The 426,330-nt window shown below is 40.1% G+C and carries 399 protein-coding genes, 4 tRNA genes, 1 other RNA gene, 13 pseudogenes, 1 riboswitch and 1 other annotated feature; of the genes and pseudogenes, 72 read left to right on the top strand and 345 right to left on the bottom strand.

Annotated features, from left to right (window positions below):
- Positions 1-189: 189 nt before the first annotated feature.
- The 4 genes from PCY16_RS02085 to PCY16_RS02070 all read right to left on the bottom strand — a co-directional run bounded on the left by PCY16_RS02085 (position 190) and on the right by PCY16_RS02070 (position 12,241).
- Complete coding sequence (locus PCY16_RS02085; protein WP_195413690.1) at positions 190-4,746, bottom strand: glycoside hydrolase family 70 protein; 4,557 nt, start codon at positions 4,744-4,746, stop codon at positions 190-192.
- Positions 4,747-5,172: 426 nt separating this feature from the next.
- Entirely contained in the window at positions 5,173-9,654 is a 4,482-nt protein-coding gene (locus PCY16_RS02080) for a glycoside hydrolase family 70 protein (RefSeq protein WP_301353430.1), read from the bottom strand.
- Positions 9,655-9,928: 274 nt separating this feature from the next.
- Positions 9,929-10,951 carry a glycosyltransferase family 2 protein gene (locus tag PCY16_RS02075; protein WP_195413688.1) on the bottom strand — a complete coding sequence of 341 codons (1,023 nt, stop codon included), beginning with the start codon at positions 10,949-10,951 and terminating at the stop codon, positions 9,929-9,931.
- Positions 10,952-10,984: 33 nt separating this feature from the next.
- Positions 10,985-12,241 (bottom strand): carbohydrate-binding domain-containing protein, encoded by a 1,257-nt coding sequence (locus tag PCY16_RS02070; RefSeq protein WP_195413687.1) that lies wholly within the window; start codon positions 12,239-12,241, stop codon positions 10,985-10,987.
- Between the two features lie 321 nt (positions 12,242-12,562).
- Here PCY16_RS02070 and PCY16_RS02065 point away from each other — a divergent pair, with 321 nt between their 5' ends.
- Complete coding sequence (locus tag PCY16_RS02065; protein ID WP_073685407.1) at positions 12,563-13,342, top strand: polyphosphate polymerase domain-containing protein; 780 nt, start codon at positions 12,563-12,565, stop codon at positions 13,340-13,342.
- A complete protein-coding gene (locus PCY16_RS02060) occupies positions 13,335-14,018 on the top strand; it encodes a DUF4956 domain-containing protein (protein WP_301353425.1) in 684 nt (227 codons plus the stop codon). Before PCY16_RS02065 ends, PCY16_RS02060 begins: the two co-directional genes overlap by 8 nt.
- A gap of 134 nt (positions 14,019-14,152) precedes the next feature.
- Here the strand turns inward: PCY16_RS02060 and PCY16_RS02055 are convergent, their stop codons facing one another.
- The 33 genes and pseudogenes from PCY16_RS02055 to cdaA all read right to left on the bottom strand — a co-directional run bounded on the left by PCY16_RS02055 (position 14,153) and on the right by cdaA (position 43,698).
- The gene (locus tag PCY16_RS02055) at positions 14,153-14,947 is read right to left on the bottom strand and encodes a hypothetical protein (RefSeq protein WP_014634299.1); all 795 of its coding nucleotides are present in this window, start codon (positions 14,945-14,947) and stop codon (positions 14,153-14,155) included.
- Positions 14,948-15,154: 207 nt separating this feature from the next.
- Positions 15,155-15,469 (bottom strand): phosphoribosyl-ATP diphosphatase, encoded by a 315-nt coding sequence (gene hisE, locus PCY16_RS02050; RefSeq protein WP_014634298.1) that lies wholly within the window; start codon positions 15,467-15,469, stop codon positions 15,155-15,157.
- Between the two features lie 8 nt (positions 15,470-15,477).
- Positions 15,478-15,816 (bottom strand): phosphoribosyl-AMP cyclohydrolase, encoded by a 339-nt coding sequence (hisI, locus tag PCY16_RS02045; protein WP_004182677.1) that lies wholly within the window; start codon positions 15,814-15,816, stop codon positions 15,478-15,480.
- The gene (gene hisF, locus PCY16_RS02040) at positions 15,813-16,571 is read right to left on the bottom strand and encodes an imidazole glycerol phosphate synthase subunit HisF (protein WP_045772101.1); all 759 of its coding nucleotides are present in this window, start codon (positions 16,569-16,571) and stop codon (positions 15,813-15,815) included. The genes hisI and hisF overlap by 4 nt, the downstream gene beginning before the upstream one ends.
- Position 16,572: 1 nt before the next feature.
- Positions 16,573-17,292 carry a 1-(5-phosphoribosyl)-5-[(5-phosphoribosylamino)methylideneamino]imidazole-4-carboxamide isomerase gene (gene hisA / locus PCY16_RS02035; protein WP_195413685.1) on the bottom strand — a complete coding sequence of 240 codons (720 nt, stop codon included), beginning with the start codon at positions 17,290-17,292 and terminating at the stop codon, positions 16,573-16,575.
- A gap of 48 nt (positions 17,293-17,340) precedes the next feature.
- Positions 17,341-17,949, bottom strand: a complete 609-nt coding sequence (gene hisH / locus PCY16_RS02030) for an imidazole glycerol phosphate synthase subunit HisH (RefSeq protein WP_002884066.1) — start codon at positions 17,947-17,949, stop codon at positions 17,341-17,343.
- Positions 17,946-18,530 carry an imidazoleglycerol-phosphate dehydratase HisB gene (gene hisB / locus PCY16_RS02025; protein ID WP_195413684.1) on the bottom strand — a complete coding sequence of 195 codons (585 nt, stop codon included), beginning with the start codon at positions 18,528-18,530 and terminating at the stop codon, positions 17,946-17,948. Before hisB ends, hisH begins: the two co-directional genes overlap by 4 nt.
- A gap of 19 nt (positions 18,531-18,549) precedes the next feature.
- Positions 18,550-19,833, bottom strand: a complete 1,284-nt coding sequence (gene hisD / locus PCY16_RS02020) for a histidinol dehydrogenase (protein WP_195413683.1) — start codon at positions 19,831-19,833, stop codon at positions 18,550-18,552.
- The gene (gene hisG / locus PCY16_RS02015) at positions 19,830-20,480 is read right to left on the bottom strand and encodes an ATP phosphoribosyltransferase (protein WP_195413682.1); all 651 of its coding nucleotides are present in this window, start codon (positions 20,478-20,480) and stop codon (positions 19,830-19,832) included. Before hisG ends, hisD begins: the two co-directional genes overlap by 4 nt.
- Positions 20,473-21,453, bottom strand: a complete 981-nt coding sequence (locus PCY16_RS02010; RefSeq protein WP_195413681.1) for an ATP phosphoribosyltransferase regulatory subunit — start codon at positions 21,451-21,453, stop codon at positions 20,473-20,475. Before PCY16_RS02010 ends, hisG begins: the two co-directional genes overlap by 8 nt.
- Positions 21,450-22,502, bottom strand: a complete 1,053-nt coding sequence (gene hisC / locus PCY16_RS02005) for a histidinol-phosphate transaminase (RefSeq protein ID WP_195413680.1) — start codon at positions 22,500-22,502, stop codon at positions 21,450-21,452. The genes PCY16_RS02010 and hisC overlap by 4 nt, the downstream gene beginning before the upstream one ends.
- A 710-nt stretch (positions 22,503-23,212) precedes the next feature.
- Positions 23,213-23,602 carry a hypothetical protein gene (locus PCY16_RS02000; protein ID WP_195413679.1) on the bottom strand — a complete coding sequence of 130 codons (390 nt, stop codon included), beginning with the start codon at positions 23,600-23,602 and terminating at the stop codon, positions 23,213-23,215.
- Positions 23,583-24,506 (bottom strand): phosphodiester glycosidase family protein, encoded by a 924-nt coding sequence (locus PCY16_RS01995; RefSeq protein ID WP_195413678.1) that lies wholly within the window; start codon positions 24,504-24,506, stop codon positions 23,583-23,585. The genes PCY16_RS02000 and PCY16_RS01995 overlap by 20 nt, the downstream gene beginning before the upstream one ends.
- Positions 24,507-24,666: 160 nt before the next feature.
- On the bottom strand, positions 24,667-25,401 hold the full coding sequence (locus PCY16_RS01990) for a PHP domain-containing protein (protein ID WP_195413691.1): 735 nt from the start codon (positions 25,399-25,401) through the stop codon (positions 24,667-24,669).
- A gap of 8 nt (positions 25,402-25,409) precedes the next feature.
- The gene (locus PCY16_RS01985; protein WP_195413677.1) at positions 25,410-26,054 is read right to left on the bottom strand and encodes a TIGR01906 family membrane protein; all 645 of its coding nucleotides are present in this window, start codon (positions 26,052-26,054) and stop codon (positions 25,410-25,412) included.
- Complete coding sequence (locus PCY16_RS01980; RefSeq protein ID WP_195413676.1) at positions 26,044-26,817, bottom strand: TIGR01457 family HAD-type hydrolase; 774 nt, start codon at positions 26,815-26,817, stop codon at positions 26,044-26,046. The genes PCY16_RS01985 and PCY16_RS01980 overlap by 11 nt, the downstream gene beginning before the upstream one ends.
- On the bottom strand, positions 26,807-27,595 hold the full coding sequence (locus PCY16_RS01975; RefSeq protein ID WP_195413675.1) for a toll/interleukin-1 receptor domain-containing protein: 789 nt from the start codon (positions 27,593-27,595) through the stop codon (positions 26,807-26,809). Before PCY16_RS01975 ends, PCY16_RS01980 begins: the two co-directional genes overlap by 11 nt.
- A gap of 20 nt (positions 27,596-27,615) precedes the next feature.
- Positions 27,616-28,347 (bottom strand): acyl-ACP thioesterase domain-containing protein, encoded by a 732-nt coding sequence (locus PCY16_RS01970; protein ID WP_195413674.1) that lies wholly within the window; start codon positions 28,345-28,347, stop codon positions 27,616-27,618.
- A complete protein-coding gene (gene hemW, locus PCY16_RS01965) occupies positions 28,348-29,484 on the bottom strand; it encodes a radical SAM family heme chaperone HemW (RefSeq protein ID WP_195413673.1) in 1,137 nt (378 codons plus the stop codon). It abuts the gene before it with no gap.
- Positions 29,485-29,580: 96 nt separating this feature from the next.
- Positions 29,581-30,315 (bottom strand): hypothetical protein, encoded by a 735-nt coding sequence (locus tag PCY16_RS01960; RefSeq protein WP_195413672.1) that lies wholly within the window; start codon positions 30,313-30,315, stop codon positions 29,581-29,583.
- A 205-nt stretch (positions 30,316-30,520) separates the two neighbouring features.
- Positions 30,521-31,606: pseudogene (locus tag PCY16_RS01955) on the bottom strand (hypothetical protein).
- A 64-nt stretch (positions 31,607-31,670) separates the two neighbouring features.
- Positions 31,671-32,717, bottom strand: a complete 1,047-nt coding sequence (gene rfbB, locus PCY16_RS01950; RefSeq protein ID WP_002884100.1) for a dTDP-glucose 4,6-dehydratase — start codon at positions 32,715-32,717, stop codon at positions 31,671-31,673.
- A 385-nt stretch (positions 32,718-33,102) separates the two neighbouring features.
- Positions 33,103-33,696: a dTDP-4-dehydrorhamnose 3,5-epimerase family protein gene (locus PCY16_RS01945; RefSeq protein WP_013990761.1), complete on the bottom strand. Its 594-nt coding sequence runs from the start codon at positions 33,694-33,696 to the stop codon at positions 33,103-33,105.
- Complete coding sequence (gene rfbA, locus PCY16_RS01940) at positions 33,696-34,565, bottom strand: glucose-1-phosphate thymidylyltransferase RfbA (RefSeq protein ID WP_195413671.1); 870 nt, start codon at positions 34,563-34,565, stop codon at positions 33,696-33,698. Before rfbA ends, PCY16_RS01945 begins: the two co-directional genes overlap by 1 nt.
- Before the next feature lie 213 nt (positions 34,566-34,778).
- A complete protein-coding gene (locus tag PCY16_RS01935; protein ID WP_080611417.1) occupies positions 34,779-36,125 on the bottom strand; it encodes a PHB depolymerase family esterase in 1,347 nt (448 codons plus the stop codon).
- A gap of 185 nt (positions 36,126-36,310) precedes the next feature.
- Positions 36,311-37,399: an FAD-binding oxidoreductase gene (locus PCY16_RS01930; RefSeq protein WP_080611418.1), complete on the bottom strand. Its 1,089-nt coding sequence runs from the start codon at positions 37,397-37,399 to the stop codon at positions 36,311-36,313.
- A 66-nt stretch (positions 37,400-37,465) separates the two neighbouring features.
- Positions 37,466-38,293 (bottom strand): ZIP family metal transporter, encoded by an 828-nt coding sequence (locus tag PCY16_RS01925; protein WP_064524697.1) that lies wholly within the window; start codon positions 38,291-38,293, stop codon positions 37,466-37,468.
- Between the two features lie 12 nt (positions 38,294-38,305).
- Positions 38,306-39,094 (bottom strand): Nif3-like dinuclear metal center hexameric protein, encoded by a 789-nt coding sequence (locus PCY16_RS01920; RefSeq protein ID WP_064524698.1) that lies wholly within the window; start codon positions 39,092-39,094, stop codon positions 38,306-38,308.
- A complete protein-coding gene (locus tag PCY16_RS01915) occupies positions 39,084-39,770 on the bottom strand; it encodes a tRNA (adenine(22)-N(1))-methyltransferase TrmK (protein ID WP_064524700.1) in 687 nt (228 codons plus the stop codon). Before PCY16_RS01915 ends, PCY16_RS01920 begins: the two co-directional genes overlap by 11 nt.
- A gap of 98 nt (positions 39,771-39,868) precedes the next feature.
- Complete coding sequence (locus PCY16_RS01910; protein WP_014633281.1) at positions 39,869-40,309, bottom strand: GtrA family protein; 441 nt, start codon at positions 40,307-40,309, stop codon at positions 39,869-39,871.
- Positions 40,310-40,311: 2 nt separating this feature from the next.
- Complete coding sequence (gene glmM / locus PCY16_RS01905) at positions 40,312-41,664, bottom strand: phosphoglucosamine mutase (protein WP_014634273.1); 1,353 nt, start codon at positions 41,662-41,664, stop codon at positions 40,312-40,314.
- A 220-nt stretch (positions 41,665-41,884) separates the two neighbouring features.
- Complete coding sequence (locus PCY16_RS01900; protein WP_037600530.1) at positions 41,885-42,850, bottom strand: YbbR-like domain-containing protein; 966 nt, start codon at positions 42,848-42,850, stop codon at positions 41,885-41,887.
- Positions 42,847-43,698 (bottom strand): diadenylate cyclase CdaA, encoded by an 852-nt coding sequence (gene cdaA, locus PCY16_RS01895; RefSeq protein WP_037600527.1) that lies wholly within the window; start codon positions 43,696-43,698, stop codon positions 42,847-42,849. The genes PCY16_RS01900 and cdaA overlap by 4 nt, the downstream gene beginning before the upstream one ends.
- Before the next feature lie 101 nt (positions 43,699-43,799).
- Between cdaA and murT the strand changes: the two genes are divergently transcribed.
- Both murT and gatD read left to right on the top strand, forming a co-directional pair.
- Positions 43,800-45,143 carry a lipid II isoglutaminyl synthase subunit MurT gene (gene murT / locus PCY16_RS01890; protein ID WP_014634270.1) on the top strand — a complete coding sequence of 448 codons (1,344 nt, stop codon included), beginning with the start codon at positions 43,800-43,802 and terminating at the stop codon, positions 45,141-45,143.
- Positions 45,143-45,931 (top strand): lipid II isoglutaminyl synthase subunit GatD, encoded by a 789-nt coding sequence (gene gatD, locus PCY16_RS01885; RefSeq protein WP_048674479.1) that lies wholly within the window; start codon positions 45,143-45,145, stop codon positions 45,929-45,931. The genes murT and gatD overlap by 1 nt, the downstream gene beginning before the upstream one ends.
- 54 nt (positions 45,932-45,985) lie before the next feature.
- Here gatD and mprF read toward each other — a convergent pair whose 3' ends face one another.
- The 5 genes from mprF to udk all read right to left on the bottom strand — a co-directional run bounded on the left by mprF (position 45,986) and on the right by udk (position 52,394).
- On the bottom strand, positions 45,986-48,541 hold the full coding sequence (gene mprF, locus PCY16_RS01880; RefSeq protein ID WP_048674477.1) for a bifunctional lysylphosphatidylglycerol flippase/synthetase MprF: 2,556 nt from the start codon (positions 48,539-48,541) through the stop codon (positions 45,986-45,988).
- A complete protein-coding gene (locus tag PCY16_RS01875; RefSeq protein WP_004182706.1) occupies positions 48,538-49,257 on the bottom strand; it encodes an alpha/beta hydrolase in 720 nt (239 codons plus the stop codon). The genes mprF and PCY16_RS01875 overlap by 4 nt, the downstream gene beginning before the upstream one ends.
- Before the next feature lie 195 nt (positions 49,258-49,452).
- The gene (locus PCY16_RS01870; protein WP_048674474.1) at positions 49,453-49,713 is read right to left on the bottom strand and encodes a YiaA/YiaB family inner membrane protein; all 261 of its coding nucleotides are present in this window, start codon (positions 49,711-49,713) and stop codon (positions 49,453-49,455) included.
- Positions 49,714-49,802: 89 nt separating this feature from the next.
- Positions 49,803-51,722, bottom strand: coding sequence for an ABC-F family ATP-binding cassette domain-containing protein (locus PCY16_RS01865; protein WP_048674471.1), 1,920 nt, complete (start codon positions 51,720-51,722; stop codon positions 49,803-49,805).
- 36 nt (positions 51,723-51,758) lie between these two features.
- Positions 51,759-52,394, bottom strand: coding sequence for a uridine kinase (gene udk, locus PCY16_RS01860; RefSeq protein WP_002890688.1), 636 nt, complete (start codon positions 52,392-52,394; stop codon positions 51,759-51,761).
- Between the two features lie 91 nt (positions 52,395-52,485).
- Between udk and PCY16_RS01855 the strand changes: the two genes are divergently transcribed.
- Complete coding sequence (locus PCY16_RS01855; RefSeq protein WP_037600508.1) at positions 52,486-53,568, top strand: DEAD/DEAH box helicase; 1,083 nt, start codon at positions 52,486-52,488, stop codon at positions 53,566-53,568.
- A gap of 52 nt (positions 53,569-53,620) precedes the next feature.
- Here PCY16_RS01855 and PCY16_RS01850 read toward each other — a convergent pair whose 3' ends face one another.
- From PCY16_RS01850 to acnA, 9 genes are all read right to left on the bottom strand, one after another.
- Positions 53,621-54,784: an acetyl-CoA carboxylase biotin carboxylase subunit family protein gene (locus PCY16_RS01850; protein ID WP_037600505.1), complete on the bottom strand. Its 1,164-nt coding sequence runs from the start codon at positions 54,782-54,784 to the stop codon at positions 53,621-53,623.
- Between the two features lie 46 nt (positions 54,785-54,830).
- The gene (locus tag PCY16_RS01845) at positions 54,831-55,571 is read right to left on the bottom strand and encodes an alpha/beta hydrolase-fold protein (RefSeq protein WP_002884014.1); all 741 of its coding nucleotides are present in this window, start codon (positions 55,569-55,571) and stop codon (positions 54,831-54,833) included.
- Positions 55,572-55,622: 51 nt separating this feature from the next.
- Complete coding sequence (locus PCY16_RS01840) at positions 55,623-56,450, bottom strand: alpha/beta hydrolase (RefSeq protein ID WP_080611420.1); 828 nt, start codon at positions 56,448-56,450, stop codon at positions 55,623-55,625.
- Between the two features lie 115 nt (positions 56,451-56,565).
- Positions 56,566-57,999 carry an NADP-dependent glyceraldehyde-3-phosphate dehydrogenase gene (locus tag PCY16_RS01835; protein WP_002890682.1) on the bottom strand — a complete coding sequence of 478 codons (1,434 nt, stop codon included), beginning with the start codon at positions 57,997-57,999 and terminating at the stop codon, positions 56,566-56,568.
- Between the two features lie 218 nt (positions 58,000-58,217).
- Positions 58,218-59,951 (bottom strand): phosphoenolpyruvate--protein phosphotransferase, encoded by a 1,734-nt coding sequence (gene ptsP / locus PCY16_RS01830; RefSeq protein ID WP_002890681.1) that lies wholly within the window; start codon positions 59,949-59,951, stop codon positions 58,218-58,220.
- A gap of 4 nt (positions 59,952-59,955) precedes the next feature.
- Positions 59,956-60,219: a phosphocarrier protein HPr gene (locus tag PCY16_RS01825; RefSeq protein ID WP_002884015.1), complete on the bottom strand. Its 264-nt coding sequence runs from the start codon at positions 60,217-60,219 to the stop codon at positions 59,956-59,958.
- Positions 60,220-60,480: 261 nt separating this feature from the next.
- The gene (gene icd / locus PCY16_RS01820) at positions 60,481-61,656 is read right to left on the bottom strand and encodes an NADP-dependent isocitrate dehydrogenase (RefSeq protein ID WP_060971444.1); all 1,176 of its coding nucleotides are present in this window, start codon (positions 61,654-61,656) and stop codon (positions 60,481-60,483) included.
- Positions 61,657-61,669: 13 nt separating this feature from the next.
- Positions 61,670-62,794: a citrate synthase gene (locus tag PCY16_RS01815; RefSeq protein WP_195413670.1), complete on the bottom strand. Its 1,125-nt coding sequence runs from the start codon at positions 62,792-62,794 to the stop codon at positions 61,670-61,672.
- Position 62,795: 1 nt separating this feature from the next.
- Complete coding sequence (acnA, locus tag PCY16_RS01810) at positions 62,796-65,459, bottom strand: aconitate hydratase AcnA (protein ID WP_195413669.1); 2,664 nt, start codon at positions 65,457-65,459, stop codon at positions 62,796-62,798.
- Positions 65,460-65,790: 331 nt separating this feature from the next.
- Here acnA and nrdH point away from each other — a divergent pair, with 331 nt between their 5' ends.
- The 3 genes from nrdH to nrdF all read left to right on the top strand — a co-directional run bounded on the left by nrdH (position 65,791) and on the right by nrdF (position 69,383).
- On the top strand, positions 65,791-66,015 hold the full coding sequence (gene nrdH / locus PCY16_RS01805) for a glutaredoxin-like protein NrdH (protein ID WP_004182714.1): 225 nt from the start codon (positions 65,791-65,793) through the stop codon (positions 66,013-66,015).
- Positions 66,016-66,105: 90 nt separating this feature from the next.
- Positions 66,106-68,265, top strand: a complete 2,160-nt coding sequence (gene nrdE / locus PCY16_RS01800) for a class 1b ribonucleoside-diphosphate reductase subunit alpha (protein ID WP_002890676.1) — start codon at positions 66,106-66,108, stop codon at positions 68,263-68,265.
- A gap of 158 nt (positions 68,266-68,423) precedes the next feature.
- Positions 68,424-69,383 carry a class 1b ribonucleoside-diphosphate reductase subunit beta gene (nrdF, locus tag PCY16_RS01795; RefSeq protein WP_002890675.1) on the top strand — a complete coding sequence of 320 codons (960 nt, stop codon included), beginning with the start codon at positions 68,424-68,426 and terminating at the stop codon, positions 69,381-69,383.
- Between the two features lie 91 nt (positions 69,384-69,474).
- On the opposite strand, the gene ileS is transcribed toward nrdF, so the two are convergent.
- From ileS to PCY16_RS01710, 17 genes are all read right to left on the bottom strand, one after another.
- Positions 69,475-72,273, bottom strand: a complete 2,799-nt coding sequence (gene ileS, locus PCY16_RS01790) for an isoleucine--tRNA ligase (protein ID WP_195413667.1) — start codon at positions 72,271-72,273, stop codon at positions 69,475-69,477.
- A gap of 245 nt (positions 72,274-72,518) precedes the next feature.
- Positions 72,519-73,394 (bottom strand): DivIVA domain-containing protein, encoded by an 876-nt coding sequence (locus tag PCY16_RS01785; RefSeq protein WP_002890673.1) that lies wholly within the window; start codon positions 73,392-73,394, stop codon positions 72,519-72,521.
- A 52-nt stretch (positions 73,395-73,446) separates the two neighbouring features.
- The gene (locus PCY16_RS01780) at positions 73,447-74,250 is read right to left on the bottom strand and encodes a YlmH/Sll1252 family protein (protein WP_195413666.1); all 804 of its coding nucleotides are present in this window, start codon (positions 74,248-74,250) and stop codon (positions 73,447-73,449) included.
- Complete coding sequence (locus tag PCY16_RS01775) at positions 74,250-74,507, bottom strand: YggT family protein (RefSeq protein ID WP_195413665.1); 258 nt, start codon at positions 74,505-74,507, stop codon at positions 74,250-74,252. The genes PCY16_RS01780 and PCY16_RS01775 overlap by 1 nt, the downstream gene beginning before the upstream one ends.
- Before the next feature lie 3 nt (positions 74,508-74,510).
- A complete protein-coding gene (locus PCY16_RS01770; RefSeq protein ID WP_037600934.1) occupies positions 74,511-75,110 on the bottom strand; it encodes a cell division protein SepF in 600 nt (199 codons plus the stop codon).
- Positions 75,111-75,114: 4 nt separating this feature from the next.
- The gene (locus tag PCY16_RS01765; protein WP_195413664.1) at positions 75,115-75,798 is read right to left on the bottom strand and encodes a YggS family pyridoxal phosphate-dependent enzyme; all 684 of its coding nucleotides are present in this window, start codon (positions 75,796-75,798) and stop codon (positions 75,115-75,117) included.
- Between the two features lie 2 nt (positions 75,799-75,800).
- Positions 75,801-77,123: a cell division protein FtsZ gene (ftsZ, locus tag PCY16_RS01760; protein WP_037600927.1), complete on the bottom strand. Its 1,323-nt coding sequence runs from the start codon at positions 77,121-77,123 to the stop codon at positions 75,801-75,803.
- Positions 77,124-77,151: 28 nt separating this feature from the next.
- On the bottom strand, positions 77,152-78,528 hold the full coding sequence (gene ftsA, locus PCY16_RS01755) for a cell division protein FtsA (protein ID WP_002890666.1): 1,377 nt from the start codon (positions 78,526-78,528) through the stop codon (positions 77,152-77,154).
- 126 nt (positions 78,529-78,654) lie between these two features.
- Positions 78,655-79,797: an FtsQ-type POTRA domain-containing protein gene (locus PCY16_RS01750; RefSeq protein WP_195413663.1), complete on the bottom strand. Its 1,143-nt coding sequence runs from the start codon at positions 79,795-79,797 to the stop codon at positions 78,655-78,657.
- 9 nt (positions 79,798-79,806) lie between these two features.
- Positions 79,807-80,877, bottom strand: coding sequence for a UDP-N-acetylglucosamine--N-acetylmuramyl-(pentapeptide) pyrophosphoryl-undecaprenol N-acetylglucosamine transferase (locus PCY16_RS01745; RefSeq protein ID WP_195413662.1), 1,071 nt, complete (start codon positions 80,875-80,877; stop codon positions 79,807-79,809).
- 3 nt (positions 80,878-80,880) lie between these two features.
- Entirely contained in the window at positions 80,881-82,233 is a 1,353-nt protein-coding gene (gene murD / locus PCY16_RS01740) for a UDP-N-acetylmuramoyl-L-alanine--D-glutamate ligase (RefSeq protein WP_195413661.1), read from the bottom strand.
- A gap of 127 nt (positions 82,234-82,360) precedes the next feature.
- Entirely contained in the window at positions 82,361-82,630 is a 270-nt protein-coding gene (locus PCY16_RS01735) for a DUF3165 family protein (RefSeq protein WP_002890660.1), read from the bottom strand.
- A gap of 19 nt (positions 82,631-82,649) precedes the next feature.
- Positions 82,650-84,500, bottom strand: coding sequence for a translational GTPase TypA (gene typA, locus PCY16_RS01730; protein WP_002884130.1), 1,851 nt, complete (start codon positions 84,498-84,500; stop codon positions 82,650-82,652).
- 140 nt (positions 84,501-84,640) lie between these two features.
- Entirely contained in the window at positions 84,641-85,609 is a 969-nt protein-coding gene (locus PCY16_RS01725; RefSeq protein ID WP_037600464.1) for an ROK family glucokinase, read from the bottom strand.
- Positions 85,602-85,808, bottom strand: a complete 207-nt coding sequence (locus PCY16_RS01720; RefSeq protein ID WP_002890657.1) for a YqgQ family protein — start codon at positions 85,806-85,808, stop codon at positions 85,602-85,604. Before PCY16_RS01720 ends, PCY16_RS01725 begins: the two co-directional genes overlap by 8 nt.
- 107 nt (positions 85,809-85,915) lie before the next feature.
- Entirely contained in the window at positions 85,916-86,353 is a 438-nt protein-coding gene (locus PCY16_RS01715; protein ID WP_002884117.1) for a Fur family transcriptional regulator, read from the bottom strand.
- 88 nt (positions 86,354-86,441) lie between these two features.
- Entirely contained in the window at positions 86,442-86,963 is a 522-nt protein-coding gene (locus PCY16_RS01710; RefSeq protein WP_195413660.1) for a Dps family protein, read from the bottom strand.
- Between the two features lie 109 nt (positions 86,964-87,072).
- Here PCY16_RS01710 and PCY16_RS01705 point away from each other — a divergent pair, with 109 nt between their 5' ends.
- Positions 87,073-87,729: an A24 family peptidase gene (locus PCY16_RS01705; RefSeq protein ID WP_195413659.1), complete on the top strand. Its 657-nt coding sequence runs from the start codon at positions 87,073-87,075 to the stop codon at positions 87,727-87,729.
- Between the two features lie 29 nt (positions 87,730-87,758).
- On the opposite strand, the gene PCY16_RS01700 is transcribed toward PCY16_RS01705, so the two are convergent.
- From PCY16_RS01700 to PCY16_RS01675, 6 genes are all read right to left on the bottom strand, one after another.
- Positions 87,759-89,150, bottom strand: a complete 1,392-nt coding sequence (locus PCY16_RS01700) for a serine hydrolase (protein ID WP_082757383.1) — start codon at positions 89,148-89,150, stop codon at positions 87,759-87,761.
- A gap of 98 nt (positions 89,151-89,248) precedes the next feature.
- The gene (gene sodA / locus PCY16_RS01695) at positions 89,249-89,854 is read right to left on the bottom strand and encodes a superoxide dismutase SodA (RefSeq protein WP_049545964.1); all 606 of its coding nucleotides are present in this window, start codon (positions 89,852-89,854) and stop codon (positions 89,249-89,251) included.
- Positions 89,855-89,949: 95 nt separating this feature from the next.
- Positions 89,950-90,984 carry a DNA polymerase III subunit delta gene (gene holA, locus PCY16_RS01690; protein WP_037597662.1) on the bottom strand — a complete coding sequence of 345 codons (1,035 nt, stop codon included), beginning with the start codon at positions 90,982-90,984 and terminating at the stop codon, positions 89,950-89,952.
- A 67-nt stretch (positions 90,985-91,051) separates the two neighbouring features.
- Positions 91,052-93,874, bottom strand: a complete 2,823-nt coding sequence (gene ppc / locus PCY16_RS01685; protein WP_002890650.1) for a phosphoenolpyruvate carboxylase — start codon at positions 93,872-93,874, stop codon at positions 91,052-91,054.
- 174 nt (positions 93,875-94,048) lie between these two features.
- Complete coding sequence (locus tag PCY16_RS01680; RefSeq protein WP_048790740.1) at positions 94,049-94,444, bottom strand: DUF4430 domain-containing protein; 396 nt, start codon at positions 94,442-94,444, stop codon at positions 94,049-94,051.
- Entirely contained in the window at positions 94,441-94,914 is a 474-nt protein-coding gene (locus PCY16_RS01675) for a substrate-specific component CbrT of cobalamin ECF transporter (RefSeq protein ID WP_021147012.1), read from the bottom strand. Before PCY16_RS01675 ends, PCY16_RS01680 begins: the two co-directional genes overlap by 4 nt.
- Positions 94,915-95,202: 288 nt before the next feature.
- Between PCY16_RS01675 and PCY16_RS01670 the strand changes: the two genes are divergently transcribed.
- From PCY16_RS01670 to PCY16_RS01655, 4 genes are all read left to right on the top strand, one after another.
- Positions 95,203-95,931, top strand: coding sequence for a metal ABC transporter ATP-binding protein (locus PCY16_RS01670; protein WP_002890643.1), 729 nt, complete (start codon positions 95,203-95,205; stop codon positions 95,929-95,931).
- Positions 95,921-96,760 (top strand): metal ABC transporter permease, encoded by an 840-nt coding sequence (locus tag PCY16_RS01665; protein WP_021147014.1) that lies wholly within the window; start codon positions 95,921-95,923, stop codon positions 96,758-96,760. The genes PCY16_RS01670 and PCY16_RS01665 overlap by 11 nt, the downstream gene beginning before the upstream one ends.
- A 19-nt stretch (positions 96,761-96,779) precedes the next feature.
- Complete coding sequence (locus PCY16_RS01660; protein WP_048790738.1) at positions 96,780-97,706, top strand: metal ABC transporter substrate-binding protein; 927 nt, start codon at positions 96,780-96,782, stop codon at positions 97,704-97,706.
- 79 nt (positions 97,707-97,785) lie between these two features.
- Entirely contained in the window at positions 97,786-98,433 is a 648-nt protein-coding gene (locus PCY16_RS01655) for a metal-dependent transcriptional regulator (RefSeq protein WP_048790737.1), read from the top strand.
- 50 nt (positions 98,434-98,483) lie between these two features.
- On the opposite strand, the gene htpX is transcribed toward PCY16_RS01655, so the two are convergent.
- From htpX to PCY16_RS01580, 15 genes and pseudogenes are all read right to left on the bottom strand, one after another.
- Complete coding sequence (htpX, locus tag PCY16_RS01650) at positions 98,484-99,383, bottom strand: zinc metalloprotease HtpX (RefSeq protein WP_048790736.1); 900 nt, start codon at positions 99,381-99,383, stop codon at positions 98,484-98,486.
- A gap of 1 nt (position 99,384) precedes the next feature.
- A complete protein-coding gene (locus PCY16_RS01645) occupies positions 99,385-99,945 on the bottom strand; it encodes a LemA family protein (protein ID WP_002890636.1) in 561 nt (186 codons plus the stop codon).
- A gap of 148 nt (positions 99,946-100,093) precedes the next feature.
- Positions 100,094-101,095, bottom strand: a complete 1,002-nt coding sequence (locus tag PCY16_RS01640; RefSeq protein ID WP_060971428.1) for a DNA/RNA non-specific endonuclease — start codon at positions 101,093-101,095, stop codon at positions 100,094-100,096.
- Between the two features lie 147 nt (positions 101,096-101,242).
- On the bottom strand, positions 101,243-102,052 hold the full coding sequence (locus PCY16_RS01635) for a hypothetical protein (protein WP_229056638.1): 810 nt from the start codon (positions 102,050-102,052) through the stop codon (positions 101,243-101,245).
- 240 nt (positions 102,053-102,292) lie between these two features.
- Entirely contained in the window at positions 102,293-104,566 is a 2,274-nt protein-coding gene (locus tag PCY16_RS01630) for a YSIRK-type signal peptide-containing protein (protein ID WP_229056637.1), read from the bottom strand.
- A gap of 529 nt (positions 104,567-105,095) precedes the next feature.
- Positions 105,096-105,329: pseudogene (locus PCY16_RS01625) on the bottom strand (hypothetical protein); the annotation flags it as partial.
- Between the two features lie 14 nt (positions 105,330-105,343).
- Positions 105,344-106,267 (bottom strand): Rpn family recombination-promoting nuclease/putative transposase, encoded by a 924-nt coding sequence (locus PCY16_RS01620; RefSeq protein ID WP_195413657.1) that lies wholly within the window; start codon positions 106,265-106,267, stop codon positions 105,344-105,346.
- 82 nt (positions 106,268-106,349) lie between these two features.
- A complete protein-coding gene (locus PCY16_RS01615) occupies positions 106,350-107,435 on the bottom strand; it encodes a HigA family addiction module antitoxin (protein WP_195413656.1) in 1,086 nt (361 codons plus the stop codon).
- Between the two features lie 37 nt (positions 107,436-107,472).
- Positions 107,473-108,474, bottom strand: a complete 1,002-nt coding sequence (locus PCY16_RS01610; protein ID WP_195413655.1) for a hypothetical protein — start codon at positions 108,472-108,474, stop codon at positions 107,473-107,475.
- Positions 108,467-109,096 carry a hypothetical protein gene (locus PCY16_RS01605; RefSeq protein ID WP_195413654.1) on the bottom strand — a complete coding sequence of 210 codons (630 nt, stop codon included), beginning with the start codon at positions 109,094-109,096 and terminating at the stop codon, positions 108,467-108,469. The genes PCY16_RS01610 and PCY16_RS01605 overlap by 8 nt, the downstream gene beginning before the upstream one ends.
- 11 nt (positions 109,097-109,107) lie before the next feature.
- The gene (locus PCY16_RS01600) at positions 109,108-110,301 is read right to left on the bottom strand and encodes a restriction endonuclease subunit S (RefSeq protein ID WP_195413653.1); all 1,194 of its coding nucleotides are present in this window, start codon (positions 110,299-110,301) and stop codon (positions 109,108-109,110) included.
- Positions 110,294-111,898, bottom strand: coding sequence for a class I SAM-dependent DNA methyltransferase (locus tag PCY16_RS01595; protein ID WP_195413652.1), 1,605 nt, complete (start codon positions 111,896-111,898; stop codon positions 110,294-110,296). Before PCY16_RS01595 ends, PCY16_RS01600 begins: the two co-directional genes overlap by 8 nt.
- Positions 111,898-114,966, bottom strand: coding sequence for a type I restriction endonuclease (locus PCY16_RS01590; protein ID WP_195413651.1), 3,069 nt, complete (start codon positions 114,964-114,966; stop codon positions 111,898-111,900). Before PCY16_RS01590 ends, PCY16_RS01595 begins: the two co-directional genes overlap by 1 nt.
- Positions 114,967-115,083: 117 nt before the next feature.
- The gene (locus PCY16_RS01585) at positions 115,084-115,851 is read right to left on the bottom strand and encodes an SDR family NAD(P)-dependent oxidoreductase (RefSeq protein WP_175061166.1); all 768 of its coding nucleotides are present in this window, start codon (positions 115,849-115,851) and stop codon (positions 115,084-115,086) included.
- A 31-nt stretch (positions 115,852-115,882) separates the two neighbouring features.
- On the bottom strand, positions 115,883-117,040 hold the full coding sequence (locus PCY16_RS01580; protein WP_195413650.1) for an Mbeg1-like protein: 1,158 nt from the start codon (positions 117,038-117,040) through the stop codon (positions 115,883-115,885).
- 110 nt (positions 117,041-117,150) lie between these two features.
- On the opposite strand from PCY16_RS01580, the gene PCY16_RS01575 reads away from it, so the two are divergent.
- The gene (locus tag PCY16_RS01575) at positions 117,151-117,777 is read left to right on the top strand and encodes a Pr6Pr family membrane protein (RefSeq protein WP_195413649.1); all 627 of its coding nucleotides are present in this window, start codon (positions 117,151-117,153) and stop codon (positions 117,775-117,777) included.
- 37 nt (positions 117,778-117,814) lie between these two features.
- On the opposite strand, the pseudogene PCY16_RS01570 reads toward PCY16_RS01575, so the two are convergent.
- Positions 117,815-118,656: pseudogene (locus PCY16_RS01570) on the bottom strand (HAD family hydrolase).
- 151 nt (positions 118,657-118,807) lie between these two features.
- On the opposite strand from PCY16_RS01570, the gene PCY16_RS01565 reads away from it, so the two are divergent.
- The 4 genes from PCY16_RS01565 to PCY16_RS01550 all read left to right on the top strand — a co-directional run bounded on the left by PCY16_RS01565 (position 118,808) and on the right by PCY16_RS01550 (position 121,517).
- A complete protein-coding gene (locus PCY16_RS01565; protein WP_195413648.1) occupies positions 118,808-119,197 on the top strand; it encodes a sodium transporter in 390 nt (129 codons plus the stop codon).
- Between the two features lie 190 nt (positions 119,198-119,387).
- Entirely contained in the window at positions 119,388-120,290 is a 903-nt protein-coding gene (locus PCY16_RS01560) for a glycoside hydrolase family 25 protein (RefSeq protein ID WP_037600402.1), read from the top strand.
- A 112-nt stretch (positions 120,291-120,402) separates the two neighbouring features.
- The gene (locus PCY16_RS01555) at positions 120,403-120,876 is read left to right on the top strand and encodes an aminoacyl-tRNA deacylase (RefSeq protein ID WP_014634221.1); all 474 of its coding nucleotides are present in this window, start codon (positions 120,403-120,405) and stop codon (positions 120,874-120,876) included.
- 2 nt (positions 120,877-120,878) lie between these two features.
- Entirely contained in the window at positions 120,879-121,517 is a 639-nt protein-coding gene (locus PCY16_RS01550; protein ID WP_002890596.1) for a histidine phosphatase family protein, read from the top strand.
- A gap of 99 nt (positions 121,518-121,616) precedes the next feature.
- On the opposite strand, the gene PCY16_RS01545 is transcribed toward PCY16_RS01550, so the two are convergent.
- From PCY16_RS01545 to PCY16_RS01530, 4 genes are all read right to left on the bottom strand, one after another.
- Positions 121,617-122,036: a hypothetical protein gene (locus tag PCY16_RS01545; protein WP_048674402.1), complete on the bottom strand. Its 420-nt coding sequence runs from the start codon at positions 122,034-122,036 to the stop codon at positions 121,617-121,619.
- Positions 122,037-122,093: 57 nt separating this feature from the next.
- Entirely contained in the window at positions 122,094-122,996 is a 903-nt protein-coding gene (locus PCY16_RS01540) for an HAD family hydrolase (protein ID WP_195413647.1), read from the bottom strand.
- Between the two features lie 319 nt (positions 122,997-123,315).
- Positions 123,316-123,795: a hypothetical protein gene (locus PCY16_RS01535; protein WP_002885961.1), complete on the bottom strand. Its 480-nt coding sequence runs from the start codon at positions 123,793-123,795 to the stop codon at positions 123,316-123,318.
- Positions 123,796-123,808: 13 nt separating this feature from the next.
- Positions 123,809-125,122 (bottom strand): LysM domain-containing protein, encoded by a 1,314-nt coding sequence (locus PCY16_RS01530; RefSeq protein ID WP_195413646.1) that lies wholly within the window; start codon positions 125,120-125,122, stop codon positions 123,809-123,811.
- A 227-nt stretch (positions 125,123-125,349) separates the two neighbouring features.
- Here PCY16_RS01530 and lysS point away from each other — a divergent pair, with 227 nt between their 5' ends.
- Both lysS and PCY16_RS01520 read left to right on the top strand, forming a co-directional pair.
- Positions 125,350-126,840, top strand: coding sequence for a lysine--tRNA ligase (gene lysS, locus PCY16_RS01525; protein ID WP_195413645.1), 1,491 nt, complete (start codon positions 125,350-125,352; stop codon positions 126,838-126,840).
- Between the two features lie 53 nt (positions 126,841-126,893).
- Positions 126,894-127,439: a hypothetical protein gene (locus PCY16_RS01520; RefSeq protein ID WP_060971553.1), complete on the top strand. Its 546-nt coding sequence runs from the start codon at positions 126,894-126,896 to the stop codon at positions 127,437-127,439.
- A gap of 38 nt (positions 127,440-127,477) precedes the next feature.
- On the opposite strand, the gene PCY16_RS01515 is transcribed toward PCY16_RS01520, so the two are convergent.
- A complete protein-coding gene (locus tag PCY16_RS01515) occupies positions 127,478-127,786 on the bottom strand; it encodes a hypothetical protein (protein ID WP_139723934.1) in 309 nt (102 codons plus the stop codon).
- Positions 127,787-127,989: 203 nt separating this feature from the next.
- Between PCY16_RS01515 and PCY16_RS01510 the strand changes: the two genes are divergently transcribed.
- Complete coding sequence (locus PCY16_RS01510) at positions 127,990-129,324, top strand: Nramp family divalent metal transporter (protein ID WP_195413644.1); 1,335 nt, start codon at positions 127,990-127,992, stop codon at positions 129,322-129,324.
- Positions 129,325-129,358: 34 nt separating this feature from the next.
- On the opposite strand, the gene PCY16_RS01505 is transcribed toward PCY16_RS01510, so the two are convergent.
- Positions 129,359-129,571: a YdbC family protein gene (locus tag PCY16_RS01505; protein WP_002886106.1), complete on the bottom strand. Its 213-nt coding sequence runs from the start codon at positions 129,569-129,571 to the stop codon at positions 129,359-129,361.
- A 123-nt stretch (positions 129,572-129,694) separates the two neighbouring features.
- Between PCY16_RS01505 and PCY16_RS01500 the strand changes: the two genes are divergently transcribed.
- Both PCY16_RS01500 and PCY16_RS01495 read left to right on the top strand, forming a co-directional pair.
- Positions 129,695-129,979: a hypothetical protein gene (locus PCY16_RS01500; RefSeq protein ID WP_004182773.1), complete on the top strand. Its 285-nt coding sequence runs from the start codon at positions 129,695-129,697 to the stop codon at positions 129,977-129,979.
- Between the two features lie 96 nt (positions 129,980-130,075).
- A complete protein-coding gene (locus tag PCY16_RS01495) occupies positions 130,076-130,615 on the top strand; it encodes a biotin transporter BioY (RefSeq protein ID WP_195413643.1) in 540 nt (179 codons plus the stop codon).
- Positions 130,616-130,660: 45 nt separating this feature from the next.
- On the opposite strand, the gene PCY16_RS01490 is transcribed toward PCY16_RS01495, so the two are convergent.
- The 3 genes from PCY16_RS01490 to PCY16_RS01480 all read right to left on the bottom strand — a co-directional run bounded on the left by PCY16_RS01490 (position 130,661) and on the right by PCY16_RS01480 (position 133,291).
- On the bottom strand, positions 130,661-130,978 hold the full coding sequence (locus tag PCY16_RS01490; protein WP_195413642.1) for a CHY zinc finger protein: 318 nt from the start codon (positions 130,976-130,978) through the stop codon (positions 130,661-130,663).
- On the bottom strand, positions 130,978-132,264 hold the full coding sequence (locus PCY16_RS01485) for a U32 family peptidase (RefSeq protein ID WP_021144422.1): 1,287 nt from the start codon (positions 132,262-132,264) through the stop codon (positions 130,978-130,980). Before PCY16_RS01485 ends, PCY16_RS01490 begins: the two co-directional genes overlap by 1 nt.
- Positions 132,265-132,361: 97 nt before the next feature.
- The gene (locus PCY16_RS01480; protein ID WP_037603903.1) at positions 132,362-133,291 is read right to left on the bottom strand and encodes a peptidase U32 family protein; all 930 of its coding nucleotides are present in this window, start codon (positions 133,289-133,291) and stop codon (positions 132,362-132,364) included.
- A 238-nt stretch (positions 133,292-133,529) separates the two neighbouring features.
- Here PCY16_RS01480 and PCY16_RS01475 point away from each other — a divergent pair, with 238 nt between their 5' ends.
- Positions 133,530-133,826, top strand: coding sequence for a DUF3270 domain-containing protein (locus PCY16_RS01475; protein WP_073687619.1), 297 nt, complete (start codon positions 133,530-133,532; stop codon positions 133,824-133,826).
- Between the two features lie 53 nt (positions 133,827-133,879).
- Here PCY16_RS01475 and PCY16_RS01470 read toward each other — a convergent pair whose 3' ends face one another.
- The 7 genes from PCY16_RS01470 to PCY16_RS01440 form a co-directional block, all read right to left on the bottom strand.
- Entirely contained in the window at positions 133,880-134,320 is a 441-nt protein-coding gene (locus PCY16_RS01470; RefSeq protein WP_195413798.1) for a YtxH domain-containing protein, read from the bottom strand.
- Positions 134,321-134,332: 12 nt separating this feature from the next.
- Positions 134,333-134,731 carry a DUF948 domain-containing protein gene (locus PCY16_RS01465; RefSeq protein ID WP_002885965.1) on the bottom strand — a complete coding sequence of 133 codons (399 nt, stop codon included), beginning with the start codon at positions 134,729-134,731 and terminating at the stop codon, positions 134,333-134,335.
- A gap of 124 nt (positions 134,732-134,855) precedes the next feature.
- Positions 134,856-135,647, bottom strand: a complete 792-nt coding sequence (gene lgt / locus PCY16_RS01460; RefSeq protein WP_195413799.1) for a prolipoprotein diacylglyceryl transferase — start codon at positions 135,645-135,647, stop codon at positions 134,856-134,858.
- Positions 135,647-136,576, bottom strand: a complete 930-nt coding sequence (gene hprK / locus PCY16_RS01455) for an HPr(Ser) kinase/phosphatase (protein WP_195413800.1) — start codon at positions 136,574-136,576, stop codon at positions 135,647-135,649. Before hprK ends, lgt begins: the two co-directional genes overlap by 1 nt.
- A gap of 126 nt (positions 136,577-136,702) precedes the next feature.
- Entirely contained in the window at positions 136,703-136,966 is a 264-nt protein-coding gene (locus PCY16_RS01450) for a PspC domain-containing protein (protein ID WP_002885986.1), read from the bottom strand.
- 65 nt (positions 136,967-137,031) lie between these two features.
- On the bottom strand, positions 137,032-137,472 hold the full coding sequence (locus PCY16_RS01445; RefSeq protein ID WP_073950153.1) for a SprT family protein: 441 nt from the start codon (positions 137,470-137,472) through the stop codon (positions 137,032-137,034).
- On the bottom strand, positions 137,459-139,591 hold the full coding sequence (locus PCY16_RS01440) for a Tex family protein (protein ID WP_195413801.1): 2,133 nt from the start codon (positions 139,589-139,591) through the stop codon (positions 137,459-137,461). The genes PCY16_RS01445 and PCY16_RS01440 overlap by 14 nt, the downstream gene beginning before the upstream one ends.
- Before the next feature lie 341 nt (positions 139,592-139,932).
- On the opposite strand from PCY16_RS01440, the gene PCY16_RS01435 reads away from it, so the two are divergent.
- The 3 genes from PCY16_RS01435 to PCY16_RS01425 are packed head-to-tail and all read left to right on the top strand — an operon-like array spanning position 139,933 to position 141,787.
- Positions 139,933-140,064, top strand: a complete 132-nt coding sequence (locus PCY16_RS01435) for an SPJ_0845 family protein (protein WP_002885949.1) — start codon at positions 139,933-139,935, stop codon at positions 140,062-140,064.
- Positions 140,065-140,069: 5 nt separating this feature from the next.
- Entirely contained in the window at positions 140,070-140,972 is a 903-nt protein-coding gene (locus PCY16_RS01430; RefSeq protein WP_195413802.1) for a permease, read from the top strand.
- Positions 140,972-141,787, top strand: coding sequence for a TIGR03943 family protein (locus tag PCY16_RS01425; RefSeq protein ID WP_014634199.1), 816 nt, complete (start codon positions 140,972-140,974; stop codon positions 141,785-141,787). Before PCY16_RS01430 ends, PCY16_RS01425 begins: the two co-directional genes overlap by 1 nt.
- 52 nt (positions 141,788-141,839) lie before the next feature.
- Here PCY16_RS01425 and PCY16_RS01420 read toward each other — a convergent pair whose 3' ends face one another.
- From PCY16_RS01420 to PCY16_RS01385, 8 genes are all read right to left on the bottom strand, one after another.
- Complete coding sequence (locus PCY16_RS01420) at positions 141,840-143,501, bottom strand: SulP family inorganic anion transporter (protein ID WP_195413803.1); 1,662 nt, start codon at positions 143,499-143,501, stop codon at positions 141,840-141,842.
- Positions 143,502-143,740: 239 nt separating this feature from the next.
- Positions 143,741-144,355, bottom strand: coding sequence for a hypothetical protein (locus PCY16_RS01415; RefSeq protein ID WP_037600352.1), 615 nt, complete (start codon positions 144,353-144,355; stop codon positions 143,741-143,743).
- Positions 144,356-144,450: 95 nt separating this feature from the next.
- Positions 144,451-145,092, bottom strand: coding sequence for a GDSL-type esterase/lipase family protein (locus PCY16_RS01410; protein WP_195413804.1), 642 nt, complete (start codon positions 145,090-145,092; stop codon positions 144,451-144,453).
- A gap of 22 nt (positions 145,093-145,114) precedes the next feature.
- Entirely contained in the window at positions 145,115-145,726 is a 612-nt protein-coding gene (locus PCY16_RS01405) for a CPBP family intramembrane glutamic endopeptidase (RefSeq protein ID WP_195413805.1), read from the bottom strand.
- Positions 145,727-145,829: 103 nt separating this feature from the next.
- The gene (locus PCY16_RS01400; RefSeq protein WP_195413806.1) at positions 145,830-146,192 is read right to left on the bottom strand and encodes a hypothetical protein; all 363 of its coding nucleotides are present in this window, start codon (positions 146,190-146,192) and stop codon (positions 145,830-145,832) included.
- Between the two features lie 4 nt (positions 146,193-146,196).
- Complete coding sequence (locus PCY16_RS01395; RefSeq protein WP_195413807.1) at positions 146,197-146,574, bottom strand: hypothetical protein; 378 nt, start codon at positions 146,572-146,574, stop codon at positions 146,197-146,199.
- Between the two features lie 12 nt (positions 146,575-146,586).
- Positions 146,587-146,949, bottom strand: a complete 363-nt coding sequence (locus PCY16_RS01390) for a TIGR02328 family protein (protein WP_195413808.1) — start codon at positions 146,947-146,949, stop codon at positions 146,587-146,589.
- On the bottom strand, positions 146,946-147,338 hold the full coding sequence (locus tag PCY16_RS01385; protein ID WP_195413809.1) for a YbgA family protein: 393 nt from the start codon (positions 147,336-147,338) through the stop codon (positions 146,946-146,948). Before PCY16_RS01385 ends, PCY16_RS01390 begins: the two co-directional genes overlap by 4 nt.
- 175 nt (positions 147,339-147,513) lie before the next feature.
- On the opposite strand from PCY16_RS01385, the gene PCY16_RS01380 reads away from it, so the two are divergent.
- Together PCY16_RS01380 and PCY16_RS01375 are read left to right on the top strand one after the other, a co-directional pair.
- Positions 147,514-147,933, top strand: coding sequence for an SP_0198 family lipoprotein (locus PCY16_RS01380; RefSeq protein ID WP_139723962.1), 420 nt, complete (start codon positions 147,514-147,516; stop codon positions 147,931-147,933).
- 99 nt (positions 147,934-148,032) lie between these two features.
- Entirely contained in the window at positions 148,033-148,230 is a 198-nt protein-coding gene (locus PCY16_RS01375; RefSeq protein ID WP_195413810.1) for a bacteriocin immunity protein, read from the top strand.
- A 257-nt stretch (positions 148,231-148,487) separates the two neighbouring features.
- Here PCY16_RS01375 and PCY16_RS01370 read toward each other — a convergent pair whose 3' ends face one another.
- From PCY16_RS01370 to PCY16_RS01360, 3 genes are all read right to left on the bottom strand, one after another.
- Positions 148,488-149,237, bottom strand: a complete 750-nt coding sequence (locus PCY16_RS01370) for a CPBP family intramembrane glutamic endopeptidase (protein ID WP_195413811.1) — start codon at positions 149,235-149,237, stop codon at positions 148,488-148,490.
- A gap of 96 nt (positions 149,238-149,333) precedes the next feature.
- A complete protein-coding gene (locus tag PCY16_RS01365; RefSeq protein WP_014634183.1) occupies positions 149,334-149,645 on the bottom strand; it encodes a hypothetical protein in 312 nt (103 codons plus the stop codon).
- Positions 149,646-149,749: 104 nt separating this feature from the next.
- A complete protein-coding gene (locus tag PCY16_RS01360; protein ID WP_195413812.1) occupies positions 149,750-150,337 on the bottom strand; it encodes a TetR/AcrR family transcriptional regulator in 588 nt (195 codons plus the stop codon).
- 155 nt (positions 150,338-150,492) lie between these two features.
- Between PCY16_RS01360 and PCY16_RS01355 the strand changes: the two genes are divergently transcribed.
- Positions 150,493-151,086 (top strand): class I SAM-dependent methyltransferase, encoded by a 594-nt coding sequence (locus PCY16_RS01355; RefSeq protein ID WP_195413813.1) that lies wholly within the window; start codon positions 150,493-150,495, stop codon positions 151,084-151,086.
- Positions 151,087-151,286: 200 nt separating this feature from the next.
- On the opposite strand, the gene PCY16_RS01350 is transcribed toward PCY16_RS01355, so the two are convergent.
- The 6 genes from PCY16_RS01350 to PCY16_RS01325 form a co-directional block, all read right to left on the bottom strand.
- Positions 151,287-152,516: a dihydrolipoamide acetyltransferase family protein gene (locus PCY16_RS01350; RefSeq protein ID WP_195413814.1), complete on the bottom strand. Its 1,230-nt coding sequence runs from the start codon at positions 152,514-152,516 to the stop codon at positions 151,287-151,289.
- 10 nt (positions 152,517-152,526) lie between these two features.
- On the bottom strand, positions 152,527-153,558 hold the full coding sequence (locus PCY16_RS01345) for an alpha-ketoacid dehydrogenase subunit beta (RefSeq protein WP_002890539.1): 1,032 nt from the start codon (positions 153,556-153,558) through the stop codon (positions 152,527-152,529).
- Positions 153,559-153,574: 16 nt separating this feature from the next.
- Positions 153,575-154,648, bottom strand: coding sequence for a thiamine pyrophosphate-dependent dehydrogenase E1 component subunit alpha (locus PCY16_RS01340; RefSeq protein ID WP_014634179.1), 1,074 nt, complete (start codon positions 154,646-154,648; stop codon positions 153,575-153,577).
- A gap of 104 nt (positions 154,649-154,752) precedes the next feature.
- Complete coding sequence (lpdA, locus tag PCY16_RS01335; RefSeq protein WP_195413815.1) at positions 154,753-156,093, bottom strand: dihydrolipoyl dehydrogenase; 1,341 nt, start codon at positions 156,091-156,093, stop codon at positions 154,753-154,755.
- 566 nt (positions 156,094-156,659) lie between these two features.
- Positions 156,660-156,863: a CsbD family protein gene (locus PCY16_RS01330; protein WP_004182825.1), complete on the bottom strand. Its 204-nt coding sequence runs from the start codon at positions 156,861-156,863 to the stop codon at positions 156,660-156,662.
- Between the two features lie 256 nt (positions 156,864-157,119).
- Positions 157,120-157,359, bottom strand: a complete 240-nt coding sequence (locus tag PCY16_RS01325) for a GlsB/YeaQ/YmgE family stress response membrane protein (RefSeq protein WP_002890536.1) — start codon at positions 157,357-157,359, stop codon at positions 157,120-157,122.
- Positions 157,360-158,139: 780 nt separating this feature from the next.
- Here PCY16_RS01325 and PCY16_RS01320 point away from each other — a divergent pair.
- Together PCY16_RS01320 and PCY16_RS01315 are read left to right on the top strand one after the other, a co-directional pair.
- On the top strand, positions 158,140-159,165 hold the full coding sequence (locus tag PCY16_RS01320) for a DUF389 domain-containing protein (protein WP_195413816.1): 1,026 nt from the start codon (positions 158,140-158,142) through the stop codon (positions 159,163-159,165).
- A 103-nt stretch (positions 159,166-159,268) separates the two neighbouring features.
- Positions 159,269-160,150 carry a diacylglycerol kinase family protein gene (locus PCY16_RS01315; protein ID WP_155212932.1) on the top strand — a complete coding sequence of 294 codons (882 nt, stop codon included), beginning with the start codon at positions 159,269-159,271 and terminating at the stop codon, positions 160,148-160,150.
- 282 nt (positions 160,151-160,432) lie between these two features.
- On the opposite strand, the gene PCY16_RS01310 is transcribed toward PCY16_RS01315, so the two are convergent.
- The 7 genes from PCY16_RS01310 to PCY16_RS01280 all read right to left on the bottom strand — a co-directional run bounded on the left by PCY16_RS01310 (position 160,433) and on the right by PCY16_RS01280 (position 166,610).
- The gene (locus PCY16_RS01310) at positions 160,433-161,122 is read right to left on the bottom strand and encodes an alpha/beta hydrolase-fold protein (protein ID WP_073950129.1); all 690 of its coding nucleotides are present in this window, start codon (positions 161,120-161,122) and stop codon (positions 160,433-160,435) included.
- Entirely contained in the window at positions 161,103-162,119 is a 1,017-nt protein-coding gene (locus tag PCY16_RS01305; protein WP_073950127.1) for an ABC transporter substrate-binding protein, read from the bottom strand. The genes PCY16_RS01310 and PCY16_RS01305 overlap by 20 nt, the downstream gene beginning before the upstream one ends.
- Positions 162,120-162,139: 20 nt before the next feature.
- The gene (locus tag PCY16_RS01300) at positions 162,140-162,895 is read right to left on the bottom strand and encodes an ABC transporter ATP-binding protein (protein WP_155212931.1); all 756 of its coding nucleotides are present in this window, start codon (positions 162,893-162,895) and stop codon (positions 162,140-162,142) included.
- Positions 162,896-162,899: 4 nt separating this feature from the next.
- On the bottom strand, positions 162,900-163,943 hold the full coding sequence (locus tag PCY16_RS01295) for an iron ABC transporter permease (protein ID WP_155212930.1): 1,044 nt from the start codon (positions 163,941-163,943) through the stop codon (positions 162,900-162,902).
- A gap of 175 nt (positions 163,944-164,118) precedes the next feature.
- Complete coding sequence (locus tag PCY16_RS01290; protein WP_155212929.1) at positions 164,119-164,865, bottom strand: CPBP family intramembrane glutamic endopeptidase; 747 nt, start codon at positions 164,863-164,865, stop codon at positions 164,119-164,121.
- Positions 164,866-164,913: 48 nt separating this feature from the next.
- Positions 164,914-165,753 carry a DUF4300 family protein gene (locus PCY16_RS01285; RefSeq protein ID WP_155212928.1) on the bottom strand — a complete coding sequence of 280 codons (840 nt, stop codon included), beginning with the start codon at positions 165,751-165,753 and terminating at the stop codon, positions 164,914-164,916.
- A 314-nt stretch (positions 165,754-166,067) separates the two neighbouring features.
- Positions 166,068-166,610, bottom strand: a complete 543-nt coding sequence (locus PCY16_RS01280) for a TetR/AcrR family transcriptional regulator (protein WP_037600293.1) — start codon at positions 166,608-166,610, stop codon at positions 166,068-166,070.
- Between the two features lie 171 nt (positions 166,611-166,781).
- Between PCY16_RS01280 and PCY16_RS01275 the strand changes: the two genes are divergently transcribed.
- Positions 166,782-168,548, top strand: coding sequence for a DHA2 family efflux MFS transporter permease subunit (locus PCY16_RS01275; protein WP_195413817.1), 1,767 nt, complete (start codon positions 166,782-166,784; stop codon positions 168,546-168,548).
- A 159-nt stretch (positions 168,549-168,707) separates the two neighbouring features.
- On the opposite strand, the gene PCY16_RS01270 is transcribed toward PCY16_RS01275, so the two are convergent.
- From PCY16_RS01270 to PCY16_RS01245, 6 genes are all read right to left on the bottom strand, one after another.
- Positions 168,708-169,955 carry a DUF4767 domain-containing protein gene (locus PCY16_RS01270; protein WP_195413818.1) on the bottom strand — a complete coding sequence of 416 codons (1,248 nt, stop codon included), beginning with the start codon at positions 169,953-169,955 and terminating at the stop codon, positions 168,708-168,710.
- A 118-nt stretch (positions 169,956-170,073) separates the two neighbouring features.
- On the bottom strand, positions 170,074-170,346 hold the full coding sequence (locus tag PCY16_RS01265; RefSeq protein ID WP_195413819.1) for a hypothetical protein: 273 nt from the start codon (positions 170,344-170,346) through the stop codon (positions 170,074-170,076).
- A gap of 123 nt (positions 170,347-170,469) precedes the next feature.
- Positions 170,470-171,105: a copper homeostasis protein CutC gene (locus PCY16_RS01260; protein WP_301353269.1), complete on the bottom strand. Its 636-nt coding sequence runs from the start codon at positions 171,103-171,105 to the stop codon at positions 170,470-170,472.
- A 41-nt stretch (positions 171,106-171,146) separates the two neighbouring features.
- Entirely contained in the window at positions 171,147-171,545 is a 399-nt protein-coding gene (locus PCY16_RS01255) for a CPBP family intramembrane glutamic endopeptidase (protein WP_229056652.1), read from the bottom strand.
- A gap of 480 nt (positions 171,546-172,025) precedes the next feature.
- Positions 172,026-172,598 (bottom strand): HD domain-containing protein, encoded by a 573-nt coding sequence (locus PCY16_RS01250; protein ID WP_195413821.1) that lies wholly within the window; start codon positions 172,596-172,598, stop codon positions 172,026-172,028.
- 99 nt (positions 172,599-172,697) lie between these two features.
- On the bottom strand, positions 172,698-173,267 hold the full coding sequence (locus PCY16_RS01245; RefSeq protein ID WP_084870009.1) for a TetR/AcrR family transcriptional regulator: 570 nt from the start codon (positions 173,265-173,267) through the stop codon (positions 172,698-172,700).
- 125 nt (positions 173,268-173,392) lie between these two features.
- Here PCY16_RS01245 and PCY16_RS01240 point away from each other — a divergent pair, with 125 nt between their 5' ends.
- Together PCY16_RS01240 and PCY16_RS01235 are read left to right on the top strand one after the other, a co-directional pair.
- Positions 173,393-174,235, top strand: coding sequence for a DegV family protein (locus tag PCY16_RS01240; RefSeq protein WP_070574838.1), 843 nt, complete (start codon positions 173,393-173,395; stop codon positions 174,233-174,235).
- Positions 174,236-174,455: 220 nt separating this feature from the next.
- Positions 174,456-175,628: an MFS transporter gene (locus PCY16_RS01235; protein WP_129852076.1), complete on the top strand. Its 1,173-nt coding sequence runs from the start codon at positions 174,456-174,458 to the stop codon at positions 175,626-175,628.
- Positions 175,629-175,769: 141 nt separating this feature from the next.
- Here the strand turns inward: PCY16_RS01235 and PCY16_RS01230 are convergent, their stop codons facing one another.
- From PCY16_RS01230 to PCY16_RS01185, 10 genes and pseudogenes are all read right to left on the bottom strand, one after another.
- On the bottom strand, positions 175,770-176,507 hold the full coding sequence (locus tag PCY16_RS01230; RefSeq protein WP_155222277.1) for a DUF4336 domain-containing protein: 738 nt from the start codon (positions 176,505-176,507) through the stop codon (positions 175,770-175,772).
- Positions 176,508-176,539: 32 nt separating this feature from the next.
- Positions 176,540-177,316: an alpha/beta hydrolase gene (locus PCY16_RS01225; RefSeq protein WP_155222278.1), complete on the bottom strand. Its 777-nt coding sequence runs from the start codon at positions 177,314-177,316 to the stop codon at positions 176,540-176,542.
- A 214-nt stretch (positions 177,317-177,530) separates the two neighbouring features.
- A complete protein-coding gene (locus PCY16_RS01220) occupies positions 177,531-179,618 on the bottom strand; it encodes a heavy metal translocating P-type ATPase (protein WP_002890512.1) in 2,088 nt (695 codons plus the stop codon).
- On the bottom strand, positions 179,602-179,964 hold the full coding sequence (locus tag PCY16_RS01215) for a metalloregulator ArsR/SmtB family transcription factor (RefSeq protein ID WP_002890511.1): 363 nt from the start codon (positions 179,962-179,964) through the stop codon (positions 179,602-179,604). Before PCY16_RS01215 ends, PCY16_RS01220 begins: the two co-directional genes overlap by 17 nt.
- Positions 179,965-179,978: 14 nt before the next feature.
- Positions 179,979-180,812 (bottom strand): annotated as a pseudogene (locus tag PCY16_RS01210) (ZIP family metal transporter).
- A 365-nt stretch (positions 180,813-181,177) separates the two neighbouring features.
- Complete coding sequence (locus tag PCY16_RS01205) at positions 181,178-181,966, bottom strand: alpha/beta hydrolase (protein WP_004182881.1); 789 nt, start codon at positions 181,964-181,966, stop codon at positions 181,178-181,180.
- Positions 181,967-182,044: 78 nt separating this feature from the next.
- Positions 182,045-182,383 carry a type II toxin-antitoxin system RelE/ParE family toxin gene (locus tag PCY16_RS01200; RefSeq protein WP_004182882.1) on the bottom strand — a complete coding sequence of 113 codons (339 nt, stop codon included), beginning with the start codon at positions 182,381-182,383 and terminating at the stop codon, positions 182,045-182,047.
- A complete protein-coding gene (locus PCY16_RS01195) occupies positions 182,376-182,669 on the bottom strand; it encodes a hypothetical protein (RefSeq protein WP_004182883.1) in 294 nt (97 codons plus the stop codon). The genes PCY16_RS01200 and PCY16_RS01195 overlap by 8 nt, the downstream gene beginning before the upstream one ends.
- 633 nt (positions 182,670-183,302) lie before the next feature.
- Positions 183,303-183,869, bottom strand: coding sequence for a hypothetical protein (locus PCY16_RS01190; protein WP_070439270.1), 567 nt, complete (start codon positions 183,867-183,869; stop codon positions 183,303-183,305).
- 204 nt (positions 183,870-184,073) lie between these two features.
- Positions 184,074-184,616 carry a GNAT family N-acetyltransferase gene (locus tag PCY16_RS01185; RefSeq protein WP_070460561.1) on the bottom strand — a complete coding sequence of 181 codons (543 nt, stop codon included), beginning with the start codon at positions 184,614-184,616 and terminating at the stop codon, positions 184,074-184,076.
- Positions 184,617-184,952: 336 nt separating this feature from the next.
- Between PCY16_RS01185 and PCY16_RS01180 the strand changes: the two genes are divergently transcribed.
- The 4 genes from PCY16_RS01180 to PCY16_RS01165 are packed head-to-tail and all read left to right on the top strand — an operon-like array spanning position 184,953 to position 186,197.
- Positions 184,953-185,198 carry a hypothetical protein gene (locus PCY16_RS01180; RefSeq protein ID WP_001813542.1) on the top strand — a complete coding sequence of 82 codons (246 nt, stop codon included), beginning with the start codon at positions 184,953-184,955 and terminating at the stop codon, positions 185,196-185,198.
- The gene (locus PCY16_RS01175; RefSeq protein ID WP_000806926.1) at positions 185,195-185,530 is read left to right on the top strand and encodes a hypothetical protein; all 336 of its coding nucleotides are present in this window, start codon (positions 185,195-185,197) and stop codon (positions 185,528-185,530) included. Before PCY16_RS01180 ends, PCY16_RS01175 begins: the two co-directional genes overlap by 4 nt.
- 12 nt (positions 185,531-185,542) lie before the next feature.
- A complete protein-coding gene (locus PCY16_RS01170) occupies positions 185,543-185,911 on the top strand; it encodes a hypothetical protein (protein ID WP_000567222.1) in 369 nt (122 codons plus the stop codon).
- On the top strand, positions 185,898-186,197 hold the full coding sequence (locus tag PCY16_RS01165; RefSeq protein ID WP_001072467.1) for a DUF5960 family protein: 300 nt from the start codon (positions 185,898-185,900) through the stop codon (positions 186,195-186,197). The genes PCY16_RS01170 and PCY16_RS01165 overlap by 14 nt, the downstream gene beginning before the upstream one ends.
- A 117-nt stretch (positions 186,198-186,314) precedes the next feature.
- Here PCY16_RS01165 and msr(D) read toward each other — a convergent pair whose 3' ends face one another.
- The 16 genes and pseudogenes from msr(D) to rlmD form a co-directional block, all read right to left on the bottom strand.
- Complete coding sequence (gene msr(D), locus PCY16_RS01160) at positions 186,315-187,778, bottom strand: ABC-F type ribosomal protection protein Msr(D) (protein WP_000420313.1); 1,464 nt, start codon at positions 187,776-187,778, stop codon at positions 186,315-186,317.
- A gap of 119 nt (positions 187,779-187,897) precedes the next feature.
- Positions 187,898-189,115: a macrolide efflux MFS transporter Mef(A) gene (mef(A), locus tag PCY16_RS01155; protein ID WP_000417519.1), complete on the bottom strand. Its 1,218-nt coding sequence runs from the start codon at positions 189,113-189,115 to the stop codon at positions 187,898-187,900.
- A 385-nt stretch (positions 189,116-189,500) separates the two neighbouring features.
- On the bottom strand, positions 189,501-189,671 hold the full coding sequence (locus PCY16_RS01150) for a hypothetical protein (RefSeq protein ID WP_000873143.1): 171 nt from the start codon (positions 189,669-189,671) through the stop codon (positions 189,501-189,503).
- A 648-nt stretch (positions 189,672-190,319) separates the two neighbouring features.
- Positions 190,320-190,763, bottom strand: a complete 444-nt coding sequence (locus PCY16_RS01145; RefSeq protein WP_049514508.1) for an N-acetyltransferase — start codon at positions 190,761-190,763, stop codon at positions 190,320-190,322.
- Positions 190,764-190,990: 227 nt separating this feature from the next.
- Positions 190,991-191,311 (bottom strand): TfoX/Sxy family protein, encoded by a 321-nt coding sequence (locus PCY16_RS01140; protein ID WP_070439264.1) that lies wholly within the window; start codon positions 191,309-191,311, stop codon positions 190,991-190,993.
- Between the two features lie 405 nt (positions 191,312-191,716).
- On the bottom strand, positions 191,717-192,334 hold the full coding sequence (locus PCY16_RS01135) for a DNA alkylation repair protein (protein WP_049528514.1): 618 nt from the start codon (positions 192,332-192,334) through the stop codon (positions 191,717-191,719).
- Positions 192,335-192,479: 145 nt separating this feature from the next.
- Positions 192,480-193,355, bottom strand: coding sequence for a phosphotransferase (locus PCY16_RS01130; RefSeq protein WP_049528517.1), 876 nt, complete (start codon positions 193,353-193,355; stop codon positions 192,480-192,482).
- Between the two features lie 225 nt (positions 193,356-193,580).
- The gene (locus tag PCY16_RS01125; RefSeq protein ID WP_049528519.1) at positions 193,581-193,922 is read right to left on the bottom strand and encodes a GntR family transcriptional regulator; all 342 of its coding nucleotides are present in this window, start codon (positions 193,920-193,922) and stop codon (positions 193,581-193,583) included.
- Positions 193,919-194,140, bottom strand: a complete 222-nt coding sequence (locus PCY16_RS01120; RefSeq protein ID WP_049528521.1) for a DUF1648 domain-containing protein — start codon at positions 194,138-194,140, stop codon at positions 193,919-193,921. The genes PCY16_RS01125 and PCY16_RS01120 overlap by 4 nt, the downstream gene beginning before the upstream one ends.
- 18 nt (positions 194,141-194,158) lie before the next feature.
- Complete coding sequence (locus tag PCY16_RS01115) at positions 194,159-195,718, bottom strand: hypothetical protein (protein ID WP_195413822.1); 1,560 nt, start codon at positions 195,716-195,718, stop codon at positions 194,159-194,161.
- Entirely contained in the window at positions 195,711-196,421 is a 711-nt protein-coding gene (locus PCY16_RS01110) for an ABC transporter ATP-binding protein (RefSeq protein WP_002890485.1), read from the bottom strand. Before PCY16_RS01110 ends, PCY16_RS01115 begins: the two co-directional genes overlap by 8 nt.
- Positions 196,422-196,529: 108 nt before the next feature.
- Positions 196,530-197,147 (bottom strand): TetR/AcrR family transcriptional regulator, encoded by a 618-nt coding sequence (locus PCY16_RS01105; protein WP_002890483.1) that lies wholly within the window; start codon positions 197,145-197,147, stop codon positions 196,530-196,532.
- A gap of 135 nt (positions 197,148-197,282) precedes the next feature.
- Positions 197,283-198,413, bottom strand: a pseudogene (locus PCY16_RS01100) (IS3 family transposase).
- A 299-nt stretch (positions 198,414-198,712) separates the two neighbouring features.
- Positions 198,713-199,333, bottom strand: a complete 621-nt coding sequence (locus PCY16_RS01095) for a class I SAM-dependent methyltransferase (RefSeq protein ID WP_002890480.1) — start codon at positions 199,331-199,333, stop codon at positions 198,713-198,715.
- 150 nt (positions 199,334-199,483) lie between these two features.
- Positions 199,484-199,810: pseudogene (locus tag PCY16_RS01090) on the bottom strand (23S rRNA (uracil-5-)-methyltransferase RumA); the annotation flags it as partial.
- Positions 199,811-199,870: 60 nt separating this feature from the next.
- Positions 199,871-201,229 carry a 23S rRNA (uracil(1939)-C(5))-methyltransferase RlmD gene (gene rlmD / locus PCY16_RS01085; protein ID WP_195413823.1) on the bottom strand — a complete coding sequence of 453 codons (1,359 nt, stop codon included), beginning with the start codon at positions 201,227-201,229 and terminating at the stop codon, positions 199,871-199,873.
- Between the two features lie 212 nt (positions 201,230-201,441).
- On the opposite strand from rlmD, the gene PCY16_RS01080 reads away from it, so the two are divergent.
- The 3 genes from PCY16_RS01080 to PCY16_RS01070 are packed head-to-tail and all read left to right on the top strand — an operon-like array spanning position 201,442 to position 204,050.
- Positions 201,442-201,990: a carboxymuconolactone decarboxylase family protein gene (locus tag PCY16_RS01080; protein ID WP_037611439.1), complete on the top strand. Its 549-nt coding sequence runs from the start codon at positions 201,442-201,444 to the stop codon at positions 201,988-201,990.
- A gap of 40 nt (positions 201,991-202,030) precedes the next feature.
- The gene (locus tag PCY16_RS01075; protein ID WP_195413824.1) at positions 202,031-203,095 is read left to right on the top strand and encodes an acyl-CoA dehydrogenase family protein; all 1,065 of its coding nucleotides are present in this window, start codon (positions 202,031-202,033) and stop codon (positions 203,093-203,095) included.
- A gap of 16 nt (positions 203,096-203,111) precedes the next feature.
- On the top strand, positions 203,112-204,050 hold the full coding sequence (locus tag PCY16_RS01070; RefSeq protein ID WP_195413825.1) for an ethanolamine utilization protein EutJ: 939 nt from the start codon (positions 203,112-203,114) through the stop codon (positions 204,048-204,050).
- Positions 204,051-204,065: 15 nt separating this feature from the next.
- On the opposite strand, the gene PCY16_RS01065 is transcribed toward PCY16_RS01070, so the two are convergent.
- The 12 genes from PCY16_RS01065 to PCY16_RS01010 all read right to left on the bottom strand — a co-directional run bounded on the left by PCY16_RS01065 (position 204,066) and on the right by PCY16_RS01010 (position 215,616).
- A complete protein-coding gene (locus PCY16_RS01065) occupies positions 204,066-205,487 on the bottom strand; it encodes an LCP family protein (protein ID WP_179969331.1) in 1,422 nt (473 codons plus the stop codon).
- A gap of 11 nt (positions 205,488-205,498) precedes the next feature.
- Entirely contained in the window at positions 205,499-206,323 is an 825-nt protein-coding gene (pheA, locus tag PCY16_RS01060; RefSeq protein WP_179969330.1) for a prephenate dehydratase, read from the bottom strand.
- A complete protein-coding gene (locus PCY16_RS01055; protein ID WP_014634149.1) occupies positions 206,314-206,805 on the bottom strand; it encodes a shikimate kinase in 492 nt (163 codons plus the stop codon). The genes pheA and PCY16_RS01055 overlap by 10 nt, the downstream gene beginning before the upstream one ends.
- Entirely contained in the window at positions 206,798-208,081 is a 1,284-nt protein-coding gene (gene aroA / locus PCY16_RS01050) for a 3-phosphoshikimate 1-carboxyvinyltransferase (protein ID WP_195413826.1), read from the bottom strand. The genes PCY16_RS01055 and aroA overlap by 8 nt, the downstream gene beginning before the upstream one ends.
- A gap of 80 nt (positions 208,082-208,161) precedes the next feature.
- Positions 208,162-209,112 (bottom strand): L-lactate dehydrogenase, encoded by a 951-nt coding sequence (locus tag PCY16_RS01045; RefSeq protein WP_004182914.1) that lies wholly within the window; start codon positions 209,110-209,112, stop codon positions 208,162-208,164.
- Positions 209,113-209,200: 88 nt separating this feature from the next.
- Positions 209,201-209,539 (bottom strand): YlbF/YmcA family competence regulator, encoded by a 339-nt coding sequence (locus PCY16_RS01040; RefSeq protein ID WP_002890462.1) that lies wholly within the window; start codon positions 209,537-209,539, stop codon positions 209,201-209,203.
- Positions 209,540-209,548: 9 nt separating this feature from the next.
- Positions 209,549-210,655: a prephenate dehydrogenase gene (locus PCY16_RS01035; protein WP_195413827.1), complete on the bottom strand. Its 1,107-nt coding sequence runs from the start codon at positions 210,653-210,655 to the stop codon at positions 209,549-209,551.
- 29 nt (positions 210,656-210,684) lie between these two features.
- A complete protein-coding gene (aroC, locus tag PCY16_RS01030) occupies positions 210,685-211,851 on the bottom strand; it encodes a chorismate synthase (RefSeq protein WP_003094323.1) in 1,167 nt (388 codons plus the stop codon).
- The gene (aroB, locus tag PCY16_RS01025) at positions 211,852-212,919 is read right to left on the bottom strand and encodes a 3-dehydroquinate synthase (RefSeq protein WP_195413828.1); all 1,068 of its coding nucleotides are present in this window, start codon (positions 212,917-212,919) and stop codon (positions 211,852-211,854) included.
- Positions 212,920-212,931: 12 nt separating this feature from the next.
- Positions 212,932-213,789 (bottom strand): shikimate dehydrogenase, encoded by an 858-nt coding sequence (locus PCY16_RS01020; protein WP_195413829.1) that lies wholly within the window; start codon positions 213,787-213,789, stop codon positions 212,932-212,934.
- Positions 213,779-214,456, bottom strand: coding sequence for a type I 3-dehydroquinate dehydratase (gene aroD / locus PCY16_RS01015; RefSeq protein ID WP_073688124.1), 678 nt, complete (start codon positions 214,454-214,456; stop codon positions 213,779-213,781). The genes PCY16_RS01020 and aroD overlap by 11 nt, the downstream gene beginning before the upstream one ends.
- The gene (locus tag PCY16_RS01010) at positions 214,453-215,616 is read right to left on the bottom strand and encodes a class I SAM-dependent rRNA methyltransferase (protein WP_195413830.1); all 1,164 of its coding nucleotides are present in this window, start codon (positions 215,614-215,616) and stop codon (positions 214,453-214,455) included. Before PCY16_RS01010 ends, aroD begins: the two co-directional genes overlap by 4 nt.
- A gap of 162 nt (positions 215,617-215,778) precedes the next feature.
- On the opposite strand from PCY16_RS01010, the gene PCY16_RS01005 reads away from it, so the two are divergent.
- Positions 215,779-216,102, top strand: coding sequence for a hypothetical protein (locus PCY16_RS01005; protein WP_038675075.1), 324 nt, complete (start codon positions 215,779-215,781; stop codon positions 216,100-216,102).
- Between the two features lie 354 nt (positions 216,103-216,456).
- Here the strand turns inward: PCY16_RS01005 and PCY16_RS01000 are convergent, their stop codons facing one another.
- From PCY16_RS01000 to PCY16_RS00965, 8 genes are all read right to left on the bottom strand, one after another.
- The gene (locus PCY16_RS01000) at positions 216,457-216,795 is read right to left on the bottom strand and encodes a hypothetical protein (protein ID WP_038675073.1); all 339 of its coding nucleotides are present in this window, start codon (positions 216,793-216,795) and stop codon (positions 216,457-216,459) included.
- Between the two features lie 36 nt (positions 216,796-216,831).
- Complete coding sequence (locus tag PCY16_RS00995) at positions 216,832-217,077, bottom strand: hypothetical protein (protein ID WP_038675071.1); 246 nt, start codon at positions 217,075-217,077, stop codon at positions 216,832-216,834.
- 556 nt (positions 217,078-217,633) lie between these two features.
- Complete coding sequence (locus PCY16_RS00990) at positions 217,634-218,671, bottom strand: RNA helicase (RefSeq protein ID WP_038675069.1); 1,038 nt, start codon at positions 218,669-218,671, stop codon at positions 217,634-217,636.
- The gene (locus tag PCY16_RS00985) at positions 218,653-220,248 is read right to left on the bottom strand and encodes an ATP-dependent endonuclease (RefSeq protein WP_038675067.1); all 1,596 of its coding nucleotides are present in this window, start codon (positions 220,246-220,248) and stop codon (positions 218,653-218,655) included. The genes PCY16_RS00990 and PCY16_RS00985 overlap by 19 nt, the downstream gene beginning before the upstream one ends.
- A 20-nt stretch (positions 220,249-220,268) precedes the next feature.
- Complete coding sequence (locus tag PCY16_RS00980; RefSeq protein WP_038675065.1) at positions 220,269-222,899, bottom strand: DEAD/DEAH box helicase family protein; 2,631 nt, start codon at positions 222,897-222,899, stop codon at positions 220,269-220,271.
- A gap of 2 nt (positions 222,900-222,901) precedes the next feature.
- Positions 222,902-224,827: a site-specific DNA-methyltransferase gene (locus tag PCY16_RS00975; protein ID WP_038675063.1), complete on the bottom strand. Its 1,926-nt coding sequence runs from the start codon at positions 224,825-224,827 to the stop codon at positions 222,902-222,904.
- A gap of 171 nt (positions 224,828-224,998) precedes the next feature.
- Entirely contained in the window at positions 224,999-225,349 is a 351-nt protein-coding gene (locus tag PCY16_RS00970) for a hypothetical protein (RefSeq protein ID WP_038675061.1), read from the bottom strand.
- Positions 225,350-225,468: 119 nt separating this feature from the next.
- Positions 225,469-226,770 carry a hypothetical protein gene (locus PCY16_RS00965; protein WP_038675059.1) on the bottom strand — a complete coding sequence of 434 codons (1,302 nt, stop codon included), beginning with the start codon at positions 226,768-226,770 and terminating at the stop codon, positions 225,469-225,471.
- A gap of 481 nt (positions 226,771-227,251) precedes the next feature.
- Between PCY16_RS00965 and PCY16_RS00960 the strand changes: the two genes are divergently transcribed.
- The 10 genes and pseudogenes from PCY16_RS00960 to PCY16_RS00915 all read left to right on the top strand — a co-directional run bounded on the left by PCY16_RS00960 (position 227,252) and on the right by PCY16_RS00915 (position 237,705).
- Complete coding sequence (locus PCY16_RS00960) at positions 227,252-227,512, top strand: hypothetical protein (protein WP_038675057.1); 261 nt, start codon at positions 227,252-227,254, stop codon at positions 227,510-227,512.
- Positions 227,513-227,524: 12 nt separating this feature from the next.
- A complete protein-coding gene (locus tag PCY16_RS00955; protein WP_038675055.1) occupies positions 227,525-227,764 on the top strand; it encodes a hypothetical protein in 240 nt (79 codons plus the stop codon).
- Between the two features lie 267 nt (positions 227,765-228,031).
- A complete protein-coding gene (locus PCY16_RS00950) occupies positions 228,032-228,613 on the top strand; it encodes an MT-A70 family methyltransferase (protein WP_263405615.1) in 582 nt (193 codons plus the stop codon).
- Between the two features lie 155 nt (positions 228,614-228,768).
- Positions 228,769-230,928: a type IV secretion system DNA-binding domain-containing protein gene (locus tag PCY16_RS00945; RefSeq protein WP_038675054.1), complete on the top strand. Its 2,160-nt coding sequence runs from the start codon at positions 228,769-228,771 to the stop codon at positions 230,926-230,928.
- Positions 230,928-231,701, top strand: a complete 774-nt coding sequence (locus tag PCY16_RS00940) for a replication-relaxation family protein (RefSeq protein ID WP_060775836.1) — start codon at positions 230,928-230,930, stop codon at positions 231,699-231,701. Before PCY16_RS00945 ends, PCY16_RS00940 begins: the two co-directional genes overlap by 1 nt.
- Positions 231,694-231,828, top strand: coding sequence for a hypothetical protein (locus tag PCY16_RS00935; RefSeq protein ID WP_257001906.1), 135 nt, complete (start codon positions 231,694-231,696; stop codon positions 231,826-231,828). The genes PCY16_RS00940 and PCY16_RS00935 overlap by 8 nt, the downstream gene beginning before the upstream one ends.
- 67 nt (positions 231,829-231,895) lie before the next feature.
- Entirely contained in the window at positions 231,896-233,560 is a 1,665-nt protein-coding gene (locus tag PCY16_RS00930; protein ID WP_038675048.1) for a recombinase family protein, read from the top strand.
- 220 nt (positions 233,561-233,780) lie between these two features.
- Entirely contained in the window at positions 233,781-235,961 is a 2,181-nt protein-coding gene (locus tag PCY16_RS00925; protein ID WP_301353208.1) for an LTA synthase family protein, read from the top strand.
- 170 nt (positions 235,962-236,131) lie between these two features.
- On the top strand, positions 236,132-236,317 hold the full coding sequence (locus PCY16_RS00920) for a hypothetical protein (protein ID WP_195413832.1): 186 nt from the start codon (positions 236,132-236,134) through the stop codon (positions 236,315-236,317).
- Between the two features lie 138 nt (positions 236,318-236,455).
- A pseudogene (locus PCY16_RS00915) lies at positions 236,456-237,705 on the top strand (ISL3 family transposase).
- Between the two features lie 128 nt (positions 237,706-237,833).
- Here PCY16_RS00915 and eno read toward each other — a convergent pair.
- Entirely contained in the window at positions 237,834-239,138 is a 1,305-nt protein-coding gene (gene eno / locus PCY16_RS00910) for a surface-displayed alpha-enolase (protein ID WP_002886048.1), read from the bottom strand.
- Positions 239,139-239,343: 205 nt separating this feature from the next.
- On the opposite strand from eno, the gene PCY16_RS00905 reads away from it, so the two are divergent.
- Entirely contained in the window at positions 239,344-239,799 is a 456-nt protein-coding gene (locus PCY16_RS00905; protein WP_021144479.1) for a YueI family protein, read from the top strand.
- Between the two features lie 30 nt (positions 239,800-239,829).
- Here PCY16_RS00905 and PCY16_RS00900 read toward each other — a convergent pair whose 3' ends face one another.
- Genes PCY16_RS00900 through ccpA form a run of 3 tightly spaced genes read right to left on the bottom strand, consistent with a single transcriptional unit; the run spans position 239,830 to position 243,086 of the window.
- Positions 239,830-240,945: a glycerate kinase gene (locus tag PCY16_RS00900; RefSeq protein ID WP_175060786.1), complete on the bottom strand. Its 1,116-nt coding sequence runs from the start codon at positions 240,943-240,945 to the stop codon at positions 239,830-239,832.
- 12 nt (positions 240,946-240,957) lie between these two features.
- A complete protein-coding gene (locus tag PCY16_RS00895) occupies positions 240,958-242,025 on the bottom strand; it encodes an MmcQ/YjbR family DNA-binding protein (RefSeq protein WP_073689695.1) in 1,068 nt (355 codons plus the stop codon).
- A 59-nt stretch (positions 242,026-242,084) separates the two neighbouring features.
- The gene (gene ccpA, locus PCY16_RS00890; protein WP_022496011.1) at positions 242,085-243,086 is read right to left on the bottom strand and encodes a catabolite control protein A; all 1,002 of its coding nucleotides are present in this window, start codon (positions 243,084-243,086) and stop codon (positions 242,085-242,087) included.
- A gap of 312 nt (positions 243,087-243,398) precedes the next feature.
- Between ccpA and PCY16_RS00885 the strand changes: the two genes are divergently transcribed.
- A complete protein-coding gene (locus tag PCY16_RS00885; protein ID WP_014634135.1) occupies positions 243,399-244,481 on the top strand; it encodes a Xaa-Pro peptidase family protein in 1,083 nt (360 codons plus the stop codon).
- A 96-nt stretch (positions 244,482-244,577) separates the two neighbouring features.
- Here the strand turns inward: PCY16_RS00885 and PCY16_RS00880 are convergent, their stop codons facing one another.
- The 25 genes from PCY16_RS00880 to argF all read right to left on the bottom strand — a co-directional run bounded on the left by PCY16_RS00880 (position 244,578) and on the right by argF (position 267,303).
- A complete protein-coding gene (locus PCY16_RS00880; RefSeq protein ID WP_002886108.1) occupies positions 244,578-244,946 on the bottom strand; it encodes a S1 RNA-binding domain-containing protein in 369 nt (122 codons plus the stop codon).
- A 1-nt stretch (position 244,947) separates the two neighbouring features.
- Positions 244,948-246,354, bottom strand: a complete 1,407-nt coding sequence (locus PCY16_RS00875) for a Cof-type HAD-IIB family hydrolase (RefSeq protein WP_301353207.1) — start codon at positions 246,352-246,354, stop codon at positions 244,948-244,950.
- Between the two features lie 146 nt (positions 246,355-246,500).
- On the bottom strand, positions 246,501-246,965 hold the full coding sequence (gene smpB / locus PCY16_RS00870) for an SsrA-binding protein SmpB (RefSeq protein WP_002885905.1): 465 nt from the start codon (positions 246,963-246,965) through the stop codon (positions 246,501-246,503).
- Positions 246,966-246,986: 21 nt separating this feature from the next.
- Entirely contained in the window at positions 246,987-249,440 is a 2,454-nt protein-coding gene (rnr, locus tag PCY16_RS00865; RefSeq protein WP_195414135.1) for a ribonuclease R, read from the bottom strand.
- A 62-nt stretch (positions 249,441-249,502) separates the two neighbouring features.
- On the bottom strand, positions 249,503-249,739 hold the full coding sequence (gene secG / locus PCY16_RS00860; RefSeq protein ID WP_002886135.1) for a preprotein translocase subunit SecG: 237 nt from the start codon (positions 249,737-249,739) through the stop codon (positions 249,503-249,505).
- Positions 249,740-249,784: 45 nt separating this feature from the next.
- Positions 249,785-249,931, bottom strand: coding sequence for a 50S ribosomal protein L33 (gene rpmG, locus PCY16_RS00855; protein WP_002890443.1), 147 nt, complete (start codon positions 249,929-249,931; stop codon positions 249,785-249,787).
- Positions 249,921-251,144: a multidrug efflux MFS transporter gene (locus tag PCY16_RS00850; protein ID WP_195414136.1), complete on the bottom strand. Its 1,224-nt coding sequence runs from the start codon at positions 251,142-251,144 to the stop codon at positions 249,921-249,923. The genes rpmG and PCY16_RS00850 overlap by 11 nt, the downstream gene beginning before the upstream one ends.
- A gap of 50 nt (positions 251,145-251,194) precedes the next feature.
- Complete coding sequence (gene coaE / locus PCY16_RS00845) at positions 251,195-251,788, bottom strand: dephospho-CoA kinase (protein ID WP_195414145.1); 594 nt, start codon at positions 251,786-251,788, stop codon at positions 251,195-251,197.
- Complete coding sequence (mutM, locus tag PCY16_RS00840; RefSeq protein WP_301353206.1) at positions 251,785-252,606, bottom strand: DNA-formamidopyrimidine glycosylase; 822 nt, start codon at positions 252,604-252,606, stop codon at positions 251,785-251,787. The genes coaE and mutM overlap by 4 nt, the downstream gene beginning before the upstream one ends.
- Positions 252,607-252,650: 44 nt before the next feature.
- Positions 252,651-253,550 (bottom strand): GTPase Era, encoded by a 900-nt coding sequence (era, locus tag PCY16_RS00835; protein ID WP_195414137.1) that lies wholly within the window; start codon positions 253,548-253,550, stop codon positions 252,651-252,653.
- Between the two features lie 22 nt (positions 253,551-253,572).
- Complete coding sequence (locus PCY16_RS00830) at positions 253,573-253,977, bottom strand: diacylglycerol kinase family protein (protein WP_002890438.1); 405 nt, start codon at positions 253,975-253,977, stop codon at positions 253,573-253,575.
- The gene (gene ybeY, locus PCY16_RS00825; RefSeq protein ID WP_037599238.1) at positions 253,958-254,455 is read right to left on the bottom strand and encodes an rRNA maturation RNase YbeY; all 498 of its coding nucleotides are present in this window, start codon (positions 254,453-254,455) and stop codon (positions 253,958-253,960) included. Before ybeY ends, PCY16_RS00830 begins: the two co-directional genes overlap by 20 nt.
- A 216-nt stretch (positions 254,456-254,671) precedes the next feature.
- Entirely contained in the window at positions 254,672-255,511 is an 840-nt protein-coding gene (licT, locus tag PCY16_RS00820) for a BglG family transcription antiterminator LicT (RefSeq protein ID WP_195414146.1), read from the bottom strand.
- 101 nt (positions 255,512-255,612) lie between these two features.
- Complete coding sequence (recR, locus tag PCY16_RS00815) at positions 255,613-256,209, bottom strand: recombination mediator RecR (protein WP_002889030.1); 597 nt, start codon at positions 256,207-256,209, stop codon at positions 255,613-255,615.
- Positions 256,210-256,349: 140 nt separating this feature from the next.
- Positions 256,350-258,464 (bottom strand): penicillin-binding protein PBP2B, encoded by a 2,115-nt coding sequence (gene pbp2b, locus PCY16_RS00810; protein ID WP_070576349.1) that lies wholly within the window; start codon positions 258,462-258,464, stop codon positions 256,350-256,352.
- A gap of 121 nt (positions 258,465-258,585) precedes the next feature.
- Positions 258,586-259,422, bottom strand: coding sequence for an NAD(P)H-hydrate dehydratase (locus tag PCY16_RS00805; RefSeq protein WP_195414138.1), 837 nt, complete (start codon positions 259,420-259,422; stop codon positions 258,586-258,588).
- A 3-nt stretch (positions 259,423-259,425) separates the two neighbouring features.
- Positions 259,426-260,280 (bottom strand): bifunctional methylenetetrahydrofolate dehydrogenase/methenyltetrahydrofolate cyclohydrolase, encoded by an 855-nt coding sequence (locus PCY16_RS00800; RefSeq protein WP_022496003.1) that lies wholly within the window; start codon positions 260,278-260,280, stop codon positions 259,426-259,428.
- Positions 260,281-260,427: 147 nt separating this feature from the next.
- Positions 260,428-261,204 (bottom strand): alpha/beta hydrolase, encoded by a 777-nt coding sequence (locus PCY16_RS00795; RefSeq protein ID WP_048790527.1) that lies wholly within the window; start codon positions 261,202-261,204, stop codon positions 260,428-260,430.
- Between the two features lie 149 nt (positions 261,205-261,353).
- A complete protein-coding gene (locus PCY16_RS00790; protein ID WP_002890392.1) occupies positions 261,354-261,494 on the bottom strand; it encodes a FeoB-associated Cys-rich membrane protein in 141 nt (46 codons plus the stop codon).
- Positions 261,495-261,511: 17 nt separating this feature from the next.
- A complete protein-coding gene (gene feoB, locus PCY16_RS00785) occupies positions 261,512-263,650 on the bottom strand; it encodes a ferrous iron transport protein B (protein WP_195414139.1) in 2,139 nt (712 codons plus the stop codon).
- Positions 263,647-264,123 carry a ferrous iron transport protein A gene (locus tag PCY16_RS00780; RefSeq protein ID WP_064523218.1) on the bottom strand — a complete coding sequence of 159 codons (477 nt, stop codon included), beginning with the start codon at positions 264,121-264,123 and terminating at the stop codon, positions 263,647-263,649. Before PCY16_RS00780 ends, feoB begins: the two co-directional genes overlap by 4 nt.
- Positions 264,124-264,294: 171 nt before the next feature.
- Positions 264,295-265,029: an amino acid ABC transporter ATP-binding protein gene (locus PCY16_RS00775; RefSeq protein WP_195414140.1), complete on the bottom strand. Its 735-nt coding sequence runs from the start codon at positions 265,027-265,029 to the stop codon at positions 264,295-264,297.
- Entirely contained in the window at positions 265,029-265,709 is a 681-nt protein-coding gene (locus PCY16_RS00770; RefSeq protein WP_002890385.1) for an amino acid ABC transporter permease, read from the bottom strand. The genes PCY16_RS00775 and PCY16_RS00770 overlap by 1 nt, the downstream gene beginning before the upstream one ends.
- A 314-nt stretch (positions 265,710-266,023) precedes the next feature.
- On the bottom strand, positions 266,024-266,254 hold the full coding sequence (locus PCY16_RS00765; RefSeq protein WP_002885970.1) for a DUF1797 family protein: 231 nt from the start codon (positions 266,252-266,254) through the stop codon (positions 266,024-266,026).
- 68 nt (positions 266,255-266,322) lie between these two features.
- On the bottom strand, positions 266,323-267,303 hold the full coding sequence (gene argF, locus PCY16_RS00760) for an ornithine carbamoyltransferase (RefSeq protein ID WP_195414141.1): 981 nt from the start codon (positions 267,301-267,303) through the stop codon (positions 266,323-266,325).
- Between the two features lie 242 nt (positions 267,304-267,545).
- On the opposite strand from argF, the gene PCY16_RS00755 reads away from it, so the two are divergent.
- The 3 genes from PCY16_RS00755 (at position 267,546) to PCY16_RS00745 (ending at position 270,729) form a co-directional block, all read left to right on the top strand.
- Complete coding sequence (locus PCY16_RS00755; RefSeq protein WP_195414142.1) at positions 267,546-269,816, top strand: ATP-dependent Clp protease ATP-binding subunit; 2,271 nt, start codon at positions 267,546-267,548, stop codon at positions 269,814-269,816.
- Positions 269,817-269,958: 142 nt separating this feature from the next.
- Entirely contained in the window at positions 269,959-270,417 is a 459-nt protein-coding gene (locus PCY16_RS00750) for an NUDIX hydrolase (protein ID WP_002890379.1), read from the top strand.
- Between the two features lie 9 nt (positions 270,418-270,426).
- On the top strand, positions 270,427-270,729 hold the full coding sequence (locus tag PCY16_RS00745; protein ID WP_002885967.1) for a DUF1827 family protein: 303 nt from the start codon (positions 270,427-270,429) through the stop codon (positions 270,727-270,729).
- 45 nt (positions 270,730-270,774) lie between these two features.
- Here the strand turns inward: PCY16_RS00745 and PCY16_RS00740 are convergent, their stop codons facing one another.
- From PCY16_RS00740 to parE, 14 genes and pseudogenes are all read right to left on the bottom strand, one after another.
- Entirely contained in the window at positions 270,775-271,737 is a 963-nt protein-coding gene (locus tag PCY16_RS00740; RefSeq protein ID WP_195414143.1) for a Gfo/Idh/MocA family protein, read from the bottom strand.
- A gap of 99 nt (positions 271,738-271,836) precedes the next feature.
- Complete coding sequence (locus PCY16_RS00735; RefSeq protein WP_110980881.1) at positions 271,837-273,072, bottom strand: aminoacyltransferase; 1,236 nt, start codon at positions 273,070-273,072, stop codon at positions 271,837-271,839.
- Positions 273,050-273,733 carry a TVP38/TMEM64 family protein gene (locus PCY16_RS00730; RefSeq protein ID WP_195414144.1) on the bottom strand — a complete coding sequence of 228 codons (684 nt, stop codon included), beginning with the start codon at positions 273,731-273,733 and terminating at the stop codon, positions 273,050-273,052. Before PCY16_RS00730 ends, PCY16_RS00735 begins: the two co-directional genes overlap by 23 nt.
- Before the next feature lie 82 nt (positions 273,734-273,815).
- On the bottom strand, positions 273,816-274,436 hold the full coding sequence (locus PCY16_RS00725) for a DUF3862 domain-containing protein (RefSeq protein WP_048675996.1): 621 nt from the start codon (positions 274,434-274,436) through the stop codon (positions 273,816-273,818).
- A gap of 45 nt (positions 274,437-274,481) precedes the next feature.
- Positions 274,482-274,831, bottom strand: a transfer-messenger RNA (tmRNA) gene (ssrA, locus tag PCY16_RS00720).
- Between the two features lie 249 nt (positions 274,832-275,080).
- A tRNA-Arg gene (locus tag PCY16_RS00715) sits at positions 275,081-275,152 on the bottom strand.
- A gap of 69 nt (positions 275,153-275,221) precedes the next feature.
- Positions 275,222-276,424: a 30S ribosomal protein S1 gene (gene rpsA / locus PCY16_RS00710; RefSeq protein ID WP_003094841.1), complete on the bottom strand. Its 1,203-nt coding sequence runs from the start codon at positions 276,422-276,424 to the stop codon at positions 275,222-275,224.
- Positions 276,425-276,544: 120 nt separating this feature from the next.
- A tRNA-Gln gene (locus PCY16_RS00705) sits at positions 276,545-276,616 on the bottom strand.
- Between the two features lie 68 nt (positions 276,617-276,684).
- Positions 276,685-276,765: transfer RNA gene (locus PCY16_RS00700), tRNA-Tyr, on the bottom strand.
- A gap of 60 nt (positions 276,766-276,825) precedes the next feature.
- Entirely contained in the window at positions 276,826-277,056 is a 231-nt protein-coding gene (locus PCY16_RS00695; RefSeq protein ID WP_002890369.1) for a DUF2969 domain-containing protein, read from the bottom strand.
- Between the two features lie 118 nt (positions 277,057-277,174).
- Positions 277,175-278,206 (bottom strand): annotated as a pseudogene (locus PCY16_RS00690) (branched-chain amino acid aminotransferase); the annotation flags it as partial.
- A gap of 156 nt (positions 278,207-278,362) precedes the next feature.
- Positions 278,363-280,819, bottom strand: coding sequence for a DNA topoisomerase IV subunit A (gene parC / locus PCY16_RS00685; protein ID WP_195413741.1), 2,457 nt, complete (start codon positions 280,817-280,819; stop codon positions 278,363-278,365).
- A gap of 623 nt (positions 280,820-281,442) precedes the next feature.
- Entirely contained in the window at positions 281,443-281,991 is a 549-nt protein-coding gene (locus PCY16_RS00680) for a hypothetical protein (RefSeq protein WP_195413740.1), read from the bottom strand.
- A 155-nt stretch (positions 281,992-282,146) separates the two neighbouring features.
- On the bottom strand, positions 282,147-284,096 hold the full coding sequence (parE, locus tag PCY16_RS00675) for a DNA topoisomerase IV subunit B (RefSeq protein WP_073689885.1): 1,950 nt from the start codon (positions 284,094-284,096) through the stop codon (positions 282,147-282,149).
- 137 nt (positions 284,097-284,233) lie between these two features.
- Between parE and plsY the strand changes: the two genes are divergently transcribed.
- Entirely contained in the window at positions 284,234-284,875 is a 642-nt protein-coding gene (gene plsY / locus PCY16_RS00670) for a glycerol-3-phosphate 1-O-acyltransferase PlsY (RefSeq protein ID WP_195413739.1), read from the top strand.
- A gap of 116 nt (positions 284,876-284,991) precedes the next feature.
- Here plsY and PCY16_RS00665 read toward each other — a convergent pair whose 3' ends face one another.
- The 9 genes and pseudogenes from PCY16_RS00665 to PCY16_RS00625 form a co-directional block, all read right to left on the bottom strand.
- On the bottom strand, positions 284,992-285,369 hold the full coding sequence (locus PCY16_RS00665) for a helix-hairpin-helix domain-containing protein (protein WP_155198098.1): 378 nt from the start codon (positions 285,367-285,369) through the stop codon (positions 284,992-284,994).
- 74 nt (positions 285,370-285,443) lie between these two features.
- Positions 285,444-285,698 (bottom strand): DUF1912 family protein, encoded by a 255-nt coding sequence (locus PCY16_RS00660; protein WP_002886199.1) that lies wholly within the window; start codon positions 285,696-285,698, stop codon positions 285,444-285,446.
- A gap of 112 nt (positions 285,699-285,810) precedes the next feature.
- Positions 285,811-286,761 (bottom strand): homocysteine S-methyltransferase, encoded by a 951-nt coding sequence (mmuM, locus tag PCY16_RS00655; protein WP_195413738.1) that lies wholly within the window; start codon positions 286,759-286,761, stop codon positions 285,811-285,813.
- Positions 286,762-286,772: 11 nt separating this feature from the next.
- Positions 286,773-288,149 (bottom strand): annotated as a pseudogene (locus tag PCY16_RS00650) (amino acid permease).
- 129 nt (positions 288,150-288,278) lie between these two features.
- Positions 288,279-288,878: a ribosome biogenesis GTP-binding protein YihA/YsxC gene (gene yihA / locus PCY16_RS00645; protein WP_002885996.1), complete on the bottom strand. Its 600-nt coding sequence runs from the start codon at positions 288,876-288,878 to the stop codon at positions 288,279-288,281.
- Between the two features lie 9 nt (positions 288,879-288,887).
- Complete coding sequence (gene clpX / locus PCY16_RS00640) at positions 288,888-290,114, bottom strand: ATP-dependent Clp protease ATP-binding subunit ClpX (protein ID WP_002890340.1); 1,227 nt, start codon at positions 290,112-290,114, stop codon at positions 288,888-288,890.
- Positions 290,115-290,131: 17 nt separating this feature from the next.
- Entirely contained in the window at positions 290,132-290,302 is a 171-nt protein-coding gene (locus tag PCY16_RS00635; RefSeq protein WP_002886174.1) for a hypothetical protein, read from the bottom strand.
- Positions 290,303-290,306: 4 nt separating this feature from the next.
- Positions 290,307-290,810 carry a dihydrofolate reductase gene (locus tag PCY16_RS00630; RefSeq protein ID WP_037597549.1) on the bottom strand — a complete coding sequence of 168 codons (504 nt, stop codon included), beginning with the start codon at positions 290,808-290,810 and terminating at the stop codon, positions 290,307-290,309.
- A gap of 108 nt (positions 290,811-290,918) precedes the next feature.
- The gene (locus tag PCY16_RS00625; protein WP_195413737.1) at positions 290,919-291,779 is read right to left on the bottom strand and encodes a thymidylate synthase; all 861 of its coding nucleotides are present in this window, start codon (positions 291,777-291,779) and stop codon (positions 290,919-290,921) included.
- A gap of 472 nt (positions 291,780-292,251) precedes the next feature.
- Here PCY16_RS00625 and PCY16_RS00620 point away from each other — a divergent pair, with 472 nt between their 5' ends.
- The 5 genes from PCY16_RS00620 (at position 292,252) to PCY16_RS00600 (ending at position 296,230) form a co-directional block, all read left to right on the top strand.
- Entirely contained in the window at positions 292,252-293,418 is a 1,167-nt protein-coding gene (locus PCY16_RS00620; RefSeq protein ID WP_195413736.1) for a hydroxymethylglutaryl-CoA synthase, read from the top strand.
- 1 nt (position 293,419) lies between these two features.
- Entirely contained in the window at positions 293,420-294,691 is a 1,272-nt protein-coding gene (locus PCY16_RS00615) for a hydroxymethylglutaryl-CoA reductase, degradative (protein WP_145516361.1), read from the top strand.
- 169 nt (positions 294,692-294,860) lie between these two features.
- Positions 294,861-295,310, top strand: a complete 450-nt coding sequence (locus PCY16_RS00610; RefSeq protein ID WP_145516363.1) for a DUF1836 domain-containing protein — start codon at positions 294,861-294,863, stop codon at positions 295,308-295,310.
- Positions 295,303-295,980 carry a hemolysin III family protein gene (locus tag PCY16_RS00605; protein WP_145516365.1) on the top strand — a complete coding sequence of 226 codons (678 nt, stop codon included), beginning with the start codon at positions 295,303-295,305 and terminating at the stop codon, positions 295,978-295,980. The genes PCY16_RS00610 and PCY16_RS00605 overlap by 8 nt, the downstream gene beginning before the upstream one ends.
- 58 nt (positions 295,981-296,038) lie before the next feature.
- Complete coding sequence (locus tag PCY16_RS00600) at positions 296,039-296,230, top strand: PspC domain-containing protein (protein WP_002886147.1); 192 nt, start codon at positions 296,039-296,041, stop codon at positions 296,228-296,230.
- 73 nt (positions 296,231-296,303) lie between these two features.
- Here the strand turns inward: PCY16_RS00600 and PCY16_RS00595 are convergent, their stop codons facing one another.
- From PCY16_RS00595 to mvk, 16 genes are all read right to left on the bottom strand, one after another.
- Positions 296,304-297,362: a DUF3114 domain-containing protein gene (locus PCY16_RS00595; protein ID WP_145516367.1), complete on the bottom strand. Its 1,059-nt coding sequence runs from the start codon at positions 297,360-297,362 to the stop codon at positions 296,304-296,306.
- Between the two features lie 29 nt (positions 297,363-297,391).
- Positions 297,392-298,330 carry an alpha/beta hydrolase gene (locus PCY16_RS00590; RefSeq protein ID WP_195413735.1) on the bottom strand — a complete coding sequence of 313 codons (939 nt, stop codon included), beginning with the start codon at positions 298,328-298,330 and terminating at the stop codon, positions 297,392-297,394.
- Between the two features lie 48 nt (positions 298,331-298,378).
- Positions 298,379-300,325: a threonine--tRNA ligase gene (gene thrS, locus PCY16_RS00585; RefSeq protein WP_002890325.1), complete on the bottom strand. Its 1,947-nt coding sequence runs from the start codon at positions 300,323-300,325 to the stop codon at positions 298,379-298,381.
- A gap of 55 nt (positions 300,326-300,380) precedes the next feature.
- Positions 300,381-300,704, bottom strand: coding sequence for a MazG-like protein (locus tag PCY16_RS00580; protein ID WP_195413734.1), 324 nt, complete (start codon positions 300,702-300,704; stop codon positions 300,381-300,383).
- Positions 300,705-301,029: 325 nt separating this feature from the next.
- On the bottom strand, positions 301,030-302,352 hold the full coding sequence (locus tag PCY16_RS00575) for a glycosyltransferase family 4 protein (RefSeq protein WP_195413733.1): 1,323 nt from the start codon (positions 302,350-302,352) through the stop codon (positions 301,030-301,032).
- Positions 302,353-303,351 (bottom strand): glycosyltransferase family 4 protein, encoded by a 999-nt coding sequence (locus tag PCY16_RS00570; RefSeq protein ID WP_195413732.1) that lies wholly within the window; start codon positions 303,349-303,351, stop codon positions 302,353-302,355. It abuts the gene before it with no gap.
- Positions 303,352-303,481: 130 nt separating this feature from the next.
- Positions 303,482-306,493 carry an FctA domain-containing protein gene (locus PCY16_RS00565; RefSeq protein ID WP_195413731.1) on the bottom strand — a complete coding sequence of 1,004 codons (3,012 nt, stop codon included), beginning with the start codon at positions 306,491-306,493 and terminating at the stop codon, positions 303,482-303,484.
- A 392-nt stretch (positions 306,494-306,885) separates the two neighbouring features.
- On the bottom strand, positions 306,886-307,578 hold the full coding sequence (locus PCY16_RS00560) for a 5'-methylthioadenosine/adenosylhomocysteine nucleosidase (RefSeq protein WP_195413730.1): 693 nt from the start codon (positions 307,576-307,578) through the stop codon (positions 306,886-306,888).
- Between the two features lie 66 nt (positions 307,579-307,644).
- A complete protein-coding gene (gene macP / locus PCY16_RS00555; protein ID WP_195413729.1) occupies positions 307,645-307,905 on the bottom strand; it encodes a cell wall synthase accessory phosphoprotein MacP in 261 nt (86 codons plus the stop codon).
- A 3-nt stretch (positions 307,906-307,908) separates the two neighbouring features.
- Positions 307,909-308,457 carry an NUDIX domain-containing protein gene (locus PCY16_RS00550; protein ID WP_145516383.1) on the bottom strand — a complete coding sequence of 183 codons (549 nt, stop codon included), beginning with the start codon at positions 308,455-308,457 and terminating at the stop codon, positions 307,909-307,911.
- A gap of 75 nt (positions 308,458-308,532) precedes the next feature.
- Complete coding sequence (glmU, locus tag PCY16_RS00545) at positions 308,533-309,915, bottom strand: bifunctional UDP-N-acetylglucosamine diphosphorylase/glucosamine-1-phosphate N-acetyltransferase GlmU (protein WP_195413728.1); 1,383 nt, start codon at positions 309,913-309,915, stop codon at positions 308,533-308,535.
- Between the two features lie 284 nt (positions 309,916-310,199).
- Complete coding sequence (mgtA, locus tag PCY16_RS00540; RefSeq protein ID WP_195413727.1) at positions 310,200-312,860, bottom strand: magnesium-translocating P-type ATPase; 2,661 nt, start codon at positions 312,858-312,860, stop codon at positions 310,200-310,202.
- A 224-nt stretch (positions 312,861-313,084) separates the two neighbouring features.
- Positions 313,085-313,240: riboswitch (M-box (ykoK) riboswitch) on the bottom strand.
- A 464-nt stretch (positions 313,241-313,704) separates the two neighbouring features.
- On the bottom strand, positions 313,705-314,709 hold the full coding sequence (fni, locus tag PCY16_RS00535) for a type 2 isopentenyl-diphosphate Delta-isomerase (protein ID WP_195413726.1): 1,005 nt from the start codon (positions 314,707-314,709) through the stop codon (positions 313,705-313,707).
- A 48-nt stretch (positions 314,710-314,757) separates the two neighbouring features.
- The gene (locus PCY16_RS00530) at positions 314,758-315,753 is read right to left on the bottom strand and encodes a phosphomevalonate kinase (RefSeq protein WP_301353205.1); all 996 of its coding nucleotides are present in this window, start codon (positions 315,751-315,753) and stop codon (positions 314,758-314,760) included.
- Positions 315,746-316,690, bottom strand: coding sequence for a diphosphomevalonate decarboxylase (gene mvaD / locus PCY16_RS00525; protein WP_173018395.1), 945 nt, complete (start codon positions 316,688-316,690; stop codon positions 315,746-315,748). The genes PCY16_RS00530 and mvaD overlap by 8 nt, the downstream gene beginning before the upstream one ends.
- The gene (mvk, locus tag PCY16_RS00520; RefSeq protein WP_195413724.1) at positions 316,672-317,550 is read right to left on the bottom strand and encodes a mevalonate kinase; all 879 of its coding nucleotides are present in this window, start codon (positions 317,548-317,550) and stop codon (positions 316,672-316,674) included. Before mvk ends, mvaD begins: the two co-directional genes overlap by 19 nt.
- Before the next feature lie 261 nt (positions 317,551-317,811).
- On the opposite strand from mvk, the gene PCY16_RS00515 reads away from it, so the two are divergent.
- Positions 317,812-318,375 carry a nucleotidyltransferase family protein gene (locus PCY16_RS00515; protein ID WP_155212891.1) on the top strand — a complete coding sequence of 188 codons (564 nt, stop codon included), beginning with the start codon at positions 317,812-317,814 and terminating at the stop codon, positions 318,373-318,375.
- Positions 318,376-318,642: 267 nt separating this feature from the next.
- Here PCY16_RS00515 and PCY16_RS00510 read toward each other — a convergent pair whose 3' ends face one another.
- From PCY16_RS00510 to PCY16_RS00445, 14 genes are all read right to left on the bottom strand, one after another.
- The gene (locus PCY16_RS00510) at positions 318,643-319,959 is read right to left on the bottom strand and encodes an FAD-containing oxidoreductase (RefSeq protein WP_195413723.1); all 1,317 of its coding nucleotides are present in this window, start codon (positions 319,957-319,959) and stop codon (positions 318,643-318,645) included.
- Positions 319,960-320,100: 141 nt separating this feature from the next.
- On the bottom strand, positions 320,101-320,901 hold the full coding sequence (locus PCY16_RS00505; RefSeq protein WP_195413722.1) for an alpha/beta hydrolase: 801 nt from the start codon (positions 320,899-320,901) through the stop codon (positions 320,101-320,103).
- 35 nt (positions 320,902-320,936) lie between these two features.
- Entirely contained in the window at positions 320,937-321,299 is a 363-nt protein-coding gene (locus PCY16_RS00500) for a hypothetical protein (protein WP_195413721.1), read from the bottom strand.
- A 197-nt stretch (positions 321,300-321,496) separates the two neighbouring features.
- Complete coding sequence (gene ald / locus PCY16_RS00495; protein ID WP_156685452.1) at positions 321,497-322,609, bottom strand: alanine dehydrogenase; 1,113 nt, start codon at positions 322,607-322,609, stop codon at positions 321,497-321,499.
- 461 nt (positions 322,610-323,070) lie between these two features.
- Complete coding sequence (locus tag PCY16_RS00490) at positions 323,071-324,216, bottom strand: amidohydrolase (RefSeq protein WP_070439148.1); 1,146 nt, start codon at positions 324,214-324,216, stop codon at positions 323,071-323,073.
- Between the two features lie 248 nt (positions 324,217-324,464).
- Positions 324,465-325,184: a 16S rRNA pseudouridine(516) synthase gene (locus tag PCY16_RS00485; protein ID WP_195413720.1), complete on the bottom strand. Its 720-nt coding sequence runs from the start codon at positions 325,182-325,184 to the stop codon at positions 324,465-324,467.
- An 82-nt stretch (positions 325,185-325,266) separates the two neighbouring features.
- Complete coding sequence (locus tag PCY16_RS00480; protein ID WP_107372711.1) at positions 325,267-325,950, bottom strand: VIT family protein; 684 nt, start codon at positions 325,948-325,950, stop codon at positions 325,267-325,269.
- Positions 325,951-326,041: 91 nt separating this feature from the next.
- The gene (locus tag PCY16_RS00475; RefSeq protein ID WP_107372710.1) at positions 326,042-326,812 is read right to left on the bottom strand and encodes a nucleoside phosphorylase; all 771 of its coding nucleotides are present in this window, start codon (positions 326,810-326,812) and stop codon (positions 326,042-326,044) included.
- A 78-nt stretch (positions 326,813-326,890) separates the two neighbouring features.
- Complete coding sequence (locus tag PCY16_RS00470; RefSeq protein WP_107372708.1) at positions 326,891-327,385, bottom strand: DUF6773 family protein; 495 nt, start codon at positions 327,383-327,385, stop codon at positions 326,891-326,893.
- 13 nt (positions 327,386-327,398) lie between these two features.
- Entirely contained in the window at positions 327,399-327,596 is a 198-nt protein-coding gene (locus tag PCY16_RS00465) for a helix-turn-helix transcriptional regulator (protein WP_004182985.1), read from the bottom strand.
- 178 nt (positions 327,597-327,774) lie between these two features.
- Positions 327,775-328,758: a rhodanese-related sulfurtransferase gene (locus PCY16_RS00460; protein WP_195413719.1), complete on the bottom strand. Its 984-nt coding sequence runs from the start codon at positions 328,756-328,758 to the stop codon at positions 327,775-327,777.
- A 189-nt stretch (positions 328,759-328,947) separates the two neighbouring features.
- A complete protein-coding gene (locus PCY16_RS00455; protein WP_002952657.1) occupies positions 328,948-329,670 on the bottom strand; it encodes an ABC transporter permease in 723 nt (240 codons plus the stop codon).
- Position 329,671: 1 nt separating this feature from the next.
- A complete protein-coding gene (locus tag PCY16_RS00450; protein ID WP_002950066.1) occupies positions 329,672-330,583 on the bottom strand; it encodes an ABC transporter ATP-binding protein in 912 nt (303 codons plus the stop codon).
- Complete coding sequence (locus PCY16_RS00445; protein ID WP_301353204.1) at positions 330,580-331,713, bottom strand: ThiF family adenylyltransferase; 1,134 nt, start codon at positions 331,711-331,713, stop codon at positions 330,580-330,582. The genes PCY16_RS00450 and PCY16_RS00445 overlap by 4 nt, the downstream gene beginning before the upstream one ends.
- Positions 331,714-332,045: 332 nt before the next feature.
- Here PCY16_RS00445 and PCY16_RS00440 point away from each other — a divergent pair, with 332 nt between their 5' ends.
- Entirely contained in the window at positions 332,046-332,756 is a 711-nt protein-coding gene (locus PCY16_RS00440; RefSeq protein ID WP_195413718.1) for a LytTR family DNA-binding domain-containing protein, read from the top strand.
- Positions 332,756-334,051, top strand: coding sequence for a GHKL domain-containing protein (locus tag PCY16_RS00435; RefSeq protein WP_195413717.1), 1,296 nt, complete (start codon positions 332,756-332,758; stop codon positions 334,049-334,051). Before PCY16_RS00440 ends, PCY16_RS00435 begins: the two co-directional genes overlap by 1 nt.
- Before the next feature lie 165 nt (positions 334,052-334,216).
- Here PCY16_RS00435 and PCY16_RS00430 read toward each other — a convergent pair whose 3' ends face one another.
- Positions 334,217-334,918, bottom strand: coding sequence for a glucosamine-6-phosphate deaminase (locus tag PCY16_RS00430; RefSeq protein WP_195413716.1), 702 nt, complete (start codon positions 334,916-334,918; stop codon positions 334,217-334,219).
- Between the two features lie 151 nt (positions 334,919-335,069).
- Here PCY16_RS00430 and queA point away from each other — a divergent pair, with 151 nt between their 5' ends.
- Entirely contained in the window at positions 335,070-336,113 is a 1,044-nt protein-coding gene (queA, locus tag PCY16_RS00425; protein ID WP_045769002.1) for a tRNA preQ1(34) S-adenosylmethionine ribosyltransferase-isomerase QueA, read from the top strand.
- Between the two features lie 96 nt (positions 336,114-336,209).
- Here queA and PCY16_RS00420 read toward each other — a convergent pair whose 3' ends face one another.
- The 28 genes and pseudogenes from PCY16_RS00420 to PCY16_RS00285 form a co-directional block, all read right to left on the bottom strand.
- On the bottom strand, positions 336,210-337,997 hold the full coding sequence (locus PCY16_RS00420; protein WP_195413715.1) for an ABC transporter ATP-binding protein: 1,788 nt from the start codon (positions 337,995-337,997) through the stop codon (positions 336,210-336,212).
- 12 nt (positions 337,998-338,009) lie between these two features.
- A complete protein-coding gene (locus PCY16_RS00415) occupies positions 338,010-339,746 on the bottom strand; it encodes an ABC transporter ATP-binding protein (protein ID WP_021144542.1) in 1,737 nt (578 codons plus the stop codon).
- 137 nt (positions 339,747-339,883) lie between these two features.
- Entirely contained in the window at positions 339,884-340,024 is a 141-nt protein-coding gene (locus PCY16_RS00410; RefSeq protein ID WP_301353203.1) for a LysR family transcriptional regulator, read from the bottom strand.
- Positions 340,025-340,107: 83 nt separating this feature from the next.
- The gene (locus tag PCY16_RS00405) at positions 340,108-341,661 is read right to left on the bottom strand and encodes a BCCT family transporter (RefSeq protein WP_195413714.1); all 1,554 of its coding nucleotides are present in this window, start codon (positions 341,659-341,661) and stop codon (positions 340,108-340,110) included.
- 226 nt (positions 341,662-341,887) lie between these two features.
- Positions 341,888-342,469, bottom strand: coding sequence for a type IV toxin-antitoxin system AbiEi family antitoxin domain-containing protein (locus PCY16_RS00400; RefSeq protein ID WP_195413713.1), 582 nt, complete (start codon positions 342,467-342,469; stop codon positions 341,888-341,890).
- Between the two features lie 57 nt (positions 342,470-342,526).
- Positions 342,527-342,736: pseudogene (locus tag PCY16_RS00395) on the bottom strand (CHAP domain-containing protein); the annotation flags it as partial.
- Positions 342,737-343,098: 362 nt separating this feature from the next.
- Positions 343,099-343,467: a 50S ribosomal protein L7/L12 gene (gene rplL, locus PCY16_RS00390; RefSeq protein ID WP_004183006.1), complete on the bottom strand. Its 369-nt coding sequence runs from the start codon at positions 343,465-343,467 to the stop codon at positions 343,099-343,101.
- 74 nt (positions 343,468-343,541) lie between these two features.
- Positions 343,542-344,045 carry a 50S ribosomal protein L10 gene (rplJ, locus tag PCY16_RS00385; RefSeq protein WP_003095623.1) on the bottom strand — a complete coding sequence of 168 codons (504 nt, stop codon included), beginning with the start codon at positions 344,043-344,045 and terminating at the stop codon, positions 343,542-343,544.
- Between the two features lie 31 nt (positions 344,046-344,076).
- Positions 344,077-344,212, bottom strand: a sequence feature (ribosomal protein L10 leader region).
- 123 nt (positions 344,213-344,335) lie between these two features.
- Entirely contained in the window at positions 344,336-345,544 is a 1,209-nt protein-coding gene (locus tag PCY16_RS00380) for an ABC transporter permease (RefSeq protein WP_183139467.1), read from the bottom strand.
- A gap of 9 nt (positions 345,545-345,553) precedes the next feature.
- Positions 345,554-346,258, bottom strand: a complete 705-nt coding sequence (locus tag PCY16_RS00375; RefSeq protein ID WP_183139466.1) for an ABC transporter ATP-binding protein — start codon at positions 346,256-346,258, stop codon at positions 345,554-345,556.
- Positions 346,251-347,306, bottom strand: coding sequence for an efflux RND transporter periplasmic adaptor subunit (locus tag PCY16_RS00370; RefSeq protein WP_301353202.1), 1,056 nt, complete (start codon positions 347,304-347,306; stop codon positions 346,251-346,253). The genes PCY16_RS00375 and PCY16_RS00370 overlap by 8 nt, the downstream gene beginning before the upstream one ends.
- On the bottom strand, positions 347,269-347,508 hold the full coding sequence (locus tag PCY16_RS00365; RefSeq protein ID WP_301353201.1) for a hypothetical protein: 240 nt from the start codon (positions 347,506-347,508) through the stop codon (positions 347,269-347,271). Before PCY16_RS00365 ends, PCY16_RS00370 begins: the two co-directional genes overlap by 38 nt.
- A 63-nt stretch (positions 347,509-347,571) precedes the next feature.
- Positions 347,572-348,327 (bottom strand): class I SAM-dependent methyltransferase, encoded by a 756-nt coding sequence (locus PCY16_RS00360; RefSeq protein WP_195413711.1) that lies wholly within the window; start codon positions 348,325-348,327, stop codon positions 347,572-347,574.
- A 367-nt stretch (positions 348,328-348,694) separates the two neighbouring features.
- The gene (gene carB, locus PCY16_RS00355; protein ID WP_195413710.1) at positions 348,695-351,874 is read right to left on the bottom strand and encodes a carbamoyl-phosphate synthase large subunit; all 3,180 of its coding nucleotides are present in this window, start codon (positions 351,872-351,874) and stop codon (positions 348,695-348,697) included.
- A 230-nt stretch (positions 351,875-352,104) separates the two neighbouring features.
- On the bottom strand, positions 352,105-353,193 hold the full coding sequence (locus PCY16_RS00350) for a carbamoyl phosphate synthase small subunit (protein WP_002890257.1): 1,089 nt from the start codon (positions 353,191-353,193) through the stop codon (positions 352,105-352,107).
- A 163-nt stretch (positions 353,194-353,356) separates the two neighbouring features.
- Positions 353,357-354,283: an aspartate carbamoyltransferase catalytic subunit gene (locus PCY16_RS00345; RefSeq protein ID WP_002890256.1), complete on the bottom strand. Its 927-nt coding sequence runs from the start codon at positions 354,281-354,283 to the stop codon at positions 353,357-353,359.
- A gap of 24 nt (positions 354,284-354,307) precedes the next feature.
- Entirely contained in the window at positions 354,308-355,585 is a 1,278-nt protein-coding gene (locus PCY16_RS00340; protein WP_195413709.1) for a solute carrier family 23 protein, read from the bottom strand.
- A 532-nt stretch (positions 355,586-356,117) separates the two neighbouring features.
- Complete coding sequence (gene pyrR, locus PCY16_RS00335) at positions 356,118-356,639, bottom strand: bifunctional pyr operon transcriptional regulator/uracil phosphoribosyltransferase PyrR (protein WP_002890254.1); 522 nt, start codon at positions 356,637-356,639, stop codon at positions 356,118-356,120.
- A 220-nt stretch (positions 356,640-356,859) separates the two neighbouring features.
- The gene (locus tag PCY16_RS00330) at positions 356,860-357,750 is read right to left on the bottom strand and encodes an RluA family pseudouridine synthase (protein ID WP_195413708.1); all 891 of its coding nucleotides are present in this window, start codon (positions 357,748-357,750) and stop codon (positions 356,860-356,862) included.
- Entirely contained in the window at positions 357,734-358,195 is a 462-nt protein-coding gene (gene lspA / locus PCY16_RS00325) for a signal peptidase II (protein WP_037602007.1), read from the bottom strand. Before lspA ends, PCY16_RS00330 begins: the two co-directional genes overlap by 17 nt.
- 8 nt (positions 358,196-358,203) lie before the next feature.
- Positions 358,204-359,109, bottom strand: coding sequence for a LysR family transcriptional regulator (locus PCY16_RS00320; protein WP_022496606.1), 906 nt, complete (start codon positions 359,107-359,109; stop codon positions 358,204-358,206).
- Positions 359,110-359,224: 115 nt separating this feature from the next.
- Positions 359,225-360,463: a CD20-like domain-containing protein gene (locus PCY16_RS00315; protein WP_195413707.1), complete on the bottom strand. Its 1,239-nt coding sequence runs from the start codon at positions 360,461-360,463 to the stop codon at positions 359,225-359,227.
- A gap of 327 nt (positions 360,464-360,790) precedes the next feature.
- The gene (locus PCY16_RS00310) at positions 360,791-361,369 is read right to left on the bottom strand and encodes a hypothetical protein (protein ID WP_195413706.1); all 579 of its coding nucleotides are present in this window, start codon (positions 361,367-361,369) and stop codon (positions 360,791-360,793) included.
- Positions 361,362-362,102, bottom strand: coding sequence for a hypothetical protein (locus PCY16_RS00305; protein WP_021151545.1), 741 nt, complete (start codon positions 362,100-362,102; stop codon positions 361,362-361,364). The genes PCY16_RS00310 and PCY16_RS00305 overlap by 8 nt, the downstream gene beginning before the upstream one ends.
- Positions 362,099-362,992: an ABC transporter ATP-binding protein gene (locus PCY16_RS00300; protein WP_195413705.1), complete on the bottom strand. Its 894-nt coding sequence runs from the start codon at positions 362,990-362,992 to the stop codon at positions 362,099-362,101. Before PCY16_RS00300 ends, PCY16_RS00305 begins: the two co-directional genes overlap by 4 nt.
- 79 nt (positions 362,993-363,071) lie before the next feature.
- A pseudogene (locus PCY16_RS11215) lies at positions 363,072-363,182 on the bottom strand (TIGR01741 family protein); the annotation flags it as partial.
- Positions 363,183-363,261: 79 nt separating this feature from the next.
- A complete protein-coding gene (locus tag PCY16_RS00290; protein ID WP_195413704.1) occupies positions 363,262-364,047 on the bottom strand; it encodes a hypothetical protein in 786 nt (261 codons plus the stop codon).
- Between the two features lie 55 nt (positions 364,048-364,102).
- On the bottom strand, positions 364,103-365,461 hold the full coding sequence (locus tag PCY16_RS00285) for a hypothetical protein (protein WP_195413703.1): 1,359 nt from the start codon (positions 365,459-365,461) through the stop codon (positions 364,103-364,105).
- A gap of 289 nt (positions 365,462-365,750) precedes the next feature.
- Here PCY16_RS00285 and PCY16_RS00280 point away from each other — a divergent pair, with 289 nt between their 5' ends.
- Positions 365,751-366,509 carry a peptidylprolyl isomerase gene (locus tag PCY16_RS00280; protein WP_155212875.1) on the top strand — a complete coding sequence of 253 codons (759 nt, stop codon included), beginning with the start codon at positions 365,751-365,753 and terminating at the stop codon, positions 366,507-366,509.
- Positions 366,510-366,545: 36 nt separating this feature from the next.
- Here the strand turns inward: PCY16_RS00280 and PCY16_RS00275 are convergent, their stop codons facing one another.
- Entirely contained in the window at positions 366,546-368,447 is a 1,902-nt protein-coding gene (locus tag PCY16_RS00275; RefSeq protein WP_195413702.1) for a beta-glucoside-specific PTS transporter subunit IIABC, read from the bottom strand.
- Between the two features lie 305 nt (positions 368,448-368,752).
- Here PCY16_RS00275 and PCY16_RS00270 point away from each other — a divergent pair, with 305 nt between their 5' ends.
- Positions 368,753-369,388, top strand: coding sequence for a hypothetical protein (locus PCY16_RS00270; protein WP_060971865.1), 636 nt, complete (start codon positions 368,753-368,755; stop codon positions 369,386-369,388).
- 71 nt (positions 369,389-369,459) lie between these two features.
- On the opposite strand, the gene PCY16_RS00265 is transcribed toward PCY16_RS00270, so the two are convergent.
- The 8 genes from PCY16_RS00265 to PCY16_RS00230 all read right to left on the bottom strand — a co-directional run bounded on the left by PCY16_RS00265 (position 369,460) and on the right by PCY16_RS00230 (position 380,348).
- Positions 369,460-370,851: an amino acid permease gene (locus PCY16_RS00265; protein ID WP_073950230.1), complete on the bottom strand. Its 1,392-nt coding sequence runs from the start codon at positions 370,849-370,851 to the stop codon at positions 369,460-369,462.
- A gap of 167 nt (positions 370,852-371,018) precedes the next feature.
- Entirely contained in the window at positions 371,019-371,276 is a 258-nt protein-coding gene (locus PCY16_RS00260) for a DUF896 family protein (protein WP_002886085.1), read from the bottom strand.
- A gap of 33 nt (positions 371,277-371,309) precedes the next feature.
- Positions 371,310-373,346 carry a glycine--tRNA ligase subunit beta gene (gene glyS / locus PCY16_RS00255; RefSeq protein ID WP_195413701.1) on the bottom strand — a complete coding sequence of 679 codons (2,037 nt, stop codon included), beginning with the start codon at positions 373,344-373,346 and terminating at the stop codon, positions 371,310-371,312.
- A 206-nt stretch (positions 373,347-373,552) separates the two neighbouring features.
- Positions 373,553-374,470 (bottom strand): glycine--tRNA ligase subunit alpha, encoded by a 918-nt coding sequence (gene glyQ / locus PCY16_RS00250; RefSeq protein WP_195413700.1) that lies wholly within the window; start codon positions 374,468-374,470, stop codon positions 373,553-373,555.
- Between the two features lie 450 nt (positions 374,471-374,920).
- A complete protein-coding gene (locus PCY16_RS00245; RefSeq protein ID WP_195413699.1) occupies positions 374,921-376,165 on the bottom strand; it encodes a hypothetical protein in 1,245 nt (414 codons plus the stop codon).
- 105 nt (positions 376,166-376,270) lie between these two features.
- A complete protein-coding gene (nagA, locus tag PCY16_RS00240; RefSeq protein ID WP_195413698.1) occupies positions 376,271-377,419 on the bottom strand; it encodes an N-acetylglucosamine-6-phosphate deacetylase in 1,149 nt (382 codons plus the stop codon).
- 84 nt (positions 377,420-377,503) lie between these two features.
- On the bottom strand, positions 377,504-379,135 hold the full coding sequence (locus PCY16_RS00235; RefSeq protein WP_002890237.1) for a Na/Pi cotransporter family protein: 1,632 nt from the start codon (positions 379,133-379,135) through the stop codon (positions 377,504-377,506).
- Between the two features lie 136 nt (positions 379,136-379,271).
- Positions 379,272-380,348 carry an SH3 domain-containing protein gene (locus tag PCY16_RS00230; RefSeq protein WP_145516441.1) on the bottom strand — a complete coding sequence of 359 codons (1,077 nt, stop codon included), beginning with the start codon at positions 380,346-380,348 and terminating at the stop codon, positions 379,272-379,274.
- 225 nt (positions 380,349-380,573) lie between these two features.
- Here PCY16_RS00230 and PCY16_RS00225 point away from each other — a divergent pair, with 225 nt between their 5' ends.
- Positions 380,574-381,083 (top strand): YgjV family protein, encoded by a 510-nt coding sequence (locus tag PCY16_RS00225; protein WP_175060836.1) that lies wholly within the window; start codon positions 380,574-380,576, stop codon positions 381,081-381,083.
- Between the two features lie 17 nt (positions 381,084-381,100).
- Here PCY16_RS00225 and PCY16_RS00220 read toward each other — a convergent pair whose 3' ends face one another.
- The 34 genes and pseudogenes from PCY16_RS00220 to PCY16_RS00055 form a co-directional block, all read right to left on the bottom strand.
- On the bottom strand, positions 381,101-381,922 hold the full coding sequence (locus PCY16_RS00220; RefSeq protein WP_195413697.1) for a Cof-type HAD-IIB family hydrolase: 822 nt from the start codon (positions 381,920-381,922) through the stop codon (positions 381,101-381,103).
- Between the two features lie 17 nt (positions 381,923-381,939).
- A complete protein-coding gene (locus tag PCY16_RS00215; protein WP_002890229.1) occupies positions 381,940-382,596 on the bottom strand; it encodes a glucosaminidase domain-containing protein in 657 nt (218 codons plus the stop codon).
- Between the two features lie 129 nt (positions 382,597-382,725).
- Positions 382,726-382,923 (bottom strand): annotated as a pseudogene (locus tag PCY16_RS00210) (ammonia permease); the annotation flags it as partial.
- A 198-nt stretch (positions 382,924-383,121) separates the two neighbouring features.
- Complete coding sequence (rsmI, locus tag PCY16_RS00205) at positions 383,122-383,988, bottom strand: 16S rRNA (cytidine(1402)-2'-O)-methyltransferase (RefSeq protein WP_002890224.1); 867 nt, start codon at positions 383,986-383,988, stop codon at positions 383,122-383,124.
- 2 nt (positions 383,989-383,990) lie between these two features.
- Positions 383,991-384,311 carry a DNA replication initiation control protein YabA gene (gene yabA / locus PCY16_RS00200; protein WP_002887582.1) on the bottom strand — a complete coding sequence of 107 codons (321 nt, stop codon included), beginning with the start codon at positions 384,309-384,311 and terminating at the stop codon, positions 383,991-383,993.
- Positions 384,298-385,104 (bottom strand): regulatory iron-sulfur-containing complex subunit RicT, encoded by an 807-nt coding sequence (gene ricT / locus PCY16_RS00195; RefSeq protein ID WP_048676194.1) that lies wholly within the window; start codon positions 385,102-385,104, stop codon positions 384,298-384,300. The genes yabA and ricT overlap by 14 nt, the downstream gene beginning before the upstream one ends.
- Complete coding sequence (locus PCY16_RS00190) at positions 385,101-385,976, bottom strand: DNA polymerase III subunit delta' (protein WP_195413696.1); 876 nt, start codon at positions 385,974-385,976, stop codon at positions 385,101-385,103. The genes ricT and PCY16_RS00190 overlap by 4 nt, the downstream gene beginning before the upstream one ends.
- Positions 385,977-385,984: 8 nt before the next feature.
- A complete protein-coding gene (gene tmk / locus PCY16_RS00185; RefSeq protein WP_004183060.1) occupies positions 385,985-386,614 on the bottom strand; it encodes a dTMP kinase in 630 nt (209 codons plus the stop codon).
- 123 nt (positions 386,615-386,737) lie between these two features.
- Positions 386,738-386,810 (bottom strand) — tRNA-Thr (locus PCY16_RS00180).
- Between the two features lie 92 nt (positions 386,811-386,902).
- Positions 386,903-388,888: a transketolase gene (gene tkt / locus PCY16_RS00175; protein WP_195413695.1), complete on the bottom strand. Its 1,986-nt coding sequence runs from the start codon at positions 388,886-388,888 to the stop codon at positions 386,903-386,905.
- Between the two features lie 262 nt (positions 388,889-389,150).
- Positions 389,151-389,909, bottom strand: coding sequence for a triose-phosphate isomerase (tpiA, locus tag PCY16_RS00170; RefSeq protein ID WP_195413694.1), 759 nt, complete (start codon positions 389,907-389,909; stop codon positions 389,151-389,153).
- A 253-nt stretch (positions 389,910-390,162) separates the two neighbouring features.
- Positions 390,163-391,359 (bottom strand): elongation factor Tu, encoded by a 1,197-nt coding sequence (gene tuf, locus PCY16_RS00165; RefSeq protein WP_002890213.1) that lies wholly within the window; start codon positions 391,357-391,359, stop codon positions 390,163-390,165.
- Between the two features lie 236 nt (positions 391,360-391,595).
- A complete protein-coding gene (locus PCY16_RS00160) occupies positions 391,596-392,876 on the bottom strand; it encodes an FtsW/RodA/SpoVE family cell cycle protein (RefSeq protein ID WP_037599630.1) in 1,281 nt (426 codons plus the stop codon).
- Positions 392,877-393,135: 259 nt separating this feature from the next.
- Positions 393,136-393,552 (bottom strand): F0F1 ATP synthase subunit epsilon, encoded by a 417-nt coding sequence (locus PCY16_RS00155; RefSeq protein ID WP_002890211.1) that lies wholly within the window; start codon positions 393,550-393,552, stop codon positions 393,136-393,138.
- Positions 393,553-393,564: 12 nt separating this feature from the next.
- Positions 393,565-394,971, bottom strand: a complete 1,407-nt coding sequence (atpD, locus tag PCY16_RS00150; RefSeq protein WP_037611771.1) for a F0F1 ATP synthase subunit beta — start codon at positions 394,969-394,971, stop codon at positions 393,565-393,567.
- A gap of 76 nt (positions 394,972-395,047) precedes the next feature.
- Complete coding sequence (locus tag PCY16_RS00145; protein WP_002886026.1) at positions 395,048-395,926, bottom strand: F0F1 ATP synthase subunit gamma; 879 nt, start codon at positions 395,924-395,926, stop codon at positions 395,048-395,050.
- Positions 395,927-395,944: 18 nt separating this feature from the next.
- Complete coding sequence (gene atpA, locus PCY16_RS00140) at positions 395,945-397,450, bottom strand: F0F1 ATP synthase subunit alpha (protein ID WP_195413693.1); 1,506 nt, start codon at positions 397,448-397,450, stop codon at positions 395,945-395,947.
- A gap of 15 nt (positions 397,451-397,465) precedes the next feature.
- Positions 397,466-398,002, bottom strand: coding sequence for a F0F1 ATP synthase subunit delta (locus PCY16_RS00135; protein ID WP_195413692.1), 537 nt, complete (start codon positions 398,000-398,002; stop codon positions 397,466-397,468).
- Positions 398,002-398,499, bottom strand: a complete 498-nt coding sequence (gene atpF, locus PCY16_RS00130; protein ID WP_002886161.1) for a F0F1 ATP synthase subunit B — start codon at positions 398,497-398,499, stop codon at positions 398,002-398,004. Before atpF ends, PCY16_RS00135 begins: the two co-directional genes overlap by 1 nt.
- A gap of 20 nt (positions 398,500-398,519) precedes the next feature.
- The gene (gene atpB, locus PCY16_RS00125; RefSeq protein ID WP_002890198.1) at positions 398,520-399,227 is read right to left on the bottom strand and encodes a F0F1 ATP synthase subunit A; all 708 of its coding nucleotides are present in this window, start codon (positions 399,225-399,227) and stop codon (positions 398,520-398,522) included.
- A 32-nt stretch (positions 399,228-399,259) separates the two neighbouring features.
- A complete protein-coding gene (locus PCY16_RS00120; protein WP_002886037.1) occupies positions 399,260-399,457 on the bottom strand; it encodes a F0F1 ATP synthase subunit C in 198 nt (65 codons plus the stop codon).
- A gap of 451 nt (positions 399,458-399,908) precedes the next feature.
- Positions 399,909-400,061: pseudogene (locus tag PCY16_RS00115) on the bottom strand (DNA (cytosine-5-)-methyltransferase); the annotation flags it as partial.
- Between the two features lie 201 nt (positions 400,062-400,262).
- Complete coding sequence (locus PCY16_RS00110) at positions 400,263-402,851, bottom strand: hypothetical protein (RefSeq protein WP_301353188.1); 2,589 nt, start codon at positions 402,849-402,851, stop codon at positions 400,263-400,265.
- 308 nt (positions 402,852-403,159) lie between these two features.
- Complete coding sequence (locus PCY16_RS00105; RefSeq protein ID WP_195414152.1) at positions 403,160-405,811, bottom strand: valine--tRNA ligase; 2,652 nt, start codon at positions 405,809-405,811, stop codon at positions 403,160-403,162.
- A 32-nt stretch (positions 405,812-405,843) separates the two neighbouring features.
- The gene (locus PCY16_RS00100) at positions 405,844-406,917 is read right to left on the bottom strand and encodes a hypothetical protein (RefSeq protein WP_195414153.1); all 1,074 of its coding nucleotides are present in this window, start codon (positions 406,915-406,917) and stop codon (positions 405,844-405,846) included.
- 11 nt (positions 406,918-406,928) lie between these two features.
- Entirely contained in the window at positions 406,929-407,492 is a 564-nt protein-coding gene (locus tag PCY16_RS00095) for a GNAT family protein (protein ID WP_195414154.1), read from the bottom strand.
- Entirely contained in the window at positions 407,479-408,057 is a 579-nt protein-coding gene (locus PCY16_RS00090) for a flavin reductase family protein (RefSeq protein ID WP_195414155.1), read from the bottom strand. Before PCY16_RS00090 ends, PCY16_RS00095 begins: the two co-directional genes overlap by 14 nt.
- 396 nt (positions 408,058-408,453) lie before the next feature.
- Positions 408,454-408,732, bottom strand: coding sequence for a hypothetical protein (locus tag PCY16_RS00085; protein ID WP_195414156.1), 279 nt, complete (start codon positions 408,730-408,732; stop codon positions 408,454-408,456).
- A gap of 11 nt (positions 408,733-408,743) precedes the next feature.
- Positions 408,744-408,959: a hypothetical protein gene (locus PCY16_RS00080; RefSeq protein WP_195414157.1), complete on the bottom strand. Its 216-nt coding sequence runs from the start codon at positions 408,957-408,959 to the stop codon at positions 408,744-408,746.
- Between the two features lie 228 nt (positions 408,960-409,187).
- On the bottom strand, positions 409,188-409,391 hold the full coding sequence (locus PCY16_RS00075) for a hypothetical protein (RefSeq protein ID WP_002886082.1): 204 nt from the start codon (positions 409,389-409,391) through the stop codon (positions 409,188-409,190).
- A 132-nt stretch (positions 409,392-409,523) separates the two neighbouring features.
- Entirely contained in the window at positions 409,524-410,141 is a 618-nt protein-coding gene (locus PCY16_RS00070) for a PepSY domain-containing protein (RefSeq protein ID WP_195414158.1), read from the bottom strand.
- A 112-nt stretch (positions 410,142-410,253) separates the two neighbouring features.
- A complete protein-coding gene (gene rarD / locus PCY16_RS00065) occupies positions 410,254-411,135 on the bottom strand; it encodes an EamA family transporter RarD (RefSeq protein WP_195414159.1) in 882 nt (293 codons plus the stop codon).
- Complete coding sequence (gene thrB, locus PCY16_RS00060; protein ID WP_195414160.1) at positions 411,128-411,988, bottom strand: homoserine kinase; 861 nt, start codon at positions 411,986-411,988, stop codon at positions 411,128-411,130. The genes rarD and thrB overlap by 8 nt, the downstream gene beginning before the upstream one ends.
- A gap of 83 nt (positions 411,989-412,071) precedes the next feature.
- On the bottom strand, positions 412,072-413,358 hold the full coding sequence (locus PCY16_RS00055; RefSeq protein WP_002890168.1) for a homoserine dehydrogenase: 1,287 nt from the start codon (positions 413,356-413,358) through the stop codon (positions 412,072-412,074).
- 172 nt (positions 413,359-413,530) lie between these two features.
- Here PCY16_RS00055 and PCY16_RS00050 point away from each other — a divergent pair, with 172 nt between their 5' ends.
- Positions 413,531-414,409: a polysaccharide deacetylase family protein gene (locus tag PCY16_RS00050; RefSeq protein WP_037599506.1), complete on the top strand. Its 879-nt coding sequence runs from the start codon at positions 413,531-413,533 to the stop codon at positions 414,407-414,409.
- A 40-nt stretch (positions 414,410-414,449) separates the two neighbouring features.
- Here the strand turns inward: PCY16_RS00050 and PCY16_RS00045 are convergent, their stop codons facing one another.
- From PCY16_RS00045 to PCY16_RS00005, 9 genes are all read right to left on the bottom strand, one after another.
- Positions 414,450-415,580, bottom strand: a complete 1,131-nt coding sequence (locus PCY16_RS00045) for an acetylornithine transaminase (RefSeq protein WP_195414161.1) — start codon at positions 415,578-415,580, stop codon at positions 414,450-414,452.
- 3 nt (positions 415,581-415,583) lie between these two features.
- Positions 415,584-416,321, bottom strand: a complete 738-nt coding sequence (argB, locus tag PCY16_RS00040; RefSeq protein ID WP_195414162.1) for an acetylglutamate kinase — start codon at positions 416,319-416,321, stop codon at positions 415,584-415,586.
- A gap of 26 nt (positions 416,322-416,347) precedes the next feature.
- On the bottom strand, positions 416,348-417,541 hold the full coding sequence (gene argJ, locus PCY16_RS00035; protein ID WP_195414163.1) for a bifunctional glutamate N-acetyltransferase/amino-acid acetyltransferase ArgJ: 1,194 nt from the start codon (positions 417,539-417,541) through the stop codon (positions 416,348-416,350).
- A gap of 28 nt (positions 417,542-417,569) precedes the next feature.
- Positions 417,570-418,592 carry an N-acetyl-gamma-glutamyl-phosphate reductase gene (argC, locus tag PCY16_RS00030; RefSeq protein WP_195414164.1) on the bottom strand — a complete coding sequence of 341 codons (1,023 nt, stop codon included), beginning with the start codon at positions 418,590-418,592 and terminating at the stop codon, positions 417,570-417,572.
- Positions 418,593-418,719: 127 nt separating this feature from the next.
- Positions 418,720-419,901 (bottom strand): pyridoxal phosphate-dependent aminotransferase, encoded by a 1,182-nt coding sequence (locus PCY16_RS00025; RefSeq protein WP_038675446.1) that lies wholly within the window; start codon positions 419,899-419,901, stop codon positions 418,720-418,722.
- A gap of 9 nt (positions 419,902-419,910) precedes the next feature.
- Entirely contained in the window at positions 419,911-420,693 is a 783-nt protein-coding gene (locus tag PCY16_RS00020; protein WP_038675444.1) for a carbon-nitrogen family hydrolase, read from the bottom strand.
- A gap of 132 nt (positions 420,694-420,825) precedes the next feature.
- Positions 420,826-424,635: an LD-carboxypeptidase LdcB/DacB gene (ldcB, locus tag PCY16_RS00015; RefSeq protein ID WP_301353164.1), complete on the bottom strand. Its 3,810-nt coding sequence runs from the start codon at positions 424,633-424,635 to the stop codon at positions 420,826-420,828.
- A gap of 284 nt (positions 424,636-424,919) precedes the next feature.
- Positions 424,920-425,477, bottom strand: a complete 558-nt coding sequence (locus tag PCY16_RS00010) for a transcriptional regulator (RefSeq protein WP_070576508.1) — start codon at positions 425,475-425,477, stop codon at positions 424,920-424,922.
- Between the two features lie 97 nt (positions 425,478-425,574).
- Positions 425,575-426,330: sensor histidine kinase (locus tag PCY16_RS00005; RefSeq protein ID WP_301353161.1), on the bottom strand; the 756-nt coding region annotated here is incomplete at its 5' end.

Below are 426,330 nucleotides of genomic sequence, written 5' to 3'. Positions count from 1 at the left end.
TTAGAAACTTTATTAACTTTAGGAAGCGTGTTTTCATCACTCTGAACATACAAAAAGAGAAAACCTATCAGGTTCTCTCTAGATGTTAGCTTTTCGTCACCCACTACAGTTGACAAAGAGCCTTTTTCAAAAAGAACTTTTTCTCAGAAAATATAAAAAAGAGAACCGAAGTTCTCCTTTTCATGTCTATTAGTTTAGCACTCTAGGTGGGTAAGCAAGACCATTCTTATCAAAGTAAACGTAAACTCCTGGCTGGATTTCTACCCATGTGCTGACAGCTCTCTTACCACTATCACCATAGTAATAGCTGATTCGACCATTGCCAGCACTTACTGTTTGCCCTTTTACTTGTTTACCATCTTTAGCAAAGTAATAAGTATCGTCACCAATTTTAACTTCACCAGTTACTGTCTTACCATTAGCACCAATGTAGTACCAATTGTTGTCGCCTGTTGTGAAGAATTCATTAGCCAAGCGTTCACCTGTTGCAGCATCGTACTTGCTATAAGTACCATCTGCATTCTTAACAACACCACCCTTAACTTGGCTTCCGTCTGCATTAAAGTAGAGGTGTTGTCCATTGATAACTTGGGCACCAGTAACAGTCTTACCGTTTGCACCTGCATAGTACCAAACATTGCCATCAGTTGTGAAGAATTCGTTAGTCACTAGCTCTCCAGAACCATCTTTGTACTTGCTATAAGTACCGTCTGCATTCTTAACAACGCCGCCTTTTACTTGACTTCCATCTTCATTAAAGTAAAGTTTTTGGCCGTTAATCACTTGGGCACCTGTAGCAGCAACACCGTTTGCATCAAAGTGGTACCACTTACCATCGATATTTCTCCAAGTATTCTTGATAGCATTACCAGTGTGTGCGTCAAAGTAGTAAGTTTTACCTTTAAAGGTTACTAACTTATCTTTAGCTTGGAAACCGTCTTCTCCAAAGTATTGTGTGAAGCCATCAATAACCGTAACACCTTTGGCCATGACACCTTCATTAGTGAAGTAACGGAATTTCACAACCTTAGACTCTTTACCGTCTTTATCAGTTTCAGTAACGTCAAATTTAGTGTAACCACCCTTGTACATTTGACCTTTAGAGTTATAAAGGTATGTATTACCATTAGCATCAACGTAGAAGGCATTGCTCAACATGATACCATTTGGCAAGAAACGATAAACGTCTTTACCATTTGGTGAATATTCACCATTGGTAACCATGTGACCACGCGCATCAAAGTAATAAGTATTACCATTGAAGGTTACAAAGGCAGACTTAGCTTGAGTACCACTTGTACCGAAGTAAGTAATTCCTTTACCGTCATTTGAGAATCCAGTAACAACCTTTTCATTGCCTGTCAATTGAAGAGGAATGAAGTTACCATCTTTAGTGACTGTGAAGTATTTACCAGTTGCTTCATCGCTAAGTACATAGCCAACACCACGTTCAAGAACGTTTGTTCCGTTGAAGTATTCAGCCTTCCATTGTTTCAATTTAACAGAATCATCAATTGGTTTACCAGTTGAGATCATGTTTACCTTGAACATTTCAGGGTATTTAGCTTTAAGCTCAGCCAAGAATTCACCACCGTATTTAGCTTGGTAATCTTTACCTGATGACTTAGTATTAGCTACATAAAGCGAGTGATCAATGATGGCATCCGCAATCTTACGTCCAGCACCATCAGTACGAGTCGCTGTTACGACTTCCTTACCTGGCAATTGGTAAATTTGGTCTGGAACCCAGTCAGCGATTGCTTGGATACCAGCTTTGTGAAGTGCCTTAAGAGCATCACGAAGGTCTTCTTTAGAACCGTATTTATTGTTCTTACTCATAGCAAGGTCATAACGGTCCGCAAAGGCATAACCATTTTGGATAACTGAGTCAAGGAAAGTACCATCGTCAGCAGATACAAATTGAGGTGCCATTTCAAATGATGTTACGCCCCATGACTTGAACAAATCAACATTTTCAGCAATCTTACGGTTAGTATAAACTGAAGGATCTGAACCATCTGGAATAGTTTGGAAGTTAGAGAATCCTTCGTAGATCAATTGTGAATCATAAGCTTCAGTCGCTTTAAGAGTCAACTCTCCTTCTTTTTTAGCTTCTGTTGAAGGCGCTACTCGAATATCTTGATCATCTGAAGCTCCAACTGGAACCCAAACTGCTACGAAACCAGACATATCAAATGTTTCATAACCCTTAATGTCATTCGCACCGAAAGTCAAGACACCGTTGCTGTCTGTTTCTTTCACGTAACCTGCTGCGATTGCATCTGCATCAGATGTAAAGTTCTTGATACCATCAGCTGTACCAACAATCAAAGCACGGTATTTTTGGTTGGCATGGATTTTACCCATTTCAACTTTTAATTTAGCTGATTGATCCAAAGTCAATTTTGGATTGTTAGCTACAAGTGTTACCTGACCAGATGTACGGCTGTATTTAGAACCTTCTGTATCATCAGCTGTCATGATGTCTTTACCATAACGTACTGAAGCATAGACTTCATTTGTACGGTAGAGTTCAACATCTGAATTGTCCATCTTACCATCAGTTGGCAACCAGTATGAACGTTGAGCTTGTCCACCAGATACATACTTGATACGATTCTTCATCAAGTTAACAATGGTATCGTAATATGGAGACTTAGTTTCCATGTAATTACCATTATCTGTATAAAGGTCTCCATAGTAGACACGAGTGATTGTTTCCATGTTTTGCAACATAACAGCGTATGCTGCTGGGATGTTGTTCAAGGTATATTTTTTGTCGCTGCTGAGCATGTCTTTGTTATAAATCTCAAAGGCTTTCTTCATTTCAGCATCAGTGATTGTGAAACCATCTGATTTTGGATTGATTTCTTTCTTGATGATTTCAGCAATAATATCTTGAACGTTGTTATCATGGGCACGGATAAAGACGTAGTTTCCTGACGCATCTCCGTATTTCTCGTTGTATTTACCGATTGTAGACTGTTTAACTGTTCCGTCTTCGTTATAGGCCTTGCTTCCATCTTTGTTAATCCAATCAGTCTTTTCATCACGTTGTGTCGTGTTGAAAGTATTGTTATACAAAGGACTTACAGCCGGTGTACGTTCTTTGATTGGTTTAGCCAATGAGAAGAGGAGAGCCAAACGTTGTTTGTTTTCCATAGCAAGCGCAGCGCCATCTGTCTTGTCATTGTAGTGGTTGTCATTAAGACTCCATGCTTCAAGGACTGAGATGTGAGCAAGAGCGTTTGCTTCAGATTTGTTAACACCATAGTACTCACGGAAGTAGTTTGTGTAGAGTTGAAGCATGTCTGCATCGACATTATCTACCGCGTCGACACGGATACCATCGAAGTTAGCATCCTTGTCACCCATAACGATTGAACCCCAGTTCATAAGGTAGTGGATTTGGTTCAATTGTTCCGCTTGAACAACTGGGTTTGACAAATCTACGTCATTAGCTAGCAAGAAGTCGAAACCGCCCATGTGGTTTGGATCTGACTGCTCATCAAGAACTGACTTATCAATTGTACCCTTTTGATTAGTAGCCGTATGGTTCAAAAGACGATAGTTAGAGTTAGCCCATGGTGTACGTGAATCATTTACATAGAGAAGGGCACCACCTTGAAGGTGATCTTCGCCGCCACCTTTAGAGTAGTTTTCAGTTTCTTTGTTCCATTGTGGTTGTGTCTTAACAAAAGCAGAAATAGTTTCACGCAACCATTGTGTTGATTTTTCAGCCTGAATCTTTTGTTCAATCTTAACTTGGATATCCTTAGCAGCAACATTCAAAGTTTCTTGCTTATCTGTGCTAGTGTATTTAGCATCCAAGTTAAATACTTTAGACATGTAGTTCAAGTAGTTAACTTGTGTATCTACATTTGGCCACCAAGCCATCAAAAGTGGACGGAAATCTTCTGCAGTTGATGCTTGCCAAGTTACACCATCTTTGATGATAGAAGCTGGACGGTACCAGCTATCTGCAGTCAAATAACCATCAATCAATTCAAAGCTAGCTTCAGATGAATCGTAGGCACGGTTATTTATTGAGAAACCATCAACAATATTTGTTGTTCCTGGTGTGAAAGAGTATGTTGATGAGCTTGTAAGGGCACCATCTTTACCGAAGTAAAGCAATTGACCATTTACAGTAATGGCAAAGTTTTCTTTGTGTGAACCATCTTCATTAACATAGTAATATTTACCATCAATGTTTTTGATGTTTTTCAAGGAAAGCGCAGCTTCTACTTCTGAATCTTTCAAAGCAGCTTCTGGCGCTTTAACTTCTGTGTTTACAACTTCAGCCTTCACTGTTGCTGGTTGTTCTTCTGCTTTTTCAGTTGTAACAGCTGGTGCATCTGTTGTCACAACTGCTTCTTTATTTGGAACAGCTGCCACCGCTACATCAGAAGTTGTTGCTGTTGTAGCTGCTTCAGCTGTTGCTTGTGTGTTCGTTGTAGTTGCTGTTTCGACGGCATTTGTTTCTTTAGCAGGCGTTAAAACATCTGCTTCTTTTGTATTTGTACGTTTATCGACTTCTTTGGTTGCTTCTGTAGAAGTAACTAAATCGGCTGTTGTATCTAAATTTGGTTGAGTTACTATCTTATCTTGAGTTTCATCCGCTGAAACTGAAGATGTTGTTGCAGACAATCCTCCTACGACAGTAGCAAGTGCTGCAGAGGCAACTGCAATTGTGACCCATTGCTTCTTAACTTTATGAAGCTTATAGTGTACCTTATTTTCCATTATAATTTTCCCCGTGATTTTATTTGTCAAAATCAGACTGAAATCTATCCGATTTCAAACAATTACATTATATCATTATTTTCTAACTATTTCTCGAATTAATTGTTTTTTTATAAATTATATGTAACATAACAGCAACATTAGAAAAGTTTTGTAACACACCTATTTCATAGGCTTTCAATTCTCATTTTCATATCATTTGATAAGTAAAACTATTTTCTATAAAAACCACTAAAACCCTTGATACAATGGCTTTTACAACGATTCTGACTCAAAATTGATATTTGTCAGATTTTTTTCTTTAAGGAGCAAAAAAAGGCAAAATTTCTTTAAACGATTCTCGTTTTCAAGAAATTTCACCTATAAATTCATGTCAAATCATATCGTTTTTCACTTAATCTCTCAGATTAAGATTAGATTGATTGATTATTTATCAAAATCAGCATAACCATTTTCATCGAAGAAGACAGTCTTACCGTCTTGGAAAGTGATCCATGTGTTTGTCACACGTTCTCCAAGAACTGATTCGTAGTATTCCACTCCTTTTGGTGTGCTGATTGGGCTACCTTTAACTTGACGTCCCAAATGATCAAAGTAATACTCTTTACCATCGATATTTTGGCGTCCTGTTACAGCCTTACCATCTTTGAAGTAGTACCAAACATTGTTACCAGTTGTCAAGAAACGGTTATTGAGACGCTCCCCTGAATCTTTATCATAGTAAGAAAGTGAACCATCAGCATTCTTAACAAAGTCACCTTTAACTTGGCTACCATCTTCTTTGAAGTAATAGTTTTTACCACCAACGCTATACGCACCTGTCACGATTTCACCATTATCTTTGGCGTAGTACCATGTCTTACCACCATCAAGAGTGAAGAAATCAGATTTAACTTGGCTTCCATCAGCATTGAAGTAATAGTTAAGGTGGTCAATTGTTTGACGACCTGTGGCGAGGTTACCATCCTTATCAGCATGGTACCACTTGCCGTTTACTTCGAAGAACTTGTCTTTAACCTTGTAACCATTATCTACAGTGTAGTAGCTAATCTTGCCATTTTCAGTAACAAATTCACCTTTAACTTGGGCACCATTTGCACGGAAGTAGTATTCGTGACCATCCAAAGTAAGGGCACCTGTCACATTTTTACCAGCTGCATCACGGTAGAACCATGTTGAGCCATCTGTTGTGTAGAATTCACCCTTCTTAGCTTGTGCATAGCCTTGATCATTGAATTCATACCAGATACCATCGATTTCAGCCCAACGATTTGTGTAGGCATTACCTGAATTTTTATCGAAGAAGTAGAGTTTTCCGTCTGGAGTAACATACTTAGTACCTTTAGCTTGGAAGCCATTTTCATCAAAGTATTGCAATCCTCCACCAGCATGAGTCAAGCCAACAGCCATTTCTCCAGTTGGTGAAAAATAACGGAATTTAGCTTCTGTTTCTGAAGTACCTTCTTTCGGTACATCGAATACAAAGTAACCATCTTTGTACTGCTCACCAAAGCTACCAAAGTAATAATATTTACCATCCTGTTGATAAATAGAATCACGAAGCTGGATACCGTTTGGCAAGAAGAAATAAGTCTTACCATCGACATCTTGACGACCAGTTAACATATAACCTTCTTTATCGAAGTAATAGTAATTTCCAGCATATTTAATGAAGGCATTCTTAGCTTGGAAACCACTATTATCAAAGTAGGCCATACCCTTACCATCATAGTAGAAACCTGTCTTACCACCTTGATCTGTCAAAGGTTTTGGCAAGAAGATGCCATTCTCAGTAACTTGATAGTAGCGACCAGTAGCATCGTTACTGAGAACATAACGACTACCACGACCAAGGATATTAGTACCATTCATGTACTTAGCAGACCATTGCTTGATTTTAACAGATGGATCAATCTTCTTACCAGTTGATATCATCACATCTTCAAACAACTGTGGATATTTCTTTTGGAGCTCATCAAGGAACTCACCACCATATTGAGCTTGGAAGTCCTTACCTGATGATTTAGAATTTGCAACATATAAAGTGTTATTGATATAGGCATTGGCCTTTGGAGTACCATAACTATTAGCACGTGTTGCTGTTACAACTTCTTGTCCTGGCAATTGGTAAAGTTGATCTGGAACCCAGTCAGCAATTGCTTGAATACCTTGCTTGTGAAGCGCCTTAAGGGCATCACGAAGATCTTCTTTAGAACCGTATTTGTTATTCTTGCTCATGGCAAGGTCATATCGGTCAGTAAAGGCATAACCATTTTGGATAACAGAATCAAGGAAGGTACGGTCATCAGCCGATACAAATTGAGGAGCCATCTCGAATGATGTGATTCCCCATGACTTGAAGAGTTCTGCATTTTCTGCAATCAATTTATTAGTATATTGGCTATCTTTTTCAACAAAATCTTGGAAGTTTGAGAAACCTTCATAGATAACTTGTGAGTCCAATGCTTCAGTAGCAGAAAATGTCTTGTCAAGTTTCTTATCTGAACCTTTAACACGGATATCTTGGTTATCAGGTGCACCTACTGGTACCCATACACCAAGATAACCTCTCATATCAACAGTACGATACCCCTTAATTTCATCTCCACTAAAAGTCAAGTTCCCTTCAGCATCAGTGTATTTAATTTTTCCAGCTGCTGCCGCATCATTCTCGTAAGTGACAATTCCCTTATCAGTACCAAGAAGTAATGGTCGGTAAGCTTGGTTAGCATGAAGTTTACCCATGTTAACTTTCAAAGTACCATCACCCAATGAGAAATCCTGATTATTGGCAATAAGGGTCAACATACCAGAATGTTTACTTGTTTCTGCTACACCCGTAGTTTGGTCAGCAGTCATAATATCTTTACCGTAACGAACAGATGACAAGATTTCTTTTCCATTGAACGTGTCGACTTTCATCGATTGTCCACCTGAAACATATTTCATACGGTTCTTCAAGAGCGTTGTGATAGCATCGTAGTAAGGAGACTTGGTAGCCATATATTGGCCGTTATCCGTATAAAGATCTCCATAATAAACACGAGTTACCTGCTCCATATTTTGAAGAATCAAAGCATAGGCAGCTGGAATATTGTTAATAGTATAACGTTTTTCTGCCTTCTTCATATCTTCATTATAGATTTCAAAGGCACGTTTCAATTCAGCATCAGTCATGGTATAACCATCTGATTTTGGATTGATCTCTTTTTGAACAATATCACGAATGATATCTTGAACAAGGTTATCATGAGCACGCGCAAAGATATAGTTAGCTTGTGTATCTCCATACTTACTATTATTTGTACGGTCTGTCAAACTGCTAGTAATCAAATCTTTCAATGAAGAGCCCGATCCATAAAGTGCACCCATAATTGCATAACGAAGGTTATTATCCATGGCAAGGGCTGCACCATCATGTTTTTGATTATAAGCATTATCATTTAAATCCCAAGCTTCAAGGATAGAAATGTGAGCGAGTGCATTGGCTTCAGATTTATCCACACCAAAGGCTGCTCGGAAGTAGTTTGTATAAACTTGGAGAAGGTCAGCATCGACATTGTCAACTGCATCAACACGGATACCATCAAAGTTAGCATCCTTATCACCCATAACAATTGATCCCCAGTTCACAAGATAGTGAATTTGGTTCAACTGCTCAGCTTGCACAACTGGATTTGAGTTATCAACGTCATTGGCAAGTAGGAATTCATAACCACCCAAGTATCTTCCTGTACCATTTAGAGAACCATCTTGGTTACTTGGTGTACGGTTAAGCAAACGGTAATCAGAATTTGCCCAAGGTGTCTTGTCATTATTGACATAAAGAAGAGCTCCCCCTTGAAGGTGGTCAGCAAGGGTATAGTTTTCAGTTGTAGTATTCCACTGGTCTTGTTCTTTTACAAAAGACTCAATTGCTTGACGAAGCCATTCAGTTGATTTTTTAGCTGAAATTTCTTGTTCAATCTTAATTTGAATTGTCTTAGCAGCTGCATTCAATTCAGATTGACTTTGGCTGGTTGAATAAGTTGCGTTAAGGTTAAAGTGTTTAGAGAAAGTATTGAGGTAGGTAACTTGTGTATCTACATCAGGCCACCATGCCATCAAAAGTGGACGGAAGTCTTTCTCAGTTGATACACGCCATTTTTCACCATTTTCCAAAATAGTGACTGGACGGTACCAGCTATTAGGTGTCAAATAACCATCTACCAACTCAAAGCTTTCTTTCTTAGAATCGTAAGCACGGTTATGTGAAGAGAAAGCATCAACTAGATTAGTTGTACCTGGTGTGAACGAGTGTGTTGATGTGCTTGTCAAAGCACCATCTTTACCAAAGTAAAGCAATTGGCCATTAACTGAAACAGCAAAGTTTGTTTTGTATGAACCATCTTCTTTGACATAATAGTATTTACCATCAACTTGTTTGATGTTGTCCAAAGAGAGTGCTGCTGTTTCTTCTTTTTCAGTAACACCAGATTTTGGTTTTTCAGCTACTGTAAGCGTTGTATCTGTCGCAGTCGCAGTTGCAGCTGGTGCTTCTGTTGTCGCACCATTTGCTACTGCTGCACGATCAGTTGTTGCTGGTGCCACCGTATTAGCACTTGTATCTGCTGCAGTGGTTGCTGCCGCAGGAGTTTCGACCGTTGCAGTATCAGCAGCCTTGTCAGTTGTTGTTGCTGTCGCATCTGTCGTAGCAGTTGCTGCAGGAGCGGCTACTTCATGCGTTTCAACGACAACATCGCTATCAGCTGTCGTAGAGGCAACTGGTTGAGTTGTTTCATCAGCTGAAACCTTTTGATTGGCAACTGTAGCACCACCTACGATAGTGGCAAGTGCTGCCGAAGTGACGGCAATCGTCACCCACTGCTTCTTAACTTTGTGAAGCTTATAATGTACCTTTTTTCCCATTTTAGGTCCTCTTTTCATTTTCCTAGTTTGAATGAAATCTACATAATTCAAACAATTTCATTATAGCATATTTTTTTCAGCCATTTCGAGTCTTTATCAAGTCATTTCAATTTTTAATCATAATGTAAATTGAAAAACATTTCGATAATCATTAAAAACTACCGAATGTCGAAAACGGTAGTTTTTTTTCTATTTTTTAGGAAAATTTTTAGAAATAATCGAGAGGTAAATAAGCTATCTCTATTCAATCAGTTAGCGATTTTCAAGTCAGCTATTAAGCAAAAACGACGTGATGTTGGACCCTGTAGCTGACTAAAAAGAGCAAGGTTTCTGTCACCAATTTTGCCAGAACCAGGCCTAAACCAATAGCAACTAGACTACTAAGTAAGAAATAGTTACAGGCCAGGAGGACCAGGACCAACATAAAGTAACGAACACTCGATCTAAAGAGGGAGCTTGTCGGATTAAAGACCACATTAGCGTTCAGTAGACACTGGCTGGAAGCCGAAATCACACGAGCTAGCACGACCGAAAGGAGCAGATTCTTCGTCAAGGCAAAGAGCACAAATAAGGCTGTTGCATCAATGACTGAGGCCAAAACAGCCGTGCCAGAGAACTTTAAAAAAGGGCTGTAAATACGGATGGAATCACGAATGGGGCGAAAGTGCGAGCTTTTATTTTCCTCCAGATAAACGGTCTCAATAGGGACTTCAGAGATTTGATGGCCTGACTTTTTGGCTTCAAGCAACATATTAAACTCGTACTCAAAACGATTGCCATCCAGATTAAGAAGCCAGGAAATCAGATCGGTGGACATACCTCGAAGACCCGTCTGAGTATCTGTCACCTTTTGCCCAGTTACTAGACGGAAAAGTCCAGCAGTCACCTTATTTCCAAAGCGGCTACGTGCTGGCACCTTACCAACAAAGGTACGCGCACCCAAGACAAGATGACTTGGATTTTCCTCGATTGCCTTGGCCACACGGACAATATCTTTAATCAGATGTTGACCGTCACTGTCAACTGTGACAATAGGTTGCGCCGAAAGGTGCTGACCGACTACTTCTTCTTGAATGTGAGCAAAAGCAGTTTTGAGAGCAGCTCCTTTTCCTTTGTTGATAGGATGGGTAAGGACAGTCGCTCCAATAAAAGCCGTTTCGTCGTAATAGTCGTTATAACCTGGGCCACTCCCATCATTAACAACAATAATACGGGCTTTAGGGAGTTTTATGGTAATATCTTGAACCACCTGAATCAGGCGTTTGTCTGGTTCATAAGCTGGAATAATAATATACATAGGCACTTCCTTTCTGTTTCATCCTATGACTCTTTAGTGACCTCCTCCAAAGCCACCTGGTTGCCCACCACCTTGGGGACCACCGCCGCCAGGCATTGAGTTTTCAATCTTAGTTTGTTTCTCACCATTGATAGTAATGTCACCACCGGTATAGGTCGCTGAACCATCGAAGTCAAAGCCAGACTGGCCAGTCAGATTAATCGTTCCACCCGATACAAAAATATCGCCGTTAGAATCGATTGGGTCTGTATCACCCTCACCAACCTCAACATTTAGTGTTCCACCGGTCATCTTGAAGAAAATCTCACTTTGACTGGCATTAGCATTGGCCGCATTGACACCATCATCCGTTGCATAGACATCTATATTTCCACCATTAATGGTCACAGATTTTCCTTCGATACCTTCAGTTGATTTTTCAACCTTGTAAGTACCACTATCAATAATCATGTCCCCTGACGCATGAATACCGTCGTCACCAGCCTTAATGGTCATGGTATTATCAGACAGATACATGGTACCTTCTGAGGTGTCGTCATCATTATCGACCTTAACAGCATCTTCTTCAGCCTCAATGGTCATAGTTGTTCCTGTGATGTTGAGTTCATCATTGACATTGAAGGCATCACCGACTGAGGAAATCTTATAGGTACCGCCAGTCATATGAAGGCTGTCATTGGCTTTAATACCGTTATTTTTCTTGGCATCAATGTTTAGAGTACCTGAACCATTAATGGTCAAATCTCCTTTAGAAAAAATCACAGCATCCGCATCTTCATCACTATTAGAACTTGAATCAGAAAGTGTGTTTGTAGTGCCATCTTTAAGTGTCAGATAGACATGACCAGCTTTTGTGGCGTTGATTGCTGCATTTGTATTTGTCATGGTAACGCCATCTAAAACAATATGGACATCGTCTGAATCTCCAGCGTCTACCTTGATTTGCACACCATCAGATTCCCCTGAAATGACATAGGTCCCAGCTTTGGAGATGGTTACAGTTGAACCTGATAGGGCTGCACCATCACCTGAAACATCCGCAGATAAGCCTGATAACTTAATCTTAGTAGCTGAGCTTTCGTTATAAGAGGTATCAGAATCTTTGGAAGTAAAATAGTTGCTGTTGTTCTTATTTGTTTTCTTACTGGTCGTTGCTGTTACAGCACTTGTTTTGGAACTTGTAGTCGTCCCAGTTGACTGACTGCTTGATTGGCTACAAGCTGTCATGACTGTTAGAGCAGTCGCACAGGTCAATAAAGTCGTCCATTTTTTTAGTTTTTTTGATTTCATATTTTTTCCTCTCGGGTTCGTTTGGATGATTACAGTTTACGGGACTTAGCTAAAACATTTCTAAAGGTTAACTAAAACTTATCTTAAGTTAAGTTTGGTGAAAGTTTGGCTTAGGAAAACTTTCAGAAAAGTCCCATAGACTAATATACGAGCAAGTAAGTACTTTATAGAAATAGTACATTTGCTCTCAACTTTTCTACTATAAAAAAGAATTAAAACAATAAGTCGACTGTTTGGAAATAGATGTTTCTACAATAAATTCCCTATTTTCCTGGGAGTTGCTTCACGGCTTTGTATCTTATCTAAAAAAGGAGTTTTTTCATGGTTAAACAATTGGAAACACGTTTTAAACGTATTGAAACAAAATATGTGGTCTCAAAGGAAAATCTTGAGGACCTGCTCACTGATCTTAAGGAGTATTTGGTAGAGGATGATTATCCGACATCTACCATTTCAAATATTTACTTTGATACGGATAATTTTGACGTCATCCAAGATGCCCTAGATGGTAATCACCGTCAAGAGAAAATCCGCATGCGTACCTACCTAGCCAATCCCAAAATTGATAGTAAGGTCTTTTTAGAGGTTAAAGCCAAAGATGATGAGGGAATCGGTCATAAGTTTCGTCTCGTTTCAACTCCGCTTGCCATCACTAACTTGATGACAGATGGTAAGAACCATGGTCAAATCACTGATCGTCAGCTCTTACAGGATATCCACCACTTACGTCAACGCTACGATGAGGGGCTTAAACCTCGTATGTATATCTACTACGACCGTTTTTCGATGAAAGAAAAAGAGACTATCGAAGGCTATGCCTACAATAAAGTTCGTGTTACCCTTGACCAAAATTTGACTTACCGTGATGAAGACGTCAGTCTCTTTAAGGGAAATCATGGTTTTCCCCTTCTTGATGAAGATACGATTATCATGGAAATCAAGGCACCTGGCAAAAAGCCTGACTGGCTTCAAGCTATCTTAGATAAACATGGTTTGGAAGAGCAGAAATTCTCAAAATACAGCTGTGCCTATCATAAGTCTCAAGGTCTAGACTATGGACCACGTCCAGCACAAGAAAAAGGAGCTGCTGCCTATGTCTAATCTCTTCAATTCTATCTTTAATGATGCGACCGCAACCGCTAGTCCTCTTCAACTCATGCTGGCCTTACTGGTCAGCCTAGTTTTAGGTTTGGCCTTGACCTGGACTTATAAATACCGAACCCTCTACACCAGAGAATTTGTCATTAGTTTGACCCTACTTCCATGTTTGATGACCCTGGTTATCTTCCTTGTCAATGGGAGTTTGGGGACCTCTATCGCCGTGGCTGGGACCTTTAGCCTCATTCGTTTTCGTTCAGCTACCAGTGGTTCCAGGGAGCTGATTGCTGTCTTTATGGCCATGATTATTGGTCTGGCATCTGGGACAGGCTATCTCTTACTGGCTGTCCTCTTTACCATCTTCCTTTTGGCTGTTTGGCTTCTTTTGGAAAATCGTCAAAGTCGTACCGACAACCAACGTCGTAGGCTCCTGACCATTAACGTCCCTTACCAAGACTTGATTGACCAAAAAATCACTAAAACCTTGCTCAATTTCACAAGCGAATGCGACCTGATTTCCCTTAACACCACAGGTGGAGGCGAAAGCATACAACTGGTCTATGAAGTGGACTTGAATCCCCAAGTGGATGACTTCCAATTGGCCAATCACCTTATCTCTAGTATTGAAAATTGTGACCTTTCCCTAACCAAAAAAGCTAAAAAGAAAAAGAAATTGTAAGACAAAAAGACATCTCCGACTTATTTCGGAGATGTCTTTGCATGTTTTGAGGTTAATATTTTCACTAAGCTATAGCCTATACCTCTATGCCACCAGTATGGAGTGCGAGATTATCGCAGGAATCAAAGTATCATCTAATCATCTTCATCTTGGACAACCTTACCATCTTGTATGTTAAAGGTATAGCCAATATATCCGGAATTGTCATAGTAAGCGGAATTTTCTTTATCAGTTGTGAAAAAATAAAATTCGTACTCTCCGTTAGGAATCTTGCTAGCATCCAGTTTAGTTGCGGCCTCTTCTAAATCTTTCTTACTAGTATTTTCTGTATCGCCTACTTCTATTCTCATAGTAACAAGGTGTTCTTTAATCATTGTTTGGTAGGGAATTTGATAATACCCATAAAAATCATCCTTCCCGTTTTTACGGTTTTCCTCAGCTAAATGCTTTTTACGATTACCAGCCTCTTGATCAATCGTAGTATTATCGCTGAAGGAGAATTCTTCGATATCAAGGCCTAAAGATTGTTTTTTAAGCTCCTTAAAGAGTTTCTGCTCTTCTTTTTTTACAGATTTTTGTTGTAAGTAGCTTTCCCAGTAATGACCAGGGGTCACATATTCTTCACCATTAACTGTCCAGTCCAGGTTAAAAGTAATTTGTGAATCTAATGATATGGTTTGATTATCGTAGGTGTCCTCTGAATAGGTATAATCGACATAAATACCATCTGAATCTAGAAACACCTTTTTGATAAGCTTAACTTGGACCTTTCCCTTAAAACCATTATGAGCCAAGATTTTTTGCGTTTTTTCCCTAGCTTTTGAGTAAGTAATTGGAAGTAGCACTGTGCAACGAACTAAAAGAATAGAACAAAGGAGGAGAATAGCTAAGCGAGAAAGCTTTAAAATATTAGGAGTATTTTTCTTCATAGGACATCCTTCCTTTCCCCAATCATTTGTAAAAAAAAGCACACCGAATCTTTCAAAATAAACGAGCTTTCTTCACTCCTATTACAGCGTTTCAAAGCGCTTTCTCATGGTAGTTAGAGGAACAAAATAATTAAAATTCCTCTAGCAAAAAAAGCCTGAATATCACTTCAGACTTTTCGTTTTAGTCTCAATCGGTTGAGCTAATCCTTAATAATCCGTTACTTCTTTTCGGTCATGGACATTGCTTTGCTTGCCCTGACGTGCTTTAAGTACGGCTTCAACGTCTTCAGGGCTGACCCCTGTTTCAACGAGCATGACTGCTAGGTGATAGAGGACGTCTGCTGTCTCGTTGGCAATTTCTTCTTTATCACCATTTTTTGCTCCAATCACAACTTCTGTTGCTTCTTCACCAACCTTTTTAAGAATCTTGTCTAGGCCCTTGTCAAAAAGGTAATTGGTATACGATCCTTCTTTGGGATTTTTTTTACGATCTAAGGCTTCCTTATAAAGTGTTTCTAACATAGCTACTCCTATCTATCTTGATTGTCATCATATATATCCGTAAAGAAACAGCTGTAGGCTCCTGTATGACAGGCTGCTCCTTCTTGTTCCACAGCGATAAGCAGAGTGTCCTGATCACAATCTGTCTTGATGCTTTTGACATGTTGGAAATGACCAGATGTGGCCCCCTTATGCCAAAGCTCATTTCTAGAACGGCTCCAATAATGCATTTGTTTGGTCTCTAGCGTCAACTGATAGGACAGCTCATTCATATAGGCCAACATGAGCACCTGCCCGGTCTTGTAATCTGTCACAATGACCGGTACCAGTCCGCCTTGTTTGTCAAAATCAAGTTTAACCTCTGTCATCGTCTCACCTCAATTCCTGCATTTGCCAAGACTTGTTTGGTTTCGCCTATATTTACCTCACCAAAGTGGAAGATAGAGGCTGCCAGAGCACCCGTTGCTGTTGTCTTTTCAAAGACTTCTACAATATCCTCAATATTTCCTGCACCACCAGAGGCAATGATCGGAACATCGACGACATCGGCCACACGATTGAGCATTTCTAAATCAAAACCAGACTTGGTGCCGTCCTTGTCCATGCTGGTTAAGAGAATTTCTCCAGCCCCCAAGGCGACGACTTCTTGAGCCCATTGGATGAGGTCCCTACCTGTATCCTTACGGCCACCAGCCACAAAAACATGCCAGCTCCCATCAGCCATCTTTTTGGCATCAATCGCAGCCACTACACATTGATTCCCAAATTTTTGAGCACAATCAGCGATTAGTTGTGGATTGGCAAGGGCTGAGGAATTGACGGCAACCTTGTCAGCACCAGCTTTGAGCATCTTGTTCATGTCTTCAACTGAACGGATACCACCACCAACCGTAAAAGGAATAAAGACCTGATCGGCAACACGACGCACCATATCAACCGTTGTTTCACGGTTATCCGAAGTCGCTGTGATGTCCAAGAAAACAAGTTCATCACAACCAGCTTCATAATAAGCACGCGCAGAATCAACAGGGTCACCAACATCTGTCAGATTCACAAAATTAACCCCCTTGACGACACGGCCATCCTTGACATCCAAACAAGGAATAATACGTTTTTTAAGCATATTAACCTCCGAAAGCCTTGAGCTGGTCTAAGGTGATATTGCCGTTATAGTAGGCTTTGCCAACAATGGTTCCTGCCACACCAATCTCTTGTAGGTGATCTAAGTCAGCTACTTCTGCAATTCCACCGGAAGCAATGACTTTGGCGGTCGTGAGTTCAGATACCAAACGTTTGTAGTGATCAAGATTGGGTCCTGTCAGTGTGCCATCTCGATCAACATCTGTATAGACAAAGAGGGTTACGCCCATCTTTTCCATTTCCTTGGCCAAGGTGATATAGTCCACATTGCTGGTTTCCAACCAACCTTCGGTAGCGACAAACCCTGCCTTGGCATCAATACCTACGACAATTTTATCGGCACCAAATTCCTCTAAAGCTGCTCGAACGAAGTCAGGATTTTTAACGGCCATTGAACCGATAATGATACGGTCGATGCCAACTTCCAAATAGTCACGAATCTGCTCCAAGGTACGGATACCGCCACCAACTTCGATGCCAAGTCCAGAAACCTTCTTGACCTCTGCAATCAAGTCACGGTTAGTGGCACGACCATCTAGGGCACCGTCCAAGTCGACGACATGAATAAATTGAATGCCCGCATCCTTAAAGGTCTTTGCCTGCTCAATAACATCTGGATTGACAACGGTTTGTTGGTTAAAATCTCCTTTAAAGAGACGAACAGCCTGTCCATCCTTAATATCAATTGCTGGTAGAATTTGCATCTCCCCTACCATCCTTTCTAACTAAAAAGTCTTTGCTCTCACTAGCTTCTAGGCTTTACATAACCCTGCAAACTTTTCAAGAATACCTAAGCCAATATCCCCTGATTTTTCAGGATGAAATTGAGCCCCATAAACATTGTCTTTATGAATCATGGCTGGCACCTCAATACTGTAGTCTGCGGTAACATCAATGTATTGGCTAGGGACATCTGTGAAATAACTGTGAACGAAGTAGACAGCTTGGCCATCTAAACCATCTGTCAAAGGGCTGGCTTGCTTAACAGCCAAATCATTCCACCCCATATGTGGGACAGGTTGCTCCTTGCTGGCTGGAATAGGACGGCAGACACCTGGAATAAAGCCAAGACCATCTGTTTCTTCATGTTCCAGTCCTTTTTCTGTTAAAATCTGCATGCCTAAACAAATTCCCAAAAGAGGAACTCCCTGTGCGACAGCCTCTTTGATAACAGCTACCAAGCCTCTTCGCTCCAACTCTGCCATAGCCGTTGGATAGGCACCTACACCAGGTAAAATCAAACCATCTGCCGCTAGGATTTTTTCTTTATCGGCAGACAATTCTGCAGTCACTCCGATTTTTTCAAGGGCACGCAGAACATTTGCGGTATTCCCCGCATCGTAATCAATGACGATAATCATAGCATCCCCTTTGTCGAGTTTACGCCGTGAATATCAGGATTGATTGTGATTGCCTCACGCAAGGCACGTCCTGTAGCCTTGAAAAGACTTTCTGATTTGTGGTGATTGTTTTTTCCGTGGAGAATCTTGAGGTGGAGATTCATCTGAACATTGAAAGCCAAGGCTTGGAAAAATTCTTCAACCAGTTCTGTGTCAAAATTACCCAATTTTGGATTATCAAAACTAGCATCAAAGACCAAGAAGCTACGTCCAGACAAGTCTAAACTTGCCATCCCGAGAGTTTCATCCATAGGGACAAAAGCCGTTCCATAACGGTTGATCCCTGCTTTATCGCCCAAGGCCTCTTTAAGAGCTTGACCAAGGACAATACCGACATCTTCAACAGTGTGGTGACTATCAACCCAAAGGTCGCCATCAGCCTTAACCACCAAAGACATACGACCGTGGCGGGCAAACAAGGTCAACATGTGGTCAAAAAATCCGACACCTGTTTGAATATCTACTGGTTCTTGAGCATCCAAATTGAGGCTTAACTTAATTTTGGTTTCAAAGGTATTACGTTCAATTTTTGCTTGTCTCATAACTTCTTCCTCTACTCTCTCAGTTATTGTCGTTTCTGACTTCAATTGCCTTGGCGTGGGCCTGCAAACCTTCTGCGTAAGCCAAGGTTGTGATATCGTGCTGAGCCTTATTGACTGCTGCCTTATCGTATTGCGTATATTGGATACGTTTGACAAAATCGTGGACGCCTAATGCTGATGAAAAGCGGCTGGTTGCTGTCGTTGGAAGAACGTGATTGGCACCTGCATAGTAGTCACCAATTGGTTCGCTAGTAAAGTGACCAAGAAAGACAGAACCAGCATTTTCCACTTTTTCCAAGTAATCATAAGCATTGTCCATAGCAATTTCCAAATGTTCTGGCGCAACCAAGTTCATAAGTTCGAACATGGCATCTGTATCATTAGCAATAATAATACGGCCGTTATTTTCGACAGATGGACGAGCAATCGCCTCACGTGGCAAAAGCTTGAGTTGACGTTCAATCTCACTTTCAACCGCATCAGCCAAGGCTTCAGAATCTGTCACCAAAATGGCGCGTGCGCGTGTGTCGTGCTCTGCTTGAGACAAGAGGTCAGCTGCCACATAGATTGGATTGGCACTACTATCAGCGATAACACCAATTTCTGATGGTCCTGCAATCATATCAATACCGACAATACCGTAAACTTGTTTCTTGGCAGTCGCCACGAAAATATTTCCGGGACCTGTAATCTTGTCCACCTTTGGAATCGTTTCTGTACCAAAGGCCAAGGCCGCAACCCCTTGAGCCCCACCGACTTGGTAAATGCTATCCACACCAGCCAATTTTGCAGCTACCAGAATCGCAGGAACAAAGTGTTCTTGAGGCGGTGTAATCATAATAATCTCTTTAACCCCAGCAATTTTAGCGGGAATAACATTCATAAGAACTGACGATGGATAAGCCGCAGTTCCTCCAGGAACATAAACACCCACACGATTGATAGGACGAATCAATTGACCACGAATAACACCCTCACTTGGTTGGTCCTCAAAACCAGTCTCCAACTGATGTTTGTGATAAGATTCAATGTTTTCTTTAGCATTAACTAGGGCTTGGTAAACCTCTGGATCAATCTCTTTAAAGGCTTGATCAATCAAGTCCTGTCCAACTTCAAAATCAGTCAAGTCAACCTTATCAAATTTAGCTGAATAGTCACGAAGGGCCTCGTCTCCACGTTTTTTAACGTCTTCAATAATGGCTTGAACCGTACTTTCAACGTCTCTATTTTCTTTTGACAGTTCCAATTGCTCCTGATAAAGAAGCTCCGCAATTTCTTTATTTGTTCCAGTTAATCGTTTCATTCGAACGGTACCTCCTCGTTCCCTACAAGTGATTCAATCTTACAAATGAATGGTAGAACTTCCTTGTTATTTTTCAAAGAAGCCTTATTAACAATCATTCGTGCTGAAATCCGGCAAATATCTTCATAAACTTTTAAACCATTGGCAACAAGAGTATTCCCTGTTTCCACAATATCGACAATGGCATCCGCTAGACCAATAACAGGGGCAATCTCAACGCTCCCTTGAATCGAAATAATCTCGACATCCTCACCCTTTTGATTAAAATAATCAGTTGCAATGGTTGGATACTTGGTCGCAATACGTTTACGTTTATGGTCATTAGGATTATAGTCTTCTGTCGATGCTACGGAGAATTTACAAAGGCCAAAATTAAGGTCTAACATTTCCAAATAGCCTGTCGGATGTTCAACCAGAACATCCTTCCCAACAATCCCAATATCTGCGACACCGTGTCTAACATAGGTTGTCACATCTGGAGCTTTGACCAAGAGAAAACGGAAACGGTTGTCAGGACTCTCGAAAATCAAATTACGTCCCTTATCAGCCATGAAAGACATATCAAAGCCAGCTTTTTCCAGTAATGTAACCGTATCTTTCTCAATACGCCCCTTGGTCAAGGCAATTGTGATTTGATTGCTAGTCATCCAAGTCACCTCCAAATTCCACATCGTCATGTACTGCTTGATAAACTGAATCGATATCAATAGCCCAACCCACAGCTGTTAATTCGGTAGCACCAAAACGTTCAAATAGTTTATCGTAGCTGCCACCTGATACAAAAGCATCCGGTACCTTGTCACCAAAGACCTTAAACATCATGCCCGTGTAGTAAGGCACTGCTGGCAATTGAGCCAAATCAAGCGTCGTCTCTGGGAGACTATCAGCTAGGCGATTGGTTAAGACTTCCAAACTATCCAAAGCCGTCAAAAAGGCTTCACTATCTGTTAACTGTCTAGCTTTGGTCAAGACAGCAGTTGTCTCACCAAACAGGAATGGCAACTGCTCCAAGACCTTGTCATATTGACTTGGATTTTCTTTGGTGAACTCCTTGAGACCGGTGATCGATTTATCACGGATATAGCCTGCCAACTCGGCTTCTTTTACTGCTGGAAGGTCTAATTCTTCAAAAATGAGTTGCAAGAGGCGAGCATGTGAAAATTCAAACTTGTAATTTTTGACACCTGCCACATCCAAGGCCTCCTTAGCAGATACTACCGCTTCCTCCATGGCCTGGTGAACAGGAAATCCTATAATTTCAATACCAGCTTGCGTATGCTCATTGGACAAGCCACGCATCTCCTCATTGTAGTTAAAAACTTTTCCAGAGTATGAAAATTTAATGGGTGTATGAACTTGCGTCGAAGCAATCACGCGCCCAATTTGGCTGGTAATATCAGGACGTAGGCTAACAAGATCTCCATTTTTATCAAAGAAATTATAGTTACCATTGTCCACCGCATCACTAAAGACTTCGAAATGCTCCAAGGTTGGTGTCTCAATCCGAAGGAAACCCTTCGTCATCAACAAGTCACAGATACGGTGTTCAATCTGATACATAGTACGTGCACGTTTGAAAAGTTTATCGTGCATTCCTAAGGCTAATGTCGTTTTTTTCATGCTTGTAACTCCTGTATTGTCATTAATATGCGCTCCATCTCATCCTGCGTCCCAATAGAAATGCGTAGTCTGTCTGAAATACGCTCCACTTTTGGAAAATAACGGACATAAATTTTCTTACTTTGGAGGTAGTCAAACAATTGACCTGCAGTCACTCCGTGAGGTTTGACCAAAACAAAATTGGTTTTTGAAGGTAAGATATCAAAACCAATCGCCTGCAATTCTTGGCTAAACCAGTCACGTGTTGCCATAATCTTTGCGCAAGTGTCCTCATAGTAGTCCCAGGACTTAACCGCTGCAGTCGCCAAGACTTCCGCAATGCTATCCACATTATAGGGGTTGACTGAATTCTTGACAGCATTGATGACAGCCATTAGTTTAGGACTTCCTATGCCGTAACCGACACGCAGACCAGCAAGGGAGGCATCCTTAGAAAAGGTCCTAGTGATAAACACATTGTCATACTTTTCTAGGAGCGGTAAGGCCGTCTCCCCACCAAAGTTAATATAGGCTTCGTCAATAATCACAACTACCGACTGGTTGGCCTTTACAATCTCCTCAATTTGATCGAGCGGTTTATAAATACCTGTTGGCGCATTAGGATTGGTAATGACAATCCCACCATTTTTAACCAGATAATCTTGAGCATCAACCTCAAATGAAGAACTCAAGGGCACTTCTCTAAAAGGGATGTGGTACAAATCTGCCCATACCTTGTAAAAACCATAGGTTAAATCTGGAAACAAAACTTCTTCCTCGCTATTAAAGAAAGCTAGAAAAGCCATTGACAGAATATCGTCTGACCCGTTTCCAATAATCACTTGATCGGCAGGAACACCTAACTGTTCAGATAAGTCCTGACGTAAAACTGCTTGATCCAAAGTCGAATACTTTCGTAACTGATGGGCATCAAAGGATGCTAAAGCTTGATGAACTGCTGGACTTGGTCCATAAGCATTTTCATTAGTATTCAACTTAATGATATTGTTCTCAGCGGGCTGACTACCCGCCACATAGGGTTCAATTTTTCGTAATCCCTTGATTTCCATAGTTTATCCTTTCTGTTTAACTCTGACCATGCGCACTTCAAGCTACAACTTCAAAAAGCAATGTATCAAAAAACGCCCTCGCAAAAATAACTTTTGCAAGGACGTTGGCACGTGGTTCCACCTTAATTCGAACAGGAGTCGCCCCCTCTTCCTCATGAAGTCACAAGGTATCTCTTGTAACTCCTGGTCTCTAACGGAACCACCCGTCGTACACTACTGTCATTCAGAGTTGGCATACGCTCTCAAGAATGTGTCGTCTTTGATCTCATGCGTTCTCAGCTTCCCGCACTCTCTGTGAAACGATCTAACTTTTTCTATCAACGATTTAGATTTGAAATTATTCTACATGAAAATTCAAAACAATGCAAGCCTTTTTTGCATATTTTTATAAAAAATAAAATATAATTGTATATTTAATAGCTGAAAACGACTGTTTTTAAAACTTTCCTAATTGGTTACAAATTTGAGGTGATATTATTCCGTGGATGATTTCAGTAATCCATGCAGTTTCAGACGCTTCCATCACTACGAAAGGTCTCCTTTTATCTATATTCCTATCACAGAAATCAAACTCCCTTATTTTTTATGAAAATCTCTTCAGCCCATTTCGTGAGTCAAAATAATAACTTCATTTATAAGTTGTATATTTATCCTAAATAAATTTTCAAGGCAAGACAAAAAGCCTGGAGCAGTACTCCAAGCTCTTATTTTTAAGCTAGTTTTCTAGGCCTGATAAAACCAATTATCAAGCTCAAGCAAAGTAGTCCTGCAGCGACATACCAATAGGGCATATCCACGCTAGTCGTGCGGCCTGACACTTCAACAATTCCCTTAACCAGACAGGCACTTGCTACAACTGCGATTGCTGAATTTAATAAGAGTTTCGAAGCACGATTTCTCACCCAAGACATTCCCAGTCCCGTAAGTAGATAGATAATTGCTCCAACCAATGGTGCAAAGAACATCATGCGCATAAACATGGATGATTCCCCATAAGAAAAGCGTTCATAGACAAAGGTAAAGACCAAGCTAAAAATAGTTAAACCAATGTAGGTGAAAAAGTGCTTGCTGGCTGATTTTTTAGTAACCGATGTAAACAATATCGCTCACCGCCCTTTCTGAGATTTTGTTTCCGTTTGTGGTTGGCTTATTAATGACTTGACCATTGAAATACATGGTTGATGAGCCACCACCGTCAAGGTTATAGGCTGTCGTCACGCCATAAGATTTCATCAATTCTGCCATTTCATACAGAGTCAACCCTGACGACTCACTGGTACGACCATCCGAGACAATGACAATATAGTGCACACTACCATCACTTTCTTCGATAACTCCGATGGCTGTACGTGGATTGTCAGCCATGGCTTGACCGACCTCCTCATTTTCTGAAACAGCTACCTTACCATTTTCAACCAAGGTTGGACCAAAGGCAAAGGTATTAACCACACCTGAATCGACCAGTTTTTGAGCCGTTGTATCGCTCTCCTTAAAGGTCTTGAAGCTACCGTCTGAGTAAACCGCTAGATCCTCATAGTCACTGTTTCGATCCGTATCACGATAGACTTGGCCATTTTTAATCACATAGCCTGACTGGTTAGCCCCATAATAGTCACCATTGATGGCAAAAATAGCATTATTTTGTTGGGCAATACTTGAAGTGGTGTCAGTAATATTGGTACCATAGGTGTTTTGTGCCAATGCCGTTTTAAGGTAGTCCGCACTTGAAAGTTTGATATCAGCAACATAGTAAGTGGTATCACTGGTTTTACCCGTCGTGATTTCAATTTCCATATTGTCATCTTTATAAGTCGTATCCGTCTTAGTGACCTTACCAGTGCTGGTAGATGCTGTCGACGAAGCTGTGCTTGGGCTAGTCGTATTAGCTGAAACCGTTGAGACTGCCGAGGGAATGACAAAGACCTTTAAAAGGGAATAGACATTTGCCCCCATCAGAAAAAGGGTGAAGAGTAAGGCATAAGCATGCCTTTTTAAGAATTTCATAGAAGACCTCCAATTTTAAAAGATAAGATCGAAACCGTAAGTTCCTTTTACTTGAAATTAGCATAACAAGGAAAGCTTAAAGTCTTCTATAAATCCCATAACCACGCCTTTTCTTTAAGTTTTCCTTAAGAAAAGACAGCCTCAACTGAAGCTGTCTGCTCTATATAATCATATCCTCTGTAATGTCAAATTCTCTCAAGAGATCCTGAATCTTATCAAAGTTCAGACGGAAATGCTCTAACTTATGCCCATCAGAACCAATAGAATACTTGCAACATCCCATATCCTTGACCAGACCTAAGGCATAACGATAGAGGTCTTCATGGTGATAAAGGTACATGCTCTTTGAATTCAGCTCAAAAGCCAAATCATTAGCAATCATTTTCTTAAAAATACGTTTAAGCTGATTCTCATAGGCTTTTAGCTCATCAACAGTCACCTCAAACAGGCGAAAACCATAGTCAAAGTGAGCCAGGACATCTGCGTCCACACGACCAATAGCATACTCCAACTTGTCCAGATATTCTTGAATGATACTGGCCTTATCCATATCAGCTACCTCATCATCAAGATAATCATTGACCCCATTATGGTGAACAGAGAGCAGTTTGAGATCATAGTCCTTCCCATCCAAAAAGTCTAAAATATCACTTTCTCTAGGCTGGTAATAACCAATCTCGATGCCTCGTTTAATACGATTGCCATACTTGAGGTTGAGATTTTCGATCTCATGACTATAGGCCTCGTACTCTGGCACATCGTCCTGTTTCGTGTAAGGATTAGAGAGATCATAATGCTCCGTCGTTACAATCTCGCCATCAAAATGTGTCAAATAATCAGTAAAATCCGCATCCGAATCATAGGAATGATGGGTATGCAAATGGTTATCACGAATCGTCATCATTACTCCTTATTCTTTAAATAGCTTCTCACCTGTTTATGGGCTAGCCAGGTCAACCCCACCATGATGCCCTCATAAATAATAAAGAAAATCACAAAACATTGAAGGAAATACTCTTCTGGCAAAACATTAATAATCGGGTCCAACATTGGATTAAAGAGCCAACTGCTATCCCCAGGAAAAAGCGCCTCATGAAAGAGCGTGAAAAACTCATCAAAACCAAGAAATAGTCCTATAGTCCCTATAAGAATTGGCAAAACAGCTAGACTCAGATAAAGTCTACGATAAAGACCAAAGGTCCCCTTCTTCACATTTCGCCAAAGAAAACTCACAGCTGGATAAGCCAGTAGGATAACAAGCCCCTGAACTAGATGAAAGAGCCACTTGACATCATGAAAATGCTTAAGCCCACTCTCTGACGACGGAAAATCAGGCATGGCCAGGCGCCCCACCCAAGGAAAGGTCAGGTACTGCATAAGAACATTGAAATTGTGCCAGAGCTCTGTCTTACCGATAATGACATAGTCCAAAAGATGCATCCAGTCAATATCAAAATAATAGAAGCCCCATGCTAGGTAAATCGTCAATAGAATAGAAAAGGCCAAGAGCCAAATGGGAGTCAACACTGCTTCAATCTTAGTTCGCATCAAAATCCCACTCCGCTAGACTAGAAACAACATGAGTCGGCGCAATAGGTAAATCTGCTACTTCTTCTGGTTTGGTAAAACCAGTTGTTACTAATAGACTTGGGATTCCATTATCGATTCCTGCGCGAATATCTGTTAGATAGTTGTCCCCTACCATCACCAAGTCTTCACGCGCTAGTCCAAGATGTTCAACTGCCTTCTCCATAATGATAGCATTAGGTTTTCCAATATAAACAGGTTTGACCCTAGTCGCTACCTCAAGCAGAGTAATGATAGAACCTGCACCTGGTAAAAGACCACGCTCGGTTGGAATATTTAAGTCAGGGTTGGTACCGATAAAATGCGCACCTTTTGCGATTGCAAGTGTTGCTGTTGCTAACTTTTCATAGTCTACTTGCCAGTCTAAACCAACAACCACATATGCAGGATTGTCCTTGTCCTCAACATAGCCTGCCGCTTGAATGGCTTCCTTCAGACCTGCTTCACCAATGACATAGACCGTTTTTTCTAGTCCAAGGTCATTCATATAGTCTATGGTCGCTAACGTTGCAGTGTAGATAGTTGTCACTGGTGTATCAATGTTGAAGTGATTAGTCAACATCTCTTGGACACTCTCAGGTGTTCGTGTCGTATTGTTTGTGACAAAGAGATAGGGAATATTTCGCTTTTGCAACTCATGAACAAAAGCTTCTCCTTCAGGGATCCGATCCTTCCCCTTATAAATTGTTCCGTCTAAATCTATTAAATATCCTTTATAAGTCATCTAACCTTAATCTCCTATTAAAAAGTCTTAAATGCCTTTTTATTCTCTCTATTCTATGAATATTCTCTTTTATTATATCAACATCAAACTCATCTGTCTGCAAACAAGCCAACTCATTTATTTTTTGAAGGTCGAATTCTATTAGTTCCAAATCTTCAAATAAACCAGGAGGTACAAAACTAACTCGTGAATTGTTGGAATTTCTATTAAAGTCTTTTAACGATTGAATCTCATGTAAGATAACATTCAATATTTTTTCATCAGAGGGAACTTCTTGTTCACTATTCTGACTTCGTTCAGGTATTTCTTTTAATTGTTCATCTAAATCACTCCACCACTTCATAAATGCTGATTCCAAACGTTCTTCTTTCAAATGTTCAGTCTCTTCAGCAAGCTCATTTATATCCATAATTAGCTGTTTAATCGATTCTTTTGAAACTTCTTTTGACGATTGAAATTGCTTAAGAGGACCATTATTTAAAATAGTAACCTCTGCATCATACAAAATCGGAACCAAACGAGATTGCAATGATTTTGATAGTGCACCTGCTTCAAAATTTATCCATGGTGCATCTATATTTTCTGGTGTAACAAATACCAGACCAAAATCATTAGAACGCAAATTTTCTTCTATGCTTTTCCCCCACCGCTCTCCGAGTTTTATATCTTTTTCTGACATATAGGGTTCAACATATTGTAAAACATTGGGAAGCCATTCTTTAAAACATTTCGCCAAATATTTACTTCTATCTCCCGACCAACTTAAAAATATTCTCATTTCTTTCTCCTTTTGTTAATTTAATCTATTCTCTGCCAAGTTATCTTTGCCTGAGCATTGACGACTCCTTGGCTGGTAACTTGATGGCAACTATGCAATCCGTCCAACTCATAGCTAGAGGTAATCATACCACCAGGACGAACTTCCTTCACGTATTTGAGAGTGATTTTCTGTGGGATATGATCCTTGAGAAATCTTGCTCCCATGACTTCAAACATCCACTCCAAATACTTGCTATTGTTAACGTGGCCATTCATGTCTAAGTCAAAATAGCGCACACGGTATAGGGTCTCATCGGGATTTTCCAAAGCCTTGTAACGAGGACCACGAAGCAACTTTTTAGTTTTTTCAGCTCCATAAGGTGCTACCACCTCATCGGGCACCTCCACTACCTTTCTCGTTTCATAATCCATGAGGGCAAAAGTAGTCTTAAAGAGCATGATTTGTTGACCTGCTTCATCTGTGATGTAAAAATTACGGTAACAGAAAATCTTATTATAGGAAATAGCTTCCGTTGTAATGGTTACTTTTTCATTGTAGCGAGGCAGGCGGTCAATTTCGATAGCATAATCCGTCACAATCCAAACCAGACCATATTGATCAAAAACTGCGTCGTCCGCATTCCCAAGAGACTCAGACTGCATGGCTGATACTTGCAAGGAAAATGCCAACAAATGTGGTAATTTCACCTGATGTGTAATATCCGTCTCATAAAACGGAATCTGATAAGGAATACTAAATTTTAATCCCATCTAATCCTCCAATATAAATTGCTCAGCGACATTATCTCCCAGAAAGAGGCCCCGTTTGGTCATACGAACCACATCTGGATCCTTAACCAAAAGCCCATCTGCTTGTAGTTTTTCCACAATGTCCCCATAAGTATCCGCAAATGATAAGCCAAATTTCTCTTCAAACCGTTTGATAGACACCCCTGATTTTTTCCGTAAGCCAAGGAAGAATTCCTCCTCCATCATCTCCGCCTTAGTCAGATGCTCCTCGTGAAGTCTAGCATGCCCATCCTCTGCTATAGCTTTTAGGTAATGCTGGATAGGACCACGATTACGGTAACGAACACCATTGACATAACCAGATGCCCCAGCACCCACACCATAATACTCATCATTATTCCAATACATGAGATTGTGGCGACTCTCCATCCCAGGTTTGGTAAAATTGGAAATCTCGTAATGCTCAAAACCATTTTTTTCCAACTCTTGGATAATATAGTCAAACATCTCTGCTTCTAAGTCCTCAGTCGGTAGATTGAGCTTACCCCGACGCATCTTATTCATAAAGACCGTGTGATGTTCTAATATCAAACTGTAGAGACTTAGATGTGGAATATCCAGCTCCAGTGCCTTTCTCACATTTTCCTTGACCTGATCCATGGTTTGACCAGGCAGAGCATAAATGAGGTCAATGGAAATATTATGGAAACCAGCAGACTTCAAGCTATCAATGCTTTCATAAATCTGTGCTTGATTGTGACTACGACCAATTTGACGCAAGTGCTTGTCATCAAAGGTCTGAACCCCTAGAGACACCCGATTAACAGCTGATTTTTTGAGCACTTTAATCTTATCAAGTGTCAAATCACCAGGATTGGCCTCAATGGTAAATTCCTCCAGCTTAGACAAATCCAAGTTCTTCTGAAGATTGCTTAAAAGGTAGTCCAACTGCTCCGCAGAAATAGCCGTTGGCGTACCACCACCAATGTAAAGGGTGCGAAGCTCCTTGATATCTAAAAGCTCCCACTCACGAATCAAAGCCCGTAGGTAGTCATCAACGGGCTGATTTTTAATGAAGACCTTGGAAAAGTCACAATAATAACAAATTTGTGTGCAAAATGGAATGTGCACATAAGCTGACGTTGGTTTTGTTTGCATGTAACTATTCTACCATTTTTTAAGCAGAAATGAGACCTGGAAAAAGAAGAGTTTGACGCACAAAGAAGCCATCTTCATTCAGATAGCTTCTTTACTTTATTTTGTTAATGAAAATGGGAAAGCATTATAGTTGCTATAATCAAAGGTTGGTCCCAAATCAGAGATAAATTGAACTGGTGTGTAGGTGCCATTTTCAAGAATAAAACCAGGCTTAGCTTGGAAACCAGCTCCCCCTAGTCCAGTAATGCCAGGAAGCAGGGTTGAAAAATCGCCACCCTCCCAAACGTAGAGATTACCAGAAATCTGAACAGCTTTTGCAGTTGTTGAGCTTTGACGATAGGGTTCGTAATCAACATTGAAATTTGCCTTTGAAGTAATATTGCCATCAGCATCAACTGTAAAACTAATATCTGTCGCCTGAGGACTGGTACCTGTCCAAGTTCCTACTAAGGCTGCTGGAACGGGAGCGTCACTCTGGGTATCAGGTCTTGCTTGACCAGACTTGTTTGACTCAGAAGCAGTACTGCTACTTGTTCCTGCTTGAGCATCGGTTCCTGCTGAAGCTTGATCTTTTACTGAGCTAGATTCAGAATCACTTGCTAGGTCTTGGCCTTGGGAATCTTTTGAAGCTTCCGTCTTAGCCTTTTTGGCAGATTTCCTTTCAGCTGTTTTTGGCTTTTCTGATGACTTTACTACTTTAGACGTTGAAGTTGTAGATGATGATGCAGTGTCTTTTTCTGACTTAGAGCCACATCCGACAAGAGCCCCAGAAACAGCTACAGATAACAAAACAAGTGAACAAACACGGATAACTTTTCTTTTCATTTTCATAAACCTCTTTCTATATTTCTATTATATCTTTTTTATTACAAATATCAAGCGTTATCTGTAATTTTGTAACTTTTGTGTAATTATTTGTATTGCTGTCATAAGTTAATATATCCTTGTAACCAAAAAACCTATCACCCCCATAGGAATGATAGATTTTGGACTATTATTTAAGCACTTCTTATCTTATCTGATAGAGATAGAGTGATTAGCGAGTGTCTTCTTTTTCAATATAACCTCTATGGAGATGGTCGTATCTATCCTCCAAGATAATAATGCGTTTACCACCATCTACAACTACATAATAGTATAAATTTTTCGGATCGTGGTAGATGTCATTAACACTCTTAGCTTGGTAACCATGTGACTTAAGAGACTTCTGTACTTTAGCAAACTCTTTTTGTACTTTATCCTTATCTACCCTACCTGATTTATCCACCAGATATTCTTTTAAAGGCTTAACAATTAAGATATCTTTACCATCAGAACCTGTAGTCATAACGCCATTTTCAGAGATAGTCCCTTCTACTTCTGAATCATCATTGGAATCAAATTTTTTCCATTGCCCAACAAAAACTTTTGGAACCTCTGCCTTATGAAAAAGACATATCTTTTTTAAATCTTTGGTACTTCTTGATCCATAGTAGAGTTCGTTTAAGGATAAAACTAGAACAAAGTTTGTCCCATCCTTCTGAATCAGATTATAGTAGCCAACCCCTTTCGTCTTTACCAGTATGATCTCTTTGGTCTGTAATTGGTATTTCTTGTCAAAATCAGCAATCGTTTTTAGTTTTGAATCACTGACGTCCTCTAAGCTTTTTTCAAACTTCTGTCTAACTTTCTGACCAATAGAGATTTCTTTGATTTCTTCTTCTGTATGGCCAACAACGAGTTTTGACTTCTTCCCATTTAAATCATAAACCAAACCAACATTATCACTAGTTACCCACAAACCATTCAAGTTTGTTTCTTTGGAAGAAAACAAAAAAACTCCAAGACTTGTTGCTAGGACAAGAAATAAAGCAATGGCAAGACCTATAAACGTCTTCTTTCCAAACTTTTTCTGTTTAACAAAGACAAGCTACTGTGTAGAAGATTGACTGACCATTTGACCAGTCACTTGATTAGATAAAGGCATGGCTCCACCAGCTAAAGATCCTGCATTGTTGGAAAAAGTAGCTTGTCTACCTTCCAAAACAAACTCACCATTTTGAAGAGCCTGCTGACACTCCTGGATAGTGGGTTTTCTATTATTTATCGCTTCAAAATATTCAATCCATGCTTTTCTATTCATCATTTCTCCTAACAATTCTTAATAGAAAAATCTATCACTAACTTTGAAGTGATAGATTTTCCAATTATTTAAGCACTTCTTGTGTTTTAGCGTAGTTTGCTTCAACAGCTTCTTTTTCAGCTTTCCACCAGTCTTGGTGATCTGTGTACCACTTGATTGTTTCTTCCAAACCTGATTCGAAGTTTGTGAATTGTGGTTCCCAACCGAGTTCTTCACGCAATTTTGTTGAATCAATAGCATAGCGCAAATCGTGACCAGCACGGTCTGTCACACGGTCGTAAGCATCTTTTGGTTGACCCATTTTTTCAAGGATAAGTTCAAGCACTTCCTTGTTATTCTTTTCACCATCGGCACCAATCAAGTAAGTTTCACCGATACGACCTTTAGTGAGGATAGCCCAAACACCAGTTGAGTGGTCGTTAGTGTGAATCCAGTCACGGACATTTTTACCTTCACCATAAAGTTTTGGTTTGATACCTGACAAGATGTTGGTGATTTGACGTGGGATGAATTTTTCGATGTGTTGGTATGGTCCATAGTTGTTTGAGCAGTTTGAAATAGTTGCCTTAACACCAAATGAACGCACCCATGCTTTAACGATAAGGTCTGAAGCAGCCTTAGTTGATGAATAAGGTGACGATGGGTTGTATTTTGTTTCTGCTGTGAATTTTTCACCAGGACCTTCACCGTGTCCAGGAAGATCTTCGCGCAATGGAAGGTCACCATACACTTCGTCTGTTGATACGTGGTGGAAACGAATATCGTATTTACGAGCAGCTTCCAAGAGTGTGTAAGTACCAATGAAGTTTGTGTGGATAAATGGTGATGGGTCGTTCAATGAATTATCATTGTGGCTTTCAGCCGCATAGTGAACGATAGCATCAGCCTTAGCAGCCAATTTATCAACCAATTCAGCATCAGCAATATCACCAACAACCAATTCAACACGGTCACCAAGGATTTCTTCAATGTTAGCACGGTTACCTGCGTAAGTGAGTTTGTCAAGGACAGTCACATGCACGTCTGGATGGTTGTTGTAAACATAGTGTACGAAGTTTGAACCGATGAAACCAGCGCCACCGGTTACGATGATATTTTTATATTCAGTCATTTTTTCTCCAAAAAATATTGTTTTTTTCTTAATCGTTCCTTAAATCAATCTTTTTTAGCTTTCCTTAGGTGAGTACGGACGTCAGCGAACTTCGAAGAAGTTCCATGACTAAATTAAGATACAAAGGGCGTTTGCGGATAAAGTCAAAATAGGAAGTTTGACGCAGAATCTTTCGATTCTAGGAAAACTTATCTTTTTGACACAATCCGTAGCCCGTGTTCAATTCGTTTTGAGCCTAATGTCTCAAAACCTCCGAGCACCTGAAACACAATGGTTCAGGTGCTTTTCTCACGGCGGAAAGCTAATCATATAGCTCGCTTCGCTCGTTTATAACAAAGCTAAAAACTATATAATGATTTTCAAAATTGTTTTAAGAGCTATATTCTTACAAATCCTCTGGTTTGAGGGGGTTAACGTCTTTGAGCAATGGGTGATTTTTATCTGCTTCTGAGACTTCTGCTTCTTCCAAGTTTTCCCACTTGATATCAAGGCTTGGGTCAGCGTAGTTGACAAAGGCGTATTTAGGTTTAAGTTCAAGTGCCCAGTAATCGTTTACAAGGTAGCTGTATGATACTTTGTCAGACAAAACTTGGAAACCATTGGCAACACCACGAGGAACAAAGATTCCTTTTGAGGCATCAATAACAGTTTGATAAGTATTCCCAAACGTTTCGCCTTCACGGAGGTCAACCCATGTTCCAAGAACCTTTCCTTCATCTGCTACTGAGATGTATTTATCCCAAGGCTCAGCGTGCAAGCCACGCAAAACATTTTTACGTGAGAAAGAAACGTTATTTTGCAATTTTCCTTCTGCAAAGAATGATTCTGGAAAACCGAGTGGCAACATCTTTTCCTTTTGGAAGTTTTCCTTGAACCATCCACGGTTATCTCCATGAACAGGAATATCAAATTCAAGCAGACCTGGGATAGCATCAATCTTGCGGGCAGCTAGTTCTTTACCAAAAAATTGTTCAGTCATTATGCTTCTCCAATCAGACGGAGCAAATATTGTCCGTATTCGTTTTTCTTAAGTGGTTGTGCCAATTCAAGAACCTGTTCTTTAGTGATATAGCCCATGCGATAGGCAATCTCTTCAAGGTTAGCTACTTGGACATTCTGCAAACGTTGAACTGTCTCGATGTACTGAGCAGCTTGCAAGAGACTTTCATGAGTGCCTGTATCCAACCAAGCAAAGCCACGTCCCATAAGCTCAACAGAGAGATCCCCACGTTCTAGGTAAGCCTTGTTAACATCCGTGATTTCAAGTTCGCCACGAGGACTTGGCTTGATGTTTTTAGCAACTTCCACAACATCATTGTCATAGAAATAGAGACCAGTTACAGCAAAGTTTGATTTTGGATGCTCAGGTTTTTCCTCAATTGAGATGGCATTCATATTGTCGTCAAACTCAACAACACCAAAACGTTCTGGGTCCTTAACTTGATAACCAAAGACTGTAGCACCTTTTTCCTTAGCTTCAGCACGTTGAAGCATGGCAGAAAGACCATTGCCATGGAAAATGTTATCCCCAAGGACAAGCGCAACACTATCGTCACCAATGAAGTCTTCACCAATGATAAAGGCTTGAGCCAAGCCATCTGGACTTGGTTGTACTGCATAAGAAAGTGAAATACCGAACTCAGAACCATCACCAAGGAGCTCTTCAAAACGTGGAAGGTCCTGTGGCGTTGAGATGATGAGGATTTCCTTAATACCAGCCAACATAAGCGTTGAAAGTGGATAGTAAATCATTGGTTTATCGTAAATCGGCATCAGTTGTTTTGATGCAGCACGTGTCAATGGATACAAACGTGTCCCTGAACCGCCTGCAAGAATAATACCTTTCATAAGAAGGCTCCTTTTTTCTCTAATATATTACCTATATTTTAGCATTTTTCAGCCCTCTTGTCACGGTAAACCCTATGTTCTTAAGCTTTCATTAAGAAAATAACAAGTGTCCATTTTCTTAATCCAATGAAAAAAGGATTTCGATTGAAACCCTTTTAGATTGAAGATAACCACTCGTAGCACTTTCCTTAAAAAGCGTAATCATCATCTTCTTCAGTGTCTTTGTGCACTCATCCAGTCAAAGATACTGTTATAAGTTTGACCATTGACACTTGCACGAGAGCCTCCTCCATTAGTTGGATCAGTGGCTACCATACCACTATATCCGTCCCAATTTTTCGTATTTTCAGGATGCTGAACGCCAATCACCTGGTCATGGAAGAAATAAATCCAAGCCCAATGACCATCATACTCTGTGCCAGGAAGATCAGTCCCAGTCGCTGTTTCAAAGTATGAGAACCACTTGTTAGTAGCTCCAGAGGTAATCAAGCTCTTGTATAAAGGCAAGACACTATTTTCTGGTTGTACTGTTGCGTCTGCCTTTGTGTGAATCAACCACATAGGCTGGTTCTTCAGTTTATCAATTCCAGATTGGTCAACAGTTAAGGGAGCAGCAATTGGAATAAGAGCTGCAAAATAATCTGGATAGGCTGCTCCCATGGTCAAGACCATACCACCACCATTTGAAACTCCCGCAAGATAGATTCGTCCCTTATCTACCTCTGGGTGATTAGCTAGGTAGGTATCAATGGTCTCTTTGAGTTGGGCTGCATTATCCGATCCCCAAGGTGTCTGTGTTTGAACAGCTAGAACATTAACCCCACGCGCCTGATCACCAGTTGTTAAGAAATGGCCTTGAATCTCAGGCTGGGCAAGCGCATAGACGTCATTTGAAAGAAGCGGAATATTCATGTCTGTCCCTCTTTCACCAATGCCGTGTAGCCAGACAATCAAAGGTTTGGTGCTATTCCCCGTACCAGTCTGGGCACTATAAGCCGCATACTGCATGTTACCTACCTGTCCTCGATCGCCGAAAACCTCCGTCGTTGGCATCAAACGATTGTTGATGGCATCTTGCTCAGATGAAACCATCTGTGACTGACTACTACCTTCTGCCACTACTGACAAGTCTTTCATTGATACCATATAACTTTCCAGCCATTGATTGGTCCAAGTAGAAAGGTTAAAATACATAGGTTCAGCATTCCCACCCATGTTGTAGCGATTATAAGATGGTAGGCTCAATTCAAGCGTCACGTACTTGCTATTGTCATAATAGACCACATGCCCCTTATCATCAGAAACATAAGAGTTCGTTACCTGACGACTGACCCCTGCTGTTGTAACCTGAGTTGAGCTGTGGACAACCTCTGGTGTGACCTTCTGATTAAATTCAAAAATGACTTTGGTTACAGCTGGTCCAAACTCATAACTTTCTAGAACAATACTTGTCTTTGTCACAGCCAAGTCTTCTGCTGCCCCTGCTTTAACAGACAGGCCTAAGCTAATGGCTAGCAAGGAAACAAAGATTGTCACATATACTTTAACTTTTTGGAACATAGTCCCTCCCCTTTTTTATTAGTATTCACCTACAATCGATGAACAGTAACTATTTTATTATTTTCTAATTAAATAAGAAATAGATACAAAGAAACTCTAATAAAAAGAATCAGCTAGCATCCCTCAATAAGGAGAAATAGCTAACTGATTCATAAATCTTAATATATTGGAGGGCTTTAATACTATTAGTCTTTTTTCTTAACGTACTGAGCCACTGGATAATCTGCACTGTCCAAACTACCAGATCGGTTCATGGCCAAATCAACCAGATTTTTCCCAATCAGTGGCCCTGTCGTGAGCCCTGAAGATCCTAAACCAGAAGCAACAAAGACACTCTCAAGCTCTGGAACTTCTCCAAAGAAAGGAGAGAAATCACTCGTGTAGGCTCTCGTTCCCACACGTTCTGAGAAGGACTTAGACGTACTTAAGTCAGGGAAATAGGTCTTAGCCTCTTCCTCCAGACTTGCAAGTACAGTCTCATCAACTGTCAAATCAAAGCCTTGGTCATTTTCGTGGCTGGCTCCTACCGAAATCTTTCCACCAGCAAAGGGGATGACATCTAGTTCGCCCTCTGGCATCAAAACAGGCAACTTACCAGTATCTAACCCCTCAAAGAAATAGTCACGTAATTGACCTTTTTGGGGACGAACATCTACTTCAAAACCAAGGGGGGCAAGCGTTTGACCAAGCCAGGCACCACAAGCGAGAATGACCTTATCAAAAGTTTGAGCATTAATCTCGTAAGTGCCATTGTCAAGAGGAGAGAGTGTAACTGTCCCCTCTACCTTTTCAAAACCTGAGGCATCAATCAAAGTAGCTGTTAATTCTGCCCCCTCCACTCTAGCTCCTCCAGAAGCATAGAGATAATGGTCAAATCCAGTGAATTCAGGGAGATCCTCAGCATTTTTTATAGAGAGTTCACCAATAATGGGTGATTCTTCTAGTCTCGTCTCTGCATACTGGTACAAAGCGTCCAATTTACTATCGTCTTTCTTGAGAAGGGCTACACCAGACTGATCATAGAAGTTCGTGTCATAACCATCCTTTTTAAGATCTGAAACTAAATCTTGGTAAAAATCTGCTCCCAAACGGGCCATGCGATACCAGGCCTTATTTCGGCGTTTAGAAAACCAAGGACTGATAATCCCTGCTGCTGCCTTGGTTGCTTGTCCAAGACCATGGTCGAAAACAGTAACCTCTACGTCTTTTTCTTTTGATAAGTAATAGGCAGCCGTTGAACCGACAATACCTGCTCCAACAATTGCAATTTTCATTTTTTACTCCATCTATTTGAAAAGAGCTGAGTCCTATATCAATAGGCACAGCTCTTTATTCTTCTTTTACCCCAAGGCCACGTCCATGACCATCATGACGACAAAGCCAACCATAAGGCCCAAGGTTGCTACGTCAGTATTACCATTGGTTTGTGATTCAGGAATCAATTCCTCCGTTACCACAAAAATCATGGCACCAGCCGCAAAGGCCAAAGCATAAGGAATGATTGCCATCATCCACATAACAAGGGCAGCTCCCATAACAGCCCCTATAGGCTCCACGATAGCTGACATAGATCCCCAATAAAAGGCCTTGATACGAGATTTTCCATCTGCTCGAATAGGAACTGAGAGGGCTGCACCTTCAGGGACATTCTGCAAACCAATACCTATAGCTAAACCAATGGCTCCCATGAGACCAGCGAATGTCATATTGCCACCAGCCAAGGCTCCAAAAGTCACACCGACTGCCAATCCCTCTGGAAAATTATGAATGGTGATAGCCAAAAAGAGCAGGGCTGTCTTGGACAACTTTTTCTTACGAGGTTGAATACCTTCTGCTTTAGAGATGTCATTCCCCAAATGCAAATGGGGAACGACGGCATCAATCAAACGAAGGGCAACACCTCCAAGCAAGAAACCAGCTGCCGCAGGGAACCATGACCACTTCCCATAGCCATTTTGAGTCGCATAAGTTAAAGAGGGGTCCAAAAGCGACCAAAAAGAGGCCGCAATCATGACACCTGCCGCAAAGCCCATCATGATATCTAGCAATTTACGGCTAATATTCTTGAAGAAGAAAACAATGGCCGATCCGACAATGGTACAGCCCCAAGTAAAAAGACCAGCAAGCAAGGCCAAAAAGACCACATTTTGATGTAAAAGCCAAGTCACAGACACATCCTCCTACAAATGGTCAAAAGGATTGGTTGAGGACTGACTTTCAAGTATCGTCACATTCCAATCATGCTCAAGTTTCCAAGCCTCAAGTTTCTCAGCAATCTTTGAGATAAAAAGGGCTTCGATATGGTGCCCAGGATCAATTGCCAAGAGACCATTAGTAATCATTTCCTGTCCTGTATGGTAGTAAACATCACCAGTGATGAAGACTTGTGCGCCCTTTTTCAAAGCATCCTTGTAAAATCCTTGACCGCTACCTCCACAAATAGCCACACGGCTAACTAGAGGATTGTCATGATTATAACGAACCAAGCGAACACTATCTAAGGCAAAAACAGACTTGACTTTAAGAGCAAGTTCTTGAATAGTCTGAGGCACGATATCACCTACTCGACCGATTCCATGATTTTCAGAAGTCTGCGTTAAATAAGTAGTGTCTTTAATGTCAAGTAAGTCACAGAACCAATCATTAAGCCCATCATTAACGACATCAATATTAGTATGACTCACATAGACAGTAATATCATGCTTAACCAGGTCAAGTAAAATATCTCGGTCAGGCGAAGACACCAAATCCTTAACTGGACGAAAAATTGGAGCATGTTTAGCAATAATGAGGTCCACACCTTTTTCAATAGCTTCGGCTACCGTATTCTCACGAACATCCAAGGTAACCATGACCTTCTGAATCTCTTTGTCCAGACTACCAATCTGCAAGCCAACCACATCACCTTCCATAGAAAGCTCCTGTGGACAAAATTCTTCATAAGTCTTAATAAGTTCACTAGCTAACATGATTCAAAACCTCCTTAATGGTTTGAATTTTATCTTCAATAGCTGTACGATCAGCCTGATTGGCCAGTGGAATGGATCCTAAAGCAAGCTCTAATTTATTGATTTCGCGTTGCCATTTGAGCTGGAAAACCTGAGATTGGTCTTTCATGAGATGAGGACCAAAACGCACTTCCTTGTCCGAAAGGCTCATGTGTCCAGCCTCTGCAACCATGATTTCGTAGTATTTGCCATTTTCAGTCAAGATAGACTCTGCAATAATCTCAAAACCATTTTCCATCAACCAAATACGGAGATCATCTTCACGATTATTTGGTTGTAAAATCAGACGGTCTACGCCCTTAAGTTTGTCCTTTCCAGCATCAAGGATGTCAGCAATAAGACGTCCTCCCATACCACAAATCGTGATAGTGGTTACGTCATCAGCAGGCTCAAAGGCAGCCAAGCCATTAGCCAAGCGCACCTCCATTTTATCTTGGAAACCAGAAGCTGAGACATTAGCAAGAGCGGATTCATAGGGCCCTTTTACCACTTCTCCAGCAATAGCTGAAGTAATCAAACCTTTTTCAAGTAAATAAATCGGAAGATAGGCATGATCACTGCCTACATCCAAGAGTTTTGCGCCTTTGGGAACATAGGTTGCTACATCCTTAAGGCGTTGAGATAATTGTACGTACATGTTTCATCTTTCTATTTTTTTAAGTCTCTTCAATTATATCAAAAAAGGAGGTTGGTAAGAAATGCTTTTAACACATTTCCTAACAACTTCCTTTTTGCTTATACTTTCTCGCCTGTAAAGACGAAGAATTTAGAAATAATATAGTTCAATACAATGATAAGGACCTGAGAGAAGAGGCTCTCGATACCGTTTACCCAAGCATGACTATGACCAACAAATTGACCAATAATTTCTGGATAGGTATCGACCAAGAAATAGGCCAAAGCCAAATCCAAGACCAAGGTCAATAGGCGAGCACCCACAAACTTAACAAAGCGCGTTACCATACCAGTCTTTTCCTGATTAAAGACAAACATGTCATTTGTAAAAAAGGCAAAGATAATGGCAATCGCACTGGCTAAGACCGCCGAGAGTGTCCCCTGATTGGTCAACTGAAAAATCAAAATACGACTGACCATATAAACTAAAGTTGCCAAGACACCAAAGAAAAGGTACTTGAAAACTTCGGTAGCCATGAAGGCTCTGAGCTTAGCTATCATACTTAGTCCAATCCAATTTCTGCACGAACAACATCAGCAATCGTATCAACGTAATAGTTCACTTCATCATCTGTTGGTGCTTCTGCCATAACACGAAGGAGTGGTTCTGTACCACTTGGACGAACCAAGATACGTCCATTTCCAGCCATCTCAGCTTCCATTTTTTCAATGATAGCGGCAATGGCAGGAACTTCCATAGCCTTATCTTTCATGCTATTTTCCACACGGATATTAACCAATTTTTGTGGATAGATGGTCACTTCTGAAGCCAATTCAGACAAGCTCTTACCTGTTTCAACCATGACTTTAGTCAATTGGATTGCTGTCAACTGACCATCACCAGTTGTGTTGTAATCCATGATAATAACGTGTCCAGACTGTTCACCACCAAGGTTGTAGCCGTTTTTACGCATTTCTTCGACAACATAACGGTCACCAACAGCAGTCACTGCCTTGTTAATGCCTTCACGGTCAAGTGCCTTGTGGAAACCAAGGTTTGACATAACTGTTGTTACAATAGTATTTTTAGCCAACTCGCCTTTTTGAGACAAATGTTTACCAATGATATACATCACCTTATCACCATCAACAATATCGCCATTTTCATCAACAGCGATGAGACGGTCACTGTCACCATCAAAGGCAAGACCAATAGCTGAGCCAGTTTCTTTAACCAAGGCTTGCAACTGCTCTGGGTGTGTCGAACCAACACCAGCATTGATGTTAAGGCCATCAGGCTGGTCACCAATAACAGAGATTTCTGCGTTCAAGTCAAGGAATATGTTACGTGCAGATACCGCAGCTGCTCCATTAGCCGCATCCAAGGCAACTTTCATGCCACCGAGGTCAACACCTGTAGCCACCAAGAATTTTTCGTATTTACGAAGACCCTCTGGATAATCCACAAGTGTTCCAAGTCCTTCAGCTGAAGGGCGTGGAAGCGTATCTTCTGTAGCATCGAGAAGGGCTTCAATTTCCGCTTCACGCGCATCGTCCAATTTAAAACCATCGCCACCAAAGAACTTGATACCATTATCAAGAGCTGGATTATGGCTGGCTGAAATCATAACACCAGCGCTTGCATTTTCTGTACGGACCAAGTATGAGACGCCAGGTGTCGCAAGCACTCCAAGTTTGTAGACTTCAATACCCACTGAGAGCAAACCTGCTACTAAGGCAGATTCCAACATCTCACCAGAGATACGTGTATCACGTGCCACAAAAACTTTAGGACGGCCAGTCTCATGTTGGCTAAGCACATAACCACCAAAACGACCTAATTTAAAGGCCAATTCAGGCGTAAGTTCAACGTTTGCTTCTCCACGAACACCGTCTGTTCCAAAATATTTACCCATAATTTTAATATTAGTGCTTAAGCACTAAATCCTCCTTAAACTGTGATGCTGTTTAGCAAGAGTCAATCTAGTGAAATCTATCTAGATAATCTAACTTTATAAAATTTCGCCAATATTTTCAACCCTTGATTTTAAACATTTTTAATTGGTTACATTTTTATGAGATTAGTCCCTCTCAATCCCATCCATTATACATGAATTTAGGAAAAATGTAACTCCCCTATTTTTGCGTGACTTTTAAGTTAACCTTAACAGTGCCAGGCTGAACCGTAACACCTTCTGCCTTAAGGTCTATTGTTTTTGATGTGTCCTTAGTCACTTGGCTAATGTCCACAGGAACTGTGATGCTATCAATCTTATCCATAGCTTCTTGACTACCAACAATAGTCACATGCCCACGATTAAAGCTATAGCTGATACTAGACACATTGCTAGCCTTATCTCCAGTCAGTTCGACCTTAACAGGAACAGATTTGCTCAATTTTCGCAAACTAATCTTGGCATGCACCTTAGCTGGTGAGATTGAACTTGCTAGGACTGTTCCATTTGTCGAAACTGCTTGAAGGACCAAGTTCCCATCATAATCTTCAGACAGGTTGGAATCGCCTTCCAATACTGCTTGAACATGATCAATCTGGTTAATGATATCTTCACTCGAAGTTACCTCTACCTTGGTTGCATCCAGGCTAACTTTTTTAACTTCATAGCCATTTGCTAACTTATCTGATGTGATATTAGCTACGACGTCAAAGGTCTTGCTGGCTTTTTTACCAATAGTCGCCGTCAAGGTTGATGGCGATACTTGCGCAGACATTCCAGCTGGAAGATCCTTAACCTGAATAGGTACTCGACTGGTTCCTTGACCCAGATTCGACAAATCAGCAACTAATTTAAAGTGACGCGTATCACTACTTGTCTCAGTCGTTAAAGCCAGCTGTGTTGTCGCTGTCAAATAGACTTCGGCATCATAGGAATAACCACTGATAAAGTACTTATCACTATCATATTTAATATCCACAGGAACCGATTCAACGGTTTGTGTAAAGGTATTAGATGCACTTGAGCTATTGTTTTTATTTTGCGTATTTCCCGACCATGCCGTGAAAAAGAGTACCACAGCAAAGAAGAGAGCAACTAGCATCTGCCATAAACGATCGTCTTTAAAGAAATTTACGAAACGCTTCATTTTTTGCTACCTCCCATCCAACGTTGGAAGAATGACTGACGTGGTTCTTGTTCTTTCAACAAGATAAGACTCAACTCTTGTTCAAATTCTTGAACAGAGAGATCATGGATGAAATTTCCCTTGTACGCAATTGAAATCGCACCAGTTTCCTCAGACACAACAAAGGTCAGTGCATCTGTCTGTTCTGAAAGACCAATGGCAGCCCTATGTCTAGTCCCAAACTCTTTGGAAATCTTATTAGATTCCGTCAATGGCAGATAAGAACAAGCCGTCGCAACCTTGTTATCTCTGATGATAACTGCCCCATCATGAAGCGGTGTATTTGGGATGAATATATTAATTAAAAGTTCCCCAGTCACCACCGCATCAAGTGGAATTCCAGTCGCAATCTGCTCTTGTAAGGTCTGAGTCTGTTCAATAGAAACCAGCGCCCCAATCTTACGAGGACTCATGTACTTAACAGCTTTAACGTAGGCTTGAACCAACTTCTCGTCTGAGCTAACCTCTTTATTTTGCAAAAAATGCTGAGGTGTCCGTCCAAAGGTTTCAAGTGCAGAACGAAGCTCTGGCGCAAAGATTACAACCGCCGCAATGGCCCCATAGTTGATAACCTGATTCATCAAATAAGAAATCGTCGTGAAGCCTATAAAATCAGAAATCAGTTTGACTAAAATAAATAAGACAACCCCTTGAACAAGGGTCATAATTTTTGTCCCTCGTAGGGCCCTAATAAAGCGATAAATTAAAAAAGCAACAATCAATATGTCCAAACTATTGACGATAACTTTCAGCGGACTATCAAAGAGTGACCGCCAAAAATCAATATCAATGGACGAAAGTATTCCCATACATATCACACTTTCTTTTAATTTTTAAACAGTTTCTATTATACCACGAATTCTAACTATTTTGAGACTACAATCACTACTTTTTGTGATAAAATAAATTCATGACTATGAAAACTACCATGGGAATTCTGGCGGGTAAAGCTAGCCATTTCGTCCTTTCAAAATTGGGACGTGGCTCAACCCTGCCTGGAAAAATCGCCCTTAAATTTGACAAAGATATTTTAGACACTTTAGCCAAGGATTACGAGATTGTCGTTGTCACTGGAACCAATGGTAAGACTCTGACAACAGCTTTAACAGTAGGAATTCTTAAAGAAGCTTTTGGTGAGATTGTGACCAACCCTAGTGGAGCCAACATGATCACAGGAATCACTTCTACTTTCCTAACAGCTAAAAAAGCCAAGTCTGGTAAGAAAATCGCTGTCTTGGAAATTGACGAGGCTAGCCTTCCAAAAATCACTGAATACATCACTCCAAGTCTTTTTGTCTTCACAAATATTTTCCGTGACCAAATGGACCGCTATGGTGAAATCTATACCACTTATCAGATGATTTTAGATGGTGCTGCTAAGGCACCTGAGGCCACTATTTTGGCCAATGGGGACAGTCCTCTCTTTAATTCTAAAGAAGTGGTCAATCCTGTACGCTTCTATGGTTTTGACACTGAAAAACACGCTCCAGAGCTGGCACATTATAATACCGAAGGAATTGTCTGCCCTAAATGTGAGAGCATTCTTCAGTATCGCCTCAATACTTATGCTAATTTGGGTGACTATGTATGCCTCAACTGTGACTTTCACCGTCCAGAATTAGACTATAAGCTAACAGAGTTGACTAAAATCACTAACACTACTTCTGAATTTGTCATTGATGGACAAGATTACAAGATTAATGTCGGTGGTCTTTATAACATCTACAATGCCCTTGCTGCAGTCTCTGTCGCTGAATTCTTCGGAGTGGCTCCAGAGCAAATCAAAGCTGGTTTTGATAAGAGTCGTGCTGTCTTTGGTCGCCAAGAAACCTTTAAGATTGGTGACAAATCATGTACTCTCGTACTAATTAAGAATCCAGTAGGAGCCAGCCAAGCTCTCGATATGATTAAACTTGCAGATTATCCGTTTAGCTTGTCAGTCCTTCTTAACGCCAATTATGCTGATGGTATTGATACTAGCTGGATTTGGGATGCCAACTTTGAAAGCATTATCGAGATGGATATCCCTGAGATTAACGCTGGTGGTGTTCGCCATTCTGAAATTGCCCGCCGTCTTCGTGTAACCGGCTATCCAGAAGAAAAGATTACGCAAGCAGAAAAACTTGAAGATATTATGGCCTTGATTGAAAAACAAGATTGCGATCATGCCTATATCTTAGCGACCTACACTGCCATGCTTGAATTCCGTGATATTCTTGCTCAACGTCATGCTGTCGGAAAGGAGATGAACTAATGACTTATACTTCACTCAAATCTCCAGAAAATCGTGACTACACCTATGACCTAAATGTTGCCCACCTTTATGGTAATCTACTCAATACCTACGGTGACAACGGAAATGTTCTTATGATCAAATACGTGGGTGAAAAACTTGGTGCTAAGATGACCTTCGACATCGTTTCAGTTGGTGATGACTTCGACAAGGACCACTACGACATGGTCTTCTTTGGAGGTGGTCAAGACTACGAACAATCCATCGTTGCTAAAGACCTCCCAACTAAGCGTGAGGCCATTGGTCAATTCATCCAAGATAACAAAGTAGTTCTTGCCATCTGTGGTGGTTTCCAACTTCTTGGTCAATATTACATCCAGGCTAATGGTGTCCGCATTGATGGTATCGGTGTTATGGGCCACTACACCCTCAATCAAGAAAATAATCGTTATATTGGTGACATCAAGATCCATAACGAAGAGTTCGATGAAACTTACTATGGCTTTGAGAATCACCAAGGGCGTACCTTCCTCTCTGATGATGAAAAACCACTTGGAAAAGTGGTCTACGGTAATGGTAATAACAAGGAAGACGGTTCTGAGGGTGTCCACTATAAAAATGTTTATGGTAGCTACTTCCATGGACCAATTCTTTCTCGTAACGCCAACCTGGCCTACCGTTTGGTCACTACTGCCCTTCGTAACAAATATGGCCAAGACATTAAATTGCCAAGTTACAATGATATTCTTTCAAGCGAAGTCGCTGAAGAATACGCAGATACTAAATCAAAAGCAGAATTTGAAAAATAATTCTATGACATAGCAAAATAGCGAAATCCTTAGGGTTTCGCTATTTTTTCATATCTATTTCCAAAGTCGTCTTTTCTTCAATCTGTCTTCAATTTTTCGATTATCAATCCTTAGAATGGCAATCATATCAAACAAGAGCCAAGTTCGTTTAGGATAAACAATGTATTTGGGAGACCAAATTGGAGAGAACTTCTCCTTATAACGTTGGAGCCCACTAAAAGAGTAAAAACGCTGCGCAAAGACATAGACCAAATTGGCAACCTTCTCTTCCAAAAAACTATCTTCTTCAGTACCCACATTCGCGAGTGGAGCCATTCCCATATCAAAATACTGCTTTCCTTCTGCTTGGAAGTACTGGAAGAGTTTCACAAAGAGGTAATCCATGATACCTTCGGGTGCCTTTTCAAAGTCATAACGCATAAGGTCAATCGTCGCCACCCGTTTGTTTTTGGTTGGCATGATGTTGGCAAAGGCTACAATTTCTCCCTCCTCACTCTCAACAATAGCAATCGGTGCTTGCTGCAAATAGGCTACATCAAAGAAACCAAGAGAGAAGCCCTTCTCCTTACGACCGTTAAGCCAAATATCTGAGACAGCCTTCATTTCTTGCATCTGAGTCTCTGAAAATGGAGGATCAAGTAACCTAAACTGGAAACCTGCTTTTTCAACACGATTGGTTGGCTTACGGAACTTCTTACCATGTTTACCATCAACAGAAAATGACGTCAAATCAACCATGGCATTTTCCCCAAATTTCATAAAATCAAAGCCATAATCATGAAGCATCAGGGTAATACTCTCATCTGCCTCATAAAACAAGGCTTGTAAATTCCAATCCGATAAGGTCTTCAAGAAAGATTCCCAAGCTACTCGGTAATAGTTTTCATTACCTATCGGATTTCCCATAACCACACACTTGTTACTGGTTTGTGCAAATTGGAAAACTACCTGGTCTTGTCCATCGACACGATACCAAAAGAGGCGTTTATCATGTAAATAAGCCAGGGCACTTTCTGATGCACCTCCATATTTCTCAAGGAGAGCTGTGAAGCGCTCATCATCCATGCTTTGACCAAAAGGCCTGCGGGGTGCCAAAATTCTCAAGACTCCCCAAACAATAGTTGCAATGATAACTGATGCCAGTAAAATATCAAACCAAATATGAACAAAATGTCCAAGAACATCCCGATTCTTAGGTGGCAATAAATGAGACCAAAAACCGCTGCCACCCAAAACGAGGAGAACCAGAATCGTAAAGGCTAGGAAAAGGAAATCCTTGGTTTTGTCTTCCCAACTATAAACAAAGTAACGATGATACAACCTCTTTCTGATGATCAACATAAGCACCAAAGAGAGTAAAATTAGGAAAGACATGGCCCATGAAATACCATTGAGATTGACATAAATTAAGGCCAAGACAAAGGTTATCAAGGAGGCAACAAAAGCACCCTTAACCCGACGTCTAATGAGACGAGCCATGAAAATGAATAGGGTACCAAATAGGATACTTGGGAATTGCCAAATCAACTGCTCCTGAATAGGATCAAAACGGCTAATAAAGTAGACATTAGCCAAGCGTTCAGGGATTAGGGCAGACAAAATCAAGAAAATCCCTAAAAAACGTAGCAAATAGACGAGAAAACGGTGGAGACTTCCACCAAATACTCGTGAAGAAAGTTTGAAGTATTTCTCGTTGATACGTCCTCCCATGTGTTTGAAAAAGAAGACAACACCAAGCATGAAGGGAATAACGTAGTAGGTTAAACGAAAGAGCAAGAGCAGACTAACCGCAAGAGCATTGCTAACCCCCATAGAGGTCAGACCGGTAATCACAATCAAATCGAAACTACCAATACCACCCGGAATCATAGAGAAGATACCAATAATAACCGCTAGGAAATAAAGTGGAACCAGATTATAAAGTGGAACATGTAAGCCCATTAAATAAGCCACACTGACAAAGCTCCCTAGGGCCGTTCCCCATTCAGCTGTCGAAGCTAAAAGAAGACTTAGCCTCGTTTTCAACGGTACTTGACCAAAATAAGTTAACTTTTCACGACTAGAAACAAAGAAAATAAAAGGCAGATAAAGGAAAATACCCAATAAGAGTAACCAATATTTTCTTAAGTCTGGACTTAGAGGGAAGAACCAAAAGACAGCGAATACCAAACCACTTAAAAGGGATAGACCCGACATAAAATAAGGCAATAAACGAGAAAGTGCCTTAACACCTGTCTTTTCCTGCCCATCCTCAGAATAAAAGGAATATCGCAGACCCACATCGACCAAACCAGCAAAACCAGCCAAGTTATTAATGGTATTGACAGCCCAACTTGTTTCTAAGATATAGGATTTGGAATAATCCGTTTCTAGCTCCTTATTCAGTATGATGTCATAAAAGAGCATGGGGGAGACAGCGACTAGTCCGATGACAGCCATCAAAACAAGATGCCAAATAGACAAACCGGACAGAGCTGACTCCAGTGACTCTAAAGTGATGGTCCGTTTTAGACGAACCAATTCTATGACGACAAGAACCGTAATCGAGATAAAGAAGATGGATTTAACGGCCGCTTTTAAAGGTTGAAGTCTCTCTAAAAGACGCTTCATGCCACCACCTCTTTTCGACTAATTCTCACAAGTTCACGAATCATTTGATTAAAGACCTTATATTTACGTTGAGCTAGACGATGTCCTTCTCGACGTTGGACATAGAGCTTATGAATAGGAAAGAGTTCTGAAATCTCTCTAGAATGCCTAATACTGATAACATCCCTTTGCCCCATAACTACCCAAACAGGATAGGCAGCCTGATGTAGACGTTTCCTATCTAATGGCAAGTCATGAAGCATCAGACCCGTTACCTGAGCCATGATATCCATTTTAGATGAAAATGGTGACAAGGCTTTTAAGCAAAGATATTGTATATAGACCGCGAATCTTGAGCGTCTCGTCAACCCATTAAAGGTCATATTCCCCGCATTAAGCAAGAGCCCTGCAATCCGGTCAGGATAACGACTAGCATAAACCATAGCCAAATTAGCACCGTCACTATGACCGACAAATAAGGCCTTCTTGATATTCAAATATTGCAAAATTTCCTCCAAATCGGCAGCCATCTGTTCAAAGGTCATCTTAACACTCTGACGACTGGACCTGCCGTGATTACGACTATCAATGAAAATTAAACGATAGTCTCGATACAGAATTCCTTGCTTACCAAAGTAATTTCCTGACAAATTATTGCCATGCAAAAAAACAATTGGAAAGCCTTTACCGAGATCACGATAATAGATGATTTGACCATCTTTCACTTTGAATTCCATAATATTACCTACCTTTTCACTAACGCATTCTTATACGATAATTAGTCTTATAAGGCATTTGGGATATTGAATTGGACTTATCTCATTCCAAAATCATCTAACCCTCTTCACTCCATTATAACACTTCCACTAGGCAAGAGTCAGAATATTTGTGCATTTTCTGCAAAAAGAAAAAGCCTTTTCAGGCTTCTCCTCTTATTGTTCGAAAGTTTGTTGAGCGATGAGCTTATTATAGTTTTCTTCATCTTCTTGGTTATCACGGACAACCTTAGATACTGTAAATGAAGATGAAATCAAGCCAACACATCCCATGAGGTAGTACCCCTTAACCATCAAAGGCTCTTTAAGGGTATAGAGGCCTACCAACATCAAGATTACGAAGAAGCCAAATGATCCCCATGCCATCATGTTGAAAGATGTTGTGTTACGATACACTTTTTTCTTTACTTTGTTCATAAAGTTAGTCTCCTTTTATATACTAAGACTGTTATACCAACAATGTAAGCCTTTCACAACTCAAAACATGAAAAGGTTCTCATCATCCCTTAACTTTCCAATTGTTCTGATAGGTCACTCCACTCTTCCATCAGAGCTTCTTGATTGACTGATAAGTCATCCAGCTCTTTCTGTAAGTCAGACAATTCTGCCACGTCATTTGTTTCAAGCATGGCAGCAGAGATTTCCTCCAATCGTTCTTCAATCGTCTCTAGCTCATTTTCAATTTGCTCAATGCGTCGGCTTAATTTACGCATCTCTTTTTGATTGGCTTTTTGAGCTTGATAATCACTAGCACCCGCTGAAGCTACTTGAACTTCCTCTGATACTTGATTTTCCTCTGCTTCAAGACGTGCTAACTCTTCAAGCTCCGCCTTCTTCTCAAGGTAGTAATCATAATCTCCAAGATAAATGGTTGCCCCATCCTCAGAAATTTCCATCACTTTGGTTGCCACACGGTTGATAAAGTAACGGTCATGGCTGACAAAGAGAAGCGTTCCATCAAAGTCAATGAGGGCATTTTCCAAGACTTCCTTGCTATCAATGTCCAAGTGGTTGGTCGGCTCATCTAGGATGAGGAAGTTATTGTTTTCCATTGATAATTTAGCTAGGAGCAGACGAGCTTTCTCACCACCAGAAAGCATGGAAACAGACTTTTTGACATCATCACCTGAGAAGAGAAAGGCCCCCAGACGGTTACGAATCTCAACTTCAGGAGTCGTCGCAAAATCATTCCACAACTCATCAAGGACTGTGTTCGACGGTGTCAAGGCAGATTGGGTTTGATCATAATACCCCACTTCAACATTAGCACCATAGGTTGACGTTCCCTTGATAAAAGGCAATTTACCCACTACCGACTTGATAAAGGTTGTTTTTCCGATACCATTTGGACCAACGATGGCAATGGCATCCATCTTCTTAACATCCAGGGAAATAGGCTCTGAGAGAATCTCATCGTCATAACCAATAGCAGCATCCTTAACTGTCAAGACCACATTCCCAGAGACCTTATCCGCATGAAAAGTCATATTAGCTGACTTCTGGCCTTCTGTTGGCTTATCCAGACGTTCCATTTTCTCTAGCTGTTTACGACGGGCTTGAGCACGCTTAGTTGTAGAAGCACGGACAATATTACGATTAACAAAGTCCTCCAACTTAGCAATTTCCTTTTGTTGTTTTTCGAAGTTCTTTGCTTCAGTGGCCAACTTTTCAGCCTTAAGGTCCATGAATTTTGAATAGTTTCCGACATAACGATCTAAACTATGTTTGGTCAAATCCAGGGTTACTGTCGCCACCTTATCCAAAAAATAACGGTCGTGACTGACAATGACTAGAGCTCCCTGATAATTGACCAGGTAATTCTCCAACCAGGCAATGGTTTCGATATCCAAGTGGTTAGTCGGTTCATCCAGTACCAAGAGTTCAGGCTTCTCAAGCAGCATTTTCGCCAAAGCTAAGCGCGTGTTTTGCCCTCCAGAAAGATCTGAAATAGGCATCTCCCACATGCTTTCATCAAACTTAAAACCATTGAGAATAGCTCTGATATCAGATTCATAGGTAAAACCACCTCGCTGTCTGAAATCCTCAGAAAGGCGATCGTAGTCAGTCATTAACTTGTCCAAGTCTGAACCAGTTAACTCAGCCATCTTCATTTCCATGTCACGAAGGCGTTTTTCGTCTGCACGAAGACCTGCAAAAACATTTAACATTTCCGCATAGATGGTATTGCTAGACTCAAAGCGACTATCCTGAGCTAAGTAAGACAAATTCAAATCACGTTTTGTGTTGATTTCACCACTTGTCGGCGTTTCCTCTCCAACCAAAATTTTCAATAGGGTTGATTTTCCAGCACCGTTACGTCCAACAAGGGCAATACGATCGCGTTCATCTACCTGAATATTAATATTATCAAAGAGCACATCCCCTGAGAAAGAGCGCTCAATCTTGTTTCCTTGTAAAATAATCATAACGTTTCAATTATACCAAAAAAGCCAAGCTCCTGCTTAGGCTTTCTGACTTTCTTTCAAAATACTTGCTACCTTAGTATTAATCAAATCGATAGCAACAGTATTTGTGACACCTTCAGGAATCACCACATCTGCGTAGCGTTTCGTAGGTTCGATAAACTGGTGGTACATAGGTTTAACCACACTGATATATTGCTCAATGATACTATCCAAGCTACGGCCACGCTCTTCCATATCACGCTTGATACGACGGATAATACGAATGTCATCATCAGTATCTACAAAAAGCTTGATATCCATCAAATCACGCAAGCGTTTATCCTCAAGTACCAAAATCCCTTCAACAATGAAGACGTCCTGTGGTTCCTGACGATAAGTCTTTTCACTACGAGTATGTTGGGTGTAGTCATAAATCGGAATATCCACTGGACGCCCAGCAATCAGCTCATTGATGTGTTCAATCATAAGATCTGTATCGAAGGCAAAGGGATGGTCGTAGTTAGTTGACACACGCTCTTCAAAAGTCAAATGTGACTGATCCTTATAATAAGAATCATGCTCAATCATAGCAATTTTCTCATCTGGAAAATTTGATAGAATGGCACGAGAAACACTGGTCTTACCTCCACCAGAGCCACCCGTAACCCCAATAATAATCGGTTTTTTAGGCATGGTAAATTCCTATCTAATATAGTCTTTCTTATCTATTCTACACTAAATCATGATATAATAAAAGCAAATCCATATAGAAAATGAGACTTTTATGTTTAAAAACTTTCCTGAACAATGGCAAGACCTCCTTAAAGAAAAAGGAATCACTACAGAGACTGCCATTCAAAAAGAACTCTTTGCACCAATCACTGAAGGAGACAATATCCTAGGTATCAGTCCTACAGGAACAGGTAAGACTCTAGCCTACCTTCTCCCATTGCTCCTCTCACTCAAGCCCAAAAAATCTCAGCAATTGCTTATCCTAGCACCCAATTCAGAGCTTGCTGGACAGATTTTTGATGTGACCAAACAATGGGCTGAGCCACTAGGACTCACTGCCCAACTCTTCCTTTCTGGCTCTAGTCAAAAGAGACAAATTGAACGCCTGAAGAAAGGACCGGAAATTCTCATCGGAACACCTGGCCGTGTCTTTGAGCTGATTAAACTCAAAAAGATCAAGATGATGAATGTCAACACCATCGTCCTAGATGAATTTGATGAGCTTCTCAGTGATAGCCAATACCACTTTGTGACAAAAATCAGCCACCATGTTCCTCGTGACCATCAAATGATTTATATTTCGGCAACCAACAAAATTGATGATCAAAATCTTGTCGAAAATACCATCGTTTATGACCTATCTGATCAAGAACTTGACACTATCAAACATTATTATATCAGTGTTGATAAACGTAACCGTGTCGAACTTCTCCGTAAGTTCTCCAATATCCCTGACTTCCGTGGCCTTGTCTTTTTTAACAGTCTATCTGACCTTGGGGCTACTGAAGAACGCCTCCAATTTAACGGAGCTTCAGCGGTATCATTGGCTAGTGACATCAACGTCAAATTCCGTAAGGTTATCTTGGAAAAATTCAAGAATCATGAGATTTCACTCTTACTAGGTACTGACCTCTTGGCACGCGGCATCGATATTGAAAATCTAGAGGTAGTCATCAACTTCGATATACCTCGAGATCGCGAAGCCTATACTCACCGTGCAGGACGTACTGGTCGTATGGGAAATGAAGGTAGCGTCATTAGCTTGGTAACCCATCCAGAAGACCTCAAAAAACTTAAAAAATTCGCCAAAGTTTCAGAACTGGTTCTTAAAAATCAAGAACTTCACGAAAAATAAGGCATCACAAAAGCACTTCAGTTTACTCTGAAGTGCTTTTAACATATACAGATTAGGCTTTTTTACCAAAGTCCTCAATCATTTGTTCCATTTCCTCACGACTTGGAGTTGTCAACATATAGAGGAAGTCACCTTGCAACTCTGCAAAGGCTGCAGGCATGATTTTCTTAACTTTAAGTTGTTCACGATACTTATCAAAAAGTTCTTCTTCTGAATAAGCATAGTGAGAGCTTGCACGACGTGAAGTCGCCAAACAGTAAAGTGGCTCAAACTGAGAAGCTGGGAATGGTTCGCCAGCAACGATATCCGCATACCCCTTGTACAAATCGAAAGAGTGAGCATAGTTATACACGTCGATTGTGAAACCACCTGCTGGACGGTTGTTATATTCAATAGCAATATAATCGTCACCATCACGGAAGAACTCAATATGGAAGAAACGTTCCTTCATACCAAATTCTTTGACAATTGCCTCACCATACTTACGTAACTTAGGATCCATTTCTTTAAGAACGTAGTAAGAATTATCCATCTTGTAAATCATCAAGTCAAGTGGTGTGTGGGCATAATCAAAAGTTGTCGAGAAGACAATATTACCATCATGATCAATCAAACCATCGAAAGTACAGATTTCGCTTGATGTTACAAATTTTTCAAAGAAATAAACTGTTTCATGATCCCACTCAGCCTTAAAGTGATTGATATCATCTTCTGTTTCAAGTTTGAAGGTTGCAGCTGCACCAACCCCATTATCTGGCTTAGCAATCATTGGAAGACCGATTTCTTTCACAGCTTTATCCACATCTTCATCAGTTTTAATGATAGCACCAGGTACAACTGGAACTCCAGCTTTTTGGAAGAGTTTTTTCATTTCAGACTTGAATTTAGTCTTCTTAAGATCTTCTGGCTTAGCACCAAAAACATTGAACTGTTCACGAAGAGCAGCATCCAATTCCAACCAGTATTCGTTATGAGATTCGATTCGGTCAATTGGTCCGTGTTTATAGAAAAGAAAGGCTACCGCACGTTTAACTTCATCCAAGTTTTCCAGATTGTCTACACGGAAGTACTCAGTCAAAGCCTCTTTCAAAGGTTGATCCAATTGTTCATAAGGCTCTTGACCAATACCAAGAACAGTGATTCCCTTATTAGCAAGTTCAACTGTAAACTGTTGGAAGTTTTGTGGATAGTATGGTGAAATAACAAGATAATTCATTAGTAATTCCTCTTTTATAGTTATTTAGATGGGATGGACAAAGAAATTATAGGTTCATATTGTCAAGGAAATAAGGCATTTGTTTACGCCACCATTCCCAATCATGAGCGACATCATGGCCCCACTCAGAGAACCAAGCTGGAATATTCTTTTGTTCAAAGGCTTCCTTGAGTTTATAGTAAGATGGAAGACCATCTTGTTCCCAAGCACCAAGACCTGTACATACGATAATCTCAGCTTGACGGTAACGGTCGATAAACCAACCATCATTTTGGTTCCAGATATAATCTGATGGGGAATTTTGGTAAATAGCTTCGTCCCCTCCAAACTCACCCACAAAGAAACGAGCATCGTAGACACCACTGAGGGCTACCACTTTATTGAAAACATCAGGGTGTTGCAAGAAGAAATTAAGCGCATGGTATGCCCCCATTGAACAACCTGTTGTCATCATTGGATCAAACCAACCAGTTTTGTGTTTGATAAATGGAATAGCTTCTTCAATAACATAGCGTTCATAGGCACGGTGCATTTCAGCACGATCGTGTGGATTTTTCCAATCACAAAGCCAGCTTTCACTGTCCACACTTGAAAGCGTAAAGAATTGTACGCGTCCTTCTTCGATAAAACGTGCACAAGCATCAATCATACCAAAGTCATAGTATTCGTTATGGCTACCACCTGATGAGGCAAAAACCACAACAGGGATACCAGCGTGCCCGTAACGGTTAACATACATTTCACGGTTAAGTTGACCACTCCAGTGGCTAAGATGTTCGATATTCATATTTATATTCCTTTTCCTAAATTAAATTAAATTAATTTGCGTTAATAAAGACTAGTCCCATTTTTCAGCGAAAAAGCGAAGACAGTCTGGTAAATTCTCGGCCCAAGCTTCTTCATTGTGTTCAGCACCAGATTGAATGTGAATCTTGATATTTTCCAAATCAACCCCACGAGCAATCAAATCATGATAATAGCTCAATGAAGAGTCTATATAAGCCTGCTTAATATTACCAGCCATCAAGGTCTTGTCAGTATCATCAGCTTCCTCAGTTCCTACATATATGTAGACACGTTGATCTGAATCGAGCTTTTGACGCGACATGTAACGATCAAAAGCATCCTGATGCAACCAGTTAGCTGAAGAAAATACCCCAAGACAACCAATCTGCTCCTTATAATCAAGCCCCATAAACTGAGTAATATTACCACCGAGAGATGAACCAATCATAGCTGTATGCTGACGGTCAGAGAGGGTACGGTATTCCTTATCAATAAAGGGTTTAACCACATCCATGACAAACTCTGCATACTCTACACCCTTACCTCCGAACTGGACACCAGGGATATTAGATTCTTGGTACTTCCACGCAGAATACTCATTCATACGGCCAGGACCATCATTATCAATGGCTACAACAATCATGCGCGAAATATCAGGATTACGCTTGACTGTTGGGATAATCTTCCAAGAATAGCCAGAAAACGACTCCTTACTATAAAGAACATTCTGACCATCATGGAAATACACGACAGGGTAAGAACGATCTGTATCCGTTTCATAGTTCTTAGGTAGAAGAACACGCACACGACGAAGTTGACCAGTGTATGGTACCTCTAACTCATGCATCTTCATAACCAAGTAAAAATAAGATTTATTCATTGTCAGAAAACTCTCTATATTCGAAATTTAGTTCTATTATACCATATTTTAAAAGAAAAAGAGCCCCTATTATTGGGACTCTTTACACTTTTTTAATGATTGAATAGCTACACTCTTAGTAGTTTGCGATATCAAATACTGTTGATTTCACACGAGTCATAGCTTCGATAGAGTATTTCACACCTTGAGTTCCGGCACCAGACCCTTTAACACCAAGGAATGGGAAGTTGTCTGTACCACGTTGTGTTTTGTTGTTGATGTGAACAGTACCAACTTCAAGTTGTTCAGCAATTGCAAATGCACGTGGGTAGTCTTGTGTGAAGACAGCACCTTGAAGTCCAAATTCAGATTCGTTAGAAATCTTGATTGCTTCTTCAACTGAAGATACACGGATGAATGGCAGTACAGGACCAAATGGTTCTTCCCAAGCAAGACGCATATCAGTTGTTACATGGTCAAAGACTGCTGGGTAAATAAGGTTACCTTCACGTTTCAATTCAGTTTTAGCAGTAGCACCTTGTTCAACTGCATCATCAATCAAACCTTGAACGAAGTCAGCAGCTTTTGTATCGATAAGTGGTGTAACGCTTGCGCTTTCTTCAGGCATACCAACAGTGATATTACCTACCAAAGCAGTTACTTTTTCTACCAATTCATCTGCAACGCTATCCATTACAAGGACACGTTTGATAGCTGTACAACGTTGACCTGAATAGTCAAAGGCACCAGCAACAATGTTTTTAGCAGTCAAGTCAAGATCAGCATCTTCAAGAACGATAGCGGCATCTTTACCACCAAGTTCAAGCATGATTGGACGCATAGCTGCCAAACGACCGATGTTTTCACCAACTGGTGTTGAACCTGTAAAGTTAATGAAATCAACTGCTTTGTGCTCAACAATGTAGTCACCGATAACAGAACCACGACCTGTGATAGAGTTCAAGACACCTGCAGGGATACCAGCTTCAACAAATGCTTCAACCAAAAGAAGACCTGAGATAGAACCTTGTGTTGGTGGTTTGAAGGCAACAACGTCACCAGCAATCAAGGCAGGAGCAATTTTAGAACCAGCCAAGTTTACTGGGTAGTTAAATGGAGAGATAGCAAGTACAAGACCTACTGGTTCGCGACGAACAACAGCAATTTTTTTCTTGCTACCAGCATCAAAGGCACCACCTTCAAGTACTTCACCTTCCAAACGCAAACCTTCTTCAGCTGCATAGTGGATGATTTCAGCAGTACGAACAACTTCACCGATTGCAGATTTCAAACCTTTAGAGATTTCTTTAGAAAGAACTTGTCCGATCTTTTCTGCATCACGTTCCAAGATATCTGCTGCTTTATGAAGGTAAGCTGCACGTTCAGCATATGAAAGCGCACGCCATGCTGGGAGTGCTGCTTTAGCTGCTGCGTAGACTTCGTCTACTTCAGCTTGGCTCATTGCTGGAACTGATCCAAGTTCCTCACCGTTTGCAGGTGCATAGATAGTAATTTCGTTTTCAGATGTTTTCCACTCACCATTGACATAGTTTTTGTATTGTTTAGCCAAGATAGTAACTCCTTTTATCTATTATAAGACCTATTTTATCATTTTTTTAGAAATATTCCAAGATTTAAACGAGAATTATTCAGAAAATTTTGACAAAAAATAGTTAAAATTATTAACCTAGGTTAGCCGTATTCTACTCCTAACTAAAGAATGAGTCAATTATTTTGTCTCCGTTTAGATATAAAAAAAGTGAAAGCCTAAGCCTCCACTTTTTAAGATTAGTCTACGTTAACGTATTCTTTTGAAAGTTCAAGAACTTCTTCCATTGTTGCACATTCAGTAAGAGCACGGTTAGCGTATTCTTCCATTTTAGCTGTGTCAAGTTTCTTCATCAAGCTACGTGTACGAAGAACAGATGTCGCTGACATTGAGAACTCATCCAAGCCCATTCCAACAAGAAGTGGAACAGCAGTTTGGTCACCGGCCATTTCACCACACATACCAGCCCATTTACCTTCAGCATGAGCCGCTTTGATAACATTGTTAATCAAACGAAGGATTGATGGGTTATACGGTTGGTAAAGGTATGAAACTTGTTCGTTCATACGGTCAGCAGCCATTGTGTATTGGATAAGGTCGTTTGTACCGATTGAGAAGAAATCAACTTCCTTAGCAAATTGGTCAGCAAGCATAGCTGCAGCTGGGATTTCAATCATGATACCTACTTCGATATCGTCTGCAACGGCAACACCTTCAGCAACCAATTTAGCTTTTTCTTCTTCAAGAATACCTTTAGCAGTACGGAACTCAGTCAACAAAGCAACCATTGGGAACATGATACGCAATTTACCGTGAACAGATGCACGAAGCAAAGCACGCAATTGTGTACGGAACATTTGATTACCAGTTTCAGAGATAGAGATACGCAAAGCACGGTAACCTAAGAATGGGTTCATTTCTTTAGGAAGATCGAAGTAAGGGAGTTCTTTATCCCCACCGATATCCATTGTACGAACGACAACAGGTTTACCGTTCATACCTTCAAGAACTGCTTTGTAAGCTTCATATTGGTCATCTTCAGTTGGGAAGTCTTGAGAATCCATATACAAGAATTCTGTACGATAGAGACCAACAGCTTCTGCACCGTTATCATTTACACCTTCAACGTCTTTAGGTGTACCGATGTTAGCAGCCAATTCGAAATGTTTTCCATCAGCAGTAACTGTTTGAGCATCTTTAAGGAGAGCCCATTCAGCTTTTTGTTTAGCGTAAGCTTCACCGGCCGCTTTGAACTCAGCAATTTGCTCTTCAGTTGGGTTGATAACAACTTCACCAGTAATACCTGAAACAGCCAAAACATCACCATCTTTGACAAGTTCTGTGATGTTATTTGTTCCAAGAACAGCTGCGATTTCAAGTGTACGCGCCATGATAGCTGAGTGACTTGTACGTCCACCGATGTTAGTAACAAAGGCTTTTACGTACTTTTTGTTCAACTGAGCTGTATCAGATGGTGTCAAGTCATGAGCAACAACGATTGATTCTTCGTTGATTGTTGCTGGGTTAGGCAATTTCTTACCAAGCAAGTTAGCAAGCACACGTTTTGTAACGTCACGAATATCCGCTGCACGTTCTTGCATGTATGGGTTGTCTTCCATACCTTCAAAAATAGCGATAAACATGTCTGTTACTTCTGTCAAAGCAGCTTCAGCATTAACTTGTTTAGCACGGATAGTTTCTTTAATTTGACCAGTCATTTCTGGGTCAGCAAGAACCATCAAATGAGCATCAAAAACGGCTGCCGCTTCTTCACCAAGGCTTTCAACTGCTTTTTCACGGATAACAGAAAGCTCGTCTTGTGACGCCGCTAGAGCAGCATCTAGACGAGCCTCTTCTGCACTTGTATCTTCAACTGTTACAGTTTCAAATGACAAGTCCGGTTGAACAAGCAGATATGCCTTAGCAACTGCAACACCATCAGATGCTGCGATTCCTTTAAGCATTTCTGTCATATTCTTATGCCAATCCTTCTTTTGTCATTGTTTCTGCGATTGCTGCGATTGCATCATCAGCATCAGCACCTTCTGCAGAGATAGTTACGTCAGCACCTTGACCAACACCAAGGCTCATAACACCCATGATTGATTTAAGGTTAACTGCTTTACCCTTGTAGTCAAGAGTGATATCTGAAGCAAATTTGCTAGCTGTTTGAACAAGCAAAGTAGCTGGACGTGCGTGGATACCTGTTTCTGCAACAATGTGGAAATCTTTAGAAGCCATAATGGATTCTCCTTCTTAGTTTGGAATATTTGAGTTATCAATGATAACCCTTACAATTTAGAATTATAACATAGCTAATTGAGATTATCAAGGTTAAAACGTACTTTCTACAAGTTTTTCAAAAGCCTGTCTCTCATTTTACTGCTCATTTTCATTTTTTTAAACATAAGCAAATACTAGTCTCTAGTTATTTACAACATTTTCAGAAAATTTCTTTCATGGTGTTTTCAATCGTTAATTTTCATTTCCGAGCAAAAACAATCACATAATTGAAAGAATTTGATTGCTAAAGGCACTCGTTGAATAAGCTTGCTTCCCAAATGCCAAGTCAGCTGTAAAGATATCGGCTTTAAATGTCTTTTCAATAGCACTTGTAATCAGTTGAGCTGCCTCAGTCCAACCAATATAATCTAGAAGCATGCAGCCAGATAATAGAACTGAGCAAGGATTAGCCTTATCTTGATCCGCGATATCCGGAGCTGTTCCATGTGTTGCTTCAAAAATAGCATGGCCTGTTTGATAGTTAATGTTGGCTCCAGGGGAGATGCCGATACCACCAACTTGTGCAGCTAAGGCGTCACTAGCATAATCACCATTCAAGTTGGTTAAGGCAACAACATCAAATTTTTCTGGATTTAAAAGAATCTGTTGTAGAAAGTTATCCGCGATTATATCATTAATCTCTAAACGACCAGCCAGCAATTCTTCTTTATATTCTTCCTGAGCCAATTCATAACCCCATTTACGGAAGCCACCTTCTGTAAATTTTTGAATATTCCCCTTATGAACTAAGGTCACTTTTTTTAGATTGTTCTTGAGAGCATAGTCGATAGCCGAGCGAATGAGACGTTTACTTCCTTCTATTGAAATTGGCTTGATTCCGATACTACTTGATTCTGGGAAGCGAATTTTACTAACATTCATTTCTGTCTGGAGAAACTCAATCACGCGCTTAACATCTGTTGTTCCCGCTTCCCATTCAATTCCCGCATAAATATCTTCAGTATTTTCACGAAAAATAGTAATATTAGTTTTTTCTGGTTCCTTAAGCGGACTTGCTACTCCTTCAAAGTAACGAACCGGTCTAACACAAGCGTAGAGATCAAGTTCTTGACGTAAAGCTACATTTAAAGAACGAATCCCTCCACCTACTGGCGTCTCAAGCGGACCCTTAATAGCAACTAAACTTTCTCGAATAGTTTCCAATGTTTTTTTCGGCAACCATTCTCCTGTTTTATCATAAGCCTTCTTACCAGCTAGGAGCTCTTGCCACTCAATATGACGCTTCCCTTCATAGGCTACTTCTACTGCTTTATCAAAGATTGCTTGGGCATTCTTCCAGATATCATGTCCAACACCATCCCCTTCAATAAAAGGGATAATTGGACTATCAGAAACTTGAAGCTGTCCATTTGTCATTACGATTTTTTCTGCCATATAGCTTTCCTCCCTAGCGTTTTTCTAAAGGAATATAGGTCATATTTTCTTGTCCAATATACTGTGAGCGAGGACGAATCAATTTGTTATTTTTTTGCTGCTCTTGAATATGAGCAATCCAGCCGGCAACACGACTCATTGCAAAGATAAGTGTGAAGATATCGCTGTCAATTCCTAGAGTATGATATACGGTGGCTGAATAGAAGTCTACATTGGGAATTAATCCCTTCTTATCTTTCATGAACTCTTCAATTTCTTGAGACATATTAAAGAATTCTTCATTCTCGGTACCCTCTGTCAACTTTTTAGCCATATCTCTTAAGAAAATTTCACGAGGGTCCTGTTTCTTGTATACACGGTGCCCAAATCCCATGATTTTCTCTTTAGAGTCAAGTTTTTCCTGCAAGTAAGCATAAACATCACCTGATTCGCGGATTTCTTTAAGCATATCAAAGACGCGTTCATTAGCCCCACCATGCAGGGGACCTTTTAGAGCACCAATAGCTGTTGTAACACAAGAATAAATATCTGTCAGAGTCGAAGCACAAACACGCGCTGCAAAAGTTGAAGCATTCAACTCATGATCAGCATGTAGAATTAAGGCCTTATTCATAGCCTCAACTTCAATTTCAGAAGGTTCAACACCATTCAGCATGTAAAGAAAATTAGCAGCAAAACCTAAATCTTCTCTTGGTTTGAGGGGCATTTTACCAGTGCGTAAGCGCGCAAAAGTCGTAATAATTGTTGGCAATTTAGCCATCAATTCAATACTTTGCTGATAAACGGCTTCCATGGATTTCTCCTCAGCATCCACATTGTATACCCCAAGAAGTGAAACTGTTGAACGTAAAACACTCATTGGGTGCAAATGTGGACGAGATTGGATAAGAATGCATTGTTCTACAGCATCTGAAATGTCATAGTTCTTACGCAACTCAGCTTCAAAATACTTGAGTTCCATTTGCGTAGGAAGATGACCATTCCATAAGAGATAAATCACTTCCTCAAAAGACGCTTTATTTTCCATAAACTCGGAAATATCATATCCTGCATAGGATAAATGGTCATCAATAATAGATGAAATCCTAGTATTACAGGCAATCATATCCTTAAGTCCACTAATTTCAACTGTTGTCATATTAGGCTCCCTTCAATTTTTTTCTTACAACCATTGGTAAGATACCACCATTTTTATAGTAGCGAATATCAGCATCTGCATCGAAGCGTACCAAGGCTTTAAAGGTTTTGGTTTGTTCAGGTGTTGAAGCTGTAACAGTGATAACATCATGGACACCTGGATTTTCTGAAAGATCAAAGCTAAAGGTCTCATGTCCTGTCAATCCAAGACTTTCAGCATTTTCCCCTTCCATAAATTGTACTGGTAAAATCCCCATCATAACAAGATTTGAACGGTGAATACGCTCAAAACTCTCAGCAAGCACTACTTTTACCCCAAGGAGATTTGCACCTTTAGCAGCCCAGTCGCGACTAGAGCCCATACCATAATCCTTACCAGCAATTACAAGCGTATCTTGATTAGCTTCTTTATATTTCATAGCAGCATCATATATAGGTAGAATATCACCATCATATTTAGTATATCCACCAATTTTTCCATCTGCTAGCTCATTCTTGATACGAATATTAGCAAAAGTTCCTCGCATCATGACTTCGTGATTTCCACGACGGCTACCATAAGAATTAAATTCTTGATAATCAACACCATTCTCAGTCAAATAACGAGCTGCTGGGCTATTTCTGGCAATATTACCCGCTGGAGAAATATGGTCTGTTGTAACCGTATCTCCAAATTTAGCCAAAACCTTCAAATCATTCAATGGTTTAATACTCAAATCATCTCCTAAAGCATCAAAGTAAGGTGGGTTTTGAATATAGGTAGAGTTTTGATTCCATTTATAATTTTGACTTTGTTCAGTAGGAATGGCATTCCACTTCTCGCTATCAGAAAAGACACTGGCATATTCATCTTGGAAGAGTTGACGGGTGACGTATTTATCAACATAAGTCTCAATGTCATCACGAGATGGCATAATCTCCTCTAAATAAACAGCTTGACCATTGTCGTCAAAGCCTAGAGGTTCAGTTGTCAAATCAATATTCGTGTTACCAGCCAAGGCATAAGCAACAACCAATGGTGGACTAGCCAAGAAATTCGCTTTAACAAGTGGATTAATACGCCCTTCAAAATTACGATTTCCTGACAATACAGCACTCGCTAAGAGATCATTGTCTACAATAGCCTTAGCCACTTCAGGACGTAAATCTCCTGAGTTACCAATACAAGTTGTGCAACCATAACCTACCAAGTTAAAGCCAAGCTTATCTAGATAGGTTTGCAAGCCTGAAGCTTTGAGATAACCAGTAACAACCTTAGAACCCGGTGCCAAAGAGGTCTTGACTGTTGGAGATACTTTTAATCCTTTCTCAACCGCTTTTTTGGCTAAAAGACCGGCTGCCATAAGAACGTACGGATTTGAGGTATTGGTACATGATGTGATTGCTGCAATGGCAACATGACCCGTTTGAATTGTTTCTGAATGATCCTCAAAATCAACTTTTGCAGTTTTTGCTAACTCTTCATTATCCAAACCGAAACCACGGACACCTGCTTCACGTACCACTGCATCTTGAAATTCTTGCTTAGCATCAGATAAGAGAATCAAATCTTGTGGACGTTTAGGACCTGAGATAGAAGGTTTAATAGATGACAAATCGACTTCAACAATCTTAGTATACTTGGCTTCTTTACTTGGATCATAGAAAAGATGATTGGCTTTTGTATAGGCTTCAGTGACTTGGATATGTTCCTCATCACGATTAGTTAAACGCATGTAGTTAAGAGTCTCGTCATCAATAGGAAAATAACCACAAGTCGCACCATATTCCGGTGCCATATTAGCGACAGTAGCACGGTCAGCTAGAGATAAACTCTTCAAGCCAGGTCCAAAGTACTCAACAAATTTACCAACCACATTTTCAGAACGAAGCACCTGAGTAATCTTGAGAGCCAAATCTGTTGCTGTGGCAATTTTAGGCAGCTCTCCTGTCAGATGTACACCAATAACCTCTGGAATTGGGAAATAAGATGCTTCACCTAGCATCGCTGCTTCAGCTTCAATTCCGCCAACACCCCAACCAAGAACGCCAATACCATTAATCATAGTCGTATGACTATCTGTACCAAACATAGAGTCAGGATATAGGAGCCCATCATTTTCAATAATGACATCACTCAAAAATTCAATATTAACCTGGTGAATAATACCTGTAGCTGGTGGAACAGCACGGTAATTTTCAAAAGACTGTTCAGCCCACTTAAGAAACTCATAGCGCTCGTTATTACGTTTAAACTCTAGATTGATATTATCTTCAAGAGCAGTATCACATCCATATGAATCAACTTGGACAGAGTGGTCGATGACCAAATCTACTGGAATCTCGGGATTAATAAATTCGGCTTTACCACCATTAGCCACTATAGCATCACGCATGGAAGCTAAATCAACAACAACAGGAACCCCTGTAAAATCCTGTAAGATAACACGACTTGGTTTAAAAGGTACTTCGGAAATTGTTGGAAAATTCGGAAATTTCATTAGATCAGAAATGTGAGATTCCTTAACATCGACGCCATCTTTTTTTCGGAGGAGACTTTCAAGTAGTATTCGAATGGTATAAGGTAGTTCTCCAACCTTAACATCATGAGATTTTGCTGCTTTTTCGAGATCATAGAAAGAGAATGTCTTACCATTTACAGTTAGATTTGAACAGTATTCTTGCATACTTGAACCTCCATTAGTTAAAAATTTTCTTTATTCTACACTGTTTTTTTTGAAAAAACAAATAGAATTGGCATTTTGATGTCACATTACATGACATTCATAGTTAGGTATTTCTATTTTAGTCAATTCCATAAACAAATCCTATTTAATTTAGGAAACTTAAAAAAGCCTTTGAAACACAAGATATAGGGTTGTGTTTCAATACTAAACACAAAATATTGTATTTCCTTAAGATATTTAGCTTGATTTTTCCCAATATTTTGGGTATTCTATTAGAGTTGAAAAAGTGACTCCTAGTCACTTATAATCTTTTTATAAAGGAGTATTTGCAATGGCAAAGATTACATTGTTTTCTAAAAACAACTGCATGCAGTGCAAAATGACTAAAAAATTCTTGGAAAAGGAAGGTGCTGATTTCGAAGAAATCAACATTGATGAACAACCAGAAAAAATCGATTACGTAAAAAGTCTTGGTTTCACTGCTGCTCCAGTTATTGAAGCAGGCGATATCGTCTTTTCAGGTTTTCAACCGACTAAACTTAAAGAAATCCTTTAATTATCAAGTTTTTAAATAGAAAGGAACTTGTTTGCTTAGTTTAATGTTTTAACCTTAATATACTATTAAACTGAGCCTGGTATCTGTATTATGTCTTTAAAAAATCTTGGCGATGTTTCATACTTCCGCCTCAACAACGAAATTAACCGTCCTGTTAACGGTCAAATTCCTTTGCATAAGGACAAAGAAGCACTTCGTGCCTTCTTCCTTGAAAACGTTAAGCCAAATTCAATGGCATTCAACAGCATCACAGATAAAATTAATTATTTGATTGAGAACGATTATATCGAGTCTGAATTCATCGGTAAATACGAACCTGCTTTCATCGAAAAGTTGTCTGCAGAAATTCATTCTCAAAAATTCCGCTTCCAATCTTTCATGGCAGCCTACAAGTTCTACCAACAATATGCCCTCAAAACAAACGATGGCGAGTCTTACCTCGAAAGTATTGAAGATCGCGTTCTTTTCAACGCCCTTTACTTTGCTGATGGTGATGAAAACCTTGCTAGTGACCTTGCTAACGAAATGATTCACCAACGTTACCAACCTGCTACTCCTTCATTTCTAAATGCTGGACGTAGCCGTCGTGGTGAACTCGTGTCATGTTTCCTTATTCAAGTAACGGATGACATGAATTCTATCGGACGTTCTATCAACTCGGCCCTCCAGTTATCACGTATTGGTGGTGGGGTAGGTATTAGCCTATCTAACCTACGTGAAGCTGGTGCTCCTATCAAAGGATACGCTGGGGCAGCCTCTGGTGTCGTACCTGTAATGAAGCTTTTCGAAGATAGCTTCTCTTACTCAAACCAACTTGGCCAACGTCAAGGTGCTGGTGTTGTTTACCTGGATGTTTTCCACCCAGATATCCTTGCCTTCCTTTCTACTAAGAAAGAGAATGCTGATGAGAAGGTGCGTGTTAAGACACTGTCACTTGGTGTTACAGTTCCAGATAAATTCTACGAATTGGCACGTAATAATGAAGATATGTACCTCTTCAGCCCATACTCAGTCGAAAAAGAGTATGGTAAACCATATAACTACATCGATATTACAGCAATGTATGATGAGTTGGTTGCCAATCCCAATATTACAAAAACCAAGATTAATGCACGTGAGCTAGAAACTGAAATTTCTAAACTCCAACAAGAATCAGGTTATCCATATATTGTCAATGTTGATACAGCCAATCGACATAACCCAATTGATGGTAAGATCGTCATGTCCAACCTTTGTTCTGAAATTCTCCAAGTTCAAACACCAAGTGAACTTAACGATGCACAAGAGTTTGTCAAACTCGGTACAGATATTTCATGTAACCTTGGATCAACTAATATCCTTAACATGATGACATCTCCTGACTTCGGACGTTCGATTAAGGCTATGACACGTGCACTTACCTTTGTTACAGATAGTTCAAGTATTGATGCTGTACCATCCATCAAAAATGGTAACCAACAAGCTCATACCTTTGGTTTAGGAGCTATGGGGCTTCACTCTTACCTTGCTAAACACCATATCGAGTATGGTAGCCCCGAATCTGTTGAATTCACTAATATCTACTTCATGCTTATGAACTACTGGACTTTGGTTGAATCTAACAATATTGCCCGCGAACGTCAAGAAACCTTTGTCGGTTTTGAAAAATCAAAATATGCTGATGGTTCTTACTTTGATAAATACGTTACAGGCCAATACGTTCCTAAATCTGACCGTATCAAAGAACTTTTCGATGGTCACTTCATCCCACAAGCCAAAGATTGGGAAGAACTACGTGAACTCGTTAAGAAAGATGGACTCTACCATCAAAACCGTTTGGCTGTTGCACCAAATGGCTCAATCTCTTATATTAATGACTGTTCTGCTTCTATCCATCCAATCACACAACGTATTGAAGAACGTCAAGAAAAGAAAATCGGAAAAATTTACTATCCGGCAAATGGTCTTTCAACAGACACAATTCCTTTCTACACTTCAGCCTACGACATGGACATGCGTAAAGTTATCGACGTCTATGCCGCTGCGACTGAACACGTTGATCAAGGTTTGTCATTAACCCTATTCTTGCGTAGTGAGTTACCAAAAGAAATTTACGAATGGAAAACAGAAAATAAACAAACAACTCGTGACCTTTCTATCCTTCGTAACTACGCCTTTAACAAAGGAATTAAATCAATCTACTACATCCGTACTTATACAGATGATGGGGAAGAGGTTGGTTCTAACCAATGTGAAAGCTGTGTCATTTAAGATAGTGATTTAACGATAGCAACTTCACTACTCTTATTTACAAAATGCATTAAAAGGTCGGTTCGCCGACTTTTTTAATAGATCAACTCAAAAAAACTATATCATGATTTTGAATTATGATAAAATAGTAACGATATCAATAAAGAAAGAGGTTTCTAATGGAAACTTACTACAAAGCCATTAACTGGAATGAAATCGAAGATGCGATTGATAAATCTACCTGGGAAAAATTGACCGAGCAATTTTGGCTAGATACACGTATCCCACTTTCAAATGACCTTGATGACTGGCGTAAACTTTCCGCTGAAGAAAAAGATTTGGTTGGAAAAGTTTTCGGTGGTTTAACATTGCTAGATACCATGCAATCTCAAACGGGTGTTGAAGCCATTCGTGCAGACGTCCGTACACCTCATGAAGAAGCTGTATTGAACAACATTCAGTTCATGGAGTCTGTTCACGCCAAATCTTACTCTTCAATCTTCTCAACTTTGAATACTAAATCTGAAATTGAAGAAATTTTCGAGTGGACTAACAGTAACAAATACCTCCAAACCAAGGCGAAAATCATTAACGATATTTATGAAAATGGAACGCCTCTTCAGAAAAAGGTTGCTTCAACATATCTTGAAACTTTCCTTTTCTATTCAGGATTCTTCACTCCACTCTATTATCTTGGTAATAACAAGCTAGCTAACGTTGCTGAAATTATCAAGCTCATTATCCGTGACGAATCTGTTCACGGAACCTATATTGGCTATAAATTCCAACTTGGATTCAACGAATTGCCTGAAGAAGAGCAAGAAAGTTTCCGTGAATGGATGTATGATCTCCTCTATCAATTGTATGAAAATGAAGAGCTCTACACTAAATCTCTTTATGACGGTGTTGGATGGACTGAGGAAGTTATGACTTTCCTTCGTTACAACGCCAACAAGGCTCTTATGAACCTGGGACAAGATCCACTCTTCCCAGATAGTGCGAACGATGTTAACCCAATCGTTATGAATGGTATTTCTACAGGAACATCTAACCACGACTTCTTCTCTCAAGTTGGTAATGGTTACCTTCTAGGAACTGTCGAAGCCATGCAAGACGATGATTATAACTACGGACTATAATAAAAAACTAGCTGAGCTAGTTTTTTATTGTGTTCAATACTATATTCGAAAAACAAATAGAAAAAAGAGTTCACGGTGAACTCTTTTTATTTTATTTTGCTTTTACTTCAAAACCTTCTGCTACACCTTCAGCAAAGTTTTCTTCAACAATGCTAGCACAGTGATCACAGATAGTCGCGTTGTAGCTACGTTCTTTAGTAGTTGGATCGATACGACGACAACGGTCACAGACATCACCTGTAGCACGTTCTACTGTGAATGCCACGCCTTCAAAGCTTACAGCAGATTCAGGTGCTTCTCCTTCAGCAATAGTCAATGCTGAAACAATCAAAAGTTGAGCAAGGTTAGTGTTCAAACCTTCAATAAGTTCTTTGACTTCATCATCAGGATAGATAGTCAAATGAGCTTCAAGCGATTTACCAATAACTTTTTCATTACGAGCTTCTTCCAAAGCTTTTTGAGCTTGGCCACGGAAATCCATGAAGGCATTCCATCTTTCAAGAAGTGCATCTTGACCCACAAAATCTTCTGCTTCTGGCAACTCTGACAATTGAACATAGTCTTCTGTTTCAAATTCAAGATATGACCAAATTTCTTCTGCAGTGTGAGGAAAGATTGGTGTCAATAGTTTTGTGATCTTGACAAGAATATCGTAGAAGACTGTTTGCATTTGACGACGTTCAAGTGATTCCGCACTCTCAATATAAACCACATCTTTGGCAAAATCAAGATAGAATGCAGACAACTCAACATTAATAAAGTTAACCAAGGCTTTGTAGATAGTCAAGAACTCAAAGTTTGCATAGGCATCACGAATAGTCTTAACCAATTGGTTAAATCGAATAGTCATGTACTGATCTACAGAACGCAAGTCTTCAAAGGCTACAGCATCAGTTGTTGGATTGAAGTCAGAGGTATTGGCAATCAAGAAACGAAGTGTGTTACGAATCTTACGATAAGATTCTGATACTTGGCTAAGGATATCCATTGAGATACGAACGTCATTAGTTGTATCAACACTTGTTACCCAAAGACGAAGAATTTCAGCACCAAATTGTTTCTCAACATCACTAGGAGCAATTGTGTTACCAAGCGATTTAGACATCTTCTCACCCTTACCATCAAGCGCAAAACCTTGAGACAAGAGTTGTTTATATGGTGCAACACCATTATTGGCAACAGATGTAATAAGGGATGAATTAAACCATCCACGGTATTGGTCTGAACCTTCGAGATAGAGGTCAGCTGGATAAGTTAACTCAGGACGGTTAACAACAACACCGTTCCATGATGAGCCTGAGTCAAACCATACGTCCATAATGTCAGTTTCTTTAGTAAACTCGCCGTTTGGTGAGCCAGGATGTGTAAAACCTTCTGGAAGAAGATCTTTGGCATCACGTTCCCACCAAATAACTGAACCGTGTTCTTCGAAAAGTTTAGCCACATGTTCGATAGTTTCTTCAGTCATGATTGGTGTTTTATCTTCAGCATAGAAGATTGGAAGTGGCACACCCCAAGCACGCTGACGAGAGATTACCCAGTCACCACGGTCACGAATCATGTTGTAGAGACGAACTTTACCCCACTCAGAATGGAATTTAACTTTTTCAATCTCATCCAGAATCTCTTGACGGAATTTAGAAACAGACGCAAACCATTGTGGTACTGCACGCCAGATGATTGGTTTCTTCGTACGCCAGTCGAATGGGTATGAGTGTGAGATTTCTTCTTTGGCAAGGAGTAAATCGCCGAGTTTTTCCATAACAATTGGAGCCACTTTATCGTAGAACTGACCTTCAAAATCAGGTCCAGCATTTTCCATCATGATACCACGCTCATTAACGGTTACGGCAACTTCAAGACCATTAGCAATACCTACGTTATAGTCATCCTCACCAAAACCAGGAGCCGTATGGACGATACCTGTACCTGAATCTGTAGTAACGTGGTCACCAAGAATAACAAGCTCATCAACTTCTGTATCCCATGGGTGTTCAGTCACAATTTTATTTAATTCTTCACCACGGTATGATTGAAGTACTTCCACATCTGTCCAACCAAATTTCTCAGAAAGACTATTAAGTAATTCAGAAGCAACAACAAATTTGCGGTCTTCTCCAGCAGGTTTTACGAGAACGTATTCGATATCAGCACCAACAGTCAAACCACGTGAAGCTGTTACTGTAAATGGTGTTGTTGTCCAAACTACGATATATGTATCTGTGTCTAATACTCCTTTACCATCCTTAACCTTATTGGCATAGTAAAGTGAAGTTGAAACCAAATCATGGTACTCAATTTCTGCTTCAGCAAGCGCTGATTCTGATGACCATGACCAATAAACTGGTTTTGCACCTTGATAGATGTAACCTTTTTTAGCCATCTCACCAAAGACACGAATCTGAGCTGCTTCATAATCTGGTGTCAAAGTAACATATGGGTTATCCCAATCAGCCGAAACACCAAGACGTTTGAAATCTTCACGTTGTTTGTCAACTTGTGAAAGTGCATAATCGCGACACATCTTAAGATATTCAGCACGATCAAGTTCTTTACGTTTCACACCTTGTTTTGCCAACACTTGTTCAATTGGAAGACCATGCGTATCCCAACCAGGAACGTAAGGAGCATAGAAACCAGACATTGATTTTGAACGCACAATGATATCCTTAGAAATTTTATTCATCGCATGACCAACGTGAATATTACCATTGGCATAAGGAGGACCATCATGAAGAGTGAAATGAGGTTTACCTTGGTTCAACTCTTGACGACGTTGATACATGTTAGCATCTTCCCACTCTTTTTGCCAGATTGGTTCTTTGTTAGGAAGTCCAGCTCGCATTGGAAAGGCTGTCTTACCTAGATTTAAGGTTTCTTTGAGTTTCATTATATCTCCTCTTTAATTTAATTTACTAAATAAAAAGAGCCTTCATCAAAAAGGACGAAAGCTCGTGGTACCACCTTAATTCAGAGCAAAAGAATTTGCTCCCTCATATGTCCGTAAGGAGGACCATCCTTCTAACTTACTTATTTCAGTTAGAATGCTTGAAAATGATAACTATCCAAATAGGGAATGTAGGACTCACACCATCTCCCACTCGCTGTTAATATACTTGGTAAGTTGTATTTTTCTTATTCGCTAATATTCAATTTAAACGTTTGTGTTTCGTTTAGATTAATTTCACCTGTTGTCTCAGGTTGCAAATCAAAATCTTCATCTACTGGTGCCGAAGTTGGGAAATCTGCCACTTCACTCTCGAAAGTGTCTGGAATACCAAACTCAACTGGAGTTGAAACAACTTCGTTTGTTTCATCAACTTCTGGACTAGAGAAATCTTCAACTTGCTTATTACTTTCAGCAACGCGACGTTGAAGTTCAGCCATTTCATCAGGAGTGAATTGACGAGTTGCATCAAATGAAGCTGCATCATTTGAATCAGGTACATGCTCATCCAAAACTTTTTCAACAACTTCTTTAAAGGCAGCATCTGAATTTTGAAGATAAATAGCTGTTGGTTGCAACAATTCACCCCATTCTGGAGCACTTGCTAAGCTAAGCTGACCTTCAACTGCAGCCAATAGGCGTTGGTGGAAGACACGACTTTGACGTTTAAGTTCTTCTGTTTCGATGGCAACACGTTTGGCTTCATCTGTTGCATCACGAAGAATTTCAGATGCCTTAGATTTAGCTTCTTCAACCAAATGAGTAGCATTGAAGTTAGCCTTATTAATCAAGTTAGCTGATTCGTCAGCCGCTGAAGCTTTAACTTTTTCTGCTGTTTCTTGAGCCAAAATAACTGATTGACTCAATGATTCTTTCATTTCATCAAAATAAGCCAATTTTTCTTCAAGCTCTTTTACACGAGCAGCAAGTTCACGATTGTCACGAACTAAATCTTCATAATCGTCTACAATAATATCAAGAAATTCATCAACTTCTTGCTCATTATATCCACGAAATTTAGTTGTAAACTGTTTATCTTTAATATCAAGTGCTGTAATAGCCATTACAGGCCTCCTTTATTTTTCATTACCATATTTAATGGTTTAAATTAAATAACTACTTTTTTCTCCGTCTTAACAGACTTTCAATAACGATTTTAGCTTTTCCGGACTTTGAAAATCCGTCTTGTTGAGCTAGTCGAAATCGACCATAACCTCTAACCGAAATCATATCACCAATAATAACCGCCTGATCAGCCTTCTCAACTTGTCTATAATTTAATTTTACTTTTCCTGAAGCAATAAGTTTTAAGGCGTTAGAACGAGATAAGTTTAATACCGTCGCCAACACATTATCAAGACGCATACTGGAAAGTAAGACAAAAGTTTTTGAATACTTTTCTTGATTCGAAATCCAATCGTCTTTACTTACTTCTTTTAGAGTAACCGAAACATTACCAATCTTAGTAATAGTCATTATCGCATAACTTGCTAAATGAGAAGTAATGTAAAATTGAACGCGTCCTTCTTCATCAAGAATAATATCTCCAAATACTTGACGATCAAGACCAAGCTGATTAAGTAGCGCACCCAAAACTTTTGGGTGTGTCAATTTATTGAACTGTCTCGCATATGAGATTTCTAATCGTTTAATTTCAAAGTCATCTTCTTCAAGCTCGTAATATTCGGGAGCAAGTATCACTCTTCCATACTCTTCAGATTCAAGAGTTGAACTCACAAAAAATTTTAAATTGTAATAATGAGCCAACTCTTCAACAATCTGAATTTCACGAGGGTTTAAGAAATCAGTTAAGTAAGGACTGTACCTCTCATCAACTAAATGACAAAATCCCCTAACCTTCTCTAGAAAAGGCCGTTCATCTAACGAGTAATGCTGTTCAATTTTTTTAATATCTGACATCAGAATAGAATAAATCTAAGAATTCTAAGTGAAAAGTTTAGTAGAAGTACAATTACGATTATTGAAAAATCAATACCAGCAAAAGCTAAATTCAAGCGACGAAATGGTGCGAGAATCGGTTGAACAATTTGTCTAATGATTCTTCCAAGGCTAGTATCATAAGCTCCTGGAAACCAGGATAACAAAGCATAGACTACAAGAAGAATCTCTATCACGTTAACAACACGTGCCCAAATAACATAAAGTAATACTGACATCACTTAACGTCTCTTCATGTCGAAGTCAAAATTAGCTTCTTGGTTGCCGTGAGCCAAACCAATCTCTTCAATGTCAACTACGACATTAATTGGCGTAAGCAAATACATTGAAGAGCCAACTTTTTGCAAGTTGCCTGTAAGTACCTTGCTAGCACCATCAATAAAGTCAAGACAACGACGAGCTTGCGCTTCCAACATATATTGAAAATCGATTAAAACACATTCATTTTCAATCAATAGTTCTACAATTTCCTGAGCATCTTCATACTTTTTAGGATATTTAATTGCAATTGTTGTTTTAGTTGTATTCATTTGTTGTGGTCCCTGATTTGCTTGTGAACGACTCAGAGGTAAACTACGAAGAACTTGAGTTTCCTGTAAGTCTGAATTAACATGTTGGCGACGAGGAGGGACTGTTGCCTGAGAACGCTCAGGTTGACGTTGCTGACGAGGAGGTGGTGTCTGCACAGGTCTCTGTGCTTTTACTGGACGTGCTTTTACTGGACGTTCTTTAGCCTCTTCTTTAGCAGCATCTTCATAATCTGTTACTTCGTCGGTATCAAAATATGAAACAATTTTATCAATTGCGTCTTTTAATGCCATAAGGTTATTCTCCGTTCTCTTTAAAGAATGCACTGCCTATTCTGACAAAGGTTGATCCATTCTGAATAGCCATGTCATAGTCTCGACTCATCCCCATGCTTAACTGATCACAAGGAACATTCTTTAGTTTTTTCTCTTGAATTGATTGTCTAAGCTCATTTGTCTCAGAAAAAATCTTATCAAGTTCTTGAGCATCTGCATCAATTGGAGCCATAGTCATTAGTCCAACGATACAAATGTTATCAAGATTTTCAATTTGTTTTAGAACAGTATCAAGTTCTTCAGCTGAAAAACCATGTTTTGATTCCTCCCCTGAAACGTTAACTTGTAGGAAGCAATTAATAGTATGGTCGGCACGCTTTTGAATTTCCTCTGCTAATTTAACAGAATCCAAAGCATGAAAATAATCAACTAAATTAATAACATCCTTTACTTTACGACGTTGCAAAGTACCAATAAGGTGCCAAGTCAAATCATAATTTTTTAAAGCTTGATACTTATCTAAGAATTTATCAACGCGATTTTCAGCAATGTGCTTAATTCCCGTTTGAACCAATTCTTCAGCGACATCACTTGAAACATATTTGGTTACGGCAATAATATTGACTTCATCACTAGAGCGATTAGCCTTTTCACATGCTTCTTTTACCGCTTGATAAACATTATTTTTATTCTCTTCTATAGTCATTATTAACGATTTTTAAAGAATGGTGGTGTCTCCAATTCATCATCATCTTCAACATCACTTGAGAATGTAGACATAGTCAATTGACTATCTAGTTGACCAGTTTCAGGACGAGAAATATTATCACGTCTCAAATCCCAATTACCAAAAGCTGACTGCTCTTGTTGAGGAGCTGCCGCTGCAGGACGAACTCCTGGTTGTGGCATTGAAGGTGTTTCATTATAGTCAAAATTTGGTTGACGTTCAAATGAAGGTTGAGAGACTGGACGTTGTTCTTCTTGAACAACTTGTTGAGTAGGAGCTGATGGTTGTGAAGGAGCTGTAGTCACTTTACGTGGTTGAGCTTTGATACCAGATACTTTTTCAGCACGATCTTTGCGAACACCAGTTGCAACAACTGTTACACGGATTTCATCTTTCAATGTATCATCGATTGATGTACCAAGCCAAATGTTAACACCGTTACCAGCTGCTTGACCAACAATTTCAGAAGCTTCTTCTGCTTCTGTAAGCGTCATATCAAGACCACCAGTTACGTTAACGATGACATCTTCTGCACCATCAATAGTAGTTTCAAGAAGTGGTGAATAGATTGCTTTGCGTGCAGCTTCAACAATACGTTCTTCACCAGACCCAATACCGATACCCATAAGTGCATTACCTTTATTGGCCATAACTGTTTTCACATCGGCAAAGTCGAGGTTAATCAAACCTGGGTTAGTGATAAGGTCTGTAATACCTTGGACCCCTTGACGAAGAACATTATCTGCTTCACTAAGAGCTTCAAGAAGAGGTGTTTTCTTATCAACGATTTCAAGAAGGTTATTATTAGAGATAATAAGAAGGGTATCAACTTGCTCACGCAACTCTTGAATCCCTTCGACAGCAAAGGCACCACGTTTGTTACCTTCAAATCCAAATGGACGTGTCACAACTGCAACTGTCAATGCACCCAAACTTTTCGCAATACGTGCAATAACTGGTGCTGCCCCTGTACCAGAGCCACCACCCATACCAGCAGTGATAAAGACCATATCAGCTCCTGTAAGTGCTTCTGTAAGTGTTTCTTCACTTTCTTCAGCTGCCTTACGACCAACTTCAGGTTGACCTCCGGCACCAAGGCCACGAGTCAATTTAGGACCCAATTGGATTACTGTTTCTGCTTTAGAAGAACTGAGTGCTTGAATATCAGTATTAGCTGCAATAAATTCAACACCAGCAAGACCTTCTTCAATCATTCGGTTGATGGCGTTTCCGCCACCTCCACCGACACCGATAACTTTAATTACCGCACCTTGAACTGATGCGCTATCAAATGAAAAACTCATTTTATTTCCTCGCTTTTACTAGATTCAATTAATCAAACATACTGCCGAAAATTCCACGAACACGATCACCAAGTTTTTGTTTTTGTTCATGATTTTCTTCTTCAACTGGCAGAGGTACCTCAATAGTGTTCTCAACAGGAATAGGATTTGGTTGAGGAGCCACTCGAGGTGCTGGAGCAGGAGTTCTATCAAAACTCAAGGAAGGAGTCTCATTGTCGATTGGTTTACGACGAAGATACTCTTCACCAGACACAGCCTGTTGCGCGATGATGTCAACTTCTGTAAGAAGACCAACATACTCAACAAGACTAATCACATTTGCAAACATTGGATTACGGATACCAACTTGGTTTGGCACGTAAAGTTTAACATTTGTTTCAAAAATCTCTTGAGCAACTTCAACCACACCTGGCATGATAGCTGTTCCACCTACAAGGACAATGCCACCAGGCAAATCAAGTAGACGTCCTCGAGTCAAGTCTTGTTTAACTCTATCAAGGATATGCTTCACACGAGCTGAGATAATCTCAGCAAGGTATTTTTCTGTAATTTCAACAGGTGAATTCTCACCTACAACCTCTACTTGGACAGTTTCTGTTTCGCTTGCTTCTTCAATATCTGCATTACCAAAATTGAATTTAAGCGCTTCAGCAATCTGCATTGAAGTCTTCAAAACTTTTGAAATATCCTTAGTGATGTACTCGCCACCTTCAGAATAAATATTGGTAAATTGAAGTTCTTGAGCACGCATGCTTGCAACAGTTGTTTGACCGCCACCCATATCAATAACAGTAGCACCAAACTCACGTTCACCTTCATTTAGAACAGCACGTGTCATTGCAAGAGGAGAGATGATAATATTCTCTACTTGAATACCAGCACGTTCAACTGTCTTACGAAGGTTGTGAAGAATTGTTGTTGGTCCTGTATAAATGAGACCTCTCATTTCAAGACGAATCCCCATCATTCCACGAGGATCACGAATTCCTTGGAAGCCATCAACAATAAACTCTTCAGGAACTAGTGAGATAACCTCACGCTCAGGTGTAATGCTCTTTGTCAAGGCTGAGCGAACAACACTTTCAACATCTTCATCTTTGATTTCTTTTGATTCACTTGTTACAGGAATCATACCTTGTGTAGGCTCAATTTGAAGAAGATTAGCTGGAAGCCCAACGTTCACTTGCTCAATAACAATCCCAGCTTTTTCCTCTGCTTGTTCAATAGCTGTTTTGATTGTTTTCGCTGCAGCGTCAATGTCAACAATGATGCCATCTTTCACACCAGAACTCTTAACATTACTTACCCCGATGACATTCATTGATCCATCAATAAACTCAGCAACAAGAACCTTAATCGAGCTAGTTCCTATATCTAATCCTGTAAAAAAGCCATCTCTAGCCATTCACTCGACCTCTCAATCTTTCCATTCAATATCTTTGTAAACTGTATAAAAACAGAATTATTCGGATACTATTGTACCATAAAAAAACGTAAAATGTCAGCATTTTACGTTTTTTATTATTCAATATTAACCTTGAGCAGGGGAAGGACGAAGAGTTGTTTCTTGACCAACAGTTGGATTTTCTTGTCCTTGAATACCCGGATTTTCAGAATTAGACTCTTCCTCAGAATGCTGTTCAGTTGATGTTGTAGTATCTTGATCTTCTTCAGAAGTTGTATTTTCATCCTTTTTATCAGTCTTATCTTTGTCTTTCTTTTTATCCCCATCAGTTTTTGATGATTCAACCTCAGGAGTCGTTGTATAAAGTCCAACTTCCATATCAACAATACTTCCATCTGAAAGTTGGCTCTTAATTTTCTCGTAGTAAGGGAGCTTAACCGTTAATTGAGAAAGAGGAACACGAATGGAATTGCCATCATACAGCTCAATCGTTAGTAAATCTGAAGTTGCTTTAGTTGGCGTAAGATTAATAATTTGAATATTATTCTTGATTTTTGAATCAAGTTTATTTAATTCTTTTACTAAATCTTCGATTTTCTTCTCGTCATCCATCTTTAAAGTGATGAATTTATCAGGTAGATTGCTAGTTGAAACCGTTCCTCCTGTCTTACCACTTTCAAGAATAGAAACATAACCATTTGTAGTTTGACGATAAGCAACAATTGGGTATTCTTTTACTGCAATATTAAATTGATTTGGAAAACTATAAGTTACTGTAGCCTTTTTAACCCAAACATTGGTTTTTTCAACAGTTGATGCAATCTTTCCTTGGTTGAAAAAGACATGAGTGATATAGTCTGTATCAAGAATTCCACTTGCAACTTTCACATCTTCTGGTAGAGCATTTTTTGTTCCTGATACAGTGAGAACCTTTTGTTTCGACCAAGGTGAAATAAAGAAAAGTGAAAATACGATTAGGAGTGCAGCGATAAAAATAACTAGTCCCGCAAGATTTTGTTGTGCAATTGGAATATTACTACTCGCATTCCCTTTTTTTCGTTTCTTCTTTTTGGTCCTTTTTTTCTTTTTAACCTTCTTTTTCACTGATGGTTGGCTCTCATTTGAAGTCGCTCCTTCTGGATGAACGACCTTTCCATTCGTAAATTCTTCAGAATCTTCGGTTTCTTTTTTTCTCAAAAATTCGAGGTTTCTCTTCTGCCACTCTGTGAGAACTTGTTTTTCTTGTGATTCTTGATCCTTTTTTGCCATGAAATTCCTTTATTTTTTTGAAATACTAGTCACTAATAGGTTATAAAAATCATCAGGAGAAGTAATTTCCTCAGATTTAGCCATAGCTTCTTTGTAAGTCTCTGCATGTTCAACAAGTTGTTCAAGCTCATGATTTAAGGTTTCCCAACTTAACTCTGCTTCCTGTAATTGACGTGCGTAACCTTTTCGTTCAAAATAGGCAGCATTTTCAAGTTGGTCTCCTCGGCTAGCTTCTTTCCCTAAAGGAATAATTAAATGAAGTTTTTTCATAGCTAACAATTCAAAAATCGTATTTGAACCACCACGAGTGACAACTAAATCTGCCGTATCCATAAGAGGTTGATACAAATCTGTCACATAATCAACTCTATAAAGATGACGTTCTAAGGTATTCAATGAAGAGTCCCCAGAAATATTAATGACATTATATTTTTCAGTCAGTTGTGGAGTATTACTAATAAAATCATTAAATACCTTTGCACCAGCCGATCCACCTATGAAAAGGACAGTTTTTAACTTGTCATCAAAATGTACTTTAATCTTATCCAGAGCATCAGACTGATTGGACGTTGCCATCCCTACCTTTGTAATAGCACCTATATGTTTTGTCTTCGCCAATCCTTTAGATTGTTCAAAAGTCGTAAACATAGTAGTTGCAAATTTATAGGCGATCTTATTGGCCAAGCCCATAGAAAGATCAGACTCATGCACATATACAGGAACACCTAATAACTTAGAAGCAATTACCGGTGGCACTGAGACAAATCCACCTTTTGAAAAGAGTGCTTGAGGACGAATCTTGGCAATAATTGCAATTGACTGTAGAATCCCCCAACCAACTTTAAAGACATCCAACATATTTTGCCATGAGAAATAACGACGTAGTTTACCTGTAGCAATACTATGGAACGTCACATCCAAGCCAGATTTATCAATTTGTTCGTGTTCAATTCCGTGCTTATCACCAATATAGTGCACTTCCCATCCATCTTTTAGAAATTTTGGAATTAAGATAAGATTTAAAGTCACATGTCCAACAGTTCCACCACCGGTAAAAACAATTTTTTTCGCATTTGCCATAGCCTATCCCTTCAATTGTTCAACAGTTGTGATAAATTCGTCACCACGCACTTCGAAACTCTTGTACATATCCCAGCTTGCATTTGCAGGGCTCAACAAGACAACATCTCCTGCACTGGCTTGATCAAAAGCAATACGTGTCGCATCTGCCACATCTTTGGCATCAAGATAAGTTACTCCTGCTTTATCAGCAGCACGCTTGACACGAGGAGCTGATTCCCCTAAAATCACCATTTTCTTAAGATTGGTAATGTCAGGAATGAGTTCATCAAATTCATTACCACGGTCCAAACCACCAGCAATCAAAATGACTTTACTATTATCAAAACCAGAAAGTGCTTTTTGTGTCGCTAAAATATTAGTTGACTTACTATCATTATAGAATTTCACTTCATCGATAGTATCAACGAATTGGAGACGGTGCTTAACACCACCAAAACTTGCGAGGGTTTCCTTTATAGCTTGGTTTGAAATACCTGACAATTTTGCTACAGCTATAGTTGCCAAGGCATTTTCAACATTGTGACTACCAGGAACGCCAATTTCATCAGCTTGCATCACTAATTCACCTTTGAAGTAAAGAGCACCATTTTCAAGATAGGCACCATCTACTTTTTCCACTGTTGAGAATGGAACTACTTGTGCCTTAGTTTGTGTAGCTAATTCCTTAGCTAAATCTTGATTGAAGTTCAAAACAACAAAATCATCCGTAGTCATTTGATTTTGAATATTCCACTTGGCAGCCACATATGCTTCAAAACTACCATGATAGTCAATATGTGTCGGCATCAAGTTAGTAATCACAGCAATATGTGGATGGAAGCTGTCAATCCCCATCAATTGGAAAGAAGACAATTCCATAACTAAGGTATCTTGATTAGTTACTGACTGTGCAACTTCTGACGCAGGGAAACCAATATTCCCAGACAAGACACCTGATTTACCACCATGATTTAGGACATCAGCAATCATAGTTGTCGTTGTTGTCTTACCATTTGACCCTGTAATACCGATAATAGGTGCTTCAGATACTAGATAGGCCAATTCCACTTCAGTCCAAACAGGAATACCTTTTTCTAGTGCACGAGCTACCATTGGATTGTCATAACGAATTCCAGGATTTTTCACCATTAATTCAAAATTTTCATCCAAAAGTTCAAGAGGATGTCCGCCGCAAACAACCTTAATGCCTTCTTCAAGAAGGGCTTGAGCCGATGGATTTTCCTCAAATGGTTTCCCATCATTTACTGTGACAATAGCACCCAACTTAGCCAATAGGCGGGCAGCTGCTTCGCCAGATTTAGCCAAGCCAAGGACCAAAACTTTTTTATTTTCAAATTGTGTTACTGATTTCATAATTCGTCCATTCTCTCAAATTGTATCATAATCATTTTACCCTTTATCCCAAGCTATTTCAAGGAGTTACCTCTTCTTGGTAAAAGAAAAAGCCAATCTATCAGACTGACTTTTAATCTCATGCTACTTATTTATCCTCATGCTCAGCTTTTTCATGATTAAGCTCCGACATGGCGAAAAAATCTTTCAAGGTGAAATAGCTCAATACAAGCATTCCAACTGTAACAAAGAACTCACCAGGTAAGCTGAAGAATTTAATGATTGATAGCACTGCCAAAAGTAGGAGCAATGCTAAGGTAGCCATGACAAAGAGAAGATTCATGGTGTTTTTTACCGACTTTGGTGCAATAAAGAAATAGAATGATGCAATCAATACAGCAACAATCAGATAAAACATCTTTTCTCCTCTCTATATATTATTCAGCTTCTGCTGCTTTTTTCTTACGTTTATTGGCTTTATCACGCTCTGCTTTATTCAAAATTTGTTTACGCAAGCGGATAGATTCAGGCGTTACTTCCATGTATTCATCATCATCCAAGAATTCAAGTGATTCTTCAAGAGTCAAGATACGTGGAGTCTTGATAACAGCCGTTTGGTCCTTAGTTGCTGAACGCACGTTTGTCATTTGTTTTGCTGTAGTGATATTGACACCAAGGTCATTTTCACGAGCATTTTCACCAACAATCATACCTTCATAAACTTCAGTACCTGGGTTAACAAAGATTGTACCACGTTCTTCAATACGCATAATTGAGTAAGTTGTCGCTTTACCTGTATCGATAGAAACGAGGGCACCACGGTGACGTCCACCAATTTCACCAGCAACAACTGGCAAGTATTGGTCGAAGGTATGGTTCATGATACCGTAACCACGTGTCATAGACAAGAATTCCGTAGAGAATCCGATAAGTCCACGAGCTGGTACAAGGAAGATAAGGCGAGTTTGACCGTTACCAACCATTTGCATATCAAGCATGTCACCTTTACGTTCTGAAAGGGCTTGGATGATAGAACCTTGGTACTCTTCTGGAGTATCAATTTGAACACGTTCAAATGGCTCACATTTCACGCCATCAATTTCTTTGATGATAACTTCTGGACGAGACACTTGAAGTTCGTATCCTTCGCGACGCATTGTTTCAATAAGGATAGACAAGTGCAATTCACCACGACCTGATACAGTCCATTTATCTGGAGAATCAGTTGGATCAACACGAAGAGAAACGTCTGTTTGCAACTCTGCCAAAAGACGCTCTTCAACCTTACGTGATGTCACGTGTTTACCTTCACGGCCGGCAAATGGTGAGTTATTCGCCAAGAAAGTCATTTGAAGTGTTGGTTCGTCAATACGAAGAACTGGCAATGGTTCAACAGCATCAGTTGGTGTAATTGTTTCACCAACGAAGATGTCTTCCATACCTGAGATGGCAATCAAATCACCGGCTTTTGCTTCTTCAATTTCACGACGTTCTAAACCAAAGAAACCGAAAAGTTTAGTAACACGGAAGTTCTTTGTTGTTCCGTCAAGTTTTGAAAGGGTAACTTGGTCACCAACTTTTACAGTTCCACGGAAGATACGTCCAATACCGATACGACCAACGAAATCATTGTAGTCAAGAAGCGACACTTGGAATTGAAGAGGCTCATCTGAGTTATCTACAGGAGCTGGGATGTGATCAATAATAGTGTCAAAGATTGGAGCCATAGTGTGCTCTTGATCAGCAGGGTTATCTGACAATGATGATGTACCGTTAATCGCTGACGCATACACAACTGGGAATTCCAACTGATCATCATCGGCACCAAGCTCGATGAAGAGTTCAAGAACTTCATCAACAACTTCTTCAGGACGTGCTGATGGTTTATCAATCTTGTTAACAACAACGATAGGTGTCAAGTTTTGCTCAAGCGCTTTTTTTAGCACAAAACGTGTTTGAGGCATTGTACCTTCGTAGGCATCGACAACAAGGACAACCCCATCAACCATTTTCATGATACGTTCAACTTCTCCACCGAAGTCCGCGTGACCTGGTGTATCCATGATGTTGATACGTGTACCGTTATAAGCAACGGCTGTATTTTTGGCAAGAATTGTAATTCCACGTTCTTTTTCAAGATCGTTTGAGTCCATTGCACGCTCATCAAGCTCTTTACGCTCATCAAGAGTGTGTGATTGTTTCAACAATTCATCAACAAGTGTTGTTTTACCGTGGTCAACGTGGGCAATGATGGCTACGTTACGGATATCTTCTCTAAGTTTAGTCATTTTTTCCTCTTTAATTTTTATTTCAACTTTTAAAGTATACCACATTTTCAACAAAATGGCAGAGCTCAGCTGATTGTAAACGTTTTTCAACAAGAAAAAGGTGCTGTCCACCTATAATTGGTCAGACACACCTTCTGTCATTAGTTATCAATTGTAAGTGCAAGGCTAGCAGCTCCAATAATACCAGCATCATTTCCAAGCTCTGCTAATTTCACTTTTGTTGTACGGCGAACTTGTGGGAATGCATAACGTGTAAAGTATCCTTCAACACGGCTACGCAAGAATTCACCAGCTGCTGAAACACCACCACCGATTACAACTGAATCTGGGTTAAGAATGTTTGAAATGTTTGCTGTTGCAAGTCCGAGGTATTGAGAGACTTTATCAACAATGCTATTAGCAAACTTATCACCTTCAGCAGCAGCTACGAAGATATCTTTACTTGTCACTTGCTCACCATTATCTACAGCAGCTTTAATAGAAGAGTTCCCTTCGTATCCTTCTGCCAAATGACGTGCTAAACGTACAACACCTGTTGCTGAAGCTACAGTTTCCAAACACCCCTTGTTTCCGCATGTACATTCAAATCCTGTTTCAGGTTCAACAATAATGTGACCAATTTCACCACCAGCACCGGCAACACCATGAATTAAATTACCATCAGCGATAACACCGCCACCAACACCTGTACCCAATGTTACAAAGACAACATCTGGATTGTTAGCACCAGCACCAACCCAACGTTCCCCCAGTGCAGCTACGTTTGCATCATTATCAATAGCGAATGGAATACCAAGTTCTTTTTCAATGACAGAGCCAACTTCTTGAGTTTCTGCCCAGTTCAAGTTAAAAGCACCCGTTACTGTTTTATTTTCACGGTCAACTGCACCTGGAGATCCCATACCAATTCCAATGAAGTCTTCAGCAGTAAGTCCATACATTTCCAAACGGTGTTTCAAAGATTCTACAATGTTAGGAACGATGTGGCGACCATTTTCAAGCGTATTTGTCTCAATAGCCCATTTTTCTTGCACTTCACCTTCCGAAGTCAAAATACCAAACTTAACAGTTGTTCCACCAAGGTCAATTCCTAAGAGTTTTTTAGCCATTTTCTTTCTCCATTTCAATGCGATGTTCACGTCGTAAAATCATTTCAGCAGTAAGATAGTTGTCCTTGTCCACTAAACCATTCTGGTAGAGGGCTTCTAATTCAATCTTCATCATTTCGATATCATAGAGCCTTTTCCCTAGGTAAACCACTATGCCAAACTGTTTCAACAACTGTTGAACGTCATATAAAGTTTTCATAGCAATATTTTAGCAAAAAGCTTCTGCCATGACAAGATAGTTTTGAAAACCTTTACAGATTATTGTATACTTCAAGACTTAAAAAACCTAAGTCATTAAGACTCAGGTTATTGACAGTTTGGGCAAATCCCATGTAATATCATCTGTTCACGAGTAATGCGAAAGCCAGTTTGTGATTCTACCTCTTCCTTGAAAGACGGAATTGGTAGGTCTAAGTCGGTAATGTGACCGCATTTTTCACAAACAATATTTAAGTGATCATGTCCCATAAAATCATAATAGGTTGTATTATCATTATTAACCTTAATTTCAGAGACAATCCCTTCTTCAACCAACACCTTCAGGTTGTTATAGACCGTCGCCAAGCTCATCCCAGGATTGTCAGGGAGAAGGTCATAATATATCACATCTGCACTAGGGTGTTGATCAGACATCATCAAATAACGAATAACAGCTTTACGAGATTCCGTCAACCGAATTCCCTTAGCTTTTAACTGATTTAGGACATCTTCATAAACGCCTAGACTACGTCGATGCTCAGACATATCGCCGCCTCCCTTCTTCTAAAAGTATTTTAAGTTCATTATACACTTTTAGAGGAACTCTTGACAATCATCTTAACTCAAAATTTGATTATTTCAAGCCTGGTGCTTGTCCAAGTTCAGCAGTCAACATCCAGATTGTCTTATCAATTTCAGATTTAGCTGCAGTGAAGATATCATTTGAAGGAGCATCTCCTTCTGTATCTGTGATATCCAAACCAACTTGGAACAATACTGACAAATATTTGTATGTATCAACCAATAATTGAATTTGATCAGACATCGGTTTATCAAATGTGCCAGTAGTTTCAGTCAAGCCTGAATTAGATGAAAATTCTACCAAAGTTGAGTATGGTTCCCCACCGATAGTAATCAAACGTTCACTAATAACATCAAGATGAGCATTCAAACTATCCATCAATTCATCCATTTTTGGATGAAGATAGAGGAAACCAGGACCACGCATATACCAATGAACTTGGTGAACAATTGAAGCTGCTACAGACAAATCAGCAACTGCTTGATTCAAAACTGCTTTAGTTTTTGTATTTGCTGGAGTTTCAGCTTGTTGGTTAACTGTTTCATTGATTGTTTCTTTAATTGAATCTACCATATTAATTCTCCTTATTTAGAATTACTATTATTTACACTTTCATTTTAGAATATTTCTAAATAATATGCAAGTGAAATGCTTTTTCTCATTCTTTTTCGAATAATTAGGTATGTTAAGCATTATTTATTTTTTTCTAGGAGCCTCTTTAGGCTCATTTATCGGACTAGTTTGTGATCGTTTTCCTGAGAACTCGATTATTTTTCCTAGTAGTCACTGTAGCCATTGCAAGCATCAGTTGCGTTTTTCCGAGATGATTCCTATCCTCTCACAACTTTTCTTAAGATCTCGATGCCGTTCATGTCAGTCTCCTATCCCTTTTCGTTACCTCTTTATGGAACTATTTTGTGGGGTAATATGTCTTCTATATTTCTATGACTTTTTAAGTCTTGAAGTAACCTACTTTCTTTACTTCAGCCTTTGTTTATCTATTTTTGATTTGAAACAGAAATCCTATCCACTTCTGATCTGGATAGTTGGAACAGTCCCACTCCTATTCATGGGCAACTATTACCTCACATTTGTCATAGGGATAATCCTCGCTTTCCTTTCTTTTATAAAACATCTAAATATTGGGGAAGGTGATTTTCTCTACTTAGCAAGTGCCTCACTTATTTTCCCATTTTCAAAAATACTTCTAACTATCGAGCTTGCGTGCCTATTAGGACTAGCGTACTTCCTTATACGAAGAAATCTTAAGGAATGTATCGCATTTGTCCCATTTCTTTTTCTAGGGATTGTACTTCTTACCTTTTATTCAATTGTATAGAAAAAAGCCGATAAACTCGGCTTTCTTTATTAGTTCATATTAACACGGTGCCACTCATTAATAACATAAGAGAGCATTCCTAATTGTTGGAGACCCCAACCGCTGATTTCATCTGAATTTTCAGTTGATCCACCAAGATAACGTGTATAGATTGCAACCATATAAGGTGTATCTTCCATAACGATAGCATCAACGTTAAGTGCTTCACGGACATAACCTGGTTTTTGATAAATTGTCAGATTAGGAAGATATGTCTTGTAGTACTCATTAGGGAATGACTCACCAATGTAGTGGAGAATATCCTTGTAATTATCTTGGTGTTTCCAAAGGTAATCCAAAACTTGGATGTAATAATCCGTCGTTGTCTTATTACCATGCATTTGGATAGTTTTCACTTCACCTTTTGATTTACCATATTTATCAAGCATACCATAGAATTTTTCCATACCACCAAGGCGTTCCGCCAAAGCATAGGCTGGAGTATTCTCAGAGTAAACAAGAGAATACTCTTGCATTTCTGGAATAGTCATTGAACCGCCGAAAGCAGCAACATAATTATCATGTTCGCCTTGATACTCATACTCAGTATTAGTAATATCAAAACGTTCAGTTAAAGAAAGTTTACCTTTATTAACTTCATCCATGACAAGCATGTTTAGTGGCAATTTATAAGTTGATCCTGCAGTCATTGGCTGAGTATCATTCATAGAGAATTGCTCATTTGTCTTGGTATTTTTATATGAAAAGGCAATTTGGCTAGACTCGATACCTTGGTCAGCCATAAAAGCTTCAACCACTTGGTTCAATGTCATGTTAGCATAATCATAATACAATCCATTACCATACATGGTATCTGCATCTGCTTCCATGACTGCTTGTTTAGCTTCGGCTGATTTATTAGTTGGAGTTACCTTTTCCTCTTTTTCTTTGTCTTCTTTTTTAGTGACTTTAGAACTAGAGCCGAAGATATTTCCAAGGCTACCGGTGTGACCAGCTTGTTTACCACGTCCTGCTAAAGCAAGCATGGCAACAAACAAAAGTATTACCAGAACACCTAGGAAGGCTAAGATAAGATATGCTTTTTTATCATCACGAGATGATTTTGATTTAGATTTCTTAGAGCGTCTACTTCTAAGTGCCAAGGTTTCAGTTTTTGTTTCTTTTTCCTTGTGCTCAACTGGTACTACTGTTTCTTCAGCTACTTTTTTGTCTGCTGATTTTTTAGAAACCTTTTTTGTATCTTTTTTCGCTTCTTTTTTGTTGGCCTTTTTAGCGCCTTTTTTGACATCTTTTTTAGTATCTTTAGTGTCTTTCTTGACGTCTTGTTGAAGGTCTTGTTTTACCGAATCTTTCTTTTTATCTTTAGTTTTTCGGCGACTTCCACTGTACTTCTTGCTTGAATGTTTTTTCTTTTTTTTCATAACAATAATAGTTTAAGCTATAATTCACTAAAAAGCAAGGAGATTTTACAATCATATTACAAAAAAATTATCCTCTTTTATTGAGGATAATTTTAAACTTATTTAGCTGCTGCATAAAGCTCAGCAACTTTATTCCAGTTAATGATTTCAAAGAAAGCTTTGATGTAGTTTGGACGTACGTTACGGTAGTTTAGGTAGTAAGCATGCTCCCAAACATCAAGCGCCAAGATTGGTTTCTTACCGTCTGAGATAGGAGTGTCTTGGTTAGCAGTTGAAACAACTTCAAGTTTACCTTCATCGTTAACAACAAGCCATGCCCAACCTGAACCAAAACGAGTTGTTGCTGCTGCTGTGAAAGCTTCTTGGAAGGCTTCAAATGAGCCGAAAGCTTCGTTAATAGCAGCTGCTACTTCTGCAGTTGGTTCTTGTTTTTCAGGAGACAAGAGTTCCCAGAAAAGTGCGTGGTTAAGGTGTCCACCACCATTGTTAATAAGTGCTTGACGGATATCTGCTGGAATTTGTTCCACGTCAGCCAAAAGTGCTTCAAGGTCTTCACCAATTTCTGGGTGTTTTTCAAGAGCAGCATTAGCATTTGCTACATAAGTTGCATGGTGTTTATCGTGGTGAAGAGTCATTGTTTCAGCATCAATGTATGGTTCCAAAGCATCATATGCGTAAGGAAGGTCTGGAAGAATAATTGCCATAGTAAAGGTCCTCTTTTCATTTTTTATTCATTTTACCGCAAAGTGGTAGAGCTTTCAAAAATTTTGCTTACAAAATCATAGAAAACTCTAAATCTCTAGCGGTTTGATAGAATTTTTAAAAGTGCTAAATCAAACAAGTAGTCTTTATCTAAAGTTCCTGTTTTTATCTGGTAATCTGTCTCTACTAAAATCTTAATCGTCATCTTTAAGAATGCTACTGATAAGGGACGGCTATCTCTCAGTGCAAAACGAACCTGAAACTGATTAACTTTACGCCCTAGATAATCTGAGAGACTTGAAACAATTTGCTGCTCACTTTTACCTTGAGCAGATAAAAGTTTAACCTGTAAATAGGTACGAAACTGTCCCAACATAACAGCAATCAACTTAATCTCATCTTCACCCTGCAGCCGTAAATCATGAACCAATTCACGAACGCTCTGAATCTGTCCTCGTATAAGAAGTTGCGTCATATCAAAAATGTTATCTTGCAAACTTTTCGGAATGGCCTCCGCAATGTCCTGTGATGAGATATTCCCTTCAGTTTTATATCCCTTTAGAAAAGCTAAGTTTTTTTGAACATCTGAAAAATCAAAATTCGACTTGATCAAAAGTTCCTCAAAAACTCCTGTATCAAAAGTAAGCCCCTCTTGATGCGCCTGCTTTTGAAAATAGGTTCTAAGTTCTGCATCTTTTAAAGGACTAGCTTCAAGCACCATGGCATCACGTTTGAGAAGTTTGACTAAACGACGCTTTCCATCTAGCTTTCCTGCAGACATTAAGACAAGACGAGTTGTTTCAACAGGAGACTCAAGATAATTTTCAAGACGCTTCAACTCTTTCTCATCCAGATACGACTTTTTAGCAGTAGTCATATCTGCGAAATGATCAAAAATGACCACCTTCTCATCTGCAAAAAAAGGCATACTTTCTAAATCGAGCTCAGCATCTTGATAATCAGTCTCTGACATATCAAAATAAGAATAGGTCAAGTCACTGGGATCGAAACCAATTTGTTTTAAAAATTTTTCTTTAGCTTGACTATACTGCCCTAAATCCTCACCAGCCAAGACAGTTATCATGGGAAGCTTTTCTTTGGACAGCTTTTCAATCGTTTCCATAGCAATCATGGTCCTATTATAACAGAAATTTTCCCATAACAAAAAGCCCACCACTAAAGTGATGAACTTTACTTGATTAACCAGAGTTACGAAGACCTGTTGCAATACCATTGATGGTAATGTGAATAAGGCTAATTTCGTCATCGGTCAAATCATTGTTACGAAGACGTTTAATCAATTCAATTTGGATGTAGTTCAAGACATTGAAGTATGGCAAACGGAAGTCCAAACTTGCTTTAAGTGACGGACTCTCATCTAGGAAGCCATCATGTTTTTCAATCGCAAGAATGACATCTTTAGTCAACTGCCACTCATCCAAAATAATATTGAAGACACTACGAACTTCTTCACTTTCTGCCAATTGTGCATAGTGGAAGGCGATATTCATATCTGATTTTGAAAGCACCATGTCTACGTTTGACAAAAGTGAACGGAAGAATGGCCATGTTTCAAACATATGTTGAAGTTTCTCGAGGTTGCCTTCTTCAGCTTGGATAAAGCGATTAAAGGCAGAACCCACACCATACCAACCTGGGAACATGATACGGTTTTGTGACCATGAGAATACCCAAGGAATCGCACGAAGACCAGAAATTTCAGTAATAGTCTTACGAGCAGCTGGACGAGAACCAATATTCAAACTTGACACTTCTTTGATAGGACTAGCTTCAAAGAAGTAATCGTAGAAATGTTCATTTCCAAAGACAAGGTCACGATAAATAACATTTGAATCGTGAACAATTCCGTCCATAACCTCACGGAAATCAACCAATTCTTCTGGATCGGCAATTTGACGTGTCACCATACGGTCAAGAGCAGCTGAAACAAGCATTTCAAGATTGTAGTAAGCAGCATCCTTGTTGCCATATTTATTACCGATAACCTCACCTTGTTCAGTCAAGCGGATACGGTCTTTGATTGTACCAAATGGTTGAGAAGTAATGGCATCATATGATGGGCCACCACCACGACCAACAGTACCACCACGACCATGGAAGAAGGTAATCTTAATACCACGCTCTTCCCCAATCTTAGTCAATTCATTTTGAGCCTTGTAGAGGGTCCAACCAGATGACAAGTAACCACCATCTTTGTTAGAGTCTGAGTAACCCAACATGATTTCTTGGTAGTTATTGCTATTCTTAATCCAACGTTTAACGATATCATAACCAAGGTATTGTTTCATGATATCATTAGAGTTTTCCAAGTCTTCGATAGTTTCAAAAAGTGGAACGATTTGGACACGCGCACGTTCTGTATCAACCAAGCCAACTTCTTTAAGAAGGATAGCCAACTCAAACATATCAGAAACGCTCTCAGTGTGAGAGATAATATGTTGTTTGATGACATCTTCACCAATATAGTCTTTCAAGAGACGAGCTGTACGGAAGATTGCCAATTCTTTTTCAAGAATTTCTGACTTAGGCACATTAGTTGATGACAAAGTACGAGGATCTTCTTGCAATTCTTTGAGAAGAACCGCAACCTTTTCAACCTCAGTCAATTCACTATAGTTATCAACAATATTAGCAGACTTAAGCAATTCTGCCACACAAGTTTCATGAACGCTTGAATCCTGACGCATATCGATTGTAGCAAGATAGAAACCAAAGACTTCTACAGCTTGGAGAAGCTCTTCAAAATCACCTGAAATTAAGACAGCATCGTCGTTTTCAAGAAGTGAATTTTTGATTGCCAAAAGATCATCATGGAAATCCTCAGCTGTTTCATAAAATTCAGTCGTTTGTTGTGAGACAGCTTGAAGACTTTGGCTGAGACGTTGTTGCACGTAATCAGCTACTACTTCACCCGTTGAAGCTGAGCCTAGACGAACATTTTCAGAAAGACGTTTGGCAACTCTTTCCTTGCTAAAGTTTCCTTCTTTAAAGAAAAGAAGTGTCTGAATCAACTTAGACTGGATGTAACTGAAAGCACGACGGTAAGGTTCATTTTCACGATAAACAGATGTATCCGGAGAATGTTTCGCCATCTCTGCTACTGTATCTGAAACCTCAGTCAAGCGTGATGAGAGGGAGAATGAACGGTAAAGATTATCAACTTTTTCGATATAGTAATTGAGGATAACTTCACTTTGTACTGTTGCAGAAAGTTTAAGAGTTTCTGCTGTTACAAATGGGTTCCCGTCACGGTCACCACCAATCCACATCCCCATAGTAATAGGTGTTGGATTGTCAAGTTTGATACCTTTTTCAACCGCTAAACGTTTGAATTCATGCGATAAGTTCGTAATCGCCTTAATCAATGAGGAGTTATAATACTCCATAACGTTAGTGATTTCGTTTTTAACCTTAAGTTTTTTCTCACGAATGATATCTGTTTGCATCATAATTTCTACATAACGACGCAAATCCGCATACCATTTATCCTTGTTGATAAGACCAGCCTTAACATCACGATGCTTACGGAGAAGTTCGTGAATGTGGTTAGTCAATTCAAGCATGGTTTTACGTTGAACCTGAGTTGGGTGGGCTGTCAATACTGGCACGACATTGACATGTTCAAGAATGTCACGTGCATTTTCACTTTCAGCGACAACATCAAAGGTTTCAGACAACTTACCTAGATAAGATTCATCAATATTGTTCTTGTGGTTGACTTCATAAGCCAAATCCACGTCTTCAGAGATATTAATCAAAAGAGGTAACAAAGAGAAATAACGTGATGCAACGACCATATCGTCATTTGTCATTTCTGAAATGGCTTGTGTAAGGGCCACATAGTCACCTTCATCATAAAGTTCAACCAAATGTTGGATAGTTGTGAGACCTTGCTCTCCAGCCATGCCTCGTGTTGCATCATCCAACAATTCTTTCAAGATACCAACTTCTTCAGAGATGATTTCCTGGTTGTTACTGCTTTCCAATTTATTAAAAGCCAAACCTTATTCTCCTTACTTTATGTAGTACCCTCTTATCATATCACTTTTAAAACAAAAGTAAACTATTTTCCTTTAAATCGTCAGTTATTTTGCAATTTTCCGACTTTTTCAAATAAATTTTCAAGGCTATTTCCGAACTTTATTAAAAAAGACTCTGAAACAGAGTTCAGAATCTTAATTATACTTTTCTTGATAGAATTTGATTTCATCGCCATCTTCAACCTTAAGTTGGTTGGCTGCTTTTTCACCTAGTTTACCATTGACATCAAACATCCAATAGATCCCCTTATCTTTATCTTGAGAAATACCATCAATCTCAGTGATGAAGCCATCGTTTTCTTGAACAGGATATACCTCTTCCAATACATCAAGCACTGTATCACCTTTTTGGATTTCTACTGATTTTTTCTTACTTTCCTTATCTGTTTTCAAAATCAAAGTCACTTGACCTTGAACCTTAGACTGATGATTATTTGTGCTGCTAGTAAGTTTAGCTGCCTCATTTTTTCCACAGGCTGCTAGAGTAACAAGTGATAAAGCAAGAAAAATATATGTCAATAATTTTTTCATTTCAAAAACCTCCTAAAAATAGACTGGATGAATGGATAGAATAGAAGCGTCGATACTGCATGATAGGTGTCGTAAAGCAGACCAGAAATAACAAAGGTAATCCCACTTCTAAATAGGAGGCCATAGCTATAATCCATGAGAACCCCATAGAGAAAGGACAAGAGAGTTACCAAAGCAATCTGCCAAACAAGTGACAACCTAGGTGCAATCAAACTCCAAAGAGCCATCAAGACGCCGAAGGCAAGAATCTGATTAAAGACCCAAGGACCAAAACCAAAGATGAATCCTGAGATGGACATGGTTAAAGCCATAATCAAGAGACCATCTACCAAACCCAAGTAAAGAACAGCCACAAAAAACATAGCTGTAATAGGCTGAATATTTGGCAATCCTATAAATGCCGACCGCAATCCTACTGCCAGAGCTGACAAAATGGCTATTCGAGCCATTCGTTGAATCGTTAGTTTCATACATCTATTATGCCAGAAATAAGGAAATATGACTAGTTTTTAAAAATAAAAACTAAAGATTTCTTGAAATACAGAGTAAGATTGTACAAATTGAAGAAAGTAATATTCCTTGTTGCCTCTCCCAAATGTCAAACAGTTTGATTAGGCTAAATATTTGATATAAAAATGTACTCTCATTCACTATCCTCTGTCATCTTGACAACAGTAAATAATTAAGTTTGATTAATTATAAAAGTTAACTTGACTTATTTTTTATTTTAAAGTATATTAAACTCAAGGAGGTAGCTAATGATTCAAATTGAAAATATTAATGTGTCTTACCAACAGACATTGGCTCTGGATAATATCACCTTAAACTTGGAGGGACCTAGTATTACTGGGATTATTGGACCAAATGGTGCTGGTAAATCAACTCTAATTAAAGCATTAATTGGTATTATTCCTCACTCTGGAAAAATCCTTTTCAATAAACAACCTATTCGTCAGCAATTGAATCGTATTTCCTATGTTGCACAGAAGGCTGATATTGATTTTAACTTTCCGATTACTGTCAGAGAGTGCATCTCTCTAGGACTCTATCCCAAAACCAAGTTCTTTAAACGTCTATCTAAGAGTGATTGGTCTAAGGTCACAGATGCTTTAACACTACTTGGTCTAAATGATTTGGCCCATCGACAAATAAGCCAATTATCAGGAGGGCAATTTCAACGTGTTCTAATCGCTCGTTGTCTTGTACAAGAGGCTGATATTATTTTATTAGATGAACCCTTTGTAGGGATTGACTCTGTTAGCGAAGATATTATCATGAACACCTTGAGAGAACTTAGGGACAAAGGTAAGCTTATTCTTATTGTCCACCATGATTTGAGCAAAGTTCCTCATTATTTTGACCAAGTTATCCTCCTAAATCGTAAACTGATTGCTAGTGGGCCTACTAATCTTGTTTTTAATGAGGATAATCTCCGTAAAACCTACGGTAACAGTTTATTTTATAAAGGAGATGTAAATGATTTCTGAATTTATTGATGGTTTGCTAAATTTCCACTACTTACAAAATGCTCTTATAACGGCTTTAGTTATTGGAATTGTCGGAGGGGCTGTTGGTTGTTTTATTATTCTAAGAGGCATGTCGCTTATGGGTGATGCGATTTCACATGCGGTTTTACCCGGCGTAGCTACTTCCTTTATCTTGGGTATTAACTTTTTCATAGGAGCCATCATCTTTGGACTTTTAGCTTCTACAATGATTACCTATATCAAAAGCAATTCCATTATTAAGAGTGACACGGCAATTGGGATTACCTTTTCGAGCTTTCTAGCTCTCGGTATTATTCTCATCGGTGTTGCTAATAGTTCCACAGATCTCTTTCATATTCTCTTCGGGAATATTCTAGCTGTACAAGACATGGATATGTGGATAACGATTATCGTTTCACTTCTCGTACTAGCAACTATTACAATCTTCTTTCGCCCTCTACTCCTAACATCCTTTGATCCAATTTTGGCCAAGTCTATGGGAGTTAAGGTCACCTTCTACCACTACTTACTTATGGTTATTCTAACTTTGGTTTCTGTAACTGCCATGCAGAGTGTTGGCACTATTCTTATTGTGGCACTTTTAATTACACCGGCTGCCACTGCCTACCTTTATGTTCATAGCCTAAAAACAATGATTCTTCTCTCATCAGGATTGGGGGCTCTGGCATCTGTTCTAGGTCTTTTTATCGGCTATAGTTTTAATATTGCAGCTGGTTCGAGCATTGTATTAACGTCTGCTCTACTCTTTCTCATCAGCTTTTTCATCGCCCCAAAACAAAGTGGCATGAATAAAACTTCTAAACAATAAAAAATAGGATGAAAATAATATGAAAAAAATACTATCAACAATAGTACTACTACTTTTAGCGGTAGTTACTCTAACAGCTTGTACCAATAAACAAGGCAGTAACAAGGATAAATTACGAGTCGTTACGACCAATTCCATTATTGCTGATATCACCAAAAATATTGCCGGAGATAAAATCACTCTCCACAGTATTGTCCCCGTTGGTAAGGATCCTCACGAATACGAACCCCTTCCTGATGATGTAAAGAAGACATCGCAAGCTGACTTGATTTTTTACAACGGTATCAATTTAGAAACTGGTGGAAATGCTTGGTTTACTAAGTTAGTCAAGAATGCTCATAAGACAGAAAATAAAGATTATTTTGCAGTTAGTGATGGTGTTGAGGTGATTTATCTTGAAGGTCAGTCAGAAAAAGGTAAAGAGGATCCCCACGCTTGGCTTAATCTGGAAAATGGGATTATTTATGCTCAAAATATTGCCAAGCAACTGATTGCTAAGGACCCTAAAAACAAGACCTACTACGAAAAGAATCTAAAATCCTATACTGACAAACTTAGTAAACTGGACCAAGAAGCTAAAGAAACATTTAACAAGATTCCCGATGAGAAAAAACTGATTGTCACTAGTGAAGGATGCTTCAAATACTTCTCAAAAGCCTATGGCGTACCATCTGCCTACATCTGGGAAATCAATACAGAAGAAGAAGGCACACCAGACCAAATCAAAACACTCGTGGAAAAACTACGTCAAACAAAGGTACCAGCTCTCTTTGTCGAATCTAGTGTCGATGAACGCCCTATGAAAACAGTATCTAAGGATACCAATATTCCTATCTATGCAAAGATCTTTACAGATTCTATTGCTGAAAAAGGGCAAAACGGTGACAGCTACTACAACATGATGAAATATAATCTGGATAAAATCACCCAAGGCTTGAATCAGTAAAAATCTTATCTAAGATATGTTCTGTATTCTTCTGATAAATCTGTTATACTAAGATGAGACTATTTTCAAAGGAAGAGAAATGACACCTAATAAAGAAGACTACCTCAAATGTATCTATGAGATTGGTACTGAAGAAGGCAAAATTAGTAATAAGGAAATTGCGAACCGCATGCAGGTGTCTCCACCTGCTGTGACAGAAATGATTAAGAAATTGATTTCAGAAGGCCTTATCATCAAAGATAAAGCCAAGGGCTACCTCCTAACGGAAACAGGTACAATCAACGTTGCTGAACTCTATCGGAAACATCGCCTCATCGAAGCCTTTTTGGTGGACCACTTGCAATACACTTGTGATCAAATTCATCAAGAGGCAGAAATTTTAGAGCATACTGTCTCTGATCACTTTATCAATGCCCTTGACCGCCTACTCAATTACCCCAAAACCTGTCCACACGGTGGGCAGATTCCTAAATCAGGTCAGCTCATAGAGGAAATCTACAACCAGACTTTTACACAAGACCTTGCTCCTGGAGACTATGTCCTTCGTCGAGTTCAAGATCAAATTGATCTACTCCATTATTTGAAGACTGTCGGTCTTAAAATTGGAACACCTTTTACCTTTGAAGGCTTTGACCCTTTTACACTACTATACCGCCTGAATATTGATGGAAAAGAAATTCAAATTCCAGAAACTGTTGCTAGCAACCTTTATATTGAATCAAACTAAAAAAGCGAGGCTGATGAACACACTTAGAAGTGTCATCAGCCTCACTTTTTTTACATTTGTTTCAAGCGTTCCACCCGTTCTGAAATTGGGGGGTGGGTATAAAAGAGCTTCTGCAAACCAGATTCTTTTTTAGGGTCATTGATAAAGAGGGCTGCGCTAGCATCATCCACATGATGTTGCATTGGCGCACTATTATCAAGTTTAAGCAGAGCATTAATCATACCTTGTGGGTTACGTGTCAATTCGACGCTAGAAGCATCAGCTAAAAATTCACGCTGGCGTGAAATAGCCAACTGAACCAAGGTAGCTGCCAAAGGCGCAAGAATAATGGCAATCAAGGAAATAATGAGAAGAATAATTTCCAAACCGCTGCTTCCATTACGGTCATCATCATTTCTACGACGGCCTCCACCCCAGAACATCATATTACGAGCCATCCCAGCTAGCATGGTAATGGCAGATGCTAAGGCAACTGCTATGGTAGAGATTCGGATATCGTAGTTGCGAATATGACTCACTTCATGTCCAATAACTCCTTCAAGTTCCTCACGATTCATAACCGCAAGAAGACCTGTTGTAGCAGCTACAGCAGCATTTTTAGGGCTAGATCCCGTTGCAAAAGCATTCATTGAAGGATCATTGACAATAAAGACACGTGGCATTGGGATTTGAGCCACCATAGCCATGTCCTCGACCACATGATAAAGGTTCGGAGCGGTTTGTTCATCAACCTCTCGTGCACCATTCATAGCCATAACGACATTGGTTGATTGGAAAATCATGGTAACAGCATAGATAAAACCGATAACTAGAGCAAGAATCAGACCACCGAAGCCTGAACCTAACCAAAGATAGCCGACACCGTAACCAACAAGACCCAACAAGAGGAAAAAGACCAGGAGCAAAAGCCAAGTCTTTCTCTTATTTCGAGCAATCTGATCAAATAACATATTAGTTACCTAGTCCACTGAAATCAACCTTAGGAACAGCTTTTTCTTCTTCTGGTGTTTCAAGGAATTCAGCAGCCTTAAAGCTAAACATTTTAGCAATAACATTGCTTGGGAAAGTTTCCAATTTCACATTGTAGTTACTTGTCACACTGTTATAGAGTTGGCGCGAATAGGCAATTTTATTTTCAGTGTTCGTCAACTCTTCTTGAAGCTGGCTGAAGTTGGCACTAGCCTTAAGATCAGGGTAACTTTCAGCTACGGCAAAGATTCCAGAAACCTGACGAGTCAATTCATCACTGGCACGCATAGCTGCTGCAGGAGAAGTCGCAGCTGCTACTTGATTACGAAGTTCTGCTACTTTTTCAAGCGTTGAACCTTCATATTTAGCGTAACCTTTAACTGTTTCAATCAAGTTAGGAAGGAGATCATTACGACGTTTCAATTGAACATCAATTTGACTCCAAGCCTCCTTGGTTTGCATACGGCTTTTAACCAAGCCGTTATAACTTGTAATAACAAAAATCACAAGAACAACAATAATGGCAATAATAATCCAAATCATATTTAGTTTCCTTTCTTATACTTAAAAAGAGTCGGTACGACTTCTCTTACAAGTATTTTGATAGTCTCAGTATATCAAATTTTCAGATAAAAGTGGTAAAATGTGAGCCGTTTTACAAAAAAACTGGACAAGATGTCCAGCTTTTGTACTACTCTTTAGACGTGTGTCGTTTACCTTGGGCTAGGGCATCTGCTTCTGTCATAGTAACGACATTTGCTTTGTTGGTATTGCTAGGCATACTGTTGATGTCATACCAATAAACATCTGCTGTTCCATGACGCGCCACATAAACTGTTCTACTTTCTTCTTGTGTAGGTTGCACAGGCTCTAGCTCAGAACTCGGTTGTTCAGTCACCTGTGAACTCTCAGAACTAGGCTCAGATGGTGCTTCAGTAAATTCAGTAACCGTATTTGTCGCTGTCCCATCTGCATAATTGATTTCTGCATTTGGTGATTGGTTATCCAAGATAACATGCGTAACTCCCTGACTGTCAAGAGTCTCCTTATCTCCACCAAGTTTAATTTCTAAGAGATTTCCAGAACTATCAATACCGACATACTGAAGTTCCACTTGACGAGGCAACAACTCGTCTCCACTGTAGATAGCTGTTACCTTATAATCTAACCAATAGTTAGGGTGGAGTGCCAGCCAGTTATCCAAGCGATTCTCGTAATAAAGCATGCCTGACTGATTACCTTCGTCGGTTCCTTTATAATTTCCAGAGTTCAACCAGGCAGTCATAGGTACTAAATTCTTGCCCTCGTCATTGACACCAGAAAACTGATAGCCAATCAAATGTCCTCGATTCATTAACCAAGATTTTGATTTACCATCACCATAATAAAACTTATAGTTATGCCATCCTACAGGATCATATTTTATTTTACCGGGGCGTTTATTCTTTGGCTCGTCCTTATCTTGTAACTGTATATGAGCACTGTGGGCACGTCCTAACTGGTCCTTTTCCTCCATGACAAACTGCTTTTGACCATTAAAAGCTAATATACCATTGTTCTCATCCGCTTGAGCTACTGGAGAGCTTACAGTCAACGATTGTTTGCTAGTATCTACTGAAAATCCGAAACCTAAAGTAAATACTAAAACAAGAAGAGCAAATAAACGAATCCTACTATTTCTTTTTTCTTTCATTATCTTAACTCCTTAATTTTTTATCACTTTAATTATACAGGACCAAATCAAAGTGGATGATTAAAAATAAAGAATAATGATATTAGCCATCTTAGAACTTGCTTAAAAAAACAAGAAACATCCATTTTATTGGATGCTTCTTACCTATTATTTACCTGCTTTTTTACCTTGTTTTGTAAGATAAACTGTAGATATACTTAGTGCCGCAGCAACTCCGACAAGAAGGAAGACCGTTGTAGTATTAGACTTACCTTTTTCTTTTGAGGTGCTAGCTTGACTTTCAGAACCCTTAGCAACCTGATTTGCCTCAGTTGTTTTATCAATACGGGCGACATTCTTAGGTGTCTCATCCTTCTTGCTCTCCGCCCATTCTAACAAATCATTGCTAATCTCTTTGGCTACACCTTCAGAGCTTGTAAGTGATGCCGCTTCTGAGGCTAATGTTTCAGATGCCATAACCGCCATGACTTTACTTGCAATCACATCCACAGATTTCTCATTCAACAGAGAATTAAAGCGAATAGCTTCTGAGGCAAACTGACTGCTTGTTACAGGGGTTTTTAGGTCGTTGTTATAAGCGATCTGACTATTTGGCGAAATGCTGACAACTTCAGATGTACTTGCTGTTGTTGGTGCTTCGGAAACTTTGACGTCAACCTGACTTGTTGAACCTTTTTCAATAACTTCTGAAGAAACCTCGCTTATCGGATCTTTTTGTGTACTTTCTGAAGTTGGAGATTTCTCTGGGCTGTCAGAAGTAATTACTACGTCAACCTGACTGGTAGATGAAGCTACTGGTGTTTCCTCACTCTTTGGTGACTCAGAGGCTGGAGCAGTCGAGCTGGCTTCACTCTTTGGCGTTTCGGAAACTACTTCACTATTAGATGCTTCGGAGACTGGAGTACTTGAATCTGCTTCACTCTTTGGTGTTTCTGATACTGAAGTCTCAGATATCACTTCACTGTTTGATGCTTCGGAAACTGGAGTACTTGAATCTACTTCACTCTTCGGTGTTTCTGATGCTGAAGTCTCGGAAATAACTTCACTGTTAGATACTTCGGAAACTGGAGTACTTGAGGTTACTTCACTCTTTGGTGTTTCTGATGCTGAAGTCTCGGAAGCTACTTCACTGTTTGATGCTTCGGAAACTGGGGTGCTTGAACCTGATTCACTCTTTGGCGTTTCCGAAACTGGAGTCTAGGAAATCACCTCACTGTTAGATCCCTCGGAAACTGGAGTACTTGAGGTTGCTTCACTCTTTGGTCTTTCTGATGCTGAGGTCTCGGAAACCACTTCGCTGTTAGATACTTCGGAGACTGGAGCTGTTGAACCTGATTCACTCTTTGGTGTTTCTGATGCCGAAGTTTCGGATACTACTTCACTATTGGATGCTTCGGAAACTGGGGTGCTTGAACCTGCTTCACTCTTTGCTGTTTCTGATACTGAAGTCTCAGATACTGGATTATTGACTGGCTTTGGCTCAGGCTTTGTTGGAGAAACTGTTGAAACAGCTCCAACAATCGTCGCCTTATTGTCAATCGTATTATTTGATAAACGGATTTCTCCATTACCATTGTCACCCATCTCAAAGTTTTTGGTAATCACCGGCTCAGCCAAGGTATTCAATAGCTTATTATCGTAGATAGCAACATTCTTGATTGTTCCACGAACTTGTTGGAAATCAATGGCACCACGATGGAGGTTATAGAGGTCATTAGTTGTCCCTGAACGTAGAATGGTATTGTCATGAATCTTAATTCCAGAATCATTGAGGTCAAAATTGTGGCCTGCAAAGACTGTGTTTACACGGATACCTGCTCCAGCAAAGACGTCCTTTATGAGGTTTCCTGAGATTTCATGACCCTTACCACCAAAAATACCGATACCAGCTGCACGCCAGCCTGATTCAATGGTGTTGTTGAGGAATTTATTATTTTCCTCGGCTGCGGCATTTGTCCCATCTGAAATACTTGACCAGATAGCCAAACCATCATCACCATTCCCACGGATATTAGAGTTTTTAACCGTTGAATTCTTGGTTCCTTGAGCAAAGTTAATACCATCAGCCAAGTTATTACGGATACGAGCGTTTTCAACAACAAGACCGTCCGTATACTTCATATTCCCCGTCTGGTCGTAGTCTCCAATCCACATACCAACTTCAAAATGCTGAACCCAGATGTCGTGAATTTTCGAATCCTTACCAAGTGTTCCCGAAATAGCCTTGTACTGTGCATCCTCATTGTAACGAGAGGTTAAGTTGGAATCCATATAGAGATTGCTCAACTCAATACCATTACTGTTATGACCAAAGACAATACCACCACCATAGCGTTTGTCACTTGTGAAGTGTAGTTGCGTATGCCAAACACCGGCACCTGAAATTTTTAGATTATCCGCTTCGATATTAACTTGTTTGTCAAAATTGAATCGTCCTTCTGGAATATAGACAGATTTTCCACTGGCCTTAGCTTCTTCAACAGCCGCAAGTAGGGCAGCTGTGTCGTCACTATCATCATTAGCAGATGCACCCTTATCCACGATACTGATACTATTTTCACCTTGGGTAACTGGCGCTGGAGCCTGTTCTAGCTCAATAAAATCAATACCATAAGGGACATTGTCATCTTTCTTCTTAACGAGAGAAATTTTATCACCAGATTTTAATTGGATATCCTTGAGGAGGAGACGTGTCTCATCAAAACGAAAACGTGCACTTGAACCATCAATAGCTTGATCATACTCATGGTCACCTTTAAGGTACTGCCATGCTGAGTGAGATGACAAATCAAGATTACCAACGCTTGATCCATTAACCTGGACATCCAACTGACCTGACGCACCATCAGGTATTGTATAACGCACATTCAAAGCATTGGCTGGCTCAGTAACATTGAAAGTCACTGCCGCATCTTTTTTAGGAAGCTCGACATAAGTTTGATTAGTTGCTTCCACAGCCGTAGATTCCATATCCGTTGACTGTTGGATTGTAGCGCCATTTTCAACAGTCGCCTTTTCTGCCTCATGAGTCTTATAAGGCATCTTTGCACCGTAACCATCTGTACTGTACTCCTTGCCTTGAGTTTGATCATCAGTCGCATTGGTTAAGACATTTGCTGAGGTTTCTTGAGTTCGTGGGTTGCTTGCCTCAACCAATTGATAAATGGTAGGAGTCTGTTCAGCTGCTTGAACAGTTGTTACCTGAGGTTGAACTGGAGCAATATTGGCAGGTTGCAACGCTTGCACTGTCTCTGCTGACGCTGGCTCTGAAGTTGCCAATTGGGCCGTTGAGGCTGTTTGAGGTGTCTGTACCTGATTTGAGGCATCAGTCAACTCACTAATCGATTGTGCCTCATCAGCCTGAGCTGCTTGCCCATTGGCAAGAGCCATGAACCCAATCAAGGCTGATGCTGCCCCAATGGAATATTTACGGATACTGTACTTTGGTTTCGTTTTTCTTTCTTTAAACAAGTCTATTCTCCTGATACTTTTTTTCACAATCTCTCTATCTTAGGACCAAGCCGTCCTTTGAAAGAAAATAAAGATTCCCTAATATTAAAAATCGCTAATGATTCTGTTGTTTTTCTTATTAAAAACAAACCAAAGTAAATTATAAAGGATGAGAAAACAAAATAAAAGGCTAAGTAATCCATTTTAACAAGGCCTTAACAAAAATGTCATATTAGAAAGTTCAGTTATTCATTTCTAAATTATAGTCTAAAAATGTCGCACAAAAAGGTAATTTCTTTCACGTGTAAGAAAGAGAAAACTCTAAATTTCCATAAAGGCTTATTTAGCAAGATTTATCGGCTAAAACAATCAAATTGTTTTAAATCTGTTTTCTCAGATTTCTGTCAAACGTTTGACAGTCTTTTTTAATTTTATCTTTCAAAGTATTATTTTCCGAATGTTTTAGTATTACAAATGTTAAACGACTAAAAATAAAAACAGAGACAAAAACTGCCTCTGACTTTTCAAAAAATGATTAAATCAACTGATTTTAAGATAACAATGCCTCTAGTTCCTCAAGCGATAGACCAGTCACATCTGATACTACCTCTAGTGAAAGGCCTTTTGACAGCATCTTGCTAATCAGTTCTAATTGTCCCTCATGACGGCCTCGTTCTAACCCTTGCTCCAAGCCTTCTTCACGTGCTTCATCAATAGCCGTTTCCATAGTCATGTCATAATTTTCTTGAATACGTATGCGTTCATCAATCATCGCCTTTTCCTCCTATCGGTTGGCTCTTATGATAACAATGCCTCTAGTTCTTCAAGCGATAGACCAGTCACATCTGACACAACTTCTAGAGATAGGCCTTTTGACAGCATCTTACGAATCAGTTCTAGTTGTCCCTCATGGCGACCTCGCTCCAAGCCTTGTTCTAGTCCCTGCTCTAACCCTTGTTCCAAGCCTTCTTCACGTGCTTCATCGATAGCTGTTTCCATAGTCATGTCATAATTTTCTTGAATACGTATGCGTTCATCAATCATCGCCTTTTCCTCCTGTGTCCAGCTGGATGAATCCAGTAATGAATCGGCATGCGTGACCGCTTGACTAGGTTCCTTAGAAAATGGGAGATTTCCAAAAAACTCTAGCCACTGCCGCCCTTCATCCGTAATATGTTTACCTTTATTATACTTATCCAACTCTAAAAAGGCAATCTGAAGAAGGTTTTGCCGTTTCCCATCCTTATAGAAAGAACACAAAGGCTTGCCCGTCCGACTATTTGCCATCCAATAAGTATTAATCGGGGACTCCTCATCTGGCAACAAGGTCTTCTCCAAGATAGCTATGCCATAGACTGGCTCCATCTGCTCGTACATCTTATGCGTCTGTCCTTGTTGACGTAATTGTTGCACATTTTCCACCAGCTGGTTAGCCAAATAATAATGAAAACGATTGAGAAAATAATGCTGCTTACGCACCTGAATCTCAATAATGACCTCAGTTCCATCATTCAACTTAGCCCGAACATCCACTGACGTTGAAAAAAGCTCATCCTCATCAAAGCCTTTTTTATGAAGCTGTGTCCCCTCCAAAATCTGGGCATCCACAACATCCAAATCCAAAATATCTCGAATAAAAGCCACCGTCACCTCAGGCAGGCTAAAAATCTTCTTAGCCATGATATCCAAGGTCGGTGAGACATGCTTGTGTCTTTTTTCCATTTACTTCTCCTTAAGAAAAAATAGAGGGTTGCCCCCTACTTTTATTATTCGGAAAAAGCTTTTGATTACACTATAAGATCCATTAAGAAACCAAATAATAGTTCACTTTCAAGTCTCTTAATTGATCATAACCCAAATACTCATCGTTCTGAAGTCGACCTAAAACAATTCTAGGATGAATGCCTATCTCATCAGAAAAGTTCTTAATCGCTTGTTTATCAAAGCAACCTTCATCTATGAATCTTTGATAGTCTTGAGGGGCAATTAGTAAATCTTTCGCAAACTGGTCTGCTAGTTCCTCAGAACGTCTATAAGAGTCACTATCTCCATCATCAGACCAAAAGTCATTCTGAAGAATATGACCAATCTCATGGAAAAGTGAAAACCAAAAAATATCTGATGCTTTATTACGATCTGTTAATAACAACAAGACACTACCGTTTCCAAATTTCTTTGTTGCACCATTTAAATTGGCATTTGCTAAAGCAGGAAGGCCCACTAGGACAACTCCACACTCTAGCAAGATATCAGTCAACTCTTGAGCAAAATCCTTTGGATCTTGTCTCGTCAGTTCCCTCAATGTTGGCAAGCTTCTCTCTAACTCTCTACGATTAAGCTTCGTGGTCGTTTTATTACGAGCTTTTTTAGATGCTAACTTTAGCATAATATTGGAATTAACAATACTCTTTTCGGTAAAATCACGTGTATTACGATAACTCACTAAATGGTTAAAAGTCATGAGATATTCTAGACTCGATACTTCTAGAATCTTCCGAAGCTCTGTAATCTTTTCACCGATACTATAGCGTTTCTCTGGAACGTAGCCTTTTTGCTTAAAATACTTAAAGTCAATCATCTCGCATATTTCCTTCTCGCGACCTTGATCAAACTCTCTTTGTTCTATAATTTCAGCCACTTTCACATCATAAATATTTTGAAGGTTGAGCCAAGTCTGCATAGAAACACCACTTAGCTTGGCTAACTTATGAGCTGTCTCCTTACTAATAGACTCCTCAGCATTAACTAGCTTGCTTACAGTCTTGGCAGAAACTCCCAGGCGCTCTGCAAATTCTTTCTGCGTCACATTGTAATCTTCGATTAACTCACTGACATACTGACCTGGATGAAAAGCAATCAGGTCTTTGTACTCAACAATTTTTTTACTCATAATGATTGCTGACCTCCTCTATTTTCAGGATGTAGAACTAAAAATAAGGTAAATCAATTTGATTATTGAGAATTTTTTCTACAATCTGATTATTTAGTAAAGCAACAAATATTCTAATCTGATTTCCTGAGACGGTGATCTTGTTATTTTCAAATTTTGGAATATCACCCAAAGTATATTTGTTATTTTCATCTTTAGCATGGTCTTTCAAATTATTTATAGCCAACAATAATTTCTCACCAGTTATTTGATTAATCATTTTGTTACCATGACCACTATAAAATGATAGTGATTTAGATAAAGCCTCATTATCAGTAACAACATTCATTATTGAATCAATATTATCAATTTGAACTTCAATTTTATCAGTTGTTAACAAAAATTTATTTTGATCACTGCTGTTAAAGCGTTTTAAAACTTTTTCAGCATAGGCATTTATATGAGTATAGAGTTGAAATTGCTTATCAACTCTAAAAGTATCATAAACATTAATCGAAAAAGTGGTATCATTTTTTTTAGAAATCATACAAATAAAACTTGACATAGGTAATTCTATGCTATCTTTAATTTCATGAGTAATCATATCAATTCCATTATTAACACCAACATGCTTCTTTAAGCCTAAAAATAATTTATCTTTCACTAATAATTTATTTATATTTAAAGGCGCAATTAAAATGATTTCTTCTTCATTCTCCAAATAATAATATAAAACAAGATTTGGCTTGAATCCATTTTGAGAATTTGAAAAATCAATATCATCAATACTCTTCAATCTGCGTTCTGGCTTTGAGTAATCAATATCAAAAAAATCAACCAGCTTATAATATGGACTTCCTGTAGTTAATTTTTCAATTGAAAAGCTCTTTGGATTATCAAAAGTTCCTAAATCACTTATTTCTTTTAATTTATCATTACTTGGAAATTTTATATTCTTCTGTATATTCTCTAATTCTTTATCTGCAGTATTTAAATACTTCACAACAATTTCATCTTCAATTACTTGAGCTAAAACAACTCTTTTCAAAATTTCATCCATTTCCAATTTCCTTACCTACAATACCTAGATTACTATTTGTACTTGTTCCTAAATAAACAAAATTTATATTTTTACCTAGTAACCTTTTTAACTCTTTATTTTGAACAAATAGTAGTAATTCTTGATCATCTTTCTTCCCTATAACCAATGAATATCCAAAAAGCATTAAGGGAACATTAACAAATAGTTCATTTGAGTTCCAGAAAAAATAACCTAAAATTATTTGAATCAGTAACACCCCAATAATTCCTGTTATAGGAGCTTCCGGAACCGAAATTGTCGTAACTACAGGTAATAATACTCCTAAAATGAACTCCCTGCTTCCATTATTATAAGAGTACCCTAATGTGCCTTCTTTTGACTCAGTTCTCAAATAGCCCCTGCTCTCTGAGATCTTACGCTTTACATAGCATAATGAACTTAATGAATACAAAGATAATATAGATAAAATAATGAAGGCTACCTTTTTTGTAGTTACTAATATTTGAAAATCAGGAAAAAATTTTCCATTTGTCTCTACGTATTGAGCATACATAATTATAATTAGAAATAGGTAACTTAATAAAAATGATGAGACAAAATATGCACGCTTGAATTTGCTACTGACATTATCATTAAACATTTAACTACATCCTATTCTTTCTTTTCCACCTTCACCTGTCCATTCATAAGCATTGGCAAGAGCCAGTCGCGCAGTTGGGTAAGTTGTTTATTCTCTTCGATTAAATTAAGTTGCTGTTTATCAATCACTTCTAATTTTTGATTAATCTCAAATAATAATTTCAACGGAATTGCAGGGACTACAATTTTGTTCATATTTTCTTGATTAATTTTCATTTGAATTGAACCTGTTTTAATTTTCATAACCGAAACATCCTTCAATAGCATCATAAGGAGTTTACAACTATGATTCTTAATTGGTTCTAGCACATGAGCGTGATTGTTTACCCAATTTTTTCCTGAAATACGTTGTAAAATAGGGGTTCCTTTCTCTGTCATTACAGAACCATCTTCAGCCATTAAAACATAATCTCCGTCAAAGATATAATCATTGACATAATCCATTATACCAGTAGCACCATAATACGGTATTTCACCTTTTACAAGCCCTCTATCATTACTTGATAACGGAACTCTTTTTGAGTCATGGCATATTGTAATATCCCCCAACTTCTCCACTCTCCACCCCTCTGGGATTTCGCGTTTGAGTTCTGGGTGATAGACCATCTTTCCACCTGATGATTTGTAGGGTTTGCCATTCTGGTCTGGGAAATCAAACTGCACAAACCAGTAGTCATAGATGGTCTTGGCCATGGCTTCCAACTCTTGGTTGATTTGGTTGTTGGTTTGGATTTTTTTGTCCAAAGTACCCAAAATATCTGTTATTTGATTTTGTTGTTGGATTGAAGGAACATTCGGTATCTTAGTATCTCTTAAATTATCGTTATATAATCTTTTTATGGTACTTCCATTTGTAGTAATAAAAGGATTTGTCTGTAAAAAATAATAAAGAAACTGATTTGTTACCTTTGATTCATCATTTTCTATCCATACTATATTGGAATCCTGAAAATACGAATCTTCTCCATCAAATATTACTGTTTTCCCAATTGTTCCTGCAGCAGAAATTAAAATATCACCTTTTTTAGGGTATGAATATTTCTCTTTGTATTCACGATAAATCTTTTCATCAATATAGACTGTCGGAGTACCACCAAACGTTGAGATCTTATAAAAAGGGATTCCTGAAAATTCATTTGTCTGAGATTTTAATATCCTCTTACACATTGAGATTTTTCCAATCTCCCCTAACCTTATACTACTCATACGTCAACCCCTTCATTTGCTCTTCAATCTCCTGCTCCAAGGCATGTGATTGCTGGAAGAGGTCTGAGAGTTTGTCTTGAAAGGCGGTCATCTTGGCTTCAAACTCTTCTGCTGTAATGTCTACATAGTCGATTTTGATGTCAAAGTATTGGCCTGCGCTGAGAGAGTAGTTTTTCTCCTTGATATCCTCATAAGAGACGGTGACAGAAAAGTCCTCAACAGCTTCTTTCTTGATAAAAGTCTCGACAATCTTCTGCTCTTCCTCAGGAGACAGCACGGTCTTTTGGTTCTTACCTTCCTTGACCTTGGTTCCGAGGTTTGAGGCATCAATGAGGACAATATCGCCCTTGTTTTTCTTATCGATAAAGAGGATGGAGACGTTGGTACCTGTCGTCGCAAAGATATTGGACGGCATAGAAACGACACCAGCCAGCATTTGATTATCTATTAAGTGTTGGCGGATTTTCTTATCAATGCCATTTTGCGCCGTAATAAATCCTGTCGGCAAGACCACAGCTGCCTGTCCGTCTGATTTCAAAGAATAGATAATGTGCTGAACAAATAGTTCATAAATTGCCATAGAATTCTTTTTACTTTTAGGTGTTTTAGGCACACCTGCAAAGAAACGCTCACTGGCTTCTGGCAAGGCCTCCACTTGGTCACGCCACTCTGAAAAGTCCAACTTAAAAGGAGGATTGGATACGATATAGTCCATCTTTTCAGGATGACGGTTACGCAAAATGGTATTGCCTTCAACGATATTATGGATGGAGTGTTGCAGTCCATTCAAGATGAGGTTGAGACGGAGTAGATTGGATGATTTTTGTGAGATATCCTGACTGTAGACAGTAGCCTTATCCACACCAATACGACTGGCGAGATTCATGAGCAAGGTTCCAGAACCAGCAGATGGGTCATAGATACGCACGTTTTGAGGCCTATCATTTCCCACCAAGATATCAGCGATAATCTTAGCGACAGAGTGAGGAGTATAGTATTCTGCATAAGTCCCACCACCATCTTTGTTGTAGTCCTTAATCATATACTCAAAGATGGTAGAGAAAAAGTCAAAGCCTTGAGAAAAAATAGCCTCATCAAACTTAACGCGAGCAAGGAGATTGATGACAGATTTTGCGACTTCGTTACGCTTACTGCTATCTGAGATGTTATCGGTAATCAGGCGCTCATTAAAGAGACGAACAGTTGTATCCCCTTCTGTATGGACCGAGAAGATATCGTTATTGTCAATGGCGATTTGATTGAGTGTGTTCTCAAACGTCTCATAAAAATCGGATTCATTTTGCTTGCGATGGAGCGTTTCGATGAATTGATTTGGCTTCATCCAGGCTGTTGAAGTTCCGATATCCTCTAGGAGCCAATCATAATCCTCTTCACTCATAGATACTAAATGGTCATAGGTGTTTTCCGAGTCGACATTTTGTGCTTCATAGAGAAACTTGTCATTCAAGAATTTGTACAAGAAAGATTGGGTAAGGAGCTTGTACTCTCCTGCTTCACCTCCTAAACCAGCGTGGGTAAAGACTGCTTTCAAATCATCTACCAAGTTTTGGACTTGGACCTTATATTGTTCATTCATTAGTTTTGATATTCCTGTTCGTATTCTTCAAATAAAGATTCAACAAGATTGTTGAAGTCTTGTTTTGTCAACTTTTCATTTCCTGCTGACTCTGTATTTTTCATTTCTTTGCGTGCCTGTTCACGAATCATTCGTTTCAAAAAATCATTGTTATCAAGGACACCTTGATTTAGACCAATTTGATAATCTAAATTGGCTTTTGAGCCTTTAATCACATGGAAGATAACTGGAAATTCACTTACTACGGTTGAGTTGGTAACATGCTTGAAAGAACGAGCTGCCATTTCATCGCCATTGAAATTCATAGCTAGTCGTCGCATTCGGCTCTTATAATCTTCAAATGCGTCAAACAGATTTTGATACTCAGTCTGAGTTTCTTTGATATTCTCCATTGTGAGGCCTTCCTGCTCATAAATCATATGTTTCTTCATGATTCTACGGAATTCCTCATAGAGATTTACCCATTCAGGGTCTTTTTCATCTGGACGACCGTTAATCCCACCTGCCACTCTTTTGCGAAGCTCATAGAGATCATTCGCTGCTAGTCGTAACTCCTCTTCTGCGATTTTAACGAAACTAAATGTCGTATCAGACATTGCTAGATTAAGCAAGGTTCGACTTGAAAATTCATCAGGTTTTTCCATAAGTGAGAGGTTAAGTAAACGTCTTGAAATCACGTTCAACAAAGTCGAAACCTGGTTAATGTCAATTTTATTTAGAAGTTCACGATGTCCTAAAAGTCGAGCAACATTATAAAATTGCTTCATCGCTTCTAGAGCTTTTCGTAACTCAATCAGTTGATGTCTATCCCTCACTTCGTCGATGGTTTGAGAGAAGAACTCTAGATTCTCAGTTGGATAATTCATCAAAATTGTCTCTGATTTTTCAAGCTGTTTACTAATTTCATCTGCTGAAACAAAGAGAGAACCAAAAACATTTTCAGCATCTTCTCCTGTGTTTTTTAGATCATATTCCTGATTGAGCTCCTCCAAATAAGCACGATTAGTTTTATCAAATTCTTTCGAAATATCTGCAAAGTCAATCACATATCCAAATTGATAATCCTTGTATGGACGATTAACACGTGTCAATGTTTGAAGTAAGTTATGGGCCTTGATTTTGCGACCTAAGTACAATCTTTTCAATCTAGGTGCATCAAATCCTGTTAGCAACATCGAATATACAATGACAAGGTCAATTTTACCTTCTTTATAGCTCTCTACACGATCTTTCTTGTACTCTTTATCTCCTTCATCATGAAGAATTAAAGCTGATGTGATATTTGTCTCCCCACGACTTCTACGTTCTTCTAATTGCTTTTCAATCTCACGAGCTTGCTTAGATGAATCACAAACAATCATTCCACCGATGGAATCATCATCGAAGACAATATCGCGTGCTCTATTGAAATCTTCTAGAATGAAATCCAACATTGGTGAGACATAACGTGGATGAGCAAAAATATCATCTTTTGAAAGATCTCCACGCAAGATTTCTTCATTGATGGTTTGAAGAGTCTCTTTATAAGAGGTTTCAATATCTTCACGCATCAGACGAAGTGTAAAACCATCATCAATCGATTGATTGTAGTAGTATTTATGGATATAATCACCAAAAATATCACGTGTCGTTGCATGACTTTCCTTGGTTTTACCATCTTTTTTATATGTTATTAGGGGCGTTCCAGTCAGCGCAATCTTAATAGCATTTTTATCTGCATTGTATAGATTTGGGAGATAGGAGCCTTTCTCATTATATGAACGGTGAGCTTCATCAATAAAATAGATATTTTGACGATTTAAATCATAGCCTGAATGATCTGTTAAATCTGAATTATCCTTAAATTTTTGAATATTAACGACAGCAACTTGATAAGCATCATGTTTTTCATTCAATTCTTGTGGACGGTTAATCCTTTTTACTTTCAAGCCACGTTTCGTAAACTCTCGCGTAGCTTGGTCTGCAAGATCTAAGCGGTCAACTACAAAATAAAACTGAAGAACAATTTCCTGTTTTGAGAAATAATTTGTAAGGTACCTGATATTAAAATAAGACAAGGCAGTTTTTCCAGACCCTTGTGTATGCCAGATTACACCTTTCTTCACTCCTTTTCCAATTGCATCCTCAATTGCCTTTGTTGCAAAAAACTGTGGATAACGCATCACATGTTTTTGCAGTTGAATAGTGCCATCTTTCGAGTGTTCTTCTACATAAGCTAATCCATAGCGAAGCAAAAACAATAATCTTTCCTTTTGATAGAGTGATGAGATAAATGTATTACAAGGTGTACTTGGATCTTGATTTGTCTTAAATTCTGGCTGAGATTTCAAGGCAAATCGATTAACATCTTTTAATACTGCGTCAATCTCCTCTTCACCTAATGAACGTATAGAATAAATTAGTTCCTCTTCTCTTTCTTCCTTAAATGCATTGAATTTAGTTTTTGAGAATGCATTTGAACAGTAAAAGGACCCTTGCTTTTGTTGACCTTGACCACTGATATAAGGTAAATTATCTGAGAATGAAAGCAATTGGGTAATATTATTGAAACGACGAAATCTCCTATTCTCAAATCTAACAGCTGTTCGTGATTGCTCAGATTGAATAGCAGTCTTACCATCACGAATGGCATTAGGTTGTTTCACTTCAATATATGAAAGTGGCAAGCCATTTATAAAAATGACAATATCAGGTCTAAACTCGTCTCCTCCATTTTGACAGGTTACCTCTAAAGCAAGGTGAAATGTATTATTCTTAGGGTTTTCCCAGTCAATATAAGTTGGACCACTATTACTTACTATACGTTTATAAAAAGCACGTCCTAAGTCATTTTGATCTAATTCAATCTTGATATTATTAAGTTCTCTTTCAACATCCAAATCAGTTGCATAATTGTTGAACTTTAAATATTGCTCTCTAAAAATTCGAAGTAAAATATTTGTTTCAGGATCTCTTCCCATAATCTCCTTACCATTATGAGGAAGATATGTATACCCCAAACGCATTAAGTGTAAGGCTGCTGGAATCTGAACCCTAGTTAATTCTGAAAACTCTCTTCTAGAAACCATTGTTTCACCTCTCCGTCCTGTCGTAATCCCTTACATTATAGCATTTTCAGGGTTTCTTTCATAGTTTTGGGAAAATTCAAACAAAAAAACACGGCCCGAAGGTCATGTTTTTATCTTCTATTTATTCCCCCTATGAATCGTAAACCCTGTGGCTTGTTGGTTTGCCATGATGGTCATGTCTGAAACCTGGACGCGTCGTGGTTGCTTGGTGACATAGAGGACAGCATCCGCAATATCTTGGGCTTGGAGGGCTTCCAAACCTTGATAAACCTTGGCTGCCTTGTCCTTGTCACCGTGAAAGCGAACTTGTGAAAAGTCGGTCTCAACGATACCGGGCTGAATGGTTGTCACCTTGATATCTGTGGCAATGGTATCAATACGCAAACCATCGCTGAAAGTTTTCACTGCGGCCTTTGTAGCTGAATACACAGCTGCACCTGCATAGGCATAGATGCCCGCCGTAGAGCCCATATTGATGATATGGCCCTCATTAGCAGCAACCATACTTGGCAAAATCTGACGTGTCACCATCATCAAGCCCTTGACATTGGTGTCGAGCATGGTCAGTAGATCCCACTCTTCATAATCTTGATAGGCTGTTAGGCCTAGTGCCAGGCCTGCATTATTGACTAAAACATGGACTTGCCCCACACTTTTGAGAATGGCTTGGCAAACATCCTTGACCATGTCCATATCGGTAACATCCAGTGCAAAAGTCCAAACTTTTTGGTCTGGATAGGTCGATTGGAGCTCTTCTTTCAAGGCTTGAAGACGCTCCACACGGCGACCTGTTAGGATGAGATTTTCTCCCTCTTTAGCAAAGGCACGCGCCGTTGCTTCGCCAATTCCTGATGTTGCTCCTGTAATAAGTACGTTTTTAGGCATGATATCCTCCACTCCTATAGTCCAGCTGCCCCTAATCGTTATTTGTCAATTCACCCAACTTCTTGATAAAATCAGGAAGTTCAAGCTTGGGCAGGGTAGATTTTTTATTTCCTGACTTCCAAAATATCCAGAGTAATTGGTTGAAACCGTCTTGCAAGACCTTCTTTTGTTTGTCCGAGAGATTGCCAAATTCTTGCAGCATCTGACCTATCTGTGGCAAGGCTTGGATGCCAATATCATCGAGGCTTTCAATACCTGAATCAAGGATGGTATCAAAAACCAAATCGCAAACTTGCTTGAGTTCTTGATTTGGCAAGGTCTCAATCCATTCTTGGAAAGTTCCTTCCAAGCGTTGACTCAGGTCTGTCGGCTGGTCCACATAAATAAAATCCCTTGTCTCCAGGTCAACCTCCCAAGTCAAGGCGTTATGTTGAGCAAATCCAATGCCTTCTGCTGCGACTAGCTGGGCAGGCCTATCCCAATAGAGCATAACCCCCACAACAGAATCTTGAGGTCTAACAACTGTCATCCTGGCTTTTAACTCTTGGTAAGAAGGCTTCTCTAAGAGGGGCTTCATCAACCCTGGAGAATCTAGGAGCAAAAGCTCTGCTATTTGCTCGCGTAGAGCAGTTGAGCCTTGGACAGCCGCATAGAGGGCAAGATTACCACCCTTGGAATGTCCAGAAACAGCGATATGGCCACTAAGGTTTGGCAAGTGCTCAGACAGAAAGGCAATAGCTGAGCGATGGGCAGGAATTTCCCGACTGTAGGTCAGCTGAAAATCCTCCTTCCAGCCAATGACGCTATCATCTGTCCCACGAAAAACAATCTGCTGGTAGTCCAGTTCAGGCAGGCTAAAAATCATGGCTGCAAACTGCTTTTCGACTTCCTTGTCCAAGACACTACAGTAGTCACTTAGATTAAGTCTAGCGAAACGCTTCGACCTGACCATGGCTTCAGCCAAATCTACCCGTTCCTTAGTCACCATGAAGGTATACTCAGGATTTAGCTCTTTACCCTCGGCATAGTCATGTAAATTGAAGGTTTTCTGTAAATCACTTGCTGTGAGGTATTTTTCATAAGTCAGGTAGCCAATTTCATTGATGCAAACTTTATCCAAGATATTAAGTGGTTCTTGGTCAAAAGGCATATCCTTAACCTTTTCAAGATAATCGATTAGATTGGACATAGTAATCTCCTTGAAGTCTTTCTTACTTTGATTTTACTAGAATTTTCAAAAAATTGTTAGTGAAAAATGTGATATGATAAGAAGGATTATTTATTAAGAAAAGGAAACTTATGACTATTTCACGATTTTACCGTATCTTACTAGCTCTTTGTGGACTGGTAGGAGTCTCTATCCAAATCCATGACGATGGTTGGGGCATGTTGCTCTACTACACCGTTTTGTCCAATATCCTCGTCTTTTCTAGTTTGATTTTCTTTATCATCTATGACTTCAAAAAAGGGGATGCGACGACTAACACAAAACTCTTGCGTTACAAGGGTGGCGTAACCATGGCCATCCTCATCACTGGAGTCATCTATCACATCCTCTTGGCTCCTATTACAGAACCTGAGAAATTCTGGACCCTCCGCAATTTCTTGGTTCACTATATTGTCCCTTGGGGATTGGTGCTTGATACCCTCATTTTCGATGCTAAGAAAGCCTACCGTCTCCGTGAACCAATTTACTGGTCAGTGGTCCCTCTGTCTTACTTTGCCTTTGCCCTTCTAAATGGCTTGGCTCTAAAACTCCCAATCCCAGGTGCCAAAGATAGCCCCTTCGCCTACTTCTTTATCAATGTCAATAAATTTGGTTGGAACAAGGTCTTGGTAAATGTCCTAGTCATCAGTGCCGGGTATATCGCTGTTGGCTATCTCTTGTTCCTCTTGAAAAAAATTATCGGTCGTAAACCAGCATAAAACACAAGCTGAGCTCCCAAACGGAACTCAGTTTTTTCTATTGCAATAAACCCAATTTTTCAAAAGCCTTGTAGAGGCCATCAGCTTCAACATCGTCTGTTACAAAGTCTGCCATAGCCAAGATTTCTGGCCCACCATTCCCATGGCAACACCAACCTCACAGTATTCCAACATAGGGATATCAATCTTGGCATCGCCAAAAGCAATAGTATCCGAACGCTCAGCCCCCAAATGTTCCAAAAGGACATCGATGGCATGGGCCTTGTTAATATCCTTAACACCTAGATCACCAAACAAGGCTGTTTCACCTCGACCTCCCCAAGTATGGGCTTCAAGCTGTGGAAAAGCTTCTTTTGAATCTAGGTGATCCTGATAGGATTCTAAAACGAAACTGACCTTGTTTAGGTCATCACGGTAGAGTTCCCCACCATACTGAAGGCCATGAAGAAAATCTTCTGGTTCCTTACCAGCGACAGACTCTTCTGACTGCCCCTTTTGAATGGCATAAGTCTTAAGTGTCTCACGTGCCCGCTCCCGAAAATCAGGACTGGCAAAGAGACCGTTATTGCTCTCCAGATAAAAAGCCAGATGGCGTTCTGTTAGCCAATCCACAATCTTAGCCGCATCTTCCTTAGAAATCAGCTCATGCATGAGGACTTGGCCATGATGCTCTACATAAGAGCCATTACCACCAATCATCCCATCCAAGCCAATTTCCCATAATTCTGGTTGCATTTCTGCCTTGCTACGACCAGTACAAACATAGACCAGATGGCCATTTTTACGGGCCTGACGAACAGCCTTTACTGCTGACTCTGGAATGCGGTTATGATAATCCACCAAGGTCCCATCAACATCTAGAAAAATAAGTTTTGACATGTTTTCACCTCGAGTCTTCTTTTACTTTATTATACCCTGATACTGCTACAAGAGATACTACTATCCTTGGACAAACTGATACTATCCTACGATAGTATTGTCTCCAATCCAATGCATTGCCATTTTGCATGAAAGAAGCTATGATGAAAGTATGAATGATTTAAAAACACTACTGAATCACCTGCCCTATAAATTAGCAGCCTATGATGCCCAAGGAAACTTTCTCTATGACAATGGTGGCGCTGACGGTAGTTTCTTCCTCCGTGAGTCTGAAAATCTGCCTGATTGGATCATGTCTGAAGTGCTAGCCTCTCCTACCAAAGAAAGAAGTTATCAGATTCCAACAGACAGTTTTGATCAAGTCCTCATCCAAACCTACCAAGCTGCTATCGACAACGAAGGAAAGGTACTAGGATTTTGGGAAACCATTTATGATTTGAAGCAACCTCTCAAGACCTATCTGGATAACTCTGCTCAAGCTCTTGTCGCCTGGTCTGATGCCACTAGTGGCGCTAGTTTCAAGGAGGAAACTGACTTTTAAGCTAAATTTCTTGCTTTAATAAATGAAAAATTCACTTAATTCAAGACTAGCTCAAAACACCCTTATTCATAAAATGTGCCTAAGTCAGCACTACAAAGGCTTTTTGGAAATCAGTCACTTTAATATCTCTCACAGAATTTATAAACACTCTATTTTGCATTTTTGCACTATTTAAGGTAAAATGGGAGTAATGAGAAAAAGAATAAAACCGATCGTTGTTTACGTGGTTCTAGCTCTTTTAGGATTAGCATTAGTTATTGCAAATATTCACAATACGTCCAAACAACAGGCGCATCTTCAAAACGTGAAATCTGCTATTCCTTATGCTACTACACCAAAAACAACAACCAGTAGTACATCTAGCAGTTCCGACGAGGAGCTGATACTCAATCCCATTATCGACCTTTCAGGGTGGCAACTACCTCAGGATATCGATTACGATGTCTTGTCAAATCATATTTCTGGTGCTATCGTCCGCGTCTTCGGTGGATCACTGATTAGTAAGGATAGCAATGCCGCTAGTTCGAATGGGGTCGACAAATCTTTTAAAACACATATTAAAGAACTCAAAAAACGTGACGTTCCAGTTGCCGTCTATTCCTACGCTCAAGGTACTTCTGTCAAGGAGATGAAGGAAGAAGCTCGTATTTTCTACAAAAATGCTTCTCCATACAAACCGACTTATTACTGGATTGACGTCGAAGAGGAAACCATGTCTAACATGGAGCAAGGTGTCCAAGCCTTTCTCGCTGAGCTCAAACGACTTGGAGCTGAAAATGTTGGTCTCTATATTGGTGCTTATTTCATGCTCGAGCAAGAAGTTTCAACTAAAAACTTCGACGCTGTTTGGATTCCAGCCTACGGTACCGATTCTGGTTATTACGAGGCTTTACCAAACACTGAAATCGACTATGACCTTCACCAGTATACGTCTCAAGGAAGCCTTCCAGGTTTCGACAACATCCTAGATCTTAACCAAATCAATCCAGAGAAAAACAAACGTAAAACCTTTGAAAAACTCTTTGGTAAGATTAAGCAAAAACCAACTAAAAATAAGAAGACTACTTCGACAAGTTCATCTAGTAGTCAGTAAAAACCAGTGTCTAAGGCACTGGTTTTCTTCTTGTCAAATTGGTTTAGGCGTGTTCGGACGAATGTGTTATAATGGATGGTAGAAATGTATAACTTTAAAAGGAGATATGACAATGGCTAAGAAAGGCAAAGTCAAGAAAACCTTGGTTGACCAAATTCTTGATAAAGCTAAAATTGACCATGATAGCTTATCCTTCAATGGTTTAGAAGGAGAGCTTCCAGAAGATGTGGCACGTGAGAGCATTTATAAAACCCTCGCCCTTAAGGGAGATAAGACAGGACCAGTCATCGGCATCGTCCCTATCACCGAGCACCTGTCTGAAAAGAAATTAGCTAAAATTTCAGGGAACAAGAAAGTTCAAATGATTCCACAAAAGGATCTCCAAAAAACGACTGGCTATGTTCACGGAGCCAACAACCCAGTGGGAATTCGCCAAAAACACAATTTCCCTATTTACATCGATCAGTCTGCCCAAGAAGCTGGTTTCCTTATTGTCTCAGCGGGAGAAATTGGGCGCTCTATCCGTATCAATAGTCAAGAACTTGCTGATTTTGTTAATGCTGAATTTGCTGATATTAAGGAGTAATCATGAAACTGTATTTTGTACGTCACGGTAAAACCGAGTGGAACTTGGAAGGCCGACTTCAAGGCGCCAAGGGAGACTCGCCTTTGCTTAAAGAATCTATCGAACAAGTACGTGAGTTAGGTCACTATCTCAGTGACACACATTTTGACTTGATCTTCTCAAGTGACCTACCACGTGCTAAAAAAACAACTGAACTCATCATGGAGTCTCAAAAGCCGAAAGCTAAAGTTACCTACACTAAAGCTCTGCGTGAATGGCAACTTGGTAAACTGGAAGGGCAAAAAATTGCACTCGTTCAGGCCATCTATCCAAAAGAAATGGATGCCTTCCGTCATAACCTAGCCAACTTCCGTGCTAATGACTTCCAAGCTGAGTCTGTCTATCAGACAACCAAACGTGTGGCCGAATTTGTTAAAACACTTAAAGATAGTGATGCTAAAAATGTCCTCATCGTCGGTCACGGAGCTAACTTAACGGCTTCTATCCGTACACTCCTTGGTTTTGAACCTGGTCTTCTTCGTAAGGCAGGCGGTCTTGACAATGCTTCTGTAACTATTCTCGAAACCAATGATTTTGAGCACTTCACTCTTAAATGTTGGAATGATACGTCCTATATGGATGAACAAAACAAGATCAGCTAAATCAGCGACTGACTTCATAAGACAAGCGATCCTTAACAAGGGTCGCTTTTTAGCAGTCAAAAAGCCCTTAAATCTATTACTTTAAGAGCTTCACTTCCATTATTTCCACTTCGGTTCATCTGGCAAACGATTTAATTCGACACCAAAGTCTCGGGCCAAGTCCTCTAGTTCATTTTCAAAATCGTCTAGTTCCTGTGAGACAAGATCATACTGTCCTTCAGACAATAAACGCTTAAAACGAAGACCACGACTCAAGATAAATTCCACGTCTATTTTGGCAGTTCTATGGACATGTTCCCAATAGTTGTTAGCAAACCCTCTTTGCTTTTCCTCAGCATTAAGATGGTCTACTAATGCATAATAGGAATCCCAAGCAACGCCCTTCATCTGCTCTGCATCTCTAATACCTTCGAAGAGATCGTCACGTTTGGCTTCGAGTGCTTCTACCTCTTTTCTCAATGCATCACGTTCAGCACTCAGTGCTTCAATATCATGTTTTAAGTTGTTGATTTCTACCATTTTCAAACTCCTTATCTCACGTTCTAGACAATAAAACGGCCATACGAGGCCGCTCTATTATCTTCCATATTTCATACGAAGGATTTTTTCCTGGTTCGCATTCAAACGAAGAAGGATAACCACTTTATCAATACTCATATTGCTCTCAAGAAGACGTTCAGCCGCCATCATAAGACCATTATTGATACCTAGTTGAAGGACTGGATTTTCATTATCATTGATATCAAAGATATATTTGTTATTTGGAAGATCGAAAAGGACTTTTACCGCTCCAAAGAGTTGCTCAAAATTGTCGATTTCCAAGTCGAAGACTGGCTTAGTACCTGGTTTGAGGCTACGTCCACGGTGGTTAAACCACATAGAATGCCAGCCACCATTGAAGGCACCCATGACATCATTGTCATAAGAATCTCCAACGTAGAGCGTCGTCGATGGATTCATATCAAATTGCTCAGCTGCGAGGTTGAAGATTTCCTTCTCAGGCTTTTGGAAACCTGTCGCCTGACTGACGATAACACGCTTAGGGTCCACATAATCATAAAGTCCCAACTTCTTGACCTTCTTAAGTTGGTGCTCTGTTGGTCCGTTGGTAATAATACCCATAGGAACATTTTTTTCCTTGAGGAAATCAAGGGTCATGCGCATCTCATCAAGCATGGTGATATTTTCCAACTCATGCTCGTAAACCTCTTGGAAATGGTTACCCGTTTCTTCATCAATTTCACGGTAGCCAAACTCCAAAAGGGTCTCTTTACATCGCCAAAAACGGAAATACTCAGTTGTCCACTCACCGGCCATTACACGTGGAAAACCAACATCAGAATAGTGGCGGAAACGAATGTAGGCTTGATTCATGTGACTCATATCAAAGTCAGGGAAACATTTTTCCATGGCAACACGATAAGGTGCCTGTTGGTCATAAATAGTATCGTCAACGTCAAAAACAATAGAAGTAATCATCTGTCCGTTCTTTCTTATATCATTCTCTTGTCAGAGACTTAAATAAATTAGGAAACTAACAACTAAACTACTACATGAGTCAGCTCTTAATTTAATCTTCAGTCTTGCAAAAGTAAGCTTTTAGTCAACTGTCTAGGGCAATCTTACTCGTCTGTTTTTTAACTAAGATGCAATTGCCCAAACAGTCTTATTATACCGTTTTTACCCTTTCTTTTCAATTTTCGACCCCACTTAAGGAAAGATTATTCGTGTTTTGAAGATAGAAAAAGGTTTGGAACATTTTGTCCCAAACCTAATGCATCTTGTCATATTTAGACGCTTATTTAATTTCTTTAAAGGTCATTTTTTGTTTGACTTCACCCTGACCACCTTTGGCAATCTGGTAATAGAAATCTTTTGATGTAAAGTGGTCACCATAAGCAAAGACCTTGTTGTACTGCCATTGTGACAATTGATCGTCCTCTTTTTTACCAAGAGTCAAAGTAGTTTTTGTCACACTGTATTCCCACTTAGCTGTTTGGTCATTATAGGCCTTGTCAAAATCAGTCTGACTCTTAGCAGCATTAACCACTGTCGTACGATCTTGACTCACAAGCGCCTTGTTCCCACCTTCTTGGAAGGCTACATACATGACACGATTATTGACCTCACCGTTTAGAGTACTTGAGTATTGGTAAACCTTACCAGGTACAACACTATCTAAATGGTGTGTTCCCCAGTAATAGAAAGCACCAAATCCAGCTCCCGTAACCAAGAGACAAGCAAGAACAACACTAATAATGATATTTCTCTTTGACATGTCTTGCCCCTCTCTATTCGTCACCAGTTAGGTCAGAGAAAGTTGCCTCTGAGTCTGTTTCAGTGTGGCTTGAAGAACTTGATGATGAGCGTTCAAGGCTTGATGAGCTTGAACTCATGCGTGTTTCTGTTTGAGAATCATCACTTGATGACGCCTTAGATTCAGATGATTTTTCAGTGCTTGATGATGAACTTTCTTTTTCCTTGTAAACATCAACATTGAAAGCCCACTTATCACCTTTATAACTTACCTGAATTTGAGCATATTTTGACTTGATAAGATCTGAGATCTTACTATCCCTGTTAAGAGCGTCATAAATCTTTTCAGCGAGGGCTTTGGCATTGGCTTCTGTTTTAGCACCATCTTTAGGTCCGTTTTCAATGTCTTTAGCCTTTGGCGTTTCACCTTGAAGGTAGAGAGCTGTGCTTTCAGTGTCCTTCTTAGCTGTAGCATTTACACCAGTCTTATCATCTGCATGTAAGAAGAAAGTCCATGCAGGACTACCTGAGTGGTTTTGTTGATATACTTGTTTGAATTCACTTTGAACCTTGTCTTGGAAAGCATCATCAGTCAATTCTTTTTCTTTAGAACTTTCTGTACTTGCCTTACTTTCACTACTGCTTGCTGTTGAGCTTGATGAAGAAGAAGATGATGAAGATCCACTTGTTGAACTTGATGAAGCATCTTTAGATTCTGATGATGACGAAGATGAATCCTTGCCATCTTTAGACTCTTTAGTATCTTTGTCTTTATCGTTATTATTGTTAGTCGTGTTATTTGAGAATGAAACGCTATTGTCAGAATTATCTGGAGCGTAGATCACTGTATTCTTAGAATGGTCATCAGAGACAAAAGTGCTGTTATTGATAATCACTCGGTTGTTATCACCGTAGTAGTTGTTGATAACAATCTTAGAATGTGCACAACGGTAACCATTACCAGTCACATGGTAACCTGCTGGGACATCACCATCACGTTTCAAGATGAGGACATCACCTGCAAAGATAAGATCAATATTCTGAATATTGTTATCGTAGGCTAATTTTTCAATAGAAATTCCAGTTGCTTGAGAGATTCCCCACAAGGTATCTCCCCATTGAATCACGTACTGTTGACCATCTAACTGCTGTGGATTGATGTTCTGAGTTGTCAAATTATTTGTAATTTGTTCAGGTGTGCTGGCAATCCAGTTTGTAATATCAGCAGCGTGAGCACTCGTTTGATTTTGATAAAAGCTATCTGCTAACACAGATACCGTAGGCATCCCAATAGGTGCTAGTAAAGCGCCAAGCATCACGGCTTTACTAACATAATTTTTCTTTTTCATCGTATTTCCTCCTTATATCATACGAAACTTACTTTGCTATTGTACACCCTTTTTATTATATTTGTCAATAAATTCTATAACTTTCTAATCAAAGATTAATGCTAGTTAACGATTTGTCCTAAAAATAGACAAATCCTAGCTTTATTTATCTGACATTTAATCATTTGTCCTATCTTTAGAGGGTGATTTATGATACAATAATTACGACTATTTTATGGAGGACTAACATGTCAAATCAACACATGGAAGAATTGAACGATCAACAGATTGTCCGTCGTGAAAAAATGGCGGCCTTGGCTGAACAAGGAATCGATCCTTTTGGTAAGCGATTCGAACGCACAGCTACATCTGGTCAATTAAAAGAAAAATACGCTGACAAAACAAAAGAAGAATTGCACGAAATCAACGAAACTGCTACAATCGCAGGTCGTTTGATGACTAAACGTGGTAAAGGTAAAGTTGGCTTCGCACACATCCAAGACCGCGATGGTCAAATCCAAATCTACGTACGTAAAGATGCTGTCGGTGAAGAAAACTACGACATCTTCAAGAAAGCTGACCTTGGTGACTTCCTCGGCGTCGAAGGTGAAGTTATGCGTACAGATATGGGAGAACTTTCTATCAAGGCTACTCATATCACGCACTTGTCTAAAGCCCTTCGCCCATTGCCTGAGAAATTCCACGGACTTTCAGACGTTGAAACCATCTACCGTAAACGTTACCTCGATTTGATTTCTAACCGTGAAAGCTTTGACCGCTTTGTCACACGTTCAAAAATCATTTCTGAAATCCGTCGCTACCTCGATGCTCAAGGTTTCCTTGAAGTCGAAACACCTGTTCTTCACAATGAAGCTGGTGGTGCTGCTGCTAAGCCTTTCATCACTCACCACAATGCACAAAACATCGACATGGTACTTCGTATCGCGACTGAGCTCCACCTCAAACGTCTCATTGTTGGTGGTATGGAGCGTGTTTACGAAATCGGACGTATCTTCCGTAACGAAGGTATGGATGCCACTCACAACCCTGAGTTCACATCTATCGAAGTTTACCAAGCTTACGCTGACTTCCACGATATCATGAACTTGACTGAAGGTATCATCCAACACGCTGCTAAAGCGGTTAAAGGTGATGGACCTATCAACTACCAAGGAACTGAAATCAAGATCAACGAACCATTCAAACGCATCCACATGGTTGATGCAATCAAGGAAATCACTGGCGTTGACTTCTGGCAAGACATGACTTTGAATGAAGCCAAAGCAATCGCTGCTGAAAAGAATGTTCCAGTTGAAAAACACTACACTGAAGTTGGTCACATCATCAACGCCTTCTTCGAAGAATTCGTTGAAGAAACATTGATTCAACCAACTTTCATTTACGGTCACCCAGTTGCTGTGTCTCCATTGGCTAAGAAAAACCCAGAAGATCCACGCTTCACTGACCGTTTCGAGCTCTTCATCATGACAAAAGAGTACGGAAATGCCTTCACCGAATTGAACGACCCAATCGATCAATTGTCACGTTTCGAAGCACAAGCTGCTGCTAAAGAACTCGGTGACGACGAAGCAACAGGCATCGACTACGACTACGTTGAAGCCCTCGAATACGGTATGCCACCAACAGGTGGACTCGGAATCGGTATCGACCGTCTCTGCATGCTTCTCACTGACACAACAACCATCCGTGATGTCTTGTTGTTCCCAACGATGAAATAAAAAGTGATATCCCATTAGTCAAATAATGGGATATTTTTATATGAGGTATAAACGTGTTCACAAAATTGAAGTCCCTATTTAAGAAAAAATCAAGTGTGCTTGAACAGGCTGATACAAAAATAGAAGAAAGTCAAGTAAACTTTCCCATAGACCGCGCAGATTATTTTTTCGATCATGCACTTGTATTTTATTGTGAAGAAAATAATATACCTTCAGAAAAACTAAGCCAATCAGACATGCTAGAGATTAGTAAAAGAGCTGCTTTTCATCTCAGTATCTTCGTCGCCTGGCTAGCAAAACATGATTTTCTGAATCCCCAAAGTGATGGATTTAACCTTGAGGATGTACAAAAACTCAAGAATGAAACGATTACGGGTACAGACTATCTCTTTAAACATCTTGATGAAAAACTCTATTCAACTGATATCAGTAACACACTCCTTCCCTTCATCTCTTATTTTTATGAAGATTACATGGATTTCTGTTATACAGTCTTGGTTGATGATGTTGCTAGAACTGAATTTGACTGGAAAATCTATCACTTGGTTGAAGATGATATTGACGAGATGTTCAGCCAATATAAAACTCACATCAGATAATATTAAAAACGCTTCCCTCAATCGAGAGAAGCATTTTCTTATTTCCAAAATTTTGCCTTTGATGCTGCGACCCAAGCTGACAAACAAGCAAGGGCTACTACTGCATAGATAGCGTATTGTTTAGCAGGATAAATCCATGCTTTATTTTCTTCATGCCAGCGAGACTTCCAGAGGCCGATGTAATCTCCGGTCATTCCAGGATTTTTAAGGCGCTCCATGTAATTGGCAGGTAGGTTATCAGGCTGATTCATCTGCACGTTAATGATAAAGATAAGCAAAGCAACCACGATGACAACTACGAGTGCCAGGGTAATCTTTTTCTTAGCTGTTAGCTGAAATGTTTTCAATTATTTTTTCTCCCTCATCTATGAAATCATCTACTCTTATAGTTTAGTATAAAAAGTCAATTCTGAAAAGACCTCTATGATATCAATGTAGGATAAGTCAATACCTTTAAAAACCTTGCACATCTTCTTCATAGTGTTATAATATAATTGTCTGTCTAGAAATAATACACTTTTAGGCAGATATGACTTAGAAAGAGGTGCTTATGACATCTTCAAAGAAGGTTTCCCTTTCTGAGGTAAACCAATCCATAGATACACCAAATAATAATCGTTTTTGGCAAAATCTTAAGGCTTTCTTGGGACCTGGGGCTCTTGTGGCCGTGGGTTACATGGATCCAGGGAACTGGATTACCAGTGTCGTCGGTGGGGCGACCTACAAGTATAGTCTGCTTTTTGTCATCTTAATTTCATCTTTAATCGCTATGCAGTTGCAACAAATGGCTGGGAAATTAGGGATTGTGACCCAAATGGACCTAGCTCAAGCGACTGCCTATCACTCGCCCAAATGGTTGCGATACACGCTTTGGGTGATTCTGGAGCTGGCCTTAATGGCGACGGATTTAGCTGAGGTGCTTGGTTCTGCCATTGCTCTTAACCTGCTCTTTGGTATTCCAATTATGGTTGCCATTCTGGTGACAATCCTAGACGTCTTCCTGCTACTGCTCATCATGAAGCTAGGATTCAAAAAAATCGAGGCTATTGTTTCAACCTTGATTTTGACCATCTTGGTTATCTTTGTCTATCTGGTAGCTTTGTCTGAGCCTAGTATTACGGGAATCCTAGAGGGTTATCTCCCTACGCCAGCGCTCTTCGAGCCACATGCTGCTGGACATACCAACCAGTTGACCTTGGCGCTTGGGATTGTGGGTGCGACCGTTATGCCACATAACCTCTACTTGCACTCATCCTTGTCACAGACTCGTAAGGTTGACTATTCTGATGGCAAAGACGTGACTAAGGCTGTACGTTTCATGACCTGGGATTCTAACATCCAGTTGACTTTGGCTTTTGTGGTTAACTCCCTCCTCTTGATTTTGGGGGCAGCTCTCTTCTTTGGTCATGCTTCTGATATTTCAGCTTTCTCACAGATGTACAATGCTCTTCAGGACTCTAAGATTGCTGGTGCGGTAGCTAGTTCGACACTTTCAACACTCTTTGCCTTGGCGCTCTTGGCTAGTGGTCAAAACTCTACCATTACTGGTACTTTGACTGGTCAGATTGTCATGGAAGGCTTCCTCCACATGAGGTTACCACAGTGGGTGATTCGTTTGTTCACACGTCTCTTCGCCCTACTACCGGTTATCATTGTAGCCATTCTCTACGGCGATCAAGAAAAGACACTGGATCAACTCTTGGTTTATTCACAAGTATTCCTTTCACTTGCCTTGCCATTCTCTATTTTCCCTTTGATTTACTACACTTCTAAAAAATCACTCATGGGAAAACACGTCAATGCCAAGTGGAATACTTTCCTTGGTTATGCCATCGCTATTGTCCTAACCATTCTCAATCTCAAACTTATCATTGATACGTTTTAAACAAAAATAAGGCCAGCGAAATGCTGACCTTGTTTTAGTTTTTGAAGGCGTCAACGAGAACTTGGAATTCTTCATTGCTAAGGGTAATCCCCTTACCCATCTTGGTATGGTCTGGACTCCATGTACGGATGTCATACTTAGCCGGTGCGCCATTAAAGCTCACACGATTGAGTTCCTTAGTCCAGCCCTTGTCATTCTCAGACAAGACCAAGAGTTTTTCTTCAATTTCAAATGAAAATTCTGCCATTTGCTTACCTCCACTAGCTTTATTCGTTTTTTCTGTGAAAATTGTTTGTTTTAGAAAGAAGTTATCCACAAAATTTCACCTTTCATGCTATAATTATTTTATCAAGAAACGAGGGAAATGACCATGATAAACTTTTTAGAAGCAGTAAAGCATCAGCTTCATCAGTTTGTGGAAACAGGTCACAGCAAACCTGTCCACCTAATGCAAAATCAGCTTATTAACGATATCTATCATGCTATTGATCATAACCAAATGGTCATGCTGACATCCAATCAGAAGACCTACAAGGGCTACATCAACCGTTATGACAGAGAGAGACAAGCCATCTTTATCGAGCAAGATAAGATCATCAGCATGATTGAACTAAAAGAAATCAAACGTCTAAAAATCATATCACAACGAGGTTAAGTTTATCAGTTAACCTCGTTTTATTATGGAGTTGACTATTTCAGAAGTGCTTGTTATAATAAGTTAACTATTAATTTACGAAAGGTTAACTAAAAAATGACGCAAAATCGTACATTGTCACTCATACTTCCTGCCTTCGGTGCTGCTATCATTGCCGCACTGGCTCAAATTGTTATTCCTATCGGTGCAGTTCCAATCACACTACAGACTTTTGCTGTCGGACTTGTTGCTGCAATTCTTAAACCAAGAGAGGCGACACTTGCTGCTACCCTCTACCTGATTCTAGGTGCCATTGGTCTTCCCGTTTTTGCAGGTGGAGGCGGTGGGCTCCAAGCCTTCTTTGGTCCTTCAGCTGGCTATCTGCTTGCCTACCCATTTTTTGCACTTGTCACATCTGCACTGGCTCATGCTAAGACTCCTATCTGGAAGATCTTTTTGGCTTTTGTTTTGGGAGATGCACTTGTCTTTGTCGGTGGTATCCTTAGCCTGCACTTTCTTGGAAAGATGGGATGGTCTGCAGCTGTAGCAGTCGGCTTGACACCCTTTATCGTCCCAGACCTTTTAAAAGGTCTGATTGTCGCTTTGGTGACTAAGCCAGTTTTAAAAGCACTAAAAAATCATAGCTACTTTAACTAAAAAAGATTGAAGACTTTGTTCGTGTGAACAGAATCTTCAATCTTTTTATTTTTCAAAATAAATATCATAGTGCTTTGAACAAGCTGGGTTGAAGGCATTATGACAATTGGGACAGGCTACTGCCTCTTGATATTCCTCAATAGTCATCTCATGCCGACAAACGCCACAAATAAGGACCTTGTCCTGTTTCAACTGACAGGGATAAGCTCGAAATCTATGTTCCTCCAAGCTATCATGACACTGATAACAGGCATAATACTTCTGGCACTCAAAGCATTTTAAGGCAACAATATCTAGTGTGGAATGGTAGTGCTGGCACCTACTCTGGTCATCTACCAGGAGGCCATTGATTTGTCTTGTCATTAGGCACGAACAGTTTTACTTGAACCGTCTTTTTGGTAGAGGTTAATCAAACCTTCTTTAGTTGAACGAATCATGTCGCCAGGTTTAACTTCTTGTGGCACGGTAATTGTAAGAAGTTCCATTGGGTTTGGTGCACGGTCAATTTTGTTACCATTAGCATCGTGAAGGTCTTTGATATCACATTCAAAATGACGGAAGCCTGGTCCGTAGAATTCAACGTGGTCACCTTCGAGAATAACGTTACGTTGACGGATTGTAGCTGTCATAGTGGCTGGATCAAAGTCTACTACTTCACCAACGAATTTGTATTGTGGAATCTTACGACGGGCACCAAAGAGTTGCTCGTTTTCTGTTGGTGTCTTGTAGTAGAAACCTGTTGCCAATTCACGTTGGGCAACTTTCCAGAGTTCGTTAATCAAATCATCTTTGATGGCGTAGAAGGCTTCTGCACTTTCCATGTAAGCGTCACAAGCAGCCTTGTAGCAGTTAGCAACTGTTGATACATAGTGGACAGATTTCATACGACCTTCGATTTTAAGGCTGTCAACGCCATTATCGATAAGATCTGGGATATTTTCAATCATACACATGTCAACGGCTGACATTGAGTATTCTTCAGGAACTTCACCGTGGATACTCTTTCGCTCTTGGCCGAATGGCATGTCGTAAAGATCATATTTCCAACGGCATGACTGTGAGCAACCACCACGGTTGGCATCACGGTCTGACATGTGGTTAGAAAGGGTACAGCGACCTGAGTATGAGATACACATAGCGCCATGGACAAAGGCCTCAATTTCAAGATCCGTACGCTTACGGATTTCAGCCAACTCTTCCATGGTAACCTCACGTGCCAAAACGACACGGGTCAAACCATACTCTTTCCAAAAATGGAAGGTTTCAACGTTTGTCGCAGATGCTTGTGTAGACAAGTGGATGTTAAGTCCTGGTGCGTAGGTTGAACAGATTTCAATCAAGGCTGGGTCAGATACGATAACAGCATCGAGTCCCATGTCACGCAATTCACGGAACCACTCACCAGCACCTTTTTCATTTCCTTCATGGGTAACCATGTTTGAAGCAACGTGCACATCAACACCACGAGCGTGAGCATATTCGATACCTTCTCGAAGCTCATCCATGGTAAAGTTTCCGGCACGGCTACGCAAACCATAGGCTTGTCCACCAACGAAAACAGCATCTGCGCCGTAATTTACAGCGACTTTCAATTTTTCCAAAGTTCCAGCAGGTACAAGTACCTCTGGGCGTTTTTTAGTTGTAGTCATAATTTCTCCAATTTGCAAGATTGTCGATTTTAAGTTTTGAACAACTCCTTCGTTCCCTGAAAATGGAAAACTCTCAAACGAAGGAGCATAAGATTTTTTATTTTACACGATCAGGTTCGTAATCATAGAAACCTGTGTCCAAGCCACGGTTGGCTGGGTGTAATTTGTGAATAGCCTCATCAAAGAGGAAGGCTTGGTCTTGTGAAAATTCGCCAGCCTCGATGAGGTCACGAGCCTTCACAAAGTACTCAGTGATTTTTACAAAGTTTTCACCTGGGCAATAAACACCGTCCAACTTCCAGTGGTCAAAACCATGTTCAACGAGTTCTGAAAGTTTAGTCATCATATCCAAGTCATTATTGGCAAAGATATGTGTCCCGTGCATGTCTTCATAAACTGAGTAGTGAGAATCTGGGTCCCCTGGCTCAGAAAGGAAGAGGTCACGTTCTTTGGTTACAGCTTCATCCGTTTTGATAAAGTTGTAATAGTTTTGAAGAAGTGGACGCTTTGAGTGGTGAATGATACTTGCACCATAAACCAAAACCTCAGCTGGAATCTGAAGATTTTCAGCCATGATGAATAGTTCCGCAGATGGAATCTCACGAGCCAAAACCGCTTCAGATGCTCCTGCCTGTTTGCCCCAGAAATTAATCTGACGGCTAGAGGTTACCATAGTTGAAGCATCATAAATCATTTTGAAGGGACGTTTGTCACGGTTACAGATGTAGAAAACTCCTGCATCACCAACCGTGATATAATCAGCCTTGATTTCTTCAAGAAAATCAAGATAGTCTGGAAGAGCATCCATCATACCTTGGTGCATGAGGGCGTTAACGGCAACAGTCAATTCCTTGCCTGACTCATGTACCAGCTCTGCAATCTTTCGCATTTCTGCGAATGAAAAAGGCTTAGGCAAACGAAGGCCAAAGGCTTTTTCGCCGATATAAATACGATCTACGCCAAGTTCTAGGAGCTCACGTGCTTGCTCGTAGCTCTCAGCAGTCGCTGTAATTACAATTTTTTCCATAACTCACATTATAGCACAAATGATTTGATTTTTTTAGAATTTTTAGGTTCAAAATTATGTATCTCAATATTTTAAATTAGTTTTCAAATACTATATTTTTCACAAAAATCAAAAAAAACTTTGCAATATAAAATTTTTATGGTATTATTAATGAGATTCTAAATAGTGAAATACTGACTAAGTATTTTAACCTACACGAAAATGTGATTTAGATATTTTACATAGAAAGGAGGCAGACATGGCTGACAACTTACACCGTCAATTTGACCACATTGAAGATTTCGAGACTGAGCGTCCTCAAACGACGAATTATCAAGATTATCAAGCTTTAAATAATAATAGTATTAAGCTACAAGATATGATTTTCTTTGGACGTATCTCAAGCTTCTGTGTGTCAACAGTCCTAGTTGCCTTCCTTTTCTTGGTAGCACAGGTGGCTACCTTCTGGGCCTTCTTCTGGGCAATTACCATTAGCGTCATTGGTCAGATTGGCATTTATGTCCTAATCGAATATTATAAAGCACAAAAACGTTGACTGTTTGGTCAACGTTTTTGCGTACTAAAAAAAGCCCCATGGGCTTTCTTTTTTTATTTTGCTTCTGCTGCTTCTTCAGAGATATCTTTGATATCAATGACGATATCATCAACGATAGCTTTTGTTTCTGCTTCAACATCTGCTTGCTCAGGAGTTACTTGAGCAGTTTTCTCTTTGATAAGTTCAAAGCTCTCTTTTGCAAAATCAGCAACTTGAGCTTTTTTTTCTTGAACGGCTTTTGTCAAATCATCTGCAGTGATGTCGCCATTTTCAAATTTTGTTTTATAGTCTTGGAAAGTATCGACTGCCAAATCTTTGTAGTCGCTAGCTTTTTCCACCACTTGATTTTGATATGCTTTAGGATCTTCTTTGAATGAAGCGATTTCTTCATCAATACGTGTTTTAACAGCTTTACCTTTTTCAGTTGTAAAGAAGTAAGCTGCTGCAGCCCCAGAAGCTGCACCAATGATTAGGGTGTTTAAAAATTTACTCATGAAAAGACCTCCTTATTTTTTCTTGTCTTTTTTACCAAATAGTTTTGAAGCAACCTTACCGATAGCAAAGGCTGAACCTGCCTTACCGACACTTGCTCCTGCTGCACTTGCTTTCGCACCGAGATAACGAGCTTCAGTATTCAAGTCAGAGACACTTTCTGAAAGCTCAGCTACTGCTACGAAGAGAGGATCGATTGTTTGAACTTTTTCATTAACATCTTCAACCAAGACGTTTGCCTTAGCCAAGATTTCATTTGTTTGATGAAGGGTTACATTGATATCTGTACGAAGCACAGCAACTGTTTCTTCAACTTCTTTAACCACATGACGGGTACGAAGTAGAGTAGGGATTAATGCAATGAGGAACGCAGCAAGTGCGATTGCGATAATAAGAAATGCAATTTCTGCCATAGTTTAGGACTCCTTTGACCTTTTTAAAAGGTCGCTACAAGAAAACTGAAGTAGAACCTCCAGTTTCCAGTGACCTTTGTTATGATAATTTTCATTATATTATAACAAAGTCTGAGCTATATGACTAGTTTTTCATTTTATAATCTGCCTCTGGGCGTTGCTTTCGTAAATAGAGCAAGGTAGCACCTAAGATGATAATGACGATGCTGACCCATTGAGAAACACGCAAGCCAGCAAACATGAGGCTATCTGTACGCATGCCTTCAATGACAAAACGTCCAAGACCATACCAGATAAGGTAAAATGAGGTCACATCTCCTTGACGCAGTTTCTTATTAAAGCGTCTTAGTCCTAGGATAATGATAAATCCGACCAAGTTCCAGAGACTTTCGTAAAGAAAGGTCGGTACACGATAACTACCATCAATATACATCTGCTGGCGAATAAATTCTGGAACATAATTCAGATGACTAACTGCTCTTCCGTAAGCCTCTTGGTTAACAAAGTTTCCCCAGCGACCGATACTCTGAGCAAGCATAACACCAGGTGCTGCAATATCAAGAAAATCCAAGACAGCAATGGCATGACGTTTCGAAAACCAATAGAGGACAGTTGCACCAGCAATCAAGCCACCATAAATGGCAATTCCGCCATTCCAAATCGCAAAAATTTCTGAAGGATTCTGACTGTAGTAAGACCACTGGAAGATCACATAGTAGAGCCTTGCACCAACAATGGCTATAGGAAAGGCAAGAAGAATAAAATCTAGGATGTTTTCAGGGTCAATTCCCTTTTCGGGAGCCCAACGCTGAGCCAGATAAACTGCAAGTAAGAGACCAGATACAATACAGATGGCATACCAATGAATACTGATTGGACCAAGTCTTAGGGCAATTGGATCAATGGTAGCTAACATCAGTCTTCACCATTCTTACTAATGAGGTTGGTCAAACGGTCCTCAAAGGTTTTGGTTGCATCAAATCCCATTTGCTTAGCACGATAGTTCATTGCTGCAGCTTCGATAACGACTGAAACGTTACGTCCTGTCTTAACAGGAATGCGGATACGTGGAATCTTAACGCCCTGCAATTCAATTTCTTCATTGCCATTTCCAAGACGGTCAAAGATCTTGCCATTTTCAAAATTATCAAGATAAATAGCCAACTGAACTTGAGAGGAATTACGGACAGCACTAGCTCCGTAAAGGCTCATAACGTCAATGATCCCAACCCCACGAATTTCAAGAAGATGGCGGAGGATTTCCGCGGGCTCACCCCAGAGAGTCTCCTCATCCTTAGCATAAACATCCACACGGTCGTCAGCGACAAGACGGTGACCACGTTTCACCAACTCAAGCCCTGTCTCACTCTTACCGATGCCAGAGTCTCCTTGAATAAGAACTCCCATCCCGTAGATATCTACCAAAACACCATGGACACTAGTTCGTTCAGCTAATTGCGAGTTAAGATACCAAGACATGTCACCTGAAAGCGACGATGTGCCGTTTCGTCCTTGAAGAACTGCTACACCATTTTCCTTAGCAGCTCGAAGCATCTCTTCCGGAATCTCAAGACCACGCGCCACGATAACAGCTGGAGTTTCCGCTTTAAACATATTCGCAAAAACAGAATAACGGTTGTAATCAGTCATGGTTTTAAGGTAGGACCACTCCTTCATCCCAACCAACTGAAGTCGTTCAGGTGAATAATAGTCAAAATACCCCGTCATTTCTAAACCAGGACGAGAGATATCAGCTGTTGTTATCGCTTTTGCCAAAAGCTCCTTATTTCCATAGACAACCTTGAGTTTAAGCCTATCAACCAGCATTTTAACAGTTACTGTCATGTTATTTCCTCCGATTATTTACTAGTTTCATTGTATCATAAAAAGGTTTTCAATGCGGTTCTCAAAGCAAAAAAGACCTATGACTAGCACTAAGGCCAATCATAGATCTTTTCTATTATAATTTACTCACCAATTCCACTCGTCTTCGACAGGTTCAGCGTTTTTACGTTTACGTCCATCCTTGAGTTTGATTTCGGGATAAATATCTTCTTTGTAAGGAAGGAGAAATGCTAAAACCAAGTATAGAAAGATTCCAAACTGTGTTGAAACCATGAGAATGATAGCCAAGATACGAGCCAAAGCTAGGTCCCAACCAAACTTATCTGCCAAACCTGCAACAACACCGGCGACGAGTCTATTTTTTCGTGTCTTATAAAAACGATTTGACATGGTCTTCTTCTCCCATCATTTCTTTGATTTAATTATATGATTTTTTTAAATTTAAAAAATCAGCCCTAGGACTGATTTAGAAAAATGAGCTTGCCTCGACACAGACCGCATCCAAACTTCTGTGTATTGACACGGCGTTTGCGACGGTAGATATGACCACAAGATTGGCACTGATAAAGGTAGTACTTCTCCTTTTGACCTTGCATCTTTGGAGCGTATCTAAGGCCTTCAACCTTGGCTAGTAAGTCCTTAAAATCTCTATCAACATGCTTGTAGCCCTTACCTTGAAAATAAAGGTGATAATGACAGAGCTCGTGGCGGACGATTTTTCGAAAGGTCTCAAGACCATGTTCCTCATAGAGTTTTGGGTTGAAATCTAAGTGTCCATCATTGGGAAAGAACCGCCCTCCAGTGGTCCGGAGACGCTTGTTCCACAAGGCTTGATGCTTAAATTCCCAGCCAAAATCTTCTATAGAAACAGTCTTAACATAATCAGTTAGATTCACGTGGATTCACCAAGGAGAGGTTGAGTTTTTCATGCTCCAAATCAACTTTTGATACCCACACGGTAACCAAATCCCCAACAGAAACGACCTGACTTGGGTGGTTAACGAAGCTCTTGCTCATCTCAGAGATATGGATAAGGCCATCCTCATGGACACCGATATCCACAAAGGCACCAAAGTCCACAACATTTCGGACTGTCCCTTCAAGTTTTTGTCCTACTGACAAGTCTTTGAGTTCAAGAACATCCTGACGAAGCACTGGTGCTTCAAAATCATCACGGAGGTCACGACCTGGTTTCAAAAGGTCAGCGATGATATCTTTAAGGGTTTCCTGACCAAGCCCTAGCTCTTCTGCTGTTTCTTTAAGATTAAGAGCCTTCAATTTCTCTTTGGCAGAGTCGTCCAAATCTGTGATATCCAACTGCTCGAAGAGGTCTTTTACCGCTGGATAAGACTCTGGGTGGACTCCCGTATTATCCAAGATATTCTTGGCATTTGGAATACGAAGGAAACCAGCTGCTTGTTCGAAGGCCTTGGCACCGAGACGTGGAACCTTTTTGATTTCAGCACGTGATGCAATCTCACCATTTTCCTCACGGTAGGCGACGATATTTTCAGAGATGGTCTTGTTGAGTCCTGACACGTGTGACAAGAGGGTACTACTTGCCGTATTGACATTGACACCGACTTGGTTAACCACGGTATCAACGACGAAATCAAGATTTTCAGACAGTTTCTTCTGACTAACATCATGCTGGTATTGGCCTACTCCGATTGATTTAGGGTCAATCTTAACCAACTCGGCCAACGGGTCTTGGAGACGACGGGCAATAGAAATGGCAGAGCGTTTTTCAACCGTCAAATCTGGAAACTCATGGCGAGCCAACTCTGATGCAGAATAGACAGAGGCACCACTTTCATTAACAATGACATAAGAAGTTTCTGGGAAATCCTTGAGGACTTCTGCCACAAAAGCTTCACTTTCACGGCTTGCTGTTCCATTACCAATCGCAATAATCTCAATGGCATACTTTTTGATGAGGTCAGCCAAGTCTTTTTTAGCCTGTGCGATTTTAGCCTGACTTGCTGGGGCTACTGGATAGATAACTTGCGTTGTAATGAGCTTACCAGTTTGGTCAACCACGGCCAACTTAGCCCCTGTACGAAAGGCTGGGTCAAAACCAAGTACCATCTTGCCTTTAAGTGGCGATACTAGAAGGAGATTTCGAAGATTTTGAGAGAACAGTTGAATAGCACCATCTTCTGCTGCTTCAGTCAATTCGCTTCGGATACGACGCTCCATAGCTGGAATGATTTTCTTCTTGAGAGATTGATTGATAACTTCCTCGATATAGTCATTTTTTTGTTTGAAACGAGCACTGTAGAAACGGTGCATTTTCTCAAGATTGTGCTTAAAGCTTACCTTGATAACGCCTAGTTTCTCACCACGGTTAAGGGCTAACGTACGGTAACCTTGAAGTTTAGACACCTTATCCTCAAAATCATAGTAAATCTTGAAAGTTTCTTTTTCATCCAGCGATTGATCCTTGAGGGTTGAAGTGATGTCACTGTTGTTCCAGATTTCGTTGTAGGTCCAAGAGCGCAAGCTATTGTCCTCAGAAAAGGCCTCAATCAAAATGTCCACAGCACCCGCAAGAGCCTTATCAAATGTTGGAAAGACTTCAGATGTCAGCTTTTCAGCTTCAGCCTTGAGGTTGGGACTATTTTGCAAGATAAGACGAGCCAAGGGGAAAAGACCTGCTTCACGGGCAATAGTCGCTTTGGTGCGGCGTTTTTCCTTATAGGGAAGGTAGAGTTCTTCCACGTCTGCCAACTTTTCAGCCGCTTCAATGGCTGCTTTGAGTTGGTCAGTCAATTTGCCCTGTGCCTCGATCTTAGCCAAAACCGTTTCCTTGCGGTCTTGAAGAGTAGTCAAGGACTTGTCCATATCAATGATAGCCTTGATTTGCGTTTCATCCAGATTGCCTGTTTTTTCCTTACGGTAACGGGCAATGAAAGGAATGGTATTGCCTTCTGCGGTCAATTCCAAAACTGTTTCAACTTGTTGTTTTTTTAGGCCCAATTCCTGAGCCAATGTCTCTAAATTACGATTTTCCATAAGTTCTATTATACCACGATAGGAGATTTGCTTGGGTAGAAAACCTTGTAGCTGAAGCGAGAATTTTTAAGCAAGAGGTAGTATAATAGAAAGGTAGACCTATTGTTAGGGGCTATTTCTTTCGGAAAATAGATGCATCTTCCTAGAAGCAGAGCTTCTTCGGTCGATGCCCTAATTTTCTGTCAGAAATGACGCCCTTAGTATCTTATTGCAACTGAACTCGGGCTATTTCTTTCGGAAAATAGATGCATCTTCCTAGAAGCAGAGCTTCTTCGTCTGATGCCCTAATTTTCTCTTAGAAATGACGCCCTTAGTATCTTATTTAAACTCGGAGGCTTTTTATGGCGGTTATTCAGAAAAAAACAAATGAACTTGAAAGCATGATGGCATCTTTTGCGGCTATCCCTGATTTTGAAAAGGCGGGAACTGATCCTAAGAAGGACAAACGTCTTCAAGAAGATAAGAAGAAATAATAGTTATGGCTATTTTTCATCAACTACCAGATAGCGTTTTGCAGCTTCTGGCAGTTTTTCTATCTATTATTATCGAAGCCCTGCCCTTCGTTTTACTGGGAAGCATCTTGTCTGGCTTTATCGAAGTCTTTGTGACTCCTGAAAAGGTCCAAAACTTCCTGCCGAAAAACAAGGTCCTGGCTATTCTCTTTGGAACTCTAATTGGTTTTATTTTCCCTTCTTGTGAGTGTGGGATTGTTCCAATTATCACGCGCTTTTTAGAGAAAAAAGTGCCTAGCTACACGGCTATTCCTTTCATGGCAACAGCTCCTATCATTAATCCAGTCGTTCTTTTTGCGACCTATACGGCCTTTGGGAACTCTTGGTACTACGTGATTTTACGTTTTCTCGGAGCTTTCTTGATTGCCATGATTTTGGGAATTTTGCTCGGCTTTGTGGTGGACGACCAGATTCTTAAGGACAATCGTAAGGTCAGTCATGTGCACGACTATAGTGGTTTGTCAGCTAGTAAGAAAATTTTTCAGGCCTTGGTTCATGCGGTAGATGAATTTTTCGACACTGGGCGTTACCTGATTTTCGGGAGCCTGGTGGCCGCAGGTATGCAGACCTACCTACCGACCCGTATTCTCACGACCATCGGTCATAATTCGGTGACAGCCATCCTCATCATGATGCTCCTGGCCTTTATACTCTCGCTTTGTTCTGAGGCAGATGCCTTTATCGGGGCTTCCTTGCTCTCTAGTTTTGGAGTGGCACCAACAGTGGCCTTTCTCATCATCGGTCCTATGGTTGATATCAAGAACCTAATCATGATGAAACACCAGTTTAAGACACGCTTTGTTGGTCTCTTCGTAGGAACCGCAAGTCTGGTGACAATCATTTACTGTCTGGTATTGGGGGTGATTTAATGTTACGTTTTCTCATCTTATCTGGGTATTTTGAGCTGGTCATGTACTTGCAAGTTTCTGGCAAGCTCAACCAGTACATTAATATCCACTACTCCTACCTGGCTTACATTTCCATGGTGCTTTCCTTTATCCTTGCTGTGGTTCAACTCATTGTTTGGATGAAGCAGATGAAGGTTCACTCGCATTTGTCAGGTCGAGTAGCCAAGGTAGCCAGCATCGTTCTCTTGGCCTTTCCAGTCCTTACGGGGCTCTTGGTGCCAACAGTAACCTTGGATGCCAATACCGTATCAGCTAAGGGCTATCATTTTCCACTGGCGGCAGGGAGCGATCCTAACCAGGCCGACCAAGAGGGAACGACTATCCAGTATTTGAAGCCAGACACCAGCTCCTACTTCACCTCCTCTGCTTATGAGAAGGAGATGACCAAGGAGCTAGCCAAGTACAAGGGACGTGAGACCATCCAGATTACCACGGAAAATTACATGGAAGTTATGGAGCTCATCTACCTCTATCCTAACGATTTTGTGGGCAAGAAGGTCACCTATACCGGCTTTGTTTACAATGACCCACAGACCAAGGGTTATCAGTTCATCTTCCGTTTCGGTATTATCCACTGTATCGCCGATTCAGGTGTTTACGGACTGGCGACGAGAGGAAGTGACCAAACCTTCAAGGATAATACCTGGGTAAAAGTCACTGGTACCATCACTGTGGATTATTATCAAAATCTTAAACAGAGCCTCCCTATCCTCAATTTGACTGAGGTTAAAGAGGTCGGTCAACCTGACAATCCCTATGTTTATCGCGTATTTTAAAAAGCCAAGTTCAGTTGAACTGGCTTTTTCTTCTTGTGCAAAATGGATTTGTCTAGCCTTCTTTTGCTAGGGCTACTGCTTTTTCAAGGGCTTGGTCCGTCGACTCGCAGATATTATCTGGACCGATAGTCTGGATGAAGCCTGATTTTTCGAGAACTCGGTAGGGTTGGGCGTTAACGTGAGAAAGAAGCAAGGTCATTCCACGTTTTTGGCAGATAGCAAGCGTTTCCTCAAGGGCATCCAGGCCTGATATATCCATGGCTGGAACGTTGCGCATGCGTAGGATAAGGACATTCTTACCGTCGTCATTGATAACATTCAAGAAATTATTGGCTGCACCAAAGAAGAGGGCACCGAAGATTTCATATACGACTGCATTTTTAGGGACTTGTTTCAAGTCGCTGTCCTCAGATAATATAGGATCGTCCAGATTTTCCTTGTCCACCCACTGACGAATTTGAGCCACGTCTGACATGCGTTTGAGGAAGAGGAAGGCTGCCAGAACCATACCAAATTCGATGGCAACCACTAGGTCAAAGAAAACGGTTAAGATAAAGGTTACGATAAGGACTGCTACGTCACTCTTAGGGGCACGTTGAATCATACGAACGACAGTACGCCAACCGCTCATGTTATAACCGACAATCATTAGGATTGAGGCCAAACAGGTCATAGGAATCAATGAGGCATAAGGCATGAGAAAGAGTAAAATCAGAAGCAAGGTAAGGGCATGAACCATCCCCGCTACTGGTGTCCGTCCTCCATTTTTGACATTGGCTGCGGTACGGGCGATGGCACCCGTTGCAGGAATCCCGCCAAAGAGGGCTGACATGATATTCCCCACACCTTGGCCAATCAATTCAGCATTAGAGCGATGATTACCACCAATCATCCCGTCTGAAACAACGCAAGAAAGTAGGGATTCGATGGCTGCTAGTATGGCAATGGTGAAGGCTGGCGACATCATTTGACGAATCAAAGAAAATGATAGGTTAGGAACTGTGAAACTTGGAAGTCCTGCTTTGATGGTGTAAAGATTACCAATGGTTTTGACTGGCAGATGACCAGAAGCTACGATGGCTGTAGTCACAATAATTGCAACCAAAGACCCCGGAATTTTCTGAGAAAGGCGTGGCCAAAAGATTTGAATAACTAGGGCCAAGATACCAATGGCTAGGGTCGCCCAGCTAATACTTGAAAGATGCTTCCCATAAGCTAGAAGTTTTTCTAAGAACTCAGCTGGCACGGACTTCATCTCAAGGCCTAAAAAATCCTTAATCTGTCCAGCCACAATCCCAACAGCTATCCCCAAGGTAAAACCAAGTGTGATGGTTTTGGGAATGAACTTGATCAGGTCACCAAAACGCAGGAGCCCCATGATAATAAGCATGAGTCCCGCCATGAGCGTGGCAAGGGTCAAACCAGCCATACCATACTGAGCAATGATGCCATAGATAATAACAACGAATGCTGCGGTGGGTCCACCAATCTGAACCCGACTACCTCCCAAAAAAGAAATAAAAAAGCCTGCAACAACTGCTGTGTAAAGACCTTGTTCGGGATTAACACCAGAGGCAATGGCAAGGGCAATCGACAAGGGCAGGGCAATGATAGCCACGATAACTCCTGCAATTAAGTCCTTGAGAAACTGGCCCTTAGAATAATTCCTGATGGTGGTAAAAAATTTGGGTGTGATATATTTTAAAGCGTCCATTTTTTCCTCCTAACTACTATCCTAAAACTCTTTAACTCAGTGAAATAACTCTTTTTCAATGAGTGTCAGACGCTTATCAATTTTACAATCTTATGATAGCATAGGAAAAGCTCATTTTCTAGGGGATTGAGGGATTTAAAGCTATTATTTCAAGAATTTTTTAACTTTCTTAGTTTAGAAGTGAAGGTATCAAAAAACAAGTCCAGACTATGGACTTGTTTTGAAAGATTTATTATGGATTACCAACTTGTTGGCAAGGAAATCGGAATGTTAAGTTTAACCTTCATCTTGCTATTGGTCACAGAGGCTTGCTCAATTTCATAGCCGATTTCTGGAAGCTTGAGCTGAATTTGGTCGTTAACCATGCGAACACCACTGCTCGACTGGGCAATGCTCTTCTTGAGGTAAGGCAGAACCAGTGATTTTGGAACTGGAAGGCGACCCAGGTGGGCACCTGCCAAATCTAGTAGGATGACTTCCTTGTTAGTGCTGACCGTAAAATCAAGGCTAAATGTTGATTCGATAGGTCCAAGAGATACGGGAACCTTAGCTGTTAGATAGGAATCATTCAACTCTACGCTACTGTTTTGCAAGGTCTCGTCATTAGAATCAGCCATGCTTGCTTTTAGGATTTGACGAAACTGATTACTGTCAAGATTAATCTCAGTTGAAACCCCGCCTGATGAAAGGGACGCCCCACCAATACCAGCCTGGGCTAAATCAGCAAGGGATGTTTGTGTTGATACATTTTTTAATTGGTCCTGACTGTCGATCTTGTCCGGAATAAGTAGAGCCGCCACTGCAAAAAAGAGCACAATGACGAGGACAATGAGTCGTTTAAACCATTTCCACATAGGGATACCTCATTTCAATTTTTCACTTTTGACGTCTATTGTACTGTAATCAAGGGAAAAAAGCGAGTAAGAACTGGAAATTCTCTCATATTTTCTTAATGCAGGAGATATGGCTCCAGAACTTCAAAAACTTTTAAGTAAGCATTGGTATAAAGGTGGACGCCGTCATAGGTGTGCTCAGCCTTCTGCTCTTTCCTATCATTGACCAGCTCAGCATTACAATTAATAAAGTGGCAGCCATAGGTTTTGGCGATTTCCTCAAGAGCCTGGTTACAGCGGTCAAGATTTTCAGGAGTCCGCAGTTTCATCCACTGGATAGATGCCGGTGTCTGCCAAGGCAGATGTAGATTGGCTGGGTAAAAAGCCATCAGGTAAATCTTAGTATGGGGCAAAATAGCTAGTGTTTGCTCCAGAATTTGGCTGATATTTGCCGTCATATGTTGGAACCACTGATCTCCATAAGGCTCCTCGGTCATGTCATTGGTACCGAGATTGATGAAAACCTTACTCGGTTGCAGATCCAAAAGCAGGGGATGGAGATGCTGGAGAAATTCATCCGTATTCAAACCACTGATGCCCCGATTGTAGATGATATCGTCGATACCTCTACTCCTAGCGATTTCACAAATGGGAAAAAGCTCCATAAGAGAGGAGCCCGTGAAAAGCGTTTCCCCCTTGATAGCAACCTCATTTAGGTACTGATAGTTTTTAAGTTTGATATCTTTTAATTCATCCATGATAACTTTCTTCTATATTTATCTAAATAAGGGAAAAGGCAAAGAGAAGGCCTACAATCGTATTGGCCAAGGCGTGGATAAAGACACTTGGAAGAATGGAGCCGTTTGCTTTCTTCTCATTGATAGTACCCAAAACGTAAGCTATGAGACTAATAAAGGCAAAAATAGCCATAGCTTTTAGGTCGCCGATTAGTTGGATAAACATATACCCATGGATGAGCCCAAATAAGAGAGACTGAACCAGATTTGCTCCTAGAAATCCTAGTTTTCCTTGCATCCTTTTTAATAGAAAACCTCTAAAGAAGATTTCTTCTGGCAAGGCAGTCCCTAAGATAGCGTAGGCTAGAATAGCAGGAAGAGCTACAATTCCCTTTCCAGAAAAATCTGCTGTGGCCGTTTTGCTAGAGTCAAACCAACTAAAGACTACAATCGAAAAAAGAAGAAAAAGTAGACTAATACCCAAAATGGTCAGTAGTAATCGCCTCTTCTGCTGGGTTTGAACTTTCTTCAACCCAATCCAGTCAAAGAAACCGACCTTTTTCCTGCTCCAAATTAACCAAGTGATAAAAGGAATGACAGAGACTATGAGCAGTTCCATAATACCGCTCATCAGTTTAGACATAAATAGGGTCATAAGTTTGTCCTCCATTTCTAATCAAAAGACAGCTTCGTTCTTTTGAAAACGATTACCTTTACACCTTGATTATACTACTTTTAGGGGAAGAAAAAGCCCATTTTCACCAGTCTTGCCAGGTTTCTTTGGCACGAATCACACGGTTTTGCTTATAGTCAATATGGTAAACACGCCAACCACCAATCCAATCGTCCTTCAGCTTGTACTCAACACTTCCTTGAAGATTACTCCCCTTGCCCAAGAGTTTCTCAACTTCTTTTCTCGTCATGCCCTCAAGCTGATACTGACGGTGAAAGCTCCACATGAGTTTTTGTCGCATAGGAGCTGGTGTTTGAGCCCATTTTTCAGGAGTAAAAATCCGGTCTCGCGGGACAATGATTGCAAAATGAACCGGACAAATGATTTCAATGATTAAGCAAAAGGCTTTTCGTCGTTTTCGTCTGGTTTCTGGGGTGAGGTAGGCCATAGGATTACCTTACTTTCTCTTGTTTCCAATGGTCATCCAAAATCACTGTGTGCTCTTTAGAAAAGAGAATAAGGATGTCTCTGGCAACTTGTTGGGATACACGTGCTACATTTGTCAATTCTAATCCTAGCTCAGGTGTGTCGTGTTCCAAGCGATACTTGTCATCCTCGGATTCAACAAAGATAAAACTCATTGACCCTTTTTCGCTATAAGTGAGATAGAGACTATCGTAGGATACTGGAAGTTGCACCAAGGCATCCCAGATATCACTGTCACTTGGGTTTGTCATCGTCGCATAGTCTACCTGATCAGCTGTCGAAATACGCATGACAAGGCCTTCTGCTGCTTTCTTTTTAGGTGCTAACCACTTAAATAAATGCATCGTTTTCCTCCTTTAGATGATGATTCCTTTTTGCTTGAGATTGTCCAGACATTCCTGTAAATAGGCAGTATCATGCTCTGGGTAAATGATGACTGGTAGCTTCTCCACTTCAAGCTTATCGTAGGCTGGCATCTGCTTGCCTCGATACTCCTTGTCCAACCACTCTGGGCTGACACGATAGCCACGTTCCGTCATTTCTTGCATAATGAGCTCATGGTATTTAAACAAGCGGTACGGTGAATAATCAAAAACATAGTTAACCGTAGCATGTTTGCGTTGCCATCCCTTACCACGAAGGGCGCAACATTCTCGGTGCTGCCCTAATAATTGCTGACGAGGTAGTTTTGCAATCAAGGCTTGATGCCACAGTCTCATTTTGAACCCCCATTAATTAAGGTTGACTCCTCCAGATAGCGATTTGGGTACTTGATGAGGAGCTCTTTGACGGAAGCCACTAAACCATGCTGAGGAATTTGACCTGCTGCATAGCTATCCAGTTGGGCCATAAACATTTCCTTCTCGCTGGCAGTCGCCTTTTTCTTAAAATACCCCCAGATATGTTGGAAGGCGTTGACGACCTGACCAGGATTTTCAGGAAGGTCCAGGGCTTGATCAATGTAGGCCTGAACCTGATCCAAACTAACCTCATCATTCTTGAGATAGTTACGGATTTCTAAGTAAATCTTGTTTGAATGGCTGAGCACCAGATACTTATTGGCTGCCCAAAGTCGCTCGCACTTGCGACGTGGATTGGTAGTTGTCATTAGGAACCTTCCTTGATTGCTTTTTATCAGTATAGCATAGTTTAAATAGGGATAATAGATTATGCCTTTGAGAATTTGAAGAGTGATTTTTAACTATTTTCAGAAAAAGGATTTTGCTTGGTTTGTTTGTAAGCGTTTGCTATACTTAAGGTATCAAAGAAAGGAGACAAAGCCTATGACATTGTCCAAAAAACTCACACTTTCTCTTGCCTCTATGGCAGTTCTTGGTCTTTTAGCAGCCTGCTCAAACCAGAAAGCTCAAACACCTGAAAGCTCTGCTAGCACCCAACAAAGTTCAAGTAAGGTTTCATCTTCACAAAGTTCTGAAGTTTCTAAACAGACTGAAGGGCTAGATGGCACCTATAAAGGAACTGATGAAAATGATCGCATTACCCTAACCATCTCTGGAAATACTGGAACTTGGGAAGAGGACGAAGCAGATGGCGAGAAGGAAAGCAAGTCTGTAACAGTTAACCCTGACAATCAAAGTCTAACGATTGGTGATGATACCAAATTCTACAAACTCGACGGTAATCAGCTGACTATTGAAGATGATGACCATGATCCAAACGATACGGTTGTCTTGACGAAATAAAATGAAAAACCTTAGCCAATCCACTCTCTGGAATTTAGCTAAGGTTTTTTATGTTATACTATAGGCAGAAAGAAAACGAATACAAACAGGAGGTTTACGATGACTCAAAGAAGATTATGGGTGACGCTATTTGTTGTGTCGATTATTGTAACTCTTATTGGACTGGGATTTTCTGTCTATAACTATTATGTCTTTGATAAACCTTTTATGACTCCCACTACAAAAGGTTTACTCTCAGCATTTTTCCTGTGTGCGACTATGGTTGCCATTAGTCTATCCAAATCAAATAGGAAGTAAAGATAAGAAAGAGGTATAAGTTTGTAGACTTATACCTCTTTTGATACAACATTATTTAATCTTGTGTTTGTTCATCTTTTCTTCAAAGATGTCTGTCATGATTTTACGGAGCTCTTCTCTCTCTTTTTCAGCCTTTTGATGATGGAATGTATCCTTGGCCAAACGAATCACCTCCTAAAAATGAAACTGTGTCATTATATCAACAGATAGGAAAGAAAAGCTCCCACCGAAATTCAGTGGGAGGTTCAACTCTAATTCTATGATTTTCGTACCGCCACCAGCCAAGAGGCTAGTAGGATTTCGAAAATAACCAGAAGGATAATCTGAGTAAGAGAACTCTGAACTAGCATAAGGACAGCCAGACTATCGATCAGCATATGGGCAAGGATACAAGGAGCAGCTCCTTTCGAATACTCTTTGAGAGCTCCAAATAGAAAAGTATTTCCTAAAATCATCAGGTAAAAAATGAGATAGTTGGAGGAACCTGCTGTAATCCAAGGGAGTTGATAGATAGGGATATGCCAGAGGAACCAGACAATGGAAAGAACCATCATTTTAGTTATAAAGTGCTTGCTAAAGTAAAGATGTTCTTGTAAAAACCAACGCCAACCTACTTCTTCCAGCCCCCCATATAAAAAGGTCCAGGGAAAATATAGTAAGAAGGCCAAGAAGGTGTTCCCAGTAAAGCTAACATTCCTGAGAAAGAATGAGATTCCATAGTAGATGACTGGAATGAAGAGAGCTAGAATCCAGGACAGGGGACTTTCTTTTTGAAGAAAGACCTTTTTGAAGAATTCACCCAAGGATTTGACTTCACTCAACACAAGAGAAAAGACAGCCGCCATAATCAGGGGAACACAGTTCATTAGGATAAACAGTAGTGAGGCACCCAGACTAGTCCTGTCTGGGAAACACCATAGGATAACTTGCCCTACTATATATGTAGTAAATAGGGCAGACAGTACATACCAGATAGCGACTGATTGTTTTGAAATAAATTTGCTCATTTTTTCTCCGTAACGGGATGGTAAAATTGACAGTATCTCTTTTTTATGGAAGGTTGATTCGTAATTGTAGAAATAAACACATTGTCTTTAAAAATCTTATTTAATCTTGTGTTTGTTCATCTTTTCTTCAAAGATGTCTGTCATAATCTTACGTAACTCTTCTCTCTCTTTTTCAGGAAGGTCTCCTTGACGTTTCGCCACGGCATAGAGTTCAGGGTATTGCTTAGCTACACGCTCAACTGTCTTAGTCGTCGCATGCCCTCTGACAAAGAAAGGAATGCGTTTAATCCATTCTTGTGGTACGAGAGCGAGCAACTTCTTAGCCGCTTCTTTATCAGAAATCTCAGCCGTACTCAAACCTTTCTCGATTTGCTCCTGTTCTTTTTCTGTAAAATCTTTTAATTCCATAACTTGCTCCTCTTTATCTTTATATAGTAAATTTTACACCCATGCATGAGAATATACAAGAGATGGGATGTTGTTAGCTGTGAACAATAATAGAATTAGGAAAATCATGATTTCTTTTTTCCTAAAATACCGTACAAAAAGATCTGATGAATTTGCTCAACCTCTGTCTCTAAATTGTCACTATGGGCTAATTGATTTCCCATACCATTAAGAGCATCCATGACAGTTAAGATAAGCTCTGTCGATAGGTCTTCAGCAATAAGGTCCTCTGCTTTTCCGAGATGAATATAAGCACGATAGATGTCACGTTTTTTTGCAGTGATTGCTTTCGTTAAGAGAGTTGAGAAAACAGAATCTTCCACCATTTTATCTTGAAAATAGTCCGAGATTTGCTGACTCATTTTCTCCTGACATAGGTCTAAAGCCTGGTCTAATTTTGTTTTAAAATCTAGATTGCTATTTAAAATGTCCTCGGCTTGTTGGGTTATTTCTTCAAACAAGTCATTAACACAGAGAGCCACCAAATTATCTTTGCTCCCGAAATAATTGTAGATAGAAACAGGAGATACTTCTGCTGCCTCTGCAATAGATTTTATACTCGTTTCCTTAAAACCTTTTTCTTTGAATAGACGCAAAGCTGCTTGAATAATCGCTTGCTTCTTTTTCTCAGTCGTCTTTTGATATTGATTCATGTAAATACCTCTGTTATTACCAATTGTAGCATAAGTTTGAAATATATGTGTATATATTTCATTTTTCCTTGCTATTCTTACTAGCTTTCTCTATAATAAAGTTTGAATTTAAACCATCTATATTTCAAACTTTATTTTCAAAAATGGGAGGGAACATGCTCATTCAATATCTTATAAACCAATCTAGAAATCCGAGTGGTCTTGTTGGCCGAGTGATTACCAACATCTGGTCGTCCTACTTTAAGGAACTCAGCCTTTGGGCAATAAAACAAATCACTATCCCTAACAATAGTCGTATTTTAGAAGTCGGTTATGGCGGTGGTAGAACTATCAAAAACCTACTTGCTTTAGATAAAAATCTTGACATTCATGGCATTGATATTTCCAAGGAGTCTTATCAAACTGCTAAACGGATGCTTTTAAAGTCAATAGAAAATGATAGTGTCCAGCTGATGGTTGGCAATGTCGAAAACCTCCCCTACCAAAATCATTATTTTGATCTTGTCTTTGCCATTCAGACCCATATTTTCTGGAAAGATTTAAAACAAAGCTTTCAGGAAATCTATCGAGTCATGTCCAATCCTTCCACTCTGATTATTGCTTCCGAAAAAGAAAAAATTAAGTATCATATGACAGATTATGGAACAAGTTCTGAATTGAGTCAGCTATTAACAAGTATTGGCTTTTCAAAGATTGAAGAAAGACAAAATCACAAATGGGTTTTGTATATTGTTATTAAAAGACATTAGGAAATTGATAGACAAATTCCCACTTGACTTAAGAAAAGCTCTCCCCCTTAGCAACACGAAAAGAGAAGACTAATTTTGTCTTCTCTTTGTGTAAGCTTTACGCTAGCTATTGAGCTAGACAAGGTTAGCAAAAAACTTTATATTTTAACTTATAATATGTCTATTAGTTGATAATCTTAACCTTGCAAAATTTAAATCCACTAGAAAATAAGGAGATACGGGTCTTCCAGATAAGATATAACTTGTGCTAAAAATTCAGCTGCTGGAAGGCCATCGATGATTTGATGGTCGAAGCTCAGACTCAATGGAAGATAGTCTTTTTGAACAACCTCTCCCTCCTCATTAAATGCCAAAGCTTGTTGAGTTGCTCCTACTCCAAGAATTGCCACCTCTGGGGAGTTAAGGATTGGTGTGAAGTATTCTACACCTGGCCCCCCTAGGTTCGTAATTGAGAAAGTAGAACCACTATATAGGTCAGATGGAAGTGTACCTTTTCGAGCTTGATTAGCCAGAGTCTTAATGCTTTGACCAAGATCTGCTAAAGTCATACGGTCTGCGTCTCGAATCACAGGGACAACCAAACCATCATCCAAAGCTGTTGCCATACCAATATGAATGCGTTCGTGAATCTGATGAATGCCGCCGCCATACCAAGCATTCAAAGCTGGAAAATCTCTCAAAGCTTTGGTTACTGCTTTAGTTAATAGAGTTGTGATACCTAGTTCACCATTTTCAAGTGGAGTATGGACCTTGGCCTTAAGTTCTTTACGGAATTTCAAAAGCTCAGTCAAATCAGCCTTACGATGGAGTGTCACTTGAGCAGAAGAATGAAGACTGTTCATCATACGTTCGGCAATAATCTTACGCATGCCTTGGAGTCCCTCACCGTATTGACCTGAGGTCATATCTTGTGGTAGAGGTTCAACGACCTTATCAACAACAAGACTTGGTTGGTAAGCTTCTACATCACGTCTTGTAATACGACCATTTCCACCTGTCCCTTTAATAAGGGAGATATCATAGCCTTTCTCAGCAGCCATCTTACGAGCCACCGGTGTAATGAAAATGCGTTCCCCACCAGTACGAGCTATAGGTGCTGTAGTAGATTTAGGACTAGACGGTGTTGAATCTTTAGCGACTTCAGTTGGAGCTTCCTCTTGTGCAGGAGCCTCTTGGGTTCCTACATCCTCTCCTTCCTGACCAATCCATCCAACGACTTCCTTACATTTAACTGTAACACCTTCACCATGCACAATGTCTAGAACAACCCCAGAAGCAGGGGATTCGACTTCACTAGTCAATTTTTCAGAACTAATTTCCAATAAAGGCTGACCACTTGTTACTGTATCACCAACTTGGACCAACCACTTTTGAATGAGTCCTTCAGTCATGGTTAGGCCGAGCTTGGGCATTAAAATTTCTGTTGCCATAAGTGCCCTCCTATCCTTTCAAGTCCTGAATCAATTCATCAGCTACTTTCAAAACCTTATCCGCATCAGGGATATAGGCTTGTTCTAAGTTTGTCGCAAATGGAACAGGAGTATTTGGTGCACAAACACATTTTACTGGTCCATCAAGATAATCAAAAGCTTTATCTGAAACTACAGATGCAATGTCAGTTGCAGTATTGTTATGTGGGTTGGCCTCATCCACAATAATTAAACGACCAGTTTTCTTCACGGAATTTAATACTGTTTCTTCATCCCATGGAGCAACTGTACGAAGATCAATCACTTCTACAGAAATGTTGTCTTTTGCCAAGCGGTCTGCGACCTCATAAGCTACATACAACATCTTACCAATTGTCACAATTGTTAAATCCTTACCTTCTCTACGAACGGCAGCCTTACCAATTGGTACAGTATAGTATTCTTCTGGCACTTCCCCTTTTAATCCATATAAAGTCTTGTCTTCAGAAAAAATAACAACATTATCATCCTCAATTGACGCCAGTAGTAAACCTTTAGCATCATAAGGGGTAGCAGGAACGACCACCTTAATACCAGGGATCGATCCAAATAAACCGTAATAGGATCCAGAGTGTTGCGCAGCAGCTGAGGCACCTGCCCCGTGCATAGTACGAACAACCATCGGAACTTTAGCTTTACCGCCAAACATGTAACGCATCTTAGAAGCCTGTCCTAATAGGGCATCAAAACAGAATCCAATAAAATCATTAAACATCAACTCTGGTACAGGTCTTAGTCCCGTAAGCGCCATCCCCACCGAAGCTGATAAATAGCCGTGCTCAGAAATCGGAGTATCAATAACACGTTCCCTGCCATATTTCGGCATCAGTCCTCGTGTAATCCCCATGACACCGCCCCAGGCATCCTCGTTATTATTTTCTAAGTGTTCAACATTAACACCACCTGAGATATCCTCCCCTAGGAGAACAACTCGCTCGTCTCTTTCCATGGCTTGATCGAGCCCTTCATTGATGGCTTTCATAAATAATGTTTCTCTAGTCATTATGAATCCTCCTCAATCAGTCTGCAAATACGTCTTCGTAGAGAGCTTCTTCTTTTGGAATTGGGCTCTCTTGAGCAAAGTGGATTGCATCTTCAACATCTTTTTGTGATTGGGCAACAATCTCATCCAATTCATCTTGGCTAAGGATACCCTTTTCAGTTACCAGGTCACGAAATACTTCCAAGGCATCCACATCTGCCCATTCTTTTTCGATTCCATCTGGTGCTTTGTATTTTTGCTCATCTCCTTCGAAATGGCCATGGTTACGATAAGTAATAGCTTCAATTAACGTTGGACCATCTCCACGACGCGCACGTTCAATGGCCTCTTTAGCCACTTGATAAACAGCAAATAAGTCCTTACCATTAACGCGAACGCCAGGCATATTGTAAGCTTGTGCACGTTCAGCAATTGTTGGAGAACCTGATGAATACCATTGTGGTGTTGATTCTGCAAAAAGGTTGTTTTCATTTACAAATACCACAGGTAGATTCCAAATAGAGGCCATGTTTAAGCACTCATGAAAATTACCTTCATTGGCAGCACCATCACCAAAGAAACATACAGCAACATCATCAGTCTTTAGATATTTGTTGCGCATAGCAGCCCCAGTCGCAAGACCAAAGCCTCCGCCTACCATACCATTAGCACCAAGGATTCCTTTATCCAAGTCAGCGATATGCATAGAGCCACCCTTACCTTTACCAAGCCCAGTAGACTTACCAAAGATTTCAGCCATCATTTTTTTAAGGTCTCCACCTTTAGCCACACAGTGTCCATGTCCTCGATGTGTGCTAGTAATGTAGTCTTTATCAGTCAAGTTAGCACATACCCCAGTCGCAATAGCTTCCTCACCTGAGTAAAGGTGAACAAATCCTGGAATTTGACCGATTGAAAAGAAATGTCGTGCATTTTCTTCAAAATTTCGAATATCCCACATAGTCTTATACATGGATTTAGCCTCTTCTTTTGAAACATTTTCCACACCAAGATCATGGGCAGTTTGAACCTTAACTTCTTCCTTGGTTAAGGTTTGTCCCTGATGTTTTTCTTTCATTAGGGCTTGTGGCAATTCTTGATAATGTGTCATATTGTTTCCTCCTTCTATAGAGAGCTTTATAAAAAACAAATATTATTGACAGATATATAGATTTGAAAAAATGAGAATGGCTGTGCTAAACCTATCCATCGACCTTAGGACCTTAAAATCAGTCTTACAACTTCCTGAACCAATTCAGAAATTGTTGGATGTGCAAAAATTGTCTTATCAAGCTGATCAAGTGTTCCTTCAGCATCTTTCAAGACAATCAAGGATTGTAGAATATCAGTTGCATGTGGACCAACGATAACGGCACCTAATAGTAGGTGATAGCGTTTTTCGGAGACAATTTTAACAAAACCTTTTGCTGAATTAGACGCAATGGCTCGACCATTATAAACATAAGGAAGTTGACCAACTGATATATCATATCCTTGTTGTACCGCCTCCTCTTCTGACAAGCCAAAGGAAGCAATCTCTGGCGTTGTAAAGAGAGACCGTGGAACACTTGAATTATCAACCGGTTCCTCAGCCTGACGACAAATGGCTCGAACAGCTTTGATTCCCTCGCTACTAGCAACATGAGCTAACATATATCCAGGAATCAAATCCCCAATCGCATAAACACCTGATTGAGATGACTCGTAATAACTATCTACCTTAATAAAGCCTTTTTCGGTCAGCTCCAAGCCCATCATTTGGGCTAACTCAATATTTGGCTTACGCCCTGTTGCTACAAGTAAGTTATCATAAGAGTAGGACTTGCCATCTGCTAAAATTACAGCATTTTCTTTAACCCTATCTATGCTAACTCCCTCCAGAATAGTAATTCCAAGTTGTTCCATCTTTTCTCTAATAATGGAACGTGCTTCGTCATCTTCAGTTGCTAAAATTGTTGGTGCAACCTCTATCATTGTCACATCCACACCAAGTGGAGCCATGGCAAAAGCTAACTCAACGGAAATAATACCCCCACCAATGATAACCAAACGTTGAGGAAGTTCCTTTAAGTTGAAAAAGCTATCTGTTGTCAAGTAGTCAACATCGTTAATACCAGCAATAGGAGGAATAAATGGATGACTCCCCGTCGCCAAAATAACAGACTTACCTGAGACTCTTTCACCATTAACTTGGAAGGTTTTATCAGAAATATAAGCTGCCTCACCTTCAATATAGGTGATCCCTAATTGTTTAAAACTTGATTGAATACCAGACTGTAGTGTTGCTACGACTTGATCTTTGCGAGCAACAAGTTTTTGAAAATCAAGATTATCATTTAAAACTGTTACTCCATACTGAGAGGCTTCTTTAGCAGCTAATAACCAATGAGCATGTTCAAGATAGGCTTTGGATGGGATACAGCCAACGTTCAAACAAGTGCCACCTATGGAGTTTTTCTCAATGACAGTTACCTTTTTACCTAAACGGGCAGCTTCTTCAGCAGCAACATAACCACCAGGACCTGCCCCTATAATGAGAATATCACATTGACTCAAAACAATACTCCTTTCTAGAATGGAAGTCGGCTGTTAGCCGAACCACTTCAAGTAGGACAAAAACTCGGAGATGTTTTTGAAAGCGTTTTCTATACTTTGATTATAAAACTAATACTTATGAAAATCAAGTAATTCACTGAAAATGTGATGCTTTGGTAGTGAAAATATTCACAAGTAATGCAAACGTTTGCCATTCCCTATTCGGGATGATGTTAGCGCTTATATTTTGCTGATTTGTATAAAAACTAGAAAAATACAAACCTCCCCCAATCATTAAATAATTCTTCAAAATGTTATAAAAAACACTCTAGCGTCTATAGCTTGGATAAAACTATAGAAATTAGAGTGCTTTTACTATTAGAAAGAATATATATGGATTTAAAAAGGAATTTAAATTAATCTAAAGAAAGTTGATTTTTCAACTGAATAATATTATAAGAATATCGATTTGTAGTTATTTTGAAAGTAATCTTATAAGTGAGTAATTAGGAGTAGAATATGACAACTCTATTTTTTTGTAGAGTAACTTTTGTAGCTTTTATGTGAAAAATCAATTGACTATTTAATTATTTATCGTCCTTTTTAATCATATTTTTCACACCTTCGATAGCTCCTTCAACAGCATCTTTGGCATCTTCGGCAACTTCTTTCACTTTTGAGACTGCTTTTTCAGCAGCACCCTCTTTTTCTGTTTTTTTATCACCAGTTACTTTTCCGAAACCTTCTTTAATAGCGCCTTTAGCTTGGTTAAGTTTTTCTTCTACTGACATAATTTTATCCTCCTTTGGACATAAAGATTTTTAAATATGAACGCTCTTAAACAATACATTCAAATTTTTAAGTATAACAAGATAAGTTAAATTATAGCTTTTGTGTTGAAGTCGAGTCATAAACAGCTTGAACACCCTCACTAACGTTATCTTTATTTGCTGATAAACCATTAGCTAGTCCATGTTTACCACTTTTTTAATTTATCGGCACTAAGTTTGCTAGTTGATTGGAGTCTTCCTGTCGAAATATTGAAAATTATTCTTTTTTTCCTAAGAAAAATGATACTACTGCAACAACAATAACTGCCCCTAAAATTGATGGAACTAAGGCCATTCCAGCTAGTCTAGGTCCCCAAGAACCGAAGAGTGACTGTCCAACAGATGAACCAATTAAACCTGCAAAGATATTGGCAATTATTCCCATGGAACCTCCCTTTTTAGTGATTCCACCAGCAATAAAACCTATAAAGCCTCCGACAATAATAGCCCAAAGCATAATGTCTCCCCCTTTCTACATAGAGGAAAGTTAGATTGTTTGGAAAATCAAACCATCTAAAGAGTTACATTTTAGCTAAAACATTTTTTATATTAATCTTAACAATCATAAGATTAATGTTAGTATATACCTGTTAATAACAGTATAAGTTAATCAAATTGATAAGTCAATGAAAATGTTTGCGCTTACAAAGAAAGTATGGAAACTATCGGTGGTTTTTGCAACCGTTTGCGTAAGTTTGTAATTTCGCTTAGCTCATAATTTTTTTGTGTACACGAGAAGCTTTGAATAAATTACACCTAGCTATACAATTATAAGAGCATTTCCTAAATGGAAAAATTTAGGAATAAAAAGATTGATTAAACTGGTGCATCCATGTGATTAATCAGGTTTTAGATACAAAAGAAAATAGTCCTAAGAAGTTAGAGTGACTAAAACATAAATAAAATGTATAATTGAATTATGGAAACCCTTACATGATTTTTCTTTAAAAAGTAACCATCTAATAAAGAAGTATAAATAATATACCAGACACTGTGGTATTTTCAGTAGGAGTTTAACATTAATAAGGAGTAATGAATTGATTACAAATTGAAAGTAGAATATAAAACACGCCCACGTAAAGAAGTTACAATAATAATGGCCAATGATTTAGATACGTCGTCAAAGAGTGAGCTTAAAAAGTTGTTCCCTCAAGATATTCTTTCCTTTCAGAAGAGGTCAAACAGTATTGAGTAACTTCTTAAAAAGTGACTATACTAACAAAGAGGGAGTACTGTTATGGAAAAAGTTTTGAAGGATGGTAAACTTTATTCTCTAATAGAATTTAGGGACAAAATCTATGAGGATTTAGATTTATCAAAAAGTGACTTAACCACTTTATTGTGTGCGATATTGATTGCATCTATTGGTTTGAATATGAATTCTATTCCAACAATCATAGGGGCAATGTTGATTTCTCCATTGATGACACCTATCCTTGGAGTAGGTTTTGCGTTAGCAATATTAGATACAAAACTTCTCAAAAAATCGTTTAAAGTTCTTTTTATTCAAGTTGCAGTAAGCCTTTTAGCCTCTACACTTTATTTTTTACTTTCGCCCATTTCTTACGCAAGTACGGAAATTATTGCTAGAACTTCGCCCACAATTTGGGACGTTGTAATAGCATTCGTCGGTGGATTAGCCGGCATTATTGGAGCACGAAAGAAAGAAGCTAATAACATTGTTCCTGGTGTCGCCATTGCAACTGCTCTTATGCCACCCGTTTGTACCGTGGGGTATTCTATTGCCACAGGAAATCTTGAGTATATGATAGGGGCGTCATATTTGTTCTCCATTAACTGCAGTTTTATTATGATTGCTACATATATTGGCACTAATGTGATGATGGTTAATAATCCTTATGTTAAACATAATCGTAAAGCCTCTAAAATGCGAAAAATATTAATTCTAGTCTCGCTTGTTCTTATTATTCCAAGTTTAGCTTCTGCAACTACCTTAGTTAGAGATACGCTAATCAATGAGTCTATCAATAATTATCTATCTGATCAATTTGAAAACCATACTATTTTGAAAAAGAAATATAGTAAAGAAAATAATACACTAAAGCTAACCATTTCAGGTAAATATCTTTCAGAAGCTGAGTTACAAAGTATCGTTAACAAACAAAATGAATATGGTTTGAAAAATATCTCGATTCAGGTTTCACAAATAACAAATGATAGATTAACTGAAAAAGAAATAGTCGACTACATCATTCAATATAAAAACGATGATGATCTTCAACAAATAGAAAAGGATAAGTAAAAAGAATCCCCAAATAACAACAAGTAATGTGAGATATTAATTTGATAAGCATAAGAAACCGTTGAAAAGTATCGTCACTAGTAGTCCATAGGAGAAAATATCAATGAAAAAAGTAATGATAATTATTAATCCAACTTCTGGAGGAGAAACAGCATTAGATTATAAAGAGAGCTTGGAGAATAAGGCTAAAGAGTATTTTGATTATGTTGAAACTAAGATTACGCAAAAAGCCAAAGATGCAACTCAATTTGCTGAAAAAGCCTCTAAAGAAAAATATGATGCAGTAATTGTTTTTGGTGGAGACGGTACTGTAAATGAGGTTATTTCGGGGATTGCTGAAAAAAATCACATTCCAAAACTTGGGATTATTCCTGGTGGAACTGGTAATTTAATCACTAAGCTATTAGAAATCAACCAAAATATTGATCAAGCGATTGAAGAACTTGATTTCAATTTTACTAAAACCATTGATGTTGGAAAAGCTAATCAAAATTATTTTGGCTATATTTTAAGTGTTGGATCTTTACCAGAAGCTATTCATAACGTTGATATTGAAGATAAAACAAAGTACGGTATCTTTGCATATGCAATCAATACGATGAAGTCCGTTGTGGAAGACGATGTATTTAATGTTCGTATTGAAAGCGAAAATGGCAATTATGAAGGTGAAGCTAGTCAGGTCTTAGTTCTTCTATCTAATTACTATGCAGACAAAAAACTATTTGATGAAAATACAGATGGATATGGAAATATCTTGATTTTAAAAGATGCATCCATCATTTCTAAATTATCGACTATCCCAGATTTGTTAAAAGGGGATCTAGTAGGTAACGATAATATCGAATATATCAAAGCGCGTAATATTAGGATTTCTTCAGAGGTTGAGTTAGAGTCAGATGTTGATGGAGACAAATCGGATAATCTTCCAGTAGATATAAAAATACTAGGGAACCATATCGAAGTATTCTCAGGCACCAAAGTATAGTTTTTTCCCTTCTACTTCTCCAACAAAAAAGTTTTAAATTATATAAGTTACTGCATCAACAACAATAATAGTCTTGTCCTTTTTGAAGTTAGGATATAAGTCAAAGGTAAGTCAATTACTTTTAATATACGGAGTTAAGGCGTTTTTTGATTCATGTCTAAAAACTTTTCGGAAGCATCAACTGTGATGGTCATAACAAAAAGTAGTGAAGAGATTCCATCGTCGGAATTTTCTTCACTACTTTTCTTCTCTCTTTTCTACTCAATCACCAATAGCAGCATTTCAGAGTTTCCACTCTTCAATCAACCAGTCCGAAAAAGCATCATATCTTTCTTGGAGATTATCATGATGACCGTAGGGGTCAAGTGCTGAATAAGTGGATAAGCACTGTTTTTTGATGCATTCATGTACTTCTTTGGCAAAGCTAGGAGCCTTGGCCAGTCTATTCTTATGATTAGACCCTTCGGTCAAACCGTTACGTAAATAGACCGAGCAAGACTTATTAAGAAGCTGATGGGATTGGCAGTAATCTACAAAATCTGAATACCAAAAGGATCCACAAATGGAAAAGATAAAAGGCATCTTATCACTGCTATAAAGACTGTGGATAGCAGCCAAACCACCCAGCGAGTAGCCTCCGTAAGCCATGCGACTGTCATCCAGTCTAAACTCCTCTTGGATGCTATTTAAAATATGGCCAAATAGTTGGTCATGATAGCTGGCTAGCTTGCCACCAAAATCAGGACTTCCAGGTCTCAAAGCCTGAGCATACCAAGGTGTAAAATCATCCAAGCGATTCTTGGGCTCAAGGCCTACCAGGATAACAGAATCCGCTAGTTTTCCCAGATAATCCAGTTGTCCATCGTTCAGAAAAACAGCTGGATAAGTCTTAGTAGCATCATAAGACTCAGGAAGGGCAATCGTCACTCGAATGCCATGGCAGACAAAGTCTTTATTTATTAACAAAGTCATTAACCTTCTCAAGAGAATCAATCACAGATGGACCGTAATCCATAAGCTCATCATAAGAAATAGTCATGATTTTCTTGTTTTTAACGGCTGGTACATTTTCAAGAACAGCGTTCTTTTCCATCTTGTCTGTAGCATCCTTGTCCATGGCCTTATTACGGTCACTAGTTACATAGATAATCAATTCTGGTTCCATAGACACGAGATTTTCCAGAGTCAAATCTGATGTTCCTGTCGCAACATTGGTATAGCCAAGCTGATTAAGCATACTTTCTTGAAGGGCAGATTTGTAAGTTCCAAAGGTCTCATCGTTGTAGGCACACATGATCAGAGCCTTCTTCAAGTCTTTGTCAGAAGACTTGTTTTTCTTTTTAACGGCGTCGATACGCTTTTGGAGTTGTCCTGCATACTTGTCTGCCTTGTCTTGAACGTTGAAAATGTCACCAATATTTTTAACATCTTCGATAATATTATTCAAATCTTGTTTGGTTGTTGAAACAGAAGCTTTTTGCGTATAGACGGGAATGTCGTTGCTGTTCCACGTGCTGATGGTTCCCATTGATTTGTCTGAGAACATCATGTTACGACCAATAAGGGCATCAGGTCCGTAAGCCAAGATGGCTTCTTGAGAGATGGTCTTCTTATCACCGATATGCGGGATTGAGGCAATGTCTTCCTTATATTTATCGGTTACTTCATTGTCAGGGTTAAGCATACCGACAATCTTGTCTTTTAAACCAAGCTCAATCAAGATTTCAGTTGATGAAAGGTTATTTGTAATAACCTTTTCTGGTGCCTTTTTGAAGACTTGATCTAACTCAGTTCCTTTATCGTCATAAGTTTTGACGGTCAAAGGATACTGGGTTTCTGAGTTGGTCTTTTTTACCGTTTCTTTTGCTGTTGATGACGATGATGTGCTGTTTTTATATGTAGAACTGCATGCTGTCAATGTAAGGACAGCTGCAGCGATTAATGCGATACGAAACGTTTTCTTGTTCATAAGGCCTTCCTTTCCTAGGCTTATAAATACTGAATCATTGCCTGCTGGTCATCCGTCCATGTAATACGACTGTGAACATCATAAACCGCCTGCAAGGATTGGGGGGTGACGGCATCCCTTGGGACGCCTTGGGCAACAATCTCACCTCCTTTCAATAGGTATATATAATCTGAAAAGCGACAGGCCAATTGAATATCATGAAGAACTGCAAGGACATTAATACCCAATGCCTTGACCAAAGTCAACATCTCCAACTGATACTTAATGTCCAAATGATTGGTAGGCTCATCCAATAAAAGGAGTTTGGGTTCCTGAGCCAAAGCACGCGCTAGGATAACTCTTTGTTTTTCTCCACCTGATAAGGACGAATAATAGCGTGTCTTCTTTTCAGACATGCCAACCTTGTCTAGGGCATCCTGGACGAGCAAGTGGTCCCGCTCCGATTCTTTTTGTAGAAAGGAAAGATGGGGCGTTCGGCCAAGCATGACAATTTCTTCCACCGTGCAATCAAATTGAAGGGTGTTAAACTGTGTCACAACAGCCATTTCTTTTGCAGTTTCCTTTAGGCTTACCTGATCTAGGCTTTTCCCATCAAGTAAAATATGACCGCTATCTGGTTTCAACTGGCGATAAATGGTTTTTAGCAAGGTTGATTTCCCACTCCCATTTGGTCCAAGTATGGTCTGGAATTGCCCACCTTCAACCTCTAGAGAGACACCGTTTAGGATTTTTTTCTCTCCAATCGAATAATGAATATCCTTACACTTTACATCCATAAGTCTAAACCACCTTCCTACGATTTTTAGTCACAATATAAATAAAGAAAGGTGCGCCAACCAAGGCTGTAAAGATACCGATAGGTAACTCTGCATTTTTGACGAGGATTCTAGCCAAGACGTCTGCCCAAACCACAAACAAGGAACCTAAGAGAGTTGCCACTGGAAAAAGCTTACGATAGTTAGTCCCGACTATACTTCTAGCGATATGAGGGGTAATCAAGCCCACAAAGCCAATAATACCACAACTAGCAACCAAGACGGCCGTTATGATCGCAACGATAGCGATATAAAGATACCAATAGAGTTTAAGTGGAATCCCTAAAGTCAAAGCTGCTTCATCTCCCATCATCATGGCATTGAAGACACGATACTGAGTTGAGAAAAAGAGAAAGGCCAAACCAACCACTACTGCTGGAAGCATCAAATCTGACCAAGATGTTCCTGTCAATGAACCCATGGTCCAAAACTTAATGGTCATGACACTATCTGCTGTCGCTCCAATAGAGATTATAAAATTGGCAAAGGCAATAAAGAGGGCATTAACAACCGTTCCAGATAAAATCAAGCCAGATGTGGTCACTCTTCCCTGCATAGAGGCAATAATGAGGACAAGAACCGTCGCTAGGATAGCCCCCACAAAGGCACCCAAGCCTACCACAGCTTTAAGGCCTAAAATGATGGCCAAGGTTGCTCCAAAAGTTGCTCCTGCCGAGATGCCTAAAATGTAGGGTTCGGCAATCGGATTATTAACGGTTGACTGCATGACACTCCCTGACATAGAAAGGCCTGCACCGACTACTAGCCCTAGGAGAACCCTCGGAACTCGCATATTCCAGATAATAGCTTCAAGTGGTTTGGCTATGCTTTGACTGGCAATAGGAAACCCCAATTTTCTGAGGATGACACCATAGGTATCACCTATATCTATAGTGACCGCTCCTAAGGACACTGCAACAAAAACTGACGTTACTACTAAAAATAGAAGCAAACAGAGCAGGCTTAGGTAGCTGGAAAAAACAAGGTGTTTTGTTTTTTTTAAAGGCATTAGCACCTCCTTTCCACCTGTAATGTCAGAAAATTTTGACAATACATTTTCTAGTATAACATGCCTCAAAAAGAAGGGCAAGGTCATTTGAGTATTACATAGAAAAAAAGAGTAGTCTTGAACTACTCTTAAGATTTATAAATAATTGAAGCAAAGTGAGAAAAAAGTCGGTTTATCATTTAACTTTCTCCACACTGCTACTAGCAATTCTCATGGCAAGAAGGATTATCAGCACCTTAATCACAAGGGATAACCAAATGTTCTCAACTGATGACAGTTGCGATAAAGCATTGATCAACGCATGTGTCATCACACAAAGCCAAAGGCTTCTGGTCTTTGTATAAATAGCGGATAAGATGAAACAATTGCTTAATAAGCCTAGCAAAAATAACAGCAAATGAATCCTTGCCAGAGAACCGTCAATGTAAAAATAGAGGATATGCCACAGTGACCAAGCTACAAAGGTACAAAGCGTGGACACTAGATAGGTCAACTTTTCTTGCAAAGTAGGCTGGAAAAAATAACGCCAACCAATTTCTTCTATACCACCAAAGACGAGGGCTTTTACAAATAAAATTATGGGGAGATACCAAGTTGGAATAATCATTTCCCCACTAAAGACATATGGTAAAAAATCCAAACATAGAAAAATGAGGACTAAGAGATAGTTAAGAGGAGCTTGTTTGACTTGGAAAAAATCTCTGACAAGCTGTTTAAAACTGGAGTGATGATAGCGGATGCTAATAATTGCTCCCCAAATGGCTGATGACAAGCCACCTAACATAAGGGTAAAGAGGCCAATTGGAGTCCCATAATCAACCCTAACTTCTCCTGCTCTTAAAATCAAGACAATGAGACTAACTAATAAAATTTGTCCAAGGGTCCCCGCCAGATAAAGCGACAAGGCTTGTTTTCTTTTCATTTCTTCATTCCTTTTTCTTCCCTATTAAAACTTCCGCTTCACGTTAAGCTAGTCCATATCCACCCATTTGTCATTATCCATGATAAAGGGTTTGGCTAGGCCTGGTCCGGTATAGTCCTTGTACTTGGTTGTGAGATACTTATAGCAATCTTTTTTGCTGGCAAATTTAATGGCTTGGTAGGGCTCTTCAAAGGTCAACTTTTCAACAAATAAGTAGCCATCCGTCGTAGGCACCAAGACTCCGACGTGACCGACAAAAAGGGAATCACCATCCAGATTATCGTGGACAACAACCGACAGCATGCGTGCCTTGTCATCAAAGGTGAACTGTTTGTAGTAATCCTCCATATGCTTGGCGTGAACCTTGACATCTTGGGTAGCTTCAGTCTTGACCCTTGAAAAAAGAATGTCAAAGTTTGCCTGGTCCTTGGCATTAAAGAGCTTGCCCTTGTCAATGGCGTCCTTGTCTTGGAAAAGGAGCTCAGTATCACTTTTGACTTGAGGAATCTTGATTTTGCCTTTCAGTAGCGTGTAGGTGTTGATACGACAGTTGGTACCGATAAAGTCACCATACTTGGCTGTCCACAGGCTACTGATTTTTTCCACATCATAGTCTGTTTTGGTAAATGGCGCAAAACTCCCAGAAAGACCTACAGAACCCACGGTGTCATTGTAATCAGTGACGAGATTGATAAAGTTATCCACACTCTCCTCGTTCAAATGTTTCGAGAGTATGGCTCGCACCTCACTAATACTAGCCTTACTATTAAGATTGGAGTAATTTGCTTGTTCCTCTTTTTTGTGGAGATGTGCAAAAACTGCTAAACCGACAAGTAGCAGGCTAGAGATAGATAAAAGAATTAGCGTCTGTTTTTTCAAAGTTTTCATAGGCGCCTCCTTGGCTTCATTATACCAGATTTTGACATCTACTTATTCTCAGAATACTTTTCCACAAGAAAAAGCCTTGTTGCCAAGGCTTTAGATTGAAGATAAAGGCTTTTACTTGAGACTTTCCTTAGGTGATAGCGGACGCCAGCGAACTTCTTCGAAGTTCCATGGCTAATTTTTGAGCCTAAAATCTCAAAAATTCCGAACGCCTGAAATACCAATTCTTCAGGCGTTTTTATCACGGCGTAAAGTCTCAGTATAGGCTCACACCGTTTGAAGACTATGGATTTTTATCATTTTTTCTATATTTTTTATTATTTCCAAAATAGCTGTTCAATTTTAATGATATTATCTACAACTTTTTCGGGACTTTCCGATAAATCATTATCAATCCAGGATGAGATAATGGTTTCAAAAGATGTAGAGAAGGCTTTTATCACAATTTCATCTGAAATCTTCGTTTTTTTCTTGATCTTTTCTCTAATAGCTGAGTTGTTATTTATAAGATCACAAATAAGTTGTTGAACCTTATCTTTAAATTGAACGTGAGGTGCTTTTGAAATTGCTTTAAAATGTTTATAGTCATTTTTTATTAATAGTAGAGCCTTTAAAAGCATGTCCTCTTTATCTAAATTTCCTTGAGCTAAAATCTCCCAAAATCTTTGCATCGTCTCTGTTCCGATAGAGTATGCTAAATCATCCTTATCAAGAAAATGTTGATAAAATGTTCCCCTACTAACATTTGCTCTCTGAGTTATATTTCCAATGGTTATTTTTGAGTACTCCATTTCAAGTAGAAGGTCTATCAAAGCAGACTTGAGGTTAGTAACGCTATTAGTCTTTCTTTTCTTTGTCATTTTTTCCTTAATTAAACATATTGTTTGATGTTGTCATGGTCAATATATGGGTATTATTATATTCTTTTTATGTGAATTATAAAAGTTAAAAAAGACTGTTTTATGTTCACGAAGATAATTGATGCATCATTAATCATTTAACAAAATAATTAATGAAGGGAATAGAATTTAATGACAAAATCAAGAAAAATTCTAGGATTTATAGGTCTAGTTTTAGCACTCTTTATGGGAGCTTTAGATGCCACGATTGTTAATATCGCCCTACCAAATATTATGGAAGACTTACATACAGGATTGACTGATACAAGTTGGGTAGCAACAATCTATGTTTTAGCAATGTCTGTATTTATTATTACTGTTTCAAAACTCGCTGATATCTACGGTAGAAAATTGGTTATGCTAATTGGTGTAGTCATATTTGGCATCTTCTCATTCGCATGTATGGTGGCTGATTCTTTATTACTCTTAATTATTTTTCGGTTCTTCCAAGGAATTGGAGGTGCCATATTAACTCCAATTGTTCTCCCCATGGGAATTGAACTACTTGGAAAAGAGAATACCAGCCGTATTACTGCTATTATGGGGACCTTCAGTGCCTTAGCTGCAGCGGGGGGACCGGTAATTGGTGGTTTAATTGTCCATTGGACAACATATCATTGGATTTTTGGTATTAATGTTCCAATCGCTATCTTTGCATTCTTGATGATCCTAGTAGGGACAAAAGAATCATATGATTTAAAAATTTTAAAGAATATTGACTGGCTAGGTATTATTTTTCTTACTTGTACTTTAGGTGGACTTATATTTGGTTTATTAGAAGGTCACGAGTATGGTTGGGCATCACAAACCATCATAGCTAGTTTTATTATTAGTGTTGTAGGCCTATTTTTCTTTTTTTTAACCGAAAGAAGAGTAAAATCACCTATCATTGACTTAAATTTATTCAAGGAAAGTACATTTACATCTTCAAGTATTATTTATATGATTTTTGGATTTGCGATTATCGTACCTTCATTGATCTTAAACTATTTCTTGCAAAATGTTCGCAACTATTCTGCTTTGCATTCAGCATATCTTATTATTCCCACATCTTTAGCTATCGTAGTAGGTATGCTGTTAGCAACTAAGATGTACCAAAAAATTAGTGCAAGATTGCTCATTAGTACCGGTTTGGTTATTACAGCAGGTGGATTATTTATGCTTAGTCTTATTCAGTATAATACCTCACAAAGCCTCATTGTTTGTTGTAATGTAATTATTGGTTTAGGACTAGGATTTATGGCAATGTCCTTAACATCATCAGTAAAATATTTACCAATTAATAAGGCTGGAATTGGGTCAGGTATCGTTAATGCTTCTAGATATATTGGACAGGCCATTGGTATGGCTCTTCTCGTTACCATTTTAAATAGTAATGTCAATATTGCTAAAACACAAATTAAGGAAACAGCGTATAACCAAATTGAAAAATGGGTTTTATCAACAGACGTAAAAAAAGTTGCTAAGAAGGAAATTTCAAAAACTTTCGACACGACTAAGAAAAGTAATAGTATTTCAACCAAACAAAGTAATATGGTTGAGGCAATCAAAATAGCTGCTCAAAAAACAGATAATCTTCCAGAACCTAAAAAGGGGAGTAATTATAGAAAGATTTATGATGCAAATCAGTTATTAATCAATGGAGTTGAAACTGTTAGTTCAAGTGTCCCACAGTTATCAACTAGTTTGAAAACTATCTCTGGAGGACAAGCTAAAGTTGGTACAGCTATTAAATTATTAGCTCAAAAGGATGAATTAGCATCTGCTCTTAAAGTCATTGTTAAAGAAAAAAATGAGCAGTTAAGCAGGGCATTTGATAATGTATTTATTGTAGGAGCAACCATTGTATTGATATGTACTCCATTAGCTCTGATGACAGAAAAGCGAAAAGATGAATAACTAAGTTATTTTATAATAGGAAAAGCCAGTCTAAACTTTAGGCTGGCCCTTTTATATAATTTAAATAGTAAGTAAACAGATTTGGAACATAGAAAATCTTTTGTTCACTTATATTGTATTTTTAAGATGTAAAATTTTTCTTTCAAACCTCTCAAACCATCACTTGTCATTCACAATATTGGCAAAGGCTTCTTGGATGTCCTTATTATTGGTAGGGTACATGTAATACATGTTCTCAGTATTCCCCTGATTTTGCATGGAAACTAGGACCACCGGTTGACCTTTATGGATGGTGAAATGGTAGAGAATCATGGCAGAACCTGAATACCCGTAGCTGTCTACAATGATATAGTCGGCTGTCCCTGTACCATCGTCAGAAAAGGCAACGTCTACCTTTTGTTGGTTGGTCATTGGAGCATTTTGTTCAGTCTTTTCACCTACAATAATGCGGTTATTTTTAGCAAAAGACATGGCACCAAAGAAATCGTCACTTCCGTTAGGTGTTAGCCTTCTATAACTTTCTTGATTCATCTTGTGCCCAAACTCCACCATGTAACTTGCGAGCTTGGCAGCCTTGTCACTATTCCAAAGGGCTGTCGTATTGGTTGGGCTAGTCTGGCTGGACTGGCTCTTACTTTTCACTCTGTAATAAGACGTGTAAACCACCCCTGGCCCCGCAGACTCTGGAATTTGAACCAAACGATCTGTGTCCTTGACAGAATTGTCCGGAGACGGTGCTGCTTGATTGGCTGGCACAGGCACAAAAGGATTGACCCCATGCCCTGGACCATTGTCCGCAAAATAAAACATAGGCTGACCGTTGAAATCTTTAACGACAGTCTTGCCATCAGTACTTCCTGTCTCTTCAGACTTTGTGAGCCCTGACTTGGTAATGGTCACAACATGACCACCGTCAGAAACCCAGTCACCTTCGATGCTTGAAAAATCACCATTTCGAATAGCATCTACATCCATGGCAGGCGTTTTGGCTTCTGATGAGGCATTCTGACTTTGAGAACTAGAGTTTGAAGACGAGTCAGAAGCTCTGGAACTCGATTGTTTAGACTTGTCTGAGGAAGACGTTTGACCAGTCTGACTGCTTGACGAAGAGACCGCAAGGGATGACGTCTGTTGCGCTTGTGAATGATGAGAATGCCAAGCAAAAATGGCACCACCACCAAGAAGCGTCATACAAGAAACTGCAAGAACTGACGCTGCGACCTTATGAGTCACAACATACTGACTTAAGGTTTGCCAAAAGCTCTTCTTAGATGCTAACAATAAGCTCTCTACTTCTGCTCGATTGGCCAAGAGACTACCATTTTGTATCGCCTCGTCGACCTCTGTCATCTTTGGGCGACGTCCATAAATCTTTATAAAATAGGTTAACCATTCTTCTGCTTTCATCTCATCTCCTTTTTGAAGCGTAATAATTCCATTTTAGCATAAATTAGGGATTCTAGTTGACTTGTAGAAAAGAAAAAACTGCAAGCAAGTAGCCGCAGTTAGTGTATAAACTTGGTTCTTATTTCTGAGTATTGCCAAGTTTTTTAAAGTAAGTATAGCCCAGATAGAAAAAGAAAAGCGCTAAAAGAATAAAGAACCCCATGACGAGTTTGGTCCCACCTAATTGATAGGCAATGTAAACAAAAGTATTAACCTTGATCTGACCACCCGTTTTTTCCAATAGCGAAAGGCTCTGTGAGTAATAGTGACCAAGCCAAATAGCTCCTAGCCCTAATAACGGATAAATAATGACACCCAAGACAGGGTTCTTTTTTAACAAATTATCTAACATACATCCCCCAATTTTTTTAATGCTATAGTAATAGCTTACCAAAGAATGACTAGAAAAGCAAAGTGCCTCGCATTACACAAAAATCAAAAGAAACCGAGCCAAGAAGCTGGTTCCATTGTAAATCTAAAAGACGACACGTGTTCCATGAACTTGCTTAAGACCAGGTATGGCAAGAAATTGGTCACGATTAGCCACGGAGATACCACCTCCTGCTAAAATATCTAACTGACCGTCTGCTAGCTGAACCAATTCTGTATAGGCTTGCAAGCGTGAGTCTAGAGCAGTCTCAGGAGTTCCAGCACGGGTGAGAAGACGCGTCACACCGTGGTCCTTAAGCCACTGAATAGCACTAGGCTGAGCTGCTTTAGGGATTTGGTCAAAGGCCATATGCATGGTGACCTCTAAGCCTCGACCAGCATCTAGCAAGGTCTTTAGAGCTTCTGTATCGAGTTGGTTTTCTGAAGTCAGGGCACCTAGTGCAAAGCCGTCAACACCCAACTCACGCGCACACTTGATATCTTCTAGCATGATAGCTAATTCCTGCTGGCTATAGACAAAGTCGCCCCCTCGTGGACGAATCATCACAATCACCTTAGCCTGATAATCCTTGGCCAACTCAACAGCCGCCTTTATGACACCATAAGAAGGTGTCGTGCCTCCAACAGCCAGATTATCACACAACTCCACGCGTTGAGCACCGGCTTGAAAAGCTTTTTCTAAGTAAGTCACATTCTCTGCACAAAATTCATATATTGGCATACTGAACCTCCAATTAGTTGTAGTAGCAAGGGGATTGACTTTCAGTTTTTCTTTTGATAACCCCATAACACTATAGCAAATGATAGCAATTGCCATAGAAGGATTCTCACAATCTGCAAACTATCTGCTTCAGAATTTGAAACCACATGAACTAGATTCGAAGCAAGATTGTTGAAAAAATGATCTCCTAACCCAAACCATAAGGAACCTGTCATTTTGTAGAGTAAGGACCATTTAATGCTCATCATTCCCGCTAGGATGACATAACCAATTCCCATAACAATAAGATTTGTGAGGGAAGATTCTCCTTGAAGAAAATCTCTAAACGGCATTACCAAATGCCATATTCCAAATAGGAAGGCTATAAAGAATAGACTCTTGCGGTAAGAAAGCCCTTCAAGAATTTTTGTGAAAAGGCCACGAAAAACTCCTTCTTCCATCCATACGTTTATCAGGTTAAACAACACACTTGAGAGAATAAGTAAGATTCCTGCTTGAGATACTTTTTCGTTTGTTAAGGAAAAACCACTGGCCTGGCGTAAAACGATAAGTGAACATTGCCATGAAGAAACAAGAGAACAATGCACTCAACTGTATATGCAAAGACGGAACACACTAAGCCAAAGAGTAGCCCCTTCCCTATACCACTCACTATTCCGTCAGAACTGAAACCAATATCTTTCCATCTTAATTTACAAATTGAAAGGACTCCCCACAGTAGAAGAATTCCAAAAAGCTTATGTAGAAAATTCTCAGATAAGAAGGTCTCATCCGTCCTCATATAGAAGTATTCGATTAGCCTTGCTACTGAGCAGATAACAAATATCATTGAACAACTTAAAATAGGTTTCTTTATTAGTTGATTTAGCATATCTTCCTTTCAAATAAGTCTTTTATAAAAGTTAATTTCAATATTTCACTCAGTCCAATTCCTTCTCTAGTTCTTTTAGAAAGGTGATTAAAAATTGATGGCGACTTTCTGCCATTTGTTTGGCAGTCTCCGTGTTCATTTCATCTTTTAAGAGGAGCAACTTATCGTGGAAATGTTGGACGGTATCAGTAAGGGGTCTCCCTTTGTGGCCACCATAGGAAAAAGTTCGCGCAATTCCTACAGCTCCTATCGCATCCAGGCGGTCTGCATCCTGGACAATCTTGCCTTCTAACGATTCTGGATGTTTACCGCGATTTTTGCTGAAAGAAACAGCATTGATAACCCGACAAATCTGGTCGATTTGCTTTTTAGGAGCACCAATCTCTTCTAGAAACATGCGAGCATTCGCATTATTCTCTGTTTGAAACAATTTATAATCATCAGCATCGTGAAGAAGAGCTGACAAGCCCACTATCTCCAGATCACATAGACCTTCTGCTTGTGCGATTTTCATAGCATTGGTATAGACGCGAAGGGTATGCGCCACATCATGGCCATCCGCTCGATCAGCAAATAAGGTTTTAACATACTGCTTAGCAGCAAGAATTCGTTCTTCGATCATCGTTCTTGTCCTTTGTATAATCTGTGCACAGTTCTATCTATTCATTTGAACTAGTAATAGAAAGGTGCAGTTTACTTAAAAACCGCCTCTCAGCGATTACTACTTCTTCTTTTGTGGAAAAAGCGGGAGACCAAGTTTGGCAATCTTTTCAGCTGGGGTCTTCATACCATCCTTGACCCATTTGGAAATCACTGAAACAATAGCCGAGCTCCAGAAGGAATTGAAGTAGCTACCAGCACCATTTGATGAGCTACCATTTCGTTTTTCCAAAAAATCATAAACTGCCTTGGTCAATACCTGCTCAAAATTATAATCAATGGCAAGACTGATGATTTTGGCTTCTTTTTTGACTTCCTTAAGGAGATAAACCCAGACTTGGTAAAGATCCGTCTTGAGATTATAGCCGTCCAAGGACTTAGTAATCTTTGCAATGCTAGACTCAAAAATAGATTTCAAAATTTCTTCCTTAGAACCATAATTGCGATAAAAGGCAGCACGAGATACACCCGCACGTTCAACAAGTTCCGATATGGTAATCTTTTTAAAGTCTTTTTTCTCCAACAATTGCAGGAGAGAAATTTCGATGGATTCTCGTGTAATTGCTTTGTTTTCTTGGTTAAATCGTTTGAGATTTTCCAAGGATTTCTCTGAGATTTTTCTTTCTGCCATAACATTCACTTTCTATCTGTCACACCTGATGAGATCTGCTTTGATAGCAATGCACTTCATGATAAAATTGTAAAAGAAGACAAATAACTTGTCAATGTACATTATGCAGATATGAGGTGTAACCTATGAAATGGAAAATTATTGCGGATTCAGGCTGTGACTACCGTTCTTTGGATAATCTGGCACCAGATACGGAGTTTGTCAGTGTTCCTTTGACTATCCAAGTGGGCGAGACCATTTACAGGGATGATGCCCAACTCAATATTGATCAAATGATGGAGGAAATGTATGCGACTACGACTGCTTCTAAGTCTGCCTGTCCGAGTCCTGATGATTATATGAAATCCTTTGAAGGAGCGAACAATATCGTCGTCGTGACGATTACTGGAACCCTTTCTGGTAGCTACAATAGTGCTGAAATCGCTAAGAAAATTTATCTGGAAGAGCATCCTGATACTAAGATTCACGTGATTGATAGCCTGTCAGCTGGTGGCGAGGTCGACCTTATCGTTCGTAAACTCAATCACTTAGTCGCTGAAGGCCTTGATTTTGACCAAGTCGTTGATGGCATCACAGCTTATCAAGCCAAGACTAAGTTGCTCTTTGTTTTAGCCAAAGTTGATAATTTGGTGAAGAATGGTCGTCTAAGTAAACTAGTTGGCACCGTTGTTGGACTCCTCAATATCCGTATGGTCGGTGAAGCTAGTAAGACAGGTACTCTTGAATTGCTTCAAAAAGCCAGAGGTCAAAAGAAAGCCATCAAAGCTGCCTTTGATGAACTCCTCAAGGCTGGTTATGCTGGAGGCCACATTACGATTGCCCACCGCAACAATGAAAAATTTATCGAGCAATTCTCTGAATTGGTTCGTGAAAAATTTGCCCAAGCAAGCATCGAAGTCCTTCCTACTTCTGGACTCTGTAGCTTTTATGCTGAAGAAGGCGGACTCCTTATGGGGTATGAAATTTAAGACGACATTGAAAAGAGGCTGGACTACATGTTCGGTCTTTTAAAAATCAGATTATGCTATTTGATAATCAGCAGAATAGGATTATAAAACTAAAAATTCTTTCTTGACAATCCAACGTAATCGCTTTCATCACCCCCTTCATTTATGGTAAGATGGAAGTGACGCATTAGTGTCATATTCTTAAAAATTAAAATACCCTTATTAAACATGGAGACGCTTTATGAAACAGAAACATTCACATTTTCTAATCCCTGGAATCCTTCTTCTAGGGATCGTTTTGCGGGCCCCGTTCACAACCTTGTCTACGGTCTTATCAGACATTGCTTCTGGTCTAGGCGTTGAGGTCAGTTCTCTCGGTCTCTTGACAAGTCTCCCTCTCTTGACCTTTGCGATATTCTCACCTTTTGCGGCTAGCTGGGCCAAACGCTTTGGTATAGAAAGACTCTTCCTCGGTGTTTTAATTGTGATGACACTTGGTTCTGCTTTGCGTACCCTTAATCTCCCTCTTCTTTATGTGGGAACGCTGTTAGTCGGAGCTGGAATTGCCTTTATCAACGTCCTTCTCCCAAGCCTAATTCAGGCTAACGAGCCAAATCAGTTAGGATTCTTAACCACACTCTACATTACAGCCATGGGATTATCCACAGCCGTAGCTTCATCAGTTGCCGTTCCAATCACTAAGGCAACCTCATGGCAAGGTTTGGTCTGGGTATTGACCGCGGTCTGTGCCTTAGCTCTTGTAGTTTGGCTTCCTAATGTCCGTCACAATCATTACTTAGAACAAGAAACGTCTACCAGCGAAAATTCAGGCAGTTGGTATAAGAGTGGCAAGGTCTGGGCTATCATGATTTTCGGTGGATTACAATCACTCTTCTTCTATACCACTATCACTTGGCTCCCAACCATGGCTACACAAGCCGGTGTTGGTGATGCCAATGCCGGAATTCTAGCTTCCGTTTTCACACTGACGAGTATTCCATTCTCTATGATCGTTCCTAGCCTAATCACTAAACTTTCTGATCGTAACCGCCATTTGATGCTAGTGGCTACCGTCCTAGCAGGACTCATCGGAGTTTCCATGCTTCTAATCAATACAGACAGCTTTGTGTATTGGTTAGTCCTTAACCTCTTAATCGGAAGTTCTGCTAGTGTCCTATTCCCTTACATGATGGTTGCCTTTTCAATGAAGGCTAGCACGCCTGAAAAAACAGCCCAACTATCAGGTTTAGCCCAAACCGGAGGCTATATCTTTGCTGCCCTTGGTCCAGTTTTGTTCGGTTCAAGCAAACAACTCTTTAACTCTTGGACCCCTGCTGTTTTAATTCTTCTTGTCTTGACCCTAATCATGGGAATTGCCCTCTATAAAGTTGAAAAAACAGACGTTATTTTGTAAGTGAAGAACTAATATAAGAAAATGCCCCACAAGTTGTAGCTTGTGGGGTGATTTTTTGTGTAGCGAATGAATGCAACTTTTAAATACAAAGGTCGAAGTATTCGTATTTGTCTTTCGACAAGTTCCCTTAACCACAGAACCCTATTTCTCTAGCCAAAAGAACGCTTGGTTTAACATCTCTTTTGCTTGTCCAATCATACACGGTCCATGAGAAATAATAATATTCTTAGGTTCCCATTTCTTTATTTTGTGATAACTCCTCAAAGCTTGTTTTTTACCAAATAAGAAACTTATTCTTAAATCTCTTGGTGTTTTACCATTTGGATAGTGATTATCGCCTATTTTAAACAGTACCTTTTCAAAAATCGATACACTCTCAGTTTCTATGTTTTCAATAAGATCCGTTAAAATCAGAGTTGAACTTTCATTATGGAAAAAAACAACCTCTTTTACATAAAAACTTCCCTCAAATGTTGTAAAAAGAATTTCTTCGTTCCAATTGGCCTTGCTTAATTCCTGGCCATAATCTAAATTCATTCCCGATTTTCTGGCACGCTTTTGAACACCACTAGCTAGCCAGACTTTTGCTTCAGGAAATAGTTGATGCCACTCATTTATATAACTATAATGTAAGACATTGGGAGCAATAAGGTGTTTTACCTCACCCAATTGCTTAATTTCAAAAAGCAAATTGTCACTAGGCTTAATCGGTGAATGCACCCAAATATCACCATTCTGTAGACGGATAACTGTCATTCTAGTTGAAAAAGGCACTTTGAAGAATTTGAAATCCATCAGTACTTCTTCCCCATCCACAATCCATAGGTTATCTGCTATCTTTTTTAAGGAATTGAGGGGATTATATTCTTTGACTTCCATGAAACTCTGCTTTCTAAATTAATAAAGTGTAATCAATCGTTATTCTCCAAAAATGGAACAACCAACTTAATCCACTCTTGAGGTAGATAGGCTGATAAATAGCCGTGGTTATAGCCCTTTGCTTCATACAAGATAGTATCGGGGTGCAACTGTTGAAATAATCTAGCTGATTCCTTAACACATTTCAATTCTTTTTTACCATAAATATAGAGAACCTGCGCCTTACTTTTAGAAATCCTACTATTCAACTTATAATGCCCCATATAAGTTTTATAGATGGTCACTAATGTCTTGATAGGTGTCCTTGGCAGATCCTCCATATAATAATTTTTTATCTCGTCTGGGTAAGCTAATTGGGGATAGAATTTATTCATTAAGCTTAACTGAAATTTACAAGAGGATTTACTAAACATCAGTTTACCAAATAGAGACACTAGAAAGATGCTGATTTTAGCTAACCTTGGTTGAGGAATACAGAGGCTTCCGTCTATGATGGCCTTCTCAGCAATTTCACTGTCTAAAGACAAAAGCTCCATGGCAATTTGACCACCAAGTGAAACACCACCGATTGCTAACAATTTCCCACCACAGTTTGCTTTGATATAGTCTAGAATCTCCAAAGCAGAATCTTCAGTAGAAACATAATCAAGTTGATATTCCTCGCCGTGGCCATTCAAAGTGGGTAGAATAACACGGTATTCTTCTGACAAGATTCGTGCTTGACGAAGATAATTCCACCAAGAACTGCCACCACCATGTATCAGTAAGATAGAAGGCAAATTCTTATCCCCAAATTCATGGAATTTCATGTTTAGACTCCTTACTTTAGGACTTTCACTTGCTAAATCCTTGTTTAATCAGCTCGTAGAAGCAAAGCTACACACTCCACGTGTCCTGCTTCATGTAATTGAACACTAGTTTCCTTGAACTCTTTGGTATATTTTTGGCTCATTTGGACATCTCCTTTGGTTAGATACTATTCTACCAAAACGTGTCCATAAAATCATACTAACATCAGTTCACTTACTTTGACAAAGTGGAGGTATCTATCCTCAAGACCCTCAATGCATTCCATACTGCTAGTAGCGTTACACCAACATCTGCAAAGATGGCCTCCCACATATTAGAAATTCCCAATCCACTTAGAACCAAGAAAATTAGTTTAACTACAATAGCCAAGGTCATGTTTTGTTGGGCTATTCTGACTGTCTTTTTTGCCAGTCGAATGACTTGAGGAAGTTTTCCAAGGTCATCATCCATCAGTACAACATCTGCTGATTCAATGGCTGCGTCCGAACCTAGCCCTCCCATAGCAATACCAACATCTGCCCTAGCAAGAACCGGTGCATCATTCACCCCATCTCCAACAAAGGCAACAGCCTGCTGAGACTGAGTCAGAATTTCCTCAAATGTACTCACCTTATCCTGAGGCAAGCAATCTCCAAATGCATCATTAAAGGCAAATTGCTGTGCAAATTCATCAACCACTGCCTGACGATCGCCTGAAAGGAGAACCGTCTTTTTAATTCCGACTGCCTGTAAATCCTTCAAGGCCTCGATGCTCGTCTCCTTCACTTGGTCTGTGATAAGGAAATAGCCTAGAAAATGACTGTCCTCTGCCAAATAGAGAACTGTTCCTGTGCTGTCAATAGCTGGATAAGCAATCCCTTGAACTTCCATTAATCTAGCATTCCCAAGATAGAGCTGTCTGCCATCTACCCTACCGGACATGCCCTGCCCTGGTAGCTCGGTAATCTGACTCACCCTATTCTCGTCCACTTCCTGTCCATAGGCTGTTCGAATAGAGTTTGCGATTGGATGATTGGAATAGCTTTCCAGATGGGCAGCGAGGTACAGAATATCATCCTCGACACCTTCTGCGTTGACAACGGTATCCACCGCAAAGATACCTTTTGTAATTGTCCCCGTCTTATCAAATACGACCGTATCCAACTTGGCAAGAGCCTCTAAATAATTCCCACCTTTCACTAAGACACCTAATTTAGATGCTCCCCCTAGCCCGCCAAAGAAACTCATTGGTACCGAAACCGCAAGAGCACAAGGGCAAGAAATGACTAAAAAGGTAAGTGCCCGATAAAGCCAAGTCGACCACTCCCCTAAACCAAGCAAGGGAGGCAGGCTTGCAAGCAGAAAAGCGATTCCGACAACCACTGGTGTATACACACGCGAAAAACGTGTGATCATCCGTTCCGTCTCCGCTTTTTTATTGCTTGCATTTTCAACTAATTCCAAAATTTTGTTGACCGTTGATTGCGAAAAAGTCTTGCTCACTTCAATTACCAATGGACTAGTCAAATTGATCACACCACTTGTAATGTCCTCACCAACGCCAATTTCCCTAGGCAGTGATTCTCCTGTCAAGGCTGACGTATCCAGAATAGAACGACCTTCTCTGACCAGACCATCTAGGGGCACCTTCTCCCCAGGCTTAACTAAAATATGGTCCGCAACCCTTACTGTTTCAGGGTCTACTTGAACGGTTTCTCCCCCCTCTAGTCTCCAAGCCTTATCCGACCGAATATCCATCAATCGTGCAATGGACTGACGAGATTGAGAGGTGGCCTTATCTTGGAAATACTCCCCAATCTGATAAAAAAGCATGACGGCTACTGCCTCTGGAAATTCTCCCAAGAGAAAGGCTCCTAAGGTCGCGATACTCATCAAAAAGTTTTCATCAAAAAGATTACCACGTTGAATATTTTGAACCATCTTGATAAGAACCTTATGGCCGATAATGATATATAGGGTCAGATAATAGACCAGACGAATCCAGAAATACTCCTCTGGCAGGAAAAAGCCGAAGGCAAATAGAATCATAACAGCAAGTAGCAGCTCTTTCGCCCAATCTCGTTTTTCTGGAAGTGCCTCTTCCTTTTTCTCACTGATAACTTCGATTCCAGGTTCAATAGCATCCACCAAGTCAATAATTTCCTTATCTATCCCATCTTCGCTTTTTGTTTCCAAAATCAGCTTTTGAGCTATCAGATTGACAGTGGCAGATTCTACCTGCTCCAATTGATTGACAGCACGTTCAATCTTAGCAGCACAATTGCCACAGTCAATTCCTCGAAGTTCATACTCTTTCTTCATGTTTTTCCTCTTTCAAATGTTTCAGTGTCAAAGACAAGACTGCTGCGACATGATCGTCCGCAAGTTCATAATAGGTCATCCTTCCTTTTTTCTCCCCCTTGACCAATTGGCAGTCCCGCAGATAGCGTAGTTGGTGAGAAATAGCAGACTTGGTCATCTGTAACGCAATCGCTAAGTCTCCGACACAAATTGGATTTTGCCGTACTGCTTGTAAAATCCGCAAACGAGTTGGGTCAGAAATCGCCTTAAAAAAATTGGACATATTTAGCAATGTAACGGTATCAAACTCCGTCTCATGGACCCCTTGAATTAAATCTGGATTACAAGCTGTTAAACACTGTGACATATTTTCTATTCCTCCTATACTAAAGTTGTATCAAGTAACATCATGATTAGAAATCCGGCCATAACCCCACCTGTCGCAATATCGGTATTCTTGTGCTCTTGAGCACCTGGCACAAGTTCTTCCACTGCAACATAAATCATGGCTCCCGCCGCAAATAAGAGAGCATAAGGTAGTAGCTGGGTCATAGACATAACAGCATAGGCCCCTAAAACAGCTGCAATCGACTCAACAATCGCTGACATGGCGCCATAGTAGAAAGCTGATTTCCTACTTCGCCCTTCTACCCGTAGTGGCAAGGACAAGGCAGAGCCTTCTCGAATATTTTGGATGCCAATTCCCAAGGCCAATCCAAGGGCACTCATTCACGTAAAGGAAAGTCTAGTTGCGAGATTTGCCACACTAGCAAATGCCACACCAACTGCTAAGCCCTCTGGTATATTATGAAACACTACCGCCAGATAAAGCAGCATGGTCTTTGATAAGGGTCTTTTGGGATTCAAAATCCCTTCCTTATCACTCATCTGATGATTCAAATGTAGGTCGGGAACCAAATAATTAATAAAGCGGATAAATAAGCCCCCGACAATAGAACCAACAGCCGTCGTCAACCAGTAAAATCTGTTCGTAGCTATTGACTGGCTATAGTCCAAAGAAGGGACAAGCAAAGGCCAGACTGCCACTGCCGTCATAATGCCCGCTGCCAAGCCCATCATCATATCCATGAATTTTTGATGAATGGTTTTGACAAAAAAGACCAAACTAGCACCGATAAGGGTACAAAACCAGTTGAATAAGCCAGCTAATAAAGCTTGCATTACTGGTGATAGAGAAGAAAAATTACATCTCATACCTCAATAATCGATGATTCAGTTGAACAACCACTCAACTATTATCATTATAGTTGAACACTTGCTCAATTGTCAAGGAAGAAAGTAAAAAAGCTATGAGAAATCCACATAACTTTGTAAATTATTGAAGCAATCTCGTATTCTTAGAGAATATCACAATGCCATAAAAAGCCCAAAGGACTATTTGGAATTATCATATCATATAACGCTTTGACACAATTTAACGATTACTATATTGAGAAACAAACTTTACTCCTCAAGAAAGTTAGATGTTCCCAATGCTATCCGTAAGAGTACTTAAAACCTTGAAACATACTGATTTCAAGGTTTTTATAACGTGTTGAAGATTATGTACTATTTTTGGTTCAGTTTACTATAAATGAATCACTCTTTAAAAATGGTATCACCAAATCAACCCACTCTTGAGGCAGGTAAGCTGATAAATAGCCGTGATTATAGCCCTTTACTTCATACAAAATCGTATTTGGATGTAGCTGCTGAAATAATTTCGCCGATACTTTCACACAGTTTAATTCTTTTTCACCATAGATATACAAAACCTGAGCTTTGCTAGCAGAAATCGTATCCTTCAGCTTGTAACGCCCCATATAGTTTTTGTAAATGGTCACCATTGTTTTGACAAGCGTCCTTGGCAGATCCTCCAAATAATAAGCTTTTATTTCCTCTGGATAAGCCAGTTTAGGATAGAGTTTGTTCATCATGCTTAACTGAAGTTTGCAAGAGAATTTATTGAACATCAGTTTACCAAATAGAGACACTAGAAAGATGCTGATTTTAGCTAACCTTGGTTGAGGAATACAGAGGCTTCCATCTATGATGGCCTTCTCAGCAATTTCACTGTCTAAAGACAAAAGCTCCATGGAAATTTGACCACCAAGTGAAACACCACCAATCGCAAACAATTTCCCACCACAGTTTGATTTGATATAGTCTAGAATCTCCAAAGCAGAATCTTCAGTAGAAACATAATCAAGTTTGTATTCTTCACCATGACCATTGAGTGTTGGTAAAATGACATGGTAATTATGAGACAGGAGACGAGCTTGTCTAAGATAATTCCACCATGAACTTCCGCCACCGTGTATCAATAAAATGGGAGGCAAATTTTTATCACCAAATTCATGAAATTTCATATTTGATACCCTTCCAAATGTCTCATATTGCCAATACCATACTTGTCTTGAAAGTCTATGTCCATCCGACTCTTAAATCTACTTATAGAAAATCTTCACCCAATCTTGTTTTGCACTTAGAATACGAGCAACAAATACTGTATGATTCTCAATATAATAAAATGCGAGATAGTTCTCTATTGGCATATAACGATAGGTTTTCCCATCGTCAGTCATTTCACCGTAACCTCTACTAGACACAAGTGGACATGCTTCTGGAAATATTTCTAAGGTTTCAAGAGCAGTCAATATCAAATCGACTTTCCCATCCGCAGATTGTTGGCTATAAAAATTCATAACGATATAGTCGTGAATTTCTCGTATATCCTGCTTAGCTCGATCCGCAAGAAAAACCTGATAGCGTTTCAACTTAGTCAAGACCAAATTCCTTTCTCACATCTGCTACAGAAGTGACTTTACCTTGCGCAATTTCCTGATGCCCGATTAAAATTTCCTTCTTTAAATCCTCAAAAGCCACTTGATACTGCGTATCCTGCACATCACTAGAAACAAATTCTCTTGCATCAACTGTCCTATTGGCAATTTTTCTAAGTGCTGCATTGAGAACATCTGATACCGTAATTTTTTCGTCTGCTAAGATGTCTTTCGTTTTTTGGTAAAATACCGAATCTGCTCGAAAATTTACCGCTTGTGTCTTTGCCATACTAAAAACTCCTTTTGTAAATACATTTTGTATATACATTCTAACATATAAAAGAAAAAGTATTCAACTAAAAATAAAAATGACTTACAATAAAAAGCCCTGCAATCAAGGCTTTTCCCTCTACATATTTTCTAGGCTCGTACAAGCAGTGATACCGTCTCCACATGTTGTACTAGAAAATATCTATATTATAGAACAAAATTTTTGTTCTTTACTCAATTAGATAACAATTTCAGTTCAGTACAATTTTGGTAAGGTATATTCTATTGATTTATAGGACGAATCGATACATCTCCGAGTCCAAAAGAAAAAGAGTCAAAGATATCCTGATAGTCGAATGGAACTAGTTGCCCTGTTTGTCTCATAACAGCAAAGTCAACGCCTACCTAATTCACGAATGAGACAAGGGCACAATGTAAAGTCGTTTTTCTCAATGATAAGAGCCAGAGTCCAAAAAAGGGAATTCGCTCCTCCTTTGTGAAGGACTGCTTATACAAGTTGCTGATGATTTCCCAGTGTTTAAAAGGATTAAATTTAATTTGTTTTAAGGTCATAAATTTCTCCTTAATTCCACCATCTAGCAAAATAGAAGTCTTTTTAAATATAACTCACGCCACGCCTTCGCAACGTTCTTTAGTTTAACGGTTGAATCTCTTCTTTGACATATCCTTCTACATCTTCAATCTCTACAAACAGCGGGTCTAAGTGACACAAGAAGTGCCAATCTTCAGCGCCACGTTTTCTGTAGAGAATCGCTTCGCCGTCTTCGCTTCCGAAAAAGCTTCTGTCGGCTTCATATCCACAGCGTTCTAAGAAGTCTTTTGCCTTGCGATAGTTCGCTTCTCTTGCTTCGACATAGGCTTTCACTTCATCGTTGTTAACGACATACGCGTCGATTTTTGAATATCCTTCGATCACTTTATCGTTTTTAACGGATAGATTCGAAATTTCTTTCCAAATAATGTCCACATTTTCTTCAGAATTAAACAAAAATCTAGATAAAGGGACAATATTTCCATTAAAGACAATTTCCATATAATCCGACAAGTATTTTGGGTTCACATACTCCACTTCAAACCCATCTTCTGTTTCTAAAGTATACCCAGGGATTTGAGCTACAAACGCTCTCCCCTCTTCTAAAGAGTCAAACGTGACTAAATCCTTTTGATAATCACCTTGATAAAATTCCAATATAACCATCGATAACCCTCCATTTAAACTTTACAGCGAGCGCTACACAAATTTATTTTTCAGATCTTACAAGCAGTGATACTGCCTCGACATGAAACGACTGATCGCTGAGTCTATCAAGTGAAGCTGTCTGTATGTGGAAACATGTCTATAAAGCTTTTAACAATATCATAAGGTAATCGTTAAAAGGTATTACCTCGCACAAACAGTGATTTACTTAAACGAAATCCACTCTTCCTTTGAGAGACAGGTTACGTGTTCTGTACGAAGAACACCTTCCCATGCACACGGAACGTTCTCTTTTGTATGACGATAACGGAACCCGCATTTTTCCTGAACTCTCTGCGACTTTGTATTGCCGTCAAAATAACCGCACCATAATTTCTCCAGATTCAGGTCATCAAATCCATGTCTCATCATCTCACGAACTGCTTCTGGTATCAGGCCTTGACCCCAATAGGGAACTCCTATCCAGTAACCAATCTCCGCCTCAGTATCCGGAATCCCTTTATCACTTGCAGAGCCAATCATCAGTCCTATGCTACCCACTGGCTGCATCGTTTCTTTTAAAACAATGGCGTATGTCTCAGGTGCTGAAAGATAACTTTTTATAATCTCCCTACTATTTTCAACGCTTGTATGTACTGGCCAACCTGCAATCGGACCCACCTCGGGATTACTGGCATATTGAAATAAATCATTGGCGTCTTTTTCTTCCCATGGGCGAAGAATCAATCTTTCCGTTTCTAAAATCATTTTTCTCTCCTTAAATTCCAACTGTTTATACAATCATTTCAAATGAAGGATTTTTCATGATTTGACTCTTTGTATCAACGCTATACACTCCACATGTGCTGAGAGCTTTCTTCTATACTAATAGACGAAAGGGTGTGAAAATGATTTTTAAATGATACTGTGGAACGGAACAGTAGCCCTAGTATTGACTACTGTCGTTTCTATTCATATTGGCTATTCTAGGACTGAGATGAAAAAATCTATAAATGCTCAGAATAAAATTGAACCCGCAAATCTCCCCAAAACAATGGTGAGTCATGTACTTGTATTATTCCGAAAAAATACACCTCTGGTGCAGTGAGACAAATTGGTGTATCTTATAGTGGCTTCGTAGATGAAAGCTATACTCTACTATCACTCTTTGATGATGTAGAACAAATTGAAAAAGATAATAGACTTCAGACAGCTATTGATGTTGTCAGAGAACAGTTTGGTTTTTTAGCCATACAAAAAGGAACCGTCCTAACTGAAGGTTCCAGAAATATTGAACGCAGTAAACTTATCGGTGGTCATTCCGCGGGTGGATTGGAGGGATTAAAATGAAACAAGAAAAAAATACAGTACAATTTTCAGAAATCCGTAGCAAAGGATGTAATGATATTGAAATGCTTGAAAGATTTTTACATGGAATCGTTGAAACAGCAACTTCAAAACTTCGTCAGAGAAAACTCAAAACAACTGAAATATCGATACGACTAGTACATGCTAAATCTGAAAACCGATTACCATTGGAATTTACATTTAGCATTAAGCCAACAAGCTCATCTGTGATAATCTATACTGAGGTAATCAATCGCTTTAAAGAATGTTACACAGGTGGGGGAATTCAAGGTTTTACGATTCAATTTGATAAAAATACCCTTGCCTCTGCATAGAAAGGATTTGATATGATTGACCGTTCATATTTACCATTTCAATCAGCAAGAGAGTACCAGGATACAAAGATGCAAAAATGGATGGGCTTTTTCCTATCTGAACATGCATCAGCACTCTCTGATGATACAAACAAAGTAACGTACATGTCTGACTTATCACTAGAGAAGAAATTATTACTCCTCAGTCAAGTATACGCCGGGCAGCTACGCACACGCATTCAAGTGATTGAAAAAAACAAGCGTGTTTCCTACACTGGAACAATACCAAGTCTGACCAAAGATTTCATTTTGATAAAAACTACAACAGGTCACATCAATTTGAAATTAAAAGACATTATTAGTATTGAACTTGTCGAGGAGGTGCTCTATGAATCAGCTTGAGTTTCAGCGTAATCACCTACAAATGGACTATTATAGCGAGAGCTACCAAGATTTTGAACGTGACTTCTACCGCTACTCTAACATGAATATTCCATTGACCTTCCTAACTGATGATATCCTAAAAACAATGGCGACTTCACGTAAGAATTACTTTGTCCTCAATAAGGAAAAGTCCAGAGATAACCGCGATCACTTCTTCATATTTGAAGTAAGTACCGTAGATGAGAATCCGCTAATCTATCATTATACATATAAGAAAACTACAATATATTTAGCAGAAAAATAGGAGCAGTTCAATTGACTGTTCCTATTTTTAATATTCATAAAATCTAAAGTCTTTATACTCTTTAACAATGGAGTCGCCAACCAGAACAGACTATACTGACCAGCGACTACCTTAAATTTAATGTTTCAGATTTATTTTCTTATCTCTAATTTCATAAACTACATCTGCTACATTTTCGAGTAATCGTTTATCGTGGGTGATAAACACGATAGTTCCGGTGTACTCCTTCATTAGTATTTCCAAAGCCTCTAAACTTGGTATGTCAAGGAAGTTACTGGGTTCATCCATTATTAGGATGTTATATCTACCCATGAGCATTTTAGCAAGCAACAATTTTATAATTTCTCCACCGCTTAAAACAGATAAACTTTTTCCAATATCGTTCTGTTTGAACCCCATAGATGCTAGCACTGAACGAATTTCTGATATATTGTAGTCACAATCCTTCTGCATAAACTCCATAACATTCTGATTACTGTTGTACTTGTAACCATTCTGTGCAAAGTAACCTATTTTTGCCTTAGGCGAAATAGAAATTCCTTCTTCATGGTTTAAGATCATTTGGATTAAAGTTGTTTTTCCGATTCCATTACCACCAGTTAACGCCACTTTTGCTCCTAACGGAATTTGAAAAGATGCATTTTCAAACAGAGCCTTATCCCCAAATACTTTATTAATTTCTGCACCGACTATAGGGTATGGATTATGGAGCTCCAATGCTTTACTTTGCCTGAAACGAATTCTGCGAATGCCTTCCGGAGCTTCTACTTTTCCTAAGGCCGCAATCCTGTGCTCTAGGGTTTTAGCAGCATTATACATCTTTTTTTCCTTACTTCCTATTGATTTTTGATGAGCTAAACGCCCTCCGTCTTCAGTACTTTTTTTCTTTGAAGAACCTTTTGCCTTCTGTTCTATTTTACGAGCCTGTTTTCGCTTTTCCTCCGCAGCCCTTTCCAATCGGGCACGTTCCGCAATAAATTGTTCGTATTCTGCAGCTTGGCTCTTACGTTCTTCCTCTTTCTGACGAAGATAATCAGAATAGTTTCCCCAATACTCAGTGATTTTGCCATCTTTCAGTTCCCATATTTTATCTACTATTTCATCAAGAAAATAGCGGTCATGGCTAATAACTAACAGTGCACCTGTAAAATATTTTAGCTGTCCTATTAGAAAATCAATTCCTTCACGGTCTAAATGGCTCGTAGGTTCATCCGCTAAAATACCATGAACCTGTGCCGATAAGGCCTGTGCTATTTTAAGCCTTGTTTCTTCACCACCGCTCATAGTCTGTATATTTAATTGCTCAACACCTAGCTTGCCTACAAGTGCAAAATCTTTTTCCTCCTGCAGAGTTACTTCGTCCAACTGGGGAATATAGGCAAGTTCACCCAGACGATTCATTTTACATCCTGGGGGAGTTAATTCTCCTAAAAGTACCCTGAGTAAAGTGCTTTTTCCAGCACCATTTGCTCCTACTAAACCAATACGGTCATAATCATATACTTCTAATTCATTTATATCTAAAACATCGCGTCCTTTGAATTCCACACGAATGTCTTTTGCTTTTAATATTAATTCCATAACATTTCCTCCTGTCTATAATCGCATGCTTTCATTTGCTTGTATGCAGGGAAAACCCTGCGATTTTAGCAGGAAGAGTTACATGAAAATAAGATACATAAATATTCCTCCAATATTGTTTATTTTAAATCTAATTTTCTAACCTCAGTTATCATTTGGCAAACTATAGCAATGCCAATAATTAAAATACCTGATAGTAAAAACCAATGATTTACACCGATTTTATCAGCAAAGAATCCAGAAAGAATTAACCCAATTGGCATAGCAAGTGACATGATACTTCCGATCAAAGAAAATACACGTCCTAAATATTCAGGCTTAATTTTCTCCTGAAAAAGAGCTGTTTGCACACCGCTATAAAATGGCACCGAAAGCCCCATTATTGCACAGCAAACTACGAATATTACAAATCCATTTGGAGGAAGTATTCCCGAAACGGCTAAACTGGTCCCCATTATAAAAAATGAACTTGTTATTAGTAATACATGCTTTTCGAAGCCCCCTAATCTTCCTAATAATAAGCCTCCTGCTAGCATCCCAAATGCAAAGGAAATTTCCGTAATAGAAATATGCACAGGCGTTCCATTAAAGTGTTCCATGCTTATTAAAGGAAATAGTGCATTGATTGGCATATAAACAAAAGTATATAGTGTTCCTAAGAGTAATAAGGCAAACAATCCTTTGTTTTGTCTCAGAACCACAACTCCTTCTTTCATCTCCCTTATGAAATTTGGTTCTAAACTTTGCACTTGATTACCCAGCTTAGGTATACGTACAATTGCTACCGTAATAGATGCAATCACAGCACCCAATACGTCGATGGCAATAATAGCATTTAAATCCCAAACGGAGTATAAGAGTGCTGCAACTGCCGGACTAACAATATAGCTTATAGACTGCAAAGACTGACTATAGCCTGCGCATTTCGTTAGCTGTTCTTCTGGTACTAAAAGTGGTGTAACCGCATTGAGTGCTGGGGTATGAAAAGCTGTTCCAATGCTACGGATAAACAATACTATCATAATCATCCAGACAGGTAGCTCCATACAGAATGCAACAATAGCAAGCACTGCACCAGCTGCTGCGATAATTAAATCGGCACCAATCATTATCTTCTTCCTATCATGACGATCCACTAGCACACCAATGGCAGGTCCCAAAATCGCATAGGGTAAAAAACCTACTAATGAAGCCATAGACAAGACCATCGCAGATCCTGTTTTTTCTGTAAGGTAAAAAATAATCGCCATTTGCAGGATGGCACTAGTGATTAATGATACTGCTTGCCCTGCCCATATTGCATAAAATTTTCGTTTCCAATTGTTGTATTTTTCCATTTATATTATCTCCTGCATATTATTTTGCTTGAATTTCTATTTTGAATAGCATTCTAGGCAATAAAAAATGCAGGCCAAACCCCACAATGTGGCTTTTGGTCTGCATACATACAATTTGGAAACATTCATATTAAAGACATAGTTAAATAAAGGTATAGTTAAATAACCAATATCCTCACCGTAACTAATGAATGCTCAATATCGTATAAATAAGCACAACAAAAAAGCCTATCATCGGGTATAGATTCTGCTTTTTTTATTGCCAGCTTATCTTAAACGCATTGAGGCTGTCATAGTTTCGGTTCCTCCTACATCTTTGTTTATATCAATTTATAGTATAACACAACAAGATGATATGTTCAATATAAAAGTTATGGAATGAGACTCATACTTCCAATTCGATGCCAGATTTAAAGGATATGACGAAGTTTTCTTCATAGACTGTAACGCTCTGGATTATCTTCCTTAGTAGCAAGCGATTAGCTTTCACAAAATCTTCTGTTTGTAGTTTTAAAAATTCATCAGGATTTTCTAACTCAACCTCAAAATATTTCATTTTACATTCCCTCATTTCATTTATTGATAAATTGAGTTTGCAAAAAAGAGTGGACAATTTTTGTCTACTCTTAACCTTTAAAATAGTTTTTTTTAATCGATTTGAAGTTGCCTAAATTATTACTTATTCGGTAAAATGAAGTATTGCTTTCAACAGATTTCCTTCAACTACACTTCACTTGATTCAAACAAGGTGGGTACATTTCTATTCCCACAAACTCCTTGTCAATGGAAACAAACACGTACCCACAGGGTAAATGGAAATAGAATCTGATAATTTCTAGCTATCACTTCTACTCATTCCAAAAATTTTCTCACTCTGATACTTACCCACCATAAAGCAAAAAGCCTTGCAATCAAGGCTTTCATTATCCCTTTCGTTCAAAGGTTTCTAAGCTTTTACGAGCAGAGCGACACACTCAGCGGTTCGCTATCTCCGTTCTGTCTGCGTGCTAGCACTTGTCAATCACGGACAGCTATCGCATGGGCGGAAGTAAATGCTAATCTTCGTCGTTTTACTCCTTGACTAGCAAACTTACCGCCTCAACATGCGCAGTCATTGGAAACATATCCACATCCTTAGCATTTCCCGTCTTCGAAATAAGTAAGTGTCTTAAACAGTTTAATATTCAGTTAGACAAACTGGGATTTAGAAAGATCTCCGCAAATAAACCATGTCTACCAACTGAATGCCACCTTCATATATTGGATGGTCATAATTGTCTGTAAAGAAGTTCGGGGCGATATGTGATCGCACAAACCCACACTTTTCATAAAACGGAATCGTCATTGGACTATCGCCCGTTCCTACCTGCAGAGTAGAATACTCTTCTCTGTATTTCGTGATAATAAAATCAATCATGGCTTTCGCGTAACCTTTGCCTTGATATTCCGGCACTGTCGCAATATTCTTAATTTCAAGTACGCCATTTCCCACATCGATTACAACACACTCACATTTAATACCATTATCATCAAGTACATACATTTTACCCTTATCAATATAACGGTCTATCATATCCTCCTGCTCATCTGCCAATAATAGCAACTCAATATAATTTTTCCTGTTTTCCATAACCTCTAGTATTTCCATCAACAACCCACTTCTTAAAATATTTATTGTTATTATTGTTTCGCAAATAATTTATAAACTCGATTTTAGCATCCCACGGGTTCAATGATTTGTAATCAAATCCAATGATTTCAAAGCTGTCATCAAAAATTGTTTATAGTGATTAGCTTCTTCTGCATTACCACCCTTACCATGAACATATATAACGGCATTTTTCATTCAAATCCTCTCCACAAATTCGAATTTGATTATTTCTTTTTCTTCGGTTTTGGTGCAGGTAACTCATCATAAATTGAATTGAATAAGCCGGTTAAAAATTCTTTGTTGTCAACATCATCTACCAATAGCATTTCCTTTGCTCCATCATACGGCAACTCATATTTTGCATTTGGCATATATGCTATTGCAGATTTAACAGGCTTCACTAAAAACCTATCATCATAAATCCCACCAACAATTTTCCCGCGATAATAAATAATATATTCACCCATCATTGCTTTATATGTTATTTCTTCCAACTCAGATAGTTGTTCTAAAATGAAATCTAAATACTCTTTACTTGAAGCCATAATCTATACCTCCAAAATTTGCATTTGTCTACACCGTTTTAATACTTATATTAGATTAATATGTTGGGCATTCCTTTTGCACTAGCACGCAGCTAATCACACTTCACCTTACTCGTTTTCTTGGGTGTACAATTCATGGGCCGAACATCTATTTCTACTTCGCTGATGCCTCAGCTCTCACAAGCAATGCCACACACTCAACGTGATGCGTTTGTGGACTCAAAAGGTTCGAAGAACCTTTTGAGGATTAGCTACGTTTCACTAACAAGCTTACACATTCGACGTGTGGTGCTAGCAAACTTCTATATTATAGAACGAAAGTGATTGAGTTGTTGTTTAAAATTATACTATAGAATGAAAATATTTTATAGTTAGGCATTTTTCAAACTTTATAGCTGATAATTGTCACTTAATAAATTTACTTGCTAACTTGTAAACTTTTTGAATCTCTTTACTATTAATATCCCAACCATCAAGCTCAATTTTAATCAACTCTGGAAATTTTTTGCTAATATCCCTCAAAGAATTGCCAACTGATTTTCTAACATATTCACTGGAATCATCTTTTAATGCTGCAATTCGTCTGATAGCTTCGTTTGGATTATCTTTAAAATATGGTCTGCTTGTCCATATTCTTAATCCTTCTGTTACTGCTCTCCTTGTATTAGGATTATTATTTATTAACCATTCATCAATAATTGGAAGGGATTTTTCATAGCCTGTTTGCTTACAAAATTCATCAAATGCCTTTGCTAATACTTCCTGAACTCTCCAATTATCATCTTTAGAAACTTCATCTCGCATAAATCTCAAGATTTCTTCATCTGATGATAAATAACCAAAGAGAAATACACTGAACATTCTAACTTGGTATACATTTGATTTAAAGGCTAAAAATGCTAACTCTTTATTATATGCATTGTCGTTTGATTTATAATCAACAAGTGCTCTATTCTCTTCTACTTTAAACCCATTTTCTATTAAAGAAAATTCTTTTTCCAAACTTAAAATATATTCTTTCATGCAATTTTACCCCTCAGAATATTCTAAGTTTCAAAATCTGAAACTACTAAATTCTGTACAAGTATTTATAGTGATTTAAATTCGAAATAATATTATCAAGTAATCGTAATATGCTTTTCCCCAAATTGAAATTCCAACGTTTATATTATTCAGTCTTCTTGTTCAAGTACCAACTAGGAATGATTTGCTTCATACCATCATACCATTCTAAAATTTCCTTAGCTTGATTTTGCATTACTGCTATTTCTTCGATTCCGTAAGGAACAGACCATGGCAAAGCACCAACTATATTATTTAGAATATAGATAGCGAGAAGCTTCCAAAATAAATCCGGAACCTTATAATCAAAATATCCATCTATTATACCTGACGCAAAAGAGGGAGAGACTTGAGCAGACCATACAATTCGATTGAATTCCTCCCAAGGATCTCCAAAATCAAATCTATCAAAGTCAATGACATAAATTTTACGATCTTCACCAATCATGAAATTCCCGATATGATAATCTCCATGTTGGAAAACCTGAGGTCTATCTTTTAACAATTCTCGATTTGCATTTAAAAAATCAATAAAAATCTGACCATTTTCATATTGAACGGGACATTCTTTGTATTTGGAGATTTTGTCATCAATTTTTCGATTATAAAAGACCTCCCAATCTTCACGAACTTCTGTAACAGGGAGTGAATGAATTTTTTGAAGGATTCTTCCTGCTTCTACTCCATAAGTATATTGTTGTTCTTTCGAATAAGTTAAAATGGTTTCTCGAGCATCTTTTCCGTCTATCCATTCATGTAAAGAATGTACTTCGTCATCGCAGAGTTCTATGCTAATCGGTTTACACATCGGAACTCCAAGAGAAGCTACTTTCTCCATCATATCAAATTCAAATCTTTTAGAATCTAACTTCTCCTTATCAGAAACACGCAAGAAATATTTTTGCTGATTTTGATCTGTCACATAATATTTTTTATCATCTGACCAGCCTTTATTTATGGCTATCTTACTACTAAAATTCATCAAGCACTCTCCGATTCATTTCACAACACTTTTTGCAGTTTTCACTAGTAACCTATCCAGTTCGTCTACGCTAGCTTGATTATTTAATGAGTAATATTTTTACTGCTTCTTAGTTGCTCTCGATTATAACTACCTATATTCTATCACAAAAAACAAAAAAGCCTTAAAATCAAGGCTTTTCTATACTTTCACAAATAATCCTAATATATTTCCATTCAACTTCTTCTAAGCATCTTTTCTAAAAAATAAATTGACAATCTCATCTTCTGAAAAGCCTAGCTCACCAAGTTTTTCAAACAAAATTTTCACTAGCTTGTTAGATTCTTGATATCTTAACTCCTTTATTTCTTGCTCGCTTGCTATGACAAAATATCCTAATGTTCCACAGCTAATAACCAAATTCTGTTCTTCGAGAACTTTCATTGCTTTTTGGACAGTTGCCGGATTACACTTCTCGTTTTCTGCTAATCTCCTTATTGAAGGAATTTGTTGTTCAGGTGCATAATCACCTCTTAAAATAGTCGTTCTTAATTTTGATGCAATTTGTAAATATAGATGGTGTTTCATTTAATCTTTTTACTATCACTTTCCCTAACAAACTTCCAATACGCAGAATAGGGGATGACTGTAGCTAGTAGAAGATAGTATTTATTTGCAAACATATCTGCAACACCTTTTGCATTGAAATGGATAGGAACTTCCTCTGGGAGAAAACTACAAATAACAACCATTATGACTGTCATCCCTAGCAACACCAAAATATCTTTTGTCAGTCTGTTTTTCATCTTATTTTCCTCCTTTAACTAGATAAAATTCGACTTGCTCATTGTTATATAAACAACCATTGTAATAACCAATAAAACTACTGATACTACCTGCAAAACAAATGTAATCGGAATATTTAACACCCAATTAAGCAAAATAGGCGTAATAAGTACAATCATACCAATAATTCCAGTCACAATAACAGGTAGACTTTGTTTGACGACTATCATCTCACTGTCCCAATCATAGTTAGGATATATTTTATTTAATGAAATTCCGATTACCATTATAAAAAGGGAGTAACATATAGGAACAATAACTAGATTCATAACTTGAATAGGACTCATATCAAGTTTCAGCATAAATACAGATACAGAAATCATATATCCAATCAAATGAAGTGTAAGGTTGACAGCTATCTTAGCATTTAAAATCGTTTTCACTTCAACTGGAGAACTTTTCAAAATCCAAATATTTTTACCTTCTAAAGATATAGATGAAGCTGCTGGACAACTGAGTGAAAGCATAGATGCAATAAAGACGGGAGCTAAGTTTGAAAGATACTCATTTATATTTTCAATTCCTGCTGAATTTCCTATTTGACCGACAGAATTAAACAGGAAACATATACTAAAGACACATAAAAGAATCACTCCAAGCCCAGCATTCAAGACTGCCATATAAGAACTTAAAAATCGTCCAAGCTCTTTTTGATACAAGGAAAAAAATACCGATTTTCTTTCATAAGATACTTTGTCATTAGCATAACTTGATTTTGTATTGGCAAGTGTATTAAGTAGTCCATACTTCAACGAAGCAATTTTGACAAATAGATAAAAGACGACTATTGAAAGAACTATATAAAATCCCATCCCATAGTACATTGGAAAATTGTAGTATGACATAAATAGTCTAGAAATTGGATACAGTCCAGTAATTTGCTTAGCCAGAGTAACCCCAATACTACTTTCATCACCTGATTGCAAAGCTGATAATGCAAAATATCCAATTATACCTAGCATCGCAAATGAAAAAATAAGAGAGATAACATTTTTTCTTTTAAAAAAAGATGAAGCGACAACAATAACGAGTCCCATGCATGCCGCTATACACATGGGGATCAAAGGGGCAAAAATTATAGAAGTAAAATACAATATAATCTGTAGGAGGTTTAAACTTCCGTTAAAGCCCCATATAATTCCACCCGGAAGCATAAACATCAAGCCTATTAAAAAATTCAATAAGTACATAAACATGAACTTGCTGGTGATAATATACGAACTTTTAACAGGTAAGGATTGGAGAATTTCCATATCTCGACTGCCAAATAAAATGCCATTCGAATAAAATACTGTCAAAAATAATATTGAAAAACTTGAGACAGATACCATATATGCTGGAATCAAGTTCTGCTGTCCGACGTGTACCAATGTTTTCGCTGTTATTATATTATAAACAAAGCAAAATAAGGAAAGAGTTATTATGCCAAAACTCGCAATAGCCATTGAACTTTGTTTTTTATTTCGTGAATCTCTAATCTCGTTAATAGGAAAGAAATTAATCAATTGCGCTTTAAGCAGTATCCAAATGTTACTCATTGTTCTGCACCTCCATGAAAAATGCCTCCAATGATTCATCACCTTTGACGTCTCCTGTATTGCCACTTGCAATTAACTTTCCATTTTTGATAATGGCAATCTTATTACATAATTTTTCCGCAACATCCAATACATGGGTTGAAAAGAAAATAGCACCTCCATCTGAAACACACTCATGCATAATTTTCTTTAGTAGGAAAGTTGCTTTGGGATCTAGCCCAACAAAAGGTTCATCTAAAATCAACAGTTTGGGAGAATGTACAAGTGCAGAAATAATGGCTGTTCGTTGCTTCATTCCATGTGAATATGAAGAAATAATCCCCGAAAGATGATCAGTCATATCAAATAAATCACCGTATTTTTGTATTCTCTCCTTGCGTATTTTTGTAGGAATTTCAAACAAGTCAGCAATAAAATTAATATATTGAAGTCCTGTCATATGTTCATACAAATCTGGATTATCTGGGATATACGCCATCATTTTTTTACAAATAACAGGTTCTTCTTTAATAGAATGACCGTTGATAATTATACTTCCGTCTTCAAAATCATGGATACCGACAACTGCCTTTATCGTTGTCGTTTTGCCTGCACCATTTGCTCCAATAAAACCATAAATATCTCCAGGCTGTACTGAAATAGATAGGTTATCCACAACCTTCTTGTCCCCATAACTTTTACTAAAATTCTTTATCTCTAACATATTTTCACCTCTATTGACAATTTGTCAGTTATATTTTGAAATAATACCGATAGCTTGTTTTGATTTAGCTATCGGTACATAGTTCTCTTTACAAACATTCTATTTTTTTTAATTGCTAAAGAGTCCTTTTGTATTTAGATTTTGTTCCAGCATTATCTTAAATGCATTCAAGTAATCTTTGACAGGTTCTTTCTTTGAAGTTTTTATACCTATGTTATTTGAAACAAAAACATAGGCTGTCATCAGAAATTCTGCTGTTTCTGATGGATATTTTACAGAAAATACTTTTTCTGAGATGCCTTGATTTATTATCCTCTCAAAATATATAGTCAGTTTTTCAATGAGCTTATGGGATAACTTATCTAACATATAACGATTCTCTTCAAGATCAACCGTCTTTTGTAACTCAGTTCCCTCCGCTGAAACGTTATCTGTAGAGATTATTGTGGCATCTATAAAGGCTCTTATTTTTTCAATAGCAGTTTTATCCTCATCATAGACAATCACATGAATATCTCTCAGTAATTTCTCTGAATAACGTTCAACAAGACAATATAGAATATCTTCTTTATTCTTAAAATGATAATATAACAAACCTCGTGATATATTTACTTTATCAACTATATCCTGAGTTGTTGTGTTCGTATATCCTTTCTCCATAAAGAGGAGCATAGCAGCATCCATAATCTCTGCCCGTCGAATTTCCGGATCTTTTACATCTCGCATTTTATCCCTCCTGATTATAAGTTATACTACTTTACTGACAAACTGTCAATTAAAAAATTATAGTTTTGAAACCAGTAAAAAAGCCCTGTCACCAAGGGGCACTGCACCCCAATAATGGGACAAGAGAAAAACCTCTTATGCGACTAGTTTTCTGTACTCTACAGGAGACTGGTCATTTAATTTCTGTTGAATTCTAGTTTCATTATAAAATATGATGTAATTTTTAACAATATCTGTTATACTATCTTTAGTTAGGTTTCTCCACTTATGGAGATAGAAGGGTTTCAGACTTGAGAACAGAATGGAACCATTCGATACAGGCATTATCTGCTGGTGTTCCTTTTCGGGACATGGAGCGGGTGATGCCTTTTTCTGTACAAGCCTGATAGTAGGCTTTTGAGGTGTAGACAGAGCCCTGGTCGCTGTGTAAAAGTGCTCCTTGAGGTAGCTCAAGTTGATTAAGTGTGTCGAGCACGAAGTCCGTATCTTGGCACTCGGAGATGGTATAAGCTACAATTTCACGATTATAGAGATCCATGATCGAAGATAGATAAAGTCTACAGTTTTCAAAATAGAGGTAGGTGATGTCTGTGACAAGTTTCTCCATAGGCTTGTCTGCCTGGAAATCACGATCCATCTTATTGTCTGTTACATGGTAAGGCTTCCCTAATTTAGGTCCCTTCTTGGGACGAACACGGCAAAGGCAGCCCTTTTCCTTCATGATGCGATAGACTTTCTTGCGATTAACGACGAGCTTATACACTTTTTTGAGCAAGCGAGTAATAGTTCGATAGCCGTAAATAAAGTGATTTTTCATACAGAGTTGTTCGATTTTATCTGCTATTTCATCTCTTTTCTGAGAATTCTTACACTCCTGTTTCCAGCGGTAAAAGGTTGAGCGTTTGACGCCGAAACATTCTAAAATAATCGATACAGGGAACGTTTTCTTATACTCTTCCACTAGCTTGATAAGACTTACTTTGTCGATTCTCTTACCAAGCTCTGATACTTTTTTAGTAATTCTACCTGCAAACGTAACTGTTCTACTTTGGATAACTGTTTCATCCCTTTACCATAAGTATATTGTTTCCCCACAGGTTGGTGGAAACGGTACAATTCATCATTCTGATACCATTGCCACCAAGTCTTGACCTGACTAACATTTTTGATGCCGAGGGTGTCCATGATAACTTTATTTGATTTACCTGCCTTCTTCATTTCGATACAGGCTAGCTTAGTTTCTACTGAATATGCTTTTTTGACCATAACAAAACACTCCTGTTTCTAGTTTACCAGATTTCAACAGGAGTGTTTTCTTTTGTCTCATTTTATGGGTGCAGTGCCCAATTTTCTTCAGTCTTTTTCTTTTACTAGAAAAAGAGAAAAACTCTTAAGAATAGCGCTAAAACAGCATTCCTAAGAGTTTTCGCTAAGTGGTACCCAACCGACAAAATGACAATTTTTCTATTCCTAGTAGGGTTTGTCTACGTTCTGAGACGATAGTTTTTCTATCGCCTTTGGTTACCATTTTGATGAAATTTTTTAAATCATAAGAATAGAATCTGTTAAGCCACTTTTTGAGCAATCATCACACCAATCGGTGCAAGACCTCCATGTGCCAATTTCATTTCAACTACTGAAAATCCATATTCTTTAATAAAATCTTCAAATTCCTTTTTATCCCATTCTTGATACATCTTAAATCCTAAAATAGACATCAAACTTTTTATCATTTTTCTTTGTTTTCCCTCTTTCCATAGAAAAGTGGGGGCGAACAAAGTCCCATTAGGTTTTAACACCCTATATATTTCTTTCATCGCCTCATCCGGTTTAGGCATAATATGAAGTGCATTAGCAATTAACACACAATCAAATTTTTCATGCGAATAGGATAATGCTACTGCATCGGCTGTTTCAAATGTAAGATTTTCGTATTCCCCACGCTTTTTAGCTTCCTTAATCATTTGTTCGGAAAAATCTGTGCCAATCCAACTTTTCGTATGCTTTGAAAGATTAAACGATAATTGTCCTGAGCCACAAGCAAGTTCAAGCACCTCCATGTCTTTATTCAAATGAGGACGAATGTATTCGCAAACTTTATCATATACTCCTTTGTCTTTTTTCATGAAAGGAGCATATAGCTTAGCAAATTTATCCCAAAATTTTTTATTGCTTTTATCAATCATTTCAACGCTCCTTTAAATATAAAAATGATCCTATCAATCTTTATATTGAGCCTATTTTCTCATTGATACCTTGCAAGAAAGGAATAATAGCTGTTCCTATACCAAGTAGGAATGTCATAAATGCAGAAAGTCATATGCTGTCATTCTTTTCTATTCAATCATTTTGAAGTGTCTCAAGGCATCCATGATAGCTTCTTCTTTTTCAGGTGTACACTGTGGAATAATTTGTTTCTCCTTTTTAGACTTGTTGTAATGTTCTCGTAATTCTATTCCACATTTCCTTTTTATCTGTGCAATATATAATGTCGGAACTTATAATTCAAATTTATTCCAAACATATTCTTTGATTTGAGCATATGTTGCCTTACTTTCAGCACTGGTCAAATCAAGCTCATCCAGCTCAATTTCAACGTCTATATGCTTATCGACATCGAGTTTGGACAAAAGTGATACTGCCTCAACATGATGCGTCTGTGGGAGTTCAAAGCTCCAGTGGAGCTTTGAAGCATCTCGCCTTGAAATGTAAAAGCGAGATGTTTAACTGCGTTTTACCAATAAACTCACACACTCTACATGATGCGTTTGCGGAAAAAGATCCACTGGCTGTACTTTTTTCAATTCATAGCCCAATTCTTGATAGCGTTTGATATCACGCGCCATGGTTGCTGGGTTACATGAGACGTAGGTAATCTTCTCAGATTGCATGGCGACGCTGGCTTTGATGAAGCTTTCTGTCAAGCCCTTGCGTGGTGGGTCCACAATGATAATATCTGGTTTGATGCCATCCTTGCTCCACTTGGCCATGGTATTTTCAGCTGAGTCAGCCACATAGTGGGCATTTGTAATGCCGTTGCGTTCTGCATTTTTCTTGGCATCTTCGACGGCTGTTTCGATGACTTCAACGCCGTAGACTTCCTTGACCTGTTTTGCAAATGACAAACCGATTGTCCCGATTCCTGAATAGGCATCAATTACAATGCTGTCGCTGTTTAGATCTGAGAAGTCAATGGCTGTTTGATAGAGTTTTTCAGCCATCTCGGTGTTAACCTGATAGAAAGACTGGGCAGATATCTCATAGTCATTGCCCAACATACTGTCTGTGATAGTGTCTTGGCCATAAAGGGTGCGGAACTCCTTGCCAAAGATGGCGTTAGTGTTCTTATCGTTGATGTTTTGGATGATAGAAACAACATTTGGGAAGGCTTCCGTAATCTTAGCAATGACTTGGTCAATACGGAAAATTTTTGGTCTAGTCGTTACAAAGACCAGCATCATCTGACCTGAATAGTGGCCACGACGAACCACCAAATGACGAATTAACCCTGTCTGCTCCTTCTCATCATAAGGTTTGAGGTCATAGCGGCGAAGAAGATCACGGACAAAGACAATGAGTTTATCAATTTCCTTGTCTTGGATGAGGAAATCTTCAATTGGAATCAAGTCGTGAGAATTCTTGCGGTAGAAACCTGTTTCAAGCTGACCTTTAACACGGCGAACGGGCACTTGCGCCTTATTACGGTAGGCGTAAGGCGTCTCCATCCCCAATGTTTCAGCGACCTCTACGTCTGAGATACCTGCTGTCTTATAGAGGTTGTCCACAACTTGTTTACGCTTGAACTTGAGCTGCTCCTCGTAGGTCATATGGCCAAAATCAGCAATCCCTGAACGGAGGTAGGTCGCATCAATATCCTGATTACGATTTGGTGAAAGGGTCACATAATCCTCAACCTTACCAAAGCCGATATTTTTCTTGAGCTTAAGCACGCGCATCTTGATGACTTCACCTGGAAGGGCATTATCCACGAAAAAGACAAAGCCGTCCACCTTGGCAACACCTGCTCCTTCATGTGTCAAATCGACAATTTCAACTTCTACAATAGCGTTTTTATTTAACATAATTCAACTTTCTTTACTTTTATGGGGCTTAAACATACCTTCAAAAGCCTTTTACTACCCTCCATTATAGCACATATAAATTAAATTTATGGCTGGCCATAAATAATATAGATTTTTCAGAAAAGTCATACAGTGCTATCATAGGTCCATGACAAAAAATTAAACGACTCAGCAACTTGCTAGATGTCGTTTCTATCTAAAGGAGAATAATCATGCCAGATATTACCATTCATACAATCGAAACTGCACCAGAAGAAGTCAAAGACGTCCTTCAAACAGTCAAAGATGCCAATGGGGGATACATTCCAAACTTGATTGGTCTCCTTGCTAATGCGCCAACTGCGCTTGAAACTTACCGTACTGTCGGTGAAATCAACCGTCGCAATTCATTGACACCAACTGAACGTGAGGTTGTTCAAATTACAGCTGCTGTTACTAATGGATGTGCCTTCTGTGTGGCAGGTCACACAGCCTTTTCAATCAAGCAAATCCAAATGACACCTCAACTTTTGGAAGCCCTTCGTAACCGTACACCAATCGAAGACGATCCAAAACTTGATACCCTTGCGAAATTCACTATTGCCGTGATTAATACCAAAGGTGCTGTTGGTGACGAAGCCTACAATGACTTCTTGGAAGCTGGTTATACTGCTCAAAATGCCCTTGACGTTATCTTGGGTGTCAGCCTTGCTAGCTTGTGTAACTACGCTAACAATCTCGCACAAACACCGATTAACCCTGAACTTCAAGAATACGCTTAATGTAAAGATAAACTGATAAACTAGAGGAGGACCTAAGCCTATGTCATATTTTTCAAAAGAATTCCTTACTTGGTTAGACACCAATGCTGATCTCATCGACCAAGAATCTGGTCCAATTGCAGACCAGCTTCTTGAAAAAATCGCTGAAAACAATGTCTTTAAAATCGGCGTACCTGCTGAGTTTGATGGTCTAGGTGGTGGACCTACTCAAGTTGTTGATGTGCTTAATGAATTGGCACAACATTCTTTGACAGCTTCTTTCATTTCTTGGGGGCACCGTACCTTCATCGACTATATCCTAGCCAGTGACAATGCTTACCCTCGTGAAACCTGGTTGAAAGAATTATATACGGGTGAGCGTGCAGGTGGAACTGGTTTGTCAAATGCGGTCAAATTCTTGTCTGAAATTGAAGAATTGAATGTGACCCTCAGCCAAGAAGGTGATGACTACTATCTTGATGGTCGTTTGCCTTGGGTGACTAACCTACGTTCTGATAAATTCGCTGCTCTTTTTGCTGCTGACTTTAAAGATGGTAGCCAACCTTGGATTATCACCATTCCATCTGAAGCTGAGGGCCTCAGCCGTTCTGAAGATTTGGAATTTGTTTCCCTTCAAGGTGCTAACACTGCCTCTCTTACTTTTGATCACGTTAAGTTAGATCCTAATTGGGTCCTTTCAAAAGAAGGTACAGACTATATTGCCAAAACACGTCCGAACTTCCTTGGCTTCCAGTTTGGTCTTGCCTTTGGTTTGGCACAACGTTCTCTTGATGAGGTTGAAGCTAGTCTAAACAGTAACCGTAGCGTTCTTCGTGAGGAATTTGAAGCAACACGTGGAAATCTTCTTGCTATTCAAGACCAACTCTTTGCGGGTCTTAATGATGCTAATTATTTCATTGAAAAACCACGTGAACTTTTCCAATTGCGTATCGATATTGTCGACGTCGTAGCCAACAGCCTGCTCCTCGAACTTCAGGCTAGTGGTGGTCGTGGCTATTTGAAAGAATCAGAGTCAAGCTTTATCCGTCGTTGGAATGAAGGCGTCTTCCTTCCAATTGTATCTCCGAGTGCGGTACAGCTTCGTCACATTCTTGCAGCTAGCTAGAAAGGCTGGTAGACCAATGAAGGTATTTTTTAAGAAAATTCCCTTGGCCCTATCTAGTCTAGTTCTTGCCCTCTTTAGTTTATCCAATCAAATAAACCACTATGCCCTGATTGCTCAGGGCATTTGGTTTCTGGCAAGTATAGGTTTTATGCTTATACTAGGACGCTTGATTCTTGGCTTTGAACAAGTAAGGGAAGATTTGCACAATCCAGTCATTGCTTCGGCCTTTGCTAGCTACTTTATGGCTGCCTTTCTCTTTGCCAGCCGTCTTCCACTAGCTCAAATAGGCTTAAGTGTGACTTGGGTTGGGATCCTTGGACTTTATATTGCCTATATTATTTTTTTCAGTCTGCGTTTTATGCGCCCACTATCTTTGAACCAAGTCTTTCCAAGCTGGTTCGTGATCTACGTTGGACCTGCTATCAGTCTTGTGACAGTACCAGCTAGTGTTCCAACTAGCATCAAGGGACTTATTCTGGGAGTAACGGCATTAGCGACTCTAGCCCTCTTTCCACTTGTTTTGTGGAGAATGAGACAGATAGTCATCCCTCACCTCTATCGACCTATACTTGCTATTTTAGCAGCACCTCTGGCCCTTCTCATTACCAGCTCAATCAAAAGTAATCAAAGACCTGCAACTATTATTTTACTTGCCCTACTCTTATTCTCGCAAGCATTCTTTTTCTATGCTCTTGATCTCTTCGTAAAACTGGTTAGAAAAGGCTTTATGCCACTTTTTGCAGCTTTTAGCTTTCCCTTGGTCAATAGTGTCAATGCTTTTAAGGCAGCCACTACCAGTCTTGGACTAGTCTATCCAGCTACCCAATTGGTTTATAAGGTAGAGTTCGCCTTCGTTCTTGTCATCATGACCTATTTGCTCTATCATTTTCTAAAACTCTTATACAAGGCGCTTATACAAGCTCTTAATACCAAAAAACAAGCAGGTTCAGTGTGAACCTGCTTTGTTTTCTTATCTAAATCCTAGTTCTTTTAATTTTGACTGATAGTTATCAAAATCAATTTCAATCCCTTGACCGCCATACAAATCATAACTGTCAATCCAATCACCATCCGAAGGAATGGTTTGCGAATTAATCCCTTTTTTGAAACTACCAGCATTTGAAAGTCCCAAATCCAACATATCAGTCATACTCATATTGGTTGAGGTCAGTGAGTAAACCTTCCCCAAAGCCTCAGGTCCATTGAAGAGATTAAGTGGATTCTTAAGCTGCTTCATAACAGCCTGCATCACTTGTTGCTGGCGCTTGGTACGGCCATAATCTCCCTCGTCATCCTTACGGAAACGAGCATAATTCAGTAGGGTGCGACCATCCATATCCTGCTTACCAACTTTAATGGTTTGATTTGGCACATGACCATTCTTGTCCATCTTCAAATCATCTGGGACTTGTACTGATGACACTTTTTTACCATCAATGGTCGCAAACTTCGCATTGATTTCCACACCATTCGGGAAGAGGGTATCGACCCCTGTCGCAAAGGTTTCAAAGTCAACCATGGCATAGTACTTAATATCAATGTCAAAGTTTCGTTTGAGGGTCTCACGCATGAGTTCTGCCCCTTGATGATTATTTTGCTCACCAATATTGAAAGCCGTATTAAGTTTCAAGTCTTGAGAATAGTCGGTTTCTGAAGCCCCCTTGATATTGACCAAGGTATCTCGCATAAAGCTAACCATCTTAATCTTACCTTCTTTATTGCCCACATTGACAACCATGATGGAGTCCGTTCTGGCATCGGTAGAGTCTTGGCTAACTCGCTGGTCAGAACCTAGAATAAGGATATTAACCCCATCCTTGGTATCCTTACCATTAAAGGTCTCAACTACGGCAGGCTGATAGGATTTACCATTATTACCTGCAGCAGAAAGGTCTGTTCCCTTGTAAAATTGATAGGCCATGGCTATCACTAAGAACACAACTCCAAGACTCAAGCAACTAAGCACCAGCTTAACAACTTTCTTGAGCCTTCTCTTTTTCTTTGGTCGCTTCTTCTTGGCTACTTGCGACTTGGACCTTGGAGCCGACGTTGCTGAAGGAGTTGCTTGTCTTTGAACCTTTTTACGTTTAGGTTTACTTTGAGCGACTTCCTCCCGATAGACGGGCAAACCTTCCTCAGTTAGCTGATTGACAGACTCATAATCACGTTCTTGATAGTAGTCAGAACGATTGTCATAAGGCTGGCGCCATGCTGCTTGATAGTCCTCTCTTTGCGCTTGATACCGCCGCTCAGCTTCATAGGCATCCAACTTTCCTTGAAGATAATTGAATTCTGAGGCCTGCTGTCCATTCAGGTGAGCAAGATTTTTTAAAAGATAGCTGTAACGTAACCGTTCATGATGCGTAAACGGTCCATTGTTAGATTTGGTCATAAGATTTCCCTTTAAATTTCATAGACTTGGTAAGCACCCAAGATTTTATATCCAATTCCAACTGCAGTCAGCTCTTCAAGAGCGAACTGAGCCAACTTTTCCTTTGTATAATCACAATCAATAATAAAGAAATACTCGCCAAGTACCGTCTTCAAAGGACGACTTTCTATCTTGGTCAAGTCAATGCCTCGCCAGGCAAAGGTCGATAAGGCCTTGTAAAGTGCCCCTGGCATATTGTCAGGCAGAGTCAAGGCCAGCGTTAATTTGCAATCAATCTGATTGAGCGGAATCTCAGGAACGGTGTTCCCCAACACCCAAAAGCGGGTATAATTCTTTTCAATCTCCTGAATATCCTTAGCCAAGATTTGAAGACCGTATTCCTTAGCAGCTGCATGCGGAGCGATAGCCGCATATGGCTGATCTAGATTATCAGCGACAAAACGCGCTGCAAAGGCTGTACTGGCTGTTGTCTCAATCTTGGCATGTGGAAAATGCTGTTTAATATACTTTTTCCCTTGGGCAATAGCCTGTGGGTGTGAGAAGATTTTCTCAATTTGCTCATGATGTTTCGTCGCCATCAACTGCTGCTTGATGGGCTGAACAATCTCTGCCACAGCACGAATATCGGCCTGATGGAAGAGATAGTCTAAACTCTCATGAACAGAGCCCTCAATGGAATTTTCCACCGGAATGACCGCATAATCCACACGTCCCTCTTCATAAGACTTGATAACCTCGGTAATGGTACCTAGAGAAACCAATTCTGCCTTAGGAAAAGCCTTTAAAGCTGCATTATGCGTAAACGACCCACTAGGGCCCAAATAACCTACATACATTTGATAAACCTTGCTACTTCTTCTGGCGTTCGGTTATCAACTGTGACAACCAAATCTGCTAAATCTTGATAGAGTGCCATTCGACCGTCATAAATAGCCTTAAAATCCTCTTTGGAATGATTGAGAAAAAGTGGACGCTGATTCTTGGTATCCTTTTCAATGCGATCATAGACCACATCGAAAGAAGCATGGAGCCAAACGTTATGCTTACGATTTTTCGCCAAGAGCTGACGATTGCGCTCCGTCACAACGACACCACCTCCAGTAGAGATGATGACGTCATCTCCCTCTTGAAGGAGTTCCTCCAAAGTCTCAGACTCAATCTGACGAAAGGCTGCTTCACCTTCTTTTGCAAAAAAATCAGCAATGGACATGCCGATTTTCTCCTCGATGACCTGATCCATATCCACGAAACGACCATCCAGGTATGGGGCGACGGAACTCTTACCAACTCCCATAAAGCCCAATAAAACCTTAGCCATGGAGCAATCCTTCCAAGTCACTAAAGAAACTTGGGTAACTTGTATTGATAGCTTCCGCACGTTGCAAGTCAACCTCACCATCTTGAACCAAAAGGGCAGCAATAGCTGTCATCATACCAATACGGTGGTCACCCAAGGTATTAACCTCTGCCCCATGAAGAACCGTCTTACCAGTGATAATCATACCATCCTCAGTTGGTACAATATCAGCACCCATAGCATTCAAGGCATCCGCTACCACCTGAATACGGTCAGTCTCTTTGACCTTAAGTTCTTCAGCATCACGAATCACAGTCTTACCTTGGGCTTGTGTCGCCAAGAGTGTGATAATTGGAAGTTCATCAATCAAACGTGGAATGATATCTCCACCAATTTCAGTTCCTTTAAGTTCTGAAGTTTCAACCGTAATTGTCGCAGATTTAGCAACCTGGTCAATATCTGAAAGGGTAATCTTACCACCCATGTCTTTGATCACATCAATGATACCCGTACGCGTCTCATTGATACCAACATTTTCCAAGACAATCTTAGAGTTAGGTACCACAAGTCCTGCTACCAACCAAAAGGCAGCTGAAGAAATGTCACCTGGGACCACAACTTCTTGAGCAGTGAAAGTTTGGCCACCAGAAATACGAATTTCCTTGCCATCTACCTGAAGCTGACCACCAAACTGCTGAATCATATCTTCCGTATGATTACGTGTTTTTTCCTTCTCGATGATAACAGATTCGCCATCAGCTTGAAGAGCTGCAAAAATAAGGGCAGATTTAACCTGAGCAGAGGCCACAGGCAATTGGTAATGAATAGGGTTAAGAGACTTGCTACCATGCATTTTCAAAGGTGGCAAATCGCGATCCGTCTGACCTGATACCTCTACACCCATCTGACGCAAGGGAATGGTCACACGGTCCATAGGGCGTTTTGAAAGGGAATCATCCCCAAACATCTCTACATCGAAATCTTGACCAGCGAGCACACCTGAAATCAAGCGAATGGATGTTCCAGAGTTACCCATGTCCAATTTGTTTTGAGGAGCCTTGAGACCATCAAAACCAACACCGTGAATGCGAATCACATCACCATCATCCTCGATAGTCACACCCAAATCACGAAAGACCTGCATGGTTGAGAGGACATCCTCACCTCGTAAAATATCACGAACAGTTGTCACACCTTTAGCAAGACTTCCGAACATAATCGAACGGTGACTGATTGACTTGTCACCAGGGATACGCAAGCTGCCATGAAGACCTTGTGCCTTGGTTTCTAGTTTCATAGGTTACTCCTGAAAAATTTATAGTTGCTCTCATTATACCATAATTTAAAGCCCAACCATAGACTGAATTGTCAAAATATTCACTCTCTAGTATTAGTATACTTTTCTCTTAGAAAGGCAACTGCCTCTTGAACACGGTTCCGAATTAAGTTAGCAGACTCCTCCAAGAGACGATTTTCCTCAGCCGACAAAGACAAGTGAACAGGAGCAACCACCCCTTGACGTCCTAAAATAACTGGATAGCCAAGGTAGGTCTGATAGGCTGCTTGATAGCTAGATACCGCCACTTCTTCTTGAGCATCCGAAAGGATAATAGATACCAAACGAAGAGCCGCACTGGCAATGCCATAAGAAGTATAGCCCTTACCATAAAAGACCTTGTGGCCACCCTTCATAGAAGCCATAAAAAGATTTTGACGCTCTTCTTCACTGGTCAATGCTGTAATATCTTGACCTTTGACCTTGACTTGACTCCAGGCTGTAAATTGGGAATTCCCATGTTCGCCAAGATTGTAGCCGGATACTGATTTTGGATTGACTGATAAATCATCTCCTACCGCTGCCTTCATTCTAGCTGTATCAAGTAGAGTCCCTGTCCCAATCACACGTTCTCTTGGCCAACCTGTGAACTCTTGATAGAGGGCTGATACGGCATCTACAGGGTTTGAGATAACCAAGAGTATACCTTTAAAATCCAATTTTTTGAGTTCCTGAGAAACCTGATAAACAGCTTCTCGGGTAAATGGAAATTCAGCAAAACGGTCCTCACCGGCATTATGCTGTAACTGAATATTTCCAAGGGATGAAATAATCACATCAGCATCTTCAAGTGCTGCATAATCATTAACCACGATGTTGGCATAGCTAGGCAGATTGGCCATAGCATCTTTAAAATCCTGGGCATCCGCCTCAGCCTTTTTCTCATTGATATCTATAAAGACATAACTATCAGCCAAACCTTGAGCAATAGCTCCATGAGCTACCGCAGCTCCAACATTTCCCATACCAATAATTCCAATTTTACGAGCCATCATTTTCCTCCTTAATATTTGATCTTCATTCTTAGACAATCTCTTTTGAATGCAGAAAAGGGCCTGTCAACTGACACACCCTCTCTGATTAGCTATTCAATTCTTGCAAAGGTTTGAAGATGATACGTTCAATATCATTCAAATAAACAGACAAGCCTTGTTGTGCAGCCAAGTATTCTTTCAAAAGGGCATTAGCTTCCACTTTTTGCCCCAATTCTTGAACAGCTGCTTGTTCTTCTGCTGTTGGCATTGTACCAGCTTGCATTTTAGCATAGAAATCCTCTTGGAAATCAGTGAACTCTTTGAAAAGAGCACTAGCCTCAGCATCAGCTGCGATAGCTTCTTTTTTCTCTACCAAAGTTTTGTACTCAGGAAGGGCACGAATGCCACGTTCCAACTCATTTGCTAAATCATAAATATTTGTCATTTTATTCTCCTAGGCGATCACCACATGATAGTCTGTATTGGCTTCAATAACAGTCTTAGCATGTGAACGATCTTTTTCATTTTTAAAAGTAATTTGAAGGATACCATGAATATCCTCGCGATTTTCTTCATTGATACGAAGGTTAACCAAAGACGTTCCTCGCAACAATTCCATAATGCTAAGGATAACGTCCTCACGGTCAGGCACATCCACGAAAATATCGAAGGCACTTTCCACGCCACCCTTTTTGTGAATTTCCATCTCTTTACGCTTCTTACGACCATTGTCAAAGAACTCCCAAATGGCATTCTCATCCTCAGCCTTAATCAAGTCAGCCACATGGTCCAAACGTTTTTTGAAATCTTCAATACGATCCAAAACAGCAGGCCCATTAGTCATGAGAATGGAAGCCCACATACCCGGTTCACTCTCAGCAATACGGGTCATATCTCGGAATCCCCCAGCCGCAAAGTGATTAGTCATCTCGTGAGCCTGAGCATAATCAGCAGCCTGCTCCATAAGACCTGATGCCAACAGGTGTGGAAAATGACTGATTTGACTGGTTACACGGTCGTGTTCAGCCGCATCAATCTCCACAAAACGTGACTTAAGCCCAGACAAGATGTCCTTAAGCTCTGGGATTGTTGTCTCTCTTGTCAGACTTGTCGGTGTGAAAATATAATAGGCATTCTCAAAAAGCGTCACGTCGGCTGCAATAGCCCCTGATTTATGGGAACCAGCCATAGGGTGGGAACCTACAAACTGAACATTTTTACCTGTTAGGTAACGTTCAGCTGCCTCAACGATATCCAACTTAGTAGACCCTGCGTCTGTGATGATGACATTATCTTTGAGATCCAAGTCAGCCAATTCCTGCAAGTAGGCCACAGTTTGCTTAATTGGCACTGCAAGGATAATCACATCAGCAAGTGGGGTAAACTCTTTGAAATCACTGGTTGCACGGTCAACGATACCACGCTCAAGCGCAATATTTCGAGAATAGTCAGAGCGATTATATCCAAGAATCTCATAATCAGGGTGGTCTCTTTTAATCCCTAAAGCCAAGGAACCACCAATTAAGCCCAATCCTGCGATATAAATTGTTTTCTTACTCATTACTACTCCCATCTATTGTCTGATGCTGCTTAAAAGTTTTTCACATAGTCACGATGACGTGCTACCGCTTCTTTCAATTCTTCCATGTTATCGGAAGAGAATTTGTCCAAGATTTCATTAGCTACGACTGTAGCAACTACGGATTCCATAACAACACCTGCTGCCGGCAAGGCTGTTGGATCTGAACGCTCAACTGTTGCCTTGTAAGGTTCGTGTGTTTCGATATCTACTGACATCAGAGGCTTGTAAAGGGTTGGAATGGGTTTCATAACCCCACGCACCACAATCGGTTGTCCATTAGTCATACCACCTTCGAAACCACCAAGATTGTTAGTACGACGCGTATAACCATCCTCTTCATTCCAGAGAATCTCGTCCATCACTTGAGAGCCCTTGAGGTAGCCATCCTTGAAACCAAGGCCAAATTCTACACCCTTGAAGGCATTAATAGACACAACTGCTTGAGCAATCTTAGCATCAAGTTTTGTATCCCATTGCACATAAGAACCAAGACCAACAGGAACGCCACCAACGACAGTTTCAACGACACCACCGATTGTGTCCCCTTCTTTTTTGATTTGGTCAATGTAGTCTTTAATCTCTTGTTCACGCTCTTGGTTAACGACTGAAATCTCTGATTGTTGAGCCAATTCCTTGATTTGAGCCACCGTCAAATTCTCAGGCACGTCAATTTCCTTACCACCAAAGACAACAACATGGTTAGCAATTTCAATATCGAGCTCAGCCAAGATACGTTTAGCGACAGCACCCACTGCCACACGCATAGTTGTTTCACGCGCACTAGAACGCTCCAAGGAATTACGCAAATCATCAAAACGGTATTTCATACCACCAACCAAGTCAGCATGTCCTGGACGTGGGTGAGTGATTTTACGTTTGGTTTTCAAACGGTCTTCAATGTCTTCCACAGCCATGATGTCCAACCATTTTTGATGGTCCTTATTGATAACATGAAGGGTGATTGGAGCCCCTGTTGTTTTCCCATGACGCACACCAGAAGTGATTTCAACCTTATCAGACTCAATTTTCATACGGCCACCACGACCATAACCACCTTGGCGGCGTTTCAAATCACCATTGATATCTTCAGCCGTCAAGGGAAGACCAGCTGGAACACCTTCGATAATTGCTGTTAAACGTGGGCCATGAGACTCACCTGCTGTTAAATATCTCATTTATTTCTCCAAGTACTCTTTCATTTCAACTAAAGGAATCTGATTGATAGCTGCCTTACCAATCTCTGGAACGATAACTGTCTTAATGCTATTACCACGGGCTTTCTTGTCATGTGTTAGGGCTGTATAGAGCTCTTCAACACGCCATGGCTCATAGTCTACTGGCAAGCCAAATTTGACACACATCTCAGCGATTTGACGTGTGATCCCCTGAGGCATTAGACCTTTTTCCTCAGCAACTCGTGAAATTTGAACCATTCCGATAGCTACCGCTTCACCGTGCATGACTTTTCCGTAACCAGCTGTTTGTTCAACGGCATGCCCAATCGTATGACCAAAGTTTAGGTACATACGGACACCACCTTCAAACTCATCTTCAACCACAATTTTACGCTTAACGTTACATGAACGGTAAATAATGTTTTCTGAGTTTTCTAGGATACTGTGAACCGAACCATCAATGCTTTCAAGGAGGTGCCAAAGTTCAGGATCGTCAATCAAACCGTATTTGACAACCTCACCCATACCTTCGATCAATTCACGTTTACCAAGTGTCTCAAGGACATTAGGATCAATTAAAACCCCTTCAGGCTGAGCAAAAGTTCCCACGATATTTTTAGCAAATGGTGTGTTCACACCGGTCTTACCACCAATAGACGAATCCACTTGGGCAGTGAGACTAGTTGGAACCTGAACGAAGTGAATGCCACGCATATAAGTTGAAGCGACAAAGCCTGCTAAGTCTCCAACAACGCCACCACCAAGAGCAACAATGCCATCACTACGAGTCATGCCATTCTTAATCAAAAACTCATAAGCCTTGTTAACAGTCTTAAGATTTTTACTCGCTTCACCTTCTAGGAAATCAAAAACGACAACCTCAAAACCTTCGTGCTCCAGGCTAAGCTTAACTTTTTCTGCATATAGAGCTCCCACATGATTGTCTGTGATAAGAGCAATCTTTTGTGGTTCCCAAAGTGACTTCACCCATTGACCGACAGTCTTAAGGGCTCCTTTTTCAATAATAATGTCATAAGGGTTATGTGTTAAATTTACCTCTAGTTTCATCGTCGTCCCCTCCTAGCTATTGTAAATATTTTCTAATTCCTGCCAAATGGCGTCTGTTGGCATGTCCTTGCCGGTCCACAATTTAAAGGCACCTGCCGCTTGATGAAGCAACATGCCAAGTCCATTCACAGCCTCGATTCCCTGTTTCCTAGCCAAGGCCAAGAAAGGTGTTTCAAAAGGCTGATAAATGATATCAGCAACCAAGAGTCCCTTAGGAAATTTTGTGTCTGTAGGAATGGGAAAGGATTCGCCATCCATCCCCACACTCGTCGCATTCACTAATAGATCAGCCTGGCCTAGTTCCTCTTGAAAATACTCAAAATCATTTAAAGCATGAAACTCCAAGTGACAAGTTGCCTGTTCAAGTAAGGACTTAAAGCTCTCTTTTGCCTTATCTAATGACTGAGGGCGAACATAGACACTGACTTTTTTTGCACCATCAAGAACTGCCTGCGTCACAATAGCTTTAGCAGCACCACCAGCACCCAAAATCATCAGATGAGCGTCTCTAGGGCTAAAGTCCTTTAGACTAGCAAAGAAGCCAAAACCGTCCGTATTATGACCAATCAAATGACCATCACGATTAACAACTGTATTGACGGCACCAATCAGTTGAGCTGCAGGACTAATCTCATCCAAAAAAGGAATGACTGCTTCCTTATATGGCATCGACAAGTTGATACCGAACATGTTGTAACGTCTAATATTTTCAACTGTCTCGGCTAGGTCTGACTCTGGAATCTCCCAGGCCACATAAACACCATTAACTTGTGTCTTTTCAAAAGCCGAATTATGAATAAATGGCGAAATCGAATGCTTGATAGGATTGGCAACAACAGCCGCTAGGCGTGTGTGTCCATCAATCTGCATCCAAAACCTCCCTGATTCTACGCATATCTGCAAGACCAACTTGTCCCGGAGCACTAGCATTGTCAAGACTAGCAAAGGTCCATGATGACCCCACCAAATCTCCCGCAAAACGTGACAAACGACCTAGTTTCCCCATTGACATGGTTACAAACTCTTGCTCACGATTAAAGGCTTTAAAGCCACGTGTGAAGTTCATAAGGTCAAGAACATCCTGCTCATGCTTAGGCATAACCGCCACCTTAACCACCCTTGGCGTTAGGTTTGTCATCTCAGACAAAAGCTCCATAAGGTTTTCGGGTGTCTCCTCAAAGTTATGATAAGACAAAACCAAGTTTGAAAATTCGAGCATTTGGTCAAAGACAGCCTTACGTGTGAAATACTCAAAATCAATATAATCTGGCGAATAGATAGCAGCTACATCCTTAATTAGTGCGATGTATTCCGCATCCGTTAACTCAAGCTTACCACCCTCACGCGTCGTACGGATGGTAAAGACAATCTCAAAGCCTGCGAATTTCTCGAAAATAGCTGGAGCAACCGTTAAGATACTATCCTTATCTAAAAAATCTGCACGCCATTCTATAATGTCTGCCCCCTCAAAACGAGACAGTTCAAGCTCTTGTGCCTCCTCTAAACTAGTTGGCATAATCGGAACTACAATTTTCATTTATTTACCCTTATTGTGTATACTTTCAAATAATTTGATGTTGGATCATTAGGATTGACGGTAAAATCCGCTGGTAATTGTTGCAGGTTAACGAAGTCCGCTGAAACATCTCCCAAGCCCTTACGCAGTTGTTTTTTAAACTGTTGCACTGTCATATTAGCAGCATTGGTACTTGCAATGATTGTCCCATTCTCTGATAAAATATCAAGACTCTGTGCGATTAACTTGTGGTAATCCTTATTTGCTGAGAAAGTGCGTTTCTTATTTCGAGCAAAGCTTGGCGGATCGATGACGATAAGGTCATAAGATAAGCCTTTTTTCTTTGCATATTTGAAATAATCGAAGACATCCATCACGACCAAGCGATGATTTTCCATACTAAAGCCATTAGCTTCAAAATGAGCCGTCGATAATTCACGTGAACGCTTAGCCAAATCAACCGATGTCGTTTCAACCGCTCCCCCCATAGCTGCAGCCACTGAAAAAGCTGCCGTATAGGAGAACATATTCAAAACTGATTTTCCCAAAGCTAAGCCATTAACTAAACCATCACGCACTTCATGCTGATCAAGGAAAATCCCCGTCATTAGCCCATCATTGAGGAAAACTTCATAAGTTACCCCATTTTCTAAAATGGTGAAGGTATCAGCCGCCTCTTGCCCAAAAAGATGGTCTGATTCGAAATCAAGACCCTTGAAGCGGATTTTCTCATAGCCTCCCAAGACCTCAGGAAAGACCATTTGGAAAGCATCTACAATATCATTTTTCAAGGAATAAACAAAGGCATTGTACCATGAAAAGAGGGCATAATCCCCATATAAATCAATTGTGAGACCACCAAAATCGTCACCATCTTGGTTGAAAAGACGAAAAGCTGTCGTCAACTCATTATCATAATAGGATTGACGTTTGGCCTTAGCCCTTTCAAAAAGTCCTTGAAAATAAGTCACTGTCAATTGTTGTTTTTTAGGGGACAGAAACCATCCTATCCCCTTATTTTGACTCGACAAATAGCCCGTTCCTAAAAAGTCTTTGGATCGGCTATACAGATAAACCAACTGATTATTTTCAGTTATATTTGGAAAATCTTCGGCTAAAAGAAGCTGTTTTCCTTGTTTGATTTTTTTCTCCGCAAAGGGACTTACCGTCAATATACTCATGTTACTATTATACCATACTCCAGCCAGCAGTCCAAAACAACAAATAACCTAATCACCACCATAACCCACCAAAAGCCCGTTAGGGCTTTTATTTTTGCCCTTGACTCTTTAGCCTAAACGAGTTACCATCAGAGCACAAAATTAAACGTAAAGGAGAATTAGATGGAAACATTCAAAAACAACTGTGAAATTCATGAGCCTGAGATGCAAGTCCCAAGCCAACCAAGCCTTGAAGAACAAATTCAAGAAATATACAACTCAGAAAATGAAAACCCTGAAATAGATAATATTCTCACACAAATTGCCCGACAGGTCGGTGGAATACCCACCTTGGAGCGGCAGTATTCGGATAGCCAAGATTTCCACGATGTGTCGGTTTGGAGACTGCGTGAGTTATTGAGGGTCAGCTATGAACTTGGAAAATCTCATGCTCAAAACAAAGCCATTACGCCAGCCTTTGAAAAGGCGCAGGAAGTTTACCGCTGAACCTACCTAGAACTCGAAATTGGCAACACTGTAGAGTTTGGCAGATTTTCGAATTTTGACTGTAATTACGAAGATATTTTCAAAGATAAAAACTTCAAAGTTCGGCACAAATTAAGTGGCGAGCAAACCCTCGAATATACTTGCCAATTCAAAAATTTCGAAACCGCACAGAATCTTTACCACCACACCAACTTGACGATGCAGATGATTTCAACTTTAGGATTTTGCTAAACCATCTCAATGAACAAGAAGTTGAAATTGTAGGCAGAACTATCAACTAGCCAGCACATCAATTTATAGCCCAACCAAGAACACGCCAAAAAGCGTGTTTTTGCGTGCTGTGCAGTTTTTCGATTATTTTTCCGCAGACCGCAATCCCATATTCCAAACATACAACATTTCACAGTTTAACAGATTGACCCAGAAATAAAAATCATCTGGCTTTTCCGCACGGCAGGAATTTTCGAAATACAGCTCTGCCTGTTTTGCATCCGCAAAGGAACATTCATAAAATATGTTGTCTTCTGGCGCGAGTGGCACCAAAATTTCGAAACGCTCTTGATTGAATAATTCCGCCATATCTTGAACATAATCCGCCATCCCTCGAAACGGCGTCACCGTTCGCTGTTCGAGTTCGGGGAGGTTTGGCCGGATTTCATTTTCGAAATTCTTGTTTTGGTTGAACTTTTCCATAACATTGTCTCCTTTAATTTATTTACAACAGTTATCTTATTCCAAAATCTCACTGGCAATTTTCAACTTTTGAACCATCAATTCGTCCGCCAACATTTCCATTGCGTCCTCGCTTTTGGCACTTGCTATGGCTTCGAAAAGGTTTAACATATTGGGTAGAGGTGTTTTGAATTCGAAAAACAGTTCCCGCGTATTCCAAATTTTAACTCGGTAGCTTTTGCGAAAACCAATTCTGCAGTTTTCTGTAAAAGTGTTTTCTTTTAGAAGGCGTGGCAATTCCATCAACTTGGCGACTTCACTCCATTCGATAATTTTGCCCTCTGAAAGATTTTCATTTTCGTATTGGTTGATAAAGCTGAGGCTTTCCCAGTATAAGTTCCTATGAATAGCTTCGGCGAGTTTTTCCAGTTGTTTTTGGATCTTGTAAATTTCCGTAAAATCCTTTCTCTTATTTTGACAGTCACATCATAATTCTGTTTGGGTAAAAAAGTCTAGTATTTTTGAAGAGATTTTTGAGTAAAATTTACATCAGTTTCAGGAATTTTAGAATAGATTTTGTTTAGCTCAACAAGCTCTACAATAGAAATCTGTTAGCTTGTCAAAGGGTGTCAAAAGTCGACGAATGTTCGGCATGAAGAAAAAGCAGAAACCTTAATGTGGTTCCTGCTTAAATTTATGAGAGTCCTCTCGGCCGACTTCGATTATTGAATCAGTCCAAAGCTGACGAAAAAAAAGGAGAATACGCAGTAAGTCACCTGATGGTTTGCTTGAAAGATGGCGTTGTGTCGGGCGTAGTCGCTCATTCTCAAATCACTCGGAGCGAATGGCGGTGCGAAAGTTATTTTTTGTAATCTGAGACACTAGCTTCAGGTATGAAATATAGGGTTCTTTTAGCTCGAGTACACGCAACATAGAATTTTGATTTAGTAGAAGGTGCTAGCTCTAAAAGGGGTTGCTTTTGAAAAGAGTCAAGTGTTTTTTTATTTAAAACAACGCACACATCTAAAAATTCTCCTCCTTTACTCTCTCCCCAATTCTGACTGAAGCATTTATAAGTGGAGGAATTTTGGTAAAATAACTTTAAAATGCCGTCATTCTCCATAATTTCTTTGATAGCAGCATTATCATCAAAACACTCCACAATGCTACCCACCTCTTCCGAACAAGAGTGGATAGATACCCTTAATCTTGACGAGATAAAGTCACAGACAACAATTGGACATCTATGGCTGTGAGATAAAGTATCTGTATCAATTTCGAATCCAGCCTTAGAAATCTCTCCTAGCCACCTGTCTATATCTGAATGAATTCCTTTTCCTGTGTTACCTCTTTTTGATGTACTGAATGTTTTTTGATAAAAATCCCCTAAAAGAAATACATCGGCTTTTAGATCCGACAAACTAAGCATCCATTTGAAGTCGTCAGACTCAAAATCTTGACATTCATCGATAAATACATAATCAAAAAATTTATCAATTCTATCCAGATAACTATTATCGAATGCAATATTCTTTCTGTTTATAGTCAACTCTCCCTTTAGTAGAGAGTTTGAGAGTTGATTGTGAATAATTCGTCCATCTTTGCTTACAGAACTATTATCATATTGGTCCGTTTTTTGGTAATCAAAAATGATCCCCTTTGGTCGTCTACCTAAGTAAGGAACTAGACAAAAATTATAGAGAAATTCGAATACTCCAAAAATATGAGTATTTTCTGGAATGTTCCCATACTTCTCACAAAGCCTATCTTTTAGAACTTCCTGATTATTTTCTGTATATGTTATAATCAGATTCCGTTTTTCAGGTTGTACTTTTTCAATTATCGTTCTTGTTTTTCCGCTTCCAGCAACTGCATGAATTAATCGTTTTTCACCCATTCTATAGCCTCTTTAATATAATCTGGAATATTGAATGATTCCTGTAATGAATCATTATCATTAAATTTTGTTAATAGTCTGAGCGCAAACTCTGCTTTTTCTCGAAGCATAAATTCTTGAATGTTATCAGTAAGGGCGATGCTTAAAGAATCTATTAAATCTGAATTTTTATTATATAGACACACCTCAAACGTACGATTGGTGTCGATGCTGTCAGAGAACACCTTAATGTTGTCATAACTATCATACTCCGAATACCTATCCAGCACTTTCGATTTATAGTCACCATCATTATCTGTAATTACTGCAACTTTTTTATCACTAAAACCTTTTGCGATTTCTAAATATCTCTTAAAGCTTAGGCCGTCGACAGAGATAATAGCTACACCGCAATTCGACGCATCCTCAGAGTGAATAATTTCGAAAAACTTTTCCATCAAAATATACTCAGCGTTTCCTTCTACTAAGATAACTTTTTTAGACAGAATAAAATTCAAAAGATTTTGGTTTGTTGATTTTTTGAAAAATTTAACTGTATCAGGGCTTAAATCAGTAACTTTCGAAGTCTGACCCTCGTTAACAAATATTAAATTGTCAACGCCAAGTCTTGAGGTTATCATATTTGAGTGTGTACCGATAAATACCTGAACATTCGTATCCTCGCTTAGTGTATTTACTAGTTTTTGTAAATTTAGGTAGCTCAAATGATTTTCAGGTTCTTCAATCAATAATATTTTAACCCTATCTTTTAAAGATTTATAAGAGTTTTCTACACCCAATAGCACCTTTTCGCCTTGACCGAGATTTTTAATATCCACTCCGTTTTTTGCAGCAGAAATAGTGTCTCTGAAAGTTCTCTCAGATTCTTCGAAGTGTAGCATAAATTCCGAATCCACTGACTCTATTAAATTATCATCTCGTAGAGCGTTTATAAATGAAAGTGAGGATTCTCTATATTTATTATTAACCTTAGCTCGATTCATTTCATTAATAGAGCTCAAATAGACCTCATCAATTCTTTTCCGAGTTTCTTGATTTGTATCTATCAAGCTTGTGTTAACGGTATTATACAAAAATTTGAACGGCTTAGAGTGAGAAAAGTACGATTCCCCAGCAAACGTCAAAAACTCAACTTTGTAAAATTCATACGGAAAGACGTTCCAAGCGTTGCCCGTTAGAATTTCCTGAATTTCTTGACGGTAATCAGAATTGGGAGTGATTTTCAGACAAATTCCATACGCCTTTATCTTTTTTGAATTATGAACGCCTTCAATTTTGTAATTTGCTGCTATTTCTGGATTATTCTCATCAAAATATAACTCAATAAAGGTCTCTGGAAGTTGTCTAAAATTCCCTTTTTCGGCTAAAAATTTCGAAACAGATGTTGAGTTCATTAGACTAGCAAGGCTAACTTTTTCAATTTGAGAATGACTACCGCTTAACACTAGTCCTATGGCTTGGAGAAGCGTTGATTTTCCTGCGCCATTTTCGCCGATAAAAATATTTTTACCGCCATTGCATAAAATTTCCGTAGAAGGAAATCGTTTGAAATTTTGTAGAACAATCCTTGAAATCATATAACTATCTCACCCATTATTTACAATCCTCTCAACTCTTCCTTCACTAACTCTTCACTCACAGTATGGTTATAAAACGGCAAGCCAATAATGCGATAGCGATCATCATCCACCAGCGTTCTAGCTTCATCTCGTTCAGATATTTGTAGAAGGAATTTCTGTTTCCAACCTTCCTTGCTATTTTCAAAAGTATTGTCGCTATCTAAGAACTGGCCACCCTTTGGTTCGATGAAAATCTGCCACGAGACATTCCCCGTTTTCTTATCGTTCGCAAACATCAGAAAATCAGGTTCGAAAGCACGTCCGTCTTCGAAGCTATAAATCTTAACGGCTTTTTCATTGCGAAGCAAATAAATATCCGTCCACTTTTCTTCTAGGTCTGCCATCAATTCTTTAATTACTCGAACCAGCATTTTTTCTTCGTCAGTTCCAAAGTTGTCGTCATAAGCATACCAATCAAAAGCGTCCAAATCCTCGAAATACTGGGTTTCTGTGCGGTTTTTCTGAGATAATCCGAACTCTGCATCGCTTTGCTGATTAACTGTGAATTTCCGCTTGATATTGGCTTCAAACAAATCTTGAATCTTATAAGCCGTAAACTCATTTGAGCCATAAAATCGTTCTTCAAGTGCCACCAAGTCTTTTTCGATATAGTGTAAGAGTTTTTCAACGATAAAAAGTTTGTGTTCTTGGCTAAGTTTATCAACCGCCTTTTTGTCTCCCTCGATAGTCAAGTCAATGTTTTGTAACATCGTGATAAAACCATCAAGGCTTACCAAACCAGGAAATGCCTTTATGAGGTTTTCGAAGGTATAGGCTTTATTTCGATTGATGGCAGCTCGAACAATATGTGGTTCAATCTTCTTGCCAAACTTGTACGGCAAGCTAACGATATTTTCTGACACTAAAGCAAAATCATCTCCCTCAAAAGCACCAATATCACGGCTGGACTGCGTTGGCAGGCTTAACTTAAAACGAGTCGGAATGATGGAATCATCCAAGAGAGATAGCTGCTGCTTTTCAACCAGCTCTTTTCTACTTAAACGCTTATTCATCCAAACAAGCCCGTCCGTATAAGTGCGAGTTTTCTTAAAACTGTCTTTCAGTCGCAGTTCACGCTCTACCAAATTTTGGTCATCATAAATACCAGACTCACGCAGGACTTGCTTGAGTTCGGAAATGTAGCGTGGATTGTTAGCAGAGTGATAATGAAGTTGCTCAATAACACGCAATTCATGGAGTTCATTTTCATCGAATTTTCGAGTGAATTTCTCGTCCGGATATCCATCAAAGACGAATGGATAATAACGAGCACCACGTCCTATCAACTGCTTTTCGGCGTTAGTCGTTGAACCCGCCACAAAGCCATTCTTGGTTACTTTTCCATCACGAGTGTCATAGAGACGGACAATATCGAAGAGATTCAGTACGTCCCAGCCCTCGTTGAGCATATCTACAGCAAAAATCGCTCGAATCTCATTTTCAGGATTTTCAAGTGTATTCAATTCCACCAAGCTATTGCTAGTTTTATTTTTCCCATCAATCAAGAGCAGGCGTTCGAGACGAAAATCTTCTTGTAGCTCTGCTATCAAATCTTGGTCTGATAACCCTGATTGATCAAAAAAGTCAAAAGCTTGTTTCAAAATGCCATCTTGGGCTAACTCACGCTGAGCGACAATTTGTTGCACACTTAGATTTGTCAACAAATCCAAAAAACTATCCAGATTGCCCTTGCTCTCTGCAATTTTCTGTGATTTGAACATGACTAGAGGTTTCAAGTTGATACCGTTTTTGAGTGCTATTTTCTTGCGGAACTGGCTGATGAGAATGGCTTGAAGCATACGTGCCGACACGTCGCTATCCACCAGATGAAAGAGAACATCCTTGGAATATTTATCCAAACGAAACTCTTTCAGGTCGTACTTGTAAATCAAGTGCTTTTCGTACTTCTGGGCAATATCCTTGTTGTTTAAGTCAATGGTCGCTGTAAATTCTAAGAGGCTAGACTTTTTAGCAGTCTTTTGAATATTTTCGATGGTTGACGTCCAGCTGGTGTTATCTTTCTTCTCGCCAGCATTCAGCCCTGCATTGAGATGGTGAGCTTCGTCGGCTAAAAGCACCACCGAAATATCTTCGAACTGTTCGTAAGAAAGTCGATTTTCTCTTGGTGTATTCAAATCTTGATGGAGCTTTTGAATCGTTGTAAAGACAATGTTAATCGCATTCGGATTACTGTCTGAAAAATCCGTGACTTCTCGCACAGGCACAACTTGATTGTTGAGCTCGATTTTTTCCGCAAAGAGATATTTGCCAGCTCCTACCGTCAAAAAATTATCACGGGTTTTAGTCAAGATATTGTCATTATTGACAAAGAAGATGAAGTTACGCTCCCCTTGTTGGTATTTTTCAAGGATAAGGCTTGCCATAAGTAGCGTTTTACCCGAGCCCGTCGCCATATTAAAGAGGACATGCTCTGGGGTTAATCGATTTTTGGTATCTTCCTTGTAATATAAATACCGCCCCAAGGCTTCCTTCTGGTAGGCACGAAGAGGGTATTTGAGGTTTTTCTCAAGTTTGGTTGGAACATTTTCCTTGAAGTCAATAAAACCATTGGCACTTGCCATGTTATAGATTTCATATAGAAACTCCATACTTACTCCTCCCCATAAAAGGCACGATTCAAACGTTTATCTTGTTCAGAGATATTATATGTTTGATCATCTATATCGCTATAATTGACATAGAGATTATTGTGGTCGATAATCTCCGACAAAATTTGTTTCTGTTCCGCCAAAGATAGTTTTTCAAATTCGCTTGCTTTCAATTTTTTAGGGTCAATGCGGTAAGACAAGAAGGATGACGTTTTTGCTGTGTTGAATAATTCAAGCAATTCCTCGGTCGTGGTTGCTTTCAAAATCGACTCTTTAAAATCTTGAGCATCATTTTTCAACTCACAATAGACAAATGAACCACCACCTTGCCAGTTGACATCTTTGGAAATACCGCCCTGTTCTCCATTAATAACCTTTTTCAAGCGTTCCACAGAAACGGTCTCAATATAATCCATCTGCTCAATGCCAATATACTGGCGGTTCATCTTGTGGGCGACGGCTTGAGTAGTTGCCGAACCCATGAAGAAGTCGAGGATTAAGTCACCTTCGTTTGTATGAGACTTAATAATATTCATCAAAAGTGTTTCAGGTTTTGGAGTGCTAAAAACTTTATCCTCAAACAAAGCCTTCATCTCATCGGTAGCATCTTGATTTTGCCCCCAATCTAACAACAAGTCTGTTATCGACTTCTCTTTTCCTAACTCCTCCTCTGAAGCATATCTCCTAAATGTATTAGCTGATGTTATGTATAACAACCCATCTTCTGCAAATTTTGTAATATTTTCTTGAGAAGTTCTCCATTGAGCTCTCGCAGAAAATTCATTTTGAGTTATTCCATCTTTTACGACAACATCTTGCATAAAAGTAACTGACATGGTCTTATTTTTATAGATTCCAGCTTTTATTATAGTATTCTGTTCTTTTCCTTTATATGCAATTCCAGCCAAAATTACCCTTTCGCTTTCTGGATTACTTACATTATCAACACGCTTTGTAGTATCAGTAGACCCTGAAATTGACAATTTTTTAATTCGATTTTCATTTTTAGCAAAAACTAAAATAGTCTCCATAACTCCAGCAATTCTGCTCAAAAACGATGGTTGCTTTTTCTTTTTCCAGTGTAGAGTACCTATATAATTCTTTTCTCCGAAAATCTCATCTAACAGTATATGCAAATACGGTTGCATACCAGTCCCTACAACTCTACTTGAATTAGCACGACTCACATCAATGTGGACAAAAATCAAACCGTCTTCTGACAAGAGTTCTTTTGCTACTTCTAAACGATTTTTCATAAAAGTCAACCAAGTAGAGCGAGTAAAGCTATCATTATAATCAAATGTGTCTTCTGCGCCTGTATTGTAAGGTGGGTCAAGATAAATCAACTTCACTTTCCCTGCAAAGCGTTTTTTCAAACTATGTAAAGCAACGAGGTTATTCCCCTTGATGATAAGGTTATCCGTATCGCTCAGTTCTGTCACCTCATGCTCGCCATCAGAGTCAAATCGTTTGAAATTAGTCAGTACTTTATCATCCAAAAGGCGGTTGATTTCCGTTGGCGCAAGGGTTTCGTTAAAGAAAATCTCCTGACGTTTGGCGTCGTCCTTGGTCTGCCCGCCTTCTAATACACAGTCTTTATAAGGGAAATTGAGGACAACTTCGTTATTTTCTGACAAGTAGCGATTATCGCTAGTCGCAAGCCCAATCTTGGTCTTGTATGCCGTAAAGCTATCAGGCAAGAACTCCTTATTATTGAGGAACTGCAGAAAAGTATCCTTTTTGAAAACCAAGATGCCTTCTTCAAGTGTGCTGAAAAAGTGGTTTGAAATAGTAGGCTCACTCATCAAAAGATTGAGTAACATAGAATCATATTGTCTTGCCAGTTCTGCCAGTTTATTCTTGTTTAGCGCGCCCTCTACTAAAAATTCTTCCTTCTGCAATAGTAGTCGCTCTAGTTCTTGCTTCATAACCTTAGGTTTCCTCTCATTTTTTTCATCAAAGGAGCTATTAAGATTCCTTAGTTATGAATATAACTAAGGAAGAGAGCTCTCTTCGGATTTATGTTTTAACTATATTATAGCATATTGAAAGCGATTTTTTGAGACAAGAAAAAGCCCACTCAAGGTGGACTAAGTGTATTACCTTTTATTTTTAAGATAATCACCATAGAATAACCTCCATTGCTCTGATGTTATTCCTATTATAGTTGAAAATGCTTCAATAGGATGTTCGCCAGAACAAATATAAGCAGGATCTTCTTCGGCTTCTACTAGAAGTGATAGATTGCAGTACATTTCTTCTATTGATAAAAACAATTTTTTATTTTTATCATCCAAGTCGGCAATTTCATCTGTTGACAACCCTGTAACCCTATTTATAAATGAGTAGTCGAAGTCATAGCACAACATACGCCTTGCTATGCTTCGAGTCGCAAAAGGCTCAGTAGCAGTATCAAGCCAAACTACTTTCTTGAATCTGTCTAGAGTCATAAATTACATCTCCTCATATTCTATAGCCCACTCCTTGTCTAGTGGGCTAAAATTTGCATTTTACCCGACAAGTAAGCAGACTCTATAATATATAGAGAAACATTACTATTTTAGCATATTTATTCATATTTGTCAATATAGCTTGCGTGCGACATATATTTGGTTAAGACTTTTTTATAATTATCTGAGCCAGCAATATCCAAAACTGGAGTATAATCTATTAGCAAATGAACCATAAAACCACTTCTAATAAATCTATTTCCTCGCCCATCTAGAATTATCTTTTGTTTACACTCTCCACTCTCTCTATTGAACGAATTATATCTTTCCCAAAATTCCACTGCTAATTTTGTAAATACGAATTTCTCATAGTTAATAATTCCGTTAGGCATCTCAACTGTCATATACACCATATGAGCACCCATCTCCATTATTCTGTCTAGAAATTTATATGTTTTTCGAAAATCATCAAACCAACCAAAAGCATACATTATCTCTCCTTGTCTTTCATTTATAAAGAATCTTTCTAATGGCTCTACATTTTGTTCCATTATCGTATCGCCGTTCACTACAAAAGATTCATAAATAAATTTAAGATCGAAAATATTTTCATTAAAATTTAATAACCCTACCAGAGGAATTGACCAATTGGTGGCAAAATCAGCCTCTAATGAGCTAAAAGTTTCATTAAAAGTTAATTTATCAGGACTCACTAGATATAACCCTACAAAACCATTCAAATAAGGAAACAGGTTGTCTACAGTAAAGACTAATTGTCTATTTACATTTACAGGGTTTGAAAGTTCTCTGTGTATTCCTAGTTCAATAATCTGTTGATAGTCGGATAGTATTATGTAATCTTTTAGCATATTTAATGCTCTATGCTGAACCTCATACATTCCGTTTTTATCATAAACGGAGTCTGGCAATTTCTGAACTTCTTGAATATACTCTTTATTGTTTGGAATAAGTTTTATTAAATAAATCAATAACTCCGCTAAAAAATATTCACTCTCTTTATCTATAAGAGATTCATATCTTTCTACCCCAAGAGCCTTTCGGAAAGAGTTTACGCCCTTTATTTGCTCTTTAGCCTCATCGTAAAAACCTCTCAAATCAATATCATAATTACTGTTTGAAGTAATAACTTCTATAAAACCACCTGCCAGCCTGGCAATTTCTTCCTCTACATTGGAAATAGTAATAGCATTAGAATAGTTATCAGAAATATCCTTTTTACTGTTAAAAATTCTATTGGCCGTAGCTTCACTTCTTACTCTTTTTATATATGTGGAGTTATCTCCAAAAATAATTATTTCTTCAATTATGTCGTTTAGAAAATTAAGTTGATTACATGGATAACCACTCAACTCCTTAGCTTTAAATAACTTACAGAACCATCCAAAAGTAATAACTCTCATGTATTGTGACCTCCCTTTTAACGTTTATTGCGTAAATAATCAATAAATTCCAAACCTAAGTCTGATTGAAATCTATTGAAATCCTTAATCTATCTAATGAAATTTGGAGATTTTTTTGATACCTAGCGGGAAATCTATTCCTACTCTATACTTAAATTACCGAAGAACAAATCCGATAGAGTTCTTTGGGGATTTCAGATAGATATTAGTAATATAGCACACATCTAAGATAGGCAACGTAGCTAATACCATTATATCACCCCCAACTCGAGTACGGTGTGATGGGAAGGAGGAAATTTCAGAAAAACCAACTAAAAAGAAAGGAGAACAGTAAGATGCTCAAGGTATTGCTCTTCACGCCATATTTCCTAGTCTGTGCGTACGCATTCTATCAGCTTTATCGTATTCACAAAACAAATAAATCGTTGTAAACTTGGAATAGGAACATGCTTATGTTCCTGCGAATGAAAGGAAAGATATTATGACCCTAACACCTCAAACCAACAACACCCAGCCACTCCAAACTTTGGTAAGTCCATATCAGCTCAAGCTGGCGCAGGACTTGTCGAAGGATATGGCAGTAGTTCAAGCGAACCAACTCCTTACCGCAGATATTCTGAACAAAATCGGCGAGCTGGCAAAGCTAGAAGACCAAATATTGAGCCAAACGCCAGACGCCAAGCCGTTCTGCCACGCAGTTCTTCAATCGTTCGCCTACAAGGCTGTTCAGAGATTGAGATAAGGAGGGGCTACCATGACACAACCATTGTTCTATTTTCTTCTCGGCGTTGGAGCGAGTATCCTCGCTCTCTGCCTTTTGGGGATTTATCTGGAATTTACGGATAAAGACCAAAAGACTGAAGAAGTTGAAGCAGAACCTATTTATTCAGAAGAAGACATTGCTCTAGCAAACTTCCTCCAAGACAAGCAAGCCGTCAACGAAGCCTATTTGTCCGCCCAAACCCAACTTTTGAAACAGCTTCGAAAGTCCTAAAATCCCATCGAAAGGAAGGGGGTGTTGCCTTTTCTACAACAGCCAACAAATGAGGCAAAAATCACCCAATTGACCTCTGTTTCATCCATTCGCATCGCTCCAAAAATAGATGACGCTTATGGTTCGCCTTTTCGCCACTTTGCGTTATTCTGAGAGCGTCTTTCAAGACAGAAAGGAAAATGCTTTATGACAAACCAACAAGAAGAAAAGCTAAAAGATATTATTTCAAGTTATCGGGCGAAGCACCAGTTAAAGAAGTTCAAAACTGTGCTGGCAGATCCACCTTGGGAAGTCGCACAAAAAGGCAAATACGGTGCAGTCGCACACTACGACCTGATGAGTGTCGAAGACATCAAAAAGATGCCCATCCAGGACTTAGTCGAAGAAAACGCCCACCTCTGGATTTGGACATATCCAGCCGTTCTCGAACAAACTTATGAAGTTATCCGAGCTTGGGGTTTCGAGCCAAAATCTCTCTTTACTTGGGTTAAACCACGCCTTGGTTTGGGTAATTATCTTCGAAATTGCACCGAACAAGTCTTCTTTTGCACCAGAGGCAAAGCACCGATAAAGTTTAAAGGACAAATGAACTGGGGATTCTTTCCACTTCAAGACCATAGCCACAAACCCGAAGAACAATATGCCATCATCGAACGATGCTCAGATGGCGACTACTTGGAATTGTTTGCCCGCCGTCCAGTTCCGTCAGACAAAAACTGGAGCGTCTGGGGAAATGAAATCGAGAGCAATGTGGTGATTCCAGGTTATCCTGTGCCAGAGTATTCCCAAAATCCTCGAGATTTTACGCAAATTTCCGAACAAGAACCGTCAAATGATGAAACTAATTAAATACATTCTGATATTCTTTCTGCTAGCCTACCTTATCAATCTATCTGTTCATCTCTTACTTGAAGTTTGGGGATATTTAGTCCTTATCTTCGGCGCAATAGTTGGTGGTTGGCTGATGGTTAGGATTATCAGATATAAAAAAGATTGGAGATAACATGAAACGACCCAAACAATTTCACTGGCAAGAAGTGGAGTGGTTTCGTCCTTTCGACTTTGGTGTTGTGGAGAACTTTATGAATCAGCTTTCAGGCTTTACACGCCGTCAGCCGTTTATATGGGAAATTCATATCAAGCCGAATAGTATCAAATATTATTTGGGAACAGAAGTCGGAGACAACAAATACCTCAAAAAGATGATGAGCCAACATCACCAAGTTCAATTCGAAGATGCCAAACGCTTCAAGCACAAAAAGCCAAGTTCCGCCTTTAATCTTGGCGTGAAGCATTCCTGCTTTTCACTCAAACTAAGTGCGACCGAAAATATGACCCGCTCGACCTTGGCGCTTTGCAAAATTCTCAAGCCAGAAGAAAACTTAACAATTCAAATCATTGTCGGCAAGTCTCGCTCACCAAAGCCAATCCCAAAAGAGCTCACTATTAACCCAACTTGGTGGCAGTGTATTTCGGGCAATATCCCAAAGCTCTCTTCCGATTCTGAAAAATTGGTAAAAGAAAAACTGAGGCAAGCCCAGTTTCAAACCATTGTGCGTGTTGGAATTAGCGCAAAAGATAGTGTTCGAGAAAATCTCATTCGCAAAACATTGTTAAGCAGTCTTCGAATGTTAGATTCGAACGGCGCAAGTGTCGAACTGCATCATTCTTCTGCCTATGATTTTCATCGCCGCAAAGTCCCTTGGCACTTTCCGACCATACTTTCCGCAAGTGAGCTCGCCAGCCTCCTTCTACTTCCAGCTGGCGAGAACGAACTTGCAGGTGTGCCGTCATTAGCACCTAAAACTATTTTACCACCAATCGGAATGAAACGCCAGAACGGCTTTTGCTTGGCGGAGAGTTTGGGTGTAAAGAAAACGCCATTAAATATCCGCCCACTGGACTTGCTTAGCCATCTTCATCTACTCGGTGGAACTGGCGCTGGCAAGTCGACCGTGATGCTCAATCTGATTTTACAGGTCATCAAAAATGGATATTCGGCGGTGGTCATCGACCCAAAAGGCGACTTGATTCGAGATGTCTTGGAGAGGTTTCCAGAAGGATGCGACGAAGATTTGGTTCTGCTTGACCCAAGTATGAATGAGCGAGTTATTGGCATTAATCCATTTGAGCTGACCAAATTCGGTGTCAGCGAAGAATTGGTGGCAGATATGCTTCTGACTGTTTTCAAGGAGTTATTCCCAGACCATTTTGGGATTCGAACGCTTGATGTACTGAGCCACAGCTTTCTGACTTTGGCAAAATCCGAAGAAGCCAACCTCGTGATGCTAGTTCCGCTTTTGACCAACAAAGCCTTTCGACAGAAAATGGTCGGTAGAATTTCTGACCCGTTCTTGCAGAGTTTTTGGCAAAGTTTCGAAACAATGAGTCAAAGCGAGCGAAACTTGCTTATCTCGCCCGTCTTGAATAAAATGCGTCAAATTCTCCTTCGACCAGAACTTCGAGCGATTTTTGGACAAAGCCAGACCAGCTTTTCACTAATGGAGCTCTTCACAAATCGAAAAGTTCTGCTCATTCCCTTAAACCGTGGACTGATTGGAGCAGAAAATGCCAAGTTTATCACGGCGCTTGTGATTGGCTGTCTCTGGCAACTGACGCTTCGAAGGGCCAGTATTCCGCCCGAAAAACGCCACTTCATGTACTTTTTTTTAGATGAGCTGGCGGAATTTATCAAACTCCCGACCTCTATCGACGACGCTCTTTCGATGTCGAGAAGTCTTGGTGTAGGCTGGATTTTAGCCAACCAGTTTTTGAAGCAACTACCTCTTGATCTCAGACAAAGTATTAAAACCAACTGCAAAAATCGACTTGTATTTGGTTTGAGTATGAGTGAAGCCAAAGATATAGCCAGCGAAACGATTGAATTAAGGCCAGAAGATTTTCACTCCTTGCCGACTTTTCAGGTTTATACCAAATTGCCACTTATCGGCAAGGAATTTCGCTGGGTGTCAGGCTCGACGCTTCCACCACCTGCAAAGTTTAGAGATTTGACCGCTCTGTATGCCAAAAGCCTAGCGAAATATGGAGCCAACACTAGCGATATTGAGGAAGGATTCGTGCAACTTTTCAGTGAAAAGACCACCAATTCTACACCGCCACCAGACAAAGTCGGCAGGCAAAAACGCAAAAAGGAGGTAGAATAATGAAGTTCAGCGATGTTCAATTGTCCATTCTCAAATTGTTAAAAGACTGTCGCTATGTCTCCACTCGCCAGCTGGCAGACTTGTATTTTGCGGATAGTTTCTCGCCTCGAACTGCCACACGGCGAGCCAATCTTGCGACCAAAACCCTATTCGAAGCAGGATTTATCGCACATCTCAAGCGTCGAATTGGTGGCAGGCGAGCTGGGAGCGGTTCCTATGTTTGGTCTATTACCAAAACAGGTTTGAAACACTTGCGCTTGAACGATCCGCAAATTCAAGTGAGATTTCGCAACCGATATGAACCAACCGCCCACCATTTGGAACACACCTTGGGAATTACGCAAGTCTATGTCGAGCTCAAAAAGTTGGAGCGTCTTGGAAAAATCGAACTCGAAACATTCTCTTTCGAACCTGTCTCGCATCGAAGTTTTGCCAAATTCACGCAGAATGTGGCGCTCAAGCCCGACGCTTACGCTAAGCTGGTTGTCGGCAATGAAGAAGAATTCAGCTTCTTTTTGGAGTTAGATAAAGACACGGAAAGTTTGAATCGGATTGTTAACCAATGCAAGAAATACATTCAATATTTCAACACGGGAATCGAACAACGCGAAACTGGAATTTTTCCGCAAGTCGTGTGGGTAGTACCAGACCACAAGCGACAGACCGCCATTGAAAACCGTATTCAAGAGGAATTAAACAGTTATTGGACGCTTTTTGAAGTGATAACTTTAGAAGAATTTCCAGATTTTGTGATAGGAGACAGCGATGAATAAAAACGAGCAAGAACTCAAAGAACAACACAAGAAAATCGGGCGCGCCACCTTTATTATCCACCGAAAGTTCAGCGGAAATAAGACTCTGAGGCAGATTTTGGAGAGGTTGATTTTGAGGGAGGAATGACTGGACTTTTCGCGCCAAGAAAGCTATCATGTCAGTGGGTTATAGGTGTAATCGAAAGGAGACACTTATGAATAAAAGTACTTTGACAATTGAAGAATGGACAAGCCTAAATTTCGAAAACTTAACTAACATCACAGTCCTCTATTGCCGTTTGTCCGCCGAAGACGCCAAGGAAGGCGAAAGCAATTCGATTTCGAACCAAAAGCAGATTCTCACCCAAGTTTCCCAGCGTGAGGGTTTGACAAATCCTGTGTTCTTTGTCGACGACGGATTTTCGGGTTCAAACGCCCAGCGTCCAGCTTTCCAACAGGCGATGAACTTAGTTCAAGCTGGCAGAGTTTCGAATTTTGTAGTGAAAGATTTGAGCCGTCTTAGCCGAGATTACCTCTTGTCTGGACAGCTGACTGAGATTACTTTCCCTTCGAAAAATATCCGCTTTATTTCCTTGAATGAAAATCTGGATAGCTCCAAACGCAGCAGTCAGGACGCTTATCTTGCGCCACTAGTTTCACTTTTCAACAACTGGTATAGCTTGCAGTGTAGCGAGAAGATTAAACTATCCAAGCATACTAAGGCAAAAACGGGCGAGAAAATTGGCTGGGTTGCGCCATACGGTTATCTCAAAAATCCAGAAAATCCCAAGGAATGGCTGGTTGACGACTACGCCAGCCAAATTGTGAAGCGAGTTTTTAAGGAGTATCTTTCAGGAAAGCCAATCGCCTCGATTGCGAACGGACTTCGAAGAGATAAAATTCTAACGCCAGCTAATTATAAGAAAAAGTTGGGTGTTTCGAATTATCGAGTTTTAGAAAGCGACCCTTATCACTGGAAAAGCCAAATGATTTGCCAGATGCTCGAAAAGGAGGAATATACAGGCGCAACTATCAATCTCAAGACTGCCAAGGTTTCTTACAAACAGCGAAATTGTCGCCTGCGACCTCGAGAAGATTGGCTGATTTTCCCCGACACGCACGAGGCGATTATTTCGAAAGAAGATTTTGCCTTGGCTCGAAAAATGCTTGGACATAAGCGAGTTGTCAGGCGAAACAATTGGAAGGACAAGCCTGGACATGAAAATATTTTCGCAGGATTGGTTTTTTGCGAGAATGGACACAAATTGACATTTTGCCCACAACAAAAAGTCGATGTTAATCTCGACCATTACAAGTGTTCTTACTACGAGCGTGTGGGCAAGACCTGTTCGGGTTCGCACTATCTTCGCAAAGAAATTTTGGAGGAATTGATTCTCGACGACTTCAACCAGATAATTTCGACGCTTGAGTTAAGCGAAGAAAGTTTGCTCGAAAAACTGAAGGCTAAGTTCAATATTCAGGAAAGTAAGAAACAAAACAGCCTTCGAAAGACACTTCTCAAGGCTGAAAAGCGAGCTGAAGAATTGGACACCATTATCCAAAGGCTTTATGAAAAGCAACTTCTGGGAGATATTAGAGATGAACGATTTCGAAAGTTAGCGGATGGCTATGAAGATGAACAGGCACAATTGACCCAGCAAATCCAAGAAAGTCGAGAGGTGCTGGATAGCGAGATTGAGTCGGCTGGCAATATCGAAAAGTTCTTGCGAACCATTCGAAACTACACTAAACTCGAAAAACTCACACCGCAAATCTTGAACGAGCTAATCGATAAAATTGTCGTCCACCAGCCGACTGGTCGCGGAAAATCTCGACAAGTTCGGATTGAGCTGCACTACCGTTTTATCGGCGAAATATAAACGGAGCGAACCCAAAAAGTTCGCTCCACAATTTAACGGATTGGACTGCTGGGGAAGGTGTGGATATTATACCAAAAAAATGCTATTATTTCTGTTTCGTGACTAGATTTTATCAATTATATGTCAAGGAATATCACACTCAATGGCAGTAAATTTTTGAGAGTCATTATCTTATTTGGTATAATGATTAAGATAATATAGAATCAAAGGAAGTATTACTTTGAAAAAAATTACTGAAGCCTTTTGGAAAGGAGTTTCATCAAGACTTGGATTTATCCTCTTGTTACTCTTCTTTTACTGGCTAAAAACCATATTCGCTTATTACGTCAACATTAATCTTGAGTTGGAAAGCAGATATCAGGTTATGCTTTCGCTAATCAACCCTATTCCACTAGGATTAATGCTTCTGGGTTTAGGACTATACTTCAAGAAACGACGTTTCTTTTACAGCATTACCATTGCTATCTATGTCATCCTTAACCTCTTACTTATTGCTAATGTGATTTACTTTGGAGAGTTTACAGACTTCATCACTGTAAATACCATCCTAGCAAGTTCTAGTTCGGCAGCAGGACTAGGAGACTCAGCCAAGAACCTTCTTGAGCCAAGCTATCTTTTCTACCTGATTGATGTTCCTTTCTTCATCTATGCTGGTTTCAGGAAAAAGCTTAAAATGGACAGCAAGCCATTTAATAAACGAGCTAGTTTCGCAGTTACTGCACTATCAACACTCCTACTCTCAGTTAACCTCTTCTTAGCGGAAGTTAACCGTGGCGAGTTGTTGACACGTGGTTTCTCAAATAACTATATTGTTCGTGCTATGGGGCTTCCCTTCTTCACAGCCTATTCTGGTAACTTAACTTATCAAGCTTCACAGGCTCGGTCATCTGCAACAGCTGAGGATATGAAAAAGGTTGAGGCTTACGTTAAGGAGCACTATGCGGCACCTGATCCTAAGTATTACGGAATTGCTAAAGGAAGAAACGTCATCGTTATTCACCTGGAAAGCTTCCAACAGTTCCTCATTGACTACAAGCTCAAAGTAGACGGTCAAGACTATGAGGTTACACCATTCATCAATTCCATTTATCACTCAAATGAAACTCTGGCCTTTTCAAACTTCTTCCACCAAGTAAAATCAGGTAAAACTTCTGATGCTGAAACCTTGATGGAAACGTCTCTCTTTGGACTAAGCACAGGGTCATACATGGTAAACTATGGTGGTACCAATACAGCCTATGCTGCGCCATCTATCCTAGCTCAAACAGGTGACTATACGTCAGCTGTTTTCCACGGAAACACTGGATCCTTCTGGAATCGTAACAATACCTATAAACAATGGGGGTATAACTACTTCTTTGACTCATCAGCCTTCACTGAAAAAACTGATGAAAACTCCTTCCAGTATGGTCTAAATGACAAGTACATGTTCCCAGATTCCATCAAGTATCTGGAACAAATGCAACAACCTTTCTACGTTAAATACCTTACAGTATCTAACCACTACCCATATACTTCTCTCTCAGGCGATGAAAAGGAACAAGGTTTCCCACTCGCTGAAACAAAAGACGAGACAGTCAACGGATATTTTGCAACAGCTAACTATCTTGACTCAGCAATCAAAGACTTCTTTGATTACCTCAAGGAAACCGGTCTTTACGATAACTCGATTATTGTCATGTACGGTGACCACTATGGTATCTCTGATACACGAAGCAGCAATCTTGCTGAACTTCTCGGTAAGAACCCTGAAACTTGGTCAAACTATGATAAAGCCATGCTTCAACGTGTTCCTTACATGATTCATATTCCAGGCTATACTGGTGGTGGTATCTCTAACACCTTTGGTGGTGAGGTTGATGCCCTTCCAACTCTCCTTCACGTTCTTGGCGTTGACACTAGCTCTTATATCCAGATGGGACAAGACCTCCTATCTCCTGATAATAAACAAACTGTCGCATTTAGAACCTCAGGACAATATGTTACTCCTCAATACACCAGCTACTCTGGTCGACTTTATAACACGCAAACAGGGGAAGAAATTACCAACCCTGATGAGACAACTAAAAAAGATAACGAAGCCATTCGTAAGGCAGTAGCAACTCAACTTTCGATGAGTGACGCTGTTCAAACAGGTGACCTTCTTCGTTTCTATACGCCAAACGGTTTGAAGCCTGTTGATTCTAGCAAGATTTCCTACACTAAACAGATGGATCAACTAAAAGAAATCAATAAAAAGCTGAAAGATAAATCAACCAGCCTCTACAAACAAAAAGGCAATAAATCAACAGCTGATCTATTCAAGACCCCATCTTACAAGGAACTACATCCTGCAGAATCTGAATCGAGCTCAAGTTCAAGTGAATCAGAGCCAAGTAGCTCTTCAACGGAACAACAATAAACCTTAAAAGCAGTCCTGTTTGGACTGCTTTTTTAGATTAAACAATTATCAATCGTACTTAACTGGAAAATCATAATCCTCATAGCACTCGCCTCAAACATATTTCTTGCCAGTTTACTATAAGCGTGATTAAATAGAGTTTGTAAGAAAACTTATAAAGGAGAACAGTTATGAATCCAATGGACCTATTTAACCAAGTAAAAGAAATGATCGAAAAGAAAGATTTCGAAGCTGCTAAAAATTTTGTCGATGACAATAAAGATGATTTGGGCGAATACTTTGACCAAGCTAAGTCACTTGTTTCAGGTAACGAAATGGTTAGTGGAGCTTTAGACAAGATTAAAGGTCTATTCTAAGACGAAGTCCCCTCAATCCTATTGATTGAGAGGACTTTTTATGTTTAGAGTTTCTATTTATAGAGCTTTTTGAGTGTACACAAAAAGTCCCATAAGAACTATAATGAAAAGCGACCAAACTATCATTAGGAAGAACTTATGAGACTTATTAAGAATACCACAGAATTAATCGGAATTAAAGACCCTAACATCATTATTTCTCTTGTTTTGGAAACTAATACTCATATCGAGATTCATGCAAAACTTGATTATTCTGCACCACCATGCCCTCATTGTCAAGGAATAATGATCAAATATGACTTTCAAAAATCTTCTAAAATCCCTCTTCTCGAACAAGCTGGAACTCCAACACTACTACGTCTGAAGAAACGTCGCTTCCAGTGTAAAAATTGTAGGAGAGTCACGGTAGCTAAGACATCAATCGTTGAGAAAAACTGCCAAATCTCCAATCTAGTCCGGCAAAAAGTTGCACAGCTCCTTACTGAAAAGGTGTCACTAACGGATATTGCCAGAAGACTTCGTGTGTCGACATCCACTGTCTATCGTAAGCTTGACCAGTTTACTTTCAAGGAGCATTATGACAAGCTCCCAGCTGTTATGTCCTGGGATGAGTTTGGGTTCAAGAAAGGTGAACTCGCTTTTGTGGCGCAAAACTATGAGACCAACAAACTCATAACCATCCTTGATAATCGCCGTCAAACCACGATTCGAAACCACTTTTTGAAGTACCCATTGAAAGTTCGACAAAAGGTACAGTTTATTACAATGGATATGTCAGGAGCCTATATGCCACTAGCTCGCAGACTTTTCCCAAACGCTGAAATCATTATTGATCGTTTCCACATCATCCAGCACCTTGGACGTGCCTTTTTAAAGACAAGAATTGCCATTATGAACCAGTTTGATAAGAAATCACTCCCCTACCGAGCCTTGAAAAATCACTGGCGACTCTTCCAAAAGGACAGCCGTAAGTTATCTTGTAAATCATTTCACTCGAAGACCTTTGGTCAAACCTTAAGTCCACATGAAGTCGTTAGGAAGACACTAGACTTTTCAGAAGAACTCGCTAATTATTATAACCTCTATCAGCTGTTGCTGTTTCACTTTCAAGAGAAGAGGGGGGATGAGTTTTTTGAGTTAATAGAGGAGAACATGAGCAAGGTCAATCACCACTTTCAAACGGTCTTTAGGACTTTTCTTAGACATAAGCAATACATCAAGAATGCGCTAGAAACAGACTATTCAAACGCAAAACTTGAAGCAACTAATAAGTTGATTAAAGACATCAAACGGTTGGGCTTCGGTTTTAGAAACTTCATCAACTTTAAGAAACGTGTCTTCATCATTCTGAACATAAAAAAAGAGAAGACCTATCAGGTCCTCTCTAGATGTTAGCTTTTCGCCACCCACTACAGTTGACAAAGAGCCGAGACAATGCATAACACAATCTAAGATTCTTTAGAACACAAAAAAGAGATTCCTAAGGAACCTCTTTTTATTCTATATGACTATAGAATTATTTTTTCAAGTTGTAGAATGATTTCAAACCACGGTATTCTGCAACTTCACCAAGTTGGTCTTCGATACGAAGCAATTGGTTGTATTTAGCGATACGGTCAGTACGTGACAATGAACCTGTCTTGATTTGACCAGCGTTAGTTGCAACTGCGATATCAGCGATTGTTGAATCTTCAGTTTCACCTGAACGGTGTGATACTACTGCTGTGTATCCAGCTTCTTTCGCCATTTCGATAGCGTCGAAAGTTTCAGTCAAAGTACCGATTTGGTTAACTTTGATAAGGATTGAGTTAGCAGCGTGTTCTGCAATACCTTTTTCAAGGTAAGCTGTGTTAGTTACGAAGAAGTCGTCACCAACCAATTGAACTTTACCACCAAGACGTTCAGTAAGAGCTTTCCAACCGTCCCAGTCGTTTTCGTCCATACCATCTTCGATAGTGATGATTGGGTATTTGTTAACCAATTCTTCAAGGTAGTCGATTTGTTCTGCAGCAGTACGAACAGCAGCGCCTTCACCTTCAAATTTAGTGTAGTCGTAAACTTTACGTTCTGCATCGTAGAATTCAGATGATGCACAGTCAAATCCGATAAATACATCTTTACCTGGTACATATCCAGCAGCTTCGATAGCTTTGATGATAGTTTCAACACCATCTTCAGTTCCGTCGAAACGAGGTGCAAAACCACCTTCGTCACCTACGGCTGTTTCAAGTCCACGTTCTTTAAGGATTTTCTTAAGTGCGTGGAAGATTTCAGCACCCCAACGAAGAGCTTCTTTGAATGTTGGTGCACCAGCAGGTACAATCATGAATTCTTGGAAAGCGATTGGAGCATCTGAGTGAGAACCACCGTTGATGATGTTCATCATTGGAGTTGGAAGAACTTTAGTGTTGAATCCGCCAAGGTAGCTGTAAAGTGGAACTTCAAGGTAGTCAGCAGCTGCGCGTGCTACAGCGATAGACACACCAAGAATAGCGTTGGCACCAAGTTTACCTTTGTTTGGAGTACCGTCAAGAGCGATCATTGCGCGGTCAATACCTTGTTGATCACGTACGTCGAATCCGATGATGTGTTCAGCAATAACGTTGTTTACATTATCAACTGCTTTTTGAGTACCAAGACCACCGTAACGAGCTTTGTCACCATCACGAAGTTCTACTGCTTCGTGTTCACCAGTTGAAGCTCCTGAAGGAACCATACCGCGACCGAATGCACCAGATTCAGTGTAAACTTCTACTTCAAGTGTTGGGTTACCGCGTGAGTCAAGGACTTCGCGTGCGTAAACATCAGTAATAATTGACATTACAATACTCTCCTTATGAGTTAAAATTTTTTACACCTATATATTACCATAATATCAAGGCTTAAGCAAATTAAAACCAGAATTTTCTAGCGATTTTCTATTTTTTAATATTTTCAATTGTTTTTGAAAATCTCAGAAAGCAACTCAAATGAAAAGGAATTCAAAATATTGTATAATACAAGTAGAAAACTAAGAGGAGATTCCTATGACTTCACTTGAAAACAAAGTGCTCCAATGCGCTAGTGGCGAAAAACGCCTAAATCCCGATGAACTTCGTCAGTATTTTGGAACCTATGCGGAACGTGTAGTCCTAGCTGTTCTATTGGAAAATACCGAAAAGAAAACTGTAATTGACAATTTTCCGCAAATATTAAAAGACTTATTAGCCGTTTACCCTAATCTTAGTCTCAAACTTTCGCCAAAATTAGCTGACCAGACACAATTTACCTATATCAAGACCGCTCAAGCACTAAATATTTCTGCAACTATCGTTGACGAGGCCAAGGCCCATTCACCATACGGTCTTATCGTACATAGTAATCAAGCAGAGAATCTTGATAAAGTGTTATTTTCAGAACTCTATCCTGATATCCTTGCTCCTAGTGAAACTGAACCTATCCTTGAAAAAAAGGGATTTTTTGCTAAACTATTTGGAAAATAAAAGCTGATGCAAAGTCAGCTTTTTCTTATCTCACAATGTTTTACTGAGCTTGATGACATTCCCAATATTGAGTCCTGTGCGATAGAGATTCTCCTTAGCGGTAGCTAAAACTTGGTCTAACTCTAATACTTGTCCAATGATAGGGAAAGCAGCTGAGATACCTGCTACTGGAAAATCAGGCAAGTCATCCTTGAGACTACCACAGATAGCAATGACGGGAATAGCTGATGGTGTCCGCCTAGCCACCCCGACCGGTGCTTTACCAGACAAGGACTGGCTATCCATACGTCCTTCACCAACTATGACCAAATCAACTTCCTTCACACGTTGATCAAAATCAACGCAATCAAGTACAAAGTCAATCCCTGATTTAATTTCTGCGCCTGCAAAGGCTACTAAACCCGCTGCCATGCCTCCTCCGGCTCCTGAACCAGCCAGTTTTAAAACCTCAGGAGCAAAGTTTTCGTAGAATTGTGTCATGTCTTGGTCAACCTTTTTAAATTGTGAAGGAACTAGGCCTTTTTGTACACCAAAAATATAGGTCGCTCCATCTTGACCACACAAGGGATTATCTACGTCAGTAATCAGATGAATAGTAACACCAGACAAATCAATCTTATTTTTAGAGGATACCTTTTTAATAAGACCAAGATTAGCACCTATTGGCTCAAGCTCCTGTCCCTCAGAGTCATAAAAACGATAACCCAATCCATATGCCATACCAATACCACCATCATTGGTAGCAGACCCACCTACGCCTATGATAAAATCTCGGATGCCAGATTGAACCAAATGAACAATTAGTTCACCCACGCCTTGCGTCGTTAGAGCTAGAGGATTTCGTTTATCCTTAGGAATCTGTTCCAAGCCACAAATCGCAGCCATTTCAAAAACGGCAGTCTGGCCATTGCTGGCAAAAGAAACACTTCCATCACTTGTATAGGCATGAGGAATCTCGATACTTTTCTTCTCAAGATTTAGATTTTCAGCAAGAGCATCTAAGGTGCCCTCGCCACCATCACCTATTGGCATGAGGTCAAACTCAGTGTCGGGTAAGGCCTTTTCAAAGCCCAATTTAAGAGCTAAGGCGACCTCTTTTGCAGACAAACTTTCCTTAAAGGAATCAGGTGCAATCAAAATTCGCATGATGTCCTCCTTCTATTTTTCTTTTAGGTAAGGGGATAAGGCCTGAACTAACTCTTCTGTCATATGTCGAGGACCTCGAACAGTTTTAATACCTAAACTCTTTAGTCTATCACTATCAAAGTCAGTGTCATTAAAAGTGTATAAGGGTTTAATCCGCATCAACTCCTTAATACTCTCCTCTTCACGATAACCTTGATTAGGGATATTTGCCTCTAAAACCTGACAGAAGTAACGGATGGCCTTGGTAGGTGCCGTAATATAGATAGCCACAAAATCCCCCTTTTGCATACTAGCTTTCTGTGTCCAAAGAATCTCCTCATTTGCGGAAAATTCCTCCCTAATATCGTAGTATTTCAAATTTACGGGGATAATCCAATAATGAGGCTCCGAAGCCTTTCTAAGATGTTTGGGAGCCACTAGGGAGCGACTGTCACTAAGAAGCTCAAAAACGGTCTGGTCCGGCAATGTCTCATCTAAAACTAGACTAACCCAGGTCTTCTTGGACATATGGTAGCTAGGAAAAACGCCATCCATTTTCAAGAGCTTATCCATTTGCTTCGGATTAACCTTGAGGTTAACCACATCATATGTCGATTCTGCCTTTTCTCCACCAAGCCCTAGTTTTTCTCCCTTAAGAGGAAAAAACAAGGCATACCATTTACCATCAACTCTAAAAGATAGATAGCTTGGTTCCTTCTCGAAAGGATGGTCTGCTTGGTCTGAAAATTCTTGAACTAAAAACTTAGCCAGGCGATTAGCTTGTGGGGATGAAAATAATTGATCTTCATAACAAGAATCGGCTACCTGCGACAGAAGTTCTCCATAAGCTTCTCTGACTTGACCAACGTAAGTTCCAGTAGCCTGAGGACTCCTGAAGATATCATAAGGCTCATCAAGATCACTATCGACAACCTGTCCTGTCAACTTACCTTCTAAATCGATAAACAATCTAGCTTCGAGTTCTTCAGCTATCAGTGTTTTTCTGAACTCATAGCCTTGCTCGGTAGCTGTAAAACCAAAAGGCTCTAGGCTATCAGGTTTTAGGACTTTCTTTTTAAAATAAGCATCCTCAAAAGTCATTGGTTCTCCCTTTTTCTAAAAAAGAGAAGTTGAGACAAACTTATGTCCCAACTCCTTTTTTATTTTGTTGACTGACGTAAGGTAAGACCATGATTAAGAATAACATCTTTTTCTTCAAGCTCTTCCTTATTCATGATTTTAGTCAACATACGCATGCTAACTGCCCCTAAATCATAGAGAGGATGATTAATACTAGAAAGGTTTGGACGTGTGTAGCTTGTAATTGGTGAATCATTGCTTGTGATGATTTCGAAGTCTTCTGGAACTGATTTGCCTGCAGCAAAGAGGCCATTCAAGAGACCTGCAGCCAATTCATCTTCCCCAACATAGGCAGCAGTAGCACCAGAGTTCAAGACACGTTGTGCTAAATCAAAGCCGTCTTTATAGCTATATTTAGCTTCAAAGACAAGTCCTTCATTGTAGCGCAAATTATTCTTTTCAAGTCCAGCCTTATAACCAGCTAGACGGAGCTTACCATTAATATCATCGATAAGCGGTCCTGATACAAAGGCAACCTTTTCATTATTCTTGGCAAGCTGTGTAATAGAATCCTCAACGGCAGCTTTATAGTCGATGTTAACGCTCGGTAATTGATGTTCGAGGTCCACTGTTCCTGCTAGGACAATCGGAGTACGGGTACGAGAAAATTCTGCACGAATTTTTTCCGTCAAGTGGTAACCCATGAAGATGATACCATCTACTTGTTTGGCAAATAGAGAGTTAATCACGGTAACTTCGTGATCGTCATTTTCATCACTAGATGCAAGAACAATATTGTACTTGTACATCGTTGCAATATCATCAATCCCCCTTGCTAAAGTAGCAAAATAACTATTAGCAATATTTGGGATGACAACTCCTACAGTAGTGGTTTTCTTACTCGCCAAGCCACGCGCAACCGCATTTGGACGGTAATCCAAACGATCAATGACCTCAAGCACTTTTTTTCGGGTGTTTTCTTTTACATTTTTATTTCCATTTACCACACGAGACACAGTCGCCATCGAAACACCTGCTTCACGCGCAACGTCGTATATAGTAATTGTTTCATCAGTATTCATAAAAACACTTCCTTTCTCATTTTACGCTCACTTATTCATGCTAATTGTATCAGATTCTGAAAACACTTTCAATTATTTTGACTGATTTTTTACAAAAAAATGAAAGGGATTCCTTCTTTATGGTTACGAGGAAGAAAGCCATTTCAGAAAAAGGCCTCTCATTTCGTGTTTCCAAGACTATCCATCGCTTACAAAACTAGCCTAAAAAAGTCTCAATGAAAGTAAATGATTTAATGAAAAGCCAAAAAACAACTTGCATTTTCCCTATAAAAGTGACAGAATGAGTGTAAGAAATACAAAGGAGTTTTTTCTATGTCTAAACTTGATCGCATTCGTCATTTTTTGAATGAAAATAAAGCAGGGCTAGCTATTGTTTCAGATCCTGTAACTGTCAATTATCTTACTGGTTTTGATTGTGACCCACATGAACGCCAAATGTTCCTCTTCGTCTACGAAAATCGTGAACCTGCCCTCTTTGTTCCTGCTCTTGAGGTTGCACGTGCCTCTGCTGTACTCGACTTCCCAGTCTTTGGTTATGTGGATTCTGAAAATCCATGGCAAAAAATCAAAGCTGGTCTAGCAAGTACAGACAGCTCTATTATTTATGCAGAGTTTGACAATCTCAATGTGACTAAGTTCCAAGGATTGCAAACAGTCTTTGAAGGTCGCTTTGAAAACTTGACACCATTCATTCAAAAAATGCGCGTTATCAAGTCAGCTGATGAAATTCAAAAAATGATTGTTGCCGGTGATTATGCTGATAAAGCTGTTAATATCGGTTTCGACAATATCTCTCTTGACGTTACTGAAACAGACATCATTGCTCAAATCGAATTTGGCATCAAACGCTTGGGCTATGAAATGAGCTTTGAAACTATGGTCTTGACTGGTAACAATGCAGCCAACCCACACGGCATTCCTGGAAGCAACAAAATTGAAAAAGATGCTCTTCTTCTCTTCGACTTGGGCTGTATGGTGAATGGCTATGCTTCAGATATGACGCGAACAGTCGCTGTTGGAAAACCCGATGATTTCAAAAAAGAAATCTACCACTTGACTTTAGAAGCTCAACAGGCTGCCCTAGATATGATTAAACCAGGTGTAACTGCCAGCGAAGTCGATGCTGCAGCACGTAATGTTATTGAAAAAGCTGGTTATGGTGAATACTTCAACCACCGCCTCGGACACGGTATCGGAATGGATGTGCATGAATTCCCTTCAATCATGGAAGGAAATGACTTGGTAATCGAAGAAGGAATGTGCTTCTCTGTTGAACCAGGTATTTACATTCCTGAAAAAGTTGGTGTTCGTATCGAGGACTGTGGTTATGTGACAAAAGATGGCTTTGAAGTCTTCACACACACACCAAAAGAATTGCTCTATTTTGATGTCTAATTAATAAACATGGGTCTTCAATTAAATTGAAGATCTTTTTGTTTGTAGCCAAATCGAAAACACCAAAAAAGCTGACTCATCGAGAGTCAGCTTTTACTATTTTTCCTCATGCTCTTGTCTAAGATAGTCAAGTCCTTCTTCAATCCATCCTGGCATTGCTTCTGCCAAGGGTTTAAAGCCATAGTTCAAACGACTATCAGAGAAACGATGACGATGAGGGATTTTATTTTTTTCTTCCTCAAGGGTTCTCAAAGAAAGACTAGCCTTTTGTGTAAATTCATCAAAATCAACAACTTGAACCAAGACCTCCTGGTCTACCTTGAGGGTATTGTAGATGTTGTCGATATAACCTGTCTTAATCTCCGAGATGTGAATCAAGCCTGTGGTACCATTTTCCAATGAAACAAAGGCACCGTAAGGCTTGATGCCTGTGATAACACCCCTAAGCTTGTCTCCAATTTTCATCTTAGTCTGCTACCTCAACTGTTTCAATCACAACATCCTCAAGTGGCTTATCTTGAGCCCCAACCTCAACATTGGCAATTTCATCAAGCACCTTGTAAGAGTCTTCATCCACCAATTGACCAAAGACTGTGTGACGGCGGTCTAGGTGAGGTGTTCCCCCATTTTCAGCATAAGCTTCTGCGATTGGTGCTGGCCATCCACCACGTTCGAGTTCCTTTTTAGCATAAGGAATTTCAGACGTTTGAACGATGAAGAATTGGCTACCATTTGTATCTGGTCCAGCATTAGCCATAGAAAGCGCACCACGGAGGTTATAGAGCTCTTCAGAAAATTCGTCCTGGAAGCTACCACCAAAGCTTGACTCACCACCCATACCAGTACCAGTTGGGTCACCACCTTGAATCATAAAGTCCTTGATAATTCTGTGGAAAATCACACCATCATAGTAGCCACTCTTGGCCAAATTGACAAAGTTAGTAACTGTTAACGGTGCATGGTCAGGGAAAAGCTTGATGACCAAATCACCATGGTTTGTTTTAATTGTTGCGACTGGACCTTCTACTGCATCCAAGTCAAGTTGTGGGAAATGAAGTTCTTTTTCTACCAATCCGAGTTCCTCCAAGGCATTGAAAATGCCATCTTCTTCTACTGTTCCTGTAACGTAATCTGCTTTTTCTTTCAGTTCTGGTGTGGCATTACCCATGGCAACCTTAAGTCCAACATAGTCAAAAATCTCCATATCGTTTGGACCATCCCCAAACATCATAGCATTGACCGGTTTAAGGTTTTCATGCTCCAAGACATGCTCGACACCAGATGCTTTTGAGATACCATTTGCTACGACGTCAGATGAGTGTTCGTGCCAAGGTACCATACGAACATGTGTCGCAAGTTCTTCTGGTAACTCAAGCTCACCATCATTTTCCGCAAAAGTCCACATATGGTAAACATCGTTCGACAAATGGAAATTTGGCTCCACATCACAAAGACCATAGACTGGTTTCATAGCATCATCAATCAAATCTGAACGCTCTGAGACAACTGGCTTATCCTTACCAGCAAAGCCCCAAGCAATCCCAATCTCCTTGCACCAAGCAACAAAAGCTTCTGTAACCTCACGAGCTAGGGGCTGATTATAAATTTCTTCCCCTTTTCGATTAATCACATAAGTCCCATTGATGGTTACAAAATAATCGGGTTCTAGGTCTCGAATATCCTCAACGACACCATAGTAGCCACGTCCTGTGGCAATCCCCGTCAAAATTCCTTTTTCTTTAAGCCCTTTGAAAACAGACTTAATAGACTCAGGAATGTAGCCTGTCTTTTTGACACGAAGGGTGTCGTCAATGTCAAAGAAGACAATCTTTGTCTTCTTGGCCTTGTATTTTGTTTTAGCATCTACTGGCATCGCTAATCTCCTTTACAGTATCACGACCAGAGTTAGGTATAGCTGCTATCCTAACTAAAGACCGTATGATACTCCCATTATATCATGTCTTAAAGCCAAAAACAAAAAATCATCTAGGACTATAGCAGTCTTAGATGATAGGCGTTTTAACGGTTAACACTCTTGATAATACGTTTGATATCACGTTCTTGTTCACGACGTTTGATAGATTCGCGTTTATCATAATCGTGTTTCCCTTTGGCAATACCAAGCAATACCTTGGCAAAACCGTTTTTTAGGTAGACCTTAAGAGGAACTAGGGTCATCCCTGTTCCCTTAAGGTCATTTTGAAGTTTGGTGATTTGCTTCTTCTTGAGCAATAATTTTCTCGTACGGTCTGGATCTTGATTCCAAATATTACCTTGCTCAAACGGAGCAATATGAACATTGATTAACCAAGCCTCACCGTTCTTGATTTGGGCATAGCCATCTTTTAGTTGGATGCGTGCCGCACGAACGGATTTAATCTCCGTCCCTGTTAGCACGATACCTGCTTCAATAGTATCAACAATACTATAGTCATGTCTAGCCTTTTTATTCTGAGCAACAACATTGCCTTCACCCTTTGGCATAGCAGTCCCTCCATTCTCATCCTATTTTCGTTTTTTAGCAACGTCCTTGTAGAAAGGTTTGTTACCTTTTTTCTTACGACGACCACTCTCACGTCCCTTGTTATCATTATGAGGACGGTTTTGATTCTTACGCTTGTCTGGTTTCTTAGATGACTTACGTTTTTCGTCATAAGAGCCTTTACGACCATTAGCATCTTGATGGTTACGGGTATCCCCACGTTTACCACGACGTTCGAAGTCTCCATTTTGACGGTCACGACGTGGACCTCTATTGCGGAAGGCTTTCGCCTTTTCTTCACGTTCCTGACGAGCCTTGTGGTCTACTTTTTCAGTGACATCATACTCGCTTGAAAGGTATTGGAAGTCAATGTCCCCGGTTTCCTTATCCGCACGTGTTAACTTGACACGGATAGGCTGACCAACTCGGAAAGTCTTACCAGTTTTCTCACCCTGAAGTGTCATGGTACGTTCATTGTAATTGTAAAATTCTGGAAGGGTCGTGATGTGAACCAAACCTTCGATAGTGTTTGGCAATTCCACAAACATACCGAATTTAACCACACTTCCGACAATACCATCGAATTCTTGACCAACAAACTCTTCCATGTATTCCGCTTTTTTCATAGCTTCAACTACACGTTCAGCATCAATGGCACGACGTTCAAGAGTTGAAGATGATGTCGCTAACTCAGGAATAACCTCTTCAAAATGTTCACGCGTTTCTTGAGACATATTGTTAGTGTACTCACGAATCATTCGGTGAACCAAGAGGTCTGGGTAACGACGGATCGGACTAGTAAAGTGGGTATAATACTGAGCCGCAAGTCCATAGTGTCCGTGGTTGTGTTCTGAATAGCGGGCTTGTTGCATTGAACGAAGCAGCATCATGTTCATAACTTCTGCTCCAGGTTTTCCCTGAACTTTGGCCATAAACTCTTGCAAGTCTAGCTGATCCATCTTATTGGCAGTTCCTTTGATTTGAACACCAAAGATAGAGGCATAATCCATGAAGCGTTGCAATTTCTCAGCTTTTGGCTCTTCGTGGATACGGTAAATAAATGGCAACTTAGCCTTAGCAAAGTGCTCTGCCACACATTCATTGGCAGCCAACATGAAGGATTCAATCATTCGCTCGGCTGTTCCACGTTCACGCACCACGATATCCACTGGCACTCCCTTCTCATTAACCAAGATACGAGCTTCAGATGTATCAAAGTTAAGGGCACCACGACGCTCACGCATGTCTTCTAAAATCTTATGCAATTCTGCCATAGCTGATACAGAATCCATGATCGGCTTAAACTGCTCAATCTTTTCTGGATTTCCAGCCAACATCTCATTGACATCACTGTAGGTCATACGGAAGGTTGTATTAATCACAGATTGGCAAATCTTATGATTAACCACCTTACCTTTAGGAGTAATCTCCATAATGGCTGATTGCGTCAAACGATCAACATTGGGATTAAGTGAACAAATACCATTTGAAAGACGCTCAGGCAACATTGGCACTACGCGGTCTGTCACATAAACAGAAGTCCCACGTGCTACGGCCTCACGGTTAAGTGCAGAACCTTCAGTGACATAGTAGGACACGTCAGCAATATGAACACCAAGCTCAAAGTTACCATTTGGCAAACGTTTGATATGGACCGCATCGTCCAAGTCCTTAGCATCGGCTCCGTCAATAGTAAAGGTTACTTCTTGACGAAGGTCAACACGACCAAGGAGGTCTTCCTGACTCGGTGCATCTGGGACAGCTTCTGCTTCCGCCATGACATCCTCTGGGAATTCTGAAACAATATCCATTGATTCCAAGACTTCCAAGACATCAATACCGGCATCCCCCTGATGACCAATAATGTCACGAACACTTCCTACGAAATAATCATAGTGACGGTTAGGGTATTTTTCAATATCAACCTTGATAATTTCAGTACCATCTAGGGCAACTGGTTCTTTCTTGATATAAATTGGCTGCTGAATTTTTTGGTTTTTAGACTTAATGTAACCCGCATAAGGTTCTTTCTCGTCGCTAAGGATAAATTTCCCTACAACAGTCTTAAGCGAACGTTCTACAATTTCAACAACACGCGCTTCTGCTGCTGTCCCACGTAAACGATCTGCTGGCTTCTTGATGACAACGGCAACAGTATCACCGTCAATGGCATGGCCAACATCATTACGACCGATGAACATATCATCTTCACTGCCATCGACATGCAAAAAACCAAAGCCGTTCTTATTGGCACGGAAGACACCTTCAACAGTCACCTGATTAGGATTTTCTTTCTTAGGACGCAAGGATACAGAGCCATCTCGGTTAAAACGCAACTGTCCCTTACTTTCCATGGCTGATATGACCTTGATGAGCTGAGGGAACTTTTCTCCCCCAGCATGATTAAGAGCCTGGGCAATGTCGTTTACACTGGATTTCCCATGCTCCTTCAAATAATTTATAATAGATTCTTTCATGATTTCCTTTTCTTTTATTTATTGACTATAACGCAAAAAATGAGCCAACCTCAGTCAGCTCATTACTTACTTGAGAGAATGGAAAGGACGATTGCATCTACAATCCATAGAAAAACCATGATTCCTGTAAAGCGTTGCATAAAGGCTTCAAAACCACGTGGTTTACTACGTTCAAATAGTGCTTCTGACCCACCACCATCAAAGACATTGCTACTTGGATTTTTTTGTGGCTGCATGAATACCGCAATCACAATAATAGCTGACATCACCAAGAGCAGCGTTAATAATAAGTCGTACATAGTTATTCCTCCGAAAAAGTCCTTTTTATTCTACCATAGAACCCTTTAAGATTCAACATGTAAGGTTACTTTTCTATCCTTAGGGCAGAATTTGGGTACCTGAATTTTCTCAGGATGATTCTGTTTATTTTTACTTGTGAGATAGTTGATGCTCCCACATTCACTACACTTTAAATTTATTTTAACTCTCACCTATATTCTTGACTCCTAGCGATTTTCTAAAGATGATTAAGGACCAGACGAAATTTCCAAAGACGATCATTGCAGTCACAAAGAAGACCCAGCGATAACCTAGCCCAGTCGCAACTGCTGAACCAACAAAAGGACCTAAAACTTGTCCAATGTATGAAAAGCTTTGATTAAAGCTAAATATTCTTGAGATTCCTTCCTTGGGTGTCATCTTGGTCAATAAAGAATTGACACTAGGCATAAGGGCACCCACACCGAAGCCATAGGCAAAACGTAAGATACCCAATTGTAAGGCTGAACCGGCAAAACCACAAAGGGAATACAAGAGGAAGCTATAAAATAGCCCCATTAAAAGCAAGCGATGATTCCCAATACGGTCTCCCAATTTTCCCAGAAAAGGGGTACTCAAGAGACTAGAGAAGCCCATAGCAGAAACAATTAAACCTGAGTAAAAAAGGATATTGTCCCTCTGACCTAAATAACGAATATAAAGGGCCAACATAGGCGCAATCGATTGGGCAGAAATCTGGATAATCATACTGGTCACAAAAAGGCCAATCAACATAGATTTGCTGGGAATTTTCGCAAAAACCTGAGAAAGAGTCATCATCTCTCCCTTTTCGATAGGTTGAAAATTCTCTCGCAAACCAAAGACAGTTAAGAGGCAGCAGATAAATAGAATGAGGCCCACCAATAAAAAGGTCCCTCTCATACCAAACGCCTCAGACAAGGTACCACCTAACAAAGGGCCAATCAGAACACCTGCCGTTAGACCCGTAGATAAGGTCCCCAGGGCATAGCCAGAACGGTTCTGAGGAACCTGACTAGCAATTAAAGCTGTGGCATTTGGGACATACCCCGCAAACAAACCATTCAGCGTTCTTAAGAAAAGCAGCCAGAAAACATTTGGGACTAAGGCAAGACCTCCCATTGTAAAAGTCATCACCATGCTGGCTCTAATCATCATGGGCTTTCGGCCATAACGGTCAGCCAAGCGTCCCCAAATAGGAGAAACCAGGGCCGAGGCTAAAGCAGAGATGGCAACAGACAAACCAGTATACCATTCAACCATGTCTCCTTTAACACCTAGTTCCTCAATGTAGAGGGCCATGAAAGGCATAACAATGGAGAAACTAGCGCCAGTAAAAAAGGTTCCTATCCATGCAATTTTAAGGTTACGTTGCCAATCAGTACTTTTAAGCTCTTTTTGGCGCAAATAATCATCTTCTTTCTAAAATTCACTATCCATTATATCACAATGGTTAGCTATGAGGAGCTAGGTAAATCATTTATTGCGCTCTTCACTTTCTCCTTCAAATCATCGAGACTACCGTTATTATCAAGAACCAAGCTGGCATAAGGCTTTTTCTCTTCTAAAGACATCTGGCTAGCGATACGCATACTAGCTTCCTTTGAACTTAAGTGATTACGTTTCATCAAGCGTTGGCGCTGGACCTCAGGTAACACTGCCACCAACCAAATCTGGTCAAACCAGTCCTGATACCCATTCTCAATAAGTAAGGGAATATCCATAAAAAAAACATCTTCTTTCTTGGCCAAACAATCCCTTTGAGTTGCTAGTTCCTCTCGAATAATTGTCCCTTGAATCTCAGCAGACCGATGTCTCATCTCCTCATTCGAAAAAATCAGATGCCCTAGTTTAGGACGATTCAATTCTCCATTAGGAAGGAGAATCTCCTCTCCCAACCAATCAAGCAAGGCACTATACAAACGGCCTCCTTTGGCCTGCATATCGTGGACAAGCTGATCAGCATCAATGACCTTGTAACCTGCCTCTTTAATCATTTCAACAACCGTTGATTTTCCTGAAGCAATACCACCTGTTAACCCAATAATCATCGTTTCTGACAATGAGGACACAAATGTGTCCCTCTCCCTCCTAACTTGATTTTCTCAATTGTGCTTGCGCAGCGTGGACAAGGCTGTCCCGTTTTTCCGTAAACCTGCAAATAGTTCTGCATGGTTCCGTCCTCACCAAGGGCATTACGATAGGTCCTTATGGTTGAGCCGCCTTTTTCAATGCCAAGCTGTAAAATGGCAATCGTTTGATCATGGACCCGCTTCATGGCTGCCTTGCTGAGTTCCTTTGCTGGCGTTTCAGGATGAACCTTGGCCGCCCAAAGCACCTCATCAACATAGATATTTCCTAGACCAGCCACCAATTTTTGCTCCAAGAGGAGACTTTTAATGGGCTTTGCAGAACTCATCAAGGCTCTCTCAAATAGAGCGTATTTAAAGGCCTTCTTAGTAGGCTCAGGACCAAGCTTTTTCCTTGTAAGATAAGCCTCCTCTTGACTTTTAGCCAATAAATCAAAGGTTCCAAACTTGCGGACATCTTGATAGACGAGGGTGGAGCCATCATCTAACTTAAAAAATAAGTGAAAATGCTTGTTGGTAGGAACTTGATCTGTAAACAGCAGGTATTTCCCCTCCATACGCAAGTGGGAAATCATAATCAACTGTCCAAAGTCAAAAATCAAGTACTTACCTCTTCGTCGCAGGGCTTGAATAGTCTGACCAGGTAAATCAATCAAAAAACTATCGTAGGAGGTCTTAATCATTTTGGGAACCTTGACCTCAAGCGACAAAATAGTCCGACCTACTACTAACCGTTCTAAACCTCGTCTAACAGTTTCTACCTCAGGTAACTCAGGCATCTGCTCCTCCTTCTAGCAAGAAAGCCAAGCAAGTGCCCAGCTTTTTAATATTCTTTTTCATTGTAACCAAAATCGGCCAAATCAAGTTTTTTATCACGCCAATTTTTCTTAACCTTAACCCAGGTTTCAAGGAAGACCTTGTCCCCAAGCATGACTTCAATATCTTTACGAGCAAGGGTACCAATTTTCTTGAGCATGGAACCTTGTTTACCAATAACAATCCCTTTTTGGCTGTCACGCTCAACCATGATTGTCGCACGAATATGAATCTTATCCGTGTCTTCATCACGCTTCATCTCATCAATGACAACCGCAACAGAGTGTGGAATTTCTTCACGTGTCAACTGAAGGACTTTTTCACGAATCATCTCTGATACCAAAAAACGCTCAGGGTGATCGGTGATTTGGTCCGCTGGGAAATATTGGAACCCTTCCTCAAGGTTATCACTCAAGACATCCACAAGGTGGGAAACATTGTTCCCTTGGAGGGCAGATATCGGAATAATCTCCTTGAAATCCATTTGTGTACGGAAATCGTCAATCTGCTCTAGGAGCTGATCTGGATGGACCTTGTCAATCTTATTGATTACCAAGATAACTGGAACTTTAGCTTGTTTGAGGCGTCCGATAATCATATTATCACCCTTACCACGAGGCTCATCCGCTGGTACCATAAAGAGGACTGTATCAACCTCACGAAGGGTTGAATAAGCAGATTCCACCATAAAATCCCCAAGAGCCGTCTTAGGCTTATGAATCCCTGGGGTATCGATAAAGACAATCTGTTCCTTATCGGTTGTGTAAATTCCCATAATTTTATTGCGGGTTGTTTGAGCCTTATCACTCATGATAGCAATCTTTTGCCCCATAACATGGTTCAAAAACGTTGATTTTCCTACATTAGGACGGCCGAGAATAGCCACAAATCCTGATTTAAATGTCATATAACTTCTTTCCTATTTCGTTTTAATTGAAAATTAAGTGCCAAATTTTAGGTATGAAAACAATCATCCCCGTAATGACTGCATAACAAGAAACCACTAAAACAGCTCCAGCGGCCATATCCTTGGCATTTTTGGCTAGCATCGAAAAGTGATAATTACTAGCTAAATCGACAACATTTTCAATGGCAGAATTAACAATCTCTAGGGCAATTACGAGAAAAACTGCCATCAAAAGAAAGAGCCATTCTGTCGCAGACACACGGAAAATCAAGCCAGCCAATACCACCAAGATAGCTGAAACCAAGTGCTTGCGCATATTGCGTTCTTCTTTGAAAGCCGTTATTATTCCTGTCAGAGCAAACTCAAAACTAGCTGTAAATTCTCTATTTTTCCACTTTTTTTGTGGATTATTGTCGCGTAAGTCCATAAGCAGTCAAAATTTCTTCCTGTAATCCAAACATTTCCGCTTCTTCTTCTGGGGTGTAATGGTCATAGCCATTGATATGGAGAAAACCGTGAACAGCCAAGAAACCCATCTCACGTTCAAAACTATGTCCATAATCCTCAGCTTGTTCATGAGCCTTATCAACGGAAATAAAGAGTTCACCGATATAACTATCAAACTCTCCCATCATTTCAGCTAATTCAGGATTTTCAGCCAACTCTTCCTCATCAAAGCTAATATCTAATTCAGGCTTATACTCCAAACTAATGACATCTGTTGGACGGTCTGTATCACGATATTCCAAGTTTAGTTCGTGGCTGCGTTCGTTGGTTACAAATGTAACAGCCATTTCCTTGTCTTCCTTGCCAAGTTTTTCTGCTGCAAAATCTAGCAACTCCAAGGTTTGTTCTTTTAATTTCTCAGAGACTTGTCCAGTCTCGTCAATCATTTCAATATACATAAGATTCTTTAGGAACGGCTATGCTCACTTCAAGCACAGAACCGCTCGCTTCCTTTCACTAACTCATTAGCTTTTTATAGAAATACTCAAATACATAGAATCCTAACTTTGAGTATTTTTAGTTTAATATTAATCACCTCATTATACCATAAGGACACAGAAAAAGCAGACTTAAGTCTAATTGTCTGCTTTTTGTATGGCCTCTCCGTGAATCGCTTACTTATCCAAACTATCCTTAAGACGTTGAATATGAATGGTTAAATAGACCTGTTCGTCCAAACTCAATTCAAAAGTGTAACCTGTCTTAATATAGTTAGCAATCTTTTGGGTACAGATAAAGGATTCTGGATAATTTACCCTAACCTGCTCGTAAAGAAAAGCATCATTTTTACCACCACTAACCCCACTCACAATCCGTTGCGCTAGATAGCGAAGATGTGTAATAAATCGGTTATAAGAGAAACTATCCTCCTCCAAATCACAACCAAAATGAAGACGGACAATGTCACTAATTCCAACTACAATTTGAGTCATCTGTCGGTCTTTTTCATGGAGACCCGCATCCTTTTGTGCATTGACAAAATGTAAAGCGACAGAGGCAGCCTCATCATCTGCCAATTTAACTTCTAAATCCTTGGCAATCAAACGAAGAGATTGTTTTCCAATCTCATACTCCCGAGGGTAAAATTTTCGAACCTCCCAAGCCAAGGGATTCTGCAGAAAAATACCTTCTCCACTTCTTTCAATGGCGTAATGTAGGTGGTCAGCTAGGGCGATGAAAAAAGAGGGGTCAAACTTGGTTTGTAAGACAGCTTCAGCAAAAGTAAGGATATTCAAAAAGACCTGCATTTCACCTTCAGGCAAATTGACATAAACACGAGACCATTCATCTACTGCCTCTATATTTTCTAAAACAAAAGTCTTTTCAATCTTTTCCTTATCAACAAAGTCTCCGACCTTCTTTTGAAAGCCCAGTCCCTTGCCCATGACAATGTATTCCACATTATTATCCAAAGCCTGAACAACATTGTTGTTTAAAATCTTTTCAATCTGCATCATGATCCCTCGTCATTAAAGCGTTTGCTTTATTTTACCAAATTTTTAATGAGAAACCTACTTACTGCAAACAAAAAGCGCTGGACTTACCAACACTTTTCCTAAAGTTCTGTTCGATTTTCGATAGCTCTTAGCAAGGTCACTTCATCAGCATACTCGATGTCAGAACCAACAGCCAAACCACGCGCTAAACGAGTCACCTTGATTCCCGCAGGTTTGAGGACACGTGAAATATACATAGATGTTGCCTCACCATCTGCTGTTGCATTAGTAGCAATGATAACTTCGTCAACCTCGCTATCCATAAGACGAGTAATCAAACTTTTCAAGTTAATATCATCTGGTCCAACACCATTCATAGGGGAAATAAGCCCTTGAAGCACATGGTAGAGACCACGGTATTCCTGAATCTTTTCCATAGCTGAAACATCTTTGGAGTCTTCAACAACCAAAATCTTAGTACGATCTCTCGTTTCATCTGTACAAATGTTACAGGGATCATCATCTGTCAAACGACCACAGACCGAACAATAAGTCAATTCACGTTTGGCTGCCAAGAGGTTTTTGGCGAAATCATTGACATCTTCATCAGACATGCTAATGGTATAAAAAGCTAGGCGTGTCGCTGTTTTAGCCCCAATTCCAGGGAGTTTTGAAAAACTATCAATCAGCTTCGCAATTGGAGTAGGATAAAGCATGAAGGCCTCCTGTTCTTTATATGATTTTATTCATCTCTTATCTTTTGTCACTGTCATGGATATGTCTTTACCCAAGAACAAATACTCAAACACTATATCACAGAAAAATCCCTCGTGCAAGGCACAAGAGATTTTCATATTTAGTGAGTATTTTGATAAAGTTCCATGATAGCTTTGACCGCATTTTGATGAGCCTTACTCTTCCAGTCTAGAGCATGTGGATACATGATTCCAACAGCCAACTTCGTACCATCTTTGGCAGTCGCATAGGCCACGGCATTAAGGTTAACCGTTGTTACAGAGTTACCGGAAGCATCCGTTGCATAAGTTTCGGCTGTCCCTGTTTTACCACTAATTGGAATGATAGAACTTGCCATAGCTTTACCAGTCGCAAGGCTAGAACCGGAATTAACGACATCATTAAAGCCTTGTTGGATAATCCCCATCTGCTCAGAATCAAGAGGTAAGGTATTTAATACACGTGTATCTACCGTTGAAGCTAGAGTTCCTAAGCTACCATTTGTGCCAGCATCATAGATACCTCCCACAATATGAGGTGCTACACGTTTACCACCATTTGCAATTGAAGCAACATACTGAGCCAATTGAATAGTTGTATAAGAGTCGTACTGACCAAAAGCTTCTGTCAAGACGTTGGCTACATTGTAATTCTTAGAAATATAACCTTCTGATTCTCCAGGCAAATCAAGTCCTGTAGATACCCCCATACCAAAATCAGCGTAGGTATCACGAAGTGTCGTCATGGCCTTATCCATATTGTCAGTCGACAAGGCCATGCCTGGAACATATTGTTGGCCAAGTAGTTTGATTGCAATCTGCACCATATAGGTATTTGATGAATATTCTAGAGCCTGTGTCGCGGTAATAGGACGGCTACCTTGATCTGTAAACCAAGACGTAATCGAGGCTGAACCAGCAATGTTGATTGGTTGGTCAGTCAAGACCTGATTTCCATAGATGGCACCTGAACGCCAACCAGCAGTTAGGGTCGCTCCCTTAACAACAGATCCTGGAATAAAGACATCAGTGATTGTTCCTAAGGCATTTGCTTTAAAATCTTGTGCTCCTTGTTCATGTTTTTGCCCCGCCATGGCAAGTACAGCACCAGTGTCAGCATTCATAACAACGGCATACATTCCTTCAGAATAGGTAGCTTTGTTCTCTGAAATCTCTGAAGAAAGCTGTTGACCTAGGATATCTTCAACTCCCTTTTGGAAATCAAGGTCGATGGTCAACTGCAGATTGTTACCCTTACTTCCCTTTTGAGTGATTTTATCACTATCAACTTCGCCTTCCTTGTCTACTGTAATCTCACGAACAGTATGTTTCCCTTGTAGCTTCTCCTCGTATTCTTTTTCTAGATAAGAAGTTCCTACACGGTCATTAAGGGCATAACCTTTTTTGAGGTATTCCTTGGCATCTTCTTGTGGCAAACCTGCTTCTGAACTTGAGACTTTCCCGATGAGAGGAGACAAGGCTGAATCAACCGTATGACGCTCCCAATCCTTAGCAACCGTAATACCATTAAGTTCCTTCTGTTTAGCTGCTACAATCGCAATTTGTTCAGGAGTCAAGTCTCCTGTTTTCAATGTGACTGTTGAGAAATTAGAAACAGCATTCATCTGTGAGTAAATGTAGACAATCTTAAGCTCATCCTCAGTGTAATCCACTGCTTCATCAGGAACGGCATCAACAGCATTGTTGTAAATAGTAGCTTCAGCTAATTTATTACCAAACTTATCTGTTTTCTTGTCCTTTGGAAGATCATTAACCACACGTTTGTAGGTGGCAGAATCCGCTAGATAGAAATCGCGTTTCTGGCGTGCTGTTACCTTCGTCTCCGTTAGTGTTACCATGGTCGCTAACTTTTCAGCGACCTTCTTCATAGTATCTGATGACACCAAATTGCTACGTGTAAAGGTGATAACGTCCTTACTCTGGTTGGTCGTAAGAGCGACCCCCTTAGCATCAAAGATTTGCCCACGTTCGCTTGCAATTCTAACCGTATACTTGGAGTTATCCTCTAATTTCTTAGTATAAAACGATTTGTTATAAACCTGCATATAGGTCAAACGTGCAAAAAGCAACAAAAAAAGGACAAAGACTACACCAAAAAGCAAGTAAACACGACGTGAAATGTTTACTGGCTTTCTAGGTTTATTCGCTCGTTTTTCTTTTTGTTTTTGGCGCCGTTTTTCCCATTTTTGACTGAGTTTTTTCGAAAATGATGTCACTTTTTTTCCTCTATGTTCTCATAAAAATTCTCTTTTATTTTATCACAAATAAGCTTTAGCAAACTTAAAAAAATGTCGAAATCTAAAAAAACTTGCCTCAATATAAGACACGTTTTTTAGATTATATTGACAACTTTTTCATCCAGCTAGGAATGGCTTTACTGATAAGAGTCGGCAAAACCACATAGGCATTTTTAGCCAGATCATCAGCGATAGCTGAGTGAAGCCAGGTAGCTACTGTAACAGCCTTATAGCGATCAATTGAAGCGAACTGGGCCAGAAAACCAGTAATCATACCAGCTAAGGTATCTCCCATTCCTCCTGTGGCTTGATAAGGCCCACCAACTTCTAAATGAGCTACTTTTTCACCCTGATAGACAGCCGTCTTATGACTCTTGGCAACCAGGATTGTCCCAGCTCGGAACTCTCCCAAGGCTTTTTGAGTGTTGGAAACTGTCTGCTCTGGAATCCTTAAACCAGATAAGCGTTCCCATTCTTTTTGATGTGGGGTGAGAGTAAGATGACAATCTGGTAGGTTCTTCTTATTTTTCTTAGCCAAAAGATTGAGAGCTGAACCATCAACAACCAAATTTTGATCTGCCCTAATATTTGCCAGAACCAAGCCCATAGCCTGACTAGCTGCACCATCTTCACCTAGGCCAGAACCGATTAATACCACATCAGCTGCCCTAAGATTCTCAAGAAATCTTTCAGTCTCTCTAAGGTCAAAAGCCATGGCTTCAGGGAGATGAGCATGAAGGGCTGTGATATTTTCACGATCCGTAGCCACTGTGACCAAGCCTGCCCCACTATTGACACAAGCTATGGCAGCCATAATGATGGCACCACCATAAGGATAAAGCCCACCAACTAAAAGCACTCGACCGTAAGAACCCTTGTGAGACTCTCTCAAGCGAGGTGTTATCACTTGCCTAGCTAAATCGTCATCAACTTTCATAAACTATCCTTTCGCACTACGAAGAGCAGCTTGATAGGTCTGTTCCATCAACATAGTAATAGTCATAGGGCCTACACCACCTGGAACAGGCGTGATCATGCCAACCTTATCTTTCACTTGATCAAAATCAACGTCACCACAAAGTTTGCCTTCTTCATCACGGTTGATTCCTACATCAATGACAACAGCACCCTCTTTGACATATTCTTCCGTTACAAATTTTGCACGTCCAATAGCTACAATCAAGACATCTGCCTTGCTACAAACCTTAGCCAAATGCGGTGTTCGTGAGTGGGTCAAGGTAACTGTAGCATTCTTTTCTAGAAGAAGCTGAGCCATAGGTTTACCAACAATATTACTACGTCCGATAATAACTGCTGTCTTACCTTCCAATTCAACATTGTACTCACGAAGGATTTCCATAATCCCAGCCGGTGTACAAGGCACCATTTGACGGCGACCATTCCAGAGATTACCAGTATTCATAGGATGAAAACCATCAACATCTTTTTTAGGATCAATAGCCAAAAGAATACGCATTTCATTAATATGATTAGGCAGTGGCAATTGAACCAAGATACCATGGAAAAGCGGATCCTGATTATAGCGCTCAATAACTTCAATCAACTCTTCCTCACTAATACTCTCAGAAAGATTGACCGTCTGACTATGGAAGCCAGCCTTTTTAGCAGCACGTTCCTTATTACGCACATAAACCTGACTGGCAGGGTTATCACCGACCATGATTACCACGAGTCCTGGCACAATCCATTCCTTTTCTTTTAGACGTGCTACCTTATCATGCAATTGATCCTGCATTTTAGCAGCTAGGGCCTTACCATCCATTATTATCGCCATGGGTGTTCTCCAATACATACTTTTTTTCAATTATACCATAGTGAGGACTCTTTGTGACTAAATTTTCTAAAATTTCAAAAAGACGTCTCAAATGAAAGCTAAAAAAGCTGGAATTGCCTTCCAACTTCTTTTGATTATGTTTCGTGACTAATCCACAAAACCATTTTGCTGACTCCAACCCTTAATAACCTTCAAGGTCTTCTGCTGGTATTTGCCACTTTCATACATGTGATCTGCACCTGTTAAGGAAACGAGAACAGAATCACGGTAGTTCTTAGCTGTTCTTCTAGCAATATTAGGATGAGTCATCTTATCCTTGGTTCCTGAAATGACGAGAACAGGACATAAAATGTTACTAAAGTCCACATAAGCTGCCTTTGTCTTATCAAACCAATGAAGAGCCATCTGAGTATAAACTTTTCCTGATTCAGGAACCAGATTAGCAAAAACTTCCTCTTTCAAAGCTTCCTCTTGTTCATTCATGCAATACTTGAAAAACTCCTTTTTATAAGGGGGCATGGCTTTTTTCCAAAAACCCCAGCGTAAAAAGTGTTTGCCAAAACAAGCTAACATGGTTGGATAAAAGGCATAAATATCTGCTGTCGGAGCAGGTCCCATGAGAATCATACCAGCAACTTCTGTCTTTTCAGCAACCATTTGAGCCACCAGACAGCCTAAAGAGTGCCCTAAAATAAGTGGTGGTTGGTCTAGACTTTCAATCAAAGCCACTAAATCATCTCGATAGTCCTGCAAAGTAACAGTCCCAACTTTAGCTAGGCACTCTTGATAAGGTAGGTCATGGTAACGAAAGCTAGGTGTATGCACCTTGTATCCCATTTGACGTAGACCTGTCGCAAATTCTCCCCAAACATTGCCATCACACCAGGTCCCATGAATTAGGACAATCTCTCTGTTCAAAACCATTCCTTATACATCTCCCTTTTTTGTTAAAAAATTAGATTATTTATCTATCTTATAGTATCACACTTCCAACCTACATACCTTTATACATTTCTTACAATCGTAAGAAAATGGTTCCTTATTCATTTAAGAGACCATTTTTCTATATATTATTAGCGATTAGCCTTATGCATTTCTTCCTTAACCGGACAAGAACACTCACAATCGCCACAAGAACCTTTTCCTTTGATATAGTGACGGATGCCAAGACCAGCCAAAGCAAAAATAATGAAGGCAATGATAAATGTTGACATAACAATTCCTCCTAAACCTAAATATGGGCTTCTTGAAGATTATCCAAGCTAATGATTTGATCCTTAATCTGACATGGTTTACGAACCACAAAATAAATCATGGTCACTAACAGCAAGAAGGCAACAAAAGTCCAAATTGTCATTGACTTGCCGTATAGGATAACTTGGCCAAACTGATAAAGAATTAAACTCACACAATAAGCTAGGCCTGTTTGAAAACCGATAGCACCAACCGTCCATTTAAGATTGGCCATTTCACGCTTAATAGCTCCAATAGCCGCAAAACATGGGGCACAAAGTAAATTAAAGACTAAGAAGGAATAAGCTGCTAGGGAAGAATAATCTCCTCGCAGAGCCTCAGCTAAACCAGCTTCACTGCTATTATGATAGAGAATACCAAAGGTGGCAACAACAGTCTCCTTGGCAGCTAAGCCTGTAAGAGCCGCAACTGTTGCCTTCCAATTTCCAAATCCAAGCGGATCAAAAATCCAAGACAAACTCCTACCGAGAGTCGCCAAAATGCTGGCTTCCGTATCTACCGTATGTAGCGTAAAGTTGTAGTTAGACATAAACCAGATAAGAACTGTCAAACTGAAAATGATGGTTCCCGCACGTTTGACAAAACTCATAGCCTTACCAAAGGCATAGCGCAAAACTGACATGGCTTTAGGCCAATGGTAAGCAGGCAATTCCATTATAAACGGACTGGTTAGGCCACCCAAAAAACTCGTCTTTTTGAGGGCAATACCTGATAAGATAATGGCAGCCATCCCAATAAAATAAGTACTTGGTGCTACTAATGAGTTACTAGGGAAGAAAGCTCCAGCAATCAAGGCAATTATTTCCAACTTGGCCGAACAAGGCATGAAGGTTGCCGTCATAATGGTAATGCGACGGTCCCTTTCATTTTCAATCGTTCGACTAGACATAACCGCTGGAACCCCGCAGCCTGTCGAAATCAACATGGGAATAAAGGATTTTCCAGAAAGCCCAAAACGTCGGAAAATACGGTCCATAACAAAGGCAATACGACTCATATATCCAATGTCCTCAAGCACACCCAAACAGATAAAGAGCACAAAAATTTGAGGAAGGAATCCTAGTACTGTCCCAATCCCAGCGACGATACCATCAATAATCAAAGACTTAAGCCAGTCCTGAACTTGAAGAAAGTCAAGACCAGAAGTTACCAAATCTGGAACATACTTACCAAAAAGCACATCGTTAGCCCAGTCTGTCCACATGGTTCCAACAGTTTGGATAGATAAGAAATAAACCAAATACATAACTGCTGCGAAAATTGGTAAAGCCAAAATACGGTTGGTAACAATCCTATCAATCTTATCTGACAAGGTCAGGGCAAAATCTTCCGTATGACTTTGAGCCATCTGGCAAACACGTTCGATAAAGGCATAACGCTCATTAATGACAATTGACTCCGCATCTTCAGTGAAAACTTCCTCAGTGATACGAATGATATCTTTGATTTCTTTTCGTTGGAATGGGGACAAGTCTAGCTCAGCCTCAACTAAAGCATCGTGTTCAAAAAGTTTAATGGCATAAAAACGCGCAGACCTTTGCGGCACCGAATTTCCCAAGACTTCCAAAATTTGTGAAATAGCAGCTTCTAATTTATCATCATAAATTGGAAAGGCAATATCACCGACTGTAGAAGTCGTCGTATGGGCTGCCTTCTTCACTACCTGATCCACACCAGTTTGCTTGAGAGCACTAGTAGCTACTACTGGGACGCCTAGATGATAAGATAATTTATCAACATTAATTTGTTTTCCCTGAGCCTCTAAAACATCACTCATGTTAAGTGCTAAAGTGACTGGAATACCTGTCTCAATCAACTGCGTTGTTAGATAAAGGTTACGCTCCAAATTTGTCGCATCGACTACATTTAAAATGCTGTCTGCCCTTTGGCTCAACAAATAGTCACGCGCTACCTTTTCTTCAGGGCTATAGGGTGACATTGAGTAAATCCCTGGTAAATCCTGGATTTCTAAATCCTTATTCTTTTTGACCAGACCACTTTTTCGTTCTACAGTAACACCCGGCCAGTTACCAACACGCTGATTGGTCCCTGTTATCAGGTTGAATAAACTGGTTTTACCACTATTAGGATTACCTATTAATGCAATTTCTGTCATTTTTCCTCTCCCTCGTCCAGCATGACCACACTAATCATTTGCGCTTCCGACTTGCGTAGGGTTAATTCATACCCTCTCAAGCTAATTTCTAGAGGATCTCCCAAAGGGGCTACCTTACGCAATAAGACCCGAGTACGCTTTGTAATTCCCATATCCATAAGACGCCGTTTGGTCTCATTTGCTGAAAAAATATCAGTAACGATAGCCGAACGTCCAACTGGTAATTCAGAAAGAGGTATCTTTTCCTGATCTTCCTCTGCAGGTGCCAAATCAATCTTATCTAGAATCGAAGCATCAAAGGCTAAGCGACTCCCCTTTACGATAATAATAGCACTATTCTTGGTCTTAGTTACCACCTCAATCATTTCACCGGCAGCCAGCCCTAGGTTAGATAAGTGCAAAAGACTATCCTTAGGGAGGTTAATGCCAAGAATCCGATAAGGCGTTTTTAAGGCCGCATCATATATGAGCATTTTTCTTGACCTACTTTATTATTTTTGATATGGCATCATTATAGCATATTTATCCATCTTTTCCGAAAAATTATCCTAAACAAGAATGATTCTAGAAAAGCAGAACACAAAAAGAAAAGGCCGGAAAAGTTCCAGCCTTCACAAACAATGTATACATACTTAATGAATATCTTACAAAACCTTACTCAAGAAATCCTTAGTACGATCTTCCTTAGTATTGTCGAATATCTCTTGTGGTGTACCTTCTTCGACAATAACACCGCCATCCATAAAGATAACACGATCAGCCACCTCATAAGCAAAGCCCATTTCGTGAGTAACAATTGCCATTGTCATCCCTGATTTAGCAAGGTCCTGCATAACTGCAAGAACTTCACCAACCATTTCTGGGTCAAGTGCTGATGTTGGTTCGTCAAACAAGAGAACGTCTGGATCCATAGCCAAACCACGTGCAATCGCAATACGTTGTTGCTGACCACCTGATAGACTTGTTGGGTAGGCATCTGCCTTATCTTTCAAGCCAACCTTTTCTAAAAGTTCCATAGCCTTTGCTTCTGCATCAGCTTTAGAAACACCCTTGGTTTTAATCGGTGACAAGGTGATATTTTCCTTAACTGTCATGTTAGGGAAGAGGTTAAACTGTTGGAAAACCATTCCCATTTTTTCACGCATCTTGAAAATGTCGTTATTCTTATCTGTAATATCCACACCTTCAAAAGAAATAACGCCTTTTGTAGGTTTCTCAAGCAAGTTCATTGAGCGTAGGAAAGTTGATTTTCCTGATCCTGAAGGACCAATGATAACCACTACTTCACCCTTTTTAATATCTAGATCAATCCCTTTGAGAACTTCATTCTTACCAAAATACTTGTGAAGATTTTTAATCTCAATAATTGTTTTTGCCATTATTTACGTCCCTCCCCAAGTCGTTGTTCCATTTGTTTCAAGAGTGCCGTCATAGCTGTTGTTACAATCAAATAATAGAAGGCTGCGAACAAGAGCGGCGTCAAAGTCAAGTAGGTCGTTGTTGCAACAGTTTGTGCACCATTCCACAATTCCATAACCCCAATGGTTTGCAAGAGCGAACTATCCTTGATAATAGTGACAAACTCGTTACCTAAGGCAGGCAAGATATTTTTAATAGCTTGAGGCAAGACCACATAACGCATGGTATTCCATGGACGGATACCAAGTGAGTAGGCTGCTTCAATCTGACCTTTAGGAATAGACTCGATACCTGCACGTACACTCTCAGAAATATAAGCACCACTGTTCAAAGAAAGGACGATAATACCCGGAACGATACGTGACAAATCAAGGTTTAAAATCCCAAACTGCACAGTTGGAAGGTTCATGTGGATGAGGTTAAAAGCAATCATAATCTGCACAACCATAGGAGTCCCACGGAAAACCCAAACATAAAGGCTTACTAGCCACTCCAAAGGTTTGATTCCAGAACGCTTGGCCAAGGATACCAAAACCCCGAGGATGGTTCCGAAGAAGACCACGCAGACCGAAATCATAATTGTTACTAAGACACCATAGTTAAAGTAAGACCAAAACTGCGGTAGAAATGAAAAATTCATCTAGATACTCCTTACTAATATTCTTCAATATTATATCAGAAGACTGTATAAAAATAAAGTATTTTCTTATAAATGCGATAATTCAGTATAAAAACTAAGTTATAGACATCGCTATTAAATCTCTCAAGCAAGACACCTCAAGTCCTCCTAAGATGACATCTTCCCAAAAGGTTTGTCAATGATTTGAAATACTGCCTATTTTGGTAACCCATACAAGCATTACCCGATGCTTTCATCCTGATAAAAATGCCTGAAACTATCGAGTTTCAGGCATTCTGAATTTTTGGAACCTTGTAAAGTCCCCAAATGATTTATTAGTAAAGCAAATCGTAGATTTCCATTGCAATCAAGTCGATGCTATCAAATGAATAAGATTCACGTGCTTCAACGTCACGCAATGTGAAAACTGGACCATTTTCAGGATCGTTGCTAAATGATACTTCGGCAACAACCACTCCTTCACGTTCAAAATTACGTTTCAAATTACCACCATCAGCCGCCATCATTTCAAGACGGTTAATGATTCTCACCAAATGTGATTCCATGTTATTTCTCCTATTAATTGTGTATTTCTTACTTATTTTATCACACTTATGGGAAAAATGGGGGAATTTTAAATATTTTTCAAGGAATTGTACATAATGGCCTTGATAGAATGCATACGATTCTCAGCTTCTTGGAAGATGATATCACTGTATTTTTGGAAGACTTGATCTGTAATTTCTAACTCTGCCAAACCATATTTGTCATAGATTTCTTTCCCAATTTGGGTATTGAGATCATGAAAGGCTGGGAGACAATGCATAACGATAACATCTGGATTTTCTGTCTTGGCTAGTAGGTCTGCATTAATTTGATAAGGCAAGAGTAAATCAATACGAGATTTAAAATCTACCTCTTCACCCATAGATACCCAGACATCCGTATAAAGCATATCCACTCCCTTGACCTCTGAAATATCATCTGTAATGGTTAAGTCGGGACCATTATTATGTTTCTGAGCTAAGGCTACAATCTCATCTTCGGGTTGCAGCACCTCTGGGGCAATAATCTTGACATTAACGCCTAAAATAGCCGAAGTGACCAAAAGTGAGTTGGCCATATTATTTCTACCATCTCCAATATAGGCGATGGTCAAGTCTTCCAAACTACCGAAATGTTCCTTCAAAGTCATGAAATCCGCAATCATTTGAGTTGGATGCCAGGTATCCGTCAAACCATTCCAGACCGGAACCCCTGAGTACTTAGCCAAATCTTCAACATCTTCTTGTTTAAAACCACGGTACTCGATTCCATCAAACATAGATCCCAGAACCTTGGCCGTATCAACTACAGATTCCTTCTTACCTAACTGAATGTCTCCAGCACCAAGGTAGGTCACATTCATACCTAGGTCCTGACCGGCCACTGTAAAAGCTGAGCGAGTTCTGGTAGATGTTTTTTCAAAAATCAAGGCAATATTTAAGCCATCTAAATATTTATGCGGAATTCTTTCCTTCTTTAACTGTTTAAATTTTATAGATAAATCAATTAACTCCTCGAGTTCTTGCTTGGTAAAGTCGATTTCTTTCAAAAAGGATTTAGATTGTGTCATAGGTATCTCTCTTTCGTTCTGAATAATATAAAAACATTATATAATATTTATACATTGTAAACAAGTGGTTTTGAATTTAAATTCAACATTAGCACTCCTGTCAAGAGAGTGCCAAACCTAGATGCTTTTTACTTGCAATCTATCTCCCGCATGCTATAATGGAGTCATAGATTTGACCTTTTTTGACCAAGAAAATTTTCAATAAAGGTCTTTCCCAATTCAGATAGAAAAGAGGTACTGATATGCTCTGTCAAAACTGTAACCTTAATGAAGCTAGTATTCATTTGTATACCAATGTAAATGGTAATCAGCAACAAGTTGACCTCTGTCAAAATTGTTATAAAATCATGAAATCTGACCCAGAGAACCCCCTTAATCAATTCAATCAAACTGGAGGTTCCAACTTCTTCGATGATTTCTTCAGCGACCTAAATAACTTCCGTTCTTCTAACGGAGATCTTCCCAATACACCTCCAACACAAGAAGGTGGTAACCGAGGAAATGGTGGCAATACACAAGGGCCAGGCCGTCCAGGAGGACCTCGCCAACAAGCTCCTCAACAGCCACTAGGTCTTCTTGAAGAGTTCGGCATTAACATCACTGACATCGCTCGTCGTGGAGACATTGATCCTGTTATTGGTCGTGACGAGGAAATCATTCGTGTCATCGAAATTCTTAACCGTCGTACCAAGAACAATCCCGTTCTCATCGGTGAACCCGGTGTCGGTAAGACTGCTGTTGTTGAAGGCCTAGCTCAAAAAATCGTTGACGGTAGCGTGCCACAAAAACTCCAAGGCAAACAAGTCATCCGTCTTGACGTGGTCAGCCTAGTTCAAGGGACTGGTATCCGAGGCCAATTTGAAGAACGCATGCAAAAACTCATGGAAGAAATTCGTCAACGTCAGGATGTTATCCTATTTATTGATGAAATCCATGAAATCGTAGGAGCTGGTAATGCTGGAGATGGCAATATGGATGCTGGAAACATTCTAAAACCTGCCCTTGCTCGTGGGGAACTTCAACTGGTCGGAGCAACAACACTCAACGAATACCGCATCATCGAAAAAGATGCTGCCCTTGAGCGTCGTATGCAACCAGTTAAGGTTGACGAACCAACTGTTGAGGAAACCATCACTATTTTACGTGGTATTCAGCCTAAATATCAAGACTACCACCACGTCAAATATACGGACGAAGCGATTACTGCAGCTGCAGAATTATCCAACCGCTACATTCAAGACCGCTTCTTGCCAGACAAGGCCATCGACCTTCTGGATGAAGCTGGTTCGAAGATGAACTTGACCCTCAACTTTGTTGATCCTAAAGATATCGACAAACGTTTGATTGAGGCTGAAAATCTCAAGGCTCAAGCTACTCGTGACGAGGACTTTGAAAAGGCTGCCTATTTCCGTGACCAAATTGCCAAATACAAGGAAATGCAAAAGCAAACCATCAAAGACCAGGATATGCCTGTCATCACCGAAAAACATATCGAAGCTATTGTGGAACAAAAAACCAATATTCCTGTCGGTGATTTGAAAGAAAAAGAACAATCACAACTTCTTAGTCTTGCCGATGATCTTAAATCACATGTTATCGGACAAGATGCTGCAGTTGATAAGATTGCTAAAGCTATCCGCCGTAATCGTGTTGGATTGGGTGCTCCAAACCGCCCAATTGGTAGCTTCCTCTTCGTAGGTCCTACAGGAGTCGGTAAAACTGAGCTCTCTAAACAATTGGCTATTGAACTCTTTGGTTCAGCTGACAGTATGATTCGTTTCGACATGTCAGAATACATGGAAAAACACGCTGTTGCTAAATTGGTTGGTGCCCCACCAGGATATGTTGGTTACGACGAAGCTGGTCAGTTAACTGAAAAAGTCCGCCGTAATCCTTATTCACTTATTCTTTTAGATGAGGTTGAAAAAGCTCACCCAGACGTTCTTCACATGTTCCTCCAAGTACTTGACGACGGTCGTTTAACTGATGGTCAAGGGCGCACTGTAAGCTTCAAGGATACCATCATCATCATGACATCAAATGCTGGTACTGGTAAAGTTGAAGCTAGCGTTGGCTTTGGAGCTACTCGTGAAAATCGTACCAATTCTGTTCTTAACCAACTTGGAGATTTCTTCAGTCCTGAATTCATGAACCGCTTTGACGGTATTATCGAATTCTCTGCCCTCAGCAAAGAAAATCTCCTTACTATCGTGGACCTCATGCTTGATAATGTCAACCAACGCTTGGCTAACAACGGTATCCACCTCAGTGTAACTGAGAAAGTTAAGGAAAAATTGGTTGACCTTGGTTACGATCCTAAGATGGGTGCTCGACCACTACGTCGTACCATCCAAGATCATATTGAAGATGCTATTACTGACTTCTACCTTGAAAATCCAAATGAAAAAGATCTCAAGGCGGTCATGACTTCAAAAGGCCACATTACCATTAAGTCTGCTAAAAAAGCCGATAAAGCTACTCAAAAAGCTGAGGCAGCAAAAGAATCTGATTAAACAAATAAACCAAGTCATTACGACTTGGTTTATTTATCTTTTCATTTCCTATTTTCAAATTTATCCCTAATTCTGCCTAAATCAATAGGAAAATGAGCAAAATTTTAGTATAATATAGGCAAATAAACGTAAGGAGCAACTCATGAATCCAACATTTGGTGACAAGGTTGAGGGAGCTCATTATCAAACACGTTACGGTGTTTATGCTGTGATTCCTAACCAAGAAAAGACAAAGATTATTTTAGTCCAGGCTCCTAACGGAGCTTGGTTTCTCCCAGGTGGAGAAATCGAAGCAGGCGAGGATCACTATAGCGCACTAGAACGCGAGTTGATTGAAGAACTTGGGTTTACAGCCACTTTAGGCCAGTACTATGGCCAGGCTGATGAATACTTCTATTCAAGCCACCGTGACACTTACTATTACAATCCAGCCTATATTTATGAAGTTGTAGATTTTTCAAAAATTGGCAAACCTCTCGAAGATTTCAATAACCTGGCCTGGTTTCCAATTGATGAAGCCATTGCTAAACTTAAACGTGGCAGCCATAAATGGGGAATCGAACAATGGAAAGCAAACAACATAACAACTGGCAAATCTTAGGAGGAAACTATGAAACTCATTAATACGACCCGTACACACCAAGAACTCGTTCAAAACCAACTAGACAACACGGATGCCTTTCTCGTAGAGACCTACTCTGCTGGGAATACTGATGTTGTCTTTACACAAGCACCTAAGCATTATGAACTCTTGATTTCAAATAAACATCGTGCTGTTAAAGACAACGAATTAGAGGTTATCCGTGAATTCTTCCTCAAACGAAAAATCGACAAAGATATCGTTTTGATGGACAAACTTAGAACAGTACACACTGACAAATTGATTGAGATTTCATTCCCAACAACTGTATAAGACAGAACAAGCAATGGCTAACACCACTGCTTGTTTTTTAGTATATTACAAAGCTTTCGAAGCTTGTTCCAGAACTTCCATAACCTGACGACTATGTTCCAACTGCTGGGCAACACTGTCAAAATCCTTGGTCGCCACCATCTTTTCAAAAGCTACAAATTCATCATACATACGATGTTGTGGACTATTAAGATTGACAACTCTCTCTTTCTGACCATTGAGAGTGACTCCAATTTCAGGAAGAGTGTTGGTTGCACCAAAAATAGTAATAGCTCCCTTATCCCCTTGAATAGTTGAACGAATCTCCGCACTACAGTCTTTAGCTCCAATGGCAACAGCCTTAAAGTTACCATAGTCCAAAACTAGAATCCCTGACGTATCCACTCCTCGCTCCACATTAGGAAGATATTCCACACGATTAGGCTTACCAAAAAGGCCAACAAGAAGGTGAATATTATAGATATTAAGATCTCTAAGTGCTCCCCCACCCATTTCAGGGTTGAAGACAGGAGCAATTTCCCCATGTTTGAAGGCATCGTAACGTGATGAATATTGGGAATAATTGATATTCACAATCTTAATATCCCCAATATCAGACAAGGCTTCCTTAATCGCTGTAAAATTAGCCAGATATTGATTGGTAATAGCCTCCATCAAGAGAAGCTTTTTTTCTTGAGCAAGCTTAGCTAGCTCTTCAAACTCTTCTAAATGAAGGGTGAAGGGTTTCTCACAGATAACATGCTTTCCGGCCAAAAGTGCTTTCTTAGCATAGTCATAGTGGGTATGATTGGGCGTTCCGACATAAATCGTATCAACTTCTGGATTAGACAAAATTAACTCATAATCACTAGTCGCCTGAGATAAGCCATATTGTTTAGCTAGGGCTTCTGCCTTATCGAGCGATCGTGGTGTCGATAAGATAGCTTCAAGCTCGATGCCCTCAATAGTTGTTAACACAGGAAGGACCTCTGTCACAATCATTCCTGTCCCTAATAATGCAAGTTTCATCAACTTACCTCCTTCTTCCTCTAAACTCTCTTACTATACAGCGTAATTCTATAAACAGAACTATAGTGAAAGAGGACTCAAATAGAAGCCCTCTAAAATTTAAGAACGGCCAAGCAGTTTCTTAACTCCTTGAATCGCTTTATATTTAAGCGGTTGTGGATAATAACGGAAGGTTCCCATTTTGCGAACGATATAACCATTAAAGTTTTGTTTAAATCGCAAAACCCCATCTGAACCATCAAAGATCCCCATAATACCAAGGAAATTATAGAAAGTAATTCCACGTTTAATGGCTTGGGTCATCACATACTCTTGCAAGAGTGCTGGCGCATAAAACTTATTAAACTCCGGATAAGATCCACTAAAAAGATAAACAGCTTCTTGAGGTGTATAGACAAAAAGACTGCCAGCCAAAACAATATCTTCCTGACCATATTTATCAATAAAAGCAGTCGCTTCGCCCTTTCGAACATCAAAGGTCTCAAACTGACTTGATAACTCTCTTAATTGGTTTTGTTTTTTCTCGGATTTTGGGTTAGCCTCTAAATCAGCCTGTAATTTGACAATTCTAGCTCCTAACTTCGCTTGATCACTTTCCAAATGGTTATAGTAATCCTGAAAATTCAAGGTAGCCACCATAAAATCAGCATTGTCACCAAAAGCATCATAAAAATCTTGGTAATAATCTAAGGACTTGTCACTATACTCACGACGATCAGAGGTCGCCGAAGTGATTTCTTTAAAAATAGATAACTCATCACGTTTCAGTTTTTTCAACTTAATCCCGAAAGTTTTGGCTTTTTTAACCAAAGGCTTCCCTTTTTTACTGAAAGACTTGATAAGATCTTTTTCTTCAATCCCTGATAAATCCTTAACATAGTGCCAGTCAGGCTCACCACCAGGATAACCTGTCTGTAAACCATCAAAGCTATAGCCTAAATCTGTCAATTGACTAATCAATTGCTTCTGCTCTTCACCAGTTGGTTCACCATTACTATCAAAAGTTTGATAAGTATCATAAGGCTTGATTAACAGCTCAAGAGCACCATTTGCCTTAGCATAATCCTTCAAACCCTGATAAAAGTCACTCAGATGAGCTGTATTTGAGTGAATCGGTCCACAATTCACCTCCATGCGAAGCCCACCAGTCATAGGCATGCTGTAGACAATTGCTGAGACTTCTAGCTGGTTTCCTTCTTTCCAAGCGACATAGCTAATGCTAAATCCACGTTTTTCAAGAAGCTTAGCCATTTCCTCCGTTTGCATAAAAGAACGCTCAGACACTTGTTGAGCATGTGTGTTAAATTCTTCTTTAGTTACTTGAATGAAGCTCATTTTTTTCCTTCCTAAAATGGATAAAGTAAATGACGAGTGAGATAAAGAGCAAGATGGCAAGTACTGCCACTAATGGTATTCGAATCGGACGGATATTAAGCAACAAATCTCCACTAACTGCATAAACAATCGAGACTGGCGTCACTCCAATAAGGGTTGCCAAAATCCTCGTCCTTGTGGGTAAATTCATCTGAACACAAGCATAATTGACCAGAGCTGATGGTATAAAAGGAATAGAGAAGGCTAAAGAAATCCCAATAAAACGATGCTTAAAGTTTTCAATATAGTTTAGGAGTTTCTCCATACGTTTGGACTTCTCTGGCTTTTCAAGTCTTCTCAGAATTTCAAAACTAGTCAAATTTCCAAAAGTATTACCAATAATATCCATCGGAATCGCAAGCAAAGGACCATAGAGTAACCCAACAAAAATACAAAAAATAGAACTTGAAACTCCAGGAATAGCTGATGACAGAATCATAAGACTAATAAGAATAAGTGCATTTTGGAAATTAGCCTGCTTAAAAACTTCTCTTAAAAAGGCTTGATCATGCTTAGCGTTGATCCATTCCTTGATTAAGGGGATGAAGTTATTTAAAAGAGGCCATAAGAACACCAGTATTAAACCTGCTATCCCTATAAAAAATAGTCTTTTTTTGGTCATTACATCTCCACAATTTTAATCACTCCTTTTATTATAACAAAAAAATGCCTTCATTGATTTAGAAAGGCATTTTTTACTGTGATTACTTGTTAATCAAATTTGCTTGTGACTTGTTTTCCAAGGCACCATTTTTAAAGTTAAGGGTAAGGCTACCTGTTTCACCCTTCTTAGCGACAAGGTTTGATGACCAAAGAGCCTGTGTCATTGTTGCATCTGAAGAGACAGCGATTGAATAAACATCCGGTGTGCCAAGCGTTTTGACAGCATCATCATAGCTAGTTCCATTTTTGAGGTTTTCATACATCTTCAGTGTGATTTTGGGATCACGGACGTAAGAAAAGTTTGAAATTGACTTAACGACAGTGCTATTGTTAAAGAGTTTCGCTGTAACCACAACATTGTCATACTGCCAATTATAAACATCAAGCTTAGCATCTCCTGCTTGCTCTTGACCAGTTGATGAGGGTTCACCAAACCAGCCCTTCAAGCTATCAAGATTTGAGCCTCCTGAGAATTCTTGAGAAGCATTTGCCATGGTGATTTTATCAAAGTTCTGGCGAACATTCCCATGCTTAACAGTTAAAATCTTTGAAGCCTCATTATCCAGAGATCCCTTCGACTCAGTTTTAGACGAAGATTTTCCACAAGCAGCTAGAGTAAAAAGTGAGAGACCTAAAACGGTCAAAGACAAAAGTTTTTTCATAATAAATTCCTATATACACAAATAAAAGGCTGACGCCTCAAGTATTTATGGAGCCGGTGGGAGTCGAACCCACGTCCAAACACCTGCCAACATATTCGTCTACAACCATAGGTTATGTCTTTCATTTAACAGATAGACGACACATAACTCAAGCCTTCTATCTGCGAGCCTATAAATCTCTTTTCAACCAGCTAGGCAATGGTCAAACGTAGCTTATAAATCAATAAAACCTCTAAACAAACATAAGCAATCTGCTAGAAGTCACGCGAGCAGGTGTTTAGGCTGCTACAGCGTAAGAATTAGTATTTTTTGCAGTTATATTTAACTGAGCGTTTACGTCGCCACACGAGTCGCAGAATATGCCTCATAATGCCTGTCGAATCCGTAACGACCCCAATATGAGATACTGAGTATTATAGCAAATTTTTTAATAAATTGCAAAAGATTAGCCAAACTCTCTCCCCAATAAATCAACTATGGAGAGGTTAATACGTTAGTTTTCTTTGATTTTAGGACAAGCTAAAAGCTTTTTTCTGTATGCTTGTCTTTTCCCTTTCAATGATAAAAGATTTTATGAAATACTTTCACTAAAACTTACCGACTAAAAAACGTTGAGAGAACTAATCTTTCAACGTTTTTCTTTTTGCACCCTAAGGGAATCGAACCCCTATCTCAAGAACCGGAATCTTACGTGATATCCATTACACTAAGGGTGCTAACAGTATACTATTATAGCATACTCTAAAATAGAAAAAAAGACATGTTTCCATGCCTCTTTTTTTATCTTACAATTCGATATCTCCGAAAAGATCCGCCATTGAGAATCCAGATTGAGTTTCTGGAAGTTCGTAATCACGTTTTTCTTGACGTTTTGGACGACGTGGACGTGATTGACGTTTTTCGTTGTTTTCACCTTCAGCGTTAGCTGGACGTTCTTCAAGAGCTTTGATAGAAAGTGATACACGTTCTGCATCAGCGTTTACTTCAAGAACTTTAACAGTAACGTCTTGACCTACTGAAAGAACATCTTTTGGATTTTCAACACGTTTGTGTGAAATTTGTGAGATGTGAACAAGTCCATCGATACCTGGCAATACTTCAACGAAAGCACCGAAGTCAGTCAAGCGTTTAACTTTACCTTCGATAACATCACCAGCAGCAAGTTTTTGTTCAACGCCATCCCATGGTCCAGGTGTTGTTGCTTTAAGTGAAAGTGATACACGTCCTGCTTCTTCGTCGATAGCAAGAACTTTAACTTCAACTTCATCACCTACAGATACAACTGATTTAGGTGAAACGTTACGTTCGTGAGACAATTCAGTCACGTGAACAAGTCCGTCAACACCACCAAGGTCGATGAAAGCACCGAAGCTTGTCAAACGAGCAACTTTACCAGTTACGATTGAACCAACTTCAAGTTTAGAGAAGACTTCTTTACGAGCTTCTGCAGCTTCTGCTTCAACAACTTCACGACGTGAAAGGATGAAACGGTTTTCAGCTGGATCAACTTCTTTAATTTTAGCGTCAAATTCTTGACCTACAAATTGTTCAGTGTTACGAACAAAACGAGTATCGATCATTGAAGCTGGAATAAATCCACGAAGACCTTCAAATTCAACAGAAAGTCCGCCTTTAACAGCGCGTGTTCCTTTAACAGTAACAACTTCTTCTTCACGACCAACAAGTTTATCCCAAGCTTTGCGAGCTTCCAAGCGTTTTTTAGATACAAGGTAAGTTACAGTATCAGTATCTTTACCAACAACTTGACGAAGAACAAGCACTTCAAGTGTTTCACCAACTTTAACAAGGTCTGCAACGTTTGCGTCACGGTCGTTTGTCAATTCACGACGTGTCAAAACACCTTCGATACCAGTTCCTTCGATAACAACATTTGCTTGATCATTATCTACTGAGATAACTTCAGCTGTTACAACGTCACCTGTGTTAACTTCGCTAACACTGTTTAGCAATTCTTCAAATTCGTTCATTCTAAAAAGATCCTCCAACAAGAGCCAGCCAATTCTGACCCTTGATAACAATATATTTTTAAAGGTACCCGCAAAGACAATGGTTAACATAGACGGTGCCAATGCACCCGATACCTTTTACTGGGGTAGCTGGATTCGAACCAACGCATGAGGGAGTCAAAGTCCCTTGCCTTACCGCTTGGCTATACCCCAATAGCAAAATGCTATAAAAAAACATCTAAGTACTTGATATCGACTATCCCGATTCAGTTTCTTAGACATGGAGAGAGAGGGATTCGAACCCCCGAACCCGAAGGAGCGGATTTACAGTCCGCCGCGTTTAGCCTCTTCGCTATCTCTCCTTAAGAACAAGAAATAGTATATCACAGTTTCTTGACCAAAGCAAGCCTTTACTTTGGATTTTAATGATTAAGATTGTACGATTCAATAATGGCAGCTACTGCATCATCCATTTTTTTGTGGAAACCTGCAACATTTTCCTTGTCAACAACGGCAAACTTACCATCAATTTCCACAATTTGTCCAATCACTTTCTTGCCAACAAGAAGTTCAAAACCTTCGATGGTTGCTTTGTTGACGACTACTTTAGCATCATTAATTTGGATTTCAATTTTTTTATCTTTTTTACTCATAGATTTATACCCGATCCTTGGCTCGAGCCATCCTTTCTTAATGTATCTTCTTAATTCTACCGAAAAAGAAAAAAGCTTGCAAGAGCAAGCCTTAAAATAATCGTTTATCTATTAGGAATTAGTCAACTTTGACAATCCATCCTTCTGGTGCTTCAACATCACCAAATTGGATACCTGTCAACTCATCATAAAGTTTACGTGTTACAGGACCTACTTCTGTTTCTGAGTAGAAGACATGGAAGTCATCACCATGTTGTACCCCACCAATTGGTGAGATAACGGCAGCTGTACCACAGGCACCTGCTTCGACAAATTTATCCAATTCAGAAATCTTAACATCACCTTGGATAGCTTTCATGCCAAAGCGATTTTCAGCCAAGTAAAGCAATGAGAACTTAGTGATAGATGGCAAGATAGATGGGCTGAGTGGTGTAACGAATTCGTTATCGGCTGTGATACCAAAGAAGTTTGCAGAACCCACTTCTTCAATCTTAGTGTGAGTTGCTGGATCAAGGTAGATCACATCTGAGAAGTTACGATCATGTGCAATCTTACCTGGCAACATACTTGCTGCGTAGTTACCACCCACCTTAGCAGCACCTGTACCATGTGGAGCAGCACGGTCATAATCATCTTGGATAAGGAAGTTTGTTGGAGCCAAACCACCTTTGAAGTAGTTACCTACTGGCATAGCAAAAATGGTAAAGATATACTCATCTGCTGGATGCACACCAATGATATCACCAACCCCAATCAACAATGGACGGAGATAAAGTGTTGCACCTGTACCATATGGTGGAACATATTCTTCATTTGCACGTACAACTTGTTTACATGCATCTACAAATTTGTCAACGGGAACTTGTGGCATCAAAAGACGATCCGCAGTACGTTGCAAACGTTTAGCATTTTCATCTGGACGGAACAATTGAATAGAGCCATCTTTAGTACGGTAAGCCTTGAGGCCTTCAAAAGCTTCTTGACCATAGTGAAGGGCTGGAGATGCTTCTGAAATATGCAAAGTCGCATCCTCAGTCAATTGCCCCTCATCCCATTTACCGTCTTTGTAATATGAGATATAACGGAATGGAAGTTTACTGTAATTAAATCCTAGATTTTCCCAGTCTAAATCAACTGTCATGTGTATATCCTCTTTTCTGTTACTATGTGCTTTCTAGTATAGTCCTTTTCATTGAAAATTTCAAGGTTATGTTGTAAAATTCTGACAATTCTTTTTAAAACACTTATTTTGCCCATCAAAGAAAAAAACTCTGCCCTCTAATAAGAGAACAAAGCTTTCTTATCATTATTTTTCAATAATTTTAGCAGAAAAGACTTCTTTGTCTGCCAACCCTTCAATAAAACTTCCATTGCTAGTACGATCTGAAAGATTTAGAGGGGACAAATCAACCTCTGCAGTTTCACCTGTCGTGGCTGTCACAAGCAAGGTCTGAGGAGCCTCCTCTACTGGTGTTGCTAGAAGATCTATCTCACCACCAGAATTTTCTGTAAAGACTGGACCAGCCTTAAAGACGCGATGTGGTTTCGTCTTAAGCTCACGAAGAACTTGGAGACCTCGACCAGCTCGCTTAGCCTGCGGGATATCAGCTGTAGCCACACGTTTGAGACTGGCTCTTTGTGTTAAAAGGTAGAAACTTTGAGTATTTGCCACAAAAACAGCCTGAACGATATCATCATCCTTAAGATTGATTGCCTTAACACCTGCTGCCTTTGCCCCAACTACTGGCACTTCGTCCGCGTTAAAGCGAAGGGCATAACCTCTTTGAGTGATAATCATGATATCATTCAATTGAATTGGAGTGACTGTGACAATAAAATCACTATCATCCTTGAGTTTAGCGTATTTAACCGACTTAGACTTGTAGGTACGCCATGGCGTAAATTCCTTGCGTTCGAAACGTTTAATCTGACCCAGCTTGGTAGCTGCTAGGTAAGTACCAACTTCAAAATCATCCAGGATTTCGGCGTAAAGCACTTCTTCATCCTTAGATAAATTAGTGATGGTTTGTGATAAATGCTCTCCCAAATCCTTCCAACGAATATCCGGCAACTCATGAATTGGACGATAAATCACATTGGCCTGATTGGTAAAAATCAAGAGATGTTGTGTCGTCTTAGCCTGCTGAACCAGAATCAAGTCATCATCATCACGTTTTCCGACTTCATCAATCGTTGAAGCATTGAAGGAACGTGGGCTTGTACGTTTGACGTAACCACCGCGAGTGATGCTGACATAGGTTTCTTCTTCAACAATCAAACTTGCGGTATCAATTTCAATGGTCTTAGTTTCCGCTTGTAGCTCTGAACGACGGTCATTACCAAATTTCTTCTTAATGTCACGGAGTTCACGTTTCATGACATTAAACATGGTACGCTCGTCTCCAATGATGGCAGCCAAGGTCGCAATCTGCTCACGTAAATCGGCTTCCTCATTTTGGAGAGTAACGATATCCGTATTGGTCAAACGATAAAGTTGCAAGGTCACGATAGCTTCGGCCTGTTCTTCTGAAAAATCATAGCTGACTTTAAGATTTTCCTTGGCATCTGCCTTATTCTCAGAAGCTCGGATAAGGGCAATAACCTCATCTAAAATAGAGATGACACGGATCAACCCTTCAACAATATGAAGACGTTTTTCAGCTTTTTCCTTATCAAATTTTGAACGGGCAACGATAATATCGCGACGGTGGGCAATGTAGCTAGACAAAATCTTTTGCAAGCCCACTTGACGTGGAGTGAAATTGTCGATAGCTACCATGTTGAAATTGTAATTGACTTGAAGATCCGTATATTTCAAAAGATAGTTAAGAATGGTTTGGCTGTCAGCATCCTTCTTAAGTTCGATAGCAATACGCAACCCTGTACGGTCAGACTCGTCACGAACTTCTGCAATGCCAGGAACCTTGTTATTGACACGAACATCATCGATTTTTTTAACAAGAACTGCCTTATTAACATCGTAAGGAATTTCAGTAACAATGATTTGCTCCTTACCACCTTTGAGTTGTTCAATTTCAGTACGTGAACGCACAACGACGCGGCCCTTACCAGTTTCGTAAGCCTTGCGAATCTCATCTTTACCCTGAATGATAGCCCCTGTTGGGAAATCTGGGCCAGGCAAGAATTCCATCAATTTATCCAGTTTAGCAGATGGGTGATCAATCATGTAGACAACAGCATCAATGACCTCTGCCAGATTATGTGGTGGAATGTCTGTGGCATAACCAGCAGAAATCCCTGTAGCCCCATTAACCAAGAGATTTGGAAAGGCGGCGGGTAAAACGGTCGGTTCCTTCTCTGTATCGTCAAAGTTCCAAGCCCAAGGAACGGTGTTTTTATCGATATCTTGAAGAAGGTAGCCAGCAATCTCTGACAAGCGTGCCTCTGTATAACGCATGGCCGCTGGTGGATCACCGTCCATAGAACCGTTGTTACCGTGCATCTCAACTAAGATTTCACGATTCTTCCAGTCCTGGGACATACGGACCATGGCGTCATAAATGGAACTGTCACCATGGGGGTGGAAATTACCCATGATGTTACCCACCGACTTGGCAGATTTACGATAGCCCTTGTCATGAGCATTGCCATCCTTATTCATGGAATAAAGAATACGACGTTGAACGGGTTTCAAACCGTCACGAATGTCAGGAAGCGCACGCTCCTGAATAATGTATTTGGAGTAGCGTCCAAAACGCTCCCCCATGATGTCCTCAAGGGACATATTTTGAATATTAGACATAAGATTTCTCTTTATTTTTTAGTTTAAGTAATGATTTGAAATAATATAAAAGACAAATAGTAGACCCCCTACTTCACTGCAACACCTCTAATTACAATGTTGTTCCTTGACTTTGTAACTGTAGAAGAATGGTTTTCACCTTCCTAGTTTCTATTTCACCAATCACAAATTGAACCACTGTGCTTATCGCAATTAAAATGAAAGATACACAAGATAGTGTCAATGAAGTAGAAAGTTCCCCAAAGAATAAAATAAGGTTTAAAATTGTTAGACCGGTCATTATGGAGCCATTGATCACGAGAACTAGAGCTAATGGCATACGGAATAGCTTATAATGATAGATACTTTTTAAAAGAGATGTGATACTACAAACAACACTTAGGGGAGAAAAAACATAGACATAGTAGAAAGCCAATAACAACCCCGTGTAGGTCCTCTGTGAGAAGGGATTATCTATCAAAGATAGAAGGAAGGTTATCACTACTAGTATAGGCAAGATCAAAAAGCGTGTTTTTAGTGGTCTCTTTTTATAAACGCTTAAATAAGCTATTGCCCCTGCACATACAGGAAACACCACTTGAGGATAGTAAAGTAAAAAACTTAATACCTTAGATAACATAGGTTTACCTCATACTGTCTTTTCCTGACTTAGCAATATAGTCTTTATTTTTTTCATTTTCCTTTCCTCCTATTATAGTTTGAACAATACCAATTATCGCTAGGAGAAGAAAAATAAGGTACATAGATGAAGCAGGGAGAAATCCCAAAGACCCTTGTAAAAAGAGCAGATTGAGGAAAGCCAGTAATGTGGCAAAGAAACTATTAATAACTAGTAAGATTGAATATTTGGTTTGAAAGCGTATTAAATGTAGAAGACTTTTTATAAAAGCTATTAGCGAGAATGGCACATAAAACACTGAAAAGATCAACATATAGTAAAACACAAATAATAAACCTGAGTATGTACTTCCAAAATAAGAATAGAGAGGATTATCCACCACGAAGATTATGAGGGAGACTATAGATAAGAGAAAAAGGATCAAAAAGCGTGTTTTTATAGGACGTATGCCATAAAAAATTAAGTATATGGTAGAAACAATAACCATAAGAATAATAGCAGGAAAAGCTACATCTGCATGGTAAGCTAGGTAATCGATAACATTAAAATCCATTTTTCTACCTCCATTGATTTCTAGTCAATGACACTGCAAATAGTTAATAAACGATGTAGAAAATAATCAACTTGTTTCTTTATAATCCCAAGTATCTATTGATAGTAAGCGCTCTCCCTAACTCTATCTTATTACATTCCCTTCTGGCCTGCAACTTAAAATGCGCCGCTTTCTTCCAAGGTAAATTTAACGTTATCTTCAATCCATTGACGGCGTGGTGCCGCCTTATCTCCCATAAGAACTGAGACACGACGTTCGGCACGCGCTAGGTCGTCAATAGTTACTCGGATAAGCGTTCTGGTCTCTGGATCCATAGTTGTTTCCCAAAGCTGGTCAGCATTCATCTCACCAAGCCCCTTGTAACGCTGGAGAATAGCTCCACGACCAAATTTTTGACGAAGTTCCTCAAGTTCCCCATCAGTCCAAGCATATTCGACAACTTCCTTCTTGCCTTTCCCTTTAGACATCTTGTAAAGAGGAGGCAAAGCGATATAAACATGTCCTGCTTCAACCAGTGGACGCATATAACGATAGAAGAAAGTAAGTAGCAAGGTCTGGATGTGAGCCCCATCGGTATCGGCATCGGTCATGATGATAATCTTGTCGTAGTTGATATCGTCAAGGTTAAAATCAGCTCCAACACCTGCACCAATAGTGTAAATCATGGTATTGATTTCTTCATTTTTGAGAATGTCTGCCATTTTGGCTTTCTCAGTGTTGAGGACCTTCCCTCGAAGAGGAAGAATGGCCTGGAATTTACGATCACGGCCTTGTTTGGCTGAACCGCCGGCAGAATCCCCTTCGACCAGATAAAGCTCATTTTTCTTAGCATTTTTAGACTGGGCTGGCGTCAATTTTCCTGACAAGAGCCCCTTGTCTTTTTTATTTTTCTTGCCATTTCGGCTGGCATCACGGGCTTTTCTAGCAGCTTCACGGGCATCACGGGCCTTGATAGCCTTACGCACCAAGTTAGAAGCCAGATCTCCATTTTCCATAAGGAAATAAGTCAAGTGCTCTGAAACAATACTATCGACAATGGGACGAGCTAAAGGAGATCCAAGTTTGTCCTTGGTTTGGCCCTCAAACTGAAGGTGTTCCTCAGGAACCAAGAGCGAGATAACTGCTGATAAGCCTTCTCGATAATCTGACCCCTCAAGGTTCTTATCCTTCTCTTTGAGAAGACCTGTTTTACGAGCATAGTCGTTAAGAGCCTTGGTAATGGCAGATTTGAAGCCCGTTTCGTGGGTACCTCCGTCCTTAGTACGGACATTATTGACAAAGGAAAGAATATTGTCAGAGTAACCGTCATTATACTGAAGGGCTAATTCCAAGTGGAAATCCTGCTGGTCCCCATCAATATAGATGACTGGTGTCAGTGTTTCCTTGTCCTCATTCAAGTATGATACAAAGTCTTGAACTCCATTTTCATAGTGGAATTCTTCACGAACTTCTTCTTCGCCACGCAAGTCTGTCAATGTCATAGTGACATTCTTAAGAAGGAAGGCTGATTCTTTGAGACGCTCTGAGATGGTGTTAAATTTAAAGTCAGTTGTTGAAAAGATGCTCGCATCAGGCATAAAGGTAACTTTTGTACCTGTCTTAGACTTAGGCGCTTTACCAATCTTTTCAAGCCCTGTTACAGGGTGACCACCATTTTCAAAACGTTGGCGATAAACACTACCGTCACGGGTAATTTCTACCTCAAGCCAACTAGACAGCGCATTAACAACTGAGGAACCCACACCGTGAAGACCTCCAGAAGTCTTATAACCACCCTGTCCAAATTTACCACCAGCGTGGAGAACAGTGAAAATAACTTCAACTGTTGGTTTACCCATGGCATGCATACCTGTCGGCATCCCACGTCCAGAGTCAGAAACAGAAACGGAACCATCCTTATTTAGGGTAACAGCGATAACATCACCAAAACCAGAAAGAGCTTCATCGACCGCATTGTCGACAATCTCCCAAACGAGGTGGTGAAGTCCTGTTCCATCTGTTGAGCCAATGTACATTCCAGGGCGCTTGCGAACCGCATCCAACCCTTCTAGTACCTGAATGGCATCATCATTATAATTATTTACATTAATTTCTTTTTTAGCCAAGAGTGACCTCCAAAATTTTCATCCTTATTATTTTATAAGTTTTCAGAAGAATTTGCAAAAGAAATCAAGAAAGTTCAAAAGATATCTTAAGGCTGACTGACTTTGTCAATTACTAGGCTGTATGCTATAATTATCTCATGAAAATCTTATTGTTAATCCTAATCGCCTACTTGCTAGGTTCCATTCAGACCGGCCTCTGGATTGGGAAACTATTCTTCCACACCAATCTTCGTGAGCATGGCTCTGGAAATACTGGAACAACCAATACCTTTCGTGTTCTAGGTAAGACTGCTGGTACCATCACCTTCTTGGTGGATATGTTCAAGGGTACCTTGGCTGTTCTTCTTCCTATCTGGCTTGGTGTTACAGAGGTTTCACCTTTAGTTATTGGTTTCTTTGCCATTATCGGACATGTTTTTCCAATCTTTGCTGGATTTAAAGGTGGGAAGGCCGTTGCGACAAGTGCTGGGGTGCTTCTTGGTTTTGCCCCACTCTACTGTGTCTTCTTACTCTTGGTCTTTGCCCTAACACTCTATCTAACCAGCATGATTTCATTTTCAAGTGTCACTGCAGCAATTGTTGGACTTATTACGCTGGCTGTCTTTCCAGCCATCCATTTCTTACTAGATGGCTATGACCTTATTTTCACTGGGGTTCTTACCATCATGGCTTTGCTTATCATCTTCCGCCACACTGAAAATATGGGGCGCATCCGCAGGCATCAAGAAAACTTGGTACCTTTTGGACTTAATTTAACCAAACAAAACCCAAAGAAATAAACAATCCAGACCTACTAACCACTAGATTTACTAGTGGTTTTCTTGTTTTTCTAATCAAGCAATGCTTTCTAAAACAATAAAAAATCCGAAGGCTACACCTCGGATCTTTTTTAGGCTTAAGCTTTGAAGCTAACACCATTTTCTTTCAATTTTTTAACTGTCGCAGGTCCGACACCCTTGAGGGCAAGAACTTCTTCTTCAGTCACAGTAGCAAAAGCCTCTACTGAAGTCAAACCTTCATTATAAAGAGTTTCTACAAGGTTTGAACGAAGGCCTTCAACTTCTGGAAGTTCTGCGAAAGCTTCAAGACTAAGGTCTTTGGCTGCTGCTTCTTCCTTGGCAACTGTCTTAGTTTCAGCAACAGGTTGTGGTGCTACTGGTGGCACTGGGGGAACAGGCGCAACGGGTGGAACAGGGGCTTTAAGATTATTGAAAAGTCCTTGTTTTTTCAAACGGTGTTTAAAAGCTTTCTTTTTATTTTTTACTTTAGCCATGTTTAGTTTTCTCCTATTTTGATAGACGATACCTTTCTATAAAGTAGTATCGCCATTTTCTTTTTCATCCTTTATTAATAGTGACGTTCCCCGAACAAGCCATCTGGCATATCATGGAAACCTTTGCCAGCACGATAGTTGGCAAACTTACCAATTAGGAAATTGTAAGCATCCAATTTAGCTTCATAGCGGTAACTTGCATCACGTGCACGTTCATCGCCGTCTTCTTCCCAGATTTTCTTGCTAGCGGCCAAGGCCGTTTCGTTTACTTTAACTTGGGTAACAACCCAGGCTTCGAAGTCTTTTAGAAATTCTTGTTCGTAGGTCATATTTTCCTCTTCATTTTAAAAACCAGCTTAACGCTGGCTTCATTTTCTACTAATAATGTGTAGAGCTCATAGCCTTACAGTCTCCTATTATAACAAATAATTAGAAATTTGACTAGGTTCTAAACTCTGTATATAAGGCTTTAATGTCATTTGGACGTGTGCGACAGCAGCCACCTAAAATCTTAACTCCAAACTGAGCATGCCAATCTTTACTATGTTCAACTAAGGTTAGAGCATCCTTATCCTTAGGTTTCCAAGTCTGCGTACTGCCATCATAAACCTCACCTGAGTTTGGGTAAGTAATGAGGGCTTTTCCAGCATTTTTAAGAATAGCAAGAGCCTGATCATAAAGAAGAGGCGAACTACAGTTGATTCCTAGGGCCAAGATTTGGTCTGACTGGGAAACAAGCTTGGCAATCTCATCTAAAGAAGTCCCATCACTGATAGTGGCTGATTCTTGGACTGTAAAACTGAGATAAGCTTCTGATTCTGAAAATTCTTCAGCCAGGAGTTCAATCAAGGCTTGTGCTTCTAAACGATTTGGAATAGTTTCCAAAGCTAGCAAGTCCACACCTTGATCTAGGAGAATTTGAATCCTAGGCCGATGAAAATCCTTAAGCTCCTCGATAGTAATTTGACCATAATCACCACTATACTCAGAACCATTAGCCAAATAAGCTGCGTAAGGACCGACATCTCCAGAAATCAAAGGATATGGTCGTTTTGCTTTCTCAGTCTCATCTAATGCTGCCCATACCTTATCACGTGCATTCTTTGCCAACTGAACTGTCAAGACAATAATCTGCTCCGCTTCTTTCTCAGTAAGTCCAGCCTCCATCAAGCCTGGCAAGGTCGCCTGATAAGACGATGTGGTAATCAAGTCAGCCCCAGCGGCTACATAGGTTTCGTGGATTTTTTGAATAACTTCTGGCTTTTCAAGAAGGTACTTGGCTGACCAGAGTTTGCCAGAAATATCATAACCCAAGCTCTCCATCTCTGTTCCTAGTGCCCCATGAAGGATAAGGGGAGATTTATTCTCTAAATAGTCTTTAAATATTGCCATACAAGGCCTCCTTACCATTTTTTAAAGCGAAGGTAGTGATAGAGGTAGCAGAAAATCATGAAAGGAATACCGAAGTAAAGTCCCGCACGTTGTGAACTATCCCAAGCAATCCCAAGCACAGAAATGGCCAAGAGAACGATTGTAATATAAGGTAGGATTGGGTTAAACGGTGTCTTGTAATCCAACTCATCATCAGAATGTTCTAAATACCACTGTTTACGGAAGTTGATTTGTGCCAAAGGAATGGAGAGCCAGACAACAACAACTGCAAAACCAGCGATTGATACCAAAGCTAGATAAACCGTATCTGCAGCATAGATACTTGAAAAGAGTGATAAAACTGCTCCTGCCATGGAAATCAAAAGGGCTGTCATTGGAACTCCATGTTTATTGATTTTCACTAGCTTTTTATTGAGCATTCCCTCATTGGCCAAAGACCAAAGCATACGGCTTGAAGCGTAGAGTCCCGAATTCCCAGCAGAAAGAATAGCTGTCAGGATAACAAAGTTCATGATGTCTGCCGCAAATGGAATCCCCATCTTGTCAAAAACATCAACGAAAGGCGCTGAAGATACCCCTGCTTCTTTCATGGGAAGAAGCGAAGCCAATACCACAATGGTCAAGACAAAGAAGATAACCAAGCGTCCAATGGTCGTTTTAATAGCACGTGGAACAGCCTCTTTAGGATTATCTGTCTCACCAGCTGCGATACCGATTAACTCTGTTCCCGAAAAGGCGTAGTTAACCGCTAACATGACTGACACAATGGCAAGACCACCATTTGGAAAGAGACCATTAGCCGTCAAATGCTTGAACATAATAGCTTCACGATGACCATCAAAGCTGACCAAACCAAACATAGCCCCCAGACCTAGGATGATAAAAACCAAGATAGCAATAACCTTTATAGAAGAGAAGAAAGATTCCGCTTCTGCAAAAGACCTCACGCTCAGAGCATTAATTCCAAAAATCACCAAGGCAAAGAAGGCCGCAAACATCCAAGCCGGAACTGATGGAAACCAACGTTGCATCAACATGGCCGCACCCAGAAATTCTGTTCCCAAGGCTACCGTCCAACAAATCCAATAAAGCCAAGCTACCGTAAAGCCGGTTCCCGGACTGATAAATTTAGTGGCATAGGTGTGAAAGGATCCCGTTACTGGCATAGCAACAGCTAGCTCACCTAATGAAAGCATGACTAAGTAAACAACGATAGCCCCCACAAGATAAGATAGTATCGCACCAAGAGGGCCTGCTTATGCAATCGTATAGCCTGAGCTAAGAAAGAGACCGGTACCAATAACACCACCTAGCGAGAGCATAAAGAGGTGGCGTGAGGTCATCTTCTGTTGGAACTGACCTTCATTTTCATAATTATGGTTTTCCATAGATTCCTCCAATAGATATGATAAAACAAGCTTATCACAATATCATCCCCTTGGATAATAGGTGGAAACTATCAAAGAGATAGACAAAAACTATCGCAAGAAAAAAACTCGGATTTCTCCGAGCTCTTTTTATAATTCTGCTAAAATCGTATCCCATGCTTCATCATAACCGTCACGTGTGACAGATGAAAAGACGATAAAATGGTCATTTTTATCGAAATTGAGTTTTTTCTTAATAATTGATTCGTGCTTGTTCCATTTTCCGCGAGGAATCTTGTCAGCCTTAGTCGCTACAACGATGACCGGAATTTCATAATACTTGAGAAATTCATACATTTGGATATCGTCTTGAGTTGGTTCATGTCGGAGGTCAACCAAGCTAACAACGACACGAAGATTATCTCGAGTCACGAGGTACTCCTCAATCATTTTGCCCCATTTGGCACGTTCTTTTTTAGACACACGGGCATAACCGTAACCTGGCACATCCACAAAACGAAGCTTATCGTCAATATTGTAGAAATTAAGCAACTGAGTTTTCCCTGGTTTCCCAGAAGTACGTGCTAGGTTTTTACGACCAAGAAGTGTATTGATAAAGCTTGATTTACCAACATTCGAGCGTCCTGCTAGGGCAACCTCAGGGAGGTCATCTTGGGGATAGTGGCTCTTATTCGCCGCACTGAGCAAAATCTCAGCATTGTGCGTATTTAGGACTTGTTCTTCAGCCATAGAACCTCCTTATGCTGTTTCCAAAACTGGAGCAGCTGTGCCGTCAACGGCTTCTTTTGTAATACGAACCTTAGTAACATCTTCCTGACTCGGAATCTCAAACATGACATCCATCATGACTTCCTCAATGATAGAGCGAAGGCCACGCGCACCGGTCTTACGTTCAATTGCCTTACTTGCAATAGCTTCAAGAGCATCCTGGTCAAACTCCAGTTCAACCCCATCATAAGACAAGAGGGTTTGGTACTGTTTAACCAAGGCATTTCTAGGCTCTGTCAAGATACGAACCAAGTCGTCAACCGTTAACTGTTCAAGGGCCGCAAGGACTGGCAAACGTCCGATAAACTCAGGGATAAGACCGAATTTTTGGATATCTTCAGCCACAATTTCTTGCATGTATGATGAGTCATCGTCAATCGCTTTATTGTTTTGACCAAAACCAATGATTTTCTCACCAAGACGTTGCTTAACGATATCTTCGATACCATCAAAAGCACCCCCCACGATAAAGAGGATATTCTTAGTATCAATTTGAATCATCTCTTGGTTAGGGTGTTTACGACCACCTTGAGGGGGAACGCTGGCTACTGTTCCTTCGATAATCTTCAAGAGAGCTTGTTGAACTCCTTCGCCAGAAACGTCACGAGTGATTGATACATTTTCACCCTTTTTAGCAATCTTATCAATCTCGTCAACATAGATGATACCACGTTCCGCACGTTCGATATTGAAGTCTGCCGCTTGGATCAGTTTGAGGAGGATATTTTCCACGTCCTCACCCACATAACCTGCCTCTGTCAATGATGTTGCATCTGCAATCGCAAATGGAACATTCAAGCTACGAGCCAAGGTCTGAGCCAAGAAAGTCTTCCCTGAACCAGTTGGTCCAATCATGAGAATATTTGATTTTTGCAAATCCACATCATTGTCTTCACGACTTTCTGTGAAATTGATACGTTTATAGTGATTGTAAACAGCTACCGCCAAGGCACGTTTGGCACGGTCCTGCCCCACGACATAGTTGTTCAAAATATCTAAAAGTTCTTTTGGCTTCGGAGTTTCAGCCAAGTCAGCCAAAACTTCTTCTGCCATTTCCTCACGAATGATTTCTTGTGACAAGGCCACACATTCGTTACAGATAAAGACGCCATTCCCAGCGATAATTTTCTTTACTTCTTCTTGGTTTTTGCCACAAAATGAACAATAAACCATTTCTTCATTACGATTTCCAGCCATTTATTCCTCACTCTTTTCTAAAATAGGGTGCCATAGAAGGCGTGAATAGTATTGACAAGGTTAGTAAAAGCATTTAAAAAGAGAAAAACTGCTAACCCATAACGTTTCTTGCGAAAGGCAGGAATGGCAGAGAGTACACAAAGCACCCCCAATAATGCAGTAAATAACCCAAAAACACTACGTTGCATGAACCTAGTCTCCTTCTTTTTCATAGCGACTTATGCTAAAGTCGTAGGCATTTTTATCATCCTTGACTACGCGGTCACGTGATACCTCTTTAAATGCCGTCATGTCTAGTTGTGGAAAATACGTGTCTCCCTCTAAATCAGCCTCAATAGTTGTCTTGATGAGTGCATCATAATGTCCATCAAAAGCCTTGTAGACACCAGCACCACCAGCAATATAGAGGTCCTTATCTTGCTGTTCGAACCAAGCCAGAGCTTCCTCAACACTCGTAACAGTCGTCACACCCTCACAGTTGAATTCCTTGTCTCTTGTCAAAATCAAGGTTTCACGTCCTGGTAGGCAACGACGGTTCATGCCATCAAAGGTCACACGTCCCATGAGAATTGCTGAGCCCATGGTCGTTTTCTTGAAATGTGCCAGTTCAGCAGGCAAGTGCCAAGGCATGGTGTGATTCTTCCCAATAACATGGTTATGAGCTTCCGCCCAAATAGCAATGAGTTGTTTAGACACAGTATTTCCTTCTCTTTTTAAGTTTACAATCCATTCTAACAAAAAAAGAGAAAAAGAGCTTGGAAAAAACTTTGCCAGCTCTTTATGGGCTTAAATCATAAGCATTTATTAAATTGCTAAGTCAAATTTGAGTTGAGGTTTAACAGGGTCATAGTCAACCAATTCAAAATCTTCTGGTTTGATATCGAAGAAATTAGTCCCATCAGGAACATTGAGGACCAAGCATGGTTGGCAATCAGAGGGCTGACGTTTGAGCAGTTCTTCGGCTTGCTCAAATTGATTGTCATAAATATGGAGGTTGTTGATAAAATAAAAGAATTTACCAACTTTCCAACCAAAGTGCTTGGCAATCATCATCTGAAGGGCAACATACTGCATGGCATTAATATGATGAGCCACCAACATATCGTTAGAACGTTGCGTCAAAGTAGCATCCAAATAAATGTCCTCACCCACACGACGAACGTCAAACATGGTTTGGAAGGCACAAGGCTGAAGTCCTGCTGTCTCCTCGAAGGCCTCGTAATCCCAAAGGGAGATGACATTACGGCGATTCCACGGATTAGCCTCCAACTGAGCCAACAAACGGTTAATAATATCGTGCTTCTTAACGACCGCCCCATAACGCTGACCAATCGAACGCTTGTCCCCATTATTGGCAGGTACGCCTTCAACTTCCCAGTCATTCCAATAATGCACATTATACTTGTCTTCAAGGACATCTAGGCTATTTGACTGGTCTTGGTAAATCCAAAGCACTTCTTTGATAGCAGATTTGATAGCAATAGGACGAAGAGTGGTAATAGGAAACTCTCCCTTGCTCAAATCATATTCTGCAAAAGACCCTGTGATGTATTTGGAATTGGCTGTTGTGCCATCCTTGTATTTAGGACGTGCTTGCTCCGACCAAACCCCCTCTTCCATGATTTTAGTGATATTTTCTTTAAATATAGTGTCTGCTTTTGTCATGATTTTCCTCTTTATTCAATTGAAAACAAAGTATTTTTTGAGACTTTCCTTAAGTGATTACGGACGTCTGCGAACTTCTTCGAAGTTCCAAGACTAATTTTTGAGCCTATGGTCTCAAAAATTCCGAGTGTCTGTAAACAAAACACTTTATTTACAGACACTTATCTCACAGCGGAAAGTCTCACCTAACGCTCTCAATGATTTCAATATATAACAACAATTTTACTTTTCTAACATAGCTAAAAAACTAGTAAAGTGCCATTTCAATTTTACCCTATTCTGCTTGAAATGAGAAACAAAAGGGTCATGTTCCCCAAAGGAAAGTCTTGCGAAATCCTCTAGTTCCTATCGAAACAGAAGATATAACTAACTATCAAAGTTTTTTCAAGGCGAAAGCGCTCTTTTATGGTAAAATCACTATAGATTAGTATCTTCTGGATACTCTACAATGAAGAAAAAAAGGAAACATCATATGTCTATTGGAATTGATAAGATTGGTTTTGCGACCAGTCAATATGTTCTAAACATGGCTGATCTCGCTCTTGCCCGTGGGGCGGAGCCTGAAAAATTCAGCAAGGGGCTGATGCTTGATGCAACCAGTATTACGCCGATTACAGAAGATATTGTGACGCTTGCCTCTGATGCGGCGGCTGATATTTTAAATGACGATGACAAAAAAGCTATCGATATGGTCATCGTGGCTACTGAGTCTTCCATTGACCAGTCAAAGGCTGCTGCTGTCTATGTTCACAGTCTTTTGGGGATTCAGCCTTTTGCCCGTTCTTTTGAAATGAAGGAAGCTTGTTATGCTGCAACTGCTGGACTTAACTATGCTAAATTGCACGTGGCAGCCCACCCAGAGAGTAAAGTTCTGGTTATCGCTAGTGACATCGCTCGCTATGGTGTCGGATCTTCTGGTGAGTCAACCCAGGGAGCTGGTGCTGTAGCTATGCTAGTCAGTCAGAATCCACGTATTTTGGAGCTTACTGATGACAACGTGGCACAAACTCGTGATGTCATGGACTTCTGGCGTCCAAACTATAGTTCAACGCCTTATGTTCAAGGCATCTATTCAACCAAGCAGTACCTTGACAGCTTGAAGACAACTTGGGCAGCTTATCAAGAGCGTCATCAGGCTGACTTTGCTGATTTTGCAGCTTTTTGTCTCCACCTTCCTTATCCTAAGCTAGCTCTTAAGGGACTTAATAAGATTATTCCCAAAGATTTAAATCCAGAGAATAGAGAGCGTTTGACAAACAACTTTGAGGCTTCAATTACCTATAGTCGCCAAATTGGAAATATCTATACAGGGTCACTTTATCTTGGACTTCTTTCATTGCTTGAACAGTCGCAAGACCTTAAAGCAGGAGACAAGATTGGCTTCTTCTCTTATGGTTCTGGAGCTGTCTCTGAAATTTTCTCAGGACGTCTGGTTGAGGGCTACAAAGACCTGCTTCGTTCAGACCGTCTAGATACCTTTGCCAAACGTCAACCCTTGAGCGTTGTTGATTATGAAAAACTTTTCTATGAAGAGGCGCAGTTGGATGACACTGGCTCTACTCAATTCGCTGATTACCAAACCGGAGCTTTCCGTTTAACTGAAATCTCTGAACACCAACGTATCTATAAAGGAAATTAATATGACTAAACTCTCTTGGACTGGTTTTTCCAAGAAGACACCGCAAGAACGTAAAGAGCATTTGAAAAAGAATGCTCTTTTGTCTCAGGAAAATCAAGATCTTCTGGATAAGGACCAACAACTCACCCTTGAAACAGCCAATCAAATGGCTGAAAATGTTATTGGTCGATTTACACTTCCCTTTGCCGTTTGCCCAGATGTATTGGTAGACGGTATAACCTATCAGGTTCCTATGGTTACCGAGGAACCCTCAGTTGTAGCTGCTGCTTCCTATGCTAGCAAGCTCATCAAGCGTTCTGGTGGCTTTACAACCAAGATTCATGACCGTCAGATGATTGGCCAAGTAGCCCTCTTTGATGTTCCTGATAAGGTCTCTGCTTCAAGTAAAATTCAAGCAGCCAATCAGGACCTCATAGAGATTGCCAAAGAAGCTCATCCTTCTATTGTTAAGCGTGGAGGTGGCCCTCGCAGGCTCTGGACTGAGGCTAAGGGAGACTTCCTCATTGTCTATCTGGCCGTTGATACCCAAGAAGCCATGGGAGCCAATATGGTCAACACCATGATGGAAGCACTGGTGCCAGAACTGGAAAATCTCTCAGAAGGTCAAAGTCTCATGGCCATTCTCTCAAATCTTGCCACCGAGAGTCTAGTGACAGCAACTTGTCGTCTTAGCACACGCTTCCTCAGTCGTAACAAGGAAGACGCTCATGATTTTGCTAAGAAAATGGAGATGGCTAGCCAGTTGGCCCAGGTGGACCCTTACCGAGCAGCTACCCATAACAAGGGAATTTTGAATGGTATCGATGCCCTAGTTATTGCGACTGGCAATGATTGGCGAGCAGTTGAGGCTGGTAGCCATGCCTATGCTAGCAAGGATGGTAGCTACCGTGGCCTGTCCACATGGACTTATGACCAGAAGGCTAAAGAATTGGTGGGAGAATTAACCCTCCCCATGCCAATTGCAACCCGTGGAGGTTCTATCGGACTTAACCCTAGTGTTTCTATCGCCCATGACTTACTTAACCATCCAGATGCCAAAACCCTAGCTAGTATCATCGTTTCTCTTGGTTTGGCACAAAATCTGGCTGCTCTCAAAGCTCTGACTTCAACAGGTATCCAAGCAGGACATATGAAACTTCAGGCCAAATCTCTAGCCCTACTAGCCGGTGCTAGCCCTGAAGAGATGCCTCACGTTTTGGCTGAACTTCTCAAGGCCAAACATATGAATCAAGAAACTGCACAAGCAATTTTGGAGAAACTTAGAACCCCATAAGAAGTGATTCAAAAGCATAAAAAAATCACTCTGCCTTATCACATAAAAAATAAAGATGTTGGAAATATTATCTCAACATCTTTTTCATTTCTCGTAAGTTCTGACTTGACTTGAATTTCTATAATGTTATAATCTAGTTATGAAAACTAGATAAAGAGGTTTTTATAATTTGACAACACAACAATACCCTCTTTGGGAAGAATTACCAGAGATTGAACTCTATTTGGATCAGGTTTTGCTCTATGTCAATCAGGTCACCCAAAGTACTTTAGGACCAAACGACAAGGGGCTAACCGCCTCTATGGTCAATAATTATGTCAAACATGGCCATGTCGCAAAACCCATCAAGAAAAAATATAATGCTGCTCAGGTAGCTAGACTTATTGTCATCACTAGTCTGAAGACCGTCTTTGAGATTTCTGAGATTGCTAAAACCTTGGAAATCCTACGTACAGATGCTGATAGTCAAAAGAGTTACTACAATGACTTTGTAGCCTGTATGAATGGTCAGTTTCCCCAAGAGGCTCCGCAAGTCATACTCTCAGCCTGCCAGACGCTTCAATGCTACCGAGCTACCCATCAACTTTTGAACGACCTTGAAGGAGGAAACAATGTCTAATACTGCTACTTTTAATACTTCTCCCAACCTCAAACTCAGTAAAAAACTTAGCTTTGGTGAGGAAGTGGCTAACAGCGTGACTCACGCCGTCGGAGCTATGGCCATGCTAGTCTTATTGCCAATTACTGCTGTTCATGCCAACAACGGCTACGGCATGACTGCTGCCGTAGGGATGTCCGTTTTTGTCATCAGTCTCTTCCTCATGTTTTTGAGTTCAGCCATCTATCATGCTATGGATTATAACTCACCCCACAAGATGGTTCTAAGAATTATTGACCACAGCATGATTTATATCGCCATTGCTGGAAGCTACACCCCTGTTGCCCTCTCACTGGTTGGCGGATGGCTAGGCTACAGCATCATCGTCCTCCAATGGGGAACAACAATTTTTGGTATTCTTTACAAAATCTTTGCTAAAAAAATCAACGAAAAATTCTCCCTCTTCCTCTATCTGATGATGGGATGGTTGGTTATCTTCATTATTCCAGCTATCGTCACTAAGACAGGACCTGTCTTTTGGGGACTCATGCTTGCTGGAGGATTGTCATACACGGTTGGTGCAGCTTTCTATGCTAAGAAAAAACCATACTTCCACATGATTTGGCACCTCTTCATCATGTTGGCTTCGGCTCTTCAATATATGGGGATTGTCTACTTTATGCTTCCTTAAAACCAATACTAGACATCAAGGTGTTATGGTATAATAAGGAAGTACGGAGGTAAATCATATGAAAAAAGAACTCAGAAGAGATCCAAACAACAAAATTATTGCCGGTGTTTGTTCTGGTATCGCTAAATATCTTGACATTGACCCTGTCATTATTCGCCTTATTTGGGCTGCAGCGATCTTCTTATTTGGAACAGGTTTTCTTTTCTACATCATTTGCTGGATTATTATCCCAGAAGAAAGCAAATGGTAAGCTATAATTGAATATACAAAAAAGTGATACAAATCTAAATTCTTACCATTTAGGTCCATATCACTTTCTTTTTTTATTTTCTCAAGCGGAGAATTAAATAGCTGACGTTAACTAGGAGTAAAACACTCCAAAGAATAAGGAAAGGAATATTTCCTCGGACAGCATTGTGCCAAATACCTAGGGCGTATAAGGCCATAAATACTAGTGATCCTAGAACTGCTGTTCCTTTATTGTTTTGTGGTTGTTTAGACATATGAACCTCCTTTGTTTGCTTTTTCTGAACTGGTTTAAAGCCATAAACCATGGCGAGAAAAAGTCTGGCTTGACGTTTGACATCATTAGCCAAAGATCTATGTGACTGGGCATAGATACCATTTGGATTGTAAAAAGACTTGTCAAAATGCTCAGGCTCTTTTCGGCCCCACTTCTTTCTCAATTTGTTGGGTGATCGAAAACCCTTGGTCATCCGATTACGAAAGGCAGGATCATGTGGTTGAACCGGCTCCACATCCAGTTGCCAGTGGCGTTTGAAATTGCCATAGTTAAAACTAGCACCATTAACCACTCCACTCTCGGTCACCTGCTCCGCATCGACCTCATTGAGAAAATTTCCCTGACTATCTAGAATAAACTCTACACGATTATAGAGGAGAATCTTGAGATTAACACTAGGAATCCCATCTGGATAAATCCCCTTGCCATCACAGAAAGAAATCTTTTGGTGCAGACGCCCCTGATCAAACATGGTGAAAGGTTTCCATCTGAGATAGACAGCTAAAGCTTCTTTGTCTGTCATCCCTGTTTTTTTATAATGTGTCCTCACATACTGGGCCTGTTGACTAGAAATCAGGTAACGTAACTGATGGATTTGTCGCTCAATAGAGAATTTTTTAGATAAGCTGTCCTCAGGAAAAGCCAAATCTACTAACCTGGCAACATCCTTCCAGAAAGCATCATGAGGCGCCAAGTCAGGGTCAAAATAGGATAATAAACGCTGAGTTTCCTTTATCTCCCCAGATAGATCCTCTGGCATCTCTATATAAGCAAGCAATAACTTCAGCACCTGCAGTGGCTGGTATTCCTTTTGCCATTCCTTCCATAAGCTAGAAAAGGCTTTTGAGCCTATGAGCATCTCATCTCTCCTCAATAACATAAGTTAGTTTAATCAGTGGTCCCCTTTATGAAGTCCTCTATCTTAGCAACTACCTCTTTGGTCTGATAGTGATAAAGATAATGTGGGGCATCATAAAAAGTCAGTGCGATATTTTTCTGGTCCTTTGCAAATCTGGCCGCATAATTTCGCCACTCCTCCTTGCTAAAACTCGTGCCTTCTCCATTAGAAACCAAAAGTAAGGTGGGGATTTGTGAATTTATCTTAGCATCAACCTTTTTAGCATTTTCCTTAACAGATAGGCTCTCATTTAACATAGCTTGTGACAGTATTTGACGATAAGCTATTCGTTGATAGAGGCGTCGATCACTACTACTTAGATTTTCATTAGGCACATATAAGCGACCCGGTATATACCTTAAAAGACCTAATTGACTTCCTAAACGAGCCATACGTAAAATCTGGGAATGCATTCTCAATTGCGAATAACTCTCTGGTAGAGCCCAATCTAAGCCGATGACTGCCTGTATTTCACTTGGATATTTTTCTTGCCACAAAAGCGTTTCTAAGGAAGCCATCGAATGAGAAAGAATAATATAAAGACCTGATACTTGTGCCTTGGCTAGGGCTTGACGTGTCTCAGAAAGAACCTCAGACACATCTCTGGACTTAGATGTGTCCTCACTATAACCATAGCCAGCTCTCTCTACAACGACTATCTTATACTGCTTAGAAAGCCCATCATACAAGTCTTTAAAATCTAGAATGGGAGAGGCCGTTCCAGCACCAGATAGAAAAACTAAAGTTTGTGGACCATTTCCCTTAATAAAGACGCTCATGTCATGCCCATTAACAGACACCATTTGCCCCATAGGGTTGAGAGAGGTCTTTTCTCTTTGCAAGGCTAATCTATGATAGATAAAGCTAGCCAGTAACAAGACTAGAACTGCTCCCATCAGAAATAAAAGTCTTTTCATAAAAACATGCATGGTTTATCCTACTAAAAAGTCAGTTAGCTTAGCTAACCGACCCTTTTTTTATTCGGCATCTGGGCGTGATTTGCGAGCGATATCAGCAAGGATATTTTCTACAAATTCTGACACAGCTTCTGTATGTGTTTGTTTTTGTCCATAACGACGAACGTTAACAGTTCCGTCTTCCATTTCCTTATCACCAACAATCAATTGATAAGGGATTTTTTGTGTTTGAGACGCACGAATCTTGTATTGCATTTTCTCGTTACGTTCATCCACTTCAACACGGATACCACGATCACGAAGTTGTTTGGCAACTTCCCAAGCATAATCTGTGTGGGCTTCATTTGAAACTGGGATAACAGTTACTTGTTGAGGTGCCAACCAAGTTGGGAAGGCTCCTTTATAGTTTTCAATAAGAATAGCTGTAAAGCGTTCCATTGTTGAGATAACCCCACGGTGAATCATAACTGGACGGTGTTCTTCTCCATCAGCTCCGATGTATTTAAGGTCAAAACGTTCTGGAAGCAAGAAGTCCAATTGGATAGTAGAAAGGGTTTCTTCATTACCAAGGGCAGTCTTCACTTGGATATCAAGTTTTGGACCGTAGAAGGCAGCTTCACCTTCTGCTTCAAAGTAGTCAAGTTCCATGTCATCCATGGCTGATTTCAACATGCTTTGAGCATTTTCCCACATTTCGTCATTGTCAAAGTATTTGTGAGTATCTTTAGGGTCACGGTATGACAAACGGAAACGATAGTCAGTCAAGTTGAAATCTTCGTAAACATCGATAATCAATTGAAGCGTACGTTGGAACTCATCTTTGATTTGTTCAGGTGTTACGAAAGTATGACCATCATTAAGTGACATTTCACGTACACGTTGAAGTCCTGTAAGGGCACCAGATTTTTCATAACGGTGCATCATCCCAATTTCAGCGATACGGATAGGCAATTCACGGTAAGAATGCACATGGTGTTTGTAAACTTCGATGTGGTGAGGACAGTTCATTGGACGAAGGACAAAGGCTTCACCATCTCCCATATCCATTGTTGGGAACATATCTTCACGGTAATGATCCCAGTGACCTGAAGTTTTATAAAGCTCAACTGAGGCAATTGGTGGAGTGTAGACGTGTTGGTAGCCTGCTGCTACTTCCTTGTCCACGATGTAGCGTTCCAAGACACGACGAATTGTCGCACCGTTTGGCAACCAGAATGGAAGACCTTGACCAACCTCTTGAGAAATCATGAACAAATCAAGTTCTTTACCAAGTTTACGGTGGTCACGTTCTTTAGCTTCTTCAAGGCGTTTAAGGTAAGCCTTGAGATCTTTTTTATCGAACCAAGCTGTACCATAAATACGTTGCATCATAGCATTATCGCTATTTCCACGCCAGTAGGCACCTGCAACATTCAAAAGGTGGAAAACTTGGATACGACCAGTTGATGGCACGTGTGGGCCACGGCAAAGGTCAACGTATTCACCTTGACGGTAGATTGTCAAACCACCTTCGTCTTCTGAGTGTTCTTCAATCAATTCCAATTTATATGGGTCATTTTTGAAGATTTCACGCGCCTCGTCTTTTGTCACTTCTTCACGGATTGATGGGAAGTTTTCTTTAACGATTTTCTTCATTTCTTCTTCGATGCGAGGAAGGTCTTCGTTAGAAATTTGACCAGCTTCATTGTCAGTATCGTAGTAGAAACCATCTTCGATAGCTGGACCAACACCCAAGTGGATGTCTGGGAAGAGGCGACGAGCCGCTTGTGCAAACAAGTGAGCCGCTGAGTGACGCAAAATTGGAAGGGCATCTTCGTGATCAGGTGTCACGATTTCGATGCTTCCATCTTCAGTGATAGCACGTGTAGTATCAATCAATTTACCGTTGAATTTACCAGCAAGAGCTTTCTTAGCCAAAGAGTTGCTGATAGATTGTGCAATTTCAAAAGTTGTAACGCCAGATTCGAATTCACGAACAGCGCCATCTGGAAAAGTAATGTTAATCATAATTTTCTCCTTTTATTATTTCATAGTTTCTAAGCATTGACTTTTTATTAGCAGACTACTTCCTAGTCTGAATGTTCAACTGCTTTTCTTTATCAGAGAGAAAGTTTTCCATTTCCGTCAGGATGTCTATATCCAAACGTTGAGAAAGTTCTACTAGCCACCAGATATTTTCTGAAAGTTTATGATCCAGTGTGTAAGGTGTTTCATCATAGTAGCGTCCTTGCTTGGTCATCACTAATCGTTGGAAATTTCCAATATCATTCGATAAAGCCAAGAGGTCTTCTTCTACCGTCCACTTGGAACCATGATGCTTAACTTCCAGATTGTGATAAGCTTGTCGGATTGCCCAACTGCGCTCCACTAATTCTTGCAACTCCATAGTTAGTCTCCTCATAAAAAAATTGCGACATCCAAAAAGGACGTCGCAACGTGGTTCCACCTTCATTTATGTTCCTCAAAAAAGAGGAACACCTCTGATTGGCTCTAACGTGGCCACCGTTTTATGTTTGCATAAAAAATTTATCGAGTAGTCCCAATCATGTCCTCTGCGTGATTCCCAGCGACACACGCTCTCTGAAAGATTTCCCATGACTGATATGTCTCTATGCGTTATTATAGCATGAAACTGTAATTTTTCAAGCTAATTATCTCTTTTATTAATCAATTCTAAGATTTTACCTGACTAGGAAAATCTGATAGCTTTCCTAATCCAAAAGTTTCGTGATATTTTTGATTTTCTTGACCTGTTTGGCTGATCCTTTGAGGATACGAACAGAACCATTAACAGGCAAGGTAATAGCCTTGGTTGGCAAGTAAGTCACCATACGCGTCAAGCGTTTCATGGTACTATCTTCACCATTCAAATCATTGTGGAAATCCTTAGAAATCGTGAGGTCCAAGTAATACTCATAGACACGTTTTCCAAAGTTTTCGGCAGAAATTTCATAGAGCTTGTCGGCCCACTTAGTCTCGTCTTTTTCTGGCGTTGCAATGGCTGCTTCCAAAATTGCCCCAGCTAAATCATTATCATGATAATAAAGCGTTCCAAACATCTGGTCCGTAATCACATTATCCAAATAAGGATTTCCATGAGCAATAATCGGAGTACCGCTAGCCAAGGCTTCCAGATAGGTCAAGCCCTGAGTCTCACTGGTTGATGCCGAGATGAAGAAATCAGCAGCCTTATAGTAAAGAGCTGTTTCGCCAGGTGCAATCATACCTGTGAAAACCACCTTATCCAGAATACCAAGTTTCTTGGCTTGGGACTTCAGGTCTGGTAGGTAAGGGCCATCGCCAGCAACAACTAACCGAACCTTATCGTCTTCCTCTAAAACCGAAGGTAGGGCCGCCAGAACTGCTTGGATATTTTTCTCATAAGAGACACGAGACAAGCTCAACAACATGGTTTCATCCGAAGCAATACAAAGCTTGGCTCTCAAGTCCGCCACATCTTCTTCGGTAATCTCTGGACGCTGGAATTTTTCAAGTTCAATGCCTGTTGGAATGACCCGTTTTTCAGCAGCAATCTTGTACTTGAGTAAAAGGTCATAAACAATCTCGCTCGGACAGATAACCCCATCCAGATCGCTCATAAAACCACGAACAATGTACTTAACCATGCTAGGTCGAATAACCATACCTTTAGCAATATAACGGACATAGTCTTCATACTGAGTATGATAGGTGTGCACAACAGGAATCCTAAGTTCACGCGCAATGGCAATCCCTAGAAGCCCCAAGGAGAACTCTGTCTGCGTGTGAATAATATCAAGCTTGTATTGTTTTGCAATCTCTAGAGCCTTAGAAAAACCTCGATAAGCCACACGACGGTCCTTAAAAGCAAAGAAAGGCACACTGGGAATACGGACAATCTGCCAGTCTTCATAGCGGTCAACATCTCTATCAGTTGTGGTAAAGATAAAGACTGTATGCCCCATTTTTTCCAACTGTGTCTTCAGCGTGCGAATACTGGTCGCAACACCTGATACCTGTGGAAAATAGGTATCTGTAAACAATCCGATACGCATTTAAATCTCCAATACTTCTTTGTAGGCTTCAACAAGTTTTTGGGCGACATCATCAATCGAGCGACTTTCCGCAACCTTGTAACCTTCTTCACGTTTGTCCACTTTACCATCGATAATATCTTGTAAGGCTACTACAAATTCATCCACGTTATGCCCAAATGAGGCAGAGTTGTCATCAACCCAGCCCTCATAAACAGGAATATCACGCAAAACCACATGTTGGTGACTGGCAAAGGCCTCTAGCACTACGATTCCTTCAGTTTCCTCGTAGGACGGAAAAAAGAAGGCGTTAGCACCACTCATAGCTCCCTGGAAGACGGCTCCCTTGAAGTAACCTGGGAAGCTGACATTATCAGGATGCTTACCATTGACAATGTCTCGAATCTTCTTAGGAATCAGCCATTTGCTGATACTACCTAACCAAATGAAACGAACATGGGGCATCTTTTCAGCAACCTTGATGAAATCTTCAATTCCCTTGCGTTGGAAATAAAGACCCGCACAAATAACCACTGGCTGTCCTTCCTTAATACCAAAGTATTCTCGGAAAACTTCTTCCTTACGTGGATCCTTACCGTATTTTTTCAAATCAATCCCATTTGAAACAGCAATAATCGGTGTGGTAACTCCGTAAGACTGAATCAATTTTTTGGAATACTCAGATGGTGTAATCACGTAATCGGCCTTTTGATACATGTGGGCCAAATATTTCCCAAAAAGTGGGGCCAAAAGGTTAGAACCGATGAATGAATTCTCAAAGTCTTCACGTGTCGAATGACCATGCATGATGACCTTCTTGCCACGGCGTTTTGCAGCATGCAACAACATCAAGCTACGTGGACCATAAGTATTAATATGAACGACATCGTAATCACCCAAGATGTCCGTCGTATAGGGAATCCCCGCCAAGTCCAAGGCATGCATCTGATGGTGGAGAGCCCGTCCGATTCCTGATTTTTCAAGAACCGATTTTCCTTCAAGATAAAGTAGAACTTTCATACTCCTCATTATAGCTTAATTTAGTAGAAATTTCATCCTGCAGTTGGCTTTATCTTGATTTCTCATTTAATGAGATAGGCATTCCAACACTAAAAAAGATCGAGTATTCTCGATCTTTCAGGTCATCATCTTAAACGTCTTTACGGCGACGATGGCTATATGCTACACCCATGACTGCTGCCATTTCTGCTGCCACACCGAGGGCAAGCAAGGCAGTATCGTTAGCTTGACCAGTCTCTGGAAGTTGAGGTCCTGATTTCTCAGAGGATTGAACTGGCTTAGCTGGTTTTGGCGTCACCGGTGGAGTAGGCGGTGTTGGTGGTGTTGGCGGAACCACTGGTGGTTTCGGTGGGACACTTGGTGGTGTCGGTGGTGTTGGCGGTTTTGGAGGAATGTAACTATTGTTAAATTCTGTATCCAAAGGAAGGAGAACTGCTGCTACAAGCAGATTTTCCTTTTCACCCACAGTCTTGGTAACAGTTACCTGGAATTTAGCTACCATGTTATCATAAACCACATCGGCTTCATTGCCCTTGACTTCTTCAACAGTGTAGTAGTAAACACCTGGTTTGTCATAGACAATGTTTTCAAAACTAATGTTTCCTTTTGAATTATTGGTCACTGTTTGGATAACATTACCCTTGTCGTCCTTAAGAACGAAGCTAAATTCACCATCTTTGAGGTTACGGCCCGTAAGAACCTTGGTCAATTCGAATTTGGCCTTGGCTGGTTGCACTTCTTTAACATAGTTATTAAAGACAGTGTCTTTTGGATTAGCGACCGTTGATACCAAAGCATCGCCATCTCGGGTCACTGTAATCCAGACAGTCGCTTTCATACCATCATAGACGATATCTTCGTTAGTTTCCTTAACTTCTTCAACAGTATAAGTGTAAGTTCCTGCCTTATCAAAGTGAAGTTCACTAAATGCAACACGACCATCAGCTGTATTTCCAACAGTTTCGACAATATGGCCTGCACTATCTTTGAGGACAAATTGGAACTCATTAGCAGTCAAAGTTTGGTTAACACCTGCCTTAGTCAATTCCTTACTGAACTGAATAGCAGCTTTAGCTGGAGTCACAAACTTGTTGTTAAAGATGGTGTCTTTTGGATTAACTACGGTTGAAATAAGAGCATCACCATCACGTGTTACCGTGATAGAAACAGCAGCTTTCATCGTATCATAGACAATTGCATCATCCTTACCTGCAAGTTCTTCAACAGTGTAGTTGTAGGTACCTACCTTGTTAAAGGTCAACTCACTAAAGGCAACCTGACCGTCAGCTGTATTTCCAACAGTCTCAAGGACTTTTCCAAAACGGTCTTTAAGGACAAATTGGAATTGATCTGCTTTTAGATCTTGCTTAACACCTGCCTTGGTCAATTCCTTACCAAATGTAATTTTGGCCTTGGCTGGTGTTACCAATTTATTGTTAAAGATAACGTCATCTGGATAAACCACTTTGGCCACTAATTTTTCTCGGCCATCTGTGGTTTCTCTAGCTACTTGGACAGTCACATCAGCTTGGAGCTTATCATAAACGACGTCACTATCATTACCAGGAACTTCTGTCACACGATAGTGGTAAGTACCTGGTTGGTTAAGTACAAGATTTGAGAAGACAATTTTACCAGAGGCATCATTGGTTGTTTCACCAAGATCAACCATCTTATTATCTGTCATATCAACCAATTTGAAGGTAAATTCCTTATCTTTCAAGGCTCTACCTGCCAACTCTTTGGCTAATTCAAGATTGAAATGTACCTCTTGTTCACCACCTGCATTTCCACGACCTCCAACTAAATGTACTTCAGAAGTATATGTTTTTGACTCAACATCTGCATGAAGGTCAACTTTATTCGTAGGATTATTAGAATCTGATGCTGGGTTGGTCAATCGTGTCTGATACCAAACATAAACCATACGGTCCAAACGACCAAGATTTAACTCAAATTTAGTATCGTCATGAGAGAAACTCTTAATCAATTCCATAGCTGAACCCTTATCAACCCATGGCTCAGCAGAATCAATGTAACGTAACTCTAAAGAATTATCAACAAATCTTTGATTATCAGACCAAGTATCGATCAATTGAAGATTATTCAAGACACGTCTTGCGTAATTAAGACGCATTCCCCAGTTAATTAGGGTTGGATCATTCTTGTCCTGACTACCCCATTTAGCAATGACTTCGTCACTAGGAATAGGATTTGCAGAACCAACTGTCACATTAACGACATGACCATTGAAATTGAGGTGCAATTTTTCGCCACCTTTGAGAGCTTCAGAATAAAGCGTATCTAACTCTAAATTCATATATTTCCCAATAGGGTGATCTTCGAAATAATGATTAAATGTGGTTACAACACTGTTATTCTTAGGATCTACCTGAGCAATACCAACAACTTCGTTATTAGGGTTGTAAACATTAACACTATAGCTTGTCTTAAATTGCAATTCACTTGGAAGAGTGAAGATAACTTTGTCACCTGAATTAATAGCTATATCGTTAGGGAATGAAATATCATGATAAACAACCTTACTTCTTGAGTAAATACTATTTCCGTCTGGAAATTGAAGCTCAACGTTAGGGTTTTGAACATGAATTTCAGTTCCTATCTTTGTCACCTTGACATCCGCTGAGACGGGATTGCTCGAGTTGGTAATCTTAAGTCCGAAATTATCAGATGAAGTGGAACTACTATTACTTGCTGCAGCAAGTTCGCTAGCACTAGCTTCTCGTGTTTCACTACCAGTTACAGGTTTCTCACTAAGAGCTTCACTCGTCTTATCTTGTGATGAACTCGTTTGTTCAGAGCTTGCAACCGTTTGCTCTTGAAGCACTACTTCACTAGAAATAGCAGTTACTGAGATAGCACTGGTACTTTCTGCCTGTACGGTAGGTTCAGCTGTCACTTCTTTACTTGAGACGCTAGCGCTTGTCCTTTGGCCCCCACCATCAGACTCGCTAGCTTCCTCAAGTACACTCGTCGCTGGTTGGCCTTTAGGCTCTTCAGCTTGTTCTGCATTAGCGGTACTTACACCAAAAACTGCAGACGAAAGTAAGATCGAAGCAACACCCACCGTAAACTTACGGATGGAGAAACGCTGCCTCGAATCACCGAATCGGTTATTCATGATTCTATCCTCCCATTATTACAAATCTTAACATTTTTGTAACCCTTTTCATTCTGAATTATACACTATTTTCAGAACTTTGCAAGATAATTATTTACCCCTTTGGAGGTTTTGTAAAGATTTCTAAGATATCAATAGATAGTGAAATTTTTAAACCCTTATATTATAGGCTTTCTTTCGGAGTCTCTCTTTTAACATTGTTTTTCTTTCTCATTTTATTGTCATAATTTTAATTCAAATTTTGTCTAAAAAATACTAAAATTCAGATCTTCTCTTCGAAAAATGAGAAGATTATCCTGTCTAAAGGAAGAAAAAAACTGCCATTCTTAAAGGAATAGCAGTCGTCTTTAAATTAATTAAGAAAATGAGCATAAACACTCATTTAAAGTATTTTAGGCAAGCTCTTTGAGAAACTCTACCAAGATAGCAGCTGATTGTTTCCCCGCCTGAATAATGAATTCGTCAAAAGTAATATTAGCGTCATGGGCTGCTGTATCACTCATAGCACGAACAACGATGAAAGGTTTCTTGACACTGTGTGCGGCTTGAGCAATAGCTGCTCCCTCCATCTCTACAGCCAAGACTTCTGGAAAATGCCCCTTAATAGCATCAATCTTGTCTTGACCCGCAATGAAGCTATCACCAGTAGCGATAAGACCAATTTTAGAATCAATGGAAGCCTGAGCTAAGACCTTTTCGAAAGTCTCTACAAAGGTAGAGTCACTTTCAAAGTAGAGTGGTTGCATAGACATTTGCCCATAGTCATAGCCAAATGCTGTCAAGTCAACATCGTGATAGGCCAATTTTGATGCCACAACGACATCTCCAATTTTAAGTCCAGGTGCTACTGCTCCTGCAGAACCAGTGTTAATGAGGGCATCAACGCCAAAGTGGTCTGCCAAAACAGCCACAGACATGGCTGACATGACCTTACCAACACCTGATTGGACTAAAACAACATCGTGTTTACCCAAACGTCCTGTATAGTAGATATTGCCCAAAACAATTTCTTCAACCTTATTTTCCAATTGCTCCACTAGAAGCACTAATTCCTGCTCCATGGCAGCGATAATTCCGATTTTCATATAGTTCCTTTTCAGCTTGTAATCTTTCTTGAATCAGTAGATAGAGCTATCTGACTCATAGACTTATTAGAAATAAAAGACAGCAATGAAGAGAATAATCAAGAGTACGACAACCCAAAAGAGAATGCGATTAAGCTTGTGTTGAAATTGATTGCGTTTGGCATTCTCAATTCGACGGCTCTTGTAGGCCGAAGGCTGGTAATCAGCCTCATAATCCTCATCGTAGAACTCTTCCTCGTAGTCCTCATAATAAGGATGTTCCTCTAAATCGATTTCCTCACGCTTGGCCTGCTCAATGACATCGTCAGTCAAAAGTGGCTTACTCATAGCTTATTTTCCTCCGAAATGAAGTGCATAGTATTGGAGTGCGATGATAGTTTTGGCATCTTGAATAGCCCCTGAAGCTACAAGTTCCATACACTCCTCATAGGTCAATTCATAGAGTTCAAGGAATTCATCATCATCAAGCGGACGTGGATTTTCCACAGGTTGAAGGTTGGTCGCTACATAGAGCTTGATTCTCTCATTACAAAAGCCAATGGCTGTGTAAAACTCATGAATCAATTCGAGATCACCCTTATACTGAGTCTCCTCTTCAAGTTCCCGCGCTGCTGCAGCCATTTCATCGCCAGCTTCACCGACTTCCAGTTTACCCGCAGGAATCTCGTAAGAAACTGCCTCAATAGCCTTGCGGTATTGCTTGACGATAATGATTTTTCCTTCTGGGGTAACCGCTAAAACAGCTACTGCTCCCTTGTGGAAGATGAGTTCACGACCAGCTGTCTTACCGTCTGGCAAGAGGACTTCGTCTACTGCAACTTCAAAAATATGTCCCTTAAATTTTGACTCACGTTTAAGTGTTTTTTCTTCAAACTCCATGAATTGACTCCTTTTACTTCTGACCTCATTCTAAGCTGGTTTTATAAGAACAACCAAGCCCAGATAGCCTTAAGCCTACTTTTGTTGGCTTGGGTGATGAGGCTTCTTAGTAGCGTAACCTTCTTTATTGACCTGACGGCCACGTCCAATGGCTACGCTGTCAGCTGGAACATTCTCTGTAATGGTTGAACCAGCTGCTGTAAGTGCATTGTCCCCGATTTCAAGCGGTGCAATCAAGGTTGAATTGCTTCCGATAAAGACGTTGTTAGCAATTTGGGTCTTGAATTTATGTTGACCATCATAGTTGACGGTAATTGTTCCAGCACCAAAGTTAACGTCAGAACCAACTTCCGCATTACCAATGTAGGTCAAGTGACCAGCCTTTGTATTTTCACCGATGGTAGAACCCTTAACCTCGACGAAGTTACCGATATGAACGCCTTCTTTGAGAATTGAATCCGGACGAACATGGGCAAACGGACCAACGGTAACACCTTTTTCAACCACTGAATGCTCAATCATAGAGTTAGTGATAACAGTATTGGCACCGATAGTTGAATCAACAATATAAGTCCCATTGGTAAGCACTGACTCTGCACCGACTTTAGTTTGCCCTTTAAGCGTAACATTGGCTTCAATAACAACGTCTGACTCAATTTCCACATCCACATCGATATAAGTAGCGTTTGGATTTTGGAAAGTAACACCATTAACCATGTGAGCTTGGTTGATGCGACGACGCATAACATCTTCTGCCGTAGCCAAGGCAACACGGTCGTTAACCCCGAGACTTTCTTCAAAGTCACGAAGAGTGAAGGCACCTACTTTTTCACCATTCTCACGGAAAATAGAAATAACATCAGTCAAATAGTATTCCCCTTGAGCGTTGTTAGTGTTGATATTTTTAAGTGCTTCGAAGAGGCGTTTATTATCAAAAACGTAAGTCCCTGTATTGATTTCTTTAACCTGTTGTTCAAACTCGTTGGCATCTTTTTGCTCAACAATCTTAGTCACTTCGCCATTTTCGTTACGGATAATACGACCATAACCAAACGGACTGTCCGCAGTTGCAGTCAAGATAGTGGCAACATTTTTGTGATTAACGTGGAAATCAATAAGGTTTTTAAGGCTTTCACCAGTAATCAAAGGCGTGTCACCAGCAATAACAAGCGTTTGCCCTTCAAGTCCAGCCAACTCATCTTCAGCCATCATTACTGCGTGACCAGTCCCCAACTGCTCAGTTTGCATAGTGAAGGCAGATTGACCGTCCAAAACCTCACGAACAAGCTCAGCCTTGTGACCAATAACAGTAACGTTTTTAGCTGGTTCGATAGCTGAAACTGCACGGAAAACATGCTCAAGCATAGTGATGCCTGAAACCTTGTGCAATACTTTTGGAAGATCTGATTTCATGCGAGTTCCTTTACCCGCAGCAAGGATAATAGCGTAATTACTCATTTTCTTTTTCCTTCTTAAGATTTTTTTGTGATGGTTTCCTTCGAGGCGGTCTTAGCCTTGAGCCCCAAATCTCAGGGCCTCAACCTCCCACTGGGATAGCCTACGAAAGAAAGGGGCCTTGAAAACATAGTCTCTCATTTCTTAGAAAATATGTCCTCATAACTGACGTTTTTTAGGGCCTCTGATTATCTATAATCGCCCTATTATACCATAAATGAAAAGGTTTTGGCAGAATGAAAGGTAATGAAAAAAGAGCTGACGCTCTTTTTATAAGAATAGTTATCCTATAACCATTCTTTGTATTTCTTAATATAGATATGCTTCACAAAGGTAACACTAAGCATATACAAAGTAATGATGATAAACAAGAGAATGAAATAGAGACCGTTTAGATGGCTGAGTTTTAAGAGACTAGCCAATGGACTGTATGGAAGAGAAGTCACAAAGAAAGCAGCAAATAAGGTTGTCACAACAACTGATAGTGCTGGGTGACTTTGAATAAATGGTAGTTTTGGTGAACGTAACATGTGGATAACCATGGTTTGAGACCACATAGATTCGATAAACCAACCTGTTTGGAAAATAATGATAAAGGCTGCTGCTTCTGGTGAACCATGAACATAGCCATGCCCCAAAATCATTGGCACAATGATGAAATAGAGCAAGATATATGTCAAAATATCAAATACGGACGAAATAGGTCCTATCCAAGCCATGAAACGCATGATTGATTTAGCTTCCCAGATATGTGGCTCTTTAAGAAATTCCTTGTCCACATTGTCAAATGGAAGGGCGATACAAGAGATATCATAGACAAGATTTAGGACAATCAAATGCACAGGTGCCATTGGTAGGAATGGTAAGAAAATGCTGGCAAAGAGGAGAGAAAAGATATTCCCGAAATTTGAAGAAACGGTCATCTTGATATATTTGGTCATATTAGCATAGACCTTCCGTCCTTCAACCAAACCTTTTTCCAAGACCATTAAATCCTTATCAAGCAAGATAACATCTGCAGTTTCTTTGGCGATATCAACAGCTGTATCCACAGAAATCCCCACATCTGACACCTTCATGGATGGGGCATCGTTGATACCATCACCCATATAGCCTACCTTATGCCCATTTTCCTTAAGGCTTAGGATAATTCGTGCCTTTTGGTCTGGGGATAACTTAGCAAAGACTGTTGTCGTTTCCACAGCCTTAGCCAAATCTTGATCTGACATGGTATCAAGATCACTTCCAAGTAGAATGTGCGTCACATCTAGACCAACTTTTTCACAGACAGCCTGTGTCACCTTATCATTGTCTCCAGTCAAAATTTTTGTGGTCACACCATATTCCGCCAAAGCCTTGATAGCAGGTGCTGCTGATGGTTTTGGTGGGTCAAGGAAGGCAAGATATCCCGTCAAAATCATATCACTTTCATCTTCGACACTAAAGACGTCATTTTCATTAAGCTGTGATTTGTAGCTAACACCGAGAACACGCAAACCTTGTTCATTCAACTGTGCAACTTCCGCAAGGACTTCCTCACGAACATCGTCAGTCAATGGGATAATGTCTCCCTTGTATTCCACATAGTTAGAAACAGAGAGCATTTCTTCAAGGGCACCTTTTGTCACCATGCTAACAAATCCATCAGTGTCTTGAACAATGACACTCATGCGACGACGTTCAAAATCAAAAGGTAGCTCATCAATCTTGTGGAAGGTCTGGTCAAGGTCACGAACGATGTCATGTTTCTTAGCTTCTCTTTCAGTTCGGCTAATAATGGCACGGTCCATAAGATTTTTTAAGCCAGTTTGGAAATAAGAATTAAGATAGGCTCTCCGAAGTACTGATAGGTCAAGGTCACCATGGATATCAAGAGGGTACTCAAGAACGATTTCATCCTGAGTCAGGGTTCCTGTCTTATCCGTACAAAGGATGTCGATAGCCCCTAGGTCTTGAATAGCATTAAGTTTTTTGATGACCACCTTTTCCTTGGCCATAATGATAGAACCCTTGGCAAGACTGGCTGTGATAATCATCGGCAACATTTCTGGGGTCAAACCGACTCCCACACTAAGGGCAAAGACGCCGGCTTCAAGCCAGTCCCCATCTGTTAAACCGTTAATCACAAAAACAACAGGAACCATAACCAACATGAGTCGAATCAAGAGCCAAGAAATGGAATTCATCTCACGTTCAAATGAAGTTGGTTCGTCATAAGTATTGATGGTCTGCTCAATTGCTCCCATCATGGTTTCATCACCAACAACTAAAACCAAGGCTGTTGCACGACCAGAGATAACATTAGTTCCCATGAAAGCAAGGCTCTCACTTTCAAGCAGGCTCTCTAGATTTTGACCATCTGCTTTAGCCAGACAAGCTTTTTCCACAGCATCGCTTTCACCTGTCAAGCCAGACTGTTGAACAAAGAAATCACGAGAATCTAGTAAGACCACATCAGCCGGAATCATATCTCCCGCACTTAGTTTGACCACATCTCCAACCACAATTTCATCAATTGGGATTTCTTGCTCACTGCCATCTCGAAGTACTGTTGCTGTATTGACAATCATGCGAGACAAATTACTGGCAGCCTTGTCGCTACGAAGTTCTTGAACAAAACGGATACCACCAGATATCAAAACTAGAGTGACAATGATGATAGAAGTCGTTGGGTCTTCTTCACCCGGTTTAGCAAGCCAGACATTGGTGATAAAGGAAACCAGAGCAATGACTAAGAGAATAACAGTAAAGGGATTGATGATAGATTCATAAATCTTTTTAATGATAGAATCCTCTTGTCCTTTGGTTATGACATTTTCCCCATAAAGGTCACGGTTTTCTTCTACTTGGTCTTCCTTCAAGCCATCCAAATGAGTCTTGTAGCGAGTAAGGGTTGTTTCAAGTGGCTCTTGAAGAGCAGCAATAAGTCTTTCTTTATTTGTTGACATTGGAATCTCCTTATTTAATCAGGAGCCAATCACTTATGGAGTCCCTAAGACACTAATCAGCGATTGACTGGTTAGGTGCGGTTCGGGGTGATCGTCGATTAGTCTCATAGGTTTCTCCTTTCATTTTTTTACATAGTGGGTGGACCTCAGACAAAAGAAAAGAGTCCTACCCATATACAGGTAAGACTCTATAAACTCGAGGTTGATTTTTTAATAGATTCTGTCAAAAAATGGACCGTTCAAGCTTTAGCTCCGCAAGGCGATGAAATGAGCTTAGTCTTGACCTTGGCGATCAGGACTGTTGACCAACGAGTAGTGTCTCCACTGCTTTGCGGTAGTCATCCGTATCCTTGTGGTAGCCTCACCTACCGTATTTCACTGAAAATAATACTCCTAAGGCGGTAACTTGTCAAGGGGAAAAGTTACTTTTTGCTTGAGTGGGTAATAAAAAAAGAGCTTCCGCTCTTTTTTGTAAGATATTCTTTTGTAAAATGGATTTTTTTAGACTTTCCTTAAGTGAGTGCGGACGTCAGCGAACTTCTTCGAAGCTCCATGACTAATTTTTGAGCCCCTTCACTTTTTAATTTCTAGGCTCAGGCTAAAACAGTTCCCCAAACTGTTTTACTCTCAAAAATTCCGAGTTCTAGAAATACAAGTATTTCTAGAACTTTTCTCACAGCGGAAAGTCTCGTTAAGTGCTCGCTTTGCTCGCTAGAAACAAGTCAAATCAAGAATACAATTATTTTTCTTTGACAGGTGTTAAGATGATATCTCCATACTATCATTGCCTAGAGAAATTATTTTACCATCTTTAAAAAAGAAAAAAAGAGCACTTGGCTCTTTCCTACTTTCCTTGCTTGATATAAGTTCCTTGTAGCTTACCATGTAGAATGTAATCAACAGATTTGAGCTCATCTACAGTTCGACAATCAAGGGCACACATGATGAGACGAAGGTCATCTTTCCAGCCATTAACGACAGCCACAACCTTATCCACAGGGTAACGTTCTACCAATTCAAGGACTGTTCGTGAGAGGCCTACACCTTTTGCTCCTAAGACCAGACATTTAACCATATCAAGTGGATTGCGCACTCCGCCAGAGGCTAGGATTTCCACATTATCACGAAGGTTTTGGGCTTGCAGGAGGGTCTGAACGGTGCTTTGTCCCCAGTCATTGAGGTAATCACGGTTACCGCCTCTACTATTTTCAATATAGGCGAAGCTAGTCCCACCACGACCTGAGATATCCACAGTTTTGATGCCCTGAGACATGGCGTAACGAATGGTTTCCACATCCATACCAAAGCCGACCTCCTTAAGCACAAGAGGAACCTCTATTTTCTGTGCATAAGCCACCACATTTTCCTTCCAAGTGTGGAAAATACGCTCTCCCTCAGGCATGAGAAGCTCCTGCATAAGATTAACATGGAGCTGTAAAAAGACTGGGTTCATAGCTTCCACCGTCTTAATGCCCAGGTCCACAGACTTATCCACACCGATATTAGTCGCTAGGTCTAAGTCTGGAAACTCTTGGCGATAGTCAAAAGATTCTGGTGCTTCCCCCTTTAGAGCAGTACTGTAGGAACCTGTTACCATGAGAATACCTGTTCGACTGGCCACCTCAGCTAGTTTTCGATTAACAGCACCACCCTTGGCGGAACCACCTGTCATGGCATTGATATAAAAGGGATAATCCCAATCTCGTTCCGCAAAATGTGTGGACAAGTCAATCTGATCTAAATCATAAGTCGGTAGAGACTTGTGGATAAGTTCCATATCGTCAAAACTATTGTAGGGCGACTGGTACTTGAGGGCATAACGGATGTGATCGTCTTTACGATTTGTCATAGGTTATTTCTTTACTTTCTTGCGTGATAATGTCTACTTAGCTGACCCCTAAACCTCATACAAGAGCTCTATTCCTTCCTCTTGCCAGCGCTCAACTAAGGTATCTCGGCTTGCTTGGTCAAAGGCAAAGGCAATACCACAGTCGCCACCACCTGCTCCAGAAGACTTAGCGATAGCATCGAGTCCTTGCTCTGCTTCTTTGAGTTTTTTCAGCTTGGCCACATAAATATCTGGACTAAGTGATTCCAACTGGTCACTGACAGTTTGAAGGCTGCTCTTAAGCAAGTTCTTATCTCCTGTTACCAGAGCCTTGATGGCATCTTGAACAGCCACTTCTGTTTCACTTAAATACTTGCTTGATATGCGAGATTTGGCCATTTTAACCATGTCTTTTGAGATAGCAGCTTGCTTGGTCCACCCCACCAAAAAGTGAGCTTTGAGAACTTGCACTACAGGACTGATACGATAGTCCCAGTCTTTTTCCAAAAGCTCTGATAGAGTTATTTGGTCTATAAGCTCTGCTATTTTTTCACGGTCAAAGGAACGATAGGAAATCAGATCCTCGTATACGATACAAGCTAAATCTCCCATAGAACCATTATCTCCCTGCTTGAGAAGGGTGTAGCTAGCTAATTTAAAGAGAATGTCTTTGGATAAGTCTTTCTGAAGGGCTGCTGCCAAGGCCTTGAGGGTCAATACCACAACAGAACCCGAAGAACCGATACCAAATTTAACCCCATCTCGTTCCAACTTTCCAGTGATGGAAAGGTCCAGAGCGGGTAACTTCTCACCACAAAAGGCCTCAAAAGTATTCAAAGCCTCTTGAATGAGGGCGTAATTTGCGTCTAGCTCACGGCCCACACTATAGTCAAACATGTCTGAGGACAACTGGGGAGTTTGTGCTTCCTTGACATCTGCTGACATGAAAATAGGAATAAATTGGATTAGGGCTGTCTGCCCAGCTGTTAAGACTGAGTATTCTCCAGCAATGTAGAGTTTCCCACCTGTTTTTACTGTGACCTGATTGACCGACTGCTTAGGCATCTGGCAACTCCTTGGTGCGTGAAACAATGACCTGATAGTCCTTACGGAAGTGGTCTGCTAGGCGGTCTAGGTCTTCTTCCAGACAGAGCACCTTAACATTTGGTCCTGCATCCATAGTAAAGTAACACTGCTCACCAGAGGCACGGAGGGCCTTAACCTTGTCCATAGCCTGATAAGAGGCTTCCGTTAGATATGAAAATGGAGGGTTAGCCGTACTTGTGGTTTGGTGCATACGAAGGGCATTGGCTTCTGTAAGCTCACCGACCGCTTGGAAATCATTTGCTTTGAGATAGGTCAACATATCCTTGTAATCCTGCTCAGACTGTTTAACCCACTCAGGAAAGGAGGTCGATGTTTCGGTACACAATTTCATACCATCACGGCTTGATACGGGTTTCTTTTGATCTGTCAAAACCAGCATAATCATGGCCAATTTAAGGTCTGTTTCAACCGGGTAAACCTCACCACTATCCTTGTCCCAGGCTGCCAATGGTCCAAAGAAGGACCGTGATGACGAACCTGAAGCAAACTTGGCAATTTGAGCTAATTCAGACTGCGTTTTTCCGACTTGGAAGAGCTCGTTAGCTGCTTTAACTAGGGCAGAAAGTCCTGAGGAACTTGAGGATAGACCTGCAGCTGTTGGCATGTTGTTCCAAGTTTCAATCTTGACATGTTGGTTTGGATTAGTACGGAAGAGGTCTAAAACCTTGCTGGCCTTGATTGTTTCTTTTTCCCCTTGGAGCTCATCATCGATATACATGACATCACCAGTCGCATCCTCCGGCAGAAAAGATAACTTGGTTTCCGTATACATATTTTCCAAAGTCAGTGAGATACTACTGGTTGAAGGAATCATACGCTCCGCATCCGCCTTACCCCAGTATTTGACAATAGCAATATTTGCGTACGATTTGACGCTTACAGGCTTTCTATCCACGTGTTTACGGCTCCTTTTTCTTGAAGTTTTTTAGCAATCGTTTGGGCTTGGTCTTTAGTACTTGTCAGGGCAATAATACAGCCACCAAGTCCTCCACCTGACATCTTGGCTCCCAGTGCACCTTGCTCCAGAGCAGTTGCTACTAGAAGATCCGACAAATCACAAGATACCCCTAAAGATTTAAGATGATTATGGGCTTGAGACATGAGCTGACCAAGAAGCTTTTGATCCTTGGCTTTGAGAACTAGTTCTGCCTTCTGACTTAATTCGCCCAGTTGGTTGAGATCTGACAAGGCATCTAAACCAATAGCCTCAACCTTTTCCACGGCCTCACGGGTATTTCCATGGATACCCGTATCAGCAATGACCAGATAGGCACCTAAATTGACCTCAATTTCCTTGAAACCGACATTACGCGTAAAGCTAATGGCTTGATCACTCAAGCAGGTCTTTGCATCTAAGCCACTAGGTTTACTATGGGCTATGGTCTCCGCCTGATGAACAAGCATTTCCAAGGTCTCCTGGCTAAGCTCCTGATCAAAATAATCAAAGACCGCTCGAATTGCCGCAATGGCTACAGCCGCAGACGACCCCATGCCACGCTTCTCAGGGACACTAGACTTAATAGCATAGCTGATAGGCTGATTCTTGATTTTCAGATAATTAAGAGCTGAAAAAATAGCCGTCGTCAAGGGATCTTGAGCCTTGAGCGTCAAAGGAGTCTCAGCCGCCTGAATCTGACAGACAACCTCAATATCCTTAAGAGGGAGGGCAAGGGCAGGATGACCATAAACGACCGAGTGCTCCCCCATCAAAATAATCTTACTGTGAGCCTTGCCCACTCCTACTTTCTTAGTCATAAGTTACACACACTCACAGACGAATTTGCAGGTGAGTGTCTTTCTAGATTTTTCATACAGATTCTAGTGGTGACTCAAGGTCAATCAACCTCCCTGAGTGGATTAAGAGCACCAATCTAAGGAATTTCCTATGTCACTTCTATCTTATCATCAAAGCGCAAAAAAAGCGACATCTAACCCAGAGTGTCGCTTTGTATTAGAGATCTGGTCTTATTTTGATATTTCTATCTTAAACTAGTACAATACCAATGAGGTTTTAAAATGATTGATGTCAAAAAACTAATTAAACAGAACTCCGAACTAATGACACTATTAAAGATTATCCACTCTTTCCAACTAAATGACTGTTGGCTTTGTGCTGGAACTATACGCAATTATATTTGGGACTACTTAAGTACCGGAAATACATCTTCAAATATCAATTTCTCAGATATCGATGTCATTTTCTTTGATAAAAATATATCATATGAACAAACTGTTGAAATAGAAAATCAAATAAAGAGAAGATATCCTAAATACAATTGGGAAATAAAAAATCAGTTTTATATGAATAGACATAGTCCTAATACTGAAAAGTATGTCAGCTCTACAGATGCCGTTTCAAAATTTCCCGAAAAATGTACTGCCATAGCTGCTAGACTAAATGACAATCAGGAACTAGAGGTTTTTATTCCCTTTGGAATAGACGATTTAGTTAACTTCAGAGTCTCTCCCACACCACATTACTTTTCAGATAAAGAACGACAAACGGTCTATAACGAGAGAGTAAAAAAGAAAAATTGGAACGCATTCTGGCCAAACATTTCTATAGAATTTATCAAATAGATTAAACTATGATTTGAGATTTACTTTTTACAAGACTTTCCGCTGTGAGAAAAGTTTCTGAAACTTAATAGTGTCAGAAACTCGGAATTTTTGAGAGTAAAACAGTTCGGGGAACTGTTTTAGCCTGAGCCTAGAAATTAAAAAGTGAAGGGGCTCAAAAATTAGTCATGGAACTTCGAAGAAGGTCGCTGACGACCGTACTCACCTAAGGAAAGTCTTAAAAATTTTTCTTCTACATAAAAAAAAAGCCTCTCGGCTCTTTTCATTTTAAATCGCAAACAAATCATTTAGGTTCTCAGCCATAGTTGGGTGAGTAAAGATTTGTTTAGCCAAATCTGTATATGGAATGTGATGATTCATAGCTAGGGTAATTAGATTGATAATTTCATGAGATTCTTGACCAAAGAGTGTCACTCCCAAGATTTCCTTAGTTTCAGGGTTTACCACAGCTTTGAAAGCACCGCGCAAGTCACCGTTAACATGACCACGAGGCATGCCAGCAACTGGAAGTTCCTTGACAGCAACTGGTCCACCTGCTGCTCTGGCTTGGTCTTCAGTAAGGCCAACCTGTGCCAAAGGTGGGTTGAGGAACATGGCAGTTGGAACTGCTCCACGTGTTTCAAGGTTATAGCTACCATCCCCTGTCAAGTAATTAAAGACAATACGGAAATCATCTAGTGAAATGTAAGTGAATTGGAGACCACCATTAACATCCCCCACCGCAAAGACACCAGGAACACTTGTTTCCAAATGTTTATTGACCTGGATACCACCACGTTCAGTCAAGGTAATATCTGTATTTTCCAAGTGAAGAGGTTCGATATTAGGCTTGCGTCCTGTCGCATAGAGGAGTGCATCAAAACGGAACTCGCCTTTGTCAGTAACAACGACAACTTCATCACCGTCATTTTTCACTTCGGAAGTTTTAACACCTTGCTCAAAGACAATGCCGTCCTCTTCCATGTATTCCTTGGCCAACTTAGCAATAGATGGCTCCACACGTGGCAAGAAGCTAGTCGCTGCATCCAAGACAGTCACTTGACTTCCCAAACGGTTATAAAGGCCAGCAAATTCAAGACCGATATTACCACCACCTAAGACACCCAGACGTTTTGGCAAGGCTTCAAGGGTTTGAATACCAGTTGAATCGTAGACATGCTCAGTTGTTGTCAAACCAGGAATAAGCAAGACATTAGATACAGCACCAGTATTGATAACAATAGTCTCAGCTGTAAGCTCTTGGCGGTCATCACCAGCTACTACTTCAATAACCTTATTCGACACAAAATGTGCCTCTGCATCAATGACATCAACGCCATTGTCTGCCAACATTTTATAATTCTTAGCATTAAGACGACCAGTCACTGCACCACGTTCCTTCATGGTGTCGTCAAATGACCAGCCCTTCTCAGCCGCAACAATCATAGTCTTGGTTGGGATACACGCAATATTAATGCAAGTACCACCATACATGGCTTTACTGCGCTCGATGACAGCAACTTTCTTACCAGCTGCATTCATCTTAGCAGCCAGAGTTTTACCGGCTTTACCGAAACCGATAACAATCAAATCATAGTTCAACATTTCTGTATCCTCCTATCTATTGCCATTCTATCATTTAATTTTTCAGACCGCACATATCTGAACTGGAAAATAAAAAGAGGTTACAGTTTTATTGTAACCCCTTTCTCATCCGTTTTTAATAGATTTCCATAAGTCCACTACCTAAGTGTTTTCTCGCAGAAATTCTAATATCATTTTATTAAATTGCTTACTCTCAATAAAGACTGCGTGACCCTGTTTGCTAAATTCATAATAGGAAGCATTTGGAATGCTATTTGCAAGTTCCCTTGTACCATCCACTCCCAGAACCAAATCTTTTTTAGCTCCCAAGACAAGAGTCGGGCAGATGATTTTATCAAGGGACTTATGGTAATCAAACTCAAGAATTGACTTGGCTAAACGGACAAATCGTTCTTGTTTTTCAACACTCACAGTCTTCAGGAATAGTTTATTAATCACATATAATTTCTTTAAAACAGGTGACGAAAATGATTTACTCATGGAATCCATATTGAGCTTATCCATATCACCATTTTCTGCCATCTCTATCCACCCTCCGATGGTTTCTCTACTGATAGCATTATTGCGAGATAATGTCAGAGCTAATACTAGCTTTTTCACCTTTTGAGGATACTTGATAGCAAACAGCTGAGCAATCATACCACCTTGTGATATGCCTATGATAGAGGCATTAGCAATATGCAACTCTTGTAAAGAATGGTAGAGGTCATCAGCCATATTTTCAATTGAAATACCTTCTTCGATATGGTCCTTTCTATCAAAAATATAGACCTTATACTCCTTAGCGTATCGATAAAATAGCGAGTAAATGGCAAGGTTGGACATATCACCTAATCGTTGCAAACTTAATCCCGTAATGATAATAAGAGTTTTGTCTCCCTTACCAAAAGTGACATAATCTACACCTGGGTCCGACAAATGATTTCTTTGAATGGTAAACATTATCTACACACTTTCATTGTAAGATTTAAGTATTATCATGCGTCCGGGGCATTATTTGATGCCATGATGATAATACTTACCAAGACAACAAAGGTAACTTGCCAAAGAATGAAGGCCATGAAATCCCCACCTTTAAAAATAAGTAGGTCACAAACTAAAATAGCCAATAGCACAGCATTTTTTCTAAAAAGTTGGTCACAATTTTTCCAAAAAGTTTCAAAAGAAATATTGGCTCCTATCTTACGAACAAGCCTCACATGACAAATAATCTCAACCAGGGATGCCACAGCTACTGTAGTTAGCAGTTCGGTCAAAGAGACATCCATACGAAAACCAAAATAAAGAACGAGAAGTTGAGAGAAAATAATTACTGTGATCACACGAATATGGTTGGCCACGATAAAACCTCCTAATGGCAAGCATTATAGATACTCATTACTGCCCTTAATATGTCTACTCATTATAGCATAAAATAAGACCAAAATTAGAAAAATTCTAACAGTTTCGGCTTTGTAGCATTTCTTATCTCAGACCACAAAAAAAGAGCCAACCAAATCATGGTACGACTCCTCTTTGTTTATGCTAAATAATCTATTTATGCCAATTCATCAATTGATGTATACTCTCTGTCTAAGCCCTTTGCAACCGGTTTGCTAGTAATATGACCTTGGTAGGTTGTAACCCCTTGACGAAGACCTTCGTCGTCGTTAATGGCTTTTCTGAATCCTTTTCCTGCAAGGGCTTCGATATAAGGCAAAGTGACATTGGTAAGGGCAATAGTTGATGTACGTGCCACAGCACCTGGGATATTGGCAACAGCATAGTGAAGGACACCGTGTGTTTCATAAACAGGCTCATCGTGAGTTGTCACGCGATCCGCAGTCTCAACAACCCCACCTTGGTCAACGGCAACGTCAACAATAACAGAACCTGGACGCATTTGTTTAACCATATGGTCAGTAACGAGTTTCGGCGCTTTTGCACCTGGGATAAGAACAGCACCGATAACCACGTCAGCATCACGAACACTCGCTTCAATATTGAGCGGATTTGACATAAGCGTTTGAATTTGGCTACCAAAGACTTCCTCAAGGACAGACAAACGTTTGGCACTGATATCAAGAATAGTCACTTGAGCCCCAAGTCCAAGTGCGATACGGGCTGCATGTGTCCCTACGACACCACCACCGATAATAGTCACTTTCCCTTTAGGAACACCAGGTACCCCACCTAGGAGAACGCCAGAGCCACCCTCTTGTTTGGTCAAGAAGTGAGCACCGATTTGAACGGCCATGCGTCCTGCGACTTCACTCATTGGAACCAAAAGTGGTAGGTGACCTTCTTGGCTACGTACTGTTTCATAGGCCACACCTGTTGTCTTAGCATTGACCATAGCATCTGCCAATTCTGGAGCTGCTGCCATGTGCAAGTAGGTAAAGAGTAAAAGATCCTCACGAAGGAAGCCATATTCTTCAGCAAGTGGCTCCTTAACTTTAACAACAAGTTCTGCTGCCCATGCTTCTGCAGCAGTTGCAACGATTTTAGCACCTTGATTGGCATAATCTGCATCCGCAAAACCAGAGCCAAGGCCTGCATTTGTTTCGATTAACACGACATGTCCCTTAGCCACAAGACTTTGGACACCAGCAGGCGTTAGAGCCACACGGTTTTCATTATTTTTGATTTCTTTTGGAATACCAATTAACATACGTTTCTCCTTATTCGGAAGTTATAAGGTCAACCATCAAAAAGATGACTTGACCACTCCCTATCTATTTTTGAAATGATAACGCTTTCATTTTATCTAAAAAACTCAAAAATAGCAAGTGAAAAATCTTCCCTCCCTTTTTAAGGCCTGAAATCTTGCTTCTAAAATACGACAAAAGAACCCAACCAATCGGCTGGGTTCTTAAGTGTAAACTAAATGATCAAAAGATTTTTTCTCCTTAAGCACGTCCTCCTTTTCAATATCAAAAGTAGTACCAATTTAAAGTCCTTAAGCTTTATTTAAAACTCTTAACAAAATAATCAAAGAGTCCTTGGTCTTTTAAGAGCTTATGTCCCAAGAGAAACTCAGGATGCCACTGAACACCTATAAATGGGGCGTCAGTGAAGCTCTCAACTCTCTAACAGGGTTTTCATTACTGGTAATACCGATTAAGGGAATGGTCATTTGCCTTTCTCCTTAAAATAATCAAGTAGGAAAAGGGCGTTTTCCACATAGTAATTCACAGCTACTGGCAAGGCCTCATCTTTCACAAGGAAATCATCATGGTGCCAGTCTGGTGCATTTTCTTCACCATTTGAGCCAACAAAGGCAAAGACTCCTGGTATTTCCTTTTGATAGGCCGCAAAGTCTTCGCCCCCTGTTGATGGCAGCGTTTCAATCACTTCTGCGAAGGCTTTAGAATTTTCAAAGATGAGTGGTGTGAGTGACTGGTCATTGTAGGTCACGTAAGGTGAATTACCCCAAGTAATGTCAACTTGAGCACCAAACTGATCCGCTGTCGTTTGAACAACTTTTTCAAAGCGGGCAATGACATCTTCACGAACCTTAGGCTCAAAGGTACGAATTGTTCCTTCAAAAAAGCCTGCTGCTGGAAGAACATTCCAGGTATTTCCAACTTCGATATGAGTAACTGACAATACTGCTGATTCAAAGGGCGATACCGTACGAGCAACAATCTGTTGTAAATTGTTGATGATTGTCGTAGTGACCAAGACCGTATCCACACCCAAATCAGGACGGGCAGCATGGGACGAAACACCCTTAACATCAACCCTAAACTGCTCCACACCTGCCATGATAGCTCCCGAACGAAGACCAATCTGACCAGGTTTCAAGTGAGGATTATTGTGATAACCGATGATAGCTGACACACCGTCAAGACCACCCGCTTCAATGACCTGATAGGCCCCTTGGAAATTTTCCTCGGCCGGTTGGAAAATCAAGCGAACAGTCCCCTTAAGCTCGGCTTCTCTTTCTTTTAAAAGCTGAGCAGCTCCGAGAAGAGAGGTCTGGTGAAAATCATGACCACAAGCATGCATGGCCCCATTGTCGCTAGCATAAGGAAGTCCTGTCTTTTCCTTAATTGGTAGGGCATCAATATCAGCACGCAAAGCAATAATCGGATGACCTGACCCAATCTCAGCGATGAGTCCCGTCTTCAAGGGATAATTTAAAGGCTCAATACCTAGATTTTTCAAATAACCTTTCAAAAAGACTGTCGTCTCATGCTCCTCCTCAGAAACCTCTGGATGTTGGTGAATCTGATGACGTGTCTTTGCTAAATGATTATAAAATGCTTCTGTCATAACGAACCTCCCTCTCTGATTAGACTTGCTCATTGCTCCTGACTTACTTCAGCTCTCAATCGAATTGATACCATCATACCACCAGAAACAAGGCTTGAGAAATTAAAAAAACTTATGGAATGTCATAAGTTTTACTTATACCCCTAGAAAAGACCGCCGTTATGAGCCTTACAGTATTAAGTCTCATGATAGAGGGAACCTATCATGAGATTGAAAATTCCTATCGCACTTTAAGTCACATAGGGCTGCTAGCCAAGATAAGTACGTAAGATTGCTTTTTCCGCTTCCGTTAATGCTCGGTAGGATCCTACTGCTAACCCTTCATCAAGCTTAAACTCTCCAAAAGAAATACGCTTAAGATAGGTCACCTTGACGCCATAAGCCAAAAACATCTTTTTCACTTGATGAAACTTGCCTTCAGAAATCGTAATTCGAGCACAGCTCTTGTCACTCGCAGAACTTAAAACTTCCAGCTGAGCTGATTGACAAATAGTACCATCCTCAAAGACAACACCAGACTCAAAAAATGCAGGTGCATCAGGCCCCAGAATATCATTAACCTCAACGTAATAAGTCTTAGCCACATGATAGCGTGGGTGAAGCATGGCAAAGCCCAAGGGACCATTGTTAGTAATCAGCACCAATCCTTCCGTATCTCTATCCAATCGCCCAACAGGATAAAGCCCCTCTCGCTGATCTTCAGGCTTAATCAAATCAATGACTGTTTGGTGTTCCTTGTCCTTTCGAGCTGACACCACCCCTGACGGCTTATTCATAAGGTAGTAGACTTCTGGGGCATGCTCCAGTTCCTTACCAGAAACCGTGATGGTTTGAAGACTAGCATCCACATTAAGATTATCTTGTTCAGCCAAGATGCCATCCACGTATACCTGACGGCTACGAATAAGCTTCTTGACTTGATTGCGAGAACCATAACCCGCCTGTCCTAATAATTTATCTAAACGCATAACCCTATTGTACCACGGATAAGCTTAGTCTAGCAGACTAAAAAAGCCCACCTAACATGGTAGACCTATCCATTATTAACACTTACACATTCACATGGAAGATATGCCCAACCAAGAAGGTCACAAGCATGGTCAAGAGTCCTACTGTCAAATTACGCAACATAGCTTGTTTAATAGGTGCTTTTCCGAGCTTGGCACTAATATAGCCAGTCAAGAGCAAAGTCAGTGCAACCACGACCACTGTTACAGGAATACGGTAAGGCTCTGGGAAAAGCATGATAGCTAGTGCTGGTGGCAAGGAACCAACCGAAAAAGCAAAGAAACTAGATACGGCAGCATGCCATGGATTGGTAATTTCATCCAAGTCCACTCCATATTTTTCCTCAACCAAGACCTTAATAGGATTTTTACTGAAGGCTTGATTGACCTTGACTTCGGCTGCTGTTTCGCAATCCCCCTGACTGAGGAAGGTTCGGTACAAACTCTCTCTAGCTGCTTCAGGTGAGCGATCCAGGAGAGCTTGTTCCTTAGCGATGGCAGCTTCTTCGGTATCTTTTTGCGTTGAGACACTGACATATTCGCCACCTGCCATCGAAAAGGCACCGGCAAAAATGGCTGACAAGGCAGAAATCAAAATAAACCAGATGTTTGATGTCGCACTAGCCACACCGATAACCACTCCCGCAATGGAAATGATTCCATCATTGGCACCTAAAACACCAGCTCTCAAAATATTTAAACGCTCTGCAAAATTCTTATCTTCCAATTTATTCACTCCTTATTTAGAATCATTCTAAAAAATATTATAGCAGTTATTTAGAATAATTACAAATAAGAAGGTTGAAAAGTAGGATTTTTTAAGGTTTACTCCAGTCACACGCAAACTCCAAAGCTAATAAAGCTACCTTGTCCTTTTCATCCAAATCTGCATGATTCATCAAGTTACGGGCATCCCAATTACCTTCAGAAAGGTGGTCTGCAGCATAGAAGAAATGACAGATTTCAACACCTCTAAACTTTGCTAAAGCTGCAACTGCAGAACACTCCATATCCACACAAATGGCTCCTGCTGCCTTTCGAGCTTTGAGTTTACCATTCGTCTCACGGTAAATGCCATCAGTTGTCCAAACTTTGCCTTCCTTATGAGAAATCTGACGTTCATTGAGATAGGAACGAAAACGGTCTAAAACACCCACATTTACCGCAATCTCATCGCTGGCTTCCACATAGTGAAAACTCGTCCCTTCATCTCTAAGGGCATGACTAGGAATAATAATAGAAGTCTCTTTAATATCTTCATCAAGAACACCACAAGTCCCAAAGAGTACAAGTTTATCAGCTCCCAAGGCAAAAATATCCTCTAAAATAGCCACACAGGCAGAGGCGCCTACAGGTGCATTAAAAAGAGCCAACTCCTGCTCAGCAATAACAAGCTTATAAATCGGAATAGCCACATTCGCCATGGACGTCTCATAGATAAGTTCATGGGGAAACATCTCAAGCATTCGTTGAAAGGTCGAACGAGAAAAACAGGACACAGCTATTTTAGGAAACCCCTCAAGAGGCTCATTCAAGTCCTCGGGATTGATAATCGCTTGTCTATTCGCATCAAATTCAGTTAGTAGCATACGTGACCTCCTTAATTTTAGGACCCATTATAACATAAAAAAATCAGACCAAACAGAACAGTCTGATTCTATCACTATTTATTCTTCATTCTCCAAATCGTCCAGCTGTTTTTCGAGACGTCTTCTCTCATATCTTCCCAATGCAACGATAGACCAATTCATAAAGAAAACAACGGGAGCATATATGATATAAGTAATTGGCCAAACCATGAGATATCTAGGATCCAAGGGATTATTATGATAGACATCATGGTTGTACCGATAGTTAGCTGACATTATCATAAGGGTGATAAGCCCAGTCACTAGTAAACAACCTAGGACTGTCATACCAGAACCCCCAAAAGTGTTAACACTAAGTCGTTCAGATCTATAAATAGACCAAATCCATGCTATCAACATTGGAAAGGCCAAGTAATTAGAGGTGATGGCACCCCTATTAAAGAAGGAGCTATAGACCAAGCATACAAGCGTCCCTGCAATCATTATGTAATAACATTCAGCAGCAACCTTATTATTTAGAGCTTTCTCGCGTTCATCTGTAACCTTATTATTAACCAGTTTGAATTTCATCATCTTTACTTCCTTCCTAATTCTCCCAAAACAGTTGATCCAAGGTCCTGTCCAGTGTCTTGCAAATGGCAATGCATAAGGCTAGGCTGGGATTGTACTTTCCAGCTTCAATCAAACCTATGGTTTGTCTTGTTGCACCTACAGCTTCTGCCAAGTCACCCTGGGTCATATCATGCTCTGCTCGAGCTGCTTTTAAACGTAAATTCTTTGCCACATGCCCCCTCCTTTACATCATATCTGATATTATCGTCGAAATTGATTAGGTTCACCAGCTATTTTCATCTTAATTATACACTATATATTTCTAATTGCAATATATATATGTCATTATTTTAGAAATAAATTGCAAAATAAAAAGCCAAGATTTCTCTCAGCTTCTTCTCTATTTAAACTTAGGCTGGTGTTACATCCAAACTCTCACCAATAGCCGCAAGGCGTTCGACAACTTCTTCTTTGCTCAAACCATTTTCAGAGATATAACGGTTTCGTGGGTGAACACGACATTCGTGTGAGCAGCCACGGAGGTATTTGTCTTCATTTTCCTCTGAAGCAAGGATACGACGGTTACAGAATGGGTTACCACAGTTGACATAGCGTTCGCAAGGCGTGCCATCGAACCAGTCCTTACCGACAACGATAGGGTCTACATGGTTGATATCAACAGCAATACGCTCGTCAAAGACATACATCTTACCATCCCAAAGCTCCCCTTGAACCTCTGGATCTTTTCCGTAAGTTGCGATACCACCGTGCAATTGGCCAACATCTTTGTAGCCTTCACGGACCATCCAACCTGAGAATTTCTCACAGCGGACACCACCAGTACAGTAAACAACCACGCGCTTGTCCATGAACTCTTCCTTATGGTCGCGAACCCATTGTGGCAATTCACGGAAGTTGCGAATGTCTGGACGAATGGCTCCACGGAAGTGACCAAGGTCATACTCATAGTCGTTACGTGTATCGAGGACAACAGTGTCCTCATCTAAAAGAGCATCTTTAAACTCTTTTGGTGACAAGTAAGCACCTGTAGTTTCAAGTGGATTAATGTCGCTGTCAAAGTTGTCATCCTCTAAACCAAGGTGAACGATTTCCTTCTTGTAGCGAACAAACATCTTCTTAAAGGCTTGCTCTTCTTCCTCATCAATCTTGAACCAGAGGTCCTCCATCCCTGGAAGGCTGTGAACGTAGTCCATGTATTTTTGAGTGGTTTCATAGTCACCAGAAACCGTTCCATTGATTCCTTCGTCAGCGACCAAGATACGTCCTTTGAGGCCGATTGATTTACAGAAAGCCAAGTGATCAGCCGCAAATTGCTCAGCATTTTCGATGGGAAGGTATTTATAATAAAGCAATACTCGAATAGGTTTTGCCATTGTATGTCCTCTTTCTTTATGAAATATCTATATCTGTTGTTTGATAGTCAAAGTCAACTTAACTATTATAGCGCTATCAAAGAGGGCTAGGCAATTGATTTGTTTGGAAGCACATTTTCACAAAAGAAAAAGGCTGAGTGTCAAATGCCTCAACCTGAGTTTCGTAAGATTGTTTTTCAAAAGATAGTATTACAACTCTTTCTGTAGTGTCCCTAAGATAAGCAGTTGTGTCAGAAAAATCCAGAAAATAAGAACTCCTATATCTACAAGCGAAACAGTTCCATGTCTATAAAAGCTAGCTCTAAGAAGATTCGCAGAAGGGACAAATGGAAGTAGAAAATAAAGTTGATCTAACCAATCTGGAAGACGACCTGCCGGATACATGATTGGTGAAAACATAAGACCAATCATTAAAATAAGCTGAGACATTAGCGTGACAATATTTTGGGAAAATATATAAGCAATTGAAAATCCTAGACTAATCATTGTTAGGCAAATAAGTAACATCACAAAAACAGACAAAATTGACAAATTTAATTGGACAGAAAAGCGAAGACAGCCTAATAAAAAAGTGAAGAATACACCTGGTAAAATAGCAATTAACCATATACATAGGTCAGCTAAAGAAATTAGAATTCTAGGAATAGGTAAAGCTCGAATATAGTCCACATGACCTTCTGACTTGGCATTGGCTATAACAGGAGATGAAATCGTACAGCCAATAGAAATAACTCCCATTAAAACTGATCCAGAGGCAAGATAGTAAGCAGTTGTTGTGTCCATCTTACCAATTACCAACGGATACCCAAAAAGAAGTGAAACGGACAAAAGCACTTGAGCTAGTGTGAATAGAATGAATAGATTTTTTTGTCGAAGATAGTTCCAACGAAGTAAGTAAAAAAATTGAGTCATATCAGTTAACAAGCTCCTCTTTATAAAGATCGGAAATAGATAATGTTTTCATCTTAACTGAAAGGTTTGAAATAAGCCCTTTTTCTATACCTTCCTTAACTTGAATGAGTATTCGGGTTAATTCACTTTCTTCAATTTCCATCTGACAAACACAACCATTGACCATCGTAAAATGTTCGAATAGACTTAAAAATTCTTTACTAACAAAATTGAAAGAAATTTGATAATGATTTTTATAAGACATTTGGTGTACTGGACCAGATTTTAATAATTTACCATGGTTAAAAAGAGCAAAATTATCCGCATATTTTTCAACTTCTAGTAGATTGTGGGTAACAATGATAATAGTGTGTCCTTTATAAGCCAGTTTTTGTAATAATCGCCACTGTTTTTCACGACGTACAGGATCAACATCGTTGGTTGGTTCGTCAAGAAGCATGATATCAGCAGAGCCAATTAATGCCATGGCAAAAGATGTAAGCCGTTTTAAGCCTCCTGAAAGATTCTTCCCTTTTTTATCACGGTATTCTACTATTTCCAGATCTGCTAGAAGGTGCTCAATTTCTTTTTGGAGTTCTGAGGTACTTAACCCTCTCATTCTTCCAATCATCTCTAAATTTTGCTCAACAGTTAACTTTTCAAGAGGTGCATACTGTTGTGACATATAACTCATCATTGTTCGAGCTTGTTTACGGTTATGTATAAAAGAAATATCTCCGTAGTGAACATCTCCCTGATCAGGCTTAATAAAACCAATCATTTGCTTTAAAAGAGTTGATTTACCAGCACCATTATGTCCTATAAGAGCTGTGATTTTTGCAGCTTCTAGCTCTAAGAAGATATGGTTATTAGCAAAATGTTGTTTATCAAATGATTTTGTTAAATTTTCAATGGTGAGCGTTTCAAAAGTCATAATTTTATTTCTCCGTATTGAGAAAAGATTTCCCAATTTTCCTCCTTACCGTTACCACATGTAGGACACTCATCAGGATAATGTCCCCAAGGTTTGTGTGTGAACGACGCTCCGTTTTCATAATTAATCTCGTATTGGCGATTAAGACTCATTGGTTCTGCATATTTAGTTATTAATCGAACAGCCTCATCAACAATAGCAGATGTCAATTGAAACATAGCCGGACCATAAGCAATTGTAGGAATTTTCTTAGTAACAGTACGAATACCCCGAAATTGTTCCAAGAATAGACTATCAATTTTCGTGTAATGAATGTTTAAACAATCAAAACATCCTGTTTGATGGGGTACTACAGAATAAACACGTCCGCGACTAACTTGACTTGCACCAAAAACACACGGAATATTTTTTGTAACTACAGCTTTATTTACAATACGCTGAATATCATATTGTGGTTCATCAATAACACAAATAACAATGTCAACATTGTCTAATAATGGCAACAAGTCATTTACACATGTTATACGTAAATTATGAGTTTCAACTTCGATATCAGAATTCATTTTTGACACTTCTTGATGGGCAATCTGTGTTTTAAGAGCCCCTACGTCTTCCTCCTTATATAAAAATTGCCTACCTAGATTACTTTTTTCAATGATATCAAAGTCCACAATTTTTATTTTTTTAGGTCCCAGACCAGATAGCAAAGTTAGTATATTGGACCCTCCTCCGCCAAGTCCTAATAAAAGAACTGTCGTTTCATTAAGTCTCTTTTGAATATCTATACTATCTTTAAAACTATTTAAATAGCGACTAAAATAGTAGATATTTGAATGATATCTTTCCTTAATACAATTTATTGTAGCACCTTCTTCAATAACCCCCTCCTTATCCAATAGTTCAATAGCACCTATTATATCTTGTTCCGTCAAATCTGGATACTTAGTTAACATAGTATCTACAACGTCATTAATAGTCCTTCCATCTAAAATATTAACTAAACTCCACATTTTATCGTCCTCATCACTGATTTCAGTAGTTATACCAATTTGGGAGCCTACCCTAAACAAATTATCGTGAAGTTTATAAATAGGATATATTTCTTTTATTCTTGGACAATGGAATTTCATTTTTTCCTCACTATTTTTCAAAAAGAAAGACGAGGTGATTCTATAATTTCCCCTCGCCTTATTGTAGTAATTCTATCAAAAATTTTCCGTGATAGAATCGAAGGTAACATTTGCTTATATGTTTATTTAACATTTTTAAGCAATTAAATAATACCCCAGCTAATTTCGGTTTGAGCTACGGCCTTACGTACTTGAATGTTTTTCATTTGGAATTCTCCTTTCATCTTTAATAAGAATATTGTATACTAAACTTACATTTTTCTTACAATTATGTCATAATTGACCATTTTAACGTTATAATTAACATACAAAAATGAGTGAGGAGGTTTTCAATGTTAAAAGTTGCTATTTGTGATGACTCGGATAGAGATGCTAGCCAATTAGAACATTATTTACTTTCTTATGATAAATTTCCTCTAGAAACAAAACTTTATACAGATCCACAAAAACTGTTAAATCAACTAACACCAGATACCCACTGTGTCTTTTTGGATATCAATATGCCAGGAATCAATGGAATTGACGTAGCACAGAAGATTAGAAAATTTAATCCTTTCATTCCTATTATTTTTGTGACAAGTTATCGTGATTATATGGAACAAGTCTTCGAAGTTCAGACTTTTGACTATATCGTTAAACCGATAGAACCTCAAAAGTTAACGAAAGTATTGGATCGTATTTTGCGTTTTTTGGATATAGGCCAAGCACTTTTTACCTTCTCATTTGGTAAACACAATTATTCTATCCCTTCGGGCGATATTGTATTTTTTGAGAAAGATAAACGTTCAGTATTTATATACACAAAGACAGGTACCTACAAGTCTCTACTAAAAACAAAAGAGATTTTGGAAAAACTCCCTAATTATTTTATTCAAATTCATACTTCCTATATTTTAAACCCCAAATACATCAAAGACTTTGATTCAAAAACAGTTACTATTTTACTAAATGGGACTGAAGAACACCTACTCCCAATTAGTAGAAAGTTTCAGTTTTCTTTTAAAGAAAAGTATTACAGCTATCTAAGTGAAAGGCATTTTTAATGTTAGTAGGATTACGAATAATCAGTATCTTGTACGATTTATTTCTAGCAAGTATGTTATTTTATAGACCATTGTCTAAAATCAATATGAAAAAGAAGCCTTTAGTAGCCCTTTTTTTCATATTGATTTTTCATGGGGAACTCGTGTTCCTATTCTCTGAAAGTCGTATTTTTTTGGTCAGTAATCTCCTTCTAAACATTTTAGAATACTATCTAATCGGCCTCAATTTTGATTATCCTATTCGCCAGTCTTCCTTTTGGATTCTTTTACAAACTAGTCTAAGCTTGTTAGCAGGGGCTGTCCTAAACCAAGGAATCCAACTAATTTTACCTTTAGGGGAACTATCAAAAAATTTAGAAGCTATTAGTTTGTATCTCGGAATAAGTTTCTTCTTATCTACAGGAATAACTCTTATTTTACGAAAGCTTCTCCTATCCCATCAAAGGCTTCATATTGCTACTTCTAAGGGAAACTGGCTTTATCAGTTTATCGTGCCTCTTTTATCTATTTTCTTTGCTTTTACAATATCTGCCATTCAAGGAGGGGTATTTGGAGCAGATTACCTGTCAATCATTTCTCTCTCATCTCTCATTGTATTAACTCTCTCCTCTCTTTATTTTAATCTGTACCTTGCTCGTCAACAGCAGCAATATTACCAAAACCAATTGGAAAAAGAACAGTTACAGTTCCAAGTTCGAGAAATACAACAATCTCAAGAAGAATATCAACGTCTCCAAAGCCTTCGGCATGACTTAAAAAATAAACATTTAACTCTTTTATCGCTTTTAGAGAAAAATCCTGAAGAGGCAAAAGATTATCTTTATTCATTAACAGATAGTATAGTAGGTGAACAAACATTCTACTCTAAAAATCAAACTATTAATTTTTTACTTAATCAAAAACTACATCATTTAAAAGATGAGATAGAAATGGAAATTGATTGCTTTGTACCACAAGAATTATCTATTCAGCCAGATATTTTAGCTGTTATATTAGGAAACTGTCTAGACAATAGTATTGCAGCTTGTCTCAGACTACCAAATAAAGAAAGAAGCTTATCACTTAATATCCGATACTTTCAACAAAATCTTTTTATCAATATTAGAAATAACTTTGATGAGAAAGAAAAATCTACTCGTAAATCCCGTCAAAAAGATGGCTGGGGGTTGCGAAATATTGATGCTCTTGTTCAAGAATATCAAGGTAATATCAAACACTTTATAAAAGATGGACAATATCAAATAGAGATTTTATTACCAATAAAAAGAGGGACTATTCCGACTAAAGAATTTTAGGTAATTGATGAAAAATGAGTAATCATTAGGTAACGTAAATATTTGAAGTCAAAATCTATATTATGTTTATTCATTAATAAACAGGTTGAGTAGCACTAGCTCAACCTGTTTTTTTCTATAACTTTCTGATTACCTAACTCGCATCTGCTCGACTCATTTTTTCTCCTACAATTTCGCAGCAGCAGCCTCATCTAAGATAAGAGTCACGTCTGGATGATGTTGCAAGACACTAGCTGGCACTTCCTCTGTTACTGGACCCTTGACCATCTTGAAAATGGCATCTGACTTCTTGTCACCATAGGCAAACAAAATGATCTTCTTGGCAGCCATAATGGAAGCAATCCCCATTGAAATAGCCTTTGTAGGAACTTGGTCTCGACTGGCAAAGAAACGGCTATTGGCTTCAATCGTGCTGTCCGTCAAGTCAACCACATGGGTTTGACTATCAAAAGACGTACCTGGCTCATTAAAACCAATGTGCCCATTACTTCCGATACCTAAGATTTGCAGGTCAATGGCATGTTGGGACAAGATGTCATCGTAGTCCTTGGCCGCCTGTTCTAAATCTTCAGCCATGCCATCTGGTAGGAAGCTCTCTTTAAATGGCTTGGCATCAAAAAGTTGAGCCTTCATAAAGGCATGATAGCTCTGCTCATGGTCTGGTGCTAGTCCGACGTATTCATCCAAATTAACGCTGTAAAGTTCCGAAAAATCCACGTCACTCTCAACCATCTCTTGGTAAAGGGCGATAGGTGAACTACCTGTCGCCAATCCCAATGTCTGAGCACCCGCTGCAAGGCTCTCTTTAAGAAGATCAAAGGCAACTTGGCCTCCCTCAACTTGATTCTTAACTAAAATCTTTTTCATTCTATTCACCTCGATATTGGTATATACCATTTTTATTTATTATCTCTTTTTTTAACCTTTTTGTCAAGCGCTTTCACTCGATAAGTTTAATGACGGTCGCCCTATATCGTGCTATAATAAAAAGGCTGAACATTTTTAAACGAGGAAAGAAATGAATACAAACGATTTTGATTTTGAATTACCAGAGGAACTGATTGCCCAAACCCCATTGGAACAACGTGACGCCTCTAAACTCTTGGTCATTGATCCTGTAACCAAGGAAATGACTGATACCCACTTCGACCACATCATTGACCAGCTTAACCCTGGCGATGCCTTGGTCATGAACAATACGCGCGTGCTTCCTGCCCGCCTCTATGGTGAAAAGCCTGATACCCACGGCCATGTGGAATTTCTCCTTTTGAAAAATACCCAAGGGGATCAATGGGAAGTTTTAGCCAAACCAGCCAAACGCCTTAAAGTAGGTGCTAAAGTCAGTTTTGGTGATGGACGCTTGACCGCCACTGTTACTGAGGAACTAGATCACGGTGGACGAATCGTAGAATTTAGCTACGACGGTATCTTCCTTGAAGTTTTGGAAAGCTTGGGCGAGATGCCATTGCCACCTTATATCCATGAAAAATTGGAAGACCGTGACCGTTACCAAACAGTCTATGCTAAGGAAAATGGCTCTGCCGCTGCTCCAACAGCTGGCCTCCATTTCACTCCTGAGTTACTTCAAAAGATTGAAGCTAAAGGCGTAAAATTGGTCTACCTCACCCTTCACGTTGGACTGGGAACCTTCCGACCTGTTTCTGTCGATAATGTCGACGAACATGAGATGCACTCAGAATTTTACACCCTCAGCCAAGATGCTGCCGATACACTCAATAGTGTCAAAGCCGCTGGAGGGCGCATCATTGCTGTAGGAACAACCTCTATCCGAACTCTGGAAACCATCGGCAATAAATACGATGGTCAACTCCAAGCCGACTCAGGCTGGACCAATATCTTTATCAAACCAGGCTACCAATTCACAGTCGTGGATGCCTTCTCAACCAACTTCCACCTTCCAAAATCTACCTTGGTGATGTTGGTTTCAGCCTTTGCTGGCCGTGAATTCGTCCTTGATGCCTATAAACACGCTGTCCAAGAGCGCTACCGCTTCTTCAGTTTCGGAGATGCCATGTTCGTCACACGACGTGCTGAGAAATAATATTGATTTGGAGACTTGCCTCTATAGGAGAAGTCTCTTTTATTGTTCTCCACATTCAGAAAAAATCCACCAGCTATGAACTGATGGATTTTTTATTTATTTCTCTGCAAACTGGCTATTATACAAGTCGTAATAGAAGCCTTTATCTGCAAGGAGGGATTCATGATTTCCTTGTTCGATGATTTGACCATCTTTAAGGACCAAAATCTTGTCTGCCTCTTGAATAGTTGACAGGCGGTGGGCAATGACAAAGCTTGTTCGACCTTGCATAAGGGTCTTCATAGCTTTTTGAATCAAGAGTTCCAGACGGGTATCAACCGATGAGGTCGCCTCGTCCAAAATCAAGATTTTAGGATCAGCCAAAAGCGCACGCGCAATGGTCAAAAGTTGCTTTTGTCCTAGTGAGATGTTACTTGATTCCTGGTTCATTTCCATGTTGTAACCACCAGGTAGTGTACGGATAAAGTGGTCCACATTGGCTGCCTTAGCGGCTTCAACAATTTCTTCGTCAGTCGCATCAAGATTACCAAAGCGAAGATTTTCCTTGATAGTTCCTTCAAAGAGCCAAGCATCCTGAAGCACCATACCAAACTGTTTACGATAATCCTGACGTGACAGGTTACGGATATCGTGACCATCAACTGAAATAGAACCAGCAGTCACATCATAGAAACGCATGAGAAGATTGATAATCGTTGATTTTCCGGCACCGGTAGGACCGACAATGGCCACCATTTCGCCAGGATTAACCTCAAGATTAAAGTCACGAATCAAAGGTTTATCAGCCACATACTGGAAGTCCACATGCTTAAAGCTAACTTGGCCAGTCAAATCTCCGGCAAGCACTTCAGTAGCATCATTAGCCTCGTCTGGTTCATCCATCAGTTGGAAAATACGGTCCAAAGAAGATTTAGCACTCTGCAATTGTCCAGCCAACTGAGTCAAGTTCTGAATAGGTTGGTTAATCTGCCAAACGTACTGAACAAAGGCCTGCATATTACCAATCGTCAAGCGACCAGCCAAGACTTGCAAACCACCTAGAACAGCAACAATGAGATAGGTCAAGTCAGATAAACCGTTAAGAACCGGCATCATAAGTCCTGAAATGAAATTAGCCTTAAAGCCTACCTTCTGAAGGTCTTCCGTGATTTCTTTAAAATCATCCAAGGATTTATCCTCACGGCCAAATAGCTTAAGCACATTGAAGCCAGTCAGATTTTCCTGAACAAAACCATTAAGAGTACCTAGAGCATCAGCCTGTTGTTTAAAGTAGGGCTGAGACTTACTCATGATAAAGCGGGCACCAAAGAATGTAATCGGAATAGTGATGACAACTATAGCTCCCAATTGAAGATTAAGGTAAAGCACTGTTCCAATAACCAAGGCTAGAGTAAAGACGGCATTAACAACCTGCAAGAATGACTGTTGCAAGGCATTAGATACTGTCTCGACGTCACTGGTAAAGCGGCCCAAGAGGTCCCCGAACTGGTGCTTATCAAAGTATGACACTGAGGTACGATTGATTTTCTCGGTCATCTCATTTCGCATATCTTGAACCGTTGCTTGCACGGCATTGGTCATGAAATAGTTGGAATAGTAGGCAGCCAACTCATAAATAAGACCACGCAAGAGATAAACAACCAAAACCAAACCAACATAGGAGACGTTGATATGAGCGCCTTCGACACCCTTCATGATGGCCAGCGTATTTTTAGTTAACTCGGTAATAGCTAAACCAATGACCACTGGCTCAAGGACACTCATGATAACACTAACAATTTTCAGGAAAATAGCTAGGTAAAGTGGGAAACGATAAGCCTGCAAGTAGGACCAAAGGCGGCCAAAACTTGAGGAATGACTTATTTTCATTTTATTTTTCTTCATTTTGACCTCCTTCTAGTCTTCCGTAAGACTCTTTTGATTCAATTGTGAATTAGCAATTTCTCGGTAAATCTCATTGCTTTCCATAAGCTCTTCGTGACGGCCACGACCCACGATTTCACCCTTATCAAGAACGATAATCTGGTCTGCATCCATGATAGTCCCCACACGTTGAGCCACAATCAAGACTGTCGCATCCTGGGTCACTTCTTTCAGACGACGGCGCAAGGTCGCATCAGTCTTGTAGTCCAAGGCAGAGAAGGAATCATCAAAGATGTAAAGATCAGGACGTTTAACCACAGCACGTGCAATTGACAAACGCTGCTTCTGTCCCCCAGAAAGGTTGCTACCACCCTCAGCCAAGTGAGAATCGTAGCGTTCTTCCTTACTGTCAATAAATTCCTTAGCTTGAGCGACATCCGTAGCTTGATTCAATTCTTCATGACTGGCATTTTCCTTACCATAACGGATATTTTCACCGATGGTTCCTGTAAAGAGCAGGGCTTTTTGTGGAATAAAGCCAATCTTACGACGAAGAGCCTTAAGATTATAGTCACGAACATCCACACCATCAACAAGAATGCGTCCAAGTGTTACATCATAAAAGCGTGGAATCAACTGTACAAGTGATGATTTTCCTGAACCCGTAGACCCAATAAAGGCAATGGTTTCACCAGGTTTTGCCTTGAAAGAAATGTTGTGTAGGACTGGACTTTCCGTTTCACCAGGATAGGCAAAGGTCACATTGTCAAATTCCAAATATCCCTTAGTCTCGGTTTCTGTCACGCCATCTTCATTTGGATTGATAGAAATCGGCATGTCCATAATTTCCTGCAGACGTTCACTAGACACCGCCGTACGAGGATACATGGTAAAGAGATTGGCTAGGAAAAGGAAAGACAATAGTGCATGGAAGCTGTACTCAATAAAGGCAACCAAGTCACCGATTGCTAAAGTCCCAGAACCTAATGGCTCAAGAGCAAACCAAACAATTGCCACAATCATGGCTATGATGATTTGCACAAAAAGTGGCTCGGTCAAACCAGTCAATTTAAAAAGTTTGTTTGAATTATCCGCATAGACAGCATTTTCAGAAGCGAACTTCTTCTCTTGAAAATCTTCTCTAGCGAAAGCTCTGATGACACGAAGTCCAGTCAGATTTTCACGAGCATACTGGTTAATCTTGTCGAGAGTTGCCTGTTGCTTTTCAGAAAGCGGACGCGTTTTTACCGCCACATACCAGACTACTACGGCTAGGAAAGGCAAGGAGATGGCCACAATCCAAGCCAAAGATGGACTTGTCGTCAAAATCAAAAAGACACTGGAAACCATCATCAAAGGAGTGATAACCCCTAGCTTAAGAACCTGATCCGCAAACTGCATAAGCACAAAAGCATCTGATGTAATACGAGTCACCAAAGAGGATACCCCAATCTGCTCATACTCGTGGTGGGAATACTCCTGAAGCTTAGCATAAATGTCATTACGCATGACTTGCACCATAGTAGTGGTCAACTTACCAACCGCATAGGACAGAAGTATACGACCAACAATCCCAGTCAAAACTACACCAAACATGACCCAAGCATAAGCGTAAAGCTTATCAACATCACCACGGTTTATTCCCTCATCAATCATTCTGGCAAGAACCGTCGGCAAACCCAAGTTAGCAATAACAAATAAAATGGCCGCCGTGAAATTCATTGCTAGCCACTTAGGATAACGTCTGAGATAAGACCAAATATAAGCCATAAATTTCTCCTTTTCTTTTTAGCATTTACCATGCCTTTAAGATTTTTATAGTTATTTACAACCACTAAAGCCGTAAAAGACACAGAAAAAGGGCGTGACAAGCACGCACATTACCTACATTCTAACAAATGAAAATATTAAAAGCAATAGAAAAAACCAGAGCTGATGCCCTGGTTTTCTTTATTAAGCGACTTGATATGTTCACGGATAAAAAGAGGTTCACCAAGTTCCTGCTCCAAATCTTTTAACTGACGACTGAGTGTCGGCTGAGTAATCATCAGCTTCTCAGCTGCCTTGGAGATACTCCCCTCCTCAGCAATAGTATAAAATAACGAAGCACTCTTAACTCCATGCCATCCTCCTAATTTTCCCCATAAGATTTAAACGGTTGATTCTTCTCAGGATATCGGTCTGGTGTAATGGCGAGTCCCATTTGCTCTTTTTCGTGATATAACTCTTTCATAAGCGACCACATCATCAACACTAGTACTATGGAAAATGGAAAAGCGACAATAATGAGCGTGTTTTGTAAAGCTGTCAATCCACCAGAAAACATGAGTGCAATAGCAATCAAGGCCAGCATGACACCCCAAATCACCTTTTTACGATTACTTGGATTTAGATTGCCATCTTCAGACAACATGGCCAAAACATAGGTGGCAGAATCCGCCGAGGTCACAAAGAAGGTTAAAACTAAAGTAATCGCCAGGACTGAAAGGACACTTCCCAGAGGATATTCATTAAAAGAGGCAAAAAGAATTTCTTCTGTGGCAAAACGTATCAAATCAACCCCCGAATCTTGTAGTGAAGTAGATAAGGTACCAAAAGCAGAAAACCAGATAAAACTAAGGACTGTTGGTGCCAAAAGCACTACTGTCAAAAATTCGCGAATAGTCCGACCTTTTGAGATACGGGCAATAAAGACGCCCACAAAAGGTGACCAGGAAATCCACCATGCCCAGTAAAAAATGGTCCATTGGTTAATCCAAGCCCGCTTGGTCTCATCAAAAGCCGCCGCCCGAAAACTCATACGGAAGAAGTTTTGAAAATAAAGGCCGATAGAGTCTGTCATGGTGTCAAATATCTTAACCGTTGGCCCCAAAACTATGACTCCAGCAAGCAAGACAACAGCTAAAATCAAGTTTGTATTAGATAGGATTTTAACACCCTTTCCTAAACCTGATAAGGCAGAAATAAGAAAAAGAATTGTCGCAATGATGATAATGATGACTTGCACAAGACTATTATTAGGAATACCAAAGACATAGGAGAGACCACCATTGATTTGTGAGGCACCAAAGCCGAGCGTTGTCGCTACCCCAATCACTGTCGCAATAATGGTGATGGTATCGATAATGGTTGCTATTGGTCCGTCCGCATATTTTCCAAAAAGAGGCTTAAAGACGACTGAGAGCTGATATTTCTCCCGTTTACGAAAGCCAAAATAAGCCAAAGACAATCCCACCAGGGCATAGACCGCCCAAGCATGAAATCCCCAGTGAAAAAAAGTAAAACGAAAAGCATCTGCGAGAGCATCCGCACTGCCTATTTCTGCATTGGGCGTCGAGATAGCAAAGTGACTCAAAGGCTCTGCTGCCCCATAAAAGACCAGACCAATCCCCATTCCAGCAGAAAACATCATGGCAATCCATGACGTCGTCGAATGCTCTGGCCGACTCGTGGGATTACCCAAGCGAATCTGCCCTATCGGACTTACAATTAAAAAGACACAAAAAATTAAAATCCCCGTAACCAATAACAAGTAAAACCAGCCAACACTAGTTGTTAAGAGATTTTTTAAGTAAGAACTAATATTTTGAAACTGCTGGGGAACAAAGAGCCCTAACAAGACTAAAATAAATATGATGACGAGTGAAAGCTGAAAAACTTTTGTTATTTTAGAATGCTTCACCATTTTACCTCCTTATGTGTTCTTAGTTATAAAAAGTTTTTGAGAAAACTTAAAATTCTATATGGTTTCATTGTAACACAATTGTTTAATTTATACATATACAACCGAATACATCCAACATATTCGCACCGTATTCTTCAAATATTTGACTAATCTTTTGAGAAAGAGATCCCTTTTTCTTTTGCAATATTCTTGATTTTAGCTTTGAAACTATTAGCATTTGAAAATTTCACGACAAGACCTCCACATATGATTGTAGTTTTTCGGTTACTTTAAATAGTTGTGCATAGTGATACAACTTGGCATAATCAACAGCTCCTTTTTTAAAGTAAGCTTGAAAATCTGGAGCAATAACTTGAATATCGACATGATAAGCTGTTCTCAAACACTCCACTAATGTTCGTTCCATATCATATACTGAGATAAACTGTCCAGCCTGTCGCTCCAGTCTAATAATACCGATTTCATGATACTTTCTAGCGACAATTGGCTTGACACCAGCTTCTTTCATTGGCCTCGTATTTGTCCCGAAAGGAAAAGTCATCACAGGCTCAAATGGAATGGTAAGGGACAGACCATGTAACCAAAGTGCTATTTCTAAGGATGGAAAACGGTACTGTAAACTAAAATAGTCATCGATATAGGTATCTGGCAGATGATAGATACCTCTTTCAATTGATTCCACTTTCCCTTTGGAGACTAATTGATTCAGTTGTTGATAAGAAAAGTTAAGCTCTTCCATATCACGAAAAGTTATTACTCCATGATTATTTTTAATATAATTATAAACGGGTTTCTCTAACAAATCCATATCACCACCTCCAAAACAATATGCTAACAAATCAAGTCATTGTTAGCATATCCTTTTTTATTTCGTCGTATACGCAAAACTCAAGTTACTATCCACTCCAGATAATTTACGGAAGGTATAGTTTGGATTGCCATTGTAATTGGTTTCGGAGATAAGGAATGAGCCATTTGGGTAGAGTTTTTCGACGAAAGCCACCTGTCCGTATTCTGCTGGTGTACCATGTCCTCCTCCCGCAAAGGAAATAATAGCTCCTGCTTGTGGACTTGTCGTCAAAATCAAGAAGACACTGGAAACCATCATCAATCATTCTGGCAAGAACCGTCGGCAAACCCAAGTTAGCAATAACAAATAAAATGGCCGCCGTAAAATTCATTGCTAGCCACTTAGGATAACGTCTGAGATAAGACCAAATATAAGCCATAAATTTCTCCTTTTCTTTTTAGCATTTACCATGCCTTTAAGATTTTTATAGTTATTTACAACCACTAAAGCCGTAAAAGACACAGAAAAAGGGCGTGACAAGCACGCACATTACCTACATTCTAACAAATGAAAATATTAAAAGTAATAGAAAAAACCAGAGCTTCTGCCCTGGTTTTCTTTTTTAAGCGACTTGAGTCGTTACCTTATTATTTAAGAGTAACTGAAGCTCCAGCTTCTTCAAGTTTAGCTTTGATTTCTTCAGCTTCAGCTGCAGCAACACCTTCTTTAATAACTGATGGTGCACCGTCAACGATAGCTTTAGCTTCTTTAAGACCTTCGCCTGTGATTTCACGTACAACTTTGATAACGCCAACTTTTTTGTCGCCTGCAGATGTCAATTCAACGTCGAATGAATCTTTAGCAGCACCAGCGTCAGCAGCACCAGCTGCAGCAGCAGCTACAGGAGCAGCAGCAGTTACGCCAAACTCTTCTTCGATAGCTTTTACAAGGTCGTTCAATTCAAGGATTGAAGCTTCTTTAATTTCAGCAATAATGTTTTCAATGTTCAATGCCATTGTGATTTCCTCCAAATGTGTTTTTTAATATAGTGTTTTAAACGTAGCTTAGGCTACGAGTTGTGAAGATGGGCTTATGCAGCACCGTCTTCTTTGCTTTCTGCAACCGCTTTGACAGCGTATGCAACGTTGCGCACTGGCGCTTGAAGTACAGAAAGGAGCATAGAAAGCATACCTTCTTTGTTTGGAAGTGATGCAAGAGCGTTGATTTCTTCGACTGAAGTGAACGCGCCGTCAACAACACCACCTTTGATTTCAAGAGCTTCTGCGTCTTTAGCAAATTCGCTAATAACTTTTGCTGGTGCGATAACATCTTCGTTTGAGAATGCTACTGCAGATGGACCAACAAAAAGTTCTTTAAGGTCTTCAAGACCTGCTTCTTCAGCTGCACGGCTCAAGATAGAGTTTTTGATAACTTTAAATTCAACGCCTGATTCACGAAGATTACGACGAAGAACTGTATCTTGGTCAACTGTAAGTCCACGAGAGTCAACAACAACGATAGATGCTGCTGCTTTCATTTTCTCAGCGACGATAGCAACCTGTTCAGCTTTTTTAGCAATAATAGCTTCACTCATTAGTAGTTTTACCTCCGTTTTTATTTTTGGGCTAGGCACAAAAAAATCGTACCTAAACCTAGACACGAAAGTACAATACGTTACAAAAAATAGTTACGTTTTGTGCCTCGGTTGGATGTTTATGAGTCTTGCTCCCCAACTGTCTTAGGTCAGTTTTTTCAAACCTTATTTATAATATCATGACCTAAATCAGACGTCAAGAAAAAAATACAATTTTTTTTATTTTTTTCTCTATCTTTTTTTGAAGACCATAAAACCTCTCAAAATCTAAAGATTTCAAGAGGTTATTTCTAATCATACCTAAGGGCTTCGATAGGATCGAGTTTCGAAGCCTTATTCGCTGGTAGGAGGCCAAAGATGATTCCTACGCCTGCTGAAAAGGCTATGCTTCCCATGGCTACGCCAAGAGAGACCGTCGCTTTAAGGTCCATGGCATTCCCAATTGGTCCAACGACTAGGGCTGCAAAGCCTAGCCCAATCAAACCTCCCAGAATGGTCAGAACCATCGACTCAATCAAAAACTGGGTCAAGATTTTACGACGTGTAGCACCTAAAGCCTTACGAAGACCAATCTCTCGTGTCCGCTCAGTTACCGAAACCAACATGATGTTCATAACACCAATTCCGCCAACTAATAATGAAATCCCAGCAATAGCTCCGACAACGGTGGTAATGGTTCCAAAGATCGTGTTCACCTGATCTAAGGCCGAACTCATATCTGCTGCCTTATATTCTCCGTTGTCATCTTGGGCCAACTGGGTCAAGCGTTTAGCAGCATCCTTAGCAACGCTACTACTATTTTTTACATCGGTCACATGGAAAAAAATCTGGCCAATAGCATCAGTGTTATTTTCAGCTGCTAACTGGGTATTGGCCACAAGAGCTGTTCCAATTTCACCATAGGCACCGATTGCTGTGTCTTTATTCTTATAAACACCAATCACACGATAATCATTGTTCCCAATAGTAACCACTTGGTTAAGGGCATCCCCATTCGTCTCAAAGAGTTTTTTAGCCACCATCTGATCAATGACAATAACTCGTGAAAAGTTTTTATAATCATTGTCTTGCAAGGAACGTCCTGTCAACATTTCTAACTTTTTAGCTTTAAAGTAGCCCTGACTGGCACCTGTGATATTAACATTCTTCACGGTCTTTTTTTGGAGTGAGATAGAGGAAGTTAGGCTGTTAGTCACAAAATAACTATCAATACCAGGCGTCTGCCTAGCCACTTGCTCCAACCAAACTTCTTTAACCGGTTTGGTAGGTTGTGCCAAATCTGCATAGGCAGGATCAAGCTCCTCACCCTTGGCTTCATAGTAGACTTGAACTGTATCCTTGTCACCAGTCACACTATCAGTAACACTCTGACGCATTCCATTTCCTAGCCCCATGATAAGTACTACCGCAGCAACACCAATGATAATTCCCAACATGGTCAGGAAGGACCTCATCTTGTGTGAACGGATAGAACTAAGAGCAAATTTCCAATTTTCCATTCTTACCTCCTAGTCAATCCGAACGCTATCAGTCGTGTCCTGGGTAATTTCCCCATCGCGGATGACAATCTTACGTCGGGCATAGTCCGCAATCTCTGGCTCATGAGTAACCATGATGATAGTCTTTCCTTCACGGTTCAGCTGGGTTAAGAGCTCCATAATCTGCATCCCTGTCTTGGTATCAAGAGCACCCGTAGGTTCATCCGCTAAAATGATTGCCGGATCGTTAGACAGTGCACGCGCAATGGCAACCCTCTGCTTCTGTCCACCAGACAGCTCCGATGGTAGGTGATGGCTACGGTCTGACAAGCCAACTTTTTCCAAGAATTGTTGTGCCCTTTGCTTACGTTCATGTGGAGATTTCCCTGCATAAATCAAAGGAAGCTCTACGTTCTTTTGGGCACTTAACTTTGGCAAGAGAAAAAACTGTTGAAAGATAAAGCCAATCTGGTCATTTCTTACCTTGGCCAAACGATTTTCAGAGAGATCAGCCACATCCTCGCCCTCGAGTTGATAGGAACCTGTAGTCGGTTGATCAAGAAGACCGATAATATTCATAAGGGTTGATTTCCCTGATCCAGAAGGGCCCATGATTGCCACGAAGTCCCCTTCTTCTACCGATAAGTCAATACCCTTGAGGACCTGAAGGGACTCTTGACCATTTTTGAAAGACTTGGTGATCCCCTTTAAAACCATAAGAGTTGGCTTAGTCACTAGACCTCACCTCTTCTCCACTAGTGTCTTTTGATTTTTTACTATCGGCATACGTCACATCCTTTAGGGTCTCGCCATCCTTAAAGGATTTATCTGCCTTGGTGATAACTTTTTGACCTTCTTTAAGTCCTGAAGCAATTTCCTGTTGCTTGGCATCCGCATTGCCAAGTTTAACCTTGACTTGCTTGATTTTCTGAGTTTCATCATCGTAAACCCAGACATAGTTGTCAGAGCCTTTCTTGGTCACAGCAGTTACAGGAACCAACAAGGCATCATCATCTTTTGTCACTTCAAGTGATACATTAAAACCTTGCTTCAGTTTTCCGATTGGACTGGTCAATTGAACCTTGTATTCATACTGAGAACCTGACTGACCTGAGTTGCCAGATGTCCCCGTTGACTGGTTGGCATTTTGCTTAGGATAATTGGAAACATAGCTGACCTTCCCTGTCCAAGTTTGGTCTGGGTATACTTTGGAAGTAATCTTAACCTTTTGCCCCACTGAAATATTTGGAATGTCATATTCTGTTAAGGTCCCTTGAATCTCAAATTGGCCTTCACTTGTCACATGAACTAGGGTTTGGCTCTCTTTTGAAGCAGGGTCCACAGAGTCCGCAACTTCTACGACTGTTCCATTAGCATCTGAAACAATGACTGTTTGGTTGAGAACATCTTGTGCCTTTTCTAGCTCTGATGCTGCATTGGCAATGGCATCATTATAATCTTGCAAGGTTTGGTAATTACTTGCCTCGGTTTGCTGACGCTGTTGAGGACTAACGGTAGTTGTCGAATCATCTTCATCCGAATCACTACTTGTTTGTGCTGAAGCCGCAGGAGCCGTCCCATACTGTTGGAAATAATTACGGTCACGAACTGCCTTATTGTAGGCACGACTAGCCGTATCATATGCTGCTTGGGCTGAGGTGCTATCGTATTGGACCAGTTGCTGACCGACGCTAACTTCCTCACCAACAGAGACTGTCACAGTGGCATTGCGTCCAATGGTATTGTCAAAATAAACATACTGTTCCGACTGAGCCTTCACCATGCCAGTCAGAAGGGTCGACGAGGCCAGCTGCCCCTCCCTTAGTTACCTTACTTGCTGTAGGGGACTCAGAAGCCTTATCATTCTTGCCACCACCTGCAAAAAGGTTAAAGCCTAGGACCAAAAGGACAAGGAAGCCAATTCCTCCAATGATCCAAACTCTTTTTTTATTTTTAAATAACTTTGGACTGATTTTCTTTCGCATATGTCTCTCTTTTCTTTTTGTATCACATAAATAAAACAATTGTAATACGTTTAACTTTCAGTGTCAATGGTTTTCGCTTACATCCATGACACCATAATGCAGCTTTTGATTGGGGCGAACCTGGCGTTCAAAACCAAGTTCTTCAAAAACGGTATCTCGAAAATGTGCCTTGATAATAATTTTTTCCCGTGCAACACGTTTAGCTTCTTTTAGCCATTCTTCTGTCAGACGGCTACCATTGGCAAGAGGTTTGATAGCTTGTAGATTTTCTGATTCCTTGATAGTCTCTGAAAACATAGGATCGGCATAGATGATATCAAAGGAATTGTCAGCTTGAGCCTTCAAAAAAGACAAGCTATCGCTCTTAATAGCTTTAATAGAACGCATGGCCTTTTCAAGCTGCTTATCATCTGTCTGATAAGAGGCAAGACCACGAGAAACCACCTGAAAAATCACATCTTGACTCTCAAGGGCAGTCACTTGATTTCCCGCTGCAACCATCACTAGGCTATCAGAAGCCAGACCCATAGTCGTGTCAAGAATAGTCTTGGGAGACTTACCTAAAAGACTGACTAAAGCGTCATGGGGAGCCTTAATCCTGAGAGCAGCCGTATCTGGATGGAAGGTCAACTCACTAGCATCCGAATTGATAAAAGACAGTCTGTCTTTATATAGGAGATAGAAAGGTCCAAAGCGCTCTAAACATTTTGCCAAGGACAACTTGCGACGAGGCTGGTAGTCAGCTCCTAACTCGTGAGCTAGTTCTTGGGCACGCGCAATCAAGGTCTCGTTTTCCCGTAAAGATGTCGTAATAATCATGTTTCTAGTATAGCAGAATCTAAGGAAACAAAACCATCGTCTTAGCTTTCATTTTTAACTTGTTAGCTTACATTTGTGTAAGAAAAAGCCCCAGCAAGGCTGAGATTCAGAACATAATTAAACTATTTTTAAATATGAAATAGATTTTGCGAACCTAGTCAGCTTAGACCGAGACTTTTGGCAGTGATGAAAACGCCTGAAGCAATTAGTCTCAGGCGTTCGGAAGTTTTGAGACGTTCGGCTCAAAACTTAGTCATGGAACTTCGAAGAAGATCGCTGACGTCCGCCATCACCCAAGAAAAGTCTCAAAAGAAAACTGTGCCTTCAATAAAAAAAGTCCCAGCAATACTGAGACTCTGTTTTAAAATTAGATAGCTTCTGTTGTAAAGCTACGGCTTTCAAGCACACGCACCATGGCATCTGCTGTATCAAGCGCTGTGAAGAGTGGGATTCCTGCTTCAATAGCAGAGCTACGAATTGCTGCTCCATCTTCGTCATAAGTACGTTTGTTACCAACCGTATTGATAATAGCTTGCGCTTTACCTGTACGAACAAGGGCTGGAATGTCGTTGTCGTCATTTTCACCTAATTTGTTAACAAGCGTTGCGTGAACTCCATGTTCATTCAAGAACTTAGCTGTTCCTTCAGTGGCGTAGATACCGTAACCGATAGCATCGAAACGACGAGCCAAATCAAGGGCTTCTTCTTTCGTATCATCATGAATAGTAAAGATGACATTACCAAAGGTTGGCAAATGGAGATAAGAAGCTTCAAAGGCTTTATAGAGGGCTTTTTCAAGAGTCGCATCTGTACCCATAACTTCACCAGTTGATTTCATTTCAGGTCCAAGGAGACTATCTACCTTAGCCAATTTTGTGAATGAGAAGACTGGTGCTTTGACATGGACATGCTTGCTTTCTGGGTAAAGACCATCTTTGTAACCTTGTTCAGCCAATGATTTACCAAGAATCAAGTTTGTAGCAACTTGTGCCATTGGGATATCAGTCACTTTAGACAAGAATGGTACCGTACGGCTGGCACGTGGGTTAACCTCGATAACATAGACAGTTTCGTCCTTAATAACGAACTGAATGTTCATCATACCAATACAATTAAGACCGATAGCCAAACGTTTAGTGTAATCAGCGATAGTCTCTTGGATTTTCTTAGAGAGAGTTTGTGGAGGGTAAACTGCCATTGAGTCCCCTGAGTGAACCCCTGCACGTTCGATGTGTTCCATAATACCTGGAATCAAGACATCCTTACCATCAGAGATGGCATCCACTTCACACTCACGTCCAATGATATAGCTATCAACAAGGACTGGGTGGTCTGGACTTGCCTTAACTGCTGTACGCATGTAAGAACGAAGGTCATCTTCATTTTCAACAATTTCCATGGCACGTCCACCCAAAACGTATGATGGACGAACAAGAACTGGGAAGCCAATCTTACGAGCTGCTTCAACCGCTTCTTCTTCATTTGTCGCTGTTTGTCCTGGTGGTTGTGGGATATCGAGGTCTTTAAGGGCTTGTTCAAAAAGGTCACGGTCTTCGGCACGGTCAAGGTCAGCAACCTGTGTACCCAAGATTTTCACACCAGCTTTAGACAATGGCTCTGCCAAGTTAATGGCTGTTTGACCACCAAACTGAACCACAACACCCTTAGGTTGTTCCAATTCGATAACGTTCATCACGTCTTCGAAAGTCAATGGTTCGAAGTAAAGTTTATCTGAAACTGAGAAGTCTGTTGAAACCGTCTCAGGGTTAGAGTTCATAATGATAGCTTCGTAACCTGCTGCCTGGATGGCTTTTACAGAGTGAACTGTCGCATAGTCGAACTCAACCCCTTGTCCGATACGGATAGGTCCTGAACCAAGAACGATGACAGATTCTTTATCAGATTTGATTGATTCATTTTCCCACTCGTAAGTTGAGTAGAAATATGGTGTTGATGACTCGAACTCAGCCGCACAGGTATCAACCATCTTGTAAACAGGAACAATATTATTTTCCAAACGTGTCGCACGAACTTGGTCAGCTGTTTGATTCCAAAGATCAGCAATCTTACGATCAGAGAAACCGTTACGTTTAGCTTCTTTCAAAACATCAATATCGCCTACGTGAGTAGCCAATTCTTGTTCCAATTCGAAGATATGGAGCAATTTGTCGAGGAAGAAGATATCAATCTTAGTCAACTCTGACAATTCTTCAATAGTATAACCACGACGGATGGCTTCAGAAAGGTAGAAGAGACGATCGTCTTGAGCTTTGACAATCTTTTCAACCAAGGCGTCGTCTGTGACGTCCGCAAGCTCAGGCATTTCATTGTGGTAAACACCTATTTCAAGTGAACGGCAGGCTTTAAGAAGTGATTCTTCAATGTTACGACCGATAGCCATAACTTCACCAGTTGCTTTCATTTGAGTACCAAGACGACGTTCCCCGTGTTCAAATTTATCAAATGGGAAACGTGGAATCTTAGCAACCACATAGTCAAGAGCTGGTTCAAACATGGCATAAGTTGTACCAGTGACTGGGTTAATCATTTCATCAAGTGTCAAACCAACAGCAATCTTGGCTGCCAATTTGGCGATTGGGTAACCAGTTGCTTTTGAGGCAAGGGCTGATGAACGAGACACACGTGGGTTTACTTCGATAACATAGTACTTGAAGCTATTAGGGTCAAGAGCCAACTGTACGTTACAACCACCCTCAATTTTAAGGGCACGAATAATCTTCAAGCTGGCATCACGAAGCATTTGGTTTTCAATATCTGACAAGGTTTGCGTTGGAGCAAATACAATTGAGTCCCCTGTGTGGATACCAACTGGGTCAAAGTTTTCCATGTTACATACCACAAGAGCATTGTCTGCGGCATCACGCATAACTTCGTATTCAATTTCTTTGAAACCAGCGATAGAACGTTCAATCAAACATTGGGTTACTGGTGACAATTTCAATCCATTTTCAGCGATTTCACGAAGTTCTTCTTCATTGGCACACATACCTCCACCAGTACCACCAAGGGTAAAGGCTGGACGAACGATAACTGGGTAGCCAATCTCTGTCGCAAAGGCAACTGCTTCTTCAACCGTATTTACAATCTCTGATTCTGGAATTGGTTGTTCCAAATCTTCCATCAATTGTTTGAAGAGGTCACGGTCTTCGGCTTGGTCAATCGCAGACAATTTTGTTCCCAAAAGCTCTACTCCAAGCTCATCAAGAATGCCAGCTTTTGACAATTCCATTGCCATGTTCAAACCAGTCTGTCCACCAAGAGTTGGCAAGAGAGCATCAGGACGCTCTTTACGAAGAATACGTGTGACAAACTCAAGCGTAATTGGTTCAATGTAAACCTTGTCTGCGATTTCTTTATCAGTCATGATAGTCGCAGGGTTAGAGTTAACAAGAACAACACTGTAGCCTTCTTCTTTCAAGGCCAAGCAAGCTTGCGTACCAGCGTAGTCAAACTCAGCAGCCTGACCAATGATGATAGGACCAGACCCGATAACCATAATTTTTTTAATATCAGAACGTTTAGGCATAATTTATGATACAAAGCCCGTTAAGGATCCAGTGAAAATAGGAAACGTGACGACGACGCCTAAGCGTCTAGTCACCGTTTATCTTTTTCACACAGTCCCTAGGGCGTGTTCACTTCCGTGAACCTGTATCTTCTCCTTTCTATTTGACAACTCTCTGGTTGTCATTAAATAAGGTAGTGGACTGGGGCGAACAAGAGTCACACCCCACTATAGTCACTAGACAGTTGCAATTAACGACGTGCTTTTTCAGCTTGGAAAGCATCAATCAATTCCAAGAACTCATCGAAGAGATAGCTAGCATCGTGTGGACCAGGTGCTGCATCTGGGTGGAATTGCACTGAGAATGCAGGGAAGTCACGGTGACGAACACCTTCAACTGACTTATCGTTAATTTCTTCGTGTGTTACCATGAGGCAATCTGGAAGTGTTTCACGGTCAATGGCATAACCATGGTTTTGGCTGGTGAAGTCAACACGACCAGTCGCAATTTCACGAACCGCATGGTTAAATCCACGGTGACCAAACTTCATCTTGTAGGCCTTGGCACCATTCGCCAAACTAAACAACTGGTGACCCATACAAATACCAAAAATTGGAATTTTGCCTTGAATGCCACGAATCATATCAAGTGCATACGGTACATCTTCAGGGTTACCTGGACCGTTTGACAACATCACACCATCTGGATTAAGATGGAGAATTTCTTCAGCAGTGATATCATGTGGCACAACAGTCACGTTACAGTCACGTTTTGAGAACTCACGCAAGATAGAGTGCTTGAGACCAAAGTCAACCAAAACGATATTTTTACCAACACCTGGTGCTGGATAGGCGGTCTTAGTTGATACCTGCTCAATATTGTTGGTTGGCAAAACAGTCGCACGCAATTGATCTTGCAAGTGCTCGATACTGTCACCAGGATTAGCCAAAGTCGCTTTCATGGTACCGTGTTGACGGATAATCTTAGTCAAGGCACGTGTATCAATACCAGAGATACCGGGGATGTTTTTTGCTTTCAAAAACTCATCCAAGGTCATTTGGTTACGCCAGTTGCTGGCACGACGGCTAGCCTCTGACACAACAACACCCTTGGTCGTTGGCTTAATTGACTCATAGTCGTCACGGTTAACACCGTAGTTACCAACAAGTGGATAAGTAAAAGTCAAAATTTGACCATTGTAAGACTGGTCTGTGATAGATTCTTGATAACCTGTCATACCAGTATTAAAGACGATTTCACCCGTCACATCCACATCAGCACCGAAGGCCTGACCTTCAAAAATAGTGCCGTCTTCCAAAATAAGTAAACGTTTTGCCATTATAGTAAATTGTTCCTTTCACTAAGATACAAAGGGCGTTAAACATCTGAATGAAAATCAAATCTAACAAAGAAGCTCTAGCCTCTAGGAAGATTTGTCTCTTTTCAAAGATTTAGCCCATGTTCTTTTTCGTCTGATTCTCTCAGGAATCGGTTAACGTAGTTTACGCTTTGCCATTTAAAATAGCTTCAATAATTGCCATACGGACAAAGACCCCGTTTTGCATCTGAGCAACGATACGAGCCTTAGGCGCCTCAACCAGGCTATCAGCAATCTCCACATCACGATTAACCGGAGCAGGATGCATGATAATCGCCTGATCAGCTAACTTGGCATAACGTTCTTCAGTCAAACCATAGAGAGCATGGTAGTCTTCTTTTGAAAATCCTTTATCGTCCCCATGACGTTCGTGCTGAACACGAAGCAACATGAGCACATCCAAGTCCTCAATGACGTCGTCAATAGCCACATGCTGACCATAGACATCGAACTCATTCGAGTACCACTCTGCAGGACCAGCAAAATAAAGCTGAGCACCCAAACGCTTGAGAATCTGCATATTGGACTTAGCGACACGCGAATGCGTAATATCACCTGCAATACAAATCTTAAGATTTTCAAAGGTTCCGAACTCTTCGTAAATGGTCATCAAGTCAAGCAAACACTGACTTGGGTGTTGCCCTGAACCATCACCACCATTAACAATAGAGGTCTGAATAGTCCTACTATCAATCAACTGCTTGTAGTAATCGACTTCCGAGTGGCGAACCACACAGATGTCAACGCCCAAGGCAGACATGGTCAAAATGGTATCATAGAGGGTCTCACCCTTATTTACCGAGCTAGTTCCAGCATCGAACTCAATCACGTCCAAGCCTAGTTTTTTCTCGGCCACTTCGAAGGACTTGTGTGTTCGTGTTGAATTTTCAAAAAAGAGATTGGCAGCGAAATACTGTCGATCCAGCTGGAAATCAGCTCTGCCATTTTTAAAATCTCCACCTCGACGAATCAGGCCCAAGACCTCTTCATTCGTGAGGGTTTCCATGGTCACCAAATGTTTCAGTGACACTTTTCCATCTGCAATCGCCATAGTTATTCCTTTTAAATTGATTGACTAATCTTTGCTACCTTTTTTAGGATCTGGCAAAATTTGGTAGAGCAAGATACCAAGAATGGTTGAGCTTGCCACACCCGTGATTTGAAGACCACCAAGGTCAATCATCAAACCACCGATACCAGAAACCAAGATAACGCTAGCAATCAAGAGATTCTTTTTATTATCAAAATCAATCTTATGTTCAACTAAAATTTTCAAACCGCTAGCAGCGATAACCCCAAAGAGGGCAATAGATAATCCCCCTAATACAGGAGTTGGAATAGAATGCAAGAGTGCTGATAGCTTACCAATAAAGCTCATCAAGACCGCAATCACTGCTGCGCCCGCAATAACGTAAACTGAGTAGACCTTACTGAGGGCCATAACCCCAATATTTTCACCATAAGAAGTTACAGGAGGAGCTCCAAAGAATCCAGCGATAATCTGTGCCAAACCATCACCAGTAAGGGTACGGTCAAGACCTGGATCTTTAAAGTAATCACGCTCAGTCAAACTGTTTAGAACCATGACGTGACCAAAGTGTTCAGTCATCGTCACAAAGGCAATCGGAGCCATGGTCAAAATCGCACTTGGATAGAGCTTGAAGCTATAATCCACAAATGGAATGTCAAAGTTTGGAACCTGAATCCAATGTGCCGCTGCTACCTCTGAGAAATTGATAAAGCTATGTCCTGTCAGCAAACCAAGAAGCGCTGAGAAAATATAGCCCACAATTAAACCAAGTAAAATTGGGATAACACCGATAATCTTCTTGCCATACATGTTAAAGAGGATAACCGCAAAGAGGGTCACCATCGAAATCAAGAGAGCATAGATACTATAGCTTTTATTTAAAGTTGTTGCATCATTGACTGCATTAGCCGCAAGGTTCAAACCAATCACCATGATAATAGGGCCAACCACAATTGGTGGAAGGACCTTATCAATCCAGTCTTTACCCGCATACTTAACAATCAGAGCCACAAGCAAGTAAACCAAACCACCTGCCATGGCACCTTGAGCCACTGCCGCAATGCCATCAGTCTTCATAAGTGTCTGCATAGCCGCAATATAGGCAAAACTAGACCCCATGTAAGCTGGAATTTTGTACTTGGTCACCGTCAAGTGAGCTAAAGTTCCCAAACCAGATGAGAAAAGAGCAATAGCGGGATCAATCCCAACCAAAATCGGCACAAGAACCGTCGCACCAAACATGGCAAACAAGTGCTGGAATGACAAACCAACCAATAAACCAGGTTTTGGCATATCATTCACATCATATTTTACGTTATTCACGATATCAAAGGACTCCTTAAAATAAGATACAAAGGGCGTATAAAGAGCAAAGTAAAATTAGGAAATCTGACGCCGAAGCTTTAGCTTCTAGGAAGATTTATCTATTTTACACAGCTCTTAGCCCGTGTTCAATTAATAAGATACAAAGGGCGTATAAAGAGCAAAGTAAAATTAGGAAATCTGACGCCGAAGCTTTAGCTTCTAGGAAGATTTATCTATTTTACACAGCTCTTAGCCCGTGTTCAGTTAAACAAGATACAAAGGGACGTTTTAGCGTAGCTAAACATTTCTGTAGAAAAATAGGAAGTCGACAAGGCACTCCAAAGAGTGCTAGGAGACTTATCTTTTTTCCTAAGAAATGAGTCCCGTGTTCAATTAATAAGATACAAAGCCCGTCTAAAGCCTAAAGCAAAAATAGGAAATATGATGACGGAGCGCCAGCTCCTAAGAATATTTATCTTTTTTGCACAAGGCTTAGGGCGTGTTCAATTAATAAGATACAAAGGGCGTTTCACCCTATCTGTCAGCCAACTTAGCTTGGATCAATAATGTTGACACTATCTTTGCCATCAACTTCTGTCACCAAAACTTCGATTTCTTCTGACTCACTTGTTGGGATATTTTTACCAACATAGTCAGCACGGATTGGCAATTCACGGTGACCACGGTCAACCAAAACAGCCAAACCAACACGCGCTGGACGTCCATGGCTAACGATATTGTCAATAGCTGCACGGATAGTACGACCTGTGTAAAGCACATCGTCCACAAGGATAACATCTGTTCCATCAATTTCAATAGGGAAAACAGATGTGTCTTGTTCAGCCTTAACATCATCACGGAAAGCCTTAGTATCAAGCTCAATCAATGGCACATCAAGGTTTTCCAACTGTTTCAAGCGCTCTTGGATACGCTGAGCAATATAAACACCACGTGTCTTAATACCAGCCAAGACAATCTTGTCGAGATTTTTGTTACGCTCAATAATCTCATAAGTGATACGTGTAATGGCACGTTTCATGGTTACGTCATCGACGATCTCTTTTTTCTTCATAAAAAGAACCTTTCTAAATACAAAAAAATCCCCTCGAAAACAAGGAGATACACAAAAATATGAGTACAGTTCACCCGTACACTTCTCATGGCTCCTTGCCTGCCTCTCTGGACAGTGATTAAAGGACTTATTTAATTAGGTAAATTATAGCAAATTTCAGACTCTTTTACAAGAAAAAAACGGACGTCTCTCCCAAGAAAGACTATCCGTTTAATAACTGTTAAGCTTCTCTCAGCTTCTCCAAGGTTTCCTTGAAAATAGCAGGTTCTTCCGCTGTAAATTCGACCAATTCTCCAGTCGTAGGATGCGTGAAACCAAGGGTCTTGGCATGTAGAAATTGGCCATGGCCCTTGAGGGTCTTGCGTGGCCCATAAAGAGGATCTCCCGCCACCGGGTGACCGATATAAGCCATGTGCACACGAATCTGGTGCGTGCGACCTGTTTCCAGTTGCAACTCTACCAACGTATAGTTGCCAAAACGTTCAAGAACGGTAAATCGTGTAACTGCAGGTTTTCCTTTAGCTGTAACCGCCTGCTTCTTGCGGTCCTTGTCTGAGCGCCCAATCGGAGCCTCAATCACGCCTCGATCGTTAGGCAGATTGCCATGCACGATAGCCACATACTTACGAAGGGACTTCTTATCCTTAAGCTCCGCCGCCAAAGCATTGTGAGCCTTATCATTCTTAGCAATCATAAGGAGACCTGACGTGTCCTTATCGATACGGTGGACAATTCCTGGACGAACCACACCATTGATAGATGAGAGGTCCTTGACATGATACATCAGGGCATTGACCAAGGTACCAGACGTGTGACCAGCTGAGGGATGGACCACCATACCTTGAGGTTTGTTGACCACTGCCACATCCGCATCTTCGTAGATAATATCCAAAAGAATATCCTCGGCCTTGTACTCCAAGACCTCTTCTTCTGGTAATTCATAGGTGATGACATCACCCTCTTTAACCGCATACTTGGCCTTTGCCGACTTACCATTAACCAAGACTGTCCCAGCCTTGATTGCTTCATTGGCCTGACTACGTGACAATTCTGTCAAATCTGCCAAAGCCTTGTCCAGACGGTTTCCCGCCTCTTTAATGATGACTTCCATTTTCCTCTTTCCATAAGATTAAAATCAAGAGCAGCACCCCCACCGTTAGATAGGAGTCTGCCACGTTAAATATCGCAAAATCAATAAAATCAAGCTGAACCATATCAACCACGTAACCCAAGTGCAGACGGTCAATAAAGTTACCAATACCACCTGAGATAATCAAAACCAAAGATAGCACCAGCCAAAGACTCTTCTGATAATTCTTAACCAGATAAACCAGAGCCGCACCAATCACTAGAACCGTCAAAATCACAAAGAAATATTTCTGATCCTGTAAAATCGAAAAGGCAGCACCACGGTTCTGTAGATAGGTCAAGCTGAAAAGTCCAGGAATAGCCTTGATAACTTGGTTAAGGGCAATATTTGCCACAACCCAATGCTTGACCCACTGATCCAAACCAATCAGAGCTAGAATAGCCAAAGGAATCGCAACCTTACGCATAAATCCTCCTATGGTTTGTATGTATCAAAGTAGTCAAACATAACATTGACAAACTTGAGAGCACAAGACGACAAGTTAATCCCCTTACGACGGACATAAACCATCTTGTTATCCAAATTATCCTCAAGCGGAATCACCGTAATCCCATTCACACTTTGTGCATCCAAGAAGCCAGACCCCGTCGCATAAGCATCCGTCCGTTCCAAGATACCGTTCAAAGTCGCACGGTCTGTCACGTTAAACATAAGAGACGAATCTGACGTATCCACAAAGTTCTCAGAATAGTAAAGATACTCGTCCTTCTCCTGAGTGAAACGTACCGTAGGCAAGGCCACCAAGTCCTCCATGACCAGACTTTCTTTTTTAGCCAGAGGATGCCCCTTACGGAGATAAATGTGCGTCTTAAACGGAATCAAATCAATAGCCTCAAGCCCAAGCTTGTCCATATTTTGCTGGATTCCCTTGCTATTTTGACGATTCAAATAGATAATCCCAATCTCACTGTGTCCCTTGGCTACCTCATCCAAAATCTGAATGGTCGTAGACTCAAAGATACGGAAATCCTTGTAATCAGGGTAGCGCTCTGAAAAAGTTGTAATCAAAGGTGGCAAAAAGTCATAGTGCTGGCTGGCAATCGAAAACTGGTTACCCTTTTCAGAAGCATTGAGATAGCGATTTTCAAAACTATCAAAACTGCGTACCACCTCAAGTGCACGTTCGTAAAAGGTCATGCCCTGACTAGTCAAGACAGCCCCCGTCGTTGTACGGGTGAAAATTTGAAAATTCAGCTCCTGCTCCAAATCCTTGATAGCCACTGATAGGCTAGGCTGGCTCACAAAGAGCTTGCTGGCTGCCTCACGGAAGGTTCCGCTGTTGGCAATGGCTACGACATAACGTAGTTGTTGTATGTTCATCTGTGACACTTCTTTCTTGAAAAATCAACCAATTCTATTATACCAGATTTTATCCTCTTTTGTTGATACTAAAAAGCTCAGGCAACCCTGAGCTTGAATGACTAACAAAGTAGTCCTATTCGTCTGATTTATCTGTCAAGAAGTACTCGTTTTCACGTTTGTCATAGTCAAAGGTCAAACGAACAGCATCTACCTTACCACTTTCTGGATTATAATCACGGTAGCTAAGACTCACTGACTGAGTGAGATCACCCTGTTCGGTTTGTCTCATTTCATGATAAGCGAAGCTAGCCTCTGGGTGTTTTTCAACTACCTCAGAAAGTCGTGTACCCTTAAGCAAATCAGCTTGTGTACCTACAGCCAACTTTTCATAGTCATCTTTTGTCCAGTTGCTACGATAGTCATCGACTTCTTTGACCTTATCATAGTCGAAGGTTGCTGAGGCAGATTTCAAAACATAGACATCATCTTTTTTCTCAAAAGTCAAACGCACATAGTTGTTTCCATCTGTGTTTTCTTTTCTATAGGTAAGATCTAGCAAATCTGGTTTATCTTCCTCGTAAGCCTCGCTATACTCGGCATCAGTCGCATAACCGTGAGTATCCAAGACCTCATCCAATGTCAAAGTACCAACCTTCAACTCCTTAAACTGATCCTCAGTCCAGTCAAACTTATAATTCTCATCGATGTACAGATAAGCTCTGTTGCGACCGTCACTTTGGAACTGTTCAGCATGGTTCATGACATATTTCACCGCTTGATAACCTACTCCAGCAAGCGAAGTCATGAAGAAGATAATTGACATGACTAGGGCAATAATAGATAGTGCCTTGCGTGTCGATTTCAGACTCAAAACCAAAGTCACAATAGCCAAAATGATAAGGAAGAAAGCAAGGAAGGTAAAGATGAAACCGATTGGAAGTGTCCAAGCCAAAACGGCAAATAGAAGCCCAAAGACTAGAATTATAATCGGGAGAACGATATTGACAAAAGTATTATTTTTGACTTCTTTAGGTTTGTAATAAGGGTTTTCCAAAGGTATCTGACTTGTCTTTGGGGTTTCTTTTTCTTGCTCTTTCCCCAGATTCAACTCAGGCATTTGCTTAGAAGCTTCCTCCTCTAATGCCACCTGAGCCTCGTCTGGTTGCGTATCTGCTACTGAGTCAGCTGTCACCTCTTCAGTAGTTTCAGAGCTATCCACTTGCTGAGCCTCAACCTGCTCAGACACTTGGGCACTTGGTTCCTCCGAAGCGATGACAAAGCCCTCTTTCTTAGCTTCCATAAACTCCTCAGGACTTGGTTTACGACCATTGACGTCCTCAAAGTGACGCACCCATTCTTCTCTAGTTGCCATAGCTGACTCCTTTATCTCTTTTTCTTTATTTTATCATACTTTAATCTGGTCTTATGAAAATAAGGTCGAATATAAGAGAGAATTTTTTGAGACTGCCTGATGTGCTTAAGTGACAAGCCATCTCATGAAAATGGATGAAAGAAGAAAAGAAACTATCCCAAAAAGTTAGATTTTTCTGTCTAACTTTTGTGGTGCCATTCACTTCTAGTGAATTATAGTATTTTCACTGTCCACTGTAAGTGGGAGTATATCACCTTCACCGTCTCAGAGGATAGGAATTAAAAGAAGATTTCAATAGAAAAAGGACTCTTCATTGAAAAAGAATCCTTAATTTCTTATAATCCCATCAAATAATTTCTTCAAATTCCCAAAACTCACCACTGGAAAGACGAGTCCTGAGTAGAATAAGAGCACGGTGTTTAGAAAATCTACCAAGACTGAAATCCGTTGGAAACGGATGGTCAGTCGAATCATGACAAGATAATAGCCGAGGAAAATCAGGAAACCAATCAGTACCACGAGCAGTCCTTGTAAACTGATGACCTTCAAAGAAAAGTGAGTTGGTAAACCCTGATGAATCAAAAGCAGAGCAATCCAGAAGATCAAAGACAACCAAACAAAGTAAACCACTGCTCGTTGCAGGTAAATTCTATACACTGATTGCAAAGCATACTGGGTGCCAAAAGATTGCCCAGACCGAATCTCGTACTCCAACTCTTCATTTCCCAAGGAGACCACATGGGTCAAGATGAAATAATAATAGAAATAGGACAACTGAAAGTCAGAATTTCCCCTCAAAAGGCTATAAAAACCAAGAATGAAAATGACGTGGTAGAGGGTGTCAAACAGGGTATCCGCCCAGCGTCTCCTGCGAAAGAGATAAAATCGCTTCACTTCATTATACATGGAACAAACTTCCCTTCTTTTTGGCATAGGTCAAACAAGTTTGAAAGCACAAGTAACCCAAGAGCCAGTAAATCAAACCGTATCCCAGTAATAATAAAAGAACGAACCAACTTGGCTGGCGGATAAAACTCACCAAGAGATGGAAAGGCAAGAAACGAGTTAAAGTAGCAATCAAATGACTCGATTGTTCCTGAAAACCAACCAAAAAGAGAATCCCGTAAGCAAGGAGGCTAGTAATACTGGAAATTTTTGTAAAGACAAAGGAAAAACTGGCAAAGAGAAAGCCTAGACCATAAAGGGATGCAATAACCACAAAGGACAGAAGAAAAGTAACAAATGTAACGACCCAGTCAGTAGGAAAGGCAATCTGCTGAACCAAGGCAACCAAGCAAAACAAAGGAATAGCCTTGACCAAGTCCAACAAAATCTGTACGATAATTTTGATAAAAAGCATGCCAAAGATGCTCCGCCGACTCTGAATCACGTTGATAATGGTGCGGTCTGCAATCTCATCCTCGATAAAATAGGTTGGATGGGTGATACTGTGGCTAGAAAAATACCAAGTAAAAAGCAAGATAAACAGCTCAAAAGTATCTTGCTGGCTGTCAAAATAGGTCAGAAAACCCGTAACTAGAAAGAAAATTCCCAGGTTGGCAAAGAGAAGATTGACTTTGAACTGTTTGTATTCGCTGAGTTGACGACTAAACTCTCGCCCAATCGCTGATAGCATCATTTGAGCACCTCATACAGCAAATCTTCCAAAGAGGCAGGTTCTCGGGTGAACTGCAAGACTTCTGTTTCTTCCAGCAATAGCCGATAAAGGTCTGGATTTCTGGTCTCTACCGAAATCCCACCGTTAAGCACCTTGTAGTCCAGCTCAGGGAATCTTTGTTTCAGTACACTTTCTGCACTCTTATCTAGAAGCAAGTGATAGACTTCATACTGGTGGACATTGCCAAAAATCTCTTCAAAGGTTCCGTCACGATAAAGCCGCCCCTCCTGAATTACCACCACCCGAGTGCTGACCTTCTTGATAAAACTAGCGTCATGACTGGTGATGAAAATGCTGGCTTGATGGTGACGAACATAATCCTTCAAAAGAGTCATCAGCTGTTTTTTTGCCAACAAATCTAGCCCATTGGTCGGCTCATCCAAACAGAGTACTTTCGGTTTTTGCACTAAGGCTAAGATTAAGGTCAATTTCTGACGGTTGCCCTGGGACAGTTCTGAAACCAGCGTGTCCTTATAAGGGGTAAAAGCCAGCTGGTCACACAAGACATCTACCTCTGCCTTGATATGAGACAAGGCAATCCCATTCAAGCCTAGAAAATATTGGAGATTTTCCATAGCTGTCAAATAACTGTACAACCCCTGCCCGCTCTCCAAGACAAACTTGACCAGCGAGTGGATTTTCTTGGAGCGATTAGAAACGCCATGTACACGAACCTCGCCCTTATCCTGCAAAAAAATCCCTGACAAGAGCTTGATAAAAGTCGACTTACCGGCACCATTGCCACCAACGATGGTGAAGATTTCACCTGAATCCGCTTGAAAATCAGGAATGTCTAACACCAACTTCTTGTGAAAACTCTTTTGAACTTGTGAAAATATTATGTTAGTCATTTAAGATAACCCCTAGATTTAGAAGATTCCCTTTAATTTGTTCAATTATTTTTTCAATATCTATAATTTCAGTATTATTAGGAAAATTATATTGCTTTGGAATATAGAGATTGTAGATATACTCATTTTTCCCCTCTTCATTAACACTCTGAGCAATCTCACGAATTTTTTCATTAATTTGTTTTTCCATTTTACCCTCCAATACGGTTTAAAATTGTTTTAACTTCAAGCATTTTGCCATCAATTTCATACATTACTTTAACCACACCCTAACCCTGCATCCTCCTATACTCCTTCGACTTCTCTCCATACCAGTCCTTAGCTGAGTAGCCAAATTGCTCTCGATATTGCTCAGAATATTTAAAAAGGTAATAGCCTCGTAGCAAATCAATGGAAAAGACATAAGTCGCAAAGACAAATATAGCAGGCATGATAGGCATTAACACCGCATCAATGCTCCCTCTAATGTCACTTCCAGTAGAGCGATCAAACAGTACCAGCCCAGCTGTAATCCCTGTCCCACCTAAAAAGACCAAGCCATCTGAAATCTTTTCGGTTACAAGAGCTACCATAGGGCTAAACTCTGTCTGATTTTGAAGAGCTTCTTTCAGTTTACGGGGAACCGTTCGAATCAAGTAATAAATGGAAAGAAGAAACATAGCACCCGATAGTATGCTGACAATATTTCGTCGTGTCATCATCATTATACCAGCACATACTGTAAAGGTAGCGAGTAAGACTACCATGTAAAAGTAGGTGCAAAATTTTAGTTTCATTGGACTTCTTCTGTACTTAATTGAAAAGAACAGATAGACCAGATACATGACCACATACAAGATAATCATGGGCCACTGAATCCAAGAAAATGTAGGATCTTGTTCAACGGTCAAGCCCTTTATAAACATCGGTGTGGCAATAGAAGAAAAGTAAAGAAGGATTGAAGTGATAAACAAGCCAATAGATCGTTTCCAGCTTCCTTTTTGATTGAGCTTTTCTACGGTCTCCTTAGTGACAAGAGACTGGCTTTGCTCGAATGTATAATTTAAGAATTTCAATAGTTTTCTCCTTTTATCAAGAAAAAACAGGAAGGTTTCCCCTCCTGTTTCTTAATTAATCCTCGCCATCTGGACCTGATTTATAAGTAAGGTAGAACGTATCGTCATCTTCTTTGGTATCAAATGACAAGTAAACACTCTTGAGTTTACCATCTCCAGCCTCATAGTCACTATAAGAAATACTCATTTCTTTTTTGAATTCACCTTGACGAGATGTTGAGATTGTGTATTCTGCACTTGAAGCTTTAGGGTGATCCTTAACGATATCTTCAAGTTTCGTACCATTTGATGGATCAGTGTAATCACCCTTATTGAGAGCATCAAACTGTTCTTTTGTCCAGTCAGCTTTGTAAGAGCGATCAACTTCTACTTTATCTTGAGGGAATCTACCTGAAGCATATGACAAGATAAATGTACCGTCATATTGTTTCTTAAAGTTTAGGTAAACACTTTCACCATAGTCTTTACCAGAGTAATTCAACTTCATCTCATCGCCAGAGATTTGTGCATCAGAAGCCTTACCATAAGTCTTGATGATAGACTTAACGGTATCCTTACCTGCTTTCAACTTCTTGAACTTAGATTCATTCCAGTCAAATTTAGCATTTTTGTCAATGTAATCGTTGACGTCAGTGCTATCACCTTTTGAATCAGATTTAGAATCAGATTTAGAGTCAGATTTTGAATCGCTGTCATCATCTTTCTTGTCAGCGTCATCATCGTCTTTATCAGCAACTTTTGATGTCTTGCTTGAGCTTGTGTTGTCACTAGCGTTTTGAGAGATTTGGAAAATCAAACCACCAATAGAAACAAAGAGCATGAGACCAGCAACACCTGTTGCAATGATTGAGAGCAATTTCTTGCTTGATTTAAGGCTAAAGACAAGCGAAACAACTGCCACTGCAACTGCGAGGACTGTCAAGATGATGAAGAGCCAAGCAGGACCTACGAACCATGCCAAGATTGCAAAGATTACTGAAAGTGCAATCGCAACGATTGGCAAGATAAGATTGAAAAGAGGTTTATCTGCTGAGCCAGCTGCTGCTGGATTAGGAACTGTTCCAAATCCTGGAGCTGAAGAGATAGGTGCCTTTTCAAACATGCTTGAATCAAATTGCGGGGTTGGTTGTTGCACAGGTGCTTCTGAGAAAGCTTCTGCACCAACTGGTGATTCACTGCTTGCTTGTTCTGCGACAGCATCTTCAGCTGTTTCAGCCACATCTGCGATGTCATCTTGTTCTGTGACTTCTTCAGTAGCAACTGGTTCATTAGCTGGTGCTTCTACAGATGCTGCTTGAGCAGTCAAAGCGCTAGTATCAAAGTCAGCTGCTTTAGCGTCCAAAAATTCTTGGGGGCTAGGTTTACGCCCATGTACCGACTCAAAGAGTTCAGCCCATTCTGCTTTAGTTGACATAAAAATCTCCTTTTATCAAGAAATCTAAACAAGAGATCCCTTCGACTTGGCGAAGTTTTCTATAGTTAGGAGTTAGACACCTCTCTCTGATAAGAGCAAGTAGCATGCGTCCTTTCAAAAGTCAGCCCTCGCTTTTTAGCCTGAGGCAACCTTTTTCTTATATCTAGTCCCATTGTTCATTTTCTTGTTGATAGTTCCATTCTACCATATTTAAAGACCTCTGTTAACCGTTTCCCAAAAGGTTTTTTTCTGCTACAATAGTAGGTATAATGCACCAAAGGAGTTATATATGAAAAACATTAAAAAGTACATTCCATTAATTATTGTACTTGTTATCGCCGGACTAGGTTTTGCTTATCGAGAGAATATCTCACGCGCCGTTCGTGGAGATGCCTACGTTGATAACAAGATATTCACTAAACAATTAGAAAAGGCTCAAAAATCTGGAAAAGATGCCTTTCCACAGTTGTCAGACAAGGTTGGTAAGGACGAAGCCGAAGTTATCCTCCACACTTCAAAGGGTGATATCACAGTCAAACTCTTCCCTACACTTGCTCCTAAGGCTTCTGAAAACTTCTTGAAGCATGCCAAGGACAAATACTATGATGGGCTTACCTTCCACCGTGTAATCAAGGACTTCATGATTCAAAGTGGTGACCCTAAGGGTGACGGTACTGGCGGAGAATCTATCTGGAAGAAAGGTTTCGCTGTTGAGCCTACACCATTCCTATACAACATCCGTGGCGCACTTGCTATGGCTAATACTGGTGCTAAAGAGTCAAACGGCAGCCAATTCTACATTGTTCAAAACAAGGATGATCAAAGCAAACAGCTAGGAAATGCTGGCTATCCAAAACCTATCATTGACGCCTACAAAAAGGGTGGTTACCCAGCTGGCGATACTAAATATACCGTCTTTGGTCAAGTCATCAAAGGCATGGATGTCGTTGATACCATTGGCAATCTTGAAGTCGATGACAACAGCAAACCAAAAGAAAATGTAACGGTCAATTCCGTTGAAGTCGTTAAAGACTACAAATTCAAATAAACAAAAATCCGAGAAGCTGATTCTCGGATTTCTTTTTTATTTAACAGTGGTGAGGAGATAATCACCAGTGTTAACACGAGCTTCTTTAGTTGTTAAGACATCATCAAAGTCAGCTGTATTGGTTACAATGACTGGTGTGATAACCGGTAATTTAGCATCTCGGATAGTTGCTAGGTCAAATTCTATAAGTTTTTGACCCGCTTCTACGACATCCCCTGCTTCCACATAGGTCTTGAACCCTTTTCCAGCAAGAGAAACAGTGTCCATACCAATATGGATGAGAAGCTCTGCACCATTTTCAGTTGTCAAACCAATAGCATGGCCAGTAGGGAAGACTAAATTCACCGTTGCCTTAGTTGGTGCGACCACTACCCCATCAGTAGGGTCAATAGCGATTCCTTTACCCATAGCTCCTGAAGCAAAGACTTGGTCAGGAACTTGGTCAAGTGGTACGACATTCCCGATGAGTGGGCTAGCAATGATTTCTTGTTGAATTTCCTTAGGAGCAGGTGCAGCTTCCTCAGCTTTTTCTTCAACCTTAGCTACTCCACCACCGTATAGATTTGGTACTCGTACAAAGAGTTGGATAAGGAAGGCAAGAACACCACCCACAATGGCAATGATAATGGCAATGATGACTTTAGAAAGATTACCGTCAGGTCCAATAAGGCTTGGGAAGACAAAGACACCCAGACCACCTATTGAATACGTCTTAATATCTAGGGCCATCATGGCAGCCCCCATAAGTCCTGAAACACCACATGAAATGTAGAATGGCGTTTTCATTGGAAGGGTTACCCCATAGATAGCAGGTTCTGTAACCCCAAAAATAGATGAAATGAAGGCTGGCATAGAGATGGTACGAACTTTTTCTTCTTTCGTTTTAAGCATGATAGCTCCCAACACACCTGTTTGCGTGAAACATGGAAGGATAGCCGCTGAAAGAATAGTAGAACTTCCGTTTGTTGCCACATCTAAGATAGCAAGGGGAACAAGTGCCCAGTGCATTCCGAACATAACCAAGACTTGCCACAAAATACCAAGTATAAGACCAAAGACAATCGGACTAAAATTCATGATTGCTTGGAAAAGGCTTGTCAATCCATCAGAGAAAGTATTGGCAACTGGTCCTACCACCAAGAATGTTAATGGGACAGTAATGAGTAATGTAAAGAAAGGCACTACGAAGACTTTAATGACATCTGGAGTAATCTTGGTAAAGAATTTTTGAATGTATGAAGCCACCCAAACGGCCAAGATAGAAGGCATTACAGTTGAGAGATAGCCACCTGCAGGAAGCGCAAATGGAATAACTCCTAGAACATGACCTTGACCAGCTTTCTGAAGAGCAGTCACCAGCGTAGCAATATCAGGATAAACAAGTGCCGCTGCAATCGCAATAGCTGTAAACTCATTAACCTTGAAACGACGAGCAGATGTCAAAGCAATTAAGATTGGCAAGAACTGGAAGAAACCATCTCCTGCTGCATTCAAGATGACATACATAGGACTCGTTGCAGCTGACAAGCCACAAGCTGCCATGATAGCAACTATCCCTTTGATAATCCCCGCCGCAGCCAAAGGTCCAAGGAAAGGTTGGAAAATACTTGAAACCAAAGATACAAAGCGGTCAAAAAGATTCCCTTTAGGCGCATCACCTTCATCAATATCAAGACTACCACCTGCTGGAAGACCGCCAACTTGGAGAACCTCCGCATAAACATCAGGGACATGGTTACCGATAACGACCTGATATTGACCACCTGCCTTAACAACAGTAACAACACCGTCACGGTTCTTAAGGTAGTCATCATCTGCTTTAGACTCATCTTTCAAATCAAAGCGCAAACGTGTCACACAATGTTTTAAGCTATTGACATTTTGCTTACCACCAACGTGTTTGAGAATGTCTTCAGCTAATTCAGTATATTTAGCCATAAGGGCTCCTTTCTTTTCTAGGATTTTAGTTCTTTCGAGGCTTTTTCAACGAAAAAAACCTAAATAAATACCAAGAACCAATTAGGGTGAGTATACACTACTCCCATTAGTTTTCCGTATTTATCTAGGTTTTGCCTGCTGACCAGTAACAATCCTTTTGATATGGTTATATAATATCAGAGTCCAAATATTTTTGCAAGCCCTTACAAAAATATTTTTTGTTTTTTGAGGTAAAATCTTGACCAAGATAATAAGTCATGATAAACTATTGTTAGTTTATAAACTAACAGAAAGAGAGTTACACGATGAAAACAAGTGCAATTATTGAATTTAAAGATACATACGCTAGCATGAAATGCCACGAGCTTGGTTACCAAACCAAGGAAACTGCCTTAGCTATTATTTCTCCTACTGGACATATTCTATCAAGTACACCGCTTTTCAGAAAGGTATATGGTTCAAATACTGCTCACATCGACCAACTTCCTTTCAATATAGATAACCTCAGTATCACAGCAAGAGGTCTTAGTAAAAAGGCTAAAGCCAACTTGGAAGATTGGATTACCCATACTATAATTCTTCCAATGGACTATGATAAGTCCTTTACTAAGCATCAAGAACTTTTGCACCTCTTAGCAGATTCACCTATCGTTGAGTCTGTCCAATCTTTAACTTATAAGACAGTAAAGATTCATTTTTCCGAAGCACTCAATGATGAAAATATTCGCCAACTGCAAGGTTTTATTCTCGCTCAGGCAGGTATCTACAGCTATATTGGGACATCTACAGTCTCAGACCGAAATGCCCACCAGGCTCTTGAATGGGCTAAACTTGATGTTAATGGTCGTTCGCACAACGATCACAAGCCTGCTATTTTCCATCGTAGTAAGGGGCTCTTAAGTGGTTTCTTTCACCATGGAAGTCAAGAAAGTATTGCATAGATAATAATTGGGACACCTTGTGTCCTTTTTTTGACAACAAAAAACTCACCATAAAGGTGAGCTAAATTGATTTATTTACTGTGTTTCCAGTTACTATAGATACTAAATACGACAATCCAGATGGCTGCCCCAATAGCTCCGACAACTGTTGACTTTTGCAAGAAGAGACAAACAAAGACGAAGATGAAGAAAAGGATAGTCAATGGATTAAGAATCTTATAGGCTGGCATAAGGAAGCCATCTGCCATAAACTCTTGAGACTTACGGTACTTGAGATGAGCAAGCATGGTCAAAATATAGATGGCAATGTAGACACCTGATGAAGATGCGGTAATCAAAGCGAAGGCGTCAGATACACCAGGTAAGACGTTGATGAAGGCTGAAACACAAACTACAATGGCTGAAACAATGATAGCACGTGAAGGAATACCATTACGGGCCAAGGTATCAAGTTTCAAAGATTTCATAACCTTACTGTTTGGTGTTTCCCTAGCGATTTGGAAAAGGTGACGGCCAGTTGAATAAAGTGTTGAATTCAAAGAAGAGGCTGCTGCTGTCAAAACAACAAAGTTAATGAAAGCCGCTGCCCACTTGATACCAGCCATTTGGAAGACCGTTACGAAGGGTGATTCATTAACTGGAAGTTTTTGCCATGGGAAGATAGCCATGAGGGCAATGAGGGCACCCACATAGAAAATGACAATACGAATCGGAATTTCCTTAATTGCCTTTGGTAAAACCTTACGTGGATTTGCTGTCTCAGATGTTGTAATCCCTACAAATTCGATGGCTTGGTAGGCAAAGAAGACCATTTGGAAGGTCATGACAAAGCTCACCCAACCTTTAGGGAACATCTGAAAGCCGTGTGTAATATTGGAAAGGCTAGCATGTCCAGCAGGCGTTTCAAAGTTAGTTGCTACCATGAAGATACCTGTTGCGATAAGAGCAAGAATGGTGATAATCTTGATCATCCCAAACCAAAACTCAACTTCCCCGAAAATCTTAACCGCAATCAAGTTAACCGAACTCAGGATAATCAAGAAGACAATCTGAATCTGCCAGGCAGGCCAACTTGGAAACCAAAACTGCACATAGTTCGATACAGCCGTAATTTCTGCCATACCAAGAAATACCAGTGATACCCAGTAAGACCAACCTGAGAAGAATCCCCAGCCTTTACCAAGGTATTTCGTAATAAAATTAATAAAGGTATGTTGGTCCGGGTCCATGTAGAGCATCTCACCGATAGCTCGCATCATGAGGTACATGAAGACACCTGTCAGCATATAAACAAGTATGATTGAAGGTCCTGTTAGGGAAAGGGAACGCCCTGCCCCAAGGAAGAGACCTGTACCGATTGTACCAGCGATGGCAATCAGCTGGACGTGACGGTTTTGAAGACCACGCACCATCCCATTCTCAGTCTGGTTGTCGTCGTCTTTATGATGTTGCTTTTGCGACATTTTTTTCACTCCAATTCTATTAAGCAAGACTCATTGAGTCCTGCAATTTTTAACATAACTTATATTGTACCATTTTTGAAATAATTGGTCAATATTATACAGAATATTCAGAATTTTATACTTCAAAACAAGGGCTTGGAAAACTTCCAAACCCTTGTTACTAGTTATTATGATTCAGGATCATCAAGGCTACGACCATGCAAGCCTTTTTCACGTTGGACTTGACGTAGTTTTTCAGGTGTCACATCGTTACCTTCTTCGTCAACCACTTTAATTCCTTCGATGTGGTGACGAACTGAGCGACGATAACCCTCAATGTATTCTTCACGAAGTTTTGCTTGTTCTACCTCTTCTTCTGGTGTCAAGCCTTCTGTTTTTTTCTTTTTAGCAAGCTCATTGATACGAGCAATTTTTTCAGGTGTCATAATAATACCTACTTTCTACCTGTCAACAGGTACTTATTTTGTATTCAATTGATTAAAGGCTGCAACAGCTTTGGCTTTAGCCACAAGACCCGAAAGAAGGGCCAAACGGTTATTTTTAACAGCTTCATCCTCTGCCATTACCATCGTGTTGTCAAAGAAAGCATCGATGACTGGGCCAAGAGCAAAGAGCTGAGCCAATTTGTCACTAGCTGAACCAGTCAATTCAAGCTCTTCAATTGCTTTAGAAAGGGCTTTTTCTTGGTCATTTTCAAAGAGATTGGCATCGACTGCTACTGAAGCATCTGCTTTTTCTGCCAAGTTGAAGGCACGTGAGAGTGATTCAACAGCCGCCTTGTAACCATCAGCCTTAGCAGCTTCTGAGAGGGCGTCAGCTGCTTCAAGCATATCTGCCACGACAAAGTTTGAACCAGCAAGAACGGCTTCCTTGATATCTTTAGATGTGCGTCCCATCATCTTGTCCACACGCGCTTTGATGAAGTTGATGACTTCTGCTTGATTGTCATAAGAAAGACTATCAAATGAAAGGGCGTAAAGGCTGTCGATCAACTCATCCATAGGGATGTGCCAACCAAAAGCATCCAAGATACGAACAATCCCTTGTGTTGCACGACGAAGCGCATAAGGGTCATTTGAACCTGATGGAATCAAGCCAACTGAGAAGAATGAAAGGAGGGTATCCAATTTATCTGCAAGCGCAAGGATGGCACCAACCTTAGTCTCTGGAAGAGCTCCGTCTGCTGAATCAGGAAGGTAGTGCTCACGGATAGCTGTCGCTACTGCAGGATCCTCACCAGCAAGGAGGGCGTATTTTTCACCCATGATTCCTTGCAATTCATCGAACTCTCCGACCATACCAGTCAAGAGGTCAAATTTATAGATTTCAGCTGCACGAGCTACGGCTGCCCTTTCTTCAGCAGTCAAACCAGCTTGTTCAGCTAGTGATGCTGCAATGACACCGGCACGGGCCATGTGTTCTGAGAGAGAACCGATTTTTTCATGGAAGGTCACGTGTGCCAATTTAGCAACCAGGTCTTCAATCTTGAGTTTTTGGTCTTCACGCCAGAAGAATTCACCATCTTCAAGACGTGCCACCAAGACTTTTTCATTTCCTCGAACAACATTTTCCAAGTGCTCGGCGTTACCGTTACGGACTGAGATGAAGTTTGGTTTCAACTTACCGTCAAGGTCACGTACAACAAAGTAACGTTGGTGGGTTTCCATTGATGTCACCAAGACTTCTTCTGGAACGTCCAAATACTTAGTATCGAAACTTCCCATAAATGCAGTTGGGTATTCGACCAAGTTCAAGACTTCATTCAAAAGTCCTTCTTCGATTTGGACTTGAACACCTTGTTCTGCTTCGATAGCTTTGATTTGCTCACGAATCATGTTTTCACGTTCTTTGCTATCCGCAATCACGTAAACAGTACGAAGGTCCTCCTCATAAGAATCCGCATTGGTAATTTCCACTTCATGTCCAAGGAAACGATGTCCACGACTCACACGTCCTGACTTGATATCCAAGAAGTCAAGGTCAAGCGCTTCGTCGCCCAAAAGAACTGTCAAGGTGTGAACTGGGCGAATGTATTCAAATGTGTTGTTAGCCCAGTGCATGCTAACAGGGAAAGTCAATGAAGCAAGCACTTCTGGAACGCCAGCCAAGACTTCTTTGGCAGGTTTTCCAGCTTCATGTTTCGTCACGTAAACGTATTCTTCACCTTTGACTTCACGGAATTCGATATCGTCAACAGTCAAGCCTTTCCCACGGACAAATCCTTGCGCCGCTTTTGAGAAGTTTCCATCTGCATCCAAGGCGATTTTCTTAGAAGGGCCTTTAAAATCTTCGGTCAAATCGGATTGTTGATCAGCCAAACCAATCACACGGACTGCCAAACGGCGTGGTGTTGAGAAGGTTTGAATGCTTTCGTATGAGAGACGGTTGTCATCCAAGAAGGCTGCCATTTTCTCCCCGAGTTGTTTTTCACTTGGTGTGACAACGTAGGCTGGCAACTCTTCAAGTCCAAGTTCTACTAATAAGTTTTTTGTCATGTTTTTTCTCCGAAAAATATCTTTTTTTCCAGTTTGCCTTATGTGATTGGCACGCAAGCAACCGACTGCGTCGTTTCATTGCTAAAATTGGAGCCTAAGGTCTCCAATTTTGCCTGGTATCGTTAGTTTCTCTAACGATACCTCTATCACTGTGGCAACTGGTCCTGTAGGATTGCTCTATCAACCAATCCTATCTAATACACTCTTTATTCTTCCTCTTCTGCTAGGAGTTTTGCGCGTGTGGCTTCATCGAGAAGTGGGTAACCGAGTTTCTTACGTTCTGCGACGAAGGTTTTGGCTACGACACGGGCCAAGTTACGGATGCGGGCAATGTAACCGGCACGTTCTGTAACGGATACTGCTCCACGAGCGTCAAGCAAGTTGAAAGTATGTGAACATTTCAAAACGTAGTCATAGGCTGGGTGAACCAGACCCAATTCCAAGGCACGTCCTGCTTCTTTTTCAAATTTATCGAAGTTTTCAAGAAGCATATCTTGGTCAGAAACTTCAAAGCTGTATTTTGAGTGTTCGTATTCTGGTTGAAGGAAGATTTCTCCGTATTTAACGCCTGGGGCCCACTCAATATCGTAAACAGAGTCTACTTCTTGGATGTAAGAAGCCAAGCGTTCCAATCCGTAAGTGACCTCAGAAGTTACCGGACCAGTTGCCAAGCCACCAACTTGTTGGAAGTAGGTGAACTGAGTGATTTCCATACCGTCAAGCCACACTTCCCAACCAAGACCAGCTGAACCAGTTGATGGGTTTTCCCAGTTATCTTCAACGAAACGGATATCGTGTTCCAAAGGATTGATACCCAACTTTTCCAAAGACTCAAGGTAAAGCTCTTGGATGTTAGATGGTGATGGTTTCATGACCACTTGGAATTGGTGGTGTTGGTAAAGGCGGTTTGGGTTTTCTCCGTAACGACCATCTGCTGGACGACGAGATGGCTCTACATAAGCCGCATTCCATGGCTCAGGACCAATGGCACGAAGGAAGGTGTAAGGACTCATAGTTCCCGCACCTTTTTCGTTATCATAAGCCTGCATGAGCATACAACCCTGGTCATTCCAGTATTGTTGCAAAGTAAGGATAATTTCCTGGAAGGTTAGTTTTTTAGACATGTTTTACTCCTTTTTCTATAATTTCTTGCGACACGAGTCTGCCTCGTCGATCGTACGAGGCAAGACGAGTTAGTACTGCGTTTAGCTCAGGCATCCTAGTGCTGAGCGTGGGGCAGTCCGACTGTAAGGAGGTCTCTGCCACTGACACAGTGAAATGTTAATTTCTTAGACATTGAATACTCCTTAATTTTATCTTTGTGACTCAGAATACAAAAAGAACCGTGTCTTCACTCCTAAGTCGTTTGACCTAGGGGCGTCAGAAACGCGGTTCCACCCTAATTTATTACTTCATTTTATCTGTTTGTCTTCAGCCATTTGCTGAGAGAAAGCGCCACTTGCCTACTTTGCTCTACTTGGCTTCCACTGTCCCAAGCTCGCTAGAAAAACGCCATAAGCCCTTCTTTCTTGTCAGTATTATAGCAGAAATAGAGAAACTTGTAAAATAAAATTCTAATCCTTCTTACTAATCCCCATTTCCTGACGAACATGTGCATGGGAGTCTTCATGGAGAATATCATTATCAAGAATTGAGGCTTCTCGAAGTTCTTCGGCCTTTTTCTTGTCCCGATGGGTCAAGTCTTGATTGGGATCATAAGCCTTCTCAACGATAGACAAGAGATGATTTCGAATTTCCTTTTCCTTACGAATCTTAGCTTTTTTGCGGTAGCTAGCAACAACTAGCACTACCAACATCAGCATTCCCAAATAACCGATAATAGGATACATAACCGCTACCAGTTGACGGAAGCCCATGAAGGAAATAGCAAAACCAGCAAGGGCAAATGCAGCCACGAAGAACTTGAAGCGTTTCTCACTACCTGCTGAAAAGCGTTTACCAAGGGCATAGTAGAGACTAAAGACGGTATTAAAAATCAAACCAAAGATCACCAAGGCGTAAAGTGTCGCAAAGATAGGATTCACTTCCTTAGCAATAGCCAACATAGGAACATCCGAGCTAGCAATTTTATCACTGTTAGCAAAGAGAATCAAGGTTGTGACAAAGAAAATCACACCAACCATAAATCCTCCCCAGGCTCCACTCTTTTCGGCTTCATTGATTTTGAGAATCGAGCCACCCATGACAAAGGCCATGGCTATGGCTGACATGACACAAACGGCAAAATAATTAACCACAGACAGCCAAATACTTGGGAAGGGAGATTGAATGGTTTGCGACACCTTATCGATCTCAGCAAAATCCCAATGACGCCCTAAAACATTGGTCACAAATATCATGGCAATCATAACCAAAATCATAGGGGTAAAAACTCCAATAACACCGATGATTTTTTTGAAATCTAGGAAACTCACAAAGATAGTCAGAGCTGTACATAGGAAAGCACCTACCCAAATCGGAAAGCCGAACTGTTGGTTTAGGTTAGCCCCTGCCCCCGCTGTCATAACAAAGCCAAACAGGAAACAAGTGATAATCAAAGCGATATCCAAAATACGGTAAATCACAGGATGACTGATTTCTGCCAGGACTACTGAATGATCATCTGAGCGGTAATAACTTCCCAGAGCAATCATGAGTCTCCCAAAGCCAACATGCAAAACTCCTAGAACTATGACACCTATCAACCCCCAGGCTCCAAAACTAACAAAATACTGTAAGAGGTCCTGTCCTGAAGATACTCCTGCACCAATCATTACACCGACATAGGCCAGGGCAATGCTCCAAATACGTTTTGACATATTACCTCCTGTAAAATACAAAGTATTTCTATTTTACACTACTCTGACACCTTTGTAAAAATCAATTAAAAACAGCACCTTCATAAGAAAGTGCTACTCATACTCTTATTTTTCCCAACCTTTTCGTCCATCAACAAAGGTTGCTTGTAATTCCAAGGAGTCATCTATTACAATAAAATCAGCTGGTAAACCTGCTTTTAGGCTTCCGCAAGTATTTTTAAGCCCAACCGATTTAGCTGGAACACTAGTGGCCATTTGTAAGGCTTGAGCAACTGTCACAAGTCCCCAATCAACCACATGTTTGACACCGTCTTTAAGTTGTAAGATAGATCCAGCTAAATTACCACCTTCTTTGAGGCGGGCGGTACCATTTTCAACAATAACAGGAAGTTCGCCTAACATATAGTCGCCGTCCGGACAGCCTCCCGCTGACATACAGTCTGTAATTAGGGCAACTCCTTGAGGTGTCTTTTGCTTGATAAGAACCTTACAAGCTGCAGGGACCACGTGATGACCATCTGCAATCAGTTCACCAATAGTTTCAGGACTATCGAAGGCTGCCCCAACCATACCTGGCTCACGGTGGGTAAAACCACGCATCCCGTTGTAGACGTGAACCCAAACGGACGCCCCAGCTTCCACTGCTGCCATGGCTTCTTCATATGTGGCATTGGAATGACCTAGAGCGATTGTCACACCTTGCTTGGTTGCTTCTTGGATAAATTCAGCCACTCCCTCACGTTCAGGAGCAAGGGCCAATTTAATCAGTTTTCCTTGGGCCGCCTCCTGCCATTCCTTCAATTGTTCCACACTTGGATTGCCCATATACTTAGGATTTTGAGCTCCCTTGTAGGTTTCAGTGAAATAAGGTCCTTCAAAGAAGAGCCCTTGAATTTTTGCACCAGTCTCCTTACCAACCGTATTAGCTGTTGTTTGGCAAATAGCCTTCAACTCTTCAAATGGCGCTGTTAAAGCTGTCGGTAAGAAGGAGGTCACACCTGCTGAAAGCAAGGCTTGACTCATGCCTAGAAGACTTTCCTCAGAATTATCCATGACATCATAACCCGCAAATCCATGAATGTGAGTATCTACAAGACCCGGAGAAATCTGATAATCACTGTAATCTAGCACCTCTGCACCTTCTGGTACATTTTCCGTCCAGTCACCAAAACGGCTATCCTCAACCGCTAGGTAGCCACCTTCCTTAATTTTATGTTCAAAATAAAAACGCTTGGCTGAAATATAATAGGTCATAGGACCACCTCTCATCATTTTTCTATGTTTTTAATACGCTTTCATTATAACAAAAAAGCCGAGAAATTTTCTCGACTTTTTCTATTAAATCACACCTTCTGTAACCTTTTCAACAAGGTTAATCGCATGGTCTGCGATACGTGTGTAATGTGAGAGGTAATCAACATAGTTGATACCTGCTTGTGCAGTACACTCACCATTGTTAAGACGTTTGGTATGTATTTTACGCAATTGTTTTTCAAGTTTTTCCAACTCTTCATGGCGAAGGATGACTTGACCTGCAAGTACCTTATCGTCATCTACAACAACACGAATACTATCAAGGGCGATACGGTGAGTACGGTTGTAAACATCCGCAAGCTCAGCCTTGGCAGTATCAGAAAATTCAATTCCCTTATTATGAATGTGTTGTGAAAGGTTTGCACTTGCAACTGCAAGGTCACCAATACGCTCCAAGTCACGAACAGAGTCAAGCACACTTGCCAACACTTCATTTTCAGAAACGCTTAGAGATTCGTTAGAGATGTCAATCAAATAAGTTGTCAACTCTTCGTCAATACTATTAACTGCTGTTTCATACTTCTCAACCTTATCGAAGTATTTTTCATCTCCCTTAGCAAAGAAAGCATAGGAAGCTTCCAAAGACTGGATGGCGTACGATGCCAAGTGCACCAATTCTTTCTTAGCATTACCAAGGGCGATAGCTGGTGCTTGTGTGATAAGCAAACGGTCCAAGTAGAGTGCTTCGTACTTGTTAATCTCATCTTCACCAGGAATAATCTTAGTCACAAGGTAAGCCAAGAGTCCGATGAATGGGAATTGAACAATAGTATTTGCAATGTTAAAAGTACCGTGAGCAAAGGCGATAGTCATCTCAGGTGTCAAACCAAGCACAGACTTAAACCATTGAATCAAGGCTGTGAATGGTACCAAGAGAATCAAACACAAGACCGTCCCAATGACGTTGAACAGTACGTGGGCCCCTGCCACACGTTTAGCTGCAATGTTTGAACCAAGAGCAGCTAGAACCGCTGTGATAGTCGTCCCGATATTATCTCCAAAGAGGATTGGAAGGGCACCTTGCAGATCAAGCAAACCACCTGAATAGAGACTCTGAAGAATACCGATGGTCGCTGCTGACGATTGAATCAACATGGTCAAGCCAGCACCGATGATAACCCCCATGACTGGGCGATCACCCAAGGTTGCCAAGTAGTCCTTAAAGGCTGTAACTGACTTCAAAGGTTCTACCGCATCTCCCATAAGGTTAAGGGCAAAGAAAATTCCCCCTACACCAAACAAGATACGACCTAGGTTATTGAGCTTCTTATTGCTTGTAAAGAAGAGAAGCGCAGCCCCCAGGAAAATCACTGGAAGGGCATAGTCACCAAGCTTGAAACCAATCATGAAGGAAGTTACGGTTGTCCCGATGTTTGCCCCCATGACAATACCAATAGCCTGACGAAGACTTAAAAGCCCTGCCGAAACCAGACCGACGACAATAACGGTAACCCCTGAACTCGACTGAATCAAGGCCGTCATGACAATACCAATCAAAACCCCTAAAAACGGGTTGCTGGTATACTTATCGATGTAAAAACGCAACTTATCTCCGGCTGCTTGTTGAAGACCATCTCCCATGTACTTGATACTAAAGAGGAAAAGCCCCAAACCACCGAGGAAAGAAAACGCAATATCTTGCCAATTTACTGACACATTTTTGTCCTCATTATTTAAAATTTTTCGGTAAAACCGACCTTTCTATTGTATCTATTTATTAGGGAATAAACAAGGCTTTTCCACAAAATAATAGAAAGATCAGAAGAAAATCTGACCTTTATAGATATCTCAATTAATCCACTTGAACATAACGGCGAACACCACTATAGCTGATATAAGAAATCCAACTATGACCATCTTGATTAACCTTCATATCAAAGTTAATCTGATCACCTGCTTCTAAGTAAAATTCAACTGGAGCCTTATCACTAGGAGTATTTTTGACAGCCGTACGTTTGGTAAGCTTGTAGCTGCCAGATTCTGCTATGCCACCATCAATTGGAAGTTGATTGTCAGTAACTGTCACGTCTTTAGGTAGCGTCACATTATCTGATTCTTTAAAGTAGACTTTTGTTCCACCAGTACTGGTTACTTGAATGGTATCTTGTTCATAACTTGGACCAGAAACAGCTGCCTTTTTAGAGACAAAGCTAATATCTCCAACAATACCAGAGGTGTCACCCCTATCTCTTGAAAGGGTGGCATCATACTTACCAGAGCCCTCTTGATAATTATCTTTCGGGTGCACATAATTGTGAACTGTCGCTTGACCTTGGGCAGTGATATCTCCTACTAGACTAGTATTGTTAAAGACTAGACGACTGCCATCACTGGACTTCCAAGTTCCAGCAATACTCTCAAACTGGCCACGCGCTACCGCACTCACATCCATATCCACGGTGATCACTTGCGTATCCGTTTTAGATTGAGCTTGGCTGCTAGATTGACTACTTGAGGCTTGACTATCACTTGAGCTCTTTGGTGCTTGAGATTGACTGGCTGAAGACTGACTCTCGTTTGAAGATTTAGGAGTTTGGGACTGGCTGCTTGAGGGAACAGATGAACTATTTGAAGATGACGACTGAGCCTGACTGCTACTTGAACTTGGGGCAGAAGCCTTTTGACTACTTTGCGTGCTTGAAGACTCCGCCTTTGAACCCGAAGATTCCTTGACCTTTGCACTAGACTTGCTAGTCTTACCGCTATCTTTACTGGATGTTTTAGCCTTACTTGATGAGGTCACCTGGCTGCTCTTAGGCGTCTTATCTGCTGAACTCGATTCCTTATGGCTGGAACAGGCCGTCAGCAAAGCCACTGAGGAAAGGGTAACCATTGAAAGCACGATTGCTTGGGAAAATTTGTTTTTCATAATCATTTCCTCATTTCTAGTCTTTCATAAAAAGTAAAGATAGGGCCTATGTTATAAGGAAACATCAGGTTCTCTCTACTTTTAAGGGAAAAATATCTTCTACACTTTCATTATATCATTTTCTAATGTAAACGCTAACATATTAGACTTGTAAATTCTAAAATAGAGATGAAAATATCTTGAATCCTTGTGATACAATAGAGACAAAAAATTGAAAGTTATACCATGACATTCTATCTTCTAGCACAAGTATTCTCAGCCATAGGTGCCCTATGTGTCGCTATATCCTCTTTTGCAAAATCAAAAAATAAGATGCTCGTCTGGCAAATTACCGACTATATTTTTACTGCTATTGCCAACCTGCTTCTCGGAGGCTATACCGGTGCTTTAACCATTAGTATTTCCATCATACGTAATAGCCTGATGGTCAAAAAGAAGATGACCAAGACTATCTTGACCATCCTCATCATTATTCAAATCATCGTCGGAACCTATCTCAATCAACTTGGGATTATTGGTTATTTACCTATCATCTCTTCAGTTTCTTATAGCCTAGCTATTGCTGCCACACCAAACCTTCAGTGGCTTCGCTGGGTCATTATTGAAAATATGTTACTTTGGCTAATTTACGATTTGACCATTCAGGCTTACCCAGCTGCCATCACTGATGTCACTATCACACTTACTACTCTCATTGCCATTATCAGAAATCGAAAAACCTTTAGCAAACAATAAAGCTAAAGGTCTTTTTCTTATAGAGCCCAAGTACGAATGGCGTGTGCCACACCTGCCTCGTCATTTGTCAAAGTCACATACTTACACAAAGCCTTAATGTCGTCACTCGCATTACCCATGGCAACGCTTTGACCGACGAATTGAAGCATTTCAAGGTCATTGGCAGCATCGCCTAGAGCCATGATTTGATCTGGGTTAATGTCAAGCTTTTCTGCTAAATGTTTAAGCCCGCTAGCCTTTGTTGCCCCTTGTGGCATGATTTCAAAGATATAGTCTTGACTACGAACTGTACTATAGCTCTGACTAAGTCCATCTTGCACGGCGTTTTGGAAGGCGTCCAAAGGTTCAGAATCTGCCATATACATGGCTTGGAAAATCACTTGCCCTTCCGCAAAGATTTCTTCCAAACTCCTAGCTTTCGCTTCTGTGAAGACAGTGCCAGCATCATAAGCTACTAACTCAGGCACCTCATCGCCCACAACATAGTAAGTCTTTTCTCCAGTCAAGGTTAGAGCCACCTCTGGAAAGTCTTCGCAAGCCTGCAAAAGTTCTTCCATTTCAGGGCGAGATAAACTTTCATATTGCAGCAAGGTCCAATTTTTAGTTTCATAAGTAGAGCAACCATTGTTCATGATAATATACTCTTCTTCACTCAGTCCTAATTTCTCAAAATGTGGAAGAATGCCCGAACGTGGGCGTCCTGTACAAAGGACAATTTTGATACCTGCCGCAGCTGCTTCTTGAATAGCCTTAATATTCTCTTCAGGAATCTCTTTTTGGCTATTTAAGAGCGTCCCGTCCATATCTATTGCAATGAGTTTCACTTGGTTCTGATTCATTTTACTCTCCTTCGACCCTAATAAGTGTCATAAATGGTTAACTGGTATTGTTCAATGATGCTGTTTAATTTGTCTCCATAGGTTGTATCCGTAGCGTAGACCCCTGTTAGGGCAGCTGTGGCATCCTTATAATTCTTAGTCTTGGAACGGTGTACCCCTACATAGTAGCTGCCCTCAAGGAAGTCTACGTAGTCCTGTAAAGAATTTTCCACAGAGCCATAAGAACGAAAAGCTGCATCAATATAGTAAGGATTGCCCTTACCATCATCCTCCCAGGTTGGTAGGGTTACACTTTGACCATTATAGTCCCCCTTAATTCCAAAGAAGTTATAGGACGGCTTCTGACTCAAAGTAGATTGTCCAGAGTCTGATTCCAAGATGGCCTGAGCAATCATGACAGATGCATAAAGATCGTTTCTAGCCGCCAAATAGCGGGACGTCTCGCCAATCTCTGCAATAAAAGCAACCGTCGTCTCATCCGTAGATGTCATGTTCTTTTCCATGGTCAACCTTGGAAAATTCAAACTAGCAAGGAGTCCCAACAAGGCAAATAGGCCAATAAAAATCAGACTCCACTTCTGGAAAAATTTAGGAAAGAGCAAGAAAGACTTCTTTTTCTTTTTAGTTTTCTTAGGTCTAGCTTTCGACTTGCTTTTCTTTTTTCCTTTTGCCAATTGGTCACCCCCTCAATCATACTAACTTCTCTAAGTATATCAAAATTCACTAAAAAAGACCCAAACCAACCGGTTTAAGCCTCCATTATATTAAATGGCGTCTCCACCACGTTCACCAGTACGAATACGGATAGCACTCCAAATTGAAACAAAACCAGCTCCAGGTGTGATTGCAACTAGACCTGCTACCAAACCGGTTGAACCACCAACCAAGGATGGATGTCCTGTGACATGTTTTTCAATTGCCAACCATGAAAACATGGCTGCAGCAGCTGACACATGAGTGGTTATTAGCGCGTGAACCGCCAAACCATTGGCAGCCAAGGCTGGTGTCATCAAACAAACCATGGCAGAACAAATCAATATAAAGGCACTGCTACCTGTATCCATGAAACCACTCCAATGCATAAATTATTTTATGTCAGATAATATAATACAAAATCATGAGACAAACAAGTGTATTTACGGAATTTTTTGATAATTCTTTCTTTTCTAACATCTTGTGTTGCCACAAAAAAGAGCCTCTTAAACCCCATGAAAAAGGTTATAAAGCTCTTGTCTATTCATTTTTCGCTCTTTAGCAACGGTTTTTATAGCCTGATTAGGTTTCATTCCAGAGGCAATTAAAGCTTCTACAGCCTCTACCGGGGTAACATTTGATGTTAGATTTTCTTCCTTATCATTTTCAGAAGCTCCAGCCACAATCAGTAAACATTCACCCTTGAGAGGATTACTAGCAATATAATCTAAAACTTCTGAAATAGATCCTCGTTGGTACTCTTCATAAAGCTTGGTCAATTCTCGAACTAAAGTTACTTGACGGTTCCCATAGACCTCATGCATATTTTCAAGGGTGTCCGCCACACGGTAAGGTGACTCGTAAAAAATCTGTGTCTCAGGATAAGACAGTTTTTCCTTGAAGAAATCAATCTGCTGTCCTTTTTTACGGGGTAGGAAGCCATAAAAAATATGAGGTTGGGGTGCTAAACCACTGGCAATCAAGGCTGTAATACCAGCCGATGCTCCCGGTAAGGCCACCACTGGAATATCCTCAGCAATGGCAGCTTTGACCAAATCATGCCCAGGATCCGAAATAGAAGGCATCCCCGCATCAGAAACCTGAGCCAAAGAAAGACCTGACTTCAAGCGCTCCAGTAAATCTGGAATTTTCTCATAAGCATTGTGCTCATGAAAAGAATACTGCTTGGTTTCAATCTCAAAATGCTTGAGCAAGAGACCCGTATTGCGCGTGTCCTCCGCACAAATAAGATCCACCTCTTTCAGGATTTGCACACTACGAAAAGTCATATCCTGCAAATTCCCAATAGGTGTGGGAACCAGATAGAGGGTACCGTAGCTAGATTGCCCCTTAAAACTCTTTTGAACCTGCATGTTTAGTCTCCGTACAACAATTCTGCACAGAAGCCACAAGCTTCATTATTATCACGACGTTGGCCGTAAAAATCTGGACAAATATGGAATCCATCATCATAAATAGCCTCGAGGTTCACCTTACCATGAGACATTTTAGTCCCTGTCTCCTCTTGAACCACTTGACTCAAGTGCTCACGCAACTTGTCGTTTTCCAACTTGAGGGCCGTATTTTCATCAAGAATCCCTGAGAAGTTCGCCTTAATTGCTTCCACTTCTGCCAACATCGACATCAAATTTTGTGATAATTCCTCGAATTTATCATACAATTCACGCTTTTCCATTTAGCTGAACTTCCTCCACTCCATAAGTTAGGGGCGCACGCCCTTTTTCAAATACAACCTTAATGGTCCCTGCAATTACATCAATGGCAACGACCTGACCTGTACCATCCTTGGTTTCAATGTCATCACCCAAGTCAGGATAACTAGCCTTGCTATCTCGGTAAAAGTCATCTTCATAACTGAGACAACACATAAGTCGACCACAGACCCCATTCATCTTACCAGAATTCAAAGATAAACTCTGATTTTTAGCCATCTTAATCGATACTGGTGGGAATTCACCCAAAAAACTAGAACAACAAAGTGCCCGACCACAAGGTCCTAAGCCACCATAAATCTTTGATTCCTCACGACTTGAAATCTGACGTAACTCAATACGTGTCTTAAAGTAAGAAGCCAAATCTTTGAGCAACTGACGAAAATCTACCCGTTTTTCAGCAACAAAACTGATTAGTACATAAGAGCAATTTAGTGGAAAGACAATATCAACGACCTTCATTTCTAGCTGATTTTGAGCAATTAAATCAGCTACTACTCCCATACTCTTTTCAGCCTTCAAAAGATTTTCATCATATCTAGCGAAATCTTTCTCCCCTGCCAATCCTTCAACCCGATTCAAATCCGCAGGCAAACTAACCTCAGGAAAATCAGCGTTTTCCATGACAACCTGAGCTAGGCGCTTATCTTTTTTCTCCAAAACGACTACAAAGTCATCTTTGGCATAATTTTTATCAGGAACAACATATTCTACTGCTCCAGTTTCTTCAAATTTTATTCCAATGACTTCTGTCATGATAATACCATATACTCCATCGCATTTTGAAAGCTGACATTAGCTAGCCACATTTTTCGTGCCTCATAAACTAAGCCTAACCATCGTCTTGCTTGTGGATTTTGTATATCCTTCCCCAATTGATAAGTTAAAAAAGCCCAGACCATCTCTTGTTCCGACTTTTCACTACACTGGACAGCCAGTTTTGCAACATCCAAATAAAGCAGGTCCTGATTAGATAGCAGGGACTGTGTAAAACGCTCTACTGTATTAATCAGATCAAGAATCCTATTATCCTTAGCTAAGTCTAAAGCCTGAACATCATCTTTAGCAAAATCCGCCAACACTTTGGCTTGTGTCAGCAACAAGCCTTCCTTCTGCAGCAATTCTTCCAGATAAGCCCGATTCTTAGGAAAATAAAAGAGTTGAGCTCGACTTTTAATCGTCGGTAACATACGACTATCATCAGCTGTCAAAAGAAAAATATAAATCTGACTTTGAGGTTCTTCAATAAACTTTAATAGACTATTGGCAGCATTGACATGCATCTTATCTGCATCACGAATGATAAACACCTGAGCCTGCCCCTCAAAACTCGATTGACTAAACTCTCTGGTCAACTGACGAATCGTGTCCGTCTTAATAATCTGTCCTTGCGGCTCTACTAATTTAACATCAGAAAAGTCCCCCTGTGCAATCAAGCGACAGGGACGACAATGACCACAAGGTAGACCATTCTCAGGAGTCACACAAAATCGACTCTGTGCTAGCCAAATAGCCATGTCGAGACTTCCAAAATCACCCGAAAACAAATAAGCATGACTCAAACGATTTTCCCTGATAATTTGTGAAAACTCTTCAAATAGTTTGCTTTGACTTTCAGCTAACTTCATCTTGCTCCTTATAAATAGCCTTTAATTACTTTCCAAGCGTCCTCTACAACATCTTCAAAAGCCTGTGAGGCATCGATTAGCTTGATACGTTCTGGTTCAGCCTGTGCTAAATCTAAATAACCTTGACGTACACGCTGATGCAAGTCAAGCTTCTCTAAATCCAACCGATTGACTTCACGTTCACTGCTGGCTGCAATGCGGGCCAAACCAGTCTCAGAATCCACATCAAACAATAGGGTCACATCAGGTTTATAACCATCGGTCGCATAGGCATTTAACCAGGCAATCTCATCCTGATTCAAGCCACGGCCAGTACCTTGATAAGCAACTGATGAATCAATAAAACGATCCATGATGACCATATTGCCTTTTTCAAGCTCTGGCAAAACCTTCTCAACCAGATGTTGACGACGAGCCGCAATATAGAGCAAGAGCTCTGTCTTAGCATCCATAGCCGTATTATTGACATCCAAAATAACCTCACGGATTTGCTCTGCAATAGCTACTCCGCCTGGTTCACGTGTCGTCACGACTTTGACTGGATAGGCTTCTCTAAGACGAGGCAAAAGCGCCTCCAAAACTGTAGTCTTTCCAGCACCGTCTGGCCCTTCAATTGAGATTAATAACCCTTTTGACATGATACTTCCTTCTGATTTTTTTCATCTTCTATTTTATCAAATTTTAGCTTAAATGAACAATCTAGGACAAAAGAAAACAGAGGTTTCTAAAAACCCCTTTTTCTATCTGAATACTTCTGACCATGCCGATTGCAGGTTTCGAACCTGTGACCTACGCGTTACGAGTGCGTTGCTCTACCAACTGAGCTAAATCGGCTGACACAGTCATTCTAGCACTATGTCCTAAAAAGTCAAGTTCTGTATGAAATTTACAAAAAAGAACTTAGACGAACCAAGCTCTTTCTTTTCTTACAATGATTTGTAAAGTTGACTTGCATTTTCAACAGTGAAACCATATTCTTTAAAGATACGGTCACCAGGTGCTGAGGCACCCCACGTATCAATAGTAAGTGTCTTACCTGCAAGACCAACGTATTTGCCCCAACCAAAGCTAGTTCCAGCTTCGATAGCCAAACGTTTTGTCACAGCTGTTGGAAGGACTTCTTCTTTATATGCAGCTTCTTGTTCATCAAAGAGGTTTTGTGATGGCATTGAAACAACACGAACATGCACACCTTCAGCTTCAAGAGCAGCCTGCGTATCAAGAGCCAATTTTACTTCAGAACCAGTTGCAATGATGATACCATCAAGATCACCTTTTGCTTCTGAGATGATGTAAGCTCCTTTATTGACACCAGTTTCAGCATTTTCAGCAGTACCATCAAGGACTGGCAAGTTTTGACGTGTCAAGACTAGCATTGTTGGACGTTCAGTCTCAGCCAAGGCACGTTTCCATGCAGCATTAGTTTCATTACCATCTGCAGGACGGATAACGTTAAGGTTAGGCATTGAACGCACACTTGCCAATTGTTCGATTGGTTCGTGAGTAGGTCCATCTTCACCAACTGCTACTGAGTCGTGTGTCATAACATAAGTTACTGGCAAGTTTTGAAGAGCTGCCATACGTACTGCTGGAAGCAAGTAGTTTGAGAAGACGAAGAAGGTACCACCATAAACACGAGTACCACCATGAAGAGCAATACCATTCATCGCTGCAGCCATAGCAAACTCACGCACACCAAACCAAATATTACGTCCAACATAGTTATCTGCTTGGAAATCAGACTCAGCCTTAACCATAGTATTGTTAGAAGCTGAAAGGTCTGCTGAACCTCCCCAGAATGAAGGAACTTGTTCAGAAATCTGTTGGATAGCTTGTTGGCTTGATACACGGCTAGCTACTGCTGAACCCAATTCATGAGCATTCAAGTTAACGTTTACAGGTTCATTTGCAAAGGCAACCTTGTATTCAGCAGCCAATTCTGGGTAAGCAGTTTCATATTCTGCAAATTTAGTTTGCCAAGCATTTTCAGCAGCTTCACCACGGAATTTAATACCAGCTTCAAAACGACGAGCAACTTCATCTGGAACTGTAAATGCCGGTGCATCATAACCGTAAACACCTTTTGCGTGATCAATACCATCTTGACCGATTGGAGCACCGTGGACAGCTGATGTTCCTTGTCCTTCAGCTCCATAACCAATGATTGTCTTAACTTCAATGATAGATGGTTTATCTGTCTCAGCCTTAGCTTCTTCGATGGCTTTAGCAATAGCTTCCAAATCATTACCATCTTTGACAAGAATGTGTTGCCAACCATAAGCTTCAAACTTAGCCTTAACATCTTCTGTGAAAGCCATTGAAGTTGGTCCATCAAGTGAGATATCATTTGAATCGTAAAGAAGTACCAACTTACCAAGTTTAAGGTGACCAGCAAGACTGGCAGCTTCTTGAGAAACACCTTCCATCAAACAACCATCGCCATGGAGGGCATAAGTATAATGGTCAACAATATCAAAACCAGGTTTGTTAAATTTAGCTGCCAAGTGTGCTTCAGCCATTGCCATACCTACAGCATTAGCAATCCCTTGACCAAGAGGACCTGATGTTGCTTCAACACCATCAGTATGGTTAACTTCAGGGTGACCTGGAGTCTTAGAGCCCCATTGACGGAAATTCTTCAAGTCGTCCATTGTCACATCATAGCCAGAAAGGTGCAATAGACTATAAAGCAAAGCAGAACCATGACCTGCAGAAAGAACAAAACGGTCACGGTTTGTCCAGTTACGGCTAGTCTTTGGATTAACATTCATCACATGGTTCCAAAGCACATAAGCCATTGGCGCTGCACCCATAGGAAGACCTGGGTGCCCAGAATTCGCGGCTTGAATTGCCTCGATCGAAAGCGAACGAATAGTACTGACCGCCATTTGGTCAATTGCATCAAAAGTCATGATTCTAACTCTCCTTTTTTGGGAAAAAATGCGGAGCATACAGACTATTAGCGTCTGAGCTCTAGTTATACTATTTTAATTATAGCATATTATCTATCTCTTTGGGCAGTCCAATTCTATTCGTGAGACCCTAAACCTATAAAAGACAGGACCTAAAGCGTTCGTTTTTACAAACCAATAGCATTTGTCTTATCCCAAGCAATTATTAAATCTATTCATCAAAAAACAAAAAAGCCGAGGGAAACCCCGACTTTATGTAAAATTATTTAACGAAGTCAAGCAATGCCAAGAAGCTTTCAGCTTCAAGCGATGCACCACCTACAAGAGCTCCGTCAACGTCTGGACAAGCCATGTATTCAGCAACGTTTTCAGGTTTAACTGATCCACCGTATTGAACACGTACTTTGTCAGCAACTTCTTGACCAAAGTCAGCAGCTACAACGTCACGAACAACTTTACACATTTTTTGTGCGTCGTCTTGTGAAGCTGATTTACCAGTACCGATAGCCCAGATTGGTTCGTATGCGATTACTGTTGAAGCTACTTGTTCTGCAGTCAATCCAGCAAGAGCAGCTGAAACTTGAGCACCTACGAATTCTGCTGCTTTACCAACTTCGTAAGTTTCAAGTGATTCACCACAACAGATGATTGGAAGCATACCGTTAGCAAAGATTGCTTTTGCTTTTTTGTTGATGTCTTCATCAGTTTCGTGGAAGTAGTCACGACGTTCTGAGTGACCGATAACAACGTAGTCAGTACCGATTTCTTTCAAAACTTGTGGGCTAGTTTCACCAGTGAAGGCACCAGCATTTTCAAAGTAAGTGTTTTGTGCAGCAACTTTAAGGTTTGAACCTTTAGCAGCGGCAAGTACAGCTGTCAAGTCAACTGCAGGAGCTGCGATACCAGCTTCAACAAGATCTGATGAAGGAAGTTTTGATGCTACAGCTTCAACGAATGCTTTTGCTTCTTCTGGATTTTTGTTCATTTTCCAGTTACCAGCGATAAATGGTTTACGTGACATTTCACATACCTCTTCTTTTATTTATTTACTCGTTTATTTTATCACAAATCCCTTACTATTACTAGGATTTTAGGAAAATTCCGAAAACTCGATCTGCTTTATGTCTATTTATCACTATCAAAACTTAGCTTAAGGACCTTAAACAGTTTAAAAGTATAGAATACAAACATTTTCAAACACCAAAAAGAGCCGAGTAAACTCGACTCTCTCAATTATTGTCTGACGAATAATTGTATTGGGAACTTAATATTAATTAAGCTTCGATTTCAGATACGATACCTGAACCAACAGTACGTCCACCTTCACGGATAGAGAATGTTGTACCTTGTTCAACGGCGATTGGGTGGATCAACTCAACGTCGATAGTCACGTTATCACCAGGCATAACCATTTCAGTACCTGCAGGAAGTTCGATTGAACCTGTTACGTCAGTTGTACGGAAGTAGAACTGTGGACGGTAGTTGTTGAAGAATGGAGTGTGACGTCCACCTTCTTCTTTAGAAAGGATGTAAACTTCACCTTTGAATTTAGTGTGTGGGTTGATTGAACCAGGTGCAGCCAATACTTGACCACGTTCGATTTCATCACGTTGGATACCACGAAGAAGGACACCGACGTTATCTCCGGCAATACCTTCGTCAAGTTGTTTACGGAACATTTCAACACCAGTAACAACTGCTTTTTGGATTTCTTCTTTAAGACCAACGATTTCAACTTCGTCATTGACACGAACAACACCACGGTCGATACGTCCTGAAGCAACAGTACCACGACCAGTGATTGAGAATACGTCTTCGACTGGAAGCAACAATGGTTTGTCAGTGTCACGTTCTGGTTCTGGAATGTATTCGTCAACAGTGTTCATCAAGTCCATGATGATGTCTTCGTATTTAGAATCACCTTCAAGAGCTTTAAGAGCTGAACCTTGGATAACTGGAATGTCATCACCTGGGAAATCGTATTCTGAAAGAAGGTCACGGATTTCCATTTCAACCAATTCAAGCAATTCTTCATCGTCAACCAAGTCAACTTTGTTCATGAAGACGATAAGGTGTTTAACACCAACCTGACGTGAAAGAAGGATGTGCTCACGAGTTTGTGGCATTGGTCCGTCAGTAGATGCTACTACAAGGATCGCACCGTCCATTTGAGCGGCACCAGTGATCATGTTTTTAACGTAGTCCGCGTGTCCTGGCGCGTCGATGTGAGCGTAGTGACGTTTTTCAGTTTCATACTCAACGTGTGCAGTGTTGATTGTGATACCGCGTTCACGTTCTTCTGGAGCAGCGTCGATTGAAGCGTAGTCTTTTGGTGTGTTAACTGCGCTAGGAAGACGACGAGCCAATACAGTTGTGATAGCAGCTGTCAAAGTAGTTTTACCGTGGTCAACGTGTCCGATTGTACCAATGTTAACGTGTGGTTTACTACGATCGTATTTTTCTTTTGCCATTTAGGAAAAGCCTCCAATAAAATATATTTTATAGATAGACAGTAGGCAATACAGTCTAACTTTACTCTACTATTCTATCAAAATGTCATAGAATTGCAAGTATTTTATATAGTTTTCAGTTTTTCTTTAGAGTAATTACAAATATTCCTTTCAATAATTCTATTTCTAATGCTCCTATTAGCTTTCACTATATTCATACTACTGACTAACACCATCTAACGAAAAAAGAAGCCGTATTAACGACTTCTTCTTAAAGGTACGATTTTTTCATCTTGATTTTCCAATTCTTGAGTCTGAGATAACTCATCCTCAATCGCTTGAACAATATTATCACGCTTTTCATTAGCAGCGATGTTCAAGACAAAGGCTATCCCAACTGAAGTCACTAAAAGAGAGTTACCTCCTTGCGAAAGGAAGGGGAAGGTAACCCCTGTTGATGGAATTAGCCCTGAGATTCCTCCGATGTTAACGAAGACCTGCATTAGCATTAAGGCACCTACACCCAATGCCATCATAGAGTTAAAAGGATTTCGTGCCTTTACTCCCACAATCATAATACGAAGAATGAGGAAAAAGAGGAGGGCCAGAATCAAGCCAGCTCCGATAAGACCTAACTCTTCAATTGCAATTGAAAACACAAAGTCTGTTGTAGCTTCTGGGAGATAACCAGTTTTTTCAATCGAATTTCCAAGTCCAAGACCGAACCAGCCCCCATTACTCATAGCATAGTAGGAATGAGATAGCTGGAGACCAGATCCAGTCAAATCCTTGAACGGATTAAAATATGCTGCGAAACGCTTGGCAACATAACCGAAGATAGGTACCTTAGCCATGGTTTGAACCCCAACCAAGGCAATTAAACCAAGGAAGGCTGATGAAATCCCTACAATGCCTGCAAATAAGGCCGTGAACCAACGGTAGCCAACACCAGAAATTGAAAACATAACTACCGTAGTCAATACAATGATAGCCGCATTACCCAAGTCAGGTTGGATAGCAACCAAACCAATCATTACAAGCAAATAAACACGCCAGTCATTAAGTTCCTTACCATTCCTAGGAATCCATCTATTCTTCGTCAAGGCTTGGTAGTCATAACGTTCTATAGCAGACTGTTTTTTTGAAAAAGTGTGTGCCAAAAACCAGACAACAATGATCTTAAGGTACTCCGCTGGTTGGAAAGACAAGGGACCAAGCACAATCCAACCATTGGCACCATTGATTTCCCTGGTGAAAAATTTGGCAATGACCAAAAGTAAAATCTCAAAGGCAATAACAACACCCAAAAGCTTATCTTTCCTGAGAAAGTTCAACTTCAGTCGGTAGATGAAAAAAATAGAGAACAAGGATACCAACCAAAAGGCTCCTTGGTTTATAACAGATGCGAAGGGATTGGCTCCCAAGGCTACTAAACGAGCACTTGTTGTTGAATACACTACTATTAAACCAACTATGGATAAGATTAAATAAGGTATCAAGATGGTGTAATCTAAAAGATGCTTCTTTTCAATTTTCATATCTTTAAAAAACTCATACTTTCTATTACGTTACTATACATTTTCTCTTAAAATATAAAGCTAACAGCTTATATTATAACACTTTGATACCTTAAACTAAAGTAAAAGCTAAATTAACCGTTTTCAGGACTGGAAATCTGATTTTTTATCTTACCTTCAGATAGGTTTTAAAATGAGCTTTCTTTGATAACTTTGCTACTTCTCATGTTTTCTTTTACGACAAATAAAAAACGGGACCAAAGTCTCGTTTTTTGTTGTCTTATTTTGTACCGACACTGATACGATTAAGTGCTCGACGGAGAGCAACCTGAGCACGTTGAACTTCATCAATACGGTCAGATTTAGTTGCTTCTTCCAAGTCACGTTCGGCACGTTGCTTGGCACGTTCGGCACGAGAAACGTCAATGTCGCGTTCACGTTCTGCTGAATCGGCAACGATAGTAATAAAATCATCTTTAACTTCGATGATACCACCGTTTACGGCAATCCAATCGACGTGACTCTCGTCATCCACACGACGAACCTTGAGTTCATCCACTTCAAGTGGCGCAATCAAGTTAATATGGCCTGGCAAGATACCAATTTGACCATCTTTAGTAACCGCGTGGATAAAGCTGGCATGGTGGTCATATTTCAGACCATCCGGAGTTACCACTTGTACGGTCATTTGTGCCATATCTTCACCTCATTAGTAGCCCATAGCTTTAGCTTTAGTTACTACATCCTCAATTGGACCTACGCTACGGAAGGCATCTTCTGGAAGATTGTCATATTTACCTTCAAGGATTTCTTTAAAGCTACGAACGGTTTCAGCAACTGGAACATAAGAACCTGGTTGACCTGTAAACTGTTCAGCAACGTTAAAGTTTTGTGACAAGAAGAATTGGATACGACGAGCACGTCCAACCAATGTTTTTTCTTCGTCTGACAATTCATCCATACCAAGGATAGCGATAATATCTTGCAATTCACGGTAACGTTGAAGCACACGTTGAACTTCAGTCGCAACAGCATAGTGTTCTTCACCAACAATTTCAGGTGAAAGGGCACGTGAGCTTGATGCCAATGGGTCAACGGCTGGGTAAATACCCATTTGTGTCAACTTACGTTCAAGGTTGGTTGTTGAATCCAAGTGAGCAAATGCTGTAGCTGGCGCTGGGTCAGTATAGTCATCGGCTGGAACGTAGATGGCTTGGATTGATGTAACAGAACCTTTTTTAGTTGATGTGATACGTTCTTGCAATTGACCCATTTCAGTAGCAAGTGTAGGTTGGTAACCAACGGCTGATGGCATACGACCAAGAAGGGCAGAAACCTCAGAACCCGCTTGAGTGAAACGGAAGATATTATCGATGAAGAGAAGCACGTCTTGACCTTCGACATCACGGAAGTATTCCGCAATTGTCAAACCAGTAAGAGCAACACGCATACGTGCTCCAGGTGGTTCGTTCATTTGACCGAAGACCATGGCTGTTTTCTCAATAACGCCAGATTCTTTCATTTCCCAGTAAAGGTCATTACCTTCACGTGTACGTTCACCAACACCTGTAAACACGGAAATACCACCGTGCTCTTGGGCAATGTTGTGAATCAACTCTTGAATAAGAACGGTTTTACCAACACCGGCACCACCAAAGAGTCCGACTTTACCACCTTTAAGGTAAGGGGCAAGCAAGTCGATAACTTTAATCCCTGTTTCAAGGATTTCAGTAGATGTTGACAATTCATCGAAAGTTGGTGCTTTTTTGTGAATTGGTTCACGCTCTGCATCTTCTGCAAAAGGTGCTTCCAAGTCAATGGTATCACCAAGAACGTTAAAGACACGTCCAAGGGTATCTTTACCAACAGGAACGCTGATTGGACGACCAGTGTCCAGAACTTCTAGTCCACGAGTCAATCCATCAGTAGATTCCATGGCAATGGTACGAACCACACCTTCTCCAAGTTCAAGAGCTACTTCGAGCACGATACGTTTAGACTTTTGTTCGTCAGTATAAACGACCAATGCATTGTTAATCTCAGGGAGTTTATCACCAGCTGCAAACGCTACGTCTACAACAGGACCAACAACCTGAGCAATTTTGCCTGAGCTCATTGTTTTCTCCTTATGATAGTTTTTTGGATGACAATCATCCCTTTTTCATGTGTGTCTAATTAAGACAAATCTCTAGCTATTCAAGTGCACTTGCACCACCAACAATTTCAGTAATTTCCTGAGTGATGGCAGCTTGACGCGCACGGTTATATTGGATTGTCAAATCGTTAATCACATTCTTAGCATTATCAGTGGCTGTCTGCATTGCAGTCATACCCGCTGCGTGCTCAGCTGTTTTGGCATCTACGATAGCACCGTAGATAAGACTCTCCGCATATTGTGGTAAGAGTTGATCCAAAATAGTGTCACGATCTGGTTCCAATTCAAACTTGGTCAACACATGACCTTCTGATTCATTGGGATCCAAATCAGCGATAGGAAGCATTTGTTCCACACGAACTTCGCTAGACAAACTGTTAACATGGTGATTATAGCACACATAGAGTTCATCAAAAAGTTCATTTTGATACATTCCTACAGCTTTAGAAATGATTTTTCCGACTTGTTCAAAACTAGGTTGATCTTCAAGGCCACGAAGTTCAAAAGCAACATTCATGTTACGAGCCTTGAAGAAATCTGAACCTGTTCCACCAATAGAAATGATAGCATATTCATCTTCAGAATCATGGTCACGTTTAATCATGTCCAATACAGCTTTAAGAATTGTTGAGTTATAACCTCCAACGAGTCCTTTATCTGAAGTAATGACAATGTAACCTGTCTTACGAACTGGGCGTGCATCCAACATTGGATTTGACGAACCATTAATCAATTCTGAATGTAGAAGATCTGTTGTGATCTGTCTAATTTTTGAGGCATAGATTTGGAAATCTTTAGCAGCTTGCTCAGAACGTGTCAATTTTGAGGCAGAAACCATTTGCATGGCTCCTGTGATTTGACTCGTTTTCTTAGTTGAAGCAATTTTTGCTTGGATTTCTCTTAGAGAGCCTGCCATATGCTGTCCTCCCTATTTCTATTTGTATTCTGACTGATCTTTGAAAGCTTGGATAGCTTCATTAAGTACAGATTCCTCAGGAAGATCCTTAGTTGTACGAATAATTTCAAAGATATCCTCATGGTGACTATCAAAGTAGTCATAGAGTGCTTCTTCAAAATCCAAGATTTGATCAACCGGAACACTATCCAAGAAACCGTGTGTCAAAGCGTAAAGGATAACAACTTGTTTCTCAACTGGAAGTGGTTTATGAAGCGGTTGTTTCAAAACTTCGATTGTACGACGACCACGGTTCAATTTCGCTTGAGTCGCAGCATCCAAATCTGAACCAAATTGCGTAAAGGCTTCAAGTTCACGATATGAAGCCAAGTCAAGACGAAGTGTACCAGCAACCTTCTTCATCGCTTTAATTTGCGCTGATCCACCTACACGTGATACGGAAGAACCCGCATCAATGGCTGGACGAATACCTGAGTTAAACAAGTTTTCTTGCAAGAAGATTTGTCCATCTGTGATTGAGATAACGTTTGTTGCGATATAAGCTGAGATATCTCCGGCTTGCGTTTGGATGATTGGCAAGGCAGTAATTGAACCACCACCAAGATCATCTGAAACTTTAGCTGAACGTTCCAAAAGACGTGAGTGGAGATAGAAGACATCCCCTGGGTAGGCTTCACGACCTGGTGGACGACGGAGAAGCAATGAAAGTTCACGGTAGGCCACGGCTTGTTTAGACAAATCATCATAAACAATCAAGACGTGTTTTCCGTTATACATGAACTCTTCAGCCATTGCAACACCAGCGTAAGGTGCGATGTAAAGCAATGGTGATGGTTGTGATGCTGAGGCAGTCACAACGATTGTGTAATCAAGAGCACCATGTTTACGGAGAGTTTCTACTTGTGTACGAACTGTTGATTCTTTTTGACCAATAGCCACATAAATACAGATCATATCTTGCCCTTTTTGGTTCAAGATAGCATCAATGGCTACTGAAGTTTTACCAGTTTGGCGGTCCCCGATGACCAATTCACGTTGACCACGTCCAATTGGAACCAAGGCATCAATCGCCTTAAGACCAGTTTGCAATGGCTCAGAAACTGATTTACGTTGCATAACACCTGGAGCAGGTGTTTCAACTGGACGGAAACCTGTTGTTTCGATGTCACCAAGACCATCAACTGGTTGCCCAAGTGGGTTTACTACACGACCAATAAGGGCTTCACCAACTGGAACTTCCATGATTTTTCCAGTACGTTTAACAATATCGCCTTCACGAATTGCTACGAAATCCCCCAAGATAATGATACCGACATCATTAGTTTCAAGGTTTTGGGCCATACCATAGGCACCATTTTCAAATTCGAGCAACTCACCACTCATGGCATTATCAAGACCACGAGCACGTGCGATACCGTCACCGATATAGGTAACGACACCAGTTTCAGTGACGTCAAAGTTTGGCTGGAAGTTTTCAATTTGCTTTTTAATTAAAGCGCTAATTTCTTGTGCGTTAATTGCCAAAAGTCACACCACTTTCTATTTCAAATTCGTTTTAAAGGTTTGCAATTGACTGCGAATTGACGTGTCAACAACCTTATTTTTTGCTTTGATGACGAATCCTCCGATGAGGTCCTCATCAATTTTTTCTACTAAACGACGTGTCTTAATCTCAAATTTTTGTGAAACAATCGCCAAAAGTCGGGCTTTTTGCTCCTCAGACAAGGGACTTGCTGATGTCACTGTAACATCGTAAGTATTGTCTTCTTGATCAAAGAGATCAAGGACCAATTTCAACACATCATAGAGAATGTTGGCACGGTCATTGAGTAAGATTACCTCAAGAAAATTGTTCATATATACTGAACAAGACTCTTGAAACAAGCTCAAACTTTCTTTTTTAGCTTCACTTGTCACATTTTCCTGCGACAAGAAGGTTTTTAGATTTGTTTCAGCAAAAACTGTTAGGATTTGCCTTACTTCTTCTTGGATTGTTGACACGGCGTCTTGTTCAAAAGCGACTTCTACCAGGCTTCTGGCATACTGCTCAACAAGAGCTTGTGTTTTCTTATCCATTAAGCATCTCCTAATTGATCAAGATAGCTATCAATCAAGTCAGATTGCGCTTTAGCATCAAGGTTTTGTTTCATAACTTTTTCCGCCAAGAGGACAGTTAAGTCTGCAACTTCACCTTTAACGCCAGCAAGTGCTTCCACACGGCTTTGGGCGATGTCTTGATTTGCTTTTTCTTTCAAGCGTTTAGCTTCATCATGTGCTTCTGCAATGATTTTAGATTCTTGAGTTTTACCAGTTTCCTTGGCCCCATCAATAATTTGAGCTGCTTCAGTGCGAGCACCTGCCAACTCATCTTGACGTTTTTGTGCCAAGCTTTCTGCTTCTTGACGAGCATTTTCAGCACTATCAATATCTGTGGCAATTTTCTTTTCACGAGCAGCAAAGATTCCTGTAATTTGATCCCATGCGAATTTACGGATGAGGTAATACAAGAGAAAAACTGAGCCGAGTGTGATAATGATATTACCAAGTGTCGTACTATTAATCAGTAATGACATTTCATTTCTCCCTTTCTTAATTATTCTTCGTTGACTTTATCACCAATATAGTTTGAACTTAGGATAATAAAGACATAGGCTTGGATAAAGCCGATAAAGGCTGAAAAGGCAACCCAGACAAGGTTCAAAGCAAAGGATACAGGTGCTGCAAAAGCAGACCAGGTCACCAATTGAAGAATCAAGCCAGTAAGTACCTCACCAGAATAAATGTTACCAAACAAACGCAAGGCCAATGAAGCAAGGTTGGTTAATTGTTCCAAAATGTTCATTGGGAGCATAGCTGGGTATGGTGAAAGGTAGCCCTTTAGATAGCCTTTAAACCCTTTTTTACGGATCCCCTCAATATGACTAATGAGGGTAATAATCAAAGAAAGAGTGATAGTAACACCGAAGTTCGATGTTGGAGAAGTCCAAAAATTGTAATGCTCACTTTTTACAGACACAAGCAAACCTAAGTTGTTTGCTGTAAAAACAAAGGTGAAAATTACAAACAAGAGCAAACTATAATTCTTCGTGAATTTTCCAAGATTTTGAGAAATGGTACTGTTCACAAACTCATAGATGAACTCAAGCACATTTTGTTTTCCCTTTGGTTTAATGGTCATCTTACGACTTGACCAAAAAACCACTCCAAAAACGATAATTACTGTCAAGAGAGACATGGCAAGGACAGTCAAGTCAAAATCAATCCCAAATAATGAGACGGTTGGATTACTTGTAGTTTCCACTGCTCATCCCTCCTTCATCTTTTATTTGTCTATTAGACAATGTAGCTAAGGGCAAACAATACGAAGAAGGTACCTTCGATAAAGGCAACACCAGTAAACATCAATGTTTGAAGTTTGCTAAACATCTCAGGTTGGCGAGCTGCAGCTTTAGCGATATTGGCAACGAGGATACCCTCACCAAGAGATACACCCATAACGGCCAAACCGAGGGCTAAGATAGTTAGATTCATAGTAGAATTCTCCTTTTTATTTATTTTTACCCTGCTATTTTAGTCCTATTTTCCACGAAAGTCAATGAATTGACGGTTTTTTAGACGTTTTCACTGACTTTGCCTAACGTTTTCATTTTACTTACATAAGCGTTTACTTTTAATGAAAAACTTTCTGCTTATTTCATAAAAACAAGCCTAACCCATTATGGTTAGACTTGTTTGGGAGATTTATGAAAAAAGAAAGTTTCACTCTCTGACTCATCGTCAGAGGTGTGAGGTGTGAGTTCTACCGAACCATGTTCAGCAATACTTATTAGAATGATTATAGTATAACTTGGGTTGCTTAAAGAAAGCTGAAAAGAGGAGGTTTCATAACTTTGAAAATAACTATTTTTTGTCTAACCAAGTAATCACATCCATAGGAGGATTGTCTACGTCAATCCAAATAGGTATCTGGATAGTTTAACTAATAAGTCTGACACGCATACTTATCAAACTCATTGGCATACACCACTCTGAACTCGTTGGCCAGTTCAAATTCCAATTCAGCCTCCCCAAAAACTGAGAAGAATGATGCAATGTTGTACTTCTCAGATCGGTTTGACCTTACAGAATTTGTCATGAGGGTAACTGCTTGCTAAAATTTTGACTTTTCTAGTATAACATGAAAAGTTCATTTACTTATGATTTTCATTCAAAAAAAGATATAACCAAATCAAATATTGAAATATTTTTCACCCAATTATTTTTGATTTAGATTTTACTTTTTCAGAGAAGAAAATTTATCTAAATGTTATATATTAAAATAAGATACTGAATATATCTACCTATATCTGTATGGTTTCTTATAATCTAGCCTACTCTGATTATGTTTTGTTGCAGTATTGTATAAAAGATCATTCAACTTACAAATTATTTCTTCTTTTTGGAATATAGAAATACTATCTATGGTTGAAACTTTTTCAGAAATTAATTCAACATATTCATTGACTGTAAAATTATGGAAATTCAATGAAGATATCAATCTACGTTTAAGTCCATCTAAAAATTGGGTATCCCTGTATAAAACATCATAAGAACTATCAATAATTTTGAGTATATAAAATTCTAATACTCCTTCCCCACCGGACCAATAAAATGGACTATTAGAACTCATGGAATCAAAAATAGTTCTACTAGTATAACTGAAATATCGATTATAACGGTGGTCCCTATAGCTTAATATCCGCTCTAGACGTAATAAACTTGATACTGATAGATTTTCTATTACATTTGATAGGTCAACTTTATTTGTCTTCAAAAGATATTCAACTGATAATTGTACTTCATTTTGATCGAGCAAATAAAATTTATTAGTGAAAATTGAATCTAATTTATCAGTAAGAAGGAAATATTCTCTACAGAAGTTATCCATCTTCTCTTTATTTCTAACACGTATCCAATGCAACTTATTACTGGAAACTTTTATACTTTTTTCACTTTTCTTCATTTTTGTTGTTACTTTACTAATGCTGAATGAATCATTTATAAAATAAAATCGGCTTGAGAATGAAAATTCTTTACCTGATAGTAGCCATTGAACATATATAATTTTAAGTTCTGACATTTGATGCCTTCTACCAAACTGATTAAACCAATAAAAATCTGTGATTTTTTCTTTTCGTTTTGTCCATAGATTATCTAAAAGTTTATCTGTAATACGATGGCTGATATTTGTGCTTAAAATTTTTTCTTTAGCTTGATTGAAAAGGTAGTTTTGCCGTTCTTCATCACATCTCATTATTTTTTTAATCTCAGCATCATAAAATTCAATGTTATCATCCCATTCTGTATAATCTGTATATAACAATTGATATAACATAAAAGCAAGACTGTACTCATTATTCATACTTAAAATTATCTTATTTAAAACATCTTTCTTATCAAATGTTCGCAGTCTACCTTTATCACTTAAAAATTCAAAACCAACTTTTGAATAAAACTCTTTAAAATTCTCATTGTTCAAGTAATTTATATGACCAATATCAATAGAATTATCATTTACAGATAGATAGAGCTTAAGAAGTGATTTGCACTTATATTCTCTAATTTTAAATATAGCTCTATCATTAGGAGTATTGTATATCAAAAAATAATTGTTGCTATTGCTTTCCAAATTAGAATAATCTGAAATCAGCAGACTTAAAACATCTCTTCTCAGAATTAAAGTATCAAATAGCAATTTATACATTTTTGTGAAACTATTACTTTCAATATCGTATACAAATTCATCAACTTTTAATAACTCACTCTTATTATACTTTATTATCAACTCCAACATTTGCTGATGTAACTCAAATATATAGAACCAACTTTTTGATGAAATATTTTTATCTATATTACATTTTTTCATAAAGGTCGTAAATTCATTAATATATTTTGGATAATAACTTAGCAACTTAGGTATATTACTATCAATCCACCTATTATTATATGACTTATATTTAAACGCCTCAAATACTTCATCAAAAACTCCATTTAACAATTGTTCTACTTCGCTATACTCGATTATTTTCTCTATGTCTTTTTTTAAACTACTAAAAAACATAGATGGCTTGTCTAAACTATAAGATTTCCAAAATAAATTTTCATAAAAAATTTTATAATCAATAAGGATTTTAGATTCAATCCACTTTCCTTTACCAATTCTCAATTCAATAGTTGTACTGACTGTTTTTATCATAGTTATAACTAAAAAAAGATATAATAATAATAAAAATAAAAAGTCTAACTGCCAGATAATATTTAGATCTTTTTGTAAATGAGTAAACAGAGTATTTCTATAAAGAAAAACAGACAAAAATGGGATTAAACAAAAAGATAGAATAAAAAAATAAAACATTTTTGACTTGCTTAACTGATACGCGGAAGAGCGATTCAATATATAATTTAATTTATTTTCACCCATATAAATATCTTTTTCAGCAGTATTAGCTATAAACTGAAGAAATCCAAAGTACATTCCATATAAAGAGAGTACAGGAGTCACATTCTTTATTGTAGAAAATAGACCATCTGAAAAATTAATTTTAGAGCCAGAGTCTATAAACTTAATATTTACTGGATTAAGTCTAATAATAAGATACATAAAAACAAAACTTGTTATAGCCAACATTTTTGTATAGAAATTCAAATTATCTATTAAAATATTCTGCTTAATAATTTTAAATCTAATTAAAAATAGCTCAAACACATCTTTGATATAAGGAATTCCTAAAAGTAAAAATGATATCCCACTAAGTAATAATCTATATGATAAAATTATGGTTAAAAAATAGAATAGAATTTTATATTCTAGTTCAAATTTTGAAATAAAAAGAAATTCTCCTAATAAAAAAATGATATAGATAAACCATGCTAAAGACTTTTGCATGAAAGTTAAAACCTTACTATAAATACTTCCTAATAACAATAAGTAAGGTATTATAATAACAAGCCATAATAGTTTGGTAAACCACATAATTAACATATCGTTATTTACAAAATTAACTACAAGATTACAAAAAATGAAATAAAAAACTAAATCAGAAATCCTAAGATTTTTACATAAAAAATAAACCGACATACCTATGAATAACAATAGTATAGTTAAATATGAAATAATCAAACTAAGCACTCCAATATATAGTATTATTTTTTAATTATACCAAAAAAACACGGCATTCCGCCGTGTTTCTGTGTTTATTTAACCAGTTTCTTCATCTCTTCAATACGTACTACTGTTGCATCGTATTTAGCTTGGTAATCTTCTTGTTTGTCGCGTTCTTTTTGGACGACTTCTGGTTTGGCATTGGCTACGAAGCGTTCGTTACTAAGTTTCTTACCAACCATATCGAGTTCTTTTTGCCATTTAGCCAATTCTTTTTCAAGACGGGCCAATTCTTCTTCGACATTGAGGAGGTCAGCGAGTGGCAAGTAGATTTCTGCGCCTGTGATGATACTTGACATAACCAAGTCAGGTACTGCTACATCTGCTGCAATTTCCAAGTGTTCTGGGTTTGTGAAGCGTTTGATGTAGTTGACATTGTCATTGAAGAAGGCATCGAGCTTGCTGTCGCTTGTCTTGATCAAGATAGTGATTGGTTTACTTGGCGCTACGTTCACTTCTGCACGTGAGTTACGAACGGAGCGAATCACATCTTTAAGAGCTTCGACGCCAGCTGCCGCTTCTTCGTTTTCAAATTCTGGACGAACCACTGGGTATTCCGCAGTCACGATTGTTCCTTCAGAGATTTGACCGTAGATTTCCTCAGTTACGAATGGCATGATTGGGTGAAGGAGACGCAAGATTTGGTCCAAAGTATATAGAAGGACAGAACGAGTGATAACCTTTTCGTCTTCGTTATCGCTGTAAAGCACTTCCTTAGTCAACTCAACATACCAGTCCGCAAACTCATCCCAGATGAAGTTGTAGAGGATGTGACCAGCCACACCAAATTCGAACTTGTCAAAGTTCTCAGTAACTTTTCCAATGGTTTCATTGAGGTTGTGGAGAATCCAACGGTCTGTGACATTACCTGCTTGACCAGCAGCCACTTTAGCTACATTTTCACGTGCTACATCCAAGGTCAAACCTTCATTGTTCATGAGAATGTAACGAGAGATGTTCCAGATCTTGTTAATGAAGTTCCAAGAAGCATCCATTTTTTCGTAAGAGAAACGCACGTCTTGACCTGGTGCAGAACCATTTGAAAGGAACCAACGGAGAGCATCAGCACCATATTTCTCGATAACATCCATTGGGTCAATCCCGTTACCGAGTGACTTAGACATCTTACGTCCTTGCTCGTCACGAATCAAACCGTGGATCAAGACGTTCTTAAATGGTTGGCGTCCTGTGAATTCCAATGATTGGAAGATCATACGAGACACCCAGAAGAAGATGATGTCGTAACCTGTAACCAAGGTTGAAGTTGGGAAGTAACGTTTGAAGTCTTCTGCTTCCACATCAGGCCAGCCCATAGTTGAGAATGGCCAGAGGGCAGAACTGAACCAAGTGTCCAAGACGTCTTCATCCTGTTTCCATCCGTCGCCTTCTGGTGCTTCTTCACCGACGTACATTTCACCCTCAGCATTGTACCAAGCAGGGATTTGGTGACCCCACCAGAGCTGACGAGAAATTACCCAGTCGTGGACATTTTCCATCCATTGAAGGAAGGTATCGTTGAAACGAGGTGGGTAGAAATCAACCTTGTCGTCTGTGTCTTGGTTTGCGATGGCATTTTTCGCCAATTGATCCATCTTAACGAACCATTGTGTAGACAAGCGTGGCTCAACAGGCACACCTGTACGCTCTGAGTGACCAACTGAGTGAGTCATTTTCTCAATTTCAACAAGGGCACCGATTTCTTCCAATTTCTTAACAACAGCCTTACGAGCTTCAAAGCGGTCCATGCAGTTGAATTCACCAGCCAATTCATTCATGGTACCATCATCGTTCATGACATTGACTTGTGGCAAGTTATGACGTTGACCAACCAAGAAGTCATTAGGGTCATGGGCAGGTGTGATTTTAACCACACCAGTACCAAACTCAGGGTCTGCGTGTTCGTCCCCAACGATTGGGATTGGCTTGTTCAAGATTGGCAAGATAACATTTTTACCAATCAAATCTTTATAACGGTCATCGTTTGGGTTAACCGCTACGGCAGTATCCCCAAACATAGTTTCAGGACGTGTTGTTGCCACTTCAAGGGCACGTGAACCGTCTTCCAACATGTAGTTCATGTGGTAGAAGGCACCTTCCACATCCTTGTGAATAACCTCGATATCAGAAAGGGCTGTACGAGCTTTTGGATCCCAGTTGATGATAAATTCACCACGGTAAATCCAACCTTTTTTGTAAAGCTCTACAAAGACTTTACGAACCGCTTTTGAAAGACCTTCGTCAAGGGTGAAACGCTCACGCGAGTAGTCTACAGAGAGCCCCATCTTGCCCCATTGTTCCTTGATAGTTGTCGCATACTCATCTTTCCATTCCCAGACCTTGTCTAGGAATTTTTCACGGCCAAGGTCATAACGAGAGATGCCGTCTTCAGCCAAACGCGCTTCAACCTTAGCTTGAGTGGCAATACCTGCGTGGTCCATACCTGGAAGCCAAAGTGTATCGAAACCTTGCATACGTTTTTGACGGATGATGATATCTTGAAGAGTTGTATCCCAAGCGTGACCAAGGTGAAGTTTACCAGTTACGTTTGGTGGTGGAATCACGATTGAATAAGGCTTAGCCTTTTGATCGCCTGAAGGCTTGAAAATATCAGCGTCAAGCCATTTTTGGTAACGACCAGCCTCAACCTCGGCTGGATTGTATTTAGGTGAAAGTTCTTTAGACATGTGTGTGCTCCTTCTACATTTTTTTCCAAGCTTTAATTATTTTTTAAGACATCATTTTTTTCAAATATATTTTGTATAACCACTTCTGATTCTTCCGGTGTTAAGTTGACATCATAGAACCACTTATCTCCATTTTTATCAGTGAAATCTCTGAAGCGAGCAAACCCTGTACTTGCATCTTCAGTTGTAGATTTCACAAGATACTTATGTCCTCTCTTACCATATAATTCTTTAAATTCAAAATCATTGTCCTTCATTTCTTCAAGCATTCTATTCATATATTTAGGAACAGTATCAACGCCTTTAATAAAAGTGAAGTCAAAACCATCTTTTGAAAGAACTTTTTTCTGGGAGTCATTGGTAATTTCTCTTTTAATTTTTGTCACTTTCAAATTTTCAGTATCGTGATTATGTTTAGATTTTTCAATGTAAATCTCTATCACATGATTAACATTTTTTAATGTAATTTCAGTATAATTTCTATCTTTTTGATTTAATGATTTATTATACGAATTCTTCACTTCTTCAAAAAAATTATTAAAGAAAGATTTTTCAATCAAATTAATTCTATCCCACTCATTTTTTTGAATTCCTATTTGTAACAGTACAATTTCATCAATAAGAAAATTAATTTCCTCTTTATAAATCGCTTTATTTTTGTAAGATTCTTCTAAAATTATTTGCGAGAAATTTAAAAAATCCAATAACAAAGCTTCTAAATCATCATTTTTTATTATGCTTCTAGTATCTTTGTATGTATCATCTATAAATTTTTTAATATTTTTGAAATTATCAGAATCAGTAGTACTATCGTTAATTTCGATATTCTTTACCCTAATTTCATAAGGTTTAAATTGTAGCTCTAATTTTGTTTTTAACTCAATAGATTCATTTATTAAATTTAAATCAACTTGTTCTGAGATGCTATACTCGTGTAACTTTTTTATATAATCATCTAGAATTTTTTTTGTACTTTTTAACCAATCAAACCTTGAATTTATAATTAATTCTTTTTTGGTTTGTTTTGAAGTTTGTATCGCTACAATGATTGGACTTATAAGCGCAGCCACTCCTACTACTATTGTAAAAATTACATCAATTTCCATTATATCTGCTCCTAATAATTCACCTCCCACTCACTCTTCAGCAAGCCATATATGAGACTGTCACAACGGTTGCCTTGAGCATCTTTGCGATCCCTTATGCGAGCTTCAAGAGTGAAACCGAGTTTTTCAGCGACACGTTGACTTTGGACATTGTAGCTAAAGCAAGTCAGCTCAATCTTGTGAAGGCCTAAATCTTTAAAACCTAAATCAATCAAAGCACGTGCTGCTTCTGGTACATAACCTCGGCCCCAATAATCTGGGTGCAAGGTATAGCCAATCTCAAGCACATCATCTTCGTGTCGATGGTTGAAATCAACAGAACCGATAATCTTATCAGTCCCTTTGACCACAATCCCATAGCCTGCTGGAAGATTTTCTTTTTGATTGCGCTCGGGAAGGATATGTTCTAGGTAATAGATTTCATCTTCCAAGGTCTTGACGGGTGGAAAACCAGCTGGGTAGGAGACTTCTGGACGACTGGCAAAGTCAAAGATTGCCTCTGCATCCGCCACTGTACGGACTCGCAAGACCAGTCGCTCCGTCTCGATTCGTTCTGGTAACTCAGCTCTTTTCATCCCTCTTCCTCGCTTTCTTGATAAAGCTTCCCATGGAGTCTACACGGTCATCAAGATAGCGATAGACACGCTTATGGCCATCACCCATAAAGTAAGTCGGTGCAAAAGAATCGTTACGGAAATGGCCCTTATCATCTAGCAAACCAGGATCAGCAAAGCGGTCTAGGATCTTAGCAAAGATATGACAGATACCATCTTCCTCAATAATTCTGTCGACCTCACAATCCAGAACGACTGGACAGGCATTCAGGATAGGTGCTTGTGTCAAATCAGAAGGTTGAAAATCTATGCCGAGTTTAGCAATCTTCTCACGATGACTAATAAAACCAGCCTGCTCCATCTCCAGCATGAAATTTTCATCAGGAATATTAACCGTAAATTTCTGATAATGCTTAATCTGGTCTGCCGCATTTTCCTCGCTACCAACCCCTATAACGAGCCAATCTCCTAGACTATAAGAAGAACTACAAGTCGTCACATTATAGCCATAGGTCTGGTCCTGGTAACCCAAGATAAAAATGGGAAAACCATAGTACAATTTACTGGTCTCAAAAGATTGCTTCATGTCACCCTCCTCTGATAGGAACGTAGACCTCGCTTTCGCTCTGTCTGCATCAATATCTCTAAATTCACCTGCGACCTTCGGTCTTGGTTCTTTAAAAGCTATAGAAAATCCCTGTCATAACCATGACAGGGACGAATGTGTATCCGCGGTACCACCCAATTTTGAGTGGCAACCACTCACAGCTTTCTTGATTCAATTTGACCATCAGCAACCAGCTTTGACATTTGTGCGGATTTCTCAGTACCACCGCTTCCTGTGACAAATGGGCTTCAAAGCACCTCTGAATGGTCTTATTTTATCACAATTTTAAGACCAAGACAAATGAAATTGTGATGGAAATCTTATTGATTTTTGAATTTGAAAGTATGTCCCCTGTCTTACTTTTCCTCACAATTTTCAATGGCTTCTATTACCTTTCATGACAAGTTCTAACTTTGCTTGGCTTTCCAAATATCTCTTACGGTAAGTTATTGCCATCGTTTTATACTCTTCGGAGGACATTTTATAAAAATCTGCTTCTTCTTTGTAAGATTCTACAAACTTTTTGTAATAATCGATATCTTTTATCGGATTCTTAATAATCTTATCTATCAACACATAAATCCCTAAAAATACACCACCAAGAATCATCCCAAGAAAATAGGGCGCCACAAGAAATGATTTAATTAACTCCATGAAGTTCACCATCACTTTCCTCCAAAATCCTTCTGAAAATGTTCTTTATGAACTTTTAATTCAAGCCCACAAACATCTTTGAGCTTTTTCCCAGCTGCAACTCGTCTTTGATGTGCTCTTATTAAAACATGTTCGGACTGTGTATGACTAATAAAATAACACAATAGCAGGTAAGTAACTTTAACCCCTAATATCATAGTAATTATCCTAACCACCAAGAAAATCATCTCTCTACTCCTCTCTTAAGGAACTTGCTGAAACCATTGTAACAAAACATCGGCTAAAATCGAGACCTTTTTTCACAAGAAATGGCTCATTTATCATAAGTAAAAGCATTTATTTTATTTTGAGTACATGAATGATGGTATTATATATATTTCAAGACAGATAATCTATATTCTAGATAACTTTATTTTCCATTAGAAAAATCCCTGTCTTCCGACAAGGATTTCATCTTATTTTTCTTCCTTAGCTCTTTCTTCTTTTAGCCATTTTTCATAGCTTTCGAGTAGATTGATAGCCATTTGGGTTGCCAAGGCTAGTGAGAAGGCTTCTGTACCTTCAGTTGTTTCGTCTTGGACTTCCAATTTACTTTCTTCGTAAATGGCTTTGAGAGCCTTATTGCTAAGCGTGTCTTTAAATGCTTGGAATTCTTTCATGGTCAAAGCCTCCTTGATTCTACGGCAACATCTACAGCTACTGTTACCGTTTTCACTTTAAGTTTACACCATTTCAGAGAAATTGCAAGGATTTTCCTTAATAATAAGGAGAGCTTTCACTCTATCTGCGACCTACTGAGCAGGAGTCGCAGCCCCTGTGAGATACTCAGTCGTATAGGCTACGATAGCTCCCGAATCAGCATTTACCGCGTATTTATAACGTAGACCGCTAGCAGCATAGTCAAAGCTGATATTGTAGACCTTACCATCTCCTTCAGTCTTCAATTCCGTTTTCAAGTTTGTCACAGAACCTTCAGCTAGGCCAGCATGGTTAAGAGCTGTTGTTTGTGCAGTTTCTTTGGATACTGCTGTCTCTTCCTTGCTTTCACTAGGTTGAGTCTCGTCTTTAGGTTCTTCACTTTTTTGAGCGTCATCCTTATCCTTAGTTGTTGGATGGTCACTCTTATGTTTCAAAATAGATCCTGACTGACCATCAATTGTATACTCAAAATGGTTGTCTGACGTTGTGAAACTAATCTCATAACTTCCGTGAAGCCCAGAACGTGCTTTCGAAACTGTTGATTGAGAAATCTCAGAAGTTTTGACACCTGCATTTTTGTAAGCAATGTCGGCTGCATCTTGTTCTGACAAGCGATAACCTGAACCGTTAAAGATAAACAGGCCTGCAGCGATGGCAACTGGGATAGCGAGCAGAAGCAGATAGCCCGCTAGCTTTTTCATTTTTCGCATAAAATTCTCCGCTATTTTAATCTAATACTACTATTATATCTTAAAGTTCTAAAATTGTCAGATAAACTTGGCTCATTTTTAGGACAACATCATAAAAAGTTCCCGATAGCTATCAGGAACTTCTACGAAATGTTACTATTTGGCCAGTTACAAAGACTAGTATGGCCATCCAGATAAAGAGGAAGCCTTTCAACTCTCCAAAGCTGACCGTCTCACCAAAAATGAGGATGGCTACCAGAAGTTGAATCGTAGGATTAAGATACTGGATGAAACCAATAAGGTTAAGCGGTGCCCTTTTGACTGCTTCTGAGAAGCAAAGCAAGGGAACGGCCGTCACCACACCGGATATGGCTAGGAGAAACATTTCCATGCTCGAATAGGAAGAAAATGATTCTGGAGAAAAGAAAACGAGATAGATAGCTACAAAAGGTAGTAGCAAGCCACTTTCCACTAGCATGGCTACGTCACTGGAGAGCCTAACCCCCTTTTTGATTAGACCATAGAAACCAAAGCTCAGAGCTAACCCCAATGAAACGGGAAGTTTTCCTGTATTGGCAACAAGAACCAGTACTCCTATAAAGGCCAATACTACTGCTGCCCACATGCTCCTACTCAATGATTCACGAAGAAAAATGAGGGCAAACAGGATAGAAACAATAGGCATAATGTAATAGCCCAGGCTAGCCTGCGTTGCTTGACCATGACCCACAGCATAGATATAAATCAACCAGTTAGCTGCTATGAGAAAACTAGCAAGTAGCATACGAAGCAAGGCTTTCTTATCCTGCCAAAGTTCCACAAGCTCCCCTTTGAAACGGGTATTTTGCTTAGCAACTAGGGCGTAAGTCAGCATAGTCACCACTGTAAAAACAATCCGCCACGAGAAGGTGCTGTAAGCCGAAACACCTGCTAAAAGCTTCCAAAAAAGGGATAAAAATCCCCATTGAATATAGGTGGCTAGACCAAAGAGTAGCCCTTGATTTTTTCTAGTCAACCACAACACCTGCTTTATCCACAGACAGGATGAAGGTTTCACCATCTAAACCAAGACCATCGATAGCCGTTTTAAGAGCTTCAGCCTGATCATTTGGCGTCAGGGTCATAACTGTTGGGCCAGCGCCTGAAAGATAGGTCGCATAAGCACTGTATTGGCCTGACAATTCCTTAATAGTCGCAAATTCTTTAACCAATTTTTGACGGTAGCGTTCGTGGAACATATCCCCTTGAATAGCATGTCCCGCCTTAACCAAATCGCCTGCAAAGAGGGCAGCAATGGCAACATTGGCAATAGATGATGCAGCTACAGCTTCTTTGTAAGACAGGTCACTTGGAAGTACCCCACGTGAATCGGACGTCTTAAGTTCATAGCTCGGAATGAAGGCTACAAAGGCACACTCTGGAAAGTCTGTCACGATGCTATTAACATGTTCATCCACATAAGAGGCTACAACGAGATTCCCAAAAATAGCTGGGGCAACATTGTCCGGATGACCTTCAATCTTGGTTGCAATATCAAGTTTATCATCGTCTGAGAGCTGCAAGTTTGCCAATTGATTGGCTAACTCGATTCCTGCGACAATAACAGAACTTGAAGAACCTAGCCCACGCGCCAAGGGAATATCTGATGCCATCACCAATTTATGGGGTTGCAAATCAGACTTAACTTGCAAGGCAGTTGAAATGAGGAGGTTATTTTCATCTGAAGGAATATCTCCCAAATCATGTTCAATATGCCATGCATCCGCTGGTTCAAGCACCTCGACTGTCAAATATTTAGAAACGGCAACACCCACAGAGTCAAAACCTGGACCAATATTGGCAGATGTTGCTGGAACAGTAATTTTCATAATAATACACCAAAAGGAGGAAAGCCATCAGCGACTTTTCTCCTTGAATACCTTTCTTATACGCACCAGTATGGGCTTATCAATTAGTTAGACAAAACTTTCAATGTGTTGACAACAGTGAAGTCTTCTGCTGCTTCAAGTTTTTCAGTAACAGCTTTGAGTTGTGTCTTAGACATAGCATGTGTAATCACAACGATACGAGCTGTTGTGCCATTTGCTTTTTGTTGCAAGACTTGTTCAAATGAAATATCTTCTGAGTTGAAGATTTCAGACAAGTGAAGGATTTTACCTTTTTCGTCTGGCGTATCAAGGGCAAAATAGTAGTTGCTCTTAACATCTGCTGGATTAGCCAATGGCAAGTCACGACGGAACTCGTTAAATGGTTTACCAACATTGCCATCTGAAAGACGACGAGCAATACGGATAATATCTGCCAAAACAGATGTTGCTGTTGGTTTTTGACCAGCACCTGGACCGTAGTACATTGATTCGCCAATACCGATAGATTCAACAAAGACTGCATTCATAACATCGTTAACGCTAGCAAGTGGGTGATTTTTTGGCAAGAATGTTGGCGATACTTCTGCAGAGATACCTGATTCTACTTCGCGCACATCACCAACCAATTTGATGACATAACCCAATTCTTGAGCAACAGCTACATCATCAGTAGAGATGTTTGTAATCCCCTTGTGAGTCACATCGTCGAAATCAATTGTGGCACCAAAACCAAATTGGCTAAGGATAACAGCTTTATAAGCAGCGTCAATACCTTCAACGTCGTTAGTTGGATCACTTTCAGCATAACCAAGTTCTTGGGCAGTCTTAAGAGCGTCCTCATATGACCAACCTTCGTCAACCATCTTAGTCATCATGAAGTTAGATGTTCCGTTAAGCACACCAAGGATACGTGTCACCTTATCAGACGTCAAAGAGTTAGCCAAAGTACGCAAAATTGGAATACCACCAGCAACAGCAGCTTCATAGTAGAAAGCCACTCCCTTATCCTGGGCAAGAGAAATCAACTCTTTTCCATGAGTAGCAATCAAGTCTTTGTTAGCAGAAACAACGTTTTTACCTGCTTCAAGTGCTTTTGTGATGAAGGTACGAGCTGGCTCGATACGACCCATCAATTCAACAACGATTTGAATCTCTTCATCGTTAAGGATTTCGTCAACATTTGTGACAAAATTGTAGTCGTTTCCGGCAGCGATAAGACGATTTTTTTCCTCGTCATCTTTAACCAAAACTTTGGCAATTTCGAGTTGGTCACGTGAGGCTGCAAGAACCTTTTCACCATTTTCCTTCAAGAGGAAAGGAATACCGCTAGCTACTGTACCAAAGCCAAGCAATCCAATTTTAATAGACATTTACGATTTCTCCTTAAAAACATACATTTTTTTAATTGTACCACATTTCTATCGGAATTGACAGAATATTGTTGCCATTTAAGGAGGCAAGTATTCTTTTTACTGAAAATTCTGTGCATTTCCATCCCATTTTTGTTAGAATAATAACTAGACCTATTTGAAAGGGGATACAATGACTTCTCAAAAGAAAAAAACAACTCAAGCTAACAGAAAGAAACTGAACCTTCTTCTGCTTTTCCTAAATATTGTCCTTCTTGGCTTACTAGCAGTCTTTATGCTTAACCGACCAAATCAGTCGAAAAGCAAGCAACAACAGGCTCAGACCAGTCAGTCTAAGACGACAGCTAAATGGAAAACCTATGACGAACCTGTCCAAATCCCTATCCTAATGTATCATGCGGTACACGTCATGGATCCATCTGAAGCCTCCAACGCCAACCTTATCGTTGACCCAGACCTCTTCGAGGCACAAATCAAGGCCTTGGCGAAGGCAGGATACTACTTCCTAACGCCTGAAGAAGCCTACAAAGCCTTCACTGAAAATGCCTTGCCTGCTAAGAAGGTTGTCTGGCTGACCTTTGATGATGGTAACGAAGATTTCTATACGATTGCCTATCCGATTCTCAAAAAATACAAGGCTAAGGCAACCAACAATGTCATCACTGGCTTTGTTAAGAAGGGAAATGCTGGAAATCTTACCGTCAAACAGATGAAAGAAATGATGGCTCACGGTATGAGCTTCCAGTCTCATACGGTAAACCACCCTGATTTGTCAGCCACTGACAAGGCAACACAAAAGGTTGAATTAACGGATTCTATTGACTTCCTTGAAAATAAACTCAATACCAAGGTCAATACCATTGCCTACCCATCAGGTCGCTACAATCAAACGACACTTGACCTAGCTAAGAAAACTTACAAGTTAGGACTAACAACCAACGAAGGGTTAGCCAGTGCCAAGGATGGTCTTCTCTCACTTAATCGTGTCCGTATTCTGCCAACAACAACAGCTAAAGGACTTCTCAGCGAGATTGATACTGACAATGAGTAAAAGAAATCACTTGATTCAAGAATCAAGTGATTTTTATGTTCTAGTCAAATATTTCTGATAGGATAGCCACACCCTTTTCAATTTCAGCATCACTTAGGGTGATTGGTGGCAAAAGACGAATCACGTTTGTCCCTGCAGTTAAGAGAATTAACCCCTTATCTCGAGCCGACTGGACCAATTCTCCTAAATTGCCAGTAGTCTCAATCCCAATCATATAGCCCAAGCCACGTACAGTGGTAACCGTCTCTTTATCAGATAAAGCTGCTTGCAATTTTGCTTGTAGCTGGTTTCCATTTCCAAGGGCAGTATCTAGAAAACCTGGGACCAACATAACTTCAAGCGTAGCTTTGGCCGCCGCCATAGCCAGTTTATTTCCTCCAAAGGTAGAGCCGTGACTTCCGTAAGAGAAGGCTTCTCCAAGAGATGACTTAGCAAGCATGGCACCAACTGGCACCCCATTTGCCAAACCTTTTGCCAGAGTAAAGATATCTGGTTCAATATCGTAGTGCTCATAAGCATAAAGCTTACCAGTACGACCAAGTCCTGTCTGAACCTCATCTACAATAAGATAAATACCCGTCTCCTTACAAAAGTCAGCCAAAGCCTTAACAAAGTCCTTATCAGCAGGTTGAACACCTGATTCCCCTTGAACCAACTCCAACATAATAGCCGCTGTTTCGTCACTAGCTAAGGCCTTGACACTATCTATGTCATTGAAAATAGCATAGCTAAAGTGGGGCACACCTTCACCAAAGCCTTGTTTGATTTTATCCTGACCAGTGGCAGACATGGATCCAAACGTTCGACCATGGAAGGAATTTTGGAAGGTAATGATTTCTTGTTTACCCGATGCCTTTCGGGCGATTTTTATGGCTGCTTCATTGGCCTCTGCACCACTGTTACAGAAAAAGGCCAGATAATCCCTGTCACCAATTAGAAGATCAGCAACATCTTCTTGCAACTGATTGTGATAAAGATTAGGCTGGTGCAAAATCTTACCCGCCTGCTCTGTCAAAGCCTGATTGACAGAGGGATGATAGCCCAGATTGGTTACCCCGATACCTGATGAAAAATCCAAGTAGGTATTGCCAGTTGTATCAGTCAAATAATTGCCCTGTGCCGAAGCGAAATCAATCGCTGCTCGCTTATAGTTTGAAAATAGTTTTGTCATCTCTTACTCCTTGATTATGGTACCATCTGTCAGGTTATCACCAATAATGACCTGCTCGACACCGGCTTGAACTGTCTGAACAGCGCTTTGAATTTTAGGAATCATGCCCCCAGTTATCACACCTGAATCTATTTTCTTATGAACGTCCACAAGATTCAGATGATCTAAAACCTGTCCATTCTCTAAAACACCCTTGACATCTGTCATAAGGATAAGTTTTTTGGCACCTAGACTAATTGCCACAGCTCTAGCAAGGTAATCCGCATTGATATTGAGCAAATCTCCCTGCTCACTATAGCCCAAGCTAGGAATCAAGGGAATCTTGCCTTGAGAAAGGAGTGCTACTAAGGTCTGATTGGTGATGTTTTTGACTTCACCCACAAAGCCATAGGTCTCTTGATCTAAGAAATCAGCATGGACAAGGTCTGGCAATTCATCAACAAGCTGATAAGCTGGCAAAACCGCCTGTGTTAACTGACCTGCCAAGTTTTTCCCAACTATGTCAACCAAGGCTTCTTTAATCAAGGTCATATCTGACTGACTCGTCACACGAAGACCATTTACCTTGTGAATTGGAATATGATTCTCCTCCATCAGTTGATTAATAGCAAAACCACCCCCATGGACGATAACAACTTTCTGACCAGCCTGCTGCCATTCTGACAGTTTAGCCAATATCTCGGGAGTTAGCTGCTTACTGGCTACTCCGCCAATCTTAATTACAATATATTCAGTAGTCATCAGTTAACTCCTTTTCCTTAGATAGTCTAAGTGTGATAGAGGGCATTAATCTTAACGTAATCGTAAGAAAGATCACACCCCCATGCGGTTCCCTTTTCATGTCCAGCATGAAGATCTACCGTAATGGTCACTTCATCCTCATGCATGATGTCTTTCATTTCCTCATCATCAAAGGTCACAGGACTAGATGCTAGCATGACTGGCAGACCGCCAAGCATAATATCAACATTGTCCACAGGAACGTCCACACCGGCATAGCCAACAGCAGCTAGAATACGTCCCCAGTTAGGATCTTCACCAAAAATAGCTGTTTTGACCAGGCTTGAACCGACAACAGATTTTGCCATCATTCGAGCATCAAGGGCATTAGGGGCATTAACCACATCAACTTGGATGAGCTTATTGGCACCTTCACCGTCCTTGGCAATTTTCTTAGCCAATTCTTGCATCACGAAATTAAGCATTTTTGAAAACTTATCAAATTCTGGTGTACCTGGCAGAATCTCTTCATTGAGCGTGCAACCATTTGACATGACAAGAACCATATCATTGGTCGAAGTATCCCCATCAACTGTAATCTGATTAAAGGTTTTTTCCACATTTTGGCTCAAGGCCAATTGAAGGGTGTCACTAGAAATATTAGCATCACAAGTAATAAACCCTAGCATGGTCGCCATATTCGGGTGAATCATGCCTGAACCCTTAGCGACACCAGCCATAGTGACAACATCACGACCAAAAGTCTCCGTCACAGCAATAGTCTTAGTTGCTGTATCTGTCGTCAAAATCGCCTTAGCAAAATCATCAGCATTCCCATTGACCACCAACTTGGAAAGACCATTTTTCAGTGTATCCATTGGTAGCAACTCACCGATAATCCCTGTAGAAGCCACACCAACCAAATCTGGTTCAACACCTAGCTTTTCAGCGGTCCACTCCTGCATGGTGTAAGCATCCTCCAATCCTTGGGTCCCTGTACAAGAATTAGCCACACCTGAGTTAACAACGATAGCCTTCATTTTCCCAGCCTTTTTTACCGAGGTCTTGGTCACAATCAAAGGAGCTGCGATAACCTTATTAGTCGTGTAAACCCCTGCCACACTGGCTGGCTTTTCAGAGACAATCCAACCAAAATCCATTTTTCTCTTTTTAAATCCTGCATGTAGCCCATCAGCTGAAAAACCAAGCGGACTTGCAATCGTTCCATCTATGACTTTCATATTTTTTCTCCTAACTCTATGCTTACATCTACAAGTATGACGGTGTCAGAAGCAAACCTTCCGTCTCATCCCACCCTTGCATGAGGTTGAGATTTTGCACTGCCTGTCCAGCTGCTCCTTTAAGCAGATTATCAATGACCGAAATAACTGTCAGAACATTGGTTTTCTCATTATAGGCAAAGCCAATATCTGTAAAATTCGATCCAATAACGTTGTGTAGTTCTGGCAAATTATCTTGCACACGTACAAAAGGTTTATCATCATAAGCCTTTGTGAATGCTGAAGCCACATCAGCTACAGTCACGTCCTTCTTCAACTTACAATAAACCGTAGCCATGATTCCGCGATTAACGGGTAAAAGCGACGTTGAAAACTGAATCTCAGGCATTTCCGGATTAAAGCCCTGCAAGGTTTGAACAATCTCAGGAATATGCTGATGATGATTGAGTTTATAAGTCACGTAATTATCGTGAACATTGACAAAATGACTGGACTCACTCAAAGCCTTACCCGCACCAGTTAAACCAGACTTAGCATCCACGATGACACTCTCCGTTTCAATCAAACTAACTGCCACCAAAGGAATCAAGGCTAACTCTGTCGCTGTCGCATAGCATCCAGGATTGGCAATAAATTTCTTATCCTTCACATCTGCATATTCTGATAATGCATATGTAAATTTATTCAAAACACTGTGCTTAGCAGGTGATTTTTTATACCATTCTTGATAAACATCTGCTGGCAAGCGATGATCGCCAGACAAATCAATAATAGGAAAATCAGCCAGAACAAATTCCTCTGCTAGCGTACTAGCGACTCCTGAAGGTGTGGCAAAGAAAACCAGATCCGCCTTTTGCATAATCTTTTCCGCATTGTAAGCTTCAATTTCTAAGTCACAAACACCTGTCAGATAGGGATACACATCAGACAATCGTCGGCCCACTTCCTTGGTTGCGTGAATAGAAACAAGTTCCACTTTTTTATGATTATTCAAAATTTTAACTAACTCTAAACCACTATAACCAGTGATACCAACGATTGAAATTTTCATTTATGCACCCCTTTTGAATAATTATGTAACTAGTTTATTGTATTTTTATTCATTTGTCAAGAAAAATTGAAATTAACATGAAAAAAAACAAGCAGTCTTTTTCAACTACTTGGTTCATGATTGCTATCTAGTTATTAAATAAATGCAAGTTGGCGATACGATTGACCGCTTCTACCAGACGCTCTGGCTCTACCAAAAGCCCAATACGAACATAAGCGTCACCCGCAAGACCAAATCCTTTACCTGGTGCCACAGCAACATGGGCCTTCTCAAGCAAAAGATCCGCAAAACTCTCACTGGTATACCCCTCTGGCACAGGCATCCAAGCATAGAAAGAACCTCTGGATGGAAAGGCCTGCCAGCCAATCTTAGCAGCTGCCTGGACAAAAGCATCTCGACGGCTATCATAAGTCGCATTCAGTTGAGCAACAGCCTCCTCAGATTTAGGGTCTGAGAGGGCTGCAATCCCAGCCTCCTGCAAGGCAGGAAAGATTCCCACAAAAAGATGGTCTTGAATCAGATTTAAGGCTTCAATCATTTGCTCATTCCCAGCCGCAAAGGCCAGACGCCAACCAGCCATATTGAAGGTTTTCGAGAAAGTATAGAACTCAATGCCCACATCTTTAGCACCAGGCGTTGACAAGAAGCTAGGATTCTCATAGCCCTGATAACCCAAAGCTCCATAGGCTAAATCACTCACCACACCTACTTCGTAGGTCTTAGCCCAGGCAACTAACTTTTCATAAAAAGCCTTAGTCGCCACAGCCCCCGTCGGATTATTCGGATAATTGATATAGATAAACTTAGCACGGCGAGCTGTCTCCTCTGGAATGGCATCCAGATCTGGCAAGAAATCATTTTCAGCCGTCAAAGGAAAGGTTTCATAGGTCACACGGCCTAAACTCACTCCTGACAAGTAATCTGGATAACCTGGGTCAGGCAAGAGCAAGAGGTCGCCAGGATTCATCAAAGCTAGAGGCAATTCCACTAGTCCAATTTTAGCTCCACCCATGACACAAATCTCACGCTCTGCATCCAAATCGACCCCATAATGTTTCCTGTAAAAACTAGCAGCTGCTTCCTTAAAAGGACGATTGCCTCGAAACTGTGAATACTTATGGCTAGCAGGATTTTTCGCTGAAAGACACAGCGCCTCAACAATATGGTCATAGGTCGGTTGGTCGGGATTGCCTTGACCGAGATTGATAACATCTGCTCCTTCCGCCACCTTGGCATTAACCTTAGCAACCAAACCTGCAAAAAACTGTTCTGGCAATGCCTTCAATAAGTCCGATTCTTCAAATAACATAAACGCTCCTTAATGATACAAGTCCGTGCGACGATCCTCAAAAACAGGAATCTGACCTCGAACCTTATCTACCTCTTCAAGATTAATATCGGCCGTAAAAATGCCCTCCTCATGCTCCTTGGATTCTAAGACCACATTTCCAAGTGGATCGATAACCATAGAATGCCCTGAAAAGACATCGTCTGGTCCTGTTCCGACACGATTAACAGCAACTACAAAAGCTTGATTTTCAACCGCACGCGCCTTTAACAAAATCTCCCATTGCTGCACACGAGGTTCTGGCCACTGCGCTACCACAAAAAGTACCTTGGCCCCTTGTGCCATCTGTGTTCGCACCCATTCAGGAAAACGAATATCATAACAAATGACACTAGCAGCTGTCACAGCATCAAGCTCAAATACAGACTCCGAAGACCCAGCAGACATGTACTGGTCCTCTGCCATGAGGCCAAAGAGATGGACCTTGCTGTAGGTATTGATTAGGTCCCCAGACTTATTGTAGACGTAGGTCGTGTTGTAGAATTTGCCGTCCTTCTCAATAGCAACGGACCCTCCGATAATAGCCACAGCATGTTTCCTAGCAAAATGAGACAAGAGTTCTTGAGAGTCCAAACCTTCCTTGTCTGCAAGCCCATTCAGTTCATCTAAAGCATAGCCTGTATTCCACATTTCAGGAAGCACAATAACATCGGGATTGTCATCAAGCGTCCTTTCCAACATCTCTTTCACGTGCTTTTTATTTTCCACAGGCTGTCCGTGAGCAACATCCATCTGTACCAATGCGATTTTCATAGTAACCTCGATTCTATATTAACCATTATAGCACTCCAAAAGACGTCACAAAAATTGAAAAATTCAATCTCATGATAAAGAAAGGCTATCAAAAAAGGCTGGACACATTGTCCAACCTGATTCATTCCTTCATTAAGCAATATCAACGTAACGACGAGCACCGCTCACTGTCATGTATGAGAGCCATGTGTGACCATCGGCTGTCAAAACTTTGTCATAATTAACACTCATACCCTTGTCATAGTAGGCTAACTCTGGACTTGAAACCTTAGCTTCTGCCTTGATTGACGCACGTCCTGTGAAGGTATAACGCCCTGACTCTGGGAGACTTGGTTTATCGGCTGGCTTAGCAACCGGTTTTGTTTCTGCCTTGGCTGCTGCAATATCAACATAACGACGAGCACCACTTGTTGTCACGTATGAAAGCCATTGACGACCATCGGCTGTCAAAACCTTGTCGTAGTTAACGCTCATACCCTTATCATAGTAGGCCAACTCTGGGCTTGAAACCTTAGCTTCTGCCTTAATTGACGCACGACCTGTGAAGGTATAAGTGCCTGATTCTAGTAGACTTGGTTTATCCGCTGGTTTAGCAACCGGTTTAACTTCTGGTTGACTTGCTGGCTTAGACTCTGCCTTAGCTGCTGCAATGTCAACGTAACGACGAGCACCGCTTGCTGTCATGTATGAAAGCCATTGATGACCATCGGCTGTCAAAACTTTGTCATAGTTAACACTCATGCCCTTGTCATAGTAGGCCAACTCTGGGCTTGAAACCTTAGCTTCTGCCTTGATTGACGCACGACCTGTGAAGGTATAAGTGCCTGTCGCTGGAAGGTTGATGGCACCTGTAGTGGCTGGTTTGCTTTCAGCAGGTTTGCTGCTAGTAGCATAATCGCCACCTTCGATACCAAAGTACTCTTCCAAGCTCAATCCTGAATCGTGGATGTCTTTAGCTTCTTTACCCACATAGCGGATATGCCACGCTTCTGGCATGTAGCCGGTTGAAGCTTCTTTACCTGCTTGGAAACGCACGATAAAGCCATAGTTATGTGCATTGTCTTTAAGCCATTGACTAGCTCGTGCATCCTCAAGCAAGTTACCTGATTTATCAGTCAAATCAAAGACCAAACCAGTTTGGTGTTCGCTGAACCCAGGACGAGCTGAGTAACGGTCCGCAGCTGCTTGACCATCACGGCTTACGTAGTTGTCGTAAAGAGTCTTTTGATAATCGTAAGAACGGAAACCACTGTATGAACGTCCAACATTCAACCCTTGATTAATCATATCATCACGAAGGCGAACAAAGGCTGCCTTAGCTGTTGGGTTTTCACCTGGATTGTAGTCCTTAGAAAGACCATGCTTCTTATTGACAATGATAATATCATCGTATTTACCACGAACACTGTAGTAAGAACCGTTATTGGTCAATTTCCCTGTCACTTGAGTTTCAGTGATTTGAGGGACTGTAGCTGTAGTTTCTGTGATATAGGTTCTCTTACCATCCAACATATAGTAAAGATGCACAGAATAAGTACCCGCATCACCCTTATGGCTGGCTGTATCTACATGAACCTTATAGCTACCGTCTGATTGTTTGTCGGCATGATACCAAGTAAGGTCGTCTTGGCCATTCTTATCTGACCAGATTGGAACACGCACTTCTTTAACTTCTTTGCCACCACCTGAAACATTGGTAACGACAACATCAAAGCCATTAGACGTTTGGTTGCTGATGGTCAATTTCCCTGTTACTTGAGATTCAGTAGATTGAGGGACTGTAGCTGTAGTTTCTGTGATATAGGTTCTCTTACCATTCAACATATAGTAAAGATGTACAGAATAAGTACCAACATCGCCCTTATGGCTGGCTGTATCTACATGAACCTTGTAGCTACCATCTGACTGTTTATCAGCATGATACCATGTAAGGTCGTCTTGGCCATTCTTATCTGACCAGATTGGAACACGCACTTCTTTAACTTCTTTGCCACCACCTGAAACATTGGTTACGACTACATCGAAGCCGTTAGAAGTTTGGTTATTGATTGTCAAATTCCCTGTTACTTGAGATTCAGGGACTGTAGCTGTAGTTTCTGTGATATAGGTTCTCTTACCATTCAACATATAGTAAAGATGCACAGAATAGGTACCAGCATCGCCCTTGTGGCTGGCTTTATCTACATGAACCTTGTAGCTACCATCTGACTGTTTATCAGCATGATACCAAGTGAGATCGTCTTGACCATTCTTATCTGACCAGATTGGAACACGGACTTCTTTAACTTCTTTGCCACCACCTGAAACATTAGTTACGACAACATCAAAGCCATTAGACGTTTGGTTGGTGATCGTCAATTCCCCTGCTACTTGAGATTCAGGGACTGTGGCTGTAGTTTCGGTAATATAAGTTCGTTTACCATCTAACATATAGTAAAGATGCACAGAATAGGTACCAGCATCACTCTTATGGCTAGCTGTGTCTACATGAACCTTATAGCTACCGTCTGATTGTTTATCAGCATGATACCAAGTGAGGTCATCTTGACCATCTTTATCTGACCAGATTGGAACACGGACTTCTTTAACTTCTTTGCCACCACCTGAAACATTAGTAACGACAACATCAAAGCCATTAGACGTTTGGTTGTTAATGGTAAGATTACCAGAAATACGGTTTTCTTGTGGCTTAGACTCAGTAGCTTTCAAGGTAGCAATATCCACATAACGACGTGTACCACTGTAGCTAATATAAGAAATCCATTGGTGGTTATCCGCAGTCAAGACCTTGTCATAGTTCACTTTGTAGCCTTTTTCCAAGGTATAAAGTGTTTCTGCTGAGGCCTTAGGTTCATTTTTAACATTCAAGCTACGTGTCACATTATAAGTACCACTTGCTGGAAGCTTTTCAGCACCAGTAACTTCTGGTTTTGCTTGATTAGTCTCTGTTGGTTTAACAGTTGGTGTTTCAGCTTTAGCAGGTGTCAAAGTCGCAACATCTGCATAATAGCGAACATAGTCATAACCAAGGTAAGAAATCCATTGGTGATTATCCGCAGTCAAAACTTTGTCATAGATAACATGGTCACCCTTACTGAAAACAAAAGTAGGTTTGAGGTCTGCTTTTGGTTCTTTCTTAATATCTGTGTCACGTGTAAAGTAGAAAGTTCCTGTCGCTGGGATGTTCAAAGCACCTGTTGTGGCTTGAGTGCCATTAGAAGGCTTGCCATCCCCATTACCACTATTACCGTTACCACTACCAGCTGCCACTGGTTTCACTGGCGCATAACGACGCACGCCAGAGTATGATTTGTAGCTAATCCATTGGTAGCCGTCAGCCGTCACGACTTGATCGTAAAGGACGCTGTCTCCTGGATTTACATAAAATTCAGCCTTGGCAGACACCTTGGGTTGATTCTTAATCTCTGTACGTTCCTTGTAAACATAAGTTCCTTGACTTGGAAGGTCGCTGTCTGTAGTTGTAGCTGGTTGGCTCACCAAACTAGTATTGACAGCTGCTATCGTTAAGGAAGATACCTCAAGGTTAGTGGCTGTTTCAGATGAAGCATTTGTGTTCCTTGTCGCTTCTGAGCTAGCAGTTGTTGATTCAGAAATTTTATCTGCTGCTTGTGAGGTACTAGCACTCACTTCACTTCTAGCCTCGCTAGTAGCAGTTTCACTAGCGGTTTGGCTAGTTGTTGAGACTTGGCTAGCTTTCTCACTTGATGCTACCCCACTGAAAATATCAGCTGCTGTCACAGCATCACTATCTGAGGTAGCACGCACAGTGGCATCTGAAGGTGTTGAAACTTCATGATGCTCATCAGCCAAAGCTTGACCTGCAAAGACCAAACTTGCTCCTAAAAGAACTGATGCTGCCCCAAATGAATATTTACGAATGGAAAAACGTTGTTGTTCGTGTAAAAATTTTTCTCGTTTCATATCAATTATTCTCTCTATCGAATTGATGTTACTGTTTGATTGTAACACTCAGTGACAAACAATACAAGTATTTTACAGAATATTACTGAATATTTCTCACTTGTCCATTAGTATACCAAATTTATTTGACTTGTTCACACCTAAATCATAAACTGTCCAATTTTTGTCATAATCGGAAAATGACTGATTATACTTATATATTCGTTGTTTTTCCAAAAAAATGGAAAATAAAGTAAAAACACGACAGCTTTAAATGCCATCATGTTTCATTTTTGAACCTTTTATCAATGTCCTACATCTGAATATGAAATGTAGTATCGTTGACCATCCTTAACAAAACTATACCAGTTTCCATCAGGTAAAATTTCATATTTGTCCCAATCAACATCCCCTGCAGGAAGTTTAGAAACAGCTCCACTGTCTTTATCTGGCGTAGCATAAACAGGCGTTTCCTCATCAAGTGTCAATGTTCCAGAAGTAGCTGTCCAAGCACCTCGACCACCTTCAACTTGAGAAGCTGGTGTTGTTGCTTCAGCCACTTGACCACCATCTGTAGCGCCTGCTTGAGCTTGTTCTTGAGAAGAAGCTTTAGGTGCTACTGCTGAGGTCTGATTGTCATTTTCTTCATTTGAAACTGATGAAGATGATGATTGAGTTGATTTTTTACCCTTCTTAACAGCCTTACTTGAGCTTGAAGATGATTTCTTAACCGTCTTGACTGGACTACTACTTGTGCTAACACGCGCCGACTCATGACTATTAAACTTAGTCACTAAGAAGACAGCGAGGATAACTACGATAAGAGCTGCCACGATACCAATGAGTTTACTTGTATTTTTCATGAGTGATATTCCTTTTCTGATAATTTACTAGGTTATTATAATATATAGACAGCTAAATTTTTCATTGAAGTCATAAACGGTGGTTTTTTCGTCATAATCAAACCACATCTTCTATTTTTAGTGTCTGTTTAAATCGATAGTCTCTAGATTGTGTTGACAAAGAACAATTAGGGTACTTCCCTAAAATCTCTCGAACAGTGGACAAACCTATACCGCGGCCCTCTCCTTTACTTGAGCGACCAAGTTTAAAGATACCGACTGTATTGATAGACTCTTGAGCAATGGTATTCTCCACTATCACCACCTTTGTCTCTCCACTGATAAGAGCAATGTTTACTTCTTTAGCACTGCTATCCAGACTAGCTTCAATAGCATTATCCAAAAAAATAGACAACACTGTTATGAAATCCAACAATTCCATCCTTGATACCTCAAAGACGTCGCTGACCTCAAGGTGAATGGTAATAGACTGTCCCTGTGCTTCCAAAATTTTACTAGCCAGGACACCTTTAACAGCTTCATCTTTAATATTAATCAAGTTGGCAATTTCGTACTGTTTTCCTTCAATCCGAGTCTTTGTTTTTTCAAGGATGTTATCGTAGATATCGGAAATAATAGCCATATCCTTGGAGTCAATGCCATATTTGATACTAGACAAGACATTTAGGTAATCGTGCCTGAAGCGACGAAGATCCGTATAAAGTTGCTCGATTTGTTGACTATAATGAGCCAAATCACTCATTTGCCTATCTTTTTGGAGTAGGACTTCTTCTTTTAGTCTCTCACTGAAGGTCGCATTGATATAAACAAGGGTCGCAAGAAAGAGTAAAGCATAGGTCACCACGAGATAAAC

Origin of the sequence: Streptococcus sp. SS4, assembly GCF_030440125.1 — a bacterium.
Lineage (GTDB): Bacteria > Bacillota > Bacilli > Lactobacillales > Streptococcaceae > Streptococcus.
This window is presented reverse-complemented; position numbering and strand designations above follow the sequence as displayed.

Bases quoted from the DNA above. Each gene is read 5' to 3' on its own strand.
- PCY16_RS02085 (WP_195413690.1), bottom strand. From the start codon at position 4,746: ATGGAAAATAAGGTACACTATAAGCTTCATAAAGTTAAGAAGCAATGG.
- PCY16_RS02080 (WP_301353430.1), bottom strand. From the start codon at position 9,654: ATGGGAAAAAAGGTACATTATAAGCTTCACAAAGTTAAGAAGCAGTGG.
- PCY16_RS02075 (WP_195413688.1), bottom strand. From the start codon at position 10,951: ATGTATATTATTATTCCAGCTTATGAACCAGACAAACGCCTGATTCAG.
- PCY16_RS02070 (WP_195413687.1), bottom strand. From the start codon at position 12,241: ATGAAATCAAAAAAACTAAAAAAATGGACGACTTTATTGACCTGTGCG.
- PCY16_RS02065 (WP_073685407.1), top strand. From the start codon at position 12,563: ATGGTTAAACAATTGGAAACACGTTTTAAACGTATTGAAACAAAATAT.
- PCY16_RS02060 (WP_301353425.1), top strand. From the start codon at position 13,335: ATGTCTAATCTCTTCAATTCTATCTTTAATGATGCGACCGCAACCGCT.
- PCY16_RS02055 (WP_014634299.1), bottom strand. From the start codon at position 14,947: ATGAAGAAAAATACTCCTAATATTTTAAAGCTTTCTCGCTTAGCTATT.
- hisE (WP_014634298.1), bottom strand. From the start codon at position 15,469: ATGTTAGAAACACTTTATAAGGAAGCCTTAGATCGTAAAAAAAATCCC.
- hisI (WP_004182677.1), bottom strand. From the start codon at position 15,816: ATGACAGAGGTTAAACTTGATTTTGACAAACAAGGCGGACTGGTACCG.
- hisF (WP_045772101.1), bottom strand. From the start codon at position 16,571: ATGCTTAAAAAACGTATTATTCCTTGTTTGGATGTCAAGGATGGCCGT.
- hisA (WP_195413685.1), bottom strand. From the start codon at position 17,292: ATGCAAATTCTACCAGCAATTGATATTAAGGATGGACAGGCTGTTCGT.
- hisH (WP_002884066.1), bottom strand. From the start codon at position 17,949: ATGATTATCGTCATTGATTACGATGCGGGGAATACCGCAAATGTTCTG.
- hisB (WP_195413684.1), bottom strand. From the start codon at position 18,530: ATGAGACAAGCAAAAATTGAACGTAATACCTTTGAAACCAAAATTAAG.
- hisD (WP_195413683.1), bottom strand. From the start codon at position 19,833: ATGAAACGATTAACTGGAACAAATAAAGAAATTGCGGAGCTTCTTTAT.
- hisG (WP_195413682.1), bottom strand. From the start codon at position 20,480: ATGACTAGCAATCAAATCACAATTGCCTTGACCAAGGGGCGTATTGAG.
- PCY16_RS02010 (WP_195413681.1), bottom strand. From the start codon at position 21,453: ATGAAAAAAACGACATTAGCCTTAGGAATGCACGATAAACTTTTCAAA.
- hisC (WP_195413680.1), bottom strand. From the start codon at position 22,502: ATGGAAATCAAGGGATTACGAAAAATTGAACCCTATGTGGCGGGTAGT.
- PCY16_RS01995 (WP_195413678.1), bottom strand. From the start codon at position 24,506: ATGAAATTCTTAAAAAGGCATGCTTATGCCTTACTCTTCACCCTTTTT.
- PCY16_RS01985 (WP_195413677.1), bottom strand. From the start codon at position 26,054: ATGCGAACTAAGATTGAAGCAGTGTTGACTCCCATTTGGCTCTTGGCC.
- PCY16_RS01980 (WP_195413676.1), bottom strand. From the start codon at position 26,817: ATGACTTATAAAGGATATTTAATAGATTTAGACGGAACAATTTATAAG.
- PCY16_RS01975 (WP_195413675.1), bottom strand. From the start codon at position 27,595: ATGAGAATATTTTTAAGTTGGTCGGGAGATAGAAGTAAATATTTGGCG.
- PCY16_RS01970 (WP_195413674.1), bottom strand. From the start codon at position 28,347: ATGGGATTAAAATTTAGTATTCCTTATCAGATTCCGTTTTATGAGACG.
- hemW (WP_195413673.1), bottom strand. From the start codon at position 29,484: ATGCAAACAAAACCAACGTCAGCTTATGTGCACATTCCATTTTGCACA.
- PCY16_RS01960 (WP_195413672.1), bottom strand. From the start codon at position 30,315: ATGAAAATGAAAAGAAAAGTTATCCGTGTTTGTTCACTTGTTTTGTTA.
- rfbB (WP_002884100.1), bottom strand. From the start codon at position 32,717: ATGACTGAATATAAAAATATCATCGTAACCGGTGGCGCTGGTTTCATC.
- PCY16_RS01945 (WP_013990761.1), bottom strand. From the start codon at position 33,696: ATGACTGAACAATTTTTTGGTAAAGAACTAGCTGCCCGCAAGATTGAT.
- rfbA (WP_195413671.1), bottom strand. From the start codon at position 34,565: ATGAAAGGTATTATTCTTGCAGGCGGTTCAGGGACACGTTTGTATCCA.
- PCY16_RS01935 (WP_080611417.1), bottom strand. From the start codon at position 36,125: ATGTTCCAAAAAGTTAAAGTATATGTGACAATCTTTGTTTCCTTGCTA.
- PCY16_RS01930 (WP_080611418.1), bottom strand. From the start codon at position 37,399: ATGAAAATTGCAATTGTTGGAGCAGGTATTGTCGGTTCAACGGCTGCC.
- PCY16_RS01920 (WP_064524698.1), bottom strand. From the start codon at position 39,094: ATGTTAGCTAGTGAACTTATTAAGACTTATGAAGAATTTTGTCCACAG.
- PCY16_RS01915 (WP_064524700.1), bottom strand. From the start codon at position 39,770: ATGTACGTACAATTATCTCAACGCCTTAAGGATGTAGCAACCTATGTT.
- PCY16_RS01910 (WP_014633281.1), bottom strand. From the start codon at position 40,309: ATGATAGCTAAGCTCAGAGCCTTCATGGCTACCGAAGTTTTCAAGTAC.
- glmM (WP_014634273.1), bottom strand. From the start codon at position 41,664: ATGGGTAAATATTTTGGAACAGACGGTGTTCGTGGAGAAGCAAACGTT.
- PCY16_RS01900 (WP_037600530.1), bottom strand. From the start codon at position 42,850: ATGAAGCGTTTCGTAAATTTCTTTAAAGACGATCGTTTATGGCAGATG.
- cdaA (WP_037600527.1), bottom strand. From the start codon at position 43,698: ATGGGAATACTTTCGTCCATTGATATTGATTTTTGGCGGTCACTCTTT.
- murT (WP_014634270.1), top strand. From the start codon at position 43,800: ATGACTATGAAAACTACCATGGGAATTCTGGCGGGTAAAGCTAGCCAT.
- gatD (WP_048674479.1), top strand. From the start codon at position 45,143: ATGACTTATACTTCACTCAAATCTCCAGAAAATCGTGACTACACCTAT.
- mprF (WP_048674477.1), bottom strand. From the start codon at position 48,541: ATGAAGCGTCTTTTAGAGAGACTTCAACCTTTAAAAGCGGCCGTTAAA.
- PCY16_RS01875 (WP_004182706.1), bottom strand. From the start codon at position 49,257: ATGGAATTCAAAGTGAAAGATGGTCAAATCATCTATTATCGTGATCTC.
- PCY16_RS01870 (WP_048674474.1), bottom strand. From the start codon at position 49,713: ATGAACAAAGTAAAGAAAAAAGTGTATCGTAACACAACATCTTTCAAC.
- PCY16_RS01865 (WP_048674471.1), bottom strand. From the start codon at position 51,722: ATGATTATTTTACAAGGAAACAAGATTGAGCGCTCTTTCTCAGGGGAT.
- udk (WP_002890688.1), bottom strand. From the start codon at position 52,394: ATGCCTAAAAAACCGATTATTATTGGGGTTACGGGTGGCTCTGGTGGA.
- PCY16_RS01855 (WP_037600508.1), top strand. From the start codon at position 52,486: ATGTTTAAAAACTTTCCTGAACAATGGCAAGACCTCCTTAAAGAAAAA.
- PCY16_RS01850 (WP_037600505.1), bottom strand. From the start codon at position 54,784: ATGAATTATCTTGTTATTTCACCATACTATCCACAAAACTTCCAACAG.
- PCY16_RS01845 (WP_002884014.1), bottom strand. From the start codon at position 55,571: ATGAATATCGAACATCTTAGCCACTGGAGTGGTCAACTTAACCGTGAA.
- PCY16_RS01840 (WP_080611420.1), bottom strand. From the start codon at position 56,450: ATGAATAAATCTTATTTTTACTTGGTTATGAAGATGCATGAGTTAGAG.
- ptsP (WP_002890681.1), bottom strand. From the start codon at position 59,951: ATGACAGAAATGCTTAAAGGAATCGCAGCATCTGATGGTGTTGCAGTT.
- PCY16_RS01825 (WP_002884015.1), bottom strand. From the start codon at position 60,219: ATGGCTTCTAAAGATTTCCACATTGTTGCAGAAACAGGTATCCACGCA.
- icd (WP_060971444.1), bottom strand. From the start codon at position 61,656: ATGGCAGAAAAAATCGTAATGACAAATGGACAGCTTCAAGTTTCTGAT.
- PCY16_RS01815 (WP_195413670.1), bottom strand. From the start codon at position 62,794: ATGACAACAGTTGAAATTAGTGGACTTAAGGATATGATTGCCTGTAAT.
- acnA (WP_195413669.1), bottom strand. From the start codon at position 65,459: ATGCAAGAATACTGTTCAAATCTAACTGTAAATGGTAAGACATTCTCT.
- nrdH (WP_004182714.1), top strand. From the start codon at position 65,791: ATGGCAAAGATTACATTGTTTTCTAAAAACAACTGCATGCAGTGCAAA.
- nrdE (WP_002890676.1), top strand. From the start codon at position 66,106: ATGTCTTTAAAAAATCTTGGCGATGTTTCATACTTCCGCCTCAACAAC.
- nrdF (WP_002890675.1), top strand. From the start codon at position 68,424: ATGGAAACTTACTACAAAGCCATTAACTGGAATGAAATCGAAGATGCG.
- ileS (WP_195413667.1), bottom strand. From the start codon at position 72,273: ATGAAACTCAAAGAAACCTTAAATCTAGGTAAGACAGCCTTTCCAATG.
- PCY16_RS01785 (WP_002890673.1), bottom strand. From the start codon at position 73,394: ATGGCTATTACAGCACTTGATATTAAAGATAAACAGTTTACAACTAAA.
- PCY16_RS01780 (WP_195413666.1), bottom strand. From the start codon at position 74,250: ATGTCAGATATTAAAAAAATTGAACAGCATTACTCGTTAGATGAACGG.
- PCY16_RS01775 (WP_195413665.1), bottom strand. From the start codon at position 74,507: ATGTCAGTATTACTTTATGTTATTTGGGCACGTGTTGTTAACGTGATA.
- PCY16_RS01770 (WP_037600934.1), bottom strand. From the start codon at position 75,110: ATGGCATTAAAAGACGCAATTGATAAAATTGTTTCATATTTTGATACC.
- PCY16_RS01765 (WP_195413664.1), bottom strand. From the start codon at position 75,798: ATGACTATAGAAGAGAATAAAAATAATGTTTATCAAGCGGTAAAAGAA.
- ftsZ (WP_037600927.1), bottom strand. From the start codon at position 77,123: ATGAGTTTTTCATTTGATAGCGCATCAGTTCAAGGTGCGGTAATTAAA.
- ftsA (WP_002890666.1), bottom strand. From the start codon at position 78,528: ATGGCTAGAGATGGCTTTTTTACAGGATTAGATATAGGAACTAGCTCG.
- PCY16_RS01750 (WP_195413663.1), bottom strand. From the start codon at position 79,797: ATGGCAAAAAAGGATCAAGAATCACAAGAAAAACAAGTTCTCACAGAG.
- PCY16_RS01745 (WP_195413662.1), bottom strand. From the start codon at position 80,877: ATGGCAAATGCGAAAAAAATTGTTTTTACCGGTGGTGGAACTGTTGGA.
- murD (WP_195413661.1), bottom strand. From the start codon at position 82,233: ATGAAATCAGTAACACAATTTGAAAATAAAAAAGTTTTGGTCCTTGGC.
- PCY16_RS01735 (WP_002890660.1), bottom strand. From the start codon at position 82,630: ATGTTTTATCTGATTGTTGCTGTATTGATTGCATCATTCTATTTCTTT.
- typA (WP_002884130.1), bottom strand. From the start codon at position 84,500: ATGACTAAACTTAGAGAAGATATCCGTAACGTAGCCATCATTGCCCAC.
- PCY16_RS01725 (WP_037600464.1), bottom strand. From the start codon at position 85,609: ATGGCTAAAAAACTCTTAGGAATTGACCTTGGTGGAACAACTGTTAAG.
- PCY16_RS01720 (WP_002890657.1), bottom strand. From the start codon at position 85,808: ATGAAAACTTTATATGACGTTCAACAGTTGTTGAAACAGTTTGGCATA.
- PCY16_RS01715 (WP_002884117.1), bottom strand. From the start codon at position 86,353: ATGTCTGAGCATCGACGTAGTCTAGGCGTTTATGAAGATGTCCTAAAT.
- PCY16_RS01710 (WP_195413660.1), bottom strand. From the start codon at position 86,963: ATGGTAGATTCAATTAAAGAAACAATCAATGAAACAGTTAACCAACAA.
- PCY16_RS01705 (WP_195413659.1), top strand. From the start codon at position 87,073: ATGTTAAGCATTATTTATTTTTTTCTAGGAGCCTCTTTAGGCTCATTT.
- PCY16_RS01700 (WP_082757383.1), bottom strand. From the start codon at position 89,150: ATGAAAAAAAAGAAAAAACATTCAAGCAAGAAGTACAGTGGAAGTCGC.
- sodA (WP_049545964.1), bottom strand. From the start codon at position 89,854: ATGGCAATTATTCTTCCAGACCTTCCTTACGCATATGATGCTTTGGAA.
- holA (WP_037597662.1), bottom strand. From the start codon at position 90,984: ATGATTGCTATGGAAACGATTGAAAAGCTGTCCAAAGAAAAGCTTCCC.
- PCY16_RS01680 (WP_048790740.1), bottom strand. From the start codon at position 94,444: ATGAAAAAATTATTGACATATATTTTTCTTGCTTTATCACTTGTTACT.
- PCY16_RS01675 (WP_021147012.1), bottom strand. From the start codon at position 94,914: ATGAAACTAACGATTCAACGAATGGCTCGAATAGCCATTTTGTCAGCT.
- PCY16_RS01670 (WP_002890643.1), top strand. From the start codon at position 95,203: ATGATTCAAATTGAAAATATTAATGTGTCTTACCAACAGACATTGGCT.
- PCY16_RS01665 (WP_021147014.1), top strand. From the start codon at position 95,921: ATGATTTCTGAATTTATTGATGGTTTGCTAAATTTCCACTACTTACAA.
- PCY16_RS01660 (WP_048790738.1), top strand. From the start codon at position 96,780: ATGAAAAAAATACTATCAACAATAGTACTACTACTTTTAGCGGTAGTT.
- PCY16_RS01655 (WP_048790737.1), top strand. From the start codon at position 97,786: ATGACACCTAATAAAGAAGACTACCTCAAATGTATCTATGAGATTGGT.
- htpX (WP_048790736.1), bottom strand. From the start codon at position 99,383: ATGTTATTTGATCAGATTGCTCGAAATAAGAGAAAGACTTGGCTTTTG.
- PCY16_RS01645 (WP_002890636.1), bottom strand. From the start codon at position 99,945: ATGATTTGGATTATTATTGCCATTATTGTTGTTCTTGTGATTTTTGTT.
- PCY16_RS01640 (WP_060971428.1), bottom strand. From the start codon at position 101,095: ATGAAAGAAAAAAGAAATAGTAGGATTCGTTTATTTGCTCTTCTTGTT.
- PCY16_RS01620 (WP_195413657.1), bottom strand. From the start codon at position 106,267: ATGGAAAAAAGACACAAGCATGTCTCACCGACCTTGGATATCATGGCT.
- PCY16_RS01615 (WP_195413656.1), bottom strand. From the start codon at position 107,435: ATGAGTAAAAAAATTGTTGAGTACAAAGACCTGATTGCTTTTCATCCA.
- PCY16_RS01610 (WP_195413655.1), bottom strand. From the start codon at position 108,474: ATGGATGAAATTTTGAAAAGAGTTGTTTTAGCTCAAGTAATTGAAGAT.
- PCY16_RS01605 (WP_195413654.1), bottom strand. From the start codon at position 109,096: ATGTTTAATGATAATGTCAGTAGCAAATTCAAGCGTGCATATTTTGTC.
- PCY16_RS01600 (WP_195413653.1), bottom strand. From the start codon at position 110,301: ATGAGTAGTATAAGGTTAGGGGAGATTGGAAAAATCTCAATGTGTAAG.
- PCY16_RS01595 (WP_195413652.1), bottom strand. From the start codon at position 111,898: ATGAATGAACAATATAAGGTCCAAGTCCAAAACTTGGTAGATGATTTG.
- PCY16_RS01590 (WP_195413651.1), bottom strand. From the start codon at position 114,966: ATGGTTTCTAGAAGAGAGTTTTCAGAATTAACTAGGGTTCAGATTCCA.
- PCY16_RS01585 (WP_175061166.1), bottom strand. From the start codon at position 115,851: ATGCCTAAAAACGTACTTATTACAGGAGCAACATCAGGAATTGGCGAA.
- PCY16_RS01580 (WP_195413650.1), bottom strand. From the start codon at position 117,040: ATGTCCAATCTAATCGATTATCTTGAAAAGGTTAAGGATATGCCTTTT.
- PCY16_RS01575 (WP_195413649.1), top strand. From the start codon at position 117,151: ATGACTATTTCACGATTTTACCGTATCTTACTAGCTCTTTGTGGACTG.
- PCY16_RS01565 (WP_195413648.1), top strand. From the start codon at position 118,808: ATGAATGATTTAAAAACACTACTGAATCACCTGCCCTATAAATTAGCA.
- PCY16_RS01560 (WP_037600402.1), top strand. From the start codon at position 119,388: ATGAGAAAAAGAATAAAACCGATCGTTGTTTACGTGGTTCTAGCTCTT.
- PCY16_RS01555 (WP_014634221.1), top strand. From the start codon at position 120,403: ATGGCTAAGAAAGGCAAAGTCAAGAAAACCTTGGTTGACCAAATTCTT.
- PCY16_RS01550 (WP_002890596.1), top strand. From the start codon at position 120,879: ATGAAACTGTATTTTGTACGTCACGGTAAAACCGAGTGGAACTTGGAA.
- PCY16_RS01545 (WP_048674402.1), bottom strand. From the start codon at position 122,036: ATGGTAGAAATCAACAACTTAAAACATGATATTGAAGCACTGAGTGCT.
- PCY16_RS01540 (WP_195413647.1), bottom strand. From the start codon at position 122,996: ATGATTACTTCTATTGTTTTTGACGTTGACGATACTATTTATGACCAA.
- PCY16_RS01535 (WP_002885961.1), bottom strand. From the start codon at position 123,795: ATGTCAAAGAGAAATATCATTATTAGTGTTGTTCTTGCTTGTCTCTTG.
- PCY16_RS01530 (WP_195413646.1), bottom strand. From the start codon at position 125,122: ATGAAAAAGAAAAATTATGTTAGTAAAGCCGTGATGCTTGGCGCTTTA.
- lysS (WP_195413645.1), top strand. From the start codon at position 125,350: ATGTCAAATCAACACATGGAAGAATTGAACGATCAACAGATTGTCCGT.
- PCY16_RS01510 (WP_195413644.1), top strand. From the start codon at position 127,990: ATGACATCTTCAAAGAAGGTTTCCCTTTCTGAGGTAAACCAATCCATA.
- PCY16_RS01505 (WP_002886106.1), bottom strand. From the start codon at position 129,571: ATGGCAGAATTTTCATTTGAAATTGAAGAAAAACTCTTGGTCTTGTCT.
- PCY16_RS01500 (WP_004182773.1), top strand. From the start codon at position 129,695: ATGATAAACTTTTTAGAAGCAGTAAAGCATCAGCTTCATCAGTTTGTG.
- PCY16_RS01495 (WP_195413643.1), top strand. From the start codon at position 130,076: ATGACGCAAAATCGTACATTGTCACTCATACTTCCTGCCTTCGGTGCT.
- PCY16_RS01490 (WP_195413642.1), bottom strand. From the start codon at position 130,978: ATGACAAGACAAATCAATGGCCTCCTGGTAGATGACCAGAGTAGGTGC.
- PCY16_RS01485 (WP_021144422.1), bottom strand. From the start codon at position 132,264: ATGACTACAACTAAAAAACGCCCAGAGGTACTTGTACCTGCTGGAACT.
- PCY16_RS01480 (WP_037603903.1), bottom strand. From the start codon at position 133,291: ATGGAAAAAATTGTAATTACAGCGACTGCTGAGAGCTACGAGCAAGCA.
- PCY16_RS01475 (WP_073687619.1), top strand. From the start codon at position 133,530: ATGGCTGACAACTTACACCGTCAATTTGACCACATTGAAGATTTCGAG.
- PCY16_RS01470 (WP_195413798.1), bottom strand. From the start codon at position 134,320: ATGAGTAAATTTTTAAACACCCTAATCATTGGTGCAGCTTCTGGGGCT.
- PCY16_RS01465 (WP_002885965.1), bottom strand. From the start codon at position 134,731: ATGGCAGAAATTGCATTTCTTATTATCGCAATCGCACTTGCTGCGTTC.
- lgt (WP_195413799.1), bottom strand. From the start codon at position 135,647: ATGTTAGCTACCATTGATCCAATTGCCCTAAGACTTGGTCCAATCAGT.
- hprK (WP_195413800.1), bottom strand. From the start codon at position 136,576: ATGACAGTAACTGTTAAAATGCTGGTTGATAGGCTTAAACTCAAGGTT.
- PCY16_RS01450 (WP_002885986.1), bottom strand. From the start codon at position 136,966: ATGTCAAATCGTTTTTATAAGACACGAAAAAATAGACTCGTCGCCGGT.
- PCY16_RS01440 (WP_195413801.1), bottom strand. From the start codon at position 139,591: ATGGAAAATCGTAATTTAGAGACATTGGCTCAGGAATTGGGCCTAAAA.
- PCY16_RS01435 (WP_002885949.1), top strand. From the start codon at position 139,933: ATGGCGGTTATTCAGAAAAAAACAAATGAACTTGAAAGCATGATGGCA.
- PCY16_RS01430 (WP_195413802.1), top strand. From the start codon at position 140,070: ATGGCTATTTTTCATCAACTACCAGATAGCGTTTTGCAGCTTCTGGCA.
- PCY16_RS01425 (WP_014634199.1), top strand. From the start codon at position 140,972: ATGTTACGTTTTCTCATCTTATCTGGGTATTTTGAGCTGGTCATGTAC.
- PCY16_RS01420 (WP_195413803.1), bottom strand. From the start codon at position 143,501: ATGGACGCTTTAAAATATATCACACCCAAATTTTTTACCACCATCAGG.
- PCY16_RS01415 (WP_037600352.1), bottom strand. From the start codon at position 144,355: ATGTGGAAATGGTTTAAACGACTCATTGTCCTCGTCATTGTGCTCTTT.
- PCY16_RS01410 (WP_195413804.1), bottom strand. From the start codon at position 145,092: ATGGATGAATTAAAAGATATCAAACTTAAAAACTATCAGTACCTAAAT.
- PCY16_RS01405 (WP_195413805.1), bottom strand. From the start codon at position 145,726: ATGACCCTATTTATGTCTAAACTGATGAGCGGTATTATGGAACTGCTC.
- PCY16_RS01400 (WP_195413806.1), bottom strand. From the start codon at position 146,192: ATGGCCTACCTCACCCCAGAAACCAGACGAAAACGACGAAAAGCCTTT.
- PCY16_RS01395 (WP_195413807.1), bottom strand. From the start codon at position 146,574: ATGCATTTATTTAAGTGGTTAGCACCTAAAAAGAAAGCAGCAGAAGGC.
- PCY16_RS01390 (WP_195413808.1), bottom strand. From the start codon at position 146,949: ATGAGACTGTGGCATCAAGCCTTGATTGCAAAACTACCTCGTCAGCAA.
- PCY16_RS01385 (WP_195413809.1), bottom strand. From the start codon at position 147,338: ATGACAACTACCAATCCACGTCGCAAGTGCGAGCGACTTTGGGCAGCC.
- PCY16_RS01380 (WP_139723962.1), top strand. From the start codon at position 147,514: ATGACATTGTCCAAAAAACTCACACTTTCTCTTGCCTCTATGGCAGTT.
- PCY16_RS01375 (WP_195413810.1), top strand. From the start codon at position 148,033: ATGACTCAAAGAAGATTATGGGTGACGCTATTTGTTGTGTCGATTATT.
- PCY16_RS01370 (WP_195413811.1), bottom strand. From the start codon at position 149,237: ATGAGCAAATTTATTTCAAAACAATCAGTCGCTATCTGGTATGTACTG.
- PCY16_RS01365 (WP_014634183.1), bottom strand. From the start codon at position 149,645: ATGGAATTAAAAGATTTTACAGAAAAAGAACAGGAGCAAATCGAGAAA.
- PCY16_RS01360 (WP_195413812.1), bottom strand. From the start codon at position 150,337: ATGAATCAATATCAAAAGACGACTGAGAAAAAGAAGCAAGCGATTATT.
- PCY16_RS01355 (WP_195413813.1), top strand. From the start codon at position 150,493: ATGCTCATTCAATATCTTATAAACCAATCTAGAAATCCGAGTGGTCTT.
- PCY16_RS01350 (WP_195413814.1), bottom strand. From the start codon at position 152,516: ATGGCAACAGAAATTTTAATGCCCAAGCTCGGCCTAACCATGACTGAA.
- PCY16_RS01345 (WP_002890539.1), bottom strand. From the start codon at position 153,558: ATGACTAGAGAAACATTATTTATGAAAGCCATCAATGAAGGGCTCGAT.
- PCY16_RS01340 (WP_014634179.1), bottom strand. From the start codon at position 154,648: ATGACACATTATCAAGAATTGCCACAAGCCCTAATGAAAGAAAAACAT.
- PCY16_RS01330 (WP_004182825.1), bottom strand. From the start codon at position 156,863: ATGTCAGTAGAAGAAAAACTTAACCAAGCTAAAGGCGCTATTAAAGAA.
- PCY16_RS01325 (WP_002890536.1), bottom strand. From the start codon at position 157,359: ATGCTTTGGGCTATTATTGTCGGAGGCTTTATAGGTTTTATTGCTGGT.
- PCY16_RS01320 (WP_195413816.1), top strand. From the start codon at position 158,140: ATGGAAAAAGTTTTGAAGGATGGTAAACTTTATTCTCTAATAGAATTT.
- PCY16_RS01315 (WP_155212932.1), top strand. From the start codon at position 159,269: ATGAAAAAAGTAATGATAATTATTAATCCAACTTCTGGAGGAGAAACA.
- PCY16_RS01310 (WP_073950129.1), bottom strand. From the start codon at position 161,122: ATGACTTTGTTAATAAATAAAGACTTTGTCTGCCATGGCATTCGAGTG.
- PCY16_RS01305 (WP_073950127.1), bottom strand. From the start codon at position 162,119: ATGAACAAGAAAACGTTTCGTATCGCATTAATCGCTGCAGCTGTCCTT.
- PCY16_RS01300 (WP_155212931.1), bottom strand. From the start codon at position 162,895: ATGGATGTAAAGTGTAAGGATATTCATTATTCGATTGGAGAGAAAAAA.
- PCY16_RS01295 (WP_155212930.1), bottom strand. From the start codon at position 163,943: ATGCCTTTAAAAAAAACAAAACACCTTGTTTTTTCCAGCTACCTAAGC.
- PCY16_RS01290 (WP_155212929.1), bottom strand. From the start codon at position 164,865: ATGAAAAGAAAACAAGCCTTGTCGCTTTATCTGGCGGGGACCCTTGGA.
- PCY16_RS01285 (WP_155212928.1), bottom strand. From the start codon at position 165,753: ATGAAAACTTTGAAAAAACAGACGCTAATTCTTTTATCTATCTCTAGC.
- PCY16_RS01280 (WP_037600293.1), bottom strand. From the start codon at position 166,610: ATGACAAAGAAAAGAAAGACTAATAGCGTTACTAACCTCAAGTCTGCT.
- PCY16_RS01275 (WP_195413817.1), top strand. From the start codon at position 166,782: ATGACAAAATCAAGAAAAATTCTAGGATTTATAGGTCTAGTTTTAGCA.
- PCY16_RS01270 (WP_195413818.1), bottom strand. From the start codon at position 169,955: ATGAAAGCAGAAGAATGGTTAACCTATTTTATAAAGATTTATGGACGT.
- PCY16_RS01265 (WP_195413819.1), bottom strand. From the start codon at position 170,346: ATGTTAGATAATTTGTTAAAAAAGAACCCTGTCTTGGGTGTCATTATT.
- PCY16_RS01260 (WP_301353269.1), bottom strand. From the start codon at position 171,105: ATGCCAATATATGAATTTTGTGCAGAGAATGTGACTTACTTAGAAAAA.
- PCY16_RS01255 (WP_229056652.1), bottom strand. From the start codon at position 171,545: ATGGAAGAAGGAGTTTTTCGTGGCCTTTTCACAAAAATTCTTGAAGGG.
- PCY16_RS01250 (WP_195413821.1), bottom strand. From the start codon at position 172,598: ATGATCGAAGAACGAATTCTTGCTGCTAAGCAGTATGTTAAAACCTTA.
- PCY16_RS01245 (WP_084870009.1), bottom strand. From the start codon at position 173,267: ATGGCAGAAAGAAAAATCTCAGAGAAATCCTTGGAAAATCTCAAACGA.
- PCY16_RS01240 (WP_070574838.1), top strand. From the start codon at position 173,393: ATGAAATGGAAAATTATTGCGGATTCAGGCTGTGACTACCGTTCTTTG.
- PCY16_RS01235 (WP_129852076.1), top strand. From the start codon at position 174,456: ATGAAACAGAAACATTCACATTTTCTAATCCCTGGAATCCTTCTTCTA.
- PCY16_RS01230 (WP_155222277.1), bottom strand. From the start codon at position 176,507: ATGGAAGTCAAAGAATATAATCCCCTCAATTCCTTAAAAAAGATAGCA.
- PCY16_RS01225 (WP_155222278.1), bottom strand. From the start codon at position 177,316: ATGAAATTCCATGAATTTGGGGATAAGAATTTGCCTTCTATCTTACTG.
- PCY16_RS01220 (WP_002890512.1), bottom strand. From the start codon at position 179,618: ATGAAGAAAGAGTATGAACTTCGAGGAATTGACTGTGGCAATTGTGCT.
- PCY16_RS01215 (WP_002890511.1), bottom strand. From the start codon at position 179,964: ATGTCACAGTGTTTAACAGCTTGTAATCCAGATTTAATTCAAGGGGTC.
- PCY16_RS01205 (WP_004182881.1), bottom strand. From the start codon at position 181,966: ATGAAATTTCATGAATTTGGTGATAAAAATTTGCCTCCCATTTTATTG.
- PCY16_RS01195 (WP_004182883.1), bottom strand. From the start codon at position 182,669: ATGGCAAAGACACAAGCGGTAAATTTTCGAGCAGATTCGGTATTTTAC.
- PCY16_RS01190 (WP_070439270.1), bottom strand. From the start codon at position 183,869: ATGGTTATATTGGAATTTTATCAAGGTGATTATCAAAAGGATTTAGTC.
- PCY16_RS01185 (WP_070460561.1), bottom strand. From the start codon at position 184,616: ATGATTTTAGAAACGGAAAGATTGATTCTTCGCCCATGGGAAGAAAAA.
- PCY16_RS01175 (WP_000806926.1), top strand. From the start codon at position 185,195: ATGAAACAAGAAAAAAATACAGTACAATTTTCAGAAATCCGTAGCAAA.
- PCY16_RS01170 (WP_000567222.1), top strand. From the start codon at position 185,543: ATGATTGACCGTTCATATTTACCATTTCAATCAGCAAGAGAGTACCAG.
- PCY16_RS01165 (WP_001072467.1), top strand. From the start codon at position 185,898: ATGAATCAGCTTGAGTTTCAGCGTAATCACCTACAAATGGACTATTAT.
- PCY16_RS01150 (WP_000873143.1), bottom strand. From the start codon at position 189,671: ATGAAATATTTTGAGGTTGAGTTAGAAAATCCTGATGAATTTTTAAAA.
- PCY16_RS01145 (WP_049514508.1), bottom strand. From the start codon at position 190,763: ATGGAAATACTAGAGGTTATGGAAAACAGGAAAAATTATATTGAGTTG.
- PCY16_RS01140 (WP_070439264.1), bottom strand. From the start codon at position 191,311: ATGGCTTCAAGTAAAGAGTATTTAGATTTCATTTTAGAACAACTATCT.
- PCY16_RS01135 (WP_049528514.1), bottom strand. From the start codon at position 192,334: ATGAAAGAATATATTTTAAGTTTGGAAAAAGAATTTTCTTTAATAGAA.
- PCY16_RS01130 (WP_049528517.1), bottom strand. From the start codon at position 193,355: ATGAATTTTAGTAGTAAGATAGCCATAAATAAAGGCTGGTCAGATGAT.
- PCY16_RS01125 (WP_049528519.1), bottom strand. From the start codon at position 193,922: ATGAAACACCATCTATATTTACAAATTGCATCAAAATTAAGAACGACT.
- PCY16_RS01120 (WP_049528521.1), bottom strand. From the start codon at position 194,140: ATGAAAAACAGACTGACAAAAGATATTTTGGTGTTGCTAGGGATGACA.
- PCY16_RS01115 (WP_195413822.1), bottom strand. From the start codon at position 195,718: ATGAGTAACATTTGGATACTGCTTAAAGCGCAATTGATTAATTTCTTT.
- PCY16_RS01110 (WP_002890485.1), bottom strand. From the start codon at position 196,421: ATGTTAGAGATAAAGAATTTTAGTAAAAGTTATGGGGACAAGAAGGTT.
- PCY16_RS01105 (WP_002890483.1), bottom strand. From the start codon at position 197,147: ATGCGAGATGTAAAAGATCCGGAAATTCGACGGGCAGAGATTATGGAT.
- PCY16_RS01095 (WP_002890480.1), bottom strand. From the start codon at position 199,333: ATGATTGATAAAAGCAATAAAAAATTTTGGGATAAATTTGCTAAGCTA.
- rlmD (WP_195413823.1), bottom strand. From the start codon at position 201,229: ATGTTAAATAAAAACGCTATTGTAGAAGTTGAAATTGTCGATTTGACA.
- PCY16_RS01080 (WP_037611439.1), top strand. From the start codon at position 201,442: ATGCCAGATATTACCATTCATACAATCGAAACTGCACCAGAAGAAGTC.
- PCY16_RS01075 (WP_195413824.1), top strand. From the start codon at position 202,031: ATGTCATATTTTTCAAAAGAATTCCTTACTTGGTTAGACACCAATGCT.
- PCY16_RS01070 (WP_195413825.1), top strand. From the start codon at position 203,112: ATGAAGGTATTTTTTAAGAAAATTCCCTTGGCCCTATCTAGTCTAGTT.
- PCY16_RS01065 (WP_179969331.1), bottom strand. From the start codon at position 205,487: ATGACCAAATCTAACAATGGACCGTTTACGCATCATGAACGGTTACGT.
- pheA (WP_179969330.1), bottom strand. From the start codon at position 206,323: ATGTATGTAGGTTATTTGGGCCCTAGTGGGTCGTTTACGCATAATGCA.
- PCY16_RS01055 (WP_014634149.1), bottom strand. From the start codon at position 206,805: ATGGCTAAGGTTTTATTGGGCTTTATGGGAGTTGGTAAGAGTTCCGTC.
- aroA (WP_195413826.1), bottom strand. From the start codon at position 208,081: ATGAAACTAGAAACCAAGGCACAAGGTCTTCATGGCAGCTTGCGTATC.
- PCY16_RS01045 (WP_004182914.1), bottom strand. From the start codon at position 209,112: ATGGCTCGTAAAATTGGAATTATTGGTATGGGAAATGTTGGAGCTGCG.
- PCY16_RS01040 (WP_002890462.1), bottom strand. From the start codon at position 209,539: ATGACAAATATTTATGATTTAGCAAATGAGTTGGAACGTGGCATTCGT.
- PCY16_RS01035 (WP_195413827.1), bottom strand. From the start codon at position 210,655: ATGAGTAAGAAAACAATTTATATCGCAGGATTGGGCTTAATTGGTGGT.
- aroC (WP_003094323.1), bottom strand. From the start codon at position 211,851: ATGAGATATTTAACAGCAGGTGAGTCTCATGGCCCACGTTTAACAGCA.
- aroB (WP_195413828.1), bottom strand. From the start codon at position 212,919: ATGAAACTAGAGGTAAATTTAACACATAACCCTTATGACATTATTATT.
- PCY16_RS01020 (WP_195413829.1), bottom strand. From the start codon at position 213,789: ATGCAGATTGATGGACACACACGCCTAGCGGCTGTTGTTGCCAATCCT.
- aroD (WP_073688124.1), bottom strand. From the start codon at position 214,456: ATGAAAATTGTAGTTCCGATTATGCCAACTAGTTTAGAGGAGGCACAA.
- PCY16_RS01010 (WP_195413830.1), bottom strand. From the start codon at position 215,616: ATGAGTATATTGACGGTAAGTCCCTTTGCGGAGAAAAAAATCAAACAA.
- PCY16_RS01005 (WP_038675075.1), top strand. From the start codon at position 215,779: ATGGAAACATTCAAAAACAACTGTGAAATTCATGAGCCTGAGATGCAA.
- PCY16_RS01000 (WP_038675073.1), bottom strand. From the start codon at position 216,795: ATGGAAAAGTTCAACCAAAACAAGAATTTCGAAAATGAAATCCGGCCA.
- PCY16_RS00995 (WP_038675071.1), bottom strand. From the start codon at position 217,077: ATGGAATTGCCACGCCTTCTAAAAGAAAACACTTTTACAGAAAACTGC.
- PCY16_RS00990 (WP_038675069.1), bottom strand. From the start codon at position 218,671: ATGGGTGAAAAACGATTAATTCATGCAGTTGCTGGAAGCGGAAAAACA.
- PCY16_RS00985 (WP_038675067.1), bottom strand. From the start codon at position 220,248: ATGATTTCAAGGATTGTTCTACAAAATTTCAAACGATTTCCTTCTACG.
- PCY16_RS00980 (WP_038675065.1), bottom strand. From the start codon at position 222,899: ATGGAGTTTCTATATGAAATCTATAACATGGCAAGTGCCAATGGTTTT.
- PCY16_RS00975 (WP_038675063.1), bottom strand. From the start codon at position 224,827: ATGAAGCAAGAACTAGAGCGACTACTATTGCAGAAGGAAGAATTTTTA.
- PCY16_RS00970 (WP_038675061.1), bottom strand. From the start codon at position 225,349: ATGACTCTAGACAGATTCAAGAAAGTAGTTTGGCTTGATACTGCTACT.
- PCY16_RS00965 (WP_038675059.1), bottom strand. From the start codon at position 226,770: ATGAGAGTTATTACTTTTGGATGGTTCTGTAAGTTATTTAAAGCTAAG.
- PCY16_RS00960 (WP_038675057.1), top strand. From the start codon at position 227,252: ATGACCCTAACACCTCAAACCAACAACACCCAGCCACTCCAAACTTTG.
- PCY16_RS00955 (WP_038675055.1), top strand. From the start codon at position 227,525: ATGACACAACCATTGTTCTATTTTCTTCTCGGCGTTGGAGCGAGTATC.
- PCY16_RS00945 (WP_038675054.1), top strand. From the start codon at position 228,769: ATGAAACGACCCAAACAATTTCACTGGCAAGAAGTGGAGTGGTTTCGT.
- PCY16_RS00940 (WP_060775836.1), top strand. From the start codon at position 230,928: ATGAAGTTCAGCGATGTTCAATTGTCCATTCTCAAATTGTTAAAAGAC.
- PCY16_RS00935 (WP_257001906.1), top strand. From the start codon at position 231,694: ATGAATAAAAACGAGCAAGAACTCAAAGAACAACACAAGAAAATCGGG.
- PCY16_RS00930 (WP_038675048.1), top strand. From the start codon at position 231,896: ATGAATAAAAGTACTTTGACAATTGAAGAATGGACAAGCCTAAATTTC.
- PCY16_RS00920 (WP_195413832.1), top strand. From the start codon at position 236,132: ATGAATCCAATGGACCTATTTAACCAAGTAAAAGAAATGATCGAAAAG.
- eno (WP_002886048.1), bottom strand. From the start codon at position 239,138: ATGTCAATTATTACTGATGTTTACGCACGCGAAGTCCTTGACTCACGC.
- PCY16_RS00905 (WP_021144479.1), top strand. From the start codon at position 239,344: ATGACTTCACTTGAAAACAAAGTGCTCCAATGCGCTAGTGGCGAAAAA.
- PCY16_RS00900 (WP_175060786.1), bottom strand. From the start codon at position 240,945: ATGCGAATTTTGATTGCACCTGATTCCTTTAAGGAAAGTTTGTCTGCA.
- PCY16_RS00895 (WP_073689695.1), bottom strand. From the start codon at position 242,025: ATGACTTTTGAGGATGCTTATTTTAAAAAGAAAGTCCTAAAACCTGAT.
- ccpA (WP_022496011.1), bottom strand. From the start codon at position 243,086: ATGAATACTGATGAAACAATTACTATATACGACGTTGCGCGTGAAGCA.
- PCY16_RS00885 (WP_014634135.1), top strand. From the start codon at position 243,399: ATGTCTAAACTTGATCGCATTCGTCATTTTTTGAATGAAAATAAAGCA.
- PCY16_RS00880 (WP_002886108.1), bottom strand. From the start codon at position 244,946: ATGAAAATTGGAGACAAGCTTAGGGGTGTTATCACAGGCATCAAGCCT.
- PCY16_RS00875 (WP_301353207.1), bottom strand. From the start codon at position 246,354: ATGCCAGTAGATGCTAAAACAAAATACAAGGCCAAGAAGACAAAGATT.
- smpB (WP_002885905.1), bottom strand. From the start codon at position 246,965: ATGCCAAAGGGTGAAGGCAATGTTGTTGCTCAGAATAAAAAGGCTAGA.
- rnr (WP_195414135.1), bottom strand. From the start codon at position 249,440: ATGAAAGAATCTATTATAAATTATTTGAAGGAGCATGGGAAATCCAGT.
- secG (WP_002886135.1), bottom strand. From the start codon at position 249,739: ATGTACGACTTATTATTAACGCTGCTCTTGGTGATGTCAGCTATTATT.
- coaE (WP_195414145.1), bottom strand. From the start codon at position 251,788: ATGATTATTGGGTTAACAGGTGGTATTGCTTCAGGAAAATCAACGGTT.
- mutM (WP_301353206.1), bottom strand. From the start codon at position 252,606: ATGCCTGAGTTACCTGAGGTAGAAACTGTTAGACGAGGTTTAGAACGG.
- era (WP_195414137.1), bottom strand. From the start codon at position 253,550: ATGACATTTAAATCAGGATTTGTGGCTATTCTCGGCCGTCCTAATGTA.
- PCY16_RS00830 (WP_002890438.1), bottom strand. From the start codon at position 253,977: ATGGACTTACGCGACAATAATCCACAAAAAAAGTGGAAAAATAGAGAA.
- ybeY (WP_037599238.1), bottom strand. From the start codon at position 254,455: ATGTATATTGAAATGATTGACGAGACTGGACAAGTCTCTGAGAAATTA.
- licT (WP_195414146.1), bottom strand. From the start codon at position 255,511: ATGCAGATTGAAAAGATTTTAAACAACAATGTTGTTCAGGCTTTGGAT.
- recR (WP_002889030.1), bottom strand. From the start codon at position 256,209: ATGCTTTATCCTACTCCAATTGCGAAGCTGATTGATAGTTTTTCAAAA.
- PCY16_RS00805 (WP_195414138.1), bottom strand. From the start codon at position 259,422: ATGAAAGTTGATGACGATTTAGCTAGGCAAGTGATAACACCTCGCTTG.
- PCY16_RS00800 (WP_022496003.1), bottom strand. From the start codon at position 260,280: ATGGCGATAATAATGGATGGTAAGGCCCTAGCTGCTAAAATGCAGGAT.
- PCY16_RS00795 (WP_048790527.1), bottom strand. From the start codon at position 261,204: ATGGTTTTGAACAGAGAGATTGTCCTAATTCATGGGACCTGGTGTGAT.
- PCY16_RS00790 (WP_002890392.1), bottom strand. From the start codon at position 261,494: ATGTCAACATTTATCATTGCCTTCATTATTTTTGCTTTGGCTGGTCTT.
- feoB (WP_195414139.1), bottom strand. From the start codon at position 263,650: ATGACAGAAATTGCATTAATAGGTAATCCTAATAGTGGTAAAACCAGT.
- PCY16_RS00780 (WP_064523218.1), bottom strand. From the start codon at position 264,123: ATGCTCATATATGATGCGGCCTTAAAAACGCCTTATCGGATTCTTGGC.
- PCY16_RS00775 (WP_195414140.1), bottom strand. From the start codon at position 265,029: ATGGCAAAAACAATTATTGAGATTAAAAATCTTCACAAGTATTTTGGT.
- PCY16_RS00770 (WP_002890385.1), bottom strand. From the start codon at position 265,709: ATGAATTTTTCATTTCTACCGCAGTTTTGGTCTTACTTTAACTATGGT.
- PCY16_RS00765 (WP_002885970.1), bottom strand. From the start codon at position 266,254: ATGGAATCACATTTGGTGAGAATCATTAACCGTCTTGAAATGATGGCG.
- argF (WP_195414141.1), bottom strand. From the start codon at position 267,303: ATGACACAATCTAAATCCTTTTTGAAAGAAATCGACTTTACCAAGCAA.
- PCY16_RS00755 (WP_195414142.1), top strand. From the start codon at position 267,546: ATGCTCTGTCAAAACTGTAACCTTAATGAAGCTAGTATTCATTTGTAT.
- PCY16_RS00750 (WP_002890379.1), top strand. From the start codon at position 269,959: ATGAATCCAACATTTGGTGACAAGGTTGAGGGAGCTCATTATCAAACA.
- PCY16_RS00745 (WP_002885967.1), top strand. From the start codon at position 270,427: ATGAAACTCATTAATACGACCCGTACACACCAAGAACTCGTTCAAAAC.
- PCY16_RS00740 (WP_195414143.1), bottom strand. From the start codon at position 271,737: ATGAAACTTGCATTATTAGGGACAGGAATGATTGTGACAGAGGTCCTT.
- PCY16_RS00735 (WP_110980881.1), bottom strand. From the start codon at position 273,072: ATGAGCTTCATTCAAGTAACTAAAGAAGAATTTAACACACATGCTCAA.
- PCY16_RS00730 (WP_195414144.1), bottom strand. From the start codon at position 273,733: ATGACCAAAAAAAGACTATTTTTTATAGGGATAGCAGGTTTAATACTG.
- PCY16_RS00725 (WP_048675996.1), bottom strand. From the start codon at position 274,436: ATGAAAAAACTTTTGTCTTTGACCGTTTTAGGTCTCTCACTTTTTACT.
- rpsA (WP_003094841.1), bottom strand. From the start codon at position 276,424: ATGAACGAATTTGAAGAATTGCTAAACAGTGTTAGCGAAGTTAACACA.
- PCY16_RS00695 (WP_002890369.1), bottom strand. From the start codon at position 277,056: ATGAGTAAAAAAGATAAAAAAATTGAAATCCAAATTAATGATGCTAAA.
- parC (WP_195413741.1), bottom strand. From the start codon at position 280,819: ATGTCTAATATTCAAAATATGTCCCTTGAGGACATCATGGGGGAGCGT.
- PCY16_RS00680 (WP_195413740.1), bottom strand. From the start codon at position 281,991: ATGGATTTTAATGTTATCGATTACCTAGCTTACCATGCAGATGTAGCT.
- plsY (WP_195413739.1), top strand. From the start codon at position 284,234: ATGAAAATCTTATTGTTAATCCTAATCGCCTACTTGCTAGGTTCCATT.
- PCY16_RS00665 (WP_155198098.1), bottom strand. From the start codon at position 285,369: ATGGCTAAAGTAAAAAATAAAAAGAAAGCTTTTAAACACCGTTTGAAA.
- PCY16_RS00660 (WP_002886199.1), bottom strand. From the start codon at position 285,698: ATGACCTACGAACAAGAATTTCTAAAAGACTTCGAAGCCTGGGTTGTT.
- mmuM (WP_195413738.1), bottom strand. From the start codon at position 286,761: ATGGCAATATTTAAAGACTATTTAGAGAATAAATCTCCCCTTATCCTT.
- yihA (WP_002885996.1), bottom strand. From the start codon at position 288,878: ATGGCTGAAGAACAAGTCCTAAATACGCACAATGCTGAGATTTTGCTC.
- clpX (WP_002890340.1), bottom strand. From the start codon at position 290,114: ATGGCTGGAAATCGTAATGAAGAAATGGTTTATTGTTCATTTTGTGGC.
- PCY16_RS00635 (WP_002886174.1), bottom strand. From the start codon at position 290,302: ATGCAACGTAGTGTTTTTGGGTTATTTACTGCATTATTGGGGGTGCTT.
- PCY16_RS00625 (WP_195413737.1), bottom strand. From the start codon at position 291,779: ATGACAAAAGCAGACACTATATTTAAAGAAAATATCACTAAAATCATG.
- PCY16_RS00620 (WP_195413736.1), top strand. From the start codon at position 292,252: ATGTCTATTGGAATTGATAAGATTGGTTTTGCGACCAGTCAATATGTT.
- PCY16_RS00615 (WP_145516361.1), top strand. From the start codon at position 293,420: ATGACTAAACTCTCTTGGACTGGTTTTTCCAAGAAGACACCGCAAGAA.
- PCY16_RS00605 (WP_145516365.1), top strand. From the start codon at position 295,303: ATGTCTAATACTGCTACTTTTAATACTTCTCCCAACCTCAAACTCAGT.
- PCY16_RS00600 (WP_002886147.1), top strand. From the start codon at position 296,039: ATGAAAAAAGAACTCAGAAGAGATCCAAACAACAAAATTATTGCCGGT.
- PCY16_RS00595 (WP_145516367.1), bottom strand. From the start codon at position 297,362: ATGCTCATAGGCTCAAAAGCCTTTTCTAGCTTATGGAAGGAATGGCAA.
- PCY16_RS00590 (WP_195413735.1), bottom strand. From the start codon at position 298,330: ATGCATGTTTTTATGAAAAGACTTTTATTTCTGATGGGAGCAGTTCTA.
- thrS (WP_002890325.1), bottom strand. From the start codon at position 300,325: ATGATTAACATTACTTTTCCAGATGGCGCTGTTCGTGAATTCGAATCT.
- PCY16_RS00580 (WP_195413734.1), bottom strand. From the start codon at position 300,704: ATGGAGTTGCAAGAATTAGTGGAGCGCAGTTGGGCAATCCGACAAGCT.
- PCY16_RS00575 (WP_195413733.1), bottom strand. From the start codon at position 302,352: ATGCGTATCGGATTGTTTACAGATACCTATTTTCCACAGGTATCAGGT.
- PCY16_RS00570 (WP_195413732.1), bottom strand. From the start codon at position 303,351: ATGAAAGTTCTACTTTATCTTGAAGGAAAATCGGTTCTTGAAAAATCA.
- PCY16_RS00565 (WP_195413731.1), bottom strand. From the start codon at position 306,493: ATGAATAACCGATTCGGTGATTCGAGGCAGCGTTTCTCCATCCGTAAG.
- PCY16_RS00560 (WP_195413730.1), bottom strand. From the start codon at position 307,578: ATGAAAATCGGAATTATCGCTGCCATGGAGCAGGAATTAGTGCTTCTA.
- macP (WP_195413729.1), bottom strand. From the start codon at position 307,905: ATGAGTAAGCCACTTTTGACTGACGATGTCATTGAGCAGGCCAAGCGT.
- PCY16_RS00550 (WP_145516383.1), bottom strand. From the start codon at position 308,457: ATGGAGTTTGAAGAAAAAACACTTAAACGTGAGTCAAAATTTAAGGGA.
- glmU (WP_195413728.1), bottom strand. From the start codon at position 309,915: ATGAGTAATTACGCTATTATCCTTGCTGCGGGTAAAGGAACTCGCATG.
- mgtA (WP_195413727.1), bottom strand. From the start codon at position 312,860: ATGTCAACAAATAAAGAAAGACTTATTGCTGCTCTTCAAGAGCCACTT.
- fni (WP_195413726.1), bottom strand. From the start codon at position 314,709: ATGACAAATCGTAAAGACGATCACATCCGTTATGCCCTCAAGTACCAG.
- PCY16_RS00530 (WP_301353205.1), bottom strand. From the start codon at position 315,753: ATGCCTAAGCAGTCGGTCAATCAGGTCACAGTAAAAACAGGTGGGAAA.
- mvk (WP_195413724.1), bottom strand. From the start codon at position 317,550: ATGACTAAGAAAGTAGGAGTGGGCAAGGCTCACAGTAAGATTATTTTG.
- PCY16_RS00515 (WP_155212891.1), top strand. From the start codon at position 317,812: ATGATTGATGTCAAAAAACTAATTAAACAGAACTCCGAACTAATGACA.
- PCY16_RS00510 (WP_195413723.1), bottom strand. From the start codon at position 319,959: ATGTTGAACTATGATTTGATTGTTATCGGTTTCGGTAAAGCCGGTAAA.
- PCY16_RS00505 (WP_195413722.1), bottom strand. From the start codon at position 320,901: ATGTTTACCATTCAAAGAAATCATTTGTCGGACCCAGGTGTAGATTAT.
- ald (WP_156685452.1), bottom strand. From the start codon at position 322,609: ATGTTAATTGGTATTCCAAAAGAAATCAAAAATAATGAAAACCGTGTG.
- PCY16_RS00490 (WP_070439148.1), bottom strand. From the start codon at position 324,216: ATGACAGAAGCATTTTATAATCATTTAGCAAAGACACGTCATCAGATT.
- PCY16_RS00485 (WP_195413720.1), bottom strand. From the start codon at position 325,184: ATGCGTTTAGATAAATTATTAGGACAGGCGGGTTATGGTTCTCGCAAT.
- PCY16_RS00475 (WP_107372710.1), bottom strand. From the start codon at position 326,812: ATGCTACTAACTGAATTTGATGCGAATAGACAAGCGATTATCAATCCC.
- PCY16_RS00470 (WP_107372708.1), bottom strand. From the start codon at position 327,385: ATGATGAAATTCAAACTGGTTAATAATAAGGTTACAGATGAACGCGAG.
- PCY16_RS00460 (WP_195413719.1), bottom strand. From the start codon at position 328,758: ATGGCAAAACCTATTCGAGTATTGCTTTATTATAAATACCTTCCCATC.
- PCY16_RS00455 (WP_002952657.1), bottom strand. From the start codon at position 329,670: ATGACTCAATTTTTTTACTTACTTCGTTGGAACTATCTTCGACAAAAA.
- PCY16_RS00450 (WP_002950066.1), bottom strand. From the start codon at position 330,583: ATGACTTTTGAAACGCTCACCATTGAAAATTTAACAAAATCATTTGAT.
- PCY16_RS00445 (WP_301353204.1), bottom strand. From the start codon at position 331,713: ATGAAATTCCATTGTCCAAGAATAAAAGAAATATATCCTATTTATAAA.
- PCY16_RS00440 (WP_195413718.1), top strand. From the start codon at position 332,046: ATGTTAAAAGTTGCTATTTGTGATGACTCGGATAGAGATGCTAGCCAA.
- PCY16_RS00435 (WP_195413717.1), top strand. From the start codon at position 332,756: ATGTTAGTAGGATTACGAATAATCAGTATCTTGTACGATTTATTTCTA.
- PCY16_RS00430 (WP_195413716.1), bottom strand. From the start codon at position 334,918: ATGAAAAAGATTTTAGTTAAGAATCAAGTTGAGGGAGGCCAAGTTGCC.
- queA (WP_045769002.1), top strand. From the start codon at position 335,070: ATGAATACAAACGATTTTGATTTTGAATTACCAGAGGAACTGATTGCC.
- PCY16_RS00420 (WP_195413715.1), bottom strand. From the start codon at position 337,997: ATGAAGAAAAATAAAATGAAAATAAGTCATTCCTCAAGTTTTGGCCGC.
- PCY16_RS00415 (WP_021144542.1), bottom strand. From the start codon at position 339,746: ATGGCTTATATTTGGTCTTATCTCAGACGTTATCCTAAGTGGCTAGCA.
- PCY16_RS00410 (WP_301353203.1), bottom strand. From the start codon at position 340,024: ATGATTACTCAGCCGACACTCAGTCGTCAGTTAAAAGATTTGGAGCAG.
- PCY16_RS00405 (WP_195413714.1), bottom strand. From the start codon at position 341,661: ATGGTGAAGCATTCTAAAATAACAAAAGTTTTTCAGCTTTCACTCGTC.
- PCY16_RS00400 (WP_195413713.1), bottom strand. From the start codon at position 342,469: ATGGATTTGTTAGAGAAACCCGTTTATAATTATATTAAAAATAATCAT.
- rplL (WP_004183006.1), bottom strand. From the start codon at position 343,467: ATGGCATTGAACATTGAAAACATTATTGCTGAAATTAAAGAAGCTTCA.
- rplJ (WP_003095623.1), bottom strand. From the start codon at position 344,045: ATGAGTGAAGCTATTATTGCTAAAAAAGCTGAACAGGTTGCTATCGTC.
- PCY16_RS00380 (WP_183139467.1), bottom strand. From the start codon at position 345,544: ATGGAAAATTGGAAATTTGCTCTTAGTTCTATCCGTTCACACAAGATG.
- PCY16_RS00370 (WP_301353202.1), bottom strand. From the start codon at position 347,306: ATGGTGAAGGCTCAGTCGGAACAGTATGTTTATTTTGACAATACCATT.
- PCY16_RS00365 (WP_301353201.1), bottom strand. From the start codon at position 347,508: ATGCGAAAGAAAATCAGTCCAAAGTTATTTAAAAATAAAAAAAGAGTT.
- PCY16_RS00360 (WP_195413711.1), bottom strand. From the start codon at position 348,327: ATGATTATTACGACATCTTTACGGGAAAACGAGACCTTGATTGCGCGT.
- carB (WP_195413710.1), bottom strand. From the start codon at position 351,874: ATGCCTAAACGTTCTGATATTAAAAAAATTATGGTTATCGGGTCTGGT.
- PCY16_RS00350 (WP_002890257.1), bottom strand. From the start codon at position 353,193: ATGGCAAAACGTTTACTTATTTTGGAAGACGGCACTATTTTTGAAGGT.
- PCY16_RS00345 (WP_002890256.1), bottom strand. From the start codon at position 354,283: ATGGCGATTGCAGATGGAAAAGTGTCACTGAAACATTTGGTGACCATG.
- pyrR (WP_002890254.1), bottom strand. From the start codon at position 356,639: ATGAAGAAAAAAGAGATCGTCGATGACGTAACCATGAAACGTGCCATT.
- PCY16_RS00330 (WP_195413708.1), bottom strand. From the start codon at position 357,750: ATGGAAGTCATCATTAAAGAGGCGGGAAACCGTCTGGACAAGGCTTTG.
- lspA (WP_037602007.1), bottom strand. From the start codon at position 358,195: ATGCGTAAGGTTGCGATTCCTTTGGCTATTCTAGCTCTGATTGGTTTG.
- PCY16_RS00320 (WP_022496606.1), bottom strand. From the start codon at position 359,109: ATGAACATACAACAACTACGTTATGTCGTAGCCATTGCCAACAGCGGA.
- PCY16_RS00315 (WP_195413707.1), bottom strand. From the start codon at position 360,463: ATGGCAACTAGAGAAGAATGGGTGCGTCACTTTGAGGACGTCAATGGT.
- PCY16_RS00310 (WP_195413706.1), bottom strand. From the start codon at position 361,369: ATGTATAATGAAGTGAAGCGATTTTATCTCTTTCGCAGGAGACGCTGG.
- PCY16_RS00305 (WP_021151545.1), bottom strand. From the start codon at position 362,102: ATGATGCTATCAGCGATTGGGCGAGAGTTTAGTCGTCAACTCAGCGAA.
- PCY16_RS00300 (WP_195413705.1), bottom strand. From the start codon at position 362,992: ATGACTAACATAATATTTTCACAAGTTCAAAAGAGTTTTCACAAGAAG.
- PCY16_RS00285 (WP_195413703.1), bottom strand. From the start codon at position 365,461: ATGTCAACTAAAGCAGAATGGGCTGAACTCTTTGAGTCGGTACATGGG.
- PCY16_RS00280 (WP_155212875.1), top strand. From the start codon at position 365,751: ATGAAAAACATTAAAAAGTACATTCCATTAATTATTGTACTTGTTATC.
- PCY16_RS00275 (WP_195413702.1), bottom strand. From the start codon at position 368,447: ATGGCTAAATATACTGAATTAGCTGAAGACATTCTCAAACACGTTGGT.
- PCY16_RS00270 (WP_060971865.1), top strand. From the start codon at position 368,753: ATGAAAACAAGTGCAATTATTGAATTTAAAGATACATACGCTAGCATG.
- PCY16_RS00265 (WP_073950230.1), bottom strand. From the start codon at position 370,851: ATGTCGCAAAAGCAACATCATAAAGACGACGACAACCAGACTGAGAAT.
- PCY16_RS00260 (WP_002886085.1), bottom strand. From the start codon at position 371,276: ATGACACCTGAAAAAATTGCTCGTATCAATGAGCTTGCTAAAAAGAAA.
- glyS (WP_195413701.1), bottom strand. From the start codon at position 373,346: ATGACAAAAAACTTATTAGTAGAACTTGGACTTGAAGAGTTGCCAGCC.
- glyQ (WP_195413700.1), bottom strand. From the start codon at position 374,470: ATGTCTAAAAAACTAACCTTCCAGGAAATTATCCTTACTTTGCAACAA.
- PCY16_RS00245 (WP_195413699.1), bottom strand. From the start codon at position 376,165: ATGTCAAAACGTATTTGGAGCATTGCCCTGGCCTATGTCGGTGTAATG.
- nagA (WP_195413698.1), bottom strand. From the start codon at position 377,419: ATGACCTATTATATTTCAGCCAAGCGTTTTTATTTTGAACATAAAATT.
- PCY16_RS00230 (WP_145516441.1), bottom strand. From the start codon at position 380,348: ATGAAAAACAAATTTTCCCAAGCAATCGTGCTTTCAATGGTTACCCTT.
- PCY16_RS00225 (WP_175060836.1), top strand. From the start codon at position 380,574: ATGACATTCTATCTTCTAGCACAAGTATTCTCAGCCATAGGTGCCCTA.
- PCY16_RS00220 (WP_195413697.1), bottom strand. From the start codon at position 381,922: ATGAATCAGAACCAAGTGAAACTCATTGCAATAGATATGGACGGGACG.
- rsmI (WP_002890224.1), bottom strand. From the start codon at position 383,988: ATGCAGGTTCAAAAGAGTTTTAAGGGGCAATCTAGCTACGGTACCCTC.
- yabA (WP_002887582.1), bottom strand. From the start codon at position 384,311: ATGGAAAAGCGTGAATTGTATGATAAATTCGAGGAATTATCACAAAAT.
- ricT (WP_048676194.1), bottom strand. From the start codon at position 385,104: ATGACAGAAGTCATTGGAATAAAATTTGAAGAAACTGGAGCAGTAGAA.
- PCY16_RS00190 (WP_195413696.1), bottom strand. From the start codon at position 385,976: ATGAAGTTAGCTGAAAGTCAAAGCAAACTATTTGAAGAGTTTTCACAA.
- tmk (WP_004183060.1), bottom strand. From the start codon at position 386,614: ATGTCAAAAGGGTTATTAATCTCAATTGAAGGGCCAGACGGTGCTGGA.
- tkt (WP_195413695.1), bottom strand. From the start codon at position 388,888: ATGACTTTTGATGCAATTGACCAAATGGCGGTCAGTACTATTCGTTCG.
- tpiA (WP_195413694.1), bottom strand. From the start codon at position 389,909: ATGTCACGTAAACCATTTATCGCTGGTAACTGGAAAATGAACAAAAAT.
- tuf (WP_002890213.1), bottom strand. From the start codon at position 391,359: ATGGCAAAAGAAAAATACGATCGTAGTAAACCACACGTTAACATTGGT.
- PCY16_RS00160 (WP_037599630.1), bottom strand. From the start codon at position 392,876: ATGAAAATTGAAAAGAAGCATCTTTTAGATTACACCATCTTGATACCT.
- PCY16_RS00155 (WP_002890211.1), bottom strand. From the start codon at position 393,552: ATGGCACAAATGACCGTACAAGTGGTAACTCCGGATGGTCTGAAATAT.
- atpD (WP_037611771.1), bottom strand. From the start codon at position 394,971: ATGAGCTCAGGCAAAATTGCTCAGGTTGTTGGTCCTGTTGTAGACGTA.
- PCY16_RS00145 (WP_002886026.1), bottom strand. From the start codon at position 395,926: ATGGCAGGCTCTCTAAGAGAAATCCAAGCAAAAATTGCTTCAACTAAG.
- PCY16_RS00135 (WP_195413692.1), bottom strand. From the start codon at position 398,002: ATGGATAAGAAAACACAAGCTCTTGTTGAGCAGTATGCCAGAAGCCTG.
- atpF (WP_002886161.1), bottom strand. From the start codon at position 398,499: ATGTCATTACTGATTAATAGTACGACACTTGGTAATATCATTATCACA.
- PCY16_RS00120 (WP_002886037.1), bottom strand. From the start codon at position 399,457: ATGAATCTAACTATCTTAGCCCTCGGTTTGGCCGTTATGGGTGTATCT.
- PCY16_RS00110 (WP_301353188.1), bottom strand. From the start codon at position 402,851: ATGCAAAAGTCTTTAGCATGGTTTATCTATATCATTTTTTTATTAGGA.
- PCY16_RS00105 (WP_195414152.1), bottom strand. From the start codon at position 405,811: ATGTCTAAAGAACTTTCACCTAAATACAATCCAGCCGAGGTTGAGGCT.
- PCY16_RS00100 (WP_195414153.1), bottom strand. From the start codon at position 406,917: ATGGAAATTGATGTAATTTTTACAATAGTAGTAGGAGTGGCTGCGCTT.
- PCY16_RS00095 (WP_195414154.1), bottom strand. From the start codon at position 407,492: ATGAAAAGAGCTGAGTTACCAGAACGAATCGAGACGGAGCGACTGGTC.
- PCY16_RS00090 (WP_195414155.1), bottom strand. From the start codon at position 408,057: ATGAAGCAATCTTTTGAGACCAGTAAATTGTACTATGGTTTTCCCATT.
- PCY16_RS00085 (WP_195414156.1), bottom strand. From the start codon at position 408,732: ATGGAGTTAATTAAATCATTTCTTGTGGCGCCCTATTTTCTTGGGATG.
- PCY16_RS00080 (WP_195414157.1), bottom strand. From the start codon at position 408,959: ATGATTTTCTTGGTGGTTAGGATAATTACTATGATATTAGGGGTTAAA.
- PCY16_RS00075 (WP_002886082.1), bottom strand. From the start codon at position 409,391: ATGAAAGAATTCCAAGCATTTAAAGACACGCTTAGCAATAAGGCTCTC.
- PCY16_RS00070 (WP_195414158.1), bottom strand. From the start codon at position 410,141: ATGCGAAAAATGAAAAAGCTAGCGGGCTATCTGCTTCTGCTCGCTATC.
- thrB (WP_195414160.1), bottom strand. From the start codon at position 411,988: ATGAAAATTACTGTTCCAGCAACATCTGCCAATATTGGTCCAGGTTTT.
- PCY16_RS00055 (WP_002890168.1), bottom strand. From the start codon at position 413,358: ATGTCTATTAAAATTGGATTGCTTGGCTTTGGTACAGTAGCTAGCGGT.
- PCY16_RS00050 (WP_037599506.1), top strand. From the start codon at position 413,531: ATGACTTCTCAAAAGAAAAAAACAACTCAAGCTAACAGAAAGAAACTG.
- PCY16_RS00045 (WP_195414161.1), bottom strand. From the start codon at position 415,580: ATGACAAAACTATTTTCAAACTATAAGCGAGCAGCGATTGATTTCGCT.
- argB (WP_195414162.1), bottom strand. From the start codon at position 416,321: ATGACTACTGAATATATTGTAATTAAGATTGGCGGAGTAGCCAGTAAG.
- argJ (WP_195414163.1), bottom strand. From the start codon at position 417,541: ATGAAAGTCATAGATGGAACGATTGCAAGTCCGCTTGGTTTTTCAGCT.
- argC (WP_195414164.1), bottom strand. From the start codon at position 418,592: ATGAAAATTTCAATCGTTGGTATCACTGGTTATAGTGGTTTAGAGTTA.
- PCY16_RS00025 (WP_038675446.1), bottom strand. From the start codon at position 419,901: ATGTTATTTGAAGAATCGGACTTATTGAAGGCATTGCCAGAACAGTTT.
- PCY16_RS00020 (WP_038675444.1), bottom strand. From the start codon at position 420,693: ATGAAAATCGCATTGGTACAGATGGATGTTGCTCACGGACAGCCTGTG.
- ldcB (WP_301353164.1), bottom strand. From the start codon at position 424,635: ATGAAACGAGAAAAATTTTTACACGAACAACAACGTTTTTCCATTCGT.
- PCY16_RS00010 (WP_070576508.1), bottom strand. From the start codon at position 425,477: ATGAAAAATACAAGTAAACTCATTGGTATCGTGGCAGCTCTTATCGTA.